This is a genomic window from Sedimentibacter sp. MB31-C6 (genome assembly GCF_035934735.1).
Taxonomy (GTDB): domain Bacteria; phylum Bacillota; class Clostridia; order Tissierellales; family Sedimentibacteraceae; genus Sedimentibacter.
On record NZ_CP142396.1, the window covers coordinates 1,730,145 to 2,191,517 of the forward strand.

General features: G+C 31.0%; 423 protein-coding genes, 1 tRNA gene, 2 pseudogenes, 2 riboswitches and 3 other annotated features (2 of these 431 running past the window's edge). Of the genes and pseudogenes, 372 read left to right on the forward strand and 54 right to left on the reverse strand.

What is annotated here, in order from left to right; all coding sequences use genetic code 11:
• The 31 genes and pseudogenes from U8307_RS08265 to U8307_RS08410 all read left to right on the forward strand — a co-directional run.
• Positions 1–801 (forward strand): annotated as a pseudogene (locus U8307_RS08265) (DNA cytosine methyltransferase); its annotated part reaches 622 nt to the left of the window's first position; the annotation flags it as partial.
• 12 nt (positions 802–813) lie between these two features.
• Positions 814–1,116 carry a DNA cytosine methyltransferase gene (locus U8307_RS14610; RefSeq protein WP_442985540.1) on the forward strand — a complete coding sequence of 101 codons (303 nt, stop codon included), beginning with the start codon at positions 814–816 and terminating at the stop codon, positions 1,114–1,116.
• 3 nt (positions 1,117–1,119) lie between these two features.
• Positions 1,120–1,377 (forward strand): hypothetical protein, encoded by a 258-nt coding sequence (locus tag U8307_RS08270; protein ID WP_326906902.1) that lies wholly within the window; start codon positions 1,120–1,122, stop codon positions 1,375–1,377.
• Positions 1,378–1,379: 2 nt separating this feature from the next.
• On the forward strand, positions 1,380–1,970 hold the full coding sequence (locus U8307_RS08275) for a hypothetical protein (protein WP_442985517.1): 591 nt from the start codon (positions 1,380–1,382) through the stop codon (positions 1,968–1,970).
• 111 nt (positions 1,971–2,081) lie between these two features.
• On the forward strand, positions 2,082–2,285 hold the full coding sequence (locus U8307_RS08280) for a (2Fe-2S)-binding protein (protein ID WP_326906906.1): 204 nt from the start codon (positions 2,082–2,084) through the stop codon (positions 2,283–2,285).
• Positions 2,286–2,368: 83 nt separating this feature from the next.
• Entirely contained in the window at positions 2,369–3,040 is a 672-nt protein-coding gene (locus tag U8307_RS08285; RefSeq protein ID WP_326906908.1) for a hypothetical protein, read from the forward strand.
• Positions 3,041–3,218: 178 nt separating this feature from the next.
• Positions 3,219–3,752, forward strand: coding sequence for a hypothetical protein (locus tag U8307_RS08290; protein WP_326906910.1), 534 nt, complete (start codon positions 3,219–3,221; stop codon positions 3,750–3,752).
• A gap of 90 nt (positions 3,753–3,842) precedes the next feature.
• Entirely contained in the window at positions 3,843–4,097 is a 255-nt protein-coding gene (locus U8307_RS08295) for a DUF3781 domain-containing protein (protein WP_326906912.1), read from the forward strand.
• A 102-nt stretch (positions 4,098–4,199) separates the two neighbouring features.
• Complete coding sequence (locus U8307_RS08300; RefSeq protein ID WP_326906914.1) at positions 4,200–6,020, forward strand: VirB4 family type IV secretion system protein; 1,821 nt, start codon at positions 4,200–4,202, stop codon at positions 6,018–6,020.
• The gene (locus tag U8307_RS08305; RefSeq protein WP_326906915.1) at positions 6,020–6,532 is read left to right on the forward strand and encodes a hypothetical protein; all 513 of its coding nucleotides are present in this window, start codon (positions 6,020–6,022) and stop codon (positions 6,530–6,532) included. Before U8307_RS08300 ends, U8307_RS08305 begins: the two co-directional genes overlap by 1 nt.
• A gap of 12 nt (positions 6,533–6,544) precedes the next feature.
• Positions 6,545–7,591 (forward strand): amidoligase family protein, encoded by a 1,047-nt coding sequence (locus U8307_RS08310; RefSeq protein ID WP_326906917.1) that lies wholly within the window; start codon positions 6,545–6,547, stop codon positions 7,589–7,591.
• 9 nt (positions 7,592–7,600) lie between these two features.
• Positions 7,601–8,128, forward strand: coding sequence for a gamma-glutamylcyclotransferase family protein (locus U8307_RS08315; RefSeq protein ID WP_326906919.1), 528 nt, complete (start codon positions 7,601–7,603; stop codon positions 8,126–8,128).
• Between the two features lie 6 nt (positions 8,129–8,134).
• On the forward strand, positions 8,135–9,244 hold the full coding sequence (locus tag U8307_RS08320) for a C40 family peptidase (RefSeq protein ID WP_326906921.1): 1,110 nt from the start codon (positions 8,135–8,137) through the stop codon (positions 9,242–9,244).
• A gap of 12 nt (positions 9,245–9,256) precedes the next feature.
• Positions 9,257–9,835: a DUF6329 domain-containing protein gene (locus U8307_RS08325; RefSeq protein ID WP_326906923.1), complete on the forward strand. Its 579-nt coding sequence runs from the start codon at positions 9,257–9,259 to the stop codon at positions 9,833–9,835.
• A 12-nt stretch (positions 9,836–9,847) separates the two neighbouring features.
• Complete coding sequence (locus U8307_RS08330; RefSeq protein ID WP_326906925.1) at positions 9,848–10,228, forward strand: DUF3846 domain-containing protein; 381 nt, start codon at positions 9,848–9,850, stop codon at positions 10,226–10,228.
• Positions 10,229–10,323: 95 nt separating this feature from the next.
• The gene (locus U8307_RS08335) at positions 10,324–11,277 is read left to right on the forward strand and encodes a DUF5688 family protein (protein WP_326906927.1); all 954 of its coding nucleotides are present in this window, start codon (positions 10,324–10,326) and stop codon (positions 11,275–11,277) included.
• A 22-nt stretch (positions 11,278–11,299) separates the two neighbouring features.
• Positions 11,300–11,698, forward strand: a complete 399-nt coding sequence (locus U8307_RS08340; RefSeq protein WP_326906929.1) for a DUF6103 family protein — start codon at positions 11,300–11,302, stop codon at positions 11,696–11,698.
• 69 nt (positions 11,699–11,767) lie between these two features.
• Positions 11,768–12,022 (forward strand): DUF6103 family protein, encoded by a 255-nt coding sequence (locus tag U8307_RS08345; RefSeq protein WP_326906931.1) that lies wholly within the window; start codon positions 11,768–11,770, stop codon positions 12,020–12,022.
• Positions 12,023–12,502: 480 nt separating this feature from the next.
• Positions 12,503–12,856, forward strand: coding sequence for a hypothetical protein (locus tag U8307_RS08350; protein ID WP_066085784.1), 354 nt, complete (start codon positions 12,503–12,505; stop codon positions 12,854–12,856).
• Between the two features lie 6 nt (positions 12,857–12,862).
• Positions 12,863–15,532: a MobP3 family relaxase gene (gene mobP3, locus U8307_RS08355; RefSeq protein WP_326906935.1), complete on the forward strand. Its 2,670-nt coding sequence runs from the start codon at positions 12,863–12,865 to the stop codon at positions 15,530–15,532.
• Positions 15,533–15,688: 156 nt separating this feature from the next.
• The gene (locus U8307_RS08360) at positions 15,689–18,628 is read left to right on the forward strand and encodes a DUF4268 domain-containing protein (RefSeq protein ID WP_066084966.1); all 2,940 of its coding nucleotides are present in this window, start codon (positions 15,689–15,691) and stop codon (positions 18,626–18,628) included.
• 155 nt (positions 18,629–18,783) lie between these two features.
• Positions 18,784–20,193, forward strand: coding sequence for a DUF3991 and toprim domain-containing protein (locus U8307_RS08365; protein WP_066084969.1), 1,410 nt, complete (start codon positions 18,784–18,786; stop codon positions 20,191–20,193).
• Between the two features lie 56 nt (positions 20,194–20,249).
• Positions 20,250–22,097 (forward strand): VirD4-like conjugal transfer protein, CD1115 family, encoded by a 1,848-nt coding sequence (locus U8307_RS08370; protein ID WP_326906940.1) that lies wholly within the window; start codon positions 20,250–20,252, stop codon positions 22,095–22,097.
• 11 nt (positions 22,098–22,108) lie between these two features.
• Positions 22,109–22,369, forward strand: coding sequence for a helix-turn-helix domain-containing protein (locus U8307_RS08375; protein WP_066084975.1), 261 nt, complete (start codon positions 22,109–22,111; stop codon positions 22,367–22,369).
• Positions 22,370–22,711: 342 nt separating this feature from the next.
• The gene (locus U8307_RS08380; RefSeq protein ID WP_066084978.1) at positions 22,712–24,109 is read left to right on the forward strand and encodes an HsdM family class I SAM-dependent methyltransferase; all 1,398 of its coding nucleotides are present in this window, start codon (positions 22,712–22,714) and stop codon (positions 24,107–24,109) included.
• Entirely contained in the window at positions 24,093–24,869 is a 777-nt protein-coding gene (locus tag U8307_RS08385; RefSeq protein WP_066084981.1) for a DNA methyltransferase, read from the forward strand. Before U8307_RS08380 ends, U8307_RS08385 begins: the two co-directional genes overlap by 17 nt.
• A 15-nt stretch (positions 24,870–24,884) precedes the next feature.
• A complete protein-coding gene (locus U8307_RS08390; protein ID WP_066084984.1) occupies positions 24,885–25,373 on the forward strand; it encodes a hypothetical protein in 489 nt (162 codons plus the stop codon).
• 15 nt (positions 25,374–25,388) lie between these two features.
• Positions 25,389–26,282, forward strand: a complete 894-nt coding sequence (locus U8307_RS08395; RefSeq protein WP_066084987.1) for a hypothetical protein — start codon at positions 25,389–25,391, stop codon at positions 26,280–26,282.
• Entirely contained in the window at positions 26,272–26,769 is a 498-nt protein-coding gene (locus U8307_RS08400) for a hypothetical protein (protein ID WP_066084990.1), read from the forward strand. Before U8307_RS08395 ends, U8307_RS08400 begins: the two co-directional genes overlap by 11 nt.
• Positions 26,766–27,455: a DNA/RNA nuclease SfsA gene (locus tag U8307_RS08405; RefSeq protein ID WP_066084993.1), complete on the forward strand. Its 690-nt coding sequence runs from the start codon at positions 26,766–26,768 to the stop codon at positions 27,453–27,455. The genes U8307_RS08400 and U8307_RS08405 overlap by 4 nt, the downstream gene beginning before the upstream one ends.
• Before the next feature lie 54 nt (positions 27,456–27,509).
• Positions 27,510–27,875, forward strand: coding sequence for a hypothetical protein (locus U8307_RS08410; RefSeq protein WP_066084996.1), 366 nt, complete (start codon positions 27,510–27,512; stop codon positions 27,873–27,875).
• A 235-nt stretch (positions 27,876–28,110) separates the two neighbouring features.
• Here U8307_RS08410 and U8307_RS08415 read toward each other — a convergent pair whose 3' ends face one another.
• Positions 28,111–28,629 (reverse strand): ImmA/IrrE family metallo-endopeptidase, encoded by a 519-nt coding sequence (locus U8307_RS08415; RefSeq protein ID WP_066085000.1) that lies wholly within the window; start codon positions 28,627–28,629, stop codon positions 28,111–28,113.
• Between the two features lie 72 nt (positions 28,630–28,701).
• A complete protein-coding gene (locus U8307_RS08420; RefSeq protein ID WP_066085003.1) occupies positions 28,702–29,127 on the reverse strand; it encodes a helix-turn-helix transcriptional regulator in 426 nt (141 codons plus the stop codon).
• Positions 29,128–29,333: 206 nt separating this feature from the next.
• Here U8307_RS08420 and U8307_RS08425 point away from each other — a divergent pair, with 206 nt between their 5' ends.
• The 6 genes from U8307_RS08425 to U8307_RS08450 all read left to right on the forward strand — a co-directional run bounded on the left by U8307_RS08425 (position 29,334) and on the right by U8307_RS08450 (position 35,792).
• On the forward strand, positions 29,334–29,915 hold the full coding sequence (locus tag U8307_RS08425) for a hypothetical protein (RefSeq protein WP_066085006.1): 582 nt from the start codon (positions 29,334–29,336) through the stop codon (positions 29,913–29,915).
• Between the two features lie 341 nt (positions 29,916–30,256).
• Positions 30,257–30,730: a sigma factor-like helix-turn-helix DNA-binding protein gene (locus U8307_RS08430; RefSeq protein ID WP_066085008.1), complete on the forward strand. Its 474-nt coding sequence runs from the start codon at positions 30,257–30,259 to the stop codon at positions 30,728–30,730.
• Positions 30,731–31,368: 638 nt separating this feature from the next.
• Positions 31,369–31,530: an SHOCT domain-containing protein gene (locus tag U8307_RS08435; RefSeq protein WP_164493064.1), complete on the forward strand. Its 162-nt coding sequence runs from the start codon at positions 31,369–31,371 to the stop codon at positions 31,528–31,530.
• An 81-nt stretch (positions 31,531–31,611) separates the two neighbouring features.
• On the forward strand, positions 31,612–33,201 hold the full coding sequence (locus U8307_RS08440) for a recombinase family protein (protein WP_066085012.1): 1,590 nt from the start codon (positions 31,612–31,614) through the stop codon (positions 33,199–33,201).
• A 10-nt stretch (positions 33,202–33,211) separates the two neighbouring features.
• Positions 33,212–34,132, forward strand: a complete 921-nt coding sequence (locus U8307_RS08445; RefSeq protein ID WP_066085015.1) for a recombinase family protein — start codon at positions 33,212–33,214, stop codon at positions 34,130–34,132.
• A gap of 1 nt (position 34,133) precedes the next feature.
• The gene (locus U8307_RS08450) at positions 34,134–35,792 is read left to right on the forward strand and encodes a recombinase family protein (protein ID WP_326906954.1); all 1,659 of its coding nucleotides are present in this window, start codon (positions 34,134–34,136) and stop codon (positions 35,790–35,792) included.
• Between the two features lie 662 nt (positions 35,793–36,454).
• On the opposite strand, the gene U8307_RS08455 is transcribed toward U8307_RS08450, so the two are convergent.
• Positions 36,455–36,790 (reverse strand): winged helix-turn-helix transcriptional regulator, encoded by a 336-nt coding sequence (locus U8307_RS08455; protein ID WP_066085446.1) that lies wholly within the window; start codon positions 36,788–36,790, stop codon positions 36,455–36,457.
• Positions 36,791–36,993: 203 nt separating this feature from the next.
• On the opposite strand from U8307_RS08455, the gene U8307_RS08460 reads away from it, so the two are divergent.
• The 11 genes from U8307_RS08460 to U8307_RS08510 all read left to right on the forward strand — a co-directional run bounded on the left by U8307_RS08460 (position 36,994) and on the right by U8307_RS08510 (position 45,517).
• Positions 36,994–37,500 (forward strand): nitroreductase family protein, encoded by a 507-nt coding sequence (locus tag U8307_RS08460; RefSeq protein WP_066085449.1) that lies wholly within the window; start codon positions 36,994–36,996, stop codon positions 37,498–37,500.
• A 25-nt stretch (positions 37,501–37,525) separates the two neighbouring features.
• Complete coding sequence (locus tag U8307_RS08465; RefSeq protein WP_066085452.1) at positions 37,526–37,747, forward strand: NifU family protein; 222 nt, start codon at positions 37,526–37,528, stop codon at positions 37,745–37,747.
• Between the two features lie 36 nt (positions 37,748–37,783).
• Positions 37,784–38,071: a putative quinol monooxygenase gene (locus U8307_RS08470; RefSeq protein ID WP_066085454.1), complete on the forward strand. Its 288-nt coding sequence runs from the start codon at positions 37,784–37,786 to the stop codon at positions 38,069–38,071.
• Positions 38,072–38,142: 71 nt separating this feature from the next.
• Positions 38,143–38,697 carry a nitroreductase family protein gene (locus tag U8307_RS08475; protein WP_066085456.1) on the forward strand — a complete coding sequence of 185 codons (555 nt, stop codon included), beginning with the start codon at positions 38,143–38,145 and terminating at the stop codon, positions 38,695–38,697.
• 28 nt (positions 38,698–38,725) lie between these two features.
• Entirely contained in the window at positions 38,726–39,889 is a 1,164-nt protein-coding gene (locus U8307_RS08480; RefSeq protein WP_066085459.1) for an iron-containing alcohol dehydrogenase, read from the forward strand.
• 15 nt (positions 39,890–39,904) lie between these two features.
• The gene (locus U8307_RS08485; RefSeq protein WP_312579358.1) at positions 39,905–40,462 is read left to right on the forward strand and encodes a flavodoxin family protein; all 558 of its coding nucleotides are present in this window, start codon (positions 39,905–39,907) and stop codon (positions 40,460–40,462) included.
• A 100-nt stretch (positions 40,463–40,562) separates the two neighbouring features.
• Positions 40,563–41,555, forward strand: coding sequence for an NADH:flavin oxidoreductase (locus U8307_RS08490; RefSeq protein ID WP_312579359.1), 993 nt, complete (start codon positions 40,563–40,565; stop codon positions 41,553–41,555).
• A 73-nt stretch (positions 41,556–41,628) separates the two neighbouring features.
• Positions 41,629–42,246 (forward strand): nitroreductase family protein, encoded by a 618-nt coding sequence (locus U8307_RS08495; protein ID WP_312579360.1) that lies wholly within the window; start codon positions 41,629–41,631, stop codon positions 42,244–42,246.
• 72 nt (positions 42,247–42,318) lie between these two features.
• Positions 42,319–43,419 carry an NADH:flavin oxidoreductase gene (locus U8307_RS08500; protein ID WP_066085470.1) on the forward strand — a complete coding sequence of 367 codons (1,101 nt, stop codon included), beginning with the start codon at positions 42,319–42,321 and terminating at the stop codon, positions 43,417–43,419.
• 831 nt (positions 43,420–44,250) lie between these two features.
• Entirely contained in the window at positions 44,251–44,610 is a 360-nt protein-coding gene (locus U8307_RS08505) for a helix-turn-helix transcriptional regulator (RefSeq protein WP_066085473.1), read from the forward strand.
• 31 nt (positions 44,611–44,641) lie between these two features.
• The gene (locus U8307_RS08510; RefSeq protein ID WP_312579361.1) at positions 44,642–45,517 is read left to right on the forward strand and encodes a methionyl aminopeptidase; all 876 of its coding nucleotides are present in this window, start codon (positions 44,642–44,644) and stop codon (positions 45,515–45,517) included.
• A 617-nt stretch (positions 45,518–46,134) separates the two neighbouring features.
• On the opposite strand, the pseudogene U8307_RS08515 reads toward U8307_RS08510, so the two are convergent.
• Positions 46,135–46,523, reverse strand: a pseudogene (locus U8307_RS08515) (RidA family protein).
• Positions 46,524–46,626: 103 nt separating this feature from the next.
• Here U8307_RS08515 and U8307_RS08520 point away from each other — a divergent pair.
• The 28 genes from U8307_RS08520 to U8307_RS08655 all read left to right on the forward strand — a co-directional run bounded on the left by U8307_RS08520 (position 46,627) and on the right by U8307_RS08655 (position 77,248).
• Complete coding sequence (locus U8307_RS08520; RefSeq protein ID WP_066085476.1) at positions 46,627–46,968, forward strand: winged helix-turn-helix transcriptional regulator; 342 nt, start codon at positions 46,627–46,629, stop codon at positions 46,966–46,968.
• Between the two features lie 482 nt (positions 46,969–47,450).
• Positions 47,451–48,032 carry a TetR/AcrR family transcriptional regulator gene (locus U8307_RS08525; protein ID WP_326906963.1) on the forward strand — a complete coding sequence of 194 codons (582 nt, stop codon included), beginning with the start codon at positions 47,451–47,453 and terminating at the stop codon, positions 48,030–48,032.
• Positions 48,033–48,318: 286 nt separating this feature from the next.
• Entirely contained in the window at positions 48,319–50,112 is a 1,794-nt protein-coding gene (locus U8307_RS08530; protein WP_326906965.1) for an oleate hydratase, read from the forward strand.
• 180 nt (positions 50,113–50,292) lie between these two features.
• On the forward strand, positions 50,293–52,353 hold the full coding sequence (locus U8307_RS08535; protein WP_442985541.1) for a hypothetical protein: 2,061 nt from the start codon (positions 50,293–50,295) through the stop codon (positions 52,351–52,353).
• A gap of 2 nt (positions 52,354–52,355) precedes the next feature.
• Positions 52,356–53,588, forward strand: coding sequence for a hypothetical protein (locus U8307_RS08540; protein WP_326906969.1), 1,233 nt, complete (start codon positions 52,356–52,358; stop codon positions 53,586–53,588).
• Between the two features lie 10 nt (positions 53,589–53,598).
• Positions 53,599–55,545: a vWA domain-containing protein gene (locus U8307_RS08545; protein ID WP_326906971.1), complete on the forward strand. Its 1,947-nt coding sequence runs from the start codon at positions 53,599–53,601 to the stop codon at positions 55,543–55,545.
• Positions 55,546–56,394: 849 nt separating this feature from the next.
• Positions 56,395–57,282 (forward strand): DegV family protein, encoded by an 888-nt coding sequence (locus U8307_RS08550; protein WP_326906973.1) that lies wholly within the window; start codon positions 56,395–56,397, stop codon positions 57,280–57,282.
• 37 nt (positions 57,283–57,319) lie between these two features.
• Positions 57,320–57,847: a hypothetical protein gene (locus U8307_RS08555; RefSeq protein WP_326906975.1), complete on the forward strand. Its 528-nt coding sequence runs from the start codon at positions 57,320–57,322 to the stop codon at positions 57,845–57,847.
• Positions 57,848–58,245: 398 nt separating this feature from the next.
• The gene (locus U8307_RS08560; RefSeq protein WP_312579366.1) at positions 58,246–58,536 is read left to right on the forward strand and encodes a YkvA family protein; all 291 of its coding nucleotides are present in this window, start codon (positions 58,246–58,248) and stop codon (positions 58,534–58,536) included.
• Between the two features lie 64 nt (positions 58,537–58,600).
• The gene (locus U8307_RS08565; RefSeq protein ID WP_312579367.1) at positions 58,601–60,352 is read left to right on the forward strand and encodes an ABC transporter ATP-binding protein; all 1,752 of its coding nucleotides are present in this window, start codon (positions 58,601–58,603) and stop codon (positions 60,350–60,352) included.
• Complete coding sequence (locus U8307_RS08570) at positions 60,337–62,082, forward strand: ABC transporter ATP-binding protein (RefSeq protein WP_312579368.1); 1,746 nt, start codon at positions 60,337–60,339, stop codon at positions 62,080–62,082. Before U8307_RS08565 ends, U8307_RS08570 begins: the two co-directional genes overlap by 16 nt.
• A 998-nt stretch (positions 62,083–63,080) precedes the next feature.
• Complete coding sequence (locus tag U8307_RS08575) at positions 63,081–63,533, forward strand: MarR family winged helix-turn-helix transcriptional regulator (RefSeq protein WP_326906980.1); 453 nt, start codon at positions 63,081–63,083, stop codon at positions 63,531–63,533.
• A 25-nt stretch (positions 63,534–63,558) separates the two neighbouring features.
• Positions 63,559–64,077 (forward strand): GNAT family N-acetyltransferase, encoded by a 519-nt coding sequence (locus tag U8307_RS08580; protein ID WP_216521510.1) that lies wholly within the window; start codon positions 63,559–63,561, stop codon positions 64,075–64,077.
• Positions 64,078–64,117: 40 nt separating this feature from the next.
• Positions 64,118–64,825, forward strand: coding sequence for a B3/B4 domain-containing protein (locus U8307_RS08585; RefSeq protein WP_026894226.1), 708 nt, complete (start codon positions 64,118–64,120; stop codon positions 64,823–64,825).
• A gap of 143 nt (positions 64,826–64,968) precedes the next feature.
• Positions 64,969–65,454 carry a pyridoxamine 5'-phosphate oxidase family protein gene (locus tag U8307_RS08590; protein ID WP_026894227.1) on the forward strand — a complete coding sequence of 162 codons (486 nt, stop codon included), beginning with the start codon at positions 64,969–64,971 and terminating at the stop codon, positions 65,452–65,454.
• Between the two features lie 217 nt (positions 65,455–65,671).
• On the forward strand, positions 65,672–66,361 hold the full coding sequence (locus U8307_RS08595; protein WP_326906984.1) for a hypothetical protein: 690 nt from the start codon (positions 65,672–65,674) through the stop codon (positions 66,359–66,361).
• A 16-nt stretch (positions 66,362–66,377) separates the two neighbouring features.
• Entirely contained in the window at positions 66,378–68,048 is a 1,671-nt protein-coding gene (locus tag U8307_RS08600) for an antirestriction protein ArdA (RefSeq protein ID WP_326906986.1), read from the forward strand.
• Positions 68,041–68,334: a DUF4314 domain-containing protein gene (locus U8307_RS08605; protein WP_326906988.1), complete on the forward strand. Its 294-nt coding sequence runs from the start codon at positions 68,041–68,043 to the stop codon at positions 68,332–68,334. Before U8307_RS08600 ends, U8307_RS08605 begins: the two co-directional genes overlap by 8 nt.
• Complete coding sequence (locus U8307_RS08610) at positions 68,331–69,350, forward strand: hypothetical protein (RefSeq protein WP_326906990.1); 1,020 nt, start codon at positions 68,331–68,333, stop codon at positions 69,348–69,350. The genes U8307_RS08605 and U8307_RS08610 overlap by 4 nt, the downstream gene beginning before the upstream one ends.
• Positions 69,351–69,413: 63 nt before the next feature.
• On the forward strand, positions 69,414–69,701 hold the full coding sequence (locus tag U8307_RS08615; protein WP_326906992.1) for a hypothetical protein: 288 nt from the start codon (positions 69,414–69,416) through the stop codon (positions 69,699–69,701).
• A gap of 124 nt (positions 69,702–69,825) precedes the next feature.
• Positions 69,826–70,164 (forward strand): HTH domain-containing protein, encoded by a 339-nt coding sequence (locus tag U8307_RS08620; protein ID WP_326906994.1) that lies wholly within the window; start codon positions 69,826–69,828, stop codon positions 70,162–70,164.
• An 18-nt stretch (positions 70,165–70,182) separates the two neighbouring features.
• A complete protein-coding gene (locus U8307_RS08625; RefSeq protein WP_326906996.1) occupies positions 70,183–71,010 on the forward strand; it encodes a DNA adenine methylase in 828 nt (275 codons plus the stop codon).
• Between the two features lie 18 nt (positions 71,011–71,028).
• Positions 71,029–71,529 carry a hypothetical protein gene (locus U8307_RS08630; RefSeq protein WP_326906997.1) on the forward strand — a complete coding sequence of 167 codons (501 nt, stop codon included), beginning with the start codon at positions 71,029–71,031 and terminating at the stop codon, positions 71,527–71,529.
• A gap of 39 nt (positions 71,530–71,568) precedes the next feature.
• Positions 71,569–72,126: a YodL domain-containing protein gene (locus U8307_RS08635; protein ID WP_185594156.1), complete on the forward strand. Its 558-nt coding sequence runs from the start codon at positions 71,569–71,571 to the stop codon at positions 72,124–72,126.
• Between the two features lie 33 nt (positions 72,127–72,159).
• Positions 72,160–72,381 carry a DUF6133 family protein gene (locus U8307_RS08640; protein ID WP_326911582.1) on the forward strand — a complete coding sequence of 74 codons (222 nt, stop codon included), beginning with the start codon at positions 72,160–72,162 and terminating at the stop codon, positions 72,379–72,381.
• Positions 72,382–72,397: 16 nt separating this feature from the next.
• Positions 72,398–76,585: an S-layer homology domain-containing protein gene (locus U8307_RS08645; RefSeq protein WP_326907002.1), complete on the forward strand. Its 4,188-nt coding sequence runs from the start codon at positions 72,398–72,400 to the stop codon at positions 76,583–76,585.
• A 17-nt stretch (positions 76,586–76,602) separates the two neighbouring features.
• Positions 76,603–76,833 (forward strand): DUF6133 family protein, encoded by a 231-nt coding sequence (locus U8307_RS08650; RefSeq protein WP_326907004.1) that lies wholly within the window; start codon positions 76,603–76,605, stop codon positions 76,831–76,833.
• Positions 76,823–77,248: a prepilin peptidase gene (locus U8307_RS08655; protein WP_326911584.1), complete on the forward strand. Its 426-nt coding sequence runs from the start codon at positions 76,823–76,825 to the stop codon at positions 77,246–77,248. Before U8307_RS08650 ends, U8307_RS08655 begins: the two co-directional genes overlap by 11 nt.
• A gap of 159 nt (positions 77,249–77,407) precedes the next feature.
• Here U8307_RS08655 and U8307_RS08660 read toward each other — a convergent pair whose 3' ends face one another.
• Entirely contained in the window at positions 77,408–78,838 is a 1,431-nt protein-coding gene (locus U8307_RS08660) for a transposase (RefSeq protein ID WP_326906634.1), read from the reverse strand.
• A gap of 158 nt (positions 78,839–78,996) precedes the next feature.
• On the opposite strand from U8307_RS08660, the gene cpaB reads away from it, so the two are divergent.
• The 10 genes from cpaB to U8307_RS08710 all read left to right on the forward strand — a co-directional run bounded on the left by cpaB (position 78,997) and on the right by U8307_RS08710 (position 87,676).
• Positions 78,997–79,800 carry a Flp pilus assembly protein CpaB gene (cpaB, locus tag U8307_RS08665; protein ID WP_326907006.1) on the forward strand — a complete coding sequence of 268 codons (804 nt, stop codon included), beginning with the start codon at positions 78,997–78,999 and terminating at the stop codon, positions 79,798–79,800.
• Between the two features lies 1 nt (position 79,801).
• Positions 79,802–80,611 (forward strand): ParA family protein, encoded by an 810-nt coding sequence (locus U8307_RS08670; protein ID WP_326907008.1) that lies wholly within the window; start codon positions 79,802–79,804, stop codon positions 80,609–80,611.
• A 53-nt stretch (positions 80,612–80,664) separates the two neighbouring features.
• Entirely contained in the window at positions 80,665–82,122 is a 1,458-nt protein-coding gene (locus tag U8307_RS08675; protein ID WP_442985542.1) for an ATPase, T2SS/T4P/T4SS family, read from the forward strand.
• Positions 82,119–83,048 carry a type II secretion system F family protein gene (locus U8307_RS08680; RefSeq protein ID WP_326907012.1) on the forward strand — a complete coding sequence of 310 codons (930 nt, stop codon included), beginning with the start codon at positions 82,119–82,121 and terminating at the stop codon, positions 83,046–83,048. Before U8307_RS08675 ends, U8307_RS08680 begins: the two co-directional genes overlap by 4 nt.
• Before the next feature lie 5 nt (positions 83,049–83,053).
• Positions 83,054–83,926 (forward strand): secretion protein F, encoded by an 873-nt coding sequence (locus tag U8307_RS08685; RefSeq protein ID WP_326907014.1) that lies wholly within the window; start codon positions 83,054–83,056, stop codon positions 83,924–83,926.
• Positions 83,927–83,937: 11 nt separating this feature from the next.
• Entirely contained in the window at positions 83,938–84,333 is a 396-nt protein-coding gene (locus tag U8307_RS08690; protein ID WP_326907015.1) for a DUF4320 family protein, read from the forward strand.
• Between the two features lie 8 nt (positions 84,334–84,341).
• Positions 84,342–84,887, forward strand: a complete 546-nt coding sequence (locus U8307_RS08695; protein ID WP_326907017.1) for a hypothetical protein — start codon at positions 84,342–84,344, stop codon at positions 84,885–84,887.
• A 95-nt stretch (positions 84,888–84,982) separates the two neighbouring features.
• A complete protein-coding gene (locus U8307_RS08700; RefSeq protein WP_326907019.1) occupies positions 84,983–85,549 on the forward strand; it encodes a DUF6550 family protein in 567 nt (188 codons plus the stop codon).
• Positions 85,550–85,613: 64 nt separating this feature from the next.
• On the forward strand, positions 85,614–87,305 hold the full coding sequence (locus tag U8307_RS08705) for a hypothetical protein (protein WP_326907021.1): 1,692 nt from the start codon (positions 85,614–85,616) through the stop codon (positions 87,303–87,305).
• A gap of 29 nt (positions 87,306–87,334) precedes the next feature.
• The gene (locus tag U8307_RS08710) at positions 87,335–87,676 is read left to right on the forward strand and encodes a DUF3852 domain-containing protein (protein WP_326907023.1); all 342 of its coding nucleotides are present in this window, start codon (positions 87,335–87,337) and stop codon (positions 87,674–87,676) included.
• A 147-nt stretch (positions 87,677–87,823) separates the two neighbouring features.
• Here U8307_RS08710 and U8307_RS08715 read toward each other — a convergent pair whose 3' ends face one another.
• Complete coding sequence (locus tag U8307_RS08715; protein ID WP_326907025.1) at positions 87,824–88,609, reverse strand: HNH endonuclease; 786 nt, start codon at positions 88,607–88,609, stop codon at positions 87,824–87,826.
• A 267-nt stretch (positions 88,610–88,876) separates the two neighbouring features.
• Between U8307_RS08715 and U8307_RS08720 the strand changes: the two genes are divergently transcribed.
• The 25 genes from U8307_RS08720 (at position 88,877) to U8307_RS08835 (ending at position 109,132) form a co-directional block, all read left to right on the forward strand.
• Positions 88,877–89,779, forward strand: coding sequence for a conjugal transfer protein TrbL family protein (locus tag U8307_RS08720; RefSeq protein ID WP_326907027.1), 903 nt, complete (start codon positions 88,877–88,879; stop codon positions 89,777–89,779).
• A 20-nt stretch (positions 89,780–89,799) separates the two neighbouring features.
• Positions 89,800–90,153 (forward strand): DUF7768 domain-containing protein, encoded by a 354-nt coding sequence (locus tag U8307_RS08725; RefSeq protein WP_326907029.1) that lies wholly within the window; start codon positions 89,800–89,802, stop codon positions 90,151–90,153.
• Positions 90,153–90,824: a DNA cytosine methyltransferase gene (locus U8307_RS14615; protein WP_442985518.1), complete on the forward strand. Its 672-nt coding sequence runs from the start codon at positions 90,153–90,155 to the stop codon at positions 90,822–90,824. The genes U8307_RS08725 and U8307_RS14615 overlap by 1 nt, the downstream gene beginning before the upstream one ends.
• 289 nt (positions 90,825–91,113) lie before the next feature.
• Complete coding sequence (locus tag U8307_RS14620; protein ID WP_442985543.1) at positions 91,114–91,893, forward strand: DNA cytosine methyltransferase; 780 nt, start codon at positions 91,114–91,116, stop codon at positions 91,891–91,893.
• A 3-nt stretch (positions 91,894–91,896) separates the two neighbouring features.
• Positions 91,897–92,154 carry a hypothetical protein gene (locus U8307_RS08735; RefSeq protein WP_326907031.1) on the forward strand — a complete coding sequence of 86 codons (258 nt, stop codon included), beginning with the start codon at positions 91,897–91,899 and terminating at the stop codon, positions 92,152–92,154.
• Between the two features lie 2 nt (positions 92,155–92,156).
• On the forward strand, positions 92,157–92,747 hold the full coding sequence (locus U8307_RS08740) for a hypothetical protein (protein ID WP_442985519.1): 591 nt from the start codon (positions 92,157–92,159) through the stop codon (positions 92,745–92,747).
• An 80-nt stretch (positions 92,748–92,827) separates the two neighbouring features.
• Entirely contained in the window at positions 92,828–93,289 is a 462-nt protein-coding gene (locus U8307_RS08745; protein ID WP_326907035.1) for a hypothetical protein, read from the forward strand.
• Between the two features lie 128 nt (positions 93,290–93,417).
• Positions 93,418–94,098, forward strand: coding sequence for a class I SAM-dependent methyltransferase (locus U8307_RS08750; protein WP_326907038.1), 681 nt, complete (start codon positions 93,418–93,420; stop codon positions 94,096–94,098).
• A gap of 90 nt (positions 94,099–94,188) precedes the next feature.
• Complete coding sequence (locus U8307_RS08755; protein WP_326907040.1) at positions 94,189–96,009, forward strand: VirB4 family type IV secretion system protein; 1,821 nt, start codon at positions 94,189–94,191, stop codon at positions 96,007–96,009.
• Positions 96,010–96,083: 74 nt separating this feature from the next.
• Complete coding sequence (locus tag U8307_RS08760) at positions 96,084–96,521, forward strand: hypothetical protein (RefSeq protein WP_326907042.1); 438 nt, start codon at positions 96,084–96,086, stop codon at positions 96,519–96,521.
• A 12-nt stretch (positions 96,522–96,533) separates the two neighbouring features.
• On the forward strand, positions 96,534–97,577 hold the full coding sequence (locus U8307_RS08765; RefSeq protein WP_326907044.1) for an amidoligase family protein: 1,044 nt from the start codon (positions 96,534–96,536) through the stop codon (positions 97,575–97,577).
• Between the two features lie 9 nt (positions 97,578–97,586).
• On the forward strand, positions 97,587–98,123 hold the full coding sequence (locus U8307_RS08770) for a gamma-glutamylcyclotransferase family protein (RefSeq protein WP_326907046.1): 537 nt from the start codon (positions 97,587–97,589) through the stop codon (positions 98,121–98,123).
• A 6-nt stretch (positions 98,124–98,129) separates the two neighbouring features.
• Positions 98,130–99,239 (forward strand): C40 family peptidase, encoded by a 1,110-nt coding sequence (locus tag U8307_RS08775; protein ID WP_326907049.1) that lies wholly within the window; start codon positions 98,130–98,132, stop codon positions 99,237–99,239.
• 14 nt (positions 99,240–99,253) lie between these two features.
• Positions 99,254–99,832 carry a DUF6329 domain-containing protein gene (locus U8307_RS08780; protein WP_326907051.1) on the forward strand — a complete coding sequence of 193 codons (579 nt, stop codon included), beginning with the start codon at positions 99,254–99,256 and terminating at the stop codon, positions 99,830–99,832.
• Between the two features lie 12 nt (positions 99,833–99,844).
• Positions 99,845–100,225: a DUF3846 domain-containing protein gene (locus U8307_RS08785; RefSeq protein WP_326907053.1), complete on the forward strand. Its 381-nt coding sequence runs from the start codon at positions 99,845–99,847 to the stop codon at positions 100,223–100,225.
• A 16-nt stretch (positions 100,226–100,241) separates the two neighbouring features.
• Entirely contained in the window at positions 100,242–100,628 is a 387-nt protein-coding gene (locus U8307_RS08790) for a DUF6103 family protein (RefSeq protein WP_326907055.1), read from the forward strand.
• 47 nt (positions 100,629–100,675) lie between these two features.
• A complete protein-coding gene (locus U8307_RS08795) occupies positions 100,676–100,930 on the forward strand; it encodes a DUF6103 family protein (RefSeq protein WP_326907057.1) in 255 nt (84 codons plus the stop codon).
• Between the two features lie 482 nt (positions 100,931–101,412).
• Entirely contained in the window at positions 101,413–101,766 is a 354-nt protein-coding gene (locus tag U8307_RS08800; protein ID WP_326911586.1) for a hypothetical protein, read from the forward strand.
• A gap of 6 nt (positions 101,767–101,772) precedes the next feature.
• Positions 101,773–104,442, forward strand: coding sequence for a MobP3 family relaxase (gene mobP3, locus U8307_RS08805; RefSeq protein WP_326907059.1), 2,670 nt, complete (start codon positions 101,773–101,775; stop codon positions 104,440–104,442).
• Between the two features lie 20 nt (positions 104,443–104,462).
• Positions 104,463–105,962, forward strand: coding sequence for a DUF3991 domain-containing protein (locus tag U8307_RS08810; RefSeq protein WP_326907060.1), 1,500 nt, complete (start codon positions 104,463–104,465; stop codon positions 105,960–105,962).
• Positions 105,935–107,749, forward strand: a complete 1,815-nt coding sequence (locus U8307_RS08815; protein ID WP_326907062.1) for a VirD4-like conjugal transfer protein, CD1115 family — start codon at positions 105,935–105,937, stop codon at positions 107,747–107,749. The genes U8307_RS08810 and U8307_RS08815 overlap by 28 nt, the downstream gene beginning before the upstream one ends.
• 12 nt (positions 107,750–107,761) lie before the next feature.
• Entirely contained in the window at positions 107,762–108,028 is a 267-nt protein-coding gene (locus U8307_RS08820) for a helix-turn-helix domain-containing protein (protein ID WP_326907064.1), read from the forward strand.
• Between the two features lie 74 nt (positions 108,029–108,102).
• Complete coding sequence (locus U8307_RS08825) at positions 108,103–108,285, forward strand: hypothetical protein (protein ID WP_326907066.1); 183 nt, start codon at positions 108,103–108,105, stop codon at positions 108,283–108,285.
• Entirely contained in the window at positions 108,270–108,851 is a 582-nt protein-coding gene (locus U8307_RS08830) for a TetR/AcrR family transcriptional regulator (protein WP_326907067.1), read from the forward strand. Before U8307_RS08825 ends, U8307_RS08830 begins: the two co-directional genes overlap by 16 nt.
• A 62-nt stretch (positions 108,852–108,913) precedes the next feature.
• Entirely contained in the window at positions 108,914–109,132 is a 219-nt protein-coding gene (locus U8307_RS08835) for a helix-turn-helix domain-containing protein (RefSeq protein WP_326907068.1), read from the forward strand.
• Positions 109,133–109,468: 336 nt separating this feature from the next.
• Here U8307_RS08835 and U8307_RS08840 read toward each other — a convergent pair whose 3' ends face one another.
• Positions 109,469–110,047 carry a TetR/AcrR family transcriptional regulator gene (locus tag U8307_RS08840; protein WP_326907069.1) on the reverse strand — a complete coding sequence of 193 codons (579 nt, stop codon included), beginning with the start codon at positions 110,045–110,047 and terminating at the stop codon, positions 109,469–109,471.
• Between the two features lie 233 nt (positions 110,048–110,280).
• On the opposite strand from U8307_RS08840, the gene U8307_RS08845 reads away from it, so the two are divergent.
• From U8307_RS08845 to U8307_RS08990, 30 genes are all read left to right on the forward strand, one after another.
• Entirely contained in the window at positions 110,281–111,192 is a 912-nt protein-coding gene (locus tag U8307_RS08845) for a patatin-like phospholipase family protein (protein ID WP_326907071.1), read from the forward strand.
• A 43-nt stretch (positions 111,193–111,235) separates the two neighbouring features.
• The gene (locus U8307_RS08850) at positions 111,236–112,612 is read left to right on the forward strand and encodes a radical SAM protein (protein ID WP_326907073.1); all 1,377 of its coding nucleotides are present in this window, start codon (positions 111,236–111,238) and stop codon (positions 112,610–112,612) included.
• Positions 112,613–112,614: 2 nt separating this feature from the next.
• Positions 112,615–113,466, forward strand: a complete 852-nt coding sequence (locus tag U8307_RS08855) for a DegV family protein (RefSeq protein WP_326907075.1) — start codon at positions 112,615–112,617, stop codon at positions 113,464–113,466.
• A gap of 124 nt (positions 113,467–113,590) precedes the next feature.
• Positions 113,591–114,670, forward strand: coding sequence for a sporulation integral membrane protein YtvI (ytvI, locus tag U8307_RS08860; RefSeq protein WP_326907077.1), 1,080 nt, complete (start codon positions 113,591–113,593; stop codon positions 114,668–114,670).
• Positions 114,671–114,848: 178 nt separating this feature from the next.
• The gene (locus tag U8307_RS08865; protein WP_326907079.1) at positions 114,849–115,937 is read left to right on the forward strand and encodes a DUF2974 domain-containing protein; all 1,089 of its coding nucleotides are present in this window, start codon (positions 114,849–114,851) and stop codon (positions 115,935–115,937) included.
• A 239-nt stretch (positions 115,938–116,176) separates the two neighbouring features.
• The gene (locus tag U8307_RS08870; RefSeq protein ID WP_326907081.1) at positions 116,177–117,031 is read left to right on the forward strand and encodes an LCP family protein; all 855 of its coding nucleotides are present in this window, start codon (positions 116,177–116,179) and stop codon (positions 117,029–117,031) included.
• 189 nt (positions 117,032–117,220) lie between these two features.
• Positions 117,221–117,802 carry a TetR/AcrR family transcriptional regulator gene (locus U8307_RS08875; RefSeq protein WP_326907082.1) on the forward strand — a complete coding sequence of 194 codons (582 nt, stop codon included), beginning with the start codon at positions 117,221–117,223 and terminating at the stop codon, positions 117,800–117,802.
• Positions 117,803–117,912: 110 nt separating this feature from the next.
• Entirely contained in the window at positions 117,913–118,818 is a 906-nt protein-coding gene (locus U8307_RS08880; RefSeq protein WP_326907083.1) for a DegV family protein, read from the forward strand.
• 19 nt (positions 118,819–118,837) lie between these two features.
• Positions 118,838–119,617 carry a YidC/Oxa1 family membrane protein insertase gene (locus U8307_RS08885; RefSeq protein ID WP_326907085.1) on the forward strand — a complete coding sequence of 260 codons (780 nt, stop codon included), beginning with the start codon at positions 118,838–118,840 and terminating at the stop codon, positions 119,615–119,617.
• 58 nt (positions 119,618–119,675) lie between these two features.
• Positions 119,676–120,401, forward strand: coding sequence for a putative ABC transporter permease (locus U8307_RS08890; protein ID WP_326907087.1), 726 nt, complete (start codon positions 119,676–119,678; stop codon positions 120,399–120,401).
• Positions 120,346–120,891, forward strand: a complete 546-nt coding sequence (locus U8307_RS08895; RefSeq protein WP_326907089.1) for an HD domain-containing protein — start codon at positions 120,346–120,348, stop codon at positions 120,889–120,891. The genes U8307_RS08890 and U8307_RS08895 overlap by 56 nt, the downstream gene beginning before the upstream one ends.
• 21 nt (positions 120,892–120,912) lie before the next feature.
• The gene (locus tag U8307_RS08900) at positions 120,913–121,809 is read left to right on the forward strand and encodes a YegS/Rv2252/BmrU family lipid kinase (protein ID WP_326907090.1); all 897 of its coding nucleotides are present in this window, start codon (positions 120,913–120,915) and stop codon (positions 121,807–121,809) included.
• 266 nt (positions 121,810–122,075) lie between these two features.
• Positions 122,076–123,182: a PIN/TRAM domain-containing protein gene (locus tag U8307_RS08905; RefSeq protein ID WP_326907091.1), complete on the forward strand. Its 1,107-nt coding sequence runs from the start codon at positions 122,076–122,078 to the stop codon at positions 123,180–123,182.
• An 868-nt stretch (positions 123,183–124,050) separates the two neighbouring features.
• Complete coding sequence (locus U8307_RS08910) at positions 124,051–124,524, forward strand: sigma factor-like helix-turn-helix DNA-binding protein (RefSeq protein WP_326907092.1); 474 nt, start codon at positions 124,051–124,053, stop codon at positions 124,522–124,524.
• Between the two features lie 630 nt (positions 124,525–125,154).
• On the forward strand, positions 125,155–125,316 hold the full coding sequence (locus U8307_RS08915; RefSeq protein WP_326907094.1) for an SHOCT domain-containing protein: 162 nt from the start codon (positions 125,155–125,157) through the stop codon (positions 125,314–125,316).
• Positions 125,317–125,393: 77 nt separating this feature from the next.
• Positions 125,394–126,983: a recombinase family protein gene (locus U8307_RS08920; RefSeq protein WP_326907096.1), complete on the forward strand. Its 1,590-nt coding sequence runs from the start codon at positions 125,394–125,396 to the stop codon at positions 126,981–126,983.
• 11 nt (positions 126,984–126,994) lie between these two features.
• A complete protein-coding gene (locus tag U8307_RS08925) occupies positions 126,995–127,912 on the forward strand; it encodes a recombinase family protein (protein ID WP_326907098.1) in 918 nt (305 codons plus the stop codon).
• Between the two features lie 2 nt (positions 127,913–127,914).
• Entirely contained in the window at positions 127,915–129,573 is a 1,659-nt protein-coding gene (locus U8307_RS08930) for a recombinase family protein (RefSeq protein ID WP_326907100.1), read from the forward strand.
• 211 nt (positions 129,574–129,784) lie between these two features.
• Positions 129,785–130,135, forward strand: coding sequence for a helix-turn-helix domain-containing protein (locus U8307_RS08935; protein ID WP_326907102.1), 351 nt, complete (start codon positions 129,785–129,787; stop codon positions 130,133–130,135).
• Positions 130,132–131,190, forward strand: coding sequence for a DNA cytosine methyltransferase (locus U8307_RS08940; protein WP_326907104.1), 1,059 nt, complete (start codon positions 130,132–130,134; stop codon positions 131,188–131,190). The genes U8307_RS08935 and U8307_RS08940 overlap by 4 nt, the downstream gene beginning before the upstream one ends.
• A gap of 8 nt (positions 131,191–131,198) precedes the next feature.
• A complete protein-coding gene (locus tag U8307_RS08945) occupies positions 131,199–132,161 on the forward strand; it encodes a restriction endonuclease PLD domain-containing protein (protein ID WP_326907106.1) in 963 nt (320 codons plus the stop codon).
• Positions 132,162–132,295: 134 nt separating this feature from the next.
• Entirely contained in the window at positions 132,296–132,709 is a 414-nt protein-coding gene (locus tag U8307_RS08950; RefSeq protein WP_326907108.1) for a very short patch repair endonuclease, read from the forward strand.
• A gap of 83 nt (positions 132,710–132,792) precedes the next feature.
• Positions 132,793–134,784 carry an McrB family protein gene (locus U8307_RS08955; protein ID WP_326907111.1) on the forward strand — a complete coding sequence of 664 codons (1,992 nt, stop codon included), beginning with the start codon at positions 132,793–132,795 and terminating at the stop codon, positions 134,782–134,784.
• Positions 134,785–134,789: 5 nt separating this feature from the next.
• Positions 134,790–136,265, forward strand: a complete 1,476-nt coding sequence (locus U8307_RS08960) for an LlaJI family restriction endonuclease (protein WP_326907113.1) — start codon at positions 134,790–134,792, stop codon at positions 136,263–136,265.
• Between the two features lie 294 nt (positions 136,266–136,559).
• Entirely contained in the window at positions 136,560–136,958 is a 399-nt protein-coding gene (locus U8307_RS08965) for a hypothetical protein (RefSeq protein ID WP_326907115.1), read from the forward strand.
• A 39-nt stretch (positions 136,959–136,997) separates the two neighbouring features.
• The gene (locus U8307_RS08970) at positions 136,998–137,333 is read left to right on the forward strand and encodes a hypothetical protein (RefSeq protein ID WP_326907117.1); all 336 of its coding nucleotides are present in this window, start codon (positions 136,998–137,000) and stop codon (positions 137,331–137,333) included.
• Between the two features lie 100 nt (positions 137,334–137,433).
• Positions 137,434–139,083: a hypothetical protein gene (locus U8307_RS08975; protein WP_326907119.1), complete on the forward strand. Its 1,650-nt coding sequence runs from the start codon at positions 137,434–137,436 to the stop codon at positions 139,081–139,083.
• Between the two features lie 68 nt (positions 139,084–139,151).
• Entirely contained in the window at positions 139,152–141,572 is a 2,421-nt protein-coding gene (locus U8307_RS08980) for a hypothetical protein (protein ID WP_326907120.1), read from the forward strand.
• Positions 141,556–141,849, forward strand: coding sequence for a hypothetical protein (locus U8307_RS08985; RefSeq protein WP_326907122.1), 294 nt, complete (start codon positions 141,556–141,558; stop codon positions 141,847–141,849). The genes U8307_RS08980 and U8307_RS08985 overlap by 17 nt, the downstream gene beginning before the upstream one ends.
• Before the next feature lie 449 nt (positions 141,850–142,298).
• Positions 142,299–142,844: a TetR/AcrR family transcriptional regulator C-terminal domain-containing protein gene (locus U8307_RS08990; RefSeq protein WP_326907123.1), complete on the forward strand. Its 546-nt coding sequence runs from the start codon at positions 142,299–142,301 to the stop codon at positions 142,842–142,844.
• A gap of 24 nt (positions 142,845–142,868) precedes the next feature.
• Here U8307_RS08990 and U8307_RS08995 read toward each other — a convergent pair whose 3' ends face one another.
• A complete protein-coding gene (locus tag U8307_RS08995; protein WP_326907125.1) occupies positions 142,869–143,933 on the reverse strand; it encodes a putative ABC transporter permease in 1,065 nt (354 codons plus the stop codon).
• Between the two features lie 219 nt (positions 143,934–144,152).
• On the opposite strand from U8307_RS08995, the gene U8307_RS09000 reads away from it, so the two are divergent.
• From U8307_RS09000 to U8307_RS09015, 4 genes are all read left to right on the forward strand, one after another.
• Positions 144,153–144,575 (forward strand): hypothetical protein, encoded by a 423-nt coding sequence (locus U8307_RS09000; RefSeq protein ID WP_326907127.1) that lies wholly within the window; start codon positions 144,153–144,155, stop codon positions 144,573–144,575.
• 216 nt (positions 144,576–144,791) lie between these two features.
• Positions 144,792–145,658 carry a glycosyltransferase family 8 protein gene (locus tag U8307_RS09005; RefSeq protein ID WP_326907130.1) on the forward strand — a complete coding sequence of 289 codons (867 nt, stop codon included), beginning with the start codon at positions 144,792–144,794 and terminating at the stop codon, positions 145,656–145,658.
• Between the two features lie 102 nt (positions 145,659–145,760).
• On the forward strand, positions 145,761–145,928 hold the full coding sequence (locus U8307_RS09010) for a hypothetical protein (RefSeq protein ID WP_326907132.1): 168 nt from the start codon (positions 145,761–145,763) through the stop codon (positions 145,926–145,928).
• The gene (locus U8307_RS09015) at positions 145,925–146,551 is read left to right on the forward strand and encodes a TMEM164 family acyltransferase (protein ID WP_442985520.1); all 627 of its coding nucleotides are present in this window, start codon (positions 145,925–145,927) and stop codon (positions 146,549–146,551) included. Before U8307_RS09010 ends, U8307_RS09015 begins: the two co-directional genes overlap by 4 nt.
• Before the next feature lie 380 nt (positions 146,552–146,931).
• On the opposite strand, the gene U8307_RS09020 is transcribed toward U8307_RS09015, so the two are convergent.
• Together U8307_RS09020 and U8307_RS09025 are read right to left on the reverse strand one after the other, a co-directional pair.
• Positions 146,932–148,080 carry a tyrosine-type recombinase/integrase gene (locus tag U8307_RS09020; protein ID WP_326907136.1) on the reverse strand — a complete coding sequence of 383 codons (1,149 nt, stop codon included), beginning with the start codon at positions 148,078–148,080 and terminating at the stop codon, positions 146,932–146,934.
• Between the two features lie 550 nt (positions 148,081–148,630).
• Positions 148,631–148,843: a hypothetical protein gene (locus tag U8307_RS09025; RefSeq protein WP_326907137.1), complete on the reverse strand. Its 213-nt coding sequence runs from the start codon at positions 148,841–148,843 to the stop codon at positions 148,631–148,633.
• Between the two features lie 582 nt (positions 148,844–149,425).
• On the opposite strand from U8307_RS09025, the gene U8307_RS09030 reads away from it, so the two are divergent.
• The 17 genes from U8307_RS09030 to U8307_RS09110 all read left to right on the forward strand — a co-directional run bounded on the left by U8307_RS09030 (position 149,426) and on the right by U8307_RS09110 (position 167,613).
• Complete coding sequence (locus U8307_RS09030; RefSeq protein ID WP_326907139.1) at positions 149,426–150,010, forward strand: HD-GYP domain-containing protein; 585 nt, start codon at positions 149,426–149,428, stop codon at positions 150,008–150,010.
• Positions 150,011–150,085: 75 nt separating this feature from the next.
• A complete protein-coding gene (locus U8307_RS09035; protein WP_326907142.1) occupies positions 150,086–150,772 on the forward strand; it encodes a TetR/AcrR family transcriptional regulator in 687 nt (228 codons plus the stop codon).
• Between the two features lie 86 nt (positions 150,773–150,858).
• Positions 150,859–151,500: an MBL fold metallo-hydrolase gene (locus U8307_RS09040; RefSeq protein WP_326907144.1), complete on the forward strand. Its 642-nt coding sequence runs from the start codon at positions 150,859–150,861 to the stop codon at positions 151,498–151,500.
• 75 nt (positions 151,501–151,575) lie between these two features.
• A complete protein-coding gene (locus U8307_RS09045; protein WP_326907146.1) occupies positions 151,576–152,031 on the forward strand; it encodes a hypothetical protein in 456 nt (151 codons plus the stop codon).
• A 779-nt stretch (positions 152,032–152,810) separates the two neighbouring features.
• Positions 152,811–153,635: an AraC family transcriptional regulator gene (locus U8307_RS09050; protein WP_326907148.1), complete on the forward strand. Its 825-nt coding sequence runs from the start codon at positions 152,811–152,813 to the stop codon at positions 153,633–153,635.
• Between the two features lie 62 nt (positions 153,636–153,697).
• Positions 153,698–154,120 carry a DUF2000 domain-containing protein gene (locus U8307_RS09055; protein WP_326907149.1) on the forward strand — a complete coding sequence of 141 codons (423 nt, stop codon included), beginning with the start codon at positions 153,698–153,700 and terminating at the stop codon, positions 154,118–154,120.
• 217 nt (positions 154,121–154,337) lie between these two features.
• On the forward strand, positions 154,338–154,520 hold the full coding sequence (locus U8307_RS09060; protein ID WP_326907152.1) for a 4Fe-4S dicluster domain-containing protein: 183 nt from the start codon (positions 154,338–154,340) through the stop codon (positions 154,518–154,520).
• 75 nt (positions 154,521–154,595) lie between these two features.
• Complete coding sequence (locus U8307_RS09065; protein WP_326907153.1) at positions 154,596–155,345, forward strand: N-acetyltransferase; 750 nt, start codon at positions 154,596–154,598, stop codon at positions 155,343–155,345.
• 130 nt (positions 155,346–155,475) lie between these two features.
• Entirely contained in the window at positions 155,476–155,940 is a 465-nt protein-coding gene (locus U8307_RS09070) for a hypothetical protein (RefSeq protein ID WP_326907155.1), read from the forward strand.
• Between the two features lie 258 nt (positions 155,941–156,198).
• A complete protein-coding gene (locus U8307_RS09075; protein WP_326907157.1) occupies positions 156,199–156,576 on the forward strand; it encodes a hypothetical protein in 378 nt (125 codons plus the stop codon).
• Positions 156,577–157,008: 432 nt separating this feature from the next.
• The gene (locus U8307_RS09080; protein ID WP_326907159.1) at positions 157,009–158,367 is read left to right on the forward strand and encodes an MATE family efflux transporter; all 1,359 of its coding nucleotides are present in this window, start codon (positions 157,009–157,011) and stop codon (positions 158,365–158,367) included.
• A gap of 209 nt (positions 158,368–158,576) precedes the next feature.
• Positions 158,577–161,951 carry a TrmO family methyltransferase domain-containing protein gene (locus U8307_RS09085; RefSeq protein WP_326907161.1) on the forward strand — a complete coding sequence of 1,125 codons (3,375 nt, stop codon included), beginning with the start codon at positions 158,577–158,579 and terminating at the stop codon, positions 161,949–161,951.
• A gap of 102 nt (positions 161,952–162,053) precedes the next feature.
• Entirely contained in the window at positions 162,054–162,929 is an 876-nt protein-coding gene (locus U8307_RS09090) for an AraC family transcriptional regulator (protein WP_326907162.1), read from the forward strand.
• A gap of 85 nt (positions 162,930–163,014) precedes the next feature.
• A complete protein-coding gene (locus U8307_RS09095; RefSeq protein ID WP_326907165.1) occupies positions 163,015–163,806 on the forward strand; it encodes a MerR family transcriptional regulator in 792 nt (263 codons plus the stop codon).
• Positions 163,807–163,935: 129 nt separating this feature from the next.
• Entirely contained in the window at positions 163,936–165,939 is a 2,004-nt protein-coding gene (locus U8307_RS09100) for an FAD-dependent oxidoreductase (protein ID WP_326907168.1), read from the forward strand.
• A 229-nt stretch (positions 165,940–166,168) separates the two neighbouring features.
• Positions 166,169–167,032 (forward strand): dipicolinate synthase subunit DpsA, encoded by an 864-nt coding sequence (gene dpsA, locus U8307_RS09105; RefSeq protein ID WP_326907170.1) that lies wholly within the window; start codon positions 166,169–166,171, stop codon positions 167,030–167,032.
• A gap of 2 nt (positions 167,033–167,034) precedes the next feature.
• On the forward strand, positions 167,035–167,613 hold the full coding sequence (locus tag U8307_RS09110) for a dipicolinate synthase subunit B (protein ID WP_326907172.1): 579 nt from the start codon (positions 167,035–167,037) through the stop codon (positions 167,611–167,613).
• A gap of 29 nt (positions 167,614–167,642) precedes the next feature.
• On the opposite strand, the gene U8307_RS09115 is transcribed toward U8307_RS09110, so the two are convergent.
• Together U8307_RS09115 and U8307_RS09120 are read right to left on the reverse strand one after the other, a co-directional pair.
• Complete coding sequence (locus tag U8307_RS09115) at positions 167,643–168,629, reverse strand: aspartate kinase (RefSeq protein ID WP_326907174.1); 987 nt, start codon at positions 168,627–168,629, stop codon at positions 167,643–167,645.
• 10 nt (positions 168,630–168,639) lie between these two features.
• The gene (locus U8307_RS09120; RefSeq protein ID WP_326907176.1) at positions 168,640–169,650 is read right to left on the reverse strand and encodes an aspartate-semialdehyde dehydrogenase; all 1,011 of its coding nucleotides are present in this window, start codon (positions 169,648–169,650) and stop codon (positions 168,640–168,642) included.
• Positions 169,651–169,789: 139 nt separating this feature from the next.
• Between U8307_RS09120 and dapA the strand changes: the two genes are divergently transcribed.
• The 3 genes from dapA to U8307_RS09135 all read left to right on the forward strand — a co-directional run bounded on the left by dapA (position 169,790) and on the right by U8307_RS09135 (position 172,677).
• Positions 169,790–170,665 (forward strand): 4-hydroxy-tetrahydrodipicolinate synthase, encoded by an 876-nt coding sequence (gene dapA / locus U8307_RS09125; protein ID WP_326907178.1) that lies wholly within the window; start codon positions 169,790–169,792, stop codon positions 170,663–170,665.
• 379 nt (positions 170,666–171,044) lie between these two features.
• Positions 171,045–171,890, forward strand: coding sequence for a GNAT family N-acetyltransferase (locus U8307_RS09130; RefSeq protein ID WP_326907181.1), 846 nt, complete (start codon positions 171,045–171,047; stop codon positions 171,888–171,890).
• A 163-nt stretch (positions 171,891–172,053) separates the two neighbouring features.
• A complete protein-coding gene (locus tag U8307_RS09135; protein WP_326907182.1) occupies positions 172,054–172,677 on the forward strand; it encodes a hypothetical protein in 624 nt (207 codons plus the stop codon).
• Positions 172,678–172,695: 18 nt separating this feature from the next.
• Here the strand turns inward: U8307_RS09135 and U8307_RS09140 are convergent, their stop codons facing one another.
• Positions 172,696–174,021: an APC family permease gene (locus tag U8307_RS09140; protein WP_326907185.1), complete on the reverse strand. Its 1,326-nt coding sequence runs from the start codon at positions 174,019–174,021 to the stop codon at positions 172,696–172,698.
• 183 nt (positions 174,022–174,204) lie between these two features.
• On the opposite strand from U8307_RS09140, the gene ppsA reads away from it, so the two are divergent.
• The 9 genes from ppsA to U8307_RS09185 all read left to right on the forward strand — a co-directional run bounded on the left by ppsA (position 174,205) and on the right by U8307_RS09185 (position 185,902).
• Positions 174,205–176,811, forward strand: coding sequence for a phosphoenolpyruvate synthase (gene ppsA / locus U8307_RS09145; RefSeq protein ID WP_326907187.1), 2,607 nt, complete (start codon positions 174,205–174,207; stop codon positions 176,809–176,811).
• 198 nt (positions 176,812–177,009) lie between these two features.
• Positions 177,010–177,741, forward strand: coding sequence for a hypothetical protein (locus tag U8307_RS09150; protein WP_326907190.1), 732 nt, complete (start codon positions 177,010–177,012; stop codon positions 177,739–177,741).
• A 72-nt stretch (positions 177,742–177,813) separates the two neighbouring features.
• Positions 177,814–178,641, forward strand: a complete 828-nt coding sequence (locus tag U8307_RS09155) for a TrmH family RNA methyltransferase (RefSeq protein WP_326907192.1) — start codon at positions 177,814–177,816, stop codon at positions 178,639–178,641.
• Positions 178,642–178,764: 123 nt separating this feature from the next.
• Positions 178,765–179,592, forward strand: a complete 828-nt coding sequence (locus U8307_RS09160) for a radical SAM protein (RefSeq protein WP_326907194.1) — start codon at positions 178,765–178,767, stop codon at positions 179,590–179,592.
• A 259-nt stretch (positions 179,593–179,851) separates the two neighbouring features.
• Positions 179,852–181,060: a 23S rRNA (uracil(1939)-C(5))-methyltransferase RlmD gene (gene rlmD, locus U8307_RS09165; RefSeq protein WP_326907196.1), complete on the forward strand. Its 1,209-nt coding sequence runs from the start codon at positions 179,852–179,854 to the stop codon at positions 181,058–181,060.
• 132 nt (positions 181,061–181,192) lie between these two features.
• Positions 181,193–182,194, forward strand: coding sequence for a virulence RhuM family protein (locus tag U8307_RS09170; protein WP_326907198.1), 1,002 nt, complete (start codon positions 181,193–181,195; stop codon positions 182,192–182,194).
• A gap of 1,103 nt (positions 182,195–183,297) precedes the next feature.
• Entirely contained in the window at positions 183,298–183,531 is a 234-nt protein-coding gene (locus U8307_RS09175; protein WP_326907200.1) for an SHOCT domain-containing protein, read from the forward strand.
• 72 nt (positions 183,532–183,603) lie between these two features.
• A riboswitch (cobalamin riboswitch) is annotated at positions 183,604–183,779 on the forward strand.
• 229 nt (positions 183,780–184,008) lie between these two features.
• Complete coding sequence (cobT, locus tag U8307_RS09180; protein ID WP_326907202.1) at positions 184,009–185,121, forward strand: nicotinate-nucleotide--dimethylbenzimidazole phosphoribosyltransferase; 1,113 nt, start codon at positions 184,009–184,011, stop codon at positions 185,119–185,121.
• A 73-nt stretch (positions 185,122–185,194) separates the two neighbouring features.
• Positions 185,195–185,902 (forward strand): B3/B4 domain-containing protein, encoded by a 708-nt coding sequence (locus U8307_RS09185; RefSeq protein WP_326907204.1) that lies wholly within the window; start codon positions 185,195–185,197, stop codon positions 185,900–185,902.
• A 446-nt stretch (positions 185,903–186,348) separates the two neighbouring features.
• On the opposite strand, the gene U8307_RS09190 is transcribed toward U8307_RS09185, so the two are convergent.
• On the reverse strand, positions 186,349–187,512 hold the full coding sequence (locus U8307_RS09190; protein WP_326907206.1) for a dicarboxylate/amino acid:cation symporter: 1,164 nt from the start codon (positions 187,510–187,512) through the stop codon (positions 186,349–186,351).
• Positions 187,513–187,904: 392 nt separating this feature from the next.
• On the opposite strand from U8307_RS09190, the gene U8307_RS09195 reads away from it, so the two are divergent.
• From U8307_RS09195 to U8307_RS09220, 6 genes are all read left to right on the forward strand, one after another.
• Positions 187,905–188,663 (forward strand): MerR family transcriptional regulator, encoded by a 759-nt coding sequence (locus U8307_RS09195; protein WP_326907208.1) that lies wholly within the window; start codon positions 187,905–187,907, stop codon positions 188,661–188,663.
• 167 nt (positions 188,664–188,830) lie between these two features.
• A complete protein-coding gene (locus U8307_RS09200) occupies positions 188,831–189,028 on the forward strand; it encodes a hypothetical protein (protein ID WP_326907210.1) in 198 nt (65 codons plus the stop codon).
• A gap of 144 nt (positions 189,029–189,172) precedes the next feature.
• Positions 189,173–190,678 (forward strand): BsuPI-related putative proteinase inhibitor, encoded by a 1,506-nt coding sequence (locus U8307_RS09205; protein WP_326907212.1) that lies wholly within the window; start codon positions 189,173–189,175, stop codon positions 190,676–190,678.
• Positions 190,679–190,917: 239 nt separating this feature from the next.
• Complete coding sequence (locus U8307_RS09210) at positions 190,918–191,454, forward strand: RNA polymerase sigma factor (RefSeq protein WP_326907214.1); 537 nt, start codon at positions 190,918–190,920, stop codon at positions 191,452–191,454.
• Entirely contained in the window at positions 191,444–191,755 is a 312-nt protein-coding gene (locus U8307_RS09215; protein ID WP_326907216.1) for a hypothetical protein, read from the forward strand. The genes U8307_RS09210 and U8307_RS09215 overlap by 11 nt, the downstream gene beginning before the upstream one ends.
• Positions 191,752–193,917: a hypothetical protein gene (locus tag U8307_RS09220; protein ID WP_326907218.1), complete on the forward strand. Its 2,166-nt coding sequence runs from the start codon at positions 191,752–191,754 to the stop codon at positions 193,915–193,917. Before U8307_RS09215 ends, U8307_RS09220 begins: the two co-directional genes overlap by 4 nt.
• 120 nt (positions 193,918–194,037) lie before the next feature.
• Here the strand turns inward: U8307_RS09220 and U8307_RS09225 are convergent, their stop codons facing one another.
• Positions 194,038–194,724 carry a DUF3298 and DUF4163 domain-containing protein gene (locus tag U8307_RS09225; RefSeq protein WP_326907220.1) on the reverse strand — a complete coding sequence of 229 codons (687 nt, stop codon included), beginning with the start codon at positions 194,722–194,724 and terminating at the stop codon, positions 194,038–194,040.
• A 129-nt stretch (positions 194,725–194,853) separates the two neighbouring features.
• Here U8307_RS09225 and U8307_RS09230 point away from each other — a divergent pair, with 129 nt between their 5' ends.
• The 10 genes from U8307_RS09230 (at position 194,854) to U8307_RS09275 (ending at position 203,252) form a co-directional block, all read left to right on the forward strand.
• Positions 194,854–195,912, forward strand: a complete 1,059-nt coding sequence (locus U8307_RS09230) for an MATE family efflux transporter (protein ID WP_326907222.1) — start codon at positions 194,854–194,856, stop codon at positions 195,910–195,912.
• 208 nt (positions 195,913–196,120) lie between these two features.
• Positions 196,121–196,246: a hypothetical protein gene (locus U8307_RS09235; protein ID WP_326907224.1), complete on the forward strand. Its 126-nt coding sequence runs from the start codon at positions 196,121–196,123 to the stop codon at positions 196,244–196,246.
• A 28-nt stretch (positions 196,247–196,274) separates the two neighbouring features.
• Positions 196,275–197,660, forward strand: coding sequence for an AmmeMemoRadiSam system protein A (gene amrA, locus U8307_RS09240; protein WP_326907226.1), 1,386 nt, complete (start codon positions 196,275–196,277; stop codon positions 197,658–197,660).
• Positions 197,657–198,487 (forward strand): AmmeMemoRadiSam system radical SAM enzyme, encoded by an 831-nt coding sequence (gene amrS / locus U8307_RS09245; protein ID WP_326907228.1) that lies wholly within the window; start codon positions 197,657–197,659, stop codon positions 198,485–198,487. Before amrA ends, amrS begins: the two co-directional genes overlap by 4 nt.
• 110 nt (positions 198,488–198,597) lie before the next feature.
• Complete coding sequence (locus U8307_RS09250) at positions 198,598–199,203, forward strand: TetR/AcrR family transcriptional regulator (protein WP_326907229.1); 606 nt, start codon at positions 198,598–198,600, stop codon at positions 199,201–199,203.
• Entirely contained in the window at positions 199,196–200,134 is a 939-nt protein-coding gene (locus tag U8307_RS09255) for an ABC transporter ATP-binding protein (protein WP_326907230.1), read from the forward strand. The genes U8307_RS09250 and U8307_RS09255 overlap by 8 nt, the downstream gene beginning before the upstream one ends.
• Positions 200,131–200,913 (forward strand): ABC transporter permease, encoded by a 783-nt coding sequence (locus U8307_RS09260; RefSeq protein WP_326907231.1) that lies wholly within the window; start codon positions 200,131–200,133, stop codon positions 200,911–200,913. The genes U8307_RS09255 and U8307_RS09260 overlap by 4 nt, the downstream gene beginning before the upstream one ends.
• Before the next feature lie 41 nt (positions 200,914–200,954).
• Complete coding sequence (locus U8307_RS09265) at positions 200,955–201,851, forward strand: helix-turn-helix transcriptional regulator (RefSeq protein ID WP_326907233.1); 897 nt, start codon at positions 200,955–200,957, stop codon at positions 201,849–201,851.
• 65 nt (positions 201,852–201,916) lie between these two features.
• Positions 201,917–202,357 carry a GyrI-like domain-containing protein gene (locus U8307_RS09270; protein WP_326907235.1) on the forward strand — a complete coding sequence of 147 codons (441 nt, stop codon included), beginning with the start codon at positions 201,917–201,919 and terminating at the stop codon, positions 202,355–202,357.
• 25 nt (positions 202,358–202,382) lie between these two features.
• Positions 202,383–203,252, forward strand: a complete 870-nt coding sequence (locus U8307_RS09275) for an SPL family radical SAM protein (protein ID WP_326907237.1) — start codon at positions 202,383–202,385, stop codon at positions 203,250–203,252.
• A 114-nt stretch (positions 203,253–203,366) separates the two neighbouring features.
• On the opposite strand, the gene U8307_RS09280 is transcribed toward U8307_RS09275, so the two are convergent.
• Positions 203,367–203,600 carry a hypothetical protein gene (locus U8307_RS09280; protein WP_326907239.1) on the reverse strand — a complete coding sequence of 78 codons (234 nt, stop codon included), beginning with the start codon at positions 203,598–203,600 and terminating at the stop codon, positions 203,367–203,369.
• Complete coding sequence (locus U8307_RS09285) at positions 203,593–203,940, reverse strand: hypothetical protein (protein WP_326907241.1); 348 nt, start codon at positions 203,938–203,940, stop codon at positions 203,593–203,595. The genes U8307_RS09280 and U8307_RS09285 overlap by 8 nt, the downstream gene beginning before the upstream one ends.
• Positions 203,941–204,202: 262 nt before the next feature.
• Here U8307_RS09285 and U8307_RS09290 point away from each other — a divergent pair, with 262 nt between their 5' ends.
• The 3 genes from U8307_RS09290 to U8307_RS09300 are packed head-to-tail and all read left to right on the forward strand — an operon-like array spanning position 204,203 to position 205,677.
• On the forward strand, positions 204,203–204,655 hold the full coding sequence (locus tag U8307_RS09290) for a DUF2975 domain-containing protein (protein ID WP_326907243.1): 453 nt from the start codon (positions 204,203–204,205) through the stop codon (positions 204,653–204,655).
• Between the two features lie 9 nt (positions 204,656–204,664).
• Positions 204,665–204,871 (forward strand): helix-turn-helix domain-containing protein, encoded by a 207-nt coding sequence (locus U8307_RS09295; RefSeq protein ID WP_326907245.1) that lies wholly within the window; start codon positions 204,665–204,667, stop codon positions 204,869–204,871.
• 50 nt (positions 204,872–204,921) lie between these two features.
• Positions 204,922–205,677, forward strand: a complete 756-nt coding sequence (locus tag U8307_RS09300) for a metallophosphoesterase (protein ID WP_326907247.1) — start codon at positions 204,922–204,924, stop codon at positions 205,675–205,677.
• 129 nt (positions 205,678–205,806) lie between these two features.
• Here the strand turns inward: U8307_RS09300 and U8307_RS09305 are convergent, their stop codons facing one another.
• Positions 205,807–206,454 carry a cupin domain-containing protein gene (locus U8307_RS09305; RefSeq protein ID WP_326907249.1) on the reverse strand — a complete coding sequence of 216 codons (648 nt, stop codon included), beginning with the start codon at positions 206,452–206,454 and terminating at the stop codon, positions 205,807–205,809.
• 156 nt (positions 206,455–206,610) lie between these two features.
• Here U8307_RS09305 and U8307_RS09310 point away from each other — a divergent pair, with 156 nt between their 5' ends.
• Complete coding sequence (locus U8307_RS09310) at positions 206,611–208,041, forward strand: transposase (RefSeq protein WP_326906634.1); 1,431 nt, start codon at positions 206,611–206,613, stop codon at positions 208,039–208,041.
• A 454-nt stretch (positions 208,042–208,495) separates the two neighbouring features.
• Positions 208,496–210,067 carry a ClC family H(+)/Cl(-) exchange transporter gene (locus U8307_RS09315; RefSeq protein ID WP_326907251.1) on the forward strand — a complete coding sequence of 524 codons (1,572 nt, stop codon included), beginning with the start codon at positions 208,496–208,498 and terminating at the stop codon, positions 210,065–210,067.
• A 61-nt stretch (positions 210,068–210,128) separates the two neighbouring features.
• On the opposite strand, the gene U8307_RS09320 is transcribed toward U8307_RS09315, so the two are convergent.
• A complete protein-coding gene (locus U8307_RS09320; RefSeq protein ID WP_326907253.1) occupies positions 210,129–211,484 on the reverse strand; it encodes an MATE family efflux transporter in 1,356 nt (451 codons plus the stop codon).
• A 213-nt stretch (positions 211,485–211,697) separates the two neighbouring features.
• On the opposite strand from U8307_RS09320, the gene U8307_RS09325 reads away from it, so the two are divergent.
• The 5 genes from U8307_RS09325 to U8307_RS09345 all read left to right on the forward strand — a co-directional run bounded on the left by U8307_RS09325 (position 211,698) and on the right by U8307_RS09345 (position 218,790).
• Positions 211,698–212,216 (forward strand): hypothetical protein, encoded by a 519-nt coding sequence (locus tag U8307_RS09325; RefSeq protein WP_326907255.1) that lies wholly within the window; start codon positions 211,698–211,700, stop codon positions 212,214–212,216.
• A gap of 4 nt (positions 212,217–212,220) precedes the next feature.
• On the forward strand, positions 212,221–213,624 hold the full coding sequence (locus U8307_RS09330) for an MBOAT family O-acyltransferase (RefSeq protein WP_326907257.1): 1,404 nt from the start codon (positions 212,221–212,223) through the stop codon (positions 213,622–213,624).
• A gap of 20 nt (positions 213,625–213,644) precedes the next feature.
• Positions 213,645–214,748: a DHHW family protein gene (locus tag U8307_RS09335; RefSeq protein ID WP_326907259.1), complete on the forward strand. Its 1,104-nt coding sequence runs from the start codon at positions 213,645–213,647 to the stop codon at positions 214,746–214,748.
• Positions 214,749–214,996: 248 nt separating this feature from the next.
• Positions 214,997–217,042, forward strand: a complete 2,046-nt coding sequence (locus U8307_RS09340; RefSeq protein ID WP_326907260.1) for a methyl-accepting chemotaxis protein — start codon at positions 214,997–214,999, stop codon at positions 217,040–217,042.
• A 233-nt stretch (positions 217,043–217,275) separates the two neighbouring features.
• The gene (locus U8307_RS09345; protein WP_326907261.1) at positions 217,276–218,790 is read left to right on the forward strand and encodes a YfcC family protein; all 1,515 of its coding nucleotides are present in this window, start codon (positions 217,276–217,278) and stop codon (positions 218,788–218,790) included.
• Positions 218,791–218,921: 131 nt separating this feature from the next.
• On the opposite strand, the gene hydF is transcribed toward U8307_RS09345, so the two are convergent.
• From hydF to U8307_RS09365, 4 genes are read right to left on the reverse strand one after another with little or no spacing between them, the layout of a single operon-like run.
• Positions 218,922–220,133: a [FeFe] hydrogenase H-cluster maturation GTPase HydF gene (gene hydF, locus U8307_RS09350; RefSeq protein ID WP_326907262.1), complete on the reverse strand. Its 1,212-nt coding sequence runs from the start codon at positions 220,131–220,133 to the stop codon at positions 218,922–218,924.
• Positions 220,134–220,142: 9 nt separating this feature from the next.
• On the reverse strand, positions 220,143–221,561 hold the full coding sequence (gene hydG, locus U8307_RS09355; protein ID WP_326907263.1) for a [FeFe] hydrogenase H-cluster radical SAM maturase HydG: 1,419 nt from the start codon (positions 221,559–221,561) through the stop codon (positions 220,143–220,145).
• A 52-nt stretch (positions 221,562–221,613) separates the two neighbouring features.
• Complete coding sequence (gene hydE, locus U8307_RS09360; protein WP_326907265.1) at positions 221,614–222,654, reverse strand: [FeFe] hydrogenase H-cluster radical SAM maturase HydE; 1,041 nt, start codon at positions 222,652–222,654, stop codon at positions 221,614–221,616.
• A complete protein-coding gene (locus U8307_RS09365; RefSeq protein WP_326907267.1) occupies positions 222,651–222,920 on the reverse strand; it encodes a TM1266 family iron-only hydrogenase system putative regulator in 270 nt (89 codons plus the stop codon). Before U8307_RS09365 ends, hydE begins: the two co-directional genes overlap by 4 nt.
• 550 nt (positions 222,921–223,470) lie before the next feature.
• Between U8307_RS09365 and abc-f the strand changes: the two genes are divergently transcribed.
• The 17 genes from abc-f to U8307_RS09450 all read left to right on the forward strand — a co-directional run bounded on the left by abc-f (position 223,471) and on the right by U8307_RS09450 (position 246,594).
• Positions 223,471–225,108: a ribosomal protection-like ABC-F family protein gene (abc-f, locus tag U8307_RS09370; RefSeq protein ID WP_326907268.1), complete on the forward strand. Its 1,638-nt coding sequence runs from the start codon at positions 223,471–223,473 to the stop codon at positions 225,106–225,108.
• Between the two features lie 102 nt (positions 225,109–225,210).
• Positions 225,211–226,122 carry a DMT family transporter gene (locus U8307_RS09375; protein WP_326907269.1) on the forward strand — a complete coding sequence of 304 codons (912 nt, stop codon included), beginning with the start codon at positions 225,211–225,213 and terminating at the stop codon, positions 226,120–226,122.
• Positions 226,123–226,301: 179 nt separating this feature from the next.
• Entirely contained in the window at positions 226,302–227,528 is a 1,227-nt protein-coding gene (locus U8307_RS09380) for an ABC transporter substrate-binding protein (RefSeq protein ID WP_326907270.1), read from the forward strand.
• Positions 227,525–228,226, forward strand: a complete 702-nt coding sequence (locus U8307_RS09385; RefSeq protein ID WP_326907272.1) for a GTP-binding protein — start codon at positions 227,525–227,527, stop codon at positions 228,224–228,226. Before U8307_RS09380 ends, U8307_RS09385 begins: the two co-directional genes overlap by 4 nt.
• Positions 228,219–229,238: an ATP-binding cassette domain-containing protein gene (locus U8307_RS09390; RefSeq protein WP_326907274.1), complete on the forward strand. Its 1,020-nt coding sequence runs from the start codon at positions 228,219–228,221 to the stop codon at positions 229,236–229,238. Before U8307_RS09385 ends, U8307_RS09390 begins: the two co-directional genes overlap by 8 nt.
• Positions 229,239–229,403: 165 nt before the next feature.
• Positions 229,404–231,125 (forward strand): ABC transporter ATP-binding protein, encoded by a 1,722-nt coding sequence (locus U8307_RS09395; protein WP_326907276.1) that lies wholly within the window; start codon positions 229,404–229,406, stop codon positions 231,123–231,125.
• Positions 231,125–232,957, forward strand: a complete 1,833-nt coding sequence (locus tag U8307_RS09400) for an ABC transporter ATP-binding protein (RefSeq protein WP_326907279.1) — start codon at positions 231,125–231,127, stop codon at positions 232,955–232,957. Before U8307_RS09395 ends, U8307_RS09400 begins: the two co-directional genes overlap by 1 nt.
• 132 nt (positions 232,958–233,089) lie before the next feature.
• Entirely contained in the window at positions 233,090–233,743 is a 654-nt protein-coding gene (deoC, locus tag U8307_RS09405; RefSeq protein ID WP_326907282.1) for a deoxyribose-phosphate aldolase, read from the forward strand.
• A gap of 99 nt (positions 233,744–233,842) precedes the next feature.
• A complete protein-coding gene (locus tag U8307_RS09410) occupies positions 233,843–235,045 on the forward strand; it encodes a BMP family lipoprotein (protein WP_326907284.1) in 1,203 nt (400 codons plus the stop codon).
• Positions 235,046–235,138: 93 nt separating this feature from the next.
• Positions 235,139–236,677, forward strand: coding sequence for an ABC transporter ATP-binding protein (locus U8307_RS09415; protein WP_326907286.1), 1,539 nt, complete (start codon positions 235,139–235,141; stop codon positions 236,675–236,677).
• Positions 236,661–237,827, forward strand: coding sequence for an ABC transporter permease (locus tag U8307_RS09420; protein WP_326907288.1), 1,167 nt, complete (start codon positions 236,661–236,663; stop codon positions 237,825–237,827). Before U8307_RS09415 ends, U8307_RS09420 begins: the two co-directional genes overlap by 17 nt.
• 2 nt (positions 237,828–237,829) lie before the next feature.
• Positions 237,830–238,783: an ABC transporter permease gene (locus tag U8307_RS09425; RefSeq protein WP_326907290.1), complete on the forward strand. Its 954-nt coding sequence runs from the start codon at positions 237,830–237,832 to the stop codon at positions 238,781–238,783.
• Positions 238,784–239,039: 256 nt separating this feature from the next.
• Positions 239,040–241,160 (forward strand): sensor domain-containing protein, encoded by a 2,121-nt coding sequence (locus U8307_RS09430; RefSeq protein WP_326907292.1) that lies wholly within the window; start codon positions 239,040–239,042, stop codon positions 241,158–241,160.
• 75 nt (positions 241,161–241,235) lie between these two features.
• Positions 241,236–242,168 carry an NAD(P)H-hydrate dehydratase gene (locus U8307_RS09435; RefSeq protein ID WP_326907293.1) on the forward strand — a complete coding sequence of 311 codons (933 nt, stop codon included), beginning with the start codon at positions 241,236–241,238 and terminating at the stop codon, positions 242,166–242,168.
• Between the two features lie 84 nt (positions 242,169–242,252).
• A complete protein-coding gene (locus tag U8307_RS09440; RefSeq protein ID WP_326907295.1) occupies positions 242,253–243,482 on the forward strand; it encodes a MerR family transcriptional regulator in 1,230 nt (409 codons plus the stop codon).
• Between the two features lie 160 nt (positions 243,483–243,642).
• Positions 243,643–245,448: an FAD-dependent oxidoreductase gene (locus U8307_RS09445; protein ID WP_326907296.1), complete on the forward strand. Its 1,806-nt coding sequence runs from the start codon at positions 243,643–243,645 to the stop codon at positions 245,446–245,448.
• Positions 245,449–245,604: 156 nt separating this feature from the next.
• On the forward strand, positions 245,605–246,594 hold the full coding sequence (locus U8307_RS09450) for a DUF4474 domain-containing protein (protein ID WP_326907298.1): 990 nt from the start codon (positions 245,605–245,607) through the stop codon (positions 246,592–246,594).
• Between the two features lie 52 nt (positions 246,595–246,646).
• Here the strand turns inward: U8307_RS09450 and U8307_RS09455 are convergent, their stop codons facing one another.
• Entirely contained in the window at positions 246,647–247,702 is a 1,056-nt protein-coding gene (locus U8307_RS09455; RefSeq protein WP_326907300.1) for an NAD(P)-dependent alcohol dehydrogenase, read from the reverse strand.
• A 305-nt stretch (positions 247,703–248,007) separates the two neighbouring features.
• On the opposite strand from U8307_RS09455, the gene U8307_RS09460 reads away from it, so the two are divergent.
• Complete coding sequence (locus tag U8307_RS09460) at positions 248,008–248,913, forward strand: metallophosphoesterase (RefSeq protein WP_326907302.1); 906 nt, start codon at positions 248,008–248,010, stop codon at positions 248,911–248,913.
• A gap of 87 nt (positions 248,914–249,000) precedes the next feature.
• The gene (cooS, locus tag U8307_RS09465; protein ID WP_326907304.1) at positions 249,001–250,914 is read left to right on the forward strand and encodes an anaerobic carbon-monoxide dehydrogenase catalytic subunit; all 1,914 of its coding nucleotides are present in this window, start codon (positions 249,001–249,003) and stop codon (positions 250,912–250,914) included.
• Between the two features lie 57 nt (positions 250,915–250,971).
• Here cooS and U8307_RS09470 read toward each other — a convergent pair whose 3' ends face one another.
• Complete coding sequence (locus tag U8307_RS09470; protein ID WP_326907305.1) at positions 250,972–251,493, reverse strand: spore coat protein; 522 nt, start codon at positions 251,491–251,493, stop codon at positions 250,972–250,974.
• Between the two features lie 164 nt (positions 251,494–251,657).
• On the opposite strand from U8307_RS09470, the gene U8307_RS09475 reads away from it, so the two are divergent.
• The 3 genes from U8307_RS09475 (at position 251,658) to U8307_RS09485 (ending at position 255,179) form a co-directional block, all read left to right on the forward strand.
• The gene (locus U8307_RS09475) at positions 251,658–252,464 is read left to right on the forward strand and encodes an EFR1 family ferrodoxin (RefSeq protein WP_326907307.1); all 807 of its coding nucleotides are present in this window, start codon (positions 251,658–251,660) and stop codon (positions 252,462–252,464) included.
• Positions 252,465–252,682: 218 nt separating this feature from the next.
• On the forward strand, positions 252,683–253,291 hold the full coding sequence (locus tag U8307_RS09480; RefSeq protein WP_326907309.1) for a 50S ribosomal protein L25: 609 nt from the start codon (positions 252,683–252,685) through the stop codon (positions 253,289–253,291).
• 265 nt (positions 253,292–253,556) lie between these two features.
• Complete coding sequence (locus tag U8307_RS09485) at positions 253,557–255,179, forward strand: S-layer homology domain-containing protein (RefSeq protein WP_326907311.1); 1,623 nt, start codon at positions 253,557–253,559, stop codon at positions 255,177–255,179.
• Between the two features lie 75 nt (positions 255,180–255,254).
• On the opposite strand, the gene U8307_RS09490 is transcribed toward U8307_RS09485, so the two are convergent.
• Positions 255,255–256,604: an alanine/glycine:cation symporter family protein gene (locus tag U8307_RS09490; RefSeq protein WP_326907312.1), complete on the reverse strand. Its 1,350-nt coding sequence runs from the start codon at positions 256,602–256,604 to the stop codon at positions 255,255–255,257.
• Between the two features lie 568 nt (positions 256,605–257,172).
• Between U8307_RS09490 and U8307_RS09495 the strand changes: the two genes are divergently transcribed.
• Positions 257,173–257,757, forward strand: a complete 585-nt coding sequence (locus tag U8307_RS09495; protein WP_326907313.1) for a glutathione peroxidase — start codon at positions 257,173–257,175, stop codon at positions 257,755–257,757.
• 69 nt (positions 257,758–257,826) lie between these two features.
• Here U8307_RS09495 and U8307_RS09500 read toward each other — a convergent pair whose 3' ends face one another.
• Positions 257,827–258,111, reverse strand: a complete 285-nt coding sequence (locus U8307_RS09500; RefSeq protein ID WP_326907315.1) for a GNAT family N-acetyltransferase — start codon at positions 258,109–258,111, stop codon at positions 257,827–257,829.
• Between the two features lie 231 nt (positions 258,112–258,342).
• On the opposite strand from U8307_RS09500, the gene hcp reads away from it, so the two are divergent.
• The 9 genes from hcp (at position 258,343) to U8307_RS09545 (ending at position 268,429) form a co-directional block, all read left to right on the forward strand.
• Positions 258,343–259,980, forward strand: a complete 1,638-nt coding sequence (gene hcp / locus U8307_RS09505; protein WP_326907317.1) for a hydroxylamine reductase — start codon at positions 258,343–258,345, stop codon at positions 259,978–259,980.
• Between the two features lie 78 nt (positions 259,981–260,058).
• On the forward strand, positions 260,059–260,265 hold the full coding sequence (locus tag U8307_RS09510) for a DUF1858 domain-containing protein (protein ID WP_326907319.1): 207 nt from the start codon (positions 260,059–260,061) through the stop codon (positions 260,263–260,265).
• Between the two features lie 141 nt (positions 260,266–260,406).
• Complete coding sequence (locus tag U8307_RS09515) at positions 260,407–261,018, forward strand: hypothetical protein (RefSeq protein WP_326907320.1); 612 nt, start codon at positions 260,407–260,409, stop codon at positions 261,016–261,018.
• 2 nt (positions 261,019–261,020) lie between these two features.
• Positions 261,021–261,578: a hemerythrin domain-containing protein gene (locus U8307_RS09520; protein WP_326907322.1), complete on the forward strand. Its 558-nt coding sequence runs from the start codon at positions 261,021–261,023 to the stop codon at positions 261,576–261,578.
• A 50-nt stretch (positions 261,579–261,628) separates the two neighbouring features.
• Positions 261,629–261,973: a cupin domain-containing protein gene (locus U8307_RS09525; RefSeq protein WP_326907324.1), complete on the forward strand. Its 345-nt coding sequence runs from the start codon at positions 261,629–261,631 to the stop codon at positions 261,971–261,973.
• Between the two features lie 135 nt (positions 261,974–262,108).
• Positions 262,109–263,290 (forward strand): anaerobic nitric oxide reductase flavorubredoxin, encoded by a 1,182-nt coding sequence (locus U8307_RS09530; protein ID WP_326907326.1) that lies wholly within the window; start codon positions 262,109–262,111, stop codon positions 263,288–263,290.
• A gap of 524 nt (positions 263,291–263,814) precedes the next feature.
• Positions 263,815–264,066: a hypothetical protein gene (locus U8307_RS09535; protein ID WP_326907329.1), complete on the forward strand. Its 252-nt coding sequence runs from the start codon at positions 263,815–263,817 to the stop codon at positions 264,064–264,066.
• A gap of 98 nt (positions 264,067–264,164) precedes the next feature.
• Entirely contained in the window at positions 264,165–267,431 is a 3,267-nt protein-coding gene (locus tag U8307_RS09540; protein ID WP_326907330.1) for a M14 family zinc carboxypeptidase, read from the forward strand.
• A 38-nt stretch (positions 267,432–267,469) separates the two neighbouring features.
• Entirely contained in the window at positions 267,470–268,429 is a 960-nt protein-coding gene (locus U8307_RS09545; RefSeq protein ID WP_326907333.1) for an S-layer homology domain-containing protein, read from the forward strand.
• Positions 268,430–268,460: 31 nt separating this feature from the next.
• On the opposite strand, the gene U8307_RS09550 is transcribed toward U8307_RS09545, so the two are convergent.
• Positions 268,461–269,168, reverse strand: a complete 708-nt coding sequence (locus tag U8307_RS09550; RefSeq protein ID WP_326907335.1) for a Crp/Fnr family transcriptional regulator — start codon at positions 269,166–269,168, stop codon at positions 268,461–268,463.
• Positions 269,169–269,340: 172 nt separating this feature from the next.
• Between U8307_RS09550 and U8307_RS09555 the strand changes: the two genes are divergently transcribed.
• Together U8307_RS09555 and mnmA are read left to right on the forward strand one after the other, a co-directional pair.
• Entirely contained in the window at positions 269,341–270,255 is a 915-nt protein-coding gene (locus U8307_RS09555) for a ketopantoate reductase family protein (RefSeq protein ID WP_326907337.1), read from the forward strand.
• A gap of 146 nt (positions 270,256–270,401) precedes the next feature.
• A complete protein-coding gene (gene mnmA, locus U8307_RS09560; protein WP_326907339.1) occupies positions 270,402–271,478 on the forward strand; it encodes a tRNA 2-thiouridine(34) synthase MnmA in 1,077 nt (358 codons plus the stop codon).
• A 60-nt stretch (positions 271,479–271,538) separates the two neighbouring features.
• On the opposite strand, the gene rd is transcribed toward mnmA, so the two are convergent.
• Both rd and U8307_RS09570 read right to left on the reverse strand, forming a co-directional pair.
• The gene (rd, locus tag U8307_RS09565; protein WP_326907341.1) at positions 271,539–271,700 is read right to left on the reverse strand and encodes a rubredoxin; all 162 of its coding nucleotides are present in this window, start codon (positions 271,698–271,700) and stop codon (positions 271,539–271,541) included.
• A gap of 111 nt (positions 271,701–271,811) precedes the next feature.
• Complete coding sequence (locus tag U8307_RS09570; protein WP_326907343.1) at positions 271,812–273,083, reverse strand: transposase; 1,272 nt, start codon at positions 273,081–273,083, stop codon at positions 271,812–271,814.
• Between the two features lie 346 nt (positions 273,084–273,429).
• On the opposite strand from U8307_RS09570, the gene U8307_RS09575 reads away from it, so the two are divergent.
• Genes U8307_RS09575 through U8307_RS09585 form a run of 3 tightly spaced genes read left to right on the forward strand, consistent with a single transcriptional unit; the run spans position 273,430 to position 276,293 of the window.
• Positions 273,430–274,347, forward strand: coding sequence for an alpha/beta hydrolase (locus tag U8307_RS09575; RefSeq protein ID WP_326907346.1), 918 nt, complete (start codon positions 273,430–273,432; stop codon positions 274,345–274,347).
• Positions 274,348–275,619, forward strand: coding sequence for a hypothetical protein (locus U8307_RS09580; protein ID WP_326907347.1), 1,272 nt, complete (start codon positions 274,348–274,350; stop codon positions 275,617–275,619). It abuts the gene before it with no gap.
• An 11-nt stretch (positions 275,620–275,630) separates the two neighbouring features.
• A complete protein-coding gene (locus U8307_RS09585) occupies positions 275,631–276,293 on the forward strand; it encodes a DUF6320 domain-containing protein (protein ID WP_326907348.1) in 663 nt (220 codons plus the stop codon).
• 105 nt (positions 276,294–276,398) lie between these two features.
• On the opposite strand, the gene asnA is transcribed toward U8307_RS09585, so the two are convergent.
• The 3 genes from asnA to U8307_RS09600 all read right to left on the reverse strand — a co-directional run bounded on the left by asnA (position 276,399) and on the right by U8307_RS09600 (position 280,114).
• Positions 276,399–277,412: an aspartate--ammonia ligase gene (gene asnA, locus U8307_RS09590; protein WP_326907349.1), complete on the reverse strand. Its 1,014-nt coding sequence runs from the start codon at positions 277,410–277,412 to the stop codon at positions 276,399–276,401.
• A gap of 149 nt (positions 277,413–277,561) precedes the next feature.
• Positions 277,562–278,725: an MFS transporter gene (locus tag U8307_RS09595; RefSeq protein ID WP_326907350.1), complete on the reverse strand. Its 1,164-nt coding sequence runs from the start codon at positions 278,723–278,725 to the stop codon at positions 277,562–277,564.
• Positions 278,726–278,842: 117 nt separating this feature from the next.
• Positions 278,843–280,114: a transposase gene (locus U8307_RS09600; RefSeq protein WP_326907351.1), complete on the reverse strand. Its 1,272-nt coding sequence runs from the start codon at positions 280,112–280,114 to the stop codon at positions 278,843–278,845.
• A 291-nt stretch (positions 280,115–280,405) separates the two neighbouring features.
• Between U8307_RS09600 and U8307_RS09605 the strand changes: the two genes are divergently transcribed.
• The 7 genes from U8307_RS09605 to U8307_RS09635 all read left to right on the forward strand — a co-directional run bounded on the left by U8307_RS09605 (position 280,406) and on the right by U8307_RS09635 (position 287,690).
• Complete coding sequence (locus U8307_RS09605; protein WP_326907352.1) at positions 280,406–280,954, forward strand: GNAT family N-acetyltransferase; 549 nt, start codon at positions 280,406–280,408, stop codon at positions 280,952–280,954.
• Between the two features lie 76 nt (positions 280,955–281,030).
• A complete protein-coding gene (locus U8307_RS09610) occupies positions 281,031–281,885 on the forward strand; it encodes a bifunctional 5,10-methylenetetrahydrofolate dehydrogenase/5,10-methenyltetrahydrofolate cyclohydrolase (RefSeq protein ID WP_326907353.1) in 855 nt (284 codons plus the stop codon).
• A 65-nt stretch (positions 281,886–281,950) separates the two neighbouring features.
• Entirely contained in the window at positions 281,951–282,973 is a 1,023-nt protein-coding gene (gene ltaE / locus U8307_RS09615; RefSeq protein ID WP_326907354.1) for a low-specificity L-threonine aldolase, read from the forward strand.
• A 151-nt stretch (positions 282,974–283,124) separates the two neighbouring features.
• On the forward strand, positions 283,125–284,054 hold the full coding sequence (locus tag U8307_RS09620) for an AEC family transporter (RefSeq protein WP_326907355.1): 930 nt from the start codon (positions 283,125–283,127) through the stop codon (positions 284,052–284,054).
• A gap of 40 nt (positions 284,055–284,094) precedes the next feature.
• Positions 284,095–285,693 (forward strand): FAD-binding oxidoreductase, encoded by a 1,599-nt coding sequence (locus U8307_RS09625; RefSeq protein WP_326907356.1) that lies wholly within the window; start codon positions 284,095–284,097, stop codon positions 285,691–285,693.
• Positions 285,694–285,704: 11 nt separating this feature from the next.
• The gene (locus U8307_RS09630) at positions 285,705–286,487 is read left to right on the forward strand and encodes an electron transfer flavoprotein subunit beta/FixA family protein (protein ID WP_326907357.1); all 783 of its coding nucleotides are present in this window, start codon (positions 285,705–285,707) and stop codon (positions 286,485–286,487) included.
• A gap of 12 nt (positions 286,488–286,499) precedes the next feature.
• Positions 286,500–287,690, forward strand: coding sequence for an FAD-binding protein (locus tag U8307_RS09635; RefSeq protein WP_326907358.1), 1,191 nt, complete (start codon positions 286,500–286,502; stop codon positions 287,688–287,690).
• A gap of 112 nt (positions 287,691–287,802) precedes the next feature.
• On the opposite strand, the gene U8307_RS09640 is transcribed toward U8307_RS09635, so the two are convergent.
• The 3 genes from U8307_RS09640 to U8307_RS09650 all read right to left on the reverse strand — a co-directional run bounded on the left by U8307_RS09640 (position 287,803) and on the right by U8307_RS09650 (position 290,661).
• On the reverse strand, positions 287,803–288,396 hold the full coding sequence (locus U8307_RS09640) for a TlpA family protein disulfide reductase (protein ID WP_326907359.1): 594 nt from the start codon (positions 288,394–288,396) through the stop codon (positions 287,803–287,805).
• Positions 288,397–288,456: 60 nt separating this feature from the next.
• Entirely contained in the window at positions 288,457–289,326 is an 870-nt protein-coding gene (gene ispE, locus U8307_RS09645; RefSeq protein ID WP_326907360.1) for a 4-(cytidine 5'-diphospho)-2-C-methyl-D-erythritol kinase, read from the reverse strand.
• Between the two features lie 399 nt (positions 289,327–289,725).
• Positions 289,726–290,661 carry a magnesium transporter CorA family protein gene (locus U8307_RS09650; protein ID WP_326907361.1) on the reverse strand — a complete coding sequence of 312 codons (936 nt, stop codon included), beginning with the start codon at positions 290,659–290,661 and terminating at the stop codon, positions 289,726–289,728.
• Between the two features lie 306 nt (positions 290,662–290,967).
• Between U8307_RS09650 and U8307_RS09655 the strand changes: the two genes are divergently transcribed.
• Together U8307_RS09655 and U8307_RS09660 are read left to right on the forward strand one after the other, a co-directional pair.
• Positions 290,968–291,225, forward strand: coding sequence for a Veg family protein (locus U8307_RS09655; RefSeq protein ID WP_326907362.1), 258 nt, complete (start codon positions 290,968–290,970; stop codon positions 291,223–291,225).
• A 107-nt stretch (positions 291,226–291,332) separates the two neighbouring features.
• Positions 291,333–292,175, forward strand: coding sequence for a metallophosphoesterase (locus U8307_RS09660; protein ID WP_326907364.1), 843 nt, complete (start codon positions 291,333–291,335; stop codon positions 292,173–292,175).
• An 87-nt stretch (positions 292,176–292,262) separates the two neighbouring features.
• On the opposite strand, the gene U8307_RS09665 is transcribed toward U8307_RS09660, so the two are convergent.
• Positions 292,263–294,038 carry a 5'-nucleotidase C-terminal domain-containing protein gene (locus tag U8307_RS09665; RefSeq protein WP_326907366.1) on the reverse strand — a complete coding sequence of 592 codons (1,776 nt, stop codon included), beginning with the start codon at positions 294,036–294,038 and terminating at the stop codon, positions 292,263–292,265.
• A 148-nt stretch (positions 294,039–294,186) separates the two neighbouring features.
• Positions 294,187–294,389 (forward strand) — a binding site (T-box leader).
• Positions 294,390–294,491: 102 nt separating this feature from the next.
• On the opposite strand from U8307_RS09665, the gene proS reads away from it, so the two are divergent.
• Positions 294,492–295,937, forward strand: coding sequence for a proline--tRNA ligase (gene proS / locus U8307_RS09670; RefSeq protein ID WP_326907368.1), 1,446 nt, complete (start codon positions 294,492–294,494; stop codon positions 295,935–295,937).
• 102 nt (positions 295,938–296,039) lie between these two features.
• Here proS and U8307_RS09675 read toward each other — a convergent pair whose 3' ends face one another.
• Complete coding sequence (locus U8307_RS09675) at positions 296,040–296,723, reverse strand: Crp/Fnr family transcriptional regulator (RefSeq protein WP_326907370.1); 684 nt, start codon at positions 296,721–296,723, stop codon at positions 296,040–296,042.
• 230 nt (positions 296,724–296,953) lie between these two features.
• Between U8307_RS09675 and U8307_RS09680 the strand changes: the two genes are divergently transcribed.
• From U8307_RS09680 to U8307_RS09715, 8 genes are all read left to right on the forward strand, one after another.
• Entirely contained in the window at positions 296,954–298,180 is a 1,227-nt protein-coding gene (locus U8307_RS09680) for an HlyD family secretion protein (RefSeq protein ID WP_326907372.1), read from the forward strand.
• A 19-nt stretch (positions 298,181–298,199) separates the two neighbouring features.
• Positions 298,200–299,123 (forward strand): ABC transporter ATP-binding protein, encoded by a 924-nt coding sequence (locus tag U8307_RS09685; RefSeq protein ID WP_326907374.1) that lies wholly within the window; start codon positions 298,200–298,202, stop codon positions 299,121–299,123.
• A gap of 14 nt (positions 299,124–299,137) precedes the next feature.
• Positions 299,138–300,073 carry an ABC transporter ATP-binding protein gene (locus U8307_RS09690; RefSeq protein WP_326907375.1) on the forward strand — a complete coding sequence of 312 codons (936 nt, stop codon included), beginning with the start codon at positions 299,138–299,140 and terminating at the stop codon, positions 300,071–300,073.
• A 14-nt stretch (positions 300,074–300,087) separates the two neighbouring features.
• Positions 300,088–301,212 carry an ABC transporter permease gene (locus U8307_RS09695; RefSeq protein WP_326907377.1) on the forward strand — a complete coding sequence of 375 codons (1,125 nt, stop codon included), beginning with the start codon at positions 300,088–300,090 and terminating at the stop codon, positions 301,210–301,212.
• A gap of 231 nt (positions 301,213–301,443) precedes the next feature.
• A complete protein-coding gene (locus U8307_RS09700; protein WP_326907379.1) occupies positions 301,444–302,553 on the forward strand; it encodes an efflux RND transporter periplasmic adaptor subunit in 1,110 nt (369 codons plus the stop codon).
• Between the two features lie 2 nt (positions 302,554–302,555).
• Positions 302,556–305,633, forward strand: a complete 3,078-nt coding sequence (locus U8307_RS09705; RefSeq protein WP_326907381.1) for an efflux RND transporter permease subunit — start codon at positions 302,556–302,558, stop codon at positions 305,631–305,633.
• 9 nt (positions 305,634–305,642) lie between these two features.
• Positions 305,643–306,221 carry a TetR/AcrR family transcriptional regulator gene (locus tag U8307_RS09710; protein WP_326907383.1) on the forward strand — a complete coding sequence of 193 codons (579 nt, stop codon included), beginning with the start codon at positions 305,643–305,645 and terminating at the stop codon, positions 306,219–306,221.
• Between the two features lie 31 nt (positions 306,222–306,252).
• Entirely contained in the window at positions 306,253–307,425 is a 1,173-nt protein-coding gene (locus U8307_RS09715; RefSeq protein WP_326907385.1) for a TolC family protein, read from the forward strand.
• Positions 307,426–307,499: 74 nt separating this feature from the next.
• Here U8307_RS09715 and U8307_RS09720 read toward each other — a convergent pair whose 3' ends face one another.
• Entirely contained in the window at positions 307,500–311,621 is a 4,122-nt protein-coding gene (locus U8307_RS09720) for a DUF445 family protein (protein WP_326907387.1), read from the reverse strand.
• A gap of 222 nt (positions 311,622–311,843) precedes the next feature.
• Between U8307_RS09720 and fusA the strand changes: the two genes are divergently transcribed.
• The 3 genes from fusA (at position 311,844) to serS (ending at position 316,116) form a co-directional block, all read left to right on the forward strand.
• Positions 311,844–313,910, forward strand: a complete 2,067-nt coding sequence (fusA, locus tag U8307_RS09725; protein WP_326907389.1) for an elongation factor G — start codon at positions 311,844–311,846, stop codon at positions 313,908–313,910.
• Positions 313,911–314,030: 120 nt separating this feature from the next.
• Positions 314,031–314,450 carry a hypothetical protein gene (locus U8307_RS09730; RefSeq protein ID WP_326907391.1) on the forward strand — a complete coding sequence of 140 codons (420 nt, stop codon included), beginning with the start codon at positions 314,031–314,033 and terminating at the stop codon, positions 314,448–314,450.
• 138 nt (positions 314,451–314,588) lie between these two features.
• Positions 314,589–314,790, forward strand: a binding site (T-box leader).
• Positions 314,791–314,838: 48 nt separating this feature from the next.
• The gene (gene serS, locus U8307_RS09735; RefSeq protein WP_326907393.1) at positions 314,839–316,116 is read left to right on the forward strand and encodes a serine--tRNA ligase; all 1,278 of its coding nucleotides are present in this window, start codon (positions 314,839–314,841) and stop codon (positions 316,114–316,116) included.
• A gap of 106 nt (positions 316,117–316,222) precedes the next feature.
• Here the strand turns inward: serS and U8307_RS09740 are convergent, their stop codons facing one another.
• The 3 genes from U8307_RS09740 to U8307_RS09750 are packed head-to-tail and all read right to left on the reverse strand — an operon-like array spanning position 316,223 to position 317,805.
• On the reverse strand, positions 316,223–316,462 hold the full coding sequence (locus tag U8307_RS09740; RefSeq protein WP_326907395.1) for a thioredoxin family protein: 240 nt from the start codon (positions 316,460–316,462) through the stop codon (positions 316,223–316,225).
• Positions 316,463–316,492: 30 nt separating this feature from the next.
• Entirely contained in the window at positions 316,493–317,497 is a 1,005-nt protein-coding gene (locus tag U8307_RS09745; protein WP_326907397.1) for a permease, read from the reverse strand.
• Positions 317,498–317,520: 23 nt separating this feature from the next.
• Positions 317,521–317,805 carry an ArsR/SmtB family transcription factor gene (locus U8307_RS09750; protein WP_326907399.1) on the reverse strand — a complete coding sequence of 95 codons (285 nt, stop codon included), beginning with the start codon at positions 317,803–317,805 and terminating at the stop codon, positions 317,521–317,523.
• A gap of 217 nt (positions 317,806–318,022) precedes the next feature.
• Here U8307_RS09750 and U8307_RS09755 point away from each other — a divergent pair, with 217 nt between their 5' ends.
• From U8307_RS09755 to U8307_RS09900, 30 genes are all read left to right on the forward strand, one after another.
• Positions 318,023–318,439 carry an arsenate reductase ArsC gene (locus tag U8307_RS09755; protein WP_326907401.1) on the forward strand — a complete coding sequence of 139 codons (417 nt, stop codon included), beginning with the start codon at positions 318,023–318,025 and terminating at the stop codon, positions 318,437–318,439.
• 109 nt (positions 318,440–318,548) lie between these two features.
• On the forward strand, positions 318,549–318,884 hold the full coding sequence (locus tag U8307_RS09760) for an ArsR/SmtB family transcription factor (RefSeq protein ID WP_326907403.1): 336 nt from the start codon (positions 318,549–318,551) through the stop codon (positions 318,882–318,884).
• An 18-nt stretch (positions 318,885–318,902) separates the two neighbouring features.
• Positions 318,903–319,955: an ACR3 family arsenite efflux transporter gene (arsB, locus tag U8307_RS09765; protein ID WP_326907405.1), complete on the forward strand. Its 1,053-nt coding sequence runs from the start codon at positions 318,903–318,905 to the stop codon at positions 319,953–319,955.
• 114 nt (positions 319,956–320,069) lie between these two features.
• Positions 320,070–321,443, forward strand: a complete 1,374-nt coding sequence (locus U8307_RS09770) for an MATE family efflux transporter (protein ID WP_326907406.1) — start codon at positions 320,070–320,072, stop codon at positions 321,441–321,443.
• Between the two features lie 183 nt (positions 321,444–321,626).
• Positions 321,627–322,364, forward strand: coding sequence for a polysaccharide deacetylase family protein (locus tag U8307_RS09775; protein ID WP_326907407.1), 738 nt, complete (start codon positions 321,627–321,629; stop codon positions 322,362–322,364).
• Positions 322,365–322,636: 272 nt separating this feature from the next.
• Entirely contained in the window at positions 322,637–324,103 is a 1,467-nt protein-coding gene (locus U8307_RS09780) for a methyl-accepting chemotaxis protein (protein ID WP_326907409.1), read from the forward strand.
• Between the two features lie 264 nt (positions 324,104–324,367).
• Positions 324,368–324,832 carry a CtsR family transcriptional regulator gene (locus tag U8307_RS09785; protein ID WP_326907411.1) on the forward strand — a complete coding sequence of 155 codons (465 nt, stop codon included), beginning with the start codon at positions 324,368–324,370 and terminating at the stop codon, positions 324,830–324,832.
• Positions 324,833–324,859: 27 nt separating this feature from the next.
• Entirely contained in the window at positions 324,860–325,348 is a 489-nt protein-coding gene (locus U8307_RS09790; protein ID WP_326907413.1) for a UvrB/UvrC motif-containing protein, read from the forward strand.
• Positions 325,349–325,366: 18 nt separating this feature from the next.
• Entirely contained in the window at positions 325,367–326,359 is a 993-nt protein-coding gene (locus U8307_RS09795; RefSeq protein WP_326907414.1) for a protein arginine kinase, read from the forward strand.
• 42 nt (positions 326,360–326,401) lie between these two features.
• Entirely contained in the window at positions 326,402–328,840 is a 2,439-nt protein-coding gene (locus U8307_RS09800; protein WP_326907415.1) for an ATP-dependent Clp protease ATP-binding subunit, read from the forward strand.
• Between the two features lie 202 nt (positions 328,841–329,042).
• Positions 329,043–329,336, forward strand: a complete 294-nt coding sequence (gene gatC / locus U8307_RS09805; RefSeq protein ID WP_326907417.1) for an Asp-tRNA(Asn)/Glu-tRNA(Gln) amidotransferase subunit GatC — start codon at positions 329,043–329,045, stop codon at positions 329,334–329,336.
• Positions 329,337–329,376: 40 nt separating this feature from the next.
• Complete coding sequence (gene gatA, locus U8307_RS09810; RefSeq protein ID WP_326907418.1) at positions 329,377–330,849, forward strand: Asp-tRNA(Asn)/Glu-tRNA(Gln) amidotransferase subunit GatA; 1,473 nt, start codon at positions 329,377–329,379, stop codon at positions 330,847–330,849.
• Complete coding sequence (gene gatB / locus U8307_RS09815; protein WP_326907420.1) at positions 330,846–332,267, forward strand: Asp-tRNA(Asn)/Glu-tRNA(Gln) amidotransferase subunit GatB; 1,422 nt, start codon at positions 330,846–330,848, stop codon at positions 332,265–332,267. Before gatA ends, gatB begins: the two co-directional genes overlap by 4 nt.
• A 329-nt stretch (positions 332,268–332,596) precedes the next feature.
• Positions 332,597–333,880 (forward strand): glycosyl hydrolase family 18 protein, encoded by a 1,284-nt coding sequence (locus tag U8307_RS09820; protein ID WP_326907422.1) that lies wholly within the window; start codon positions 332,597–332,599, stop codon positions 333,878–333,880.
• Between the two features lie 145 nt (positions 333,881–334,025).
• Positions 334,026–335,234 carry a hypothetical protein gene (locus U8307_RS09825; RefSeq protein ID WP_326907424.1) on the forward strand — a complete coding sequence of 403 codons (1,209 nt, stop codon included), beginning with the start codon at positions 334,026–334,028 and terminating at the stop codon, positions 335,232–335,234.
• A 66-nt stretch (positions 335,235–335,300) separates the two neighbouring features.
• Positions 335,301–335,894: a hypothetical protein gene (locus U8307_RS09830; RefSeq protein ID WP_326907427.1), complete on the forward strand. Its 594-nt coding sequence runs from the start codon at positions 335,301–335,303 to the stop codon at positions 335,892–335,894.
• 109 nt (positions 335,895–336,003) lie between these two features.
• Positions 336,004–336,633, forward strand: a complete 630-nt coding sequence (locus tag U8307_RS09835; RefSeq protein ID WP_326907429.1) for an HAD-IA family hydrolase — start codon at positions 336,004–336,006, stop codon at positions 336,631–336,633.
• Between the two features lie 136 nt (positions 336,634–336,769).
• On the forward strand, positions 336,770–338,668 hold the full coding sequence (locus U8307_RS09840; RefSeq protein ID WP_326907431.1) for a glutamine synthetase: 1,899 nt from the start codon (positions 336,770–336,772) through the stop codon (positions 338,666–338,668).
• A 463-nt stretch (positions 338,669–339,131) separates the two neighbouring features.
• The gene (gene nhaC / locus U8307_RS09845) at positions 339,132–340,568 is read left to right on the forward strand and encodes a Na+/H+ antiporter NhaC (RefSeq protein WP_326907432.1); all 1,437 of its coding nucleotides are present in this window, start codon (positions 339,132–339,134) and stop codon (positions 340,566–340,568) included.
• A 195-nt stretch (positions 340,569–340,763) separates the two neighbouring features.
• Complete coding sequence (locus U8307_RS09850) at positions 340,764–342,848, forward strand: diguanylate cyclase (protein WP_326907434.1); 2,085 nt, start codon at positions 340,764–340,766, stop codon at positions 342,846–342,848.
• Between the two features lie 96 nt (positions 342,849–342,944).
• Positions 342,945–343,829 (forward strand): substrate-binding domain-containing protein, encoded by an 885-nt coding sequence (locus U8307_RS09855; RefSeq protein ID WP_326907436.1) that lies wholly within the window; start codon positions 342,945–342,947, stop codon positions 343,827–343,829.
• Entirely contained in the window at positions 343,811–344,710 is a 900-nt protein-coding gene (pstC, locus tag U8307_RS09860) for a phosphate ABC transporter permease subunit PstC (protein WP_326907438.1), read from the forward strand. Before U8307_RS09855 ends, pstC begins: the two co-directional genes overlap by 19 nt.
• A 25-nt stretch (positions 344,711–344,735) precedes the next feature.
• Positions 344,736–345,614, forward strand: a complete 879-nt coding sequence (pstA, locus tag U8307_RS09865; protein ID WP_326907440.1) for a phosphate ABC transporter permease PstA — start codon at positions 344,736–344,738, stop codon at positions 345,612–345,614.
• Positions 345,604–346,362: a phosphate ABC transporter ATP-binding protein PstB gene (pstB, locus tag U8307_RS09870; protein ID WP_326907442.1), complete on the forward strand. Its 759-nt coding sequence runs from the start codon at positions 345,604–345,606 to the stop codon at positions 346,360–346,362. The genes pstA and pstB overlap by 11 nt, the downstream gene beginning before the upstream one ends.
• A gap of 36 nt (positions 346,363–346,398) precedes the next feature.
• Positions 346,399–347,043 carry a phosphate signaling complex protein PhoU gene (gene phoU / locus U8307_RS09875; protein WP_326907445.1) on the forward strand — a complete coding sequence of 215 codons (645 nt, stop codon included), beginning with the start codon at positions 346,399–346,401 and terminating at the stop codon, positions 347,041–347,043.
• 14 nt (positions 347,044–347,057) lie between these two features.
• Entirely contained in the window at positions 347,058–347,735 is a 678-nt protein-coding gene (locus U8307_RS09880; protein ID WP_326907446.1) for a response regulator transcription factor, read from the forward strand.
• An 8-nt stretch (positions 347,736–347,743) separates the two neighbouring features.
• The gene (locus U8307_RS09885) at positions 347,744–349,477 is read left to right on the forward strand and encodes a sensor histidine kinase (RefSeq protein ID WP_326907448.1); all 1,734 of its coding nucleotides are present in this window, start codon (positions 347,744–347,746) and stop codon (positions 349,475–349,477) included.
• A gap of 188 nt (positions 349,478–349,665) precedes the next feature.
• The gene (locus U8307_RS09890) at positions 349,666–350,511 is read left to right on the forward strand and encodes a DUF5685 family protein (RefSeq protein ID WP_326907450.1); all 846 of its coding nucleotides are present in this window, start codon (positions 349,666–349,668) and stop codon (positions 350,509–350,511) included.
• Positions 350,495–351,094 (forward strand): J domain-containing protein, encoded by a 600-nt coding sequence (locus tag U8307_RS09895; RefSeq protein WP_326907452.1) that lies wholly within the window; start codon positions 350,495–350,497, stop codon positions 351,092–351,094. The genes U8307_RS09890 and U8307_RS09895 overlap by 17 nt, the downstream gene beginning before the upstream one ends.
• Positions 351,085–351,585, forward strand: a complete 501-nt coding sequence (locus tag U8307_RS09900; protein ID WP_326907455.1) for a hypothetical protein — start codon at positions 351,085–351,087, stop codon at positions 351,583–351,585. The genes U8307_RS09895 and U8307_RS09900 overlap by 10 nt, the downstream gene beginning before the upstream one ends.
• A 79-nt stretch (positions 351,586–351,664) precedes the next feature.
• On the opposite strand, the gene nadE is transcribed toward U8307_RS09900, so the two are convergent.
• Positions 351,665–352,411 carry an NAD(+) synthase gene (gene nadE, locus U8307_RS09905; protein ID WP_326907457.1) on the reverse strand — a complete coding sequence of 249 codons (747 nt, stop codon included), beginning with the start codon at positions 352,409–352,411 and terminating at the stop codon, positions 351,665–351,667.
• A gap of 27 nt (positions 352,412–352,438) precedes the next feature.
• Positions 352,439–353,713 (reverse strand): adenylosuccinate synthase, encoded by a 1,275-nt coding sequence (locus U8307_RS09910; protein WP_326907459.1) that lies wholly within the window; start codon positions 353,711–353,713, stop codon positions 352,439–352,441.
• Positions 353,714–353,974: 261 nt separating this feature from the next.
• On the opposite strand from U8307_RS09910, the gene U8307_RS09915 reads away from it, so the two are divergent.
• From U8307_RS09915 to U8307_RS10125, 43 genes are all read left to right on the forward strand, one after another.
• Positions 353,975–355,747, forward strand: a complete 1,773-nt coding sequence (locus U8307_RS09915; protein WP_326907461.1) for a putative glycoside hydrolase — start codon at positions 353,975–353,977, stop codon at positions 355,745–355,747.
• A 284-nt stretch (positions 355,748–356,031) separates the two neighbouring features.
• Complete coding sequence (locus tag U8307_RS09920; RefSeq protein ID WP_326907462.1) at positions 356,032–357,045, forward strand: aspartate-semialdehyde dehydrogenase; 1,014 nt, start codon at positions 356,032–356,034, stop codon at positions 357,043–357,045.
• Between the two features lie 128 nt (positions 357,046–357,173).
• Positions 357,174–358,427, forward strand: coding sequence for a DNA recombination protein RmuC (locus U8307_RS09925; protein WP_326907463.1), 1,254 nt, complete (start codon positions 357,174–357,176; stop codon positions 358,425–358,427).
• An 86-nt stretch (positions 358,428–358,513) separates the two neighbouring features.
• Positions 358,514–358,600: transfer RNA gene (locus U8307_RS09930), tRNA-Leu, on the forward strand.
• A 78-nt stretch (positions 358,601–358,678) separates the two neighbouring features.
• On the forward strand, positions 358,679–360,535 hold the full coding sequence (recQ, locus tag U8307_RS09935) for a DNA helicase RecQ (protein WP_326907465.1): 1,857 nt from the start codon (positions 358,679–358,681) through the stop codon (positions 360,533–360,535).
• The gene (rsmI, locus tag U8307_RS09940; RefSeq protein ID WP_326907466.1) at positions 360,532–361,398 is read left to right on the forward strand and encodes a 16S rRNA (cytidine(1402)-2'-O)-methyltransferase; all 867 of its coding nucleotides are present in this window, start codon (positions 360,532–360,534) and stop codon (positions 361,396–361,398) included. Before recQ ends, rsmI begins: the two co-directional genes overlap by 4 nt.
• 15 nt (positions 361,399–361,413) lie before the next feature.
• Positions 361,414–362,091, forward strand: coding sequence for a DUF554 domain-containing protein (locus U8307_RS09945; RefSeq protein ID WP_326907468.1), 678 nt, complete (start codon positions 361,414–361,416; stop codon positions 362,089–362,091).
• A gap of 16 nt (positions 362,092–362,107) precedes the next feature.
• Positions 362,108–363,481: a Na+/H+ antiporter NhaC family protein gene (locus tag U8307_RS09950; protein ID WP_326907470.1), complete on the forward strand. Its 1,374-nt coding sequence runs from the start codon at positions 362,108–362,110 to the stop codon at positions 363,479–363,481.
• Between the two features lie 360 nt (positions 363,482–363,841).
• Positions 363,842–365,635, forward strand: coding sequence for a phosphoenolpyruvate carboxykinase (GTP) (locus tag U8307_RS09955; protein ID WP_326907472.1), 1,794 nt, complete (start codon positions 363,842–363,844; stop codon positions 365,633–365,635).
• Positions 365,636–365,800: 165 nt separating this feature from the next.
• Positions 365,801–366,034 (forward strand) — a binding site (T-box leader).
• Positions 366,035–366,152: 118 nt separating this feature from the next.
• Complete coding sequence (locus U8307_RS09960) at positions 366,153–367,184, forward strand: ABC transporter substrate-binding protein (protein WP_326907474.1); 1,032 nt, start codon at positions 366,153–366,155, stop codon at positions 367,182–367,184.
• A gap of 102 nt (positions 367,185–367,286) precedes the next feature.
• Complete coding sequence (locus U8307_RS09965; protein WP_326907476.1) at positions 367,287–368,159, forward strand: ABC transporter permease; 873 nt, start codon at positions 367,287–367,289, stop codon at positions 368,157–368,159.
• A gap of 2 nt (positions 368,160–368,161) precedes the next feature.
• Positions 368,162–368,938, forward strand: coding sequence for an ABC transporter ATP-binding protein (locus U8307_RS09970; RefSeq protein ID WP_326907477.1), 777 nt, complete (start codon positions 368,162–368,164; stop codon positions 368,936–368,938).
• A gap of 178 nt (positions 368,939–369,116) precedes the next feature.
• Positions 369,117–369,806, forward strand: a complete 690-nt coding sequence (locus U8307_RS09975; RefSeq protein WP_326907479.1) for a Crp/Fnr family transcriptional regulator — start codon at positions 369,117–369,119, stop codon at positions 369,804–369,806.
• Between the two features lie 319 nt (positions 369,807–370,125).
• Entirely contained in the window at positions 370,126–371,217 is a 1,092-nt protein-coding gene (locus U8307_RS09980; RefSeq protein ID WP_326907481.1) for a metallophosphoesterase family protein, read from the forward strand.
• 1 nt (position 371,218) lies between these two features.
• Entirely contained in the window at positions 371,219–373,918 is a 2,700-nt protein-coding gene (locus U8307_RS09985; RefSeq protein WP_326907483.1) for an ATP-binding protein, read from the forward strand.
• 12 nt (positions 373,919–373,930) lie between these two features.
• Positions 373,931–374,620 carry a metallophosphoesterase gene (locus tag U8307_RS09990; protein WP_326907485.1) on the forward strand — a complete coding sequence of 230 codons (690 nt, stop codon included), beginning with the start codon at positions 373,931–373,933 and terminating at the stop codon, positions 374,618–374,620.
• Between the two features lie 39 nt (positions 374,621–374,659).
• Positions 374,660–376,576: a sigma 54-interacting transcriptional regulator gene (locus U8307_RS09995; RefSeq protein ID WP_326907487.1), complete on the forward strand. Its 1,917-nt coding sequence runs from the start codon at positions 374,660–374,662 to the stop codon at positions 376,574–376,576.
• A gap of 217 nt (positions 376,577–376,793) precedes the next feature.
• Entirely contained in the window at positions 376,794–377,606 is an 813-nt protein-coding gene (gene yqeB, locus U8307_RS10000; protein ID WP_326907488.1) for a selenium-dependent molybdenum cofactor biosynthesis protein YqeB, read from the forward strand.
• Between the two features lie 29 nt (positions 377,607–377,635).
• On the forward strand, positions 377,636–378,667 hold the full coding sequence (locus U8307_RS10005) for an XdhC/CoxI family protein (protein WP_326907491.1): 1,032 nt from the start codon (positions 377,636–377,638) through the stop codon (positions 378,665–378,667).
• Positions 378,668–378,729: 62 nt separating this feature from the next.
• A complete protein-coding gene (locus U8307_RS10010) occupies positions 378,730–379,254 on the forward strand; it encodes a nucleoside-triphosphatase (protein ID WP_326907493.1) in 525 nt (174 codons plus the stop codon).
• Positions 379,196–379,996 (forward strand): class I SAM-dependent methyltransferase, encoded by an 801-nt coding sequence (locus U8307_RS10015; RefSeq protein WP_326907495.1) that lies wholly within the window; start codon positions 379,196–379,198, stop codon positions 379,994–379,996. The genes U8307_RS10010 and U8307_RS10015 overlap by 59 nt, the downstream gene beginning before the upstream one ends.
• A gap of 16 nt (positions 379,997–380,012) precedes the next feature.
• On the forward strand, positions 380,013–380,543 hold the full coding sequence (locus tag U8307_RS10020) for an ECF transporter S component (RefSeq protein WP_326907497.1): 531 nt from the start codon (positions 380,013–380,015) through the stop codon (positions 380,541–380,543).
• Between the two features lie 98 nt (positions 380,544–380,641).
• Complete coding sequence (locus tag U8307_RS10025; protein ID WP_326907499.1) at positions 380,642–380,902, forward strand: winged helix-turn-helix domain-containing protein; 261 nt, start codon at positions 380,642–380,644, stop codon at positions 380,900–380,902.
• Positions 380,903–381,199: 297 nt separating this feature from the next.
• Positions 381,200–381,706, forward strand: coding sequence for a fumarate hydratase C-terminal domain-containing protein (locus U8307_RS10030; protein WP_326907500.1), 507 nt, complete (start codon positions 381,200–381,202; stop codon positions 381,704–381,706).
• Between the two features lie 10 nt (positions 381,707–381,716).
• On the forward strand, positions 381,717–382,574 hold the full coding sequence (locus tag U8307_RS10035) for a fumarate hydratase (protein ID WP_326907501.1): 858 nt from the start codon (positions 381,717–381,719) through the stop codon (positions 382,572–382,574).
• 31 nt (positions 382,575–382,605) lie between these two features.
• Positions 382,606–383,952 (forward strand): hypothetical protein, encoded by a 1,347-nt coding sequence (locus U8307_RS10040; RefSeq protein WP_326907502.1) that lies wholly within the window; start codon positions 382,606–382,608, stop codon positions 383,950–383,952.
• Positions 383,953–384,025: 73 nt separating this feature from the next.
• Positions 384,026–385,276 carry a methylaspartate ammonia-lyase gene (locus U8307_RS10045; protein ID WP_326907503.1) on the forward strand — a complete coding sequence of 417 codons (1,251 nt, stop codon included), beginning with the start codon at positions 384,026–384,028 and terminating at the stop codon, positions 385,274–385,276.
• Between the two features lie 9 nt (positions 385,277–385,285).
• A complete protein-coding gene (locus U8307_RS10050) occupies positions 385,286–386,815 on the forward strand; it encodes a 4Fe-4S binding protein (RefSeq protein WP_326907504.1) in 1,530 nt (509 codons plus the stop codon).
• A 12-nt stretch (positions 386,816–386,827) separates the two neighbouring features.
• A complete protein-coding gene (locus U8307_RS10055) occupies positions 386,828–388,762 on the forward strand; it encodes a TRAP transporter permease (protein ID WP_326907505.1) in 1,935 nt (644 codons plus the stop codon).
• A gap of 21 nt (positions 388,763–388,783) precedes the next feature.
• Positions 388,784–389,800, forward strand: a complete 1,017-nt coding sequence (locus U8307_RS10060) for a TAXI family TRAP transporter solute-binding subunit (RefSeq protein ID WP_326907506.1) — start codon at positions 388,784–388,786, stop codon at positions 389,798–389,800.
• Positions 389,801–389,836: 36 nt separating this feature from the next.
• Positions 389,837–390,718 (forward strand): UPF0280 family protein, encoded by an 882-nt coding sequence (locus U8307_RS10065; RefSeq protein WP_326907507.1) that lies wholly within the window; start codon positions 389,837–389,839, stop codon positions 390,716–390,718.
• Positions 390,719–390,730: 12 nt separating this feature from the next.
• Positions 390,731–392,992 carry a xanthine dehydrogenase family protein molybdopterin-binding subunit gene (locus U8307_RS10070; protein ID WP_326907509.1) on the forward strand — a complete coding sequence of 754 codons (2,262 nt, stop codon included), beginning with the start codon at positions 390,731–390,733 and terminating at the stop codon, positions 392,990–392,992.
• A gap of 14 nt (positions 392,993–393,006) precedes the next feature.
• The gene (locus U8307_RS10075) at positions 393,007–393,888 is read left to right on the forward strand and encodes an FAD binding domain-containing protein (RefSeq protein ID WP_326907511.1); all 882 of its coding nucleotides are present in this window, start codon (positions 393,007–393,009) and stop codon (positions 393,886–393,888) included.
• Positions 393,889–393,892: 4 nt separating this feature from the next.
• Positions 393,893–394,369, forward strand: a complete 477-nt coding sequence (locus U8307_RS10080) for a (2Fe-2S)-binding protein (protein ID WP_326907514.1) — start codon at positions 393,893–393,895, stop codon at positions 394,367–394,369.
• 25 nt (positions 394,370–394,394) lie between these two features.
• On the forward strand, positions 394,395–396,863 hold the full coding sequence (locus U8307_RS10085; protein WP_326907515.1) for an FAD-dependent oxidoreductase: 2,469 nt from the start codon (positions 394,395–394,397) through the stop codon (positions 396,861–396,863).
• Positions 396,864–396,923: 60 nt separating this feature from the next.
• Positions 396,924–397,955, forward strand: coding sequence for a [citrate (pro-3S)-lyase] ligase (gene citC / locus U8307_RS10090; protein ID WP_326907518.1), 1,032 nt, complete (start codon positions 396,924–396,926; stop codon positions 397,953–397,955).
• A gap of 63 nt (positions 397,956–398,018) precedes the next feature.
• Positions 398,019–398,312: a citrate lyase acyl carrier protein gene (citD, locus tag U8307_RS10095; protein ID WP_326907520.1), complete on the forward strand. Its 294-nt coding sequence runs from the start codon at positions 398,019–398,021 to the stop codon at positions 398,310–398,312.
• 1 nt (position 398,313) lies between these two features.
• A complete protein-coding gene (locus tag U8307_RS10100; RefSeq protein ID WP_326907522.1) occupies positions 398,314–399,210 on the forward strand; it encodes an aldolase/citrate lyase family protein in 897 nt (298 codons plus the stop codon).
• Complete coding sequence (citF, locus tag U8307_RS10105) at positions 399,210–400,766, forward strand: citrate lyase subunit alpha (RefSeq protein ID WP_326907523.1); 1,557 nt, start codon at positions 399,210–399,212, stop codon at positions 400,764–400,766. The genes U8307_RS10100 and citF overlap by 1 nt, the downstream gene beginning before the upstream one ends.
• Positions 400,767–400,830: 64 nt before the next feature.
• Complete coding sequence (gene citG / locus U8307_RS10110; protein WP_326907524.1) at positions 400,831–401,694, forward strand: triphosphoribosyl-dephospho-CoA synthase CitG; 864 nt, start codon at positions 400,831–400,833, stop codon at positions 401,692–401,694.
• A 27-nt stretch (positions 401,695–401,721) separates the two neighbouring features.
• A complete protein-coding gene (citX, locus tag U8307_RS10115; RefSeq protein WP_326907525.1) occupies positions 401,722–402,261 on the forward strand; it encodes a citrate lyase holo-[acyl-carrier protein] synthase in 540 nt (179 codons plus the stop codon).
• Positions 402,262–402,414: 153 nt separating this feature from the next.
• On the forward strand, positions 402,415–403,446 hold the full coding sequence (gene tdh / locus U8307_RS10120) for an L-threonine 3-dehydrogenase (RefSeq protein WP_442985544.1): 1,032 nt from the start codon (positions 402,415–402,417) through the stop codon (positions 403,444–403,446).
• A gap of 13 nt (positions 403,447–403,459) precedes the next feature.
• Entirely contained in the window at positions 403,460–404,650 is a 1,191-nt protein-coding gene (locus tag U8307_RS10125) for a glycine C-acetyltransferase (protein WP_326907529.1), read from the forward strand.
• A gap of 132 nt (positions 404,651–404,782) precedes the next feature.
• Here U8307_RS10125 and U8307_RS10130 read toward each other — a convergent pair whose 3' ends face one another.
• The 6 genes from U8307_RS10130 to U8307_RS10155 all read right to left on the reverse strand — a co-directional run bounded on the left by U8307_RS10130 (position 404,783) and on the right by U8307_RS10155 (position 411,648).
• Complete coding sequence (locus tag U8307_RS10130; RefSeq protein ID WP_442985545.1) at positions 404,783–406,762, reverse strand: TRAP transporter permease; 1,980 nt, start codon at positions 406,760–406,762, stop codon at positions 404,783–404,785.
• A 48-nt stretch (positions 406,763–406,810) separates the two neighbouring features.
• Positions 406,811–407,350 carry a DUF1850 domain-containing protein gene (locus U8307_RS10135; protein WP_326907533.1) on the reverse strand — a complete coding sequence of 180 codons (540 nt, stop codon included), beginning with the start codon at positions 407,348–407,350 and terminating at the stop codon, positions 406,811–406,813.
• 27 nt (positions 407,351–407,377) lie between these two features.
• A complete protein-coding gene (locus U8307_RS10140) occupies positions 407,378–408,394 on the reverse strand; it encodes a TAXI family TRAP transporter solute-binding subunit (protein ID WP_326907535.1) in 1,017 nt (338 codons plus the stop codon).
• Positions 408,395–408,603: 209 nt separating this feature from the next.
• Positions 408,604–409,446, reverse strand: a complete 843-nt coding sequence (locus tag U8307_RS10145; RefSeq protein WP_326907537.1) for a response regulator — start codon at positions 409,444–409,446, stop codon at positions 408,604–408,606.
• Position 409,447: 1 nt separating this feature from the next.
• Positions 409,448–410,713, reverse strand: coding sequence for an ATP-binding protein (locus U8307_RS10150; RefSeq protein WP_326907538.1), 1,266 nt, complete (start codon positions 410,711–410,713; stop codon positions 409,448–409,450).
• Positions 410,714–410,895: 182 nt separating this feature from the next.
• Positions 410,896–411,648, reverse strand: coding sequence for a folate family ECF transporter S component (locus U8307_RS10155; protein ID WP_326907540.1), 753 nt, complete (start codon positions 411,646–411,648; stop codon positions 410,896–410,898).
• Between the two features lie 86 nt (positions 411,649–411,734).
• Positions 411,735–411,827, reverse strand: a riboswitch (THF riboswitch).
• A 180-nt stretch (positions 411,828–412,007) separates the two neighbouring features.
• Here U8307_RS10155 and U8307_RS10160 point away from each other — a divergent pair.
• Positions 412,008–413,030, forward strand: a complete 1,023-nt coding sequence (locus U8307_RS10160; protein ID WP_326907542.1) for a branched-chain amino acid aminotransferase — start codon at positions 412,008–412,010, stop codon at positions 413,028–413,030.
• Between the two features lie 137 nt (positions 413,031–413,167).
• On the opposite strand, the gene U8307_RS10165 is transcribed toward U8307_RS10160, so the two are convergent.
• On the reverse strand, positions 413,168–415,867 hold the full coding sequence (locus tag U8307_RS10165) for a calcium-translocating P-type ATPase, PMCA-type (protein ID WP_326907544.1): 2,700 nt from the start codon (positions 415,865–415,867) through the stop codon (positions 413,168–413,170).
• 200 nt (positions 415,868–416,067) lie between these two features.
• Here U8307_RS10165 and greA point away from each other — a divergent pair, with 200 nt between their 5' ends.
• The 27 genes from greA to rbsK all read left to right on the forward strand — a co-directional run bounded on the left by greA (position 416,068) and on the right by rbsK (position 445,017).
• Positions 416,068–416,538 carry a transcription elongation factor GreA gene (gene greA, locus U8307_RS10170; protein WP_326907546.1) on the forward strand — a complete coding sequence of 157 codons (471 nt, stop codon included), beginning with the start codon at positions 416,068–416,070 and terminating at the stop codon, positions 416,536–416,538.
• Positions 416,539–416,657: 119 nt separating this feature from the next.
• Entirely contained in the window at positions 416,658–417,602 is a 945-nt protein-coding gene (locus tag U8307_RS10175; protein ID WP_326907548.1) for a DUF1385 domain-containing protein, read from the forward strand.
• Positions 417,596–418,456, forward strand: a complete 861-nt coding sequence (gene prmC, locus U8307_RS10180) for a peptide chain release factor N(5)-glutamine methyltransferase (RefSeq protein ID WP_326907550.1) — start codon at positions 417,596–417,598, stop codon at positions 418,454–418,456. The genes U8307_RS10175 and prmC overlap by 7 nt, the downstream gene beginning before the upstream one ends.
• 128 nt (positions 418,457–418,584) lie before the next feature.
• On the forward strand, positions 418,585–419,655 hold the full coding sequence (gene prfA, locus U8307_RS10185) for a peptide chain release factor 1 (protein WP_326907552.1): 1,071 nt from the start codon (positions 418,585–418,587) through the stop codon (positions 419,653–419,655).
• Between the two features lie 20 nt (positions 419,656–419,675).
• Positions 419,676–419,918 (forward strand): RNA-binding S4 domain-containing protein, encoded by a 243-nt coding sequence (locus U8307_RS10190; RefSeq protein ID WP_326907554.1) that lies wholly within the window; start codon positions 419,676–419,678, stop codon positions 419,916–419,918.
• Positions 419,919–420,186: 268 nt separating this feature from the next.
• Positions 420,187–420,723 (forward strand): rubrerythrin, encoded by a 537-nt coding sequence (gene rbr, locus U8307_RS10195; protein WP_326907556.1) that lies wholly within the window; start codon positions 420,187–420,189, stop codon positions 420,721–420,723.
• Positions 420,724–420,970: 247 nt separating this feature from the next.
• Positions 420,971–422,350 (forward strand): argininosuccinate lyase, encoded by a 1,380-nt coding sequence (gene argH / locus U8307_RS10200; RefSeq protein ID WP_326907558.1) that lies wholly within the window; start codon positions 420,971–420,973, stop codon positions 422,348–422,350.
• A gap of 43 nt (positions 422,351–422,393) precedes the next feature.
• Positions 422,394–423,560, forward strand: a complete 1,167-nt coding sequence (locus tag U8307_RS10205; RefSeq protein WP_326907560.1) for an NAD(P)-dependent malic enzyme — start codon at positions 422,394–422,396, stop codon at positions 423,558–423,560.
• Positions 423,561–423,829: 269 nt separating this feature from the next.
• A complete protein-coding gene (locus U8307_RS10210) occupies positions 423,830–424,588 on the forward strand; it encodes an IclR family transcriptional regulator (protein ID WP_326907563.1) in 759 nt (252 codons plus the stop codon).
• Positions 424,589–424,643: 55 nt separating this feature from the next.
• The gene (locus tag U8307_RS10215; RefSeq protein ID WP_326907564.1) at positions 424,644–425,846 is read left to right on the forward strand and encodes a M20 family metallopeptidase; all 1,203 of its coding nucleotides are present in this window, start codon (positions 424,644–424,646) and stop codon (positions 425,844–425,846) included.
• A gap of 77 nt (positions 425,847–425,923) precedes the next feature.
• Positions 425,924–427,327, forward strand: coding sequence for a YfcC family protein (locus U8307_RS10220; protein WP_326907566.1), 1,404 nt, complete (start codon positions 425,924–425,926; stop codon positions 427,325–427,327).
• A 117-nt stretch (positions 427,328–427,444) separates the two neighbouring features.
• Complete coding sequence (locus U8307_RS10225; RefSeq protein ID WP_326907569.1) at positions 427,445–428,812, forward strand: N-acyl-D-amino-acid deacylase family protein; 1,368 nt, start codon at positions 427,445–427,447, stop codon at positions 428,810–428,812.
• A 152-nt stretch (positions 428,813–428,964) separates the two neighbouring features.
• Complete coding sequence (gene murB / locus U8307_RS10230; RefSeq protein WP_326907571.1) at positions 428,965–429,891, forward strand: UDP-N-acetylmuramate dehydrogenase; 927 nt, start codon at positions 428,965–428,967, stop codon at positions 429,889–429,891.
• A 77-nt stretch (positions 429,892–429,968) separates the two neighbouring features.
• Complete coding sequence (locus U8307_RS10235; RefSeq protein ID WP_326907573.1) at positions 429,969–430,706, forward strand: PHP domain-containing protein; 738 nt, start codon at positions 429,969–429,971, stop codon at positions 430,704–430,706.
• A gap of 10 nt (positions 430,707–430,716) precedes the next feature.
• Positions 430,717–431,571 carry an RNase adapter RapZ gene (gene rapZ / locus U8307_RS10240; protein WP_326907575.1) on the forward strand — a complete coding sequence of 285 codons (855 nt, stop codon included), beginning with the start codon at positions 430,717–430,719 and terminating at the stop codon, positions 431,569–431,571.
• A 15-nt stretch (positions 431,572–431,586) separates the two neighbouring features.
• Positions 431,587–432,555 carry a gluconeogenesis factor YvcK family protein gene (locus U8307_RS10245; protein ID WP_326907577.1) on the forward strand — a complete coding sequence of 323 codons (969 nt, stop codon included), beginning with the start codon at positions 431,587–431,589 and terminating at the stop codon, positions 432,553–432,555.
• A gap of 15 nt (positions 432,556–432,570) precedes the next feature.
• Positions 432,571–433,662, forward strand: coding sequence for a SpoIIE family protein phosphatase (locus tag U8307_RS10250; RefSeq protein WP_326907580.1), 1,092 nt, complete (start codon positions 432,571–432,573; stop codon positions 433,660–433,662).
• A gap of 25 nt (positions 433,663–433,687) precedes the next feature.
• The gene (locus U8307_RS10255) at positions 433,688–434,971 is read left to right on the forward strand and encodes a glucose-6-phosphate isomerase (protein WP_326907582.1); all 1,284 of its coding nucleotides are present in this window, start codon (positions 433,688–433,690) and stop codon (positions 434,969–434,971) included.
• Positions 434,972–434,989: 18 nt separating this feature from the next.
• A complete protein-coding gene (locus U8307_RS10260; RefSeq protein WP_326907584.1) occupies positions 434,990–435,907 on the forward strand; it encodes a CvfB family protein in 918 nt (305 codons plus the stop codon).
• Positions 435,908–436,135: 228 nt separating this feature from the next.
• Positions 436,136–436,837: a purine-nucleoside phosphorylase gene (gene deoD, locus U8307_RS10265; RefSeq protein ID WP_326907586.1), complete on the forward strand. Its 702-nt coding sequence runs from the start codon at positions 436,136–436,138 to the stop codon at positions 436,835–436,837.
• Between the two features lie 25 nt (positions 436,838–436,862).
• Positions 436,863–438,254, forward strand: coding sequence for an ADP-ribosylglycohydrolase family protein (locus U8307_RS10270; protein ID WP_326907589.1), 1,392 nt, complete (start codon positions 436,863–436,865; stop codon positions 438,252–438,254).
• Between the two features lie 11 nt (positions 438,255–438,265).
• Positions 438,266–439,405 carry a BMP family ABC transporter substrate-binding protein gene (locus U8307_RS10275; protein WP_326907591.1) on the forward strand — a complete coding sequence of 380 codons (1,140 nt, stop codon included), beginning with the start codon at positions 438,266–438,268 and terminating at the stop codon, positions 439,403–439,405.
• Positions 439,406–439,554: 149 nt separating this feature from the next.
• Complete coding sequence (locus tag U8307_RS10280; RefSeq protein WP_326907593.1) at positions 439,555–441,108, forward strand: ABC transporter ATP-binding protein; 1,554 nt, start codon at positions 439,555–439,557, stop codon at positions 441,106–441,108.
• Entirely contained in the window at positions 441,098–442,168 is a 1,071-nt protein-coding gene (locus U8307_RS10285) for an ABC transporter permease (RefSeq protein ID WP_326907595.1), read from the forward strand. Before U8307_RS10280 ends, U8307_RS10285 begins: the two co-directional genes overlap by 11 nt.
• A gap of 1 nt (position 442,169) precedes the next feature.
• The gene (locus tag U8307_RS10290; RefSeq protein WP_326907598.1) at positions 442,170–443,090 is read left to right on the forward strand and encodes an ABC transporter permease; all 921 of its coding nucleotides are present in this window, start codon (positions 442,170–442,172) and stop codon (positions 443,088–443,090) included.
• A 48-nt stretch (positions 443,091–443,138) separates the two neighbouring features.
• Entirely contained in the window at positions 443,139–444,086 is a 948-nt protein-coding gene (locus U8307_RS10295) for a nucleoside hydrolase (RefSeq protein WP_326907600.1), read from the forward strand.
• 58 nt (positions 444,087–444,144) lie between these two features.
• Positions 444,145–445,017, forward strand: coding sequence for a ribokinase (gene rbsK, locus U8307_RS10300; protein WP_326907602.1), 873 nt, complete (start codon positions 444,145–444,147; stop codon positions 445,015–445,017).
• Positions 445,018–445,101: 84 nt separating this feature from the next.
• Here rbsK and U8307_RS10305 read toward each other — a convergent pair whose 3' ends face one another.
• Both U8307_RS10305 and U8307_RS10310 read right to left on the reverse strand, forming a co-directional pair.
• The gene (locus U8307_RS10305) at positions 445,102–445,302 is read right to left on the reverse strand and encodes a cold-shock protein (RefSeq protein WP_326907605.1); all 201 of its coding nucleotides are present in this window, start codon (positions 445,300–445,302) and stop codon (positions 445,102–445,104) included.
• Positions 445,303–445,450: 148 nt separating this feature from the next.
• A complete protein-coding gene (locus tag U8307_RS10310) occupies positions 445,451–445,651 on the reverse strand; it encodes a cold-shock protein (protein WP_326907607.1) in 201 nt (66 codons plus the stop codon).
• 294 nt (positions 445,652–445,945) lie between these two features.
• Between U8307_RS10310 and U8307_RS10315 the strand changes: the two genes are divergently transcribed.
• The 13 genes from U8307_RS10315 to glyA all read left to right on the forward strand — a co-directional run bounded on the left by U8307_RS10315 (position 445,946) and on the right by glyA (position 460,966).
• Positions 445,946–446,902 carry an LCP family protein gene (locus U8307_RS10315; protein ID WP_326907608.1) on the forward strand — a complete coding sequence of 319 codons (957 nt, stop codon included), beginning with the start codon at positions 445,946–445,948 and terminating at the stop codon, positions 446,900–446,902.
• A 97-nt stretch (positions 446,903–446,999) separates the two neighbouring features.
• A complete protein-coding gene (locus U8307_RS10320) occupies positions 447,000–448,007 on the forward strand; it encodes an LCP family protein (protein ID WP_326907609.1) in 1,008 nt (335 codons plus the stop codon).
• Positions 448,008–448,189: 182 nt separating this feature from the next.
• Positions 448,190–449,338: an alanine racemase gene (gene alr / locus U8307_RS10325; protein ID WP_326907610.1), complete on the forward strand. Its 1,149-nt coding sequence runs from the start codon at positions 448,190–448,192 to the stop codon at positions 449,336–449,338.
• Positions 449,339–449,348: 10 nt separating this feature from the next.
• Positions 449,349–450,518, forward strand: a complete 1,170-nt coding sequence (locus U8307_RS10330) for a M20 metallopeptidase family protein (RefSeq protein WP_326907611.1) — start codon at positions 449,349–449,351, stop codon at positions 450,516–450,518.
• Positions 450,519–450,568: 50 nt separating this feature from the next.
• Entirely contained in the window at positions 450,569–451,363 is a 795-nt protein-coding gene (locus tag U8307_RS10335) for a M55 family metallopeptidase (protein ID WP_326907613.1), read from the forward strand.
• A gap of 211 nt (positions 451,364–451,574) precedes the next feature.
• Positions 451,575–452,243, forward strand: a complete 669-nt coding sequence (locus tag U8307_RS10340; RefSeq protein WP_326907614.1) for a GntR family transcriptional regulator — start codon at positions 451,575–451,577, stop codon at positions 452,241–452,243.
• 111 nt (positions 452,244–452,354) lie between these two features.
• The gene (locus U8307_RS10345) at positions 452,355–453,521 is read left to right on the forward strand and encodes a M24 family metallopeptidase (protein WP_442985546.1); all 1,167 of its coding nucleotides are present in this window, start codon (positions 452,355–452,357) and stop codon (positions 453,519–453,521) included.
• Between the two features lie 66 nt (positions 453,522–453,587).
• Positions 453,588–454,166 carry a TRAP transporter small permease gene (locus U8307_RS10350; protein ID WP_326907618.1) on the forward strand — a complete coding sequence of 193 codons (579 nt, stop codon included), beginning with the start codon at positions 453,588–453,590 and terminating at the stop codon, positions 454,164–454,166.
• A gap of 2 nt (positions 454,167–454,168) precedes the next feature.
• Entirely contained in the window at positions 454,169–455,437 is a 1,269-nt protein-coding gene (locus tag U8307_RS10355) for a TRAP transporter large permease (protein WP_326907620.1), read from the forward strand.
• Positions 455,438–455,473: 36 nt separating this feature from the next.
• Positions 455,474–456,658: a M20 metallopeptidase family protein gene (locus U8307_RS10360; protein WP_326907622.1), complete on the forward strand. Its 1,185-nt coding sequence runs from the start codon at positions 455,474–455,476 to the stop codon at positions 456,656–456,658.
• A 12-nt stretch (positions 456,659–456,670) separates the two neighbouring features.
• The gene (locus tag U8307_RS10365; protein WP_326907624.1) at positions 456,671–457,723 is read left to right on the forward strand and encodes a TRAP transporter substrate-binding protein; all 1,053 of its coding nucleotides are present in this window, start codon (positions 456,671–456,673) and stop codon (positions 457,721–457,723) included.
• Positions 457,724–457,791: 68 nt separating this feature from the next.
• Entirely contained in the window at positions 457,792–459,693 is a 1,902-nt protein-coding gene (locus U8307_RS10370; RefSeq protein WP_326907626.1) for an aldehyde ferredoxin oxidoreductase family protein, read from the forward strand.
• A 49-nt stretch (positions 459,694–459,742) separates the two neighbouring features.
• Positions 459,743–460,966, forward strand: a complete 1,224-nt coding sequence (gene glyA, locus U8307_RS10375) for a serine hydroxymethyltransferase (RefSeq protein ID WP_326907628.1) — start codon at positions 459,743–459,745, stop codon at positions 460,964–460,966.
• Positions 460,967–461,203: 237 nt separating this feature from the next.
• Here glyA and U8307_RS10380 read toward each other — a convergent pair whose 3' ends face one another.
• Positions 461,204–461,373, reverse strand: partial view of a DMT family transporter gene (locus tag U8307_RS10380; RefSeq protein ID WP_326907630.1) — the 3' portion only. 748 nt of this gene lie beyond the right edge of the window; 170 of the gene's 918 nt are visible here — the last part of the coding sequence; its start codon lies off the right edge, out of view; the stop codon is at positions 461,204–461,206.

A 461,373-nucleotide genomic window follows, 5' to 3' on the forward strand; every position in this document is an offset into this window, starting at 1 on the left:
AAATATTATTTGAGCAAGACAGCCTGTTTGGGGATACTCAGAAGAGCTAGAGCAAGAGGAAAGGAACTGCCTAAACAATTAAAAATAGCTTTAGAAATTCAAGGGGAAGCTGAAGGTGCAGAACAAGAGCCTAATAACAATATGATTACTGAATATAAAGCATATCATATCAATCAACGAAATGAGGGCATTGACTTAAATGGAATTTCAGGAGCCTTGATGGCAACTCAAAATATGCAGATGCAGACATTTGTCACAGAACCTATGCTATGTCTAAATGATCAGGGTGGTGACCGAATGGATATAACAGAGAATATTACGTCAACACTTCGAGCCAGTATGGGAGGAAATCAACCTATAGTCATGGCAACTCAGCAAGATGGTGCAGAAATATGTATTGACCTTTGCCCCACTGTTACATCAGCAGCAGGTACAAGTGGCAACAACCAACCGGTTCTATTTGATAATCATGCAAAAGACTGCAGATACAATGGTCCCCTTAATGTAGCACCAACCATATCAGCAACCTATGGAACAGGTGGAAATAATGTACCATTAGTATCAAAACCAATTGATTCAGACAGTTATTGTATTGCAGGAAATACCATTGATAGAAAAGATCATAATGGTGGAAATGGATGCGGATTTCAAGAGAATATTAGTTATACTCTTACTACCAGCGATATTCATGCTGTTTGTTATCCGACTAAAATTTATCAAGATACAGTAGGAGCATTATGTGTAGGAGATGAAAAAGGCAATGGAAATCAATATGTAAGTCAAGATAAATGTATTGTAGACTGTGAAAAAATGATGTTTGGACAATCGGAATTTGCTAATTACAAGGAAGGATGTGCAACACTTAGAGCAGAGGGTGGAGATAATGGAGGAGGAAGTGAAAACCTTGTAACTACTAAGAATCTTGTACGCAGACTAACACCATTGGAATGTGAAAGACTTCAAGGCTTTCCAGATGGGTGGACTAAAATAGAAAAATCATCCGATAGTGCAAGATATAAGGCATTAGGTAATAGTGTAGCAATCCCTTGTGTAGATTTTATTATGCAAGGGATTGCTTATTTTTTGAGAAAATTTAAGGATGAAGTGGAGGAATAAATAGTGTATATGTACCCTGATAATCTAAAGGCCAAAGCAACCCTATGGCTATGGGAGATAAAAGACATTGGCATAATTGGAATAGGACTTCTTATTTCTGTATTTGCTTTAGCACAACTCGGATTTGTACCGCCTATTGTAATAACAGCAGTATATAGCTTTTTAACTATACAATTTGAAGACACAAGCATACTGAATTTCATTCGTTATGCATGTGCCTTTTTTCTTTTAAAGCAACAGAAGTTTGAATGGAGGTTATAAAATTGGGAAGAAAACAGAAACAAAAGGAAAGGCAAAAACAGTCTACAAGAGAGCTGATGGGTATTGATGAAATTACAGATTACAGTCTTAAGACCCCATATGGGGAGCTAGTGTATTTTATTATCCATCCAACAAATATATCTGTACTATCTGAATCAAGTGTAAGTGCAAGGATCTATGCACTAATGACGGTACTAAAAGGGATTGCTGAAATTGAAATGTTATGCCTTAATTCAAAAGAAAACTTTGATGATAATAAGCAGTATTTAAAAAGAAGAATGGATACAGAACAAAACCCTGTTATTCGGCAACTACTACAGCAAGACAGTACCAATCTTGATAGGATGCAAGTTCAGATGGCTACAGCTCGTGAGTTCCTAATTATTATTAGGCTTAAGAATGAAAAGGAGTCAGATGTATTTCCTTATCTTTCAAGGATTGAAAAGAACTTAAAAGACCAAGGATTTACTACTAGAAGATCTGATAATTTGGATATAAAAAGACTTCTTGGTGTTTATTATGAGCAGAATGTAACAACGGAAAGGTATGAGGATTATGATGGTGAGAGATGGATAGTACTTGGGGATGTGTAAAAATTAATAAAGTGTAAGTTTATTTGATAGGGTGTACGTGATATAATATGTATAATTAAGAATTCGTTAAATAGTTTGAAAAAGGTGTTTCTATTAAGTGAGGTGTTAGGTATGGAAAATGAAATAATATGTTATTGCTCCAATATTAGTAGAAAAAAGATATTAGAAGCTATAGCTAATGGGGCAAAATCCCTACAAGACATTAGAAATATGACAGGTGCTTGCACTTTGGGTAAATGTAAAGAATTAAGTCCAACAAAGAAATGCTGTTCTGCCAATATTATTAAGATTCTTAATGAAAATACAATAGTATGAGCATAAAAGAAAGTGGGAAATTTCAATAAATAGAGCAGATATATAAACATGAAAAATAGGAATTTGTATAAGGAAGTGAGTATATGACAAAAATATGTATCATGACATGGAATACGTCACTCTATGTTGAAAAAACAGCAACACCTATTTGTAGAAAATATAAATCAATAGCAAATATAGTTAAAGGTCAATTAGAGAAAGAAAATGCAATTATCTTTTTACAGGAGATACCATACTGCAGTAATGAAACTTGGGAAAAACATACCCTATACTGTGCTTTAAAAACAGACTTTCCAGAGGGTAAATATGATATTAAATTTACTGTAAGTAACAAAAAACAAATAATGATGACAATTGCAATAGCTAAAAAAAGCACAATAGAGTCAAATAACACTGCTTGCAATGATAATCGCACAATTTCTGTTAAATTTAATGAACTCGAACTGATGGGAATTCATGCAAAAAATGGGAATCAGAATAAAGATTATCTAGAATCATTAAATAGCAGCAAAGCACACATTATTTTAGGGGATTTTAACGCTGGTGATTATGAAGAATCAGAAAATAGAGATGTGTTCAATGCTATTCTTAAAGGATATACAAATATTTGTAATCAGTATACCACTGTTTTCGATACTGCTATTGATCATATATTTGTACATAATGACATTGTATCAAAATGTTCAAATCTAATTGTTCATGAAGAAATAAAGTGTTCTGATCACTTTCCGATTACATTTCAAATTGATATTTAAATGTAAGTATATATAACTTAATTACTTGTAAAACTATGGTTTGGTATTATCTCGACAAATCTCTATAAGCAGAAATAATATATAAGAAAAAAATGAATTTATAATAGGAGACACTGGGTTTTAGGTAATAACTATTTAAATAATTTAACGGAAATTTTAAGTAAGAAAGGAGAAAATTGTGGGAAGCGATATTTTTAATAAAATTGAATTGGCGAATATACCCAAACTTGATTTGTCTTATACAACAAACTTTGCATCAGGTATTCAGGCACAAATTGAAGAATCAAATAAAAGAACACAGCAGATTGCCGAAGAAGCCTATAATAATCGTCAAAGAATGCAAAAAGCAATTGAGCAGACAGCAACCAATACTGCCGAAACTAATGTTCAATTACAGATGGTTGTGGAAAATCAAAATGCATATATTGATGTATTGAAGGAACAGTTATCCTCGCAGAAGCAACAACTTGAACTTAATGAACACCAGTTGACTATCCTCAAGAATATCTTTGCATCCGGAGAAGATGGAGTAGCTGTCGAAAAGGAAATCATGAAACTCATTCAAGAGCAAATAGATTCAAATCATCCGCTGTGGGATTATGTCAAGGATAAAGGCGGCGATATTGCGGTGGTTGGAGTTACAGCTGGGGCACCTATTATATACGGTGCGATTAAAATGTATTTAGCATCAAAAGGAATATCGTTGCCGTAACATGAATAAAGGATGCTTTAATTATCAGGATATAATTGTTATGATTTGCTTCAAAAACACAAAATTCGATTTACAAAGAGAGATGATATTATGAATGATGATGAGATTTTACTTTCAAATTTAGATAAAATTCATACCACTAAAATGGGTATTGACAGAATAAAAAGAAATTTGGGATTGGATACAAAAGATGTGGTAGAGTGGTGTAAAGACAAAATTAAACTTCCGAATTGTTCTATAATAAAAAAGGGCAAAAATTATTATGCAACTATTGATGACTGTGTAATAACAGTAAACTCTTATAGTTATACGATTATTACTGCACATAAAACTAAGACAAAATAAAATTCCAATTTAAAAAATAAAATATAAATATGTTATCAAACCTTGCACTAATGTGTAGGGCTTTTTTTAATGCAGAAAAAGAAAGCGAGGTAAGAAGATACTATGGTAAAAAAGAAAATACCAATCATAGAAGATGAAAAAATCAAAAGCTTTGTAGATATGATTGCTCCATCCATCATCAAATTCAACACAGATCATTTTATCTGTGGAAATACCTATAGATGTGTATGGGCACTCCGTGAATATCCTACAAGTACCAGTGAACAAGCAATCCTACGTCATTTAGGAGAAAAGGATGGAGTAACCCTTAGAATCTATACAAGACAGGTAACTCCTAATGAAGAAAAGAAAATCATTCATAATGCAGCCAATAAAAACAGGATGAATACGGCAAATACAAATGATTTACAGCAGACCGTAACAGCAGAAAGCAACTTACAAGATGTTGTCACCCTTGTATCGGCAATGCATAGGAATAGAGAACCGCTCCTTCACTGTGCAGTATATATTGAACTTACTGCAAGTGATTATGACAGTTTGAAACTGCTACAGACCGATGTATTAACCGAGCTTGTTCGTTCTAAGTTAAATGTAGATAGGCTTATGCTTAGGCAACAACAAGGATTCTTATGTGTTGGTCCAACAGGAAGAAATGTATTTGGTAGTCAATATGAAAGAGTGCTTCCAGCATCCTCAGTTGCAAATTTATATCCGTTTAACTATTCAGGCAAGACTGATAGCAATGGATTTTATTTAGGCAGAGATAAATTTGGTTCTAATATTCTTGTGGATTTTGATAAAAGAGATGATGATAAAACAAATCCTTGTATCCTTATTCTCGGTAATTCAGGACAAGGAAAAAGTTATTTATTAAAGTTGATATTATGTAATATCTTAGAATCAGGAAAGAATGTTATATGCTTAGATCCAGAGCATGAATATGTGGAGCTAGCAGAAAATATAGGTGGATGCTTTGTAGATTTAATGAGTGGAGAGTATATGATAAATCCATTAGAACCAAAGACTTGGGATGAGGGAGGAAGTCCACAGGACAAAGATGCTCCTCTTGCATTTAGACAAGCGACAAAGCTAAGTCAACACATTAGTTTTTTAAAAGATTTCTTCCGATGTTATAAAGATTTTGATGATAGGCATATTGATGTTATAGAAATTATGCTAGGAAAACTCTACACTAAATGGAGAATAAGTGATAGTACAAATTTCAGCCGATTAGAATCTGTTGATTATCCAATCCTTTCAGACCTTTATACGTTAATAGAGGAAGAATATAAAGGCTATGATAAAGGAAGATATCAACTTTATACAGTGGAATTATTACAGGAAATCCTGCTTGGACTCCATTCAATGTGCCAAGGTGCAGAAAGTAAATTCTTTAATGGACATACCAATATAACTTCTAATCGGTTTATTGTATTTGGTGTAAAAGGGTTATTACAGGCTAGTAAAAATGTAAAGAACGCATTACTGTTTAATGTATTATCCTTTATGTCAGATAAACTATTAACGGAAGGAAATACTGCAGCTGGAATTGATGAATTGTATTTGTTCCTTACCAATCTTACAGCAATAGAATATATCCGTAACTTTATGAAGCGAGTGCGAAAGAAAGAATCAGCGGTAATACTTAGCAGTCAAAACCTTGAGGACTTCAATATTGAAGGCATTAAGGAGCTAACCAAACCGCTGTTTTCAATTCCAGCACACGCTTTTTTATTTAATGCTGGAAATATTGATAAGCAGTTTTATATGGATACCTTGCAACTTGAAGAATCAGAATATAATCTAATTAAATTTCCACAGAGAGGGGTCTGCTTATATAAATGTGGTAATGAGCGTTATAATTTAGCCGTTCATGCTCCAGCATATAAGGAAAAATTATTTGGAAAGGCAGGTGGAAGGTAGTGACTATTGAAAGTGCAGAATGGGTAATGAAACAAGAAAAAATCGAATCCTACCGGAAACAAAAGCAAGGCATTATAGATGATTTGAGGGTATGCATCAGATATACTCCAAACAGAGATAATGACTTGCTTTGTTTTATGGAACAGTATTTAAAGGAAGAAATAAAGAATCGACCAAGATTATTGGAGCAGATAAAGTGCTGTATAAATGGTGAAAAATATGAAAATCCCTTCCTAGCATATAACCATTATGATGAGGGGCATATTGAAGAATTTGACCATATACTCAATGAATATATTAATAAGCTAAAGTTATCTGGTGGAGAATCCACGCAAGCATCTAGAATTATTGAAAGCACTATACTAAAGATAAATGAACTCCATGATATATGCCGTGGACAGCTGATAGACTCTTGGAGAAATGAAAGACTTATAGAATATATTGTCACTGCTTCTAGGTATGCAGGATTTAAAAAAGCTGAGGACATCATCGAAGCAAAAAAGCAATGGTAAGGTGGTGAGGCTGTGGATTTAAGAGATCAGAACTTTGGAATTGAAATTGAGATGACAGGCATAACAAGAAGAAGAGCTGCTGAAGTAGTTGCCGAATATCTCAATGAGATAGCTGAACATGAAGGTGGTGGTTATGACACTTATAGTGTAAGGGATAATGAAAATAGAAAGTGGAAGTTTGTAAGTGATGGTAGTATTAGCTGTCAGAAAAAAGTGGGAAATAGAAAGCAAATAGCCGACAGAGAATACAGTGTTGAACTTGTTAGTCCCATTTGTAAGTATGAAGATATCGAAAAGATACAGGAGATGGTGCGAAAACTTAGAGAGGCTGGAGCATTTAGTAATAAGTCCTGTGGAATCCATATTCACATTAATGCGGCACCTTTTGAAGCGTACCAATTAAGAAATCTTGTTAATATTGTAGCTGCAAAAGAAAATATGATATATAAGGCATTACAGGTGGATTCAGATAGGGAAAGACGTTATTGCAAAAAGATAGATACGGATTTTTTAGAGAAGTTAAATAAGCAGAAACCAAAAACAAAGAGTGGAATTCAAAAGTTATGGTACAAAGGTAGTGATGGCAGTCATCAGCATTATCATGATAGTAGATACCATTGCCTGAATCTTCATTCTGTCTTTCAAAAGGGAACGATCGAGTTTCGTGCCTTTAATGGTTCCCTTCATGCTGGGAAGATGAAAGCATATCTACAATTTTGTATGGCTATTACAGCTCAAGCCTACAACCAAAGGTCAGCAAGTCCAATAAAAACTGTATCAGAAAATGAAAAATATACCTTCAGAGTATGGCTTTTAAGGCTTGGTTTAATAGGAGATGAGTTTAAAACAGCAAGGAAACATCTCCTTGACCATCTAGAAGGTAATATTGCATGGAAGTCACCTGAACAAGCAGAAGCACAGAAGGAAAGGTTAAGAAAAAAGAGAGAAGTTGAGCTTTCAGATTTACAAGAAGAAACAATAGAAACACAAAATAACGATATGGCAATAGATGAGCAGGAGGAAGAATCTCCTGCTTTTACTATGTCTATGAATCGGTAGGAGGTCAGGATGAAAAATAAAAAATCAAATGAGTCAGTACCAGAAATATTATATATTGCCTATGGAAGTAATTTAAATCTATCACAGATGAAACAACGATGCCCTACTGCAAGAGTCATTGGAACATCGGAAATAAAAGATTATGAGCTTGTATTTCGTGGTTCAAGATATAGTTCAGTAGCAACTATTGAACCATGTGAAGAAAGTAGCGTTCCGGTTTTGCTATGGGAAATCCAATCAGAAGATGAGAAATCACTAGATAGGTATGAAGGCTACCCTAATTTTTATGGAAAGGAAAACATGGAGATTGTGTTAAATGGCAATACTGTTTCAGCAATGGTTTATGTGATGACACCTGGTCATGAATATGGAATACCATCAGAACGTTACAAAAGATCCATTGAAGATGGCTATATTGATGCAGGATTTGATACGGATATTTTACAAAATGCAGTAGATAAAACTTTATGTAGGATGGAAGAAGATATGAAAGATATAGGTGAGCAAGAAAGCTTATTTGGAATGAAATGGTGGTGATAATAAATGGCAGACCCTATAACCATAGGACTTATTGCAAAAGCAGCTATATCAGCATTATCAGATGAAAGGCTGAGAAAAGGTATAGGGTGGACTATTGCTGCAATCCTATCTCCATTTATTCTAATCATTGTTATTATCTGTGGATTGCTTTCAGGAACAGCAAATCATAACAACACCGCCATCCAATTGTCATTTCATGGAGGTGCTATATCAGGAAATATTCCAGAAGAATATCGAGGTCAGATAGAAGATATGCGTAATAGCTTTACAATGCTTGGTGAAAGAATAGAGGAAGTAAATGGTCAAATGGAAGATGGAGATAGTCTGGACTCCATAAGGGTTAAGGCTATTTTTTATTCTCTGTATTTCGCCTCTGATCAGCCATCTGATGTAGACCAAGATAAATATATTGACTGCTTTGTCATTTATGAGGAAAGAACAAGAATCATAATTGATGCAGACGGAAATGAAGTGGATGAAACATATCTAGTAGCGATACCAATTGATACTCTCCCAGAAATCTATACAAATATTGAAACAAATATGGGAAAGGCAACTACTTATGAAGATATGGCCAATGCCAATGAAATTTATTACCGAATCCAGTATGGAGTTCCAGCACCAAATGAAGGAGATGGTTTTGGGGAATGGGGAGATTGGACACATAGCATTAGTCCAGATGAATTAGAGAAATTGTATCATGCTTTGCCAGAGGGAGAGAATGGATCAGAGATAGTAAAGCTTGCTATGACAAGGCTTGGAGACCCCTATTCACAAGAAAGAAGAGGACAAGGGAATTATACAGATTGTAGTTATTTGACTATGTGGAGCTATAGACGTATTGGAATAGTAATACCAGCAACAGCAGCAGAGCAAGGAAGATTTTGCGTGAATAATAATCTTACTGTTTCAAAAGAAGATTTAGTTCCTGGAGATTTGGTATTTTGGAGTCACAAGCCAAACGGCAGATTTATGAATATTACACATGTAGGAGTCTATGCTGGAAATGGAAAAGTAATAGATGCCGCATACTCGAAAGGACAGGTGGTATACAGAGATTTATTTGATTCAAACAAACAGGTTCTATATGGCAGACCGCACATTTTAAAATAAAAGGAGGAGCTTATGCTAACTACAAAAGCAATATTTGAACGAAAGATTTCAGCATTTGATGCACAAGTATGTGTGATTAATGGAATTGAAGTAATGGATGAAAATGAATTTAAGGAATTTAGCAACAATCTATTAGATGACAGAACCTTTATTGTAGATAGAAAAGAAGAAATGTATATAGATTCTACAGGACAAATCCATGGACTGCTTGCACTAAATAAAGATAGTGGAGATGGGATTTTAATTGATAGTCAAGGATATGATTATCCAAGATATGTTGCATTTATGCCAAACATTAAGCCATATATTGATAATCAAATTTCTATCGTTGCAGAGCAAATAATTAAGGAGGCTGTAGAAAATACTTCAAATGGTAGTTGGGCTATTTATTTTGATGAGGTAGAAGAATCCTATGGTCTAGTTGTAAAAGAAAATAATGGTATTGGCACTTTACTCTTAGATGAACTAACAAGCAGAGATGAAATCGCAGAAATTGAAGTATTAGATAACTGCTTTGACATGACAATATATCTTGACTATTGTAGTAACTTAGACGAAGAAATAAAGCCAAGTCAAAACATGAATATGTAGGAGGATGAGAGAATGGATAATATAGAAAAGACAATTCGTATCTTAAAGATTGAGCCACAAAACTTACCTTATGAAAAAGAAATAGCTAATGACTTGGAGGGTATTCAAGGAGAGGTTGAGGGATTATTTGAATGTATTTATTTAGATGATAATTGTATTTTAGTATGTAATGAAGAAGGAAAATTAAATGGGATGGAACTAAATCGAAGGGTTGGTAATGACATCATTGCTGGTCCTTTTTTTATTGTAGGGGATAGCCAAGATGGAGAATTTGTATCCTTGAGCGATGAGCAAATAGAAAATTATATACAAGAATTTGGTAAGGTTCAAGAATTTACAGGAGAAGAACCAGAGGCACAACCAAGGATGCAGTTTATTGGATTTGATTTTTAAAATAAGATTATGAGTTTCAAGTAGTACGTAGTAATGAAAATAACTATAAAAGCAGCTTGTTTCAATGAGAACTGCAAAAGTAAAGGAGAATGCATATGACATTTAGTGAATATGTAGAAACAGTAAAAAGAGAAATTAAAGATTATTTGCCAAAAGAATATAAAGATGTAAATCCAGAAATTAATGTGGTCAGAAAAAATAATGGAGAGGAATTAACAGGACTTACTTTGCGTGGAGAAAGTAATATTTGCCCTAATATTTACCTGAATTCCTTTTATGACTTACATCAGGAGGGGATGAAGGTCAGTGAGACTATGAGTAAGATTGGTGAGATTTTTCAAAGAGAAATAAAAAGAACACCACAATTTAATTTAGAAGACTTCACCTACAACAATATGAAAGATAACCTATATTACACTGTTATTAATGCAGAGAAAAATGAAAAGTTGCTACAAGATATTCCACATCAAAGAAGAGAGGATTTAGCAATTGTGTATCGGGTGAATGTATGCATATCGGAAGAAGGTACAGGGAGTATTTTATTAAATAATGAACATTTAAAACTTTGGGGTGTCGATCACAGAGAAGTTCATGTCCAAACAGTAAGAAATATGCCAAGGATATTGCCGCCTAAATTTGAAAATATGAATGATATTATCGCAGAGCTTATGGGTGAGGATGTCGAGCTATTTGAGGAAATGGCAGGAGAAAATGTGATGTGGGTACTAAGTAATGATAAACGAATGCAAGGTGCAGCATATATGTTTGATGAGGAAGTAATGTCTTCGATTGCAGAAAAATTGGGTGGAGATTTTATTGTATTGCCCTCCTCTCTCCATGAAGTAATCATAATAAAAGAAGAAGATATTATGGTGGAAGAAAATATAGATTTAGAATTTATTCAAAGGATGGTTTCAGAAGTAAATGAGAGCCAAGTAGAACCTGATGAAGTATTATCTGATGCAATTTATCGCTATAGTTCTAAGGATAATAAGCTATCACTTATACAGGAATTTGAGCAGTCCCAAGGTATGGAGATGAAAATGTAGGTAGAAAAGGAGGATTTAGAAGATGAGTATATCAACGGAAAAAGCAACATTACAGGTGACTTTTCAAAAAGAAAAGTTAGAAGCATTAAGGTTTTATATGAACGAAAAGGAACTGACTGTAGAAGGAGAATTGCAAAAACATATTAGTAGTATCTACGAGAAATACGTTCCATCAGCTACTAGAAGATATCTAGAGAGAAATGATAATGAACAGGAAAACCAGACGGAAATAACGGCTCCTATTAGTGATGGTTCATCAGAAGTTACTCCAAGAGCCACCTCTAATCGTGGCAGAAGAAGGACTGAAAGGGTGCAAAGTGAACAGACAGAAGTTCCTACAGAAACAATAAATGCAGAAGAAATTGAAGAGTCACAAGGGCAGACAGAGAATGAAAATCAGGGAATGGTCATGAGTATGTAGTGGCTATTCCTTTTCTGTTTTTACAATGGAAACTATAAAAAGTTAATAAAATGAAGGAGGCATGTTTAAATGAAAAAAGATACTATTAGCGTAAGCCTTGAGGCTGAAAAATTAAGAGCAATCAAGAAATATATGGAGAAGAAAGAGATCGATGTACAAGATGAACTAGCAGAACAGCTACAAAAGCTTTATGAGAAATATGTGCCAGTCAATGTCAGGGAATATATTGATGAAAAGAATGAGGAAGAAAGTAGAGCTAAAACACCAAGAAAACCAGCTAAAAATACTGGTGTAGCTACTTCTACATCTACACCACAGGAATAAAACCATTTTTGAGGCGATATTTGCCCCTGTGTGGGATTGTATGGACGAGAGTGGCACAAGTTATCCTTAAGGAAAGATAAAACGATTTGTGGGCGAATTTGAAGAGATTTATGAATAGAGCAGATTAAGCCTTATGATACTTGGATTTTGGGGAATATGAGCCTGAAAGTTAAGTGAACCCCCCTATTGATTTTGGTGCAGGATAAAGATAGGTGGTCGCAAGCGACCTCCTATCGCTCACATCGCCCGGCAGTGCCGTGCGCTTGAAAGAATTAAGGAAGGTGGTCAAGAAATAGGGTTTGTGTCTATCAAGGTGGTCAGCATTTAGAATAAAACCCATAAAATAAGCACTTGTCAGTGTCATATAGAGGTGGTCAAGTTAAAAGAAGAGAAATTTGAGGTGAAGTTAAAGTGGCAGAAATAAAGAGTACATCAAAGAAACGGACAGCAGTATGGCTATATCCTGAAACAATAGAAAAGATGGACAGTTTATTGGAAATGGATAATTGTAAAAGTCGAAGTGAATTTATAGATAAAGCCTTAAGTTTTTATATGGGATACCTTGTAAGTGAAGATACCACAGGATATCTGTCTAAGTTACTTATCTCAGCTATACAAGGGATATTAAAAGAAACAGAAAACAGAAATTCCAATAATTTATTTCGTCTATCAGTTGAGATGAATATGATGATGCATATACTTGCAGCTGGTTTAGAAATTAGTGATGAAGAACTTCGTAGTCTTCGAGGAAGGTGTGTTCAGCAGGTGAAAAAAACAAGAGGTAAAGTATCCATGGAGGAGGCGATAAAGTTCCAACAAGGAATTGGAGAGTGATAATTTATGCCAAGGCTTATTTTAAAGTGCCCATATCTAAAAGGTGGAAGTAAAAGAGCATCAGCTCATATTACAAACTTAGTAAATTATATCGCTAATCGTGATGGAGTAGAAAAGATAAGAGTAGAAAACAAAGATATCTCTCCAACATTAAAACAAGAGGAATTAGTTTCTCAAATAATTAAGGAGTTCCCAAATACTAAAAATCTATTTGAGTATGAAGATTATATAGAGAATCCTACAATAGAAAATGCTTCTGAATTTATTGGGATAGCAATAGAACAAAATGTTGATAAGATTGGTAAACGGAAGAATTATGTGGATTATATTGCAAATAGACCAAGGGTAGAGAAAATGGGCAAGCATGGTTTATTTACAGGAGGAAATGATAGTCTTGTACTTAATAGAACTGCTAATGAAGTTGCAAATCATAAAGGCAACATATGGACACCAATTATTTCTCTAAGACGAGAGGATGCTACTAGGCTAGGATATGATAATGCTGAAAGATGGCACAATATGCTTTCTTACTACGCTATAGATATAGCTGAATTTTTAAAGATAAAGCTTGAAAACTTTCAGTGGTATGCAGCATTTCATAATGAGGGGCATCATCCTCATGTTCATATGATTTGTTACTCTACAGATCCTAAAGAGGGATACCTTACTAAAAAAGGTATCGAGAAAATGAAATCAGGATTTGTAAAAAATATCTTTGGTCAGGAACTAGAGGGAATTTATATAGAGCAAAGTAAAAGACGAGATGAGTTGAAACAAGAATCAAGGAAAGTATTAATCAAACTAATTACTGAGATGAAAAATGGCACAATGCAGAATAGCAATATTGAAGAAAAGTTAATAAATCTTTCCGATCGTCTGAAATTTACTAATGGAAAAAAACAATATGGTTATTTACAGCCAAAGCTTAAAGCAATGGTAGATGAGATTGTAGATGAGCTTGCAAAGGATGAAAAGATTAGTAAGGCATATGCTCTTTGGTATGAAATGCGTAATGAAGTGCTTTATAATTACATGGGTAATTTGCCTGTACCTCTTCCTTTATCACAGCAAAAAGAATTCAAGTCAATTAAAAATATGATTATTAAAGAGGCGGATAATTTCAATAAAGGAACTATTACGTTTGAAGAAGTAACTGATGATGATATTGATATTACTGATGAAATCATAGATAAAGCAATAGATGATGTATTTATAAATGATACTGGATTTATTGAAATAGAAGGTTATACTCTAGATTTAGTTAGTGAAATAGAAGTTAATGATGATACCACTGAAGATGTTTACTTAAAATGGAGTGATGAATATAAAGAGGCTCGTGAATTTTTATTTGGCACAGATGATATAGTACAAGATTTAGAAAGAGCTTTTGAGATGTTTGTATTAGAAGCAAAAAATGGGAATGCTCTTGCCATGTTTGATATTGGAAGAATGTTTGCAGACGGACTTGGTCGAGAGATTGATGTATCAAAAGCTTATGAGTGGTATCAAAAGGCTCTTGCAGCTTTTTATAAGGTTGAAGATAAAAAGCCATGGAAATATACAGAATATCGTATAGGTAAAATGCAGTTACAAGGTCTTGGTACAGAAGAAAGCTATGAAGAGGCTTTCTATTGGTTCACTTTATCAGCAGAACAAAAATATAAATTTGCCGAGTATTCCTTAGGTGGACTTTATTATAGGGGTCAAGGCGTAGAACAAAGCTATATAAAAGCTTTTAATTTGTATTTAAGATCTGCAAAACAGGGTTTCCCATATGCTGATTTTGAAGTTGCAAAAATGTATAATGATGGAGTTGGAACCTATAAGAATGAAAAAGAATCAAATAAATATTTTCATTCTGCATTCATCGGTTTTGAAAAGTTAGAAAAGCAAAGCAATGATGATAAAATACAATATAGACTTGGCTGGATGCTTCAAAATGGGATTGGTACTGAAAAGGATATAGAGAGAGCAAAAAAGTACTATGAAAAGTCTGCAAAGCTAGGAAATTTCTTTGCTTGTTACTCACTTGCAAAATTAATCCTTGCAAAAGAAAATCCAACTATAACAGAAATAAAGAAAGCAGTTGAATATTTAGAACAGGCATCGACAAGTGGTAATCAATTTGCACAGTATTCTCTTGGCAAGCTTTATCTTAACGGAAAATATGTGGAGAAGGATATTTATAAAGTTGTAGGACTGTTTGAACTATCATCAGAGCAGGGGAATGAGTATGCAGCATATCAGCTTGGCAACTTATACCTTAAGGGGGAGGATATACATAAAGACATTCCGACAGCAATAAAATGGTTACTTATATCTGCAGAAAAAGGAAATCAATATGCACAGTATTTATTGGGGAAATTATATTTGATGGGTGAAGGTGTGCCAAAGGATAAAGATGCAGCAATAAAATGGTTTACTCTATCCGCAGAGCAAGGAAATGAATATGCTAAGTTTTTTCTTGAAAATATGGATAAGTTTAAAGAAGTGTCTGTATGTCTTACGGTAACAAGAATGTTTCATCATATGAGTAAAACATTTGAAGATAGTATTCCGCTTAAATCATCAGGGGTAGGACTAAAGATAGATAGTAAGCTTATGAGGAAACTAAGAGAAAAGAAAGCAGCACAAGGGCATAAGAGAGATGAGCATGAGCAGGACATGAAACTGTAAATATAATAATTGTAATAATTCAGATAATTATATTTGATAAAAAGAATAAATGGTGTAAAATAAGTATACTTGTAATTATAATATTTGATTAAATTAAAATGGTTTTTACATATTTGAATGAATATTTAAATAGACTTAGGAAGGAATGTATAACTCATGAATAATTTAGAATCAATATCACAAATATTTCAAAATAAAATATTCCGTATTCCAGATTATCAGCGAGGTTATGCATGGCGGAAAGAACAATTAATTGATTTTTGGGATGACATTATGAACCTTCAAATGGATAGATACCATTATACGGGGCTTTTATCTCTTAAAGAACTCAATCGAAAATCAACTGAAAGATGGAATAATGATTTATGGCTTTTGGATAGTGGATATAAAGCTTGTCATGTTGTAGATGGTCAACAAAGACTTACAACGATTTCAATCCTATTAAATGAGATAATAAATTTTATTAAAGCTATTGATGAAAACAAAGACAAAAATGATGAGGAGATAGTTCTAGCTTATGAAACTATTAAGGACATCAGAACAAAGTATATTTCACGAAAACAGCCGCCTCATAATATTATAACCACATATTTATTTGGTTACGAAGAAGATAACCCAAGCTTTGAATATTTGCAATATAAAGTCTTTGGTCAACAATTTTCAAAATCAATACAAGAAACATATTATACTAAAAACTTAAAATATGCTAAAGAGTTTTTTTGGAATTGCCTTTCACAGTTATATGAGGATGAAGGATTAGAGGGTATTGAAAAGATTTATAAAAAGCTTACACAAAAATTGATGTTTAATATTCATGAAATTGAAGATGACTATGATGTTTTTGTAGCTTTTGAAACGATGAATAATCGTGGAAAAAAACTTACCAACCTTGAACTTTTGAAAAATCGATTAATTTATTTAACTACTCTGTTTGATCACAACAAACTTGATGAATACAATAAAAATGCTCTTAGAAAGAAAATTAATGATGCATGGAAAGAGGTTTATTATCAGCTTGGTAGGAATAAAAAGGTATCGCTTTCTGATGATGAGTTTTTGAGAGCACACTGGATTATGTTTTTTCAATATTCTCGTCAAAAAGGTAATGATTATATTAAATTTTTATTAAATAGATTTTCAGCAAAAAATGTTTTTGAAAAACAAATCATACCTATTGTAGAAGAGACTAGTGAAGAAATAATGGATTTAGATTCTGATGAAGATATTATAACTGACGAAGAAGTTGTAGCAATTGCAAAGCTTGAGCCTAGTGATATCGATACTTATGTACTAAGTCTAAATGAAACAGCTAAATATTGGTACTATACATTTTTCCCTAATGAGAGTAATTTAACAGATGATGAAAAAATATGGCTTGATAAATTAAATCGAGTAGGTATTGGATACTTTAGACCTCTTGTTACATCTGCAATAACACCATCTTCAAAGTCAACAAGCATTGAAAGGGTAGAACTGTTTAAGCAAATAGAACGGTTTATATTTGTTTGCTTTAGAATGGGTACATTTCAATCTAGTTATAAAAGTAGTGATTATTATAGAAAAGCAAAAGATGTTTATGCTGGGGTTATTTCTATAAATGAAGTTGCCAATGATCTTAAAACTACAACAGATAATGATATAAAAGCTGCAATTAATAATTTTATGACTAGAATAGATAAAAGGTTTGATAACGGTGATGGGTTTTATGGATGGAAAGATTTAAAATACTTGCTTTATGAATATGAATATAGCTTAGCAGTTAAAGGCAATATTGAAAAACTTGACTGGAACTTATTCACTAAAACTGAGAAGGATAAATTAACTATAGAGCATATTCTTCCACAAACACCTTCTAAGTGGTATTGGAAGAATCAATTTAGAAAATACACTGATGCAGAAATAAAAATTCTTTCTTCATCTATTGGGAATCTTCTTCCTCTTGCGCAGAGTATAAATTCGAGCCTACAAAATGATAGCTTTGATGATAAAAAAACAAGTAACTCCGCTGGAAGGCGAGGTTATGAAAATGGTTCTCACAGTGAGATAGAGGTGTCAAAGGAAGATGATTGGAGCGACATGCATATTTATAATCGTGGCTTAAAGTTACTTTCATTTATGGAAGGGCGTTGGATGTTTAAGTTTGCAGGAAATGAGCAAAAATCAGAACTTCTACACATTAACTTTATTTTCGATGAAAGAGAGGAAGTTCCAGAAGTACCTGAATTTACAGAGATAAAAGTAACACCGGCATTTAACAAAGATATAAATGTTAGCAATACACAGCAATTAAGACTAGCTTTTTGGACAGGCTTTGTTGATTATTGCAAGTCAGTCGGTAGAGATACTGATATTGGTAGGCGTAAACCTTCAACAGATAATTGGTATGATGTTGCAATTGGAGGTAATGGATATCATATATTTCTAAATATAATTGGAAAGAAGATTTTAAAAATTGGTTTATATGTCTATGATAAAGAGACCTTTGAACGTCTTGAATTAAAAAAACAAGAAATTGAAGCAATGTGTGGATTTGCACTTGATTGGTATTCTAGCCGAGAGTCTAGTACTCAAAAAAGGATATTATATTCCATAAATACTGATATTTATAATGAAGAAAATCAAAAATATTGCTATGACTGGTTAATTAAACATTCTGATAAATTAAAATTAGCACTTCACACTTACGATCCAAGTGATATAAGAGCTGTTGAACCAAAAGTGAATATCGGTAATACGTTAACAAAGGATATGGCTGAAGTTGCATATAGGATTGCAAAGAAAGTATATCTAGGAGACTTAGGTAGAACTGAAGGAAGAAATGAAATAGTTAAGTTAACTGGAATGAATGAAGGATCTGCTGGAGACTATGTAACTGATTTTCTTGGTATGATGAACGGAGAGCAATATGCAAGAACACTAAATGAATATTCAACTCGCTATTTTTTGGATAATATTTTAAAGGATTTTGGAATTGAATATTTAAAGAGTGCTCTTTTAGCTTGTAAAAAACATGCTAAATACTATGCCTCTCTTGGTAGAGGAAGATTAGCATATGTAGAACGATTAGTTGAGGAATTTGAGAAATTCATTAAATGATGTTTTAAATTACAAAAATCTTATGTCCTTGCAATGTAACTATAAATAAAAATGAAATTACAGCCTTTTAAGCTAGAGGCTGTTTTTCTATGCCTAAAATTAAAGAGAGAGATAGGTCGTTCTGAATAAATATAAAATTAATTAGGAGGAAATCTATGAGTACTTATATTCATTTTACAGAAGAACAAAAACTAAGAGCTAATGAAGTTGATCTTGTAGAATTTTTGCAAAGGCAAGGTGAGAAACTATTGCCATCAGGTAGAGAAAAAAGAATTGCAAGTGACCATAGTATTACAGTTAGAGGTAACGAATGGTACGATCATGCATTAGAGCAGGGAGGTCTTGCAATTGATTTTGTACAAAACTTTTATGGCTTATCTTTTCCAGAGGCAGTAACAAAGCTCCTTAGTGGTGAACAAGGTGAGTTATATAGTAAGGCAAAAAAAAGAAAGCAAATAAAACGAAAACCCTTTGTACTCCCTCCGAAGAATTCAGATATGCGAAGGGTTTTTGCGTATCTCATTAAAAATCGTCATATTGATCGTGATGTGGTTAGTTTCTTCGCTAAACAAAAATTACTCTATGAAAGTTGTGAACAATCTGCAAACAAGACGAAAGAATATCATAACGCAGTATTTGTAGGCTATGATGAAAATGGAGTTTCTTGTCATGCACACAAACGTGGAATTTATTCTCATGGTAATGGATTTAAAGGTAATATTGAAAGCGGTAATCCAGGTTATAGTTTTCATTACACAGGAATAAGTAACAGACTCTATGTTTTTGAGGCTCCCATTGATATGCTGTCTTTTATTACAATATATAAAAACATCCATTGGCAGGAACACAGCTATGTCGCATTGTGTGGAGTATCGGAACAAGCAATGCTTAAAATACTCGAAATTAATTCTAATTTAAATCATGTTCTATTATGTTTAGACCATGACGCAGCGGGTATTGAAGCAAGTGAAAAATTTCAGGATTTACTTTCTAAGAAAGGAATTAAATGTAGCAGATTGCTTTCTAAATGCAAGGACTGGAATGAAGATATTAAAGAAAGCTTCAACCTCTCAGCAATTCCATCCGAGGAACACCCACAATATATTATTCGTGATGAGGTTTGCTCTGAAATTCAAAAATATATTATTGAAATCGATAAGAATGACATTTCACCTTCAAAACTAAATACCTTATTTAAAAAATGTAATACTGATGATACAGAGCAGATGGTTGAAAATTTAAAACAACTGTCTGCTCTTTCTTTATGCCTTGCATCCAATGAATACAGACAGATGGGTTATCCTTCAGAAACGGACAAATTGCTTACAGGATTACATGACGGATTCAAGGCATATGAAAATCGTAGCAAACTTAATAATCGTTTATTAGATATTCAAAAAGAACTTGAGCAAGTTGGAAAACAGCAGGATGTTATTTGCGAAAATGATAAGAAAGATATTGCCAGAAGATATGAAACTATTGCTGGACATTGCTTAAAAACAATTATTACTATTGTAATGCAGCAACAAAAGCAAGAGCAAAAACAGTTAATGATGATGTCATAAAATCTATTGGACAGTTTTAATTTACTTAAGACATTTTAGAAATGGAGGTTAATTTAATGCAATCACAGGTACTTTTATTGATAGGAGTTGGTACCATAATGTTTTTAGTTATTGGTGGGTTGTCTTTACTTGCTCATTATTATACCTTAAATGGAATCAAATCTAAAACAGTAGGAGATGGGCAACATGGAGTTGCTCGTTTCGCAACGCAAAAGGAAATTATTAAAACATATGAGCATATTCCTTTTAAAGTATCACAATGGAGAAAGGGTAAGAATCTTCCACGTGATGAGAGTGGTAATTTGATACAGGGGTTAGTGGTTGGATGTAAAGGAAATAAAGGAGATATTGTAGGTCTTGTAGATATAGGAGATGTTCACTGTCTTATGATAGGAGCAGCAGGGGTTGGTAAAACAGCTTTTTTTCTATATCCAAATTTAGAATATGCATGTGCGAGTGGGATGAGTTTTATAACCACTGATACAAAGGGAGATTTAGCTAGAAACTATGGAACGATAGCAAAAGAGAATTATGGATATAAAGTTGCAGTTATTGATTTAAGAAATCCCACACGCAGTGATGGAAATAATCTTCTGCATTTAGTAAATAAATATATGGATGCATATCGAGAGAATAGCAATAATCTATCTGCAAGAGCCAAGGCAGAAAAATATGCAAAGATAATTTCAAAGACAATCATAAATTCAGGTGGTGACAGTTCAGCTTATGGACAAAATGCATTCTTCTATGATGCTGCAGAAGGACTTTTGACAGCAGTTATTTTGCTTATAGCAGAATATCTCCCACCTACTGAGGAAGATGGACATGTAATAGATACAAGACATATAATAAGTGTGTTCAAATTGGTTCAGGATTTAATGGCTCCAAGCAAGGTAAAAGGGAAAAGCCAGTTTCAGTTATTGATGGATAAACTTCCACCAGATCATAAAGCTAGATGGTTTGCTGGCGCAGCTCTTAATTCAGCAGAACAGGCAATGGCATCTGTTCTTTCTACAGTACTATCGAGACTCAATGCATTTCTTGATTCTGAAATGGAACAGATATTGTGCTTTGATACAACAATTGATGCAGAAACCTTCTGCTACGAAAAATCTGCAATTTTTCTTATACTCCCGGAAGAAGACAATACAAAGTATTTCATGGTCAGTTTATTTTTGCAACAGTTCTACCGTGAAATGTTAACAGTAGCAGATGAAAATGGTGGTAAGCTTCCTAATCGTGTAATGATTTATGCAGATGAAATAGGTACAATCCCAAAGATAGAATCCTTCGAAATGATGCTTAGTGCAGGGAGATCAAGAAGAATTTCTATTGTACCAATCATTCAATCCTTTGCACAGCTTGATAAAAACTATGGAAAAGAAGGTAGTGAGATTATAACTGATAACTGTCAGCTCACTATATTTGGAGGGTTTGCACCAAATTCAGAAACAGCACAAGTGTTATCCAAAGCACTTGGTAGCGGAACTGTTATGAGTGGAAGTATCAGCAGAGGTAAAAACGATCCTTCTCAAAGCTTACAGATGATAGAGCGGCCATTACTGACGGCAGATGAGCTCAAGTCATTACCAAAAGGAAATTTTGTAATTATGAAAACAGGAGTACATCCCATGCAGACGAAACTTCGATTATTTTTAGATTGGGGCATCACTTTCGAAAAGCCATATGAGATGGAAGAAAAATCTAATCGTAAGGTACGTTATGCCGACAAACATACTTTAGAAGAAAATGTTATTAGTCAGTATATGTCTGATGTAATAGTTGAAGAAGGAACTACCGAATCTACAGTAAAGAGACAAGGAGGCATACTTCATACTCCTGTACATGAACAAACTGACGAAAGTAAAGGAGATTCAAAACGTAAATCAATACTCAGGACATAGGGGGTGTTTCATTGAGCTTTTTTGGGAGGATTTATAAAGAGGAACTTCCATCTCGTGCTAAGTGTGTATATATGTATTTGAAAGATAGATGTGATGCAAAGGGTGAATGCTGGCCAGCAATTAATACTATTGCAAAAGACACATCGATGTCAAGGAGTACAGTAAAGAGAGCCATAGCTGATTTAATTCGTTGTGGCTTTCTCAGAAAAGAGTCACGTTATAGGGAGAATGGAAGTAATTCCTCTAATAGATATTTTTTAATTATAGGGTAATTTTTAATAATATATAGATTAAGGAGCATGAAAAAACACGTATTTCCCACCAAGGGAAAATTACGTGTTTTTTGTGGACTGAGGTGAGGTTCATAGTGAACCAACTAGAAGGACTCACTTTAAGAATATATTTAACTTCAGAAAAAGAACAATATATTTTGGAAGATGCAATAGACATTAAGTAATGTCAAAGTATTTGAAATGGCCAGATGCCATATTTATTATGAATAGCAAAAGCATCAATTGACTAACCTAAGTATTTTTGATACAATAATATTGGATTATTATGCTCTTGCTAAATATTGCTTATGTTTAGTTTGTCGATGAAAGGAGATAACAATAATGGAATTAATTAAATACTCCATAAAAAGTAAGGAATATGAAAAATCTCTTGATTCGGGTTACAAAAAGGAAAATGGTATTTTTTATACGGATATTGAATTAGCACAGAAAATAATTCAATTTCTTAATATCCCCAAAGATGCTACTATTATGGATCCATGTTGTGGAACGGGTAGCTTTTTAATATCAGCTAAACACTTAGGTCACACTTCAATATATGGTGCTGATATTGATAAAAAAGCGGTTAATGTAGCGAAAAAAGAATATGGCATTAATAATGCTAAAATTATAGATACTCTTGCAAATAACGGGCAAGAAGTTTTAAAGAAGTTTAAAATGAAAACACCTGCTGATTTTGTAGTAGGTAATCCACCTTATGCGCCTATAGCTAAGGACATTGTCATTGACACTTCGGATTATTTGTTCTTAAGAAATGTTAAAGATTCAGGAAGTAATTTATTTATTGCTGCTTTATATAGAGCTTTTGAATTAGCTAAACCTACAGGAACAATATCCTATATTATACCTAAAAACTTTCTTCATGTAGCTTCTTATTCTATGTTAAGAAAGATGATATTAAATGAAAAAAAAATAGCTTCAATTATCGATATTGGCACTTACTTTAAAAATGTAAGAGGGGAACAAATTGTCCTTACACTTGAAAATAGCTTTGTAAAAGATAATAACATTACTATTTACAAATACGAAAATAAAGAATTTATAAAAAAAGCTGAAGTTCCTCAAAATTTTTATAGAGATGAAGTTCTTTTGTTTGATAGCAAGGAAGATTTTACAATATATAGAACTTTAGAATCTACATATAAAAAGTTTAGTGATATTTGTACAGGATATGTTGGTAGAGGTAAATCAAAATCAGATACAGCAATAAAAGGAAAAGATATACGTAAGTTTTCTTTTAAAAATATACCTGTCCCCCAAAAGGGTAATAAAGTATTTATACAAAACATTTACAGTGCAGAATCTGGAATAATAGCAAGTTTTGCAGGTGATTTAGAAGCTACTGAAACGGTAACTGTGTTTACTGATGGTGATGAAAAAATGTGTCGATATATTTTAGGCTTTTTACATTCTAGACTTTGTAATTATTATTTATTGAAGTTTTGCTATAATAATTCAAGGCTTACTATGCATACAGATGCAAGATACTTGAAAAAACTACCTTTGATTATTAATGATACAACTTTTCGACAAGTAATTAGTATTGTTAAATCTTTGGAAAATATTGAATATATGAATGATACATGGTTTGAAATGGTTGAGTCTTTAAATAATTTAATTTATCAAACCTATAACATTGGCGAAGAAGAACGTTATCACATTGACAATCAAATGAAAAACATACAATCACAGAGGTGGAATAATGATAAACGAGGATAAAAGGTGCAACAATTTAACGGGAAAAGAATGGCTTCAAAATTCTTTCAGTATATGGAGAGATTTAATTAAAACTAAGGAAGAAAAAGACTTGAAACATCCTGCATCATACCCTGTTTCTTTATGTGAAAAGTTAATTAGAACTTTTTCAAAAGATGGAAATTCTATTTTAGACCCATTTAATGGTGTGGGTTCAAGTCTTGTAGCAGCTCACAATCTCAACAGACCTGCTACAGGCATTGATTTGTCGGAAGAGTTTTGTGAGATTGCAAAAAATAGAGTGGGTAATGATGATAAAATAAATGTAATCAATGGAGATAGTTTTATTGAATTAGAAAAACTCGAAGAAAATTCTTTCGATTTATGTGTTACTTCACCACCATATTGGGATATTTTGAATATGAAACGCAGTGCTGACGGTAAAGAAGCGGTTAATTATTCAGAGAAAGCCAATGATATGGGTAACATACCTAACTATAGTGAATTTATAAGTAGATTAGGTGAACTATTTGCAAAAGTTAATAGAGTTATAAAACCAGGTGCTTATTGTTTGGTTAATGTTATGGATATCAGAAAAAAGAGTGAGTTTTATCCATTACATAGTGATTTAGCAACTGAATTACAAAAACATGGTTTTATCTTTGATGATATAATTATATGGGACAGGCAACAAGATTACAACAATATGCGTCCTCTTGGATATCCATACAAATATCGTATTAATAAAGTGCATGAATACATTCTTATTTTTATAAAAAAATAGAGGAGCGGAATAGTAATGAAGGCTATTACTTTGCAAAAATCATTATTTAATAGAGGATATTGTTATATTTCAAACTTCAAGGGAAGAGCTGAAGATATTTACTTCGATTCGACCGATGATTTATGTTTTGCATTAGGTTATATATTAAAAAATGTACGCAGAGTTGATGCTGAAATACCAGATGATAGAGATGATGTATTGGCAGAGATAATTCCCAATTATCCAATTACCTCTGGTATTACATCTGGTGGTAATGATATGAAATGGGCACCACAATATAGAATTTACTTTAGTTCTATTTACAATATGCCTTCAGCATTGAAGTATAGACTACAAGATGATAATCAAATGAGAATTACTGGTAGTTTATTTGTTGAAGCTTGTATGTATGTTGGTTTTAATCCAGGGAATATGCAGGATAAGGAAATGATTAAAGAGGCTATATTGGAAGTTTTTTGCGATGAAAATGAGCAAAGTGCGTTTTGGGATGGATATATAGGATAGGATGGTGATATTATTATGAATATAGAAATGGCTTACCTCTTGGGTATGATTTGTGGTAACGGAGAAATTCAAAGAACTGTTACAACTACAATCGTGTCAATAGATATACCCCATAAAAAGTTACAGACAGAAGAAATACACGATGTTAAGCTATATGTAAAAGCTAGTATCGCTGACATAAGAAGCATTATAGAGCCTTTAGTAGGTGCAGGGCTCGATTTCATCCAAAATAAGTCATCTACTGTGCTATCATTTACAAAACCTAACACAGATTATTTAATACGAGAGATAAATAGATTCATAGGTAATGCGGTATCCCATAATGATATAAACATACACTCAGATATATTTAAGTGTACGCTTGATGAACGTAGACAGTTTATAAAAGGCTTTGCAGATGTTACAGGATATATTCGACGCAGTAATTATTATGTCGGTGCAAAATATCAGCATAGAGTTTATCTTGAAATACCGCATAATTGGCAGATGGTAATAGATATTTGTAACTTATTAAAATCAACAGATATTCCTGTACAAAATATAGATTGGGCACATCCTAATATACGAGACGGTAAGCTAACTAAATACAATGAAGGTAAGCCTAACTTTTGGAAAAAGGAACATCAGGTTAAGATATGGGCAAATGAATTTATACCTGTAGGATTTGGGATTATTCATAAGCAACAAGCTTTAGAAATGTATTCAGACGAACTATTGGCGGGCTATCGACAAAATAATAAAGACCCTGAAAAATATACGCATAGGTATTATTGGGAAACACGTAAAATTCAAAATAAAGAAAAGCCAATACACCCTAGTGAGGATGATGAGTTTATTCCACTTGTTATAAGAGGAAAGCACTTTAACTCATGGTCTGAAATAGCAAAGGAATTAGGCTATGCCGAATAGTAAAAATGTAAAGAGTGAGTTTGAACTTTATGAACCTATGCGTAATTGGTTACATAAATACTTGGAAGATAAATATAGAGGTTTTGAAATAGTAACACTGGATGCTCATGCAGAAAGATTAGATAGAGTTTTAGTTAAATTAGGTATTGTAAATGAACTTGCCACTGGTGTGGACATTCAAATAGATATTTTGGGTATTGCTCGTAAAAAAAATATAGTAAAATTATTTTTTATTGAAGCAAAAAAGACGAATCTAACTTTGAGAGATTTAGGGCAGTTGTGGTCATATTGCAAGTTGATTGATCCTGAAGAAGCCTTTTTAATGACCTCAGCAGAATTAGGTAGCCTAAATAAGCTATTACATATTTTCAAACGAGAGGATTTACTTGATTTTGGTGAGGGTAAACATATTAAGAAAATGAAAGTTGCTGTATGGAATTTATCTTCAAACTCTCCTGATTTAGCTAGCATGTTACCTAAAATATGAGAGGACAATATCACAAAGCCATTTTTCTTGAAGAAGGAAAGTATCGATTTTTATGTACAATTATAAAAGAAGAACTCAGAGAAGAGTGTTATGTGTCTTCTTCTTCAAAATTATCAAAATACCTATCTTTGGAAAATTGTAAAGTTTTAGTTTCAGAGAATAAAGGAAATAAACTTCGTACACGCTATACATTAGAAGCTGTAGAATGTGAGGGAATACTCTACTATGTAAATTTTAATAGAGTTAATCAACTTTATGAAAAATACCTATTAACTAATAAAATAGCAAAAGAAAGTATTTATAGAGAATACACTGTTGATAATATGGTTAAAACAGACTTTTTTATGGAGAGTTATGGTTGTATTGAGGTAAAGTCATTGCTTAGCAGTACAAGTAAAATTATATATCCAGACAATGCTTCCAGTAGACTTGAAAGACAATTAATAAAATATATTGAATTATTGAAAAGAGGAACAAATGTAACTTTTGCTTTTGTTTCAATGTCACCTTCTATTTTAGATTTTGAATGGCAGAATGTAAAAGAAGTAGTGAAATTACACTTTTGCAAAGCAGTTTTGTTAGGGCTGAAAATCAAAGCATTTTCTGTTGTTTATGAAGATAACGAATTTAGAATAACTGAGAATATGGTATTAGAACAAAATATAATAAAAACTATGTTATTTTAGTAATTACAAATGTGTTAAGACAATAGCTATGTTATATAGAAAATTGAGGTAAAAATGAAAATTGAAAACTTATTAGAAAACATAGGACTTGATTTTAAGATTGTAGATGAAACAAAAAAACTGAAGATTATAAAAATACCTTCCAAGCTTCATATTTGTTTTATGATTCAAAAAGGAAATCAGTTCCTTATTGATAGAGAAACCTTTGAGTATTTAGATGCAAATTCATTACCGTATTGCTTGTTACTGCAAGATATAACAAAAAATAAATATTACTATATTTCGTTAGAAAAGGAAAACAACTGGATAAAATCTTGTTTTGCAGGATGTGACAAAGAAGAAATATATCTGGGGAAGCAGGTTTTAAATGCCCAAATACAGCTTGAAGAATTGGGAAAAAAGCTAAGTAAATACAAGTAATATTATAATATTTTTATAAATAAAACTTATCAAAATGCTAATTATATTGTAAGTACCTTTGCTTTATGAATAAGGAAAATATGAGTTGAAATGGTTTTAGATTAACTTGGATATTTAGAAAATTATTTGAATTCTTGAATGAAAACCTAAATTCTTGCGTATATGTGTAATTAGACTGTATTTTTATAGCAATAATAAAAAGTTCCCGCTGTCTCAAAATAAACAGCAGGAGCTTTTATACTTTTATCTTCTTCAAAAAATCACCTTCAGGACGATAAGGTACATTAAAATCATACCCCATTTTATTCATTTCCTGCATTTTTATCAGCAGCAGATTAATATGTGAATTTAGCATGCTTGAAATCTGCACTATATCATAACCATCACGTGCTAGAGCTAATACCTCATCATTGTCAATTAACAAATGAGAACCAAAGATATTGGCTTCGTATTCGGTAGTGTTTTTCATATCAAAAAGCTCAAATTCCTTAAGACCATGACTAGCTAAATTTCTATGAAAAATGTCATGACCGATTTCATGAGCTAATACCATCTGTCTCATATGGTCATCTAAATTATTATTAATAAAGATCACACGTTGCTTCCAACGATAGGTATACATGCCCAATAGGTCATTGTAACTCTCATAATAAATCTTAATACCAAGTTCATTGGCAATCTGTCTGGTATCCCTTGTCCCTATACGTTTGACAAGAGCATTTGCTTTCTTATATATTTTGAAAGAGTCAATCAAAGCAGCACCCCCCTATAAACAATCTACTATTCCCCTGTGATTATAGTAAAAAAGTTGTACATTTAGTTGGACTTAATTATTATTATTATCGTCATCTGTTCTATATTTTTTAGGAGTATACTTCTTGTTTTCCTCTTTGGCATCCCAATAAGCTTGTTGTAAGGAGCGCATAACAGCATCCTTATCTGTTTCTGATAATTCACCACCTGCAAATAACCCACCAATTTCAGCAACTAAGTCTTCAGCTTGTCTTGCACCACGATTACCATATTTAGCTTTGGCCTTTGTGATAAATTCCTCGTCTTCTGTTAAAAGATAATTAATATCTACATTAAAAAATGCAGCTAATTTGGAATAAACTTCTCGTTTCTTTGGATAGCTGTTACTATTTTCATAGCTAATAATTGTGCGTAGCGAAACACCGATTTCTTTTGCCAATTCAGTCTGGGTCATATCTTTCCCTTTCCGTAAGTCTCTAAGTTTTTCTCCAAATCTCATAATATCCTCCTTGAATATGAAATTATATTTCATAAAATGTATTTTACTATTGACATATGATGGTTATCTTCATATAATATAAATGTGAAGAATAGCTACACATACTATAGTACATAAATCTTCACATTTTGTCAATAGTCAATAAAAATATGGGGTGGGGAATATAACATGTAAATTAAGTACCCCTAAAACAACGGAGGTATGGGATGAGACTTACAAGAAACATGAAGAATATTTCAAAGATGTATGAGGGTATGAACCTTGATGAGGAACAGGTTTTTCATAAATCAAAACTTGTTCTTGCTATATACAGGGATGTAGTATGGAGAACCATTCAAGAAGCTAATTATGTAAGGGAAGCATGTGAGTCATATTATAGCAATGAGCTTGCTACAGCTTTAACATATTTAAATGATTTTGCACCTACTGAAAAGAAGGACAAGTTTAGTGATAAAGTTTCCTGTATTTTTGAGACTAAATGGATGATAGATCTTGTAGATACAGCAATGATTAAAATTTATAATTATCATACAAATGGAAAGCTGTATCATGAAATATTGTCAAAATGCTATATTACAGCATATCCAATGACAGAAACAGAAATACTGGAATATCTTTCTATAGAGCGGACAAGTTTCTATACAAAAAAGAAAGAGGCAATAAAACTATTTGGAATTGCACTTTGGGGATATTCCCTTCCCAAATATCAAGCTATTTTTAATGGGACAAGTACTATAGAGGAAAAAGACTTACTATATTTCTTTGAAGAAATACAAAATGCGTACTAAGTGTGAACTAAAGTTGAACTAGATACGAACCATATACGTACTGACTTTGAATTGTAGGTAGCCTATACTCTGTATTATGGGGAGTTAATGGTCTAAAATAAAATAACAATCAAGAGCCTCGGCATTTCATTTATGTCGGGGTTATTTTTATGCCCATTTCTCCAAATATGGTGATGAAGAAGCCTGGAATAACAAATTAATGTTGTTCTGGGCTTTTTCTTTACCCAAAAACAGGGGGAAAGATGGAGAAGACAAAGTCTAGCTTACATACTAAATGCCGTTCTCCTCCTTTTTCTGATGATTACATTCATTTTTAAAAATCAGAAAACGGAGGAATTCAAATGGGTTTTAATTATAGTAGAGAAAAGTTGATATTTGATAGAGAATGGGAAAAGTTATGTGGACAATACAAAAAAGCAGGAATGAGTGAGAAGGCAATACAGGAGCTATATGAATTTGATTGGAGCTGGTTTCGTATGAGAAGAAACTACGAAAATCGTGTACAAGCTATACCAGAAGAAAATATAGATGAGCAAAATGCAGAAACACGCTCCAATTTATTTCAGAGGTTTGCATCTTTATCTACAAGTTTTGATGAAATGGAGTTTTCAGGACGTTATGCTTGGATAGATACTATTTCTGATGATGCACTTTCTAGAAAACTAAGAGATTTAAGTGATGATGAATTAGAACTTTTAACCTTATTGGCTATAGAAGGATATACGCAGCGTGAAATTGCAAGGAAAATGCACTGTTCACAAAATGCCATCTCTAAAAGATTAATCAAAATAAAAAGAATTTTAAAAGAAAAATAAAATATTTTCAAAAATGGTTGTCAAAAAGGTCTTCTCGTTGCCTACACATTGAGGGGATCTTTTTTATTCCCTGTCTTGTACTTTGAAAACTAAATATCCGATTACATAAATACGTTAGCTGATGAGCCAGAAATGGAAAAGCGACAATGGAGGATGCGCCAAGACCACCTGTAAGAGCAGAAATTTTAATCTCTGTTTTTATTAAAGTCGGCAAAGTAAGGTGCAAAGCGATACCCATCCGTCCCAAGAAACAATCTATGGTAGATTGTTCGCAATAACCTCATCAGCCTATAATGATACTTCTGCCCAGCCACAGACATCGCAATGGGGGCAGCCAGCGGAGATCCCGGTGGAGGTGAGAGTCCTATGATGCAATAACTGCTAAAGCAGTTATAACCAATTGCAGTTTATGTAATCGCCCTATAAGTCTTGCTTGCAAGGCTTTGTGTGTTGGGGAAGGTAGTGTCTAAGTACAACACAAATTCTTAATATTAGAAGCAATGGGGATCGCTTGAAATAGACAAGAGTCTATTTATAAGTTTTTTATTTAAAATGGCGGTCCCTATTTTTGTGATATTAAAAAGATGAAAAATACTTACATAAACAATAATAAAATTTACATGAATGGAGGAATGGTGATGACAAAAGAGCAAACAGCGAAAGAAGTAGAATATAAAATGGCTTTAAAACTGCTAAAGATCTTACTTTGTAGAGGAATTATAACGGATGTAGAATATGCAAAAATTGATGAATTAAATCGTCAGACCTTTTCTCCACAACTTGCAAAAGTATATGTGTAATAACACTAGCTATATTTGAATTCTTGTGATAATGTGTGTTGCTAACAGGAACTAAAGTTCTAAAGGAAAGGAGGAAAAACCATGGCAAAGAAAGTAAGAAAAATAGAACCTGTAAAGCAAAAGGTAATCTTAGAATTACAACCTAAAAAACGAGTTTGTGCCTACTGCAGAGTAAGTACTGATTCAAGAGAACAACAGAATTCCTTTTCTGCACAAGTAGAATATTACAAGACTTTTATCGGAAAAAGAGATGACTGGGAATACACAGGAATCTACGCTGATGAAGCCAAAAGTGGTACACAAGTAAAAAAACGTGATGAATTTCTACGGATGATAAAAGACTGTGAAGACGGCAAAATTGATATGATCATTACAAAATCCGTCACAAGGTTTGCTAGAAATACAGTAGACAGTATTGAGGCTATCAGAAAGCTAAAAGCACTTGGTATCGGGGTATATTTTGAAAAAGAACATATTAATACCCTATCAGAAAAAAGTGAGCAGATGATCACCATACTAAGCTCTCTTGCACAAGGAGAGGCAGAAAGCATCTCCACTAATAACAAGTGGGCAGTTAAAAAGAGATTTCAAGATGGAACATTTAAACTTAGCGATCCTGCTTATGGATATACCAAGGATGAAGATGGAAATCTAATAATAAAAGAAGATGAAGCAAAGATTGTCCGTAGAATTTTTCATGAATATCTAAATGGCAAAGGCTCATATGTAATAGCAAGGTATTTAAATGACGATAATGTCCCAACGATACGTTCAGCAGAAGAATGGCAAGACAGTGTAGTAAAAGAAATCTTACAAAATCCCATCTACGAGGGAGACTTATTATTACAAAAGACATATACAACTGAGGTACTTCCCTTTGAAAGAAAAACAAATAAAGGGGAACTGCCTCAGTATTTTATTGAAAACAATCACGAACCCATTATTACAAGAAAAGAAGGGCGGATGGTCCGAGATATTTATGAATATCGAAGAAATCAAATGGGAGTAGATGATAGTGGAAAATACCAAAACAGATATGAATTTAGCAGCAAAATCATCTGCAAGGAATGTGGTAACATTTTTAGGAGACAAAAGATTTATATCGGTAAACCGTATGAAAAAATTCAGTGGTGCTGTGTCCAGCATATAAGGGATATAAGTAAATGCAGTATGAAAGCTGTAAGGGAGGATATTATAAAAGAAACCTTCCTAACCATGTGGAATAAACTTCTAAGCAATCATACAGATATTTTATATCCACTACTTGAATCCTTGAAGAATTTAAGAACTGATCATGAGCAGGAAGAAGAAATTAAAAAACTAAATAATAGAATTATGGAATTAACAGAGCAGAGTCATATCCTTAGTAGAGTTGTATCTAAAGGATATATTGACTCTGCTATTTTTATAGAAAGACAAAATGCTCTGACTGTAGAACTTGAAGCCATTAAGAAAATGAGGAATCAATGTCTTGATGATAACGGTTATGAAAAAGAAATCGTAGGAACAGTAAGGCTGCTAGAAATAATAAGGTATAATCCAGAGATTATAGAAAAGTATGACGAAAACCTATTTATCCATACAGTGGAAAATATCATTATCGGAGAAAATAGTGAGATTACCTTCAAGCTAATAAACAACCTAGAACTGACAGAGTATTATGGAAAGTGAGGTGAGGTAGATGTTGCAAAGACATATGCCACATGGCTATAAGATAGAAGATGGAAAAGTAATATTTGATGATGAAAGGGCAGCAGTAATAAAAAAGATATTTGAGGAGTACCATAAAGGATCATCTTTACATGCCATAGCAAAAGAGCTTACAAATGCCGGATTTTTAAATGCTAATAACAAATCTAATTGGAATCATGGCTCCGTAGGAAAGATACTTCAAAATATTAAGTACTTAGGAGATGACTTCTATCCTCGGATGATAGACAAGGAAATCTTTGAATCTGTGCAGAAAAGAAGAAAGAAAAAAGAGCAAGAACTAGGAAGAACCCTACAACCAAATAGTATGAAAAATCAAAGCATTTTTAGTAGCAAATTAAAATGTGGTGAGTGTGGTGATATCTACCGTAAATACATTGAACATGCTGGCAGACCATCCGAGAAGAGCAATTGGAAATGTAAAAGATACATCTACCAAAATAGAGTACACTGCAGAAACTTATTTTTAACTGAAAAAGATATAGAAACTATCTTTATATCAGCAACTAATAAAATCATATCAAGAATGTGGATGCTAGATAAAGAGAAGAAAAAAGAGCCTCCAAGGATGACTTTGGAAATTAGAAAGCTGGAAGAACGAATTAAAGAGTTAGAGGAAGAAGAACATTTCTCATCAAAGGAATTATCAGAGCTAATCTTTAAAAGGGCAAAGGCTTATTATAGCATCACTAAAATAGATGATTATGATTATAACACTGAAAAAATAAAACAATCTCTGGCTGAGAAAGAACAGCTAACAGAGTTTGATGAAGATATATTTATAGCCATAATAAAGCAGATAGTTATTTATAAAGATGGAAGAATCCTAGTAGAATTTATCAATGGCATAACTATGGAGGAATATCATGAGAAAATAAGAGAGGATGAATGAAATGGCAGTAGCAGTAGCAAAAAAGAATGTAGCATTTATACCAGCACAAACCATATATGACAGGAATGTAAGGGTGGAGCTAAAAACCCTAAGAGTAGCAGCTTACTGTAGAGTTAGTACCACCTTAGAACAACAGGAGGGCAGTTATGAGGCTCAAATATCCTACTACACAGAGAAAATTAAAAGCAACCCAAATTGGAAGAGTGCAGGGATTTATGCAGATGATGGAAAGTCAGCCACGAATACAAAAAAGAGAGATGATTTTAATGCTATGATTGATGACTGTATGGCTGGAAAAATAGACATGGTCATAACAAAATCAGTCAGTAGATTTGCAAGAAATACAGTAGACTCCCTTCAGACCATAAGAAAACTTAAAGAAAAGAATATCGCCATATTTTTTGAAAAAGAGGGTGTTAATACCTTAGAAAGTACAGGAGAATTACTGATTACTATCTTAAGCAGTCAAGCACAGGAAGAAAGCAGAAACCTAAGTGAAAATACAAAATGGGGCTTAACAAGAAGATATGAAAATGGAATTGTCACCATCAATCACAAGAAGTTTATGGGATATACCAAAGATGAAAAAGGTGAACTTATCATAGTACCTGAACAAGCAGAGATAGTGAAACGAATTTTTAGAATGTATTTAGAAGGAAGTAGTATTGGGGAGATTACGAAAGCTCTGGAGGCAGATAAAATCAAAACAGTCACAGGAAAGGAAACATGGCATCCTGGTGTAATTGAAAAAATGTTAGTCAATGAAAAATATATGGGTGATGCCCTAATGCAGAAGACCTATACCGTAGACTTCCTAACAAAGAAACGAGTAAAGAATAACGGAATCGCACCTCAGTATTATATAGAAGATAACCATGAGGCCATTATACCAAAGGAATTATTTTATAAGGTACAGGAAGAAAAAGCTAGAAGAGCCAGTCTGAATAAAGCGGCAGTTACAAGAAAAACAAATAAATTAAAAAAGGAAAAGAGCAAATTCAGCTCCAAATATGCACTAACAGAAATCTTAGCATGTGCCGAATGTGGACATCCCTACCGTAGGCAGACATGGTCAAAATATGGACAAAAAAGTGCAGTATGGCGATGTGAGAACAGGCTAAAGAATGGAACAAAGGCATCTTGCAAGCACTCACCTACCTTAAAAGAAGAACCTCTACATAATGCCATTATGACTGCTATTAATAAGGTAGTAGAAAACAATGGAGATTTTATAGGGGCTTTCAGAGAAAATGTCATCAGGGTTATCGGTGGATACTCTACTAAAGATATCCCAACAGAATATGATGAGCAGATCGAATCTCTGCAAAAAGAGATACTAACCTTAATCGAAGAAAACGCAAAACAAGGAGCTGTAGCAGAAGATTTTGATGGTGAGTACAAAAGGATATCAGAGAAGATAAACGAGCTTAAACAGGCAAAATTAAAGGTTGTAAGGGAAAAGAAACAGGCTGAGAACTATAAACAAAAACTAACAGAAATGGACAGTACCCTAAAGACTGTAAAACCACAGGTAAGAGAGTTTGATGAAGACTTAGTCAGAAGATTAATAAACACCATTAAGGTGAATAAGGGAGAGAGACTGGAGATACAGTTTGAATCAGGCATCGTCATGGAACATACGATAGATCATTATGAATAGGAATGGCAGGGGCAGTGACAAGGATAATGGTAAGTTACTGCTCTTGAAGAAAGGGGAATCTGTTAAGACTAAAGTCCTCAGAGAAACTGAGGGTTTTAGTCTTAACAGATTGCTACTTGCAACAGAAGATATTGCTCTTTGATTTGTGTATAACTTTCTATTTGATATACAGTGCTTAGAGGGATTTATCGGTAGCAATTATGCCCCATAGATAAGTTGTCTATAAAGTGAAGAGGATTTTTTTATGAATCTACAGATAATTGACTTTTCAAGATACAACCGTTAACATTTGAACTTAGTTTTAATCTCAAATGTTTTGAATATACGCAGAAATAAATGCCTTTTTATTCTAGTAATCTGTAAATTATCCAAATAATAGTTACCAGTGAAACTAGCCAATAGTCTTTTCCGCTTTAATAGCAGAATACACAGCGTATATTGATTCCGACAATACAACAAGTTTGGTATATAGAAGATTGCTTTGCTTACCTGCTCATATGTTGCAAGCAAATCACCATAAATTATAAATTTGTACATTGTGAAAGCAGGAGGGTGAGACAGTCCCCTGCTTTTGATTATTGTGGATTAGTTTTATTAAACTGCTTCTATCTTTTTTAAAATTTTATTTGTAGATTATAGTTAAGGTCCAATTAATTTAGATACTATAATTTAATATCATGATCAATAGCATACTTATTACCCCATTTGCACATTTCCTCAAGCGTAACTTGTAAGTTTCTTCCATATTCCGTTATAGAATATTCAACCTTTGGTGGCACTTCTGGATATACTTTCCTTGTTATTAAATTATCACGTTCCATCTCTCGGAGCTGAGTTGTAAGCATTTTTGGGGTAATATCAGGAATTAATCTTTTAACCTCAGAAAATCTTTTTGTACCCATATTTAGATACCAAAGAATTCTAATTTTCCATTTACCACCGATTAAATCCATAGTTAGTTCCATTGAGCAACTGTATTTATTCTTTAAATCTGACATTTTGTAACCTCCGTATTTTTAAAATAACATGGTATCGTTTTATATACTATGTGACAAAAAAGTGCGTACTTGTGATTTGGGATTGTTGTAGTATAATCATAACATACAGTATATAAAAAAACAATATTACTTATTTGGTGATAAAAATGTTTCAAAATAAACAAGCTGAAAATTTAAAGTTTTTTTATAAGGAGGTCGTATAAATGGAAGTGATTTTTAACAGAAGAAGCATAAGAAAATATGTGGATAAACCAGTTGAAAAGGAAAAAATGGAAAAACTTTTAAGAGCAGCAATGCAGGCACCATCAGCAGGAAACCAACAGCCTTGGGAGTTTATAATCGTTGAAGATAAGGAGGTGTTAAAAAAGTTATCTGAGGCAAGTCCATATTCAAAAATGGTTGCAAATTCACCAGTTACAGTTGTTCTTTTATCAAGAAAAGAGGGAGTGAAATTCCCCCCTTGTATACCACAAGATATGGGGGCTGCTGCAGAAAATCTTCTTTTAGAAGCAGTACAGTTAGGACTTGGGGCAGTTTGGCTTGGAATTGCACCTGTTCAAGAAAGAATGAATTATATAAAGGACCTATTTAGTTTGCCCGAAAGTATTGAACCTTTTGCATTAATACCAGTAGGATATCCAGATGGTCAGAAAAATGAATTTGTAGATAGATTTGATGCAACAAGAATTCATTATGAAAATTGGAAATAAATGATTAATCATAGGAGGTTTACAAATGGAAAATATGATATTAAAAGCATTGGAAAAGATTCGCCCAGCATTACAAAGAGACGGTGGAGATGTAAAATTTGTTGATGTTAACGATGAAGGAGTTGTTAGGGTTCAGCTTCAGGGGGCGTGCGGCAATTGTCCGGGCGCATTAATGACCATTAAAATGTTTATTGAACAAGTTTTAAAGGAAGAAGTACCTGGAGTTAAAGAAGTTATAGGAGTTTAGCATAAAAATATAAACTATAAAAAGGAGTGGAATTGTATGATAAATGTTATAGCAAAAAATTTTGCTAAAAAAGCTAAAATTGAGAATGTTTTAGAGTTAGCAAAGGAATTAGTAGAAACAACGGTAAAAGAAGATGGCTGTATAAAGTATGAAATGTATCAGGATGAGAAAAATCCAAGTATCTTGATCATGATAGAAGAGTGGGAAACAATGGAAGACCTAAATAATCATATGTCTTCAGAGCATTTTAAAAAAATTGTTCCGAAAATGAATGAATATATGGATCAAAAGCCTGAACTGAATATTTGCAAAAAAGTACTTTAAGAATTTATGAAGTTTTGATGTAAAATAAGATATTAGACAAAATTTAATAATTAATGAAGGAGTTTATAGGAATGGAAAACGAGGTAATTAAAGCAATAAGAAATAGAAGAAGTACAAGAAAGTATAAAGATAAACAAATCAGTGAAGAAGAATTGCAAACATTATTAGATGCTGGTATACAAGCTCCCAGTGCAAACAACTCACAATCGTGGCATTTTACAGTAATACAAGATAGAGATATGATTAACTTTATTAGTGATAAGTCAAAAGAAGTGATGCTCAAAAGTGATAATGAAAACATAGTAAATATTGGGAAAAACGCTGTAAATATATTTTATAATGCACCTACTTTAATAATCGTATCAGGCAAAAAAGAGGTTAGTTCATACTCGGTTGATTGTTCAGCAGCAATTGAAAATATGCTGATAGCCGCCGAAAGTATAGGTTTAGGAACTGTATGGGTAGGACTCAGTAGGTTCTTCTTTACACTTAGTGATGAGATTAAAAAATTAAAATTACCTGATGGATATGAACCGTTTTATGCTGTAGCAGTCGGTTATAAAGAAAATGATAGTGTTTTAGGACCATCAAAAAGAAATAGGGAAGTTATCAATTATATAAGATAATATATAATTTTGAATCGAAGGAGAAATTATGCTAAATTTTAATTATTCAATACCAACAAAAATATTTTTTGGAAGAAATAAAATAGAAGTACTTGCTGAACAGGTCAAGAATTACGGATCTAATGTATTGCTTGTATATGGTGGAGGAAGTATAAAAAGAAATGGAATATACGAGAAAATCACAGATATTTTCAATAAAAACAATATACGATTTTGGGAGTTGCCAGGAGTAGAACCTAACCCAAGAATATCAAGCGTAAGAAAAGGAATTGAAATATGCAGAGATAATAAAATAGAGCTTATACTTGCTGTAGGCGGTGGAAGCACAATTGACTGCGCAAAGGTTATAGCAGCAGGGTATTACTATGATGGAGATGCATGGGATATTGTTGTTGATCCAAGAAAAATAGATAATGTCCTTCCAATTGCAAGCATACTGACATTAGCTGCAACAGGCTCTGAAATGGATGCTGGAGCAGTAATTACAAGCCTTGAAACAAGTGAAAAGCTTGGTACAGGCCACAAAGATATGGCTCCAAAATTCTCAATATTAGACCCAACCTATACATTTTCAGTACCTAAAAATCAAACAGCAGCGGGTACAGCAGATATAATGAGTCATATTTTCGAAGTATACTTTAACAACACGAAAGAGGCATACTTGCAAAATAGAATGGCAGAAGCACTTCTTAAAACTTGCATACATTATGGTGCAAAAGCTATGGAAGAGCCTGGAAATTATGAAGCTAGAGCAAATTTAATGTGGACTTCCAGCCTTGCTATTAATGGTCTTTTAAGCTATGGAAAAGATGCAGAGTGGAGTGTTCATCCTATGGAGCATGAGTTAAGTGCATTCTATGACATTACTCATGGAGTTGGTCTTGCAATTTTAACACCACATTGGATGGAATATGTTTTAAATGATAATACGGTAGATAAATTTGTTGAGTATGGAGTTAATGTTTGGGGAATTGATTCTATTGGTGATAAATATGAAATTGCTCATAATGCTATCAAAAAGACAAAAGAATATTTTGTATCCTTAGGATTACCTTCTTCATTAAGAGAAGTAGGAATTGAGGAAGAGAAATTAGAAGAAATGGCGAAGCAAGCTACTGTAAGAGGAAAACTTGGAAATTTCAAGCCTTTAGAAGCACAAGATGTGCTTAATATATATAGAGCAGCTTTATAATAAGGGGTGATTTAAATGAATATAGTTTCTTTTTTGGGGAGTCCTAGAAAAAATGGTAACACATCATTACTTTTAGATAAAGTTTTAGATGGTATCTTGAGTAAAAATGATGCACAAAGTGAGATTGTTTTTTTACAGAATAGTAATATAAAGCCATGTATGGGGTGTAATTCTTGCAAAAACAATGAAGATAAAACATGTGTCATTAATGATGATATGAAGGACATAGTTCCGAAAATAAAAAAATCAGATCTGATAATATTAGCAACGCCTATATATTGGTGGAGTGTTACCGCTCAAATGAAGCTTTTAATTGATAGATTATACGCATTGAATTTTACAGATAGCAGTTTTGATTTTCATAATAAAAAAGTTATGCTCCTTATGACCTACGAAGGTGAGCTGCCTAATTCTGGTCCTGAGACTGTAGAGAAACTTTTTAAAGAAGTATGTGCATATCTGAATGTAGGTGTGGCAGGAGTATTAGGTGTTTGCACTGGCGAAGTTGAAGTTAGTAAAAACTTAGACGCTTTAAAAAAGGCTTATGAGTTTGGAGAAAAAGTTGAATTTTAGTAAAGGTATCAATTTATAAGATAACTAGATACTCTACATCGGCTAATTATACGGATGTAGAGTTTATCTGTTTAAATTTCGAAATGTAAGGAGGTTAAAAATGTCATATTTACTTAAACCCTTAGACAAGGGCAAGTTAACTTTAAAGAATAGATTGGTTATGCCGCCTATGGCTACTTCGAAATCTGAAAAGGATGGAAGAATAGGCAAAAATATATTAGATTATTACGATGAAAAGTCACAGGGTGGTTATATATCATTGATTATTATAGAACATAGCTTTATCACACAACAAGGAAAGGCAAGTGAAGGTCAGCTTTCTGTGGCGGATGATAGCCGTGTTGAGGATTTGAAGAAATTATCAAATATTATTCATAAAAATGGCTCCAAAACAGTAATGCAAATTAATCATGCTGGGAGTGCAGCCAGTTTAGCTGTTACAGGACATGAGCCGGTTGGACCTTGTGCTATAGCAAATCCACGTATAGGTAATGTTCCAAAGGAACTTACTAAAAAAGAAATTAAAGATATAATTGGTGAATTTAAAGACGCTGCATTGCGTGTAAAGAAAGCTGGTTTTGATGGTGTGGAAATTCATTCTGCACATGGATATCTTCTAAATCAATTTTTCTCTCCCCTTACTAACAAGAGAACTGATGAATATGGTGGAGATGTGCTAGGTAGAATTAAAATTCATTTAGAAGTTATTAAGGCAGTACGTGATGCTGTGGGTGATGATTTCCCAATCTTACTGCGATTGGGTGCTTCTGATTATATGGAGGGCGGTAGTACAATTGAAGATAGCAAAATTGCAGCACTAGAATTTGAAAAAGCAGGAGTAACTATTCTCGATATATCTGGCGGATTTTGTGGGTTTATTGTTGCTGGGCTTACTGACCAAGGGTATTTTTCATCATTGACTGAATCTATAAAGAAAGTTGTGTCGATTCCAGTTATCTTGACTGGTGGAATTACTGATGTAAACGCGGCTGAAAAACTTCTTTCCGAGGGAAAAGCCGATCTTATTGGCGTTGGCAGAGCGATATACAAAGATTCCAAGTGGGCGGAAAATGCGATAAAAAGTTTGAATTAATATTTTAAAGAAAATAATCAGAATTTAGAGTTTGAGACTTGCATCAAAAAAATTGAATGTTAGGGGCGTAATTATGGAATTAAATGAAGCGATTCAATCCAGAAGAAGTATCAGAAAATTTAAAACTGATCCTATTCCGGAAAATTATATCACTGAGCTAATTGAAGCAGGAAGGCTGGCGCCATCAGGCAGCAACTTGCAATCTACTCGTTATGTAATAATAAAAAGCGAAGAGGCGAGAGCAAAATTTGCTGAATGTACTCCTTTACCTTTTGTAACACAAGCACCATTGATTATAGCGTGCTGCATAAACAAAAAAGTTTTAGATACAGCTGAGAAAAGGTCAAAGGAATTAATGCAATCAAATGCTTTTGCCGATACTCCACTTGCTAATATGAATAGAGATTCCGAGACTTATAACAAAAGAAGGCGAGAGATGGATGAAGAAAGCCTAAAATCATATTTAAGTTTAAATGCGGCAATAGCTTTGGAGCATATCGCATTAAGAGCAGTTGACTTAGGGCTTGGAAGTTGTTGGATAATGATGTTTGATCGTGAAAAGGCAAAAAAGATTCTTGAACTTGATGAGAGATATGATGTAGTAGCATTATTACCGATAGGATATCCTGATCAAAATCCTCCCCAAAGACCAAGACTGGAATTAAATGAATTGGTAATTCAAACAATCTAATTTATTTAGAAATGATGACCAAAAAGTTTATAAGCATTAACAATTAAAAATATGAGTTTTTATGGAGGTACTATGAAAAGGTTATTTGATAATACAACATTAAGTAATATGAATCTAAAAAATAGATTTTTTAGATCTGCTACATGGGAAGCTATGGCGGATAACAAAGGGCATATGACAGAGAAACTATATAATGTATATGAAAATCTTGCTAAAGGTGGAGTAGGTACAATAATAACTGGTTATGCTTATGTTACAGAAGATGAACAGCCCAATCCTAGAATGATGGGGATTTATAATGATTCATTTATTGAAGAATACAAAGCATTTACTGATAGGATCCATAAGTTTGATACAAACATAATATTGCAAATTGCATATGGTGGTTCTCAAACTAACTTTAATGTAGGTGAGAGAATCATATTAGGACCGTCAGCTGTAGCCCATAGTATATATGGTGTTACTCCTAAGGAAGCTACAAAGGAAGAGATAAGAGGTCTTGTTGAAAGTTTTGCGGATGCTTCTCTTAGAGCTAAAAAATCAGGATTTGATGGAGTGCAATTTCATGCTGCTCATGGATATATTTACAGTCAGTTTCTAAGCCCTCACTACAATAAAAGAACTGATGAGTATGGTGGAAATATTGAAAACAGAGCAAGAATTATCTTCGAAACCCTGGCAGCTGTGAGAGAAAAGGTCGGAACAGGTTTCCCTGTGTTAATTAAACTTAATTGCTCTGATTTTATAGAAGATGGCTTTTCTTTTGAAGACTGCAAATATGTATGCAAAAGATTAGAAGAGCTTGGCATTGATGCTATAGAAATCAGCGGGGTTGTAGGAGCTAAAACAGAAGATAGAAGCGTAAAAGAAAAGGGACTTAAATATTTAGAAAATGAATCATATTTTAGAAAATATGCTGCAGAGATAGCGGAAGAAGTAAATGTGCCTGTCATTTTAGTTGGTGGTAATAGATCACTTACCTTAATGAATGATATACTGGATAATACTAAAATTCAATATTTCTCACTATCTAGACCATTTTTGCGCGAATTCGATTTAATAAATAGATGGGGTGGAGAAGATAATAGCAAGGCAAAATGTATATCTTGTGGCAAATGCATAGATGTTCAGGGGAATTCATGTATATTTAGCAGGAATAAAGGAATGGATTAATATAGACACATGTTATACTAAACAGTAAAGACTTGTTTAGTAAGATCAAGAGAGTATAGTATTTATGCAAAAACAGAAATTGTGTATAAGTATTTGATGTTTGGACCTATGCCAATATTATAGACACGAAATTCAGAACACTATGATTCTAATTATAAAAATATTAAGTTAAGCCGTGCAGTTTGTGCGGCTTTTATGCTGTTTTCTTTATCATTTGGGAGGAACTCAAATTTTATTCCGGATATATAACGTCACAAATGGTTGAGAATTATTTATTGCAGACATTATCCTCTGCCTTTACCAGCACATACAGATATACAGAAAATCGTATTGCACGAATGGATTTCAAACGTGCAGTGGAGAATTTCCAATCTGCTCATGTCATTGCCTATTCTCATGATGTTGATGCCCAGGAATTCTATTCGAGGGTACATTAAGCTCACACGTTCGTGACATCGTAAAGGGTCTGTCGGAGGAAAAACAAAAAATACTGATTGACTACTTTGAAAAGACAAATATGATAGCAGATCATGAGGGTGCATTCATCTATGTGCAAGACGCAAAGGATTGTGTAGAGTTGCTGAAAAGGTTAGGTGCGTTGTATATGTCACATGGTTAGTGGAAGCCTTTGCTGTGAGGCGGTTTATTCAAAGTCATAGTTTCTGGGTGACTTACTGAATGGTGAGTGATATAATATTATAAAAATTATAATCTATGCAAACAGAATTTAAAGACAAATAAGTGTAATTTAAATAATGTATAAAATTGAAACTGTAATCAAGTTTTGAAATATAAAAGAAGTTATAATATACCAGCAGGGAGTGAACAAGATTGTCAGTTAAAACAATTGAAAATATGATAAATTGGGTTGAAGAAAATTTAGAAGAATGTCCAACATTAGGAGAAATGTCCGATTTCGTCGGGTATTCACCTTGTTATTGCTCTACTAAGTTCCATGAATATGTCGGTGTTTCATTTAAAGATTATATTCAGAAACGGCAACTAAGTATGGCCGCTATGGCATTACAGAAAACGAAGAATCGTATTATTGACATTGCTATACAATATGGATTTTCATCGCATGAAGCATTTACAAGAGCTTTTGTGCGTGTTTATGGCTATACACCCTTTCAATATCGTAAATTATTGCCGAAAGTCTTAACATTTGATAAAGCTCAAATAGACATTTGAACACTCCTCAGTAAATGTAAGGAGTGTTTTAATGTTAAAAGAAATTGGACGAAATGATTTATGTTGGTGTGGAAGCAAAATTAAGTATAAAAAATGTCATGAGTCTTTTGACGAAAAGCTATTATGGTACAAAACTCAAGGATGTATTATTCCACCCAGAAAAATTATAAAAAACCAAGAACAAATTATTGAGATTAGAAAAAGTGGAAAAATCAATACAGCAGTTTTAGATTTTATATCTGAACAGCTACATATAGGAATGACAACAGAGCAAATTGATCATTTGATTTATGAAAAAACGGTGGCTTTGGGTGGAATCCCAGCGACATTAAATTTTGAAGGTTTTCCTAAAAGTGTATGCACATCAATCAATGATCAAGTATGCCATGGAATACCATCCAGTGATGTTTTGCTGAAAGACGGAGATATTATAAATATTGATGTTTCTACAATATACAATGGATTTTTTTCGGATTCATCAAGAATGTTTTGTATCGGAAATGTAAGTCCTGAAAAAAAGAAACTGGTGGATGTGGTTAAAGAATGCATTGAATTAGGATTAGCACAAATAAAGCCGTGGGGATTTTTAGGTGATATGGGGCAAGCTGTGAATGAACATGCCATGAGTAATGGATATACAGTTGTACAAGAAATAGGCGGACACGGTATTGGTTTGCAATTTCATGAGGAACCGTGGATAAGCCATGTTTCAAAAAAAAGAACAGAAATGCTTTTAGTCCCAGGTATGGTATTTACGATTGAGCCAATAGTGAATATGGGAACTGAAGAAATTTTTGTAGATGATAATGATGGCTGGACAGTTTATACGACAGATGGATTGCCATCTGCCCAATGGGAAGTTATGGTATTAGTCACTAATGATGGCTATGAGATACTAGCCTATTAATGCCACCAAATCATCAATATATTCAAGAACACAAAATTAGAGCACAACAGAATAAAGAAAATAGTCTTATGGGTGATCTAACGGTCACCCTTTTCTTTTACCCGAAAGTCAAAGAGGAATCTATAATGCCCAAAATCATATATACCTCACACTATATGCGAGATGCACCTCCATCATGCTTGTAAACTATTAGTGCCCTCAGTTTTAATTATTTTTCTTTGATTTTGATGCCATAAAACTTTTTCCAGATTTTCAGGAAAGATTGCAAGAGTCTAAAGAGATTCAATTAAACATTTGGAAGAATATCATTCACGCTGCGAGAGAAAAAAGCGATATTGATTCTCCTTTAATGTGGAAGGAGAATGACTGAGCATTCTTCACTTTAAAGATATTGTTCAAATAGAAAAACATAAAGATTATTTAATAAAAATTGCATCTGATCGGCCGGATGCATAATATCTATAAAAAGAACTGCTCCCTGCCAAATAATGAGGGAGGGGTTCGTTTTATAATAAAAGTTATACATTCTTGGCAACATCTTTTTTGCTTTACACTAATAACAAACGGGCCTTTTCGATGCTTGATCTTCTGACAACTCGCTCACCACTTTGAATGAGTTAGTTAATATGTGCTACAGCATGAATTTCAATCAGCTGATCAGGAAATGCCATACCCGACACACCAACGAGGGCACCGGCTGGTCGATGGTCGCCCACATACTCCTTGAAAATACTGATGCATTTTTCAATTCTTGTGGGTTTGACAGAAAAATCTCCATCTCAGCAATGTTCGACCTCGTAGCACCAAATCCCGCCAGTACTCGATCGAGATTCTCTAGCGTTTGTCTGGTTTGCACTTCGATATCACCCTCACCAACAAATGTGCCCTGGATATCATGGGAGAATTGACCCGAAATGTATATGGTGCCGTTAACACAGTAGCCTTGGGCAATGCCATGTTCGTCTTCCCATGGAAGACCGTGATTGTAGGTTTTAATATTAGCCATTATTATCACTCCTAGTTTAATGTAATCTTAGTATATACTAAGCTCAAATATAAAAATAGTACGCACTTTATTGATAGGTACTATTCGAAAGAATAGTGTAAGTATGGGTATGGCTGATTTTAATGGTAAAGTTAAAAATATTCAAGATACACCTTTTGGTTATACAATCTCAGTGATTGGTGGTAAATGGAAAATGGTTATTATTTACCTTTTAGCAGAAAACCAACCAGTTCGATTTAATGAATTGAAAAGACAAATAGGAACTATTACTTTTAAAATATTGAGTTCTCAATTAAAAGAATTGGAAGCGGATGGTTTGATGAAGCGGAAAGAGTATCCTCAAATCCCGCCTAAAGTAGAGTATAGTCTGTCAGATAAAGCAGAAACTCTATTACCCGTCTTGGAAGAGTTGTGTAAGTGGGGAGCAAAAAATCGAAATAATTAAAAGTTCAGTATAAGTTGGATGAAGATGGAAGTCCGAAGACATATATGCTTTATGGCCATGTGCATGACGCCAATGACAAAAGCGACAGCATATGATAGGCTATGAACTAAGAGGTTTAGCTTTAAATCGCGCAAACCGTTAATTTTAATAGAATTATGGATACATATAAAAATATAGCAAATTCGGAGAAATACTCTTGCTTTTATGATTAACTATTTTGAGAATAGGAGATCAAATAAAATGAGAAAAGATTACTTTGCAAAGATTGTAAAATATGTAAAAAACGTTTATAATATAGAAGGAGAGTTTAGAAATTTAAAGATGAAAGAATAGATCTTTCATATAATGAGATTTTTTAATTTCAAAGGCTAAGTCTCTCATAAATTTCAATAATTAGAGCTTATATATAAATAAGAATTTGAAGGGAGAAACAATCAATCATTATTGTACTCTCAAGGCTAAAGCATTAAGGAGGTAACAGCTTGGCACAGCAATATACGAAAAAAAAGATTCGAGAAGAATTCATAAAGATACTGAATGAGCGCCCACTTAATAAAATCACAGTTAAGGATATTGCTTCAGCATGTGAGATCAATAGAAATACTTTTTATTATTACTACACAGATGTATATGCACTTCTGTCAGAGCTCTTTCAAACAGAACTCCAGACAGTAATTGATGAATATAATGATACATTTTCCTGGGAGGAGAGTTTTATTGTAGCTACTAAGGTTGCTTTAGAAAACAAAATAGCCATTAATCATGTATATAACTCCATGCAGAGAGAAGAATTAGAGGATTATATATACAATGTATCAGGACATGTCATGAACCGGTATGTTGAAAAAGTAAGCGACGGTATCTCAGCTTCTTCGGGGGATAAAAAACTGATTGCTTCCTTTTATCAGTGTGCTCTTACTGAAATGGTACTACGCTGGATTGCTTCTGGAATGAAGGAAGACCCTGATACTATCATCAGACGAATCGGGCGGCTCTTCGATGGACACATTGCCCTATCCCTTAAGCGAAGTGCTGGTTTAAATGACTCTAATAAAAAACAATAACAAAATCTTTTTTTGTAAGGCATTCTAATCTCAATGCCAAAAAATTAGGCAAATAAACTGCAGTGTTCGAAATTCGAACACCGCAGTTTGTTTGCCTAATGTAAAAGACATAAAAAAGCGATATTATAAGTATAAACAAATCCTACAGATAACAAGTATTCACAAAGTTAAAGGAGGTGTTGTTATTTATTACCCCTCAAAATGTGGAGTGCTAGTAGAGTTCACATAAAAGAACTCTAAACATAATAGTAGGATTTAGAAGACTATTAAGAAAGAAGGAGATAAAATGAAATTAAAAACACATGATGACAGGCTTACACTTACAAATGGGAACTATCATTCTTTAGTGAATGCAAGAAAGCCTAAAGGAATTGATGATAAGAAGGCCTATTTAATTGGTACAGGAATTGGTGCTTTAGCTGCCGGCTGCTTTTTGATTCGTGATGCTCACATGGATGGAAGTAAGATTACTTTTTTAGAACAATTAGATATTGCTGGAGGAAGTTTGGACGGCCAAGTTCGTCAAAATATTGGTTATGTGGCGCGTGGTGGACGTGAACAGGGACATCATTTTGAGGTTTTATGGGATTTGTTTAGTTCCTTACCATCTACAGAAGATCCTAATATGACTGTGTTAGACCATTTTTATTATACAAATCATGACGATCCAAATTTTAGCAATTGTCGTATTACAAATAACCAAGGCGAACGCTATGACAATGGAAAATTTAATTTAGGTCAAGATTTGGCAAAAGAAATAGCTGCTTTTACAATGATGACAGATGAAGAACTTCAAAACAAATCTATTGAAGATATTTTTTCTGAGGAACTTTTAAATTCTGATTTCTGGACATACTGGAGAACAATGTTCGCTTTTGAGAACTGGCATAGTGCTTTAGAGATGAAATTGTATATGAACCGCTTCATACATCATGTTGGGGGTCTGCCGGATCTTTCAGCTTTACAATTTTCACGACATGATCAATATACTTCATTTGTAAAACCCATGGTTAAATATTTAGAAGATCATGGCGCTAAATTTGAATATGGAGTCACTGTCGATAACGTTGAGTTCTCAATTTCAGATGATAAAAAGGTTGCAAAGAGGATAGCTGCAAGAGATAGAAATGGAAATGATATTTCTATCAGCTTAACGGAAAACGACCTGATATTTATCACCAATGGTTCTATGACTGAAGGTTCCGGATATGGAGATGACAATACTCCAGCTCCATTTAACAAGGAATTGGGAGGATGTTGGAAGCTGTGGAGAAATATCGCAGCTCAGTCTGATGAATTTGGAAATCCTGATAAATTCTGTACAGATCCGGAAAAATCCAATTGGGAGTCTTGCACAGTAACTTGTCATGATGAACGAGTTCCCAAGTACATTGAAAAGATTACAAAACGTTCCCCATATGGCGGACGCACTGTAACAGGCGGCATAGTTACTGCCCTTGACTCTTCATGGTTGATGAGCTGGACAATAAACCGTCAGGAGCAATATTACGGACAACCTGAAAAAGATGTTGTTGTTTGGGTATATGGTTTGTTTTCCGATGTTCCTGGGGACTACATTAAAAAACCTATGAGAGATTGCACTGGTAGGGAAATTACAAAAGAATGGTTATATCATATAGGTGTTCCTGCAGATGAAATAGAGGAATTAGCAGAAAGTTGTACTGCAGTTCCTGTTATGATGCCATTTATCACATCTCAATTTATGCCTCGTGAATTTGGAGATCGTCCTTATGTTGTACCAAAGAATGCAGTAAACTTTGCTTTCCTTGGACAATATGCTGAAACATTGGATGATCCAGGACGTGATACTGTATTTACTATTGAATACTCAGGACGTACAGCTATGGAAGCAGTATATGTACTGACTGGAGTTGAAAAAGGAGTTCCTGAGGTATTTGCTTCCAGATATGATATCCGCTATTTGTTAGATGCAGGGGTGAACTTATTAGATGGAGAAAAACCAGAAATAAATTTACCACCACTGGTTAGACGTAAAATTATGAAACAAGTAGCAGGAACAGAAATTGAAAAGTTATTTAAAGAATATGGCATTCTTTAGTGACATTTTGAATTGATAATTTGATTAAAATCCCGAATTTAAAAAAACGGGATTTTAATTTATATTCAATTATTATAATGATGGGCAAAGCCCTTATTAAATAAACATCATAAAATGGAGGAGACTTCTGTGAAAGAACAAAAAAACATTAAGCAAGCTTATATTCCTGCCATAGAAGAAATGCAAAGCCGGTATGAAGATGATTTGCGCAGGGAAGCCTCAAGGTCATTGGAATATGAATATAATAGAGAGATAGAAGGACAAGAATCATTTTTTAAAGCTTTTCGAAAATTTGAAGAAAGAGATGATAAAATTCCTGTCTATTCTAAAGAAGATAATGTTTTTTACGAAAAATATAAAGCTTATGTAGAAGAGGAAACAGCAAACCAGGGTAAAAAGATACAGGAAATTGAGAATTTAATTGAATATGAAAGGTTTTTTCTTCGCTTTGAAAGGAGGATAAGTAGCGAGACTAATAATTACAGCCACTTTGGTAGTAATTCAGCTACAAGATATCGCGTTGACTGCATAAGAGGATTGGAAAAGGAATTGAAGAAGATCCTGGAAAGCTCTCCTGAAGCATGGGAATTTTATTATAAACGTCAATTGATAAGCGATATAGAAACCCAGCACGAGCAACGTTTGGTAGCTGTCCCCTATGTAGTTAATGCAAAGCAAAAAGTAATAGATTCGTTGAATTTAGGTGTCCCTGTATATATTGTAGGACATTTAGGAAGCGGGAAAACACAATTAGCAACTGAAGCAGCCATGGATTTTACTATTCAAAATAAAATACAAAGTGAATTAGAAAATAAAATGGAAAACTGGTATTCTTCAAATCCAAATGCAACAGAGAAAGACGTTATTCAAAAATTTAAAAAATTTAATGAAGAAAGAAAGCTCCACTATAAAAATATATTAACTAATGGTAGTAAAGAGGAAATAGAATCTTTACAACCGCTATTTATTTCAGGTTCACATAATTTAACTTACGAAGATATGTTTGTGGAGAAAACTTTGTCTCTCGAACACAGCTTCTCCCAAGGCTCTTATGCGGATTATCTGAATATGATTATAGGAGATTTTTATGTGTGGATGGATGAGCATAAAGCAAGATTAGAGCAGATGACTGATGAAGAGCAGCTACAGCTTAAGATTCAGATATGGAAGAGCTTTTCTGATTTATTGGTAGCAAGTAATAGCAGCTTTGGTACTACAATCAAAAAAATAGAAAGAGAAATTTTAATTGCAGTAAAAGAAGGCCGTCCTGTAATAATAGACGAATTAAATACAATTGCCATGCAAAATTTAATTGCTTTGAATGATATATTGCAGCGTCACGCAGGAAGTACGGCTTACATTACAGGAGTTGGTCCTGTTTTGATTAAACCTGGCTTTGGATTTATCGGCACAGGAAACCTATCATCTCATATGGTCAATTATGAAGGAACAAATGAACTAAATCCAGCTTTTAAATCACGTTTCGTAACTATTGAATATAATTATGTACCACAAAAGATAACAGGTTCATTGGAAGAACAAGAGGTTACAGAAGAAAACGAACTTTTCAGAATAATAATAGCACAATTAGCTGACAAAAATGGAAATATTCATATTCCTGATTCCAAAAGAACATTAGAAGAATTATTTCGCTTTTCTCAGTTGTGCAGAGTAACTCAGAATGTTTTCATGGGTAAGTGGAAGGATAATGAAGCCCAAAAAGATACTGGAATGGATGAACCGGAGCTTAAAGAATCTGTATTATCAATCCGTAATATTTTGCACATTTTAGATAATTGGAATCAAGGCGAAGAAAAAGACTTAAGTAAAGCTTTGTGGGATGGTTTTATTAGTTCAATAACTTATCCCGATGACCAAAATTATATCCTCTCACAAGCAGTACGTTTTGGTTTTTTTCCTGCAGGGGAAGGTTGGAATGTTGAGGCAAAAGGCATAGGAGAAGCAACAACAACATACGAGGAAATTCGTACTCGCCCATATCACTATGTTCGCCCATCAATAGAAACGTTAAGCTATTTAGATGTAGTTCATCTAATATTTGGGAAAGGAACCCCAAGAAGGACTTTGCCAAAAGAACTAAAAGAAATTTTTGAAGCTGATATTGCTGATTCATCGCGAATTGATGTGAAAAAGTATCAAAAATTAGACCAACAATTATCTCATTTGGAACATTCAAAGGAACTACTTGAATACTTGGAAGATAATGAAGGAGAAAAGTGAATATGAATTTGTCAGTACATGGAAAAGATTTCAAGGACCAAGTTAAAGATCTAAGAACAAAGCTGAATGAATGCCTGACAAATGGAATTTTAGATGAGGATTTTGAAGAACAATTAGATAAACTCTCACAAATAGAAGAAGAGTTATTGTCTGACTTAATTCCGTATTACCGAGTTTATGTAGATAATATTACAAAGACTTCAATGCAAATAAATCCGATAAAACAATTGGGAGCTTTTGAATTTGACAGTTTTTTACAAACCACATTGAGAATTAATGATAGTCTTTTTATTACAAGTGGTATAGATGGAAAAGTTCAATTTTTTTATATAGATATTGAAGACGATTTTTCTAATCAAATTCAAATCCAGGTCGAGTGGAGTCACCCTATAAAAGAAATAAAAGAGGGAGTTTCGTTTATATATAAATTGAATGATAAAGAAATTTTGCTTTTAGGAGTAAGAGGGGGATGCTATCTGCTTTCAAGCGATAATTTTGACCAAATGCCTGATATTGACGGACAGATTAAAGTTAAAAAGATTGAAACAGAGCATGGTATTAATGAATTTGGAAGATGTTTAGCAATTAATGATGGTTTATTTGCAGTGGAAAATGGAGACAAAAAGTTGAATTTATTAGAAACGGTAAAAGGAAAAGATGGATATCGTCTTGTTTTTCATAAAGATATTTATTGCACTATTCCAAATTGGTCTGCATTGGGAAAAATAAGTGACAATTACTTTGCAGTTGGTACAAAAATGGGGGAATTATATTTTATCAAATACGAGAATAATCAACTAAATATTACTGAAAAAATAAAATGTTTTAGTGATGAAATAAGAGTAATTAGATGCCTCCAGGATGAAAATGGCAGCAAGAGTTCCCTTGTAGTGACAGGCAATAATGGGTATCTTAAAATTTTTTCTTTATATGGAGACTCAAAAACCATAAAAATAGAATTGAATGATTTAAAAGGCAATTTGTTTGACGTTCAATCTAAAAATGGCACAGCTGTAGTTTTAAGTGAAGATGGAATTGTATACTTATTTGAAGAGAATTTTGGTAATTGGTATCTAAATGATGAAGCAGTGCTTAAGGATGTATTTTTTACAAATATCCTGAAATTAGATATTTCAAAATATTTGTTAATGGATATAGAAGGTAAATTAAATCTATTATATATCGATAGGATTGATACACCAAAAGACTTGTGGGAACTGCCACTTCATCAGTAGGAGGGATGAAATGTTTGACTTTAATGAGCAAACTCTAATTGAAGAATCTAAAAAACATTGTGAAGTATTTTTGCAAAATGAACAACGATCATTAGCCACATTTACAGGAGATCTTGGTTTGATGTATATTCCTGATCCAAAATTGGAAAGATTTCTGTTAGATCCTTCCAAGGGAGTATTATACTTGCCCCTTCAAAGCTTTTTAGATGAAAAATTAGATGACAACCAAATTATGTGGCATATTTACTATGAGTTAGCCCTATACCCTGATTGGAAAAAGCAAACTAAAAAATATTTGAACAGAAAAAAAGATTGGCAAAAAGAAATTGATCACATGACAAGCTATATTTTAAACAGGATAAAAAAAGAAGGTTTGGAAAAAGACATAGCTTATCAACCCAAAATTATTTCTAGTTATGTTAAAAAAGAAATTCTTGACTTGTTATATCTATTGGATAAGCTGACATCATTTCTAAGGGTTTTACAGATGTGCCCTATATACAGGGATAAAGAAAATTTCGAGAAAATTGTATCATATATGAAACAAACAGGTAAAACTATTGAATCAATTTCTGAAATGCCTAAACATAGAGCTTTTGCGAATAGTTTCTTGATTATTGAATTATATAAAATAAAGCCTGAAATCGAAGAATGTATTGAGAATCCTTTTGACATAAAAATTTTCAATCAACCTTTTTTTGATTTTATTCATTATCAATTAGTTAGACAGATAAATAGTAATCAAGGAATTATAGAAAGAGATCCATTCATTCGTTCCTTTATATTTCCGATTTTTGAGCAATTGTGGAAAAAAGAAATTAATGAAATGAAATTTTATAAATCAGAAGGACAAACAAAAGAGCAGGTAAATGGAAGTGAAAATCCTTTTGAGCAATCTAAAGCATATGAGATAGCAGATTCATTGGAATCTACCCAGGAAGAAGAAAAAAAGATTTTGGAAGAAATGTTGGAGCAACAGGACCAAATAACCTCAAACATACAAGACACAATACAAGGCAAGGTTGATTTAGAGCGCTATGGGATCAGCCAGACAGATCAACAATTGTTCCGGTTTTATTCAAATAAAATGAAATCGGAAAGAGAACAAATGCGGCAACTTTGGGAAAAATTAATAGGAAGTGCAAAAAAAGAAGTAAGTGTAAAAAAAGATGACCAAATAAAAGGGAAACTGGATGTCGATAGCTTTATTAACACTTATCCGGATTTTATAGAAGCTGAAAAAAATGGAAATTACAAAAATCTCCCAATTTTTAATAGGTACTTATTAGAGCCTCAAACAGATATTTTGCCTGAAAGAATAGAGATTTCATTTGTGATAGACAATTCAGGCTCAATGAATGCGTCAAAAATTGAAGCAGCAAGAAAAGCTTTGGCAGTGACATTGTTGTCAATTGATGATTTTAATCGATATTTAAAAAGCAATGCAGAACAACTGAATCAAAAAGTTGAAGTTTTAAGCGAAACGTGGTTTTTTGGCAGTAAGTTTTATAATGTTAAAGAATTTAACGATAAAAATGTGAAAGAAAAAGAAAAAAGCGACATAATTCGCTCAATTGTAAAGTTAGATGCAACAGATGGAGCGACAGATGATGCAAGTTGCCTTAGAGAAATATCTGATAGAATTACGTCCATGCAGGAAAGCGAACTTAAAAAAGGAAAACTAATAAAGATAGTCTTTGAAATTACAGATGGTGCATCAAGTTTTCCGGGAGCAGCAAAAGAAGCTGTGCAAGAATTACTATCTAAAAATGTAGAAATCTATGCGTTCCAAATGGGAAAAAGCAACAATACAAATGAAAAAATCTTTAATTTCGTATGGAATGAAGGCTACAGAGAGCCCCATGGAGTAATGATCGGCGAACAGATAGAAAGGCTACCTAAAGAACTGCTAAAAGCAGTAGGGAAAAATATGCAGTCTGCTTTTGATAATCACTGAAAGGTGAGTTCGCATAAGATCTAGCCTGGGAGAACTGGAAAAAATCCGGCAAGTGCGTGGTTTTGAGTCGTTAATGGATAAGGTAAAAATATATGCCTTGAGAAAAAACGTTAAAAATTAATTGACTCAAAGCACACCTTAGCTAATTCTTCAGAACTAATTGGCATATCGTTTTCAATCCATTCAACAAGCATATTAAAGAACAAGCCAACTCGGCCGTAAATGCGATAACGGTCTGGGAGTGAAGGTGTTTTTATGCTATTAATGTAAAAATTATTTAAATAATTCAGGATGAATAACTTATAGTTACAGGCGAATAATAGCCGGATACTTTCTATATGCTCAGAAAAAAATCAAATAGAACTTTCCAATAATCATACCACTGTTTTGTCTGCATATAAGGGAGAGATATTTCAGTGAGCTTTGTCATAAAATCATCAAAAATATCCGTTAGTATATCATCTTTAGACTTGTAATTACGGTAATAAGCCATACGTGAGACGCCGGCTTTTTCTACAATATTATTGATTGTAATGTCTTCCCATTTTTTTCTTTTAGAAGTAGTATTAATGCATTTTGGATACTTTCTTTAGTTATTTTTTTAATTTATAGGTTTGAAGTAAGTGACATAAGAACTCCTTTTGTAGCATCCCTTTGGATTTGCATTGAAAAAAAACATATGCGGTGTTACAATTATAACATCCCTATTAGTGTAGTAAATATTATACAAAAAATCAACTTTTTTAAATCATAAAAATAAACTACTTTTGGTTTCATTTCTTTATGAAGGTGTCAGATGTTCAGCCCTTACACCTTAGATTCTAATTAATTGTATATGGAGGATTTAATATGCTTAATTATGTTTTAACTTGTTGTTCCACAGCAGATATGACCTATAACTACTTTAAAAAAAGGAATATTCCGTTTCTATGTTTTCATTATATTTTGGATGGAGAGGACTATCTGGATGATTTAGGGCAAACCATCTCTTTTGAAGAATTTTATGGTAGAATCGCGGCGGGATCAATGCCTACAACCTCACAGGTGAATGTGGGGCAGTATATGGATTTCTTTGAACCATTTTTAAAAGCGGGAAAAGATATTCTTCACATTTCTTTTTCTTCTGGTTTATCAGGATCTTATAATTCTGCAACTATTGCAAAGGAGGAACTTTTATCAAGATACCCGGATAGGAAAATATTAATTGTAGATTCCCTGGGCGCATCCTCAGGCTATGGATTGTTAACGGACATGGCGGCGGATATGCGGGATAATGGAGTAGTATTTGAAGAAGTATATGACTGGCTTCAGGAAAACAAGCTTAATGTGCATCATTGGTTTTTCTCTACGGACCTTTCCCATTATAAACGCGGAGGCCGTATATCAGCTACATCCGCAGCTGTAGGGACTTTGCTTGGAATTTGTCCGCTGTTAAATATGAATTATGATGGAAAACTTACTCCTCGCAAAAATATTCGCAGTAAAAATCGTGTAATAAAGGAGATTGTGCATATGATGGAGATACATGCAAAGGATGGAATAGAATACTCGGGGAAGTGCTTTATCTCTAATTCAGCGTGTTATGAGGATGCACGCAAGGTGGCTGATTTAGTTGAGGAAAGATTCCCTTTGCTCAATGGGCGTGTAATGATAAATAGTGTTGGTACCGTAATTGGTTCTCATACCGGTCCTGGGACTGTGGCGCTTTTCTTTATAGGTGACAAGAGAGAAGATTAATTGATTTTAAATTTAAATTGTATTGCAGGTGAAATTAATGAATACGGTAAGTAGGTTTGCGAAAATAATTCGTGTGGTTAAGGTAGTGCCAGTTATGGCATTAATCATGCTGAGTATTCTTTATGAGTTACACCCAAATATTTTTCAGGGAACATCCCAATATATTTTATCAATTGTATTTCTTTCAGTATTACCACTATCGGCTTATCCATTACAACCGGTTTTACCAAAGTATCGTAACAAAGGTAGAGAAGGGCAGCGCAATCTCGCTCTTATGATGGGGGTTTTGGGATACTTGTTTGGTATTGTTTTCGCACTGTGTTCTCATGCTACTAAAGAATTACTAGTGATTTATTTAATTTATTTTCTATCAGGCATTGGAATTCTGTTTTTTAATAAGATATTTAAAATCCGTGCAAGCGGGCATGCTTGTGGAGTAGCAGGCCCAATTTTAATTTTAGAAAATTTTATAGGTATAAAAGCCCTTGTCAGTGTAGTTGTTCTAATGATGGTGTATTGGGCATCAATAAAAACGAAACGTCATACTACATCACAATTGTTTTAGGGTAATATAATTCCATTGTTTGCGCTAATTATTTCAAAATTTTGGTTAAGCTTATAAAACATAGATTACTGAACAATTTAAAAAATGTAATAAATTTTAGAATAAGAATTAATTCAAAGTTTCATTTTTCACTGTTAAGCAGTAGTAATTTATTGTATAACAAAGTAGTTTAAAGATTTTCAATTTACATCTATTTCGTCAACACAACCCTGAAAAATTTCAACTGACATCTAAAGTGTAAACTCAACTTAAATGTATAGTTTCAAATAACATCAATTTCATCGACTCAAGACATGTGGAAACATTCATTTTACTATGTTTCTTGGAGAGATTGTTGCTGCATATGCAAATAAAAAACAGTCTGGAAAATGGAATGCAAAGTTTTATGTTAGAAAGAATTGCTTGAAAGAATATCTATTTCAAAATATCAACCACATTTTATTTTAAAAGGTGGATTTCTTATTGCAGCAATAGTTGGATTGGATACAAGGGCTACCATTCAGCATGAACTGACTCATTGGTATGCAAAGTTAACTGCTATGATAACTGTTGGATATGCTCTAAGTCCTATAGACATTATACCGGATTTTATACCTGTAATTAGATTTATCAAAGATGCAATTTTGCTTCCTGCACTTATTTGGCTGTCATTAAGACTTATACCAATTAATGTAAGAAAACCTTGCTAAGAAGTTGCAGAAAGTGTTTTTTCAAAGAGATAACCCAAAAATTACATAGCAGGAGGGAGTTACTATGTCTAAATTAAAGATTGAACCTATGAAACAGCCAGACAAAATTATAAACTATTGGAAAAAAGAAAGATTTGTTGTTGCATGTATTTTATTATTCGGATTGTCTTGTAATAGTTTAATCATTCTAGGTCCTATATATCAAGGAAAGCTCATAGATTCTATTGCTGGTGGCGATAATTTATATTCTGTATTAATACTTTCAGCGACATATGTTGCTCTTATAGGAGCTATTCAAATTTTACGTTATTTTAAGCGCTTTTATATAAGACGTTTCGCAAACAGCACCAGTTCAACTATGAGACTTATGATATACAACAATATAATGAATAAAAGCACTTCTGAGCTGGATAATGAAAATACGGGAAACCTCATGACAAGAGTTATTTCTGATGTTGATTTATGTGTGGAAGGAATGCGAAAGTTTACTACTGAAGTATTCGATACTGGTGTTCTTATGATATCTTACCTGATAACAATGCTTGCTTACGATATAAAAATAACTGTACTTTCTATTATTTTTATTCCAATTGCTATGGCACTTGCTGAAAAATTAAAAAGTGTTATATATAAATACTCAAGGGATTATCGGAGAAAAAGTAGTGAGGTTGCAGATAATACCTACAATGCAATTGAAAATTCAATGCTTTATCGTGTAACCGGCATGGAAACTAAAAATAGAACAAGGTATAATGATGAACTTTTAGATTTACAAAACAAGGCTATCAAAGCTAATATATTAGAAAATTCTATGCAGCCTATATATAACATCATTGCAATGCTTGGAATAATTATGGTAATTTATCTTGGAGGAACAAAAGTCATTAATGGCGGCTGGACTGTAGGAAAATTTTCTACTTACGTTGTAATATTTACTGCCATGGCAGTAAAAGCAAGTAAAGCAGCAAAGCTCTTTAATTCTGTACAAAAATCACATGTTTCTTGGAAACGTATAAAGCCATATCTTACAGAATACAAAGAAAAAGATAATTCTTCTAATATAAATAAGGGTCCTACTATACTTTCAGTAGAAAATCTTAGTTTCTCATATGACGAGAGCAAGGGAAATATTATTGAAAACATAAGTTTTGAAGGTAAGACAGGGGAAATTATAGGTGTAACAGGTTCTATTGCTTCTGGTAAATCCACGCTTGGATTATCTCTATTAGGCTTATATCCTTATATAGGAAGCATTAAAATTGACGGTAGGGAGCTTAAGGATTACTCAGAATATGAGAGAAGCCAGATGATTTCTTACTTAGGTCATAAACCGCAGCTGCTTTCTGATACTATATATAACAATATAACTTTGGGTAGTAAAAAAGACATTACTTCTGTTTTAAAGGATGTTTGTTTTGATACTGACTTATCAGTAATGCCCAATGGGAAGGATACTTTAGTTGGAAATAGCGGAATAAAATTAAGTGGTGGTCAGCAGGCGAGAATAGCACTAGCAAGGTCACTTCTTAATAAAAATAGAATTATTATATTGGATGACCCTTTTTCAGCAGTTGACATGAAGACAGAAGAAAAAATTATTGAAAATATGAAAAGCAATTATAAAGAGAGTCTAATTATTCTAGTTTCTCATCGCTTGGCTATTTTTAATAGCATAAATAAGATTATACTCTTAAAGAGTGATAAAACAGCAGATTATGGTACACATAATGAACTTATAAATAAATCAGAACTTTATGCTACAATATTTAACTTGCAATGTATAGAGGGGGGGAGACAACGATGGGAAATAGTTTAATAAAAAGGTCGATGATTAAAGTTATTAAAAACAATATTGGTATAAGTGTACTATTAGGATTTTCTATTATTGGTGTTGTTGTTACAAGTTTAATTCCACCTCAGATTTTAAAAAATATAATTGACCATAACCTTGTAACAAAAAACTCCGACAAATTACTTGTTCTAGCAATTGCTTATATTGGGGTGCTATTGTTTATTGGAGTATTTGATTTTGTCAAAGAAGCTGTTCTTACAGTTTTAGGACAAAAGATTACGAAGGAAATAAGAATTGAAATGATGGAAAAGCTTGAAAGGATAAATGCAATGTTCTTTTCATCAAATGGTTCAGGAACAGTAGTTTCAAGGTTTACAAATGATGTTGATGCAATCAATTCACTGTTTACAAATGGTATTATTGGAATGATGGTTGACTGCTTTAAGCTTATAGGTATCGTAATTTCAATTTGGATGTTTAGTAGCAAACTTGGATTTGTAACTTTATTACTGATGCCAGTTATTTATGTTATTACACAATTTTTTCAAAAAAGAATGCTTAAGGCGCAGATTGAAAATAGAATACTCATCAGCAGGGTAAATAATCATATTTCAGAAAGCTTAAAAAATATACAGATGATCAAATCTTTCAGTAAGGAAAGCTACATGGAGGAGAACTATAAAAAATATTTATTTGATAGCTACAAAACAGTAGAGAAGGTAAATTTCTATGATTCTATATATTCTCCATTTATTCAGCTTACTCGTGCAGCTTCAATAGCTTTCATTGTAGTATTATCTTCCAAACAGTTGAACTATTTGGGTATATCATTAGGAATGGTTGCAGCATCAATTGAATTGATATCTAATTTGTTTGCGCCAATTGAAAATTTGGGAATGGAGCTGCAAAATATTCAGCAGGCCATATCAGGTATCAAAAGAGTAAATGATTTTTACAGTGAAACTGAAGATGACCTTAAGAAGAATGAGCTAAGATTAGAAGACATCATTCCAAACTGTGAGGAAGTGAGATTATCATTTAATAATATTTCCTTTCAATATGAAGAAGGTGCAGATGTCCTTCAAAACATTAATCTTAATTTAAAACCAAATGAAAAGGTAACATTTGTGGGTAGAACAGGGGTTGGAAAAACTACATTATTTAAGCTTATTATGGGATTGCTTAAACCAACCAAGGGCAGTATCACAATAAATGGGATTGATGTCTATGATATACCGAACTCTGAAAAACGCAGAATATTTGGGTACGTTGATCAGAACTTTCATATGATAAAGGGAACAGTAGCTGATCAAATAAGTTTGCAAGATGAAAATATTACGAAGGAGCAAATAGAGAAGGCTATAGATTTTGTAGGACTAACAGAATATGTAGTAACCTTGGAAAACGGATTGGATACTAAAGTAACCAGCGATACTCTTTTTTCACAAGGGCAAAAACAACTTTTGGCCATAGCCAGAGCTATTGTAACAAAGCCTCCTGTACTTCTGCTGGATGAAATTACAGCTAACCTTGATTCTATAACGGAAGAGAAAATAGTTTCTGTACTTCAAAAGGCAAGTAAGGACCATACAATATTGTCCATATCTCACCGTTTATCATCTATGGTTTCCAGCAATACTGTGGTTATAATAGAAAATGGAAGGGTTAAAAATGCTGGTTCTCCTGAAATGCTTCTAGAAAATGATGATTGGTATCGCAATCATATTGCACTTGAAAAATTGACATGGAGTTAATTAATAAGTATCAATCAAAGATTTATTATTGTTAAGATAACACCTTTAAATTGTGATGAACAAAGCCTTCAAATTAAGAATCATTTGAGGGTTATGTTGCTTACAATTTTGATACGAAAAGTATTGAATATATTAGCAATAATCAAGTATCAAATTATCAAGATAATTATTGTCTAGATGCAGCAAGCAGTATAGTAAGAAAATTTGAAAAATCAATGGAAGAAGTGGTAGAAATTCAGAAACATACCTTTTCACCAAGGGGGTACTAGATACTTACGACATCATTATTGTACTCTCAAGGCACGTTGAGAGTATAATTCTGATGACGTATTGTGGTTCGGAGGGGGAATAATAGGGTTTGACCACAACATATAGTGGGTTGAGGGTGAAAATTGGGTCAAAAATCGGTGGAAAAACACCGTTTTTTGACCCTTTAAAATAGGCTATTTGACAGATGACATTGAGGAATTAGAGAATTGATAAGATAAAAGCGACAAATAGGGTTGTAAAGGGTAATTTAATAACCCAATTTTATAATCCAATTTATAAAGAATGTATATTATTTAATTGTGATGTATAGCACTAATGTCTATTCACAATGAGGCTAACTAAAAGTAAAGTGACCTAAGAATGAAGTTAAGTTTAAAAAAATATATACATTAATATGTAATTTTTAATAGATGAATATGTTGGCTTACCTTATTGAATTATAATCTAAGTCTGTAAAATATAACAAGAGACTCTATGTAAGATGTAACTATGTTATTTTGATAATTTTTTCTTCAAACATTTTCATAATCTAGTTATATAATTTATGAAAAACACTCCATAAGTGCTATAATACTACCTTGTATTTTCTATAATTTTTAGAATATATAATATTTATTCTATTTCTTCTAACAGCTTAAATTTTGTTGCAAGTGCAACAAGGTTGTGGTAAAATTTATTTATAAATTTTTATTGTATTTGCAACAAAATATATTTTAAAGGGGTTTATTATGACAGAAATTCTTCGTGAGATAGGAATGATAGCAAGGGCATTAGATTCTATAAGTAATATAGAATTTAAAGAATATGACCTTACAAAAGGGCAGTATTTGTACCTTGTGAGAATATATGAAAATCCAGGAATAATTCAAGAAAAATTATCTGATATGATAAAAGTAGATAGAACAACAGTATCCCGTGCCTTAAAGAAATTGGAGGTTAATGGATTTATTGAAAAGAAGACAGATAAGACTAATAAAAAAATCAATAAACTTTTTCCAACAGAGAAGGGTGAAAATACTTATCATTTTATTAAAAGAGAACATGACTATTCCAATACTGTAGCATTAGAAGGATTTTCAGAAGAGGAAATGGAAATAATCTCTAACCTTCTTCAAAGAGTAAGAAAAAACATAGAAAAAGATTGGGATTTTGTGAAAAAAGGAAACAAAAGAAATTATTGATTATACAAAGGGGTGATTTAATTAAATGACTATAAATATAAAAAAGTGTAATGTTGAAGATTTGCCTAAACTTCTAGAAATTAGTTATGAAACATTTAATGAGACATTTAAGAATCAGAATTCTCCAGAAAATATAAAAGCTTATCTAGAAAGGGCATTTAACTTGAAACAATTAGAAAAAGAATTATCCAATATTTCTTCACAATTCTTTTTCGTATATTTAAATAATGAAGTCGCTGGATATTTAAAAATCAATATAAATGATGCTCAATCTGAAGAAATGTCTGATGAATCTCTTGAAATTGAAAGAATCTATATAAAAAGAAAATTTCAAAAACACGGTTTAGGCATGTATTTATTAAATAAAGCTATAGAAATTGCGATGGAATTTAACAAAAAGAAAATCTGGTTAGGTGTGTGGGAAAAAAATGAAAATGCTATTGCTTTTTATGAAAAAATGGGCTTTGTCCAAACTGGATCCCACTCTTTTTATATGGGCAATGAAGAACAGGTAGACTTTATAATGACTAAGATACTCATATAATTTAATGGAGTTACTATTTACTTTAAGGAGGTATATTTAAATGACTAAATTTGTTGTTGAAGAGGACTTTTGGGGTTTATTTCCTAATGCAAGAATTGGTGTTGTTGTTTGCCATAACATAAATAACTTTATAATAGATGAGGATAAATATAAGGAAATGATACTTATCTCAGAAAAACAGGCCTTAAAATATTTAAATAATGAAATATTCAGCAGTAATGAGGTTATAAAGGTATGGAGAGAGGCCTTTCAAAAATTTAAGACAAAGAAAGGAGCACGATCATCAATTGAAGCACTGTTAAAGCGAGTGCATAAGGGGAACCATTTAGGGACTATTAATCCTCTAGTTGATATTTACAACTCTATTTCATTAAAATATGGATTGCCTTGTGGTGGGGAAGATATTGATACATTTGTTGGAAATATAAGATTAACTAAGGCAGTTGGAAATGAAAGTTTTGTTACATTAGGAGCAGAGGAAAATTCACCACCCTATGAAGGGGAAGTAATATATAAGGATGATGAAGGTGCAATTTGTAGATGCTGGAATTGGAGAGAAGCAGTGAGGACAATGCTTACTGAAAATACAAGAAATGCTTTTCTGTGCATTGAATTGGTTGATGAAAGTAGATTAGCAGAGTTTGAGAGTGCTTTAAAGGAATTGTCGGAAGCAGTACAAGATAATTTGGGTGGGATATGCGAAATTTCAATTTTAGATATTAACAATAAAGAAGTTTTAATAAGATAATTTTGAAAAAGAATTTTATTTAAGATTTTTATATCTATATATTAGCTTTTATTATAATACTAAATTATATTTACCAGAAATCTAAAAGGATTAGATTCGCCTTGTTTTAGGAAGGGACTATATTATAAAAAGGGGGAGGAACTATGTTTAGAAAAATGAGAAGGAATAAACAGTTATTATCTATAGATGATATTGTAGCCGTAATGGAGAGATGTACCAACGGTGTATTAGCATGTATGGGTGATAATGATTATCCTTATGCAGTTCCGCTTAGTTATGTTTACTTTGACAACAAGATTTACTTTCATTCAGCAAAAGTTGGTCATAAAGTAGATGCTATTATAAAAAATCCGAAGGTGTCTTTTTCAGTAATTGATGAAGATACAATCGTAAGTGGAGAGTACACGACCTATTTTCGTAGTGTCATTGCATTTGGAAAAGCAAGAGTTGTTGAGGGCGATGAATGGGTCAAGGGTTTTGAAGCTTTGGTTGAAAAATATTCAGGAGATCAGCCCAAAAAAGCAAAACAAAAAGAAATAAGTGGATGTACACAGTCTCATGTTATTGCAATTGATATTGAGCATATAACTGGGAAGGAAGCTATTGAATACATCAGGGCAAAGCAGTAGAAGAATTTATATAATGGAAACCTTATCAATAGATTAGATATTATATTATTTTATAGATAAAGAACCATGTTCAACATAAAAATCTTAGTTTATATATTTTATATAACTCCAAAACTTAATATAGAAATTCAAAGAGGCGAAGTCTTCGGTCAACTTATGATCGATAGGCTTCGCCCTTTTTTTATGCCTAAAAACAGAAAGAAAGGATTTGAGGACAATGTCAAAATTATTTATGTATGGCACTTCATTGGAGGGGATAGAACAGCTAATGGTTATGGTGCCAAATTTTCAACCAAGGAGAAATGGCATAGTTATTAATAATTATTTTAATTGTGAGGGAGGTGTTAAGGATTGTAATTCCAGCTTAATTAATGTTAGTAATAGATGCAATGATTGTGGATACATTCATTCTAGTTTCTTATCTAATATGGATAAGGTTAGTTACAAAGGTTTAATAAATGAATGCTTTAGAAAAATAAGAAATTATTCATTTAAAGACAGGCTGAAATATCTTACAGATAGCTTTAAAGGAGAAGTATTCTTAAATTCCAATCATAAGGAAAGGTTCTACCATGTGGTTGACGAACAAGATCTTGATATCTACGATATATCTCCAAGATATATTGCCGTCATATTTCTTCTTACTTCTGATGAGACTCTATGGAATCTACTAGAGCATACAGTAAAACCAAATGGATTTGATTTTAATAAGTGTAACCTTAAGCAAATAAGTACAGAAGGCTATGCCATATACCAAATGGCTAAAACCATATGGACAGGAAAAGAAAGTATTGAGATTAATGAAATAGCTGATGTAGATTTAATTGATGATAAGACCTTTAAGACTATTATTAATGCTTCACTAATTACAAGATATGGTACAGATATATTTTTAATTACAAAGTAGAATGGAGGGACAAGACGTGAACATAACAATTAAAAAATCTAATGGAGAAAATGAAAAGACTAGAACTATATGGTTTCCCATTGAAGAAGAAAATTTAGATAAGATATGCAGTGAACTAGGAATAGGAATGACTACAGAACCAAATTGCCATATTGAAAATAGCATGGATAGAAATTTTATAAACATACTGCATGATAAAAACTGTAATATAGATGAACTAAACTATTTGATGAAAAGGCTGGATGGGTTTAGTAAAAAGGAGATAGAAAGATTTTATGCTACATCCTTTGCAGAAAATCCTAAGACAATGGCAGAGTTAATAAATCTAAGTTTTAATATGCATTGCTATAGTCTTGTATCTGACTTTAATGATTTGGAAAAGGTGGGAAAAGACCTATATCTAACAGAGAGGCAAGCAGTATCGACAAAAGAATTAGATGAACTTGATGGTGAATCATATGCAATGGATGTAATAAAAAATAACCCTAATCCTATAATCACACCATATGGAGTCCTATATAAAAATAGTAATGTACCTGAACAAGTATATAACGGAAAGCAGTTCCCTCCATATATATGGAAAGAAACAATAGCAGCAGCACAGCTGACTGCAAAGGGAGAGAATGAATATATCTATCTTCCTTGTTCAGATGTTGAAGTTGAAAAAGCATTGATGAGATTAGAAACACCTTATCTCCATGATTGTGAGGTGGCAGTTGATAGCCATAGTTTTCCCGACAGTATACTAAATATTGTTTCTGAAAGTACAACACCAGTAATTAAGGTAGATGCCTTAAATAATTTAGCAAAGCATTATAGTGAGATGGGAAGTCAAGATACAAGATATTTTGAAAAACTTATGGATCATATTAAGCCTCGAACTATTGATGAAGTATTTGCACTTGCAGAATCCATGTATGAATTTGAACTATTTGATGGCATTAAAGATATGGAAAGCTACGGAAGATATATGATATGCGAATCAGGACGTTTTGAATACGATCCAAATCTTGAAGAATACATTGATTTTAAAAGATATGGCGGAGAAAAAATAGCACAGGAAGATGGAGCATTTTCAGATAAGGGATATATTATTTATCATGGATACAATCAAAAGCTTGCCAATTTATTATTCGAAAATCTAGGAATAATGATTCCTGAAGATAAAGAATTAAAGACATTAAAACTATATATGCCTTTAACTGTTACAACCTATGATATTGAAAATGATTATGGCGATAGAGAAACCTTAAATGAACCAATGGAATTAGGAAACTATGAAATAGTTGATTATATTGATGAGATCCTTGAAGCCATAGGAAGAGATACTCTTCCAGAAGAAAAAGAAAGAGGCCTTATGCGTTACTATGATGAACATGACAGTGTAAATGGGAAGGTAGCTAAATATGAATTTTCTGTTGAAATGGTAGATGATGAACTAATGGGTGTAGCAATACTAACATTAAATGATGATTTAACCTATAAAGAGCTTGGGAAAATAAAAGAAAATGTGATTGGTCAGGCTGCAGATGGCTGGGGTGAGTCTTTTGAGCAAAGAGAAATAAGCACAGATATGGGAGATGTATATATAAGTTTTTGGAATAGCAGTAAGAGCTGGTTTATTAAAACAGCAGAAGAAATGGGAATAAATCAAAATCAAATAATGGGAGGCATGAAATTTGAATAATAGAAATCAAGTAGAAAAAATTAAAAAGATGTACCCTGCAGGAACAAGAATAGAGTTACTTTCAACCATGGATGATCAGCAAGGAGTTGAGAAAGGGACTAAAGGTACAGTGATTCTGGTAGATGATATAGGAACTATACACATGAAATGGGATAATGGCAGAGGCCTTGGTCTTATTCCCGAAGAAGATAATTTCAAAGTCTTATCCAAACCACAAGAAGAAATCAAAGAATCTGAAGAACACTCCAAAGAACAGTCCCAAGGGATGGGAGGTATGAGTCTATGAGAGATTTAAATTATATGTGGAAAAGGCTTGAAGGAACAGAAGAAGAGAAAGCCTATCTAGATAGGCGATTCAATAAAATGTCAGTTAAAGAGCAATATGTCTTAGAAGGTGCAATTCAAATTATCGGAATATATACTGCAGCAGATATGATTAATCTTACTGAACAGTTAAGCAGTTTTGACTTTTATTATAAAGCTATTGATGAAAAATCCCTTGGAGAATATGTGGCTAAACATAAGGAGGATGCATCTGATGAGATACTTCCATTTATAAATACAGAAAAACTTGGCACTGAATACCATGATGACTTTGAAGGTGCATTTACAAACAAAGGCTATATAATTGAAAGGAAAGCTGTAAAACAAATTTATGATGGCTCAAACCTAGATAAGCTGACAGGGGATAATTGGACTATAAAAGTTAAAGTTGGAAGTAAAAAGTATCCAGAGGGCTTATGGATAAGCCTTCCTGATTACGGATCTTTTACTTTAGAACCTGATGAGCTAGATATTGCATTAGATGTACTTGGGTTAGAGAAGTGGGATGAAGGATATTTATTAGATGCAAAATGTATATTCCCAAATATTACAGAATTAAAAAACCAGTATGATTCCATAGAAGAATTAATTGAGAGTGGTAATAATCTAGGTTATGCTTGTGATGAGCAAGATCAAGGGAAAGATTTTTATATGGAACATTTAGAATCAGCTATGGAGATTGAAGGGTGTAGCAGACTTGATTTTGCCCTTGATATCTCTCAAAATCTTGACTGCTATGACTTTGTACCAAAAGGCGCTAATTTTGAAAAGTACGGAAGAATTATGGCAGAGAAACATGGCATCGTAAAGCCAGATTCAATATTAGGAGAAAACTTTGACTATGTAAAATATGCTATGGCAGTTATAGAAAAGGAGGAGTTAGAGCATTGCAAGCATGGTTTTATTAAAAGAAATGAAGAGAAGTTCTACTATGAATTCAGTAAAGAGCCAGATAGCATGGAAATATCCATGGAATAGAAAACTTCTCATAGCTATATTAAGTAACTTGTGATATATTGTGGTGCTTGAAGGAGGTGCACCATGGAAGATATTATTGAAATACTGGAAGAAGCGGTAACTGAGAGACTGGAAATAGCATATTTTAAATTGATTAAGGAAAATGAGGAAGTAAAGCAAGGAGTAGAAATGGTAAAGGAATTAAGTATAAGGCTATATGGAAATACTGATATTCCAAAAGAAGTAAGAAGACAGATTGAAGACTATAAAGACATATCTGACTTTGTAGAAAGGGAGATGCAAAAACATATTTATTTAGAAGGGATAAAAGATAGTATTAAACTCTTAAGAGAACTTGGTGTACTAAGATAGCGCGGAAGATATCCGTGTTTTTTTATACCCAAAATTAAAAAGGCCGATTGTTAGCTGATATTACAGCAAAACAGTCGGCCTTTTTTTGTGTCCAAAAACATGGAAGGGAAAAGGAGGCAGGGAGGTGGAAGAAAAATTTTCAACCTATATAAAAGAGTATCATACAGGAAAAGAAAAGGCTGTGTCCAGTGCATATCTTCAAAATAGATTATGCATCAGCTCCAGAACTGTCAGGAGACTAGTAAACCAATTAAGAAATGACGGAAGTCCTATATGCAGCGGTGACAAGGGATACTATTATGCCGCTGACAGAGAGGAACTTATTGCAAGCATCAGGCAGATGACAAGCCGAATAAAGGAGATATCCAAAGCGAGGAGAGGGTTAATCAAGGCATTGGAACATTTCCCAGATGATAGTGACCAGCTGAAATTGAACCTTGATGATAAAACAGAGGAGGAGTGATGAAATATTAATAGTTTTATGAGTTGGATAGGCGGAAAGAAGGCTTTAAGGGAGTTAATAGTATCAGTATTCCCCCTCTATTATGAACGATATATAGAAGTGTTTGGAGGCGGAGGCTGGGTTTTATTCCATAAACCTCCTGGCAATGATTTTGAAGTATATAACGATTTTAATGGACTCTTGACTAATCTCTATCGCTGTGTAAGGGAAAAACCTGATGAGTTAATAGAGGCACTGCATTTTGTGTTAAATTCTAGGGAGGATTTTGACATAGTAAAGAATGCACTTGCAAGGGATAGTCCTGCAAGTGATGTAGAAAGAGCCTCATATTTTTATCAGCTGATTCGCTACAGCTATGCATCAGGACTTACAAGCTATGGCAGTCAGCCTCATGATATGTGGGTTAATTTCCCCTTAATTGAACAGGCACATAGAAGACTTAGTAAAGTAGTTATTGAAAATAAGGATTTTGAAAAGCTGATAAGGCAGTATGATCGCCCTGTCAGCTTTTTCTATGCAGATCCACCCTATTATGAGACAGAAAAATACTATAAGAATGTCGGTGAAGATGGATTCAAAGAAGAGGATCATATAAGGCTTCGGGACACCTTAATGGATATAGAAGGGAAGTTCCTGCTTTCCTATAATGACTGTGAGTTTATAAGAAATCTATATGATGCACCAAATATTCAGATTGAAAGCTTTACCCGTATCAATAATATTAAACAGCGTTATGACAATGGTGCCCAGTTTCCAGAAATACTTATATCAAATTATGATATGCAGGAAAGGAAGGAAAACAATCCTTCACAAATAAATATATTTGAAATGAACAATGAACTTTAAAATGAGGAGGAATTCCATATGAAAATTATAAAAGAAAATTCTAATAGAAATATCATTATACCAATTGAGGTACTAAAGGCTTCAAGTCTTTTAGATAGTGAAGATATTGAATTAAAATCATTGGAAAATGGATTTGTATTAATGAAAGGAACTATGAATGCAATGGAACTTATTAAACTAGCTGAAGGACTTAAGAGCTTATCAGAAGAGTTAATAGTACATCTTGCAGGAGTTTGCGGAAGATGTCTTGACTGTTCATACTGTGAAAAATTTGAAGAATATGATGAGATTATGGTACCTGATTATCTTTTAGAAGAAGCAGGAATACCCATTGATGCGAAACTTTGTGCCTATACAGAAGAAGATAGTGGCGAGGTGGTGGTTATGCAGGCAGATTATGATTATGACATAGCTGATGTACCAAACTTTGTAATTGATATTTTTGAAATGTCAGGAATCTGTATCAGAGAATTAGAAGAAAAATTAATGACAGATAATATTGTCTATGGAGATGAATAATCATCAGAAAGAGTAATTATATGAGACTGGAGGTGTAGTATGAGCAGGATCCATTTAAAAAATGGGCGTATTATTTATTATGGAAATCCAGCAGGTTATGTAGAAGACAATATAGCAACTGTGGACTTCATATTTAAAAGTGAGGAATTAGAAAACTGGATTCAGCAGAGGAAACTAATACCGAAATGGAAGGAAGGAGTATTTGAAAGATTGTCAGGAAAAGATGGATTTAATTTCAATGAAGAAGAATTAATCTCACTAAAGAAATGCCGTATCTGGCAGTTAAAAACCGATGTAAGTCCAGAGAGAAAATTTATAGGATACGAAGAACTTAAAAGAACCTTTGGTGAACCTGATAAGGATAATTATAGAACTGCCTATGATGGGGAAATTGAAAGCAATGATTTGGAAGAAATCTATACAAAATTCAATTTAAATCATCCCTATGGTTTTACTGGTCACTCACTGTCTATATCTGATGTAATCGAGCTTTATGATGATAATGGCAGTAAGTTTTTTTATGTGGATAGATTTGGATTTAAAGAAATTGACTTTGAATCCCAGGATCATGGACAAGACATGAATATGAGTATGTAAAATAAATAAATGGAGGAAAGTAGAATGAGAAATATGTTTGGTAAAGTAAATGAGTTAAGGTTAGGAAAAGTTACTGCAATAAAAACAGCAGTGAGTAACAATCGTGGAGAAGGCTATATTGATACAGCAGTAAAGATACTCATTGCTGTAGTATTAGGAGCACTGCTCTTAGCGGGATTATACATGTTATTCGGTGATGTAGTTATGCCGACTTTGAATGAAAGAATCCAAGAAATGTTCAATTATGCAGGGTAAGGGAGGAAGTTTAATAATGAAATATAAATCAAAAAGAATAATTAATATCCTTTTAATAGTTTGTATTCTATTGACTAACTTTATAGGATTTGTTTTTGCTGCAAAACATATATTTTCAGATAGTATAGGGCATTGGGCTGAGGAAACAATTAATATTCTTACTGAAAGAGGGGTTATTCAAGGATACCCTGATGGACTATCTCACCCGGATAACACTATTACAAGGGGAGAATTTTCAGCACTTTTAGCAAGAACTATGGAGCTTGAGTCCAAAGACAGTAGGAGTGTTGAACCAGCATTTGAAGATATTATAGGACATTTTGCCCAAAAGGATATAGAGGCACTTGTTAATGAAGGAATCATTATGATAGAGGACTATGGTAACTTATATGTCCCTAACGAGCCTATCAGCCGAATGGAAATAATTAAAATGTTAGTTAGAGCGACAGTAAAAGAAAACCACGATTCAAATTGTACTCGTGATACAGGATTTATTGATGAGGATAATCTAACTAAAGATGAAGTCGGATATATTTGTCTTGGAAAACAATATAATATTATTTCAGGTTACCCAGACAGAACTATTCGTCCTGATGGTGAATCCACTCGTGCTGAAGCCTTTACAATGCTCATTAGGCAGGAAAAGGCTAAAGAAAAGATAGAGGCAGATAAAGCTGATAATAAAAACAAACAAGAAGAACCTATAGATAAGGACTCGAATACTGAGAATAGCCCATCTTCAGGAGGAAGTTCAAATTATGTTCCTGCTCCAAAATATAGCTTTGAACTTCCCCTTACAGCTTATGTTGATGAAGAAATAGAAATTGTTCCTATGAGTTCAAATGTAAAGTCAGTTAAATGGGAGATTAGTAAAGATGTTATCCCTATAGATTTGATTTCAGCTATTGACGGAGAGCTAAGGGCAGATGGCGGTACTATTAAAATTAAATCTGCTGGCAGTTATACATTTACAGCTATAGCTGCAAATAGCAGAGGGAAAGAGATTAAACATGAACAGAATATGGATATTTATCCCATAGTTTCTGCTGAACTTAAATTACCTAAAACAGTCCATACAGATACTACAATAGAAGTTGACCTAGAGGTTGAAAATTTGGGAGACAGCCTTGTAGCATGGACAGTTCACAGGGATGGTAAGGAAATAGAATTTGATACTAATATTACAGGAGAACTTACAAACACTGGTGGTCTGATAATGTTCAACAACATAGGGGAATACGAATTAAAAGCCATTGTAACTGATGAATTGGGGAAAGAAACTATAGTAAGTGATGTAATTAAAATATATCCTGTGGGGGAAATAAAGTTAGAACTTAATAAAATAACCCATACTGATAAAAATATAACCTTAAAAACAGAAACAAAAAATACAGAAGATATGGACTTAGTATGGTCTCTTACTAGGAATGGAGAAGAGGTCAAGGTTTCAGAGTTTATTGAAGGAGATATTTCGTCAGTTGACAGTATCATAGGTTTTAAAGAAAAAGGTGTATACAATTTAACTCTTTCAGCTATAGATGAGACTGGCAGAACATTTACAGAGAAGGTATCAATTACTGTATATCCCGTAGGTTCTGCTGGTTTTTATTTGCCTGAAATATTCCATACAGATGATGAAATAAAAATTGAGACATCCTTTAAGGAAATAGGAAATCATGATGCAGAGTGGTCACTTATTAAAGATGGCAAAGAAGTAGTACTTTCAGATTTTGTTAATGGCAACTTAAACAATGAAGGAGGAATAGCTTCATTTCCTCATAAAGGTGAATATACTCTGAAAGTTTCCTTCACTGATGATGGAGGAAGAATATATGACTATGAGCAAGGTTTTAAAGTTTATCCTGTGCCAGATGTGGCTTATACACTAGCTGAATATGCCCATACCGACAGCAATGTTAATATCGAGGTAAACAGCACAGAGCTTGATGGACTGGAAATCGAATGGCTTGTAGATAATACCTATGGTTTTCAAGATTGGGAAACTTATGTAGATGGAAATCTAAATAATTCAGGTGGAGGTATCAGGTTTAAAAGGGCAGGTGTTTACGAACTTGTTGCTAGAATCACTGATAATACTGGCAGAATATTTCTCTTTGAATCAGGAGATAAAATAGAAGTTTTACCTATATTAGATATAGGATTTGAACTTCCTAAATCAGCTTATACGGACAGCATAATCAATATTAGAACCTATGGAAATAATAATGTAATTCCAGTGGAATGGAGCATCACTAAAGATGGCGAGGCTATATCTGAAGATCAAGCAATCTCTGGAAACTTAAATGCACAAGGGGGCAAAATTACTTTCCTTACAGAAGGAGATTATACATTGACTGCAAGAATGACAGACTTCCTAGAGAGAAATTTTTCATATAGTCAAGAGGTAAGAATAAATCCTGTAGTTCAATATAGTTTTACCATGCCTGATTCCATTCATTATGGAAAGGAATTTGAAGTAAGTACAGTTTCTGAAAATCTTGGAACTAATGAAGTTAAGTGGATATTAGAAAAATTAGGTGAGTCGGTAAATTACAATGGTGAACTTACAAATGACGGTGGGAAAATATCAATATCAGATACTGGAGAATTTACTCTTACGGCCTCAATCATAGATGGTGAAGGAAGAGTATTTACTCACAAAGAAAAAATTACTATTACCAATACTGCGCCAACAGTAACATTAACAGCCACACCAACAAGAACTGTTAAGGATGGCAAGTTCTTTGTTGATATTAAGGTAACAGTTGCTGATGCAGACGGAGATGCAACCACCTTGGAATTTGATGGAACAACCAATGACAACTATTATTCAGTAGGCACACATACGGTTCGTGTCCGAGCAAAGGATATAGCTGGAGCTTATTCTCCTTGGATGGAAAGGAGCTTTACAATAGTAAATTCAGCACCAACAGTAACATTAACAGCCATACCAACAAGAACTGTTAAGGATGGTAAATTTTTCGTTGATATAAAGGCAACAGCCAATGATGCAGATGGAGATGCAACTACCTTGGAATATGAGGGAACAACCAGTGATAACTATTATTCAGTGGGTACGCATACAGTTCGTGTCCGAGCAAAGGACATAGCAGGAGCTTACTCTCCTTGGTCAGAAAAGAGCTTTACAATAGTAAATTCAGCACCAACAGTAACATTAACAGCCACACCAACAAGAACTGTTAAGGATGGTAAATTCTTCGTTGATATAAAGGCAACAGCCAATGATGCAGATGGAGATGCAACCACCTTGGAATATGAAGGGAGAACCAGTGATAACTATTATTCAGTAGGCACACACACAGTTCGTGTCCGAGCAAAGGACATAGCAGGAGCTTACTCTCCTTGGGCAGAAAAGAGCTTTACAATTGCAAACTCAGCACCAACAGTAACATTAACAGCCACACCAACAAGAACTGTTAAGGATGGTAAATTCTTCGTTGATATAAAGGCAACAGCCAATGATGCAGATGGAGATGCAACCACCTTGGAATATGAAGGGAGAACCAGTGATAACTATTATTCAGTAGGTACACATACGGTTCGTGTCCGAGCAAGGGATATAGCAGGAGCATACTCCTCTTGGGCAGAAAAGAGCTTTACAATTGCAAACTCAGCACCGACTACTCCTGTAATTACTAGGACACCTAGCGGGAATAGTGTTGCTCCTGGTACTAATGTGACCATTACAGCTAAGAGCACTGATGCAGACAATGATCCAATTACCTATGTTTGGGAGGGACGTAATGCAGAAACACAAGTCTATCCATTAGGGAAAAATACAGTTCGTGTAAAGGCTGTGGATTCTACGGGTGCAGAATCTCCTTGGGCTGCGATTGTATTCTTTATAGCTGATTCAAACGGTGGTGGGGGTATGACGCTAACTGGCCCTGATTCAGTGATTCTAGAAAATGGATTGGATGGTGCGACTATTAGTGAATATACATTTACTGTCCCTCCTGTATCAGGACATAGTGGAAGTGACCATGGACGTGTTCGTGGATATAATGTGTTGACCAGACAATGGGATCAGCTTGACTATGGAACAACCAGCAATGGAATAACATTCAGCAGAACTTTAAGTACTGGAGTTTATTCTAAACTAGAATTTTATTATTACACAAACCATAATTGCATGTACAACAAATCAAATATAACCTATTCAGTGAGTTATCATTTTGAATAAAGGGGAGGCTAATCAATATGAAAAGAACGATTAGGAAAACAAATGATTATATCATAAATAAGTTTATAGCTATAAAATCGGCAACTAGCAATAATAGGGGAGAAGGATATATTGACACAGCTATAAAAATTCTTATTTCAGTAGTTTTAGGAGCATTACTTCTTGCAGGGTTATATATGTTATTCGGTGATGTAGTTATGCCAACATTAAATGAGAGAATCACAGATATGTTCAATTATGCAGGTTAATAGCATCTTACAAGGGGTGCTTTTTTATTTTCTGCTTTTGGCGGCCTCTTATACAGATATTAAAAGAAGAGAGATTCCAGATATAGTTTGTTTGCTCCTTGTATTAGCAGGATTGATGAATTTTAGTTATATAAATCTATTGGGAATATTTGTTGCATTACCCTTTCTTATAGCAGCAGTACTGAAAGAAAATAGTATCGGTGGGGGTGATATTAAGCTAACTGCTTCAGCAAGTATTGTCCTTGGATTTTGGAAGGGGACCTATGGACTAATAATAGGGCTTAGCTCTTTAGTAGTATTTTATTTATTATTTGTACTGATATCTAAGATAGAGAAAAAGCAAGTGGCAAAGAACTTATCTATGCCACTTGCTCCTTTTTTAGGGATAGGTTTTATAATAATGTATTTTATATAGGAAATTGTAAAATGATTTTTTGATAACTGTTGATAGAATCTAATAAAAAATAGCAAAAAAAAAGAAAAACAAGTTAAAGCAAGTGAAATAATTGGATTTAAGGGCAACCTTAATACACCTACGAACATTGAAATATCAATAACTTTAAGCATTAAGAAATTATGCAATTAGTGGTTTAAGACTTCTAAGATACTGTGGACAACTTAATCTGTGTGCGATAATTGCTGTGAATTGACTAGCAATTCCTGCAATAAGCACATCAGCTTTAGTAGTAAGATGGTCACGAGATTTTCTTCCGGCTATGCACATGTTCATTTTAAAATGGTTAATGGCTCTTTCTACAACAGTACGTATTTTATACAACTCATTCCATTCATCAGAATCACGTTGTAAGCCTGGAAACATACGAAAACTCATATTTTCATAAGTGTAAGTAGTTCTACCTTTTTTGGCAGTGCTGCACGGATTGTCACAATTACAAACAAATTGACCTCTTTCCATATGAACTTTAGGGCATATCCATTTTATACGGTCGGCACGACCCTTTTCACGGCAAGGCCCACAATATTTCATAACCAAAGAGGAGTCATTTGGACATAATGGATAACCATATTCATTGTAACCAACTTTTTTAAGAGTACTTTCATTCCTTGTATTGTAAGGGATAATTGCTTTTTTAAAATTAAATTCATCTTTTAAAAAAGTATAGGTTTCAATAGTATCAAAGGCGGAATCTCCAAGAAAAGTCGATGGGTGAAAATCAGGATGAAGTTCAAAGAAGTCTTGTAAAACCGGTTTTAATGCAGAAGAATCACCGATTGATTTATCCTCGTCAGGGGAATCGGATTTCTTGTCAATTTCAATATCTTGATGCTTTTGTTTGAAGTCATCATCCAAGAAAGCAATATTACGCACAAGTCCTAAACCATTGGTGATAATAGCAAATTTGTCGGCATAACAGAAATGACCATTAATGTACATCTGTTTAGCATCAGGAGAAGATGTAGCTTGAGAAGGCATTAGACCATAAGCCATTTTGTATGGATCAACGTTAAGATTATTCTTATAGTAAGTTTTAAGCTGTCTAATGAGAGTATTCAAATACTTAGGATTGTTTTCTTTAACATATAATTCAATTCCGGAAGTATCAAGTGTAATAATTGAAGCAAGGGTAGAATCGATAGCTTGACAGATAGGTTCAGTATAGTCAACCATTTTAGAGAACATAAGCTCTAATTGAGGTATAAAGGTCTGTTTAAAACGTGTAAACATAGGGGCGTCAGGCACTTTTGTAAAACCACAGAAATCACGCAATTCGCGACATAAAGAAAGTAAATTGATAAGTAAAGCATCAGTAGGAATGGTTAATATCTTCTGCAATATTAAAGCAGATAAAAATCCTTTTAAAGGATAATCCCTTTTTCTGCCTATTGATAAGTGGAAAGCACAGTAAAATTCCACTGGTATGAAATCACATAAATTAATATGTTCTTCTAATAGTGAGAAGAATGTAGATGTGTCAGATGTTAGTAAATCTTGACATTCACTGAAATTTTCAGCAAGTGTTAGCTGAGAGTATTTAATAGACATAAGTTTCCTCCTGTTGTAGTTTTTGTTTGTTGGTACTTACATTATACCATAACAGGAGAGAAATTTATATATAAGATTAACACTAAACCCATCTAAATCAATGGGTTTGGGCATTTAACAAATGCCTAATGTATTTTATAAAATAGGAGGGAAATCATATGGGTTTTTTAAAGAATAGAACAGTAATCGGAGTGATTTGTATCTTATTATCACTTCTTATATGCTTTGGACTTACACCACTGTTTAATAAAGGTATGAGTCAGAAGACGGAAATTGTAAGGGTAACAAAGGAGATTAAAGCAGGGGATGAAATCACAAAGGATATGGTTCAATCTGTGGAAGTAGGAGGTTTTAATCTGCCTGAAAATGTAATTCGTAGTAAAGAGACAATCATTGGTAAGTATGCCAAATCAGATTTAGGGATTGGAGATTATATTTTAAATACAAAAGTATCAGACATCCCAGCAGCTGAAAATGCCTATTTATATAATCTTGACGGAAGTAAACAAGCAATATCTATTACCATTAAGACCTTTGCCAATGGCCTCTCTGGAAAACTTCAAAGCGGGGATATTGTATCTGTAATTGCACCTGATTATAAAAAACAAGGAAAAACAGTTATTCCAGCAGAACTTAAATATGTAGAAGTGATTTCTGTAACTGCTTCATCAGGATACGATGCAAATACAGGCGACCAGTCAATTGAAGATGAAAGAGAACTGCCATCAACTGTAACTCTTCTAGTGTCTCCTGAACAAGGAAATATTCTTGCTGAGCTAGAAGCAGACTCGAAATTGCATTTATCCTTGGTATATAGAGGAACACCAGAAAATACAAAGAAGTTTACTGATATGCAGGAAGAAATAATAGAGAAACTCTACTCAGAAGAACAAGAAGAAATAGATGAAGAAGTATCAGAAGAAGGCATAGCTGAGGATACAAGAGAGGGCGAGGTGGAATAAATTGCTGAATTTCAAGAAGAAGAGTATCTTTGCACGAAAGACAGAGGAAAAAACAGAAGAAGAAATTCTGCATGGAGGGGTTTTGGCTGTCTGGGGAAGTCCCGGAAGCGGAAAAACAATTCTGGCTGCAAAGCTTGCCAAGTATCTTGCAGATAAGAAAAAGAATACAGTCCTATTACTATGTGATATGACAGCACCAATGCTGCCTTGTATCTGTCCCCCATCAGACCTTGAACATGAAAAATCCTTGGGAAGTATTCTTGCTGCAACCCATGTAAACGAGGCACTTGTAAAACATAATATGATTACCCATAAGAAACTATCATACCTGACGATTCTAGGTATGCTTAAAGGGGAAAATGAATATACCTATCCTCCTTATACAGAGGTTCAAGCAGGAGATCTGATTGAGAATTTACGTAAAATAGCACCATTTGTCATTATTGACTGCGGTAGTTATATAGCAAATGATATTTTATCTGCAGTTGCACTTATGGAATCTGACTCAGTTTTAAGATTGGCTAATTGTGATTTGAAAAGTATAAGTTATTTATCAAGCCAATTACCACTGCTTCGTGACAGTAAATGGGATTCAGATAAGCAATATAAGGTAGTATCAAATCTAAAGCCGCAGCAGAGTGTTGATAATATAAGTCAAGCACTTGGAAGTGTGGCTTTTAAACTTCCACATTCACAGGAACTGGAAGAACAATATCTTGCAGGAAACCTCTTTGCAGATTTAACAATGAAGGACAGCAGATCCTTTCGTAAGGAAATTGAGAAGATTGCAAAGGAGGTATTTGGTTGCTAGGTAAAAAAAGAAATAAAGCTGTGTTTTTAAAAGAAGAAAACCAACAAAATGTCATATTTGGAAATGCTAATTTAGCAGAAAATGAAATTATAAGCAGTGAACCCATAGATAAAACTGTTAGGGATTCACATAAACACAAAGGGGAGTTAGGTTCTGAAAAGAGAACCCACTCCTTATTTTTTACTCCAGAATCAGAAGGAAGAGATTTCTTTGCAGTTTTAAAAGATGTTCAGGAATATATTTCAAGCAATTACTCTATTCTCATTACTGATGGAACAGTGAAGGACTCTAAGGAACATTTAAAAAGATATATATCTAAATATATACAAGATAGCAGGATTTCTGTAAAAGGAATGAACAGCGAAGAACTTATCGATGAGCTCTACAGTGAAATGGCTGAGTTCGGATTCTTAACAAAATATATCTATGGAAAAGGAATTGAGGAAATAGATATTAATTCATGGAAGGATATTGAGATACAATATTCCGATGGCAGATGCGAGAAACTGGAGGAGCACTTTGATTCACCTGAACATGCCATCAATGTGATAAGGAGAATGCTTCATATATCAGGTATGGTACTTGATAATGCCAGTCCCGCTGTTCTTGGGCATTTATCCAAAAATATTCGTATTGCAGTACTAAAGACTCCGTTGGTAGATGAAGATGTGGGTATATCGGCATCTATTCGTATTGTAAATCCACATAATATGAAGAAAGAAGATTTTATAAATGGGGGAACTGCAACAGATCCTATGTTGGATTTTCTATCAGAATGTATCCGTTATGGAATTTCTGTCTGTGTGGCAGGGGCAACAAGCTCAGGAAAAACAACCATAGCTGGATGGCTGCTGACTACCATTCCTGATAATAAGCGAATATTTACCATTGAAAATGGTTCCCGTGAGCTTGCCTTGGTTCGTGAAAAGGATGGAAGAGTGACTAACTCTGTTGTCCATACCATTACTCGTGACAGCGAAAATGAAAGACAAAGAATAGACCAAATTACACTGCTTGATATGTCCCTTAGATTTAATCCAGATATTATTGTTGTGGGAGAGATGCGTGGAGCGGAAGCCAATGCAGCACAGGAAGCAGCAAGGACAGGGGTAGCTGTTCTTACCACTATACATTCAAATTCTTGTGAGGCAACATACAGAAGGATGGTATCCCTTTGTAAAAGGGCAGTGGATATGACAGATGAAACACTTATGGGTTATGTAACTGAGGCCTATCCTATAGTTGTATTTTGTAAGCAACTTGAAAATAAGGAAAGAAAATTGATGGAGATTATGGAATGTGAAATATTGTCTGATGGCAGCAGAAATTATAGACCGCTGTTTCAGTACATTATTACTGAAAATAGAATGAAAGATGGAGAGTTTATAATTAAAGGCTATCATGAACAGGTTAACAGCATATCAGAGAGCCTATCAAAGAGATTTTTAGAAAATGGAATGCCAATCAGTACTATAGAAAAACTTAAAAAGAAGGAGGTACAAAGTCTATGAGTACCATCTTGTTAATGGCCTGTATTGGAATGATTACAGGTTTTTTTATTTTGTTTGATATCTCCCCAATGGAGTTTACGGATAGTATCTTTAAAGGGTTACTGAACAAGCCTAAGAGCATTAAAGATGAGATTAATGAAACTACTAAACGGAAAAAGTTATCTTTTTTCAGACGTGAAATTGCTGAAGTTCAGGAGATATTAAGAGTAACTGGAAGAGAGAGTAAGTTTCCTATGCTTTGTGCCTTATCTCTTTTACTCTTTGCCATAGGAGTATCTATTGCCATTATTCTTGGAAATTTGTTTTTAGTTCCAGTAATGGCAATAGGTTTTATGCTTATACCATTTTGGTATGTTCGTATTACCCAGACTCACTTTAAAAAAGCTATATCAGCTGAACTTGAAACAGCTCTTAGTATTATCACAACAGCATATCTAAGAAATGAGGATATTTTAACTGCTGTGGAAGAAAATATGAATTATTTAAATCCTCCAGTACTATCTGTATTTAGGGAATTTGTATCTAGAATAAAACTTATAAATCCAGATGTTATAGCATCCTTACAAGAGATGAAGGGAAGAATCGATAATGCAGTCTTTCATGAGTGGTGCGATGCTTTAATTGCTTGTCAGTTTGACAGAAGTTTAAAGACAACACTAACTCCCATTGTAAGCAAATTGTCTGATATGCGAGTAGTGAACGGAGAACTTGAAAATATGGTGTTTGAACCAAGAAAAGAATTTATTACTATGCAGATATTGGTTATTGGCAATATTCCTCTTTTATATTTTCTCAATAAGGATTGGTATCATACACTGATGCATACAGTCATGGGGCAGATAATTATATCCGTTTGCATTGCAGCCATTTTTATATCTACAGCTTTTGTAATTAAATTAACTCAGCCAATAGAGTATAGGAGGTAGAAAAGATGACATTTTTAATTATTATCTTTGGGATACTCCTAGCTCTGGGACTGTTTTTTATAATAGCTGATGTTTTAAAGCTCCCAAGTCTGGCTGCACAAAGGGCAATGCAATCTGCAGGAAAGCAGGGAAGCGCAAAGATAAAAAATATAGATATAATGATTCAAGGATGGGCAGTAAAGCTTTCTAAATACATTCCCATTGATGAGTATAAAAGAAATCGAATGAAAAATACACTGAATGCATCTGGTATAAATATGACACCAGAAGAATATATGGCATCTGCCATAATCAAATCAGGCTTAATTGCATTGGGGGTAGTTCCCTCCTTAATAATATTACCGCTTTTAGCACCAGTTATTGTATTCTTAAGTGTCCTAGTATATTTTAAGGAGATAGGAAAAGCCGATGAAGAGCTGAAGGAAAAAAGAGACAAAATAGAAAGAGAGCTGCCAAGATTTGTAGCAACCATTACTCAAGAGTTAAAGGCAAGCAGAGATGTATTGTCCATTTTAGAGAACTTTAAGAAAAATGCTGGTGAAGATTTCACAGATGAACTGGATATCTTAACTGCAGATATGCGATCTTCGTCCTATGAGGCAGCACTTACAAGATTTGAGGCAAGAATCAACTCACCTATGCTGTCGGATATTACAAGGGGATTAATCGGGGTTTTACGTGGAGATGATGGAACTATGTATTTTCAAATGCTCTCCCATGATATGAAACAGCTTGAACTTCAAAGATTAAAGGCACAGGCTATGAAGATACCTCCTAAGATTCGAGTGTTTTCTTTTGTAATGCTTATGTGTTTCTTAATGACTTATATGGCCATTATCATATATGAAATTATACGTTCCCTTAGTGGAATGTTTTAGGGGGTGTCTATTTGTATAAGATTTTAAGATCCAAGCAAGGAGAGGGATATATAGATGTGGCAGTACTGGTTCTTTGTGCCATGCTTGTTATTGCTCTTGCAGTTAGAGTATTCCCAGCTTATATTATAAAACAACAGGTAGATACCTTTGCTACTGAACTTATGAGAGAAGCAGAAATTGCAGGTAGAGTTGGAACAGAAACTACAAATAGGGAACTTATACTTCGAGAAAAAACAGGTATTACACCAACTGTCACATGGTCGAAATCAGGAAGAATTCAATTAAATGAAGAGATAACTGTCACCGTCACTTTTGAAACTAATATCGGTTTATTCGGTGGATTTGGCTCCTTTCCTGTTACCCTAAGAGCTGATGCCGCTGGGAAATCAGAAGTATATTGGAAGTAGGTGAAATATTGTATAAACTTAAAAGAATATTAACCGATAAAAAAGGTAGTTCTTTCCCCTTAATTATTGCAGTGACTTTGTGTCTCGTAATGATTTTCACAGGAATATCTGAATATTTTAGGCTGATGATCATTGCCCAAGGTGTTCGGGATGCTGTTCAGGATGCAGTAATTTCTACTGTGAATGATAATTATGATGATGTTTATCATGGAGTTCGTGAAGGCTATTCAGGAGGATATCAGCCTATGGCAGATGACTTTGAAGAATCTCTAGATTATGGGGATATCTATAATAGACTGGATGCAATTCTTGGCTTAAGACAAAGCGGCGGATATCATAGAAAAACTACATTAGATGGAAAGATGGAGTTTCAATTATGGAATTTAGAAGTAGATATAAGGAATGCGCCATTAGCTTCAGGTGATAGAGCAGATTCAAGGTTTGAGGCAGACAGCAGTATAATGCTTGAAGTACCAGTATCCTTTGGGGGAAGACTTCTGCCAAGTATGAGGATGAAAATAAAGACAAGTGCGGGCTATACCCCTAAATTTTAAGAAGTTTAAGAAATAAATAGACTTTTAGAAAATCTTGTGGTAGGGTGTGGCTTATAAGGAATATATATTTAGATTTAAAAAGGAGGCAAAATCCTATGAATAATATAAATGATAAAACTAAAAGGAGACTAATAGTCTCTGGTGGATTAATAATCAGTTTAATACTTATAGTTTTAATAAGTGGCCAGTTTAGGAAAGAACCTATAACAGAAGCGGAATTACCAATTCAAAGTGAAGATTCTATAGATATTATATTAGAAACACCTGAAATTACAGAAAAAGAATATGAAATTATAGTACCAGAAATTGAGATTACTGATATAGAAACAAAGGATAATGGAGTAATAGATACTGGAACTGAACAAACTATTCAAAGCAATCCAGAAAAACCAAAAGAACCTACAAAGGAACAACTTGAAGATCCAACGAACAAACCTAATGGTGAGAAAGTGGAAATACCACCAGAACCTGTGGAGCATAATAAAGTAGAGAAACCAGCAGAAACACCTAAAAAGGATGATGAGCCACAAGGCGGAGATACCAATAATAAAGGGCAGACCTACCTACCTGGATTTGGGTGGATAGAGAATAGTGGGGAAAACCAAGGTACTACAGCTGAAGATATGTATGAGAATGGAAATAAGATAGGAGATATGAATTAAATAAGAATAGCAATGTTAGACACTACAGAGATGTAGTGTTTTTTCTTTGCAGAAAGGAGAGAAAATGAAAAGAAAAATTAAGATATTAATAACGCTGATAATGATAATTAGCATAATATTGCCCGTTGTTGTATTTGCAGTTGGAGATGGGAATATAGATTCAGGCGGCGGTGGAATGGGAGATGGAACTAGTACTGATAAATGGTCTCCTGGATATGACGGTGTGCGTGTAACTGTAGTTCGTGCAAGGGATTATTCTGTAGTAACTACTCCTATTGATTTAACTAATAAGCAACCTCCATCTACTATGTTTCATTTTGATAAAGTATCTAAGCTTCAATATAACAGTGGGAGAGGTTTGACACCTATGCAAGGGGCATATTCTTATGTTAATCCATCTCAAAGCATGCCAAGAATTGTAAGTACAAATGGTAGTAATAATATTGCAGCTATAAAAAGTTATTTTACAGATGAACAAGTAATAAGGTCAATAGCATCAATCACAGGTATGGATTTTGATATATTAATTGGTGGAGAGTATAAATTACTCTTAGAGCCGATGGCATATTACACATTCCAAGGTGTTATGATTGCCACAACTGCAACGGAAGCTGCTATGTATGATGAGCAAGTAAACGGACTACTTAGAACTAAGATGACATCTTTATCTCATAAAAACTTGCCCCTTGCTATGTTTCTTGAAGTGGGTGATTTGGGATATCCTGCATGGAAGGGAAGTACTACAAAAGCAGCATCCAATGCAGATATAAAATCTTCTCTTGGACTTGGTATTGTACGATTTACAGAACAACCTGAGCCACCAATTGTAAGTGCATATGATTATGAATATAGAGTAAATACAGAAGTAATCACTTCAGTTATGATTAGCGGAGGACAGTCAGATCCTGATAGACCGACTCGAGTAAGTTTTATTATTGATGGAAGAACCTATAATGTTGGAAATATATATTATCCAGATGGAGACTCACAGCTTGCATGGGTCAAGTGGTCAACTCCTGATACAGAGCAGGATATGGTAATTGATGTAGTAGTGAGTGGACCGGGCAGTACAGTAAATTCTACCATCAATGTTAAGATAGTTGACTTAGATAAAAATCCCCCACCAAATCCAGTAGCTGATGATAGAAATGACTCTTTTTCTCACTCTTCTGTTCCGAATAGAGAAGAGAAAACAACAGCTAAGTGGAGTATATGGAGGCCTTGGTGGCAGGAATATTGGGTATGGCACAGTACTGGTGAGGATTCAGGTTATTGGTGCGATCATGGATGGTGGGAATTTGACCTTGAACAATACACAGCAAAACTTTCCAGTGATATGAAAATTACAAACGATAGTAAAAACCCTACTGCAAATGGGAGTACATTTAAAAGTGGATATGGAATCAATCAAACCGTCACTGGAAATGTGAGCACTAATCAAAGTTCAGCAATAACCTACCCACAGAATGCTGTTTCCTATTTTCCAGAATTCCAATATGAAACATATTGGAGATTATTAGAACGTATTTCAAGTGGTTCAAATGCTAGGTTTGAGTTTAAAAGAAATAATTATTCTACTTACAAGAATAGTACACATTTTACTCCGATTTGGATGCCAGATGGGACATATACAGTAAATACTTGGCTTATAGATGCATGGACTCCTGTTGGAATGCTTTCTATGAATCTAACAGATTCGCTTGAAATAAGGGGGAACTTATGGCAAGACTGGCATATAGCACCCTTAAAACCCTAAATCAAACAGAAAAAGAAAGGTGGTTTTTTATGAATATAAATAGGAAAATAGCACTAACAATGTGCTTGCTGTTGATTGGCATATTGATGTTTAGCACTACAGTATTAGCTTCTGGAACAGGAGATGTAGCAGGAGCAATTGAAGGGACATGGAGCGATGCATCAGGACAGATAAAAACAGTTGTAAATAAAGTTGTATTTCCTGCAATAGATCTCATTTTAGCAGTGTTTTTCTTTGCAAAGCTTGGTACTGCTTATTTTGATTATAGAAAGCATGGACAATTTGAATGGGCGGCACCAGCTATTTTGTTTGCATGTTTGGTGTTTACCCTAACTGCACCGGTATATATTTGGAGAATACTTGGAATGTAGAGAAAAGAAATAGCCACTACATCATACTTAGTGTAGTGGCTTAAAACCTATTAGAATAGTAATGTGGACATATTCTACTGTGCTGTATTTCATAATTGTATTTCTAAATTATATTTCTAGTATATTTGGAACAACTATTAATCTTTCTTATTTAAAGTAGGGCATTTGGTAATAATTGTTTGTCAAAGCATTGGTGTGCTTTTCTAAGTTACATATTTTACAAGAAAGTTGCATATTACAAACATCGTTTATTCCGCCCTGTTCAAGAGGAACTATATGATCAAAATGAATTTCACCATCTGGCAATAAGGAGTTGAATCCTGATAAATCTTTACCGCAAAAAACACATTTTCCTCTATCTCTAAAAGTTATAGCTCTTTTTACCCATTTAGGAATATAACTCCTCTTTTGTATATTGTTTTCAAAAGGCATAGCAAAAAACTTATTTAATTCAAGCAAAAAGGCCCTATTTTGAAAAAGAATATACTCAACTTCGCAGGCTAATTGATAAGTAAAATTAGAAAACAATCCATCATGGGCTTTGTCGATAAATTCTGTAAATTGGCAATACATATCTAAATAATCAATATTGGTATCGTTAAGTTCATAATACTCATCTTTCCATTTTGATAAATTAATTTCATTATTAAAATAGATTTTGATGCCTTGTATTGACCAAGTGAATGGGTTAAAGTCTAAGTCTGTTTCAACATCTTTATTATTCATGTAATTTGCTTGTTCAAAAAAAACTGTGTCAACTAACCAACAGCAAAAACTTCTTAGCACCGACTCTTCGCTAAAATTTTCAGGTTCAACCTGATAAAAGCTATCTACAAAAATACAAATAGGATTTCCAATTTCATTGTTCATTACATTATTGTATGCGAGTTGGCAGAAATAATATACATTAAAATACTTCATATCAAGCATCATTTGTTTACCACACCTCTTCAAATAAATATTGTTGTAACTATATAAATTCGTTTCTTAAGTGTTAAGTTTTATATCTATTTTTCAAAAAGTTTTTCTCAATAGATATATAGGATATTTGCTGTTATGATACCATATTCTGTTGATGCTTACAATCAGATTTATGTAAACACGGATTGGCAGATATTTGGTATTTAGTAATTTATAAAGGTATAATTCTATTTACAAATCTAGAATGATGCATATTTTTTTCAAAAGGGGGTGAATAAAATGTTTATCTGGGATTTTCTCTTAGGTGATGTAATGGATCAAATTATAGATTGGTTTTATGGTCAGCTGGTAGGATTTCTAGCTGACTTCTTTGCTCAGATGGGAAATATGGGAGTAGAGCTTTTTGAGATGAGTTGGGTTCAGTCAATAGTTTTATTCTTTTCTTATCTTGCATGGTCACTCTATGGAATAGGACTTGTAGTGTCTTGTTTTGAAACGGGGATTGAATACCAATATGGCAGAGGAAGTATTAAGGATGCAGCCTTAAATGCAATTAAAGGATTTATGGCAGTAAGTCTTTTTAATACAGTGCCCATAGAGCTATATAAGTTATCCGTTAATTTACAAGCAAGTTTAACAGCTGGTATTACTGGTTATGGCAGCGGAATAGGTGAATTGACAACATCTATTATTGGGCAGTTAAATAATGTAGGAGATATTACAAATGTTGGAGGCTCAGGAATATTCGGTGGGATTTCTATGATAACAAGTCCGTTTATGGCTCTCTTCATTATTATCCTAATGGGATATGCAGTAATTAAAGTATTTTTTGCAAACCTAAAAAGAGGTGGAATCTTACTTATACAGATAGCCGTTGGAAGTCTGTATATGTTTTCTGTTCCTCGTGGTTATATAGATGGATTCGTTCAATGGTGCAAGCAGATAATCGGTCTATGTCTTACCACATTTCTTCAAGCAACCATATTAACTGCAGGACTTATGGTAGTAAAAGATCATGCATTATTAGGACTTGGATTAATGTTATCAGCAGGGGAAGTACCAAGGATTGCTGGAGCATTTGGACTAGATACATCTACTCGTGCTAATATGATGAGCGCAGTTTATACAGCACAGGCAGCTGTTAATACAACAAAAACTATAGTACAAGCAGTACCAAAATAAAGATAAAATAGGAGGATTTAATGAAACTGATATATGTTGCATCTCCATATAAGGGAGATATTGAAAAAAATATAGAATATGCTAAAGAGGCATGCCGTTATGTATTAAATCAAGGCAATGCCTTTTTTTGTCCCCATCTGCTTTATCCTCAGATTTTAGATGATAATAATCCAGAAGAAAGAAGATTAGGAATTAATATAGGAAAAGAATTTTTAACAAAATGTGATGAACTATGGGCATTTGGAGGACATATTTCTCAAGGAATGTTTGAAGAAATTGAGTTTGCTAGAAAGATAGGAATTCCTGTAAAAAGAATTATACAGCTTGATTTTGAAATAGAAGAACAGGAACTCTTAAAATTAGGGATGTATTGATGATTACATTGGGAAGTCTTTTCGATGGGATAGGAGGATTTCCCCTTGCTGCTGTCCATAATGGAATTACTCCTATATGGGCAAGTGAAATAGAGTCCTTTCCTATTGAAGTGACTAAAATAAGATTTCCTGACATGCTCCATGTGGGAGATGTTACAAAGCTAAAAGGAGAAGAATTACCTCCTGTAGATATCATAACAGGAGGTTCACCATGTCAAGACTTATCGGTTGCAGGTACAAGAGCAGGACTTGCTGGTGAACGTTCAGGTTTATTTATGGATCAAATAAGAATAACAAAAGAAATGAGGTATGCAGATGCAAAAAGAGGAAAGGCAAATCACCTTATCAGACCTCGATACTTCGTTTGGGAAAATGTCCCTGGAGCATTCTCAAGTGCAGGAGGAGAAGACTTCAAAGCGGTACTTGAAGAAACCGCAAGAATTGCAGACAGCACCATATTTATACCTAGACCTCCGGGAGGGGTATGGAAATCTGCTGGGTGCATATTGGGATACGAATTCACTATTGCTTGGAGAGTTCTCGATGCTCAATACTGGGGTGTCCCCCAAAGACGTAAAAGAATCTTTCTTGTCGCAGATTTTGGAGGACACACCGCACCCAAAATACTATTTGAGCAAGACAGCATGTTTAGGGATACTCAGGAGAGCTAAAGTAAGAGGCAAGGAACTTCCTAAACAATTAAGAATAGCTTTAGAAATTCAAGGCGAAGTGGAAGGTGCAGAACGAGAATCTAATGATAATATAATTACTAAATATAAGGCATACCATATTAATCAACGCAATGAAGGGATTGATTTAAATGGAATTTCAGGAGCCTTGATGGCAACCCAGAATATGCAGATGCAGACTTTTGTTACAGAACCTATGCTGTGTCTGAATGATCAGGGTGGTGATCGAATGGACATAACAGAGAATATCACCTCTACACTAAGAGCCAGCATGGGAGGGAATCAGCCCATAGTAATAGCATCCCAGCAAGATGGTTCAGAAATATGTAATGGCGCTTACCCAAACATTCCATCAGCAGCAGGAACAAGTGGCAACAATCAACCTATTCTATTCGATAATCACGGTAAAGACTGCAGATACAATGGTCCTCTTAAAGTAGCACCAACAATAGCTACAACCTATGGAACAGGCGGCAATAATGTACCGCTGGTATCAAAACCGATTAATTCAGACAGTTATTGTATTGCAGGAAATACCATAGACAGACAGGATCATAATGGTGGAAATGGATGTGGGTTTCAAGAAAATATCAGCTATACTCTTACTACAAGTGATATACATGCTATCTGCCATCCTGAATCTAAAACTTATCAAAATACAGTAGGAGCATTGTGTGGAAGTGATGAAAAAGGCATTGGTAACCAATATGTGAGCCAAGATAAATGTATTGTGGATAATGGGAAAATGATGTTTGGACAGTCGGAATTTGCTAATTACAAGGAAGGATGTGCAACACTTCGAGCAGAAGGTGGGGATAACGGAGGAGGAAGTGAAAACCTTGTAACCACAAAGAATCTTGTACGAAGATTAACACCATTGGAATGTGAAAGACTCCAAGGATTTCCTGATGGATGGACTAAAATAAAAAAGTCATCTGATAGTGCAAGATATAAAGCATTAGGCAATAGTGTAGCAATTCCTTGTGTAGATTATATTATGCGAGGGATTGCTTATTTTATTAGAGAATTCAAGGAAGAAACGGAGGAATAAACAGTGTACATGTACCCAGATAATCTAAAAGCCAAGGCAACTCTATGGCTATGGGAACTAAGAGACCTTGGCATCATTGGAATAGGTCTTCTTATTTCTGTATTTGCACTATCACAGCTGGGGTTTATGGCCCCAATTGTAATAACAGCAGTATATGCTTTCTTAACTATAAAATTTGAAGACACAAGTATATTAAATTTTATTCGATATGCCTGTGCCTTTTTTCTTTTAAAGCAGCAAATCTTTGAATGGAGGTTATGAAATTGGCAAGAAAACAGAAACAAAAAGAAAGACAAAAGCAGTCTACTAAAGAACTTATTGGGATTGATGAAATTACAGATTATAGCCTTAAAACTCCATATGGAGAACTAGTATATTTTATTATTCATCCAACCAATATCTCAGTATTATCGGATGAAAGTGTAAGTGCTAGAATATATGCACTTATGACAGTGTTAAAAGGAATAGCTGAAATAGAGATGTTATGTCTTAATTCAAAAGAAAACTTTGATGATAACAAGCAATATTTGAAGAAAAGAATGGAGATGGAGCAAAATCCTATTATAAGAAAACTGTTACAGCAGGATAGTACTAATCTTGATAGAATGCAGGTGCAGATGGCAACTGCCCGTGAGTTTTTAATTATTATAAGGCTTAAAGATGAGAAGGAATCAAATGTATTTCCTTATCTTGCAAGGATAGAAAAGAGTTTGAAAGATCAAGGCTTTGTAGCTAGAAGAGCAGACAAGACTGATATTAAGAGACTCCTTGGAGTATATTATGAGCAGAATGTAACAACGGAAAGGTATGAAGATTATGATGGAGAGAGGTGGGTGGTATTTGGAGATATGTAAATTTTAGTAAATGCAAGTTTATTTAATAGAATGTACATGCTATAATATGTATAAATTAGGAGTTTATCTGGAGGATAGGTATGATGAAAGATATTAAACGATTAGCCAATAATTTTCGAAATGCTATAGATATAGCTAGGGAGTTAGGAGAGTTTGAACGGGACCTTTCATTTTGTAATTTTCCACGTGGATGCTGTGGTGATACTAGTGATTTGTTAGCACAGTTTCTGTTGGAAAACGACATTAGAACATATTATGTTTGTGGTACGTTTAGACGTGGTTCATTTGAAAACGTCCAGTCTCATGCATGGTTATTGACGGATAATCAGATTATAATAGATATTACTGGCGATCAGTTCAGAAATAATCCGTACTTTTTGAATTATGATAAATCAGTCTATGTTGGAGCAGAGGATGATTTTCATAGATTATTTGAAGTTGAAGATAGGAATGTTCGTGAAAATATTGGATTAGATGCTTTGGGTAGTTTTTGCCAGCCAAGACTATATGGGCTGTATAGGAAGATTATTAAATACATTTAAAAATATATAATGTTTTTAAGAGAACCTATAGTATAGTTAAAAAGATAGATTAATATAAACGGATTATTGCTATAACTTATGGCACAGGGATTCCTATTGATTAAATCATCAGCATTGAGGTGTGAATTATGAACAAAAATAGTACAGCTAAACAATTTGATAAAGTCTCATTAGAATATGATTTTGTAGTTTCATTAACTGAGAAAGAGGATGATATTCTTCTTGAAAACATGCCTAAACAAAGAGGTAAAGTGCTAGATATAGGTTGTGGTTCTGGGAATAGGTGTATTTTATTATCCAGATATTTTGAGCAAGTAGTTGGAATTGATATATCGGATTCATTTTTACAAATAGCCGAGAAGAAGAAAAATATTAATGGCATAAATAATGTTTCGTTTATAAATATGAATGCTGATGAAATGTACTTTGAAGAAAAGTTTGACATGATTATCAGCCGTACAACATTCCACCATCTTGATATTGAAAATGTACTTAGCCGTTGCATTTCATTAATCAACAATGGAGGAGTCATATATATCAAAGATAATGTTTCAGAAAACCCTACTCCTGCCAAATGGACATATGTTGTTGGAGCATTATTGGAGTTTTTACCTAACTGGAGGCGTTATGGGCTAAAGAATGCTCAAAGAGTCTTTTCTCATAGCGTTTCGAGAGAATGGCTTTCGCATTTGGCTGAAGATAGATATTTATCAGAAAGTGAATATTATAGAATCTATGAAAAATACCTTCCAGGTTGCTTTTTTATAAAGGAAGGATGGGCGATGAATGTGATTTGGAAAAGTAATTAGTTTACATGATATATAGTTATATATAGCCTTACACTCTAAATGTGTAGGGTTTTTTAATGTATAAAAAAGAAAGGGAGGCAAGAGAATGTTATGGTGAAAAGGCGAGTATCTATCATCGAAGATGAAAAAATCAAAACCTTTATAGACATGATAGCTCCATCCATCATCAAATTTAACACAGACCATTTTATCTGTGGCAATACCTATAGATGTGTATGGGCACTCAGGGAATACCCAACAAGCACCAGTGAGCAAGCAATTCTTCGTCATTTAGGGGAGAAGGATGGTGTAACTCTTAGAATATATACTAGGCAGGTAACTCCAAGTGAAGAAAAGAAAATCATTCATAATGCAGCTAATAAAAATAGGATGAATACCGATAATACAAATGATTTACAGCAGACTGTAACAGCAGAAAGCAATCTACAGGATGTTGTGACCCTTGTATCAGAAATGCATAGGAACAGAGAACCACTACTTCACTGTGCAGTATATATCGAACTTATTGCAAGTGATTATGATAGCTTGAAGTTATTGCAGACGGATGTACTTACAGAGCTTGTAAGAAGTAAATTAAATGTAGATAGGCTTATGCTCAGGCAACAGCAAGGCTTTTTATGTGTAGGTCCAACGGGCAGGAATATATTTGGAAGCCAATTTGAAAGGGTACTTCCAGCATCTTCCGTTGCCAATCTTTATCCCTTTAACTATTCAGGAAAGACTGATAGCAATGGCTTTTATTTAGGCAGGGATAAATTTGGTTCAAATATTATTGTAGATTTTGATAAAAGAGATGATGATAAAACTAATCCTTGTATTCTAATCCTTGGAAATTCAGGACAAGGGAAAAGTTATTTATTAAAGCTGATATTATGCAATATATTAGAATCAGGAAAGAATGTCATATGTCTTGATCCAGAGCATGAGTATGTAGAACTAGCAGAAAATATAGGTGGGTGCTTTGTGGATTTAATGAGTGGAGAGTATATGATAAATCCATTAGAACCAAAAACCTGGGATGAAGGAGGAAGTCCGCATGACAAGGATGCCCCTATAGCATTCAGACAAGCCACCAAACTAAGCCAGCATATAAGCTTTTTAAAGGATTTCTTCCGGTGTTATAAAGATTTTGATGATAGGCATATAGATGTAATAGAAATTATGCTTGGCAAAATTTATAAGAAATGGAACATCAGTGACAGCACCAATTTCAGTCAATTAGAATCATTTGATTATCCTATTTTATCAGACTTATATACCTTGATAGAGGAAGAATACAAAGGCTATGAAAAGGGAAAGTATCAGCTCTATACAGCAGAACTATTACAAGAAATCTTACTAGGACTTCATTCAATGTGCCAAGGAGCGGAAAGCAAATTTTTCAATGGACACACAAATATAACTTCAAATAGATTTATTGTATTTGGTGTAAAGGGGTTATTACAAGCCAGCAAAAATGTAAAGAATGCATTGTTATTTAATGTATTATCCTTTATGTCAGATAAACTACTTACAGAAGGAAATACTGCAGCAGGGATAGATGAGCTATATCTGTTCCTTACCAATCTTACTGCAATAGAATATATACGTAATTTTATGAAGCGAGTGCGAAAGAAAGAATCAGCGGTAATACTTAGCAGTCAAAACCTTGAGGACTTCAATATTGAAGGAATTAGGGAGCTGACAAAGCCACTGTTTTCTATTCCAGCACACGCTTTTTTATTTAATGCAGGAAACATTGATAAGCATTTCTATATGGATACTCTACAGCTTGAAGAGTCAGAATACAATCTGATTAAATTTCCTCAAAGAGGGGTTTGCTTATATAAATGCGGCAATGAAAGATATAATTTGGCTGTCCATGCTCCAGCATATAAAGAAAAATTATTTGGAAAGGCAGGCGGCAGATAGTGATTATTGAAAAAGATCAGTGGTTTAAAACGCAGGAAAAAATTGAATCTTGTAGAAAAGGAAAGCAAGGCATTATGGATGATTTGAGGGTATGTATCAGCTACACTCCAGATAAAGATAATGACTTGCTTTGTTTTATGGAGCAATATCTAAAGGCAGAAAAGAAGAATCGACCAAGATTATTGAAACAGATAAAGTACTGTATCAATGGTGAGGAATATGAAAATCCATTCCTTGCATATAACCAGTATGGTGAAGGGCATATTGATAAGTTCAACAGTATTCTTAATGAATATATTGACAAACTAAAGCTCTCTGATGGAGATCCCATGAAGATATCTAAAATTATTGAAAGCACTATATTAAAGATAAATGAACTCCATGATCTATGTCATGGTCAGCTTATAGATGCTTGGAGGAATGAAAGACTCACAGAATATATTATAACTGTTTCTCAATATGCAGGGTTTCAAAATGCTAAGGACATCATCGAAGGGAAGAAACAATGGTAAGGTGGTGGATATGTGGATTTAAGAGAGCAGAAGATTGGAATTGAAGTTGAAATGACAGGCATAACAAGAAGGAGAGCTGCTGAAGTAATTGCTGAATATCTTGGCTCTACTGTTAATCATGAAGGAGGGGGTTATGGTACTTATAGTGTAAGAGATAATGAGGATAGGAAGTGGAAACTTGTAAGTGATGGTAGTATTAAGTGTCAGAAAAGGGTGGGAAATAGAAAGCAATTAGCTGACAGAGAATATAGTGTGGAGCTTGTCAGTCCTATCTGCAGGTATGAAGATATAGAAAAGGTACAGGAGATGATACGAAAACTAAGAGAGGCTGGAGCCTTCAGTAATAAGTCCTGCGGAATCCATATTCATATCAATGCGGCACCATTTGAAGCTTATCAGCTTAGAAATCTTGTGAATATTGTAGCAGCAAAAGAAGATATGATATATAAAGCATTAAAGGTAGATTCAGAGAGGGAGAATCGCTATTGCAAAAAGATTGATAAAGATTTCTTGGAAAAACTGAATAAGCAGAAACCAAAAACAATAAGTGGAATTCAAAGTCTTTGGTATAAGGGAAGGGATGGAAGCCATCAGCATTACCATGACAGCAGGTATAGATGTTTGAATCTACATTCAGTTTTTCAAAAAGGAACAATAGAGTTTCGTGCCTTTAATGGGTCTTTACATGCTGGAAAATTAAAAGCATATATACAGTTTTGTATGGCAATAACAGCCCAAGCTTATAACCAAAGGTCTGCAAGTCCAATAAAAACTGTATCTGAAAATGAGAAATATACATTTCGTGTGTGGCTTCTTCGTTTAGGGATGATAGGAGATGAATTTAAGACAGCAAGAAAACATCTCTTAGATAATTTAGAAGGAAATATAGCTTGGAAATCACCAGAGCAGGCAGAAGCACAAAAAGAAAGACTAAGAAAAAAGAGAGAAGAAGAACTTTTAGAAGAGGAAGAAATTATGGAAAATGAAAATAATAATATGGAAATAGCTGAGCAGGAGGAAGAATCTCCTGCTTTTACTATGTCTATGAATCAGTAGGAGGTCAAGATGGAAGAAACAAAGATAGATAAAGACTCAACTCATAAACTATATATTGCCTATGGAAGCAACCTAAACTTAAATCAGATGAAACACAGATGTCCTACTGCGGGAGTCATTGGAACATCGGAACTGAAAGATTATGAGCTTGTGTTCCGTGGGTCAAGACATAATGCAGTAGCAACTGTAGAACCATCTAAAGGAAGTACAGTACCGATTTTACTATGGAGTATCAAGCCTGATGATGAGAAAGCACTTGACAGATATGAAGGATATCCAAGTTTTTATGAGAAGGCTGGAGTTGATATCACCATAGGTGATCACAAAACTACAGCGATGATTTATATAATGACAGCAGGGCATAAGCTGGGGAATCCATCAGAAAATTATCTAAAAACCATAGAGGAAGGTTATATTGATGCAGGATTTGATACAAATATTCTTCATAGTGCAGTAGAGAAAAACCAAAATAAAATAGAAGAGTTCAAAGAGATGGATGAATACGAACCTAAGCAGGTAGACATATTTGGAATGAGATGGTGGTGATGAAAAATGGCAGATCCTGCTTCAATGGGAGTTATTGCAAAGGCAGGAATATCGGCCTTGTCAGATGAAAGACTGAGAAAAGGAATCGGATGGACTATTGCAGCAATCCTGTCTCCTTTTATATTAATCATTGTTATTCTATGCGGGTTACTTTCAGGAACAGCAAGTCATAACAATAATGCCTTATACTTATCCTTTAATGAATCCAGTATATCAGGGAATATTCCTGAAGAATACAAGGGACATATAGAAGATATGCGTAGGAGCTTTTTAATACTTGATGGGAAGATGGAGGAGGTAAACAGCCAAATAGAAGATGGAAATAGTCTAGACTCAATCAGAGTTAAGGCTATTTTTTATTCCTTGTATTTCGGCGAAAATCATCCATCTAGGGTGAATCAAGGAAAGTATATCGATTGCTTTGTTACTTATGAGGAACGAACAAGAACCATAACTGATTCAGAGGGTAATGAGTATGAAGAAATTTATATAGTGGCTATCCCAATAACAAATCTATCAGAAATATATAAGAATATAGAATTAGAGATGGGGAATGCAGTGAACTATGAAGATATGGCAAATGCCAATGAGATCTATTATAGGATAAAATATGGAACTCCTGCACCAAGTGAAGGCGATAGTTTTGCTGAATGGGAGGACTGGATACAAAGCCTTACTCCAGAAGAACTGGAGAATTTATATAATGATTTGCCAGAAGGAGAGAAAGGTTCTGAAATATTGAGACTTGCCATGTCAAGACTAGGGGATCCTTATTCACAAGAAAGAAGGGGACAAGGCAGATATACTGATTGCAGTTATTTAACCCTATGGAGCTATCGTCAGATAGGCATTAATCTCCCGCCAACTGCAGCAGAGCAGGCAAGATTCTGTGTAAATAACAATCTTACTGTTTCAAAAAATGATTTAGTACCTGGAGATTTAGTGTTTTGGAGTCATCAGCCAAATGGAAGATTTATGAATATTACTCATGTAGGAGTCTATGCAGGAGGTGGTAAGGTTATCGATGCTTCTTATTCAAAGGGCAAGGTAGTGTACCGAAATTTATTTGATTCAAATAAACAGGTGCTGTATGGGAGACCACATATTTTAAAATAAAAGGGGGACTCTTTATGTTAATTACAAAGGCAATATTACAAAGAAAAATATCTGAATTCAATACACAAAATTGTGTAATTGAAGGTATTGAATTAATGAATGGGGATGAGTTTGAAGAATTTAGTAACAATTTATTAGAAGACAGGGACTTCATTATAGAAAGAAAAGAAGAAATGTATAGAGACTCTGAAGGACAGATCCATGTATTATTGGCACTTGATAGGGAAGGTGGAGATGGGATTTTAATTGATAGTCAAGGACACAATTATGCAAGGTATACCGCATTTATGCCAAATATAATGCCCTATATTGAACAGCAAATTTCAATAGCTGCAGGACAAATAATAAAGGAAGCTGCAGAAAATTCATCCAATGATAGCTGGGCTATTTACTTTGATGAAATAGAAGAAAACCATGGGTTAATAGTAAAAGAAAATAATGGAATAGGTACAATGCTTTTAGATGAACTGCATAGAAGAGAAGAAATTGCAGAGATTGAAATTGAAGACGAATGCTTTGATATTACCTTATATCTTGATTACTGTATTAACTTAGATGAAGAAATAAATCCAAGTCAAAATATGAAAATGTAGGAGGAATTGCATATGGATAATATAGAAAAGACAATTCGTATTTTAAAAATTGAACCGCAGAAATTACCTTATGAAAAGGAAATAAATAATGATTTGGAAGGTATCCAAGGAGAAGTTGAAGGACTATTTGAATGCATTTATCTAGATGATAATTGCATATTAGTATGTAATGAAGAAGGAAAACTAAATGGAATGGAGTTAAATCGAAGGGTTGGTAATGACATTATTGCCGGTCCTTTTTTTATTGCAGGAGATAGTTGTGATGGAGAATTTATCTCCCTTACTGATGAACAAGTAGAACAATATACAAATGAATTCAGTAAAATTCAAGAGTTTACTGGTGAAGAACCTGAGGCACAGCCGAGAATGGAATTTATAAGCTTTGATTTTTAAAGGAGGGAAATAGAACATGGAAAAAGTAACACTGCAAGTGACTTTTCCAAAAGAAAAGTTAGATGCCTTAAGATTTTACATGAATGAAAAGCAGTTGACTGTTGAAGAGGAACTACAAAAGCATATTAAAAACACCTATGACAAATATGTTCCATCTGCCACCAGAAGATACCTGGACAGAAATGATAATGGCGAGGAAATGGAAAGAGAAATAGTATCTAGAACAAATGAAAACACGTCAGAAACTGTCTCTGGAAATACAACAACTAGAGGAAGGAGAAGGGCTGGGAGAAGTCAAAGTGCTGAGGAACAAGAAGAGACAGAAACAATAAATGAAGTAGAAATTGAAGAGACATCAGACCAAACTGAGGAACAAAATCAAGGGATGACAATGAGTATGTAATAGGTTTTAAATGAATTTTGAGGAAGATAGAAGGAGGAAAAGTTTAGATGAAAAAGGACGTAGTTAGGATTAGTGTTGATGCTGAAAAGCTGAGAGCTGTTAAAAGATATATGGAGAAAAAGGAAGTGGACTTAGAAGTTGAATTAGCAGACCAGCTACAAAAACTATATGAGAAGCATGTACCTATTAATGTAAGGGAATATATTGATGAGAAACAAGAAGAGGAAATTAAGGCTAAAAGACCTAAAAAGTCAGTTAAAGCTAAGGCAGTAGATGATAATAACTCTATTATACAAGAATAAGACAATTTTTGAGGGCGTACTTGCCCTTGTGTGCCATTATAAAGAGGGTGATGGCATAGTATTATACCTAATCTATAGCTAATCAAGTTTTAGGGCAAATGTGCCGACTGGCCATAGGAGAACAAGAATGGGTAAATAACTTGAGTTTCAGCTATATAATATCACAATAATTAGGATGAACCCCCCTATTGATTTTAGTGCAGGATAAAGGAAGGTGGTCAAAAGATTCCACCTTCCAGCCACATCGCCCGGCAGTGCCGTGCGATTGAAAGAAATAAGGGAGGTGGTCGAAAAAGGCATTTTATGCTCTTGTAGGTGGTCGTAAATGATATAAAGCCAATAAAATAGGGATTTACAGATGTCACATAGAGGTGGCCAAGCTGTAAAACATGGGATGTTGAGGTGAGAATAGATTGGCAGAAATAAAGAGCAAAGCAAAGAAACGGACAGCAGTATGGCTCTATCCTGAAACAATAGAGAAGATGGATGGACTGATTGAAAGAGATAATTGCAAAAGCCGCAGTGAATTTATAGATAAGGCTTTAAATTTTTATATGGGGTATCTGGTAAGTGAAGATACTACAGGATATCTATCTAAAATACTAATCTCAGCTATGCAAGGGATACTTAAAGAAACGGAGAATAGAAATGCTAATAATTTATTTCGTCTATCCGTTGAAATGAGCATGATGATGAATATACTTGCAGCTGGATTAGAAATTAGTGATGAAGAACTTAGGAGTTTAAGGGGAAGGTGTGTACAACAGGTAAAAAAGACAAGAGGTAAAGTATCTATGGAGGAGGCGATAAAGTTTCAGCAGGGAATTGGAGAGTGATAAACTATGGCAAGACTGATATTAAAATGCCCTTATCTAAAAGGTGGCAGTGATAAAACATCAGCTCATCTTGAAAACTTAGTGAATTATATTGCTACTAGAGATGGTGTAGAAAAAATAAAAGTTGAAAATAAAAATCTTTCATCTACAAAAAAACAAGAAGAATTAATTGCTCAAATAGTTAAAGAGTTTCCAGCTACTAAAAATTTGTTTGAGTATGAGGACTATATTGAGAATTCCACAATAGAAAATGCCTCTGAATTTATTTCCATAGCAATAGAAGAAAACCTCGATAAGATTGGCAAACGTAAAAACTATGTAGATTATATTGCAAATCGACCAAGGGTGGAAAGGATGGGAAAGCATGGGCTATTTACTGGTGGAGGTGATAGTTTAGTTCTTAGTAGGATTGCAGATGAAGTTGCAAATCATGAAGGAAATGTGTGGACTCCGATTATCTCCTTAAGGAGAGAGGATGCTGTAAGACTTGGTTTTGATAATGCTGAAAGCTGGCATAATATGCTTTCTTATTATGCCATAGACATAGCTGAATCTTTAAAGATAAAGCCTGAGAACTTTCGTTGGTATGCTGCCTTTCATAATGAGGGTCATCATCCCCATATTCATATGATTTGTTACTCTACAGATTCAAAGGAAGGATATCTGACGAAAAAAGGTATAGAGAAAATGAAATCAGGATTTGTAAAAAATATCTTTGGTCAGGAACTAGAAGGAATTTATATAGAACAAAGTAAAAGAAGAGATGAACTAAAAGAAGAATCAAGGAAAGTATTATTGGAACTAATATCAGAAATGAAAAAGGATACTTTTCAAAATAGTAAAGTAGAAGAACAGTTTATAGAATTCGCTGAACGATTGAAATTCAGCAAGGGTAAAAAACAATATGGATACTTGCAGCCAAAGCTTAAGGCAATGGTAGATGGGATTGTAGATGAACTAGCTAAGGAAGAAGGAATAAGCAAGGCATATGATCTATGGTATGAAATGCGTAACGAAGTATTGCACAGCTACATGGATAATCTGCCAGAGCCTCTGCCCTTATCTAAGCAAAAGGAATTTAAATCAATTAAAAATATGATTATTAAAGAGGCAGATAATTATAATAAAGGGATCTTTTCCTTTGAAGAAATAGCAAATGATGATATTGATATTACAAATGAAGAAAGAGAAAAAGAAACAGAAGATATAATTGGAAATGATATAGATTTTGTCGAAATGGAAGGGAATGCTTTAGATTTACCTGATGAAACAGAGGTCAATGACAATATAACTGAAGATGTTTATGTCAAGTGGAGTGATGATTATAAGAGGGCCTGTGAATTCTTATTTGGCACAGATGATATAGTTCAGGATTTTGAAGAAGCTTTTTATTTATTTCAATTAGAAGCTGAAAAGGGAAATGCCCTTGCCATGTTTAATATGGGAAGAATATTTGCTGATGGTCTTGGTGTAGAATTTGATATAGAAGAATCCTATAAATGGTATGAAAAAGCACTTAATGCTTTTCATAAAGTAGAAGATAGAAAGCCTTGGAATTATACAGAGTACCGTATAGGTAAAATATATTCCCAAGGGCTTGGAACAGAAATAGATTATGAAAGAGCAGTCTACTGGCTTACTTTATCAGCAGAAGAAAGATATAAGTTTGCAGAGTATTCTTTGGCTGGACTCTATTATAATGGTCAAGGCGTAGATCAAAGCTATATAAAAGCATTTGATTTGTATTTAAGATCTGCTAAACAGGGTTTTCCATATGCTAGTTTCGAAGTCGCAAAGATGTACCGTGATGGAATTGGAACCAATATGAATGAAAAAGAATCAAATAAATATTTCCGTTCAGCATTCATAGGTTTTGAAAAATTAGAAAAGCAAAGTCATGACGATAAAATACAATATAGACTTGGATGGATGCTTGAAAACGGAGTTGGTATAGAAAAGGATATAAGGAGAGCAAAGAAATACTATGAAAAGTCAGCAAAACTTGAAAATACATTTGCCTGTTATTCACTCGCAAAATTAATCCTTGCAGAAGATAATCCAACTATTACAGAGATAAAAACAGCAATTGAATATTTAGAGCAGGCATCCACAAGTGGTAATCAATATGCACAATATTCTCTTGGCGTACTTTATCTTAATGGAAAGTATGTGGAGAAGAATATTTATAAAGCTATAGAATTGTTTGAACTATCTTCAAAACAAAGTAATGAGTACGCAGCATATCAGCTAGGCAAGTTATTCCTTAAGGGTGAAGATATAGAGAAAGATATTCCATCAGCAGTTAAATGGTTTCTTATATCTGCAGAAAAAGGAAATCAATACGCACAGTATTTACTAGGGAAAATATATTTTATGGGTGATGGTGTTATAGAGAATAAAGAAGAGGCAATAAAATGGTTTACTATATCATCCGAGCAAGGAAATGAATATGCTCAATTTTTTCTCGATAATATGGATAGGTTTCAAAATCCCTCTGTTTCACTTACAGTATCAAGGATGCTTCACCATATGAGTAGGATATTTGAAGATAATGTTCCTCTGAAATCATCAGGAGTTGGAATTAAGATTGATAGTAAGCTTATGAGAAAGTTAAGGGAAAAGAAAATGGCACAGGGACATAAGAAAAATGAGCAGGAGCAGAATATTGAGTTGTAGAATTCAAAGGGAGGTAATCTATGGCTACTTATATTCATTTTACAGATGAACAGAAACGAAGGGCAAATTCAGTTGATCTTGTGGATTTCTTGGAAAGACAAGGAGAGAAGCTATTGCGTTCTGGAAGAGAAAAAAGACTTGCTAATGATCGAAGCATTACAGTAAGGGGAAATAGGTGGTATGATCATGAAACAAGAGAGGGAGGATTGGCTATTGATTTCTTGCAGAACTTTTATGGATTGAGTTTTCCAGAAGCTGTAACAAGATTGCTTGATGAACAGGGAGAAGTAATATATAAAACAGCAGATATAAAAGAGCAGGAGAAAAGAAAACCTTTTGTACTGCCTCAAAAACATTCTGATATGCGCAGGGTTTTTGCATATTTAATTAAACAAAGATGTATTGATAGGGATATAATAAGTTTCTTTGCTAGGAATAAAATGCTTTATGAAAGCTGTGAACTATCCCGAGATAAAACAAAGGAATATCATAATGCAGTATTTGTAGGTATTGATGAAAATGGAATTCCTCGTCATGGACATAAACATGGAATATATACGAAAGGCAAAAAGTTCAAAGGGAATATAGAAAGCAGTAATCCCGGCTATAGTTTTAACTATATTGGAAAGAGCAATAAGCTTTATGTATTTGAAGCACCAATTGATATGCTTTCTTTTATTACAATGTATCAAAAAGATTGGCAGCATGGCAGCTATGTATCATTATGCGGAGTATCAGAACAGGCGATGTTAAAAATGATTGAATTGAACCCTCATCTTAATCATGTAATACTATGTCTGGATCATGATATAGCAGGGATTGAAACTGGTGAAAAATTCTATGATATATTGATTGATAGGGAAATAAGATGTGATAAACTTATGCCTGAATATAAAGATTGGAACGAGGACTTAATGGCGAGTCTTAATCTCTCTGCAATACCCGCAGAGGAACATCCTCAGTATAACTTACGGGATAAAATCTGCACAGAGATTTATGAACTGACATCTGAATTTAAAAATACAGATAAATCCCTATCAAAATTAAATAATCTATTCCAGAAATGCAAAACAAATAGCAGTGAGCAGGTAGTTGAAACGTTAAAACAACTATCTGCTTTTTCTTTGCTGTTAGCAGAGAATGAATATAGACAACTAGGATTTAATCAAAGTATTGGTGCTCTTAAAAGGAAGTTATACTCCGAATTTAGGGCATACGAAAATCGAAACAGACTTAATAGCCGATTAGATATGATTGGACAGGAGATCTCAAAAGTCAGTAAATATCAGGGAATTCTATCTAAGAAAGAAAAAGAAACTATTGCAAACAGTTATGAGTTTATTGCTCAGCATAGTTTAAAAGCAGTTATTTTGATTGAGCTGCAAGAGCTAAGACAGGAGCAAAAACAGATAAGAGAAATGGCTATGCAAAAAGAAGAGGGAGATAGACTAGCGGATGGAATTCTTAAAGTAATGGAAGGGGGCTCTGAACTATGGAATCACAAGTATATTTGCTTGTAGGTATGGCAGCTCTTATGTTTATAGTAATTGGAGGAATTTCACTGATTTCACACTACTACACCTTAAACGGAATCAAGTCAAAAACTGTTGGCGATGGTCAGCATGGTACTGCTAGATTTGCTACTAAAAAAGAAATTTTAAATACTTATAAGCACATACCGTTTAATGTTTCAGATTGGAGGAAGGGAAAAAATTTACCGACAGAGCAAGGAATTATAGTTGGATGCAAGGGGGTTAAAAATAATGTAACAGCACTTGTAGATACTGATGATGTTCATTGTCTTATGATTGGAGCGGCAGGTGTGGGAAAGACTGCATTTTTCCTTTATCCAAACTTGGAATATGCCTGTGCAACTGGTATGAGTTTTATAACTACTGATACAAAAGGTGATCTTGCCAGAAACTATGGAAGGATTGCTAAAGAATGCTACGGATACAATATTGCAGTTATAGACTTAAGAAATCCTACAAGAAGTGATGGAAATAATTTATTGCATCTAGTTAACAAATATATGGATAAGTATAGAGAAGATAACAACAATATTTCTGTAAAAGCAAAGGCTGAGAAGTATGCAAAGATTATTTCTAAAACTATTATAAATTCTACAGGTGACAGTTCTGCTTACGGTCAAAATGCTTTTTTCTATGATGCAGCCGAAGGACTTCTCACAGCTGTTATTTTGCTTATTGCAGAGTATCTCCCACCTACTGAGGAAGAAGGTGAAATAGTAGATGTAAGACATATCATAAGTGTGTTTAAAATGGTACAGGACTTAATGGCACCAAGCAAAGTAAAGGGAAAAAGTCAATTTCAGTTATTAATGGATAAACTTCCACCAGAGCATAAGGCTAGATGGTTTTCAGGTGCAGCACTAAACTCTGCTGAACAAGCCATGGCATCAGTTCTATCTACTGTATTATCAAGACTGAATGCCTTCTTAGACACAGAGATGGAGCAGATTCTATGTTTTGATACAGAAATTGATGCTGAAACTTTCTGTAATAAAAAATCTGCAATCTTTCTTATACTCCCGGAGGAAGATAATACGAAATATTTTATGGTTAGTTTATTCTTGCAGCAGTTTTATCGTGAGATGCTAACAGTAGCAGATGAAAATGGGGGCAAGCTCCCAAATCGTGTCATGATTTATGCAGATGAAATCGGTACAATTCCAAAGATAGAATCCTTTGAAATGATGCTTAGTGCAGGCCGTTCCAGAAAAATATCATTGGTCCCTATAATTCAGTCATTTGCACAGCTAGATAAAAATTATGGTAAAGAAGGCAGTGAAATTATAACAGATAACTGTCAGCTTACTATATTTGGAGGGTTTGCACCTAATTCAGAAACTGCTCAAGTTCTATCCAAATCACTTGGCAGCAGAACTGTAATGAGCGGAAGTATCAGCAGAGGTAAAAATGATCCTTCACAAAGCCTGCAGATGATGGAGAGACCACTACTAACAGCGGATGAGCTAAAGTCTTTACCAAAGGGAAACTTTGTTATTATGAAGACAGGAGCTAATCCAATGAAGACAGTACTTCGTCTGTTTTTAGATTGGGGCATTTCTTTTGGGAAGCCATATATTATGGAGGAAAAGTCACATCGCAAAGTAGCATATGCAGATAAGGAAACCTTGGAAGAGAATATTATACTTGATATGGGGAAAAATGAGGAATTGGAATCAGATGAAGAAAGAAGAATAGGAGGTATGGTAAATACACAGAGCTTATTATCAAAAACTGAAACAGGAGAAAATAAACGAAGGCCGACATTGAGAACATAGGAGGGATGAGACTTGAGTTATTTTGGAACAATTTATTCCTACTCTTATAATGAACTACCAGCTCGTGCGAAAACAGTATACATGTACTTAAAAGATAGAAGTGATACAAAAGGTGAATGCTGGCCAGCCATAAATACTATTGCAAGGGAAACTTCTATGTCAAGGAGTACTGTAAAACGAGGCATAGCTGATCTTATACGTTGTGGTCTGCTTACTAAGGAAGTACGCTATAGGGAGAATGGAGGAAATACTTCCAATCGATATTTTTTGAAAAAGTAGTTTAAGATATATTAAAAGGACATGCTATCCACCAAGGGGGTAGTATGTCTTTTAAATGAACTAGGGTGGAGTTCATGGTGAACTCACAAGAAGGACTCACTTTAAGAATATATTTAACATCAGAAAAAGAACAAGACATATACCCAGATAGTATTATTGGATTCTACAACTTGACAGTTTATATGAATTTGTTCTATAATACAATTGGACAGCCGTCCGAACTATATTGGAGGAATATTAGATGGATAATAAACTAGAAAATTTAAATCAATCTCAAAAAATACTAAATGCAGCATTTAAATGTATATCTGAAAGAGGATACGCAAGCGTTTCTTTAAGGGATATTGCTGACGAAGCAGGAGTTGTACTGAGTCAGCTTAATTATTATTATAAAAACAAAGAAGGATTATTTACTGAGATAATAAAAACACTTACACAGCAATATTTGAATGAAATTGAAGATAACTTAAAAAAGGGAGATACAGAAAAAGAAAAGATGATGCACTTAATTGAATATTTTCAGGAAATGTTAAAAGAAAAACCCGAATTATTCAAACTACTTTTTGATTTAACCAGTATGGCACTTTGGTCAGAATCTTTTAAAGAGCTTTTAAATGATCTTTTTAATAATGTAGTCAACTTAATAGAAACATATATTATTAATGATTTTTCTGATGAAAGAATATTAAAATATAAATCTCCTGTTACACTATCTAGGATGATGTTAGGCACTTTGTTTGGAATGTCTATACAAGTAATACTGGCTAATGGAGAAGAGGACATGATTGATTCGCTGTCGTCATTAAAAGCGTTATTTGAATAAAATAGAACCGTGTATATACAGCTTAGTAAAAAAGGGTACACTAATTTAAAGGGTGAATTATTATGGCTATTATTATAAATTTAGAAAACTTGCTGCTACAAAAAGAAATAAATTCATCTGACTTAGCAGCAAATATAAATATCACAAAATCAAACTTATCTGTTTTAAAAAATAACAAGGCAAAATTAATACGATTCTCGACACTTGATTCAATATGTAAAACGTTGAATTGCCAGCCCGGTGATATATTAAAGCATGTTCCTGATGTAAAAATCATATAATTTGCTTAAACAAAGATTATTTTTAAATTTATAACTAGCAGGTAATATTTTTATTAGAGTGATAAAGTCTTAAAAGTTCTAATAAAAAGTGACCATCAAATTGAGTAATAAGAATAGAATTTGATAATTAATTAATGCATAGTTTTTTACTAATTATGATAACACGTGCATCTGAGTTACAAGGACCAGTAAGAATAAAATTTGGTCACACTGCTGAAAAACAAAGTATTAAATTTATTTTTTAAATGTAGTTTCGGTAAAGCTGATTCTATCCATCGAAGTCTATATTTTGTACATATTAACAGTTTTCCAGTATTTTGTTAAGGTAATAAATATTTACATATCTTTTTTTGGCAGCAGTTTTTGAAATCCGTAGAATGCTGCTGTTCCCACAATATTAGCAACCTCTTTCTCAGTAAGATTTACTTCATTCTTTAGCCATGAAAGATAAGCAGAAGTCACACCTGCAGAATAGAATTCAGCATATAATTCGAGTTCATTATGAGACATATTTATTTCAGTTGCCATAGCTTCTACTGCGACACTTTTTACGATATTTTTAATCTCTTCCCAAAACGGGGAAAAGGATGGCATTTTTACTATATGGCGATAAAGTTCAATATCCTCACCTATGAGGAGGTTTAGCGATTCAAACAAGGAAGTGATGTCAAAAGAGCGGTCAAAAAAATCATTCTTTTCTAATATCAGGAGCAATTTGCTAGTTATCTCCTGATAAAATTCATTTATAAGATCTTCTATAGAGTCATAGTGCAGGTAAAAGGTCTTCCTGTCAATATTGGCTTGTTTTGCAATTTCTGTAACAGTAATTTTGGGTGCATTTTTTTTCTTGATTATTGAGATAAATGCTTCCCTAATTGCTGTTTTTGTTTTGGCAATTCTGCGATCCTCTATCATAAGACACCCCACTTTCAATAATTTTGTTGATTAAACCACACATGAAGATAAGCTGGCAATTGAATACTACATTACAGCATATTATAATACACATATGAGGAATAATCAACACATGTCTATTCTAATAGACCATAAATATGCAAAAGTTAGGATAAGTTATGGATTGTTTTTTGCAATAAGTGACCCGCATGACGAGGTTTCTGAAATTTAAAGGAATATTTAACTATAAGGGAGTGATTGGTATTGATAAACAACTATATCAACCCAACGGGGTAGGGCTGGTCTTAGAGGGCGGGGCTCTCCGGGGCGTTTTTACAGCAGGTGTGCTGGATTATTTCATGGAAAAGGGACTAAAATTTCCTTATGTGGTGGGAGTATCCGCAGGAGCATGTAACTTATTGGGATATGCCTCACATCAAATTGGGTATACGAAAAATTGCATGATTCAGGGAGAGGCTAAAAATCACTATTTTGGTGTTAATCAACTGATTCATGCAAAAACGATAATCAATTTAGATCGAATTTTTTATGAATATCCTTACAATCAACTTCCATTTGATTTTAAAGCTTTTTTTAATTCAGGTATTCGCACTGAGTTTGTCGTGACTAATTGTGCCACAGGAAAAGCGGAATATCTTCATGAAAACCGTGATAATTATCGGCTTAGCACTTTGGGAAAAGCCTCTGCCAGTGTGCCGCTGTTTTCTAAAATGGTGGAGCTGGATGGAAAAAAATATTTGGATGGCGGGTTATCAGACTCTATTCCTATTGAACGTGCAGTTAAACAGGGTTATTCAAAAAACATAGTCGTTTTAACTCGCCGACTTGGAGACATGCCAACGATGAATTACTATCAGAGGATACTGTATCAAACATTTTACAAAGATTTTCCGAAACTACTGGATGCAATTTTTAATAGGGCAGAAATGTATAAACGACAGATTATATTGCTGGAATGTCTGAAAGAAGATGGAAAAGTGTTTATAATCCGACCTGAGCTTCCAGAGATAAAACGCTTTGAAACAGACCCTGACAAATTAGAATCATATTATAATCATGGTATAGAAATTGCGAAATCATGCTGGAAAGATCTCCAATCCTATTTATCAAATGATTTATATGAAAGACCAATGAGAGAGTATTAAATAAATTATAATTATTAATTATATTTTGAGAGGAGAATTATACATGAATATTAATGATAAGGTAAAAGCTTTTGGTATTACACAAGCTATCAACTATCTGGAAAAAGATCCTGAAAGGAATATCCCTAAGTTGATGGAAATGGCAGACCGTTTTATGCCCAACGATGAGTTTATCCAACAACGTGATGCAATTAGGGCATCAATCGAAAAAAAAGATAATTGGTATCAATTAATTATGAGAATATATGAGCTGGATAATGGGGCAAGATCTACTTTCTTTAGCAATTTTATATTGAACGAAAATGTATTTGGGTGGCCACAACAGGAAAAAAACCGTGAAAAATTTAAGTGCAATATTCCATGGACTATTTTGCTGGATCCCACTTCTGCATGCAATCTGAAATGTAAAGGATGCTGGGCTGCAGAATATGGTCATAAACTCAACCTGTCCTACGATGATATAGATTCAATTATTGAGCAGGGTAAAGCTTTAGGTATATATTTTTATATTTATACCGGTGGTGAACCATTAGTTCGCAAACAAGATTTAATGCGTTTGTGTAAAAAACATTCTGATTGTGTATTCCTATGCTTTACAAATTCCACATTGATTGATGAGGAGTTTTGCCAAGAATTACTGAGGGTAAAGAACTTTATTCCTGCGATTAGTTTGGAGGGGTTTGAAGAAGCCAATGACAGCCGACGTGGAGAAGGTGTTTACTCCAAAGTAATGAAGTCCATGCAGCTTTTGAAAGAAAACAAGTTACCCTTTGGCATTTCGGTTTGTTATACCAGCGCTAACTATAATGATGTCACCAGTGAAGAGTTCTATGACAAAATCATAGATATGGGAGCTCTTTTTGCATGGTTCTTTCATTATATGCCGGTAGGAAAAAGTGCTATACCGGAATTAATGGTAACACCTGAGCAAAGAGTTGAATTGATGGAGCGAATAAGAAGTTTTCGTAGGACAAAGCCAATATTTACCATGGATTTCCAAAATGATGCACAACATGTAGGAGGCTGTATTGCAGGTGGACGACGTTACCTTCATATCAATGCTGCTGGTGATGTTGATCCTTGTGTATTCATACATTATTCAAATGCCAATATTCATGATTGTACTCTGTTGGAAGCACTTCAGTCTCCTATTTTCATGGCTTATCACGATGGGCAGCCATTCAATGAGAATATGCTTCGACCATGCCCTATGCTTGAAAACCCTGAAATTTTACCTGAAATGGTCAGAAGAACAGGTGCTCATTCAACGGATCCGGAGGCACCGGAAAGTGCAGAAGAATTATGTGCCCGTACAATTGATTATGCAGAGAAATGGGCTCCTGTAGCTGAACAAATCATGTGTGAGCGCGCTTGTTCTAAAGACTGCTCTCAGTTTTTAAAGGCAGAAGAGAGGGTATAACAATGTCTTATCAAATTGTTACCGATGCTACAGCTGATATGGATTATAGTTTGTTGGATGCTCATGTAATTCCAATGAAGGTGTATATTAATCAAAAGGAGTTTCTATATGGTCCAGATGGTAATATTAGTGTCAGAACATTTTATGAAGCATTGCGAGAAGGAACGATAGCCACTACATCCCAAATTACTCCTTTTGAATTTAACTATGTTTTTGAAAAATATATGGCAGAGGGAAAGGATGTTTTATATTTAGCATTCTCTTCGGGTATGTCAGGAACCTATCAAAATGCTCTTCTTAGTGCAGTTGAGTTAATGAAGAAATACCCACAGCGGCGTATCATCTGTGTTGATACACTCTCAGCCTCAGTAAAAGAAGGATATCTAGTATATGAAGCGGTAAAGAGAAAGAAGGAAGGAATGAAACTAGATGATTTAGTAAACTGGGTGATGGAAAAAAGAGTGAAAATACACAATAGATTTATAGTAGATGACCTTGAAACATTGAAAAGGGGAGGGCGTATTTCTAGGGCTACCGCTTTAACTGGGATGGCACTTCAGATTAAACCAATCTTGGAAATCAACGAAGAAGGGAATTTGCAGTTTGTTAAGAAGGAAAGGGGCAGAAAAAAATCAATAAGGTCATTGTTTTGCTATTATAAAGAAAAGAAGAGAGAATGCTGTGAAGATACAGTTGTAATTGGACATGGAGATTGTATGGACGATGCAATAATACTTAGTGGCTATATTCATGAAAAATTTCCTAATACAGACATTATAATTACACCCGTTGGCCCAGTCATAGGAGCTCATACTGGTTCAGGTATGCTATCAATTGCTTTTAACAGCGGTTAGGGGCATATCTAAAAATAGCAGAACGATCAATAAAAGAATCTATGGTAATAAGGGTATCGTAAATCGAGGAGAGTTTTAATTTAATTAAGAAAGTATCCTTATACAATAGGAGGAGATTCTCTAAATGACAATAGAACAAAAAAAGAACTTTATTATAAATATTATTTATTTAGGTATAATTACTGGTATTATATATATTTTCATAAAGCATATTTTTGTTTTGATTATGCCTTTTTTAATTGGATTTATAGTAGCATTACTATTACGTCCGGCTATACATTTTACAGCTGAAAAATTTCATATTCCGCATAAAGCTGCTGCAATTTTATTAATTCTATTGTTTTATAGTATATCAGGCTTATTTTTATCATGGATTAGTTTATATTGTCTTGCTGAAATAAAGGACAGTATTGCTAGGATTCCAGAAATGTATGTGCTATATATTGAACCTGTAATTAATGATCTTTTTACGATTATAGAAGAAGTATCCACGGATATTGATCCAAGTATTGTTAGTGTAATCCAAGACATATCAGCTTTCCTATTTAAATCGGTAGATTCACTGGTTTCTAAGATATCCTCAACAGTAATTCAGTTTATATCATCATTTGTATCTTTCTTGCCGAGCTTATTTTTAGGAATTGTATTCGCAATAATTTTTTCGTTTTTTATTGCTATAGATTACAATAAGATTATTGATTATATTTCAGAAAAATTCAAACCCAAAACTCAGAGTTTTATCAATGAAGTTAAAGGGTTTGCTACTGAAATTGGTCTTAAATATCTAAAAGCATATTTAATTTTAATGGGGATAACATTTGTAGAGCTAGCATTAGGTCTCACTATATTGAAAGTAGACAGAGCTGTCAATATTGCTGCATTAATTGCGGTCATCGATTTTCTTCCAATACTGGGGACTGGAGGGATTATTATACCATGGATTATTTTTGAAGTTATAAAAGGTAACTTATCGTTTGCCTTTGGCCTTACTATATTATATCTTATTATAACAGTTGTACGTAATATATTAGAACCAAAATTGATAGGAGGTCAAATTGGTTTACATCCTATTGTTATGATAATTTGCATGTATATAGGGCTGAAAAGTTTTGGGTTTGCAGGTCTTATTATTCTGCCTGTAATCATAGCATTCCTTAAGCATCAATATGATACTAATAAGTTCCAATATTTCAAGCAAGTGTAAAACTGAATTAAGACACTGATGTGGGGTCAATATAGATCATTCCATAATTTATTATTAGATTTAGCGATATTAATTTTAAGAATGGAAATAACAATATAGAAATATTGAAAGTCTTCAGACATAAAATAGTATGATAATTTTCAGTAAGATTAAACCAAATATATGCGTGAGGTAGTATATGAATATAGTAGATTATACAGAATCAAAGATGGATAGTTTTAAAAATGCTCAGTTTAATCAGGTGGATAGCTTAATTCTATCACAGTTTGCCTATGTCTATTTTAGCAATGTGATACCAGGTATCCAAGACCAAGGAGAACCCATGCCTATTGCAGAATTATTGAAAGCTGAAAATATCCCCAAGATGCTGCATAATGTGCGTGACCCAAAAAACAATTACAGACTTTTGCTTGCGCTTGGTATGAGTCCACGTTTTAGGAATATTCGTATGTGTTGCTATTCTGACAGCCTGAATATAACTGAACAGAAACAATTTGCCGCTGTCACTTATCTTATTGATGATAAAAATGCCTATATTGCCTATCGAGGTACTGATTCAAGTTTCGTTGGATGGAAGGAAGACTTTAATATGGCTTTTATTTCCCCCATACCTGCACAGCAGGAAGGAGTTTTATATTTGAATTCTGTTGCAGAGAAATTTCCACATATGCTGATGATAGGCGGACATTCTAAGGGAGGAAATATTGCAGTCTATTCTGCTATGGAGTGTCATCCCTCAATTCAATCACGGATATTAAAGGTGTATAGTCATGATGGTCCAGGTTTTAAAGACGAAATATTTACAAGTGAAAAATATGGGCGGATAAAAGCAAAAATACACAAAACCTTGCCACAGTCCTCCTTGGTCGGGATGCTTCTCCATCATCAAGAGGATTATACTGTAGTAGAAAGCAAACAATTTTGGATTATGCAGCATGATCCCTTCTCTTGGTTAGTAAATAAAGATGACTTCAAATATGCACAAAGTATCACTGACGGTGCAGAGCATATTAATATAGTCATAAATCAATGGCTTTCAACCTTGGATGATGAAAAACGAGAACTATTTGTAACTACACTTTATAGTGTAATTGATTCAATTGGTGTAGTGAATTTTAGTGATCTAACTGAGGACTGGTATAAGAATTCAAATTTAGCCTTGGCTGCCGTTAAGGGAATAGACACAGAAACAAAGCGTTTTGTTTTTGAGACATTAAAGTCACTTTTTGCCTTATATGTGAAAAATCTCCGTATTCCCCTAAAATAATCAGACCCTATAAAGTTATATAAGGATGAGTATTGACTTGCAGCTGATTTATTGTATTTATTTTATCTGCAGGAAGTTCTTAAAAGGCATTATAGAAGATGCAAATAAATTTCATGGGATAACAAGTTAAAAAATATGTTTATGCGCTCATTAAGGGAGATATTATGAAGAATAAGTTTATATTAACTTTTGTTTTGTTCGCAATAATTTTTGCTTTATTATATAAAGGAGTCCAGGACTTGGATTTTATAGATTCTGATAAAAATCAAGAAAGAACAAACTCAATCACCACATATAAAGATAGTACAGAAATTGAATCTGTCGATAGTGATAATCTTATATTTTTACTTTGCGGAGTGGATTCGGCAGATATTGAAGAGTCAGGTACTAGAACAGATGCTATTATTATTATAAAAACAGATTTTGATACAGGAGAAATTAGCTTATTATCAATTCCTAGAGATACAAAGATTACTATTAACAATAAAACACAAAAAATCAACTCAGCTCATGCAATTAATGGAATGGAATTGACAATGGAAACAGTGAATGATTTATTAGGGCTAGACATAGAGTATTATGTAAAAGTTGACTACAAAGTTGTAATGGATGTAGTAGACATTATAGGAGGTGTGGAGATAGAGGTTCCTTTCTTAATGGAATATAAGGATCCTGTAGCAGTACCACCTCTGGATATTTATATTGAAGAAGGTCTCAGAGTATTAGATGGTAAGAATGCCCACGATTTTTTGAGATGGAGAAAAAACAACTTGCAGACGGTGCAGTATCCTGAAGGAGACTTGGGTAGAATAAAGGCACAGCAGTATTTTTTAACTGAGATGATAAAACAAACATTAAATTCCGACAATTTGATGATAAAAATGCCTTCCATTGCAAAGACATATTTTGAAAATATTGAAACAAATCTTAATATGCAAGCGATATTTAAAGGAATTAGATTAGCTAATAACTTAGATACTGATAATATAGTTTCTGAAGTTTTACCGGGAGAAGGAAGATATATTGGAAATGTATCATATTATCTACATGATGAAGAGGAGACCAAGGAAGTAGTAAATAGGCTATATAGATAATAAATTATAATTGTATTATATAAAAGTAACTAGAAAGATTCTAATTTTACAGATATCTTTAACACAAGAAATAATAAATAGGTAAAAGAGAATAAATAAAATTTAAGTATATGTATTGACATATCTGTTAAAAAATAATACAATAATTATAAATCGGACGTATGTATTAATATGTTAAGGAGAAATACAATGCAAGATGAAATGGAAAAAACAAATCAATCCCAAAAAATATTAATTTCTGCGTTTGAATGTATTTCAACAAACGGATATGCAAATGTGTCTTTACGTGATATAGCAAGTGAAGCAGGTGTCGCTCTAAGTCAAATTAACTATTATTTTAATAATAAAGAAGGTTTATTTGTAGAAGTCGTAAAAATGATGGTGCAAAAATACCTGAAGGAGGTAGAAGAGCGTTTAAGAATAGATGTTAATCCAAAAGAAAAGATATCAGATCTTATTATGTATTTCATTGAAGTATTAGAAAAAGAACCAAAGTTATTTAAATTGCTGTATGACTTAACTAGTATGGCACTTTGGTCAACTAGATTCAGCAATATGCTTTCTGAAATGTTTAAGGATATGGCAGATATAATAGATAAACATATATTGAATTCATTGACATTAAAAAGTAAATTAAGAAACTATAACTCAAGATCTTTAGCAAGAATGATTTTTGGGGCAATCTTTGGTATTGCAATTCAAGTTATGATAGATTCTGACGAAAAGGAACTATTAAAAACTTTAAATTCAATTGAATTAGTATTTGATTAACATAATGAATATTAGAATAATCTGGATAAAAAAACTAATTATTTTTTTAAAAACAATAATACAGACGTACGATTTATTACTTGGAATATTAAATTAGTGGGGAGATTAAAATGAAACCGATAATTATTACAGATTCTAATTGTGATCTCAATGGAGATTATTTAACCGACAATAAAATTGCAGTTATCCCTATTAGATTTTATTTAAAAGGCGATAAGATGCCTTTGATTCCATCATATAATTACTTAATTGAAAAAGACCCAAATGACTTAACAGAGTATATGACTTATAGTGAATTTTATGATGAGATTCGAGGTGATGGAATTGCGACTACTTCCCAGATTTCACCCTATGATTTTAAAAGATACTTTAATATCTATGCTTCAAAGGGATACCCAATAATTTATATTGGATTTTCATCAGGTTTGAGCAATACATTAGATAATGCAATTCTTGCTCGTCAAGAAATTATGGATGAAGATAAAGAAGCTGATATAACAATAATTGACACTAAAAGTGCTACTTCGGGGCAAGGACTACTGGTATATTATGCTGCGGAAATGCTAAAGGGCGGAAGCACAAAGAATGAAGTTATTAATTGGATCGAAGAGAACTCACTAAAAGTGAATGTATGGTTTACTGTTGATGACCTAGAACAGTTAAAGAGGGGTGGCAGGATTTCACAAACTACTGCTAACTTAGGCACTTTATTGAATGTTAAGCCTGTTTTAAGGATTGATAAATTCGGGAAATTAGTCCCAACCCAAAGGGTAAGAGGACGAAAAAGAGCTTTAATAGAATTGTTTGAGCAGCTTAAAGCAAATATAGTAAATTCAAAAGAGCAAATTATCTTTATAAATCATGGAGATTGCATAGAAGATGCGGAATATTTGAAAAGCTTGATTACTGATAAAATTGAAGTGAAGGATGTAATTATAAATTATACAGGACCGGTAATCGGAACACATACTGGAGCAGGAATATTAAGTGTCGCATTTCTAGGGACTGCAGAGTAGTTGAAAGGAAGGGATTAAAGTGTTTGATTTTGTTGCATATCCAATTGGATACATGTTAAATCTGGTATATAACAGTCTTGCATTTCAAAATTATGGAGCAGCAATAATTATAGTGACCTTAATAATAAAGCTAATTCTGATGCCTCTAGTAATAGGGCAGCAAAATTCTAGTTCTAAACTCAACAATATACAACCTGAATTGAAGAAAATACAAGAGAAATATAAAGACAATGCTGAAAAGTTAAGCCAAGAAACTATGAAGTTATATAAATCACAAGGGGTAAATCCATTTACTTCAATAATGTCTGTTTTTATACAGATGCCAATTTTGTTTTCAATGTACCATGTTGTTTCAAATCCGATGAAATATATGATGTTAGATAAAAATGAGTTATTAAATATGAACTTTTTTGGAATTAATCTGGCAGCAACGCCTACCTGGAGTTATGACAAGTTATTTGGAGCTAATATTAGCAATGAAAATTTAATCTTACTTATAGTTCCAATAGCTGCAGTAATTACAAGTTATATTGCAACCAAATATTCAACGAAACAGACATCTGGAAATAATACAGATCAGATGCAAAGCTCTATGATGAGCACCATGGCTTTAATATCACCAATTATGACAGGAATCATCACTTTTACTGTACCAGCAGGGCTGGGTCTTTATTGGATTGTTAGCAATGCGTTCCAAATAGTTCAGCAATTTTTAATAAATAAATTCATTAATAAGAAAAATTCAAGTTTGGATTCAAAGTTGAAAAAGAGAATTGCAGGTATAATATCTGGCTTATAGTTGAATGGTAGATATTTAGTTTGAAGCTTATATATAAAACAATGGGGAGCATGAATTTATGAATAATTTTTTAAATTTAATATTATTTTTTACTATATATTCTTTTATAGGGTGGACAATGGAAACAATATATGCAAGCAAGATCAATAAAGAGTTCGTTAACAGAGGGTTTTTAAACGGACCATTTTGTCCAATTTACGGATTTGGTGCCATCTTAGTTATACAAGGATCGAAATTAATAAGTACAGCAAATCTAAATTACTTTGCAGAATCTATAATCATAATATTGTTTTCGATAATTATAACTACCATAGTTGAATTTATTACAGGCTATATTTTAGAAAAAATTTTCAACTTAAAATGGTGGGACTATAGCGGTGATGCTATGAATATTAAAGGATATGTCTGCTTGAAGTTTTCACTTCTATGGGGAATCTTAGCATTTCTTTTGATGCAGATTGTTCATCCTATAGTAGATAATTTAGTTTTTTTAATGCCTGAAAAGATTAAGGTATATATACCAATTATTTTATTATATTTTTTAGTTGATACTATGAAATCAGTATCTGATATTTTGGATTTAAGAAAAACGATTATTAATCACTCAAGTTTATCAATTCATAAATATTATATAAAAATATTAAAATATGAGAGGTATTTTCTAGCGTTCCCTCGCCTACTTATGTTAAACGCAGGGATAATAAATCGGGATGTAAGGAAGATATTGAATGACAGGATTGACAAAATCAAAATTGAAATTAAAACAAGATTTCAGAGTTTATGATGAATATAAAAAATGCATTTGCGATTTAATCCGAGATGAAGCTGTTCTATCTATGAATAAACATATACAGCATAGTGATATAAGCTGTTTTGAACACAGCGTTAATGTGTCACATATAAGTTATTTGATATGTAGATATTTAGGATTTGATTATAAATCAGCAGCTAGAGGGGGCTTGCTTCATGATTTTTTCTTATATGATTGGCATAATACAAAACCGGAAAATGGACTACATGGATTAGTTCATCCACGGATTGCTTTAAATAATGCTAAGGAGAGATTTACTTTAAATGAAATAGAAATGGATATCATAGAAAAACATATGTGGCCTTTAACTATAAAATTACCTAAATATAAGGAATCCTATATCGTATTATTAGTAGATAAATATTGCTCCATAATGGAAATAATTAAATTCCATAACAGAAGAAACATTATTAAGGTATATGATATTTCTTATTCAAGACAATTAGGCAAGAAAAGGGAATAAAAGGAGACTTACAAGATAAAGATGAAAAAAGTAAAATTTATATATAATCCTAGTGCTGGAAGAGGTGTAGTGCAAAAAAGGTTGGATGACATAATAAAGATTTATCAGAAGAGTGGATATATAATTAACCCTTCAAGGATAGATGAAACAGCAAACCTTAAAAGAACATTTGAGGATATTAGTGATGATTATTCCCACATACTAATTGCCGGTGGAGATGGAACTGTCAACGTAATGGTAAATCAGATGATGAAGCTTAAAATTGACTTGCCAATAGGTATCCTTCCAACTGGAACAGTTAACGATTACAGCAATTATATTGGAATGCCTAAAGATATTGTGGATTCATGCAAACAGATACTTTCAAATGACCCTGTTAGGATGGATTTAGGAAAAATCAATGACAGATACTTCGTAAATGTAGCAAGCAGTGGATTTTTTACAAATGTATCACAAGATGCAAATGACAACATCAAAAATTCTATGGGCAAAATTGCTTATTATCTTAAAGGAATTGAACAGATACCAAAATTAAAACCGATACCTATAAAGATTATTTCTAATGATATGGATTATCAGGGAGATATCTATACAATACTAGTTTTTAATGGAAGAACTGCCGGAAATTTTAAATTAGCATATAGTGCAAAAGGAAATGACGGTAAATTAGATGCTATTATTTTGAAGGGAGAATTAGGAGTTGATTCAGCTGCATTGCTGATTAAATTTATGAAAGGTGAGCACTTGGAAGAACCTGTGGGGCTACTGCATTTTCAGACTGATGAACTTTATGTAGATTCCCCGCTAAAGACCCTTACAAGTGATACCGATGGAGAAAAGGGACCGGATTTTCCCTTAAGGATTACTTGCTTGCATGAAGCGATAACCGTTTTGGGGGTAAATGAAGATAATCTATAGAATAGAATATACAGTTCAAAATCCTAAATATTACAATAAATTTTGAATTATATAATACCAACTACAATATTTTGGACAACAAGAAGTTTTCTAGAAAGATTAGTATTATATTGAATTATAAATAATAATACATTTTTAACAGCACAAGGGTTAATTTCCAGGAATAACCTGATTATAAATGAGCAGATATGCCTTAAACAGTTGAGTTAATATTCTCGCTTGGTACTTTAAGGTATATTTCATCTGTAATTCTACGAGGTGATAAGATGTTTCGAAAAATGATGAGATTTATAGTGGGGGTTGCTGGAATTATACTAGGATTTAGTATGATAAACATTTCAGGAGCCTTAAACTTGATAAAAATATCTAATATTAGCTGGGTAGAGTTATCTATCAAAATAGGCTTTCCTTTTTTAATTGGAATTATATTTTATTTGTTTTCTTATAAGATAATAGGATTGTGGAAAAGACTAATTCAAATAATAGAAAATGAATTACAAAAAGTCCCTTTTCATGAAACTGTTTTAGGCACCATGGGATTAATAATAGGTCTTTTAATTGCAAATCTATTTAGTAAGCCTTTGGATATCGTAGAACTTCCATATTTAGGATTTATAATTCGGGTAATTTTGAATGGACTATTAGGCTATTTTGGGATATTGATTTTCACTAGGAAAAAGGAAGAGATTTTTACTGCAGTGAGCAATGTAACTTTAAATATAAAATCCAATAAAGATAAATTTCAAGTATTTAGTAACAATTCCTGCCCTAAGATATTAGACACTAGTGTTATTATCGATGGAAGAATAGCTGATATTTGTAAAGCAGGATTTCTAGAAGGACCTTTTATAATCTCAAAATTTGTTTTAGTGGAGCTACAAAACATAGCAGACTCTTCAGATGATTTAAGAAGAGATAAAGGTAGAAGAGGATTGGATATACTCAATAAAATTCAAAAAGAATTAGGAGTAGAAATAATAATTAACGAGGAAAAGTTTGAAGATATAGGAGAAGTAGATTCAAAATTATTAAGGTTAACTCAATTACTAAATGGAAAGATAGTTACAAATGATTATAACCTGAGTAAAGTTGCAGAAGTTCAGGGAATAGAGGTTCTAAATATAAATGAGTTATCTAATGCTATAAAACCAGTTGTATTACCAGGAGAAGGAATTACTGCATTCGTAATGAAAGATGGAAAGGAACGTGATCAAGGATTAGCATATTTGGATGATGGAACTATGATAGTAGTAGAATTAGGCAGAAAATATATTGGTGAAACAATAGATGTGGTAGTAACATCAGCTTTACAAACCACAGCGGGGAAAATTATATTTGCTAAGCCGAAAATGATAATTGAGAAAGCTGTGTAAGACTTGTAAATCTCATATCAATTTATATAAGAGTCAATGTAAAAATAATAGCTAAGACATAGGCTATCCGAAACAGCTATAACAATAAAGCATGATTTTAAAAATCATATATCACCTTTATATGTCTTGATAAATATGATTGAGAAGAATTATTGAATCATTTATTAAGGAAGATAGAAGCGTTTGATGATAGAGAAAAAATAGATATATAAAAATTATAATAAATATATAAAGGTGATGACTAATTTTAAGGTAGAAAATTTCTTTAATGGAATCGTTATCCGGAAGGTATTATTTACACCACCAATAGTGATAAAAACAATCATAATTTGAGGTGGATGGGGATCTGTCTGTAACTGGTATTTAAGTGGCAGGTTATAACTATCAGTTGCAAATTTATTACCTATTTGAAGGTTCATTTTAATACTGGATAAAAATTGAACTGAGTACCCCGATCATAACAGTGATAGAAGTAAGCCGTTATTATGGTTTGTTCGAACTTTAAGTAAGTTGGTGATCATAAATGAAAAGCGAAATCATATTAGAGATGTTGAAATAGTAGTTTTATATAGAGGTACATATATCTTAATTGTATTGAATAAATTACGATTACAAGCTATCTCACAATTTAATATTTATCAAATACCCCCAAAAACCGCAATTTGCAATAAGCAAGTTGCGGTTTTTTTATTGACAAAATACCTGTTTTTACGACCGATAATCCTAAAAACATTTTACATACTTCTACATTTTTTTAAGATGGACAAGCTTTATCTTCTTCAACTTCTAAAATACTCATTTGGCTGCCGTTCTCCCCCTCTGTTTCTGATTTTTTCAAATTCAAAAATCAGAAAACGGAGGAAATAAGATGGGTTTTAATTATAGTAAAGAAAAATTTATTTTTGATAGAGAATGGGAGAAACTACGTGAACAATATATCACGGAAGGCATAAGTGAAGAGGCAATACAGGAGTTATATGATTTTGACTGGAGCTGGTTTCGTGCAAGAAGAAATTACGAAAATCGTGTACAAGCCCTGCCGGAAGAAGAAATAGATGATCAGAAGGCTGAAACACGTTCTGTTTTGTTTCGGAAGTTTACATCCTTATCTGCAAGTTTTGATGAAACGGAACTATCAGGCAGATACGCATGGATAGATACTATATCTGATGATGTACTTTCTAAAAAGTTAAAAAGGTTAAGTGATGATGAATTAGAGCTTTTAACTTTATTGGCTATAGAAGGATATACACAGCGTGAAATTGCAAGGAAAATGCATTGTTCACAAAATGCAGTATCCAAGAGATTAATTAAAATTAGAAGGATTTTAAAAGAAAAATAACATTTTTTTAAAAAATGGTTGTCAAAAAGGTCTTCTCACTGCCTACACAGTGAGGGGATCTTTTTTCTTCTCTAATTTTGGACTTTGAAAAATTAATATCCGATTTCATAAATACCTTAGCTGATAAGCCAGAAATGGAAAAGCGACAATGGAAGATGCGCCAAGACCACCTGTATAAGCAGATATTTTTCTCTTATATAAAAGTCGGCCTTCTAAGGTGCAGAGCGGTACCCATCTGCTCCATAAAACAATCCATGGTAGATTGTTCGCCATAACCTTATCAGCCTATAATGATACTTCTGCCCAGCCACAGACATCGCAATGGGGGCAGCCAGCGGAGATCCCGGTGGAGGTGAAATTCCTATGATGCAATATAACCAATTGCAGTTTATGAAATCGCCCTATAAGCCTTTTATTGGGCTTTGTGTGTTGGGGATAGTAGTGTCTAAGTACAACACAACTTAATAAATTTTATAATTTTTAATGTTAGAAGCAATGGGGATTACTTTTTTATAGCAAAAACTTAAATATTTTATTTTACAAATATGATGGTCCCTATTTTTGTGATATTAAGAAGAAAAAAGAGATATAAAGAATAAAATAAAAATTACATAGAATGGAGGAATTAATATGACAAAGGAGCAATCATCTATGGAAGTAGAATATAAAATGTCTTTGAAGCTATTAAATATACTGCTTAACAGAGGAGTTATAACGGAGGAAGAATACATAAAAATTGATGAATTGAACCGTCAGACCTTTTCTCCGGAACTTTCTGAAGTATATGTCTAATAACAATAGCTATATATGATTTTCTGTGGTAGTGTATCTTGCTAAGAAGCAGTAATATGAGAGAAAGGAGGTTGACCATGGCAAAGAAAGTTAGAAAAATAGAGCCTATACACCAGAAAGTCATGCTGGAATTACAGCCTAAAAAAAGAGTATGTGCTTATGCAAGAGTCAGTACCGATTCAATAGAGCAGCAGGATTCCTTTTACTATCAGGTAGAGTATTATAAGAAATTTATAGGTAAAAGAGATGACTGGGAATATGCAGGAATCTACTCTGATGAAGCCAAAAGCGGGACTCAGGTTAAAAAGAGAGATGATTTTTTACGTATGCTCAAGGACTGTGAAGAAGGCAAAATTGATATAATTATAACTAAATCAGTCACTAGATTCGCCAGAAATACAGTAGACAGCATAAAGGCAATAAGAAAATTAAAGTTGCTGGGAATAGGAGTATACTTTGAAAAGGAAAACATCAATACCTTATCAGAAAAAAGCGAGCAGATGCTTACCATATTAAGCTCCATTGCACAAACTGAATCAGAAAATATTTCTGCTAATACAAAGTGGGGATTTAGAAAGCAGTTTGAAGATGGAAACTTTAAGATAAGCACTCCTGCCTATGGATATATGAATGATGAAAATGGGCAGCTGATTATTAAAGAAGATGAAGCTAAAATTATCAGAAGAATTTTCAATGAATATTTAAGTGGTAAAGGCTGTTATATAATTGCTAAGAGATTAAATAAAGATAATATACCAACTATAAGATATGCAGAGGAGTGGCAGGAGAGTGTAGTTAAAGTAATATTACAGAATTCTGTTTACGAAGGAGATTTATTATTACAAAAGACATATAGAACTGAGGCGATTCCTTTTAAACAAAAGACTAATAAAGGGGAATTACCTCAGTATTTTATTATGAATAATCATGAGCCCATCATTACTAGGATAGAGGGACAGACTGTACGTGAGATATTTGAGTACAGAGGAGGTCAGATTGAAGCTGATGATAAAAGCAAATATCAGAATAGATATGACTTCAGCAGTAAAATTATCTGCAGTGAATGCGGAGGTACCTTCCGAAGACAAAAGATTTATATAGGAAAAGCAAATGAAAGAGTCCAGTGGTGCTGTATTCAACATATAAGAGATATAGAAAAATGCAGCATGAAAGCCATAAGGGATGAGGTTGTAAAAGAAGCCTTCCTCACTATGTGGAATAAACTAGTTACAAATTGCACAGATATTCTGTATCTGCTGCTTGAATCTTTAAAGAACTTAAGAACTAATGAAGAGCAGGAGAAGGAAATAAAAGAACTGAACAATAAAATAATGGAACTAACAGAGCAGAGTCAAATCCTAAGTAGAGTAGTATCGAAAGGGTATATTGACTCTGCTGTTTTTATAGAAAGGCAAAATGCACTGACTATAGAAATTAAAGAAATTAAGAAGAAAAGAAACCAGATGCTGGATAATAACGGTTTTGAGAAGGAGATAGAAGGAACGCTGCGATTACTTGATATTATTGGATGCAATCAGGAGATTATGGAATACTACGATGAAAATTTATTTGTCCAAGCAGTTGACAAAGTCATCATTGGAAAAGGTTTTGAGATTACTTTCAGGCTTATTAATACATTAGAGCTGACAGAGTATGGAGGAAAGTGAGGTGAGCATGAATGCGAAGACATATACCAATAGGCTACAGGATGATAGATGGAAAAATAGTCTTGGATAATAAAAAAGCAGAAATGGTAAAGAAAATTTTTAAAAATTATTTAAATGAATCATCTACTCATAAAATAGCACAGAAGCTTACAGCTGAAGGGTTTCTCAATGCAAACAACAAACCTAGTTGGAATCACGGATCCGTAGGGAGAATATTAGAGAACACTAAATACTTGGGGGATACTATACACCCTCAGATTATAGACGAGAAGATCTTTGAATTAGTACAGAAACGAAGAAACACTGTGGCAACAAAGCTTGGCAGAGATCCACAACTAAACAGCATGAGAAATCAGAGAATATTCAGCAATAAATTGAAATGCGGAGAATGTGGTGAAGTTTACCGAGAATACATTGAGAATGTCGGCAAGGCATCAGAGATAAGAAATTGGAAATGTAAGAAGTATATTCATCGGAATAAAGTATGCTGCAGAAATCTATTTTTAACAAGTGAAGAAATAGAAAACATATTTATATCAGCAACTAATAAACTCCTATCAAGAATGTGGATGTTAGATAAAGAAAAGAAAAAAGAACCTCCAAAGATAAATATGGAAATTAGAAATATTGAAGAAAGAGTCAAAGAACTGGAGGAAGAAGAGCAGTATTCCTCAAAGGAACTGGCAAGATTAGTTTTTAAAAGAGCACAAGCCTATTACAATAATTCTAAAGCAGATGACTATGATTGTAATACACAAAAAATCAAAGAGGAACTTATGGATAAAAAATGCCTCGAAGAATTTGAAGAGGAACTATTTATAAAGATAGCAAATCAGATCCTAATTTATAGAGATGGAAGAATCATAGTTGAATTTATAAATGGAATTACTATGGAGGAGGATTATGAAAATATAAGAAAGGATGAATAAGGATGGCAGTAGCAGCAAAGAAAAACGTAGCAGTAATTCCTGCAAATACAATTTACAACAGAGGAATCAGGTCAGAATTAAAACACTTACGGGTAGCAGCTTATTGCAGAGTTAGTACAAAGCTAGAACAGCAGGAAGGCAGTTATGAGGCTCAGATATCCTATTACACAGAAAAGATAAAAAGCAACCCTAGCTGGAAACTAGCAGGAATCTATGCAGATGATGGTATATCAGCAACTAATACGAAAAAAAGAGACGATTTCAATGCGATGATAGAAGACTGCATGGCAGGAAAAATAGATATGATAATCACCAAGTCCGTCAGCAGATTTGCAAGGAATACAGTGGATTCTCTGCAAACAATAAGAAAGCTAAAAGAAAAGAACATAGCAATATTATTTGAAAAAGAAGGCGTAAACACCCTAGAAGGTTCAGGAGAACTGCTAATAACTATTCTAAGCAGTCAGGCACAAGAAGAAAGCAGGAATATAAGTGAAAATACCAGATGGGGAATAACAAGAAGATTTGAAAATGGAATTATAGCAGTAAACCATAAGAAATTCATGGGATATACTAAGGATAAGAAGAGCGGCGAATTAGTCATAGTACCTGAACAAGCAGAGATAGTAAGAATAATTTTCAGAATGTATTTAGAGGGAAGCAGTATTCTAGAGATTACTAGAGCCTTAGAGGAAGATAAAATCAAGACGGTTACAGGAAAAGACACATGGCATCCTGGAGTAATAGAAAAGATGTTATCTAATGAAAAGTATATGGGAGATGCTCTGCTGCAGAAAACCTATACGGTAGATTTTCTAACCAAGAAAAGAGTGAAAAATGATGGAATCGTACCTCAATATTATATCGAAGATAACCATGAGGCCATTATACCAAAGGAAATATTTTATAAAGTACAGGAAGAAAAAACCAGACGTGCAAACCTAAATAAGGCAGCAGTCACAAGGAAATCAAATAAGCTAAAGAAAGAAAAGAGTAAGTATAGTTCAAAATACGCACTGACAGAAATCTTAATATGTGCTGAATGCGGACATCCCTATAGAAGACAAGTCTGGTCAAAATATGGGCAGAAAAGTGCAGTGTGGAGATGTGAAAACAGACTTAAAAATGGTGCAAAGGCAACTTGTAAGAACTCACCTACTCTTAAAGAAGAACCACTTCATAATTCAATTATGACAGCCATTAATAATATAGTGGAAAACAAAGGAGACTTTATAGGGGCATTCAGAGAGAATGTCATCAGGGTAATCGGAGATTATTCTACAAAGAATATTCCTACTGAATATGACGAAAAAATAGAATCTTTGCAAAGAGAAATGCTGTCCTTAATCGAAGAAAACGCAAAACAAGGGGCTTTAGCAGAAGACTTTGATGATGAATACAAGAGGATATCCGAAGAGATAAATGAGCTGAAAAAGGCAAAAATAAGGCTTGTACAGGAAAAGAAACAAGCAGAGAGCTTTGGAGAACAACTAAATGAAATGGAAAGCACATTAAAGACTGTAAAGCCTTATATAAAAGAGTTTGACGAAGACTTGGCAAGAAGGTTGATTAAGACAATCAAGGTAAATAAAGGAGAAAGGCTGGAGATACAATTTGAATCAGGGATAGTGATGGAACATATGGTAGACTATTATGACTAGAAATATAGGAGCAGTAACAAGGAAGTAATGAAAGTTACTGCTCTGATGGTAAGTGAATATGTTAAGATTAAAGTCCTCGAAGGATACTGAGGATTTTAATGTTGGCATATAAGTATAATTTCCTGTATATTGCAGCGAAAAAGCAGCAAAATTAAAATATTGTTGCGTTATCGCTGCAAATGTGGTATACTCCTATCATGGAGGTGTTATAATGAATTCAGTAGGTGCGTATCTTAGAGGACAACGAGTTAAGCTTTCTTTAAGTTTAAACGATGTATATGAGCAAACAGGGATAACAAGCACCCGTTTAAGCAGGATAGAACTAGACCAAATAAATGAACCTTCTCCAGAGGTATTAAAGAAGCTGGCAGAATTATATCAAATTGATCTGATTTATTTATATAAGAGGGCAGGATATTTGGATGATACAGACGTTTTACCGCAATTGAAGCCTTTTGAAAACTATGAGGTATTAAACGATGAAGAACGTAATTTTGTTCAGCAAGCTATTGATATTTTAGCTAAAAATCATTTGTCAGCAAATAGGGAGGTCATATTATGAAATATAGATTAGGGGAGTTGTTCTGCGGACCGGGAGGCATAGCGTATGGCGCGATGGAGGCTCGAAGTTCAGACGGTAAATATTCAATTATCCATGAATGGGCAAATGATTATGATAAAGATACCTGCGCTACATATAGGTATAATATCTGCAATGATAATCCGGAAACTGTATACCATGAAGATATTAGAAAATTAGACATGCACAAATTATCTCCTATAGATGCATTGGCGTTTGGATTTCCATGCAATGATTTTAGCATTGTAGGTGAACAGAAAGGTATGGATGGAGTATATGGTCCGCTTTATTCATATGGAGTTGAAGCACTTAAAATTTTCAAGCCGGACTGGTTTCTGGCAGAAAATGTAGGCGGATTACGAAATGCTAATGATGGTAATGCGTTTACTAAAATTTTATCGGAACTTAGGGAAGCGGGTTATGTTGTTACCCCTCATTTATATAAATTTGAGGAATATGGAATTCCTCAAGCGCGACATCGTATAATAATTATTGGAATAAGAAATGATTTAAGTGAAAATACAATTTTTAGGGTACCTTCACCTGAACCATATAAAGGAATTGATAATACATGCAGAACGGCAATTGAAAAGCCGCCAATTCCTAAAGATGCATTTAACAATGAATTGACAAGGCAATCTGAGACTGTTATAGAAAGACTGAAACATATTAAACCTGGTCAGAATGCGTTCACAGCAGATATACCTTCCGAGCTGCAGCTTAATGTACGGGGAGCTAAAATGAGTCAAATTTATAAAAGACTTGAACCTGACAAACCTTCATATACTGTTACTGGAAGCGGAGGCGGGGGAACTCATATTTATCATTGGGAAGAAAATAGAGCCTTAACTAATCGAGAAAGGGCTCGGCTCCAGACTTTCCCTGATACTTTTAAGTTTATGGGTTCTAAAGAAAGTGTGCGTAAGCAGATTGGGATGGCCGTTCCTCGTGAGGGCGCAAGGATAATATTTGAAGCCATTTTAAATAGCTTTGCTGGTATTGATTATGAGAGTGTGCCTGCAAACATCAACGAATAGGACGGTGAATGGCTATGTTTAATTCGGAAATTGTAGATAAAGTATTAATTGACCCTATAACTAGGGGAGCACAGAAATTACTGGTGCTTTCCGGATATGCAACACCGACAATGGCCTCATGGCATATTATGAAAATAAAGGAGCTTAAAATAAATCCTGTTGATATAAAGCTAATCGTTGGTATGACTAATTATGACGGATTGACAATAAATGCACATGAAGGGTTTAAGCAGCTTGTAGATTCTCATAACGGATCAAATTTTTCAAAATTTCAATGCCAGTATATATGCGAAGGAGCCCCTGTGCATAGCAAACTTTATATTTGGCTGAAGGGCGATATTCCTATTGAGGCATATACAGGATCGTCTAATTATACACAGGCTGGCTTCAGCACCGGGAGAAGGGAATATATGGTTCCCTGCAATCCTGAAAATGCTTTTAACTATTATAATCAAATTGAAGGTGATTCTATTTATTGCAATCATTCCGAAGTTGAGGATAATATAATATTTACACCTTCACATCCAGTATTAGATTCGGAGGGTGGCTACACTCAAGCTCTTGTAGGTAGGGGAATTCAACCTGTAAAATTATCTCTTTTAGCGAGAAATGGTGAAACTGGGACTAGGTCGGGACTTAACTGGGGACAGCGTGAGGGAAGGGAACCCAATCAAGCCTATATTGGACTTCCTGCTCCGATAGCTCGCTCAGGATTCTTTCCATTGGGGAAACAGCATTTTTCTGTAGTTACGGATGATAATAAACAGCTAATTCTTCGGGTTCAGCAGGAAAATGATAAGGCAATAACTACTCCGATGAACAATTCACTTATTGGAGAATATTTCAGAAACAGAATTGGGGTTGCAAATGGGGCATATGTCTGGCGTTCAGATTTGGAGCGATATGGGAGAACTGATGTTGATTTTTACAAGCTGGATGATGAGCACTATTATATGGACTTTTCAGTTTAATTTTTTAGATTCTAAAAAGTACTCAAATTATATAATAGAATTATAGTATATGAGCTGTAATTTTCATTGATTAAAGACATAATCTATAATGTTGAATCTAAAGCCTAATATTTCAAATACAGGTAGGGAAAGGTATGGACAACCATTCTAAAGAAGTCAGAAGTTATAATATGTCACAGATTAAAAGTAAAAATAGTAAGCCGGAAGAAGCAGTAAGAAAATATTTGTTCAGTAAGGGGTTCCGTTACAGGAAGAATGTAAATACATTGCCGGGAAGCCCCGATATTGTTCTTGCTAAATATAAGACAGTCGTTTTTGTAAACGGCTGTTTTTGGCATATGCATGAAGGATGTCCTAAATTTGTCTGGCCTAAATCTAATAAAGAATATTGGACAAAAAAAATACTTAGAAATAAGGCAAGAGACGAAGAAAATAAAGAGGCTCTTGAAAGGTTAGGATGGAAAGTACTGATAGTTTGGGAATGTGAACTGAAAAAATCGTTAAGTGAAGAAAGGCTAAATTTACTTTGCAGGCAAATTACAGAATAATACAGAGAACATTTAAGATACAGATAAGGATATTGATTTTTAATAGATCTTATAAAGATACATTAATATTGAGGAGGTAGTATATGATAGATTTATCTTCGATAAGCTCAAATGAGAAACTGGCATTAGTATGCCTATATTTTGCTCAGTTAAAAAGTTCAGATGAACGTTATGCAAACAAGAGATGTGTAAATGCTCTTACGAAAGTGGCTAATAAATACGGATTTACCTATTCAAAAGCTAAAAATGACAGAGATGCTTTTGATGCTTTGTATGATAATGGGCGTAAGGGTTGGACAGACAGACCTTTGGAAAAGAGGAGCAAGTTTCTTTATAATATGTATATAAAGTATAAAGATTTTTCTTTGGATGAAATTGAAGAAGCTGCAGAAAAGATTATAGAAGAAGCGGAAGATGCCGGCAAACCGTATTTTAGCATTAAAACTAAGGATGCTGATACAGTTAGTGAGATATTAGCGAGAAACAGCAATATAGAATTTAATGGACTTAATATTTTACAGGATTCTTTAAAGTTGGGACAGCTTGTTTTTATCGTATTAGGAGGGGATAAGCCAAAGTGGGAAACTGGGCTCGCTGGTATGGGAGTGATTTCTCAGGAGCCGTATGATATAGGCTACAGCGGTAAAAATTATAGAGTTAAAGTTGATATGAAATTATTATTGGATAAACCAATTAAGAGAGAAGATTTACTGCCTTACAGAGACACTTATGGGATTATTGGAATTGGACCTATTGTTAAATGGGAACCGAATCAGGCATTATCACAAATACAGGAAAAGAATGCTATTGCGTTAATGAGAGCAATGCTTGAATTGAGTCCTAATATTGAATCAGATTTAGATGCATTAATAGATAAAGGAACCCTTATACGTGTAAAAGGTGCTGCTACCAAATTAATTGAAGTTGAAACTATGTATGGAGAAGATATCAAAGATTCCATTGCAACAACGTTAAATATGATACTTAGAGAAGATGAAGATAATGGAGAAATAAATCCGGAGGGAGGAAATGGGAATGTCCCAGCAGATGAGGATTCAGAAAAAAATGAAGAATATAAGGAAATAGTTTACAATACGGGATACACTTCTGTACCTGAATTTGAACGAAATCGTATTATTTTCGGTGCACCGGGAACTGGCAAAAGTTATAAGCTGAGAGAAGACTGTGATGAATTAATGAAAGATGCAGGCGGAACCTACGAGAGAGTTACGTTCCACCCGGATTATTCGTATGCGCACTTTGTCGGAACTTATAAACCGATTTCAGATAAGAAGGGTAATATTTTATATAAATTTGTTCCAGGTCCATTTATGAGGGTTTATGTTGATGCTTTAAAAAGCGGAAAAACTGAGAGCCCAAAACCCCATTTGCTGTTGATTGAAGAAATAAACAGAGCCAGAGTAGCTGCCGTATTCGGGGATGTTTTTCAGCTGCTGGATCGAGATGAAGATTATGTAAGTGAATATAATATTCAGGCCAGCGAAGATTTAAAGAACTACCTCGCTTTAAAATTGGGAGGGAATCCAGAGAACTACGACAGGATTAAGATCCCTGATAATATGTTTATTTGGGCAACTATGAACAGCGCTGATCAAGGAGTATTTCCTATGGATACTGCTTTCAGAAGACGTTGGGATTTTGAATACATTGGAATTAATCAAAATGATGCTGAGATAAATGGCAAGATTATTATTGGTTCAGATACTCATGCCCTCGAAGTTGATTGGAATAAGCTGAGAAAAGCTATTAATGAAAAACTTTCAGTGGATTATAAGATAAATGAAGATAAGCTGATGGGACCATTTTTCCTTTCAAAGCAAATAATTAAAACTGATGAAAAAGGATATATTGCAAATTCTGATAAATTTATTGGTGCATTTAAAAGTAAGGTTATTATGTATCTATATGAGGATGCAGCAAAACAACATAAGCATAATTTATTTGAAGGCTGTGACAGCAGTAAGTATTCATCTGTATGCAATGCCTTCGATAAATTAGGTATTGATATCTTTGGAAGCAGATTCCGTGACATCTATAATAAGCAAGGAGTGTAGAGGGCATGGAGATTATATCTGAGTTTGTCAGAGAGCAGAAGAGATATGCTAAAAATGATTTAAGTGAAATCTTCAGATTATCATCTGGAGAAACTGAAACTTTTATTAAAAACCTCAAAGCATTTGGGGTATTGAAGTCTGTAAAAGGCAGCACTAGACAGAGAGAATTATCTGATTTGGTGGATGAAGACATTGAAATTGTAGATGTCATATCTGGTAATGATGATTATTTTTATGTTTTCACTTATGTTGGTGTTATTACAATTGGTTCTAGAATAATTAAGTGTTATCCCAAGTATCTGCTGTCTGAGGATAAACCACTAAGTGAGATGAAACAAATTTTAAAAGTTATCAGCAAATATGGATCTAAAGAACAAATTATAAATCTATTTAATGGTGACGGAGATTTAAGCAGTTTTAATATTTTGGCTGTCATATTATTTTTATTGAATGATTACCATGAATATGGAATCTATAATAATACTGAAGATATTATTGAAGTCAATGGTGAGGGTGAAATTTTATGGGACAAAACAATAAGTGATGGGTTTGCCATTATCAGTAATAATCGTCCCTATTATATAGAACTCTATACTAAGAAAACAGTTGATGATGAACATGACTTCTTTAAGCAGCTGCATGAATGCATATTAACAGAGTGCTCAGATCAATTAAAAGATTCAGGACTGCTTGAATTGTTTGATATGACAGAAGTTAGCCTTACAGATGATTTGTTGGATTCATTGGGTGATACGAACTATATATTATATAGATTGGAGTCTGAACTGAATGTGCAGTTTAATACAAGAAAACAGATACTCCTTAAGACTATTTATGCATATGTGGCTCATAAACGTACTTTGCAGGACAGTTATGGAATAAGCATGTATGGGACAAACAGCTTTAATCTTGTATGGGAGGATGTTTGCAGTGAAGTATTTGATAATAAACTTCATTCTGCTATTGAACAGCTTGAATTACCAGTTCCCGTATGTGAAGAGTATAAATCCAATAATAAGTTGATAGATATAATTGAAAGACCGATATGGACAGGAATTGATACTGATGGAGGAATGTTTAATAAAACTTCAAGTGAAACATTGATACCTGATCTTGTAACAATTTCTTATCAAGATGAAAAGATGCAGTTTCTTATATTTGATGCAAAGTATTACAATATAAATCTGGAAAAGGGTCAGGAGCTTAGAGGGAATCCAGGTGTCGGAGACGTTACGAAGCAGTATCTTTATCAGCTGGCATATAAAAGGTTTATATCTGATCATCAAATAGAGGTAGTTAAAAACTGTTTTCTGATGCCGACAGAGGATAATAAAATTGTTAAAAAAGGCAGAGTTAAGATGGATATGCTCAGTAATTTAGGGCTTCAGGATATTCAGATTCGTTTATTGCCTGCAGAAATGATGTATAATTATTACCTCAGCAATGAAATAATGGATGTTTCGATTTTAGAATTAGACTAATTTTACAAAGTGACATTAAGATTTATATAGTTAATGGGTATATAACAAAGTATAGATAATAATTTGTTTTTTAAAACAAGAAATATAAAAACTCAATATTAGAATTAGACATAAAAGTTAAAATAAATAATCATAAAACAATTCTGCAATTAAGGATTTTTATAGGTAATGATTTTTGTTTCTGTTCTTTCAAAATGTTATACAGTCGTCTTTTGAAGCGGCTGTTTTTAACATAGTAATAGTTCAGTTGTAGTAAATAATAAAATACAATTAATAATAAAGGAGGATATTTTCATGCCAAAAGCAGGAGATTATTTTATTGTAGAACTAAAACCGTCTCACATCGATTGGGGGAAGTATAGATATACAGATACACGAGAACCAATCGACGGAGAAGGGTATATTCCGATACCATTAAATTATGCACGGAGGTTCGGGATTTATAACAGCAACCATTCTCATACTGGGCTGGGATATAATTTGTTTAATTGTATATCGGCAGATGGCTATTTTGAGGGAGTATTGAAAGCAGCGGGAAGTAAAGAATCAGGTGATATTTATGCAAAACAATTTGAAGGAAATGGTGATCTAAAAGCTTTAGGAAGATGGTTCAATAGATGTGGTGCTAGAGTTGGAGATGAGGTGAAAGTTCAATGGGTATCACCTATAGACATCATAATAGAACTTTTGTAATGATTATAAATTTATCCTAAGCAGATAGGAGGAAAATACATGGGAAAATATACAGATGAAGAACTAAGGAAGTTTCCTAAGATTACATGTAAGATAGCTTCTGAATATCTTGGGATATCCCCAATGGCAGTAAGTATAGGAATGAGAAACAATCTGCTGCCGATTGGGTTTGCCGTTCATAATGAAGACAGATATTCTGAAAGTTGGAGTTACCATATTATTGCCGAAAGACTGATTGCTTATAAATATGGAAGGATTTCAGAAGTTCAAGTTGAAAATATAGAAAAAAGTCTTAATACAATTATATCTCAATTTGAAGAAATGAAAAAAGACTTGCTTTTTATATTAAGCGGAAACGAGGAACAAGAGATTTAGAACTATTTGAGTATGCGTTTTCGCTAAATAATAAAGATAGTGATTTATGATTTTTTTAGGTTTCATATTGTAACTAAGAAATAGTAAAGAGAGGGTTACTATGGCTGATAAAAGATTCATTAAAATGAACAGAGAAGTTTTATATAATGAAATATGGGAAATTTCAGCGGCGGGTACTGCAAGAAAATATAATATTCCTTATAGTGAACTTCTTAGAATATGTAAAGAGAAACAAATTCCTACTCCGCCTTCCGGATACTGGACAAAACTAAGCTTTGGAAAAGCTGTTGAAAAAACTCAGCTACCGGAACATCCAGAAAAGGAAGTTATACTTCCTACTGATAACCACGGAATAAAAGATTCTAGTGGTTCAATTATATCAGAAAAAACTGATTTAAAAGATGAAGAACATAAAGAGATAGAAACAGAAGATATGGAAGAAAAATCTGTAGTTGAAGCTGAAAATAATAGGGAAAAATCATCAATTGAAATCAACGAAGAAAGTGATGAAATGAGTCTTGAAGATTCTAGTCTAACAGACAATCTTAATGTATATAACAGAGAAAAATTATATGAGGAAGTATGGGAGAAACCTGTAGTTCAAGTTGCTGCTGTATATGGAGTATCCGATGTCATGATACATAAGATTTGTAAATCACTTGATATTCCAGTTCCTCCGAGAGGATACTGGGCAAGAGTACGCGCAGGAGAAAAACTTAAAAAAACCCCTCTTCCTGCAAAGGAAGGATCAAATCAAATTATTGGTTATAAAACCTATAAAGAAGTTAAAGTTATTAAAGAGCAAAGTCTGGATTTTTTACCAGAAGACGAGAGACAGAAAGTTTTGCTTGCAGCCGAACAGATTCAGTTAACAGATGATAAAGAAAAACTACATAAAAAAATTAAGGAATATCATCCGAAAGTAAGAGAATGGAATAAAAATGATAGGAAAGAAGAAAAAGCTCAAAAAGGCTTTAGGAATTATTCGACGCCTCCTCCATTTTTAGCAGGTGTTATTTCAAATGAAACACTTCCTCGTGTACATAGAATACTAGATACACTATACCGCCAAATTGAGTTATTAGGAGGGTCTGTTAATGATGATCTCTCACTTATAATTAGAAATGAAAGAGTAACTCTTAAAGTATTTGAGGGACAAGATGAAGTTAAACATGAACTTACTAGACAGGAAGCTCAAGAATTAGTTGTTTATGAGGATAAAATACGACATGATAGGTGGGCAAGCAAACCTAATATCAGAAAATATGATTACATTTTCAACGGTAAGCTAAAGGTATCTATTCTCAATAACAAGTATTTCAGAGATTCTGAGAAAGTAAAAATAGAATCCCGTCTTGGTGATATGCTGATAGATTTATATGAACAATCTGAAGTAGTCAAGAAAAAACGTGAAGCGGATGAAGAAGCTAAGAGGAAAAGAGAAGAAGAGATAAGGCTTCGTGAAGAGCGAGAAAAATTATATAGTGAAGAAGCCGATAAAACCGCTTCACTAACAAATATCGCACAGGATTATGAAGTTGCTTGTAAAATCAGAGCTTATATAGAAGCATTAGAGTTAAGAGCAGATTTGAGCGATGAAGCAACTGCTGAATGGATTGAGTGGGCAAAGAAAAAAGCAGATTGGTTTGATCCTATAATAGCAAGAGAAGATGAATTGTTTGGAAGACGTGAACATGAGAAAAGCGAAGAGCAGAAGGTTCTGAAAAAACCTAGAGGCTATTGGTGGTAAATATTATATAAATAACTCATGAAAATTTTGATTTAAATTGGCTGTTAATACAAAAAAGGAGGGATAAAATGTCAATTTCTAGATGGTTGAGAATGGATTTGCATATACATAGCTGGATAAGCAATGAAACTAAAGATAATGATTACGGGGGTCCTAAATACAATGCAGATAAACTAATCTCTAAATTAAAACAGAAAAATATAAATATATTTTCAATTACAGATCACAATATAATTAATAAAGAATTATATAAAGAACTTGTAGATAAGAAAGAAGAGTTTATCGAGCAAGATTTAAATTTTATTATAGGTGTTGAACTAGATATTAAAGATTCTAAGATATATGGGGACAAGGTCTTTCATGCTTTGCTATTTTTTGAAACCTATGATTTAGATAAAATCGAAAGAATAATAAATGACTTAATTAATGATAAAGATAAAGAAGAGCAACCTAATATTAGCAAAATTTTTGAAACAATGAATGATAATGGTGAAAGAAACTTCATATTAATTCCACATTTTAACAATAAACACAAAGGCCTTAAAAATAAAGATATGAAAAAAAATGCAATCGACTGTTTAAATACAATGGTATTTGACGCTTATGAAGATTCAAATAATATAAAGAAGATACAAGAGTCTTTAAATGTCTATTCAAGTAATGGTTATGAAGATTTACCTATGCTAATCTTTTCGGATTGCCATAATATTGATCTTTATCCGAAGTATAAAAAAGAATCAGATAAGGAGCCTAGCTTTTTAAGTATATTAGGAAATATAAGATATCCATTTAATTCTTTAAAATTATCTTTTCAGGACTCTAATCTAAGAATTGGATATGAAGATGTAGAAGAACAGACCTGTTATAGAAGGGTATCTCCATTAATAAATAATAAATATTATTTGGATGATATAGAGATAAATGGAGAAATAATGAAATTTAGTGAGTATCAAAATACTATTATAGGCGGATTTGGTTCTGGAAAATCTTTTTTAATGAAATTATTATTAGAAGGAAAAGAAAAATTAGGACAAACACATAGCAAAGAATATGGGGAATTATTAAGTAATATGGAATCATTCAGATTAAGAATGTCGGATGGATCGTATAGAGAATCACTAAATGAAATAAGCAGAGAGTGTGAAATAATATTATTTGAACAAAATGAGGGACTTTTTTATAAAAATATAATAGATGAAGAAGAAAAGATTAAGCTTGAAAAAAAATTAAAAATAAAGTTTCCAGAACTAGAAGCCTTAAGAGAATTAGACTTTAGCGAACTATGTTCCGCTGTTAATAGATATGATGAATTCAAGTCTGAATCAATCACGGATTCTTTTAATTATGAAGCATTAAAAGATAGAAGTTTTTATCGTATAATGAAAAGTAAGGAATTACTAGATGAAAGTATAGATTTAGATATTGATTTATCTAATTTAAAGAATGAAAAGAAGAAACAAATATTTAAAACACCTATATATTCTAAAGAAGAACAAGAACAAATTGAAAAAACTATACAGTTAATAGAAAATAAAAATAGTATATGGGATCAAAAATTAAAAAAATATGACGAAAGTTTACTAGGTATAGATAATATTATAGGTAAATTTAACAATAAACAAAGTGAAGAGAAAGTTTCTATTGCAAGCAATATCAAAATATATGAATCTATAAAAAACCACATATTAGAATCAGGCAAGATTTTAAATAAAATGAAAAGAAAATGTGAAATTATTGAATTAAACATGTCTGAAGAAGAATATATGAAGCATAAAAATAAAAATAGTATTTTTGAATATGGTGATTATCAATTAATAACAAAGTATAAATGTGATAAGGGATATAAAGATTATAAAGATCTAATTTTAAGGGCAGAGTATAGAAATGGATCGTTATTAGGAGGAATTATAGAAACTATAATAGATGGCGGGAAGTTTCATAGAAATAAAGAGTTTAAAAACAATATTGAGGAATATTACGAGGACATCTTTTATGATAATTTTTCAAAGTTTAATTATGATATAAAAAGAAACAATAAATCGATAATGGAGAGATCCGCGGGTGAAAAAGCTAATATGATTCTAGAGTTAATATTTAACATTATTGAAGAAAACATAAATAATGATAATAAAATAATCCTTTTAATAGACCAGCCAGAAGATCATCTTGATAATAAAAATATAGATTCAAATATTGTAAGAAAAATAATTAAGCTAAAAGAGAAAAGTAAATTACCGCAGTTTATTTTTGTGACTCATAATTCTAATGTTGCAATTACTGCAGATTCTGAAAATATTATAATAGCACAAAAACATAATAATAAGTGTAGTTATAAAGGTTCTGGAATTGAAGATGAAGAGTTTATTGAAGATGTATGTAAAATATTGGAGGGAGGACCTGATGCATTGAAGCGAAGAGGAATGAAATTTTCAGTTTCATATATAAAAGAATATTTGAAAAAGGAGACCAGTGATGAACAATACAATTAAATTAATGTATAAAAAGCAGAAAGAAGAAATACTTCTCTATGCTTCAAAAGAAGGCGGGGAAAAAATTAGTGAGGATATTATTATAAATACAGAAGAAAAAACAATATCAAATATAAAAGGCTTCTTCGAAAAACTCTTGGAAGAATCTTTTTTAAAAGATGAGTTCTATGAATTATCAATAGACAGAGAAGACGAAATTGAAGAACAAGTACCTGGAATAATTAAGTTGCTGAAAGAATGCATTGCTACATATCAACAAGCATTAGGTAAAGAATAAAGTAAATGCCGAATAATTATACGTTGTATTTAAAAATTTTAGAGAGTATAAGTAAGCTGCTGTAATAGTATAGTAAAGGAATATTAAAAAATATAAATTAAGATATTTTTTAATATTCCAGATCAAATCAAAATTGTAATGAATAAAACCTTCAAAAGTCGGTGCTCAGTTTAGTCACTTTTGAAGGTTTTATTGCTTACAATTTACTTAGATTGTAAAGCAAATGCAGGTGTCGAAACACCGAAAAAAAGGATTGTCTAGGCGACTGTTTCTGAAATATACACTTCCGCCAAGGGGATACTAGATACCTACGACATCTTTATTGTCACCTCAAGGCATGTTGAGATTGTTGTGTTGATAGAGAAGAAATAGTATTTTTTTTGGGTAATTATCTAAAATAGAATCTTGTGGTAAAATAAAATGTTAAGATATTTTGATTGGAGAATAATATGTCGTTAATAACTAAAAATATGATTTCTGCTGCCTTTTTTGATTTAACAAATCAGAAGCCCGTTGACAAGATAACTGTTAAAGATATTGTTGAAAAGTGTACCATAACCCGCCAGACTTTTTATTACCACTTTCAGGACATAATGGATGTTATTGAATGGTCCATGCAACAAAGAATGGAAGAGATTTTGAATAAAAGCCTTAAGGCTTCTTCCATGCAAGAAGCAGTCAGAATACTTGTTTCTACTGTAGAGGAACACCCTGAAATTATCAATAAACTCATGAACTCTCAAAAGAGGGAGCAAACAGAGAGGCTTCTTATTATTACAATCCGTTCTTACATGCAGGAAATGATTGACAGGAAGGAACTGTTTATGGATATGAAACGTTCAGACATAAAAATGGCAATGAATTTTTATTCTTACGCCATTGTGGGTATATTGCAGGAAATCAACCATAATCGTAAAGATGTAGATTTGGATTTGATTTCCAAACAAATATATCAACTGATGACAGGTGAAATGTTTCAAAAGAAAGATATTTAAACGCTGTAAATTTGTGATATTTTATTATTTGGTATCTTTAATATTATGGCGTTCATGTCTTGATTCGTTAAGTAATTTAATTTCTTCAAATGCTTCTTTGAAACGTCGAGAAACAGAAGAAGGATTTCTTCGAATGAAATTGGCAGCCACTTGGTATTCCTTATCTTTTCGTGCTGCCATATTTATTTCTACCCGTTTCAGTCCTGTCTTAAATTCATTAAGCTGTGTCAGAAGTGAATACAGCCTTGTTTGCTCGCTGTCAGAAATGTTTGACTGCATCTGTATATGAATTTCTTGTATAGCTGCATCTGCCTTTTCATTAAGTAAAGTAAACAATCTTGATTTTTTATCTTTTCTTTCCAGTAATTTTTCTAAAAGAAATGCTTTGCGGGATCTCTGACCTGCTTCCTTATGTTGTTGATATATTGCAATATTATCCTGCAAATCTTTCTCGATTCTTTGTATATGTTCTTGAAACTCTTGAGAGCCTTGGCTTATATTTGCTGATGCAGCATTTAGTTTGTCTTCTAGCATTGCAAAATATTCGCTGTTTTCTGCCAGCTTAGTCATAAGTTCTTTCATGTCCAAAGCAGATTGCACTGATTTTGTGGTATCTGCAACAAATATAACAGTGAGTATCAAGCTGAGGAGCTCAGCCGTATAATAAGCAACTTGAAGCAGCAATTGTTCGATGGGTGGGTGCAGTATTTCCACCAACAGTACAGAAAAGAATCCCCATCCCAATGAGGTTAACAAGCTTATGTGACCGTTCAAGTTAAAGGGATGATGGCTGTAATCCCAATAGCGCATATGGAACAACCGCTCCATTGCAGCACCTGTTACATATTCAAGAATTGTAGCCCCGATCATCCCCAGCACATAAATGTGAAGTAAGTTGTCCTTGAAGGGCATGGTTAGCCAAAGAATGATGATAGCTCCAAAACCGTAAATAGGAAGTATGGGACCGTGAAGAAAACCTCGGTTAACCCATTCTCTTTTTAAAAGTGAAACATAGCATGTTTCCCAAATCCAGCCCAGGAAACAATATATGTAAAAAAACAGGAGCCATTGTGCCTGTGTGTATTGCATTATAAATTCTCCCTTCATTTTAATTGTATATTTATTTTATCAAAATTTAAATTATTGAACACTGCCAATATTTTAATAATGTATTTACAAAAAAGCCAATTTGTATAAAAATTTTACAAATTGGCTTTTTTGTCAGGACAAATACAAAAAGTTGATAGTAGCGCGATTTTTGTAATTTTGATATAAATAAAATAAGAGAAAACTTAGGAGGAATGCGCTATGGAACTTAATAATGGTATGTTTGCTATAAAGCTACATGAGCTTAATCAGCAATACGGTCATCTGCAAAGTCGCATACTGCTTTGTCAGAATAGAAATCACAATAAAATACGTCAGGAAATCATAAAAATAAAGAAAGAAAGTGAAGAAAATGATTTGCTGCTTCAAAACAGAATTGACTACAGTCGTTCACAGGCAGTGTCAGAACTGGCAGCAGCACAGATGGATTACAGCAAAAGGGCAAAGGAAATTCTTGAAAAAGATTCCCTTTGTTCTTACGAATCTGCTGCCCTTTATGCGGAGTATGCCATTGATTTTGCTACACAGGCTATGCGTAATGCGCTGTTGGCATCTTTCTGTGCCATTGATTTACAACTGACAGAAGAAGAAAAAAATAAAAAAAGGAGCGAAAATAATGAATGAAGTAAAAACCTCAAAGAAACCGTTAATCTATTATTATGGCATCGTATTAATGTTATTGGGTTGTCATCGCCGGTTATCAAAAGAAAAATGTATAGTGGCGTACCACGAAATAGGTCATGCTTTGCTGGCTACTAAGCAGACTAACTCGGCATTCGTGCAAAAATTTACAATTAACAAATAAATTTTACAATATGGAAACATCACCAGCAGATTTCTTTGTTTATAAAAATATCTAAACAGAAAGAGAGTAGAACTAAATTGAACCTATTATTTTCAATCGATAAAAAATTTGTATCTCTGTTGATTGGCTGTCTTAAGTCCATTGACCGTTTTCAATCTCCACAACCATACAATGTTTATATTTTAAATTCTGATTTAACGAAAAAAGACATTGAAGAAATCAAAAATACCATAAGTAGCAACATGGTAGTTCATAATATATATGTTGATCCTAACCTCTTTAATGATTTTCCGGTTACGTCTAGATACCCTCAGCAAATTTATTACCGAATTCTTGCTGCATCGTTGCTTCCAAAAGAACTTGACAGAATTCTATATCTGGACGTAGATACTGTAGTTATTAACCCGCTGGATAATCTCTATAACATGAAATTTGAAGGAGCCTATTATATAGCATGTACACACGTCAAATCGTTTTTTAATAAGATGAATTGCATTCGATTAGGCATAAGGGAGCAAAAAACATACATTAATTCTGGTATAATGCTCATGAATCTGAAAGCCCTACGAGAACATCAGAATGCCAATGATATTGTAGTCTTTGTACAGGAAAACTGGGCAAAGTTATTTTTGCCTGACCAAGATATAATTTCAGCACTTTACGGTGAGAAAATAAAGCTGGTAGACAGTCGAATCTATAACCTGAGTGACCGCATTCTATCGCTTCACAATGCTACACCTCCTTATAATGAAAGGCTGGATGTGAATTGGGTGCGTGATAATAGTGTAGTAATCCATTACTGCGGAAGAAATAAACCTTGGAATAAAAAGTATATTGGAGTTCTGGATGTTTTTTATCATGAATTGAATCAACATGACGTTAATTTAGAAAATGAAATATGAAGTATTACTAGCCAGATTTTATAAAGCCAGCTAGTTTTAGACTTAATTTAAAATTAATAAAATGTTAAAATCATTTTATTAATTTTTTTTGGAGGAATTATTATGGAAACTTTTTACGAAAATTATTTTAAACCTCAAAATGTAGTGCCGGATTCGAGGCTTTTTTCACCTGAACACTTCATATTGTCTTCATTGGCAGTAATGGTCATCTGTCACATTTTTAACATGCAAATGGAGCGTTGCGATGAAAATTATTCAAAAAAATATTGAAGAAATCTTCAATTCTAATGATAGTTTTAGAAATATTTCGAATTGGCTGGCTTACATTTTATAATGGTTTTAGTTTGAAAAACATTCGTTTTGACTGGTGCAATCAAATTAGTCTTACACTTCCATTCATTGCATTGTCAGGAAAGAAAAAAATGTATCCATATCTGGACATATTGTCATTTATGGGGGGCGCAGGGGTGATTTTGTATCCCATCTGGGTTTTTTACGACTATGCAGGCATTCATATAATGTCAGTGCAAAGCATGGTTTCTCATACCCTAATGGTAATTATAGCAATTACAATGTCATTTGTATCTAATCATTGGGAGCACGAAAAAGACATCAAAAAACCATTCGCAGGTTTTGTTGCAATTGCTGCTGTAGCATTTGTTATGTCAAGGGTGTTAAACACTAATTATTTAATAATGTTAAATGCCAATTGCATACCTTTGTTGAGAAATTTTTCATTCCCTTGGTATTGGATTGTGGCATTACCATGGCTGGTATTATTTATAAATGTGGTAAAACTTACTTTTAAGGAAATTCGCAATAGAATTCACAAAAAGAAATCTATTGTGCATGAATATATGGAAACAGATGAAGTGATTGAATCTTTAATTTAATTTTTAACCTGACGCCAATGGAGTACCAGATACTGATGACATCATTATTGTATTCTCAAGGCATGTGGAAACTGTGCTTCTGATAACCAGCAATTCCAATGGGTGTAGAGTATAGGGTATGTGCTCTGGGCAAATCTGGGGCAAAAAATATTTTTTAACATTGGAAACTACCCATTTTTCGGACCTTCTGTTATAAATTATTTTTTATATTTATACAGAAGTCTTTCGTTATATGCGTTATTTCCAATGGTTATATTGATTAATAATCTCGGGCAAATTTTTAGCATTTACTTCTAAAAATTTGCCCGTTTATTATTGTGAATACAACAAGGTTCCCGGGACCCAACAGCAATCACCGATTGCGTTGTTGAGTGGGGTTCTTATTTTGCCATTAAATTATTAATAAAGTTTTCTAATTCAGATGCTGATTTCTTTTCTATGGCATCTAATGAATGTATGTATGACTCCATTGTTGTTCTAGCATTAGAATGTCTCATTCTCTTAGCAACTGTTTGAACATCCACATTAGCGCCAATTAAAAGTGTTGCATGTAAGTGTCTCAAGTCATGGAATCTTATTTGAGTTAGGTTATTTTTTTCTAATACCCTGGCAAATCTTTTGCTTAGGCAATGCTTTGTTATAGGATTTCTAGTTATATGTGACCAAAATATCTGCTTAGACATTGGTATGTAAGGCAATTCTGTTATATATTCTTTCAATACATCCAATACAAATTGCGGTGCATATATAATACTATTTGAAGATTTTGTTTTAGTTGTTATAATATCTTCCTTTATAGTTCCATCAGTTTGTCTTTTTTCACCAATCTGCTTATTAACATTAATTGTATTATTCTTAAAGTCTATATCATCAGTGGTAAGAGCTCTAATTTCTGAATTTCTTAAACCACAGCATATAGCTAAATAAAATGCTGCCTTATGCATTAAATTAGTTTCTTGCTCAAATATTTCAAATAGTTTTCCTATTTCATGCATAGGCATGAGTTCGGTTCCGCCTTTCCGTTCTCTTGCAGGTTTCCTAACATGTCCACAGGGTGATGAATTAATTAGGCCCCATTCTTCAGCTAGTGAAAATATTTTAGTTAAGACGCCTACAATACCATTTACAGTATTGGGTTTTAAATTGGTGTTTAATCTATTTGTGAACTTTTGAATATCAATAGGTTTTATAGATGAAATTTTAATTTTTCCGAAAAAAGGTACAATATGATTATTTAATATATTTTTATAGTTGTTTTGTGTAGATACCTTACATTCTATTTTAAAATATTCATCATAACATAATTGAGCTAAATCAAAGAACTTCATATTTTCATCTGTACCAATTTTGCCCCTCTCAATATCAACTTTAAATTCATCATGAGCACTTTTAACTTCTCTTGGAATTATTGGTTTATCTTTAGAATTAAATAAAGGAGCAATATAAGAAAAATAATTAGTAGTATAGTTTTTTCCTTCATACGTAATTCTAAAACGCCACTTTTTTTCTCCTCTATACTCAATACTCATAAATCTTCATCCTTCCAAATTATTGTACTTATATTATAGTCATTTATTGTAGCACAAAATTTTTACAACAGAAGTGGAGAAAAAATTTATTTTGTATGTACTTGTTTAATAGAAAAAGATATATTATAATAATAGTGTATATACAAATATATATACATAAACATATACATATACTGTCAGGTAGTCAAGGGAGGTTGATATAGTAAAGGTTTGTTGTGGTAACAAGGAGGATGATTGTGAACTAGCAAGCATTATGCTTGTTTAAAAAATTAGAATATTATTTTTCTAATTTTCGGAGGATGATTATGAAATCAAACAGGCTATTAAGCTTGTTTATATAGAAACGTACAAGTAAGTAGTTTCTTAGTTTTAAGGAGGCAGATTTTGATATGCCATTTTTTGTTATTTACATAACAAAAAATGGCAGGCCATTAAACTTGGAAACTACTTTTTTATTATATAGGAAAGTTCTCAAATTTCTAGTAAAAAGAAAAAAGCACAAAAAAGACTTTAGTGAAAAGTCTTTAAGTGCAATTAATTTGAAGAAAAATCAATCTAACTTGTAAATATACCCATAGACACTTTTGTAATAGACAGGTTGCATTAAGTTGCCGCATCTTTCGCAGTCAAAACGAGGAGGAACAGATGGGTCACCACCGTCCATCTCATCAAAATATTGAACAACATCACGTGGAATTTCTTCAGTCTTTCCACAGGATAAACATTTAAATTTAACATTTTTACTAGGTTTAAATTTAGCCATAAAAACATCACCTCCTTAAGCAGAAGAATAATAATCTAAGTAAGGCTGAAATAATGAAACCTTGTTATGGTAAACATCTAAAATAGTCATAGTATGTCCACAAGAACAAGAAAGAGGGTCATAATTGAAGGATAAAGCAATATTAAACCTCCAGTTAGAATGCTTTTTAATTCTTGCACGATGAAAATCGGATGTAAGCTTAATTAAATCCTTAGAATTAGGAGTAGGTTTAGCATAAATACCAATTATCGTTGAAAATTTGTTTAATAGAATATTTGCTCATAAAAAACATAATACAATAAATTTGAATAAAAGAAAAGACTTAAACGGAGAAAAAAAACTACCCCCTCAAGATTGAGGGGGCAGGGGGAGTGATTTTGACGTTAGTCAAATCTTTTTATGTTATGATAAAAACTAAGTGAATCTTTATCAGAAATTAGTTGACAGAAAAAAGTGGAAATAATATAATAATATTTGACTAAGGTACAAAATTATACAATAGTACAATTATTTCAACATATAATATTGAAACTGAAAATATAGTTTTTTGTGGATTTACAAAATACAATAGTTGGTGCATATATGATTCAGAATATTAAAAATGTTAACTACCTTAATTTAATGAAGCATGATTTTTCTATAGAATTATTCATACATTCTAATAACGTTGCTAATATTGCAATGAAAATTGCTGACGAAATGAACTTTAGTGCTGATGAAAAACAACAGCTATATGAAGAGGCCTTATATCACGATATAGGTAAAAGTAAAATCCCGGAGCTTATTTTGTACAAAAGGGGAAAGTTATCGCCTGAGGAATTGGAGATTATGAAACATCATGCTATTTATTCGCAAGAATTATATTTATCTATGGTAGATAATAACGATTACAGTATATTAAAGGCAAAAACAATTAGGCATCACCATGAAAACTGTGATGGATCCGGTTACCCAGATAAAATTATGGGAGAAGATATTCCATTACATAGTAGAATTATTAGAATAGCAGATATATTTGATGCTATTACACAACCAAGAGTATATAGACCTTTTTGTATAGAAAATCCATTAAAAACTATGGAAAGTATGGAGGATAAAGCAATAGATTCTTATATTTTTAGAAAAAGCTATCACTTACTTGAAAAGCTATTGATGAATCAAAAGTAAAACAAAAAGCAATAGATAAAAACTATAATTATTATTTTTGTGGTAAAACACATTAATACAAACAAAGGTGGCAAGATGAAGCGATCAGAAACAAAGTTAACCCTTAGAGAGTTAAATTTTGCAAAAACAAGATTTAATGTATTACAAACATTTTTAGAGCTAATTTTACAAAAGGATTATGAAACAGTTACTGTAGAAGAGATATGTGAAAAGGCAGAAATATCAAGAGGAACATTTTTCAACTATTTTCCTACTAAGGAACACATTTATACTTTTTACGGATGGTGGTTTTGTGCAAAATTGTACATTGAATTGAATACTGAAAAACATAAAACGTGTTCTTGTTATGATAAGATTAAATTAGTCTTTGAATTTACAATAAAAGAAGACGAACAATTCAACAATCAAATGCCTCTTTTTATTAGTCATATATTAAGGCGTGATAAGAATATCATTAAAGATGTAGAATATACAAAAGCAGACTTTTTATATCAGTTTCCGAACTATGAAGATTTAATTAAGAACTCTTCAAAATTAGAAATGCCTACTGTAGCAGAAAATTTTATAATTTTGCTGAAAGAAGGAATTGAAGCAAATGAATTTAAATCTGATACAGATATAAAAAAGGTGATTTTTCAATTATTATCTATATACTTTAGTCCATATATTATTAATAAATTTTTACGTCATGATTATTCTTTGAAAGAAGTATATAACACGCTATTAGATGATATTATTGAACCTATACTAATTAGAAATTAAGCTTTATTCCTGAGAAGTGGGATCATGAGTATTTTGAAAAAGGTTCGTTTTAGTTAAATTTTATGTGATTTAACAGGAGGGTATGTATGAAAATTCAAAAAATTAAAAACAGAGGAATTTTATTTACACATGATGATTTGGACTGGGATTTAAATATATACTTAATAAAAGGCAGAAAGAACAATTATGTAATAGACACTGGATTAGGATCATTAAGTATTGATCATATTAAAAGGTACATAGAAGATGACAATAGAAAAACAATTGTTATAAATACGCATTACCATTGGGATCATGTATGGGGAAATGGCTCGTTTAAAGATTGTATGATAATTTCACATAAACTATGCAGGGATATGATTTTATCGAAGTGGGAAAATATGATGAATAAAAATAACAACTATTGTTTTGGTAAAGTGGAAATGTATCTCCCTAATTTAGTTTTTCAAAATGAATTGTATTTTACTGAAGATAAAATTAGATTATTTCATACTCCCGGGCATACATTGGATTCAATAAGTATTTTAGATGAAGAAGATAAAGTACTTGTACTTGCAGATAATATCGGTGACAACATGAATGAGATTGTACCCAGTATTTATTGTGAAAAGGAAGTGTATATTAGAACATTGGAAAAATATCAGAATATGGATTTTGATATTTGTATTTCAGGTCATAATAAAGTACTGCAAAAGAATGTAATTGGAGAAATATTAGATATATTATAATACCATTGTTGGAACACTTTTTATATAAATTTCGTCTAATGATAAGTATAAATGAATAGTAAAATGAGGTGAAATATGAAAAATATAGTTTTATTATCTGCTGTATTAGTTATAGCATTGATTACATCGTGTGCTACTCCTAAAGATGAAACAGTTCCGGAAAATACGGATGAAATAATAGAAGAATTTGATGATGACAATCCTAAAGAAAAGATTGAGGAAGAAATTGAACAAGAAGACGAAAATGCACCAGAAAATAACGATTCAGTTACAGAAGACGAAGAAGGTGTTACAGAAGATATAAAAATCGATACAGGAAAATTTAATGGATTAGCTGATGTGAATTTTTTTGAGGTTAAAATTAGCGGAGTGCCAGATTCAATACCACCAAAAATGTTTATGTTGACTGATGATGTTCGAGAAAAATTCGAAAATTTAAATCTCCAACAGGATGATGAAGTTAAGGTTCATTATTATGAAACATCTGATGGTCAACTTATTGTCACTGATATAGAAAAAATTTCACAATAATTTACATTTAAAATGGCTATGAAAATCATAGCTGTTTTAACGAGTAAGGATATAATATTATTAAACGACTTTAAGGAAGGAATTATAACATATGAAAAAAGCGTTGATCAAAATACAATGAATTTAGCATATGAAATAGCAGAGAGGATTATATTTATAATAAACTATATACTTTTGATTGTAACGAGATGATATGATGAAATGGATATCAAGATTAACTGAAGCAGTAGATTATTTGGAAGATAACCTTGATAAAGAGATATAAAGGATATTTTAATCAGGATAGTAAGGATGCAACTGATTGTCCAAAAGGCCAAGTCTTAAAACTAATCATGTTAATAGATATGATAAAAATATATAATACTTTTTGTTTACCTTTAGAGGTAGAGTTTATGTAGGAAATGTTATGTGTATTTTATACGATGGATAGAATGTTTCTTTATACAGCTATTTATTCTTAGTATAATATAATTGATATAGACCTTATAAGAAATCACTTAAATACATTTGAAGATTTTAACGAACTCGGGGGTTCACCCTAGAAATTTCAGACATTAATCCAAAGGCATTAGGACAGAAAATCTTGATGTCTTTGTTTGTATACATCGTTGTGGAACAGGATTACTCTTTTCTAATAATTACCGTAACTTGTATCAAAGGGTTATCATCTAAAGTAAGTATCATGTAAAAAAACAATTAACAAAGAGCAATATCATACAAGAATGATTCAAAGTTATGTGTTACATTAGATATCAAATCATAAGGAAGGAGGTAAACCCTTGTCAAAAGAAATAAGAACAGTGAAATTTGACGCTGAACTAAAAATAGAAGCATATCATTTTCAAGGGATTATGCAAAAATTCCCCAACCACTTTCACGAGTATTATGTAATTGGGTTTATAGAAAATGGGTGTCGGTATTTATCCTGTAAAAACAAGGAGTATACCATAGAACCTGGAGATTTGTTACTGTTCAATCCCGGAGATAATCATATTTGCGAACAAATCGATGGAAAAACGCTGAATTATCGCTGTATCAATATTCAACCGGAAATTATGGGTAAAGCAGTTTTTGAAATAACAGGAAGGGACTATTTACCTTGTTTTACAACACCAGTTGTTTTTCATAGTGAAATGATTTCGATATTAAGAGATTTGCATTTAGCAATTATGCAGGAGGAGAAGGATTTTAGAAAAGAAGAAATATTCTTTTTGCTTTTAGAGCAGTTAATTGATGAATATACAGAAAAGGAAGTCCCATCATCAAAATCGGAACAAAGTATAGAAGCCAAGACTATTTCTGAGTTTTTAGAAAAAAATTACATGAATCATATCACATTAGACGACTTAAGTAATCTAACCGGGTTAAGCAAATACTATTTACTACGTTCTTTTACCAAACAAAAAGGAATTTCTCCATACAGCTATTTGGAAACGATACGCATCAATAAAGCAAAAAAGCTTTTGGAACAAGGTGAATTACCCATTGATGTGGCATTAAAGACAGGTTTTACCGACCAGAGTCACTTTTCAAATTTCTTTAAAAAGTTTATTGGCCTGACACCAAAACAATATATGAACATTTTCAAGGATATTTGTAATTGATAATTGCATAAATGATTTACATGGATAGAAAAGAAGATATTAAAACAAAGGAGAATTTAAAAATGAATGATTGCGATATGAAATGTGTAATGATTATAGATTCAGAACTACCAATTGGGGTCATAGCCAATACTTCTGCAATCTTAGGTGTAACTTTGGGTAAGCATATACCAGAGCAGGTTGGAGATGATGTTTCTGATGCTACTCGTAAATCGCATTTGGGCATAATAACAATACCTATTTCAATGCTGAAAGGAAATAAGGACATCTTAAAGGATTTGAGGGAACGACTGTATGCCCCGGAGTATAGTGATTTAGTGGTTGTTGATTTTTCTGATGTGGCACAATGTTGCAATGTATATAGTGAATATATAGCAAAGGCAGCATGCGTACCGGAACAGGAGTACACTTATTTGGGAATAGCTATTTATGGAGAAAAGAAAAAGGTAAACAAATTAACAGGGTTTATGCCGCTTTTAAGATAATAAGTGGTAGAAATCTATTGGAATTTTCCAAAGTAAAAGCAGGGTGCCGAAATAACAATATGAGGAGTGATTGAAATGAAACAAGAACTTATTGTATACTTATAATACAACTTCGCTATTTTAACATTTTTACAAATTATTGACATATGATTAATAAAAAAGTATAATGACATATGTCGTAAACTAACATGTAAGAATAATTTAAAAGAAGGTTTATATGAAATATAAGGTTAATCAAGAAAAATGCAGACAGTGTAAAATGTGTTTAAGATCAAAATGTCCTGCTATAAAATTTAAAGATAAGATTATTATAAATATTGAAAAGTGTACCGGTTGTGGGATTTGTTATAAATTATGTCCTGTTAATGCTATAGAAATGATTGATGATAATAAATACTAAAACTACAATGAATAAGTGGCAAAAATTTGCCGTTTGTTTATTTCGTCATTAAATATATTTTAGAGAGGACAGGCTATGAAGAATGAATTTATAAACTTAACACCGGATAACTTAGCAGCTGAACACTTATGTTGTATTATTCGTAGCAAAAAGCTCCATCCGGGTGTTGAAGCAAAGAGACAGTGGCTTGTAGATAGATTAAATGAAGGTCATGTATTTAGAAAATTAAATGCGAAGGCCACCGTGTTTATCGAGTATGCACCGCTGAAAACAGCATGGGTGCCTATCGTTGGAGACAATTATTATTATATATATTGCCTATGGGTTTTAGGTGAGTATAAAGGAAAGGGATATGGCAAGGCACTGATGGAGTACTGTATTGCCGATGCAAAAGAAAAGGGCAAGTCTGGTATCTGTATGCTTGGATCAAAAAAACAGAAGAATTGGCTTTCCAATCAGGAATTTGCCAATAAATATGGATTTGAAGTTGTTGATACAACTGATGATGGCTATGAACTTCTTGCACTTTCCTTTGACGGAACAACTCCAGAATTTACAAAAAATACCAAAATTCATAAAATAGAGAAAAAAGAGTTAACCGTATATTATAGTATGCAATGCCCATTTATCTATCAAAAGATAAACGAAATAAAACAATACTGTGAAACAAATAATATTCCGTTGTCCCTTGTTAAAGTGGATACGCTAGAAAAGGCCAAGGAGTTACCTTGTGTTTTCAATAATTGGGGTACGTTTTATAAAGGTGAATTCGTAACTGTAAACTTACTGGATGTGAATGCTATTGAGAAAATCCTAAAAAAGTGAGCGAATTGGATATATAATATATATAAGAATATATATTTTTATTACTATATTACTCCTCTCTTTATTGTACAAAAAAGAGAGGTATAATTATTAAGAGTTTAGTATTTTATGTTAGAAAGGAAAATGAATAATGGTACATTTAGTTTATTGCGATAATGCAGGTAAAAGAGGCGAGAAAGTACTGGATAAAATTTCAAAAGGAACAAAAACTATGGTGATTCGTGGTGCAGCAGGAAGAAAGATTCCACATAGCCGGGTATTTGAGAGGGATTCCTTGTATTTTATGGAAAAGGGTTCAGGTCAAATTTCAGCAACTGCTGTTGTTAAAAGTGTACAGAATTATGTAAAACTTACAGAAGACGAGATTAATAAAATACTTGAAGAAAATCAGGAAAAGCTGAACTTGACACAAAAACAAAAAGACCGTTGGCATAAGAAATGTTTATGTCTTGTAGAATTCGGAAATGTGAAGAAGATTACTCCATTGGATTTTGATCATCAAGGAAATATGGATGACTGGTTGATAATTGAAAAGATTGAAGATGTAGTTGTTGGAACAAGCATTCCTTATAACTATGATAAATCTAAATTCTAAATTATGATTTGTACTATCATCTCCATACCCTTCTCAGTACTACTAGCCGTATTCACTTTGCTATTTTTGAAGAATGGGTCTATAAAAAATTATATCCTGATGCTTGGTCTTGCTTGGTACTTTTTTTATGCCTTCAGACTTCTAGCGTTCTTACCTTATGCGGTTTGTTCTTCTTTATTCTGTAAAGGTGAAGAAAATATAAAGTTATTTGTATAATGAATATAAGTAGATTTATGTTCAATCAAAGGAGGAATTGTAGTGAAAAAAAAGTTAACATTTATTATCATAATAGGGGTATTTCTCTTAGCGATGACAGGCTGTATAGTTAGAAATCAAAGTTCAGCACATTATAGCATTAAGGAAGGCTCTGAATTTACGGATACCTATAGTTATAATGTTGAAGATGATTTTAAAGGAATGAAATTAGAAATAAATCTTAATCTTACTAAGGGTATAGTTACATTTGAACTTAAAGATCCAAATGGAGACATACAATGGAGTGGAGAAGTTGATTCAGATAAACCTTTAAAAGAAGTAAAGAGTTTTGATAAAATAACTGGTGAGTGGACTTTAACATTTGAGAATGTCGATAATTCAGGGGAAGGTGAGATGAACTTACAATTTAATAGATTTTAAAACGCATCATTAATATATTTCGACTTAAGTATTATTTATAATCAAATAGATTAATAGGAATTTATGATAAAGGCAAGGGAGTTAATTAATTATGCCGGAGTTAATATACTGAAGAAATAATTTAGAACTTTCAGTCATGTGTTTAAAAATTCAAGTTAATGGGTATATATCAAAACGAGTGATTGGACGGATATTATATTGCCAATTATTAAAACCATAGCTTTCGCTATTGTACCCTTTCTTTACGTAGAGAGGGCGATTTTTTATTATCTTTTTTGGAGTTCGGTTAAGTATAAAAGATATGCATTCTTTGTTGATAAAATTAGAGATGAATAATTGGTATTTATTCTTCATCATGGTATAATAGATTTGTTTTGAAGAACTATCTGGCTATGCCAGGTTCCAGAATTAATTAAGAAAGGTGACTGGCTAGTGATACAGAATAAATCAGAATTAATACAAAAGGGTGGTATGTATAAGGTGTTGTTGACCTTATCCATTCCAATTATGATTAATAGTATAATACAGACATTATATAACTTGGTAGATGGGATTTGGGTTAGTAAGATTTCTTCAGTTCATTTTGCAGCTACTTCTTTCGTTTGGCCAATAAACTTTCTGTTTGTTGCTTTAGGAATTGGATTGTCAGTTGCAGGAACCTCCCTACTTTCCCAGTTGCTGGGTGCAGGTAAGTATAAAGAAGCCAAAGAATATACTACTCAGTTAATGGTATCATCATTTTTGCTATCAATTGCGTTTACCATAGTTGGATTTATTACAAGTCCATATATAATTAAACTTATGGGTGGTGAAGGTGAATTCGCTAATTTAGCAAATATATATTTAAGAATAACATTTTTGGATTTACCATTTATGTTTTTATATTTTAATATAAATTCTATAATGAATGCACAGGGAAATACTGTAACTCCAACAATATTAAGCGCTATATCCGCTTTATTAAATGTTGCATTAGATCCAGTGTTAATATTTACATTAAATATGGGTATAGAAGGTGCAGCCTGGGCTACAGTATTATCAAGGATGGTATTGGCATTGTTAGGAGTTAGAATTATACTTAAAGAAGATAATGCTTTAAAACCTAATTTTAGGGGATTTAAAGTTAATAAAAACATACTAAAAGAAATTGTAAGAGTCGGACTACCAGCATCTATTGGACAAGCAGGCGCATCCATTGGGTTTATGTTTCTAAATGGATTTATTGTATCATATGGAACTGCTACAATGGCTGCATTTGGCATGGTAAATAGAGTTACAAGTTTGGTAATGCAACCTGCTATGGGAGTTGGTGCAGCTCTTACAGCAGTTGTAGGTCAAAATCTAGGAGCTAACCAACTTGATAGGGCGACAGAAAGCTTTATCAAGGCTTCAAAAATTGCCTTATGCATAGGAAGTATTGGTGGTACATTAATATTTATTTTCAACAAACAAATGGTGGATTTCTTTATTCAATCTAAAGATGAGCCTGAGGTAATTATTCAAAGTATGACTTATATGAAATATGTTGCATTTTCAATGCCTTTGATGGGTATGTTCAGTGTATTCCAAGGTATATTTCAAGGCTCAGGAAATACAAAATATTCTATGTCCATGGAGGTAGGAAGACTTTGGGCAGTCAGGTTGCCAATGATATTAATATTTAAAAATTTCTCTAATTTTGGAGCCTCCGGCATTTGGTTTTCTATGAGTTTTAGCAATTTAATAGTGTGCCTTTATGGTCTATTGATATATAAAACTCACGGATGGAAGAGAAAAACATTAATAGAATAAAACTAACTTTCGTGACATAAAGTACCGATTGGCGAATTGAAGATTATTAAAAAAGGACTGATTAGAATTATTCTATTAGTTCTTTTTGTTTTATTTGTAGCGGTTTTTTATAATTCAGATTGTATTGATAATTTAGCAGTAATGGAAAAGAATTTCTAATCAGTAAATGATATAATGATTTTAAATAATTAAGAAAGCAGGGATTTATTATGAAGTGGTTGGAAATTGGAACAGTAGATATAGATGATAAAAACAATGCATTTCTTGTTAATTTACATACAGGATATGAAAAAGCATTGAATAAGTTGGATATGTTTTCTCATTGCATGCTATATTTTCTTATGGAAGATAGAATTGAATTATATGTAACAAAAATTTTGGAAATAAATGAAAAGATGGGTCAACTTATACTTCAAATACCAGAGAAGTATATACAGTATACACAAAAAAAGAATGTGGAATCAAAAACATTAGAGACTTTAGGACAATTAATTGATATAAAGCCCTATTATCCTGCTGAAGAAGTTGTGCTTAAAGCAAAAGAACCTAAAAATAGATTCTGTATAAATTATTTAGATAATTTCATTGGCGAATATAAAGTGTATGAAAATAGGACAGTCATTCAACTTGAGAAAAAAATATTAAAAGAAATTGAGTACTGTCCTGATAATGCTCATATCATTAAAAAAGGTGATTATATTAGAGTGTTGTGGTGGTTTCACCGTTTTGACAAAGATTCGTTTCGAAAGAATAGAATGTGCAGTCCTCCATATAATAATGCACCCAAAATGGGAATATTTGCAACAAGATCGCCGGTTCGACCAAATCCAATAGGGTCAACAGTTGTACAAGTAGAGCAGGTAGATTATCATAATGGCATTATTGATGTCAATAGTTTTGATGGTTTTCCAGGGACGAAAATTTTTCAAATTATGTTTTATCAACCATTAGTAGACAAAATAGAAGGAGCTACTCTACCTCCTTGGGTATCACATTGGACGACATATAAAAGTTTTGATAAACCAAAAGAGATAGATATATCGTCTAAAGAACTTTTGCAGGACGCAATTATAAGGGATGAGCATTTTGAGTTTTGTGGTGAACTTGAGTTAGCTGATATTGTAGAAGATGAATATGATGACCAAGAAATACATATACACAATGCACATATTCATAATTTAAAAAATGTATCTGTATCAATTCCTAAAAATAGTGTTAATTTAATTACTGGTGTTAGTGGTAGTGGCAAATCTAGTTTGGCTTTTGACACAATTTATGCTGAGAGTCAAAAACAGTTTATGGATCTGGTTCTCTCAAATCAAATGTTAAATGATACATTTTCTGATGTGCATGTTGATAAGATAACAGGGTTACAACCGGCCATAGCGATTGAACAACGAACGTTAGGAGTTAATCCAAGGTCTACTGTAGGAACAGTTACTAAGATAGCAGATATTCTGAAGCTTTTATTTGTAACTATCGGCGAGCGATTATGTCCAAAATGTCATAAAATTATTGATGATTCAAATGTTTGTAAAGGTTGTGGTGAGATTCTATTAGATAGAACTCCTCAACTGTTTAGCTATAATAACCCTGATTATATGTGTCCAATTTGTAAAGGTTTAGGCGTAGAAATGCAGATTGATGAAGAAAAAATTGTTGAATATCCAGATAAATCTTTGCTAGACTGTGCTTCATCACTATATGGTAATTTAAGAAAACATAGAAAGAAACCAAATGCTAATTGGATGAGAGGAGAGATTTTGGCTTTAGCCGATGACTTAAATGTAGATTTAGAATTACCATTTTCAAAATTACCAGATGAATTTAAACAACAGTTTTTCTATGGCTCAAATGAACGGGAAGTAAGCTTGTCATATGAGAATTTAAATGGAAGAAGCGGTGTCATCACAAGACCTGTCGAAGGTGCTGTTAATATTATTCAAAGATTAATTCATGATACGAAATCTACAACAATGACTGATCAGATAAAGCGATATATGTCAAAAAAAACATGTAGTCAATGTCAAGGTGAACGCCTACGAGAGGAAGGCAGGTTGGTTAATATATATGGATATAGATATCCTGAGGTTATGAAGTTTAGTATTGACCAGTTACGCGTATGGTGTCATAAAATATATGGGCAGCTTATGAAGGACCAGCATGATAAGACCAAGATGCTTTTTATTAAATTAAATCAAAGACTAAAATGGATACAAGATGTAGGGTTAAGTTATATAACCCTTGATAGAAGTGTGCCTAGTTTGTCTGGTGGAGAAGCTCAGCGTCTGAAATTAGCAACGCAATTTGGGACAGGTTTGTCCAATATTCTTTATATCATGGATGAACCTTCAAAAGGATTACATCCTAAGGATTATAGGTTTTTAATGGATACTATCACAGATTTGAAAAAGCATGGAAATACGGTTATTCTTGTCGAACACAAAAAAATCTTTATGACGATTGCTGATATGCATTTTGAAATGGGACCAAAAGCGGGACGATATGGTGGAGAACTAATATCTGTAAAATACCGACAAGAGATTGAAAAACAGCTTGAATTACATAGTTATAACGATGATTTTAATGCTATTGAAATTGTAAATGACTTATCTAAGGATTACAATATAGAGAATGGTAAAAATTCTTTTATTCAACTTAAGGGAGTTACAACTCATAATCTAAAATGTGTTGATGTAGCAATACCAATTGGAATGATAACAGCAGTTATAGGTGTAAGTGGTTCTGGGAAAAGTAGCCTTATATCAAAGACTTTATATCCTTATATCATGAAATTACTTGGAAGAACTGTTGAGGAGATGGGTACTTTACAGCAAGTAACTGGAGTAGAAGTATTTGAAGATGTTTGCTATGTCAATCAGAAACCAATAGGTAGCAATTCAAGATCTAATCCTGGCACATACACTGGGGTGTTTGATTTAATAAGAAAATGCTATGCAGGAACTAAACAAGCAAAAAGTAAAAACCTGTCAAAAGAATTTTTTAGCTTTAATTCAAAAAAGGGTCAGTGTCCAGAGTGTAGTGGTCTTGGAGAGGTTGCAGTGAACATGCATTATATGGATGATTTTTATGTTACTTGTAATAAATGCCATGGTAAAAGATATTCTAAAGAGGTGTTAGAGGTTAAAAGAAAGGGTTTGTCTATAGGAGATATTCTTGAATTTGAAATTCATGATTTGATAGAAGTTTTTCAAGAAGAAAAGGAGATTGTTAGACAGCTCTCGATGTTAGATAAAGTTGGTTTAGGTTATCTTAAGCTTGGTCAAAGTGCTTCTACTTTATCAGGTGGTGAAGCACAGAGAATTAAGTTAGCTAAAGAATTATACAAAAAAGATTGTAAAAATATCCTTTATATTTTAGATGAACCAACTACTGGTTTACATGAGGAAGATGCTGAAAAGGTTATAGCAGTTTTAATGGAATTGAAAGAAAAAGGTGCAACTATTATTATAATTGAACATAATCTCAAAATGATTAATGCATGTGATTACATTGTAGAGCTTGGTCCAAGAGGGGGAAATCAAGGTGGTTATATTATTAAGGTTGGTTATAAGAAAAAATAATAGGGATGGATTAGTTAAATTATCATAATTGTTGTAAGGATTTGAATTGATGAAGTAGTCTTTTATATGATATGATATATCAAAAGAGTAAAGGAGCGTCATATGCATATAAATGATGAGAATCCTTATGTTGAACAAATTAATAAAGTACAAGACTATATAGAAAATCATTTAGATAAACACCTTACAATTAAACAGTTATCTCAAATAGCCAATTTTAGTGAGTATCATTTTCAAAGGATATTTGGGTTTGTGACAGGAGAAAGCTTGTATAGATTTATTAAAAGGATAAGATTGGAGAAGGCAACTTATATGCTTTTGGCAGATAAGGAGCGACCAATAATTGACATCGCCATGAGTGTAGGATTTGTTAGTCAAGCCTCTTTTGCTAAGGCTTTTAAACTTAAATATGGTATTAGTGCTAGCAGCTATAGAAAAATAAATGGTGTCATAAATGAGATTAATTCTATTGAAGAGAATTTCAATGGATTGGATATGAGTATTGAGCCACTAAATATTGAGATACGAAGTGAGAAGGCAACTAATCTCATTTATACTAGATATACAGGATCATACAAAGGAGACAGCGAACTTTTTTCTCGTTTGTTTTACAAGCTCTATCATTGGGCGAATCAAAGAAAGCTAATTTCAGTAGACTCAAGATGGTTTGTTATCTATCATGATTTTGGAAACGAAACTGACGAAGAAAATTTGCGGCTCAGTGTCTGTATGTCTGTTGATAGAAATATTGCAATCAGTGGAGATATTAGTGTGCTCACTCTTTCGGAAGGCTTGTATGGGGTCGGAAGTTTTATGGTAGATTCAAGTGAATACCGCAAAGCATGGTATTATATGTACACAAAATGGCTTCCAAATATTGGGTATAAACTTGACGATAGGTTTTCTTTTGAGCATTATCCTCTATTGGAAATGCAAGGAGACAAGCGTTTGGTAGAGATTTATATACCGATTGTTTGAAAGTTGGATAATTATTGTTTAAACTCTTTCGTAAAGGGAGTTTCGTGAAAAAGTAAGTAAGAAAAAAATATATAGAGGAGGTAAAATGAAGTATAAGTCTGGAGATGTACAAAAAATACTAGGAGTATCAGTTGAAACCCTTAGATATTTTGATAGTATAGGATTGATTAAACCTGAGCGTAATCAAATTAATAATTATAAGTATTATGATACATTAGATTTAAATAAAATAGTGGCATATAAATTTTACCGAGGTTACGAATTCACTCTTGATGAATCACTTGATATTTTAAAGATTGATAATAGAAGTGTCTTGGGAAAACTTAATGAGAAAACTGAAGACATAAAGGAAAAGTGTATATACTACGAAAATCTTTTAATGAGAGTTGAAGATTTGAAAAAGTCCTTTGAATATACTAATTTTGTTGGTGAATTAAATTTTGAAGATAGTCCGGAAGTATTATTATATTATAACCAAAAAAATGATGAATTTCAAACTGATGAAGTGATATTAGATACAACTAGGAAATATTTAGAATATTTGCCATTTGTATATCTTGCCGTACACATATCTCAATTTGGCGATAAAGTAGGGCAAGATATTCATTTTGGATATGCCGTTAACACTAAATATAAGCATGTTATAAATAAATTACATAATACATTAGGAAAAATTTATCCCTCTAAAAAGTGTATTCATACAATTTTAAAAATCACAGATGATGCATTAATTGCTGAGTCATTGAATTATGTTATAGATTATATGAAAAAAGAAGGACTAAAATTAAACGGCGATATAATAGGTTGGATAATAAATGAAGAAGTTTTAACAAAAGGTGTAATACGATACTTTGAAATTTGGGTTCCAATAAAATAAGTAATTAAAAGCTTTCTTAATTAGATTTATATTGATTAATTGCTTGACCTGGTAGTGACTACCAACCTTATAATCAAATTAGATAAATAAATAACAAAATTTATCTATTATATTATTTGGGAGGATAAAATGAAACGAAACATTTTTACAAAAACTTTAATGCTATCACTTAGCATGTTATTAGTTTTCAGCATGATACTAAGTGGTTGTGTACCTAAAGAGACTTCAAAAGAAGGTCAAGAACAAGCAAATGAAGAAATAAAAGATGAAAGTATATTTACTCCAGGTATTTATGAAGGAGAAGCAGCAGGTTTCAACGGACCAATAAAGGTTAAAGTTACAGTTGATGTTGATAAGATTACTGATATAGAAGTAGTAAGCCATAGCGAAACTGAAAATATAGCTACTAATGCAATTACTGAAATTCCTAATAGTATAATTGAATTTCAATCTGTTGCAGTAGACTCTATATCAGGTGCAACGGGCGCAAGCAATGGTATAAAAGAAGCTGTAAAGGCTGCTTTGTTATCTGCAGGAGCTAGTGAAGAACAAATTACTAAAGAAGTAATCAAGGAGATTGTAACTGGAGAAAAGGAATTAGAAGCGGATGTAGTAATAGTTGGAGCAGGCGGTTCAGGTGTAGCTGCAGCCGTAACAGCAGCTGAGAATGGTGCAAAGGTTATTGTATTGGAAAAAGCTGCAATACCGGGAGGAACAACTGCAAATGGCGGTGGATTCTTTGCTGCTGACAGTGAACAAGCTCGTAAGCTAGGACATGAAAAATTAGATACTGATATGATATTTGAAATGTGGATGAATGAAATGGACTGGAAAGCTGATGCAAATTTAGTAAGGCAGTTTTTAGATTTATCTCATACAACAGCAGACTGGTTAGAAGAAAGAGGAGTTATATTCCACAAAATGGATGTAGCAGTTCAGCAAAGTCATGCAGAAGGTACTAACGGTTACCATAAATACGATGACTATACAAAGACTTCAGAGCAATTAGGTGCAATGTTAGATAGAATTGTACAGGAGAATGGAGCTGAAGTATATTTTGAAACACCGGCTAACGAACTTATAGCAAAAGATGGAGTAGTAACAGGCGTAATAGCAAAAGGTAAAGATGGCACAACTTATAAAGTGAATGCGGATTCTGTTATATTAGCATCAGGTGGATTCGTGGGCAATGATGAAATGGTAAAAGAAGCATTAAACGGTGTATCGGTAAACGCTTCAGGATATAATACCAATGTTGGCGATGGAATTAATATGGCACTGAGTCAAGGTGCGGCAACTCGAAGTATGGAAGCTATGGTATTACATACATTTAATGTAGCTGGAGGTTCAAAGATTCAAGGAGATTATGAATTCATGGACCTTTATCAGGCAACTAACTCTGTAGCATATATGCCGATTATCCCTTGGTTAGATGCACATGGATTTCGTTATGCAAATGAAGGTATAGTTTATGATAGAGCCTTAAGCACAAATGCATTAGTAGCTCAAGGAAGTTATGGATGGTTTATATACAATGAGGAATTATTAAATACTTTAGAAAATGAAGGCGCAGCAGCGGCTGGCATGAAAGAAAATATAGCAATGGGACCTATGCCTGATATTACACCACTTCACAAAGGATGGAATAAGCTGACAGAGATTGTAGGTAAAATGGTAGATAATGGTGATGTAAAGAAAGCTGATGATTTGGCAGGATTAGCAGAACTTACAGGTATGGATCCTGAAATATTACAAGTAACAATGGATAAATACAATGAAGATGCAAGAAATAGTGTTGACACTATGTATGGCAAGGATGGAGAATTAATGTACGAAATGAGCAGTGGACCGTACTATGCATTCCAAATTACTCCAAATAACTTATGTACAGTTGGAGGAGCAAGAATCAACGCTAATTTCCAAGTTGTTTTAGATGATGCAAAAAATGGATATACACCTATTAAAAATCTATATGCTGCAGGAGCGGATGCAGGTGGACTATATTCAGATCATTATGCTCATACGATTGAAGGAGCAGCACAGAGTTGGGCTTACAATTCAGGTCGTTTGGTAGGAGCAAGAGCAACAGAAAATTCATTGGGAATAAAAATTGATTTATTAGGCAAAAAATAACTAATTCAAAACAAGAACAACAAAAAGGAAAGAGTGAGATGATCAACTCTTTCCTTTTTAATACTTTTATAATTGTAACGTAAATTCAAAGTATGTTTTTATAAATTTATATAACTCATTTTCTTTCACCTGTTTGTATATCAACAATAATGTTAATTAAATGGGTTCACGGAAACTCCACTTTAGCATAAGATATAACAGTGTGAAAAACTCTATAAGGAGGAGCGATATGGGATTGAAATATACCATATTAGGAGGAGATAAGAGAAGTTTAGAGCTTGGCAATTTGTTAGTGAAAGACGGAAATGATGTTTGTATTTATGGGTTTGACAAGTTGGAGCAGTATAAAGACAAACCAGTAAGCTTAAATGAAGCAATTGAATATGCTGATGTTATTATAGCTCCATTACCATTTTCTACTGATAATATAAACGTAAATGCCCCGTTTTCAAATGAAGTAATTCAAATTGATAAGGTATTTAATTTGATATCTGAAAAGCAAATGATTATGGGTGGAAAATTTAGTATTGAACATGAAAAAAAACTAAAAAAAAGGAATCTTAAATCAGCTGATTATTTTAAAAGAGAAGAAATGCAGATTTTAAATGCAATACCAACAGCTGAAGGAGCTATTCAAGTTGCAATGGAAGAAATGCCTGCTACTCTTCATAACTCCAATGTTATAGTGTTAGGCTTTGGGAGAATCGGAAAGATTTTATCAAAGATGCTATATGGAATTGGAGCAAATGTACATGTGGAAGCAAGAAACTATAATGATCTTGCTTGGATAAAGAATTATAGCTATATTCCAATACACCTAAAAGAATTAAAGACATATTTACCAAGGATGAACGTTGTTTTTAATACTATACCCCAGATGATATTAAATAAAGAATTGCTAAAATGCATTAATAGTAATTGTATTATTATTGATTTAGCATCAAAACCAGGTGGAGTTGATTTAGAAGCTGCAAAAGAACTGGAGATAAAGACTATAACTGCTTTAGGTCTTCCGGGGAAGGTGGCACCAGTATCTGCCGCTACGGTTATTAAAGACACAATTTATAATATTATAGAGGAGTTGGAAGTATAGATATGTCAATAGAAGGATTAAAAATAGGTTTTGCATTAACAGGTTCATCCTGTAATTTTAGTAATGTATTCCCAATAATTGAGGATTTAGCAAATAAGGGCGCAGATATTTATCCAATAATATCACATGCTGTGGATACATTTGATACAAGATTTGGCTCATCTGAAGAATGGAAAAATAAATTAAAGGAGATTACTGGTAAGGAATTAATTAAGACTATAATTGAAGCCGAACCTGTAGGGCCTAAATTAAAACTTGACGTTCTTGTAGTTGCTCCATGTACAGGTAATACAACAGCAAAGCTTGCAAATGCAATAACTGATACGTCAGTGACCATGGCTTGCAAAGCTCATTTAAGAAATCAAAGACCTTTAGTTTTAGCTATAGCAACTAATGATGGACTTGGAGCTAGTGCTAAAAATATCGGGTTATTATTAAATACAAAGAATATATACTTCGTACCTTTTGGTCAGGATGATGCAATAAATAAACCAAATTCTTTAATAGCTAAATTTGATAAAATTGAAGAAACAATTGAAGCGGCAATAATAGGCAAACAATATCAACCTTTACTAGTATAAAATAACGGTGCAGAATCTGCACCGTTATTTTATTGGATGAAATTTGAATATAATCTTTGTAAAAATTCATTGAGCACTTTATTTTTAATTACTATATAAGCTTTATCGTTAAAATATTCTAATTTAATTAGATGTTCTTTTTCATTTAATAAAAATTTATCTAATTCTTCTTTAATTTCATCCTTATAATTACAATTAAAAATAAAGGATATAATTGAATTGTTTTCATGTGTTTTTTTTATTCCAAATCCTATTATTCCTAAATCACTTTTATCATTGGAAATTAGTGTACCTGAACCATCCATAAAGGTCGATAGGATTCTTATAGGTATATTATATTGTTTTCCAAGCAAAACCGCATTTGGATGAATTACATTTGCTCCGTTAATTGCGAATCTATACATATCATCATAGGAAATTTTCTTAATATATCTAGTGTTTGGTATTATCCTTGGATCAGTAATAGCAACTCCAGGCACATCGGTAAATATATCTACTCTTTCAGCATTTAAATATCCTCCAAGTGCAACAGCTGTTGTATCGCTACCTCCTCTACCAAGTGTGGTTATTTCCAAATCCTTTGTAGCTCCTTGAAATCCTGCAACGACTACAATATCATTATTATTTAGATATTCTTGGATTTTATTTGTATTGATATTTATTATTTTACTCATATTAAAAGTATTATCTGTAATTATTCCGGCTTGAAATCCAGTTAAGGCTTCTGAAGATAAACCTTCACTTTCTAATAGATGTGATACTAGAGCTGCAGAAATGGTTTCTCCAACTGACATAATTAAGTCCTTCTTCTTTGGATTTATTGTGGTACTTATATTCTCTAATTGATTTATTAAAGTATCAGTAGCGTAAGGGTCTCCGTTTCTACCCATTGCGGATACCACTACTATAAGCTTGCTACCAATTTCTACTTCTTTTTTTACTAGTTTAAGAAATTTACTTTGATTACTTAAATTCCTCAGAGAAGTTCCTCCAAATTTTTGAATAACTATGCCCATTTTTTGCCTCCTAAATAAGTTTCTGTTTAATAAGTGATTCAGCTATTTGAACAGCATTTAATGCTGCACCCTTACGCAAGTTATCTGCCACAATCCACATGTTAAGTCCATTCTCTAAGGTAAAATCACGTCTAATACGGCCAACAAAAACATCGCTGGTATTCTTTGAAAATAAAGGCATAGGATATAGTTTTTCCTCAGGCTTATCTAATACAATAACTCCAGAAAAATCTTCAAGTAAATCCTTAATTTCCTCAATAGTAAAAGGTAATTTTGTTTCAATATTAACTGATTCAGAGTGTCCTCTAAACACAGGTATTCTAACCGTTGTAGCTGTTACTTTAATTTTTTCATCTAAGATTTTCTGTGTTTCATTGACCATCTTCATTTCTTCCTTAGAGTATCCAGTATCAAGAAATAAATCTATTTGTGGAAGAGCATTAAATAAGATTTGAAAAGGATATACTGAATGCTTTATTTCTCTTTTATCTACATAATTTTTTGTTTGTTCATTTAATTCATCAATTGCTTTTTTACCAGTACCAGAAACAGCTTGGTAGGTGGATACAACTATTCTTTTTATATCATATTTATCATGTATCGGCTTTAAAGGTACCAGCATTTGTATAGTAGAGCAGTTGGGATTTGCTATAAGGCCTTTATGATTTTTTAAACTTTCAGGATTAACTTCAGGAACTACTAAAGGAACATTATCATCCATTCTAAAAGCATTACTATTGTCTATTACAATAGCTCCTTCTCTAATTGCAATAGGGGATAAGTTTTTACTTATGTCAGCTTCTACACAAAAGAATGCAATATCAACATCTTTAAATGCTCCTTCACAAGCTTCTTCGGTATATAATATTTCATCTTTAAATTTTACTTCTTTGTTTCTGTTAGTAGATGTGCCTAATAATTTGATAGATTTAATAGGAAATTGCCGTTCAATTAGAATCTTTGTAAGTTCCTTGCCAACAGCTCCCATGGCTCCTACGATTGCTACATTATAATTATCCAAAATCAACTCCTCCTTAAATTTTCTAAGACTACCGCAGTAATCAGATACTTGTATTTTATTCAGAAAACTCTTTTTTGTTAGCAAATACTAGGTTATTACATAAAATGGATTACAATATTTTTTTGAAAGGGGAAATGATATGGTTAAATGGGGAAGATTGATAACGGCTATGGTAACACCTTTTGATGAAGATTTAAAAGTTGATTTCGTAGCTGCTGGTTCACTGGCAATTAAATTAGTTGAGGAGGGAAATACTGCTTTAGTAATAACAGGAACAACTGGAGAAGCTCCAACTCTAACAGATGATGAAAAAATAAATTTATATAAGATTATAAAGACATGTGTAGATGTTCCAATAATTGCAGGGGTTGGGACAAATAATACAAAAACTACTATAGAAAATGCAAGGGCTGCACAAAAGGCAGGGGTTGATGGACTTCTAGTAGTTACTCCATATTATAATAAACCTGATCAGGATTCTTTGTATTGTCACTTTAAGGAAGTTGCAAAATCTGTTGATTTACCAATTATGCTATATAATGTACCTGGTAGAACCGGGTGCAATTTATTACCTGAAACAATAGAAAAACTTGCTCAAATTGATAATATAGTAGCCTTGAAAGAAGCAAGTGGAAATATAATTCAATTTGCCGAAATAATAAAGCGCATCCCTAAGGATTTTTTAATTTATTCAGGAGATGATTCAATGTTACTTCCTGCAATGTCAATTGGTTGTTATGGAATAGTTAGTGTAGCAGCTCATGTAGTAGGTCCAGAAATGAAGGAAATGATAGATGCTTTCGTATCTAATGATACTAAAAGGGCAATGGAGATACACCTAAAACTATTAGATATCTTTAAGAACTTATTTATAATATCAAATCCAATACCGGTAAAAGCAGCATTAAATTTAATAGGAGTAAATGTGGGAGGAGTAAGACTTCCTTTAACTGAAGCAAGGGAGGATGTACTAAAAGTTTTAAGAGAAGATTTAAAGGAATTAGGAAAGATTTAAAGCTATTGAAAAAAATAGTTGTCTCAATGAGATATACGCGTATTTTTTTTAAAAGAAGAGGAATTAGAATGCCAACTGATTTTTTTATCGGTTGGCTTAATTCCACTGTATTAAAATAATAAATATGGAAATGTTTATATAAATAGGATATAATTGTACTGTAAGGAGAAATCAAACACTGTATTTGTCCTAGGTAAATTTAGAATAAACCCTATTTTACATTATTAAATTAATTAAAAGAAATTAAAAATTATTGTATTATTATATTTATTGAAAATATTGTAAGATTAGCGTAAAATAATTAAAACACTATTTTTTTACCTGTATAAAGAATAAAAATATCTATGGCTGAGAACAAACTAGAAAGGAAAAATAATAAATGTTTGAATATAAATTTTTAACTAAAACTAGTAATGAATCACTTCATAAAGTATTTTTGGATGCATTTTCTGATTACCAAGTTAAAATAGATTTGCCTATTTGGAAGTTTATATTAATGCTTAAAAGAAGAGGCTATGTACCGGATTTATCCATAGGAGCTTTTAAAGGTGAGATGTTAGTAGGTTTCGTTTTGAATGGATTTCGAAGTTGGAATGGGAAACCTACTGTTTATGATCTAGGTACAGGTGTTATAGCTGAATATAGAAAACAAGGTATAACTAATAATATGCTTTTGAATATCAAAGAATTAATTAAACAAAGACAAATAGAGCAATATTTACTTGAAGTAATTAAATCTAATACATCTGCAATTCAGCTTTACAAAAAACAGGGGTTCGAGATTCAAAGAGAATTTACATGTTTTCAGTTAGATAAAAATAAGTATAACCCTATAACAACCTGTAAAGTTGAGCATGTCAACAAAATGGATTGGGAACAATTAACAGAGTTTTGGGATATTAAGCCATCATGGCAGAATTCTATTGATTCAATCAATGCTGTAGCAGAGGATTTAATATATTCTATTGTACGGTTTGATAGTGCTATTGTAGGATATGGCATTATTGATAGAAGAACAGGAGATATTCCTCAAATAGCAACAAATAGGTATTATAGAGGTAAAGGGATTGCAAGATGTATAATTACTGATTTAATAAAAAATACAGATTCAAATAAAATCAGTGTTCTTAACGTTGATAATATATCTAAGTCTACTGAAGATTTTTTGTTGAAATTAGGATTTGAACGTATCGTAGCTCAGTATGAAATGATTTTAAAAATATAACAGGCGAATGATGAAATATAAAATTTTATAAGAATTCATCTAAAAATAATTAGTTTTTTATATCACAAGCATTGGGGTAAAATTAAAAAAAATATAGTATTATATATAACCTTTATAATCCTTTTGAATATATATAATTATATATGACATGAGGGGTGTAAAAATGGATAATGTAATAAAAGATCAAAGATTAAGGGATTGGACTATAGATATTATTACTGATAGGATGATGAGAAATCGAGGAAGCAATGTTATAAGAGTAAATGATGCACTTATTGAGAATGTAAATATCAGAAGTGGATTAGTGACAATTTCCTATGGAGTTTTGGGAGAATTTAATGTGCTCAATATGCAGGTTGTAACTTTAGTTATTGGGCGAGATACTATTATTAGAGACCAATTTGGGCAACCCATGTTATTGAGAGACTTAAGAGAGGGAATGAGAGTAGATGCTGTTTTTTCAGTTGCAATGACTAGAAGTATTCCACCTCAATCTACAGCATACAGCATAACTGTTCTAAATGATAGTATGCAATCATCCTTTACTGAAGGAAGAGTAATGGATGTTGACCTAGTAAATAGTTTTTTGTATACAGGTGACCCTTTTGACATCTACAGTCAAATGAGGTTTATTATAACAGATTCAACTAATATTAGAGATAGGAGAGGAAGAATAATAAGACTGAGAAATATAAGACCTGGTGATTTTGTAAGAATAGAACATGCAAATTTTATGACTATGAGCATACCACCTCAAACAACAGCCTTTGATGTGCAGGTACTGTAAAAGATACAGTACCTGCATTTATTTTTTAGTTTTTTCATAATAAACTAAAGCTAATACAATAACAGTTATACAAAACAGAGCATAATATATAAACAACGGATTTTGCATACCACCATACAAAATGAACAATGAGCCTATTATAGCAAGTACAGGAACCACATAACCTTTTACTTTGTTTTTAATATCACCTTTACGAGCCAAGTTAATTACTGCTATATACATAAGTATAAATCCTATATAGTTTATAACAATTGAAATTTCAGAAACATCTGAATTTGGTAGCATATTAAATTTTTGTGTAATATAATGAATTATCATCCAAGTTATATTTATTATATAAGTTATAATGCCTGATTTAATTGGTACACTGTATTTTTCTGAAACAACATTATATTTACTGCTTTTAGGAAACATGTTTCTAATAGATAAAGAATATGGCATTCTTATCATTCCAATTATAACGCCATTTACTGTTCCTAAAACAGAAATAACTATGAATGTCAATATTAATCTAGCTCCCATTTCTCCAAATAATCTTATGGCTGCTTCATTAACATGAGTATCACCCATGTTCATTACTTTATCAGCACCTAAAAAAGTAGATATGCCTATAAAATACAAAACATAAATTGTTAAAATAATTATTGGTGAAATAATTAAAGCTAGAGGAAGATTTCTCTTACTGTTTTTAATTTCATGACATATTGAAGTTGAAACAATCCATCCATCAAAGGAAAATGCAATAGGTCCAATTGCTGCAACCCAACTTAAACCTACTTGTGTCGCTGTATTGAAATTATTTTGTATTACTGGTATTGGATTACCAAAAATTATTCCTGCAGCTGCTATAATAATTAATGGTACAAGTTTTATTATAGTTGATGCATTCTGAAAATACCCACCAACTTTATATGAAAATAAATTAATTAAGTATAAAACAGTAATAACAATCAAACCAATTAAAACTTGAATTTCAAGTGTCGATTCTATACCAAATAGCATAGTAATATAAATTCCCGAAACCCAAGCCACTACACATATTATTGTGGGATAATATATAAAGGTTTGAAACCAACCATATGCACATGCAATGGATTTATTCCAATATGTTTCACAATATGTTACAATACCTCCTGCAACATCTGTTCGTGATGCTAATTCTGATATAGATAAACTTCCAAATATTATACTAAATGCAGCAATAACGAACACTATTATTCCAAGCAAAATATTTCCACTTGTATAAACTAAAACATTATCGCTTTTAAAAAATATACCCGATCCAATTACAATTCCAACTATCATTGCAATTGTTGTAAAAATGCTATACTTCTGTTGATTCATGATGTCTCCCATATTTTGTTTTTAAATATATTCAAATATAAAATATAATTCTCTTCATTTTAATTATATCATATAAAAAATTGTAAGTATAGACTATTTGTTCTCATTTACAAGTGATATAATGCAATAGAAATTAATATGAATTGTTGGAATTATATTATGGAATCAAAGGGAGGTAAATATATGAGCTTGTACGTACTTGATTTTCAGAACATTGATAAAACAAAACTCATGGTTGTTGGGGGTAAAGGTGCAAACCTAGGAGAATTATCCAAAATTGAAGGTGTTCATGTACCAGATGGATTTTGTATTTCTACTAAAGCCTTTAAAAGAATTATTGATGAAACATCATTGATAAACGAATTACTGGATAAGTTATCACTTCTTAAGGTGAAAGATAGGGATAAAATTGGTGAACTTAGCATTGAAATTCGCAAAGTCATCGAAGGGATAGACATCCCTGAAGATATTATCGAAGAGATTAAGAGCAATCTATCCAGACTTGGAGAAAAAAGTGCCTATGCAGTACGATCCAGCGCAACTGCGGAGGATTTACCAACAGTCTCATTCGCAGGACAACAAGATACGTACCTAAATATTGTAGGAATGGATGCAATCCTAAAGCATGTTAGCAAATGTTGGGCATCCCTATTTACTGAGAGAGCAATAACTTACCGTATAAAAAACGGCTTCGATCACCGTAAAATTTACCTTTCTGTGGTTGTTCAGAAGATGGTGTTCCCTCAGGTGGCTGGAATTTTGTTTACTGCTGACCCAGTCTCTTCTAATAGGAAAGTAATATCTATTGACGCTAGCATCGGACTTGGTGAAGCTTTAGTCTCAGGAATGGTAAGTGCTGATAACTATAAAGTATGCAACGGAAAGATAATTCAAAAGAAGATATCTACTAAGACATTGGGTATTTATGCTGTACAAGATGGTGGCACGAAAGAACAGGAAATTGAATTTGGGATGCAGAATAGTCAAGCGCTGACTGATGAGCAAATTTTGCAGCTTGAGCACATAGGCAGAAAGATTGAAGAACATTTTTTATATCCACAGGACATAGAATGGTGTCTGGCTGATGACACATTTTATATTGTTCAGAGTAGACCAATAACTACTTTATATCCAATCCCTGAAATAAATGATGAACAAAATCATGTCTATATATCAGTAGGCCACCAACAAATGATGACCGACCCTATGAAGCCACTAGGATTGTCTATATGGCAGTTAATAGCATCTGGACAGATGTTTAAAGGTGGTGGAAGGCTGTTTGTTGATGTTGCACATATACTTGCTTCACCAGATAGCAGACAAGTTTTATTAAATAATATGGAGCAACACGACCCTCTTATGAAAGACGCATTGGTTACCATCATTGAGAGGTGCGATTTTATAACTCCCCTATTAGCTGAACAAAGTTCTAAAAAAAGCAATAAGGGCATGTCGTCTGAGGATATTCAAACACAGGTAGGAAATGATCCGGCAATTGTTTCAGAGTTGATTAAAAGCAGTCAATTATTAATCGAAACTTCAAAACAAAATATCCAAAGCAAATCAGGATCAGATTTATTTGATTTTATTTTAGAAGATATCCAACAATTAAAGAAGAGTTTGTTTAATCCACAAAACATGGGTGTGATTATGGGTGTTACGAATGCTTCATTATGGATTAATGAAAAGATGAATGAATGGTTAGGTGAAAAGAATGTAGTAGACATACTTTCTCAATCAGTATCAAATAATGTTACCTCGGAAATGGGGCTAGCGCTATTGGATTTGGCAGATGTAATTCGCCTATATCCAGAAATAATTAATTATTTAAAACATGATAAATATGATAATTTTATGGAAACAATAATTAATTTTGATGGTGGTCAGGAAACAATTGATGCTATCAATTCTTATCTTAGCAAATACGGAATGCGATGTAGCGGAGAGATCGATATTACTAGACCTCGTTGGAGCGAAAAACCATCTACACTTATTCCCATGATTCTTAATAACATCAAGAACTTTGAATCTAATGCCAGTTATATAAAGTTTGAGCAAGGTCGACAGGAAGCTTTGAAAAAGGAAAAAGAGTTACTGGAGAGATTGAAACAATTACCGGATGGAAAACAAAAGGCAAAAGAAACAAAACAAGTAATTGATATAATACGAAATTTCAGCGGTTATCGTGAGCATCCAAAGTATGCCATAGTTAATCACTTATTTGTCTATAAGCAGGCTATAATGAAAGAAGCAGAGCGATTAGTACAAGACAATGTTATTCATAAAAAAGAAGACATATACTATCTCACTTTTGAAGAACTTCGCCAGGTCGTTCAAACAAATAAACTTGATTATCAGATAATCAAAAAAGCTCAAGATGAGTATAAATTATATGAAAAACTAACGCCCCCACGTGTTATTACATCTGATGGTGAAATTATTGTAGGTAAGTATAAACGAAAAAATATCCCAACGGGTGCTATCGTAGGTCTACCAGTTTCTTCTGGAGTTATAGAGGGAAGAGCACGCGTCATCTTAAACTTGAAAGATGCGGAGTTAGGAGTTGATGATATATTAGTTACCTCCTTTACTGACCCTAGCTGGACACCATTGTTTGTATCCATAAAAGGGCTGGTCACAGAAGTAGGTGGGCTGATGACTCATGGAGCGGTTATCGCACGTGAATATGGCTTGCCAGCAGTTGTCGGAGTAGAAAATGCTACTAAACTGATAAAAGATGGCCAACGAATTCGTGTAAATGGAACAGAAGGGTATGTAGAAATCCTATAACTGCCATACATATGACACCAAGCTTAAGTGGTGTTATATTATCAATATCATATCAACCCAGATAAAATATATAGACATTTTGTTTGTCATACACCTGTTAGTATGATAGGATAGAAATAGGGCTAAAAAATGGAAATAACTACCTTGCACGTGTAGATATGCGTGTTAATATGTTGTAATTAAAATTGGAGGGTTAACTTGAATTACAAATATTATAATAACGATAATTTTGCTGACTTTTCAAGCGGAAGAGTTCTTTATCATAAACCAGGTATGCCTAACTTTCCTGTTAGATTAGCAGGTGAGATATTTTGCAGATGCTTACATTATACAGATAAGAAAGATATAACTCTTTATGACCCTTGTTGTGGGGGTTCTTATATGCTTACAGTGCTAGGTTTACTTAATGCTAAAACAATAAAAAACATTATCGCTTCTGATGTTAGTATGAAGTCTATTATGTTTTCAAAAAGTAATTTGGCTTTATTATCAGAGGATGGATTAATAATGAGAAAAAATCAAATAAAACAAATGATAGATGAATATAATAAGTCATCTCATTTAGATGCATTGATAAGTGTTGATAAATTTTTAAATATTGTTAGAAGTAGTGATATTAAAATTAATGTTGATACTTTTGAAGCAGATATACTTGCTCCTGATATATTGAAAAATAAAAATTTTAAGGCAGATATTGTTATAACTGATGTTCCATATGGCAATTTGGCAAGTTGGTCTGATAAGAATTCAGTTGCAATAAATATATTGCTCGAAAATTTATTACCTATATTATCAGATAAATCTGTTGTGGCAATTATTGCAGATAAGAGCCAAAAATTCAATAATGAAAAATATGTAAGGCTTGAGAAATTTAAAGTAGGTAAAAGGCAAATATGTATCTTAAAGCTAAAAAATAGCTATGATGGATAACAGATATAAATCAAGTAGTACACCATGTGATATTTTGGACATTTAAATTAAAAACTTAAGGAGTTACAGTATATGAAAATACAAAGGATATATTCAAAAAATGCTCAATATCAGAAGTTTGAAGTTTTAAAAAATAATAGAAATAAGAGATATAAATATAAAGAATTCTTTGTTGAAGGCGTTCGTAATATAAATGAGGCTATTAAAAATGGATGGACAGTAAATTCATTTATATATTCATTTGAGAAGAAGTTGTCTTTTTGGGCAACTGATACTATTTCAAATACAAAAACACAAACAAATTTTGAATTGACAAGTACTCTTATGAATGATTTAAGTGGTAAAAGTGATACATCAGAATTAATGGCTATCGTACAAATGAGAGAGGATAATTTAGAACAAATCAAATTAAGTGATAATCCTATTTTAGCCTTGTTTGATAGACCATCAAATAAAGGTAATTTAGGCACAATAATACGATCATGTGATGCATTAGGAGTTGAATGTCTTGTAATTACAGGTCATGCAGTTGATTTATATGACCCTGAAACACTAGCTGCATCAATGGGGTCTTTCTTTAAAGTTCCAGTTATTAGAATCGCAGACAATGATAGTATCATTAGTTGGATTTCTGCATTAAAACATCAATACGAGGATTTACAGGTTATGGGTACAAGTTCGCATGCAGATAAGGAAATTTATGAATGCAACTTAACATCTCCTATACTATTCATGATTGGTAATGAGACTAAAGGATTATCACATAAAATGCAGGAAATAAGCGATATAGTGTTTACAATACCAATGGATACAAGTAGTTCAGCATCTTCGTTTAACGTTGCGTGTGCAGCTTCAATTATGTTTTATGAAACGGTAAGGCAAAGAAGTAAGAAGAAATGAATAAATGAATAAATGCTAAATTTCCTTTATATAATAATAGCATATACAAAAAACAGAAGAGAAAAATGTATTCTCAATGTATTTAAAATAATGAAAGTATTTATATAGAATTTAGGAGGAAGTATGTATAGAAATGATACGGTTTATTATCCGAAGGATGAAATGACTACTGTTTTATTACCGGTAACATCAGGATGTTCATATAATAAATGCGCATTTTGTTCAATGTATAAAGATGATAAATACTGTGAAGTTTCATTTTCTGATATAAAGATGCAATTGCTAAATATATATAAATATACTGAAAGAGTATTTTTAACTGGTGCAGATCCTATGTCAATAGGATTTGACAAAATGATGGAATTACTGGAGATGATACATTACTATTTGCCATATTGTGCGTGTGTAGCCTCGTATGCGTCCATAAAAAATATTTCTAAATATTCAGTAGAAGAACTCTCTATTCTTCATGATGCAGGGCTTAGAATGCTTTATATTGGGTTTGAAACAGGTAGTGACGATATATTAAAATTGATGAATAAAAATCATACGGTAAATGAAGCAATTAAACAAGCAAAGAAACTTAATAAAGCAAAAATACCATTTAATTCTATTATAATGTATGGAATGGCTGGTAAAGGTAAATCTATAGATAATGCTGTTGCGACTGCTAAAATGATTAATCAATTCAATACAACTAGGGTTATTACAATGAATCTAACAATCTTTGAAGGAACAGAGTTAAACAATATGGTAAAAAGAGGCGATTATATTTCTTCAGATAAAAAAGAAAGATTAGTAGAAATAAGAACGCTTTTAGAAAATTTCGAACCAAAAAAGTTAATGATATTTGATACGACGCATCCGACAAATATTGTTAAAATAAAAGGTACATTGAAACAAGATAGAGGAAGATTGATAGATGAAATAACAAAATATATACAAAAATGACTCTTGTAAAGTACGTCTTGCATATCCTAGTTTTAAAAATTTAATTAAAATAGAGGGTGGTTAAGGAAATAGCTTAATCACCTTAATTTTTGTGGAATAATAAAATAAAACTGTTTAAAAAATATTTAATATAATAAAAATAAGCGATTAAAATAAATACAATTAACAGAAAGATTTTTTTGTGTTATATTGGTAATAAACTAAAATAAAAAGTAGATTTCGTGAAGACTAAATAAGTAAATAATAAAAAGGGGTTTCAATGAAAACAGATAAAAACAATACTTCGAATAGATTAAATTGCTCGGTTGTAAATAAATGTGGTGGTTGTCAGCTACAGCATTATAGTTATGAGAAACAATTAGAAGAAAAACAAAAACAGGTTAATACTCTGTTAGATAAATTTTGCAAGGTAGAAAAAATAATTGGAATGGAAAATCCATATTATTATCGAAATAAGGTTCATGCAGTATTTGATACTGATAAGAAAGGAAATGTCATTTCAGGAGTTTATGAAGCAGGAACACATAGGGTAGTTCCAATCGACAGCTGTTTAATAGAAGATCAACGTGCTGACAAAATCATAGTAACAATTCGTGGAATGCTTAAATCATTTAAAATCAGAACGTACAATGAAGATACAAAAGTTGGACTTTTGCGCCATGTATTAATCAGAACCGGGCATAAAAGCGGCGAAATAATGGTTGTGCTAGTTCTTGCTTCTCATATATTTCCTTCTAAAAAAAATTTTATAAAGGCACTTTTGAAGGTGCATCCTGAAATAACAACAATTGTTATGAATGTTAACAATAAAAAAACTAGCATGGTTTTAGGAGAAAGAGAACAGGTGCTGTATGGGAAAGGATACATAGAAGATACCTTAAGTAATAAGATTTTTAGAATATCGCCTAAATCATTTTATCAGGTAAATTCTGTTCAAACAGAAGTTCTTTATAGCAAGGCTATTGAATTTGCATCATTAAAAGGTGATGAAACAATAATTGATGCATACTGTGGAATAGGAACCATAAGTATAATTGTCAGTGACTATGTCAAAAATGTAATTGGGGTTGAACTTAACAGGGAAGCTGTAAAGGACTCAATTACAAATGCTAAACGAAATAAAGTAAAAAATGCTTTTTTCTATAACCAAGATGCTGGCGAGTTTATGAAGCAAATAGCATTAGAAAAACAATTAGTTGATGTAGTGTTTCTTGATCCACCTAGATCTGGCAGTACGGAACAATTTTTAAATTCAATGGTAACAATGAAACCAAATAAAGTTGTATATATTTCATGTAATCCTGTAACTCTGGAAAGAGATCTGGCTTATCTTGTAAAGAGAGGATATGAAGTTAAGAAAGCTGTTCCTGTTGATATGTTTCCAGGAACAAAACACGTTGAGACGGTGGTATCGATCTCCCACAAAAAAAACAGACACGCATATCAATGTAAATGTGTAGTTTGGTGATGAAGAAGGACAGATTCCCATTGATGAGATAGCGAGAAAAGCTGAAGAATCAAATCTTACGAAAAGGTAATATAATGGAAATGTTTTGTTGAAACATGTATAATAAAGGAAAAGTATATGAGGGGAATGAATATGAACTCTGAAATTATAATGTATCAAACAGACGATGGTTTGACTAAAATAGAAACTACCTTTGATGGCGATACAGTGTGGCTATCTATTGACCAAATGGCAGAATTATTTCAGCGTGATAGAAGTGTAATTGGAAAACATATAAGAAATATTTTTAAAGAAGGAGAACTTGAAAAAAATTCAGTGTGGGCAAAATTTGCCTACACTGCTTCTGATGGAAAGAGTTATCAAGTAGACTATTATAATTTAGATGTAATTATTTCTGTTGGTTATCGTGTAAAGTCCTTGCGAGGCACTCAATTTAGAATTTGGGCGAGCAATGTTTTAAAAGAATATATGAAAAAAGGATTCGCCATGAATGATGATCTATTAAAAAATAATGGTGGAGGTATTTATTTTGATGAATTGTTGGAGCGTATTCGTGATATTCGTTCATCAGAAAAAGTATTCTGGAGAAAAGTGCTTGATATCTATGCAACAAGTGTGGACTATGACCCTAGAGCTGAAGCATCTACTTTGTTTTTTAAAACGGTACAGAATAAAATGCATTGGGCAGCTCATGGACAAACAGCAGCAGAAAAGATTTATTACTCGGCAGATGCAGACAAGCCGTATATGGGAATGCTCAGCTTTAAAGGGGAACATCCTAAACAGGCGGACGCATTAGTAGCAAAAAATTATTGTACAAAAGAGGAATTATCTGCATTAAACAGTATAGTTTCTGCTTACCTTGAATTTGCTGAAATGCAAGCAAGAAGAAGAATACCAATGTATATGTCAGATTGGATTGAAACATTGGATGGATTTCTGAAATTGTCCAAGCATGAAATTCTAATACATGCTGGGAAGATTAGTGCTAAGACAGCTGAACTAAAGGCTAAGGAAGAGTATAAGAAATATAAGGAGTCACAATTAGGAGATATTTCTAAGGCAGAAAAAGATTATATAGAAGCATTGGAAGATATGGAAATGAAGTTACTAGGTGAAATAGACAAAAGATAATTTATCCCGACATTGCCAGTGGCATAAAATATAAAGTCAGCCCATTCAGTGAAGGAAAAATTGAAAGTCTAATAGTTCAATGGCTAAAAGCTGGAAAAATTATATTTATCTTTGATGGCATTGATGATATTACTCAAGAGAACGCTCGGACAAAATTTTTTGCTGAGATAAACAATATTTCTGCGCAATATGCTAATAACTATTTTTTCTTTACCTCTCGTTTTAATAGATACCACGGTGGATTGGGAGAGCAAAAAAAATACTATCTGACAGCATTAGATGAACAGATTATTCGGCAAGAACTGCGTAATGAGGGTATAATCGTTAATATTCCAAGCAACTATTATAAGTTGTTTATAAATCCATTCCTTTTATCTGTTGGAAAAACCGTGCTAAAGCAAAGCAATAATAGCGATATTTTTAACAGAAGCCAAAGAATACTGTACTGCACACTTTTTAATAAGTAACTATCCATTATCTGAAAATGTTGATTTATATACAGACTTGGTTAATCGAGAAGAATGGAAAGAAGTTTTTGTTTTTGCTGGAGGCTTGTATAAAGAAATCAATACTCAAGATGAATTTTTAGATTTTATAATGAGTAATAATTTACCCTTGTATATTTAATGCGTGAATGCAAAAAGTGATTTGAATATAAATAGTAATCACTTGGAGCCTAATGGTATTGCGAAACGGTTGTTAATGCAAATACATGCGATTTTTGGGGACGGTTCTTTTTGATTGGCAGTGCGATTTTTGGGGACTGCGATTTTTGGGGACGGTTCTTGGGATTTTTGGGGACTGGGATTTTTGGGGACGGTTCTTTTTGATTGGCAGTTTATATTTTACATCAATCAAATAGAACCGTCCCGTAAATCACCGTAGAACCGTCCCGTAAATCAACACTTGCTGTATGTGTTCAGATGAATGTAGAAAAATGGCTGGTGCAATGGTTTAGAAGATAAATAATATAAACTGAATTAGTTCGATATCAGTACATTTTTATTAAGAAGGCTCTTGATAATAATATTATTTATCAAGAGCCTTTTTATATTAAAGAATTGATATTAAGTTAAATACAATAATCAAATGGAGGTAATATTATGATGGGATATGGATATGGAATGATGGGTTATGGCTGGGGCTGGTTCATGATGATAGGTGTAGTTATAATAACTGTATTAGGAATTGTAGCTCTTTTTAATTATCTACATTTTTCATCTAAAACTAATGGTCACTTGAATAATAATGCTCTAAATATTTTAAATGAAAGATATGCCAAAGGGGAAATAACAGAAGAAGAATATAATCAAAAAAAATTACAACTAAAAAAATAATATAATTTCTTTGTATCAAAATCTAATGTCATTTGACTTAAGGCAAATTTTATATTAAAATGAAATTAATTAAATATACTTTATATCTTAGGTGCCCATTAAGGAGAATAGGGAAACCGGTGGGAGTCCGGTACGTACCCAACACTGTAAAGATGAGTTCTATACTATAGCCACTGGCCGCATGCTGGGAAGGAGTGTTAGAACATTTGAGTCTGAGTCAGGAGACCTGCCTAGGAAGAGAAGTCTTTCAATTACTGAAAGCATCGGTGATGACGGTAAAGTCCCGACCATAATATTTTTTATTATGGCGGGACTTTTTTTATTATATAGGAAAGTTCTCCTTTCCTATATAATAAAAACGAGGTTATTGCAAAGGGCGGAACGTCCTTGTCGTTAAGGGTGAACTATGTCTCCCCTAGCGGCGTTATGAAGCAACTCTTTTATAACAAAATTATATAATATGGGAGGAATTATAGAATGAACAAAGGATTTTGCAAAAATTTAAACATCAAAAGTAAAAGTGAAAGAGAACTAGAGTTGATCTTAAATGACATTGTTAAAGGAATTAAAAGACCTGATTTAGAATCAGCAAAAAAAATGCAGGAAAGGCTTGATGCCAAGATTAAACCAATTAGAAGTCTAGGTGTGTTAGAGGATCTTGCTGTTCAGCTAGCAGGGATACAACGTACTGCATATCCTGAAATTAAGGGAAAAGCAGTTCTATTAATGGCAGGAGACCATGGCGTTGTAAAAGAAGGGGTTAGTGCAGCTTCACAAGAATTAACAGCTCAATTGTTTAATAGTTATTTGAGTGGAGTAGGAGGGATTAACGTATTAGCTAATCATGCAGGTGCAAAATTAATATGTAGTGATATAGGTATGGCTTGTTCTATTTATCCATCTGAACTTATGGTTAATCGTATAAAAAATGGGACAGATAATATTGCTGAAGGTTCTGCTATGACAAGAGAAGAGGCGCTTAGAAGTCTATTAACAGGTGCTAAAGTTGCTTCTGATGCAATAGAATCTGGAATAAATATTTTAGCAATAGGAGAAGTTGGAATTGGAAATACTACTCCAAGTGCAGCTTTAATCACTGTATTTACAGGCTGTAGTGTTGAAGAAGCTACAGGTAGTGGAACTGGGTTAAAGAAGGATGCTCTAAAACATAAATGTGAGATAATAAAAAAAGCAATTAAGATTAATAAACCTAATCATAATGACCCAATAGATGTTTTGACTAAAATAGGTGGATTAGAAATTGCTGCAATGGTAGGTGCAATTTTAGAAGCAGCTTATCAAAATGTACCAACAATATTAGATGGAATTATATCTGTTGCTGCTGCTCTTGTTGCAACAAGACTTAATCCTATTGTTGTTGAATATTTGATAGCTTCCCATACCTCAGAAGAAAAAGGTCAATTAAAAGCTTTGAAATATATGGGACTAGAGCCAAGATTGTTATTAAACATGAGATTAGGAGAAGGTACAGGGGCAGCACTAATGTTTCCAGTGGTTGATGTAGCATTGAAAATTGCAGATGAAATGGCTACTTTTGAAGATTCAGGAGTAACGACAGGAGATTTTTAGAAAATTAGTTTTTTATAATTTGAATTAAATTTTGCATTATGATAATATACCTTTATAAGTGAGGAGGTACTTGATGAAAAATTTTATTATTGAGGATGATTTTTGGGACTTATTCCCTAATGCAAAAATTGGAGTTGTTATTTGTCATGGTATAGATAATTCTATAAATGATAAAGAACAATATAATGACATGCTTTCAACGTCAGAGAAAGAAGCGTTAAATTATTTACAAGATTCTAATTTTAGCAATAACGAAGTTATAAAAGTATGGAGGGAAGCTTTTCAAAAGTTTAAAACAAAGAAAGGCGCAAGATCGTCAATTGAAGCATTATTAAAACGAGTTTATAATGGAAATCATATAGGTACTATTAATCCGTTGGTTGATATTTATAATTCTATTTCATTAAAATATGCATTGCCTTGTGGTGGAGAGGATATTGATACTTTTGTTGGAGATATAAGATTAACAAAGGCAGTTGGAGGAGAGAACTTTGTTACATTAGGAAGTGATGAAAATGCACCTCCATATGAAGGCGAAATGGTATATAAAGACAATGAAGGTGCTATTTGTAGATGCTGGAATTGGCGAGAATCAGTAAGAACAATGCTTACTGAAAATACAAGAAATGCATTTTTGTGTATTGAGTTAGTTGATGAAAAAAGATTAAAAGAGTTTGAGAATGCTTTAAATGATTTAGCAAGATTAGTTAAAGACAATCTTGGAGGAACAAATAGAATTTCGATTCTAGATATTAATAATAATAAAGTTTCAATCGATTAATTATAAGAGGGCAAAGGTTTATGAGAATTGAGAATTCCTTTAAATGCAATTGAAAAGATGACAATTAAGTTTATGTGAGGGGATTTTTATAATATTGGAAAAGATCCACTTAAAAATTATGAACGCAATTAAAAAAGAATATTTGTAGTATTGAATAAGATTAATTAAAAAAGGCTCCGTTCATATGACGGAGCCTTTTTAATAAGTGCTATCTTGATTGTTTATAAAATTTAATATTTCTTATAGCGCACCTTGAAATTAATAATAAAAGATGATATTTTATTATAATTATAATAAATCTAAAGGTTGGAAAGATTATGGTTTTACAATATAAAAAAAAATCCCCTCATATTTAGAGGTAAAAAGAATATAAAAGATGCATCAGTATATTTAATTTTACTGATGCATCTTTTTAAAAATTAATTAGCTTTCTATTTATTACTTATTCACTTTTCCTGAATTGTGTCAACAATCATAGCAATTGCTTGATCTCCTGATACATTACATGCTGTTCCAAAACTATCTTGTGCAATGTACAATGCAATCATCAATGCAAGCATTGGTTCTGTAAATCCTAGAACTACTTCTAAAACTCCTAAAGCTGCCATTACAGCACCGCCAGGTACTCCAGGGGCAGCAACCATAGTGATGCCCAACATTGCGATAAATCCAGCAAAAGCACCCAATGTTATAGGTAAACCGTTTAACATCATTACAGCTAATGCACATGTAGTTAATGTAATAGTACTTCCTGATAAGTGAACAGTTGCACATAATGGAACAACAAATTCTCTTATGCCTTTTGAAATGCCCATTTTTTCAGAGCAGTTTATGTTAACAGGGATAGTAGCAGCAGAAGATTGTGTTCCTAATGCAGTTACATAACCAGTAATCTGAATTTTTAAACATTTGAAAATATTTTTCTTGCTTATAGTACAACTAACTATGAATTGAATAAAAATCATTATCATATGCATTGCAATAACAATTAAGAATACTTTCCAGAAAACTGAAAAAACTGTTGCTACTTGGCCTGTGTATGTCATGTTTACGAATACGCCAACTATATATAATGGAAGTAAAGGTATAATAATGCTTTCTATTACTTTAGAAATTATTGCTTGAAAATCCTCTGCAGCTTTTCTAAGAGGTGCGCTTTTAGTTACTGAAATTCCTAAGCCTAATATAAATGCCATTAACAACGCTGTCATTACTTGCATTACAGCGGGCATTTCAACTATGAAGAAAGGCTCTAGGCCTGCTGCGGCTTCAGCTATACTGCTTGCTGATTCAGCAGTTATTATAGAAGGTAGAAAACTTATGCCAATAAAATATGCTGAGAATCCTGAAATAAGTGTAAAGCAATAAGCCAATCCAACTGTGATCCCCAAAAGTTTGCCTGCGCCGGTACCTAATTCAGCAATACCAGCTGTTACAAATCCTAAAATAATCAAAGGAATGATAAAGTTTAAAAAGTTACCAAATATAGAAGTGAAAGTTACAAATATTCTGTCAAGCCACACTGGTGCAAAGCTTCCTAGAATTATACCAAAGATGATACCAAGGATAATCTTTGGTATAAGACCTAATTTGAAATTTTTCTCTGTCATGTTTAATCTCCTCAATTTTAATTTGAGTGCCTAACGGATACATGCAGATGTATCCGTTTTGAATACACTTCGTATGTATTGCTTACAATTCGCATGCACATTGTATCATTATTTAACAAGTATGTCAATACAATTTGCTAAGAATTGCAAGCAAATTCATTTTAGGTTTGCATTTAAAATGTTAAATTTGACAATAATATAACAATAAGTTCATATAATTTTTAATAAATATTGACTTTATTCAGTTTAATGATAACAGCATCTATTTTTATGATGGGAGCTAGTTTAACAGTTTCAGGGTTGCTTCTATCAAGTGGATTAAATCTTTAAAAATCCCTATTGACATTGACGTAACGTCAAGGTGTACAATTATCTTGTCAGGAGGTGAAGATTTGGAATATACAGTACAAAAGTTAAGTGGTTTAGCAGGTATAAGTACAAGAACTTTGAGGTATTATGATGAAATTGGGATTCTTAAGCCTGCAAGAATTAATTCATCAGGGTATAGAATTTACGGACAAATGGAGGTTGATAGACTCCAGCAAATTATGTTTTATCGTGAACTTGATGTAAAATTGGAAATTATAAAAAAAATATTAGAATCACCTGGTTATGATGCTGTAACAGTATTGAAGGGACATCATGAAAAACTCTTAGATAAAAGAAAAAAGCTTGATTTAATAATTCAAAATGTTGAAAAAACCATATCTATGAAAGAAGGAGGAAATATTATGTCTGATAAAGAAAAATTTGAAGGCTTTAAGCAAAATTTACTTGATGAAAATGAGAAAAAATATGGTAAGGAAACACGTGAAAAATACGGCGTTAAGCAGGTTGAAAAATCTAATACTAAGTTCAAAAACATGACAAAAGAACAATATGATGAAATAGAAAAATTAGGAAACGACATACTTAAAACCTTGAAGGCGGCAGTAGAAACAGGTGACCCTGCTGGTGAACTTGCACAAAAAACAGCAGATATGCATCGTAGATGGCTATCATACTTTTGGGACGATTATACAAAAGAAGCTCATGTTGGAGTTGTTCAAATGTATGTTGATGATGAAAGGTTTTCTGCTTATTATGATAAAGCGGTATCAGGCGCTACTGTTTTTTTAAGAGATGCAGTCAAAATTTATACAGGTATATAGTTATCGAAAACAAGGTAAAATAGAAAGAAACTAAAATTAAAGACAGTCCTCATTTTTCTAATTGTGAAATTGGGGACTGTCTTTAATTCTTCATAATAGATACAATCTCTATCTTCATATTTTTATAATAATGAATAACTTTTTCGCATATAATTTAGAGAATCATATTGATATTAGTAGTTGATAAAAATGAGTCTAAAAATATATTAAAAGAAGTTGCGCAATGTGAAGGTTGCGAAGACTCAGCAATAATTGGGAGTTTTGTTAAAGGTGGTATTCAATCCATAGTATTCATGGAAACACTTATTGGAGGAAAAAGAATAATTGGACCATTAGAGGGTAATATGTTACCTAGAATATGCTAATATAATTGCTGAGCTATAAACATCTAAATAAAGTGTCGATTGATTTGTAGGTCAGAGGAGGACTATATATTTTAAGGAACATTTTGCATCATAATTCGTCTTAATAATTAAGAACTTTTATTAAAGAGGAAAGGTGATGTCGCTATGAAAAATAAACTAATTAGAAATACTATATTAACGATTTCGTTAAGTTCATTATTAGCTGTTCCAACATATGCACAGGATATAAGGGCAGTTCCTATATTAGCACAGGATATAGATGTTGTACATTGGTCTGAAACTTATCTAGAACAATTATCAAAAAAATTCGAAGTAGATGAAATATTTAAGGGTAAAAATCTAAATGATTCAATATCTGTAGGAGACTTTAAAAAGGTTATTAAATTAACAATTGACAAGGATTATGAAAATACACGGGAATCAATGTCTAGAGAGACAATAGTTTATGAGCTTACTAAAATTTGGGCTGAAAAAACAGGCAAGGACTTAGATAAAATTCCAATAATAAAAATGTTAATTTATTCAGACACAAGTGATATAGACATTAGATATCAAAATGGTATATACGTTGCTTATATGTATAATATAGCAAAAGGCAAAGAAGGAAGAATCTTTGATCCAAAAACAAATGTAACATATGGTGAATTAGCTGTATTGATTAATAATACATCTAAAGCAATTGAAAAAGAATTAAATTTAGATGCTCAACCAATAGCTGAAGGCAGATATGAAACTAAAGGTAATTATGAACTACAAGATGATAAAGTAATATTTAATTTTGAATTAATGAGTCACTATACAGAAGCACAGGAGTTGATGTTTGGCTCAGGACAGCAATTTGAATTAACTATAACTGATGAAGATGGTGAAGAAGTATATAGATTCTCTGACGGCAAGTTTTTTACAATGGCTCTTGTAAGTAAAACCCTTAATCCTGGTGAAGTAATAAAATGGCAGGATGAGTGGGACATGACTAATAAAGATGGAGAAAAGTTAACAACCGGTAATTACAAGGCTCAAATTAATGTAATGGTTATAACAGGTGAGGATGAAGAAATAGAAGAAGAACAACTTACAACAGTTATGAATTTTACTTTAGGCAGTGACTATGAATTAAATGAAGAAGGTATAATTAAATCTGAAGTTGCGAAAGAAGTTATCGAAAAAACAGCAGATGAGTTGATAAATGCAATAAAAGATAAAGATGCAGAAGAGATAGCAGATTATGTACATCCAGTTAAAGGTGTTAGATTTACTCCTTATACAACAGTTTCAACAGATAACGACTTAGTTATAAGTAAAGAAGACATGGTAAATTTCTTTGCTGATGAAAGTTCATATATTTGGGGATATTATGACGGCAGCGGAGAAGAAATAAAATTAACACCAAGCCAATATTATGAAAAGTTCATTTACACTGAAGATTTTATAAATGAAGCTGAAATTGGATACAATGAAGTGTTAAGTAAAGGCAATATGGTTGAAAATCAATTTGATGTATATGAAAATGCAATTGTTGTAGAATATCATATACCGGAAATCAATCCTGAGTTTGAAGGTCTTGATTGGCAAAGTTTAAGATTGGTATTTGAAGAACATGAAGGTAATTGGAAATTGGTTGGCATAATACACAATCAATGGACAATTTAATATATTCACTAAATAAAGGCAGACCAAATATGAATGGTCTGCCTTTATAGTTGGTATTTACTTACATGGTGAAACATTTTATGTAATAGGAAATTATGATATATTATATATATCATACCATCGCCTCGGCAATGCAAGCGAGCTTGCGCTGCACTCGGCTCAGATATGATATAATATTTTTAAATTTTTATTGCAACCTATTTTTAGGGATAGCGTCTAAATGGTAAGGAGGGTTGAAGGTGGCAGAAAAGTTATTGATTAAAAACTTAAAGAAAGGGCATGAGGATGCCTATAGACAAGTAATTGAAGATTACGGAAATAAATTATTGAGAACCTGCTACCTGATACTAAAAGACAGAGAGGAAGCGGAGGACATAGTTCAAGAAACCTTAATTAAGGTTTTTCAAAAGCTTAGAACATTTAAAGAAAATTCCGGACTTTATACATGGATTTATACTATAGCACTTAACTTATGTCGAGATAGATTAAGAAAGAAGAGAGAGATACTTTCTCTTGAAGATGAGTGGGTAGGCAGTGAAGATGTTGAGTCACATGTAGAAACTAATGTAGACAGAGAGCTGTTAAGGAAAGAGCTTTTTACAATTAATCCACTTTATAGAGAAGTGTTGGTGCTTTTCTACTTTGATGATTTTTCCATTAAGGAAATATCGAATTTATTGAATGAAAAGGAAGGTACAATAAAAAGCCGGCTCTCGAGGGGTAGAAATATTTTAAAGGAAAAGTTGCTGAAAGGAGGACAGTTAAATGGAGAATAAAGATAAACTTGGATTAGAAATAAAAGGTATTATGGAAGAAGAAGCATTTAACGTGACTTTGTCTCAGACAACTGTTGATAATATAGTAAAACATAAAAAGAAAAAATTATCACATAAAATAAATGATTTTTTAAATAAAGAAATTGAAATACCTTTGGCACCGTCAATAATTGGTTTAGCGGCATTGCTTTTAATTACAATTATTCCAAAAGATGTCCTAAAGTCACAAAATGAAAGAACTATAGATTTTGGTGGTTCTCAAGTAATTGTTAGGGAAAGTTATGAGGTGAGTAAGAAATGAAAATAAAAATTAAAATAAAGACATTACTACTTCTTATAGTTATATTCGTAATTACTTATATCTGGGCTATTCCTACAGCAACTCTTAGTATTGCTAATTATCTTGAAAAAAAGAACTCAGACAAAGCATTCCTTTTTTTTGAAAAATATGCTTCATATCCTACCACATCAAATATAAAGGGAGGGTATCTTTACGTAAATAACCTTATAGAAAGTTTTTCTAAGTATACAATCTTTTTTAATGGATGGGGTGGAGGAGAAGATACAAGTCCTGAAAATATTACAAAAGCTAAAAGTTTACTTGAAGATGTTATGAAGGAAAACCCTGATAATGAAAGCGAAAAAGAATATTATATAGATTCCTATAAAATGCTTCTTGACTTGGCAATTGCTACAGGTGATGTTGATTTGCTTCAAAAGTGGATTTCATTTGGACAAAAATCAAAAGAAGAAAAAATAATTTATACAGCTGATATTTATAATGCATTCTTATTTCATGTAAATGGAGATAGAGAAAGTGCTGAGAAAATAATTGAGATATATGATAATCAATACCCAACTGATACAATGTTTGATATATTAAAAGCTGAAATAGCCACTTTTGATGGAAATTATGAAGAAGCCGAAGGATTATATGATAACGTAAATAAAACACATTGGCAATTAAGGGAAAAAAATCCTTTTGGTTCAGGAAGATATTATGATAGAAGCTTTTGGTTTGAAAGAGTAATGAATGATTTCAAAGGTGATAATAAAATAAGAGGTACGGTAACCTATGAGGGAAAACCAATGGCTTTTGTTCAAATATATGTGCAAGAAGCAGACGGAGGATTCAGTAGCGGTGGAGAAAATTATATTGGAATTACAGATGAAAGCGGGAAATTTGAAACCTTAGGTCTTAAAGATGGAGTTTATAATATTGGAATTGGTGTAGATGGTTCACTTCTTACTAATAGGGTGCTTCAGCGTTCAAATTATAAACAATTTGAACTTAATGGAGAGGACGGAGAAATTCATTTTGTATTTAATAATACTCTAAAAGTAAAAACACCTGTCCATGGTGATAAAATTTCAGGAGATGAATTCACAGTTTCTTGGGACGAAGTAGAAGGAGCAAAATATTATACAGTTGAACCGGTTATATTTTCAGAACCATATGGAAAAAGTGGCAGTAGTTTTCGCTCACCTGTTATGGATAAGAATGGCGAAACTCAATTTACAGATACTTCAGCTACATTTAGTATAGAATCCTTAAAGGAACAGCCAAGCGGACTAACTTTTGAGGGAGAAGAAATGCTGCTTGGTCCTCATGCCATACTTGGATTGTTTTTGCCTGGTGTTGAGTACCCCATAGTTGTAAATGCATATGATGAGAATTACAGCCTTATAACCAGCTCATTGCCATTAAGAACCTATTATGATGAGGTTCCAAGTATCACAGTGGAAGGTAAACTTACTGAAGGTGAAAATTTAATCCTTCAAAAAAAATATCCTGAAGCAATAGAGTTTTATGAAAATAAACTTAAAGATAATCCTAAAGATTTAGAAAGCTTAAGATACCTTACAAAAATATACGGAATTGGTTGGAAAAAGGGAGAAAAAAATCTTGAAAGAGCAATAGAATTAGGATTAAGATATACTGACATTACTAAAAGTAATAAGTTATTCTATGAAATTCTTAAGGATATGGAATTAGGAGAAATAAGGGAAAACAAAGATTTAGTGTATGCAACTTTAATGGAAGAAATGGAAAATATGGACGAATCAGGATACCGACTTTTAAGCAGATATTATATTGCCATAGAAAACTGGGAAGGTGCAAGAGAAGCACTACAAAAATTCGAAAGCTATGTTCCGGATAATCTTTTTTATCTTAATATGTATTTTGGCAACTATATGGAGGCAATTGGAAATATCCAATCACAAACATTCTATAATGCAAAAATGTCAACTATTAAAATCAAAGATGCGCTAACAGCTCTTGAAAATAGCCCTCCTCAATTTAGTGATAAACAGATATTTAATGATTTTTTATTAAAACTTACAAATGGTATACATCATGAAGAGGGCAAGAAACTTTATGACGAAACTGTGAAACAAATTAAGGATATTAATATTAAAACAATACTTAATGAGATATATCTTGAAAGAAATTGGGACTAAACAATCTTGTAGATTGGCAACAAGTAAAAACCGGGTAAAACTTTATGAAGTAAAATAAAGAAACGGACCATTTTAATTTTATCAGAGTAATGACAAACCCGCTAAAAAGGCGGGTTTGTATTACTTATAACACCTTGGATACCATCCAATGGTATTATATGGAACAGTGAATTCAACTATTCCTGTAGAGTAAGGAGCTATTTCATATTGTTGATAATAAATAGTTAATCCTTGTCTTGTTAAGTAAAAACTATGTGGATTAAAATTCCTGATTATCAAACCTTTGTAATCTTCAAAATATATGCCTGGATTCTGTTGAATATTATAATTTGCTTGCCTAATTAACTCATCTGTAAGCAAAAGCCTATAGTCTGTTTCTAGTTTGAAAATATCGTTGAAAAATATCTGTTTCCCGCTGCATAAATCCCAGGTATAAGAGCTTCTGTCTGTGCTTCCGTGAGCACCACCTGTAAATTCGTATTTGTCAACATAACTACTTAAAAAACAATTTTCATTGTAGGTTATAGTATATTCCATGTAAGCACTAAAGCTGTTAAATGGAAAATTATTTTCCTGTGATTCATAATAAAATCTTATTGCTTGATAGTACAAATAATAAACATATCTCATATAATCATTCACTATCATGGCTATTTGATTGTTAATGAGCCATTCTGACATTTTGTTGTTTTTTATGGTTATTATCGGATATTTTATTGAAAGTACTAGTACATCAATATCATTATATTTATATGTTCTTTCGTATTGTTGTATGTATATGTTTGAATTGTAGCAGTTTTTCTTCATAAATATACCTCCTATATTATAATATGATTTATATAAATAAAGGTACTTAATTTGTTTTGAAGTATTATGAAGGTTTCAATTAACTTGTATTAAATATTAGTTTGTGATATTATTTTTGTAAAAATGAAATTGGAGCAAAGATTATTTTCTAAAAATAGAATTTTGATATTGTTGAATACTCCTTCAGAAATTTTGCAACCATCAATAGAATATTTATCAATCATTTTTTTAGGTTTTCCTTTTTTAGTTCTTTATAATTTTTATAGCTCAATGTTGAGAGGAATAGGAGACAGTAAAACTCCCCTTTATTCAATAATAATATCTTCTATTATTAACATAATTTTAGATATAGTATTGATAAAGGTTTTTAATTGGGGCATTAAAGGTGCGGCAATTGCTACAGTTACGGCGCAAATAATTTCGTGTGTTTATTTAATTAATTTTATTAATAAAAACCATTCAATATTTAAAATATTATTAAAACAAAATTATATAGATAAATTACTATTATTAGAGTGCTTAAGATTAAGCTTACCTAGGGTTATTCAATCAACAATTGGTACCTTTGGATCATTATTATTACAAAATATTATGAACTCATTTGGAGTTTACGTCGTTACAGCAATTACAACTGCTTATAAAATAGATACTTTGACTATTCTGCCGATTATTAATATATCTATCGCAATTTCAATTTTTGTTGGGCAGAATGTTGGAGCTAATCAAATGGAAAGGGCAAAGGAAGGATTAAAAAATGGGATGATTATTATTCTTATTTTATCTGTAATTGTTACATCCTTTGTTGTTTTTGCAGGCTGGCATTTTATGAAGGCATTTGGAGTATCTGATGAAGTTGCTAATATAGGTCAGCGTTTCTTCTACATTTGTGCATTTTTTTATCCTGTATTTGGATTGCAAAATGCATATTCCTCATTTTTGCAAGGCAATAAAGATGTGGTGTATACTTCAGTAGGTAATATAATGATGCTTGCTTTGAGAATATTTTTATCATATTCTTTAGCAAAAAAACTAGGTAGTGATGTTATAGCTGTTAGCGAATCAAGTTCTTGGGTTTTAGGTGTAATTATTTTCTACCTAAGATACAAAAGCAATCGGTGGATGATTATAAATAGCAAGTATAACAGTAGTAATTGTGCCTGTCCTAAGCTAAGTAAACACGAGGGATAAAAATTATTCTCAGGATATAAATAATACAGAGACTGAGAAGCTATTCAAGTGATTTCATTAAAGGTTAATGAAAATGCAATAATTGAAAAAGAAGATGTTTTAAATGACATAATGAAGAAACATAAAATAACAAAACCACTAATTAAGAATATGTACTGACCCCCATATGTTAGACCTAGAATTCTAACATATGGGAGGTCAGTTTTTTATGGCAAAATATAGTTCCAAAGTGTCTAAGCCAAAGGAAAGCAAACTTACAAATATTGAAAGCAATAATTTAGAGTATTTAAAACAACTTGAAGATGAAAATTTATGGTATAATATAAGTATATAAATCGATAGAATTTAAAAGGAGTGAATAAATGCCAATTACAAATACCTTTATAGTTCCTCATCCACCATTAATAATTCCTAAAATTGGAAGAGGCCAAGAGAGTAAAATAGAAAAAACAGTAAGGGCCTATGATTTAATTGCTAAAAAAATCGAGGAATTAAAACCTGATACAATAGTTATTACTACACCTCATTCAATAATGTATTCTGATTATATTCATATATCACCTGGGAAAAGTGCAAAAGGAGATTTTAGAGAATTTGGAGAACCTGATGTTAAATTTGAAATTGAATATGATGTTGATTTTGTAAGTAAACTATGTAATTTTGCAGATAAGGAAGAAATTCCTGCCGGAATACTAGGGGAAAAAAGGAAATCATTAGACCATGGCACTATGATACCATTATATTTTATCAATAAATATTATAAGGATTATAAAATTGTTCGCATTTCTATTTCGGGTCTATCATTAATTGAACATTATAATTTTGGAAAATGCATAGCAAAAACAGCTGACGAAATAAATAAAAAAGTAGTTATGATAGCAAGTGGTGACTTATCACATTCTTTGAAGGATGAAGGACCTTATGGTTACACAGAAGAAGGACCAACCTTTGATAGAGAGGTTACTTCAGTTATGTCTAATGGTGATTTTTCTAAATTTCTAGAATTTAATGAAGATTTCTGCGAAGCTGCTGGTGAATGCGGATTACGTTCCTTTATTATTATGACTGGAGCTTTAGATGGTATGTCTATAAAGCCAAAACTTCTTTCGTACGAAGGACCATTTGGTGTTGGTTATGCAATAGCTTCATTTGAAACTTTAGGAAAAGATAAAAGTAGATTTTTTGGTGAAATTTACAAGAAAAATGAAGAGGCAAGATTAAAGGATATTATGTCAAATGAAGATGAGTATGTAAGTTTAGCAAGAAAATCACTGGAAAATTATATAATTAATGAAAAAATGATTAATAAATCTAATGACCTGCCTGGAGAGATGACTCGGAAAAAAGCTGGTGTTTTTGTATCATTAAAAATGAATGGACAACTTAGAGGATGTGTTGGTACAATAATGCCTACTACAAATAGTATTGCTGAAGAAATAATTCAGAATGCAATTAGTTCCGGCTTAGAGGATCCTCGGTTTAATCCTGTTACTAAGAATGAGTTGAGTAAAATAGAATACTCGGTGGATGTATTGGGAGAAAAGGAGCCTGTTGATTCAATAGAAGAATTAAATCCAAAACGATATGGTGTCATTGTAACTAAAGGAAGAAAAAGCGGCTTGCTTTTGCCTAATTTAGAAGGTATAAATACTCCAGAAGAACAAGTTAGCATTGCCCTTAAAAAAGCAGGAATTGAGCATTATGAAGAATATGAAATGGAAAGATTTGAGGTGGTTAGACATAAATGAGCAAAATAGAATGTAAAATATGTCCCCATAACTGTAAACTTAATGAAAATCAAATAGGAATATGTAAGGCAAGAAGTAACATAAATGGTGAGATAATTGCGATAAATTATGGAATGGTTACAGGTATATCCCTAGATCCTATTGAAAAGAAACCACTGAGGAAATTTTGTCCAGGCAGCAAAATTTTATCTGTAGGTAGCTTCGGTTGTAACTTAAAATGTTCATTTTGTCAAAATCATCGAATTTCTATGGTTGGAAAGGATGAATCAAGTTACCAATACATAAAGCCAGAAGATTTGGTCAAAGCTGCCATAGATTTAATACCAGAAGGTAATATTGGCATTGCTTATACATACAATGAACCTCTTGTAGGATATGAGTATGTTAGAGATTGTTCGATTATAGCAAATAAAAATAATCTTAAAAATGTTGTAGTAACAAATGGTTGCTTTTGTGAAGAACCAATGAAAGAGATATTGCCCTATATAGATGCTCTTAATATAGACCTTAAAGGATTCACTGATGAATTTTATAATAATATTGGAGGGAATTTTGAGGCAGTTAAGAATTTTATTAAACTTGGAGCAAAAACCAGTCATATAGAAATTACTACACTTATAATACCTGGTGAGAATGATAGTGAAGGTGAAATAAGAAATTTATCTAATTTTATTGCTTCCATAGATAATAATATACCGTTACATATATCTAGATTCTTTCCAAACTATAAAATGAATGATAAAAGTGCAACTAATATATCTTCTGTATACAGTCTTTCTAATATTGCACGAGAAAAGCTTAATTTTGTTTATGAAGGGAATTGCTAATAAAATTTATTTATGGATATAAACAGTTTCTTTTTTATTGACAGAATTGTTTTCATATGATACTCTATGACTGTAAAAACAATTACAGTCATAGAGTTTGGAGGAGAATTATGGCAACTGCATTTAGTGATAATGAAAAAGAATTGATAATAAAAAAATTAGATGAGATATCACAGGAATGTTTGTTAAAATACGGGGTTAAGAAAACTACTGTTGATCAAATTGTTAAAATGGCAGGAATATCAAAGGGATCTTTCTATAATTTTTATTCCAGTAAGGAGATTTTATTTTTTAAAGTACTAGAAGAATACCAAAAATCAATTATTAGTGAATTAGTAAGTAAATTAAAGACAGAGGACAATATAGGAGTTGATAAATTCACAGAAATGATTTATGAATTATATCAAAATGTAAGGCAATCATTTATTATGAATATAATTCAAAATCAAGAGTTTGAATATCTTATAAGGAAGTTACCTAAGGAACTTCTCATCAATCACCATTCACTAGACGACTTATTCTCAAATAAGATTTTTTCTAATATAAAGAGTAAAGATGATATAAATATGAATGTTGTTACTGCTTCATTAAGGGCAATTTTCTTAAGTATGATTCATGTTGAAGAAGTTGGTGAAAAGGATTTTGATGAAGTACTAAAGTTTTTGATAAAAGGTGTTGCTAAGCAGATAATCATGGAGGATTTTACTAATGATTGAAATTATTAATACTACCAATTTGACAAAAATTTATGGGAAAGTTCATGCTGTTGACAGTGTGAATTTATCTGTCAAACAAGGAGAAATATTTGGGTTTATTGGCCTAAATGGTGCAGGTAAAACTACTACAATTAGAATGCTATTAGGTATGATATCTCCAACATCAGGTCAATGCTATCTTCAAGGGAAAAGGGTTAGTGCAGGTAATATAAACACATGGCGTGATGTAGGATATATTGTAGAAACACCGTATTCATATCCTGAATTAACAGTAAGAGAAAATCTAGAAATTGTTCGAAAGTTAAGAGGAATTGATGATAAAAGCTGTGTTAATTGGATAATAAATAAGCTAAAGTTAGAAGAATATGAATCAAAAAAAGCTAAATATCTTTCACTTGGAAACGCACAACGGTTAGGTATAGCAAAAGCAATTATTCATAAACCTAAAATTTTAATACTTGATGAGCCCACAAATGGATTAGATCCTGCCGGTATTGTTGAAGTGCGTCAGTTGTTACTAGATTTAGCAAAAAATTCGAGTGTAACAGTATTAGTTTCAAGTCACAAATTAGATGAAATTTCAAAAATTGCTTCTAATATAGCTATTATACATGAAGGAAAATTAGTTAAAGAAATAGATGTAAAACAACTTGAGAATCAGTTAAAGAAATCACTAATATTGGATGGAAAAAATAGAATAGCGATGAAAACAATTCTTTCTAAAGCTGGATACAAAGCTAATGTTCAAGGTGAAAGTTCAGTTAACGGATTTTTCTCTATACAAAATGATGATGCTGTACGTAACCCCGAGAAAATTGCTACTTTACTTGTAAATGAAGGTTATCCTCCAACATTATTAAAAGTTGAGAAAGAAGATTTAGAAATGTATTTTTTAAGAACTATTAAAGAGATTGGGGGAGAGTTAAAATGAATAAGATATTAATCGGTATTTCAGTGGAAAGTAAAAAAATTTTTCGTTCTAGAATACCTTTGTTAACTACGCTTGCGCTTACAATGGTTCCATTCGTAGGAGGATTTTTTATGTTTATATTAAAAGATCCTAGCGTAGCACAAAAATTGGGTTTTATTTCTGCAAAGGCACAAATTATAGGAACTGCTGATTGGCCTTCATATTTAAGTCTCCTAGCTCAAGCAATTGCTATTGGTGGATTATTAGTATTTGGATTTATTATAAGTTGGATTTTTGGAAGAGAATATTCGGATAGAACGATAAAAGACTTACTAGCATTGCCAATATCAAGAAATATTATTGTATTTTCTAAATTTATTGTGGCAGTTATATGGTGTTTATTTCTTTCCTTGTATGTATTAGTTTTAGGCTTAGTTGTTGGTAAAATGGTTGATATACCTGGTTGGTCATCAGATATATTAATACAAGGTACTTTTGTTTTTATTTTTTGTTCCATGCTCACCATATTACTATCTACACCAGTGGCTTTTTTTGCAAGTATTGGGCATGGGTATCTATCTCCTCTTGGATTTATGGTATTTACTCTTGTGCTAGCGCAAATTGTTGCAGCAACAGGTTATGGACAATTTTTCCCATGGTCTATTCCAGCACTTGCAAGTGGTATTATAGGAAGTGATAGCGTTATGATTGAAGATGTCAGTATAATTATTGTACTTTTAACTAGTTTATTTGGGTTATTAGGTACTATATTTTGGTGGAGATATGCGGACCAAGGCTGAAAATATAAAAGTAAAGTTAAGAAGGGTGGTGTTAGTGTATAATGCAAATTAATAGATTGTTTGAAATTATATATCTACTACTTCAAAAAGAAACTATTACAGCTAAAGAACTTGCCGATAAATTCGAAGTGTCAACAAGGACAATTTATAGAGATGTAGAAACACTGTCTTCAGCAGGCATTCCAATATATATGAGTAAAGGCAAAGGCGGAGGTATTTCCTTATTGTCTGATTTTGTATTAGATAAAACTGTTCTGACAAATGAAGAAAAAGAAAATATACTTTCCTCGCTAAGAGCAGTTGGGGAAGTAAATTTAAGTGAACAAAATCTAGCATTGCAAAAGTTTAGCAGTCTATTTGGTGAGTCTTATGTTGATTGGATAGAAGTGGATTTTTCTTCTTGGTATAATTTTGGTGATGAAACTATAATTTTTCAAACTTTAAAAAAAGCAATATGTAAGCGAAAAACAGTTTCATTTCAATATTCTAATGTAAAGGGTGAGCAAAGTTCTCGACAGGTAGAACCTTTGAAATTATGTTTTAAAGGTGGAGCATGGTATTTGTATGGATATTGTAAAGCAAAGTTAGATTATCGATTTTTCAAATTAAGACGTATGAAAAATTTAGAGATGACTAATGATATGGTGGAGCATAAAGCTCCTAAACGCATATTAAAATCTGACAATCATTTTAAGGAAGAATATTTGCATTTAAAGCTACATCTATCTTCGAAAATGGCATATAGAGTTTATGAAGAATTTGAACATTATGATAAACAACCAGATGGCAGTTTTATTGTAGAAATAGACTATCCCAAAAACAAGTGGCTATTTTATTATATTTTATCTTTTGGTAGCCATTGTGAAGTTTTGGAGCCAATTAGAATTCGGGATGAAGTTAAATTACAACTGCAACAAATATTAAAACATTATGAATAATATGACATGCTGTTGTCATATATAGACTGATATAATTACCTTAAAAAATATTAGGAGGTAGTTATATGAAGTATGAAATTGTAAATTTAAAAGAAAAAATTATAGTAGGTGTTAGTGCTATAACATCAAATAATTCATCTGAAATGGGTGCAATTATTGGTGAACTTTGGGAGAAGCTTTATCAAGGTGGAGTAAATCAAAGCATCAAAAATAAGGTAAATCAGTATGCAATCGGATTATATTCAGATTATTCAGGTGACCAATATACTGTTACAGCCGGCAATGAAGTTTCTGTAGCAGAAAATAAAGAACTTACAGTGAAAATCATTCCTGCAGGAAAATATGCAAAGTTCTCTGTTCAAGGAAATATGGTTACTGCAGTAGCAGAGGCTTGGAATGAAATTTGGAAAATGAATTTAGATAGAAGTTTTACAGGAGACTTTGAAGAATACCTTAACAGTGATTGGGAAAATGCAAATATTGATATTTATATTGCGCTAAAATAATTTATGGAAAAATAGGAGTATTTTCATGCATTACAAAGAGTATAAATCTATTCTTTCAGCTAAAAACGGAATTAATATATACAGGGGTTGTAGTCATGGTTGTATTTATTGTGATAGCAGAAGTAGTTGTTATCAAATGAGCCATGATTTTACCGATATCGAGATAAAGAAGGATGCACCTATAATGCTTGAAAATGCATTGAAACGCAAACGTAAAAAATGTATGATTGGTACAGGCTCAATGTGCGACCCATATATTCATATTGAAGAAGAAATTATGTATACCAGAAAATGTTTGAAAGTTATAAATAAATACAGTTTTGGGTTATCGATATTAACGAAATCAAATAGAATTTTACGTGATTTGAATTTGCTTAAAAGTATCAATGAAAAGTCAAAATGCGTTGTGCAAATGACGCTTACTACTTATGACGAAGATTTATGTCGTATTTTAGAGCCTAATGTTTCCACTACAAAAGAGCGTTTTGAAACATTGAAGATACTCCATGAAAATGGAATACCAACAGTTGTTTGGTTATCTCCTTTTTTACCGTTTATTAATGACACTGAAGAAAATTTTAGAAATCTCCTTAATTGCTGCATTGAGGCTAAAGTTTATGGAATTATGTGTTTCGGCATTGGAGTAACATTGCGTGAAGGTAATAGAGAATATTTTTATCAAAAACTAGATGAACATTTTCCTGGTATGAAACAAAAATATATTAATTCATTTGGAAATTCTTATGAATGTCTAAGTGATAATAATGATAGACTTATGAAGATGCTTTATTTGGAATGTAAAAAGCATAATATCTTATTAGGAATAGATAAAGTCTTTAATTATTTAAAGTTATATGAATACAAAAATGCTTATGAACAGATTAGTTTATTTTGAGAAACGTTAATAATGACCGTGTAAAGTTTTTATAATTATACACGGTCACTTATTGGTAATTGAAATTTATAATGTTATTATAATAAAATTATTTACATTTTAAGATATAAGATTTCAATCAGTATTATTTGACACTTCTATTGGAATTACATAACATATATTATCACAACATGTTACGCTTATTCCCCCATAAATATATTCTAGTATTACAAGATTATCTCTAATGTCTAAAATTCTACCTGCAGTACCAAAATACGTAGGGCATATAAATTTTATAAATACATATCTTCCTTCATAATCACGCAAAAGTCTATCACAAATGTTACAATAGTTATCATGTTTACTCATGTGACATCTCCTCCTCTTGTAAAATACCTTGTACAGAATTAAACAAACTTTGTCTTTGTTTAACCATAGTTTCTATATTAATAACTTTATCTGTATCAGTAGCACCAGCTACTCCGCAGTCAAATATATATATCTCAAAAATATCATCACAACAACCAGTAAAAATTACATTTCCGCCTCTTATAGAATCAAACAATCTTATAGTGTTATCATTAAATGATCTTTTGTTGATATATCCATCTATATAGATATGATCATTAGTATCACAGTTGCAGACTACACCAATTCTTACATATTGTCCTATATAATCTTTTAAAAAACAACAAAATGGACATTCCATAAGTCGTTATCACCCTTTCAATAAATATCAAGAATAAACAGTATACTCTAGAAAGCACATAGAAAAATTGAATTACATACTATCTATCTTCAATTCATAATATGTCCAAATTTATTTTTTGTTAATCTTTTCTAAAATTTAGTTATTGTTCTGAAATCTCCTCATACCTGTTTAGACATACAATTATTGAATAACAATAAATTAATATTGACATTCGAGATGTACTTGGTATAATTAAGATATATAGTCAGGGAGGGTTTAAATGTATAGAAATAGTTTTGTTCATTATGTAACAAAAATTTGTGTAGATATTCTTTTCATTGTGGGAATAATTTGTTGCGCAATTGTATTATTTTCAAAATCATGGTTAATAAAGTATTTTAACTTAACTAGTGAAATGATTGTACCTATGATTTTAGTTTTGATAACTTCAGGTTTAGCTTGTGTATACATTTTATGGCAGTTAAAAATTGTTTTTAAAACACTAATAGGCGGTAACCCATTTGTTTTAGAAAATGTTACATGTTTGCGGAAAATGGCAGTAGCAAGTTCTATAATAGCAATAATTTATTTAATAAAGTGTTTATTTTGGTTTACGATATCAACTGTTGTAATTGTAATAATTTTTGTTATAGCTTGTTTATTTTGTTTAACTCTCAAAGATTTGTTTAAACAAGCAGTATATTACAAAGATGAAAATGATTTAACAGTGTAGGAGGTAATTATGGCTATTGTAGTTCAGTTAGATGTAATGATGGCAAAGAGAAAAATAGGTCTTATGGAACTTGCTGAGAAAGTAAATATTACACCTGCAAATTTATCTATATTAAAAAATAATAAAGCTAAAGCTATAAGGTTTTCAACATTAGAAGAAATATGTAAAGTATTAGAATGTCAACCTGGAGATATATTAGAATATGTAAATAAATAAAATAGCGTAATTTAGAATTTAAATAGTTTCGATTGAGAGGTATAAGTTATATGTGTAACAATAATATTGAATTAGAACATATAGATATTAAAATAGTCGATTTGCCAAAGGAATTATTTGGATTTACTATTGCTCATATATCAGATGTACATATACCTAATAATATTTTAAATATTAATACTATATCTACTTTAATTGAAAATGAGAAACCAGATGTAATTGCAATGACTGGTGATTTAATATACAAGTATAAGGAAGTTGAAGAAGATAAATTAAGTAATTTTTGCTTCAATATATCTAAAATAGCTAAAACATATGCAGTAACAGGAAATCATGAATCTTGGAGTGATATAGAAAAGTGTTGTGAAATTATGAATTCAAATGGTGTTACAATAATAGATAATAAATTTGATTTTTATAAGAGAAATGATACATCCGTTCTATTTATGGGACTTAAAGAAGGAAGTAAATATTCTGATTTGAATTTTGATTTTGTAATTGAAAAAAAAGTACCTAAAATATTATTATCTCACCGCCCGGAATTACTCTGGGATTATAGTTCAGATTTAAATTGTATTAAACCAGATTTAGTTTTTTGTGGTCACGCTCATGGAGGACAATTTAGAGTACCTTTTATAAATAAAGGGATTTATTCTCCTGATCAAGGAATTTTTCCGAAGTATTCATCAGGATTATATTTTTCTAGTAATAAAACACAAATGGTAGTAAGTAGGGGGTTAGGGAATAGTACTTTTCCAATAAGAATAAACAATATGCCTCATATACCTATTATTAGGTTGAAATAAAAATATTTTATTGATAAAATTTTTAATAAAAAGAAGAGGGGTATATCGATATCTCGTTTAGAAGTTTCATTATTACAACGAGAAGCCCCTTCTTAAATTAATGGTAGAATTTTATGTTTTCCTATATAACTAATAACGGTGATTTCTTTCAGTAGCTTCCGCTTCCTCTTTGGTTTTATGAACTGTACTGTGTGGATGCTCAGGTGGTGCATAAATGGAGTATAATTTAATTGGTGTATTGCCTGTGTTAATCAGATTATGCCATTTCCCTGCAGGTATAATGAATGCAAAGTCATCATATACATTTTCTTCGAAATCTAACCTATCTTCTCTATCACCCATTCTTACAAGTCCTTGACCTTCTTCTATGCGTATGAATTGATCAACATCAGGATGCATTTCCAAACCTATATCATCACCAACATCGATGCTCATTAAGGTGAGTTGTAGATAATCTCCTGTCCATAAAGCAATTCGATAAGTATTGTTTTGTTTAGTAGCTTCCTCGATATTAATAACAAAGGATTCTGGTCCATAATCCATAAATTCAACTAATCCATTATTGTTCATTGGGTATTGCCAATTATTATATCTCCAATCATAACTTGGTTCATTTGTATAATACTGATTATTAAATTGATTTGAATATTTATGATTATACATTGGACCATTCATGTAATATTCATATGCTTTATAGGCATCATACATCATATTTTGGTTAAACCACGGCGGGTTATTGTAATATTGACATGGATATTTATTATAAGGGTTATACATATATTTCTCTCCTTTCATAAACTTATAATAGGCATTTGTTAAATGCCCAAACCCATTGATTTAGATGGGTTTAGTGTTAATCTTATATATAAATTTCTCTCCTGTTATGGTATAATGTAAGTACCAACAAACAAAAACTACAACAGGAGGAAACTTATGTCTATTAAATACTCTCAGCTAACACTTGCTGAAAATTTCAGTGAATGTCAAGATTTACTAACATCTGACACATCTACATTCTTCTCACTATTAGAAGAACATATTAATTTATGTGATTTCATACCAGTGGAATTTTACTGTGCTTTCCACTTATCAATAGGCAGAAAAAGGGATTATCCTTTAAAAGGATTTTTATCTGCTTTAATATTGCAGAAGATATTAACCATTCCTACTGATGCTTTACTTATCAATTTACTTTCTTTATGTCGCGAATTGCGTGATTTCTGTGGTTTTACAAAAGTGCCTGACGCCCCTATGTTTACACGTTTTAAACAGACCTTTATACCTCAATTAGAGCTTATGTTCTCTAAAATGGTTGACTATACTGAACCTATCTGTCAAGCTATCGATTCTACCCTTGCTTCAATTATTACACTTGATACTTCCGGAATTGAATTATATGTTAAAGAAAACAATCCTAAGTATTTGAATACTCTCATTAGACAGCTTAAAACTTACTATAAGAATAATCTTAACGTTGATCCATACAAAATGGCTTATGGTCTAATGCCTTCTCAAGCTACATCTTCTCCTGATGCTAAACAGATGTACATTAATGGTCATTTCTGTTATGCCGACAAATTTGCTATTATCACCAATGGTTTAGGACTTGTGCGTAATATTGCTTTCTTGGATGATGACTTCAAACAAAAGCATCAAGATATTGAAATTGACAAGAAATCCGATTCCCCTGACGAGGATAAATCAATCGGTGATTCTTCTGCATTAAAACCGGTTTTACAAGACTTCTTTGAACTTCATCCTGATTTTCACCCATCGACTTTTCTTGGAGATTCCGCCTTTGATACTATTGAAACCTATACTTTTTTAAAAGATGAATTTAATTTTAAAAAAGCAATTATCCCTTACAATACAAGGAATGAAAGTACTCTTAAAAAAGTTGGTTACAATGAATATGGTTATCCATTATGTCCAAATGACTCCTCTTTGGTTATGAAATATTGTGGGCCTTGCCGTGAAAAGGGTCGTGCCGACCGTATAAAATGGATATGCCCTAAAGTTCATATGGAAAGAGGTCAATTTGTTTGTAATTGTGACAATCCGTGCAGCACTGCCAAAAAAGGTAGAACTACTTACACTTATGAAAATATGAGTTTTCGTATGTTTCCAGGCTTACAACGTGATTCTGATGAATGGAATGAGTTGTATAAAATACGTACTGTTGTAGAAAGAGCCATTAACCATTTTAAAATGAACATGTGCATAGCCGGAAGAAAATCTCGTGACCATCTTACTACTAAAGCTGATGTGCTTATTGCAGGAATTGCTAGTCAATTCACAGCAATTATCGCACACAGATTAAGTTGTCCACAGTATCTTAGAAGTCTTAAACCACTAATTGCATAATTTCTTAATGCTTAAAGTTATTGATATTTCAATGTTCGTAGGTGTATTAAGGTTGCCCTTAAATCCAATTATTTCACTTGCTTTAACTTGTTTTTCTTTTTTTTTGCTATTTTTTATTAGATTCTATCAACAGTTATCAAAAAATCATTTTACAATTTCCTATAAACTTATAACATTATCTTATGCTTTTATTAAAGGAGTGTGCTTTGTCATAAAGCAAAAGGTAATATGAAATTTGGTAATTAACAAGAATGAGTTTTAATATTATTGTCAATTTTATTGAAATAAATGAAAAATAAGGTATAATATAATATGAAAACGAAAAAGTTGTGAATTATTAACTAGAGCTTTAGATTAGTTACTAGTTTATAATGGAATAAATTTTAAGAAACTAAAAAAACACCTAATTTATCTAAGATATAGCAAAGGATAAATACGGGGAAAGGAGGTACAAATGGAAAATGATAATGATATAGTCAGTAATTTTTTTCAAAAAAACATTAAGCTAAAATTATTGATTCAGGGAACAATTGTAGGAGCCCTTTCTGGTCTATTAATTGTATTTTATAGAATAACATTAGATAAAGCTGAATTGTTAAGACAAAATATTCTTAATTTTAACATTGAAAAAGTGTTACTTGTATTATTATGGTTTATTATTTTAATATCATTATCATATATAGTGGGGCGATTAGTAAAATCAGATCCATTAATTAGTGGTAGTGGAATTCCACAGGTTGAGGGAATTCTTTTGAAAAAAATAAAAATAAATTGGTTTCCTTTAATTGTTAGAAAATTTATAGGTGGAGTTATTTCTATAGGAGCAGGTTTATCTTTAGGAAGAGAAGGACCGTCTATTCAACTTGGTGCTGCTGTTGGACAAGGAGTTAGCAGAACTACAAAAAACAAAGCTGGAGAAAAGTATTTAATTACTTGTGGTGCAGCTGCCGGTCTAGCTGCAGCATTTAATGCACCTTTAGCAGGAATAATGTTTGTTTTAGAGGAAGTACATAAACATTTTTCCCCATTAATATTACTTCCCACTATGTCTGCAGCATTAACAGCAGATTTTATATCAAAGCAATTTTTCGGGTTAAAACCAGTCTTTAATTTTACTGGAATAAGTCTTTTAGGACTCGAAAATTATTTATTTATTATAGGTCTTGGTATTATTGTTGGTATTTTTGGTGCAATATATAATTTTTCATTAATAAAAACTCAAAATATTTATAAGAAGCAAAAGTGGCTTCCTATGAAATATAAAATAATGATACCTTTTTTAATTTCAGGAGTTTTGGTTTTTATTATGCCAGAAGTACTTGGTGGTGGACATCATTTAATAGAATCACTTATTCAAGGAAAATATACAGTTAAAGTTTTGTTTGTAATATTAGTAGTTAAATTTGTGTTTTCAATGATAAGCTATGGCTCAGGTGCACCAGGAGGGATATTTTTTCCTCTTTTAGTTTTAGGAGCACTTACAGGATCATTATATGGTATTGGACTTGTAAACTTGTTTAATCTTAATCCTGAGTATATTAATAACTTTATGATTTTAGCAATGGCAGGTTTGTTTTCAGCTATAGTTAGGGCGCCAATTACTGGCAGCATATTAATTACAGAAATGACTGGTTCTTTTTCTCATTTTCTTTCTATTAGTATTATATCACTTGTTGCATATATTACTGCAAATTTGCTTAAATCAGCTCCTATTTATGAATCTCTACTTGAAAATTTATTGAAGGATAATAGTAATAAAGAAAATGCTAATGATAGCAAAGAGAAGGTTTTATTAGAATTTTCAGTTTATTTAGATTCAGCGTTTGATGGTAAAGTAATAAAGGATATGAAACTACCTTCTAATTGTTTAATTGTTTCAATTAAAAGAGGAGAAGAAGAAATAATTCCCAAAGGCAACACTATAGTTAATTCAGGTGATTATTTGTATATTTTAGTTAATGAAAATGAAGCAGCATCAATTAAAGAAAGATTATCTATAATGAGTTGTCAATCTGTTATAGTTTAATTATAATATTACTTACTTTAAATTAAATTAACATACTCTCTCCTAATATGGAGAGAGTATGTTATATTTGTTTTGGAAGATGAAATTTAAGTACAAAATTAAACCAACTAAACAATATTATTCCCTTTAATATAGATGAAATACTAATACTCCACCATACTCCAGATAATCCTAATAATGTAGAACTAAGAATAATTGCCATTGGAATTCTTAATAAATTTAATATAATTCCGTTTATTGTTGGTGGTAGTGTTTTGCCTATTCCATTAAATGCTCCAGCAGTTCCAATTTCAATACTCATGAAAAATTGAGATAGACCTAAAATTCTTAAATAATTTATACCTTCTTTAATTGCTATAGGGTCATTAGGTACAAACAAGGAAATTAATAATTCAGCAGCAAATATTAATAACAATGTTGCAAACATCCCTATTCCACCTACGATTTGCATTCCCTGAAAATAACCATCCTTAATTCTATTAAATTTCTTAGCACCATAGTTTTGTCCTACAAAGGCTGATATGGCTGAAGAAAATCCTTCTGAAGTCATCCAAGAAATGGATTCAATTTGAGAGCCTATGCTTTGTACTGCAACTGCTACTGGTCCAAAGCCTGCAATTATTTTAGTAATTATCATGCTGATAACTGCATGTAATCCTGTTTGAAGAAATGGTGGTACACCAAGTTTCATTATACTTTTCATAATTTTTGCGTCAGGTTTTTTTAATAAATTAGTATGTGAGTATATGGTGTTATTAGCTTTACCTATTATAATAAATATTATTGTTACTATAAATTGTGATGTGATTGTTGCAATAGCTGCACCATTTACTCCTAATTGAGGTATTGGTCCCAGTCCAAAGATAAATAGTGGGTCAATTACAATATTGGTAATTAGTCCTATTGTATTTATTTTAAATGGAGTAATACTGTTTCCGGTACTGTTTAAAATTACTGAGAAAATTGGATTTAAAAAATGAAAAGTTATACCTATAGAAATAATAGATAAATATTCTACAGCCATTTTAATAACATCTATATCATTTAAGTTAAAAAACCTTATTATATTTTGTCTAAATACAAATAAAAATAAGGAATATAAAATAGCTATAAATAAATCTAATTGAAAACCATTAGATATATATTTTTTAGCACTATCTAAATCATTTCGTCCATTGCAATGAGCCACATTAACTCCTACTCCTACTTGAGTAATCATAACTAAAGCTGCTCCGAACCACAAAAAAAAGCCTGCTGTACCAGCTGCTACTACGGCTTCAGTACTTAGTCTGCCAAGCCACATTATATCTGTTAAACTATATGCCATTTGTATAAATGAAGTTCCCATAATTGGCAAAGCTAGTTTTACTAAAGTACTACGTATATTACCTTCAATTAAATTTAAATTGTTGTTCATATATTTTACCTTTCAGTTAGTATATTATTACTAGTAAGTTTAACTGAAAATAATATTTTGTACAAGCATAATTTTTCTTATGAATTCGTAAGTGTCATATTTATTTGCAATCATGTACCAAAAATAGATGAAAGTGTTAATGTAGATTTGGAACTATATTTAAGTAGTGTCGTCTAACTTAGTGTAACAAAATTATATACGAGGAGATTTATAATGAAAAAAATACTTTTATTATTTTTAGCGCTAATTCTAGTTTTTAGCATAACTGCATGTCAATCAGAAAGCGCTGATACAAATCCAGATGAAAATATCGAAGAAAATACTAATCTTGAGGGTAGTCTTGAGAGTATTTTAGATAAGATATATGATAATGCTAATGTTAGCGATTCATTCAAAGAATATATTGATTCTGGGTTACAAACAGTTGAGATTACATCTGAGGAGAGTGGATACTTCCTTGGAAAAGATAGTATTGAGTTTGAATCTGCAATTGCTTCTGAACCTATTATGTCAGCATCTGCATATTCATTATGTTTGTTACGTGTCAAAGAAGATGCTGATATTGAAAAAATTAAATCTGATATTAAAGAAAATGTTGATCCACAAAAATGGGTATGTGTAGGAGTTGATCCAGATAAGGTAATAGTAGATAATATAGATGACGTTATAATTCTTATCATGAGTGATGATGAAGGAAAAGCGCTACATGATTCATTTCTTGAATTAAAGTAATATTATGCTGTTTTCAAGTATTAGTTTTTTATATTACTTTTTACCAGTAGTTTTAATACTGTACTTTGTAGTTCCCTGGAAATTGAAAAATTCTATTTTGTTATTGGCTAGTTTGTTTTTCTATTTTTATGGCGAACCGATGTATTCGATATTAATGATATTTTCATCTGTTTCAGGGTATTTACACGGGTTATTGATTTATAAAATGAGGAGGAGCCGGTATGCAAAAATACCGGTTATCTCCTCTATTATTGTAAGTATTGGTTTGTTGCTTTTTTTTAAGTATATAGACTTCTTTATTGAAAATATAAACTGGGCTTTAAATGAAAAAATTGCTATGTTAAATTTAGTTTTGCCAATTGGGATTAGCTTTTATACATTTCAGATTTTATCATATACAATTGATGTATATAAAGGAAAAGCTAATGTCCAAAGAAACTTTTTGAATTTTGCAACATATGTTTCGCTTTTTCCTCAACTTATAGCAGGGCCAATAGTACGTTATACTACTATTGAAGCTGAAATAGCAAGTCGTAAACATTCTGTAGCAAACATTGCCTATGGAATTAACCGTTTTATTTTGGGGTTATCAAAAAAGGTTATTTTAGCAAATACACTAGGTGAATTGGTAAACATTTTTACTAATATAGGAGAAAGGACAGTTTTATTTTATTGGATTTCTGCCATAGCATTTATGTTACAGATATACTTTGATTTTTCTGGTTATAGTGACATGGCAATTGGTTTAGGTAGAATATTTGGATTTCATTTTCTTGAGAATTTTGATTACCCATACATTTCGAAAAGTATATCAGAGTTTTGGAGAAGATGGCATATATCCCTTGGTACATGGTTTAGAGACTATGTTTATATTCCAATGGGAGGTAATCGTGTAAGTAAATTGAAATGGATTCGTAATATTATCGTTGTATGGTTTTTGACAGGCTTTTGGCATGGAGCTCAATGGAATTTTATTATCTGGGGATTATACTTTGCAATACTATTAGTTCTAGAAAAATATTTTATAATAAATCTTTTGAATAGATTACCGTCCATTGTTGGTCACATTTATTTATTGTTTTTTATAACTATTAGTTTCGTAATATTTAATGCTAATGGTATGCTAGAAGGAATAGAAAGCATTAAAGGAATGTTTGGTTTACTCAATATACCATTATCTAGTGCGGAGACCATTTATTATTTGAAAAGTTATGGATTTATTTTAATTATTGCAGCATTTGGATCTGTACCTCTGATGAAAAAAATTATTAAAAAGATAAAAAGCTATAGTTATGGAAACCTAACCTTAAATGTTATTGAGCCGATAGTTCAGATATTATTACTTTTACTTGTTACAGGGTATTTAGTTGATGGTTCTTTCAATCCATTTTTATATTTTCGTTTTTAGCAGAGAGAGAGTTTAAAAGTATGAAAAATAATATAAAAAATATAATAGTAATTGTTTGTTTTATTACGATTATCACAGGTTTTATGTTGATTAATATTATAATCCCTGATGATGAAGTTTCGTATTATGAACGACGCAGACTAGCAGTAGTACCATTATATTCAAAAGAAAAACTATTTAATGGAAAATTGTTCGAAGAATTTGATAAGTATACTCTTGACCAATTTGTATTTCGCGATGTATTTAGAGGATTTAAAGCATTTAGTAAATATTATATATTAAATCAAAAGGATAATAATGATATTTATCTTATAGATGGAAATATCTATAAGATGGAATATCCCTTAGATGAAAATTCAATAATTAGTGCTGCTGAAAAGTTAAATTATATTTATAGCAAATACCTACAAGGCATGAATGTATTTTATGCTGTAATTCCTGATAAAAATTATTTTGTTGCCGCTCAGAATGGATATCTTTCAATGGATTATAATAGAATGAAGGAAATTATGAGTCAAAATGTTAATAATATGAGTTATATAGATTTGTTTGATTCTTTGAATATAGAAGATTATTATCATACAGATATTCATTGGAGTCAAGATAAAATAATAGATATTGCCGACAAAATTTTAATGAAAATGGGAAATGATGCTAGGGCTTCTAATAATATTTATAGAAAGAATGAGCTTTATCCTTTTTACGGTTCGTATTATGGTCAAGCTGCATTGAATGTGGAACCAGATACCTTGGTATACTTAACAAATGATATGATAGAAAATTCCATTGTATACGATTATCAATATAAAACCTACAGTAATGTATATATGTTAGATAAGTTTGGAGAAATGGATTCGTATGATGTTTTTCTTTCTGGAGCAACACCGTTAATTTCAATTGAGAATTCTGAAAGTACGACAAATAAAGAATTAATAATATTTCGCGATTCTTTTGGAAGTAGTATTGCACCTTTATTACTTGAAGGGTACTCTAAAATAACGATGATTGATATTCGATATATTACGACTGACTTATTAGGAGACTTTATTGACTTTTCACAAAAACAAGATGTGTTATTTCTTTACAACACTCAGATTCTAAATAATAGCTCAATGCTTAAGTAATGTAAGTAAAATAGACAAAATTTTACAAAACTTGACAAAACTTTCACTATCACTTATAATAAATTGAAAATGTTTCCTAAATTTTTAATTAAATTAGTGACTGCTTTATTTGTGATAATATTGTAATAATTTTAAAACAATATTATATAGCAAATCTAAACCAGCTAAAAGACCTTTATAAGGTTTTATTTTAGTTGGTTTTTCTTTTTAGTTTTTTAAAAATTTTTAAAAGAGAGGTATTAGGCATAGTGAAAATTAGAAGAAAAGGTAAAGAAGCTACAAAGATTAAGGGAAAAAAAGTTACGACAATAAGAGGCAAACTAGTAAGGGTTATATTTATAGCTTGTTTAGTGCTGTTGACTGGAGCAGGTATTTTAATAACAAATAATGTTCGTAAAGAATATGATAACACTAAAAAAGAGTTATTACTAGAGAAAGCAATGAGAGTGAGTGGTGAAGCAGATGCATATCTTAAACGGTACACAACAGTTGCGGAAGTAGTAGCATCTAATGCAACAATTAAAGATTATTTGGTTACTACTCAAAATGGTACAAGTGTTAAAACCAATAAAAACTTTGATGCAGTCCTTAAAATATTAAGAGACACTCAAAAAGAATTTGGTGATGTTATTAGTTCTGTTTATGTTGTAGAGGATAATCCTTCAAGTTATATAACATCATCTCACACAGTCGTAAATGAGGATGTAGATGTAACTCAAAAAGTATATTATAAAACAATAATAGATGGATTAATACATATATCTGAGCCTTATGTTGCTGCTAACACTGGCAATATGACAGTTGCAATATCAGTTCCTGTAATTGTAAACAATCAAGTGGTTGGTGAAGTATGTGCTGATATTGAAATAGTAGACCTTGAGAAAATAACTGGTGACAATAAATTTGGTGATAGTGGTTATTTCACACTTTTGACAAGTGATAACAATATTGCATATAGTAAAAATGAAGATATAATTCTAAAGAATATTACTGAAGCTGATTTAGATGATAAATTGATAAATGCTATTAATGAAAGTTATACTGAAATAATTGAATATGAGGATAATGGCATAGAAAGTGTAGGTATAATAAATAATATAGGGGATACAGGTTGGAAACTAGTAGCATCAATGAGCAGTGATGAATTTTCAGAAGCCACAGTAAAATTATCAAATACTATAGTTGGTGAATTTATAATTGTAGGACTAATACTGCTAATACTAATCTTTGTTATGATAACTAAGATGACAAGACCAATTAAAGAGGTTCAAATTGTTGCTGATAAGCTGGCTAATGGAGATCTTGATGTTGATATAAATGTATCATCAAATGATGAAGTAGGAAAGTTAGCAGATTCAATAAGTAGTTTAACAGATAGATTGAAGAAATATATTGATTATATTGATGAAAGTTCACAAGTGTTGAATCAATTTGCAGCTGGAGATTTAAGATTAAATTTAAAATATGATTATACAGGTGAATTTGAAAAACTCAAAAAAGCATTAGTAAATGTTAGTGAGATGCAAAAGCAAGTAATAAGTGAAATAAAAGAATCTTCTGATTCTATTAATAGTAGTGCTGGACAAATAGCATCAGGGTCAACAGTAACTTCACAAGGAGCAACAGAACAAGCAAGTGCTATCGAAGAGTTATCAGCAGAAATAAATGAAATGTTTACTGCAGTTAATAATACTGCTGGCAAAGCAATGCAAGCGGGAGATAAATCAGAAAGAGCATCAAATGAAGTAAGCAATGGAAATGATAAAATGAAAGAACTATTAACCGCTATGAATGAAATAAGCAATTCATCAAGTGAAATAGGAAAGATAATTAAAGTTATTGATGATATAGCTTTTCAAACAAATATATTAGCACTTAACGCTGCAGTAGAAGCAGCACGTGCTGGTTCAGCAGGAAAGGGATTTGCTGTAGTGGCAGATGAAGTTAGGAATTTGGCTGGAAAATCTGCAGAGGCTGCTAAGCAAACTACAGATTTAATTGAGAATTCAATAACTGCTATTAATAAAGGAACAATTTTAGCAGATGAAACAGGAAATTCTTTAATGGAAATAGTAAGTTCAACAAATGATGCAAGCCGATTAATATCTGAAATAGCACAAATGTCAGAGGAACAAACAGTAGCAATTAATCAAATAAAGACAGGTGTGGAACAAGTGTCTTCTGTTGTTCAAGAAAACGCAGCTTCTGCAGAAGCCTCAGCAGCTAATAGTGAGGAATTAGCAGCTCAAGTTGAAAGATTAAATGAGATGATAAGTAAATTTAAATTGAATTAATATGAAAGTTTTAAGTATATAAAATTATTTTAATTCACTTCAGCATTCGACAAATTGAATAGTCGAATGCTGATTTTTTGTTTTTGTGAAGTTGCAAATTAAATTATTGCGTTATTAACTATTTAATACTATTTAGGGAATAAGAACTAGTTAATAAGGAAATAATGAATTTTAATAAGTATTAGTTTTAAAAATATGTTAAAAACCATTATTTACTAGTTAGGAGACAAGTTATGAATAGTCAAAAGAAAAAATTTCAATTTCCATCTGCATTTACGGTTTTGTTTATCATATTGATATTGGCTGGGGTATTAACTTATATAGTTCCAGCAGGTCTTTATTCAAGACTATCATATGATACAGATGAGAATATTTTCATAGTCGAAAATCAAAATGGGGAAAATGATACGCTTCCAGCTACTCAAGAAACACTGGATAGTTTAAATATAAGGATGAATGTTAGTAAGTTTTTGGATGGTAGCATAAAAAAACCTATCGCAATACCAGATACTTATCAAAAAATCGAGCAATCACCTCAAGGGCTATTATCCCTTATTATTTCGCCAGTTGAAGGAGTAATGGATACTGTAGACATAATGGTATTTGTATTGATTTTAGGAGGCATTATTGGATTAATTAATAAAACTGGTACCTTTGATGCAGGTATAGCAGCATTATCTAAGAAAACTAAAGGAAAAGAATTTTTGTTAGTAGTATTTGTTTCTTTGATAATAGCTTTAGGAGGTACAACTTTTGGATTAGCTGAAGAAACCATTGCATTATATCCCATACTTATGCCGATATTTTTAGCAAGTGGCTATGATGCAATAGTATGTATTGCAGCTATATATATGGGATCTTCGGTTGGAACAATGTTTTCTACTGTAAATCCTTTCTCCGTAGTTATTGCATCTGATGCTGCTGGAATTTCTTTTAGTGAGGGACTTACATTTAGAGGAATAAGTTTAGTGCTAGCTATGTTTATAACTCTTATATATATTTATCGCTATGCTAAGAAAATAAAAAGCAATCCAAAAAATTCACTGATTTATGAAGATAAAGAAAAGATAGAAGAGAGATTTTTGAAAAATTATGATCCAAATAACGTCATAGAATTTAACTGGAGAAGGATTTTAATATTAGTTGTATTTTTGGCTGCTTTTCCAATTATGATTTGGGGTGTATCTAGTGGTGTTTGGTGGTTTTCAGAAATGTCAGCTTTATTTTTAGCAGTAGCTTTTATAATTGCATTCTTAACAGGATTTTCTGAAAGAGAAGCAGTAAATACATTTTTAGAAGGTGCTGCAGATTTAGTTGGTGTCGTTTTAATAATTGGTGTTGCAAGAGCAATTAACATTGTAATGGATAATGGAATGATTTCTGATACTTTATTAAATTATACATCGTCAATCATCGAAAACATGAATAGAGGTGTTTTTGCGGCGGTTCAAATGATTCTATTTAGCTTTTTAGGATTCTTTATACCATCTTCATCAGGTTTGGCTACATTATCAATGCCAATAATGGCTCCATTAGCAGATACTGTAGAAGTTTCAAGAGCTGTTGTTGTAACAGCATATAACTGGGGTCAAGGTTGGATGTCGTTTATAACTCCTACAGGATTAATCCTAGCAACTCTAGAAATGGTTGATGTAACATATAATAAGTGGCTAAAGTTTATATTACCGCTGATGGGTATAATAGGTATTTTTGCTATATTAATGTTAGCGCTGCAAACAATACTATAAAGATATATATATAATTTAGATTACGTAAATGATTTGAAAGTGAAGAATCTCGTATTAAACATAATTAAGAGGGATTCTTCACTTTATTTGTAATGATAGGTATTTCACTGATTTTTATATTAAAACAATAATTATTTTTTGTTTTCCAATAATTCTAAAATATTTGGAAATATTTCAATACTTCGTCTTAATATTCCATTTATATGAGCAATAATAATACCGTAATTTGTTATGGGAATATTCTGCTTAAGAGCACATTTCATACGGTATTTCATTTCACGTTCGTTAAGCATGCAACCACCACAATGTATGATAAGTTTGTACTTTGATAAATTTTCTGGATACTCCCTTCCAGAAGTAAATTCAAAATTAATATGTTTATCAGTATAGTTTTTTATCCATTCAGGTAATTTTACAGTTCCAATATCATTACATTGTCTATGGTGTGTACATCCTTCTGAAATCAGCACAAAGTCATTATCATTAAGTTTATCAATTGAAGTTACTCCTTTTACCGTCGTTTCAAGTAAACCTTTATATCTTGCCATCAAAATTGAAAAGGAAGTGAGTGGTATATCTTTTGGAGTATCATTTGAAACTTTAGCAAATACCTGACTATCAGTAATAACAAGTACAGGCTTTTTCCCTATGTTTGAGAGTAATTCAGATAATTGACATTCTTTGACAACTATTGTAGTGGCATTTGCTTCAAGTATATCACGTATAGTTTGTTGCTGAGGAAGAATCAACCTTCCTTTAGGTGCTGCTTCATCAATAGGTATAACAAGTACAACAAAATCTGTTGGTTGAATTAAATCAGCGACAATTCTAACGTTAGATACTTCTTGCATCGCTAGAGATGCAATTTTTTCTTTAAGATATTCAATTTTTATTTTTTTCTTTGCACTAACTTGAATTTCATTATCATTTATTAAGATTAAGTTTTCGATAAGATCGCATTTATTATAAACAATAATATAATTAATATTTTTTTCTTTAAAAAGTTTAATTAATTCACAATCACTTTCAGTTTTACCGATTGTGGCATCTACTATAAGCACTGCAACATCAATTTTATTCAATACCTGTTTAGTTTTTTTAATACGAAGTTCTCCTAGTTCTCCTTTATCATCAAAACCAGGAGTGTCAATAATCATAACTGGACCAATAGGCAATAGTTCCATGGATTTATATACTGGGTCTGTAGTTGTACCTTTTATTTCTGACACTAAAGCCAGTTCCTGTCCTGTAACAGCATTTACTATACTTGATTTTCCAACATTACAGTTCCCCAAAAAACCTATATGTATACGGTTTGCAGAAGGTGTATCGTTAAGTCCCATATTTTTCTCCTAAAATCTAAAGTCCCTTTTACCATTTTTAATATTAATAAGATTTTCCTGAACAATTTTTTTTACTTTATTATTAGGAATATTTTTTATTTCGTTTTGTATTATAATTTCTCCAATTTCCTTTGTGTTTGGAGAAGCATAATCTTCTAAATATTCCTTTAATGTCATAAGTGCATTGGGATGACAACAATTATGAATTTGTCCACTCTTACAAAGGCTCATAAATCTATCTCCTGTCCTGCCTTCACGATAGCATGCAGTGCAAAAGCTAGGAATATATCCAATTTTCATAAGCCAATTTACAACTTCATCAAGTGTTCTTTGGTCACTAACATCAAATTGCTCTGATTTTTTGTCATCTGGCTCGGGTTCAGAATAACCTCCTACACTTGTTTTGGAAGCTCCGCTTATTTGAGAAATACCAAGTCTGATAACCTTCCTTCTAACTTCCTCGCTTTCTCTAGTAGAAATAATCATTCCAGTATAAGGTACTGATACGCGGATGCATGCACATAATTTTGCAAAAATGTCATCACTGATGCCATTATCAAATACATCTGGGTCAATATCATCTGCATGTTTAATACGGGGAACGCTTATTGTATGGGGACCAACTCCATGTACGGCTTCAAGATGTTCTGCATGCATGAGAAGAGCAGCGAATTCATATTTATATAGTTCAAGTCCAAATAATACTCCTAGACCTACATCATCGATTCCGCCTTCCATTGCTCTATCCATAGCTTCAGTATGATAAGCATAATCATGTTTAGGACCTGTAGGGTGAAGTGTTTCATAACTTTTTTTATGGTATGTTTCTTGAAATAATATATAAGTACCTATACCTGCATTTTTTAATTTTTTGTAATTTTCTACTGTTGTTGCTGCAATATTCACATTTACACGGCGTATCGCCCCGTTTTTATGTTTGATACTGTAAATTGTATTAATACATTCTAGAATATATTCCATAGGGTTCATAATGGGATCCTCACCTGATTCAATTGCAAGGCGTTTATGTCCCATATCTTGAAGGGCAGTTACTTCTCTAACGATTTCTTCTTGAGTAAGTTTTTTTCTGACTATATGTTTATTTTTCAAATGATATGGACAATAAACACACCCGTTAATGCAATAATTAGAAAGATATAAAGGAGCAAACATTACAATACGATTTCCATAAAAATCCTTTTTAATTTGTTCTGCAAGATTGTATACTTCATTGATTTTTTCGGGTATTTGACATGCAAGTAAAACTGAAGCCTCTCTATGAGTAAGTCCTTTATGAAGTTTGGCTTTTTCGATGATTTCATCAATAAGCTTAATGTTGTTTTTATTTTTTTCTGCATAAGCTAGTGATTCTTGCACTTCTTCATGGTTAATAAACTCTTCTGCTTTTAATGACTTTGGATTATACATAATATTTTCCTTTCTTTTGAGTCAGATAAACTTCCTCATTAGTTAATAAATTTTATATATATTTACAGTCGCCTCTTGAGACAACTAATTTGTATCCGATATTTTCTATTCTTTTTTGCAAGCATGTTCTACATTCTGCGGCTTCATCTTTAGTACAGATTTTATTATCATAAAGCATATACTTTTTTCTAACATCTTTAGGTGAAAGATTTGGCATTACTACATTAGCGCCAGCAAGAATACCAAGTTCTCTACCTTTAGGATGTATTGTACCTAGAGCAGTTGTGGCAGGAAGTAAAACTTCTGGTAACATAAGTCTTATGATACTCAGGACAATTAGTGTCATTTGAAGTGTACCGGCTTTTTTGTCTGCAAAAGGTGTATCTTTACTAGGTATAAAAGGCCCAATGCCTACCATGTGTGGCTTTAATTTTTTTATAAAGATTAAGTCTTCTACAATACATTCTATAGTTTGAAATGGTGATCCTACCATAAAGCCACATCCTACCTGATAACCTATTTCTTTAAGGTTATAAAGGCATTTCTTTCTGTTTCTTAGTGAAAGAGTTGAAGGGTGAAGCTTTGAATAATGATCATTATTAGCAGTTTCATGGCGGAGAAGATACCTGTCAGCACCTGCATTATGTAACATTTTGTAACTATTATAATTTTTTTCTCCTAAAGATAGAGTAATTGCACAATCTGGATAAGTTGTCCTAATAGTACTAACTATATCTGCCATAATATCATCGTTATAATAAAAGTCTTCTCCACCTTGTAGAACGAAAGTACGAAATCCAAGTTTATATCCTGCATTGCAACATTCAAGTATTTGTTCTTTTGTAAGACGGTATCTTTCTGCATTTCTGTTGCTTTTTCTTATTCCACAGTAATAACAGTCGTTTTTGCAGTGATTTGTTAATTCTATAAGACCTCGCATATAAATATCATATCCATAACTTTGATTACTAATTAATCTTGCTTTTTCAAACAGATAATTTGATGATTCTTTAGTACTATTTTTTACTAGAAAATATAATTCATCATATGATAGATTATGTTTTCTTGATAGTTTGTCAATTAAATTATTCATAAAATTTCTTCCATATTTGTATTAATATTTGAATATGCTGTTTTAGCACTTACGCCATTTAATTTGCCGATTTTACCGGATAATGCACTGATGATATCTTGTGGAGCATCTATAGCAACACTTATTATATTGATTTTTTTTTCACGATATGGAATACCCATTCTACCAATTATATAATTACCATATTCATGTAGAAGGATATTAAGTTTCTCAACAGACTCTATGTTTTCAACGATGATTCCAATTAGTGCTACTCTTGTTTTCATAATCCACCTCTTGTGTAATAATAAAAAAGCGTCTGTGAAAGACGCAACTATCCCTTAACGTTTTGGATTGCAGACTTTCACCTCAAAGTAATTTCAGTGTTAGAAACAATAATAAATTCTTACTTTGTTAAAAGAAATTCTCTTAACTCAGATACATAGATAATAACATAATGTTAAATTATTGTCAATATATTATAAAAGTTTTTGTTTGTGTTGACATCTAAAAAGGTAATGTGTATAATTACAGTGAAAATAATAAGAAAAGAAAGGGCAAGGTATCTGTAGATATGAAGTAATCCATTTATTAAATTGATAAAATAAAACAAAAAAACCTTATAGAACTATATTACAGAGGTTTTATTATTGTACATTTTATTTATATTTATGGGTGGATAGTATTTTTGCTATTGATAGCTTGCTTATTTATTTATTTTAATTTTAAAGGATTTTTAATTGTTAATATGCAATTTTTTAATTGCTAGTTAAATTTATTATGTTTTAAAGTTATTATAAAGTTATACTATCCTCCTAAAATAAGGGAGGATTTTTTATGTTATTAATTGAATGTAATAAAATTAAGAAGTATTTTGGAGATAGGTTAATATTAGATATTGAAAAATTGAGAATTTACTCAGAGGACAGAATAGGAATAGTTGGAATAAATGGAGCTGGAAAAACTACTTTAATTAACATATTAAGTAAAAGGCTAGAGTCAGATGAAGGCTGGGTAAAATCATATGGAAAGCATGGTTATATTTCACAGTTAGAATCACCAGACAATAATATTATAAGTGCAGAAATTGCATCAAAATTTGGTATTGAATCAAATTGGAATGATAAAATGAGCGGTGGAGAAAAAACAAGATTTAAACTTGCAGGGGCTTTAGATAATAAAAGTGCTATAATATTTGCAGATGAACCTACCAGTAATTTGGATATAGAAGGCATTGAGCTTTTAGAGGAAAAATTAAGTGATTATAATGGTGGTTTGATTTTAATTTCTCATGACCGAAATTTTTTAGATAAGTTGTGCAACAAAATTATAGAAATTGAAAATGGTAAAATAGAAATTTATAATGGAAATTATAGTTTTTATAGAAATCAAAAAAATCAAGAAAAAGAAAGAGTTCGATTTGAATATGAAGAATATATAAAAGAGAAAAAGCGACTTGAAGAAGTTATTAAAGAAAAAAAACAGAAATCTAAAAGTATCAAAAGAGCTCCGAAAAGGATGGGAAACTCAGAAGCAAGACTTCATAAAATGGGAGGTCAAAAGGCAAAAGCTAATCTTGATAGGGCAGTAAAAAATGTAAAAAAAAGAATAGAAAATCTTGAAACTAAAGAAAAACCCATAGGGCAATCTGGAATAAAGTTGGATATTATGGATTCCAACAAACTTCATAGCAAAATTATAATAGAAGGTAAAAATATTAACAAGAAATTTGAAGAAAAAATTATTTTTAAAAATGCTGAATTTAATATATATAATAATGCAAAGATTGCATTAATTGGTCCTAATGGTTGTGGAAAAACCACTTTAATTAATATGATATTAAATAATGAAAATAATATTAAAGTAGCTAAAGGTGCAAAGATAGGGTACTTTAGTCAGGACATGAATATATTGAAGAATAACTTAAGCATCATTGAAAATGTAATGGAAAGCAGCATTTATCCTGAAAGTTTTGCTAGACTATTGCTTGCTAGGTTATTATTTAAAGGTGAAACAATATATAAAAAGATTGATGTTTTAAGTGGAGGAGAACGAGTAAAGGTTTCTTTTGCGAAGATATTATTACAAGATATTAATTTGCTTATATTAGATGAACCAACAAATTATATTGATATTAATGCTTTAGAAGTTATAGAGGAAACCCTAAAAGAATATGATAGGACATTACTATTTGTTTCTCATGATAGAAAATTTGTAGAAGCTGTAGCTAATCAAATAATGACAATAGAAGACAAAAAAATAAAAATATTTATGGGTACTTATAAAGAGTATTTGTCTAGAAAGAACAATTTAAATAGAAATAAAGAGGACCGAGCTACAAAAATTATACTTTTAGAGAATCGACTTTCGGAAGTTATAGGAAAATTGTCAATGCCGGCTAAACAAAATGACTTAGAAATTTTAAATGAGGAATATAATGAAATAGTAGAAGAACTTAAAAGATTAAAAAATTGATAGAAATTTTTCTATCAATTTTTCTTTAAATCAACTATAATGTTATCATATGATAAAGTTTGATATACATGTTTTTTTACTTACTTAGGGAGGTAAATAATTATGTCAAAGCAATTAAAAGCAGATATAATGTTATTGTTTGTAACTTTCGGTTGGGGCATTTCATATTATCTAATTGATGTTAGTTTAGAAAATATGGGGCCATTTACTTTGAATACATATAGATTTCTAATAGCATTTGCAATTGCAATAATTTTAGCTTTTCCTAAATTTAAATTTGTATCTAAAGTTACATTGAAATATAGTTTTCTACTAGGAATTGTACTGGTTTTCGTATATGCAGGAGCTACATTTGGTGTTGAATATACAACTTTATCTAATTCAGGATTTTTGTGTGGATTATCAGTAATCATTACACCTATATTATCATGTATAATATATAAAAAGGCTCCTGAGAAGAAGGTAACACTAGCAGCCATAATGTGTTTTGTTGGAATTGGGTTGCTTACTTTAACGGATGGATTTTCTATTAATTATGAGAATTTGAAGGGCGATCTTCTATGCATAATGGGCGGATTTGCATATGCAGTTGATTTATTATTGACTGAAAGGGCAGTGTTGCATGAAGAAGTAAATCCTTTTCAACTTAGTGTCTTTCAATTAGGTGTAACAGGTTTATTTAATTTAGTTTTATCTTTTATATTTGAGTCGCCACATTTGCCGACAGAACCTAAGATTTGGGTATCTGTACTATTTTTATCTATTTTTTGTACAGGGTTAGCATTTATTATACAAGCTATTGCACAGCAATATACTAGCGCTTCTCATGTAGGTGTGATTTTTTCATTAGAAACTGTTTTTTCTGGTTTTGTTGCATTTGTAATTGCCAAGGAAATTTTAACTAAAAAATCATATCTAGGTGCTATATTAATGATTACCAGCATTTTCATTATGGAAATAGATTTTAAAGCAATAAAAGACAATAAAGATAAAAAGAAAATTCAACATACATAATTAATATATAGTATTATTATATTTTCTACAAATAATAAATCTATCAGATAATTTATCTGATAGATTTATTTTGTAACATATGTTACTTAATTTAGTGATTGTATTTGATAAAATAAATTAAAAGAATCATTAAGGTAGAGGTTTAGTAACAAAAGCATAAGTAAAAGGAGCGAAGATAAATGAATAACAAATATTTTGATATAAAAGATACAATATATAATATAACAGAAAAATATAGCGAAGCTATTGAGTTGTTAGTATCTCTAGGGTTTGACAACTTAAAAGATGAAAAAATGAGAAGAGTTTTTGGAAAATCTATAACGTTGGAAGATGCCCTTAAATTAAAGAAAATTAGTATAGACAATTTTGCAACTCAACTTGTTGATAAAATTGAAAATAATGAAAATAACTTGAATAAATTATCATCGGATAATGAAATAGTTAAAATAGCAGGAGTATTACCTTGCCCAGTTAGAGTTCCATTAACTGAATCTTTTGAGAATTGGATTTCTAGTCAGAATTTCGATTTCAAACTGGAATATGAATTAAAAGCTGCCTCTATGGGAATTGATTGGTTAGTGGAATCATTAAAGGAACAATCAAGGGATAAATTACCTGATTTATTTATTTCAGCTGGATTTGATTTATTTTTTGATAAAGAGCTATTTGGTAAATATAAAGCAGAAAATATTTTTGAAGATATAACTGATATTGAACAGTATAATGAAGATTTTCATAATGATTACATTGAACTGAAGGATCCAAATAAACAATATTCGATAATAGGAGTTGTACCGGCAGTATTTCTAGTGAATAAAGAAGTCTTAGGAAAAAGAGAAATACCTAGAGGTTGGCAAGATATATTAAAGGATGAATTTGAAAATAGCGTAAGTTTACCTATAGGTGATTTTGATCTTTTTAATGCAATTTTACTAAATATTTATAAAAGTTATGGAGATGAGGGCATTAAGAGGTTAGGTCGTAGCTTGCAAAAAAGTATGCATCCATCAGAAATGGTCAAATCACATATGAAAAAATATGAAAAACCAGCAATTACAATAATGCCTTATTTCTTTACGTGGATGGCGAAAGAAGGTAGTCCAATGGTAGCTGTTTGGCCTGAAGATGGTGCTATTATAAGTCCAATATTTATGTTGAGCAAAAAGGATAAAAGAGAAAAATTAAAATCAATTGTAGATTTCTTTGCATCAAAAGATGTAGGTGAAATATTGGAACATAATGGAAAATTTCCTAGTGTAAATCCTGAAGTTAATAATATGGTGACAAAAGACAATAAATATATGTGGCTTGGTTGGGATTATATTAAAGAAAATGATATTTCTAATTTAATAAAGAAATGTGAGGATATATTTAATAATTCTGTTAAAGGAGATGATAAACAATGAATTTAATAACTATTTCGGGACCTCCTTCTTCAGGAAAAACTTCTGTAATATTAAAAACAATAGAAGCAATTAAAAAAAGAAAGTTAAAAGTAGGAGTAGTTAAATTTGACTGTCTTTACACAGATGATGATATATTATATAAAAAGGCTGATATACCTGTTAAAAAGGGATTGTCTGGTTCCTTATGTCCAGACCATTATTTTGTAAGTAATATAGAAGAAGTAGTAGTTTGGGGGAAAAAGGAGAATTTAGATATTTTAATAACAGAAAGTGCAGGCTTGTGTAATAGATGTTCTCCTTATATTAAGGGTATTAAAGCAATCTGTGTAATAGATAATTTAAGTGGTATAAATACTCCTAAAAAAATAGGGCCTATGTTAAAAACTGCTGATATTATTGTTGTTACAAAGGGGGACATTGTATCTCAAGCAGAACGAGAGGTATTTGCTTCAAGGGTTAATTCTGTAAATCCTCAAGCTGTTATTATGTCTGTTAATGGGTTAACGGGGCAAGGAGCCTTTGAACTTAGCACTCTTATTTACGACAATGAGTTGAATATTGAAACAGTTAAAGGAAAACAATTAAAATTTTCAATGCCTTCTGCTTTATGTTCATATTGTTTAGGTGAAACAAGAATTGGAGAAGAATATCAAATGGGAAATGTAAGAAAGATGAAGATAGGAGATATTGATGATTAATTTAAAAGAACTAAAAACAAAAAAAATTAAAGAATTAGAAAACATGTATCCTTTTATATTATCTTTCTTTGAAAATAATAAATTAGATGTAAAAGGTTATGAAGAGTATACATTTCAAGAATTTATAAATCATTATACTCAAGAAGAAATAGATGAATGGGCAATGGATATACCAAAGATTTTGTCAGATTTAGAAGCTTATATTAATCAAATGATTGAGTTTCTAGGATTAGATAAAGATAAGGTAGATTCAATAACTATATTGGCTGGTAAAGATAAGTTTGGCAATAAAGAAAATTTTGACACCTTAACTATTAATAAAGGCGAGATAGTTTCCATAGTTGGACCAACAGGTTCAGGTAAGAGTAGATTGCTGGCGGATATTGAATGGGCGGCAAATAATGATACTCCTACTGAAAGAGTAATTATGATTAATGGAAAGTTACCTGATCATAGTATTAGGTATTCAACAAGTAACAAATTGGTGGCACAACTATCTCAAAATATGAATTTTGTTATGGACTTAACAGTAAAAGAGTTTTTAGAATTGCACGCAAGAAGCAGAATGGTCGAAGATGAGCAAAAAGTCATAATAAAAATAATAGAAGCTGCAAATGAATTAGCTGGTGAAAAATTTAATTTAGACACTCCTATAACAGGTTTAAGCGGTGGACAGTCAAGAGCATTAATGATTGCAGATACAGCAATTTTAAGTAAATCTCCTATAGTACTTATAGATGAAATTGAAAATGCAGGAATAGATAGAAAGAGAGCATTAAATCTTCTTGTTAATGAAGAAAAAATTGTATTGATGGCAACACATGATCCTAGTTTAGCTCTTATGGCAGATAAAAGGATTGTTATTAAAAATGGTGGAATTTATAAAGTAATAGAAACTGGAATTGAAGAAAAAGATATATTAAAAGAGTTAGAAAAAATGGATCAGGTAATCAATAATATGAGAGTAAAACTTAGAAAAGGCGAAATTATAAATACTTCCTCCGTACAGTGAATGTAGGGGGAGTTTTTATTTTAAATGGATAAACTTGGTTAATATTCTTATAATAAGTTGTGGAAAACTTAATAAAAACTAATAAAGGTTGTTGACAATATAATAATATTACTTTAACATTATAACATTATTCAATATTAAATCATAAAAGAAGGAGGGGGTATTTTGAGGAAATTGTTAACGTATATGAAAAAGTATAGAATTTATGCAATTCTTAGTCCAATACTTATGATATTAGAAGTTTTAGCAGATATAATTATCCCTTATCTAATGTCCCTTATAGTGGATATTGGTATAGTAAATCAGGATATTGAATATATAGTGAAAATAGGACTTATTATGGTAGCTTCAGCTTTGCTAGCTATGACTTTTGGTATTATAAGTGCTCATTGTGGAGCAAGAGCAGGCTTTGGATTTGCTTCAGAAATTCGAAAGGCAACGTTTAAAAAGGTTCAAGGCTTTTCCTTTGCAAATCTTGATGAGTTCACTGTTTCATCACTTATAACAAGGCTTACAAATGATTGTAATACAATTGGGCAAGTAACAATGATGAGTCTTCGAATGGCCGTAAGAGCACCATTTTTGATGATATTTGCTCTTATTATGGCATTTAACATAAATGCATCACTAGCAAAGGTATTTATGGTTGCGATACCGCTTACTGCAATTTTTATAACTATTATTTTATATAAAGCAAGACCTATATTCATAAAACTACAAACTCGTGTGGATAGGGTAAATGCTATTATTCAAGAGAACTTAACAGGTATAAGAGTTGTAAAGTCTTTTAATAGACAAAATTATGAAGAGAAAAGATTTAAGGAAAGAAATGATTTATTGAAGGATACCGCACTTAAAGCAATTTCCCTAGTTATATTCTTAATGCCTATATTAAATATTATAGTATATTCTACGATAATTGCAGTATTATGGTTTGGTGGACAGCAAATTTTAGTAGGTAACATGGGTGGCGGTGAACTTATATCTTTTATAACATATATAACTCAAGTATTAATGGCACTTATTATGGTTTCTATGTTTTTTATGCAATTACTACGAGGATCAGCATCTGTTAACAGAATTATAGAAGTAATGAATAAGGAATCAGAAATTAAGGAAATTAAGAATCCTATAAAAGAAATAAATGATGGATCTATTAGTTTTAATCATGTTGGTTTCTGTTATCCTGGAAGTTCAGAGAAAACATTAAAGGATATAAACATAAGTATAAAATCAGGTGAAGTTATAGGAATTATTGGCTCAACAGGCTCATCAAAATCAACATTGGTACAATTAATACCAAGACTTTATGATGTAACAGAAGGTTTTATAACTGTTGGAAATGTAGATGTTAGGGAATATGATATACAGATATTACGTGATCAGGTAGCATTTGTATTACAACAGAATACATTATTTTCAGGTACAATACGTGATAATATGCAATGGGGTAAAGACAAGGCTACAGATGAACAAATTATTAATGCACTTAAGCAAGCTCAGGCTTGGGAGTTTGTTTCAAAATATGAAGATAAATTAGAGCATAAAGTTGAACAAAACGGTGATAATTTTTCAGGAGGGCAAAAACAAAGACTTAGCATTGCAAGGTCATTAATGAAATCTCCTAAGATTATAATATTAGACGACTCAACAAGTGCTGTAGATATGACTACTGATGCAAAGATACAAAAATCATTTAAAGAAGAACTAGGACATATTACAACAATTATTATTGCTCAAAGGATATCATCAATCCAAAATGCTGATAGAATTATTGTTATGCATGAGGGACAGATAGAGTCCTTTGGAAATCATGAAACATTAATGGATAAATCGCCAATTTACAAAGAAATATATGAATCACAACAGAAAGGGGTGGTTGGATAATGAAAAATCAAAATAAACATCGTCAACTACGCCCTAATAATCCCCGAAAAACGTTGATGAGGCTATTTAGCTATTTTAAATTTAATAAGGTTTTATTTTTTGGTGGAATTTTCTTTACTATAGTTGGTTCGATTGCACAAATTGCGGCTAATGGTATGTTGAGTCCTATAATTGATACATTAGTGGGAGATTACGATACAGGACAGTTTATTAAGTATCTTACTATTATGGGTGTATTTGTAATATTTATAGCTGTAGGTCAATATTTAGGAAATTTATTTATGGCTAGACTAGCACAGAATACTGTTCATAAAATTCGTGAAGATTTGTTTTCGCATATGGAAAAGTTATCTATTTCTTACTTTGACAGTCATTCACATGGTGACTTGATGTCAACATTTACAAATGATGTAGATATGCTTAACCAATCCTTAGAGCAAAGTGTATCTCAAGTTACAATATCTATTGTAACAGTAGTTGGAACTTTCGCTATGATGTTATTTTTAAGTCCAATACTTACTTTGGTAGTTATAGCAATGCTTATAATAATGTTTATTGTAATAAAAAACGTTGGGAAAAAATCTTCTGTAAACTTTCGTAATCAACAATCTACATTAGCTGATATGAATAGTTATGTTGAAGAAATGATGTCAGGTCAAAAAGTCGTTAAGGTATTTAACTACGAAGAACGAACGATTAATAGTTTTAACAAGAAAAATGAAGAACTTCGCAAGGCTAGTACACAAGCATCTACTTATGGAGTTATGCTCATGCCTATTATGGGTAATTTATCATTTGTTTTATACGCACTTGTTTCTATGTTCGGCGCTTTCTTAGTTATGAAGAATAGAATGAGTGTAGGTAATATAGGATCATTCTTACAATATACGAGGAGCATTTCAAGACCTATTACTATGGTATCAAATCAGCTTAATACATTGTTTGCAGCCTTAGCAGGTGCAGAAAGAATATTTAATGTACTTGATGAGAAAGGAGAAATAGACAGAGGTGACGTTGAGCTCGTTGAAGATTGCGAAGGAAAGAAGAACCTTTGTTGGAATGTTCCTAATGAAGATGGTGAACATGAAGAAATACCTCTTAAGGGTTTTATCAAATTTGAAGATGTAGATTTTGGTTATATACCAGGTAAGAAGATACTTAAAAATGTCAACCTTTATGCAAAACCTGGTCAAAAAATAGCATTTGTAGGGTCCACTGGTGCAGGAAAAACTACTATTACTAATTTAATAAATAGGTTTTATGAAATAAATGATGGTACTATTCTTTATGATGGAATAGATATAAAACGTATAAAAAAACATGATTTAAGAAGTACTATGAGCATTGTACTTCAGGATGTTCATTTATTCGAAGGTACAATTGCAGATAATATTAGATATGGTAGACTTAACGCTACCGATGAAGAAGTAAAGGAAGCGGCGAAACTTGCTAATGCACATTATTTTATTAAACATCTACCACAAGGTTATGATACGATTCTTACAACTGATGGACAAAATTTATCACAAGGAGAACGTCAGTTGCTTTCTATCGCTAGAGCAGCAGTAGCAGACCCAGCCATACTCATTCTCGATGAGGCAACATCATCTGTAGATACAAGAACAGAGAAACTTATTGCAGAAGGAATGGATAAACTAATGGAAGGTAGAACAACCTTTGTTATCGCTCATAGATTGTCTACAGTTCGTGATGCTAAAGCTATAATAGTATTAGAACAAGGCGAAATTATAGAACGTGGTGACCATGAAGAGTTAATGAAACAAAAAGGGCGTTATTATGCATTAAATACTGGAGCAATAGAATTAGATTAAAGATGAAATAGGACAGTGTAAATGTATTTCTGTCCTATTTTTATTTGCATAAAGATATCACAAAAGTATTGATTATTTTGTTAAAAAATGGTATCATATTATAATTAAAGAAATCTTTTTAGGAGTTTTAAAATGGATAAATTTGAAGTGTTACATTATGTTGATCATACACAATTAAAAGCCATCACTACTTTGCAAAATATAAGAGTATTATGTGAAGAATCAATTAAATATAAAACAGCTTCTGTATGTATACCGCCATCTTATGTAAAAAGAATTTATGATTGTTATGGGGCTAAAGTAAATATTTGTACTGTAATAGGTTTTCCGCTTGGATACAGTACTACAGAAGCTAAAGTAGAAGAGTGTAGGGTTGCATTATCAGAAGGTGCTAATGAATTTGATATGGTTATTAATATAACTGATGTTAAAAATGGTAATTATGATAAGGTAGAAAATGAAATATCACTAATAAAAAGAACAATTGGTAAGAAAATTTTAAAAGTAATAATTGAAACATGTTATTTAACTGAAGAAGAGAAGATTTCTATGTGCAAAATAGTGACAAACTCTGGTGCTGATTTTATAAAAACGTCTACAGGATTTGGAAGTAAAGGAGCTACTTTAGAGGATATTAGGTTGTTTAAAAAGCATTTAGGCTCAAATATAAAAATCAAAGCAGCAGGAGGAATAAGAAGTTTAGAAGATATTGAAAGCTTTATTAGTGAAGGCTGCTCAAGGATAGGTTCTAGTTCAGCTGTTGAATTAGTAAAATCAGCGAAATAAAACTTAATACAATAAAGAGAGGGGGGGATAAAAAGGTTAATATTAGGTTTAAAAAATTTCCACAGGAAAACATTATCATAGTATAAAGGGAGGAAAATGATGAAACATTTTAAAAAATTACTAAGCATAATATTAATAGCATCTTTAGTACTATCTTTAAGTGCATGTACAACTGAAACCCCTAGTAATACGGAAACAGATACAACTGAAGAAACTGATGCACCTGAAACAGAGGGAACAGAGGAAGAAGTTGAGACTGAAACTGATACTGAAGGGTTTGAACTTGCATTAATTACTGACGTTGGAACAATTGATGATAAATCTTTCAATCAAGGTGCATGGGAAGGTGTTGAAGCATATGCAAAGGAATTTAATATAACTTATAAATACTATAAACCTACTGAAAAATCAGACTCTGCTTATATTAACTCAATTGATTTAGCAGTTAAGGCAGGGGCTAAAGTTGTAGTTTGTCCAGGTTTTTTATTTGAAGTTCCAATTCATACAGTACAGACACAATATCCTGATGTAAAGTTTGTTATATTAGATGGTGCACCTCACAGTGGAGATTATAATATTGATATTGCTCCTAATACTTATTCTATCTTCTATGCAGAAGAAGAAGCTGGTTTCCTTGCGGGATATAGTATTGTTAAAGAAGGTTACACTAAGTTAGGATTTATGGGTGGAATGGCAGTTCCAGCTGTTGTACGTTTTGGTTATGGATTTGTACAAGGTGCTGATTATGCTGCAAAGGAACTTGGATTAACAGACGATATTCAAGTTAAATATACATATGTTGGTAACTTTGATGCATCTCCTGAAAATCAGGCAAAAGCTTCTTCTTGGTACAATGAAGGGACAGAAGTTATATTTGCTTGCGGTGGAGCTGTAGGAAATTCTGTTATGAAGGCTGCTGAAACAGCTGGTACAAATGTAATAGGTGTTGATGTTGATCAATCGGAAGAATCTGATACAGTTATAACATCTTCTATGAAAAATCTATCAAAATCTGTATATGATGCTTTAGCAGACTATTATGCTGATTCATTCCCAGGTGGAACATCTGTTACATTAGATGCAACTGTTGAAGGTGTTCAATTGCCAATGAATACATCTAGATTTGAAAAATTTGCTCAAGATGATTATGATTCTATATATGAAAAAGTAGTAGCAAAGGAAATAGAGATATTAAACGATACTGATGTAGCTGCAATTGCAGAAGCAGAAGATATTCCTGCTGAAGAAGTAACTGCAGCAAATATTCCTACTGAACAAGTTACAGTAGAAGTAATTCAATAATATAGATAAAAGCATTAGAATTAAGGTTGCTTCTTAAGGCCAAAGCCTTAGGGGCAACCTTATTCATAAATAAATATATTAGGTGGTGCCGATATGGAGTATGTAATAGAAATGAATCATATTACCAAGTTATTCGGAAATTTTAAAGCCCTTGACGATGTTACTTTTAAAGTTAAAAAGGGTGAGGTTCATGCGCTTTTAGGAGAAAACGGCGCTGGAAAATCTACATTAATGAGTATTTTATTTGGTTTATATCAAGCTGAAAATGGGGAGATTATAATAAACGGAAACACTGTTGATATAAATAACCCTAATGATGCAAACAATTTAAATATTGGTATGGTTCATCAACATTTTAAATTAGTTCATAATTTTACAGTACTTGAAAGTATTGTATTAGGCAGAGAAACTGTGAAAGCAGGCTTTTTAAAAAAAGATGATGCAAGAAAAAAGGTAATGGCACTTAGTGACCGGTACAAATTAAAAATAAATCCAGATGCTTATATTTCTGATATTACAGTTGGAATGCAACAAAGAGTTGAAATTCTTAAAATGTTATATTGTGATAATGATATTTTAATATTTGATGAACCAACAGCTGTGCTTACACCTCAAGAAATAGAAGAATTAATGAAGATAATGAAAGAGTTAGTAAGTGAAGGAAAATCAATTATTTTTATTTCTCATAAACTAAATGAAATAAAGGCAGTAGCTGACAGATGTACAATATTAAGAAAAGGAAAATATATTGGAACAGTAGATGTAAGCTCAACTTCCAAAGAAGAAATGTCAGAAATGATGGTGGGGCGTAAAATTAATTTTAATATAGAAAAAGATGACATATTAATGGGAGATTCTGTTCTAGATGTTAGAAATCTTACTATTAAAGCTAAAAATTCTTCAAAGAATGTTGTTAATAATGTGTCTTTTGAAGTAAAAAAGGGTGAAATTGTATGTATAGCAGGCATTGATGGTAATGGGCAATCTGAACTAGTTTATGGGATTACCGGACTTATACCAATAAACGAAGGAAATGTAATACTAAAGGGCAAAAATATTACTAAAGAATCTATAAGGAATAAATGTATTAGTGGAATGGCTCATATACCAGAAGATAGGCATAAACATGGACTAGTTCTTGATTTTAATCTCCAACAAAATGCTGTGCTACAAACTTATTATGAAGGTAGATTTCAAAATCACGGATTTATAAAATTTGACTCAGTAGAAGATTATGCTAAAAAATTAATAAAACAATATGACATACGTAGTCCACGAGAAGTAGATTCTATAGTTAGAAATATGTCAGGTGGAAATCAACAAAAATTAATTGTTGCCCGAGAACTTGATCGAAATCCAGATATAGTTATAGCGGTTCAACCAACAAGAGGACTTGATGTCGGAGCTACCGAATATATTCATAAACAATTAATTGAACAAAGAGATAAAGGAAAAGCAATTCTTATTATGTCATTGGAACTAGACGAAGTAATGAACATTAGCGACCGTATACTAGTTATTTACGAAGGGCAAATTGTAGCAGATTTAAACCCTAAAGAAATTACTGTAAAAGAACTAGGTCTTTATATGGTAGGCTCAAAAAGGAGTGTAAATTATGAAAAAGAGGCATAATTTATTAGAAATAAAGGGACTGACAAGTTTTTTTGCTTCTCTAATGGCGATTATAGCAGGACTCCTTTTTGGATTAATAATCCTTTTTATAAGCAATAGCGAGCAGGCAATGCCAGCATTTCTTACAATTTTAGTTGGTGGAATTGTAGATGGTACAAAAGGGATAGCGCAAGAACTATATTATGCAACACCAATAATCTTAACTGGTCTTTCTGTCGGGTTTGCTTTTAAAACTGGTCTATTTAACATAGGAGCATCTGGACAGTTTACTTGTGGAGCATTTGCTGCAATTTTCATAGGAATTAAATGGACATTTTTACCACCAGGTATTCATTGGCTTATAGCTCTTATTGGCGCTATGATTGCTGGAGCAATATGGGGAGCCGGTCCAGGACTTTTAAAAGCTTTTTTTAACGTAAATGAAGTTATTACATCAATTATGATGAATTATATAGGCATGTATCTTGTAAACATGGCTATAGTAAAGACAGTATATGACTCACTTAAAAATCAAACAAAACCCGTTGCAGCGAGCGCAATCATTCCGAAAGCTGGACTTGATAAGTTGTTTAATGCAAGCAGTTTAAATATAGGGATTATAATAGCAATATTAATGGTAATAATTGTTTATATTATATTGAACAAAACAACTTTTGGTTATGAATTAAAGGCTTGCGGTCAAAATAAAGATGCAAGTAAATATGCAGGAATTAATGAAAAGAAAAGTATAATATTATCAATGGTAATTGCAGGTGGATTATCAGGTCTTGGAGGTGGGTTGTTGTACCTTTCAGGATCAGGGAAGTATCTACAGGTACTTGATATATTAGCACCAGAAGGTTTTAATGGAATTCCTGTTGCACTACTTGGTATGTCTCACCCAATTGGAATATTATTTGCTGGATTATTTATTGCGCATATTACAGTTGGAGGATTCAATATTCAGCTTTATTCTTTTGTTCCTGAAGTAATCGATATGATTATTGCAGCGATTATATATTGTGGAGCATTTGCATTGTTGTTTAAGAATTTAATTAATAAAATTATAAAGGTAAAATTTAGCGAAAATATGCAAGATAATAAAACTAACGATTCTTCAAATGGCGTTTCAACAGAAAAAAGTGAAGAAATCATTAAGGAGGAAAGCTGATTATGGAAACATTATATTTTGTTGCACAGCAAACAATGTATTTTGCAATTCCTCTTTTAATTGTAGCCTTAGGAGGGATGTTTTCAGAGCGTAGTGGAATAGTAAATATTGCATTGGAAGGCATAATGGTTATGGGAGCGTTTATCAGTATTTCTTTCATAAATATTTTTCAAAGTTCTATGAGTGGACAGCTACTTTTGATTTTAGCAGTTTTAGTAGCCGGATTAATGGGAGGATTATTTTCAATTTTACACGCTTTTGCTTCTATCAGATTAAAGGCAGATCAAGTTATAAGCGGTACTGCATTGAATTTATTTGCTCCTGCTTTTGCTATATTTGTTGCTAGGATGGTTCAAGGTGTTCAACAAGTACAATTTAAAGATACATTTTATATAAGCAAAGTTCCTATTTTAGGGGATATTCCAGTCATAGGCTCAATTCTTTTTCGTAATAGTTATATAACTACATACCTTGGTATAGGTATTGCGATTTTATCATGGATAGTGATTAATCATACTCGATTTGGGTTAAGACTTCGTGCTTGTGGCGAACATCCTCAAGCAGCAGATTCTGTTGGTATTAATGTTTATCGAATTCGTTATGCTGGTGTATTTATTTCTGGGTTTTTAGCAGGAATTGGAGGACTTGCTTTTGTAATCCCCACATCTACAAATTTTAATGCAACTGTTGCAGGATATGGATTTTTAGCATTAGCAGTTTTAATTTTTGGTCAATGGAGAACAAAGAGAATTTTTTATGCAGCTTTCTTTTTTGGTATTATGAAGACTTTTGCATCAGCGTATTCAGGTATACCTTTTTTAAAGGGGCTTCCAATATCAAATGAAGTATACAAAATGATTCCATATATTGCAACTCTAATAGTATTAACATTTTCATCCCAAAATTCTCAAGCACCAAAAGCAGAAGGAGTTCCTTTTGATAAAGGAAGCAGATAATTGAAATAGTAATAACAGAAGATGAACAATCCTCATTTATGGTTACATTATTTATGGGGATTGTTTTTATATATCCATATATATGGTATAATATTTTAAAGATTTTGATAAAACAGTCTTTGAAATTAAAGAATATGATAATAAATTAATTAATTGACGAATTAAATTCAATATGGTAGATTATAGTAGATTTAATAATTATGTAAATCATTTAATGTGATAATACAACTGGGTTTTTTGCAGAGGAGTGAAAAGTATGGCTTTTATTTGTGATGAAAAATGTAAAGAATTAAATCAGGCTAACAAAAATCTTGCTAAAGCACAAAAGTTAGCCCATATTGGTAGTTGGGAAATGGATATAATTAACAGAAAAAATTATTGGTCTGATGAAACATATCGAATTTTTGGTATAAATAAAGGGCAATATGATGATTCATATGAAGGATTTTTAAAATTTGTTCATCCAGATGATTTAGGAGTAATACAAAATGTTTTATCAAATCCTCCTATGTCACAAATTTATGATATGGAATTTCGTATAATTAGATCAGATGGTTCAATACGCAATATATATGAATTAATGGAATTTACATTTGATGAGAATAGGAAGCCAATATATATACATGGTACTACTCAAGATATTACAGAAAAAAAAGAAATGGAAAAGTTAATTGAACAAAAACAGAAAGAAATTGATATAATTCAAAGAAAATTTCAAGTATTAATACAAGAATCTAGTAATGTTTTTGAGATTATTGATTCTGATGGTACAATATTATATATAAGTGAGGCAGTTGAAAAAGTTTTTAATTTTAAACCAAAAGAAAGAATCGGTAAAAAAATATACGACTATTATGATGAAATAGAAACAAGAAAGTTATCCAAGATGATTGAGATAGTTTTAGAGGATTCAAGTAAAAAAGTTAAAGGAGATATAATATATAAAACTAAGACTGGAAAGAAAACATATATTGAAGTAAATATGAAAAATTTACTACATGAACCATCAATTAAGGGAATAGTTATTGACTTTATGGATATAACACGAAGAGTAGAAATGGAGAAAAAAATGGCTTATATTTCTACCCATGATGAATTAACTAATTTACCAAATAGAACATACTTTAATAGGAAACTAAGCATTCAATGTCTTCATGCTAAAAATACAAATACTAAATTTGCATTAATAATGCTTGATGTGGATGGATTTAAAAATATTAATTATTCGTTGGGATTTGAGCGAGGAAATAAACTTATTAAAGAAATTGTTCTAAAATTAAGGTCATTTCTAGGAGAGACTATTTTTATTAGTCGCTATTCAGAGGACCATTTTGCTATAATAGTACAAGGATTAAGAAAGCAAGAAGAATATGAAAGTATAGTTAGAAAATTAATTAAACTATTTTCAAAACCGTTTATAGTTGATAAACTTGAATTAGATGTTACAGTTAATTTAGGCATATGTATATATCCTGATGAAGCAAAAGATGCAGATTCCCTTAGAAAACAAACTATGAATGCATTAATAAGAGCTAAAAAAGATGGAAAAAATAGATTCAAGTTTTTTTCTATAGGTTTGGATATTCAAAACTATAAAGAATTTATTATTAGAAATGATTTCCGTCATGCTATTGAAAGGAACGAACTTAGAATATATTATCAACCAATTATAAATTTGAAAACAAATGAAATATTAGGCGCTGAAGTTTTAGCTAGATGGGAACATCCTGATTGGGGAATTATAAAACCAGAAGAATTTATTCCATTAGCAGAAGACACAGGTTTAATTATAGAAGTAGGAAAGTGGATTTTAAGAGAAGTTTGTAGAAACTATAATCAATGGATGATAGAAGGGAAATCAAATATAAAAGTAGCAGTTAATTATTCTAGCATTCAGTTTTATGAAAAAAAGTTTGTTGAAAATATTTTAAAAACAATAGATGAATTTGATTTAAATCCTAATTTTTTAATTATGGAAATTACTGAAAATATATTTTTAGAAAAAGGTGATAATGTAATTTCAAATATAAGCAAATTGCAATCTTATGGGATACAAATAGCACTTGACGATTTTGGAACTGGTTATTCCTCATTAGCTTATTTAAATTCTTTTAATATAGATATATTAAAACTTGACGGGTCTTTTATAAAGAATATTACTACTGATGAAGCCAATACTGTTATTACAAAACATGTAATAACTATGGCTCAGGAGCTTAAAATAAAATTAGTCGCTGAAAAAATAGAAAATTTCCAACAATTATCTTACTTGAAAGAATTAAACTGTTTTGCAGGACAGGGGTACATATATAGTAAACCAGTACCCTTAGGGGATTTTAATGAAATATTGTCTAAAGAAAAATGTATGCCTATGTGACGATTACAACTTATGATGAAATAAATAAAAGAGGTATAAACAACAACATTAATAATAATTTATAAGGTGATTGATATGATTATTAATAATTTAAATAAGTATATATTAGGAATATTAGATTCAATTAACATTGAACAATATAAAGAAATTAATGTTAGTTTAACCGAAGCATATGATGTTAAAAATATTATTAATAAGAGGAAAAGAGATTCACATAAAGGAACATATGGCAGAGTAGGTATGATATCAGGTTCAAAGGGTATGGCTGGAGCTGCTGTTTTAAATTTAAATAGTGCACTTAGAAGTGGTTCGGGACTTGTTAAAGCTTTTATACCTAATTCCATATATTCAATAGTTGAGTCTATGTCTATTGAAGCATTAACATATGCATTTGATGAACAAAATTTATCTTTGAAAGAAGTATATAGTGAAATTATATCCTTTTCAGATGTAATAGCTACCGGCTCTGGTTGTACTAACTTATCTAGTTATAAAGTTATTTTAGAATATTTGTTAGAAACAGCAACACAACCACTAATAATTGATGCAGAAGGTATAAATGTTTTGAATTTAAACAAGTTAATAAATCATAAACAGGATATTGTCTTAACTCCCCATTATGGTGAAATGTCTAGACTGTTAAATAAAGATATAAGTAATGTAAGGGAAAACATTATAGATAATGCAAAGGACTTTACAAAAAAATATAATGTATATTTAGTTTTAAAAGGAGCTAGAACAGTGCTATCTTGTCCAGATGGGTGTGTATATATTAATACAACTGGAAATCCAGGTATGGCTACAGCAGGAAGTGGAGATGTTCTAACGGGTATTATTGCGTCATTTATAGGGCAAAAAATAGAAATATCAAAAGCGATTAGAACTGCTATATATATTCATGGATTGTCTGGTGATATTGGAGTAAAACATATAGGAGAATATTCTTTTGTTGCTAGTGATATTATTAAATATTTGCCAGCTGCTTTTAAAGGGATAAATGCTGATTAAAATTTAGTTATAGAAGATAGTTATGAAGATGATTTAAAATTAATAATATAATTGTTATCAAAATAAGGTTAAAAGGAGTAATAAATGAGAATTGGTGAATTTGCCAAAAAACATGGTGTTACCCAAGATGCGATTAGACATTATTTAGATATGGGATTACTTGTTGCAGAGAAAAGTGGAGGTCAGTATAGATTTAACGAAGCTGACAGTAAAGATCTTGATAGTATTATAGACCTAAAGAAATTAGATTTTACTTTAAATGAAATTCAGAAGATTCTTTCAATTCAAAGATTAAGTGGCACCAATACAGATGTATATCGTAATCAATACTTGACATTTTTAGAAGAAAAAAAGAAAGAAATAGAAAATGAAATTTCAAGGTATGATAAAGTTAGTTTATATTTAAAAGATAAAATACATAAAATTAAAAATGAAGAATTAAATGATAGACAAAATTTAGGATTTCCTTTAACTTCATTACATATTTTGGAATGTCCAATTTGTCATCTCACCATTGATTTGTCAGATGGAATTATAGAAAAAAATATGATTATTGAAGCAAATATTCAGTGCGAATGTGGTTATAAAGGAATTGTTAGAAATGGAATTTACATAGATGAAACTTGTGTTCGTACAAAAATGTTAAATGGCAATAAGATGCCTTCTAAAGAAGAATATTTAGATAGCTCTTCTCATAGATATATTAATTTTCTTTATAAGGGAATAGCTTCATTAATTGAATATATTAAAAAATATGGACAAGAACCTAAATATATAATAGAACTTGACAATTGTGTTGGCTTTTTTCTATTGCAGTATATAGAAACACTTCCTAAAGATACAGTATATATATTAATTGATTATGATTTAAATAGAATAACACAATTAAAAAAGAATTTAGAATTATATTATAATCATAATAATTTCATATTTTTATGTTGTGATTATCATAGATTACCTATAAAAAAACAATCTATCGACGTTGCTGTTGATTTTTGGATGACAAAAACATATGCTATGGGAACTGGTAAATTATTGGTAGATAAAGTATTCCCATTAATGAAGTATAATGGACTTTATACTGCAGCATATCCGTACTTTGAAAGAGATACAAAAGATAATATTAAGGTTTCAGAGGAGATGAAGGATTATTTAAATAAGAATATAATTTTGGATAAATTTAAGAAATCAGGTATTTCTATAATGGATACAATAGATATTGGTCCTGTTATTGAGGACAATCCATTTAATATTGACACTAAAGGTGCTAGTATTTATCAAGGAATTTTAGTTGGCAAAAAAACCTCGGGTTAGCACGAGGTTTTTATTTTTTTTATAGATAATTTTTAATAATTAGAACTTGACATTGCTTTAGCCCCAAAGATTAAAATATAATAAAGTGTTAGTGAATTAACAAACAATAGAAATTAATGGTTAAAATGCTGCACTTTAATAATTTAAGGGGAGAGTTAAAATGAAATCTATTAAGATATTATTAAGTTTATTGTTGTGTTTTGGTTTAATATTCGGGTTAGTCGCATGCACTCAACCAGCTGGAAACGAATCAGAATCAAATGATTCAGATTCTATATATAAGGCGGGTACTTATACATCAACAGCTACAGGAAATAATGGTGATATAAGTGTCGAAGTAGTATTTGATAATACTTCAATAAAGTCTGTTAAAGTTTTAGAACATAGTGAAACTGCAGGACTAAGTGATGCACCTATTGAACGTATACCACAAGAAGTTGTTGAAGGTCAAACTTTAGTAGTAGATGCTGTAACTGGAGCTACAAATACTTCTAATGCAATTCTTGTAGCTATAGAAGATTGTGTTAATCAAGCTGGTGGAAATGTAGAGGCTCTTAAAGCAAAAGCAAGTTCTGACGAAGCGGATAAAACGGTAACTGAATTAAACACTGATGTAGTTATTGTAGGTGCTGGTGGAACTGGTTTAGCTGCTGCCTACTCAGCTCATGAAAATAATGCAAATGTTATAGTATTAGAAAAACTTGCATCTATAGGAGGCTCTACGGGATTGTCAGGTGGTGGAATTTCAGCAAACGATACAAGGTTCCAAAGAGAAGAAGGAATAGAGGATTCAAAAGAGTCATGGATGGATCTTTGGAAAGAGCGCCAAGCAACGAGTAATCCTGACAGTATATATCCAGACTATGATTTCGTAGATAAGTTTATGGATGAAGCAGTTATAACAACAGAATGGTTAGTAGATAATGTAGGTCACGAATATGGTAGTGTGGAAGGTTTTGGACTTGATCCAGTAAGAAGAATTCACTTCCCGAAACGTGATGGAGATGTACAGGGTGGTTCACTTTTAATTCAGAATATAGAAAAATCCGTTCTTGGTGAAGGAATAGAAATTTTAACTGAAACACCAGCAACAGAATTGTTAACTAATGAAGACGGTGATGTAGTAGGTGTTGTAGCAGAAGGAAAAGATGGTAAGTTAATTATAAATGCAGAAAAAGTAATTTTAGCTGCAGGTGGATATGCTAAAAATGATGAACTTCTAGAAAGATTTATACCAGAGTTGGCAGGTTCAGCTGAATTAAGTGCAGCAACTCCAGGCTCAACAGGTGATGGGATTTTAATGGCAGAAAAGGTCGGAGCAGCATTATATGAAGACCCTTGGGTTATAGGTTTAGGTGTTGCTAGCAAAATTAACGGCACAAGCTCGTTAGGTATGGATTGGACTAAAATGTATGTAAATGGAGATGGTGAGCGTTTCGCAAATGAACAAATGCATTATGCAATTGCAACAAACAAAATTGTTGAGCAAGATATTACATGGGCAATTCTGGATTCAAATGATGTAAATGTAAGCCTTATAGAATCTCTAGAAGCAGCTATGCCTACTGAAGAAGCAGTAAAGGCAGATACATTTGAAGCATTAGCAGAAGCTATGGGCGTTAATGTCGATACATTTGTAGAAAATATGAACTCATATAATGAAGGAACTAAAACAGATAATGATGAAATGGGCAAGGAAAAGGAGTATTTAGTAGCTGTAGAAAAAGCTCCATACTATGCAGTTAAACTTTATCCTAAGACTATGGGTACATTTGCAGGAGTAAAAACTGATGAAAATTTCCAAGTATTGCGTGAAGATAACTCAGTTATAAAGAATTTGTATGCTGGTGGAGAATGCGCAAACAAAGTAATGTATAATCAAGTTTATATGTCTGGAAGCGCAGTACAATTTGCACTCACAAGTGGACGTATAGCAGGTGAACATGCTGCACAAAATTTAAAATAATTAGATTGTTAGTAATATTATTAAAAATGTAAAATCTATGTATATAAAATAAAGTTGAAACGACTGATTTTTTAAAATTGGTCGTTTTTACATATGTTACGGACAATATAGGTTATAACGAATATTATATATTAAAAAATATTTGGAGTGAGTTATATGTTTTCGTATATTAAAAATATGTTTACTGTATATGAGGAAGGTAATTTTATACCCATTACCATAGTAATCTTATGTATCATTGGTGTTTTTCTATATAAATCTTCTTTTTTTCTAAAAATAGTAGATTGGATGAAAAAAAGTAGTAAAAAGTCTATAAATAGCAATTATTATGATGTAATCGATTATGATTCTCTTAATGAATTGACAGAAACAGCAGGTTATTGTTACGATATAAATCAAGATATTTTCTATTCGCATATAAATGCTTGGCAAAGAGAAATGGGCTATTGTCGCCTTTATGATGAAGCTACTGCTCCACTTAATATGATTATAGATTGTGAGCCTATTTACTTTGAGTACGATAATAAAAGATGGCTCATAGAGTTTTGGAAAGGCCAATATGGAATGACTACAGGCTGTGAAATCGGAGTTTACTCAACAACTGGCCCTGATTTAGACACAATCTTTTTTAATGGTACTTTCTACGATAGTGTAAGTGATGATGATTTATTAAGAATGGCTTGTATACTAAGAAAGAATGGTAAGCGAATGTTTAAACGAAAGGATACTCATTGGTGGTTAACAGGTTTTAAATTAGGTGAATTTTCTCAACCTTGGGAATTGACAATGGACTTGAAAATTACCTTAAAGAATAAAATAATGCGCAATGAATTTATTAAAGGATTAAAAAATGCAGGTTATTTAGATGAAGAAATATTTGTAATGGGGAATTCAGTTAAATTAAGATTTGATAAGCCTCGTACAAAGCAACCTTATAGTAGAAATGCTTTTATTGAACATGTTGCTCAAAAACAAAATAAAGAATTGTGCGAAGAATATCAGTATATAACGTATGGCTATAATAATGTATTAGACAAAATATATGCTATTCAAAGATATGATCCTAATATGTTGGTAAAACTTTTAATGATTGGTAAAAGCGAATCAATATTTGAGGATTATTGGAAAATTAAAAAATATCTATAAAAAGTATAATAAAAAGGGTAGTATAAAAATTCTACCCTTAAAATTTTGGATATTATATCATAACAATAGGTTTAATTAAATCTTTTGGTTTATTTTTCATAAGTAATAATGCTTCTTCCATTTTGTCAAAACCATTAAATTTATGAGTAAGAAGTTTACTGGTATCAAGTCTTCCTGTTTGCATTAATGTGGCAAGTTTTTCCATACGAAGTCGACCACCTGGCATTAAACCACCTGCTATTATTTTATGACCCATACCGCAACCCCATTCAGCTCTTGGTATCTTTATATAATCGCCAGAACCTAAGTAGTTAACATTTCCTATTCTTCCACCTGGTTTTAAAATTGTAATTGCTTGAATAAACGTATCAACATTTCCACCTGCAACAACTACTTTATCAACACCTTTTCCATGAGTTTTTTCCATGATTTGCTCAACAATGTCACCTTCACGATAGTTAATAATATCTGTTGCACCATATTCTTTTGCAATTTCTACACATTTTGGACGAGAACCTACAGCATACAAATTAGATGCACCACGAAGAGCAGCCCCTGCAACAGCCATTAAGCCTACAGGTCCAATACCTATTACGCATACGTTATCACCGAATTGTATATCAGCCAATTCAACTCCATGAAAACCTGTTGGAACCATATCACTTAACATAACTGCATCTGCTGGATTAATATTATCAGGTAAAATTGCAAGATTACCATCTGCATCATTTACATGAAAATATTCACCGAAAACTCCATCTTTGAAATTGGAAAATTTCCAACCTGCAAGCATTCCACCTGAATGCATTGAATACCCAGATTGAGATTCAAGTGCGTTCCAATCTGGTGTGATTGCTGGAACTATAACCTTATCTCCAACTTTAAAGTCCTTAACAAGGGAACCAACTTCAACAACTTCACCAACACCTTCGTGTCCAAGTATCATGTCACTACGTTCACCGATAGCGCCTTCCCATACAGTATGTACATCAGAAGTACATGGAGAAACAGCAATAGGTTTAACGATTGCATCAAGGGGACCGCATTGAGGATAATCCTTATCAATCCAACCTGTTTTACCAATTCCTAACATTGCAAAGCCTTTCATATTTAAACCTCCTATAAAATTTATTATATAAATTTATTAATTAGCGATTGTTATAGAAGTCCTTAATGCACTAATTAATATTTATCAATAAAATGATAATTTATTGTCAATTATAGTTTACTTCTTTGCTCGTCCATTGTCAAGAATATGATAAATTTCATTTATTTGGTATATTCTACATGTTAAAATTTTGAAATAAACATAATAATTATTATTAATAAACACTTAAATACAAAGTGATAAGATGTTCCCCATTTATATTTTCAGAATAATCTATTATAAAGGTTTATATTGGAAGTGTATATATGGATGTGTTAAATCGAATTAATAATATATTTTTTTCCTCAAAAGAAATAGTATTTGACAACTCATCTAAGTTTATTTTGATGAGTGATTGTCATAGAGGTACTGGAGGGTGGGAAGATAATTTTTCAAATAACCAAAACATTTATTTTGCAGCATTAAATTACTACTATAAAGAAAATTATACTTATATTGAATTAGGTGATGGTGATGAACTATGGGAGAATTCTGATATTACAGATATTATACAAGAGCATAGTGATATTTTTTGGTTGCTGAGAAAGTTTTACAAAGAAAAAAGATTATACTTTATTTATGGAAATCATGATATGTTAAAGAAAAACACTAAATTTATTGAAAAAAAATTAACATATTATTTCTATGAACGTAATAACAAATATTATTTGCTATTTAATGATGTAAAAATTCATGAGGGTATAGTATTAAAACATAAAGAAACTGGAAATAAGATTTTATTAATACATGGTCATCAAGTAGATTGTCTTAATTATAAATTATGGAGATTAGCGAGATTATTAGTTAGATATTTTTGGAAGCCTTTAGAGACATTTGGAGTAAAAGATGTAACTAGAACGGCTAAAAACTACAAGAAAAAATATTTAGTAGCAAAAAAGCTTACAGAATGGGTTATAAGAGAGAACCATATGTTAATTGCAGGACACAACCATAGACCATTTTTTCCTGAAATAGGGGAACCTCCATATTTTAATGATGGTAGTTGTGTTCATCCTAGATGTATTACTGGAATTGAAATATCAGATGGATCGATATGCCTTATTAAATGGAGTATTAAAACTAATAAAAAGAATAACTTAATAATATCAAAAGATATATTAGCAGGACCAAGACGAATAAAGGATTATTTTAATAAATCAGTACAATTTTAATTACAAAAAAAGGGTTATATTGAATTTAATCTATAAATATGTTCATACTAAACTATAGATATTTTTAAGAAATAACAGGAGGAATATATGTCTGGAAATATTTTAGAGAAGCCTGAAGGTCGTGTAAGTTATCATGATTCAGTTGAAGAAATGTTAATTAGAATTAGAGATGATGGACTTTCAAGCGTTTTTTCAAGATGGAGTGAACAGGAAAAGATACGTTGCAACTTTTGTCTTCAAGGAGTAAGCTGTCAGTTGTGTACACAAGGTCCCTGTAGATTAAGTGATAAAGCTGGAGCGGAAAAAGGAGTTTGTGGTATTGGAGCTGATGCAATGGCAATGCGTAATTTTCTAATGAGAAATATTATGGGTGCTGCTACTTATGCTCATCATGCCTTTGAAGCTTTTAGAACATTAAAAGCTACTGGGGAAGGTAATACACCTTTTAGAATTACAGATACTGAGAAATTGAAATGGATGTGTGAAAAAACCGGTATCAATACTAATCAAGATACAAATAAAATGGCAATACAATTAGCTGAACTTTTAGATAATGAAATGAAAATTAATCCTGATCAAAGTAGTATTATGGTTGAGGTTTTTGCTCCAAAAAAAAGAAAACCCCTTTGGAAAGATTTACACATTTACCCTTCTGGAGTTCAGCATGAAGTTGAGAATAGTATTGCTAGTTGTTTAACTAATGTAGATGGGGATTATGTATCATTAGCTAAAAAGGCATTGCGTTTAGGATTATCAACAATTTATACCGCGCAAATTGGATTAGAGATGACACAGGATATTTTATTTGGCACACCTATGCCCCATGAAGTTGATGTTGATTTGGGAATAATGGATCCTGATTATGTGAACATTGCATTTAATGGTCATCAGCCATGGATAGGTGTTGCTACATTGCAAAAAGCAAAAAAACAAGAGTATCAAGAAATGGCAAAAAAGGCTGGGGCAAAAGGAATTCATATTGTAGGCTCAATAGAAACTGGTCAGGAAATGCTGCAAAGGTTTGAAGTTGATGATGTTTTTGTTGGTCTTATGGGAAATTGGTTAGCTATTGAACCATTTCTAGCTACAGGAACAGTAGACGCTCTGGTCATGGAGGAAAATTGTTCTCCACCGGCTATAGACCAATATGCAGAAACATATCAAGTTGCCCTTGTTAGTGTAAGTACAATAATAGGCGTGCCAGGCACTGAACATGAAATGCCATATTATCCTGGTAAAGCTGATGAAATGGCAGAAAGTTGTATTAACATAGCAATAGAGAACTTTAAAAAAAGACATGGTAAAATAGAATCTATGGTTCCTAAACATAAGAGAAAAGCTATAGCAGGCTTTTCTACTGAAGCAGTTTTAAAAGCAATCGGAAACGATTTAAATACATTAGTTGATGTTATTGTGAAAGGACAAATAAAAGGAATTGTTGCTTTGGCAAATTGTTCAACTCTAAGAAATGGACCTCAGGACTGGAATACAGTAAATATTACAAAAGAATTAATAAAAAGAGATATCCTTGTAGTAGCAGGTGGATGTGGTAATCATGGTTTAGAAGTTGCTGGACTATGTAATCTCGATGCGATTGAAATGGCAGGAGAAGGACTTAAAGGAGTTTGTAAAGCTTTAGGAATACCTCCGGTTTTAAGTTTTGGCACATGTACTGATACAGGTAGAATATCAATGCTTGTAACAGCTTTAGCGGATCATTTAAATGTGGATATTTCAGATTTACCTATTGCAGTTACTGCCCCCGAATGGATGGAGCAAAAAGCAACGATTGATGGTATATTTGCAGTAGCCTATGGAGCATATACTCATTTGTCTCCTACACCATTTATAACGGGAGCGCCTAATTTAGTAAAACTTCTTACAGAAGATGTTGAAGGGTTAACTGGAGGAAAGGTAGCACTTGGAGATAATCCAGTTGAAGCTGCAATAGATATTGAAAGTCATATAATTAAGAAAAGACAAAAAATGGGATTAAATTAAGTAAATTAGCGTATAACGCTATTATCGTGAATAATAAAAAGCGGCCTAGGCCGCTTTTTATTGTGGTTGATACATTCCTTTACTTTCCATATATTTGAATACTGATTCTCCGTGTTGCTGTTCTTCTTTTTGTATATGATTCAATATGTTACGTACCTGAGGATCTTTGAATTCAAATATGGCAGTGTCATATGCACCAGACACATATTTTTCTGTCATTAAAATATCAGTACAAAGATCTTTGTCTGAATTATTATAATTAGTTGAGCTACTAGTTGAGCTACTTTGTGGCTTGAAACTACTCGAACCTTGCATCTGTTGCATTTGAGGCTGTTGTTGCATTTGAGATTGTTGTTGCTGACTTCCACCTCCTTGCTGATTCATAGAAGGTACTTGACCATTTAGCAATTGATTAATTGTGTTTAGATGTTCTTGTTCTTTTTGTCCATTTTGTTTAAATATACTCTTAAGTTCTTGACAATTTGTTAAACTTGCATAATTAGAATATTTTTGAATACATATTTCTTCGTGAGATTTTTGATCTTCTAATAGCATTCTTTCTTTATTTGTAAAATTCATATTCAACACCTCCGTTACTATTGTTTTCAAAAAAAAAATATATATTCTTAAAATTATTAATTTTTAAATTGCTTTCATATATTTGTTTAAGTTGATTTATATAAAAAATAGTATTATCATAGTTATAATATAATAGTTTAACATTTAATAAAAGGGGTGACAATATGCGTAATATTAATATAATGTATTTCAGTCCAACAGGAACAACTAAGAAAGTTGTTAATGGTTTAGCTAAGATTTTATCAAATGATAAAGAAACGAATATAAAATATATTAATTTTACTATGCCAGATATAAGGGAAAAATCAATAACCTTTGGTAAAAAGGAAATTTTAATAATAGGAATACCTGTTTATGCTGGTAGGGTTCCAAATATATTGTTGAAATATTTGGATACAATAAAGGGTGATGATACCATAGCAATTCCTATTGTAGTGTATGGAAACAGAAACTATGATGACGCTTTAATTGAATTAAAAAACATTTTAGTTTCAGGGGGATTTACTGTTATAGCTGCGGCAGCCTTTATAGGAGAACATTCTTTTTCTAAAAATTTAGCTAAAGGAAGGCCAGATAATAAGGATATGAATAAGGTATACCATTTTGGTCATAAACTTGCTGAGATTTTACATGATGTACCTTCTAAACATGTTAAGGTTCCAGGGCAGAATCCTATTAGACCGTATTATCAGCCTAAAGATAAAAATGGTCATTCTTTTGATTTTAAGAAAATTACACCGAAAACCAACGAGAATTGTATTGATTGTAAGTTATGCGCCGAAATTTGTCCAGTAGGGTCAATTAATTTTGATAATGTATCAAAATTAATTGGCATATGTATAAAATGTTGTGCCTGTGTAAAAAATTGTCCTACACAAGCAAAGTTCTTCGATGATGAAAATTATATTAAACATAAAATTGAGTTAGAAATAAAATATTCAAATAGAAGAGAGCCTGAATTGTTCTTTTAGAATAAAGTTTAACTATACTTATTGAATTTGGTTAGGTTGACATTTGTGGGAAACATAGGTATAATTAATATAATGTTTTTGAAATGAATTTTCAAATCATGTATTTTAATTTATTTTTTAGTATATAGGTAAGTTTGTTGAATAATAAATGTTTTTATAAGCAAATTAATATTAACAAGTAAATTACAAGTAAATTAATAATATGAGGAGGAATAAATATGGAAACAGGAACAATTAAAGTAACAAAAAGGGCAATAGTTAACAGTAGAGTTAATAAGAAGTTAAGAAAATCAGGATTATTACCAGGTAATATATCAGGAAAAGGTATGGAATCTATATCAGTAACTGTGAATGAATCAGAACTTAGAAAAGGTATTACTAGTCATGGAAAAAATGCAATTTTTAATCTTTCTATAGACGAAGGAAATGATTATACTGTAATGATAAAAGATATTCAAATATCTCCTGTAAAGGGCTCTCCAGTACATGTAGATTTTCAACGAGTTTCAATGACTGAAGAAATCAAAGCTGAAATTGGAATTAAATTTAAAGGTATTGAGAGGATTGAGTCAAAAAGATTGTTGTTAGTTAGACAAATTGATATAATACCAGTAAAGGGTCTTCCGCAGGATATTCCAGATGAAATTGAAGTAGATGTTACTAATATGAATGCTGGTGAAACTGTTTGTATTTCTGATATTGTTTTCCCAGAGGGAATAATACCAGAAATAGATCTTGAACAAGTTGTTGTTTCAGTTAATGAGCCAAAGAGAGCTGATATAGAAACTGAAACAGACGAGGCAAGTGAAGTAGAAAACGAATTATAAAGAAGCGACAACTTCTACAATGTATGGAAGTGTTATTACATATAAAAAGAATTGTTCCTAAAATGGAACTATTCTTTTTTTTGTTGATAACTACCCTGAAAATTATTTTTTAATCTACGAAGTTATATAATGTATAAGTAAAAAATACTAAAATAATTGTTATATGGGGGTAGGTGATAATAATAACTTAATTAGCATAATATAGTAAGTATATAAACTTATAAAAAACAAAACGTTAATATTTATTTAATAATGGAGGGAAATAATGAAAAAGAAAAGTATTTTAAAAATAATTGCTTTAGTGATGGCACTAAGCTTGATGTTGACATCTGCTGTATTTGCAATGCCCCCAGGACAATATAAGAAATTTCTAAGAAACAAACATAATTATAATACAGCTGCTGAATATATGAAGCGATATGAAATAATAAAGGGTTATGGTAACGGTAACTTTGGTTATGTAGATTATGTAAAGCGTGGAGATATTACTGTTATGATAGTTAGAGCTTTTAAATTAAGCACTACGATTGAAGACTTTGAAGAAAGTTTTCCAGATGTAGATATTGACAGTTATTTCTATAATGCAATTTCTGTAGCAAAAAAATTCGGTATTGCAAGAGGAGATGGCAAATTTTTCAACCCTAATAAACATGTTACAGTTGAAGAAGCTATACTATTAATTGAGCGTTCAGCTGCTGTAGCAAATCGAAATGTTACTATATATGATGTTGACTTAAGGGATCTTTTTGATGATGCTGAATTAGATAATTCAGCAACAAGACAGGATATTGCTTTAATGCTATATTATGTTCTTACTGGTGAGGTATATGACGACGAAAATGAAGAAGAAATAAAGTCAGAAGATATAGTTTATGAAGTTGAAGAAAATAACTATATAAATTTTGATTCTGATGATTTTGTTAAAGTGTTTAAAGAAATTAGAAAAGATAAAGGTGAAAGTCTAGAATATGTTAAGTTTGAGCTTCCATCTGTAAGATATGGTAAATTGTATTATGATTATGATGTTGATGAAGATTACAATTCAATGGTTACAGAAAGCACAAGATATTATGCAGATAATAATGATAAAAAGGAAATTTCTGATGTAACATTTGTTCCTAAGTTAAATTACTTTGGTAGTGTAAAAATAGAATATGAAGCGTATACTGATGAAGGTGATTCTTATATTGGGTTAATTATTATTAATGTAGAAGAAGATGAAGATTATTTAAATACTATTAAATACACTACTACAGAAAATACTCCTGTGACATTTGATGAAGATGACTTCGAGGAAATATTTGAAGAAGTAACGGATGAAGATATGGAGTATGTAAAATTTACACTTCCAAGTTATAAAACAGGTACTTTATGGTATGACAATGATAATGATGAAGTAAAAGTTGATAAAAATGAAAAATATGAAGTTGATAAAATAGATGAAATAACTTTTGTTCCATATAAAAATTATTCAGGAACTGTCGTTATAAAATATAAAGCTTATGATGAGGATGATAAAGTATACACTGGTGAGATTAGTATAGAAGTAAAAGACGATTATGTTATCGATACTATTGAATTAAAAACAGATGAAGATAAAGAAATTAGTTTTGATTTTGATTATAAATTAGAAAAATCAGTTGAAGAGGATATTTATGATGATTTTGAATATGTAATATTTGAAATCCCAAAAAGAGAAGATGGTAGAGTATACATTGAATATGATGATGAATATGAATTAGTTGAAGAAGATAAAAAATATAGGCTATATGATATTGATGAATTGACATTTGTTCCTAAAGATGATGGCGTTGTAAATATAGATTATTTAATATTAGATGATGACAAAGAAGAATATGGGGGTACAATTGAAATAACTGTAGAATAATAATTTGATAGTGAAGGATATAACATCTTATCTTTAAAACAACGGGACGCATAAAATGCGTCCCGTACAGTATTATTATAATTTAGATTTCTCACTTGAGAAAAATTCTTTTGTTAACTTCAAAACAATTCCACTTAATGCTAACAATCCAATTAAGTTAGGAATTGCCATTAAACCATTCAATGTGTCTGCCAAAGCCCATATAGGTTCTAGTCCTCCAATAGCTCCAACTACTATAAAAGGAATCCAAACAATTCTATAGAACATTATTGATTTTGGTCCTACAAGATATTCAAGACATCTTTCGCCGTAGTATTCCCATCCAATTATAGTTGAAAATGCAAATAATGTTACACCAATAGTTACAATGTATCCACCGCCAGGTAGAGATGCACCAAAGGCTGTTGTAGTAAGTTCTGCTCCAGATAAACCTGTTTCCCATATGCCAGAAGTTATGATTACTAGAGCCGTAATAGTACAAATACATATAGTATCAGCGAAAACCTCAAATACGCCCCAAAGACCTTGACGTACAGGATGGTCAGTTGTTGCTGCAGCATGGGCAATAGGAGCACTACCTAAACCGGCTTCATTAGTGAAAACACCACGAGCTACTCCAAATCTAACAGCATTTGCTATTGTAACTCCAGCAAATCCACCAACTGCTGCTTGACCAGTAAATGCACTTTTAAATATTAATGCGAAAGCTGTAGGAATTGCAGAAGCATTTACTATAATTATTATTAAACCACCTAAAATATAAATTGCAGCCATGAAAGGAACTAATTTTTCTGTAAAAGCACCAATTCTTTTTATTCCACCGACAATAACAAGTGCAGTTAACACTGCTAGTACAATTCCTGTTATCCATGGATTAAGGTTGAAAGATGTTTGAAGTGAAGCTGCAACAGAGTTAGATTGTACCATGTTACCTATACCAAAGGCAGCTAGAGCACCGAATACAGCAAATATTACTGCTAACCAATTCCAACCAAGACCATTTCTAATATAGTACATTGGTCCACCTATAAAACGACCGTCTTCAGTTTTCTCTCTATACTTAATAGCTAGTACAACCTCTGCAAATTTAGTAGTCATTCCAAATATTGCAGCTAACCACATCCAGAAGACCGCACCTGGACCACCTGAAGCAATAGCAGTGGCAACACCGGCAATATTACCTGTACCAACTGTTGCAGCAAGGGCAGTAGCAACAGCCTGGAACGCAGTAACCTCTCCCTCACCTGTTTGATCCTTTGCAAACATCTTCATAAGAGTGTTCTTTAGGATGTAACCTAATTTGCGAACCGAGAAAAATCCGGTTCTTAGAGTAAAATAAATACCTGTACCTACGATTAATACTAACATAGGTGGTCCCCAAACAAAGTTGTTAACAGCTGAGTTGAGTTCCATAATAAAATCCATATAATACCTCCATTTTCTTTTTTCCTAAACAACTTAGTAGTTATCTAGTTATTTATGTTAACCAAATACTTAATATAAAATTTATTAAAATATAAGTTAGATGAGATCAAGTATTTAGTGCACATATTAAAAAATATAATTACAGTTTTATGATAACGTTATTTTATTATAGCATAACTAGAAAATATTTTCAATAAAAAATAAATGACATAAACTTCATAAACATAAGTTTTTTTAAATATTATTATCATAGAAAGATACGATATAAAGAAATAGTCATATAAATTAAGTGTTATTTACATTTTTTTAATAAAATAATTTAAATGTTGTATTTGCAACAAAATACAATACTACATTTTTCAACAATATTACAGAAAAAATGCATTATAAACAGCTTTAAATTAAAAAAATGTCGAAATTTGTTATTTTATTTTCAATATTTATACACTGTATACAGTTCTATATATGCTATCTAATGTTATACGATTTGATATTATAACAAATATGTTTAAAATATTATTTTAAGGGTATTTATATTATATAAGTTTTTAACATATAGGAGGGAAGAATGAAAATTTATGATTTTGTAGTAAAAGATGCTAAGGGTAAAGATGTATCCTTATCAGAATATAAAGAAAAAGTTTTGCTTGTAATAAACGGAGCAACAGGTTGTGGCTTTACACCACAATACGACGGACTTCAGGGCCTTTATGAAAAATATAAATCTAAAGGATTTGAAATCTTGGATTTTCCAAGCAACCAGTTTTTAGAGCAAGCACCAGGAACTAATGAGGAAATAGTAGGATTTTGTAAATTGAATTTTGGTGTGGGTTTTAAACAATTTTCTAAAGTTAATGTTAATGGGGAAAAAGAAGCACCTTTATATAATTACTTAAAGACTACGGCAGAAGAATTTAGAAATGAAGATACACTTGATTTCTATAAAAAGGTAAATGAATATACACCTGATATTAAGAATAATGATATTAGATGGAATTTTACTAAGTTTCTCATTGATAAAAAAGGAAATGTTGTTGGCCGATTTGCACCTAACATTACACCTGAAGAAATTGAACAATATATTTCAAAATTAACTGAGAATGAAAATGTTGAAATTGTATGTCATTCAGATTTTTCTGATGGATGTATATAATTTAGCATTGTAGGGTATGTATTGTATGCATACCAAGGGACGCATACAATGCGTCCCTACAGTGTGATACTATTTTTTATCTTCTAAATACAAATCATCAAATTCAGGGTGGTTTTCAAACCAATCTATTGCATATGAACAAGTAGCATATGCTTTTTTGTTGGTTTTTTTTAGTTCATTAACTAAAGCAGTAATTAGCTTATTTGCCACGCCCTGGCCGCGGAGTGATGTGTCAACATAAGTATGGTTAATATTAACCTCATTTTTAGAGATGGAAGGAAATGTTATTTCAGCAATACACTTTCCATCGCTAGATTCAAGATAAATTCTATTTTCCTCATATTTAAAATCCATTTTAAAAACTCCTTTCAATTAATTTACTTATCAATATTAGTTAGATTACACATAATTATTATATTTCTTTTCTTATGAACTCATGCAATTTAAACGATACAACATTATTTGAGTAATGTCAATTAGTAAAAAAAAAATAATTTATGTAACATATGTTACATAAATTATTGTAATTCTCATTTATCATTTAACTATAGCAATTAAGAAAATTAAATTTATGGAGGAATTATAATGGAAAATGCAATGTTTTGTTATCAATGTCAGGAAACAGCAGGTTGTACTGGATGTACAAAAGTTGGTGTATGTGGAAAACCAGCAGAAGTTGCAAGAATGCAGGATTTGTTAATTTATACAACCAAAGGATTATCAGAGATAACTACTAGATTAAGAGCTGAAGGCAAGGAAGTAGAAGCAGATATTAATCATTTAGTAACACTAAACTTATTCACTACAATAACAAATGCAAATTTTGACAATAATGTATTTTATGACAGAGTTAATATGACTTTAAATGTAAAAAGAGATTTATTAACTAAATTAGATAATAAAGAAAATTTAAGTGAGGCAGCATTATGGGATTCAGAAAATGATACTGAATTTGATAAAAAAGCTAGAACAGTTGGCGTTTTAGCTACAGAAAATGAAGATATCAGAAGTTTAAGAGAACTAATAACATATGGACTTAAAGGAATGGCTGCTTATATGAAGCATGCTAATGCATTAGGATATGATGAGGAGAATGTAAATACTTTTATGCAAAGTACTCTTGCTAAGTTATTGGATGAATCTATATCAGTTGATGCTTTAATAGGTTTAACTTTAGAAACTGGTAAGTTTGGTGTTGATGGAATGGCTTTATTAGACAAAGCGAACACTAGCACTTATGGCAATCCTGAAATAACAAAAGTAAACATAGGCGTTGGGAAAAACCCTGGTATATTAATTTCAGGTCATGATTTAAAGGACTTAGAGGCACTTCTTGAACAAACAAAAGGAACAGGAATAGATGTTTATACACATGGAGAAATGTTACCAGCACACTATTACCCAGAATTTAAGCAATATGATAATTTTGTTGGTAATTATGGTAATGCATGGTGGAAACAAAAGGAAGAATTTGAAAGTTTTAATGGACCAATATTAATGACAACTAATTGTATTGTACCACCTAAGGACAGTTATAAAGATAAATTGTTTACTACAGGTTCAGCAGGATATCCAGGATGCAAACATATAGCAGGTGAAAGCGGAGATAAAAAAGACTTTACTGAAATAATTGAACTTGCTAAAAAATGTCAAGCTCCAACAGAAATTGAAACGGGTGAAATAGTAGGTGGTTTTGCTCATGAACAAGTATTTGCTTTGGCTGATAAGGTTGTAGATGCCGTTAAGTCAGGTGCAATAAAGAAATTCTTTGTAATGGCTGGTTGCGATGGTAGAGCAAAATCAAGAAATTATTATACAGAATTTGCAAAAGCTTTACCAAAAGATGCGGTTATTTTAACTGCAGGTTGTGCAAAATATAAATATAATAAATTGGATTTAGGTGATATTGGGGGAATTCCAAGAGTATTAGATGCTGGTCAATGTAACGATTCATACTCATTAGTTTTAATAGCTTTGAAATTGAAAGAGATATTCGAATTACAAGATGTTAATGAATTACCTATAGCATATAATATAGCTTGGTATGAACAAAAAGCTGTTATTGTATTGTTATCACTATTATATCTTGGAGTAAAGAATATCCATTTAGGACCAACATTACCAGCCTTCTTATCACCAAATGTTGCCAATGTATTAGTAGAAAACTTTGGGATATCAGGAATTGGTACTGTAGAAGATGATTTAAAAATATTCTTAGGATAATGTAGGAAACGCATTGTATGCGTACCGAATCAATGTATGGGACGATTATAAGCGCCCCGAAAAAAGGAGTTGAAAAAAATGAAAGAAATAACTAAAGACATGGTAATCGGAGAAGTATTGCAAATTGATAGAGGATTAGCTGAAATTTTAATGAAGGCTGGAATGCATTGTTTAGGATGTCCATCTTCACAAATGGAAACTATTGAAGAAGCTGCAATGGTACATGGATTTAAAGCAGATGATTTAATTGCAGAGTTGAATAAATATCTGAAATCTGCTGAATAAGACTGCGCATGTCTAACTCCATTTTATGCGACAAAGGAGCGAATAAATTAGTGAATGAGACTGCGTAATATTGATATAATATAAATGAGCATGAGAAATTCATGCTCATTTTATAAAAAGACATTTAATAATGGAGGTAATATGAGCGCATTTTTAGGACCAATACATTTTTGGTTATACAATAAAATCAAAATACAAAATGATATAGTAGAAGATATTATAAGTTTAGCAGAAAGTGAAAACTTAAATGAAGATTTAAGAAATAATTTATATGAACAATTCGGTGATGGAAATTTGAAACCTTTAGAAGAGGTTATAGATGTTACAAATATACATGGTTGGTTGCAAGAGAGGGTTTCACAGGTTGAATATAAATTAGCTTATGTAGTTACAGAGATGCTTAATAAAAAACCGGAAATGATTGAAAAACTTAAAATATTGTTTAAAAATATGGCGACGAGGGTAACTAATATAAATCAAGAAACTAGTTTAAATGATGCATTTAAAGCTATTAATGATATATTATTAGATGGAATGCCATGCGATCATGCTAATGTTGTTTTAAAACAACAAGATGATGAAATAATATGGAAAAGAAATGTATGCGTTCATCATGAATATTGGGACGCTGCAGAAGGAGACGTAGCAAATTATTATAAACTAAGAGAAGAATTTGTTAAAGGCTTGTTAAGTAATAGTAATATTAATTATGAAAAACTAGATGATGTAACAAGTAAAATATCGAGGAGATAAACATGAATAGCATTGAGTTAATGGTTAAAGAACATGAAAATATCAGTCGTATGTTAAAAGTCGTTCGTAAAGCTTGTTATGGAATTTTAAAAGGTGATGAAATAAATTACGATGACTTCTATAAGATAATTGAGTTTATAAAAAAATATGCCGATGATCATCATCATGGAAAGGAAGAAAAATTTCTATTCAAGAAGATGCAATCAAACTTAGGAAGAATAGGAGAAAATTTAATTACACATGGAATGCTTGTAGAGCATGATTACGGTAGAATGCATATGAGTGAATTAATAGATGCATTGAACAGGGTTAAAAGTGGAGATGAAGAAAGTAAACTTGATGTAATAAGTTATGCAGTTGGATATACTAATCTTTTAACCAGACATATTGAAAAAGAAAATGTTGCAGTTTATAAATATGGAGAAAATAATCTCTCAAAAGAAATTATTGATGAAATAAATAGAGAAACTGCAAATTTTGAAAAAGAAGCAGAAGAAAAGGGCATACAAAAATACTATTTGGATATTTTAACAAATTTAGAAAAGAAATATCTTTCTTAAAATAATTTTATATATATTGCAAATACTATATAAAAAATATGGAGGAAATAATGAATTTTAGAAATGTAGAAGGAAGTATAGTATTTAATAATAATCAATTCACAAAAAGGATATTATTTAATGATGATGAAGTATTAAGTTTTGTATTGAACTTTAAACCAGGTCAAACACTATCAACTCATAAACATGAAAATTCGGCAGTATCATTTATAGTACTTCAAGGAAAAGGTGAAGTGCAGGTAAATGATGAAGTTCAAAGAATCCAAAAAGGTTCAGTAGTACTTGCAAAAGGAAAAGATGAATTTGGTATACCAAAAGTAGAAGAGGATTTGTCTATTTTTGTAACAGTTACTCCTAAGCCAAATAACACTAAATTTTCACAAGAAATAGGATGAAATCAAGCTCATTTTATAAGATAGGCTTAGCCTGAGCATATCTTAAAAGATGAGCTAATTTTACATAGCTATATGCTTTAAGATAAAATATTGTAATGAACAATACAGAAAAAAATAAATAAAGGAGGAATATCTATGTTTAAAATTACAGATACAGTAAGTTGGGTTGGTAAAATTGATTGGGAGTTAATCAGGTTTCATGGAGATGAATACTCTACACATAAAGGATCGTCCTATAATTCTTATTTAATAAAGGATGAAAAAACAGTTTTAATAGATACTGTTTGGCAACCTTTTTCAAAGGAATTTGTTGCAAATTTAAAAAATGAGGTTGATTTAAAAAAGATTGATTACATAATTATGAATCATTCTGAAGTCGATCATGCTGGAGCTCTTGCAGATTTGATGAAAGAAATTCCTGATACTCCTATTTATTGCACAAAAAATGGTGTAAAAATAATAAAAGGTCTTCACCATAAAGATTGGAATTTTGTAGAAGTTAAAACAGGAGACACACTAGATATTGGCAAAAATAAACTAGTTTTTGTTGAAGCAAGAATGCTTCATTGGCCAGATACAATGATGACTTATATGTCAGGAGAAAATATTCTTTTCAGTAATGATGCTTTTGGCCAACACTATGCTTCAGAACTTATGTATAATGATAAAGTAGATAATGATGAATTATATTATGAGGCTATTAAGTATTTTGCTAATATTTTGACTCCGTTTAGTAAATTTGTAATAAATAAAATAGATGAAGTTGTTGCATTAAATATTCCTATTAATATGATATGTCCAAGTCATGGAGTTATTTGGAGAGACAATCCATCTCAAATCATAAATAAATATGTTGAATGGGCAAAAGGATATCAAGAAAATCAAATAACAATTATATATGATACTATGTGGAATGGAACTAGGAGAATGGCTGAAACTATTGCAGAAGGAATAAAAGCTAAAGACGATGATATTGCTATAAAAATATATAATTGTGCAAAAAGAGATAAGAATGATATTATCACAGAAATTTTTAAATCTAAGATGATATTAGTAGGATCTTCTACTATAAATAATGGAATACTCTCAGCTACGGCTGGTTTATTAGAAATGATAAAGGGTCTTAAGTTTATAAATAAAAAGGCTGCTGCCTTTGGATGTTATGGTTGGAGTGGTGAATCAATTAAAATTATAACTGAAGAATTGCAGAAAGCTAAATTCGAAGTCATTTCAGATGGTATTAGAGAATTATGGATGCCAGATGATGAAGCTTTAGATAGATGTAGAAAATTTGGTGAAAGTATTTTAGAAAATTAAAATGGTAATAGTATAATTAATTCCTCTTATTCGGTCGTTAATAAGAGGAATTTTTATTTATTTAAATTATAACGAGGTGAAGATTTCCCCACCTCGTTGAAGTGGTGTGAGGCAATTGCTTTCGATACTTAAATAATATGTTTTTCAAATTACTTATCTTTGTATAATATAAAAGAAATTTATAAATAATGATGTTTGACAAATAAAATAGGAAAGTAATAGAAGATTGATATTTACAATAAAAATTTAACAATATATGTAAAAATGTGTATAAAAAAATAGTTAAATAAGCTACTTATTATTCAAACTTCGCCCGATTTTTTGTAAAAAGTCAATTATAATAAATATCAGTTACCATAAGAAAAGTATTTTTATTCTTTTTAGGAATTTGTTTATATAGCATTTATAATAATGGGGGTGTGTATATGAAAAAAATTAAAAATCTTACTAATGGATGAAGTCAATATAGCGATTTAAGACAAATTGTATTTACTTTTTTTGATTCTTATTATAATAGAGACCGTTTGAAATTATACAGTTACTTAGACACATTATTTCAACGCAAAGTACCCTTGAATTATTTTCTTATTCATCCTGATTTTGATATAGATTTAGGTAAGCTTGTTGAAGTTACTAGTATCGAAATGAAAGGAGCAAAAAATTTGGCTTTCATTGAATGCATAATAGAAGTACATCAAAAAAGAAAAATAGTTGTAATCACTTTAAAGTCAGATTTTGGGGGCTGGAAAATTGAGGGGGAAAGTTTATTTGGATGATGATATTAATGTACAAACTCCCTATTTTTTTGTTAAGAGAGATAATTATTAATTAGTTGCTTAACAACTGATTGAATAATAAATAAAGGAGGAACTATATGTTAAAGAAAGGTTTGACGCTATTTATTTCAATTGCAATGGTGTTATCAATGTTAGTCCCATCAGTTTATGCTGTGGAACCAACAACTGTCTATCTAGATAGTGATAGGACTTATAGTGAACAAGACATAACCTTTGACCCAATTGAATATAAAAATCCTTTTGGAGCAGTACAAGTTCAAGAGGAAGCAGAAGAAAAAAATTATGGGATACAAAGCATATCAACATCACTAGTAGAAAGTGAAATAGTTACAGGTTCAGCAGTAACTGGAACTGCTATTTTAGGAATTACTACAAGTACTAATCTTCTTTCAATGTCAGAGGCAAGGAAAGTTGAAGTAGTTGTAACAGTTGGATATGCTCCAGATTTAGAGAATTTAGAATGGACTTTTGGAGGACTTTTATTTGAAGAATGGAAAACATTTGAAAGTAGTACAGGTGAATACACTGGAAATCCATTTATTTACTTTGAAGTAGAACCATATATACAAGATAACACTATAAGAGCTATTATTCAATGTGATTTACCTTATAAAACAACTAATTTACAAGGAAGACCATATCCAAGAAGAGTATTTCCAGAATTGCTTGGAGAATATAATTTAGCAGTTACTGATAAATTTACGAATACTACTGTAAAAACTGCTTTGAAACTAAATGCTTATGATTCATATCATACATATGATGAAATATTATCAGATATTGATAGAATTATTGAAATTGCTAAAGAAGACAGATATTTAGAATATGATCCAATTGGTAAATCATTTGAAGGCAGGGATATACCATTTGTAATACTTGCAAGAGAAAAAGATGATTTGAATACATATTTAAATGATACTTTACCTAAGATGTTAGAGGATCCTGTTTCATTTATTAATAGTATAAATGATGGTATGGCAGGTGAATACAAACCAGTTATTTGGTTTAATAATATACACTCTGATGAGGCTAATGGCGTTGATGCGCAGATTGATATGTTGGAACAGTTGGCCACTCAGGAAACAATATCGTTTGATACTTTTGAAGACTTAGATGATGTTGAAGGCAAAGATAAGTTAAGAAATGAAAATGAAGCTGAAATAAGAACAGCAACTTTGGATGTTCAGAATTTATTGGATAATTATATAGTGTTATTTAGCTTGAATAACAATCCTGATGGTAGATATTATAACAGTAGGGAAACAGTACATGGATTTGACCCTAACAGAGATCCAGGCTATCAAACACAAGTGGAGATGGCACAGGTAACTGAAAGGATAGCTAAATGGTCTCCGATGATAATAAATGATTTTCATGGTTTTGTTTCTCAATTTTTAATTGAGCCATGTACACCTCCTCATGATCCAAACTTTGAATATGATTTGTTAATGGAAGGTATGATAGACCATGCTTATGCTATGGGAAGAGCAGGCATAAGCAACACAAAATATAATAGCTTCATTATACCAATGTATGATTATGGCTCTGGTTGGGATGATGGAGCTCCAATGTATGCAGCTGTATTTGGAATGATGCACGGAGCTTTGGGCCATACAATTGAAATACCCGAATTGAATCAAGTATCCAATGATGCATTTATGTATGCTGGCTTTGGTTCATTACATTATGCATTACAAAATAAAGAAAAATTATTCTTAAATCAATTAGAAATTTACAAAAGAGGTATTGAAGGTATTGATTCACATAATGTGGATGAGTGGTTAATTAATTCTAAACGTGAAGTAATCGGAAGACCTAGAGGAGATAACGAAAATTTCTTCCCTGAATATTTTGTAATACCTATAGATAATAATTTGCAGAAAAATTCATTAGCAGCATATGAAATGATTCAATATTTATTGAGAAATGGCATTAAAGTTGAAAAGGTTATCACTCCTTTAGAAATTGATGATGTAACATATCCATCAGGAACATTTGTAATACCAATGCGTCAAGCTAAGCGTGGTCTAGCAAATTCTGTATTATATGATGGTTCTGACTTTTCTGATTGGGATGCTATGTATGCGGAAGTTACAATGTCATTTCCTGATTTAAGAGGGTTTGATAAATATGAAGTTAGAGTTAAAGATGCTTTTAAGGGAAAAACTCAAAGTATAAATGAAGTAACTATACCAACTACTGATATTTCTTGTGAAGAAGAACAACTTGTAATTAGAAATACAAATAATGATGCAATTAGGGCAGTAAACGAACTCCTTGCCAATAATAGGCAAGTTCAATTAGTGTATTCGACAGGAGAAAATATCAAAAAAGGTGATTTTGTAGTAAATAAAGAAGATCTTCGAGAAATCAAAAATAAATACTACTTAGTATTATTACCTTACACTGAAGAATGTACCCTTAAACTATTAAAACAACCTAATATAGCAGCGATTGGAAATGAATTGATATATGTCTTAGAACAACAGTTAGGGTTTAAATTAATTGATTCAATTGATAATGCAGGTGTAATTGTGGATGCTTCAAGTAGTGCTTTAAGCAATGAATTGCATGAAGCTATACTAGAAGGTACATCTTATATAGGTGTTGGAGGCAACCCAATATATGCTATTGAGAGAGCTGAACTTCTTCCTGGACTTAAAAGAGGCAGAACTGGATATAGCCATGAAGGAGTTTTAAAAGCAGTTATAGACACTGACAGTGTTATAACTGGAAACTATAATGAAAATGATGTTTTATATAACAAGTCAGGTTCATGGATAGAAACTGTTCCAGAAACATCTACAATATTGGCTAGTTTAAGTGATTCAGATGATTTTTACAAAGCTGGATGGTGGCCAGGTCATGATGCTGCAAAAGGAAAACCATATATCATTCAGGACAAAGTTGGAGATGCAAAAATAACATTGTTTGCTAATCATATAGCAAATAGAGCTCATCCATCACATCAATACAGAATGCTTGCAAATGCAATTTATGATAGTGCAAGTGGTGGTAAGGAACATGGATTAGGGATAGAATTTATTGATACAAGTGATTCTTTCAAACTTGGTGGAGATGCAGATGTTACTGTCGAAATAACAAATAATGCTAATAATAATTTAGATTCAACATTGATCGTTGCTCTTTATAATAAAACAAATAATATGATGATTAATTATTCATATATTAACAAAAGTTTAAATCCTGGAGATGTTGAAAGAATTACTACTGGATTTAAAATTCCTACAACAGGTGAGTATAAAGTAAAGGCTTTTGTTTGGGATAACTGGGAAAATGCTATACCGCTATCTGACATATTGGAAATAGATGTTTTAAAGTAAAATATAAATAATTATATCCCATTGAAAGGAGGAATATAATGAAAGAGTATAAAATACTATTTTGTATTATGTTAGTATTATTACTTGTTTTTACACCTGTTAATCATGTGGTAGTACAGGGTTTAACTAATTTAACTGAAATTAAAAATATAGAAGTAGAGATAAAGAAAAAGAATGTAAACATAATGGGAAAATTAGACGAAAAAAATGAAGATATAACAATAATTGTATATAGAAATAGTGATAATGCTAGATCATATATAGACCAAAGTAAGACGAACAGTGAAGGAGAATTCAATTTTGAATTTGCATTGCAAAATGGAAAATATTCAGCAAAAATTAGCACAAATAATAGGCAGTATACTTTGGAAGATATAAATGTGTCTTCAAGTGGTGGAGGCAGTAGCGGAGGAAGTAATGAAGACAATGATGTTGAGAATGATGTGCCTGATGATGACGAAATTGAAATTAAATACCCTACTGATATAGAAGGACATTGGGCAGAGGAAAACATCAAAGGTCTAATTAAACTAAATGCTATTGTTGGATATCCTAACAATACGTTTAAGCCAAATAATAATATTACAAGAGCTGAATTTGCAACTATTTTAGTAAAGGCTTTTGACTTAGAATCTAAAAGTACAACTATATTTAATGATACTATAGATCATTGGGCAAAGGAATATATATCTGTTGCTGCTGGTAATGGAATTATTCTAGGCTATGGTGAAAACTTATTTGGTCCAGATGATTTAATAACTAGAGAACAAATGGCAGTAATGATTGTTAAGTCAATGAAGATAGATTTATCTTCAAATGATACTTTATTTGTAGATAGTACTAAAGTATCTGAATGGGCTCAGGAGTATGTGTCAACTGCAGTGAATTCAGAAGTAATTGTAGGCTATCCTGATAAAACTTTTAAGCCACAGGCAAATGCTACTAGAGCAGAAGCTGTAACAGTTATAATGAACGGACTTAGGATTATATCAAATTAACATCAAAGATAAACCGTTGAAAATTAACGGTTTATCTTATATTTTCTAAACTTACAATATCTGTAACTGTAATATTTCTCTGTCCTTTAAGTTTAATCCAGCCATTATCTTGAAAAAATGATAATTTTCGGCTTAAAGTTTCTTGTGATGTTCCAATTAGTGAGGCTAAATCTCCTTTGCTGACAGGTAATGTGATTTCATATTCGTTATTTTTGTTTTCAATTTCATTTTTTTCGATTTCTAGCAATAAATAATTAGCTATTCGCTGTTCTACATCTCGAAGTCCTATTTGCTCTATGAGTTCTTCTGATTCTTCAATTCTCTCGGTGTACCTTTGGAGAAATTTTAGTGATATTTCAGGCTTTTGTAATAGTAATTCTTTAATCCTTGTTCCGCGTATAATACAAATTTCTGTTGGTTGTAAAGCTTCAGCAGTATTATTTAATATAGTTTTGCTAAATAAGGAAAGTTCACCCATAAAGTCTCCTGGTTCAAGTATACGTAATATCTGTTCTTTACCTAGTATAGATATTTTAGATATTTTCACCATACCACTGTTTACTACAAATAAGTTGTCAAAAGAATCTCCAGGCGTAAAAATGATATCACCCTTTCTATATTTCTTATGTGAAGATGAATCCATTATATCTTTTTTTTCTTCAGGCGTTAGTTCGTGAAATATAGGTATATTATCTATGCAATAATGTCCATGATTATTGCAGCTATTACAAGTTTTCATATATCCTCCTTTAACAATCTAAGAACTTTTCACCTTATCATATCAAGTAATTCATTATTTTTCAATTTTTTTATGATTTCAATGATTGTTAAAATTTTTATTAAGTTGATATACACAATTGTTTAAGTTATAATGTTTATTAAAATAAAAAATATGTAATAGGAGAAATATAATGGAAATTAAAAATGTTGCTTTAATAGGTATGGGTGCTATTGGTACTGTTTATGGAAACTTACTATATAAAAGTTATGGATCCAATTTTGCTGTAATATCTGGCCAGACACGTAAGGAAAAATTAAAGAAAAATGGTTTCACAATAAATGGAAACACTTTTTATCCACATATAATTTCTAGTGGTGATGAAAATACTAAATTTGATTTAATAATATTTTGTGTTAAAAATTATCAACTTGAAGAAGCTATTGAAGATGTAAGAAGTTATGTAGGGAAAAACACTATTATGATTACATTTTTAAATGGTGTAACTGCTAGAGATAGAATATTATCGGCTTATCCAGAAAACAAGGTTCTATATGGATTGTCAATGAGGATAGATGCTGAGAGGACAAGTGAAGGTGTTGTCAATACTGAAGATGGTGAGATACAGTTTGGAAATGCTGATAATACAATTATTGCTTCAGAAGTTCAGGCGGTTCAAGATTGTTTAAATAAGGCGAACATAAAAAATAAAATTTTCCCAGACATGATTCGAACAATATGGAAAAAATTCATGTTAAATGTAGGAGTAAATCAAGTAACAGCAGTTACTAGAGCGCAATATGGAAAAGTAACCAGTGTTGAAACAAATCTTATTATATTTAAGGAAGCAATGCTTGAAGTATTAGATATAGCTAAAGCATCTAAAATTGATTTAAGAAATGAAGATGTGGAAAATTTTATAACATTAATGAATAGTTTTTCTCCTAATGGAAAAACATCTATGCTTCAGGATATAGAAGGCAAGAGACGTACAGAAGTTGATTATTTCGCTGGCACGGTTATTAATATGGGAAAAGAGCTTAACATACCTACACCCATAAATCATGTACTTTATTGCATTATTAAATCTTTAGAAGAATTATATTAAATTTCTATTACTTAAATATGGACTGCATTAGAGAGCTTTTCGTTCAGCAAGATTGACAAAATTATTATGAAATTGTATAATAAATCAATATTAAGAAATAATTAAAACAGGACAGTGATGTCCTGTTTTTTAGAATAGGAGATTATATGAAGAAAAAAGTTATGGTTGCTATGAGTGGCGGTGTTGATAGTTCCGTTGCTGCAGTTTTGCTTAGAGACCAGGGCTATGATATTTGTGGAGCTACGTTAAAGTTATTTAGCAATGATGATATTGATGTATGTGACAGAAAAAGAACGTGTTGTTCTCTTGAAGATGTTGAGGATGCTAGACGTGTATGTTATAAATTAGGTATAGAGCATTTTGTTTTTAACTTTAAAGATACTTTTAAGGAAGAAGTTATTAATAAATTTGCTAACAACTATGAAATGGGAAATACACCAAACCCATGTATTGATTGTAATAGATATATTAAATTTAGTAAACTTATTCAAAGAGCAGTATTAATGGAAAAAGATTACATTGCTACAGGTCACTATGCACAAATTGAATTTGATAAAGCTAGTGGTAGATATTTATTAAAAAAAGCTGTAGATTTATCAAAAGATCAAAGTTATGTGTTGTATGTATTGACTCAGGATGATCTTTCAAGAACTCTTTTACCTTTAGGAGGTATGTTAAAAACAGAAGTTCGTAAAATTGCAGAAGAAAGAAATTTAATAAATGCTAGAAAGCCTGACAGTCAAGATATTTGTTTTGTTAAGGATGGTGATTATGGTAACTTTTTAGAGAATGTGATGGAAGTTAATTCTCCTAAAGGAAAATTTATTGACACTAAAGGTAATGTATTAGGCGAACATAAAGGCATAATTCATTATACGATTGGTCAAAGGAAAGGTTTAGGGTTAAGTCTTGGAAAACCTGCTTTTGTTATTAGCAAAAATAAAGACAAAAATACGGTTACCATAGGAAACGAAGAAGAGCTTTACACTAATAGATTAATTGCACATGATGTAAATTTAATTGCAGTTGATAGAATTCAATCTTCTATGAAAGCAACAGTTAAAACGCGATATTCACAAAAAGAAACACCAGCAACATTACATCAAATAGAGGATGGAAAAATTTTAGTGGAATTTAAAGAAAAACAACGAGCTGTTACGCCAGGTCAGGCAACTGTCTTTTATGATGGCGATATAGTTATTGGTGGTGGCACAATAATTTAATATTTAAAATAAAAAGATGGACGCTTTTATAGTTTCCATCTTTTGATTTCTTGTTATTATTTATTCTTCAGGTGAAAACATATCTTTTCCTACACCACATAATGGGCAAACCCAATCTTCTGGTAGTGCATCAAAAGATGTGCCAGGATCGATGCCGTTATCCGGATCTCCTTCTGCAGGGTCATAAACATACCCACATGCGTCACAAACATATTTTTGCATAATTTATCCTCCTTAGATAAAATTTTAAAGCTTATTACTATTGTAATATATTACTGATAATTGTCAATATTAATTTATATTTAAGTTTCCCCATTTTCAATTTTTAAAAACTTATGAAGCCACTAATTTAAAGTAGTTGAAGATATCAAATTGTTGTGATTTAATGTTTTTAGGTATAAAGCTTTGAATTCCAACTTTAGTTTTAACTAAAATGCTTTCTATAGCATAGCCAATGGCATAGTAAATAAACTTAGGAATGTCATAAATTCTCTTTGAACATTCCTTAAGTTCTTTAAAAAATATACTATCAGCTTTTTCAGATGTCATTATACCAATGTACCCAACAGTAATAGTTGCAAATAGATTAAAATTACGTATAGATTTTAAAGACCAAACTCTAATATCTTCAAAATCAAACTGCTGTTTTTTGAACTTAAAATATTCTTCAATACGCCATCTCGTTAAATACACTTTAGTTACTATAAGCGATATCTTTTTCTTTTCAGATGATTTTAAATTTGTAAGTAACATCATAGGAATCTGTCCAAAACCGTAAACTACTATTAAGGTTAATTCTTGTTTTGGAAATTCGCATAAACTAACAGGGATATAACTAATTTTACAGTCAATATTTTTTTTATTTTTCCCCTTGAATTTTAAACAATAATTACCTTTATACTTACTAACTACATCAAGAACATTTTGAGTTTTATCATTATAGATAACATTACGATTCATTTTTATACGTATTACAAAACGTTCTTTATTCTTAATAAAATATCTAAAATATTCATTTGCATCAAAGCCTCTATCTAATGTCCTTATGCATTTGTTTCCAAAATTTTCGCTAAGTGACTTTAAACATTTAATATTTTCATGAGTTTCACTGATAAATCCCTTTTCTTCTGCTGAAAATACTTTTTCATAAACGGGAAGAGGCATTTTTCTATTAGAAGTTAATACAGCAGCTTCGATTGTTTGGTACCCCTTTACTATTTTACCGGTACTACCGTCACGTACGTCAGCTAAAGCTTCTAACTTTTTACTGCATGGTTTTGCTATGTCTGAATTATCAACGACAATTACAGAATAATCATCTTTAATATTTTGTTTAACTATATCAACATAATTTTCCATAACCTGATCACCATCATCAAAATCATGAAGATTTCTTGACAAACGTTCAATAGTTTTTTTAAGAGTTATAGATTCTTTTAAAGAACGTGCAATTTCACTTAAATGAGTTTTATTTCCTTCGAGTAAACCGTAAATCATCTGTGTTAAGAACTTTATTTTAGGACGTTTTAAACCAGTAGAAATTTTATTTGAAAAATTTGAAATATCCCGTTTTAATTCATAAGCTAATCTGTTATAATTAATCATGCAAGAATGCTCCTTTGTTTAGTTTTTGGTTGCACATTAATTATAACATATAGGTGAGCATTTTTGCATTTTTTATTGTAAAATCAACAAATCTGTGTTTAACATTTTATTTTTTTTCTTAAATTGTGGATAACTAATATTATTTTCATTCTTTTATTTTAATCATGGTCTTGAAAAAATGGGGAAACTTAAATAATTTATAACGATGTAAAAATAAACAAAGTTAAATTATCGCTTTGTTGGAACGGTGTTATGAATTTATATAGTTAACAGTGAAAAGAATTATAGACACTTACAGTATTTATATATATAATACATTTATAAATAACAAATGCTGGAGAATAATATGGCAATAAATAAGGTTGTTATGGCTGCTTTGAAAGCAATATCTTATAGAGATATTGATGTTAAGGAAAATTATAAAATGCATAGAAATTTTGTTAATATAACTCGTAAACATTACCTGAAACCATTTTATAAAACAAGAGATGATGAAGTATATACTGATAACTATAAAATTCCTGTTAGAATATTTTCTCCTGAAGAAGAAGGAAATTATCCATGTTTACTCTTTTTTCATGGTGGAGGATGGGTAACTGGTAATATTGATAGTTATAACAAAGTTTGTACAAATATGTCAAAACTAACATGCCATAATGTTATTTCTGTGGATTATAGATTGGCACCGGAATATCCTTTTCCTGCAGCACTAGAAGATTGCTATGAAGTAGCTAAAAATTTGTTAAAAAATAAGGGGTCAAAATATAAAGATATTACTATTATTGGGGACAGTGCAGGTGGAAATTTGGCGGCAGCATTGTCATTATTAGCTAGGGATAAAAAGGAATTCAAAATTAGTAGACAAATATTAATTTACCCATCTACATATAATGACCACAGTGGAACATCACCATTTCCATCAATACATGAAAATGGTACTGATTATTTATTAACATCAAAGAGGATATCTGATTATACTCAACTTTATATTTCTAACAAAAATGATTTGCGAAATCCGTACTTTGCTCCGCTTTTAGCAGAAGATTTAACTAATCAACCAAAAACATTAATAATTACTGCTGAATACTGTCCTTTAAGGGATGAAGGCGAAGCATATGGAAAAAGGTTACGAGAAGCTGGGAATTATACTGAAATATATCGTATTAAAGATGGATTACATGGGTTTTTCGCACTTCCGCCTAGATTTCCACAAGTAAAATTATGCTATGATATTATAAATCGCTTTTTATGTGAGGTGAAATAATTGAAGAAAAGAAGGACTTATGAGTGGAGCAAATTAGATAATGCAGCAAAAATATTTCCTCCAAATAGCAAAAAAAGCGATACTAAAGTTTTTAGATTTGCTTGTGAATTGAAGGAGTCTATTCATAAGAAAGTTTTGCAAGATGCATTAGATGTAACATTAGAAGCTTTTCCATTATATAAATCTATAATTAAGAGTGGGTTGTTTTGGTTTTATTTCGAAGAAAGTCATTTTAGACCTATTGTAACAGAGGAAAATATTCCTCCTTGCACAACACTTTACGATAAGAATGATAAGAAACTATTGTTTAGAGTTATGTACTATAATAAACGTATTAGTTTTGAAGTTTATCATGCATTATCTGATGGTGCTGGAGCTTTGCAATTTTTCCGTACACTAATATATAATTATGTTTTATTAAAATATAGAAATGAATTTAAAGATGAAGTACCAATATTAGATTACGATGCATCGAGAATACAAAAGATGGATGATAGTTTTCAAAAATATTTTACAGAAAGTAAGTTAAAGAGGAAAGGCAAAAAAGTAAAGGCATACAGAATAAGAGGTCAGAAAATTCCTGAATATAGAATTAGGGTTACAGAAGGTGTTATGCCTGTAGACAGTATAATTGCTATAGTAAAAGAATATAAAACATCTCTTACTATTTTTCTTGCTGCTGTTTTAATGTGTTCCATAAATGAAGATATACCAGTTAGACTTAAAAAGAAACCTGTTATTTTAAGTATACCTGTTAATTTGCGGAATTTTTATTATTCCCAGACTGCTCGTAATTTTTTTGGAGTAATAAATGTAGATTATAATTTTGAAAAAGGAAGCAATGAACTAAGGGATGTAATTAGTCATTTAAATAATAGCTTTAAAAAGAATTTAACACCCGAACATTTAGGTCAACGTATTAATATGTTAGCATCTTTAGAGCATAATTATTTTTTAAGAGCTATACCACTTGTAATTAAAAATATAATATTACGAGTAGCAAATAATATTGCAGATAAAGGATATACTTCAACTTTATCCAACATTGGAATAATAAATATGCCCGAAGAAATAAAGCCATTCATTTCTTCATTTGATATATTTGTGAGTACTAACAAACTTCAGGCTTGTGTATGTTCCTTTGAGAACAATCTAAGGATAAGTTTTACATCAGCCTTTATTAATACAGAAATTCAAAGACATTTTTTTAGAACATTGACGGATATGGGAATTCCTGTTGAAATAGTATCAAATAAAATTGACGAAGAATAGGAAGTATAGTTATGAAATATTGTGATAATTGCAAGGTGAGCATTGAGGGTAAGTGGGAAAATTGTCCGTTATGCCAAGCAAAATTATCAGGAGATGATAAAGAACAAGAAGATACCTTTCCTGTAATTACCTTTGTGTATAAAGAACATACTAAGTTTTTTAAGGTTATGCTTTTAATTTCAATAATCATAGCATCTATATCAGTTTCTTTAAATATATTGGTTCCTCAAAGAGCGTGGTCACTGTTTATATTAGGAGGACTTGGTTCAGTTTGGGCAAGTCTTATTACTGCAATAAATAAAAGAAACAATATACCTAAAAATATAGTATATCAGGTAATGATTATTTCAGTTGTAGTTATTGTTTGGGACTTATTAACTGGATGGAAAGGATGGTCATTAGATTATGTGATACCATTTATTTGTGTGTTTGCTATGATTTCAATGGCCGTTATTTCCAAGGTTTTAAGACTTCATATAGAAGACTATTTGTTATACGTTATTATTGATGGAATGTTTGGAATCATCCCTATTATATTTCTTTTAATAGGATTTTTAAATGTTCTTTATCCTACTTTAATATGTATTGTAGGAAGTATAATATCCTTGTCAACTATTTTAATATTTGAAGGAGAAAGCTTAAAAGTAGAATTAAAGAAAAGATTTCATATGTAACAACGACTGTAGGGTATGCATTGTATGCATACCGCGGGGCGCATAAAATGCGCCCCCTACGTTGCTATCGTATCATACATACCGTGGATGTTGCGCCACTACGGCCTATAATAAATGGATTTCGTTTTTACGGCATAAATTTATCATTTCTTGAGACCATACTGCAGATTGAACTTCACCAATATGAGCTTTTTGTAAAAAGTACATGCAAATTCTAGATTGACCAATTCCACCACCTATAGTAAAGGGAATTTGCTCATTAATTACATCCTTGTGGAAAGGATAATCAGCCTTATGCATTTGGTTTCTTTCACTTAATTGACGTAACAAGGCATCTTTATCTACTCTAATTCCCATTGAAGAAAGCTCTAAGGCTATATCTAATGTTGAGAAATAGAAAAGTATATCCCCGTTTAATGTCCAATCGTCATAATCAGCTGCACGGCCATCATGAATTGTTCCATCTGACAATTTTCCACCGACTTCCATAAGAAATACTGCCTTTTTTTCTTTTGTAATTAAGTACTCTCTTTCCTTTGGAGTGCTGTTCGGGTATTTTTGAAGAAGTTCTTCTGTAGTAATAAAATTGATTTCTTCAGGTAATTCATTTTTAAGGAATGGATATAAGCTTTCCAAATATAGTTCTGTTGCTTTAAAAGCATTATATATTTTATTTACAACTTCCTTAAGTGTTACTTTGTTTCTGTCTTCTTTTTTTATGATTTTTTCCCAATCCCATTGATCTACATAAATAGAATGTATGTTATCTAAATCCTCATCTCTTCTAATTGCGTTCATATCTGTATAAAGACCTGTATATGTATCGAATCGATATTTTCCTAAGGCCATTCTTTTCCATTTCGCTAGAGATTGAACTATTTCTACATCATATTTTGTTTCTAACATATCAAAACGAACTGCTCTTTCAACTCCATTTAAATCATCATTAAGTCCTGATTCAGGTCTTACCATCAATGGAGCAGAAACTCTGATTAGAGATAAATTTTTCGATAATTCATTTTCAAAAAAATCCTTTATTTTTTTAATTGCTATTTGAGTTTCAAGTAAAGATAATTTGCTTGTGTAATCTTCTGGAATTATTAAATTTTCTAATGACATTGTGCCCTCCTGTAAATTAGTTTTGAATTGTTTTCTAACTAAATAAAAATTTAATTAGGAAATTTTTATTTAAACATTACCCATTAATATGTACGTATACAACTCATTAAGTTGAAACAGGTAATGCATTGAACTTAATTATTAATATATTATAAACATTTTTTTGTATTTTTCTTAGAGATTATTGTAATTATGATTACACTTCCAATCATAGAAATAGGTGCAACAAAAAATGCAATATATGATCCAAAAATATCGTTTAACAACCCTGTTATGTTAAAAATTATTACAAATAAAATATTACTTATAGTTGTAATCAAACCTATAGCGAAGGAAGCATTTTTATTGAAAGTTTGACTGACTAATACCATTAAGGTAGGGAAACCAATTGAAATAAAAAAGCCTGATATTGATATTAATATTAAACCATTTTCTTTAAGCATAAGACCTAATAAAACACATAAAGAAAATAAAATCATGAATACTTTAATGCCCCTTACAGTTCCTACTTTATTAATTATAAAACCTCCAAAAAGTCTTCCCAAGGCAAATAATAAGAAAAACATTGATGCATAAAATGATGCATCAGATGGATTATACTCATAATTACTTCTTATATAGCTAATAAACCAAGTGTTTATAATTTGTTCACTAATGAGTTGAAACGTGACAGCTGCTACAAATAAATAAATTAAATAATTTTTATACAAACTCTTTCTGATAACAATGTTGTTACTTTGTATAACATTCATATTAGGTGTTTTAATGATTAAAGTAAAAACAACAGAAACTATATAGAAACCAGCTAAATACAAATAGATACTTCTCCAAGATATATCATTAGAAAGCAACATTCCATATATGCTTTGTCCTGCAAAGCTTCCTACTCCATACATAAAATGTGTAATATTCATTAGAATAACTTCAAATCCAAATGACAATACAGGAATTAATGAATCTATTGCAACACATAATAATGAACGTCCAAATCCGAATAATAAATTAAATAATATTAAAACATATATATTTGGTGTAAAAGGAGCTATTAGAACTGCTATAGCAGATACAACAGAACCCAAAATATATACAAACTTATGACTGTACCTTTCACATAACCTTCCTGCGGAGAAGCTTCCTAGTATCATTCCTAAGGTGTTAAAAGATAAAATTAAACTTATTGTAGCATTATCTATTTTAAATTCTTCTATAAAGAATGGTACGAAATTACCCCGAGAGCTTTCAAAGAGAGCAATAATAAAATAGAGATAAAATGTTGTAAAGATAAGAAATATCTTTTTGCCGTTAATTTTCAAGTTACACCTCCAATTAATTATGCATATTGCAGAATTAATTAATTAATAAATACTATCATAAAAAATTCTTATAGTAAAGTAAAATTTTAAGTTTCCCCATTTTCAATTTTTAAAAACTTATGAAGCCACTAATTTAAAGTAGTTGAAGATATCAAATTGTTGTGATTTAATGTTTTTAGGTATAAAGCTTTGAATTCCAACTTTAGTTTTAACTAAAATACTTTCTATAGCATAGCCAATGGCATAGTAAATAAACTTAGGAATGTCATAAATTCTCTTTGAACATTCCTTAGGTTCTTTAAAAAATATACTATCAGCTTTTTCAGATGTCATTATACCAATGTACCCAACAGTAATAGTTGCAAATAGATTAAAATTACGTATAGATTTTAAAGACCAAACTCTAATATCTTCAAAATCAAACTGCTGTTTTTTGAACTTAAAATATTCTTCAATACGCCATCTCGTTAAATACATTTTAGTTACTATAAGCGATATCTTTTTCTTTTCAGATGATTTTAAATTTGTAAGTAACATCATAGGAATCTGTCCAAAACCGTAAACTACTATTAAGGTTAATTCTTGTTTTGGAAATTCGCATAAACTAACAGGGATATAACTAATTTTACAGTCAATATTTTTTTTATTTTTTCCCTTGAATTTTAAACAATAATTACCTTTATACTTACTAACTACATCAAGAACATTTTGAGTTTTATCATTATAGATAACATTACGATTCATTTTTATACGTATTACAAAACGTTCTTTATTCTTAATAAAATATCTAAAATATTCATTTGCATCAAAGCCTCTATCTAATGTCCTTATGCATTTGTTTCCAAAATTTTCGCTAAGTGACTTTAAACATTTAATATTTTCATGAGTTTCACTGATAAATCCCTTTTCTTCTGCTGAAAATACTTTTTCATAAACGGGAAGAGGCATTTTTCTATTAGAAGTTAATACAGCAGCTTCGATTGTTTGGTACCCCTTTACTATTTTACCGGTACTACCGTCACGTACGTCAGCTAAAGCTTCTAACTTTTTACTGCATGGTTTTGCTATGTCTGAATTATCAACGACAATTACAGAATAATCATCTTTAATATTTTGTTTAACTATATCAACATAATTTTCCATAACCTGATCACCATCATCAAAATCATGAAGATTTCTTGACAAACGTTCAATAGTTTTTTTAAGAGTTATAGATTCTTTTAAAGAACGTGCAATTTCACTTAAATGAGTTTTATTTCCTTCGAGTAAACCGTAAATCATCTGTGTTAAGAACTTTATTTTAGGACGTTTTAAACCAGTAGAAATTTTATTTGAAAAATTTGAAATATCCCGTTTTAATTCATAAGCTAATCTGTTATAATTAATCATGCAAGAATGCTCCTTTGTTTAGTTTTTGGTTGCACATTAATTATAACATATAGGTGAGCATTTTTGCATTTTTTATTGTAAAATCAACAAATCTGTGTTTAACATTTTATTTTTTTTCTTAAATTGTGGATAACTAATATTATTTTCATTCTTTTATTTTAATCATGGTCTTGAAAAAATGGGGAAACTTAAAAGTAAAATAAGTTGACTATTTTGAACATTATATATAAACTAATATTTAGTCGTTTAAATTTTTAAATTTAATGTTGAGTAGTCAGAAAGGGCGATATTATGTTTATGCAAACAAGATACGAATCAGATAGATTATATTATAGAATATTAAAGCACAATTATGCAAGAGAGGTTTTAGATTATTATAAAAGAAATCATATATTTCTAAAAGAATGGGAACCAAAGCATTTTAAGGATTTTTACACTATATCATACCAAAAAAGGTCTTTGAAAAATGAATATTATATGTTTAAAGAAAATAAATTGGTTAGATTTTGGATTTTCGACAAGATAAATAATAAAGTAATTGGAAATGTATGTTATAGCAATATTGTAATGGGAAATTTTAAATCATGTTTTTTAGGATATAAATTAGATAAAGACGAAATAAATAAAGGTTATATGACAGAAGCAATAAATAAAACAATACAAATAATGTTTGATGATTTTGGTTTACATAGAATCGAAGTTAATGTAATACCACGTAACAACAGGTCGATTAGAGTTATGGAAAAACTTAAATTTGAAAGAGAAGGTTATTCAAAAAGATATTTAGAAATCAATGGAAAATGGGAAGACCATATACACTTTGCAACTTATAATGATTGAATATTTTTTTGTATGGTATTGAAAAATAAGCACGATTAGGTATATACTATAAATATTAGAAATGAGAGGTGTTAATATGGGTGTTATTATAAAAGGGAAACCTGTTGCAGATGCAATAACTTTGGCTTTAAAAAAAGATGTAGAAGACCTTAAACTTAAAAATATAACTCCAACGATAAAAATTGTTAGAGTAGGAGAAAGGGAAGATGATATATCTTATGAAAAAGCAGCACTAAAAAGAATGGAAAAATGCGGAATTGAATGTAATGTTTTAACTTTATCAGAAGACATAAGTCAAAATAAATTAATTGAAGAATTAAATAAAATAAATGAAGATAATGCGGTTCATGGTATATTGTTATTTAGACCTTTACCAAAACATATTGATGAAAATATAGTAAAGTACATAATTAAACCAGAAAAAGATATAGATTGTTTTCATCCTATTAATACAGCTAAGGTTATGGAAGGTGAAAAATCAGGATTTCCACCATGTACTCCATCTGCTGCAATAGAATTATTAAAACATTATGGTATTGAATTAAAAGGTAAAAAAGCTGTTGTTGTAGGCCGTTCAATGGTTGTAGGAAAACCACTTGCTATGATGTTGTTAAAGGAAGATGCAACAGTTACAATATGTCATTCAAAAACTGAAAATTTAAGTGAAATTACATCTAAAGCTGATATATTAATAGGAGCTGTTGGAAAATCCAAGATGATTACAAAGGATTATATAAAAAATGAAGCTGTTATAATAGACGTTGGAATTAATGTTGATGAAGAAGGTAATTTATCAGGAGATGTAAATACTGAAGATTGTTTAGAAAAATCATCTTATATAACTCCTGTACCATCAGGTGTAGGCTCTGTTACTACAGCAATTTTAGCAAAACATGTGGTTAAAGCATGTCGTTTAATAATAGATGAGTAAAAGAAAAGTTGTCATTCTGAAGGCGGCTTGAAATATCAAATTAAAAAAACAAGGATGGTGTAAAAATGCGTTTTATTGATTTAAGAAGCGATACAGTAACAATGCCTACTGATGAAATGAGAAATGCAATAGCAAATGCAGAAGTAGGTGACGATGTTTATGAAGATGATCCAACAGTTAATAAGCTTGAAAAATTAGCAGCTGAAAAAGTTGGTAAGGAAGCCGCTATATTTGTACCTAGTGGTACTTTTGGAAATCAGTTAGCTTTGTTTACACATTGTCTTAGAGGGGAAGAAGTAATAATTGGAAAAGACAATCATATTGTTATTCATGAAGTAGGGGCATCTGCAGTAATATCAGGCGTACAGCTTAGGACTTTGGAAACACATAATGGATTAATAAATCCTATAGAAATGGAAAAGGCGATTAGGGTTGATGATATTCATGAACCTGAAACAAGTTTAATATGTGTAGAAAATGCTCATGGTAGCGGTTCTGTTATTCCATTGGAAAATTTAAAGCAAATAAAAAAAATTGCAGAAAAACATTCTATACCTGTTCATATGGATGGAGCAAGGTTGTTTAACGCAGCAACTTTTTTAAATGTAGATGTAAAAGAAATTACTAACTGTTGTGATTCGGTTATGTTTTGTTTATCAAAAGGGTTATCAGCACCAGCTGGCTCTATGTTAGCTGGAAGTAAAAAGTTTATTAAAAGTGCTAGAAAGAAAAGAAAACTTATGGGTGGCGGAATGAGACAAATTGGAATTCTAGCAGCTGCAGGGATAATAGCATTAGAAAAGATGACGTTGAGACTTGATGAAGACCACCAAAATGCAAAATATTTAGCTGAGGAGTTATCTAAACTACCTGGTATAACTGTTAAATTTGATAGAAACGATATAGATATGGTATTCTTTGAAATGAGTGAAGAAACTATAAAAGAAGATATTTTTGTTAATAAATTATATGAAAAAAACATAAAAATTGGTGGTGTAGAAAATGGAGAATATCGTTTTGTAACTCATATAGGAGTTACAAAGGAAGATATTGATTATGTTATTAATTGTATTAAGGAACTGATGTAGTTATACTTATATATTGAAATACTAAGAAAGTTTATTTTGTGAACATTAACAAATGGTTAGTTTATACTAAAGAACTTTACTTTTTATGTGAAGTTCTTTTAGTTTATTTTTATAAAGTAAATGTTAAATATATCATAAGGGAGCAGAAATAATGGACATAACTATTGTATTTAACAATATCGCAACACTTTTTTTACTAATATTCATAGGATTATTTGCTGGAAAAACAGAGATGGTGAATAAAAATGCTACAGGTTATTTATCAGATGTATTAATGAAGATTACATTACCAGCAACTATTTTTTTATCAATTTCAGGTACATTTAGTCAAGGTATTTTAAAAGATAGTTTAGTAATATTAATTATAACATTTATGATTCATATATCATGTATTTTGATATCATTAGGTTACACTAAGCTAATTAAAATTCCAGATAAAGACAGAGGAGTATGGATTTTTACAAGTACTTTTACAAACGTTGGATTTATGGGATTTCCAATAATATATGCAATCTTAGGTAAAGAAGGTCTTTTTTTAGCATCAATTTCAAATACAGTATTTAATATTTTGATATTTTCAATAGGTGTTAAAATGATTACTATGGGTTTTAAAAGTGAAAGCAATGTAAGCGTTAAAAAATTACTATTGAATAATAATAATATTGCTATAGTTTTAGGAATTTTCTTTTATTTAGCACAAATAAGCCTACCAGAATTTTTATATAATTCAATAAATCATATAGGCAGTGCTACAACGCCTTTATCAATGATTTTGGTAGGGTTGTCAATATCAAAAAATAATATGAGTGATATTTTTAATGATAATAAGCTATACATACTTTCAATTGTAAGATTACTGATTATTCCTTTTTTAGTTTTAATAATCATGAAAATTATTCCCTTTGAAAGTACAAGCCTTATACCTAAGGTAATGGTTATAGCTTTTGCCATGCCTGCTCCATCGGTAACTTCAATTATAGCAGAGCAATATAATGGCAACAAAGAACTTGCTGCAAAAGTAGTTTTCTTAACAAGTGTAGTTTCTATGCTAACTATACCAATTGTTCTTTTGTTAATCTAAAGATGAGGGGATATATATGATTCAATATGGAGGTCATAATATGGAAAATAATAATTTTATAGAACTTTATGGAGAATATTTAAGAGATGAATCGCGTCAAATAGGAAATGCTGAAAGTATCTTATTTGCCAAGACAGAACAAGATATAATAATGTCAGTTAAAGAATGCAATAATAAAAATATTCCTATAACTACGCAAGGAGCAAGAACTGGATTAGCTGCTTCAGCTGTTCCTAATGGAGGACATATAATAAATTTAAGTAGAATGAATAAGATTGTTGGTGCTAGATATGACAATTTAATGGATAGATTATTTTTGAGAGTACAACCGGGCGTTTTATTATCAGAAGTAAGAAAGTATTTAGAGAATAAATCATTTATTACTGATAATTGGGATTCTACATCATTAGAAGCATTAACTCATATAGAAAAGGGGAAATGGTTTTATTCTACTGACCCAACTGAAACTTCAGCTTCAATTGGAGGGATGGCTGCATGTAATGCATCAGGAGCTAAAAGTTTTAGATATGGCTCTACAAGAGATCATGTAGAAGGACTTAGAATAATATTATCAGATGGCGATTTACTTATTTTAAAACGAGGACAAGTAATTGCTAAAAATGGTAAATTTAAGCTAGTAACGGAAAACGGAAGAGTTGTTAAAGGTGAATTGCCAAAATATAAAATGCCAAATGTAAAGAAAAACACATCTGGTTATTTTAATAAACCAGATATGGATATGATAGATTTATTTATAGGTTCGGACGGAACTCTTGGAATAATTAGTGAAATAGAAATCGAATTAAACAAAACCAAAGAAGCTATATGGGGAATTACTGCATTTATGCCTGATGAAGATAAAGCTTTAGATTTAGTCAGAGCTTTAAGAGGTGAAAGAATCTTTAATGATGTTGAGCCTTTAGAGTTAAAACCATCAGCAATAGAGTTTTTTAATCATAATGCTTTAAATATGCTCAGAGAACAACAAAAAACAAATCCAGCCTTTGCGATGATACAGGAAATCAAAGAAACATACCATACAGGAATTTACATAGAAATAGAAGCTGATTCAAATGATGAAGTATGGTGTGCAGTTGAAAAAATCGGTAATTTGATTGTTAAAATAGGTGGAGATGAGGATGCAACTTGGGTTGCTAATAATTCATCTAACTTAGAAAAATTACATGCTTTTAGACATGCCTGTCCAGAATGTGTTAATATGCAAATTGATATTATAAGAAAAAACTATCCAACAATTACAAAATTAGGAACAGATATGTCTGTCCCTGATGAAAAGTTAAAAGAAGTTATGGATATGTACAATAGAGACTTGACTGAGAATAAGTTGCAGTACGTGATTTTTGGACATGTTGGAAACAATCATCTTCATGTCAATATAATACCACGAAATGAAGATGAATATAAAATAGGTAAGAAAATATATTCTAATTGGGCTGAAATGATTGTCGCTATGGGTGGCGCAGTGTCTGCTGAGCATGGAGTAGGAAAATTAAAAGTAGAATTTCTTCAAAAAATGTTTACTGAAAATCAACTTGATGAAATGAGAAAATTAAAAAGGTTATTCGATTTAAATCAAATATTAAATAGAGATACTATTTTCTCGTACGTTGAATCATAGGAGGTAATACAATGAAAATCATAGTTTGTATTAAGCAAGTGCCTGGAACAAATGAAGTCAAAATCGACCCTGTAACTAATACAATTATTAGAGAAAATGTAGCTTCTATAATTAATCCCTTTGATACTTATGCTATCGAAGAAGCAGTTCGTATTAAAGAAAGGATAGGGGCTCAAATAGTAGGCTTAAGTATGGGTATACCTGCAGCAGAGGAAATGCTTAGAGAAGGAATTTCGTTGAAATTAGATGAGGCGATGCTTTTAACAGATAGGAGATTTGCTGGTTCTGATACTTTAGCTACATCTTATGCATTGAGTCAAGGAGTAAAAAAAATTGGTGAATTTGATTTAATAATATGTGGCAAACAAGCTACTGATGGTGACACGGCACAGGTTGGACCAAGTTTAGCCAAGACATTAGGTATAGCATATGCAACTGATATAAGTAAAATAATTGAGATTAATAAAAAAGTTATACATTGCATGAAAATTACAGATGATGGATACGAAGAAATTTTAGTAAAATTACCGGCATTAATTACGGTAGTAAAGGAAATAAATATGCCGAGACTACCTTCAATAAAAAGTATGAAAAAGGCAACAAAGTCAAAAATTAAAATAGTAAACTTTGAAGATATAAACGCAGATGAAAGATTAGCTGGACTTAAGGGCTCACCTACACAGGTTCGTAAAACCTTTGTTCCAATTCACAATGTAAACAGTGAGATAATAGAAGGTACAATTGAAGAAAAAACAAATAAATTAGCAGAGATTTTATTATCATTAAAAATATAAGAGGGTAGCTAAATGGCAAGTATAGAAATATTAAAAGATAAATGTATTGGATGTAAAAAATGTGTAGGTTCATGTCCATTTGGAGCTATAGAAATAATAGATAGTAAAGCTGTAATTGGAGATAAATGTACACTTTGTGGCTCATGTGTAGAAAGTTGTAAGTTGGGAGCAATAAATTTCATAAAGGATGAATTGGAATATAATGACATAAGCGAATACAAAGGAATTTGGGTTTTTGCAGAGCAAAGATTTGGTAAATTAAAACCAGTTACTTTAGAATTAGTCGGTCAAGCTAGAAAACTAGCTGAAACATTAAAAGTTAATGTTACAGCTGTTTTATTAGGAGATAATGTAAAACTATTGGCAAAAGAATTAATTGCATATGGTGCTGACGAAATATTAATTATGGACACACCATGGTTGAAAGATTTTAATGATCAAGTATACGGAGAAATAATGGTGAATTTAATTAATGATTATAAGCCGGAAATTGTTTTAATTGGAGCTACATCTAATGGACGTTCATTAGCACCTTATATTTCTGCAACTATAAAAACTGGATTAACTGCAGACTGTACTAAATTAGAAATAGATAATAAAGAAGGAATTTTGTTGCAAACAAGACCAGCCTTCGGAGGTAATTTAATGGCAACTATAGTATGTCCACATCATCGACCTCAAATGGCTACAGTTCGTCCTAAAGTATTTAAACCAATAGAACCAAATTATTTAAAAAGTGGAAAAATAACTTATATTCCAATTCCTTCTTCGATAGATAGTTATGTAAAAAAAATTAAAGATATAGACAATTTAGAAGGTCTTAGTTTATCCGAAGCTGACATAATAGTAAGTGTTGGAAAGGGTATTGGTAATGTTAAGAACATTGAATTAGCAAAAGAATTAGCTAAAGTACTAGGTGGAACGGTAGGTTCATCAAGACCAGTAGTAGATTCAGGATGGATGCCATATAGTCAACAAGTTGGACAGACAGGTAAAACAGTTGCTCCTAAACTATATATAGCATGTGGTATATCAGGTGCAATTCAACATTTAGCTGGATTAGCAGATATTGAAACAATAGTGGCAATCAACATAGATCCGGATGCACCAATTTTCAATGTTGCTCATTATGGGATTGTAGGAGACTGTAGAGAAGTATTACCATTACTAACAAAAAAAATAAGAGCCTCTAAAAAGGCTTAACTTTATAGTTGTTTTCTTTTATGAAGTGAAGCTGAAGAATCTTTATAGAACATAAGATTCTTCAGCTTTTCACTCAAATTTATTAAAGTTTGTCAAATTTAAGATAGAGAATTTATTCTTCGTAGAACTTGTATAGCTGTTCCATTTGTTCATATGTTAACATACCTATATGAGATGCTACAGCTTCACCTTTTTTGTTAATAGTTAATGTAGAAGGAAAAGAGCGAACACCGTATGTATTGGCTATACTCATGTCCTTATCTAGTACCACTTGAAGTTCAAGATTGTTTTCTTCTACAAACTCTAGCACTTCTTCCTTTGTTTCACCAACATTAACTGCTAATATTAATAAATCTTCATCTTTATACTTTTCTTGAAGTTTTTGGAGGTCTGGCATTTCTTCAACGCAGAAACCACACCATGTGGCCCAAAAATTTAAAATAACATTTTTATCTCTTAAATCACTTAACTTTATCGTAGTTTTATCTAATGTTTCTAATTCAAAATCAGGAGCTATGAATTTTTCATCTTTATTAGAACTTTTGTTATCTTCTTCTATATTATTTCCTTCATTGTCTTTAGATATTTCATTTTCACTAGTAATTTGTGTTTTGTTTGAATCTGGCGGAATATTTGTATCCTTATTACTATTACACCCAGTTAATACCAAGAAAGTAAAAATTAACAACAATAAAATATTTTTCATAAATTATTCCCTTCGATTAAATTTTATTTAATATGATAAATATACCCTTTGCATTACTTTTTAAACAATAAACTCATATCCTTTATTTATTGTTTTTGTTTTAAATATTTCAGGGTAAATTGGTTTTAAATTGTTATATGCATCATCCATTGTTTTTTCATTTTCAAACATACCAAATACAGCTGAACCGCTACCAGTCATATTTGAAGAAATGGCATTGTTTTTGTATAATAACTTCTTTATTTCATTTATTTCGGGATATATTTCTTCAACAACTTTTTCTAACGTATTTGCAGTTGACTTAACAGTATCTATATATCTTTTGTTTTTTATATACTTAATAATTTCATTATTAGAGTAGAAGTTATAATACTCTGGCAATAAGTTTTGATAAACAAATGCAGTGGACAAACTAAAATTAGGTTTAATAATCAATATATTATTCCATATAAAGTTTTCAAGTTTTAATAGCTTTTCTCCAATTCCCTTTGCTAAATATGTACCACCCATAAGGCAAAATGGAACATCAGCACCTACCATGAGCCCGATATCAATTAATTCTTCATGTGATAAGTTTAATTTCCATAATTTGTTCAATCCAATTATTAATGCTGCTGAGTTACTACTACCTCCAGCAAGTCCTGCTTCTGATGGTATTGTTTTTTTTAATTTTATGTGTAATCCAGTCTCTATATTATATTTGTTTTTAATAATTGAAGCAGCTTTTACACATGTATTTTTAATGTCTATTGGGATTTTAGGGTCACTGCATTCTAAAATAATTTGATTATTATCCATTTGTTCAAGAATAATTTCATCATGTAAGTCAATAGATTGCATAACGGTTTTAATAGAATGATAACCGTTATTAAATTTTCCTTCAATATCTAAAAATAAATTTATTTTTCCGTAAGAATATAATTTAATCATAATTCATTCCTTTACATTATTTGAAACATTATATAATGAAATATTAAAAATAACAACTGCGTAAAAAAATTATCTTTTTATGTTTAAATAAAATATTTTTGGGTATATAAATATTACAACATAAGTTTTACTAAATCTATACTGAGAAAAAGGAGGATTTCAAAAGATAGTTTAATGTTTCAATTAGTAAGAAGAAAAATGCAACTTGAGAAAGAAAATTAAATGTTTATTGAAGTATGAAAATTAATCAGTTATCGATTTGGTGAAATGAATGTTAAATATATACTTACATGTAAGAAAGAAGTGATTCCCCCAAAAACAGAAATGGAAAACTCAAATGAATAGCACCCGATTCCTATATAACATTAGGAAATCGGGTGCTATTCATTTATTTTATCTTTAAAATAAGTTTTTCTTTGCCAATATAAATCCTACTAATGTAGCTGTTATTAAGGAAATACCAACTACTATCCAAAATCCAAAGGGTGAAGAAGCTAATGGTATATTAACTACATTCATTCCGTAAAAGCTTGAAAACATAGTAGGAATTGCCATTAAAATAGTTATAGAAGTTAAAAGTTTCATGACAATATTAAGATTATTTGAAATAATAGATGCAAAGGCATCCATTGTGCCACTTAAAATTCCACTATATATATTAGCCATTTCTATTGCTTGCTTATTTTCTATAATTACATCTTCTAATAAATCTTCGTCTTCAGAATATTTTTTTATAATATTAATTCTTAGAATTTTTTCTAAAACTATTTGATTTGCCTTTAATGCAGTTGTTATATATACTAAGGACTTTTCTAAGTCTAATAATTGAATCAACTCTTTATTTTTCATAGATTTATGAAGTTGTTTTTCAACATAATTACTCATTCTATCAATTTGTCTTAGATATAAAAGGTACCTTTGAGCATTTTTATAAAGTATCTGATATAGAAATCTATACTTTTTAAAAGTAGAAAATGAACGAATACTATTTTTTTCAAACTGATCTATTACAATAGAATTTTTTAAGCATATTGTTATAATATTTTTACTAGTTATTATAATTCCTAAAGGTAATGTTTCATAAATTATATGTTCATCCGTTTTTTCAACATAAGGAGTATCAACTAAAATTAATACTTGCTCATTTTCTGTTTCTAATCGTGCACTTTCTTCTTCATCTAATGCTGCTCTAAGAAAGTCCCCTTCTACACCTAACTTTTCTTCAATGAAGTCTAACTCCTCAGTTGTAGGATCTACAAGGTTAATCCATGTACCATCCTCAATTTCCTCTAATTTGAAGAGATTTTCATCAATTGTTTTGAATATATCAAGCATATTTCACCTCGTTTTAATAATAGATTTTCTCTATTACCAAAGAGATTCTGTAGATGGTAATAGAGAAGTTGTTAAATAAATAAAGATATCAAAAATTTCGACCTTAGGGACATCATCCATTACTATCCACTTCCTTTGCTTTATTGTATTTCGTCTTTATATAATAGACTATTTCTGTTAATTTTGCAAGGGTATTATACTGTAAATTTAAGAAAACATACATAAATTTTAGATTTAAGGCAAAGATAATATAAAGAAGTAATATTTTCCTAAAATACATTAATATTTAGAATAGAAGGTGATTTTTTGACGGCGAATTCCCTTATTAGGGTTAAAAGCGTAGTAGAAGATTGTATTGGGCAAAAGGTAAAATTTAAAGTGAGAAAAGGCAAACGTAGATCTCAAATAAATGAAGGCATAATAGCAGGTACATATCCATCTGTTTTTACTGTACATGTTGAAAACAGAGGATTTAAAAGAGTTATGTCATTTAATTATATTGATATAATGACTAATTACGTAGAATTTTTCTTGTGTAATGAAGATGAAACGAGAATAATATAAATTTATTTTCATACTATTATTTTAAACTATTGTTTTCTGAATCAATAGTTTATTTTTTTTGTTTTTTTTGATATACTAGTGTAGTTAAAAGCAAAGGAGTAAATATAGTGAAAAAATTTTTTAAATTATTATACATAATTCTTATAGCTTTAATTTTTATTTACTTATATGCACGGTTTATAGAACCCGCAATGTTAAATGTTCATTACGAGTGTATATATAACGAATTAATAGATGAAGAAGAAATTACTATTTTACAATTTTCTGATTTACATATTTCAGAGTATTTCAATATAGAAGATTTATATAAAGCAGTTGAAAAAATAAACGGAGAGAATCCAGATATAGTGGTTTTTACTGGAGATTTATTTGACCACTATGATGATTATGATAATAAAGATGAATTATTTAGAATATGGAATGCGTTAGATATGATTGATGCTTCAATAGGGAAGTATGCTATATATGGTAATCATGATTATGGTGGTGGAGCAGAAAGGGTATATAATCAAGTCATGGAAAAGGGTGGATTTAATTTATTAAAAAATGAACATGTTTTATTAGAAAACTACAATATAAATATAATTGGTTTAGATGATTCGATTTTTGGAAAAGGTAATAGGGACTTTTTAAATGATGTGATTGATGTTAATCATTATAATATAGTATTAAGTCATGAACCAGATATAGTAGATTTTCTTTTGGAATACAATATAGATTTACTTTTAGCAGGACATAGTCATGGTGGTCAGGTAAATTTACCTTTTATAAATTCATTACCAGTCTTAGGAGAAAAATATGTTAGAGGAATGTATAAATTTGAGAATTTTCGCGAAACACAATTATATGTTAATATTGGGTTAGGAACTTCCCAGTTACCTTTTAGGTTTATGGCTGTACCAGAACTTTCTGTATTTACCTTAAACAAAGTGAAACAGTATTATGAATAAACTACATATAATAACTACATAGGGACGCTTTATAGGCGTCCCTAGTATGTTTCTAATTAATATTTATATTAATTATGGTAGAAGTTTTTATTTTACAGGTACCTTTAATTCATCACCAGGATAAATTAAATGAGGATTAGCAAGTTTATTGTATTCTGATAATTCTTCCCATGTTGTGTTATATTTTTCAGCTATTTTCCATAAAACATCTCCTGAAATAACTATATAAATTTCTTCGGTTAATTCAGGTGCAGGTTCAGTTGGCTCAACAATAGGTTCTGGAATAGGTTCAGGATTTATTGGTTCATCAATAGGAGGCTCAACAGGTACTGGCTCTTCTACAGGAGCAATTTCTTTAACTGTTATTCTACCAGAAATTTCACTTCCAGAAGTACCAAATGTATTTAAATAATCCGCAAATACTTCCTCGTATGTTCCAACTTCTCCATGTATAGGATAGTCTTTAAACATATCAAATCCATCTCCACCGATACCTAAAAAATCATTGATAGCTACAGTATACTCAGCATCTTCAGATAAAGGAATATCACCAACAGTAACTTCTACAACTCTTGAACCAACCGGTTGTGAAGGATCAAATACAAAGTTCATTCCACTAACTTGAAGAAATCCACCTTGAGTAGCAGGATAACCACTAACAGACTGTTCTAATACTTTGATTAAATCTATTCCAGTAATTTTTTTCACTTGAACTGTATTTCCGAATGGGAATAATTCTGCCAATTGTCCAAAGGTTATATCTCCAGGTTCTAAAGATATTCTGATATTTCCACCATTTACGAAACCTATATCAGCTCCGGCAGCATATCTTACAGCATCAGCAGATAAATTACCAAGATTTGTTTCCTTTGTTCTTACATTTTCTCTTGTTCCATCTAGGAATATATCAGTTTTGGCAACTACCTGCGAAAATACAGCCTCATTTTCAGCGTTTATTTCTTCTATTGTTTTTGCTAAATCAGGGTCAGCAACTGTATTTGCTGCTGCCTCAGAAGTAAGTAGTTGGGCAGTTTTATTAACAACTTCGCCATTTTGTATTTCTATATTAATATAGCCTAAATTCTTATCATGTTCACCTGTTTGAGCGATTAATGTATCGTTAACAAACATTCCATTTTCTAATAATGTATGGCTATGTCCGTCTATAATTACATCAATACCTTCTACATTTTCTGCTATTGCCTTTGATGTTACTACAGAGCTTTCATCTATTCCGATATGGGCCAATGCTATGATAACATCAGTTTGGTCATCTAACTCATCGACCATTTTCTTCGAAACTTCTATCGGATCCGCAAATGTAATTCCTTCTACATTTGTTGGACTTGTTTTATATTCAGTTTCAGGAGTAGTAAGACCGAATATACCAACTTTGACTCCGTCTATTTCTTCTATTACATATGGTGTAAATAAGTATTCATCATCTTTTAAAACGTTTGCACTTAACATACCTATTTCTGTTAAGTCTTTTAATTCTAATAATCTTTCTTGACCGTAGTTAAAATCATGATTACCCACTGCCATGTAGTCATATCCTGCGGCTTCTAGTATTTTTATTGAATTTTCACCATTACTGATATTAACTATAGGCATTCCATGAAGCGTATCACCAGCATCAAGAACTAATGTGTTAGGATTTTCTGCTTTAGCTTCTTTAATTAATGTAGCAATTTTTGCAAAACCCATGATATTGTTATAGCTATCTTCTTCTAGTCTTCCGTGAGTATCATTAGTATGGATAATTGTAATTAAAATGGTTTCATCCTCTGCAGCAAAAACAAAGCTAAAACTGTTAAGAATTAATAGAGATATTAATACTAAACTTAATACTTTCTTTTTCATTTTGTACCTCCTAATATTTTATTTTTTCCAGTAATTACATTATACTATCATAAAATTACATTTACAAGCATTCTATTAATTATATGAATAAAATGATTGACAAAAAAATAAAAGTGATATAATATGTTTTTAATACAAAGATTGAATAAATATCACAGTGATGAGGACTAGTAAATATACATGGTCTATAGAGAGAAGGTTGGTGGTGAAACGCCTTTGTCCCTCTGTATAATGAACCTACCTTTGAGTGTTTGGGAGTAACAACCCAAAGGGCAAAACCCTTATATGATTGAGATGTTGCTACAATATTATGTAGCAATTAGAGTGGTACCGCGGATATCCGCCTCTTAATTAAGAGGCGGATTTATATTTTATACGACTAATACCATTTATCAGAAGGTTTTTCTGAAAAAATTGTTGGTAGGTCAACCGCAATGATTGAAAGGAGATAATATGGCTAAAAAAGACAAGAATTTTGTAAAAGAAATTACACCTATGGAAGAAGACTTTAGTAGATGGTACACAGATGTAATATTGAAAAATGAATTGGTGGATTATTCACCAGTAAAAGGATTCATGGTAATAAGACCTTATGGATTTGCTTTGTGGGAAAAAATACAAGAATTTGCAGATGAAAAATTTAAAGCAACAGGACATAAAAATATGTATTTTCCTTTACTAATTCCAGAAAGTTTATTAAACAAAGAAAAAGACCATGTGGAAGGATTTGCACCTGAAGTTGCTTGGGTAACTCATGGAGGTAATCAAGAATTAGGAGAAAGGTTAGTTGTAAGACCTACTTCAGAAACTATCATCTGTCATATGTATAGCAAATGGTTAAATTCATATAGAGATTTACCATATTTGTATAATCAGTGGTGTAGTGTTGTAAGATGGGAAAAAACAACGAGACCATTTTTAAGAACTTCTGAGTTTTTATGGCAAGAAGGACATACGTTACATGAAACGGAAGAAGAAGCACAGTCAGAAACATTGCAGATGCTTGATATATACAGACAGGTTGCAGAAGATTTAATGGCAATGCCAGTAGTAATTGGATTAAAAAGTGAAAAAGAGAAATTTGCTGGAGCATATGCAACATATACTATGGAAGCATTAATGCATGATGGTCAGGCATTGCAAGCTGGCACATCTCATAACCTTGGTCAACACTTTACAAAGGCATTTGATATTAAATATCAAGGTAGAAGTGGTAAAGAAGAATATCCATATCATACTTCTTGGGGTATATCAACAAGATTGATAGGAGGACTTATTATGGTTCATTCAGATAATAGGGGTCTTGTTTTACCACCAAGGATGGCACCAACACAAGTAGTTATTATTCCTATAGCTCAAAAAAAAGAAGGAGTATTAGAAAAGGCTAATGAACTTTATGATAAAATAAAATCACAAAATATCAGAGTAGAGCTTGATGATGATGCTGAAAATTCACCTGGTTGGAAGTTTAACCAATATGAAATGAAGGGTTACCCTATTCGTATAGAAATAGGACCAAGAGATATTGAAAACAATCAAGCAGTAGTAGTTAGAAGAGATAAATTGGAAAAAGAAATAATATCACTAGATAATATTGAAAACACTGTTTCGGATATGCTTGAAACAATGCAAAATGATATGTTTGAGAAAGCAAAAGCTCATAGAGAAGCAAACACATACGTAGTTGAAGATTATGAGAAGTATAAAAAAGATTTGCCTAACCGTCCAGGATTTGCAAAAATGATGTGGTGTGGTGAAAGAGAATGCGAAGATAAGTTAAAAGAAGAAACCGGTGCTACAATCAGATGTATTCCATTTGAACAGGAAGATCTAGGACACAAATGTCATATTTGCGGCAAAGAAGCAAAACACATGATTTACGTAGCAAGAGCTTATTAGCCCTAGCCCCATAAGATCCTTCGGGTAAAACCCTTAGGATCTTAATTTTTCCAGCGGTTTTTCTGCCAACTGCTGTAAAGCTGGCGGTATTCAGTTTGTAATTTACATATCGATATTTAATATTTTGAATTTTTCTATATCCTTTATAAATATGTATTTGTTATTGAAATCTATTAATCCGTCTTTTCTCATTTTATTTAGTTCACGAGAAAAGGAAGAACGTTGAACACCTATTTTTTCAGCCAAATCTTTTTTAGACATATTTAATTTAATTTCTGTAGTACCTTGCGAGTAATATTCATACAATAAAAATTCAATAATACATTGTCTTATTGTTTTAAAAGTTAATGATTTAATTTTATTAGATAATATTAATGTTTTATTAGAGAGAGATTGAAGGAAATTAATTAAAAAGCGTTCATTATTTTGACAGAGCTTTAAAACTAGTTCCTTTTTTATATGTAGTATTGTAGTATTGCTTTTAGCAGTTACTGTCATTGGAAAATTGTTGTTACTAGAGAAAAGAAGATTTTCACCTAAAACGTCACCTTTCATAAAATCATTAATAGTTAAGATGTTTCCTTCAGAATCAATTTTTTGAATGGTAACACTTCCTTCTAAAATAAAATCTAAATTTTCACATTTTTCATTCTGTAGATAGATGATAGAACTTTTTTCATATTTTTTAATTTTATAATAATTAGAAGTAAAAAGTTCCATTAACTCGTCATAAGAGAAACATTTAAATAAATCATTATTTTTTATTAGTTTTATAAAGTACTCCATAATTAACCCGTCCTTATTATTTTCTGTAGGGGACGCATTGTATGCGTCAAGAATTTTGCATTGCATGCATCCCGCGTTCTCCACGTCCTGCGGTTTGCATACAATGCAAACCCTACTACTTTCAAGATGACATAAATATTTTTACAAACAGTTACCAAGGTAACTGTTTAGTTAGTTAGTTTACATTATATTATAAATAGTTAAAAAATCAATATGACGCGGAGGTATTTATGAAAAATATTATAAACCATATTAAAGAAAAAGGAAAAATTGTTATAATTCCATTTTCTATAGTCACTGTTTTGATTTCAATATTTATTTTTAATGGACTTCAAAAAGAAGATACTGCGATTGTATTTGCTAAAGACGGGAGATATATTGAAGCATCAGGAACTGTAGAAAGCAATTTAATTGCAGTTAGTAGCGAGGTAACAGGAACTATAATTGAAAGTATGGTAAAAGAAGGAGATAGAGTTGAAGAAGGAGATATTATTGCAAAAATTAATAATACAAATATTACAAATCAATATGACCAATCATTAATCAATATGAAATTATCAGAAAAGAATATTGAATTAATTGAAAATAACATTAATAGTTTAGAAATACAAAATTCTGATTCGATTAAGCAAGCTGAAAATGCATATTTATCGGCTGAAGCAGAGTTTGAAAAAGTTATGGATGGTGCAAGTGTTGATGAAATAAAACAAGCAGAAGAAGCTGTAATTCAGGCAGAAATAAATTTAGAATATATTAGAACTAATTTGGAAAGAAGTAAAGAACTTTTAGAGGAAGAAGCTATATCACAGAGTAAATATGATGAAATACTAAAAAACTATAATGTTGCAGAAACTCAATATAATTCAGCAGTTTCACAATTGAATATTGTAAAGTCTTATCCGACAGAAACAAGTATAAAAGCTGCAGAAAACAAAATGTTTCAAGCAAAAGCAGGATATGAATTATCTATTTCTAATGGAAATACTCAGATTCAACAGCTTGAAAGTCAACTAGAAATAGCAAAGGTACAATTTGAACAATCTAAAAACATTGTAGAACAATCAAAAATAGAACTAGAAAAGTTGACAATTAAATCACCTGTAGATGGAATTGTTAATTCATTACTTGTTAAAGAAGGTGAATTCATTTCAACAGGAAAGTTAGTTGCAGACATATACAACCCTGATAATATCGAAATCAAAGCTTATGTTTCAGAAGCAAATATAGGTCATATTATAATTGGTCAAGATGTAGAGGTATTTATTGATTCAGATAACAATAAAATATTCAAAGGAAAAGTGACAAGAGTTAGTAATGAAGCAGAATTTACACCGAAAAATATTCAAACAAAAGAAGAAAGAGTAAATACTGTTTTTGAAGTAAAAATTGAAGTATTTGACTCTGATGGATTCATTAAGCCAGGTATGCCTGTGGACATTAATATAAAAATAGATTAATAAATTTGAGGAGATTAAAATGGTAATTGACATACAGACATATTCTTTAACTAAAAAATTTGGAGACATTATAGCGGTACACGACTTAGATATAAAAGTCAAAAAAAATACAATATATGGGTTAGTAGGACCAGATGGTGCAGGTAAAACAACAACTATGAGAATGCTGTGTTCTCTTGTTATTCCAAATAGTGGAACTGCTCAAATCGGAGGCTATGATATTGTTAAAGATAGTGATGAGATAAAAAAGCATATTGGTTATATGCCTCAGGAATTTAGTTTATATGGTGATCTCACTGTAATGGAAAATCTAGAATTTTATTCAAATATTTATCAAATTCCCAAAAAAATAAGCAAAGAAAAAATTAAATATTTATTAGAATTTAGTAATCTTGCAGAACATTCATATAAACTTGCTGATCAACTGTCAGGTGGTATGAAGCAAAAACTTGCTTTATCTTGTAACCTTATTCATACACCAAAATATTTATTTCTTGATGAACCAACTATAGGCGTTGACCCAGTAGCAAGAAGGGAATTGTGGAAAATACTTTTTGACTTGAGAGATGAAGGAGTGACAATATTTGTTAGTACACCATACATGGATGAAGCAGAAAGATGTGATGAAATAGGTTTAATGGATAAAGGGAAAATAATTTTAAATGATAAACCTGACAATATTATAAAGAGTTTTAATAAGCATATTTTATGTATTTATTCAGAAGACAATTATATTACTAAAGATATAGCTCAGAATTCAGATTATGTTGAAGATGCATATTTACTTGGAGAAGAACTTCATATAGTAGTAGAAAAATTGGATGATTCTATAAAAAATCTAGAAGAAGAATTTAGTTATAACCATATAAATATAAATTCTATTAAAGTAATAGAACCAACCCTTGAAGATGTATTTGTTAATATTGTTAAAAATCAGCAATGAATGGAGAAGATTAAATGGAAAATACAATTGAAATAAAAAGTCTAACAAAAACATTTGGTAAATTTGTTGCTGTTAACAACGTTAGTTTCAATGTTAAAAAAGGTGAAGTATTTGGCTTTTTAGGCCCTAATGGTTCTGGCAAAACCACAGTAATAAGAATGATTTTAGGATTAATAAATCCTTCTTCTGGAACAGGAAATGTTTTAGGTTATGATATATCAAAAAATAAAGAAAAGTTAAGAGGTAAAATAGGTTATATGTCTCAAAAATTCAGTCTTTATGAAGAACTGACAGTAGAAGAAAACCTTGATTTTTATGCAGGAGTTTACAATATTCCGAAAAATAAAATTAAAGACAAGAAAAAAGCAATATTAAAAATGGCAGATTTAGAGGGTAAGGAAAATTTAATAGTATCTAACCTTTCAGGAGGTTGGAAACAACGTTTAGCTCTAGGATGTGCAATAATACATGAACCAGAAATTTTACTTTTAGATGAACCTACAGGAGGAGTAGATCCTATAGCTAGAAGACAATTTTGGGATATTATCTATAATCTGTCAAAACAGGGGGTTACAATATTAGTAACAACTCATTACATGGATGAGGCTGAACATTGCAACACTATTGGATTTTTATATTATGGAAATATATTATCCCTTGATACACCTAATAATATGAAAGAAAAAATAATAGACGGTGACATAGTAGAAATTAAAACAGATAATACGTTGAAATCTATAGAATTATTAAAAAGAAAAGAAAAAATTAAGGAAGCTTCAGTTTATGGAGCTGGAATTCACGTTATGATTGATTTCAATTTAAATTTAAATATTATAAAAAATTATTTAACAGAAAGTGGTATAAAAGTTAATTATATTAAAAAAGTTAAACCATCATTAGAAGATGTATTTGTGTTCCTTGTAGAAAATGAAAAAAGAAATAATAGATAAATTGGGGTGATATTATGAATGTTAATATAAAAAGAGTACTGGCTATCATTAAAAAAGAATTTTCTCAAATAAAGAGAGATAAAAGAACAATTGCAATTATTATAATGATGCCAATTATGGAATTGCTTCTTTTTGGGTATGCAGCATCTACAAGTGTAGATCACATTCCTACAGTTGTACTTAATAATGACATTGGAATTGAAAGCAGAGAATTGTTAGATGGTTTTACTAATTCGCAATATTTTGATTTAGATTATCATGTTAATAGCATGAAAGATGTTGAAGAATATCTAGACAATGGTTATGCTAAAGCAGGAATTGTTATACCTTCAGAATTTTCAAAAGATATAAAAAAAGGTAAAACAGCACAAATTCAGTTAATAGTTGATGGTACTGATCCAACTACTGCTCAAACAATACTATCTAGCGCAGGTGGAGTAGTTCAATCTATGTCTGTTGATATTACTCAAGAAACTTATAAAACAAATATGCCCCAGCCCTTAGACTTAAGAAGCAGGGTTTGGTATAATCCTGACATGAGTAGTATATACTTTAATATTCCTGGCCTTATAGGAGTAATATTACAAACAGTAACTCTCATGTTGACATCATTTTCAATTGTTAGAGAAAGAGAAAGAGGAACTATGGAGCAGCTTATTGTAACTCCAATAACCAAAATGGAACTTATGGTAGGTAAAATTATACCCTATGTGATAATTGGATTTGTGGATATAGTTCTAGCTATAGCCTTAAGTGTATTTTGGTTTCGTGTGCCAATAGCAGGGAGTATAACTTTATTATTACTATTTTCAGTTATATTTTTATTTGGGGCACTTGGAGTAGGTCTTCTTATATCTACAATATCTAAAAGCCAACTTCAAGCAATGCAATTGTCAATGTTTATGATTATGCCTAATATATTGCTATCAGGATATATGTTTCCCAGAGAAGCAATGCCAAGTGTTATTAATGGACTTAGTACAATTCTTCCATTAACTTATTTTATAAAAGTGTTACGTGGCATAATTTTAAAGGGAAATGGGTTTATGGCATTGTATCAAGAATTTATTATTTTAGTTATGTTTGGTATAATATTTCTTATTTTTGCTACGATTAAATTTAAAAAGAAAATTGATTAATTTATAAGTTGTTTAATGTTGTTAACTTTTCCTACATTTTCTAATAAACTTCTCATTAAATTCTTATTGAAATATAATTTTAATATTATATAAATATAATATTATTGTATAATATGAAGCATTTTTGTAAAAGTCATGCAAATTTAGAATATTATGTTGACATATAATATTCTAAATGCTAAACTTACTAAGTAAAATACTGACCGGTCGGTCGGAAATATGGAGGGAAAGTTGAAAAAAATTTTGACATTATTAATTATTATAGCTCTAGTAGTTACTGGATGTAGTACTGATGGTAATACTGCGGTGACAACAGCAGAAGAAAGTTATATTGCTGTTGAGACAGAAATATTAAAACCAATGAATCTTTACATTGAAAATATTATGACAGCCAAAGCTTTGGCGGACAAAGATGTTTATGTTGTTCCAACCATGGCAGGAAAAGTTGAAAAAATATATGTAAATGTAGGTGATAGTGTAAACAAGGATGATTTATTATTTGTAATGGACAAAGACGATATTAACAATCAGGTTAATCAAGCTTATGCAGCATATGAAGCTGCTTTGGCAGGTTATGATGTTAGTGTTTCACAAATTGAAAATGCGAAAAAAACATATGAACGTATTGAAAAGTTATATGAAGAAGGAGCTGTTCCTGAAACTCAATATGAACAAGCTAAATTAGCAGCTTCTGATGAAACATTAGCAGCAGCTCAAAAAAATGTTGAACAATCGCGTGTTGCATATGAAAATGCTACCTCAGCTTTAGATAATGCCGAAGTTCGGGCTCCTATTTCTGGCGTAATTTCTAATGTTAGCATTGTTGAAGGAGAATTTGCCACATCCAGTCAGCCTCCAATTACTATAGTAGATTCAGACATAATTACAGTTGAATTTGGCGTTCCTGGAAATATGGTGAATAAAATTAAACAGGGTGATATGGTAACTGTTGATATTAGTGCTGCAGATTATACTAATGAAGCAGTTATAAATAGTATAAGCACAGCTTCCAATCAAATGACTAATTTATATACTGTAGAAATATTGTTAGAAAATGATGGTTCAATAAAACCAGGTATGTTTGCAAAAGTTTATTTAAATACTGATAAAATTGATAACGCTCTTGCAGTTAAAACAGAAGCTGTTATTAACAGAAATGGTAATAAAATAGTATTTGTTACTAGTGGAGATTTAGCTGTTGAAAGAGAAGTTGTTACAGGCCTTGATACAGGTGAATATATAGAAATTAAGTCAGGCTTAACAGAAGGTGAAAATGTTATAATAAAAGGTCAAGATTATGTTAATGATGGAAGTAAAATAAAGGTTGTAAGGGGTGAATAAGAATGCTACCAAGATTTTCAGTTAAAAAACCTGTTACAATAACAATGATGGTCTTAATAGTTATATTGTTGGGAGTAGTATCTTTTAGTAAGCTTAATATAGATTTGCTTCCATCAATGGAGCTACCATATGCAATGGTACAGACGACTTATTCTGGTGCAGGACCAGAAGAAATAGAAAACTTAATAACTAAACCATTAGAACAAACTTTAGCAACTGTTGATAATATAGAAGGTATATTTTCTTTTTCAAATGAAGGTAGTTCTATAGTATTGATGGAATTTGATTTCAGTACAGATATGGATGAAACCATGCTCCAAATGAGAGAAAAAATAGATATAATAAAGGGATTTTTGCCTGATGGTACAACAGCGCCAATTGTTATGAAAATGGATCCAAACAGTATGCCAATAATACAGTTGGCAATTTCAAGTAATGGCGATATATACAATACTCAAAAGATAGCTGAAGATATAATTCAACCTAGTATTGAAAGAATAGAAGGTACAGCTTCGGCTAATGTATCAGGTGGATTACAGCAAGAAGTGGAAGTTATGCTTCACGAAGAGTCATTAAAAGGTTATAATTTAAATTCTAATTATGTAGGTCAAATGATACAAGCTGAAAATATTAATCTACCAGGTGGAAGTGTTGAAAAGGGTAATAATGAACTTATAGTTAGGACAGTAGGAGAATTTAAGTCTGTAGAAGAAATAAGAAATTTGAATATTCCACTTACAAGTGGAGGTACTGTTCGATTAAGGGATATAGCAGATGTTAATCTTGTTAATAAAGAACAAGATTCTATTACAAAGCTTAATGGAGAAGATGTTGTACAAATTTCCATAATGAAGCAATCTGATGGAAACACAGTAAATGTAGCTAGAAATGTAAATAAAGAATTGGAAAAAATAAGAGCAGAATATCCAAATATAAAAATTGAAACTATATTCGATCAATCAGAATACATAAATCTATCTATTAATAACTTGAAAAACACTGCTATCACTGGCGCGATACTAGCTGTAGTTATACTTTTGATTTTTTTAAGAAGTTTTAAAACAACTACTGTTATAGCTATTTCCATTCCTATTTCTATCATAACAACTTTTATTTTATTATACTTTACAGGAATAACTTTAAATATGATGACTATAGGAGCTTTAGCATTAGGTATAGGGATGCTCGTTGATAATTCAATTGTTGTTATAGAAAATATCTATAGACATAGAAGCCTTGGAATGGATCGTATTTCAGCATCAGTTGAAGGTACAAATGAAGTATCAATGGCTGTTACAGCTTCTACTTTGACAACTATGTCTGTTTTTTTACCAATAGTTTTTACTGGTGGACTTGCATCAACTATTTTTAAGGATTTTGCAATGACTATAGTTATTGCACTTGTAAGTTCATTATTTGTAGCTTTGACTCTTATTCCTATGCTGTCCTCTAAATTAGTATCAGTAAAAAATATGGAATCAGAAGAAGCTCAAGAAAAGAAACATGGTAAAATAGTAACTACTTATAAAAAAGTTTTAGGATTTAGTTTAAATCATAGAATAATAACTGTTATTTTAAGTATAGCATTATTTGTAGTAAGTGTTGTTGCAGTTACAACAGTAGGAGCAGAGTTCTTTCCAGCAACAGATGAAGGTCAAGTTAATATAAGTGTAAGTCTTCCATCTGGAGCAGAGCTTCATGAAACAGACAGTATATTACAAGAGATACAAAAATCTGTTGAACAAATACCTGAAGTTGAAGGCGTCTTTACATCAGCAGGTAGTGGCGGCATGATGAGCATGGGAGGCGGCTCAAACGGAGGTAATATCGCAGTTATATTAAATGATTTAAAAGATAGAGACAAAAGTACAAAAGAAGTTAGCGATGAAATAAGAACAATTGTAAAAGATATACCTGGAGCTGAAATAAGTGTTTCTGAATCTTCGATGATGGCTATGAGTTCGGGAGGACAAATTAGCATAAGCATTAAGGGTGATGATTTAGATACGCTTAATAATATTGGTAATGATTTTAAAAATTTAATTGAACAAGTTGAAGGAACTAGAGAAGTGTCTACAAGTTATGAAGATGGTATTCCTCAGGTAGAAATAATAACTGACAGATTAATAGCTTCTCAATATGGATTATCAACAGCACAAATAGGCTCTGCAGTAAATAACACATTATCAGGCTCCGTAGTTACTAAATTTAAAATTAATGGAGACGAGTTAGATGTAAATTTAAAAGGGGAAAATATATATGGGCAAAGTATGACTTTCTTAAACATGTTACCTGTACCAACACCTACAGGAGGAAGTGTTCCTTTGTCAGAAGTCGCAGAAATAAAAATTGAAAATGGACCAATAAATATAACGAGGGAAAATCAAGTAAGAGTATTAACTGTAAGTGGAAGTGTATTAGGCAGAGATGTTCAATCTGTTTCGACTGAAATTAAACAATTGCTTGAAGAATATGAAATGCCAAATGGTTATGAATATACATTTGGTGGAGAAACAGAGCAAATAGCAGAAACATTTGGTGATTTATTCTTAGCAATGGCTATGGCAGTGTTACTTGTTTATATGATAATAGCTGCACAATTTGAATCTTTAATACAGCCTTTGTCAATTATGTTTTCTGTACCATTAGCTTTATCAGGTGGATTTATTGCGCTATTTATAACGGGTATACCTTTAAGTGTAGTTGGAATAATTGGATTTATTATACTTATTGGTATAGTAGTTAATAATGCAATAGTATTAGTAGATTATATCAATAAAAGACGAAGTAATGGTGAAGACAGAACTGTTGCAATAATGAAAGCAGGTCCAATAAGAATAAGACCTATTCTTATGACGGCGTTAACTACAATATTAGGACTCGTTCCAATGTCAATAGGTATTGGAGAAGGAGGAGAATTGACTCAACCAATGGGTGTTGTGGTTATAGGTGGTTTAGCTTTTTCTACAGTACTAACACTGATAATAGTGCCTGTTATATATACAATTTTTGATGATATTTCAGAATTCTTTAAAAGAAAATTTAAAAAGAATAAAAATGAAATTATGAACCAAATTTAAGGAGGCGTTATGGCGGTTAAGAATCAAAAACGTAATGATATATTAGCTTCTGCCAGGACTCTATTTAAGGAAAAGGGATTTCATAATACTAAAATGGAAGAAATAGCTTTAAATGCTGGCGTAGGAAAGGGAACACTCTATGGGTATTTTAGCAATAAGCAGGAAATTTTCGATGAAACTTGTATTGAAAGAGTTTCTATGATTCTAGAAGTTATTGAAGAAATAAGCAATAAAGATATTAGTTTTAGAGAAAAGCTTTTTAAAATGCTAAGTTTAAAAGAAAATGAATTGGATTATGAAGATGTATCTATAGAAAGTATAATGTCAAATAAAAATATTGTATCAGAAAAAGTTGTAAAAGCTATGATGAGTTATGTATTTGATGTTTATACAATAATAATTAAAATGGTAGATCAAGGAAAAAACGAAGGTGTCGTTAAAAAAGGTGTTTCTTCTGATATAATAGCTACTTTAATTGTAGGTGCTATGGGTGAATATATTAGAATAAAAAGTTTTAAACGTGAGAATAGTATAAAAGAAGAAGAGCATATTATAGACTTGCTTTTTAATGGATTTGGTGTAAAATAAAAGTATATTACTAGATAAACAGGAGGATATAATGAAAAGAAAAATAGCTTTGTTATTAACATTGGTACTTTTGATGAGTACTCTACAAATTAGTTATGCTGTAGCTAATGAAGAATCAGTAAAGACAGTTGAAAATGAAATTGAAACTAATGATATTTTAGAACTTTCTATAGAAGATGCTATTAATTTAGCAATAGAAAACGACAGGGAAATGTGGAAAATCAAAGATGGCATCAAAGAAATGCAGGATATGAGAAGTGCTAATAAAAGTGCAAAAGATCAAATTGAAGAATTAGAAGATTATGGGATAGATGTAAGCAGTAAAAGTGTTGAAGATATATTAGTAAGAAATAAATATTATGTTATTTTGGCAAATGCTAAAATGGAAGAATTAGAAAAAAGCAAAGAACTTTTAAATATAGGAATAGAAATAGAAACTAAATCATTATATTACAATGTTTTAGTGGCAGAAAAAACTATTGAAATAAATGAAGCTAAATTAAATAGCGCTAAAGAACAATTAAGAGTAATCAGTTTAAAATTCGACAATGGTTCAGCTACTAAGGCAGAGGTTTTAAATGGAGAAATGGCAGTGCAGCAAGCTCAAACTGATTTAGATTCTGCAAATGATGATTTGAATATAGCTAAATTAGATTTACTAAATAAATTAAATTTACCTTTTGACACTAAAGTAGAATTAGTAGACAAGGATTTAAATTATGTTCCAACAGAAGAAATCAACTTAGATGAAGTTATAGAAACAGCAAAAGAAGAAAGACCTGAAATTTTAGTTGCAGAAAATAACTTAGAAGTACAAAAGATTGAAACACATGCTTATACAGCTTATTATACATCAAATTTAAGACAACATAAAGCTGCTGAAGAAAAGCTAAAAGATGCTGAGTTAAATATTCCTCAAGCATACAAGGATGTAGAACTTGATGTTAGAAAATCATACCTTAATTTAATTAAGGCTGAAAGAGCTCTTGTAAATATGGATAAAACTGTTGAACTTGCAAGAGAAGCAGCAAGAATTAATAAACTTTTATACGAAAATGGAATGGCAGCATCAATAGATGTGATAGAAGCTGATACTAATTTAGCTCAAGCAGAAATAGGAAGATATCAGTTATTAGTAGCTTATAATATTAATAAACTTATGTTTGATAACTCAAATTTAATCGGAACTACTCCAAGCAAATAATATTGTAGGGTATGCATTGTATGCATACCGCAGACTCCTAAAATCAGGATCGCGGGACGCATGCAATGCGTCCCCTACATTTTAAACTTACCACCTATCACTTTTAATATTGTAACTGTAAAACCTACATACATGTTTATACCAAATACAAATCCCCCTAAACCATATAACATCAGTTTTTTGAAGTATTTATCAGCAAAAGAATTAAACATTTCGTGAATTTTCTTAGGCTCCATATTTTCTATTTCTTCACGGGCAATTTTGTCAAGTTCTATTGATTTCAGTAACTCATCTATATTATTTCTTACACTGTTAATTGACGAATTAACGAAAATATTTAAAAAATATGATTTTGTTTTTTCATCTATAAAACTAAAATTACAATTAGTTGATTCATTCAACAATGAACTATAAAAATTTTTCAAATGAATTTCTGTTTTAGGATTATTTAATAATTTCATTACAAATAATTCTGTTGATTTCATAAATTCATCTTTATCAATAAATTCACTTAAATTATTTTGTGATACATATTCTTTGTATTCTTTTATTAAAAAACTAAAAGAATTTTGTAAATTATCATTTTTATTTAAAATTATTATTAGGTTGTTAACAATTATATTAATATCTTCTTCAGTAACATCTTTAAAAATTTTTTTAAAAGAACATGACTTGTAAAATTCTTCTACAATAAAATTTGTAGTTCTATCAACAGCTGCAATTATTTCTTCTTTATTATTTTTTAAACTTTCAGACAAATAAGAAAATATAACTTTCAGCTCATCTTTATATAAAGTAAATGTATTGTTAATATCATTTAGAGACATAAATTTTAGCAAAGAATTTAAATTAACTTTTTCTATTTTAAATACAGTTTCTTTTATAATTAGTTTTAATTTATCTTCAATGTTTTTAACATTATCCAAGTCAGATAAATAATTATCTATTATACTCTTTATTTGTATTTTATTTAAGAAGTTATGCAAGTTATCAACCTTGCTTTTATATAATTTATCATTTAATAGATTATATACAATATGCAGAACTTCATTTTCCTTATCATCCATAAATTCAGGGATTTTATTAACAATTATTTTATTCATTAACTTGTCAATTAGTTCATCGCCGCCAATTAATGAATACATGCCCTTTTCTAACACACCAAGGTGATTTTTAATTTCAATTTTAACCTTTGTTGATATACTATCTTTTTTTGTTATAACGTTGTTCTTTATTGAAAGTGACAGTTTATCTAAAAGCATAGGCACTTTACTATTAATATAATTCTTTAACTTACCTTCAAACAAATCTTCGAAATTTTTATTTTTCTGAAAATAATTGTTGAAAAGTTTAATAATTACATTAGTTATATTTTCTCTATAATTTTCAGATATAAGTATTTCATGAATTTTATTATTAACTATTAAAATTAATTCTTCATTAGTTTCTGTACTAATAATCTCAGATAATGGTCTATTAATATATGCTTGATATTTATTATTATATTTCAGCAGACTGTTTTTAATTTTCATTGGATTATCTAAAAATTCATAGGTCTTATTATAATGTTTATTAAATTTTTTTGAAACTGAAATATTTATCTTATTTTTAAACTTCGAGCTATCTAAGTAAGAAATTGAATTCGAATATAATAAATTACCAATTTTTTTTTGATTATCTAATAGTAAATCTGTACTTATAGCACTTAAATTACTAATATTTGAATCAGTAAGTAGGGAAGATAATTTTATGTTACTTATTTCATTATAAGTAAAATTTCCTATGGAATTTTGATTATTCAAAATTAAATCTCTTGTAAACATATAAGTTTTATTTATAATATTATTCTTATTGTTCACCAATAATTTATTTAAAACTTCATAGTTATTTGCAGAAATACTGCTAGTTAGGCTACTTCTGATTTTCTGTTCATTTTTTATAAATAATTCATTAATACTTTTTTTGCTAAGAAGATTATTTTCTATATAAAATGCAGTGTTTTTTGCAAAGATCTTTTGATTTTTAATTATATATCCTAAGGAAAAATTTTTGAGAAACGGTAGTTTGCTCAATATCTTTTTCTCTTTATAAGGTTTAAAAATCATATTAATAGCAATTGCATTTGTTGAAAAACCAACTAATGCATAGGTAATCATATTTATAATATTGATATGACCTGGATTAAGAGGAACATTTTGAAAAGCAGCCAATATAATACCTGCTACAACTCCAAGTATTCCACCAAAATACATAATAGGCTTTAGCTCACGACCTATAAAATCATTGGCAAAATCAACAAGTTCATCATCGTTTAGTTTATTTAAATTTTCTGCAACTATATTTTTAACAGATCCTTCAAGAATTTTGTCCATATTGTTGATTATGTAGTTTTGTAATGCTTTAGTGCTATTCTTATTCAAATTATCAATAGAATTTAATTTGTCTATTAATAATGACATATTTTTTTCTTTAATTTTGTTAGATTCACTATGATACTTTTTATTAATATTATTAATAAGAAGTTCATGAATCACAGGATTGTCTAATTTTTTATTAAAATCAATTTTTATAATGTTGTTCTTTATTAGTTTTTTAATTTCGCTTGAATTTTCATTAAGTTGAGTAATAAAAATATTTTTGATTTCATGTATATTATTTTTAAATTTTTCTTCATTTAGTAAATCACCAACACTTTTATTAGTAATGTTACTTAAATAAATGTTCACCTTATTTTCTATATTATTATGAAAATAATTAGATGAAATAATTTTTTTAGATTTAGTTATAAGATTAGTTATTGTTTTTTTTGAAAGTAATTCTTTAGGTAAAAAATCTTTAACTTGTGATTCTAGTATATAATATAAAAGTTGGTTGAAAACTACCTCGAAATGGCTATTTATGTAATTAGTTATAAATATAGTTGTTTTTATTGAATCTATTGAATTGTTTTCAGCTTCTGCTACTATTTCCTTAATAGATAAATTATTCAGTAAATTTATTATTTTTGCACTTATACTACTGCTTAACATCTCGGGTTCAGAAATACTTTTAACATAATCAATGACTTTTTGAACTATATTATATTTTGAGCTTAAATTATTAAAATAAGAATCTTTTATTGTTGATAGAAGTTTACCTTTTAAACCATCTGATTCCTCGATAACTTCATCTATAGAATTATTTATAATTTTGTCAATATTATTATTGTTCTCATTTAACCATTCAATTAATTTTTCAGTTAGAATTGGTATGTTTTCTAAAAGGTAAAGTTTCAGGCTCTTTTCAAAGTTTGCATCTAAAATTTGGAATATACTTTTATCACATTTTTCACCATATAAAAATAAAGAGTTAGACATTTCATATAAAATATTCTGACCTTTATGAGAATTAATAAAGTCTACAAACAATTGAGATAATTTTATTTTTTCTTCTTCACTAAGATTAATAATATCTTTAATTTTTTTATTATAAAAAATTTCTTTTCCAGCAACTAATGCTTTATTAACTTCCGTGGTTTTATAGATATTTAGAATTTTATCATTTATATTGTTGTTATTAACTATATTTTCTAACTCATATAAAATGTTTGAAACGATGTTTTTCTTTGATTTTTCCAAATTACCAAGTATGTTTGCAATCTTTATATGACTGATTTCATTATATAAATTATTTAAAACTTCATCAACGAAATCTGAGTTTTCAATCATAGATGTTATGGAAGAAATTATTGAATTAGTTATTTTAGTTAATTGTTCTTCTGTAAAAACTTCTTCAATATTAATATTATCTATAAAAAAATATATTAGTTCAGAGAGGAATTTAGTTATATTATTCTCTAAAAACTCACCTGTTTTTTGTATTGTTGAGTCAATGCCCCTTATATCAGAAATACTATTATTTTCAATTGAATCATATAAAAAAATAGTAAAAAAATCATTAGTTAGAGCTTCGAATTTTGCATTGAATTTTTCATCATGCAATATTTCGTTGATTTTATCTTTACTAATTATATCATTTTCAATTATATTGCTAAGATTGTCTATAAATTCATTTCTAGTTTTCTTAATGACACCTCCAATTTTTAAAGGAGTATATTCTTTGAATAACATATTAATAGCATAGTCATTAGTTATATATCCTGAAGCACCACCTAAAAATGCTTGTATTATGTAATTAAATATAATGTCTTTCATCATATTTTCCTCTCATAGATCTTAAAAAAATTATATCATTACTATTAAAATTGTGCAAAAAAATTATCAAAATTTGGTACTTTATTTTATTGAATATTTTATTGTATATTAAAATCTATTGAATTATACAAATAAGTTTATATATTAAAATTATATTGATTTTTAACCTAAAATAATGTAAAATAATATAAATACGCAGAATCATCAATAGGAGGAAATTAATAAATGAAAACGTATAACATTGACAAAATTAGAAACGTTGCCCTAATCGGTCATGGAAGTTGTGGAAAAACTGCATTTACAGAAGCACTTTTATACATAACAAAAGTAACTAATCGTTTAGGAAAAGTTGAAGATGGTAATACAATATCAGATTTCGATAAAGAAGAAAAAGATAGACAGTTTTCAATTGGTACATCTATCATACCTGTAGAGTATGAAAATACTAAAATAAATTTCCTAGATACTCCAGGATACTTTGATTTTGTTGGAGAAGTATATGGAGCCATGAGAGTAGCAAGCGGAGCTGTAGTAGTAGTTGATGCAAGTTCCGGTGTAGAAGTAGGGACAGAAAAGGCATGGAAATATGCTGAAGAAAGAAATATGCCAAGAATCATCTTACTTAATAAAATGGATAAAGAAAACGTTGATTTTGATAAAGTACTGGAAGAATTAAGACAAAAGTTTGGTAAAAAAGTAGTTCCATTTGCAGTTCCAATAGGAAAAGAAGAGTCCTTTAATGGATATGTAGATATTATAAGAAGACAAGGTTATATTCTTGATGGAAAGGTATGTGTACCTAAAGATGCTCCTTCTGATGCAATGGATAAAGCTGAAGAATTACGTGCTGAATTAATGGAATCAGTTGCAGAAACAGATGAAGAAATGCTTGAAAAATTTTTCAGTGGCGAAGAGTTCACCGATGAAGAAATACATAATGGATTAAGGCAAGCTGTTATGACAGGGGATTTAGTACCTGTTGTAGTTGGTTCTGCTTCAAGAGCAGTTGGAGCTAATTTACTAATGCATATGATTGTAGAATACCTACCAAGTGCAGAAGATTTAAAAGAAGTTAAGGGAACGAATAATGGAAAAGAAGAAGTTCGCAAAGTTAGTCCGTCTGAACCGTTATCAGCACTTGTATTTAAAACTATTGTTGACCCGTTTGTAGGTAAAATTTCTTTATATAAAGTTTTATCAGGTGTTCTTAAGAAGGATATGGAAATTTACAATGCGAGTAATAGAGAGACAGAAAGAGTCGGAAATATATTTTTCCTAAGAGGAAAGGATCAAATTGAATCTTCAGAAATATCATCAGGAGATATAGGAGCTACATCAAAGCTTCAAAACTTCAAAACTGGCGATACGATTTCATTAAAATCTAATCCTATTGTTTATGATAGTATAGATTTCCCTAAACCATGTTACTTTATGGCGGTTAGTGCTACTACTAAGGATAATGATGAAAAAGTGGGAATTGGTCTTAATAAATTAAACGAAGAAGACCCAACTTTTACTTTAGAAAGAAATGTCGAAACAAAGGAACAAATTATTGGTGGACAGGGAAATATGCAATTATCAGTTATTGCAAGTAAACTTAAAAATCATTATAAGGTTGATGTAAATTTAACTAATCCTAAAGTTGCTTATAGAGAAACAATTAAAGGTAAATCTGATGTTCAAGGTAAACACAAAAAACAATCAGGTGGAGCAGGCCAATATGGAGATGTTCATATTAGATTTGAACCAACAACAGAAGAATTTGAATTTACAGAAGAAATATTTGGAGGTTCAGTTCCTAGAAACTATATACCAGCAGTTGAAAAAGGATTAAGAGAATGCTTAGAAAAAGGCGTTTTAGCTGGTTGTAAGGTTGTTAATATGAAAGCAACATTATATGATGGTTCATATCATGATGTAGACTCTAATGAAATGGCATTTAAAATAGCAGCATCTCTAGCCTTTAAAAAAGGTATGATGGAAGCTAAACCAGTTCTTCTTGAACCAATAGCTAAAGTTGAAATAAACATTCCTGATGAGTACATGGGCGATATAATGGGTGACATGAATAAAAGAAGAGGAAGAATCCTCGGGATGGAACAACAACAAGATGGAACTCAAATGGTACTTGCAGAAGCACCAATGGCTGAAATGTACACATATGCTATAGATTTGAAATCCATGACTCAAGCAAGAGGAAGCTTTACAATGGAGTTCTTAAGATATGACGATATGCCAAACAATATGGCAGAAAAAGTTATTGAAGAATATAAAGCAAAGAATGATAATTAAGTTTAAAAATCAAACAACAGATGCGTTGGGGACAGTCCCCAACGCATTAATAATTTTTTAAAAAAACAGAGGTTATAGCAATTCTATAAAATAGCTATAATTTTATTAGGAGGGAACGGTATGTTTGTTAGTAATACTAAGGAATTTATATTTAGAAATGCTAAATATATTTTACTATTAACATTATTGGTAATATTATTTTTTCTAAACGTAGAGAAGCAAAATCGTTTAAATGAACTTTTAATTGATAAAGGTATTAAAGGGACTTATATTATGGGTGATGAAATGTCAGGAGATGCTGAATATTTAGTTTTTGATAAAACTAATTATTATAGGTATAAGCAATTTAATTTTTTGGAAAAAGGTGAATATGAGAACATTGATAAAAATGTCTATATTTTAAAAAAAGATCCAAAAGAGTATGTTGTTTACAACAAACAGGAAATTTATTATTTTAATTTAAAACAGAATAGTGTTCATTTTTATTCTAAGATAGAAGATGTTTCTTTATTTATTAATGTAGTACCTGATAGAAATTAAAGAAGGGGCTAGTAACTAGCTTAACATTAAACGTCTAGGATATAATATCGAGAGGTTTTTTTATGATTTTTCTATGTATTTAAAATTTCATTTGCAAATTATATAAAATAGTATATAATATAGGGAAATAGAAATAATTAATTAACAATGATAAAAGCTACGATTTATGAATTTCTGCAGAGAGCCGATGGTTGGTGTGAATCGGTGAAAGGAAAAATCTTTCCACTTTTGGAGTTATCGGTGATAAATCGAGGGTTGGTACCCTTTATAGTACTTACGAGTGGTCAGTTATTCTAATAACTGGCAAATTGAGTGGCACCACGAATCTTTCGTCTCATAGTAGATGAAAGATTTTTTTATTTATATTTAAATTTATGGGAGGAAAAATATGTTAGATTTAAGATTTGTTAGAGAAAATCCTGAATTAGTAAAACAAAATATTAAAAATAAATTTCAGGACAATAAGCTGCCTTTAGTAGATGAAGTATTAACTTTAGATATTGAAAACAGAGAAACAATACAAAAAGCTGATTCATTAAGAGCAGAAAGAAATAAAATATCCAAAGAAATTGGCGGATTAATGTCAAAAGGGAAAAAAGAAGAAGCTGAAGAACTTAAAAGAAGAGTAGTGGCCAATCAAGAGGAACTAGCTCAATTAGAAAAGAAAGAAAATGAATTAGAAAAAAGAATACAAAAAATAATGATGACAATTCCTAATATCATTGACCCAAGTGTTCCATTAGGAAAAGACGACAGTGAAAATGTTGAAGTTCAGAGATATGGTGAACCTGTAGTTCCTAATTTTGAAGTACCATATCATACTGATATCATGGAAAAGTTTAATGGTATTGATTTAGATAGTGCAAGAAAAGTAGCTGGTAATGGATTTTATTACTTAATGGGAGATATAGCAAGACTTCATTCTGCAGTGATATCATATGCTAGAGATTTTATGATTGATCGTGGATTCACATATTGTATTCCGCCTTTTATGATTCGTAGTGAAGTTGTTACAGGAGTTATGAGTTTTGCTGAAATGGATGCAATGATGTACAAAATAGAGGGAGAGGATTTGTACTTAATTGGTACTAGCGAGCACTCAATGATTGGTAAGTTCATCGATACTATATTACCAGAATCAAAATTGCCACAAACTTTAACTAGTTATTCTCCATGCTTTAGAAAGGAAAAAGGAGCTCACGGTGTAGAAGAAAGAGGCGTTTATAGAATACATCAATTTGAAAAACAAGAAATGATAGTAGTATGTAAACCTGAAGACAGTATGATGTGGTATGATAAATTATGGCAAAATACTGTGGATTTATTTAGAACATTAGATATTCCTGTTAGAACATTGGAGTGTTGTTCAGGAGATTTAGCTGATTTAAAAGTAAAATCAGTTGACGTTGAAGCTTGGTCTCCAAGACAGAAAAAATATTTCGAAGTAGGAAGTTGTTCTAATTTAGGGGATGCTCAAGCTAGACGTTTGAAAATTCGTGTTAATGGAGAAAAGGGCAAATATTTTGCGCATACATTAAACAATACAGTAGTCGCTCCTCCTAGAATGTTGATAGCATTTTTAGAAAATAATTTAAACGAGGATGGTTCAGTTAATATTCCAGTAGCATTACAGCCTTATATGGGTGGAAATACTATAATAAAATAAAAAAAGTGAGCAGTATATATAGATTTCCATTAGTATAAATAATACTCCTCTTTGTAATAAACAGCATTTTCGTTTGCTAAAAGAGGAGTTGTTTTTCTTTATTCTACTATTGCACCTTTTTAAGTGCCTTTACTATATCTTTGGGTTTTAACACTTTACCAAAAGACACTACCTTTTCATCAATTACTAGTGCTGGAGTTTGAAGCACTCCATAAGATACAATATCCTTCATGTCTTCTATTTTTACTATTTCTGCTTCGATTCCCAATTCCTTTACAGCATCTTCTGTATTTTTCTTTAAAGCTATACAATTTTTACAACCTGAACCTAAAATTTTAATTACCATAATAAATCTCCTTTTATTATTTTTTAATAATTATATAAATATATATCCGAATGCATTAAATGCATAACCGATTATAATAATACCTATTGTTACTAAGCCGACAAATATTCCTAAAAGCTTAACCTTGACAACTTGTTTTAGCATTACTATTGATGGCAGAGACAATGCAGTTACTCCCATCATGAATGAAAGAGCTGTTCCCAATCCAACACCTTTCAATACAAGAGCTTCAGCAATTGGCAATGTTCCAAATATATCAGCATACATTGGTATTCCGGCAAAAGTTGCTACGAGAACTGAATACCACTTATCTTTACCTAATATTGCAGATATTAAAGATTCTGGAATCCAATTGTGAATAGCAGCACCAATTCCAACGCCTATTAAAATATATATCCATACTCTTTTTACTATTTCCAATACTTGTTCTTTTGCAAAATCAATTCTGTCATGAACAGTTAATTCTTCCTGCTCTGTTTCAAGAACCTTATTACCGTATACAAATGGTTCTACATAATCTTCAAGTTTTAATTTGCTTATTATAGTTCCACCTGCTACAGCAAGTATTAGACCGACAATGACGTATGCTATTGCAATTTTCCAATTAAATATACTTGCAAGTAAAATAACCGAAGCTAAATCTACTAGTGGTGAAGATATTAAAAATGAAAATGTAATACCTAATGGTAATCCTGCACTTGTAAATCCAATAAACAAAGGAATTGAAGAGCAGGAGCAAAATGGTGTAACTGTTCCAAGCAATGCACCTAAGATATTACCTGTTATTCCACTAAATCTTCCTAATATTTTTTTAGTTCTTTCAGGAGGAAAATAACTTTGTATATATGAAATTGCAAATATCAAAACTGATAATAGTATAAATATTTTTATTACATCATATATAAAAAAGTGAATACTTCCACCTAGTCGTTCATTAATACTTAAATTAAATACATTTTCTACTAAAAGCTTTATTAAATTGTAAAGCCATTCCATTTTAAGTAATTGGTTATTCAACCATTCAAATATAAACAATTCAATTCTCCTTAATCATTATTTTACACTGATTTTTCAGCTATATTGTTTATGAAATCTTTTAAAATTACAAGGTTATTTTTATTAATAGTATATTTAGTCCAAATTCCATCTTTTCTGCTGTCTACTAAGCCACTTTTACATAGAATTTTCATATGATAAGACAATGTAGGTTGTGTTATTTTAAACTCTTCCAAAATAATACAAGCACAAAGTTCTCCTTGAGTAAGCATTTCAAATATTTTAACTCTTGTTTCATCTGAAAGAGCTTTCATGTATAATGCATAATTTTCATATTTTTCAGCCAATTTTACACCTCTTTTATTAATTTGACATATAGATAATTATCTATATGTATTATATTCATCATATTGATAATTGTCAATATGTTTATGAAAATTTTTTTGAATATAAAACTGATTTTACATAGATTTTACAAAAAATATGATATTAATACATTGACATATAGTTATATATCAATATATAATTTGATAAATTAAATGATTAATGTAAAGGAGAATTATAGTGAGTAATAATAAACCAAAGGTAGCATTTATATGTGTTCATAATTCATGCAGAAGTCAAATTGCAGAAGCTCTTGGAAAATACTTTGCATCTGATGTATTTGACAGTTATTCGGCGGGAACTGAAACTAAACCACAAATAAACCAAGATGCAGTGAGATTGGTGAAAAAAATTTACGATATTGATATAAATCAAAAACATTATTCTAAATTAATAACGGAACTTCCTGAAATAGATATAGTAATAAAGATGGGATGTAATGTTATTTGTCCATTTGTTGAAAGCAAATACGAAGAAGATTGGGGTTTAGACGATCCTACAGGAAAAAGTGATGAGGAATTTGAAAGGGTAATTGCTGAAATTGAAAAGAAAATTAAGGAACTAAAAAATAAGATTTTAAATCAAAAATTGTATTAACAATATCTATTTGATTGATAAAATATTCTATTAAATTATATCAAATAGATTTTATTTAAAATCGCATATGCGTATATGCTCATTTAAGAATATATAAGGAGATGACAATTTGATTGAAATTTTTAAAGCATTGGCAGATGAAACAAGATTACGTATTTTATCACAATTATTAAAAGACGAGATGTGTGTATGTGAAATTGAAGATTGTTTAGAACTTACACAATCTAATGCGTCTAGACATTTGACTGTACTTAAAAAAGCAGGTATTTTAGAAAGTTATAAAAAAGCACAGTGGACTTATTATAATATTAGTGATGAATTTAAGAGTAAAAATATGGAACTATATAAATATCTAATAAAAATGATAAGTGGGTTGTCTTGTTATGAAAGAGACAGTCAAAGGTTTAAAAAATGCAAGGCAAATGATTTGTGCAACAATAAATAAATTTTGGAGGACTTTATTATGAGCAAAGAAAATAAATCAGAAATAGGATTTTTTCAAAAATATTTAACATTATGGGTAGCGCTTTGTATGGTAACAGGTGTATTAATTGGAAAATTCATACCATCAATACCAGAGTTTTTTGGCAATTTTGAATATGCTAATGTTTCAATACCAACTGCTATACTTATTTGGGTAATGATTTATCCTATGATGATGAAGGTAGATTTTCAAAGTATTAAAAATGTAGGCAAAAACCCAAAAGGTCTTTATGTTACTTGGATTACTAATTGGATTATTAAACCTTTTTCAATGTATGCAATAGCTTCATTCTTTTTATTTGTAGTTTTTAAGAACTTTATTGCTTCTGAACTTGCAACGGAATATTTGGCAGGGGCAGTATTACTCGGTGCAGCTCCATGCACAGCAATGGTATTTGTATGGAGTACCTTAACTAAGGGTAACCCCGCTTATACAGTAGTTCAAGTAGCTACTAATGATTTAATCATATTAGCAGCCTTTATACCTATAGTAAAATTTTTATTAGGAGTTAGCAATGTTTCAGTTCCATGGGACACATTAGTATTATCAGTTATTCTTTTTGTAGTAATACCTTTAACTGGTGGTGTATTAACTAGGTTGAACATAATTAAGAAAAAAGGGTTGGAATATTTTGAAAACAAGTTTTTGCCAAAATTTGATGGAGTAACTACTGCGGGTTTATTATTAATGTTGATTCTATTATTCTCTTTTCAAGGAGAGACTATTTTAAATAATCCGTTACATATTTTGTTAATAGCTATACCACTTACAATTCAGACTATTTTAATATTTTTTATAGCTTATTTAGCATGTAAATGGTTTAAATTGCCCTATGAAATCGCGGCACCTGCAGGCATGATAGGAGCATCTAATTTTTTTGAACTTGCAGTAGCTGTAGCAATAGCATTATTCGGTATGGATTCACCGGCAGCATTAGCTACAACAGTTGGTGTATTAACTGAAGTTCCAACAATGCTTTTTCTTGTATATATAGCCAATAGTACTAAGAACTGGTTTCCTACATCTAAATAAATATTATTATTGAATATGAATAAGGACCTTTCAAGTGAAATATTTTTACTTGAAAGGTCTTTTATTGTGATGTACAATTGCAGTATCTATTATAGAAAACAAGAGGATATGATAATGCCTGAAAAAATTTATGATAACAAAATAATAAGAAAAAAGATATTTTTACTTATTATACCAGTGATGCTGGAAAATATATTTCAAGTATCGGCTGGTCTCATATCAGCTGCAATGATAGGAAGGCTTACTCCTACACTTATATCTTCTCAAGGAATTTGTACCAGAATAACAGGGGTATTATGGTGCTTATTTAAAGGCATTGGGGTAGGAGCAACAGTTATTATCGCTAAAACATATGGTAAAAGTGATATGACAAAGTGTAAAAAGACATTTGAACAAACAGTTATTACAGGAGTTTTAATTGCAGTTGCCTTAATAATTATAATATTATTTAATTCATCAAAGATTTTATCTTTTTTCACAACCAATACTGAAACATTATTTCATTCAAGTGAATATTTGAAAATAGTTATTTTAACAGCACCCTTTCTTTTGATTATGTCAGTAGTAACAGCTGCATTTCAAGGTTGTGGAAATACGAAAACTCCCATGTATATTGCGATTGTTGTTAATATAATAAATGTGATGCTAGGATATGTGCTCATATATGGTAAGTTTGGATTTCCAAGATTATCACTTATAGGTGCAGCCTTAGCGCTTTTAATTGCACAGATATCAGGTGCTTTATTAGGTTTTTATCTTCTATACAATAAAACACATGGGTTATTTAGTATTATTGACAAATTTGATTTAAAGTTAAATTTTAATTTAATGAAAAAAGTTTATTCTATTGGCATACCAGCAGCATTTGAAAGTATGTTTTGGCAACTTTCTGCTATAGTTATGAGTAAAATAATACTTTCCTATGGAGAGGTTACTTTTTCAGCATATCAACTTGGGTTACAAGCTGAGTTATTATCAGAGATGCCTGCTATAGGAGTGGGGGTTGCTGCCACATCATTAACTGCCAATGCTATTGGAAAACGAGACGGCGCATTATTACAAATATATACTAAACAATTAATTACTACTTCAACTATAATTAGTTTATTTTCATCTCTATTAATTATTATTTTTCCAAGTTTATTTATGAGCTTCTTTACAAATAATGCTGAAATTCAAGGGATAGGAATTAAATATCTCATTGTTATGGGCTTTATACAAATACCACAGAATTTAACTAAGGTATTAAGTGGAACTATTCGTTCAGCTGGTTATAAAAATATACCAATGATAATTTCATTTTTAGGAATTTGGGTAATTAGAGTACCTTTGGCACTTGTTTTTGCATATGTTATCAAACTTGATATAGTATTTATATGGTTATGTATGGCAATAGATCAAATATTCAAATGTATTATTAGTGCAACTGTTTTTAAAATGAAAAAAGTTAATTATATATCAACACCTAATTATAATAGCCAAAATTAAATGGGTAAATATTAAAGAAGTAAAATGGATATATTGCTATATACTGTTATTAATAAGATTAAATTACCATTATACCCTAAAAACTTATATAGATATTTTTGTTCACAGAATATACAATGCATATATAACGTACGATATATAAAATATATATTTAGTTTTATAGATTTATTAAGGGGGATAATGATGATAAAGAAAATACTAATATATTCATTAATGATAATGATGATTTTTTCAATGAATATTCAAATATATGCGGAAGAATATGATATACAAAGTAACTTTAACAATAAACTTGAAGAAAGAAATATTAATCCTGACAAGCCAATGATCGCATTAACATTTGATGATGGTCCATCTAAACTATATACTCCAAGAATTTTAGATATATTAGAAGAATATAATTCAGTTGGAACATTTTTTGTTTTAGGAAATAACGTAAAAAATAATAAAGATACTTTAATTCGAATGATTGAAAATGGACATGAAATAGGAAACCATAGTTATAATCACAAAGATATAACAACTTTGTCTGATGAAGAATTATATAAGCAAATAAAAGGAACAGATGATTTAATTAGAAATGCTACAGGATATACTCCATCTATAATGAGACCGCCTTATGGTACTAATAGTGAGGAGTATAATAAAAAAATATTCAAACCTATTATTCTTTGGTCTATTGACACCCTTGATTGGGAAAATAGAAATACTGAAATAATAATTAATAATATTCTTGACAATGTTAAAGATGGTGATATTATTCTGTTGCATGATTTATATGACAGTACTGCTGAAGCTGTGGAAAAAGTAGTGCCTGAACTTATAAATAGAGGATATCAACTTGTAACTGTTAGTGAATTATATGAATATAGAAATACAACATTAACAGCTGGAATAAAATATAGTAATATGTACAAATAATATTAAAACTTTACGGGACACATATATGTGTCCCGTAAACTATCAACAAAATAACACCCACAACGTAGGGGACGCATTGTATGCGTACCGTGACCCGAAATAACATCCATAATATATTTGCGTATTTCCCGCCTACAGTATGCATAAAATGTATACCCTATAATATAAAAAAGATATATTTTTACAAAAAAATACTTTTTACTTGCAAAATAAATGTCAAACATCTATAATAGCTGTATAAATATAACAGATTATGGATGGAGGCTAGGGCGATGAGGTTATTTGGAGGTATATTAGGTACTAATATTATTTATGGAATACAAGAAGTAAATTCAGGTAATTTAAGTAAAAAATTTGGTAGAAAAGATTCAAGACGGAAAGTACTTACTGAAGGTTTAAACAAATTAATAAATAATTATAGAAAGGTTCTTGCTCAAGTTGGTATGAATTCTGACACTCTTTTTAATAGAACAAAAAAACTGTCTGCTATAACAATGGAAACGAGTTCTGCAATGCAAGAAATATCTGGAACAATTGAGGAAATTGCTACAGGAGTAGAGCGACAAAATAATATGACTAATAATATTATGGACAGTAGCCAAAAATTAGTAGAACTTGCAAATGAGACGAGCATTAAAGTTGAAAATGCAAAAAACAATTTGGAGGAAACTGTTTTAGGGTTTAGGGATAACGGTGAAGTTTTACAGCAATTAATTGAGAAAATGCAATCAAGGTCAAATGATAATATTCTATTATCACAACAAACAAAGGAAACGTCAGAAAACCTTAAAACTATGAATGGCATCATAGATGTAGTGAAAAATATTTCTGAACAAACAAATTTACTCGCAATAAACGCTTCAATTGAAGCATCCAGAGCAGGAGAGGCTGGAAAGGGTTTTTCTGTTATTGCTAATGAAATAAGATCACTAGCTGAAGAATCTAATAAGGCAGCCGATGAAATAGGAAAAATACTCAGCAATTTTGAAAATGAAATCTTGGATTTAATTAATTCTTTTGATAAAGGAATAAGTCAAGAACAAGAAAATTCAAATATATTGTCTAAAGCAGAAAAAGGTTTTCAAGGCATGATTGAAACTAGTGATTTAACTGTATCAACAATGTTTCAAGTATGTGAAGGCATTGAGTTACAAAAGAACGAAATTGAAAGTATGAATAGTCATCTTATTCAAATTACTTCTGTTTCAGATGAAATTAGTGAGGCAACACGACAAGTAGCTTCAGTAATAGAAGAGCAAACAAATAAAATTGAAATAATGGCACAGGAAACAGAATCATTTGAGAGAATGAGTGAGGCAATGACAAATGTTATAAAAGAACACTCGCAAGTTAAAATTCCAAAGGATAAATTAGAATCGATAAAAAATAAATGGACAGCCTTTGTTAAAGATTTAGTACAAAATCCTGATATAATTAAGTTGGATAGTAAAGTACATACGAAATTGTTTAAAGAGCTTTCAAGACAGCATAATGATAAAATTGTTCTTTATACATATAAGCCTGATAGTACTAGAGTAGGTTGCAATCTTGACAATATCCCTCAGATAGATTTGAGAGACCGACCATGGTTTATTGGTGCTTTGGAAGGAAAAGTATATATTTCTGATTTATATATCACTACAGATACAAATGAAATTGTATTAACTATAGCTTCTCCAATTTTTGATAAAGGTAAGTCTATAGCAGTTTTAGGATTAGATGTAGTAATAGAAAGTTAATAAATTAAAAACTATCACCTCTCGCATAAACGAGAGGTTTTTTGAGTAGAAAATAATAAGAATTAAGAAAAATTGAGAAAAATTGAGAAAACATTATAAAATATAGCTAATTAAGGAATATTTGATGAATTTTAATGAAAATTATTTGAAAATAAATATTGATTTAAGAAATAATAATGATATAATAAATTAAAGGTCAAAGAAAGTCAAAGTCAAAGACAGAACTAAGGTTAAATACTAAAATATTAGTTAGGAAGTGATAAGTTGTCAAATTTAAGTGATATAATTGAAGGTTTTATAAAGGAGTTAATGGATTCCAATGAAGAAAGTGCAATAGAAATCCAAAGAAATTTGCTTGCTCAACAATTTGATTGTTCTCCTTCTCAAATTAATTATGTTTTGACTACTAGGTTTAATAATGACAGAGGATATATTATTGAAAGTAGAAGGGGTGGCGGAGGTTATATAAGAATTTTCAAAGTAAAATCTTCAAAGCAAGATGAATTGGATAAAATATTTGGTGATAGCATAGGTGAAAGTATAACTATTAATAAAGCTCTTGATATAATTGAAATTTTAGCCGATAGAGGTATAATCTCACAAAGAGAACAAAGAATAATGAAAAGAGCTATAAATGATAGAGCATTAAAGGAAGTCTCCTATGATAACAGAAACAAGTTTAGAGCTGATATATTGAAAGAAATGATTTTAGCATTGATAGAACAATAATAAAGATATTTAAATGGGAGGTATATTATGTTATGTAATGAATGTGGTAAAAATGAAGCTACAGTTCATGTAACACATATAATTAATGGAAAAAAGACTGAAAGCCATTTGTGTGAAGAGTGTGCTAAAAAGAATCAATCTATATTTAATTCAGGATTTTCTATGGAAAATATGTTTTCTGCAATGTTGAATAATGCTTTTAGTACAACATCATATTTATCTAGTAAAGGTTGTTCTACTTGTGGAATGACATTTGAGCAATTTAAAAAAAATGGTAAATTTGGTTGTAGTGATTGCATTGATACGTTTAAAACTAAACTTATGCCAGTCGTAAAAAATATACAGGGATATGATACCCATAAGGGTAAAATTCCAAGAAGGGATGGGGGAACATATAGAATACAAAAGGATATTGAAAAATTAAAAATTGAATTAAAACAAGCAATTGAAGCAGAAGAATATGAAAAAGCTGCAGAATTGAGAGATAGAATAAGAAATATGGAAAGTACGTTATAATTATGAGGAGGGCTAAATATGGATTACAATGATATTGTGGTAACTAGCCGAATTAGATTGGCAAGGAATTTAAAGAATTATAAATTTCCTACTAAAATGTCAAATGAAGAATCGAATAAAATTATTAATGATGTAAATGATGCTATAAATAGTATTGGATTGAATTATAAATTGACATATATGAAAGATTTAAGTGAAACTGAGAAAAATGTTCTCGTTGAAAGACATTTAATTAGTCCAGGATTAGGAGAAAAAAAGAATGATGGAGCATTTCTTTTAAGTCCAGATGAAAGTGTTTCTATTATGATAAATGAAGAAGACCATGTAAGAATCCAATCATTAGGACAGAATATGTCATTAATGGAATGTTGGGATATTAGTAATAAAATTGATGATGTTTTAGAGGAAAAACTAGATTACACTTTCGATAAGGATTTAGGATATATAACAAGTTGTCCAACTAATTTAGGAACGGGAATGAGAGCATCTGTTATGATGCATTTGCCAGCATTATCTATAACTAATCAAATTGATAAGCTTATTTACGGTGTTTCACAACTAGGAGTAGCTGTTAGAGGAGTATATGGTGAAGGTACAAAATCTTTAGGACATTTATATCAAATTTCTAATCAAGGTACATTAGGTGCATCTGAGGAAACACTAATTGATAAGGTTACGCAAATTACAATGCAAATAGCACAAAAGGAAAAACATACGAGAGATTATCTTAATAAAAATAATATTGATGAACTTGAAGATGAAATATATAGGGCCTATGGATTGTTGACTAATGCTAAAAAAATGACTACTGATGAAGCTATGAAGTTATTGTCGTTGATAAAACTTGGAAGTGAAATGAAAATAATTGATAAGGTTAAAAATAAGAAGTTATATGAATTAATGATTAAAATACAACCCAATAATCTTTTATCTAAAGAAGGTAAGGATCTTACTGCGAAGGAAAGAGACTTTAAAAGGGCAGAATTAATTAGTAGAGAATTATTATCTTAAATATAGTTAAAATAGTATTAACGGATAAAGGAGATGAAATATATGATAAATGGTTTTAACAATTCAGCAAAAAAAGCTATTGAATTAGCACAAGAGGAAGTTAAAAAATTCAAACAAAATATGTTAGGAACAGAACATATTTTATTGGGCTTAATGATTGAAGAAGAAGGAATTGCTGGGAAAATACTTAGAGAAAAATTAAATGTAGATCAGGTTAGAGAAATTATTAAAAATTCGACAGGTATTGGTGATAAAATACCTGAGTTTATAACAATTAGCCCAAGGAGTAAATATATTATTGAATTAGCAAAACAATATTCAATACAACAAGGTGCTTCATATATAGGAACAGAGCATATACTATTGGCATTGATTGATGAAGGGGAAGGTATAGCTGCACAAATTGTTAAATCTGTTTCAAGTTTACAAGAACTGAAAAATGAAGTTGTTAAAACTTTAAATCAAGGGCAGGTAGGAGAAGGAAATTCAAATATAGGAGGCACTTCTCAAATTTCAAGTACTACAGGGACAAAAACTATTGATAAATATGGTACTGATTTAAATCAAAGGGCAAAAGAAGGGAAACTTGATCCAGTTATAGGTAGGGAAGATGTGATTGAAAGGGTAATTCAAATATTATCTAGAAGGACAAAAAATAATCCTGTTTTAATAGGAGAGCCTGGTGTAGGTAAGACAGCTATTGCAGAAGGATTAGCCCAAGAAATAGTTAAAGGAAATGTGCCGGAAATTTTAAAAGAAAAGAGAGTTATTACTCTTGATATGGCAGGTATGGTAGCTGGAGCGAAGTATAGGGGAGAATTTGAAGAAAGACTCAAAAATTCTGTAGATGAAATTAAAGCAGCTGGAAATATAATATTATTTATAGATGAACTTCATACTATTATTGGAGCAGGGGCTGCAGAAGGATCTATAGATGCATCTAATATACTCAAACCAACTTTGGCAAGAGGAGAATTACAAGTTGTTGGAGCTACAACTTTGGATGAATATAAAAAACATATAGAAAAGGATGCTGCTTTAGAAAGAAGATTTCAACCAATAACTGTAGAAGAGCCAACTGTAGATGATGCAATACTTATATTAAAGGGTTTGAGAGACAAATATGAAGCACATCATAAGGTAGCTATAACAGATGAAGCTATAGAAGCAGCAGCTAAGCTGTCTCATAGATATATATCAGATAGATTTTTACCTGATAAAGCAATTGACTTAATTGATGAAGCTGCTTCTAGAGCAAGACTTAAATCATCAACATTTCCTAAAGGATTAAAGGAAATAGAAGATAAATTAAAAGAAATTAATAATGAAAAGAAGGCAGCAATCACTAATCAAGATTTCGAAAAAGCTGCATCTTTAAGAGATGAAGAAAAGGAACTATCCCTAGAATTAGATAAACAAAAGAAACTATGGGCTGCAAAAAATTCAAAGGATTCAAGTATTGGAGCAGAAGAAATTGCTGGAATAATAGCTCAATGGACAGGAATACCAGTTAAAAAACTTCAAGGGGATGAATCTGAAAGATTGCTTAATATGGAGGAAATTCTTCATAAAAGAGTAATAGGTCAGGAAACAGCTGTAGATGCAATTGCAAAGGCTATAAGAAGGTCTAGAGTAGGACTTAAGGATCCTAAAAAGCCAATTGGTTCTTTTATATTTCTTGGACCAACAGGTGTTGGTAAGACGGAGTTATCTAAAGCTTTAGCTGAATCTATGTTTGGTGATGAAGATGCTATGATAAGAGTTGATATGTCAGAATACATGGAAAAACATTCGGTATCAAAATTAGTTGGTTCACCTCCTGGATATGTGGGATTTGATGATGGAGGACAATTGACAGAAAGAGTAAGAAGGAAACCATATTCAGTTATATTGTTTGATGAAATTGAAAAAGCACATCCAGATGTATTTAATATATTATTACAGATACTAGATGATGGTCGCTTAACTGATTCAAAGGGAAGAACTGTTGACTTTAAAAATACTGTAGTTATAATGACATCAAATGTTGGGGCAAGTACAATTAAGAAACAAAGAACATTAGGATTTGCCACAAGTTCTTCAAATGAAGAAAAAGATGAATATGAAAAAATGAAAGAAAATGTAATGAGTCAGTTAAAGCAAACATTTAGACCAGAGTTTTTAAATCGTATAGATGAAATAATTGTATTCCATTCTTTAAATAAGGAACATATTAAAAAAATAGTTTCATTAATGATTGATAGTTTGTCAAAACGTCTTGAAACATTAAATATTAAAATCGAATTAGATGAAAAGGCAAAAGAATTATTAGCTGATGAAGGTTTTGATCCAGTATATGGAGCAAGACCGTTACAAAGAGCAATAAGAAGAAAAATAGAAGACAGATTGTCAGAAGAATTACTAAAAGGTACAGTTAAAAAATCTGATACAATTAAAATAAGTGCCAATGAAAAAGAGCTAGTCTTTAGCAACGAAAGTTAATTTAGAGGGAACCAACTTGGTCCCTCTTCTTTTATAACAGTGTTTATAATATTTGTAGGGTATGCATTGTATGCATACCGCGGGACGCATACAATGCGTCCCCTACAGTTTAAAAAATATCCATTTTATAGTATAATAAATGAAAAAGTCAATTTGTTGCGTATGTAATATCTATAATTGTATAAAGATAGGGAGTCAAATAATGGTAACACGTGAAGAAATATTAAAAATTGCTAAATTATCTAAACTAGCAATAAAAGAAAATGAAATTGAAGAACTGATAAAAGATATGAATCAAATAATCGATTTTGCTAATACAATTAATATGGTTGTTGAAGATGAAGACTATGATGAATTTGAGAATATTAATAATTTAGTAAATGTTTTTCATAAAGATGAAGTTTTAGAATCTTATGATAGAGATAATATATTAAAAAATAGAGATGGTGGAGAAAATGGTTACTTCTTTGTAAAAAGGTGCCTTCCTGAAACGTAGATAAAGGAAGTGGAAGTCTTTAAGTTTTATGGGAGGAATTATGGAGAAAACAATCAGTAAAATAAAATATATAAAGAATCTATTAGAAACTAAGCAAGTATCATGTATTGAATTGACTAATAAATATTTAGAAAGTATAGAAACAGAAAATAAAATATTAAATGCATATGTTAAAACTACTGAAGAAATAGCAATAGCTACAGCTAAATCTGTTGATGATAAAATTTCCAAAAGAGAAAAATTAAAGCCATTAGAAGGTATACCAATGACTTTAAAGGACAATATTTCTACGAAAGACGTGGAAACAACATGTTGTTCAAGGATGTTAAAAGGATATATACCAATTTATGATGCAACAGTATGGAGTATTTTAAAAGGTCAAAATGCAGTATTACTTGGGAAAACAAATATGGATGAATTTGCAATGGGATCTTCCTGTGAGACATCATGTTTCGGAGGAGCTATAAATCCACATAATTCTAAGTATGTAGCAGGTGGAAGTTCTGGCGGAGTAGCTTCAGCAGTAGGCGGAAATATTGCTGTTTATGGTTTAGGTTCTGACACAGGTGGTTCCATAAGGCAACCAGCTAGTTTTTGCGGTTTAGTTGGATTAAAACCTACTTATGGAGCTATATCAAGATATGGATTAATTGCATATGCATCAAGCTTAGAACAAATTGGACCTATTGCTAAAACTGTAGAGGATACAGCTTTAGTTTATGATTCTTTATCTATTTATGATACAAAGGATGCAACTTCACAGGGTAATAAGGGACAAACTGCAGAGGGTATTTTAAAAAATAGCATAAAGGGTATTAAAATAGGAATTGTAGAAGAATATTTTGAAGGTGTTAGAAGTGATATTAAAGAATCAATAAATGATGCAATTAAAGTTTATGAGGATTTAGGTGCGGAAATAATACATTTTAAGATACCACAATTAAAATATTCATTACCTGTTTATTATATTATAGCATGTGCTGAGGCTTCATCAAATTTAGGAAGATATGATGGAATTCGTTATGGATATAAATCATCTAGTTATGATGATATTAATGATATGATATGTAAAACACGAAGTGGCGGTTTTGGCAAGGAAGTACAAAGAAGAATTTTATTAGGTACTTATGTTTTAAGTGCAGGTTATTATGATGATTACTATAAAAAAGCTCAAAAGTTAAGGGGTTCTATAGTAAAGGCCTTTAGAGAAGCTTTTGATTTCTGTGATGTTATACTTGCTCCTACAGTTCCTAAGACAGCTTTTGAATTAAATTATACTTCAATAAACCCCATAGAAACATATATGACAGATATTTGTACTGTGGCGGTAAATATTGCTGGTCTTCCAGCAGTTTCAGTTCCATGTGGACTTGATAATAAGGGATTACCAATAGGTATGCAAATTATAGGAAACATTTTTGATGATGCTAAAATATTAAATGTAGCTTATAAATATGAACAACAATCTAGAAATAATATTTATAAAGATATAAAGATGGGAGTGAGTTTATGAGTTGGGAATTAATCGTCGGACTTGAAACTCATATTGAGCTTTCAACTAATACAAAAATTTTCTGCCAATGTACTACGGAATTTGGTGGAAAGCCAAATACTCATTGTTGCCCTGTTTGTATTGGATTACCAGGTACGCTGCCAAAGTTAAATATGAATGTTGTAAAATATGCGGTTAAGGCTGGACTTGCAACAAATTGTAATATAAATAATATTTCTAAAATGGATCGTAAAAATTATATGTATCCAGATTTACCAAAAGCATACCAAATAACTCAGTATGATAGACCTTTATGTGAAGGAGGTTATATAACATTATCATCAGGAAAAAAAATAAACATAACACGAATTCACATAGAAGAAGATGCTGGAAAGCTTGTACATGAAAAAGGAAATATCTTCATAGATTACAATAGAGGAGGTATCCCTCTGATAGAAGTTGTATCAGAGCCGGATATTAGAAGTATAGATGAAGCCTTAGAATATATTGAGAATCTTAGACTAATAATGAAGTATATTGGTGTATCAGATGTTAAAATGCAAGAAGGTTCGTTAAGATGTGATGTAAATATTTCTGTTAGAAAAGTTGGAGAAAAAGAGTTTGGTACGAGAACAGAGATTAAAAATATGAATTCTTTAAACTTTATTTCCAAAGCAATAGATTATGAGTTCAAGCGACAAATAAAAATATTAGAAGATGGTGGAGAGATTAACCAGGAAACGAGAAAATATAACAGTGATTTAAAGATTACTGAAAGTATGAGAGGAAAAGAGGATGTTGATGACTATAGATATTTTAGGGATCCTGATTTAGTTACTATATTAATTTCAGATGGTGAAATTGATAGAATTAAACATGAATTGCCAGAACTTCCTCATGTTAAATTTCAACGTTTTATTAAAGATTATAACTTGCCATATGCTGATGTTGAGTTGCTTATTAAATACAAAAAAGTCGCTGAATATTTTGAAGAAGCATGCAAGAATGTTGGTAATAATAAAATGGTTGCTAATTTTATGTTAGGACAAATATTTAGGTATTTATCTACAGAAGAAGAAAAGGATAATTGTAATATTCCTATTCCTCCTTATTATTTAAATGAACTTATAAAATTGATAGAAAAGAAAAAAATAACTTATAATATGGCAAAAAATACGTTAGAAAAAATGTTGGAAACAGGCGAATCTGTAAAAAACATAATATCAGAAAAGGATATGGTAATAATTGATGAAGGTGCACTTAAAATTCTTTGTGAAAAAGCTCTTTTAGAAAATAACGAAGCTGTAAAATCTTATTTAAATGGTAAGGAAAAGGCATTAAAATCAATTATAGGATATATTATGAAAGAAACAAATGGTAAAGCTGATGCAAAGTTAGCAAGTAAAATTATTAAAAAATTATTAGCAGGTATAAATTAACAATGAAGTTAAGAATTAAGAGAAAATTTAGAGAGACCCTCTAAATTTTTTATTATATAGGAAAGTTCTCCTTTCCTATATAACAAAAAACGAGGATTGCAAAGGACGGAACGTCCTTGCCGTTAAGGGGGGGGCTCAGTAAAAATGCTTTAATAAAGCATTTTTACGCCGAAGGGGGACATAGGTCCCCCTAGCGGGTGTTGCGAAGCAACTCTTTTTATTGCTTAAAATAAAAGTTCCAATAATTAAATAGCTTAACAAATTTCCTTACATTTCTTAACAACAGGTAAATATCATGCATATACTAATGAAAAGAAAGGAGTTAAAATATGATAATTCATGTTGTTCAGCCTGGGGATAGCATATATTCCATTGCGGCTACTTACAATGCTTTACCTAGGCAAATAATTAGAGATAATCAGCTTGCTAATCCCAATTACCTTGTTCCTGGTCAAACAATTGTTGTATTATTTCCTAGTCAATATCATACAGTAAGACCAGGAGATACACTATCGTCTATTGCAGAAATGTATGATACATCAGTAGTTAAACTTATGCAAAATAATCTTCATATTACTGATCCAACTAATCTTGCTTTAGGAGAGGAAATAGTAATAAGTTATGAAGAACCAAAAATAGGACCTATTCATGTGAATGGCTATGCATATCCTATTATAGATAGAAATGTATTAAGAAAAACCTTGCCATATTTAACTTATTTAACACTGTTTACCTATGGTATTACACCTGAAGGTAATCTTATAGATATAGAAGATGAAGAATTAATACAAATGGCGAGAGAATATGGAGTTGCACCACTTATGCTTATTTCTACATTGACGGAAGAGGGAACATTCAGTAATGAGTTAGCAAGTGTGATTCTTAATAACCAAGAGGCACAAAATAATTTAATTGAAAATGTTTTAAATACTTTGAAAACTAAAAACTATTATGGACTAGATGTAGATTTTGAATTTATATTGCCAGAAGATAGAGATGCTTATACTCAATTTATAAGAAATTTGACAAATAGATTAAACGAAGAAGGTTTTATTGTATTTACAGCACTAGCTCCTAAAGTATCAGCTGACCAACCAGGTTTATTGTATGAAGCACATGATTATCCTGCATTAGGAGATGTATCTAATAGAGTGCTATTAATGACTTATGAATGGGGTTATACTTATGGTCCTGCAATGGCAGTAGCACCAGTAGACAAAGTTCGAGAAGTACTAGATTATGCAATAACGGAAATTGATCCAAATAAAATTTATATGGGTATACCAAACTATGGATATGACTTTATTTTACCTTTTGTAGAAGGGGTTTCCAGAGCAGAGTCTTTATCAAATGTTGAGGCTGTAGAATTAGCAGGAGAGGTTGGCGAATATATATTATATGATGAAACTGCGCAATCTCCATATTATGTATATTATGATGCTCAAGGAAGACAACATCAAGTTTGGTTTGAAGACGCAAGAAGCATTCAAGCAAAGTTAGATTTATTTAACGAATATGGTTTCGAAGGTGTAAGTTACTGGAATATAATGAGGTTCTTTCCTCAAAATTGGCTTGTTGTTAATTCGTTATATGATATAGCTAAAGTATTATAATTTAATTAAAAAACCAAAACCATTTCGATGTTATAATAGGGACAGAATCCTGTCCCCACTTTTATTATTTCATTTACAATAGTCATTTTACAAGAAAAATAGCATATATATAGAATATATTGGTATAAAGTGTAGGAGGTTTTCAATGAATAATAAAAACAATAATTATAGAGTTATGAAATTTCTTGAACCAGTAAATAAAAAAGATAAAGCTAAAGGTTATGTGCGATTAGATATTAGAGGTATAAGAGGAAATATTTTAGTTTCTGTAGAAAACTTAGGTGATGTTAAATCGACTAGTGATGTTTACTTATACAAGGATAAAATTAATAAAATCAAATTAGGTCAGATTAATAACAAAAGGGGAATGATTAAAAAAATTCTTACTTTTGGAAATAATAATGCTATTGAAGATTATAATACATGTGCAATTGTTAACGATAAAAAAATTGTTATGTACGCTAATTTATTCAATACAGTAAGTTTGGAAAGTGTTAGAAAGTTAGAAGAAACAGATAATGAGGAAAATTATAATGTAGATATAAAGTCAATGGAAACAGAACAAAAAGAAACAAAGGAAATACATAACGAAGAAAAAAATTCAGAGGAACTTATTAAAGGTAAAGATAAAGATGAAGAAGTAGAATTAGTCCAAAACAATGATGAAAAAGATATTGTAGAAGATGAAGAAGAGAAAGAAGAGAAAGCAGATAAAGGAGAGAAAGAAACTGAAAAAGTTATAGAAACTGCTAAAAAGCAAGTACCTGAGAAACAACCTCAAAAACAAAAGGATTTTAAGAATGATATTAGGAATTTAGGAAATAAAGATAAAATTTCCGATAAAATAGAAAGTGAAGCAGAAAAAAGAGCGGGATTAGAAGCTGTTAAGAAAAAAGTTTATAAAAATAAATTTGAAGAAAACTTATATAAAGCATTAGGCAAATATGAGAGAATAGAACCTTTATCAGTAAAAATAAAAGATTTATCTTGGTGGTATATTCCTTATAATGAAAAGGGTATAAAAAATGGTTCTTTACCTTTTTACAATAAGGTAATTAGCTCTTATTATCCATACCCTGTTTCATACAGAGTCACTACATGTAGTGGACTTATGGAAAAATATGAACACTATGTATTTGGTATTTACAAAGATAAAGGTAATGTTAATCGATACGTATATGGTATACCAGGAGAGTTTAAAAGAGATGAACAACCTTATAAAGGAGTAACTGGATTTAAAAATTGGTCATATAAAAATAAAAAAACAGATGGGGAGTACGGCTACTGGTTAGCTTTTGTTGATTCTAATTCTGGAGAAATAACAGATCCGCCACAAATTGTATTAATTAAATAATACTGTACAAATAATAATAAATTTGCTATAATGTATAGACTAATTAAAAAGGAGTTTAATAAACAAATGCCGCCAATTAGTACACATATGCATTTTGGTAAAATATTTATTGAGAACACCGATGATGATATTGACATACCCAGTTTTATTATGGGAATAGTGTATCCCGATACGATTAACGATGAAGATTTTGAAGAAGTTCATAGTTTGGATGAAGATGGAAACATTGATGTTAGAGAATTTTATGAGCAATTTGACTTTAAAAGGTTGAATCTAATACAAAAGTCATTTGTATTAGGATATTATTGTCATATATGGTTTGAAGAATATTATAAATTTAATGCAAGTAAACTGATCGTACATAATAACCTAGAATTAAATGATGAGGAATTAAGTGCGGGAGTAAAAAATATACTTAGATATTATGACGATAAAGCAATTGGTAGTTATTATGATAAAATTAAGATTCAGATTAAAGAATATAATACTAATTTAAATTTGAAAGAATTAGATAGTGATAGCATAAAATTAACTAAAGATAAAATTCTGAAATACTTTAAAGAAACATCACCTAAAAATGTTTATTTGCAATTAATAGAAGAAGATGAGTATGTAAAATTTATTTTCAACAGTTATAGAAAAATAATAAAATCATTATAGCATAAACTCCTATATGGGAGTTTTTTTATTTTATAAATATTTTTAAATTGACTGTTTAATTAAAATATAATATAGTATGAAGTAGTCTATATTAATAAGGTGGTTAAAAGTGAAATATAAATATGTTTTTTTTGATTTTGATGGAACACTTGCAGATACCGAAGAAGCTAATTTTGTAATATATCAGAAATTAGCAGAAAAATATAACTTAAAAAATATAACGATAGATGAATTAGGTCACATTAAAAAAATGAGTGCAAAAGAATTAATTGAATATGTCGAACTAAAAAAAAGATATCTTCCTTTTATTTTGAAAAGAGGTAAAAAACTTTTAACTCAAGATATTAAAAATGTAAGCATATGTAAGACAGATATATTTAATGTTATTAAGCAATTAAAAGATATGGGCATTAAAACTGCTGTCTTAACAACCAATTCAAAGACCAATGTAAAAATATTTTTAAAAGAACATAATGCAGATGTGTTTGATTTTATTTCAAGTTCGTCAATGTTTGGCAAGGAATCAAAAATGAGAAGAATTATGAAAAAAGAAAAAATTAAAAATAGTGAGGTTTTATATGTAGGTGATGAAATAAGAGATATACATGCTGCTAATCGCGCATATGTAGATATAGCTTCTGTAGCGTGGGGTTATAATACAGTTGAAAGCATTAAAAAGAATAAACCAAATTATTTGATTTATGAACCAGAAGAATTAATTGAAATTTGTAAAAATTAAGAAACGAACTATCGCTTTAAACATCAAATCATAGTTCGTATTTTTGAATTATAAACATAAATATTCTATTGAAATTGTTGCACTAGCATAATTTTTGTGCTAGAATACAAACAATATAAACATAGGGAGGTAATATATGAGTAAAATGATATATACTATAAAACCTGAACATCATAATATATCTGATTTAACAAAAGTTCTAACTGAACATCCAGAGATACAATTTGTATCATTTATGGGAATAGATATTGGTGGAAATGGTACAGATGAAAAAATTCCAATTAAATTATTTTTAAAAGATATGGAAGAAATGTTATCCAAAGGCATTCAGACAGATGGTTCTAGTGTTGAACTTCAGGGAATTGCAGATTTAAGCGATGCAAGAGTTGACATATTACCTGACTTAGATTGTACGTGGTTTGTTGATTATAATTATGATTATTATAATGATGAAAACGGACTACCAGTAGGAACTCTAAAAATACCATCCTTTATAATACACAGTGGTAAACAAGTTTGTTCTAGATCAATTCTTAAGAAATCAGCTGATAATTTTAGAGTTAGAATTAGAGAAATATTGAAAAGCAATCCAGAATTAATAAGAAAATATGATTTTAAATATGATGATATAGATGATATATTGTTAACTGCTGCTACTGAGCTGGAAATGTGGGTGAAGACTCCTGAGCAGAGTGCTGACTTTGAAGAACTTCATACATCACAAATGTTGAAAGAACAATATTGGAAAAGAACAATGGGTACTGTAAGAACAGTTCTTGAAAAGATAATGGATCAACTTGAATATTATGATTTAAAACCAGAAATGGCCCATAAAGAAGTTGGTGGCATAACAAATAGTATCGACTCCAAAGGTAGAATTACTCATGTGATGGAACAATTAGAAATTGACTGGAGATTTACTGACACGCTTCAAGCTGCAGACAATGAAATATTTGTAAGGGAATTAATTGAAGATCAGTTTAGGCATCATGGACTAGAAGTTATATTTAAAGCTAAACCTATTGAAGGTGTTGCTGGAAATGGAGAACATACACATCTTGGAGCAGCGTTAAAACTCAAGGATGGTAAAAGAATTAATTTATTTGCTCCTCTAGATTTAAAGGAAGATTATTTAAGTGAAATTGGTTATGGATCTTTAATGGGGATTTTAAAAAACTACGAAGTAATTAATCCTATTGTTTCAGCGACAAATGATGCTTTCAATAGATTGAAACCGGGTTTTGAAGCTCCGGTATGTATAGTAACTTCTTTAGGCGGCACTAAAAAATCACCTTCAAGGAATCGTTCAGTATTAATTGGTGTTATTAGAGATATAGAAAGTCCACAAGCTTTAAGATTTGAATTAAGGGCACCGAATCCATATTCAAATACTTATTTATTAATTTCAGCATGTTATCAATCGATGTTAGATGGAATAACTAAGATTATAGAAGCTAAATTGTCAACAGAAGATCTTGAAAAAGAAATATCTAAGAAATATGGTGAAAATGGAATATATCTAGAGAAAAATAGAGAGTATAGAAGTGAAGAAGATGTATTTGAATCATATACAGAAGAAGAAAGAAATAAACTTTATGGTAAGGCACCAGCAACGGTATGGGAAAACTTAAAGGGATTCGATTCAAATTCAGACAAACATAAAATTTTAAAGACTGGTGATGTATTTACTGATGAAATTATTAATTCATTTAGAATATCTACGGCTGAAAAATGGAAAAATGAACTTAGTGGAAGAATTATACATGACAATATAATGATATTGAAGACTTTCGTAAAACTTCATAATGAACAAGACCATGCGACTGATTTAGATGTGGTTAATTGGGAAAAGATTGTATATCTTAAAACGAAACTTATGAAGGACAGTATGTCTAAAAAATGCATATTTACAAAAATAAAGACTGCATTGAAAAAAGGTGATTATGATACAGCATCTGATTTACAAAAACAAATGAATGAAAAAATGACAGAAATCAGAAACTTATATATTGAATATAAAAATAATATATTTTAAATTTTCGACAAAATAAAATAAAATTACAACTATGAATATTGTTAATAAGGGCGTTCGAATCTCAAAGAGTATTGAAAAAGAGATTCAAACGCTTTGTTTTGTAATAAAGAGATTGAAAAAATAATAAATTTTATGCAAAATGTAAAATATTTTGAATTATGTTTAAATATTAATAATTGGTATAAATATGTAAAAATAATAAATAAGTGTTTACAAAAAAAAAAAAATATGATAATATTAATATGCATCTAAAATGAAAAACGTTTCCAGTAGGGAATACGTTTTGGGGGGTGCAAAATTATAGTTGGCGTATAATATAATAATGTATTTAATTCAATTGAAGTGATAACGTTTTTAATAGGGTTTATTTTGAATATGGGTGAATAATGCTAGTATTATTATTTAAATTGGAATAAAGATAGAATTATTTTATGCGCGAAAAAATATTTAGTGGAGGAGAAATATGAGTAAAGAAAGGCAAAGAAAAGAACCTACCTTTTTAATTTCTATCATACCAGTTATTGTTACAGTCGCACTATTAGGTATTTCTATCATTGTATATGGAGCAGATGTTCATATTCCAATTTTAATGGGTGCTGCTCTTGCAACAGTAATGGCTATTTATTTATTAGGTATTCCTTGGAAAGAAATTGAAGAAGGTATTGTTGAATCAATTGGTAGTACAATGCAAGCGATTTTAATTCTTGCAATAGTAGGTATTTTAATTGGAACTTGGATATCAGGTGGCGTAGTTCCAACAATGATTTATTACGGATTACAAATATTATCACCTACATTTTTCTTAGTAGCATCAGTTATCCTTTGTAGTGTAGTTGCTATAGCTACAGGAAGTTCTTGGACAACTGCAGGTACAGTTGGAGTGGCTCTTATAGGCGTTGCTCAAGGACTTGGAATTTCTGTACCATTGGCAGCAGGTGCAATAATATCAGGTGCATATTTTGGAGATAAATTATCACCATTGTCTGATACAACGAATTTAGCTCCAGCAATGGCAGGAGCAGAGTTATTTGACCATATTAAGCATATGTTCTATACAACATCTGTTTCTTATGGAATTACTTTAGTAATATTCCTTGTTATAGGATTAAGATTTAAAGCAAATGCTTTAGATACTAGCGAAATTAGTGGAATTTTGGGAGCAATTGAAAGTATATATACAATAAATCCATTATTAATGTTAATACCTGTTATAGTTATTGTAATGGTTGCTATGAAGGTTCCAGCTATACCTGGTTTGATTATAGGTTGTTTTTTAGGTGGATTTGCTACATTATACCAAGGTGGAGATTTTGGTCTTTTATTAGATGTTGCAAATTATGGAACAGTTGCAGAATCAGGTCATGAAATGGTTGATGAACTGTTAACTAATGGTGGTTTGCAAAATATGATGTGGACTATTTCATTGATTATGTGTGCATTAACTTTCGGTGGAGTATTAGAAAAAACAGGAATGATGGCTGTTATAGCTAATAAATTACTTATATTGGCAAAGAGTACAGGTTCATTAATTCTTGTAACAGCAATTACTTGTTTATTCGTAAATACACTTTGTGGAAATCAATATCTTGCTATAGCTCTTCCTGGTAAAATGTTTAAGGATGAATATCATAAAAGAGGATTGGCACCTAGAAACTTATCTCGTGCCTTAGAAGATACAGGTACAGTAACATCTGCTCTTATTCCTTGGAATACATGTGGAGCTACAATGTCAACATTCTTAGGTGTACCTACAATAGCATATCTTCCATATGCATTCTTTAATATTTTAAGCCCTATAGTAACTATTATATTTGGATTTACAGGAATTACTATAATGAAACTTGAAAACGATCCTGCAGCTCCAGAATATATAGGTCCTGCTTCTAAGAATAAAGCATAATTAAAAAATACTGTTAACTAACTATGACCCTAGGACTTTCCTAGGGTTATAATTTTATATAAAATGAATTGTTTTTTATTTTTATTTAAAATATATTGACTAATTTTACCATTCGTTATAATATTAACTTCAAATAAACATCATAATTATTAAGTATTGATTTGTTATCGGTATAATTTATAAGGGGTGTATTTTATGGACTTCAAATATAAATACAAAGAAGAACTAGATAAATTACTGGAAAATGAAGACAATTTTGAATACTTTAATCATTTAATAAAAAAGCTTAGGAAGTATAATACAGAAGCTACTAAAGAAATTATAGATGAATTATTATTGTTTGCAATTGAAAATAATTTAAATAATACTATTGCATGGATTTATTATTATTTAGGATGGTATTTTATGGATACATCTAAATATAACATGTCAGTAGAAGCATTTTTAATTTCGAATGATGTTTTTGAAGATACTGGTGATGAAAAAGGCTTAATGTATGCATGTAACGGATTGACTAATGTATACTGTCAAATTGGGCAATTTAAGTTAGCAAACGAATGGGGACTTAAAGGTATTTCTTTATGTGAAGATATGAATGATAAAGAAGCATTATGTACGTTATTAATAAACACAGGTATCAATTACATACAAATGAAAGATTTCATAAAGGCTAAAGGTATTTTAAAAAATATAAAAATGATAAACTATGAATTAAATAATTCACAAAAAATATCTTATTTTATTGCTTTAGCTGAAGTGGAAATTAATATAGGAGAACCAAACAAGGCGCTTGTATATTTAGATGGAGCTTCAAAATTAGATGATAGTTTAAATATGAACACCGATACAAGTGAAATTTTCAAACTAAAAGGAATGGCTTATGCAAAACTTTATGAATATGATTTGGCAGAAAAGGAATTTATAAAATGTTATGATTTCTCCAATCAGCAGGGTTATATTTACGAAAAATGCAGTTCATTAATAGAGTGGTCAAAACTTTGTGTTAGAATTGGTAGATATGATAATGCAATACAGACATTGGAATATGTATCAGTAATAAGCAAAACAAATGATTTCAATGTATTGATGAAAGAATCATACCATTTATTATATGAAATTTTTAAAAAGTTAAAAAATGAAAAAAAAGCACTTTATTATTTGGAAAAATACATCGAAATTGATGATTTAATATATGACTATGAACAAAATCAGTTAATGGCAAAAATGAATATAAAGCATACCAAAAGGGAAGCTAAATTATATAAATTGTTGTATGATAGAACTGAATTATTATCTTCCATAGGTCAAAAAATTATATCCAATCTTAATATTAACTCTATAATCGATTTAATAAATGAAGAACTTAACAACTTAATTAAAGCTGATCTTATGGGTATAGCATTATACGACTGCGAAAAAGGAGATGCAGCATACAACTATATTTTAGTTAATTCTAAAAATAAATCTACTAGTCAGTTCAATGTAAATGATAAACATGCCTTTGGTGCATATTGTATTAGAAATAAAAAAGATATTATCATAAATGACGTAACAAAGGAATATAAGAAGTATACTAATTTAAAACCTGACGATTTTAATAAAGATATATTTGAAAAATCAATGATTTATACTCCTTTAATTATAAAGGAAAAGGTTGTAGGTATCATTACAGTTCAAAGTTATAAAGAAAATGCTTATGATAAGGATGATTTAAATATACTAAAAATTATTGCAAACTATGCAGCAATAGCAATTGATAATGCTATGTCTTATAAGAAATTAGAACATATTGCAACTTTTGATAATATGACTGGGTTTTTGACAAGATTTGAAATTACAAGGTTAGGTCAAATATTATATGAAAAATTTAAGGAGAAAAGTTTTAGCATAATAATGATTGATATAGATGATTTCAAATCAATTAACGATACATATGGTCATATTTATGGTGATAAAGCTTTAAACATGGTTTCTTCAGCAATATCTGATTATGTTAGGAGTAGTGATTATATCGGGCGGTATGGAGGAGATGAATTCTTGCTTATTTGTCCAGGTGCTACTAAGTCTAAAGCAATAGATATAGCAGAAAGAATTAGAAAGGAAATATATAATAAAATTTTTATTTTGGAAGATGATATTTCTGTGAAAGTAACTCTGAGTTTAGGCGTATATCAGTATGGTGAAAATGATACATCATTTATTGATGGTGTAAAAAAAGCAGATAAATATTTATATATGTCCAAGGAAGGTACTAAAAATAAGGTTAGTTGCGATATTTAAAACTTTACATAGATTTTACAATCTCATGCTTTCTTTTTTACTAAACAAGTATATATTTATGACAAAATTAATAAACAATAGAGGAGAAGAAAGTAAATGAAAAAAAGTAAAGTATTATCAATATTTATATCTATATTATTGTTATCTTTAGTATTTGTAGGATGTTCACAAGCAGAAAAACAAGAAAAAGAAGGTTTCGATTATAATAAAGAAATTACTGTAGTAGCTAGAGATGCTGCTTCTGGTACTAGAGGAGCATTCCATGAATTAATGGGTATTATACAAAAAGAAGGAGATACGGAAGTAGATAAGTTAGTTGTAGGCGCCCTTGAATTTGATGGAACTGACAAGGTAATCACTGCAGTAGAAGGAGATAAATTTGGTATTGGATATATTTCATTAGGATCTGTAAGTAATAGAATAAAAGCTGCAAGTGTTGATAAAGTAGAGCCAACTGTTGAAAATGTTAAAAATGGCAATTATTCAGTAGCAAGACCTTTCCTTTTAGTGACAAAGGGAGAAGAAAGTGATTTAGTTAGAGATTTTCTTAGTTTTGCAGAATCAACTCAAGGACAAGATATAACAAATGAAATGAATTTTATAGGGGCTGCAGATTCTCCAATTGAATACTCTGCTTCTGGAATGTCTGGTATTATTAAGGTTGCAGGATCAACATCAGTTACCCCATTAATGGAGAAATTACAGGAAGCTTATACTGAACTTAATCCAGATGTAAAATTTGAGATGCAATCTAATGGATCTTCTCAAGGAATTAAGGCAGCTATAGATGAATCTTATGATATTGGAATGGCTTCTCGAGAATTGAAGGAAGAGGAAGCAGGACAATTAAACAGGTATGTTTTAGCAATTGATGGTATTGCAGTAATAATAAATAATGAAAATCCAATAGATGATATTTCATCAGAATCTATAACAAATATCTATACTGGTGAAATTACAAAATGGTCAGAAGTAAAATAGAAATGCAAAATTATAGTAAATCTAATGTTAAAGAAATCCTAATGCAGACAGTATTTTTCGGGTCTGCATTAGTTTCAGTAATAGCAGTTATCGCCATCTGCCTCTTTTTACTTATGAGAGGTATACCTGCTATTGCTGAGATTGGATTTATTGATTTTATATTTAATGAATCATGGAAACCAACAAATAACCCTCCCTCCTATGGAATACTATCAATGATAGTTGGAAGTATTTATGTAACAGCAGGCGCAATTGTAATAGGCGTACCAATAGGTATAATGTGCGCAGTATTTTTAGCAGAATTTTGTCCGGACAACTTATATAAAATTATTAAGCCAGCAGTAAATTTACTATCAGGCATACCATCTATTATTTTTGGTTTTTTCGGAATGGAAATAGTGGTGCCTTTTGTAAGGGAAACAATAGGTGGAAATGGATACAGCATAATATCTGCTTCAATTATACTTGGAATCATGATACTTCCAACAGTTATATCCTTAAGCGAGTCATCTATAAAAGCTGTTCCTTCTAGTTATAAAGAAGGGTCTTATGGTTTAGGAGCAACTAAAGAAGAAACTGTATTTAAAATATTAGTTCCAGCTGCTAAGTCTGGTATATTTACTTCTATTATCCTTGGCATAGGTAGAGCAATAGGCGAAACAATGGCTGTTGTAATGGTTGCTGGTAATGCTGTAATGCCTATTGATAAAATTAAGTTGCTTAAGCCAATTAGAACCTTAACAACTAATATAGTTACAGAAATGAGTTATGCATCAGGATTGCATGAAGAATCACTAATAGCAACTGGTGTTGTTCTTTTTGTATTCATTATTATTTTAAATACAGCACTTAGTTTGATTAAGGTTAAATCAAATAGTTAGATATATTTTATAGAAAGGAATTATTATGGAGCAAACAATAAAACTAGAAAGCAATTTAAAACAAAGAAAAATAAAGTCCGTAATTCTTCAAACAGTTGTATGGTTGTGTGGAATAGTAACAGTGGGCATATTAATTTATATAATATTGTTTATATCGCTAAGAGGAATACCTAATATTAATTTTAATTTTCTTTTTGGAGAGTATAATTCAGATACGCTATCAGCTTTTTCTTCAATTGTAACTACAATTGAGATGATTATTATATCCTTATTAATAGCAGTACCAATAGGTGTTTTTTGTTCTATATATCTAACAGAGTATGCCAAAAGAGGAAATAAAGCTGTAAAGGTAATTAGACTTGCAGTCGATACATTAGCAGGAATACCATCTATAGTATATGGATTATTTGGTATGATATTTTTTGTAAAGTTTTTAGGTTTTAGAGCTTCAGTGTTGTCAGGTATAGGAACAATTTCTATTATGATATTACCTTTAATTATAAGTTCAACTGAAGAAGCTATTAAAGCAGTACCTGATACTTACAGAGAAGGTAGCCTAGGACTTGGAGCAACTAGATTAAGGACAGTATTTAAAATAGTGTTACCTGCTGCAATGCCAGGTATACTATCAGGTGTTATCCTTGCTATTGGTCGAATAATTGGAGAAACTGCAGCACTTATTTTTACAAGTGGAACTAATGTCTTAAAAAATCCTACCCTTAATTTGTTTGTATCACAAAGAACTTTAGCAATTCATATGTATATGTTAGCAAGTGAAGGATTGCCTCATTCAAAAGATATGGCCTTTGCTACCGGTGCAATTTTAATAATAGTTGTGCTTTTAGTTAATTTCACTACAACAAAACTTGCAAGTAGATTAGGGAGGATAAGTAATGAAAAATAATACAAAAATTAAGATTGAAAATATAGATTTATATTATGGAGATTTTCACGCACTTAAAAATATTAATATGGAAATTAAAGAAAAAGAAATTACAGCTTTTATTGGTCCGTCAGGATGTGGAAAATCAACATTATTAAAATCATTAAATAGAATGAATGATTTAATAGAAAATGTGAAAATTACAGGACAAATATATTTAGATAATATCGATATATATAAAAATATGGATCCAACAGTATTAAGAAGAAGAGTTGGAATGGTTTTTCAGAAACCAAATCCATTTCCAATGAGTGTTTATGAAAATGTAGCTTATGGGCCTAAAACTCATGGATTAAAACAAAAATCAAAATTAGATGAAATTGTAGAGCAAAGTTTAAGGTCTGCAGCTATGTGGGATGAGGTTAAGGATAGACTTAAAAAAAGCGCACTTGGCTTATCAGGAGGACAACAACAGAGATTATGTATTGCAAGGGCAATATCAGTTAATCCAGAAGTTATTTTATTAGATGAACCTACTTCTGCCTTAGACCCAATTTCTACAATGAAAATAGAAGATTTATTAATAGAAATTAAAAAGAAATATACAATAGCTATAGTAACTCATAATATGCAGCAAGCAACTAGAATTTCTGATAAAACAGGATTCTTTCTACACGGTGAAGTAGTTGAATTTGATGAAACTGAGAAACTCTTTTCAATGCCTAAAAATAAAAAAACTGAAGACTATATAACAGGAAGATTCGGTTAGAATATTGATATTAAATAAATGAGGAGGCAAATATAGATGAGAAATAGATTTGATAAAGAACTTGAAAGTTTGAATTTGGAACTTATAAAAATGGGGGGTCTCATTGAATTATCAATAGAAACTAGTTCAAAGGCATTTATTAATCAGGATTTAATTATGGCTAAAAAAGTGAATGAGTTGGAAATTGAAATTGATGAGATGGAAAAAACAATTGAAAGTCATTGCCTAAGGTTATTGTTACAACAGCATCCAGTAGCATCAGATTTGAGGGTAATAAGTACTGCTTTAAAAATGATAACTGATATGGAGAGAATTGGCGACAATGCTGAGGATATAGCAGAAATTACTAAATATTTAGTAGGTCAAACATTTATTAAAGAAATTGTTCATATTCCACAGATGGCAGAAGCTACCATACAAATGGTGAAAAATAGTATAGATGCTTTTGTAAATAGGGATAAACAATTAGCAGAAGAAGTTTGTTTATCTGATGATATAGTTGATAATTTATTCCATATAGTAAAAGATGAACTTATAGAGATGATACAAAAAGACAAAAAAAATGGTGAACAAGCTGTTGATTTACTCATGATAGCTAAGTATTTTGAAAGAATTGGTGATCATGCTGAAAATATAGCAGAATGGGTAATATTTTCAATAACAGGTGAACATAAAAAATAAATGGAGGATTTCTTGTGAAACTTATATATTGTGTAGAAGATGATGATGGAATAAGAGAATTAATTAAAATTGCATTGAATACAGCAGATTTCGAAGTAATAGGTTTTGAGGAAGCAAAAGATTTTTATGAAGAACTTAAAATTAAAGTTCCTAATTTAATACTTCTTGACATTATGCTCCCTAAAACCGATGGTATGACTATTCTCAGAGATTTAAAGAAAGCTCCCTTATATAGAGATATTCCAGTAATTATGATTACAGCTAAATCTATGGAAATAGACAAGGTTAAAGGATTAGACACTGGCGCGGATGATTTTATAACAAAACCCTTTGGAGTGTTAGAACTTGTAGCAAGAGTTAAAGCTGTATTAAGACGTTCTGGAAAAGAGGAAGATAGTATTATAGAGAACAATGGTCTTGTACTTGATTATAGTAAACGTACATTGAACTATAATGAAAATTCTATAACTTTAACTTATAAGGAATTTGAATTGTTGTATTATTTAATGTTGAATAAAGGTATAGTTTTATCTAGAGATAAGATTCTTCAGAAAATATGGGGATTTGATTATGAAGGAGAAACACGCACAGTTGATATGCATATAAAAACTATAAGACAAAAACTTGAAAGTGCAGGATGTCCTAGTTATATTAAAACTATTAGAAGTGCAGGATATAAATTTGAGGAGTAGATGGATGTATGAAAAGAAGGTTGCTTATAATTATAATTTTTATATCTGTTTTTACTGCAACTGTTACTAGTTTGCTGTCTACATTAGTATACTATGGTTTCTATACAGACAATGCAAAAGAACAGATAAAAACAATAACAAACTTAGTATCTGAAAATTCAGAAGATTGGAAAAATAATAATAGTATTTTAAAGTCTGTAAATAATATTTTGAAAACTGTTAATTATAGTATTCGATTTACTATTATCGACAATAGTGGAAAAGTAACTTTTGATAATCAAGCAAAACTAGAAACTTTAGACAATCATAGAAATAGGCCAGAGGTTGTTGAAGCATTTAATAAGGGGTATGGTGAATATACAAGACATTCAGATACAAAGAAAACTGATACATATTATTATGCTATCAAATTAGATAATAATACAATCTTAAGATTATCAAGAGAAATAAGCAATATAAGAGATGTATTCAAAAATATTTTACCTATGATTATAATACTGTTTATTATAATTATAATAATTGATTTTTTTGCAGCCACATTCTTAACAAAAAAAATAATGAAACCCATTAATTATATGTCAAATTCTTTAGATGATATATTGGAAAAGGAAGATAATTTCGAAATTAATATTTATGAAGAGCTTGAACCTTTTGCATTAAAAATAAAAGAGCAAAAATCAAAAATTAATGAATATATTGAATTCATAAAACGCGAAAGAGATACAATTGGAATAATTACAGAAAATATGAAAGAAGGTTTTATTCTCATTAATAAAGATAAAAAAATACTTTCTATTAATTCTAGCGGTAAGCGAATGATGCAAAATGATAAATTCAGTTTAAAAGAACATAAAAATATATTAGAACTTACAAGAGATACCGATATTTTGAGAAATATAGACAAGGCTATAAAAGAAAATAAGCATATAAATTATGATTTAGATAAAGATAAACTTCATTATAGATATTACTTAAGTCCAGTAAGAGAAAAAGGGAATGTTGCGGTAGAAGGTCTTTTGATATTAATAGAAGATATTACGTTAGAGAAAAATGCTGAAATAATGAGACGTGAATTTACGGCTAATGTATCCCATGAATTAAAAACTCCTTTAACTTCAATGATTGGCTTTGCAGAAATGATTAAAGAGGGGTTAATTACTGACATGGAAAGTATAAAAAAATACTGTAGTATGATAAACAGCGAGGGTTTAAGGCTTATAACATTAATTGAGGATATTATGAGATTATCAAAAATAGAAGAAGGAATAGAAGCAGGGGAGAAAAACATAGTAAATCTAAGGGAAATTGGAGAAGAAGTGTGTCTATTATTACAAAATAAAGCAGATGCTAGAAATGTAAAAATAAATTTTCATGCTGAAGATATAAATATTAATGCTAATAAAAATTATATTAATGAAATGCTATATAATCTGATAGATAATGGAATTAAATATAATAAGTATGGTGGAAATATTAAAGTTAATATCTATATAAAGGACAAATTTATATATATTGTAGTTAAGGATACAGGCGTTGGAATTCCGATAGAATGTCATAATCGAGTTTTTGAACGTTTCTTTAGAGTCGATAAAAGTAGATCGAAGGAAACCGGGGGAACAGGTCTAGGACTATCAATTGTTAAGCATATAGTAGATATATATGGAGGGCTTATAGCATTAAAAAGTAATGAAAATGAAGGGACAGAAATAACTGTGAAATTTCCACATAATAAGCTATTATAACAGTTTTCTAATAAAAATTAACGACTATGTAATTCAGATATTTGAGAAAATATTTATGTTATATTTTCATTACTGAAAGACTTTAGTCGTTATTTATTTTTTTATTGATAAAATGCAAAAATGTTGGTACAATTAAATGTAACTTCTAGCCTCGTAATGTGATGTAATATGTTGAATAATAGAATGGAATGAGTGATTACGTGTTCGGTAATGTGACAATAGATAAAATGGAATTAAAGTTTAAGGAATACTACAGTTACAAGGGATATTATTGTGGACTGTGTAAGTGTTTAAAGACTAAATTTAGCAATAAATCAAGAATTACTTTAAATTATGATATGACTTTTCTTATTTTGCTTTTAAGTTCTTTATATGAACCTGAAAATAAAGTGTATAATGAAAGGTGTATAGTACATCCGAGTAAAAAGCAGACAATTATACAAAATGAAATAACTGAATACGCTGCTTCAATAAATATAATTTTGTCATATTATAATTTAATTGATAACTGGGAAGATGAAAAAGATTATAAATCTTTAGTATTATCTAAAATATTAAAAAAAGAATTTAATAAATCAAGTTCTGAATTAATAGAAAAGGCAGAAAAAATTAAAAGATTTTTAAAGGATATGTCAGACTTAGAAAAGATAAACGTCAATGATATTGATGCTGTGTCAAATGTATTTGGCCATCTTATGGAAGAAATCATTTTATATAAAAAGGATGTTTGGGAAGAGACACTTAGAAAGATTGGTTTTTTTCTAGGAAAATATATTTATTTACTAGATGCTTATGAGGATATGGAGAAAGATAAAAAAAATAAATCTTATAATCCATTTAATAATATAAAATCTCAAAATGTTGATGAATATGCAAATAGTTTGTTAATTTTAAATTTGTCATTTTTAAGTGAAGAAGTTGAAAAATTACCTTTGTTACAAGATAAGGGAATTATAGATAACATAATATACTCAGGAATACAGGGTAAGTTGAATAAGCAAAAGAAGGAGATTATTGATGAAAGATCCATATGAAGTATTAGGTTTGAAGAGAGGCGCATCAAAAGAAGAGGTGAAAAGTGCCTATAGGAAGTTAGCAAAAAAATACCATCCGGATATGAATGTAAACAATCCTCTTCAAGATTTAGCAGAAGAGAAATTTAAAGAAGTGCAATGGGCATATGATGAAATAATTAAGGGTACAAGTTCTAGTTATGGATCAAGTGGAGGGTATAGCAGTAATTCAAATAATAATAATGGCAGTAATTTAAGTTCAGTTAGACAACAAATTAATGTTGGTAGATTTCAAGATGCTATTAGAACTTTGAATAGTATATCAAACAGAGATGCAGAATGGAACTTTTTGATGGGAGTATGTTTTGTTAATATTGGTTCAGTAGGTCAAGGAATGCAATATGTGCAACGTGCTGTGAATATGGAACCAAGGAATGTGGAATATCAAAATTTTCTAAGTCAGATTATGAATATGCAAAGAGCATATCAAAATAGAGCATATAGGTATAACTCAGGCAATAATAGCGTTGATTGTTGTACACAACTTATTTGTGCAGATTGTTTATGTGAGTGTTTGGGGGGCGACTTAATATCATGCTGTTAAAAAGCAAGGATATAGCATATTTAGGAGTATTGCTTGGAATAAATCAATTATTTATAATTCTTTCATCTGTAATAGAAACGAATACAATTATACTTTTTGCGGCTGCTGCTTTAATAATAGGCATTGTAAGAGTTGAATTTGGGGTTAAAAGCGGAGTGGTTTTTTACGTTGCTTCATGTATACTTGGATTCTTTTTAACTTTCAATAAAATTGAAATGATTACATATATTATTTTTTTTGGGTTATATAGCATAATTAAATCTATAATAGAATGTAAGATAGATAAAAAAGTTACTTCTTGGATAATTAAGATTATTTGTTTTAATTTATTAATTGTTATTTTATACTTTACAATAAAGGCATTTATTGTTTTGAAGTTGTACTGGTGGATGATAGTTTTAGCTCAAGTTTTATTTTTAGTATACGATTATGCATTTACTGTATTTATAAATTATTATATCAATATAATAAGACCAAAATTGAAACTGTAACGACGTAATTTGTAGGGGACGCATTGCATGCGTCCCGCGGTTTGCATAAAATGCAAACCCTACAACGTAATCGCGTGAATCAAAATTGTTCATCATTTATCGCATTATATGTTAATGGTAATCTTCTTTTATGCTCAGTTTTTTCGTGGGCATTTTTTATTTTGGTAATGGCTTCTGGCGTTCCGTTACTTGTATTTATATATTCATCAATTTCTGAATAAGATACACCCATTTCTTTTTCATCTGTCTGTCCTTCAAAAAGACCTGCTGAAGGTGCTTTTTGAATTATACTTTCAGGGGCATTTAAAAATCTTAAAAACTCATATGTTTCAGTTACAGTTAAATCAGCAATTGGATTGAAATCATAGGCACCATCACCCCATTTTGTATAATAACCCATATATACTTCGCTTTTATTTCCTGTACCTGCAACTAAATAATTTTTACTCTGACCAATACTATATAGAGTTGTCATTCTTAGTCGTGGAGCTATATTAGCTTTAGCTGTATCAGTAACATTTGATATTTCTTCAACAGAAGATAATAATGCTTTTTTAGTATTTGTTAAGTCAACTGTAATATAATCAATATTAAATTGATCAGCAACCTTTAGACCATCCTCCATATCTTCTCCAAAGTTACGTTTAGATTCACATGGCATAATTACTCCTAAAGTATTCTCGCAGGCCATTTTACATAAAATTCCTACTAAGGCACTGTCTTTACCACCACTGTTTCCGTAAATTATTCCAGATGCTTTTGATTTATTTAGTATTTCTTTTATAAAATTTACTCTGTTTTTTAATTCAATAACATAGTTTCTCATACAATCCTCCTTATACTTTATCTGAGATTACTTCATGATTAAATAATCTTCTCTTTTAGCTCCAACTGATACATATTTAATTTTACAACCAATTTTTTCTTCAATGTATTTTACGTAAGCTAATGCTTTTTCTGGTAGGTCGGATTCTTTTCTACAACTGCTGATATCGCATTTCCATCCATCTACATATTCGATAACTGGAGTTGCTATATCTAAGTAATCTCCTGTTGGAAAATATTCTATAACTTTATCATTGATTTTGTATCCAGTGACTACTGGTACTTTATCTAGGTATGACAATATATCAAGCTTTGTTAACGCTAATACGTCTGCTCCCTGTACCATTACACCAAATTTTGATGCAACTATATCAAAGGGACCAACTCTTCTTGGCCTTCCTGTAGCAGCTCCGTATTCTCCTCCGGCTTTTCTTAAGGCTTCAGCTTCGTCGCCAAACATTTCACATGTAAAAGGACCTTCTCCTACACAAGAAGAATAAGCTTTCATTATTCCAATAGTATTTGTAAGTTTATGTCCTGGTATTCCTGAACCAATAGGTGCGTATGCTGCAATAGTAGATGATGAAGAGGTATAAGGGTAAATACCAAAATCTATATCTCTAAGTGCTCCAAGCTGTGCTTCAAACATAATTTTTTTGCCTTCTTTAATTGCTTTTTCAAGAAATATACCCGTGTCACATATGTAATCTTCTATTCCTTCCGAGAATTTTACTAACCAGTTATATATATCATCCGCCTTGAATGCTGTAGAATTATAACCCCCTTCGATTAGTAAGTTTTTCCACTGAACTATTTCTTTAACTTTAGATTGTAGACTTTTTTTATTTAACAAATCTCCCATTCGGATTCCCTTTTTTAAATATTTATCACCATAAACAGGTGCAATACCTCTTCTAGTAGATCCAAATTTTTTATCTTTTAATCGCTCTTCTTCTAAGATATCTTGTTGTACGTTATATGGAAGACATATTATAGCTCTGTTGCTTATTTTAAGATTATCTGAAGTAATATTAATACCAGATTTTCTCAATTTGTTTATTTCACCATTGAGATGTTCTAAATCAATAACCATTCCATTGCCCATTACATTAGTAACATCAGCCCTTAAGATTCCCGATGGCAGTAAATTTAAAATATATTTACCAGAATCATTAATTACAGTATGGCCAGCATTGTTACCACCTTGATATCGGCAAACTATATCATATTCGCTAGATAATAAATCTACCATTCTTCCTTTGCCTTCGTCTCCCCAATTGATTCCAACTATTGCTGTAAGCATATAAAACCTCCGTTTTGTTTAATAAAAAGATTATATATTTTGTGAATATTAAAGTCAAGGAATAAGTTCATATTAGTCTTTTATGACAAAAATTACAAATGTCAAAACAACAAAAACATGTTAAGTTTTGTTGATTAAGAGTATACAATATGTTAAAATATTATGAACAATTAATTAACAACAGTTGGGTGATGGGTAACAATTGAATGTATATTGTTTGCTAATATCTATTAACATTGATTGACAAAATCGGGAGGACTTATGACTAAGAAAATTAAATGCGCTATTATATTTTTATTATTATCAATAATTTTAACCGCTTGTTCTAATCCAGTACAAGGGAATACATCCACACCTGAGGAGGAAGAAATATTAGAACCTTCAGAAGAAAATCACGAAAATGAAGAAAAAGATGAAATTTCTGAAGAAGAAAAAGCAAAACTTGAATTAGAAAAGAAAATAGCAGAAAGAGAAGAATTAGAAAAAAAGAGAAAAGAAGAACTTGGAGAATTTTATGTTCCTTTAGTTCCAATAGGAGAAGAAAGAGAAAAAACACCAGTTGAAGTAAAAGCACTGTATGCAACCGGTTATACAGCGGGCAATGAATTAAATAGAGATAATATTGATGCATATGGCGAGTATGTAAAAGCTTTGGCGGATAACGACACAAAGAAGATTAATGAACTTTATCCAAAAGCTGAAGCTGCTAATAAGTTTGAACGAATAGTTGGACTTGCAATTGGTACAGAAATAAATGCTATTGTTATAAATGTTAAGGATGATAATGGCTTTATTACCTATGAAAGTCAAGTTAAAATAGTTCAAGATATGAACGAGAATACGCCTATTCCTATTAAAGATATTAATAATATGATTGAAATATTAAATGAATATGATATTTATACAATAGGTAGAATAGTTGCTTTTAAGGATAAGAACTTTGCGGTATTAAGTCCAGAACATTCAATACAATTGAAAACAGGAGGAACTTGGTTGGACCCTAACAGCGGGAATATTCCTTGGATAAATCCTTTTGATAAATATGTATGGGATTATAATATAGCTATAGCTAAGGAAGCTGCACTTTTAGGATTTGACGAAATTCAATTTGATTATGTTCGTTTTCCTGATGGAGCTAAACATTACAATCCTATAACAGAGTTTCCAGGAAGAGACGGAAGAGATAAAGATGAAGCAGTGGCTGACTTTTTAGAATATGCTTATAAAGAACTCGAACCATATAATGTTTTTTTAGGAGCAGATGTTTTCGGATTGATAACAAGAACATGGGATGATTACCCAGAAGATATAGGACAAACATGGATTTTAATGGGAGAGCATGTTGATAATATGGCTCCTATGGTATATCCTAGCCATTATTCAACTGGATGGTATAATTTAGAGAATCCTAATGCAGAACCTTATTTAGTTGTTAAAGGAGCTATGGAAGAAGCGTTAGAGAAAAATTCGTCTATGGAAAAACCACCAATTATAAGACCTTGGATACAGGATTTTGATTGGGCTGGAATAGAATATGGACCTAAAAAAATTAGAGATCAAATAATTGCAGCAAAAGAATTAGGTATAAATGAGTATATGATTTGGAATCCAGCTAACTCATATGATCCTTATTCATATATACTAAGTGATATAGAGAAAAAGTCAAATTATCCTGTTGATAAAGGAGAACTTGATTATAAAGAAAAATCACCTTCTGATGCAGCAGATAAATATTTATCAGGAATGATGACTGAAAGATACAGTTATATGTATTTAATGACTCCTGTTGGAGACAGGGATAAGGAATTTGAGAAATTTGTTGAGATAGAACAATCTAAAGGAAATAATCTATTAAATTACAAGGTATACAGTTATCAAATTGATGAAAATGATGAAAATAAAGCAACTGTAGATTTGTATTATAAACTTGAAACTACAAAAAATGGAACATCAGAAATTATAGAAAAAGATAATGTTAAATGGGTGGCTATAAAAGAAAATAATATTTGGAAGATACAAGCTAATTTTAATTAATCGTAATTTCTTGTAGGGACGCAATTGTATGCGTCCCGTTTTTTATTATATAGGAAAGTTCTCCTTTCCTATAATAAAAAACGAGGATTGCAAAGGACGGAACGTCCTTGCGAAGCAACTCTTTTTATATACACGCAAACTATAGTGTATGTAAAACTAATACAATCGTAGGCAATTAATAAACAAAAAACTTGACATTGAAAAATATGTTGTTATAATATTTATTATGCCAATTCGATATTATAATAATTAATATACAAAACAGAGATTCAAAAGGAGTTATTATGAAAAAATATAATGTAGCAATTTTAGGAGCCACTGGTGCAGTAGGAAAAGAAATGTTGAAAGTTTTAGAAGAAAGGAATTTTCCGTTAAATGAGTTAAAGCTTTTAGCTAGTAAGAGAAGTGCAGGTGAAAAAATAGAATTTAAAGGTAATAAATATGTTATTGAAGAAGCCACTGAGAAATCATTTGAAAATATTCATGTAGTATTGTGTGCTGCGGAAAATTATATAAGTGAAGCATTATCACCAGCTGCTGTTAAAGCAGGAGCTGTAGTAGTTGATAATAGTAGCGCATTTAGATTAAACGAAAATGTACCTCTAGTAGTACCTGAGGTAAATTATGAAGATGTTAAAAAACATAATGGTATTATAGCGAATCCAAATTGTTCAACTATTATAGCATTAACAGCGTTAAGCGAATTAAATAAGTATTCTAAAATCAAAAAAATGGTTGTATCAACTTATCAAGCAGTTTCTGGTGCAGGAGTTAATGGAATAAAAGAGTTGGAACAGCAAATACAAGATGCAAATCAAGACAAGCCTGTTGAAATAAAAACATTCCAATATCAAATTGCATATAATGTTATTCCTCAAATAGGGAACTTTGATGATATGGGGTATTCTGAAGAAGAAATGAAGTTACAAAATGAAGGTAGAAAAATATTCCACAATCCTGATTTAAAAGTAAATTGTACATGTGTTAGAGTTCCAGTGTACAGAAGTCACTCAGAATCTATTACAATAGAGACAGAAAAGGAAATAACACCGGATAAGGCAAAGGAACTATTATCAAAGGCTCAAGGCGTTAAGTTGGTAGATGACTTAGTAAATAAAAAATATCCAATGCCATTAGATACTACTGACCAAGATTTAATATATGTAGGAAGAATAAGAAAAGATATAAGTAGTGAAAATTCTCTGGTATTGTGGTGTTGTGGCGACCAAGTAAGAAAAGGAGCAGCAACAAATGCTGTTCAAATAGCAGAAGTTCTAGTAAAAGAAAATTTACTGTAGGGAACGCATTGCATGCGTCCCGCGGTATGCATAAAATGCATACTCTACAGTGGGGGATGTCAATAAAAAACATTGGACAAACATATATATATGGTATAAAGTATTATTAATGGAGTGGAGGTATTTTCATGGAATTAATAATTATTATTTTGCTTTTATTTTCTATATTAATTAATATTGTAGTATTAATTAAGTCATTACAAAATAAAAATTCAGGAGAAACAATATCTGAATTAAAGGTATATTTAAATCAAAGCAATTCAAATATAACTGAATCTGTTACAAGAAAAATATCCGAATCAGAGCAGAAACAATTAAGAGAACTTTTGACAAATAAAATGGAGACAGTTGAAAAATTAGAGCAAAATACAAGAATAATGACTGAAGCTTTCAGTAATTTTCGGGATAATACTTCTAAAAGTATCAATGATTCAAATAATAAACTCACTGAAAGTTTAAATAATAACTTTTCTACTTTAAATGAAAAAATCAGTACAAGTCTTGATAAAATTAATATTAGAGTAGAAGAAAGGCTTAATGAAGGATTTGAAAAAACAAAGAAAACTTTCGGAAATATATTAGAAAGACTATCAAAAATAGATGAGGCACAAAAGAAAATAGATAGTTTGTCAACAAATATTGTATCTTTACAAGATATATTAACAGATAAAAAAAGTAGAGGTACTTTTGGTGAAGTACAATTAAAACATATTTTATCATCTATATTTGGTGAAAAAAGTAGTAAAATTTATGAACTGCAAAAAAAATTACCTAATGATACTATAGTTGATGCGGCTCTTTATATACCCGAACCAGTAGGTACACTTTGTATTGATTCTAAATTTCCATTAGAAAATTATCAAAGAATGATTGATAAGAGCATTTCAGAAATAGAAAGAAAACAATTTATAAAAGATTTTAAAAATAATGTTAAAAAGCATATTAACGATATAGCTACTAAGTACATAATAGAAGATGTTACTTCAGAACAAGCAATTTTATTTATTCCTGCAGAAGCGATATTTGCAGAAATAAATGCCTATCATCAGGATTTAATAGATTATGCAGGAACTAAAAAGGTATGGATAGCTTCGCCTACAACTTTAATGTCTGTTTTATCTACCGTACAAGTAGTTTTAAGGAATATGGAAAGAGAAAAATATGCAAGTATTATACATGAGGAACTTAATAAGCTGGGTAAAGAATTTAAGAGGTATAAAACTAGGTGGGATTCTTTGGCAAGGGATATTAAAAGAGTTTCTGATGATGTAGATACAATAAATATTACGTCAAATAAAATTGAGAAAAAGTTTGATATGATATCAAAAGTTGAAATTGAAGATTATCAAGACGAAATTGAAGTGGGAGCTATAATTGAATAAAAATTACCAGTAGGTTATCTAATAAAAACAGAAAAAAAGTCTTGCTTTTTACTTAATATTATGCTACTATCTTAAAGTAGCATTTTGCCGCAGTGATGGAATTGGCAGACGTGACGGACTCAAAATCCGTTGGTGGCAACACCGTGGGGGTTCAAGTCCCTTCTGCGGCACCATATTGATAGCCTATAAAATTGTACATAACAATTTTATAGGCTTTTTTTAACAGTAAGAAAAATTTAGATGGGGGAACTATGTTAGAAAAAGCATTAGAACTGCTAAAAAAATATTACGGATATGAAACTTTCAAAGAAGGACAAAAAGAAATAATAGAAAATATACTATTGCATAAAGATGTTTTGGCAATAATGCCAACTGGCGGTGGAAAGTCTCTTTGTTATCAAATTCCAGCATTGATGATGGAAGGAACAGTTATAGTTATTTCGCCTCTCATTTCACTAATGAAAGACCAAGTTGATACTTTACAACAATTAGGAATATCAGCAGCATATATTAATAGTACTTTATCAATAAATGAATTAAAATGTATTATGTCAGAAACAAAAGATAATAAATATAAACTTTTATACGTAGCCCCTGAAAGATTGGAATCTGAAAATTTCTTAGAACTTATAAAAAATATAAAAGTATCAATGATAGCAGTTGATGAAGCTCATTGCGTATCACAATGGGGACATGACTTTAGACCAAGTTATTTAAAAATTAAAAGTCTAAAAGGCATATCAGAAGAAAAACCAATAGTAGCTACTTTTACTGCAACTGCCACTAAGTCTGTAAAAGAAGACATAATTAATCTTATAGGACTAGACAATTATTTTGAAATTATAACAGGTTTTGATAGAGAAAATTTAAAGTTTGAAGTAATTAAAATTAACAAAAAATATCCATATATATCAAAATATGTTGAAGAATATAGAGGCAAATCGGGAATTATTTATTGTCTTACTAGAAAACTTACAGATGAAGTTTATGAAAGACTTATAAAATCTGGATATAAGACCGTAAAATATCACGCAGGTTTAAGTGATGCAGTTAGAAGTAAGAATCAAGAGGATTTTTTATACGACAATGCAGATATTATCGTTGCAACAAATGCTTTTGGTATGGGAATTGACAAGTCGGATATTAGATATGTAATTCATTACAATATGCCTAAGAATATAGAGAGTTATTATCAAGAGGCAGGTAGAGCTGGTAGAGATGGAGAACCTTCTGATTGTATACTTTTGTATAGTCCTTCGGATATTGTTATGAACAACTTTCTTATTGAAAATAGCAGTGACAGTTTGAATAAGTCAAATGATTACGCTAAACTTAGAGAAATGGTTAATTATTGTAACACTGATAAATGTTTAAGAAAGCATATAATCAATTATTTTGATAACAATTATAATAAAGAAAACTGTAATAATTGTAGTAATTGTTTAAGTGAAATTCAAAGTGAGAATATTACAATTGAATCTCAGAAAATACTATCTTGTATCTATAGAATGGGTGAAAGATTTGGAATGAATGTAGTTATAGATGTACTTAAAGGTAGCAATAATCAAAGAATAAGATCTTTTAATTTTAATAAAATAAGTACATATGGAATAATGAAGGATTTTAATAGAGAAGGACTTAAAGAAATAATTTCTTATTTAATTGCTGATGGATTTATAAATATTACAGGAGATAAATATCCTGTTTTAAATATATCAAAATTAGGAAATGCTGTATTAAGGGGAAAGCAAGAAGTATTTATTAAAAAAGTAATTAACAAAAAAGATGTAATAGATAGTAAATCAATTATATATGAAAAAAAATTGTTTGAGATGTTGAGAAGAAAGAGAAAAGAAATTTCGGAAAACTTAAAAGTACCTCCTTTTGTAGTATTTTCAGATGCTACATTGAAAGAAATGAGCTCAAAATATCCTTTAAACAAAGAAGAGATACTAAATATATCAGGAGTTGGAGAAATTAAGGCTGAAAGGTATGGAGATAAATTTATAGAAATTATAAAAGATTACATAGAAAAGAATACCGGGTGCACCGGGGACAGTCCCCAATGCACCCCTAACGCGCTTAACAAAGACTGGAGAGAAAGATGAGTAAATTATATGTAGTTCCAACACCTATTGGAAATTTAAAAGATATGACTGAAAGAGGGATTGAAACCTTAAAAGAATGTGATTTAATATTAGCTGAAGATACGAGACATACTCAAAAACTCTTAAACTATTTTGACATAAAAACAAAGCTTATATCTTATCATAAATTTAATGAAAAAAGCCGGAGTCAAGAAATAATTGACGAAATTTTATATGAAGAAAAAAATATTGCTTTAGTTACAGATGCAGGCACTCCATGTATATCTGACCCTGGATATGAATTAGTTAAAATAGCTAGGGAAAATAATATAGAAGTAATAGGTTTAGCTGGAGCATCAGCAGCAATAATTGCACTTTCTATAGCAGGTTTAGATACTAGTCAATTTGTATTTTATGGGTTTTTGCCTAGGAAGAAAAGTGAACTTATTGAATCGTTAAAAGATATTCGTCATAATCATATTAAAACATTCGTTGTATATGAATCTCCTAAAAGAATTATAAAATTAGTTGAAGCAATTAAAGATGTTATGCCAAATGCGAGTTTATGTGTATGTAAGGAGCTTACGAAACTTCACGAAAATTCTTTTTTTGGCGGAGTGGAGTTAGTTCTAGATAAACTTTTAAATCATATAGATGTAGAAAGAGGAGAATATGTATTAGTAGGTTATAATAATGATTTTAAAGAAAAAGAATCGCCAGAAATAAATGTAGGAATTCATGGAATTATATTTGACAAAATAATGCAAAAGGAATATTCTTTAAAGGAAGCTGTAAATGCAATTGTTGAAGAAGGAATTGCCTCAAAAAATGAAGCATACAAAGCTTCTTTAGAAGTAAAAAAATTCATAGAAAGTTTTTTATAACAGAAAGGAATATATATGTTAGGCACAATAGTAAATTCATTAGCAATCATAATAGGTGGACTTGTTGGTTTTTTCTTTAAAAATATTATACCTGAAAAACTTTCTGATTCTTTACTTAAAGCATCTGGTTTAGCGGTTGTAGCAATAGGTATTAAATTAAGTTTATCTGGTGAAAATTTAACACTTTTAATAATTTCAATATTAATTGGAACATTTATTGGAGAGTTATTAGATATTGAAGCAAGGTTGGACAACCTAGGAGCTGCGGTACAAGACAAATTGAAGAACAAGGAAAGCAATATAACTGCTGGTTTCGTTTCTTGCACCCTTGTTTATTGTGTTGGGTCTATGGCTATTGTAGGATCTATACAAAGTGGGTTGACTGGCAACAATGAAATTTTATTTTCGAAAGCACTACTTGACGGTATTATTTCTATTTCTATGGCTGTTTCTATGGGTATAGGAGTTGTTTTTTCAAGTATTAGTGTGTTTATTTATCAAGGAACAATAACTATTTTGGCACAATTCTTACAATCAATATTGAATGATGCTGTTATAAATGAAATGACATCAGTTGGTGGAGTTTTGATAATGGCGATAGGGCTTAACTTCCTTGAAATTAAAAGAATAAAAGTAGGTAATATGTTACCAGCTGTTTTTTTGCCAATACTTTATTTTTTGATTTTTCAATAATTTTTGAGGTGAAAAATTGAATAAAAAAGAGTTGAAAGTTAATCCATTTATAATAATGGGTATTAGTACAATTTTTATTGTAAGTTGTATTATATTATCAATTCCATTATATGTTGGCTTTTTATTGGGAATATTGTTTACAAGTGCAATTCTTTATAAAAGCGGATATAGTGTCGGCTTATTATGTAAAACTATATGTAAAGCCGCATTTGAAGTTAGACATTTATGTTTAGTTATATTACTTATAGGAGCTACAACTTCTATATGGCTTTCTTCAGGAGTTGTTCCTACGATTATGTATTATGGTTTTTCCTATATGGAAGGTATTAATTTTTTAGTAGCAGCTTTTCTAATAATGGTTATAGTATCGTTGTTTATGGGTACAGCTGTTGGATCAATTAGTACTGTAGGAATTTCGTTAAATGGAATTGGAATAGGACTTGGTATTCCAGTTGAAATAATGGTAGGAGTTATAGTTTCAGGTGCTTTCATTGCAGATAAAATTTCACCCTTATCAGGCTTAGTAAATTTAATTATGACAACTTTAAATAAAAGCTATAAAGAGTTAGTCAAAGGTTTACTGATAACATTGATTCCTACTATAATAATAACAGCAATAGTATATTACTTCATAGGATTAAATTATACCTCGGGTGATTATAGTCAGCTTAATTTATATAAAAATGCAATATCTGAAGGCTACAACATGAACCTATTACTTTTAATATTACCTTTAATTGTCCTTACTTTATCTATACTGGGGGTTAACTCAATAGTAACAATAGGCACTGGTGTAGTAATAGGCATAGTTTTAAGTATAATATTTCAGGGTACATCATTTTTAAGTATTATTAAAGCTATATTATTTGGTTATCAAGGCAATACTTCTTCAGTTGTATTAAATTCAATGCTAGTTAGTGGCGGAATGCTTTCTATGATTGAAGTAATTCTTGTAGTAATAGGAGGTGTTTCTCTCGTAAAGCTATTTGAAGTAGGGAATATTTTAATACCTCTGATGAATAAACTTATGAAGGGCGTTAAAACGAAAGTTAGCTTAATTTTGAGAACTGGATTCATAAGTAGCTTGATGACTACTATAACTTGTGATCAAACTGTAGGTATTATTTTACCAGCTGAAGTTTTGAAAGAAAAATACAAAGAATTTAATTTAGATAACATAGTCTTAGCGAGAACAATATCTGATACTGGTGTAATTATTGCACCACTTATGGCTTGGAATGTAAACTCATTTTTATTAGAACCAATAGTTGGTGTATCGGCGAATCAATATGGGCCATACGCATCTTTACTATATATATGTCCTTTAATGACAATTATCGTAACTTATATATTATATAGAAAAAAGGACAATGTAAAATATCTATCGTAGGGACGCAGCGTATTGCATAATGAAATAATATGAATCAACAGACGTAGGGGACGCATTGTATGCGTCCCGGTTTTTTAACAATGACATATTACAAAATATGTCATTGTTTTTGTGTAGTAATTGATTTAAGTATATACCTTACTTTTGAGAAGCCGAAGAAACTCAAGAAATTTGTTATAATTCCTTCTTTGTTTAAGTAACATAAGGAAAATATTAAAATAAAAAGAAATATAAATTATTCATTGCTATTTAAGTAAATGCGTTATATAATACCTATGTTTGTAATATATTATAACACATTTACTTATTTTTTATGATATAATATAACATATATAATAAAATAATAGGAGGCATGTCTACATGCAAGCTTTGACTTCAAACCAAAATGTTTTAAAATGGATAAACCAAATAGTATCATTGACAAATCCTAGTGAAGTAATGTGGATTGATGGTAGTGATGAACAATTAAACAAACTTCGCAATGAAGGATGCAGCACCGGTGAGCTAAAGCAATTAAACAAGGAAAAATATCCTGGATGTTACTATCATAAGTCACATTCCAATGATGTAGCTCGTATGGAAGATAGAACTTTTATATGTTCTAGAGAAAAAGAAAATGCGGGACCTAATAATAATTGGATGAGTCCTGATGATGCTTATGAGCTAGGAAGGGAAATCTTCAAAAATTCAATGATAGGAAGGACTATGTATGTAATACCTTACTCTATGGGTCCTATCGGTTCCCCGTTTTCTAAAGTTGGATTTGAAATAACTGATTCAATTTATGTAGTACTCAGCATGAATATTATGACTAGGATAGGTCAAAAAGCTTTAGACGTACTTGGTGATTCGAATGACTTTGTAAGGGGGGTACATTCTAAATGCACTTTAGATTTAAACAATAGATACATTTTCCATTTTCCAGAAGATAACACGATATGGTCTTGTAACTCTGCATATGGTGGAAATGTTTTATTAGGGAAAAAATGTTTTGCTTTAAGAATTGCATCATATCAAGGCTGGAAGGAAGGCTGGATGGCTGAGCATATGCTTATATTAGGAATTGAAAACCCAAAAAAAGAAGTGAAATATGTTGCAGCAGCATTTCCATCTGCTTGTGGTAAAACTAATTTAGCGATGCTTATACCACCTGAAATTTATAGGAAAAAAGGTTATAAAGTTTGGACTGTTGGAGATGATATAGCATGGCTTCGAATAAAAGAAGATGGAACTTTGTGGGCAATAAATCCAGAGGCAGGATTTTTTGGCGTAGCTCCAGGAACAAGTAAAAAATCTAACTATAATGCTATGATGTCTACAATGAAGGATACAATATTTACAAATGTAGTATATAACTTAGATGATGATACTATATGGTGGGAGAAGTTTGATGACAATCCTCCTGAAAATGGACTTGATTGGAAGGGTAATCCTTGGAATGGTAAAAAATCTCAAGAAAAAGGAGCGCACCCTAACTCAAGATTTACAGCTCCTGCAAGAAATTGTCCTAGTATTTCCTCTGAATGGGAATCACCAAATGGAGTTCCTATTTCAGCTTTTATATTTGGTGGTAGACGAGCAAAAACAGCTCCTCTTGTTTATCAATCTCGTAATTGGCAACATGGAGTTTTTGTAGGTTCAATACTAGCTTCAGAGACTACGGCAGCTGCTACAGGAAAAGTTGGAGTTGTAAGGAGAGATCCTATGGCAATGCTTCCTTTCTGTGGATATAATATGGGAGATTACTTTGCACATTGGCTTAACATGGGTAAGAAAATTAATAATGCTCCAAAAATATTCCATGTTAATTGGTTCCGTACAAATGAAGATGGAGAGTTTTTATGGCCAGGATTTGGTGAAAACTTTAGAATATTAGAGTGGATATTAAGAAGATGTGACAAAGAGGTGGATGCAGAAGTTTCCCCTATTGGATATTTACCAAAAGTTCAAGATATAAAGCTTGAAGGATTGAATATATCACATAAACAGTTAGAAAATTTACTTACTATTGATTGTGAGTCGTGGTTAGAAGATGTTGCAGGTATTGAAGAATTCTATAAGAAATTTGGCAGTAAAATACCTGAAGAGTTATCTAAAGAACTTAACACATTGAAAAACAACTTAAATAATTACTTATCTTCTATTGTTGCATAGATAATGCAAAACAAATAGAAAAATAATTATGGAGCGATGGATAATGTATTAATAATTTATCGTTCCCTTTTTTATATTTTTAATTTTTATATTTTTTATATTTTTTATATTTTTTAAAAAAACTCTTGACATTTAAAATTAATTAGAGTAATATACGATGTAATAAGTAAAGCATTGATGTAGAGAAAAATATTTTATACGTTTACAGAGAATTGGTGGTAGCTGAGAGCCAGTAGCGGAGAAATATAATATACACTACGGAGCAGGTTTGTTAAAAGGAAGACCGAGTAGACAAACACGTTTACCTACGTTAAAGGGTTAGAGGTTGTTAGACCTCGAAGAGTGATGATATTATCATATCATAATAAGGGTGGTACCGCGGAATCTTTCGTCCCTATAAGTATATTTGCAAATGTAAATATATTTATAGGAATGAAAGATTTTTTATTTTACGATATTTTAAACTTTGGCCAAAGTTATAATATATAAATTTAAATGTATTTTGGAGGATTATATAATGAAAATAAAAGTATTTAAAATAATATTAGCCTTATGTTTATGTGTTCCAATAATTTTAACAGGCTGTTCAGACAATACTACTGAAGTAAATGATGCACCAACAGATAATATAGAAGAACAAAAATCAGAAAATGAAAATGAACAATTCACAATCGGTATTTCCCAGTTGGTACAGCATCCAGCACTTGATGCATCGAGACAGGGATTTGTTGATGAATTAGAAAGTCAAGGCATAAACGTTGAATTTGTAGACCAAAACGCTCAAGGTGACATAGCAAATGCTCAAATGATTGCAGAAAAGTTTGTTAAGGATGATGTGGATTTAATATTTACAATTGCTACACTTACTGCTCAAGCAGCGAAACAATCCATAGAAGGAACTGACATACCAATGGTATTTACAGCAGTAACAGATCCGGTATTTTCGCAACTTGTTACAGATATGAATGTTACTGACAATAATATTACTGGAGTTGTTGATGCAGCACCAATTAAAGAGAACTTAGAGCTGTTTATGGACATTAAAGAAGATATTAAAACTATTGGAATAATTTATAATATCGGAGAATCAAATTCAGAGGTTCAAGTAAATCAAACAAAAGAAATTGCAAAAGAACTAGGTCTTGAATTAGAAACTGTAGGCATTACAACTGTTAATGATATTCCCCAAGCGGTAGATACAATATCTAAAAAAGCAGAAGGTTTGTATATAATTACTGACAATATGGTTGCATCATCTATATCCCTTGTAGCTAAGCTAGCAGGAGAAAATGGGTTATTGACTGTGTCAGCTGATGGAACTCATGTTGATGAAGGAATATTAGTTTCAAAAGGAATTAGTTACTATGCAATCGGTAAACAATCAGCGGTTATTGCTAAACAAATTTTAGTCGATAAAACTGATGTGAAAGATATACCTGTTCAGACTTCACCTGAATTTGAAAAGAAGGTTAATACTAAGACTGTTGAAATATTAGGTTTAACAAAAGAACACCAAGCATTTGAAGGAGCAGAATTCGTAGGTGAATAATAGATGAGCAACAAGTGAACAAATGGATTTTCTTCAGGCTGCGTCTTTAGAATGACAGACTTTGTCATTCTAGCGTAGTGAAGAATATAAACGGAGGTTATGATGAATACATTATTACTTACATCAATTGAACAAGGGCTTATTTTTTCAATATTGGCAATTGGAATGATGATTACATTTAAAATACTGAATTTTGCAGATATGTCTGTTGAAGGAACATTTCCCATGGGAGCATTTGTATTTGCAAAGTTTATAACTGCTGGCATGAGTCCAATAACAAGTACAATATTAGCATTTTTATTAGGAACTTTGGCAGGACTAATAACTTACACATTAAATATAAAATTGAAAATAAAAGCACTTCTTTCAGGAATACTTACAATGACAATTTTGTATTCTGTAAACTTAAGATTAAATGGCAAATCAAATATTGGGCTATTTAACTATAGCTCAATATTTGATGGTATGGAAGTTGTCATCGTATTAGTATTAGTAGTTGTAGCTGTAAAAACATTGATGGATATGTTTTTGAAAACAGAAGTAGGATACTTACTCATAGCAACAGGAGATAATGAAACTTTGGTTAAATCTCTGGGAGAAGATAGCAATAAGTATAAATTAATAGGCTTAATGCTATCAAATGGATTGGTATCATTAAGTGGAGCTTTAATGGCACAATATCAAGGATTTGCAGAAATAACCATGGGGACAGGAATTATTGTAGTAGCAATAGCATCAGTAATAGTTGGAGATACAATGTTTAAAAAACTTAAACTAAAAAATACAACTAGAGCAATAATTGGTGCAGTTATTTATAAGTTTATTGGTGCAGTTGCAATAGATTTAGGACTAGAACCAACAGATTTAAAAGCGATAAATGCAATAATAGTTATAGGATTTTTAAGTTACAATACATTTAGTTTGGACATTAAAAACATTACAAAAAGGAAAGTAAAAATTACTGAAGGGGTGTAAAAATGTTAGAAATCATGAGTTTATCTAAAAGTTTTAATATTGGCACAGATAATGAAACAAAAATATTTGAAAACTTTAATATAAATATAAATAAAGGTGAATGTACAGGCATATTAGGAGCTAATGGATGTGGTAAAAGCACCCTTTTTAATTTAATAAGTGGTGTTTTGAAACAAGAAAGAGGAGATATTATATTAAAAGGTAAAAATATAAATAATTTAAAAGAGAACGAACGCGCCAAGTATATAGGTAGAGTACATCAAAATCCTTCAATGGGCGTATCTCCTTCCTTAACTATATTGGAGAATATATCTTTGGCAGATAAAAAAAGTCAGAAATTTAGTTTGAGAAGACTTATTAATAAAAATAAATTAGAAGAATTTAAAGAACTATTAAAAACCTTAGATTTAGGTTTGGAAAATAAACTAGATACAGAAGTTAAATTTTTATCAGGAGGGCAAAGGCAATCTTTAAGCCTTTTAATGGCAACTATAAAGAGACCAGATTTATTATTATTAGATGAACATACTGCCGCATTAGATCCAAAGACATCAAGACTTATAATGGATAAAACCAAAGAATTAATAAAAACTCATAGTATTACTACTATGATGATATCACATAATGTTAAAGATGCAATTATGTATTCAGATAGAATAATAATGATGGATCAAGGTAATGTTATATTAGATGTTAAGAATGGAGAAATTACTGAAAAAGAACTACTAGGAATATATAATTCCAGAAATTACGGTAGTCCTTTAAAAGAGGCTGTATAAGTTTTTATTCTTACCACATGAATAATTCTTGTAAATTATAATTAATAATATATAATGATAATAAGATGAGTTCAATAGTAAATAATTAGTAAGCTATCGCTTACATGGCACTATCTAAAGATTTATTTTTAAAAGAAGTAGAATATTAAAAATATAATATTGTGTATGGAGATTAACTATGAGCAATACTATAAATATAATTAAAGACAACATTCTATTTGATGGAATAAAAGAAGAAGAAATTGAGAAAATTTTATTATGCGGTAATGGTATTGTTAAAAAATTTGACAATAATCAAATTATATTTGAAAGACAAGACATAATAAATAATATTGGTATAGTTTTGGAAGGCGAATTTAACTTAGTTACTCAAAAATATAACGGAACAAGGGTTATTATTACTACATTAGAATTGAATGATTTGTTTGGAGAAGCACTAATCTTTTCTTCAACCAAAGAAGCACCTTACGATCTTGTTAGCTCAGGTGAAAGTAAAGCACTTTTTTTACCTTATTCGATATTTACAGGCATGTGTTCTGAGGTATGTAATTTTCATAGAAAATTAATTAGTAATATGTTGTCTATTTTATCTGATAAAATTATTATGTTAAATAATAAAATGACTATACTTAATGCTGAAACATTAAAAGAAAGAATTGCAATTTATTTAATATCAATTTATAAAAAAACAAAAAAGCTAACATTTGATATACCTATGAAAAGACAAGAACTTGCAGAATTTTTGAACGTTACTAGACCTTCTTTGTCTCGTGAAATATCAAAAATGCAAAAAGATAAAATTATTGAAATAAATCGTTCAAAGGTTATAATTATAAGTTTAGAAAAATTATATGAATTAGCAGAATAAAAAAATCCCTTGGGGGTTTTTCTTTTTTATTATATAGGAAAGTTCTCCTTTCCTATATAATAAAAAACGAGGATTGCAAAGGACGGAACGTCCTTGCCGTTAAGGGGGGTGCTCAGTAAAAATGCTTTAATAAAGCATTTTTACGCCGAAGGGGGACATAGGTCCCCCTAGCGGCGTTGCGAAGCAACTCTTTTTATACATTATATTGAAGATGAAAATAAATTGTGATACAATATATTAATATATTATATACTTAAGAAGTGAGTAGATAATTTGAAAATCAAATACAAAAGGTAACTGGCAAAGTGGGGATGTTAATATGAAATTTAAATTTATACATACATCAGATATACATTTAGGAATGAAGTTTAATATAAAAGAATTCAGTATAAAGGAACGCAAAAAACGAAGAGAAGAACTATGGGATACTTTTGAAGAAATCATTAGAATTGCAAAGGATGAAGACGTGCAATATTTGTTTATTGTTGGTGATTTGACTGAAAGTGAATATATCAGCTTTAAATTATTAAATAAAATTGCGAAAATATTTGAATCCATAAAAAATACTAATATAATTATATCATGTGGCCGTAGTGATGCCTACAATATTAATAGTATGTATGAATATGTGGAATGGCCTGAAAATGTTTATATAATAAAAAGTACAAATTCAGTTCAAAAATTAATGTTTCCTGAGGATAACGTATGTCTTTATTCTTTAAGTTGGGACAAAGCTTCAAAAAATCATAATTCTCAGCTAATTTATGACATTTCTGTTGAGCAAAATAAATTAAATATTCTATTACTAAGTTGTGATACTTATATGGAAGATGAAATGCTTTCTATTAATGCAGATTTGATTAAAAATAAATTTGATTATTGTGCTTTAGGTGGAAAACATAACTATGAAAAAGTACAAAATAATGTTATATACTGTGGAACTCCTGAACCATTGTCTTTTGAGGAAGTTAAAGAACATGGTATTGTTAAGGGAATTCTCGAAAAAAATAATATATTTTTTGACTTTCATCCTATAGCAAAAAGAAGGTTTATTATTAGAGAAATTGAGTTAGATTCTACTTTTGGATATAATAAAACCCTCGATTTAATAAAGTTCTCTGGAGACACATTTTCTAATATAAAGGATTACATAAAGATAATTTTAACAGGATTTGTAAATACGGAAATATCCATGGATGAAATAGAAAATGAAGCGAAACAATTCTTTTACTATATTGAATTTGATGAAAAATTTACATACAAAAGTACAGAAGAAAAAAAATATGTAGATAATGAATTTAATATAGTTGAGAGTTATAAACTTCAATTTGAAAATTTACAGAATAAATTAGAGCAAAAAGCACTTAAGTTAGGATTTGAAGTTCTAAGAAAAGAAAAGGTGGTTAAATAGCATGTATATAAATAAATTACATCTTAGAGCCTTTGGGAAATTCATTTACAAAAGAATGTACTTAGGAAAAAACTTCAATATTATATACGGAGAAAATGAAGCTGGAAAAAGTACAATACATAATTTTATAGAGGCTGTATTGTATGGTTTTGATGAAGATGAGAAGGGTAAAGCCTTGTTTAATAAATATAAGCCATGGAATAGCAATCTCTATAAGGGCTCTATGAGTATATGGGATATTTATGGCAAAAAATACAATATAGCTAAGGACTTTATATTAGGTAATGCTCAAGTATTCAATAAAGAGATTGATGAAAATAAAAATCCTATCATAAAAGAAATAAATATTGAAGCTCCAGGGGAATATTTTTTTAATATTAACAAGTCTTCTTTTAAAAATACTGTTAGCATTAAACAGTTAGGAAATAAAACAGATAAAGAATTATCTAGAGAACTTAAAGAAAAAATTGTTAATTTAAGTAATACAAGAGATGAATCAGTATCAATGGATAGAATTTTAGCTTCATTAAGAAATATAAAAGAAGAAGTCGGAAGTGAAGATAACCCAAAATCATTATTAGGTCAATATACTCTACGTTTAAAGGAATTAGAAAAAGCTAAAGAACTCACCTTAAATTCAAAAGGGCAAGTAATGTTTTTGGCAATGGAAAAGAAAAGATTAAATAACAAAGTACAAGAACTAAATATAAGAATAGAAAATCTCAATAAAGAAATACAAGATTATGAATTATCAGTTAAAAAGGATAAATTTCTTAAGACTGAACCAATAAAAAAGGAACTTGATGAAATAAACGAAAAGCTGCTAGAATATAAGCATTACGAAATTCCGAAATTTTCTAAAGAAGATTATGAAGAAGCTTTAAAACTAGATAAAATATTAAATTCAATGGAAAAGGATAGACAAGCTTTAAGAAATAAAAAGGATGAAGAAGAAAAGGAACTTGAAAACTTAGAAAATAATTTATCAAATAAAATTAAAGAAAATTTTAATTTAGAGAAATTTAATGTTGATTTTAAATCTTATGAAATTAATAACAAAAATATTAAAGATATGAAATCTAAAATTAAATTAGGATACGACAGTATAAAAGATATTAATTTAAAAGAAATTAATGAATTTATAAATAGATATAATGATGCAGAAGAAATTAATGCAAAAATACAGATTATTAAAACTTTAATTGATGATAATTCATATGAAAATATGAAGGGTTTCAGAAAATCAGAAAATTTGAAGGGCTTTCTTTTAGGACTTCTAGGTTTAGCATTTGTTGGTTGTGCAGGTTTTTCTGCATATATGGCTTATTATAACCAAATTATAGAGTATTATGGAGGAGCTGCAATAGCTATACCTGGTATTTTATGCTTCTTTTCATCTACAAAGAAAAGAAAACGCGCTTTGAATGCGACTAAAGAAATTGATGGTATGGAATGTGAGCATGCTGATAATTTATTAAATAAAGACAATTTATTGAAAGAAATGGATGAAATTATAAAAGAATCTGGCTGTACAGATTTTGATGACTTAAAAAGTAATTTTGATAAGAAATATAACAAAAAAAATATCGCAGAAGAAAAATTAAGGCTTTTAAAATTTGATGAAGATGGTGTTAAAAAAATAGAAATAGCTAATATAGAATTAAATAATAATATAAAGGAAACTTTAAAAATATTTAATTTAAATGAAGTTTCATCAGAAAATATAAAAAAGGTCAATGAAATATACAATAATAAAGATACAGTTAAAGAAGATATAATAAATATAAAAAAAGTAATTGCACAAACAAAAAGTGACTTAAATAAATTAGATAAAGAAATTTCTTTTGAAGAGAAAAGACTCCATATGATTTTAAGTTCAAATGGTATGGATACGTTAGAATGCTTTAATAAAGTTGTAGAACAATATAAAATTTATGAGAATTTAAATAAGAGGAAGAAATATTGCGAAAGTATTCTTCAAAATTTCCTTGGAAATGAAAATTTTAATGACCTTAAAGAAAAGACAAAAAATGTTGCTTTATATGAAGTAAAAGAATTGGATAAAAAGGAACATCAGCTAAAGATATTTAAATTAAATGATGAAAAGAACATTATATTAGATAAAATTAATAATATTGACAAAGAAATAGATGACATTGAAAACAATGTAAGAAGTTTAGCAGAGGTAGAAGAAGAAATTGAATTTTATGAAGATAAAAAAAGTTCATATATAGAAAAGATAAAAATTGCAGATATTGCAGCTGAAAAAATAAATAAAATTTCTGATTCTATTAAAGGTGATTTCATGCCTTTGTTAAGAAAGTCTATAAGTGATAATTTTAGTTATTTAACTGGAGGAAAATATCGAGAAGTTATAATAGATGAAGAAATGAATATTTCAGTTATAGCAGAAGATAATAAGGACAGATATATTGATATTGACAGCTTAAGTGGAGGAACACTAGATCAACTTTATTTATCTCTTAGAATTGGATTGAGTAATGTTTTAAGTGGGAATCAAAATATTCCTTTAATTCTTGATGATAGTTTTGTTCAATATGATTCAAAAAGACTAAAAAAGTCAATTGAAATGTTGTCGAGAGAAAGTCAAAGAAGACAAGTTATTCTTTTTACTTGTCAAGAAAGAGAAGTTGAGTATGCTAAAGAGTTGAATGTAAAGTTCAATTATATAAAACTTTAAAGGATTAGTTGTATGAACATATATGCTATAGCAGATTTACATTTTGATAGTAGAAATGAAAAACCCATGAACATATTTGGTGACAATTGGATAAACCATGAAGAGAGAATATTGTCAAATTGGCAGTCAACAGTATGCGATGATGATTTAATTTTAGTACCAGGTGATATTTCTTGGGCTGTTAAATTAGATGAAGCAAAAGAAGATTTATATAAAATAGATAACCTTAAGGGAACAAAAATTATTGGTAAAGGCAATCATGACTATTGGTGGGGAACGTCAAACAAGTTAGAAAATATAGGTTTAAAAACTATTAAATTTTTAAAAAATAATAGTTATGAATTTGATGAAGCTATAATATGTGGAACTAGGGGATGGGATACTATGGAAGAACATACAACTGATGTATCCAATGAAAAAATATATTTAAGAGAATTAAACCGACTTAGAATATCCCTTGAAGGTTCAAAAAATAGTGATAAAAATATAATTGTCATGCTTCACTATCCACCCTTTGAAAATGATGGAAGCGCTAATAGATTTTTTTCTCTTTTAAAAGAGTATAAAGTTAATACTTGTATCTATGGACACCTTCATGGTGAAGAAGGGCATAAAAATGTTAGAGAAGGAAAAATAGATGATATTTTGTTTTATTGCGTTTCGAGCGATTATTTAAATTTTGAACTTAAAAAAATTATTTAAATATAGCTACTATTTATTTTCTTAAGGAGGTAATGACAATTGTATAAAATAGCAGTTATTTATTCGGCATATCCAGAAATGAAAGAAATAGCAAAAGAGTTTAATAAAATCAAAGATTATCACATAAAAGTTGAGGAAGTGGTGCTTGATGAAGCTGTAGAAGTAGCAAAAAATTATGAAGCACAAAATTATGATATAATTATAAGTAGAGGAATAACAGGTGCATTAATAAGAAAAGCTATTAATATACCAGTTATCAATATAGAAGTAACCACCACAGATTTATTGATTACTTTATTAAAAGCTAAACAATATAGTAAAAATATTTTTGTACTATTATACGATGATATAATAATATCATATGATTTTTCATTTATTAGAGAATTATTAGATTTATCAGAAGATGAGTTAACGATATATGAATATAAAACGGAAGATGAACTAAAAAGAAGAATATCTCATATTAATAATGATCATATAGATTGTGTAATAGTTGGAATTGGGGCTTATACCATAGATATAGCAAGAAGTTATAATATGAAGTCATTAATGGTATATTCTAATAGAGAAACAATTTACAAAGCTTTTGAGCAAGCTGCTAGCATAATAGATATAACAAAGAAGCATATTCAAGTTAGCAATATGACAAACTCCTTTGCTAAGGAGTTGAAAAACGGGATTGTATTTACAGACATAGAAGAAAACATAATATTTATAACAGATATTCTATGTTCGTTTGTTGGTATAAATAAAGGTATGTATATAGGTAGAAGTTTAAGTTTTTTAACTGAAAGTACTGAATTTTTTAATGAACTATCTTTAGGTAAGAATAACTATACAGCAGAATATAATAGAAAGACATTTAATGTTGCTAAAATTCAGTTATCTATTGATAAAGATATAATAGGTTATGCTATTACGGTTAAGCAAGTTGATAAGGAAATAAGAAAAAATACACAGTCAAAAGAAATAGAATATAAAAATGAAGGATTAGGGTTAAAGGCTAAGTATAATTTTGAAGATATAATAGGACAATCAAATCCTATAATTAAATTAATTGAACGAGCAAAGAGTTACAGTAAGTCAGATGCAAACATACTAATTGTTGGCGAAAGTGGTACTGGAAAAGAGCTTTTAGCAAGTAGTATACACAATTATAGCAATAGATCTAACGGACCTTTTGTAGCAATAAATTGTGCTGCATTACCTCAAAGTCTACTTGAAAGTGAATTGTTTGGTTATGAAGAAGGTTCATTTACAGGTGCAAAAAAGGGTGGTAAAGTAGGAATTTTTGAATTGGCTGAAAATGGTACGGTATTTCTTGATGAAGTATCAGAAATATCATTATCAGCACAAGCGCAGTTACTTCGTGTGTTACAAGAAAAGACGATTATGCGTATTGGTGCGAATAAAATGATTCCTATAAATGCTAGAATAATAGCTGCTACTAATGCTGACTTACAAAAGCGTATAAAATCAGGCACTTTTAGAGAAGACTTGTTTCATAGGCTGAATGTATTAAATTTAAAAATACCACCATTAAGAGAAAGAAAAGATGATATAATATTATTAATTAATAGGTTTCTGGAATTATATTCATATAAAGAAAAATTAGATCTTCCGCATGTTTTTGTGCAGAAACTAAAAAATTATAGATGGCATGGGAATATAAGAGAATTACAAAATTTTGTTGAGAAATTTGTAATTCTGTCTAATGATTTTCCAGATAAATTTAAACTTTTAGAAGAATTATATCATGATTTAATTAGTTACGAAAGATATGAAGATAACAATATCAATTCAATAGATATTAAAATATCTAATTTAAAAGATATGGAAATGCAAATCATTAAAAAGTTATATAATGAAACTGATAATAAAATTAATTTAGCAAGAAAATTAGGAATTAGCAGGACGAGTTTGTGGAATAAACTGAAGGAAATGGAATTAGAATAGTTAAAATAATGAACGTATAAAGTAAAAATTTTGAACAAAATAAAATAATTATTATTTAAATTACTATTAACATATATTTTATTGTTATAAATTACAATAAAATATATGTTATATGTAAATATAGTTTTTTGGCATGCTATTTGCGTGTTCTTTTTTAACAATCGCTATACTTTTGAATGAATAACGATAATTGGCAAATGAGGAGTATAAATAAGCTATGATAAAAAATAAAATAATAGTTGTCAGAGGAGCAGGAGATATTGCTACAGGAAGCATTCAAAAATTAGTTAGAGCGGGGTTTCCTGTAATAGCAACTGAGATTGCATATCCTTCTGCAATTCGTCGATACGTTTCTCTTTGTGAAGCCGTCTATGAGGATACCTGGACAGTAGAAGATATTACTTCAATCTTTGTAAAATCTATAACGGAGGCAGTGGTGGCAATAAAGTCTTCTAAAGTACCAATAATAATTGATCCATCTTGTAATATTATAAAAGAATTACAGCCTTTTGCAGTTGTTGATGCAACATTGGCTAAGAAAAATCTTGGGATGACTAAAGATTTGGCTCCAATTACAATAGCACTAGGCCCAGGGTTTATAGCAGGTAAGGATGTAGATATAGTAGTTGAGACTATGAGAGGTCATAACTTAGGAAGACTTATTATGGAAGGTACTTCTATTTCAAACACCGGCATACCAGGTATTATTGCAGGCTATGGTGCTGAGAGAGTAATTCATGCACCTTATAAAGGGATAATTCATAATGAAAAAACTATTGGTGAAAATGTAAAAAAAGGTGAAATAATTGCTACTATAAATGGAAAGCCAGTACTTGCCACTATAGATGGAATTCTACGGGGATTAATACGTGATGGATTTAATGTATCGAAGGGATTTAAGATAGCAGATATTGATCCGCGAATATCAGAAAAAGAAAATTGTTTCACTATTACTGATAAAGCACGTTGTATTGGTGGTGCAGTATTAGAAGCGATACTTCAACAAAGTCATAAAATGGGGAGAAATTAGGTTGTGAGCATTTATCAAAAGGAGACGATATGAAATTTTATAAAGTTTTACAAAACATAGATATGGATAAAGAAAATATAGTAATTATTATCATAACAGGGAAAAATATTGGGTCTAAACTCATACTTTCAGATAATGAAATTATATATACAAACAATGAAAAGGTTGATTGGAACAAATACATAGATTATATTACTAATATAAAAGAAAGAAAAAAAGATAATGTAATTACAATAGGAGATGAAAAAATATATTTTGAATATTTGAGGGCAGCTAATAAAGTAGTTGTTTGTGGAGCTGGACATATATCGATTCCAATAATTAAGATGTGTAAACTTCTTGATTTACATACAACTGTTATTGATGATAGACCTAAATTTGCAAACAATGCAATTATAGCCAAAGCCGATAAAGTGATTTGTGAGCCTTTTGCAGATGCATTGGATAAAATCAAAGGTGATAGCAGTACATTTTTTATAATAGTAACAAGAGGTCATCGTTATGATAAAAGTTGTTTACAAAGTATTGTTAATAAAGAAAATGCATATATAGGAATGATTGGTAGTAAAGTACGAGTAGCAAAAGTATTAAATTCTTTAGAAGAAGAAGGAATAGAAAGAGAAAAATTAAATAAAGTATACACTCCAATAGGATTAAAGATAGGAGCAGAAACACCAGCTGAAATTTCTGTTGCAATAATGGCTCAAATCATTGATGTTAAGAACAAGGAATTGAAATCAAGTAATTACAGCGATGAAATTATAAATAATATACTGGATATTAAGTATAAAAATATACCTAAGGCAATGGTGACTATCGTTTCTAGAAGGGGTTCTGCACCTAGAGAAGTAGGAACAAAGATGGTTGTGCTAAAAGATGGTACTATGTTCGGTACTATTGGAGGTGGATGTGCTGAATCTAATTTAAGACAAAAAGCCTTTTCGTGTATAGAGAATAATAAATGTCAGTTAGTTAAAGTAGACATGACTGGAAGAGAAAGTGAAGAAGAAGGTATGATATGTGGAGGAATAATAGAGGTTTTTATTGAACCAATCAAATAATAGTTCTATTAAATATGGAAGGAGAAGTATGATTAATTATATATTTTTCATACATGCAAATAATGAAAAATCTATTTCTTTCAGGAGATATAAATGTTGGTAAAAGCACGATAATCGAAAAACTTATATATGAATCACATATTAGTAAAGATAAAATTGGAGGATTTTATACTAAAGCATATTTAGAAAATGATAAAGTCATGGGATTCTATATAGAACCTATAAATTTTAATAGCAAAATACCAACTATACAAAATAGATTAATAGGATACACTCCTGATGGTAATTCGTGGGTTGCAGTAGAAAAGACATTTGAAACTTTTGGAGTACAAATACTGAACTATTGTTTAAACAGCAAATTCAAATTAATAATAATGGATGAATTAGGTTTTTTTGAAAATAAAGCTTATAATTTTCAAAAGATAATTCACAAAGTATTGTCTAGTGATAAAAAAGTATTAGGTTGTATAAAACCATTTTCTACTTCATTTATGGATTCTATCAGACAAAGGAAGGACGTGATAGAAGTTGATATTACAAGAAGCAACAGAAACGATATATCAAGGATACTTGCAGAAAAATTTTAATATAGTAAAAAAGGAATTTATTTATACTAAAAAAAGCATTAGTTGGTTTATAGACTCTGAAAGAACGACTACATTCTATAAAAAAAGTTTAAAAATATTGAAACCCTATTTAAAAGAATGTAAAACGATATTAGATATAGGATGTGGAGTAGGTAGTTTTTCTATAGAGCTTGCAAAAATGGGATTTCATACAACTGCTATTGATAAATTTCCTTTAGTTATAGAGTCATTAGTTGAAAGAAAACGTCAAATGAAATTAGAAAATTTAACTCCTTTAAATATTTCTTTTGAAGACTTTGAATTTAATAATAAATATGACATTATTTTAGCAAGTTATATGATGGGATTAATAAATGAAAATACGATTGATGATATTTTAAAAAATACAAATAAGCATTTAGTTTTGATTTTGCCATATAAGAGAATTAAAAATGATTTTTCAATATCAGAACTATATGATGAATTAGAAATAGATATAGGTAATTTAGAACAATCTAATTATATTGATATTATAAATATTTTAGATAAAAAAAATATAAAATATGATATTGAAATTTTCAAATCTGAATTTGGACAATCATTTAAGAATTTTGAGGAAGCTATTTTATTTATTTATCATTACTTTAATGTTCCTAAAAAGAATCTTAGAATAGTAATAGATTGGTTGAAGCGAAAGTTGATAATCAAAGATAATTTGTATTACTTACCTAATGTTAAGGAAAGCGCAATAATAATTATATAATGGAGGATTATAACAAATGATATCAAAAAGATTTACTTTAAGAGAAATGATTTACATATCTTTATTAGCAGCCACTGCTACAGTATCCAAGGTTCCTATCAGGGCATTATCGAACTTCTTAACTAGTTCAGTTGGGTTACCAGGAGGGGTAGTAGGGGGAGTATATTACATGTTTTGGATAGTAGCAGCATGTGCGGTTGTTAGAAAAAAGGGTACAGCTACATTATTTTGTATTATTCAAATATTTGTTACAATAGCTACATCAAGTATGCCTTTAATTAAGTTAATTACATATTTACCTCCTGGAATAGCAATTGATTTATTTTTATTAGTATTTAATAAAGATAAATTCAATAAAGGTACAATGATGATTTTAGGAGCTATAGCTAATTGTGCAGGTGCAATAACACAAGCGACATTAATTATGCAACTTCCGATAATACCAATGTTAGTAAGTGCTGCTATAGCAATAGTTTCAGGAGCCGTTGGAGGATATTTTGCATATGTGGTTATAATTAGAATCAGAGGAATTGTTTTATGTAATTAACATGAATAGTTTTTAGGTAGGTGATTTTAGTGTATTATAATTATAGGGTATGGCTAATTAATGACAATAAAGACAAAATTATAGGCAGGGGTCCTATAATGATTCTAAAAAAAACAGATGAATTAGGTTCGCTAAATAAAGCAGCATTAGAAATGAATATGTCATATACAAAGGCGTATTCTCTAATAAAAAATGCAGAAAAAAATTTGTCTGTTAAACTTTTGATAAAACAAATTGGTGGGAAATATGGTGGAGGGTCAATAGTTACAGAAGAGGCAAAGGATATTATTAAAAAATATGAAGAATTTGATAGACGAGTTGGCGAATCAGTAGAAAGATTATATAATGAAATTTTCTAGGAAATAAATATATATAAATCATGTTCAAAAAATGAACACGAGCAGTATAAAAAAATAACATTCTTAAATATTGCATTTAAAATATAACTATAAAGTATAATGTCATAAAAAATTATATATTTTTATTTAAAAGATGGGAAAAAGCGATAATCATTAAAATTATCGCTTTTTTTTAATATTTAATGTTAATAAATTATCGAATATTTATGAAAAAGGTAAATAATTATGAGGAAATTTATTATTGGCATAAATTATGCTTATTATATGGTCAAACAAATTATATAAGGGAGAGGTTACATGCATATATCAATGCCAGTTTCAGATTCACTTATTAGTGAGTTAAAAATTAATGATACAGTAAAAATATCTGGAGTAATATATTGTGGTAGAGATGCTGTATTGCCTAAGATAGTAAAGCTTATAGACGATGGCAAGTGGGATGAAAAAAAAGTAAATTTAAATGGTACTGCGATTTTTCATACTGCTGTTAGTCCAGCAGGAATAGGACCTACTTCAAGTAATAAGTTAGATATAGAGTCATCTATTCCAGAGTTGTCAAAGGCAGGAGTTAAGCTACATATAGGAAAAGGTAGCCTAAGCAAAGAAACAGTTGAAGCTTTAAAAAAATACAATTCAATTTTTCTGGTTACTCCTCCAAATACTGCTTTACTTACTTCAAAAATTAAAAGTAAAGAAGTAGTAGCGTTTAAAGAACAAGGTATGGAGGCATTTACTAGAATAGATGTTGTTGATTTTCCAGCCATAGTAGCAATAGCACATGGAAAGTCAATATTTGATAAATAAGGAGGAAGTAATGATAAAGTATGAAGATATTGTATTAAAAACAGCAGATACCCTTGTTAAAGCAAGTACAACATTTAGTCCAGATAAAATTGAAGCTTATGAAAAAGCAATGGTAATTGAAGAAAATAGTAATGCTAAGTGGGTTCTAGAAAATATTTTGGAGAATAGTCAAGTAGCTAAAGCTACAAAGTTTCCATTGTGTGATGATACTGGGATACCACATGTATTCTTAGAAGTTGGAGATAAGGCAATATTACCAGAGGGTTTTATAGGCGCAATAGAAGAAGGTGTTAGAGAAGGCTTAAGAAAATTACCAGGAAGGCCAATGGCAGTAAAAGGTAATGATAAAGAGCGTATTAGTCAAAGTTGTGGCTTATTCGAAGATTCTGGAGAATTAGCAATGGCGCCAATACAAATTCGAGAAAAGAAAAATTGTGATAAGGTAGCTTTAACAGTTTTAATGTTAGGTGGAGGACCAGAAATAAGGGGAAAAACCTTAAGAGTATTCCATAAGCATTCAGAGCAAGTAGTAATAGATGAAATGATTGAATGGGCTAAGGAAGGTTGTGGTAAATTAGGTTGTTTACCGGCAGTATTAGGATTTGGTATAGGCAGAACAAATTTAGAAGCAGCTTCCTTATCACTAGAAGCGATGAGATATGGGAATTTTTTAATTCAATCTGACATAGAAAAAGAAATAACACAAAAAGTTAATGAATCCGGAATTGGTCCATTAGGATTAGGAGGAAAAACTACAGTATTAGGAACTTTTGTTAAAGTTGGACCTCAAAGGGCAAGTGGTGTTCGAATAGTCTCTATGAGAGTAGGATGCTGTTTTGATCCAAGAAGAGCAACAGTAACGCTATAAAAACTTTTTTAAAAATATAGGAGGATTTGCAATGATAATTTTAAAGGATGGTCTTGTAGTAACAGGTGATGGTGTAACATTATATGAAAAGGCCAGTGTGTTAATCAGAGATAATGAAATATTAGGAGTAGTTGAAAGGTTAGATCCATCAATTGAAGCTTATGCTGATGAGGTTGTTGATTGTACAGGTAAAGCTATTATGCCAGGGATGATAAATCAACATCAACATGGAGTTACTTTCGGTCCTATATTTGCAAGTGGAATGATTAATTATGGAAAAGATAGAATAATGGAACTTCTTGACAGAAACTTTTTACAAGGTTGTACTACAGTATTAAATGTTGATGGATTTGTAACAATGGATGAAGTAAATGAAACGCAGAAACATCATCCAATGAGAATAAAAACAGCTACAACACATGCCCCAATTAATTATGAAGCTGGTTTACGATGTGATGGTAAAGGTTTGACAGAAAAGCATAAGACTATGACTATCGAAAAAATGCTTGCAGATGGAGCTGTTTGTATAGGAGAAGTAGGAGGCGGACATACTCTTGGCGGAGGTGGACAAGACTATCTTTATATACCAAAAGCAGTAAAAGAAGCAAAGGGTGTAGATATAGATTATTTACAGGCCAGAACTTTAAAATTGGGTGTATTAGGTAGATACATAGAAGAAAGTTATTACGACAAAGATACAGTTGCAGCTGCGTTAAAGGAAGCTAAATTAGATCATATATTAACACCAGAAGAAACTAGAGATCTTGTGTATAAAACAACTCTTGCATCAGTAAAAGTTGCAATAGATGGATATATGGAAGCTGCACACATAGCAAAAAGATTAGATGTTCCATTATTATGCCATAATGCACCTACTTCAAAAAAAGTTATTCATGAAGTAGCAAAAGTTGGATTAAATAATTTTGTCGCATGTCATTCTAATTATTTATTTACTAAAGATGAAGCTGTAGAAAACACTAAAATATTAAAACAAAATAGCGGAGTGATAATTGAAGCTTGTACACATGATCCTTGGGGTGCAAAAAGATTAGTAGCTAATCCAGAAAACTTATATGCTTTCTATGAAGAAGATTTAATTGATGTAGTATCTACAGATTTTGCAAATGGAAGCTTTGATTCAATGCTTGAAGCAGTGCAACATGGAGTTGAAAAGGGTTTAGTGTCTCTTCCAAAAGCAATAGCTCAATGTACTAAAAATGTAACAGAAGCTATTCCATTGTTGGCACCAAACTTAGGGCAATTAAAAGAAGGATACACTGCAGATGTATTGGTAACATCATATCCTAACTTTTCAAATGTTGAAAGAATTTATATAGATGGAAAATTAGTAGCTAAAGATGGAAAAAAATTAGTATAAATAAATTATTAATTTATAATAGTTTTTTATGTAATATATCAAAATAAAATAAGCGTAAAATAAGGAGAAAAAAATGAAAGTTAAAAAAGTAATATGTTCAAAAATTATGACAGGATTTTATATGGATGATAAGGAAGCTATTAAAAGGGGAGCGGAACCAGATGGCTTTGTATACAAAGGAGAACCTGTTACTAAGGGATTTAAAACTATAAGACAACCTGGACAAGCTGTATCAGTTATGTTTGTTTTAGAAAATGGAGAGATAGCATATGGAGATTGCGCAGTAGCACAATATGCTGCTAGTGGTGGAAGAGAAGTTCCAAATACTGCAGAAGCTTTAATAGAAGTAATAGAAAAATATGTAACTCCTATGTTTGAAGGAATGGATATAAAAGAATTTAAATCAACAGCCGAAAACTTTGACCGTAAATTATTTGATGGAGTTCAATTACCAGCTTCTATTAGATATGGTGTTACACAAGCGATACTTGAAACTGTTGCTATAGAAAGAAAAATTACAATGGCTGAAGTTGTAATTGATGAATACGGATTAGAGATAGATTTAACACCAGTTAGAATAAATGCTCAATCTGGTGATGAAAGATATACAAATGTAGATAAGATGATTTTAAAAGAAGTTGGTATGATGCCTCACGGTTTAATTAATAACGTTAAGACTAAATTAGGTGAAGATGGACAGATATTCTTAGATTGGGTTAAATGGGTTAAAAATAGAATTCAAGAAATTGGTGATCCAAACTACAATCCAGTAATGAGATATGACGTATATGGATGTATGGGATACGCATTTAATGATGATTTAGATAAGGTTGTAGAATATTTGCTTAAAGTTGAAGAAGCATGTTCACCATATACTGTATTTATTGAAATGCCAATAGATTTAAAATCAAATGACAAACAATTAGCTGGGTTTAGATATCTAAGAAAGAAATTAGATGAAGCAGGTTCGAAATTGAAATTAATAATTGATGAATATGCAAATACTTATGAACAAATTGTTGAGTGGGTAGACGCTAAGGGTGCAGATATGATTCAGGTAAAAACAATCGACCTTGGTGGTATAAACAATATAATTGAAGCAGTATTATACTGTAAGAAACATGGAATTATAGCGTATCAAGGTGGAACTTGTAATGAAACAGATAAATCCGCAAGGGTTTGTGTTAACTTAGCAGTTGCTACAAAACCATTTGCTATGGCTGGAAAACCAGGAATGGGTGTTGATGAAGGAGTTATGATTGTAAATAATGAGCAAGAAAGATTGTTAAAAATATTAGAAGCAAAAAAGAATAATCTAGTTTAGGAGTTAAATATGATTTCTGTTAGTATTGATAAGTGCGTAGGTTGTAGAGAATGTTCTCGTGTTTGCCCAATGGAGGCTATTGAGATTATTGATAAGAAAGCTGTTGTTAACAAAGATGATTGTGTTAATTGCAAAAGCTGTATTAAGGTATGTAAATTTAATGCACTAGAAGAGATAGAAGATACTAACCCTAATTCCGTAGTTTGTACAAACTGCGGAGTTAGATGTATCATTCCAAATAAAAAAGATGGCGCATGTAAACGATTCACAAATGATAATGGTAAATTGTTTAGAAATAGACCTTTGCAGATACCTGACAACATAGAGCCAGATAAAGAAAAAATTGCAATAAGTAGACCTTTAATAACAGCAGTTGGAGCAGGAGCAAGTTATCCTGATTACCACCCAGCACCATATATTGTTGAAGAAAATATTGATGATTTTGATGTAGTTACTGTTGTTACAGAGGCTCCAATATCATATAGTTCAATGATGGTAAAAATAGATACCAATATTCATATTGGTGATGAAAGCGCTGTCGTAAGAAGAGATGGCAAAGAAGTAGGAACAATAAGTACTGAGCAATACGGCTCTCAAATTTTAATACTTGGAGGAGTTAATAGAGTCAAAGGACCTCATGGTATGACAGTTGTAAAAACTATGACTGAAATTGGTAATAAAAAACTAGTAAAATTAAAAATCGATGGCGGTTCAACAATAGAAATACAAGTTGGAAAACCACCGATAATCGACGGTGTTGAGGATACAAAGATGAGAGTAGGGTGTGGTGGTGCATGTTGTGGATTATTTGCAAAACATCTAGGTAAATTAATAGATGAAGCAATAATATTAGACCATCATATAACAGGATTATTTACAAAACACCCTGCTGGAGCTGAACAATTACCATATAGTGGAGTAACACCCGTTGGAAGACTTGCCACTCCTGGTAGATATTTCTTTGAACATGGTAAAGGCTGGGGTGGAACTAATGTAGAAAATCCAGCTGAAGCAATAAAAGATATTGATATGACAATAGCAAAACCAGGTATGAAAATATTAGTAGCAGAAACAACTTGGAGGAATATTGCATTATTTGAAGTTAGTGAAGAAGGTAAAGCAGTAGAGATTGAAATACCATTAGAATTAGAAGAATTTAGACAAATGGCTGCTGAAAATTGTGAAGATAGTAAGGTTTCTGCCATGTATTATGCAGGTGTAGGAGGAAGTGCAAGAGCTGGAGTTACAGTTAATCCTATTAAGCTTACTCAGGCAGTACACAAAGGAGATGCAGTTTTAAGTATTGCAGGTGCAGAAACATTCCTAATGCCAGGTGGAGGTATATCATTTTTATCAGATGTTGAAAAAATGGTAGACGAACCATTTAATTATACAGCATCACCAGCTGTATTAGCCCCAATAGAATATACAATTGTAAAAGAAAAATATGATGAAATAGGGGGTCATATAAAGGCAGTTAGAAAATTAGATGACGTAAAGAAAGAAGGAAGATACGAATATACGAAGTTGAAAAAATAGTTGGAGGTTTTTATGAAAGAGTTGTTTGCAGATTATAAGGAAGGTGGAAAAAAAAGACAACTTGTTGGTAATGATAAAAAGATTATTAAAGTAATAGCAGTTATTATGTCTCTTTATCAGCTATGGCAAAGTGTTTTTTCATCAATGCAACCTCAGATGCATTATGCAATTCATTTAACATTTATTTTAGTATTATGTTATTTGTATTTTACACCTTCTCAAAATAAAGATAGAACAAAAATTTTAAAAATAGATTATATTGTAGCTGCAGTAATAATAGTAATTGGAATCTATTATGTATCTCAAATTCAAAGATATTTAGTTAGATGGCCACAAGTAGATCCATTGAGTGCAGCTGACATTATTTTTGGGATTATTTTAGCAGTTTTAGTAATTGACGGTACAAGAAGAACAATGGGTATGGTGTTACCATCTATAGGGATTTTCTTCTTATTATATGCTTTGTTTGGTGATTTTTTGCCGGGTTCCTTTGGACATAGATTTATTTCCCCAATAGATATATTAGACCAACTTGTTTTTACGACAAATGGAATTTTTACTTCACCAATAGCTGTTTCATCAACATTTGTATTCTTGTTCTGCTTATTCGGTTCATTTTTTAATCACTCTGGAGCTGGTGCCTTTTTTCACAAATTCTCAATGGCAGTAGCAGGTAAATATGCAGGAGGAGCTGGTAAAGTATCAGTAATTTCTTCAGGTTTATTTGGTATGATTAATGGTAGTCCAACGGCTAATGTTGCAACTATAGGTTCCTTTACGATACCAATGATGAAAAGAGAAGGATATGATTCAGTTTTTGCTGGAGCGATTTCAGCAGTATCCTCAACTGGTGGAGGTATTATGCCTCCTATTATGGGAACAGCTGCATTTCTAATGGTAGAAATGGCAGGAGTACCATACAAAAATATTGCAATTGCGGCGGCTATTCCAGCTGCGTTATATTATGGTTCATTGCTTCTTATATGTCACTTAAGAGCAAAGAAAACAGGTCTTAAGGGCCTCCCTGATGACGAGGTACCAAATTTAAAACAAACATTAAAAGAAGGATTCCTCTTCTTTTTACCGCTGATTGTATTAGTTGGTATGATAATGATGGGTTACACACCTTCTCTTGCAGCAGTAGCAGGTATAGTATGTGTAATTATAGCAAGTTCATTAAGAAAAGAAACAAGAATGAGCTTAGAAACTATAATTAAGGCTTTAGAAGAAGGGGCTTTATCTTCAATAATAGTATCTTTATCTTGTGCAGTAGCAGGTATGGTAATATGTGGATTAATGATTACAGGTTTAACAGGTAAAATTGCTAGTTTAGTATTAAGTGTTGGTGGTGGAAGTTTGTTTGCAGCCCTTCTTATAACAGCAGCTTTATGTACTTTACTTGGAATGGGAATGCCGGTTGCCGCTGCATATGCACTGACAGCATCTTTGGCTATTCCGTCATTAATTGAATTAGGAGTACCATTACTAGCTGCTCATATGTTTGTAGTGTATTATTCAACTTTTTCAGCTATTACACCTCCAGTTGCAGTTGCTAGTTATGCAGCAGCAGGGATTGCAGATGCTAATGCTACCAAAATTGGATGGGCTGCGTGTCGAATTGGTGTTATATGTTTTATAGTACCATTTATGTTTGTATTTGATACATCATTATTGGCTGAACCATCAGACTTTTTAAATATTAGTACCTATATAATGATTTTAACAGCATTTTTAGGGGTGTATTCTTTAAGCGCAAGTTCAGAAGGATATTTAAAAGCTAAATTAAACATCGTTGCTAGAGTGTTGTTATTTGCATCAGGATTAACGATGATATACCCCGAAACTCTTACGAGTATTATAGGTATAGCAGTGTTTGCAACAATTTATTTAATGCAGACAGTGAAAATTAAAAAAAGTAATGAACAAATAGCAATTGAAAAAAACTAATTACATTTAAAGGAGAATATTATGAAAAAAAATTTAAGAAGATTCTCAGGTTTAATGGCTGTAGTATTTTTATTAAGTTCAATGTTAGTAGGATGTGGTGAAAGAGGGGCTAGTACTGGTTCTGATACATCAAGTGAAGATGGTAAACTTAAATTAACAATTGTTGGTGGATCTATTGGAGGAGCTTGGGCAGCTATAGGTGAAGGTGTTAGTGAAGTCATGAGAAGAAGTTATCCTGGCTCAGAGATTGCTTATGAAGTTGGTCAAGAGGCTTCAAATGTTGCTTTAGTAAGCAACAACAAGGTACAGTTAGGAATAGCTCATGAAAGTTTTTTAAACCTAGCAGCTAAAGGAAAAGAGCCTTTTGCAGAGGAATATGGTAATTTAAGAGCTTTAGCAGTTTTATATGGAGAAGCTGCAGAACACTTTTTAATATTAAAAGATTCAGGTATGAATTCATTTGATGATATTAAAGATAACAATTATCCTTTAAAAGTGAATTTTAACACAAAAGATTCTTTCATGGAAATAGTAGGTAAAAAGTGCTTAGAAGCTTATGACATAACTTATGAAGATATACAATCTTGGGGTGGAAAAGTAGACTTTATGTCAATGGGTTCTTCAATAGATTTAATAAGAGATGGCAAAATCGAAGCATATAGCAACGTTATTCAAGTACCATCAAGTCATATATTAGATGCTTCAAGCAACTTGGATTTAAACTTATTAGCAATGTCTGAAGAAGCTATTGAGAAAGTAAATGCTGAAATTGGTACTTATAAGGCAGTAATTTCTAAAGACCAATATTCATTTTTAGAAGAAGATGTACCTACAGTAGCTGCAAGTGTTGTGTTGTTTACAAATGCTGAACTTTCTGATGATGAAGCATATGCAGTAGTTAAATCAATTGATGAAAATCTTGATTATTTTACTGGAATTCATGCTTCTTTGAAAGGTTTAGATATAGAAAAATTACAAGATATTAATGGAATAGAAATACATCCAGGTGCTGTAAAATATTATGAAGAAAACAAATAAAAAATATTAAGTTTGATAAAGATGAGGGAGGACCATATGATACAACAATCAAAAAAGTACAGAATATTAGACGACGGAAGGGTGTTAGTTGATTATGGTCCTATTATCATGTCAATTGCATCTAAAAATCAAAAGAATAGCAATATTAAAGCTTCATTAATTGGAGCAGAAAAAGCTATTGAAACTTTAAATAATTTAGTTGAATATTTAGAAATTGCAAAGCAAAGAATTAGTGGCATAGATATGGAAAAATATAACGAATATCCAGATGTATTAAAATTATTGATAGAATCAGTAAAATGTTTACATAATAATGAGTTCACACCTATGGCTGCAGTAGCAGGAACCTTTTCTGATATAGTAATGGGCGAAATACTAAAAAATTTTGATGTAGATTCAGTTGTAATAAACAACGGAGGAGACATTGCATTTAGTAAATCTGATAAAGATGGAGTTTTTAATGTTGGAGTTATAAATGATATTACAAGTAGAAAGATAACACATAGGTTATCTATTAAAAATAATAGCGATATTAAAGGTATAGCTACAAGTGGTTTTGGAGGAAGAAGTTTAACTAAAGGTATTGCATCAGCAGTAACTGTAATGGCAGAGAGTTGTAGATTAGCTGATGCAGCAGCTACAGAAATAGCTAATAATACTTATATAGAAAGCAATACGGTGGAAACTTGTCTGGCTGAAGAAATTGATTATGACACAGACATAAAGGGTACTACAGTAGTTAATAAAGTTGGAAAGCTTAATAAAGAAGAAGTTGAAAAATCAATTAATTTAGGAATAAATAAAGCCAAAGAGCTTTATGATAGGAAGATGATTAAAGGTGCAATAATTTTTGTGCAAAATGAATTTGATTATTATCCCAAAGATTCCCTTTATTTTAATATAGATAAAAAATTATAATAGGAGGTAAGTATGAAATACATAGGAAATAAGCAAAGTTTTATTGATTCAAAGGAAAAAGTTACTGGTAAAGCAAAATACTTAGATGATTTAAAAATGCCAGATATGCTATATTGTAAAATTCTTCGTTCGCCACATCCTCATGCAAGAATTTTAAGTATTGACACATCATTAGCTGAAAAGTTAGAGGGAGTCAAAGCTGTTATAACTGGAAAGGACTGTCCAAACAATAAGTTTGGGCTAGAGATAGCTGATGTTACGATGTTAGCAATTGATAAGGTTCGTTATGTAGGGGATGAAGTTGCAGCAGTTGCAGCAGCAACTGAAGAAATTGCAGAAGAGGCAATTAACTTAATTAAAGTTGATTATGAAATTTTACCTATAGTAGATGATGTTATAAAAGCAATGGAACCGGATTCACCTTTAGTTCATGAAGAAAACAAAAGTAACATAGCAAAAGAATATCACTTTTCAAGAGGGAATATTGACGAGGATTTCGCTAGTTGTGATTACGTATTTGAAGAAGAATTTAGTACCCATAGAGTACAAGGTTTATATATGGAGCCTTTTGGAGCTATAGCTAAATGGGAAGATAATGGAAGATTGACGATTTATAGCGGTTTACAATCTGTTTTTCAAGGAAGGAATGAAATAGCAAAGGCTTTAGGAATTGAGCCATCTCAAATTACTGTTAAGGCACCATTTATAGGTGGAGGTTTTGGAGCTAAAATATGGATTAGAAATTTTCATCCTATAGTAGCAGTATTAGCTAAGTTAACACAAAGACCAGTAAAGGTTGTTTTAACTAGAGAAGAAGAAATGTTATCAACAAGACCAAGAGTTGCACCTAAAATCAAATTGAAATTAGGTATGATGAAAGATGGAACTATGGTTTGTAAACAAGCTCGTATTATAGCTGATAATGGAGCTTATTCATGGGCAGCAACTAAAATATTGTTAAATATGTCTATACGAACTGATTGTTTATATAGATTTAAATCTACAAAAACAGATTCTTATTTAGTTTATACAAATTTAATTCCTACAAGTGGATTTAGAGCTTATGGAAATAGCCAAGCTCACTTTGCTTTAGAATCATTTATCGATTTATGTTCAAGAAAAATAGGGTTAAATCCTGTTGAAGTAAGACTAAAAAATGCAGTTCATACAGGAGATTTGACTATACATGGTTGGAAAATTAAAAGCTGTGGATTGTCAGAATGTATTGAAGCAGCAAATGATAGTATATTAAAAACGAGATTACCAAAAGAAGAGCAAAATGGAAGAATAAAAAGAGGTATTGCAACAGCATGTATGACACATGTTTCTGGTAATAGAGGTGGAGAAAAATATGATGGCTCATCTGCTATGATTAGAATTCATGAAGATGGAAAAGTATTTGTATTTTCTGGTGAAGCTGATTTAGGACAAGGATCTAGAACTATCTTTGCACAAATTACTGCAGAAGTATTAGGTGTTAATATAGATGACATTACAGTTATGCCGTTAGATACTGATATAAGTCCATTTGGACTTGGGACATATTCTAGTAGGGTAACTACAGTAGGTGGAAAAGCAGTAATGCAAGCAGCTGAAAAGGTTAAAAAACAAATTATATCTCTTGCATCTGAAGAATTAAAAAAACCAATAGCTGCTTTGGATATAAAAGATGGTTTAGTATATTACAAAGCTGATGACAGAGTAAATATATCATTAAAGAGTTTATGTAATAAGGCGATAAGAACTAATAAGTCAATACCGTTCACTTCATATATAAGTTATGATCCACCTACGGTAGGAGCAGATTCAACTGGATATGGAGACTATTCAAGTGCTTATACTTATGGTGCACATGCAGTAGAAGTAGAAGTAGATACACATACTGGACAAGTTAAAGTATTAAAAGTAGTTGCAGCTCATGATGTTGGAAAAGTAATTAATCCTAGTGGTGTAATAGGACAAATAAATGGTGGAGTTGCTCAAGGTATTGGATGGACTTTATATGAGAATATGCAATTTAAAGATGGTATACCTCAAAGTACAGGATTACATAAATATACTTTAATGACATCAAAAGATATGCCAGAAATTGAAAGTATTATTGTTGAAACAAACGATCCAATTGGTCCTTTTGGAGCTAAAGGTATTGGAGAACCAACTTTGATTCCTACTGGTCCAGCTATAGCAAATGCTATTGAAGATGCTATAGGAGTTCGAATAAAAGATTTACCTATAACTCCAGAAAAAATATACAGGGCTTTAAATGATAAATAAGGGAGGCGAAATAAGTGAGAATTGAAAACTATCTATACCCTGAAACTGTAGAAGAAGCAATACAACATTTAAAAGAATATAAAGGCAAAGCTAAAATTGTAGCTGGAGGAACTGACTTAGTACTTTGGTTAAAGTCAGATAAAGTTCAAGCTGAGGCTCTAGTTGATATAACAAATATAGATGAATTACAGGAGATTAAGATAGAAAAAGACCAGTTAGTTATTGGCGCAGGTGTAACATGTACTGATGTTTCATTAAATAAAAATATAAAGAAAATATTTAAGAGTTTAGCAGATGGATGCAGAAGTGTTGGTTCGCCTCAAATACGCAATATGGCTACATTAGCTGGGAATATTGTAAGTGCACAACCAGCGGCTGATGCTAGTGTAAATTTTGTAGCACTAGAAGCAAAATGTGAAGTAGCTTCTATTGAAGGCAGAAGAATTGTTAATGTCGAGGATTTATATTTAGGAGTAGGCAAAAGTGCAATAGATTCAACTAAGGAAATAATTACTAAAATATTTATTGAAATACCGAAAAATAATTATTCTACTGGTTTTGAAAGAATTGCACCAAGAAATTCATTAGCTTTACCTATAGTAAACGTAGCTATAAAAATTGAAGTTGATAATAATATTATAACTAACTCTAAGATTGTAACGGCACCAGTTTCAATAGTTCCTTTTAGAGCTAAAAACGCAGAATCTTATTTAATAGGTAAAGATATTACAGATGAAAAAATTATAGAGTTAGCTTCAATAGAAGCATTTAACGAGGCAAAACCAAGAGATAGTATGTTGAGAGGAACTGGAGAATATAGAAAAGTTTTAGTAAAAGAATTAGTTTACAAAGCTTTGGAAGCAATTAAAAAAGATTTAATACAGGAAGGTAGGTGATAACATGCAAGAGATAAAATTTATTTTAAATGGAGAAAATGTAACTGTTAAGGTGAATCCTAATGAAACGTTATTAAAGGTTTTAAGAGAAAAACTTGGAATGACTGGCACAAAGGAAGGCTGCGGAGAAGGCGAATGTGGAGCCTGCACTGTTATTTTCGACTCAAGACCAGTTAATTCTTGCATCATACCTGCTGCTAAAGTAAATGGTAAGGAAGTTTTAACAATTGAAGGGCTAAGTAAAAATGGTGAACTTCATCCAATACAAGAAGCATTCATCGAGGCTGGAGCAATACAATGTGGTTTCTGTACACCAGGAGTTGTTTTATCAGCTAAGGCTATATTAGATAAATATGATGATCCTGATGAAGAAACAATAAAAGATGAGTTATCAGGTCATTTATGTAGATGCACTGGGTATTTACAGTTCTATGATGCTATAAAACTAGCAGTTGAAAAAATTAAAGAAATGAAAAAATAAAACAATACAGAAAGTAGGCATAATAATGAAAGAAGTTAATTTGTTTTCACCTATTAAAATTAAGATATTAGAGCTTCCTAATAGGGTTATAATGTCACCTATGTTTTCAAATTCAGCAGGACCAAAGGGAGAGGTAACACAAAATACAATTAATCATTATGTTGACAGAGCTAGGTCTGGAGTTGGCTTAATTATGACTGAGCATACTAGTGTATGCTCAAAGTATATACATCCTGGCAATAGACTTCAAATTAGTGAAGACTTTCATATTGAAGGTTTAAAAAGGCTTGCAGACGCTGTGCATAAAGAAGGATGTAAGATAGGTTTGCAAATTGCACATTCTATACATGGAAAGAATAAAGTTCCTTCTGATTTAACAAATGAAGAATGTTATAAAATAATAGATGATTTTGTAGAAGGTGCTAGAAGAGCAAAAGAAGCAGGTTTTGACACAATAGAACTTCATTATGCACATACCTATACTATGGCTGACTTTATTTCCAAACGAACAAATACCAGAACGGATGAGTTTGGTGGAGATATATATGGCAGAATGTTTATGCATATAGAAATTCTAAAAAGAGTTAGAGAATTAGTAGGAGAAGAATATCCATTATTTGCGAGAATAAGCGCTGAAGAATTTATAGTCGGTGGAAATACTTTAGTACAAACTAGAATTTTTGCAAAAGAATTAGAAAAGTATGGTATAGACTGTATGGATGTATCAGCTGGTGTAAGATTTGATGACGGTGGGCTAAAGGGATACAGTGACCAAAGAGGTAAACCTACTATTGAATATCCAGATGGACCTAATGTTTATTTAGCAGAGGATATTAAAGAGCATGTTAGTATTCCAGTAGTAACAGTAGGAAAATTAGGTAATCCTGATGTGGCAAAAGAAGTTATAGAAACAGGAAGAGCAGATTTAGTTGCATTAGCTAGACCTTTGATTGCAGACCCAATGTGGGTTAATAAGGTTAAAGCTAATAGATATGATTTAATAAAATCTTGTTTATATTGTAATGAATGTTTATATGAAAGACATGACCCTGATGCATATGTTCATTGTATGAGATATACTTGTCAAAATGCATGTCCAGCAAATGTTAAAGTTCCTGTATATATAGATTTGGCATATCATAACAAATGTGAAGAAGCATATGAAGTTATACAAAGCGAAAATCCATTAGCAGTAGCTTGTGGTAGAATTTGTAATCATTTATGTGAGTCTATGTGTAACAGAGTTAAAATAGACAATCCTGTTGGAATTAAAAATATTAAAAGATATGTTACAGATAAATTAATGGAAGATAATATTGATTTCCCTGTACCTAAAATAGAAAAAGAAAACAATAAAAAAGTTGCAATTATAGGTTCTGGACCATCAGGTTTATCTTGTGCATTTTATTTGAGAAAAAAAGGATATGACGTGACTGTATATGAAGCAGCAGATAGAATAGGTGGAATGCTAGTATATGGAATACCAGAATATAGACTTCCTAAAGATTTATTAGAAAAAGAGTTAGAAGTATTTAGAAAAATGGGTATTAAATTCATTACTAATAAAACATTTGGTGTAGACATAACAAAATCTCAATTATTAGAACAAGGATTTAAAGCCATTTACTTAGGCATAGGTGCTCAAGGTGGTAGAAAACTAAACATACCAGGAGAAGAAGCGCAAAATGTATTGTCAGGAGTAGAGTTTTTAAATAAAGTAAGTAAAGGCGAAAATATAGGAATTGAAAATAAAGAAGTTGTAATTGTTGGTGGTGGGAATGTTGCAATGGACGCAGCTAGAACTGCTATAAGACTTAATGCTAAGAAAGTAAAATTATATTGTCTTGAGGATAGAAAAACAATGCCAGCTAGTGGAGAAGAAATAGACTTTGCTTTAAAAGATGGTGTATTTATAAATAATAGCTGGGGTCCTAAGGAAATTACAGCAAGTGATGGAAAGGTTGACTCAATTTCATTTAAGGAATGTGTTTCTGTTATTAATGAAGGTAGATTTAATCCAATTTATAATGAAGACAATGATATAATTGTAAAAGCTGACTTTGTAATATCTGCAATTGGACAAAGTGTTGACTGTGAAGCATTTAAAGATGACTTAAGAGAAATTGTAAATCCTAGAGGTATTACAGCTAGTTTTGGTGGTTTCACAAGTATACCATATGTATTTTCTGGTGGAGATTGTATTGCTGCACCTGCATCAGTTGTAAAATGCACAAATGATGGAAAGCTTGCTGCAGGCTCTATTGACAAATTTTTAGGTGGAGATGGTCAAGTCGTAAGAATTAAGTCTCATGAAAGAGTAATGACTCATGAAATAAATGAAGAGCCACAAAAAAGAGCAGAACAAGAATATATTCCATTAGATAAATTAAATAGCAAATTTGACGAATGTGAAAAGGTAATAACATACGACCAAGTAAAATGTGAAGCGTCAAGATGTTTAAGATGTGATGTATTAAAGATAAATAAACTATAATATTTAGCTCTCTGTGCATACATTGCACAGAGATGCTATTAATTTAAGGATAGTGAATAAATGGATACTAGCTTAAAACTTAAAGAAATTTTTTTAAATTATCAGCCAGAGAAGCAATTATTAAAAAATTTTTTAAATAGTTGTGATTTAGAATTAGATGAAGATGTTGAGTATGCGGTAGGACTTTATGATGATAAAGATGAAATTGTCGGATGTGGTGCATTTAGTAAAAATGTTTTGAAGTGTTTTGCAGTTAAAGAAGAATTAAGAGGTTTAAATGCATTGAACACTATTGCAACACATTTAATAAATAAGCAATATGAAAGAAAAGTATATCATTTGTTTGTTTATACAAAACCAAAAAATATAAAATTTTTTCAAAATTTAGGATTTAATGTTGTTGAATGTGTTGAGTATGTTGTATTACTTGAAAATGTTAAAAATGGTATCAATGATTATTTAGCTTCTTTAGAAAATCCTGAAAAGATATCTAAAGATATTGGTGCCATTGTTATGAATTGTAATCCTTTTACACTAGGTCATGAGTATATTATTGAATATGCATCAAACAATTGTGATTTATTACATATATTTTTAGTTGAAGAAGATAAATCTATATTTCCATTTGAAATTAGATATGAATTAGTGAAAGAGGGAGTTTCTAAGTTTAACAATATTATACTGCATAGAAGTGGTAATTATATAATTTCTTCAACAACATTTCCAACGTATTTTATTAAGGATAAATATAAAAGGGCAAATGTATATGCAGAGTTAGATTTAAATATTTTTGCTAAGCATATTGCTCCAGCATTAAATATTACTAAAAGATTTGTAGGGCATGAACCATATTGTGCAGTGACAAATCAATATAATAATCTCATGAAAAAAATACTACCAATTCATAATATAGATGTAGTTGAAATAGAAAGAAAAGAAATCAAAGGGAAAGCAATAAGCGCTTCATCTGTAAGAGATAGCATTAAAAAATATGGTATTTCTGAGGAATTGAAGGAATTGGTTCCAATAACAACTTATAATTTCTTAAAAAGTAAAAAAGCAAAAAAAATAATTGAGAATATTAAAAATTAATAATTTTTTTATATAAATTAACATAGCTTAAATTTTAAATTTATGACTATGAGGAGGTGCAATATGAAGTTAACAACATTAGGTTATGCCGGAAGTCTAGAATCAGGTGACTTATACGTAGTAACTAAACCTAACCTAGATAAAGGCATAAAGATTGAAATTGAAAGTATTGTAAAAATGCAGTTTGGCGATGCTATTCAGGAAACCATTAAAAATGTATTGAAAAGCTTTGGCGTAACAGATGCAATTGTAGAAATTAACGATCAAGGTGCTTTAGATAGCGTTATCAAATCAAGGGTACAAGCATCTTTGTGTAGATCAGCAGAAATTACAGAATTTGAATGGGGAAGGTATTAACATGAATAAGGAAAAATTAAGAAGATCATTATTATATGTTAGTGGTAGTAAGCCAGGTGGTATTTCTCAAGCTCCATTTTATGGCTCGGATTGTATAATTTATGATCTTGAAGATTCTGTTCCTATAACAGAAAAGGATGCTGCTAGGTTTTTAATATTTAATACACTTAAGAAAAAAAGACCAGAAAATATTGAGATAATAGTAAGAGTAAATGGAATGGATACACCATTTGCAGAGCAAGATCTTGAAGCAATAGTTAGAGCTAAACCTGATATAGTAAGATTCCCTAAAATAGAGACTCCAGAAGATGTTAAATTAGCAGATGAATATATTTCTAAGGTGGAGTTAGAAGCAGGAATAGAAGTTGGAAGCACTAGAATAATAGCTGGTATGGAAACTCATACAGGAGTATTGAATGCAAGGGAAATAGCTACGGCAAGTAAAAGGATAGTTGCCATTTCAATAGGTGGAGAAGACTTTACTGCTAGTATGAAAACAACACGTTCAGTTGAAGGGATGGAAATGTTTTATGCTAGAAATGCAATATTAATAGCAGCTAGAGCAGCAGGAGTACAGGCAATAGATACAGTATTTTCTGATATAAATAACACTGAAGGGTTAATTGAAGATACAAAGTTAATAAAAAGATTAGGCTTTGATGGTAAATATTTAATTCATCCAAGGCAGGTTGAGCCTGTAAATAATGTATTTACACCAAATAAAAAAGAAATTCAAAATGCAGTAAGGATTCTTAAAGCATTAGAAGAAGCAAATAAGAAAAATCTTGGAGTAGTTGCGTTGGATGGTAAGATGATAGATGCACCTGTAGTGGATAGAGCAAAAAGAGTAATAGCACTTGCTGAAGCATCAGGGGTAATTGCTGGAGGTGAAATATAATGGCTAAAAACAGTGTAGGAAGAGATATTCCTGAATACATAGGAAATAGAAAATTAATTCCATATATGGGTCCATTTGAAAAAGAACCTGATTCTATTATAAAAGTTAATAAAAGACAATCTAAAATTTTACCAGGTGAAAGTAAAATTAAATCAACTATAAAAGATGCAATTATTTCTAGTGGATTAAAGGATGGTATGACAATATCTTTCCATCATCACTTTAGAGAAGGTGATAAGGTAATAGGATTAGTATTAACTATAATTAAAGAGTTAGGTATAAAGAATTTAAGATTTGCACCTAGTGCGGTTATTAACATTAAAAATCCTTCAATTGTTGATTTCGTTAAAGATGGAACTATTTCAAGAATTGAAGCCAGTGGTATTAGAGGTCAATTAGGTGATGCTGTTATCGAAGGTTTTATGGATGAGCCAGTAGTACTTCGTACACATGGTAGTCGTCCTAGAGCTATTGAATCAGGGGAACTTTCTATAGATATTGCTTTTATAGCAGCTTCTGCAAGCGATGATTATGGTAATGCAAATGGATTTTCAGGACCTAATGCTTGTGGTTCTTTAGGTTATGCAATGATAGACGCTAAAAGTGCTGAAAAGGTTATAGTTATTACAGATACATTAGTTGATTTTCCCTGTGTACCCGCTTCTATATCACAACATGAAGTTGATTATGTTGTTGTAGTAGATGAAATAGGAGATAGTGCATCAATTGGAAAAGGGGCAGCAAGGGTTACTAAGAATCCTAGAGATCTATTAATAGCTAAAAATACTGCAAATGTTATTGCAAATTGTGGTTACTTTAATGATGGTTTTACATTTTTAACAGGAGTTGGAGCAACATCTATAGCATGTATTCAATTCTTAAGAGAGAAAATGATAGAAAAAAATATTAAAGCTGGGGCAGCTATTGGTGGTATTCCAGCTGCAGTAGTAAAACTTCATGAGGAAGGTTTAGTTAAAGTAGTTGAAGCTGTTCAATGTTTTGATGCAGAATCAGCTAAAGCTTTAGGACAAAGTAATACTATTTGCGAATGTGATAATAATGTATACTCTAATGTTCATAACAAAGGAAATATGGTTAATAAAGTGGATATTGGAATATTAGCCGCACTGGAGGTAGATACTGACTTTAATGTTAATATACTTACTGGATCTAGTGGAGAAATGTTGGGAGGTCTTGGTGGTGGACCTGATGTTGCTGCTGGTGCACAGGTTTCTATTGTAACAATTCCACTATTTAGAGGAAGAACACCATCTATAGTTAAAAAAGTATTTACTTTATGTACACCAGGAGAAACTGTGGCATTAGTTGTAACAGAGTTAGGAGTTTCGATTAATCCAAAGCATAAAAATTATGAGTTTTTAAAAGAAAATTTAAGTAAATCTAATATAAAAATTATACCAATTGAAGATTTGCAGCAAATGGCAGAAGAAATTACAGGAACACCAAAACCTATCGAATGTACAGATAAAGTTGTTGCTGTTGTTGAATATAGAGATGGAACAGTTATTGATGTAATAAGACAAATAAAAAAATAGGACAATATTACAAGGTTAATAATAAGTTAGCCTTGTAATATTAGAATGATTGCGGAGTAAAATCATGACTGAAATTACAAAAGGAAAAGTATGTATTAAATTAAGTGAATTTGCAGTAGAATCTATGCTTTACGAGGTTGCATGTTACCCTTCGTTTGGTCTTGTATCACCTATATCTAGCGGATCTCATACAGATATGGATTTTTTCACTTTCATTAATAGTACAACTTGTTTAGCACCATTTATGTATGAATTCGCCAATAAATCTTATAATAGTGAAAAACCTAAGGATGTATTTAGAGAAATTAGATTACTTGGTATAAAAGCAGAAAAGTTAATGTATAAAAAAACAAAAAATGTCAATACACATAAAGGTATGATTTTTACATTAGGTTTATGTGTAGCTGCAGCTTCCAAATGCATTTATAATAAAAGAGATTTTACTTACATTAAAAATACTATAAAAAATATGACAACTGGTATAGTAGAAAAAGAATTGTACAATATAAGGCATGAAAATCTTTCAAATGGGGAAAAAACTTTTTTAAAATATGGACATACGGGTATAAGAGGAGAAGCAGAAGCAGGATTCCCTATTATTTTTGACTTAGCATTACATACTTATGAAGGTTGTTATGATTTAAGTGAAAATGATAGGTTAGTTCAGACATTAATTACAATTATGCAATATACAGAGGACAGCACTATATTATATAGACACAATGCTGATATATTAAAGGAAGTTCAAGGAATTTGCAAATATATTATAGAAATTGGAGGCATGTACTCTGAAAGAGGTAGGCAAAATATTAATGCATATTCTAATAATTTTGAAAATAGGAATATAAGTCCTGGAGGAAGTGCTGATTTATTAGCTTGTACTGTTTTTTTAAGTAAAGTTAAAAAATTATTTTTTAGTAAATTGTAAAATAAATGCATATGAAAGGTGATAATAATGGAAGTTAGTAATAATTTCGTTGAGAACTTTTTAAGAGATAGGGATAAGAGGGTAGAATATCAGAAAAAATTGAGTAATAAGTATCATAAATCCATTGTATGTATTAGAGTCAATTTTCCAGGAATAAATAAGGACAATGTTACATCAAGAAAAATTAATGAAATAATATATAATATTCTAACTGGTATGATTAAAGACAAAATAATATATGAAAATTCATTTGTGACACTTGAAGGACCAATATCCATTTTAGTTGTCAATGAAAAATCAAATCAATTGAAAGAAAATTGCCTGCAAATAGAAGAATATCATCCGTTAGGGAGAATAGTTGACATTGATGTATACGATGAAAACTATAAAGGATTAAGTAGAGTTAGTTTTGGTAGAATGCCAAGGAGATGTTACTTATGTGATGAATTAGCAGTTGTTTGTTCTAGAACTAAAAGGCATCCAGAAACAGAAATAGTATCCTTTATTGAGAGAAGTTTATGGGAATATGAGTATAATATTGAGAATAATGATTATAATACCGTTTAACGACGGTTTTTTTTTGTCAAAAAGCAAAATAATTTGTATACGATTCAAGAACAAGTTCGACAATAAGCACTTGACATGTATACAAAATCAGAGTATTATAGTTGTGTAAAGACAACGTTTTAATAATTTAAGGATGGTGAATGTATGGCTAAAATGGATGCCCTTGTAAAAAAATATGCAGAACCTGGATTATGGCTTGAAGAGGTTGATATTCCAGCACCTAATGAAGGAGAAGTATTAATAAAAATACATAAAACTTCAATATGTGGAACAGATGTTCATATTTATGTTTGGAACAAATGGGCACAGGATACGATACCTGTACCAATGACTATAGGTCATGAATTTGTTGGTGAAATTGTTGAACTTGGAAAAGGTGTTAAAGATTTGAGTGTTGGAGACCTCGTTTCAGGAGAAGGTCATATTGTTTGTGGAAAATGTAGAAATTGCTTAGCAGGCAGAAGACATTTATGTAAAGATACAAAAGGAGTAGGAGTTAATCGAACTGGAATTTTCTCAGAATATGTAACATTACCTGCTACTAACATTTGGCTATGCGACAAGTCACTACCAGAAGAAATATTTAGTATTTTTGATCCATTTGGTAATGCTGCACATACAGCATTATCCTTTGACTTACTAGGTGAAGATGTGCTTATTACTGGAGCAGGACCGATAGGAATGATGGCAGCGGCAATTTCGAAACATGCAGGTGCTAGGTATGTTGTAGTAACTGATATTAATGATTATAGACTAGATTTAGCAAAGCAAATGGGAGCTACTAGAGTAGTAAACACTAAAAACGAAAAAATAAGTGATATAATTAACGAATTAGGTATGAAGGAGGGGTTCGATGTAGGCTTGGAAATGTCAGGAAATGACATTGCGTTGAATGATATGATAAATAATATGGTTCATGGTGGAAAAATAGCAATGCTAGGTTTGCAAGAGCCAAATACAGTGGTAGATTGGAACAAAGTAGTATTTAATGGCCTTCATATTAAAGGTATATATGGAAGAGAAATGTTTGAAACTTGGTATAAGATGCAATCTATGTTGAAATCAGGACTAGACATAACACCGGTTATAACTCATAGATTTCATTATTCTGATTTTATAAAAGGTTTTGAAGCAATGACTAGTGGAAAGTCAGGCAAAGTAATACTTGACTGGACTAAAAAATAAAGGAGAAGATTCTATGCATGAAAAAACTAAACAAATCTATAAAGATATTTTGCAGGACATCAAAAGCAGTGGACTATGGAAAGATGAAAGGATTATAACAACACCTCAATCTAGTAAAATTAATACTACTAATGTAAATGGAGTATTAAATTTGTGTGCCAATAACTATTTAGGGTTAGCTGACAATAAAGAAGTTATTGAAGCTGCAAAAAACGTCTATGATAATTGGGGTTATGGACTATCATCTGTAAGATTTATATGCGGTACTCAACAAATTCACAAGGAATTAGAAGATAAGCTAAGTGAATTTTTAGGTACAGAAGATACAATCTTGTATTCATCATGTTTTGATGCTAATGGAGGATTATTTGAAACAATTACCACAGATAATGATGCAATTATTAGCGATGAATTAAATCATGCAAGTATTATTGATGGGGTAAGACTTGCTAAGGCTAAAAAGTATAGATATAAAAATAATGATATGGATTCCTTAGAAGAGAAACTAATCCAAGCCGACAAAGATGGAGCTGTAATAAAACTTATAGCTACGGATGGAGTTTTTTCTATGGATGGAATAATTGCAGACTTAAAGGGAATATGTGATTTAGCTGATAAATATAATGCTCTTGTAATGGTAGATGACAGTCATGCAGTAGGATTCATCGGTAAAAAGGGTAGAGGAACACATGAATATAGAGATGTAATGGGAAGAGTAGATATTATTACAGGAACATTAGGTAAAGCTCTTGGAGGAGCAAGTGGTGGATACACAAGTGGAAGAAAAGAAATAATAGATTTATTGAGGCAACGTTCAAGACCATATTTATTCTCAAATACATTAGCACCAGCAATAGCAGGTGCATCATTAAAGGTTCTTGACATGATAACAAAAAGTACTGAGTATAGAGATAAACTAGAAGAAAATACAAAATATTTTAGACAGGAAATTAAAAAAATTGGATTAACGATAATTGATGGAGAACATCCAATAGTTCCTATCATGTTAGGAGATGCAGTTTTATCTCAGAAAATGGCCGAAATGTTACTGGAAAAAGGTGTATATGTAATAGGTTTTTATTATCCTGTAGTACCAAAAGGCAAGGCAAGAATAAGAACTCAAATATCAGCAGCTCATTCAAAAGAAGATTTAGACTTTGCAATAAATGCATTTAAGGAAGTTAAAGAAGAATTGAATATATAACGAGGGGAAGGTTTCATCCACCTTGTTGAAGTGGGGTGAGGCAATTGTTACATAATTGCTTCCGATAATTAAAAAGAAAAACAGAAATTGTAAATACAATTTCTGTTTTTCTTTTTAATTAGAAGGATTATGCTATATTGCTCCTTGAGGAACAGAAGATTTCTTTTTTTGTATGATGTAAACTATTGTTATGAATAATAAACCTACAGCAACAAAGTAAGCTTTAGTTAAAACCATTAGTACTCCGCCTGCAACAAATAAGAATCTTTCAATATTTGACATCTTAGCTTTGAAAAAGCCTGTTAATCCTGATGCGACACAAATAATTCCAATAACAGCTGTTACTACATCAAATAAAAGTAATAAAGGAGTTGTGCCTATCATAATCATTCTAGGACTAAAAACAAATATATATGGTATCATAAATGCTGCGATAGCAAGTCTAGTTGCTTGTACACCTGTTTTCATAGGTTCTGCTTTAGCAATTCCAGCACCTGCAACAGCAGCCAAACAAACAGGAGGTGTAATATCAGCAATTATACCAAAATAGAATACGAATAAGTGGGCTGCAAGTAATTCAACATCAAGCATCAATAAAGCCGGGGCTGCAATAGTAGATGTTATAACATAATTTGCAGTAGTAGGAACACCGATACCTAATATTATTGATGTAATCATTGTAAAGAACAATGTTAGGAATAATTTATTTTGTGCTAATCCTACAATGACAGAACCCATTTTAAGTCCTAGTCCAGTTTGAGTAACTACACCGATTATAATACCTGCACAAGCACAAGCTGCAACAACTGTTAATGCATTTCTTGCTCCATTGATTAATCCATTTACTATATCCTTGAAAGATAATCTAGTTTCCTTTTTAACATAAGAACATAATAAAGTTGTTACTATGGCACCTAATGCCGCTCTTATTGGAGAGTATCCTTGTATTAGTAAAAACATTACAGCAATTATAGGTATAATTAAATGACCTCTTGTTTTCATAACATGCTTAAATTTAGGTATTTGATCAGCTGGTAATCCTAGTAAATTTTGTTTTTTTGCTTCAAAATGAACTCCAGACCAAACGCCAAAATAATATAACATAGCTGGTATAGCAGCGGCCTTAATTATTTCTACATATGGTGTATTAGTGATTTCAGCCATTAAGAAAGCTGCAGCTCCCATAATAGGAGGCATTAATTGTCCACCAGTAGAAGCTGTAGCTTCAACTGCACCAGCAAATTCTGGTTTGTATCCAAGTCTTTTCATCATAGGAATTGTAAAGCTTCCTGTACCTACAACATTTGCAACTGAGCTACCAGAAAGAGTTCCCATCATTCCACTTGAAATAACAGCAACCTTGGCTGGTCCACCAGGAGATTTACCATTAATTGCATTAGCTAGGTTAATAAAAAATTCTCCCATACCAGTTTTTTCTAAGTAAGCACCAAAAATTAAAAACATAAATATAAATGTAGATGAAACACCAATGGGAAGACCCATAATACCTTCTGTTGTAAAAAATAAATGTTGGGCAAAATTATTTAAGTCTACACCCCTATGAGCTAATTGTCCAGGGATATATGGACCTAAAAAGGCATAAGCAATAAATAAAGTTGAAATTATAACCATTGGTAATCCTATAACTCTTCTAGCAGCTTCTAAAACTAAAACAACGGCTAATAGTCCTATCACCATATCGGTACTAGTAATTAAGCCCATCCTAAAAACTATATCCTTGTAGAATACAACAACATATAAACACACAATTATTGATAATATTGCTATAGCTATATCCATAGGATGTATTTTATCTTTAGGCATATTTTTCTTTGCTGGATAAAGCAAATATATTAAGGAAAGACCAAATGCTAAATGTATGGATCTTAATATCATTGGTTCCATTCCAAGAAAAATTGCTGTATAAAGTTGAAATAAAGAAAAACATAAAAGTACTGCAGATATAAAAATATTTACTTTTCCTTTTAAAACCCTAAAGTTTGAACCTTTGTCATATTTTCTAAGAATTTCATCGACTTGCTCGGCACTTATATTATCATCTATATCTTGAACCACATCTTGATTCTTATCATTATCAATATCTTGAACCATATCATGGTTTATTTTCTTATCCAATAATGTTTCCTCCTTTAATTAAAGTTAGTATATATCTGCAAAAACATCAGTAGAGATATTAAAAAATTTTTTTATCATATCTTTATCATAAACGTATATTTCTATAGAACAGTTTGGCTCTTTTAAAATGTCCATTAATTCATATTTTTTATCGCCTATCTGAAGCCAATGCTTTGGAATAGGCGATATAATCATATTAATTTCATTGTAGATGGAATTTGTATAAAGAATGAATTTATCATCTTTAATTTCAAAATCTTTTTCATCAGCTAAAAAAGGCAAACCTACACCAAAAGATTCATATACAGTTTTATTTAAAATGATTTGGTTATTTTCATCTACACTGAAAAACTCTTCTGCAGGTGTTTTCATTACAGAATGTGTATAACCTAGGGAAAAACTGTTGTTTGGCAGATAAAATTCGGTTTTAATTCCTGTTGTATTGTTTTGTATTACTAATATTTTACCATTTTCAACATTACAGCCTAATATAAAAACAATAGAAGATAAAATGATTATGAAAATAATAGTAATTATGATAAATTCACTCTTAGAAAAATTCAAGTTGACTCATTCCTTTATGTTATTTTATTATTGTTCATCAAAGTATTTTTGTGCTCCAGGATGTAATTGAATACCAATACCATCAAGAGCAGTATCTATAGTTATGTCTTTTCCTACGTTGTGAGCTGCAGTTATTCTTTCACCATTACTATAAATTGATTTAACCATATTATATGCTAAATCTTCATCTAATTCACTGCTTACAGCAAGCATAGCCTTAACAGATAAAGTTTTTGCATCTTCAGTTTGTCCTTTATAAGTTTCAGCAGGTATAGTAAATTCAGTGTAGAATGGATATTCATTCATCAAATTTTCAGCAACTTCTCCATCAATAGGAACAACAAATACATCGTTTTGAGTAGAAAGGTCAACGATTGCAGCAGTAGGAACTCCAGCAACTAAGAAAGCAGCATCCAATTGCTTATCTTTAAGACCTGTAGAAGCTTCAGAGAATGATAAGAATTTTGGATTAATATCTTCTTCGAAATCTAAACCAGCAGCAGCAATGATTTGTCTAGCATTTGCTTCAACACCACTTCCTATTGCACCAACAGCAACTCTTTTTCCTTGTAAATCTGCTACGGATTTTACAGTTGGATCAGTAGTAACTAGTTGTAATGGTTCGCTGTATAAAGTACATAATCCTCTTATTTCAGGGAATGCTCCACCTTCGAACATTATTGTTCCAGTTTCAGAATAAGATGCTATATCATTTTGGATTATAACAACTTCAACTTTACCTTCTTTTAACAAGTTAACGTTTGCTACTGATGCACCAGTACTTGTTGCGGTAGCGTTTACACCATCAATATCTTTGTTCCATATTTCAGCAAAAGCTCCTCCAAGAGGGAAGTAAGTTCCCGCTGTTCCACCAGTACCAATATTTACAAATACTTGTCCACCTGAAGGAGCTTCAGGAGTTTCTTCGCCTGTGTCAGCATCAGTATCAGCTGGTGCAGGGTCTTGGCTACAACCGGTAATCATACCAACTGCAAGAATTGCAACCATAAAAAGCAATACATAATTTGAGAATTTTCTTTTCATAAAATAACCTCCTTGAAAATTAGGCTTATAGCCTTTATATAAATATACGGATCAATTTCAAAAAAATACAATAAAACTCACAAAAAAACATAATTTATTAAAAAAGGTAATGCTTTTGCATTACCTAGACTGTAGGGTATGCATTGCATGCATACCGCGGGACGCATACAATGCGTACCCTACAGTGTGAAATATATCCATTCAGGTTACTATTCTACATTAATCATGAGACCATCGATGAACTTTTTAATATTTACTTTTCCAGATGAATTCTTTTTGCCTCTTATATAATCCATTTCAGATTTTACTTCTTCAAAATTATATAAACTATTTGCATAGGTAATAAATATTTCATTCATATAATCCTCAATACCTAAATAAGCGAGGTTTGTTAATCCCTTTGATATCGCTCTTCTAATTCTTTGTTCCATGTTTTTAGAATTAGAACTTAAAATACTACATATTTCATTTATACCTATTTCAAAAATGTTTTTATTGTTTTCTATAAGAAACTGGCATATATCGATAATATCTTTTGCTCCTTTTTCTCCCGACATTCCTAATTTATTTAATACTAATTTGATTTTTTTTACTTTTAAATAAGATAAGTTTTGAGAAGGGTTCATGTTTTCGTTATCTCTATCATAAATAAATAAATCTTTAATTTTCTCCAAAGTCAATTTGAATTTAATTTTTTCTGTTACATTTTCTATTACTTTTTTCACTTCAATAATATTAATAGGTTTATTAATAAAGAAATCTATACCAGCTGAATAAGCTTTTCCAACAAGATTTTTAGATGAGACTTGAGATATCATTATATATTTCATATTACTATTAATTTTATTCAATTCATTTACAACTGTTATACCATCCTTTTCAGGCATTAATAAATCTACTAGAACTATATCAGGTGAAAGTGCAGCAATTTCTGAAGTGCATTCATTTGCCTTTAATGAATAGCCACAAACTGTTCCTAAATCATTATCTTCTATTATATTTTCTAACATTTTTATTACAGTAATATCATCATCAATAATATATATTCTCATACTAATCCTCCATGTTTATTACTGGAATTTTAATTTCAAATTTAGTTCCAATTTTTTGACGGGATGATACTCTAATATCACCATTAAAATAATCATTGACTAATGTTTTTACGTGGGTAAGGCCGATTCCTCTGTATACATCACCAGTATAATAGTCAAATTTTGTAGAAAAACCAGGATTGAAAATATAATTTATGTTTTCTTCAGTTATCCCCTTGCCGTTATCCTCTATAATTAATATGTGATTTTCGTTTTCTTTTTTATGACGTATTCTCACGAAATTATTGCTCTTATAAGGATCAAATGATTCAATTGCATTGTTAACTAAATTTCTCATTATCGACATCAATTGAAAGTGATTTTTTGTAGTAAAGTTTTCTTCATATCTAAAATCAAGTAAAACAGACATATATTTTCCTTCAAGCATAGTATAAGTGCTATCCTTCAAAATATAGAAAATATCCTTTATACTCATTTCAGTTAATTCAATCTTATTTACCAAGTTGCTTTCTATTCCTTTTATGACCCTTAAATAATCTTTTTTAATTTCATGAATATCTTTTGTTATATTTAAAGATAAATTAATTATTTCATCAGAATTATCAGAAATAGAAAGTTTTTCATAAAGTTTGTAAGAATTACTCATTATGTTTTCTACATCATCAGTGTTTTTTCTCATTAAATATATTTCGCTTATTAAGCTTGAGTTTATTAGTATCAAATTTTGGTATCGTTTTTCATGATCTTCCTTTGTTAATAATATTTTATAGTTTCTTATGAGTATTAATATAATTAAAGCCATGGTGGCTCTAGTAGTCGCAATCATGAATAAAACAAACAAGTATGGTATTTTGTCAATATTATAAGTAAGATTCATCCTTATAAAAACTTCAAAAACGTTTGCAATAAAGTCGCAAGTTAAAATTAGCAAAAACATTTTAGAGAAATGATAATATGGAAAAATTTTTAATAATTTAAAAATAAAACCATAAATTAAATAAAATAAGGAGCCTGGATAAACACTATAAAGAGCTTGTACAATTTCAACATCTCTAATAACGAGAATAAACAATCTAATTATAAAAACCATAATAGCTGTAATAGCTGAAGCATGCATAACATTTAAATCATTATAAGTCAATAATAAAATAGGGAAAATAATTACAGATGTTGAAACACGAAAACCATCAATAATAAAGTTAAAATATATTTGTGAAGTTATAGTTACAATTAAGCCTATTATAAACATTTTCTGGAATTGTTTCATATTTAGCCTCAATATTTTTTAATATAAAGTATTATATATCATAATTGTAATAATTACAAATATGATAATATTTTAACAATTAAGGCTTGAATTAACGTTGTAGGGGACGCATTGCATGCGTCCCGCGTCATGCAATGCGTCCCCTACATTTTAGACTGATAAGAAGACGGTTTATTAATAGTTTACATAGATAGTTTTTTACTTAAAGCATTTAATATTGAAGCAATAATTACTGAAAACAAAGGAATCATAAAAAAGTTAGTAAAAATTCTTGCAGGTAAAAATACATATACTCCTTTACCATACAGGATTGACAAAAAGTAAGTATTGAGAATTATTGAAGTGATTAATTGTGTTACTGATACAGTAAATACAATTTTATTGATTTTTAAATTTTTGCTACTTATTGATGTTAATTTAATTGGAATAATTAAATAAGTAGCCACTAATATTAAAAAGCTAATAATATATAAAAGACTTAAAGGTTCACCGTTATACATAATCCAATTATTATCAATGGACATAACACCTTCTGATATAAATACACTAACAAAGCCAACTGAAAGAAGTGATATAAATATGGTATTTAGTAAATTAAATTTTATATCTTTTTTAATATACTTAAATATTAGTCCAGGAATCATACCGCTTAAAGCACTGACTAATGTAAAACCTGGGAAAAATGGACCACCTGGTTTAACCATGAAATTTATAAGATCGGCTGCTGCTCCAGTACAAAATCCAGCTAATGGACCTAAAACTATACCTGAAAGCATTATTGGAATTGAAGCGAAATTAATTCGTAAAGCAGGTAAACCTGCTAATGGAATATAAATTTCAAACATTACTTTAAGAACTAAGCTCATTGAAATAAATAAACCTGCTCTTACAATTGTTAAAGACGTGAATTTTTGTGTTGTAGTATTACTACTCATTGTTTTTCCTCCTAATTTTGAGCAAAGTAATACCTCCGCACCTTATAGGAGAGTCATCAAATAGTAGTATCTTGATATATCTCAAATACAGCGGAAGCGACAAGACACCGCAGACATAGTCTTTCGTTTAAGAGCGACCTCCCATCTCTTAACACTTAACGCATCTTATCTACTCTGTTGATTTTATTTTTATTATATGTTGATTATAATATCATATAGTCGAAAATATGTCGATAGTGTTTTTACCTTATCTTTAAATTGTATATTACATTTTATATTACATAAATTCAATTGAATATTTACCAATTATAGTATATAATATTTATATAAAAATTTAAATTAATATAAGGGAGGCTGTTATGGTTAAAAAGGACATTGAATGGAGCCAACTTGGATTTAGCTACATAAAAACAGACAAAAGATACATATCACATTGGAAAGATGGAAAATGGGATGAAGGAAAACTAGTTGAAGACAATACAATTTCAATTAGCGAAGGTTCTACCTCATTACATTATGGACAAGAATGTTTTGAAGGCTTAAAAGCGTATGCAACAAAAGACGGCGGAATTCAGTTATTCAGACCTGATGAAAATGCAAAACGTATGCAAAGAACATGTGAAAAAATCATGATGCCGTTAGTATCAGTTGAAAAGTTTATTGATGCATGCATGCAGGTAGTTAAAGCAAATGAAGCTTGGGTTCCACCATATGGTACTGGAGCAACATTTTATTTAAGACCATTTGTAATAGGAGTTGGCGACAATATTGGAGTAAAACCAGCTGAAGAATATATATTTGGAGTATTTGGAATGCCAGTAGGACCATACTTCAAAGGTGGATTGAGTCCAGTAAACTTTACTACTACAGATGCAGATAGAGCAGCACCTCATGGAACAGGAAAAATTAAGGTTGGCGGAAACTACGCTGCTAGTTTGAAATCTCATTCTGAAGCAGTAGATAGAGGATATGCTGACTGTATATATTTAGATCCATTAACTCATACTAAAATAGATGAAGTTGGAGCAGCAAACTTCTTTGGAATAACTAAGGACAATAAATTTGTAACACCTAATTCATCATCAATTTTACCGAGTATTACTAAATATTCATTACTTCAAGTTGCAAAAGAATATTTAGGAATGGAAGCAGTTGAAGATGATGTATACATTGATGACTTAGATAAATTTGCAGAAGCTGGAGCTTGCGGAACAGCTGCAGTAATTACCCCTATAGGAGGGATTGAACATAAAGGTAAATTCCATGTTTTTTATAGTGAAACAGAAGTAGGTCCTGTTACCAAAAAATTATATGATACATTGTATGGCATTCAAATGGGTGATATAAAAGCGCCTGAAGGATGGATTTATAAAGTTAAGTAGGAATTACGTTGTACGAAAGATTATGAGATTCTTTATTATAGTTTGAATAAGTGACGTATATAGTGCAAGTTGAAAGGATTTGAGTTTAACTCAAATCCTTTCTTGTTAATAATTGTTCAGTGTTAATTCGTTTGTAATTATAAAAATTTCGCTACCTCTTCCTTAGTGTTTCTTAAACGCAGATATGATTTACGCATTAAATCAAAGGGTATAACTGTAAAGGATAATGACAAAACAACAATAAATTCTTTAAAAGTCAAGCCATAGGTTCTGAATACACTTCCTCCACAAAATAATAATATTATTTGAATTATACAAACAAAGCCCATAATTAAAACAAAAGCCTTGTTTTTCCATAAATATGATAATATATTCAATCTTTGAGTTCTGGCATTTAAACTGTTGAATATTGCACAAAACATAAATAAAGCAAAAAACCCAGTCATAATAAAATTATCTTTAGAAGAATATCTAAACATGTTATTGATATTTGGTAGTTTTAGGAACAGTATACATAATAATGTTGTAAAAATTCCTGTAAATAGTATTTGATTAGCCATATACTTATTTATTATTTTCTCATTTTTTACTTTAGGAGGTTCTTCCATATATTCAATTAGTGGAGGTTCCCCAGCAAAAGCTAATCCAGCTAATGTATCCATAACCATGTTAACCCAAAGCATTTGTATAACAGTTATAGGCATTTCTACACCTATAAATTGTCCAATCAAAGAAATTCCTACAGCACAAACATTAATTGATAATTGGAATACAATAAATTTTCTTATACTTTTATAAATAGTGCGCCCATAAAGAATTGCTTTTCCTATGGATAAAAAATTATCATCTAAAATTACAATATCACTTGCTTCTTTTGCTATTTCTGTTCCACTACCCATTGAAAAACCAACATCTGCTTTTTTTAGAGCTGGAGCATCATTAACGCCATCTCCTGTCATCCCAACAACTAATCCAATTTTTTGAGAAAGACGAATTAGCCTACTTTTATCTTGAGGAAGAGCTCTAGCAATAACTCTGATATATGGAAGTAATTTAATAACCTCATCATCGTTTAAATTATTTAATTCATCTGATGTCAGTACGATATGATTTTTACTTTCATCTAATAGGCCAGATTCAATAGCTATTGCTAATGCTGTATATTTACTGTCACCAGTCATCATAACAACTTGTATACCTGCATTTATTACATTTTGCACACTATATTTAACGTTTTGCCTTAATTCATCATTTATACATACAATTCCTACTAGCGTTAAATCTGAAAATTTACCAGATGAAGTATTTAATTTATTATTAGATGTAGCAATGGCTAGAAGTCTTATTCCACTATTAGACATAGTTTTAACTAATTTGTTAATATTAAAAATATTAGTCAAATTTGTTTTTACTCCCATAGAATTATAAAAATTAGTACAATGGGGTAAGATTTTTTCAGGAGCTCCCTTTATTAATGTCAAATCTACATCACCCTTTACGCTTGTTAATGAATATTTGTTTTTACTATTAAAGGGAATTGTAGATGATTTTGTAATATTGACATCAATTAAGGGATATGTTGTAGCAAAATCCAATAATGCCCTATCAGTTGAATTGCCTCCAACAGCTTTGCGTTTTCTACCATCATAACCAAGTTTAGAACTGTTATTATAAACTGATGAAATATAAATCATTTTCCAAAATTCTTTTTGTTCCTTTAAACTAAACATATTATCATAAATATTTCCGTTTCCACTTATGAATTTTGTTACTTGAAGCTTACCCTTAGTCAGAGTTCCTGTTTTATCAGTAAATAATATATTTAAACTTCCTGCAGTTTCAATACCTACTAACTTTCTTACTAAAACTTTATCCTTAATCATGCGTTTCATATTTGAAGATAGTACTACGGTTATCATAACAGGCAGTCCTTCTGGTACAGCTACTACTATTATGGTAATTGCAAATGTAACTGCCTTTATAATATCTCCAATTAATAAATATGGGTTTGAAATATAAGCAGCAATTTGAATTAAATTAAAATTATTGTCTATTATAATAGACTTAAATAATGAAGCAGTTAAAATAAGCAAAGCCCCTAAATATCCAAATTTACTTATTGTTTTAGCTAAATCTGTCAATCTTTGTTTTAATGGACTATCTTCATTATCTTCTTGGAGTTCCTTTGCAAGATGTCCATAAAAGGTTCTTTCACCGACAGCTTGTACTAACATTGTCCCTTCTCCATGTGTAACAATACAGCCATTAAATAATAGGTAAGGGTTCAACAAGTTTTTATCATTGCTTTCTTCATAGTCTATCTTAATAGCAGAAGTTTTATGGGATTCTTTCATTTCTCCGTTTAATGCTGATTGATCTACATCTATTTCTCCATCTATTAATAAACCGTCTGCTGGGATTCTATCGCCAGCCTCTAGATGTATAAAGTCTCCAGTTACAATATCTGTAATAGAAAGTTCAATTAATTCATTATTTCGGTATACTTTTGATTTAATTTTTTCTGAATCTTCCATAAGTTTTTCAAAAGCCAATTGACTACCATATTCGGAAATGCTTGAAACAAAAGTTGCAAGTATAATAGAAACTGCGATTCCTATAGATTCATACCAATTAAAATTTTTAATAAAAAAAATTACATTTAAGCCGAGGGCAACTAATAATATCTTTATCGTAGGATCCCCAAAACTTTCTAGGTACTGTCTAATGAATGTTTTTCTATTACCTGGAGGTATTACATTAGAACCATATTTCAATCTTGATTTCTCAACATCTTTTTCATTTAATCCTCTGTACTTTTTAATATCATTTTTAACCATATAACCACCTCATTTGTATTAAACATTTGATACTCTGATCTCTCTTTTAATATATGTGGACAAGACTAGTGTTAGAACTGGATAATTTTTCAATTAAAATTATAAATTAATATACTAATTAATTATATGTTGAAAAAAATAAAATTTAGGGTATAATATAGTAAATATTTAAATATGTAAATATAAAGTAGGTGGGAAATATGGATAATGAAATATTGGTAACAGAAGAAGGATATCAAGCTCTTATTGATGAATTGGAAACTAGAAAGACAAAGACTAGAAAAGAAATAGCAGAAAGAATTAAGGGAGCATTAAAGGAAGGGGACCTTAGTGAAAATGCTGAATACTCTGAATCAAAAGATGAACAAAATAAGAATGAATCAAGAATAATAGTTCTTGAACATACATTGAAACATGTAAAAATAGTTAAACATAATAAAAAAAATAAAGATATTATTCAAATAGGAAGTAAAGTAAAGGTTAAAGATTTAGAGTTTGACGAAGAAATGGAATTTTCTTTAGTAGGAGCAACCGAAGCTGATCCAGTAGGAGGAAAAATATCTAACTTATCCCCTTTAGGTTCAGAGCTTTTAGGAAAAAAGAAAGGCGAAAGAATTGATGTTGCTTCACCTGGAGGAAATGTTAGATATGAAATATTAGAAGTTAATTAATAACAGTTTAAGCTTTGTAATATATAATTATAAAGCTTATTTATTTTTTATAAATTTCTTGAATAATCTTTAATATAATTGTATAATAGGCAATGAATGTATAGTGAAAAGAGGAAAATATGAGTGATAGAATAAAAAGTGAGGTTAAAAAAACCAGTATAGGTGGTCAAGCTTTAATTGAAGGTATTATGATGAAAGGTCCTGATAAAATTGCAACTGCTGTTAGAAAACCTGACGGTGAAATAGTTGTAAAGGAAAGTAAAATAAAACCTTTATTTAAACATAAATTCTTTAAACTACCAATTATAAGAGGATCTTTTGTGTTAATAGACTCATTAGTTAGTGGTGTTAAGGAACTGATGTATTCTGCTGAATTTTTTGGTGATGACTATGAAGAAGATGCAATAGATAAATTTTTAAAGAAAGTTTTTAAGGATAAAGCGGATACTGCAATAATATATGCATCAGTAATAATAGCATTGTTTTTTTCAGTAGGTATATTTATACTTGGTCCTACTTTTTTAACTAATTTCCTTAAAAATATAGTTAAAAGTACATTTTTCTTAAATTTTATTGAGGGAGTTATAAGAGTTGGACTATTTGTTTTATACGTTTATTTTGTATCTAAATTAGATGATATTAAAAGGGTGTTTATGTATCACGGAGCTGAGCATAAAACCATATATTGTTATGAACATAAAGAAGAATTAGTAGTTGAAAATGCAAGAAAATACTCTACACTTCATCCTCGTTGTGGCACAAGTTTCATGATTAATGTAATGCTAATAAGTATAATAGTATTTTCATTTTTTGGATGGCCCAACCCGTTAATGAGATTTATTATAAGAATAGGAACTTTACCTTTAATAGCAGGTCTTTCTTATGAGTTAAATAAATATGTAGGAAAACAGGATAGTGATAATTTTCTTGTAAAAATCATTACTTTCCCAGGATTTATGATTCAAAAAATAACAACTAAGGAACCAGATGACTCTATGTTAGAAGTTGCAATTAAAGCTATGGAAAGAGTAATTCCTCAAAATGGAGAAGATGATACATGGTAACAATTGAAAAATTGTTAAAAGACGGAGTTAATATAATAAAGAAGAGGGATTATAACAATCCCTTTCTTGATGTACAATTAATCTTGTCCTATCTATTAAAAAAGGATAGGATTTATTTGCATTTAAATAAAGATGAAGAAGTTGATGCTGAAGTTTCAAATTTGTTTTATAGAATGGTTGAAAAGAGAGATAGGGGCTATCCACTACAATATATGATAAAATCACAGGAGTTTATGGGTTTAAAATTATACATACAAGAGGGAGTTCTTATTCCAAGGCCAGATACAGAAATCTTAGTTGAAAAAATTATTAAATTTGTAAATAATTCTAATTTAAAGAACAAACAATTAAAAGTTCTAGATATTGGAACAGGAAGTGGTGCAATTGCAGTAAGTCTTGCTCATTTTTTGGCTAAAGCAGATGTAACAGCTATAGATGTTAGTGATATAGCACTACAAACGGCAGAAATAAATAAAAACAATCATAATTTAAAAAATATGAGAGTTATAAAAGGAGATATTTTTGAAAAGCTAGAAGTATACGACAAATTTGATATAGTTGTTTCAAATCCTCCATATATTGAAAATAATATTATAGATAAACTGCCTTTAGAAGTTTCAAATTACGAGCCAAGATTAGCTCTTGATGGAGGTTTAGACGGATTAGATTTCTATAGGCAAATAGTAAGAGTATTTAAAGAAATTCATAGCAAAAATTCTATTTTAGCAGTAGAAATAGGATATAATCAAAAGGAAAAGGTAATGGAAATATTTAATAATATAAATTTATTTGATAAAATTGAAAGTGATAAAGATTTAAATGGCAATGACCGTGTTGTTACTGGTTTCTTGTAGCTATTGAATCGTAGGGGACGCATTGCATGCGTACCGCAAGAACAAATGTAGGGGACGCATTGCATGCGTACCGAAAAAACCAAATGTAGGGGACGCATTGCATGCGTACCGAAAAATAGAGGTGTAAAATGTTAGAAAAATTAGATTTTTTAGAAGAAAAATATATAGAATTAACAGATAAAATTTCTGATCCAGAAATTCTAAGTGATTCAAAAAAGCTCCAAAAACTTATGAAAGAACAATCACAAATAGAACATATAGTATTAAAATATAAAGAATTTAAAGATATTAATGGTCAGCTTAATGATTCTAAAGAAATGCTTAAAGAAAAGCTTGATGATGATTTTAAGGAAATGGTAAAAGAAGAAGTAAAAGAATTATCAGAAATATTAGATAACCTTGAACAGGAGTTGAAAATACTGCTGTTACCAAAAGATCCTAATGATGATAAGGATGTTATCGTTGAAATAAGAGCAGGAGTTGGTGGAGATGAAGCCGGGTTGTTCGCTGGCGACTTACTTCGTATGTATTTAAGATATGCAGAAAGACAGGGATGGAAAGCAGAATTTATTACTTTAAACGAACAGGGAATAGGCGGATATAAAGAAGTTATATTCTCTATTAAGGGAAAAGGAGCTTATTCAAAGTTAAAATATGAAAGTGGTGTTCATAGGGTACAGAGAGTACCTGATACAGAATCTAGTGGTAGAATTCATACATCTTCGGCTACTGTTGCTGTTTTACCTGAAGCAGATGATATTGATATTGAAATTAATCCAAACGAAGTTAGAGTTGATGTATTCAGGTCATCAGGTAATGGAGGACAAAGTGTTAATACAACTGATTCCGCTGTAAGGTTAACACATATACCAACGGGGATTGTTATATCATGTCAAGATGAAAAATCACAACTTAAAAATAAAGATAAAGCTTTCAAAGTTTTAAAAGCTAGACTTTATGATAAATATCTTCAAGAGCAAAATGATGAACTTGCTCAGGAAAGAAGAAGTCAAGTAGGTTCAGGTGATAGAAGCGAAAGAATTAGAACATATAATTTTCCACAAGGAAGAGTAAGTGACCACAGAATTGGACTTACCTTATATAAACTGGATTCTTTTATAGATGGAGATATAACTGAAATGATTGACTCTCTAACTACCTCAGACCAAGCAGAAAAACTGAAAAATATTTCGGAATAAGGATTAGGTAAGGAGAAAATATGAGGATTGATAAATATTTAAAAAATGCTAGAGTTATAAAAAGAAGAACCATAGCCAAGGAAGCCTGTGAACAAGGAAGAGTTTTAGTAAATGGTAAAAATGCAAAACCAGGTACTGAAGTAAATGTGGGAGATGAAATAGAGATAATCTTTGGAACAAAACCTATGAAAATAAAAGTTGAACAACTTTTGGATCATGCAATGAAAGATGATGCTAAAGAGATGTATTCAATTATTAATTAGTATTTTTATTTTTAATATTAAAATATAGTATAAATTATATATATTTATGTTTTGGAAGTGAAATTGTGGGTATATAATATGCGATGAATTAAACAATAAAGATATTATAATCTTTACATTTAATTTAGTTGTATTTCTACAAAGTAAGATATATAATCTAAATGAGAGCGACTTTCGATTAACGTTATTTTAGTCGCTTGTTAAAAATTGATATCCACAGTAGTTTTACTGCTTTATAGGATAAATATATATTAAAAGAGGTGTTTTTATGGAATTAAAAGGAAGTAAAACAGAACAAAACTTATTAACAGCTTTTGCAGGCGAATCTCAAGCGCATGTAAAGTATAATTACTATGCTAGCAAAGCTAAAAAAGAAGGATATGTACAAATTAGTAAATTCTTTGAAGAAACAGCAAGAAATGAAAAAGAGCATGCAAAAATTTGGTTTAAATTGTTACATGATGGTATAGCTGATACAATTACTAATTTACAAGACGCAGCTGACGGTGAAAATTATGAATGGACAGATATGTATGCGAACTTTGCAAAAGAAGCAAGAGAAGAAGGGTTTAATAAAATAGCATTTTTATTTGATGGTGTAGCTGCAATAGAAAAAGGTCATGAAGAAAGATACTTAGCGCTTAAAAATAACTTAGAAACTGGCAAAGTATTTAATAGAGAAGGGGAAACAGTATGGCAATGTGATAATTGCGGCCATATACATGTTGGACCTGAAGCACCAAAAGTATGCCCAGTTTGCGACCACCCGCAAGCTCATTTTCAATTATATGTAAAAGCTTATTAAAAATATTGTAACAAGGTGGTGTGTCTTAACCACCCACCATATTGAAGTGGTGTGAGGCAATTGCTTCCGATACTTAAACGATGAAAAAATGTCAGCTATTTGCTGACATTTTTATATTAAAAAATAAAACTTGAAGGAAGTTAGAAATATGTTATAATTAACAATAAAAATAAATTAAAATACATCTATTAAGTATAAGAGAAACGAAATTTTTATAAATTAGATGAAGTTTAAGGAGAATATTTGTATGGCAAACCTATGGGGTGGAAGATTTGAAAAAGAGATGGATGAAATTGTTGAAGAATTCAACGCATCCATAACCTTTGATAAAAGACTGTATGATTGTGATATTCAGGGAAGTATAGCTCATATAACAATGTTAAGTGAACAGGGAATTGTATCTAAAGAAGAAAAAAACAAAATAATTGTAGCATTAAATAAGATAAAAGAAGAAATAGAAATGGGCAAAATTCAATTCAGCCTAAATGATGAAGATATACATATGGCAATAGAAAAATTGCTTATAGGTAGATTAGGCGATATAGGAAAGAAATTACATACAGCTAGAAGCAGAAATGACCAAGTTGCAGTTGATACAAGGTTGTATATAAAAAAGGAAATTACTAATATATTGGATAATTTAAAACTAATGGAAGAAGTTTTGTTATTAAAAGCTGAAAAATATTATAATCAAATAATGATTGGCTTTACACATATGCAACATGCACAACCTGTAACAATAGGTTTTCATTTAATGGCTTATTTTCAAATGTTTAGGAGAGATATAGAAAGATTTCAGCAATCTTATGAAAGAACTGACTATAATCCACTTGGCTCGTGTGCCTTAGCAGGAACGACAATTCCTATAGATAGACACAGAACAGCTGAGCTACTTGGTTTTAAAAATGTAACTGAAAATGCTATGGATTCTGTTAGTGATAGAGACTACATTTTAGATTTTATGAATGCTGCTTCGATTGCGATGATGCATATAAGTCGTTTAGCAGAAGAATTCGTATATTGGAATTCACAAGAATTTAGTTATATATCAATTGATGATAGCTTTTGTACAGGAAGTAGTATAATGCCTCAAAAGAAAAACCCGGATATGGCAGAACTTTTAAGAGGAAAAGTAGGCAGAGTGTATGGAAATTTAATACAACTACTAACTGTTATGAAAGGAACTCCTCTAGCATATAACAAGGATTTCCAAGAAGATAAAGAAGGCCTGTTTGATACGATAGACACATTGAAAAAAAGTTTATTAATATTTGCAAAAATGATTGATAAAACAGAGTTCAATGTAGAAAATATTAAAAAACAACTAAATAAAGGGTTCTTAAATGCAACAGATATAGCTGAACATTTTGTAAAAATGAATATACCATTCAGAGAAGCTCATGAATTAGTTGGTAAAATGGTTAAGTATTGTGAAATAAACAAAAAAGATTTCAATAATCTTACAGATGAAGAATTAAGAGAAATTGACACTAGACTTAGCTTAGATTATTTACCTGACTTAAGCATGGAGGGTTGTGTAAAAGGAAGAGTATCCTATGGAGGAACAGCACCAAGTGAAGTATTAAGACAAATTAAATCAGGGAAACATTGGTTACAAAAAATGTAGGGTACGCATTGTATGCGTACCGTAATATATATTTGGAGGAAAAATGAATTACAACGAAGAAGCACTAAAAATCCACGAAGCTCTTAAGGGAAAAATTGAAGTAATAAGCAAAACAAGAGTAGAAAATAGAGATGATTTAAGTATTGCATATACTCCTGGAGTTGCAGAGCCATGTAAAAAAATACATGAAAAAAAAGATGATATTTATAAATATACTGCTAAAGGAAATCTTGTTGCTGTGTTAAGTGATGGTTCTGCAGTATTAGGTTTAGGAAATATTGGAGCAGAAGCATCAATGCCAGTTATGGAAGGAAAGGCTGTTTTATTTAAGAATTTTGCAAATGTAGATGCATTTCCTATATGTGTTAAATCGCAAAATGCAGAAGATATAATTAATACAGCTATAAATATTGCACCTGGATTTGGAGGCATAAATCTAGAAGATATACAAGCTCCTAAATGTTTTGAAATAGAAAGAAGATTGCAGGAAGAATTAGATATTCCTGTTTTTCATGATGATCAACATGGAACAGCTATTGTAGTTAGCGCAGCATTAATTAATGCCCTTAAATATACTAAAAAATCAATGGAAAGTATTAAAGTTGTTGTAAATGGACCAGGAGCAGCTGGTACTGCAATAATTAAAATGCTTATATTATTAGGAGTTAAAAATATAATAACATGCGATAGTAAAGGAATTGTTGTAGAAGGACGTGAAGGTGGGCTAAATGAACATAAGACCGAATTAGCTCAAATTACGAATAAGGATAAATTAACTGGAAACTTAAATGATGCATTAATAGGGTCTGATGTTTTTATAGGAGTATCAGTACCAAATTGTGTAACTGGAGAAATGATAAAAAGCATGAATAAAGATGCTATAATTTTTGCTATGGCGAATCCAATACCTGAAATAATGCCTGATGTTGCAAAAAATGCCGGAGCAGCAGTAGTTGGAACTGGAAGATCAGATTTTCCAAATCAAATTAACAATGTTATTGCCTTTCCCGGCGTTTTCAGAGGAGCACTTGATTCAAGAGCTAAAAAAATCACAGAAGAAATGAAAAAAGCCGCAGCATATGCTATTGCTGACCTTGTTTTAGAAGATGATTTAGCAGATAATTATATTATTCCAGGACCATTTAACAATAAAGTTGTTCAAGCAGTTTCTAAAGCAGTAGCAGCAGCATGGAAAAAATCTAAAATGTAGGGGACGTAGCGTCCCGCGGTATGCATAAAATGCATACCCTACAATGAATTCCCGGAACACCAAATGTAGGGGACGCATTGTATGCGTCCCGCGGAACAAAGGATAATAGGCTCAAATTCTACTTAGGCATTGCCTAAGTTTTTTTTTTATTATTTTAAAATAATTATTGACAAATGAAAACGTTTATATTAAAATGAACTTAGTATTCAATATAAGAACACAGTGTTCGCATCGTGAACACAAAACAAATATATTAATGGAGTTACATAATGGATAATATATCAAGTTTAGAAAAATCAATGAAAATTTTAAAAATTTTAAGTAAAAAACCTTACTCTTATAATGTTACTGAATTAAGTAACATTTCAGGATTTAATAGAACTACTGTTTATAGAATATTGTCAACATTGGAAAAAGGAAAATTTATTATAAAAAATGAAAATACAAAAAAATATAAAATAGGTGCTGCCATATATCAAATGGGTTGTGTATATCTTAATAATTTCAATTATGATGATATGATACCAAAGATTCTAAATGATATTTCGAAAGAAACAGAGGAATCTGTCGGTTATGCTATTAGAGAAGGAAATACAGTTGTATCATTGTATGAAATAGAAATAAATCAGCCTTTAAAGATGAATTATAAACCTGGATTATATTATCCTATAAATAGAGGTTGTTATGGAAAGTGTTTAATGGCATATCATGACCCTGAAATTGTTAGGGAATTATTGTATTCTCAAAAATTTGAAAAAATAACTGAAAATACTTTAACTGAACCTGAAGAATTATTAAATGAATATAAGAAAATAAGAGAACAGGGGTATGTAATTAGTAATTGCGAAGTATCTTCTTATCACGTTGCAGTAGGTATACCTATTTTTAATTCTAAAGGACAGGTCAAAGCTTGTATAGCAGTTTCATTTATAAAAGGTAGTAGTAGTAAAGGTGATAATCAAAGATTAGAAGAAATAAAAAATGTTTTAATTTCATATTCAGAAGAATTTACTAAATATATTCCCTAAATTATTTTAGGATAATTTAAGAATAAAAATGTTGAAAATTATTGGAGGAAATATTATGCATGCAAATTTAATATCTAAATTACAAGAAGTAATAAAAGAAAAAGAAGTTATTGACTTCATAGGGGAAGTTGTAAAAATACCAAGTTACAATGGTATTGATAATCAAGAAACTGAAGTTGCTAAATGTATACATAATTTATTTACAAAAGAAGGTATAGAATCAGAATTAATTCCAGTTTGTGATGGCAGAAGCAATGTAACTGCTAAGATTAAAGGCAATGGAAGCGGGAAAAAATTGCTTTTAACTGGTCATATGGATACAGTACCACCATATGATATGTTAAATCCATTTGAACTAAAAAATGATGGAGATAAATTATATGGTCGTGGTGTAGTAGATATGAAAGGACCTTTAGTATGCATGATTTTCAGCATGATAGCTATTAAAAGAGCAAATATTAAATTAAGTGGCGATATAATTTTTGCTGGAGTTATAGATGAAGAAGAGAAAAGTTTAGGAACTATAGATTTAATTGAAAATGGAATTAAGGCTGATGCAGCAATTGTAGGAGAGCCAACTAATCTTGATATATGTGTTGCTCACAGAGGGTTGGAGTGGTTTGAATTGTATTTTGAAGGGAAAACTGTACACGGTGGAGCACAGAAAGAAGGAATAAATGCAATATTAAAAGCTTCAAATTTCATTCAAAGGGTTGAGGAAAAAATAATTCCTGAAATCGAGAAAGAAACTCATCCTATTATAGGTACTTCTTCTATGAATTACGGCACTATAAATGGAGGAACTCAACCTAGCACAGTTGCTGGCGAATGTATTCTTAAAATTGATAGAAGATGGGTTCCAGGTATAAAATATGAGGATATGGTTAAAGAATACCAAGATGTTATAGATGAAATTTCAAGAGAAGATGACAAATTTAATTGTACGCTTAAAGTAATGGATGTGAGTATTATGAAGGAAGGTTATGTTCATGAGCCAATGGAAATTGATGTTAATCATCCTATAGTGAACATAACTAAATCACTCACTGAAGAAGTATTTAACAAGGTACCTGAATTAACATATTTTCCAGCTTGGTCAGATGGAGGACTTTTAAGCAGTTATGCAAATATTCCAACAATAGTATTTGCACCTGGAAGTTTAAAAACTGCTCATTCTGCAAATGAACAAATAGATATTAAGCAAATTTTTCCAGCAACAATAATATATTCATTAATTGCTACTCAATTTTGTGAATAGCAATATTATAATAAATTTATAAGGAGGATAGAAAACTTACAACATCAAAAATAATAAAATTTTAAAGGAGGAGCATTATGTCTGAAATTACAAAAAAAGGGAAAAGAAAATTTCCACATGTGTATGTTGTTTTATTAACAGTAGTTATAATTTGCGCAATACTTACATACATTGTGCCAGCAGGTCTTTATGATATGGTAGAGTCGCCTGATGGAAGAATGGTTATTGATCCTAGTTCTTATCACAATGTAGATAGCACGCCAGTAGGATTATTTGGTATACTCCAATCAATACCAAAAGGTATGGTTGAAACAGCTTCAATAATATTTTTCATATTTATAGTAGGTGGTTCTTTTGGAGTAGTTGAAGCTACAGGAGCATTTGAAGCTGGAATTGGTAAGATTACTAAAATTATGTCTGGAAAAGAGAGAGCTATTATCCCGATTATAATGATAGTTTTTTCTCTTGGTGGTGGAGTTTTTGGAATGGCAGAGGAAACATTACCATTTATTCCGATAATGGTTACACTTGCGATTTCTCTAGGTTTTGATTCCCTAACAGGTGTTGGTATAGTATTAGCAGGTGCCGGTGCTGGATTTGCAGGAGCATTTATGAATCCATTTACTGTAGGTGTTGCTCAAGGTATTGCTGGTCTTCCTACATTTTCATCTATGGGATTTAGAATTGTAATGTACATAGTTATGGTTTCTGTTGCTATATTGTTTATGTACAGATATGCTGGTAAAGTTAAGAAAAATCCTGAGCTAAGCAGTATGTACGAATTTGATAAAACTAGAGAAGATACTCTGGATTTAGATAATCTTAGTGAACTTGAAACAAGTGATAAGTCAGTTTTAATTGCTGTTGCAGTGACAATTGGATTATTAGTTTACGGCGTTGTAGAATTTGGGTGGTATATTCAAGAAATTTCTGCCTTGTTTTTAGGAATGGCAATAGTAGTAGCTATTTTAGGTAAGCTTGGACTCAATGGATTTGGGGAACACCTAGTTCAAGGTATGGCTAATATGGCAGGTGGAGCATTAGTTGTTGGTTTCGCAAGAGCTATATTAGTGGTACTGACTGAAGGTAGCATACTAGATACAATATTATACGTTACATCAAATGCGGTTTCGAGCTTGCCTTCGTCACTTACAGCTTTAGGTATGTATATTTTCCAATGTGTGTTAAATTTCATTGTACCTTCAGGAAGTGGTCAAGCGGCTGTTTCTATACCAATTATGGCTCCATTGGCTGATATTGTTGGTGTAACTAGACAAACTGCTGTTATAGCATATCAATTAGGTGATGGAATTTCAAATATATTCACACCAACTTCTGGATATTTTATGGCTGGATTGGCCTTAGCAAAAGTTCCATGGAATAAATGGGCAAAATGGATACTTCCTATGATATTATTAGAGTATTTTGTAGGTGCAGTTTTTGTATTCATTGCAAATCTTATTCAACTTGGTCCATTTTAATAGATACCTTGTATACTAAAAGGTACCCACCACTTGAAGAAATGGGAGAAATCTTCACATCATTATAATTATTAATGAATAATGATTGAATATCATAAAATTAGGAGCGTGCTTTGTATGCTAGATTTAAAAATAATAAATTGTAAAATAATAGATATAGAAAATAGACTGATTGTTGATGGCGATATTGGTATAAAAAATGGGAAAATAACTGATATTGGAACTGTCTTTAGTGAAGCTAAAATTGAAATTGATGCAAAGGAGAATTATGTATCTCCGGGTTTTATAGATATTCATATGCATGAAGAAGATCTTTCTTTAACAAAAAAGGTAAAATATGATATAGCAAATACAATGTTAAATATGGGTGTTACTACCAGTGTAGTTGGAAACTGTGGAAATAATAGACAAGGCATTAATGAACTTTATGAATTTATTAAGGAAAAGGGTAACCCAGTTAACTATCTATCCTTTATTGGACATAATTACCTAAGGAATGAAGTAGGGAATACAAATATTTATAAAAAATCTTCTAAAAATCAAATTGAAAAGATGAAAGTATTAGTAAAAGATGCTATAGATTTTGGTGCAGTAGGAGTGTCATATGGTTTAGAATATTGTCCAGGAATAGATACTGATGAAGCAGTTGCTATAACAAAAGAAATTCAAGGAAGAAATGATTTGTTGTTAGCCGCTCATTATAGAAAAGATTCAATTTATGCTTTAGATGCAATTAAAGAAATGGCTCAAATAGGAAAAGAAGCTAATATACCTTTTCAAATATCACATTTATCTAGTTGTAGTGCTTATGGGAATATGACAGAGGCATTAGAACTAATTGATAATATTGCAGCTACTGGTCAGGATATAACGGTAGATGCATATCCATATGATGCTTTTAGTACTTATATTGGTTCAGCTGTTTTTGATGAAGGATGTTTTGAACTTTGGAATAAGAGTTACGATTCTATAATGCTTACAGAAGAACCATTTAAAGGATTGATATGTGATAAGGAAATTTTTGAAAGAGCAAGAAAAGAATACCCTGAAATGTTAGCTGTAGCATATGTTATGAAAAAAGAAGAAATTATAGAAGCTTTGAATCATCCATTAGTGATGGTTGCAAGTGATGGAATTTATAGAAATCATTCAGGTCACCCAAGAGGAGCGGGTACTTTTCCTAGAGTTTTAGGAAGGTTTATAAGAGACCAAAAGTTGATGGAATTTTATGATGGAATATATAAAATGACACAAATGCCTGCCGAAAGGCTAAATTTAGCTAGAAAAGGTCTTATCAAAGAAGGTTACGATGCAGATATAACAATTTTTGATTATGATAGAATAATAGATAAGGCAACCTTCCAAGAACCACAATTAAAGCCTGAAGGCATTGAATATGTTATTGTAAATGGTAAAATTGCAATAGATAGGGGTAATTTAGTAAACAATACTTTTGGAGTTTTTTACAAAAGAGGAGAAGCTTAAACTTAACGATAATTATATGATTATTTTCTATAGAAATATACCTGATTTAATCAGGTATATTTCTTATTATAAAAAATAAATATATCTTTCAATAATTCCGAAGAAATGTTAATATAATTATATAGAATATATTTCAGAAAGGGTTAAAAAGGATGGAATATAAAACAATGACTAATGAACTGTATGATGAGCTTGCTTCAAAAATTAAAGGGAAAGTTACAAGAGATGAGCTACTAAAAAATCACTCATATTTTAAAATTGGTGGACCTGCTGAAATATTTGCAGAACCAGAAAATACAGAAGAACTGAAAATAGTATTAAACTTAATAAAGAAATATAATTTAAATTACTTAATAATAGGTAACGGTACAAACTTGCTTATTTCAGATGATGGATACAAAGGCGCGATAGTTAAAATAGGTGAATGTTTTAATTATATAAGAAAAAATAATAATAAGGTAACAGTTGGAGCAGGAACACTTTTGTCTGTATTAGCAAAATTTCTTGCTAAAGAAAGTCTTGCTGGATTTGAATTTGCAAGTGGAATTCCTGGTTATGTTGGTGGTGCTGTATATATGAATGCGGGAGCTTATGGCGGGGAAATGAAGGATGTTATAAGTAAGGTGAAATGTATGGACTCAAATGGGAATATATATGAATATTCTAATGAAGACATGGATTTTAGTTATAGACATTCAAAGCTAGTAGATTCAGATTTAATAGTATTAGAAGCAGAACTTACATTAGAATTAGGTAACAAAGAAAATATAATGTTAAAAATAAAAGATTTCAATGAAAGAAGAACATCAAAACAACCTTTGAATTTACCAAGTGCTGGTAGTACGTTTAAGAGACCAATAAATGGATATGCATCAAAGCTTATAGAAGATGCTGGACTTAAAGGTATGGTATATAGAGGAGCAATGGTTTCAGATAAACATAGTGGTTTTATTGTGAATTATGATAATGCAAGTTGTGAAGATGTTTTGGAACTAATGAGAATTGTCATAAGTACAGTATATGATAAATTCGGTATAAAATTAGAGCCAGAAATAAAAATAATAGGAACAACACTTTAATGTAGGGACGCATTGTATGCGTACCGAAGAGTACGCACAGCATATCGAACTTTCATTTGTATTGGACGGAGGTCTATATGAAAACAAAAGCAGATTATCATATACATTCGACATACTCAAGAAACAATCATGGTAAATCAACGATTGAGGAAATAGTTGTAAGGGCAGTAGATATTGGGTTAGAGAAAATCGCAATAACTGATCACGGTCCAAGTCATTACTTATATGGTATTAAAAGAAATAAAATTAAAGAAGCGAAAAGCGAAATAATAAAGATGAGAAAAAAGTACCCTGGAATTAAAATATTATTTGGAGTAGAAGCTAATATTTTAAGTTTTCAAGGTGATACAGATATAAATGATGATATAATCGAAAATTGCGATATTATTTTATGTGGATATCATATAGGCGCTACATTTTCAACGTTTAATGACTTTAAATATTTTACTTTAATGAATTACTTAGGAAAATATAATGAAAAAGTTAGAAAAAAAATGATTGAAAAGAATACTGAGGCAATAGTAAATGCTTTATATAAATATAATATCAATATTTTAACTCACCCAGGAGACAAAATTCCGTTAAATATTGATAAAGTAGCTCAAGCAGCTGAAAAAACCAACACATTGTTGGAGATAAATAATAGTCATGGACACCTAAGTTCTGAAGAAATAAAAATAGCGGCAAAATACAATGTTAAATTTGTAATAAACAGTGATTCGCATATAAAGGATAAGATAGGTGGTTGTGAAAATGGAATAAAGGCAGCAAAAAATGCCGGTCTCGATTTAAGTAGAATTATTAACTTAGTATAAGGAGCAGAAAATGGAGTTTGTAATTATAACAGGAATGTCAGGTGCTGGAAAAAGTCAGGCAATTAACGTATTAGAAGATATTAATTATTATTGTATGGATAATTTACCTCCTGCTCTTCTCCCTAACTTTGCTGAATTATGTAAGACTTCTTCAAAAGAAGTTAGCAAAGTAGCAGTTGTTGCAGATATTAGAGGAGGTATCTTTTTCAAAGATCTTTTTAATAGCTTAGAAATGTTAAAAAATAATGGTATAAAATATCATATATTATTTCTTGATGCTTCAGATGAGGATTTAGTGAAAAGATATAAAGAACTGAGACGTCCACATCCTCTTAGTACTACTGGAAGAATCATTGATGGTATACAAGAAGAAAGAGAAATGTTAAAGGAAGTTAAACAAAAATCAGATTATATAATTGATACATCAAGCATGAAATTGGGTAGACTTAAAGAGGAGATTTTAAGTATTTTTGTAAAGGGTAAAATTTCTCATAATATGAATATTACTATTATGTCTTTCGGATATAAATATGGATTGCCAAATGATTCAGATTTGGTATTTGATGTTAGGTTTTTGCCAAATCCATATTATATTGAAAAGTTAAAATATTCTACAGGTAATGATACGAATGTTCAAGATTATGTAATGAGTTTTGAAACTAGTGAGATATTTATAGATAAACTAATTAGTATGTTAAAGTTTTTAATGCCACTTTATATTAAAGAAGGAAAATCAAATTTAGTTATTTCTATAGGTTGTACAGGTGGAAAACATCGTTCAGTAACGATTTCAAATAAGGTAGCTGATTTATTAAGCGAAGAAAACTACAGAGTACTGCTTACTCATAGAGATGCAGGAAAATAGATAGTGAGGAAATTTATGAAAATAGTAGCTTTTGGAGGTGGAACAGGACTTGCTATACTTTTAAGGGGGTTAAAAAAGTATACAAAGAATATTTCTGCCATAGTAACTGTTGCGGATAATGGAGGGGGATCCGGTGTTCTTAGAGAAGATTTAGGAATGTTACCTCCTGGAGATATGAGAAATAATATTATTGCATTGTCAGATATAGAACCAACAATGGTTAAATTAATGCAACACAGGTTTAAAGAAGGATTTTTAAAGGGACAAAGTTTTGGTAACCTTTTTATAGCTGCAATGTATGAAATTTTCGGAGATTATGAACATGCATTGAAGGAAATTGGGAGTATTTTTAGACTTTCAGGCAAGGTACTTCCAATGACATTGGAGGATACACAACTTAAAGCTATTCTTACCTGTGGCAATGTTATTTTAGGTGAAAAAGATATTCCAGAGTATGTGAGTAAATTAAACAGCAGTATAGATAGCGTAGCATTAGTGCCGGAAATATGCAAACCTTTAAGCGAAACAATAAAAGATATAGAAAATGCTGATATTATTGTTTTAGGACCTGGTAGTCTTTATACAAGCGTTATACCTAATTTATTAGTTAACGATATACCGAAATTGTTAATAAAATCAAAAGCAACAGTTTTTTATATATGTAATATTATGACTCAACCTGGAGAAACAGACAATTATAATGTTTTTGACCATATAAACGCAATTATAAAGCATAGTAGTAGAAATTTAATTGATTACATTATAGCAAATGATGAAGTTATATCAGAAGAAGATATAAAAAATTATAAATTCAAAGGAGCAAGTCAAGTATTAATAGATGATGACCAAGTAAAGATGCTAGAAGAAATAAATATTAAGGTAATCAGAAGTAATTTTGTAGAAATCCAGAAGAACTATATTAGACATAATGCAGAAAAAATAGGTAAGATTCTATTTAATTATGCTAAAGAAAAAAATCATTAGGGGAGGATATAACTTATGGGATTATATTCAGGACATATTAAAAAGGAACAATTAAGTATTGTAGATGGTATGATTGATTGGGTGAGGGTAATTGACAAGGATAATAAAGTTTACTATGCTAATAAAAAGATGAAAGAAGATTTAGGAGAAGATATAATAGGCAAAAAATGCTATGATGTATTTTGTAGAGATACTAAGTGTGAAAACTGTATTTCTCATAAAACATTAATGGATGGGTCTATTTTTAGAAAGGAAGAAGTTTTAAATAATAAAACTTATATGGTTGTAGCATCTCCTATGTATAATGAATTGGGAGAAATAGTAGGCTCTGTTGAAGTGTTCAGAGATATAACAAATGAAAAGAAGCTTACTAAAAGCGTAAATGAAAAAAATAAAAAAATGAGTGATGATATTGCTTTTGCAAGGAATATGCAAAAGAGAATGCTTCCACCCAAAGGTATATATAATGGCATTAATGTAGATTACCTATATGAATCATCAGAATTATTAAGTGGTGATTTCTTTGATGTTTTTAAAATAGATAAAGATAATACAGGAATATATATATGCGATGTTGTAGGACATGGTGTTACAGCGTCTTTGTTAACAATTTTTGTTAGACAATCTCTTAGAACAATTTCAAAAGGTGATAAATCTATCGATTTTATTATGAAAGAGTTACATAAATCATTTTTGGCTTTAAACTTAGATTATGATAAATATTTTTCTATATTTTGTGGGAAGTATAATAAAACAACTGGAGATTTTGAATATATTAATGCAGGGCACAATTCGGTACCATTTCTACTAAATAAAGAAAAGTCGCTAATTTCACTTGAATCTAAAGGTTATCCGATTTGTAATATATTTGATAATGTTGATTATGATAATAATAAAATAAATTTGAAAACTGGAGATAAATTATTTTTTTATACTGATGGTATACCAGAAGCAAAAAATGAACTTGGACAAGAATTTGGTACAGAAAAATTAATAGAAATAATTAAAACTGAAAATGATATATTAAATAAAATTAAAGTATCTTTAGAAAATTATAGTAAAGTTCAAAAAGATGATTACGCCATATTAATGGCAGAAATAATATAGAATAATAGTAAATGGGGGTATTAGTATGAAAGATATTGTTCTTGATTTAAAAGGAACATTTATAACAAACGCTGAAATGAAAGATATTGAGCCAGAAATAATGGCTGCACAAAAAATGCTTTTAAAATGTGAGGGTTTTAGCAGTGATATGACAGGTTGGATAGACTATGTGGATAATATAAATAAAAAAGAATATGATGAAATAAAATTATCTGCAAATTATATAAAGAAAAATTGTGAAGCTTTTATACTCCTTGGAATTGGGGGTTCTTATTTAGGTGCTAAGGCAGCAATTGAAGGAATTAGAGGTGATTTTCATAATGAGCTACATAGCCCTAAAGTATATTATGCTGGACAAAATTTAAGCGGTACTTATTTAAAAAAGTTAATTGAAGTAATTAAAAACAAAGAAGTTTGTTTAATCGTTATATCCAAGTCTGGTACAACACTGGAAACAGCTATTGCATTTAGAGTTTTTAGAGAATTAATGGAAGAAAAGTACAAAGATAATGCAAAAAACCGTATTTTTGTTGTAACAGATAAAGATAAAGGAGCATTAAAGGAACTTTCCAATTGCTATAATTATAAATCCTTCACTATTCCTAATAATATAGGAGGACGGTATTCTGTTATAACTCCAGTTGGATTACTTCCGATGGCAGCAGCAGGACTTGATATAGATAAATTTATTGAAGGTCTTAGGGATGCAACAGAATCATATAAAAACAATGACTTTAAGACCAATATATGTTGTCAATATGCAGCTGTAAGAAATATCTTAAACAGGAAAGGAAAAGAAATTGAAATACTTGTTGGGTATGAACCAGCAAATATGTCTATAGCTGAATGGTGGAAACAACTTTTTGGAGAAAGTGAAGGTAAAGAAGGAAAAGGAATATTTCCCGCATCATTAAATTATACTACAGATTTACATTCGATGGGGCAATATGTACAAGAGGGTAAAAAGATATTATTTGAAACAACTATTGAAATAGAAAGTACTAATGAAGATATTGTAGTGCCTTTTAATGAAAATGATTTTGACAAATTAAATTATATTTCAGGCAAATCAATAAAGTTCATACAAGAAAAAGCTTTCAAAGGTACTTTTATGGCACATAAAGAAGGAGATGTTCCAGGAATTATTATTAAAGTCCCTAAAATGAATGAATATTATTTAGGTAAGCTTTTTTACTTTTTTATGTTGTCTTGTGGAATAAGTGGGTATAATAATAAAATAGATCCATTTACACAACCTGGAGTAGAAGCGTACAAAAAAAATATGTTTAAATTACTAGGGAAAAAATAAAGAAACGAAGGTGAATAAATGATAAAATTAGGAGAAATGCAAGAATTAGAAGTCGTAAAAAAGGTTGAATTTGGGGTATACCTTAAAAGTCCAGAAGATGAAGATAAGATAGAAAACAGAGTTTTACTTCCGCTAAAACAAGTACCTGAAAACACTATTATAGGAGATAAGTTAACTGTATTTGTTTATAGAGACTCAAATGATAGAATTATTGCTACTGTTAAAAAACCAAGGATAGTTATTGGACAAATTGGATATTTGAGAGTAGTAGAAATTTCGAGAATTGGTGCCTTTTTAAACTGGGGATTAGAGAAGGATTTATTTCTACCATTTAAAGAACAAATAGGTGAAATCAGAGTGAATGGCGAATACATGGTTGGGCTGTACATTGATAAATCAAATCGTTTATGTGCAACAATGAATTTGTTTAAAGTTCTTAGAACAGATTCGCCATATAAAGTAAATGATATTGTGAGAGGTACTGTTTTTAGTCTAAAAAGAGGCCTTGGTGCAATGATAGCAGTTGAAGGAAAGTACTTAGGTCTTATTCACGAGGGTGAAATTTTAAAGCCTCTTAGATCTGGAGATGAAGTTGAAGTAAGAATTAGTCATATAAAAGAAGATGGAAAGTTAGATTTAAGTTTAAAGGATGCACCTAGACTTCAAATAGATAATGATGCAGAAAAAATTCTTAAAGTTGTAGCTAAGAATAAAGGCACTCTCAAATTAAATGATAACAGCAGTCCAGAGCTTATAAGAGAAACACTTGGTATGAGTAAAAGTTCTTTTAAAAAGGGTATTGGTAGGCTTATGAAGAAGGAAATTATTGAAATCACAAGAGAAGGTATACGCTTAATCGACAAAAAAAACAATCAAAATAAGCAATATAGAAAAAATAAAGAAATTAAAATATCGAAAAAAAGTAAACGAAGTTGATTATTGACAAATACATAATATAGAAGTACAATTTATATAGATTTTGTAAAATGATTATAGTGTGTCTAAAAAGGATTTATTATGGTACTTAATCTATACGTTAATAAGAAAATTCCTACTATATAGTGTATTTATAATATAGTTAAGAAAGTTTTAATGGGAAGTTTATTAAAAATTGTATAGTTTTTTTTTGAAAAAATCTATTAAAAAGTATAAAGGAGAATGATTATGACTACACCACATAATAGTGCAATTAAAGGAAATATTGCAGAAACTGTATTACTACCTGGAGACCCTCTGAGAGCAAAATTTATAGCAGAGAACTTTTTACAAGATGTTGAACAGTTTAATGCTGTAAGAAATATGTTTGGATATACTGGAACTTACAATGGAAAAAAAGTATCTGTAATGGGTACAGGAATGGGATGCCCTTCTATAGGGATTTATTCTTATGAATTAATACATATGTATAATGTTAAAAACTTAATTCGTATAGGCTCTTGTGGCGCTTATAGTGAAAAATTAAAGTTATATGATATCATTTTAGCCATAGGGGCAAGTACTGATTCAAATTTCGCAGATCAATATGATTTACCTGGCATATTTTCCGCTACAGCATCATGGGAACTACTTTCAAAAGCAAAAAAGGCAGCAGATGATAACAATATTCCTACAGTTGTAGGCAATATAGTAACATCAGATATATTCTATCATGATAATCCAGAAGATTGGAAAAGATGGGCTAAAATGGGGATAATGGCAGCAGAAATGGAATCTTATGCGTTATACTGTAATGCTTCTAGAGCAGGAGTTAATGCATTAACTATATTAACAGTATCTGATTCAATTGTAGATAAATCTGAAACTACACCTGAAGAAAGAGAAAAGGGCTTTAAAAATATGATGAAAATAGCATTGGAGTTGGCATAGCTTAATAGCTATGTTTGGTGATAATATGAAAAAAGCATGGGAATTAGCATACGATTTATTTTCAAATGCTGAACCAACAGTACTTGCTGAAGAAGAACAAGGTTGGACTGCTATAAAAGCTGTATCTAAATTTTATGACAGCATCTTATCGTTAGATTGGTCAAGTAATGTACCTGGTTCAGGAGCACCTGAGAAGATTATGGTAGCTGCTATTCAAGCACTTGAAAATAGAGGATACAAAGTTGAAAATGGATACGAGTTATTAGAAAAAGGAATGAAAGCTCATTCGGAAAATAACTTTGTAGAATTACATAAAATTTCTGCAGAACTAAAAAACGAATTATTAAATGCAAAAAAAGATGAAGAATCAGAGTATTGGAAATTTAAATATTATAATGATTATGAAGAATATATAAAAAAGGTTAATTTTAACGAACCAGTAGAAGTAGATGTAAATTCAGAAAAGTTTAAAGATCAAATTAAGGCTGCTTGGATGTCTCAATTAATTGGGGCAGCTATGGGTACAATGGTAGAAGGATATACTTCTAAGAATTTGTATAAAGCATTTGGTGATGTAAAAGATTATATAAGAAAGCCAAATACATATAATGATGATATAACTTTTGAAATAGCTTTTTTAGATGCTTTTAAGGAAAAAGGATATGAAGTAACTAGTAAAGACATAGCATTATCTTGGATAGGCCTTATCCCTAGTGGATGGTCTGCAGAGGAAATTGCTTTAAGGAATATTCGAGGAGGTCTTTTACCTCCGGAAAGTGGTGAATTTAACAATCCTTTTAATGAGTGGATTGGAGCTCAAATGCGTGGAGCTGTATGTGGTATGGTTGCTCCTGGAAATCCAAAGCTTGCTGCAGAATTAGCTTGGAAAGATGGTATAGTATCCCATATTAACAATGGAGTGCTTGGGGAAGTATTTAATGCAATAATGATTTCTTTAGCTTTTGTAGAGAAGGATGTTAAGGAAATTGTAAAAACTGCTATAAACTTAATACCAATTGATAGTGAATATTATTCTGTTGTAAAATTTGCTTATGATGTATCTATGAAATACAGTGATTGGCATGATGCTTTAGCAGAATGTGAGAAAAAATATATTAAATATAATTGGATACATTCTTATCCAAATGCATGTTGTGAAGTAATAGCACTTATGTATGGTGACGGTGATTATGATAAAACACTTAATATTATTACAATGTGCGGTATAGATGCAGACTGTAATGCAGGTATGATTATGCCAATATTAGGAATACAAAAGGGAATGAGTGTCATTCCAAAAAGACTAATTTCTCCAGCCTTTAATAAACTTATAACTTATATGAGATATTATGAAGAAATTAAGCTGGATGATTTAGTCGATGATACTTTAATATACATAAAAAAAGCAAAATATTAGGAGGAACAAAAATGAAAAGAATACTATCTTTATTGCTTGTAGTTATAATGATTTTTTCATTGACTGCTTGCGCACAAGAACCAGCAGAAACACCAAATGAAGAAACTCCGGGAGAAGAAACTCCAGGAGAGCCATATAAGGCAGCTTTGTTGTTAAATGGAACATTAGGTGATAAATCATTTTTTGATTCTGCAAATGAAGGACTTGAAAAACTAAAAGAAGAATTAGGACCTGAAGTATTTGACTTTAAAGTTGAACAAATGGGTGCAACTGCTGCAGATGAGCCGATATGGGAGCCAACATTGTTAGATTACTGTGATAGTGGTGAATACGATGTAATTATTATTGGAACTTGGCAGATGATTGAAGCATTAGCAAATGCTGCAACTGAATTCCCAGAACAAAAATTCATATTCTTTGATGAAACTTTTGATTATTCGTCAGGTGGTTTTGATAATATATATAATGTATTATACAAGCAAAACGAAGTATCATTCTTAGTTGGAGCAGCTGCTGCAATGATGACGACTGATGAAAGTCTTCCAATGATAGACCCATCAAATAAAATGATAGGTTTCTTAGGTGGAATGGAAAATCAAATAATCAATGACTTTTTAGTAGGTTATATTCAAGGAGCAAAATATGTAGAAGAAGATATAAAAGTTTCTATAGCTTATGTTGGAGATTTTTATGATTCTGCAAAAGGTAAAGACCTTGCATTAGTTCAATATCAAAGTGGTGTTGATGTAGGTTTTAATGTTGCTGGCGCAGCAGGATTAGGACAAATTGATGCAGCAGTTGATGCTAATAGATATGCTTTTGGTGTTGACTCTGACCAAGCAGCTTTACTTCCTGAAAAAGCTGAATATATTCCAACATCTGCTTTAAAAAATGTAGGAAATTCTTTAATCAGAGCAATTAAGCTTGATATCGATGGAGAATTAGAATATGGTCAAAGTGAATCTATGGGATTTGCTGAAGGTGGAGTTGAATTAGTTAAAGATGCTCATTATGAAGAAATGTTATCTGAAGAAATCAGAACACAACTTGATGAATTAGAGCAACAAATTATTGATGGAGAAATTGTTGTAGAAACTTCAGCTGGAAAAACTACTGAAGAAATTAATGCGATAAAAGAATCAGTTCAATAATATTTGATTTTAACAGTCAGGTTTAACCTGACTGTTAAAAATTATTCATTAATAATTAAGAATTGCTAACTATACTTTATCATATTTATTTAATTTATATTTTTAGCTATCAATTATTAGTTATTAATCTCAAAAATCGGAGGTAGACAATGAGTGAAAAAGTACTGCAGATGAATAATATAATGAAAATATACCCAAATGGGGTAGTTGCAGTAGAGGATGTTACTTTTGAACTGGAAAAAGGAGAGATACATGCTTTGCTTGGAGAAAACGGAGCAGGAAAGAGTACTCTGATGAAAGTTCTCTTTGGTATTGAAACGCCAGAACAAGGTCAAATAATTTTAAATGGTACTGAAACTACTATGAAATCTTCTCAAGATGCAATAAGCAAAGGCATAGGTATGGTACATCAGCATTTTATGTTAGTTCCTTCCCTTACTGTTGCAGAAAATATAGTACTTGGTGTTGAACCAACAAATAATAAAGCTTTTATAAACATGGACAAAGCAATAGAAATATCTCAAAATCTAGCAGAAAAATATAATTTTGAAGTAGATGTTACTAACAAAGTAGAAGAACTGCCAGTTGGAATCAAACAAAAAGTTGAAATATTAAAAGCTCTTTATAGGGGAGCTGATATTTTGATTTTAGATGAACCTACTGCAGTATTGACCCCTCAAGAAACAGATGAATTGTTTATTCAGTTGAAGAAACTTAAAGATGATGGTCATACTATTATATTTATTTCACACAAATTAGACGAGATAAAGGCAATATGTGATAGAGCCACTATTATGAGAAATGGTAGGAGTATGGGAACTCATTTGGTAAAGGATATAACAACTAGTGAAATGTCAAAGCTTATGGTTGGTAGAGATGTAGTTCTAACATTTGATAAAAAACCTGCAAAATTAAAAGAAACAGTAATGAAAGTTAGAAATCTTAAAGTTGTTGGTTCAACAGGAACTGTAAGAGTAAATGATTTATCATTCGATTTAAAAGCAGGAGAGATTTTTTCTATAGCAGGAGTTGAAGGTAATGGTCAAAGTCATCTAGTAGAAGCAATAACAGGTTTAACGAAAAAGTATACAGGTGAAGTATTAATCTATGATAAAGATATAAGGAATCATAACATAAAGGAAATTAGAGAACTAGGTTTATCTCATATTCCAGAAGATAGAATGACTTTCGGTGTTGCTAAAAATATGAATATTATGGATAATATTCTTTCCAATCAATATGACAGACCTGAATTATCTGGAAAGTATTTATTAAAAATAAAGAAAATTGAAGCAAGGGTTAATGAACTAATTAAAGAATATAAAGTAAAATGTAAAACTTATAAACAAAATGTAGGAATGCTTTCTGGTGGAAATATTCAAAAAGTTGTAGTTGCGCGAGAGTTCTCAATAGGTCCAAAAATAATTATTGCGAATCAACCAACTAGGGGTATAGATGTTGGAGCGGCATCTTTTATAAGACAAAGAATTATTGATTATAGAGATGCAGGATGTGCAGTAATTTTAATTTCTGCTGATTTAAATGAAGTTTTTGAATTAAGTGATAGATTAGCAGTTATGTATAAGGGACAATTTTCAGGTGTATTTAAAGATATGGATAAACTTACTGAAGAAGAATTAGGCAAGTATATGCTTGGCTTAAAAAAGGACGAAAGATTGGAGGGAATAACATATGAACATTAATAAAAAATTTGATATAATGCGAACTTTGTTAGCAATAGGTATTGCATTATTCATTTCATTTTTAATAATTGTTCTTACAAGCGAAGAACCTTTGAATGCTATTATTCAGTTAATTACAGGTCCGTTGCAAAGTAAGCGACGCTTTGGCAATGTTATAGAAGCTATGATTCCATTAATATTTACAGGAGTAGGAGTAAGTATTATGTTTGCAGCTAATCAAATTAATCTTGCCGGAGAGGGAGCATTTCATATAGGTGGACTAATTGCAACATTCGTGGCTATTAATACTACGCTCCCTTTAGGAATAAGTCCTTTAGTTTGCATAATAGTAGCTGGAGTATTCGGTGCATTGGTAACAGTAATACCTGCAATTTTAAAAATAAAAACAAATTCAGATGTATTAGTATCATCCTTGATGATGAATTATATAGTTTTTAATTTTGCGAATTATATATTGAATTATTTTTTGAGAGATTCATCAGCTGGTTCTGTTGTTTCATATGCAGTTCCACAAGCTACACAGTTAAATACTATTATACAAGGAACAAGAATACACATTGGATTATTTATCGCAATAGCAGTTGCAATATTGGGTTATATATTCTTATATAAAACAAAGACTGGATATGAAATCCGTTTAACAGGAGAAAATCAAGATTTTGCAAGATACTCTGGTATTAATATCGTTAAAGTTACCTTAATATCTGCATTGCTTGGAGGATTTATATTTGGTATGGGAGGCGGAGTTGAACTCCTTGGTATGTACAATAGATTTTCATGGACTTCTCAGTTAGGATATGGATGGGATGCAATAATAATTACTACTTTAGCAAGGAAAAATCCGTTATACGTTCCTTTTGCAGCATTCTTTTTAGCTTATTTAAGAACTGGAGCTTCTATCATGGCTCGTTCTACCGATGTTGTTACAGAAATAGTAGTAATAACTCAAGGAATAATTATTCTTTTAGTTGTTGCAGAACAATTCTTAAGTAAATATAAACATAAGATGATTGCTAAGGAAGCTAAGGCTACTATAAGCAATATAAAGGAGGCTGAATAATATGATATTAGAAGCATTTTTATCTCCTGATTTTTTCAACGCTGCTTTAAGAGCAACAACGCCAATACTTTTTGCTACATTAGCTTCAGCTGTAGCTGTAAAAGCAGGTATTATTAACATGGCGCTTGAGGGTATAATGCTATTTTCTGCTTTGTTTGGAGTTGTATTTAGTTCATTATTTCACAGTGCATGGCTTGGTTTATTTGCTACAATGATATTAGGCGGTTTTATAGGATTATTTTTAGCCTTTTTCGTATTAAGGTTGAAAACAGATGAAATATTAGCGGCAATTGCAATAAATTTAATTGCAAATGGTGCTACAGTTCTACTACTTTTGACAGTATCAGGAGATAGAGGAGTTTCATCTTCTATAAAAAGCATCCCGCTTCAGAGAATAGCAATACCTGTAATAGAAAACATACCATTTTTAGGTGAGGTAATATCAAATCAAAATATTTTGACATACATTTCTTTAATTATGGTTGTAATAGTTCATATATTTTTATATAAAACACCATTAGGATTAAGAATTAGAGCTGTTGGTGAAAATAAAGATGCGGCAGAATCCGTAGGTATAAGTTCTAGAAAAATTCAATATATAGCACTGATGATAAGTGGTATATTAGCTTCAATGGGAGGGTTTTTCCTTTCGGGAGGCTATATGACTAACTTTACAACAGGTATGAGTGCAGGAAGAGGATTTATTGCTTTAGCTGCAAGTGCTATGGGTGGCAATACACCTATAGGAGGATTTTTAGTATCGCTTTTATTTGGTGCAGCACAAGCATTAGCTAACATATTACAGCTTGGCGCATGGCCACATGAATTGATACAAATGCTTCCATATGTAACAACTCTAGTAGGTTTAGGAATTTATAGTTACTTGAAAATGAAAAAAATGGAACGACTAAGCGGGAAATAGATGTAGGGGACGCATTGTATGCGTCCCGCTGTTTATTAGGAGGAAAACATGACAAAAAGAAACATAATAATAGATTGCGATCCAGGAATTGATGATATTATAGCTCTTTCCTTGGCAATAGCAAATGAAGATAAACTTAACATATTAGGAATTACAACAGTGGCAGGTAATCAAAGTATAGAAAAAGTTACTGACAACGCCTTGAAAGTAATTTCATTTTACAACAAAGATATAAAAGTGGCACAAGGACAAAAAAGCCCTTTAATAAGAGAAAAATGTGTGGCAAGTAATGTTCATGGAGAAAATGGTATGGGGGATTATCAACTTCCTGAACCAAAAAATTCCCTATATTCAGATAATGCCATAACATTTTTAAGAGATACAATAATGAATTCAGATAGTAAAGTTACAATGGTTCCTATAGGACCACTTACTAATATAGCTCTTTTAATCAAGACATTTCCTGAAGTAAAAGAAAAAATTGAACTTTTATCAATAATGGGAGGCTCATCATATGGAGGAAATTATACTCCCTATGCAGAATTTAATATATGGGCAGATCCGGAAGCTGCAAGAATTGTATTTGATTCTGGTATTCCTATAGTAATGAGTGGTTTAAATATTACACATACTACAGGTCTAAAGAGAGAAGATGTTGATAAACTATTGAAAAGTAACAGTAAAGTATCGAATATGTGTGGTAAAATTTTGGATTTTTATTTTCGTGGGGATCATGTGAATAATGGTAAATTTACTCCTATACATGATGCTTGTAGCATAATGTATTTATTATATCCTGAATTATTTAAGTTTAAGAATACGAAAGTAACTGTAGATTGTTCAGAAGAAATAAATAGAGGAAATACTTCTGTTGATGTTAGAGATTGGGTAAATTATGACGCTTCATATCCAAAGGTTCTTATGGAAACTGATTCAGAAAAGTTTACAAAATTATTATTAGAATCATTATACAAATTAGACAACATAATAACGTAGGGGACGCATTGTATGTGTACCGTGAACAACCAAACAAAATCAAAATAAGGAGGTTATAATGGGGAAAGTAGTAATTGTAGGAAGTATAAATGTAGATATGGTCTTTACTTCCAAAGTTAGGCCTAAAGCAGGTGAAACTGTTCTTGGAGAAGAATTTTCAATAATTCCAGGTGGTAAAGGAGCTAATCAGGCTGTTGCTGCTAGTAAATTAGGGGCAGAAAGTTATATGATAGGTTGTGTAGGTAATGATAGCAATGGAGAATTTTCAATTAATAACCTTACTAATATGAATGTCAGCACTGATTGTATAGATTCTACTAATGAAGCTACAACTGGTGTTGCAAATATAGTAGTAGCTGAAAATGATAATAGTATTATAGTTATAGCAGGTTCGAATTATAAAATTACAAAGAATACTATAGACAAATATAAAGATGTAATATTATCAGCTGATATTGTATTATTGCAATTAGAAATACCTATAGATATTGTTGAATATACTGCTGAAATTTGTAAGAAAAATAATGTAGATGTACTTTTAAATCCGGCACCAGCAATTGAACTTAAAAAATCATTAATTGAAAATGTTACATATATTACTCCTAATGAACACGAACTAAAAATTATACTTGGAAAGCATGATAATATAGATGAAATAATTAGAAAATATCCTAATAAATTAATTGTTACTATGGGAGCAAAAGGCGTAAAATATTTTGATGGAATAGATATGAAATTAATTCCATCATATAATGTTGAAGTTGTTGATACAACGGGGGCTGGGGATACCTTCTGTGGAGGATTAGCAGCTGCATTGGTTAGAGGAGATAATATAGAAGATGCAATTAAATTTGCTAATAAAGCAGCAGCTCTTTCAATTACTAAGTTAGGTGCACAAAGTGGAATGCCAACTTTAGAACAACTACTTTAATCTATGCAAGTCTTATTCGCAAATAACAACAAAGCACATATTCTTTTATAGAATATGTGCTCTATTTTTAATCCAACAATATTATTATGCTAATTCTACATTAGCAGCTTGAGGTCCACGAGCACCTTCAACTACATCGAAAGTAACTTTTTGACCTTCTTCTAAAGTTTTAAAACCATTACCGCTGATTGCAGAAAAATGTACGAATACGTCATTTCCATCTTCACTAGAAATAAAACCAAATCCTTTTGCTGAATCAAACCATTTAACTGTACCTGTTTTCATTAAACCCTCCAAATTTTTATAAATATTTTTATTTATTAATGAAAAAGAACTACTTTAGTAGTTCTTATCACGTTTCGTTGAAATACCAATATTAATATATGTATGCTAAATCTATATTAAAATTTATTATTTCTAAAAACAAATGCTACTATGCAATAGTAACGTTGCTAGCTTGAGGTCCTTTTTGGCCATCAACAATATCAAAAGTTACATTTTGACCTTCTTCTAAAGTTTTAAATCCATCTGAAATGATTGCTGAAAAATGCACGAACACATCATTTCCATCCTCACATGAAATAAATCCAAAACCCTTTTTAGAATCAAACCACTTCACTGTACCTGTTTTCATTAAATAAATCCTCCGATATTAAAAAAGATATATGTATTGTAACAGTTTTTTCTCTAAATTGCAATACATATTTATAAAAAAAATTAAAAATATTTATAAATTAGCAAAAGTATATTATAAAGGGAATAAGTTTAGATTATATTTATAAAGAAATTGTTTTCTTTATAAATATATAATGTTAAATAATGTATAAATATAAAATTTATTTTAATAGTTTTTATAATTGATAATAATGTTAAGTTTTGCTATAATAAAATAGAATTTAAAACAAAAAATAATAAAGGTGATTAACAAATGATAAAGCATTTTTTAAAAATATTTATAGCATCACTTATGTTAATTACAATTTTGTTAAGTGTAACTGCATTAGGTTATATTATTTTAATTGATAGAGATATTGTTATTGGAACTATGAAAAATGTAGAATCAAAAGATTTATCAAATAAAGGTTTAGCATTTTCTAGTACTTTCAATTATAATACTCCCCTTGGTAAAATTGCAAAAACTAGCAAGAGACTAAATATATTGTTGGTGGGACTTGAAAACCAAAGAACAGATACTATTATGGTATTAAGTTATGATTCTGAAAGTAATATAGCAGATATTATATCCATCCCTAGAGACACTTATTATCCTAGAGATGTGTATGATAGACCAGACACTAAAAAAATAAACGCGGTTTATTCAGGTGAAGGTATAGAAGGACTCTCGAATTCAATACAAGATATTTTAGGAATTCCCATAGAAAAGTATGTAATTGTTGATTATAATGGTGTAGTAGCATGTGTAGATTTGCTTGGTGGTGTTGAAGTAGAAGTCCCCTTTCATATGAAATATAGCGATCCATATGATGATCCGCCATTACATATTGATATTCCTGAAGGAAGACAATTATTAAATGGAGAACAGTCGTTAAAATTTTTAAGGTTTAGAAAAGGCTATGATAATCAAGATTTAGGGAGAATAGAAGCTCAACAGAGATTTATGAAATCAGCAGTTAAAAAAGCTTTAAGTTTACAACTTCCATCGTTAATAAATGAAGCATATTCATATATTGAAACTAATTTATCTTTAACCGATTATCTTGGACTTGCTGGAAACATTATAGGTTTTTCAACTGAAAATATTAATTTACATATTATGCCTGGAACTGAAACGCCATTGGAAGGATTATCCTTTTATGTTCCTGATGAAGATGAAATTAAAAAGTTGATTTATTCAATGTATGGTATGAATAATGATTATAATTAAAAATATAATTTTTGATAAATATATATAAAATAATTGAAGTATATGTTATACAATGGTATAATAATTTTTATTTTATTATTGAAAGGCGGATTATTAAATGAATCATTTTATAAAAGTTTTTATAATATCTTTATTATCTTTTTCTTTAGTTATTTTTACAGGACTCTTCACATATGACAAATATTTTGGTAATGAAGGCATAGAAATAGGAGATTCTAATGATAAACAAGGAAATGAAGAAGATGATAATATAGATTATAATTCACCTTTAGAAAAAGCAATGCATGACAGTCACAGAATAAATGTATTATTATTGGGGCTTGAAGGATATAGAACCGATACAATAATGGTAGCAAGTTTTGACAGAAAAACTAAAGATGCAATTATAATATCAATTCCAAGGGATACTTATTATAAAAGAGAAGGATATTCAAAATATTCTGAATTTCAAAAAGTTAATGCAATATTTCAAACAGAAGATACTGTAGAAGATGGATATAAGGCAGTAGCAAAAGCGGTAGAAGAAATGATTGGAATTCCAATAGAAAAATATGTATCAATTGAATATGATGGTGTTAGAGCAGCTGTAACTGCTATAGGTGGAGTTGAAGTTGATGTTCCTTTTCATATGAAATATTCTGACCCTTACGATACACCACCACTTTATATTGATATTCCAGCAGGAAAGCAAATTATATATGGTGATAAGGCAATGGAATTTCTAAGATTTAGAAAATCTAATCATGAAGGATATTATGGATATAAAAACGGTGATTTAGGAAGGATCGAAGTTCAACAGCAGTTTGTTAAATCTGCAATAAATAAATCTTTAAGCCTTAAACTTCCAAGTGTTATAAGTGCAGTTTATCCTCATGTGAAAACAAATTTCACATTGACAGAACTCCTTGGATTAGGAAAAGACGCTATAGGATTTTCAATTGAAAATTTAGAGACAACAACTATTCCTGGTATAGATAGAAATATGGGAGGATTATCTTTTTATGTTGTTGATGGAGAAGAAGTAATAAAACTGGTATATGATTTATATGATGTGCCTTTATCAGCAGAAACAGACAGTGAAGAATTAGCAAATAATATTGAATAACTCAATCTAATTGTACCCCCACTTGAAAAAGTGGGGGTCTTAAAAATTATTTCATGTATTCTGTTATGTATCCTACTTGTTATTCTAATTACGGTCATTTTTCCGCACCAGATGAATTTCGCGCTAAGGATAAATACTTTAGTAGGAGGAAAAGCAGAAGGAGAATTAATTGGAGGTTAAAGGTGAAGCAACTTTTAAGAGATACATATGTAGAAATAAATCTAGACAATATAGGTTATAATGTGAGCAAAATAAAAGAATTTGTTGGAAAAGATGTTGCAATAACTGCAGTTGTAAAGGCTAATGGATATGGTCATGGAGCTGTTAATATAGCACCCACAATAATGGAAAATGGAGCGGATTATCTTGCTGTTGCTACACTTACAGAAGCATTGGAGTTAAGAAAACATTATAAGAATTACAATATACTAATAATGGGTTATACTCCAGATGAATATTTAAACTATGTAGTTGAAAGTAATATTACTCAAACTATTTTTTCTTTTAATCAAGCAGAAATATTAAATGAATTAGGTGTAAAAAATAATAAAAATTCAGTTGTTCATATAAAATATGATACTGGATTCAATCGTCTTGGATTCAAAAATAATCAAGATAGTATAGCAGAAATAGTAAAAATGAAAAAACTTAAAAATATTACTTTAGAAGGTATATTTTCACACTTTGCTTTAACTAGCAAAAATGATGATGACATACAATATAATAAATTTATGAATGCAATTAGACAATTAGAGGATAAGGGCATGAAATTTAAATATAAGCATATTTGTGACAGTATATCTGGTGTAGATTATCCAGAATACAGGTTAAATATGATAAGGCCAGGATCTTTAATTTATGGCTTGAAATCATTCGAAGATGATACTATAGTACTAAAACAGGCAATGACTTTTAAATCTAAGATATATCATATAAAAACACTTGAAGAAGGAGAAGGTGTAAGTTATAGTTATTCTTGGAAGGCAAATAGAAAGAGTATAATAGGTACGCTTCCCTTTGGATATGCAGATGGATATCTTCGTAGTATGAGAGATAAAGGTATTGTAACAATTCATGGTAAAAAGGCACCAATTATCGGAGTAATTTGTATGGATCAGTGTATGGTAGATTTAACTGATATCCCTGAAGCTCAAATTGGTGATGAAGTTATAATATATGGAGATAAAACAAATAACACAATAGATATTGAAGAAATGTCAAAATTAGCAGGAACTAATAAGAATGACATAGTATGTAGAATTACTATGAGAACACCAAGAGTATACATAAAAGATGGAAAAGTTGTAGATATTGTAAATTATTTACTTTAGGGGGAGTAATATGGATGTAAAAATGCGAGTTAATGATATATTTGATGAATTAGTAAAAATAAGAAGAGACTTTCATAAAAATCCAGAATTAGGGCAAAAGGAATTTAGAACACAATCAAAAATTCAAGAATATTTAAATGACTGGGGAATAGAAAATTATGTATGTGCTGATACTGGAGTTGTTGGAATAATCAGAGGTAAACAAAAAGGTATTACTGTAGGGTTGAGAGCAGATATTGATGCTCTTCCAATAAATGAAAAGAATAATCAATCATACTGTTCTATTAATCATGGGGTTATGCATGCTTGTGGTCACGATGCTCATGCTACAATTCTTTTAGGTATAGGTAAAATCATAAAAGAAATGGAAGATTCATTGAAAGGCAATATCAAGCTGTTTTTCCAACCTGCTGAAGAAAGTGTAGGTGGAGGAGAACGAATGGTACAAGCTGGTTGTATGTTGAATCCAAAAGTTGATTATGTATTAGGGTTGCATGTTATGCCTTATATTGATGTTGGCAAGGTTGAACTTAAATATGGAAAACTCAATGCATCTACAGATTCTGTTAGCATTAAATTAAAAGGTAAATCTGCTCATGGAGCATATCCTGACTTGGGAACTGATGCAATAATTATAGCAGGACATGTTATTACTTCACTTCAAACAATTGTAAGTAGAAATATTTCTCCATTAAACTCAGTTGTACTTTCTTTGGGGAAAATTACAGGAGGAATAAAAAGTAATGTAATAGCTGACGAAGTTATGATTAATGGTACATTAAGAGCATTGGACAATGAAACTAGAAGTTATGTAAAAGAAAGAATATCAGATATTGTAGTAAATACAGCTAAATCCTTTGGAGGAGTGGGAACAGTAGAATTTTATGATGGCTATGAAGCTTTAATAAATAATGATGAAGTTGTTGACGTTATAAAGGAAAATGCTGAAAAATTTTTAGGAAGTGAAAATATAGTTTATAAGGAGTATCCAAGCTTAGGAGCTGAGGATTTCTCATACTTCTCAGATATAGCGAAAGGTGCATTTTTTCATTTAGGTTGTGGAAATGCAAAAAAAGGTATTACAGCCCCTATTCACACAAATAATTTTGATATTGACGAAGAATGTTTAAAGGTAGGAGTTTTCTTACAAGTTCAAAATATTTTATCATTGTTGAAGTAAAAGCTAGGACAATCTCCTAGCAATAATTAAGATAATATATGGAGGGAAAAATGAAAGTATTTATTAGTGTAGATATCGAAGGTGTTACAGGAGTTACTTCATGGAGTGAAACTACTTTAGGAAATCACGATTACAAACAATTTGCAGAACAAATGACAAAGGAAACAATTGCTGCTTGCGAAGGAGCAATTGCTATGGGTGCAAAGGAAGTTTTTGTTAAAGATGCTCACGATTCAGCAAGAAACATAGATATTACAAAGTTACCTAGATGTGTAAAATTAAGTAGAGGGTGGACAAACTGTCCAGAATCAATGGTTGCAGGAATAGATGATACCTTTGATGCAGCAATATTCATCGGATATCACTCAGGTGCTGGGTTTGACGGTAGTCCCTTATCCCATACTATGAACACAAATAACAACTATATGAAAATTAACGGTGAACTAGCTTCGGAATTTACTATTAATTCATATATTGCGGCAAGCTATGGTGTACCTGTGGTATTTTTAAGTGGAGATAAAATGCTTTGTGAAAAAGCAAAAGAATTTAATAAGGGGATAGAAACAGTAGCAGTAAAAGAAGGAATAGGTGGTGCAACTATAAGTATTAATCCAGATTACGCATGTGATTTAATTAAAGAAAAAGTAAAAGCTGGGTTGAAACATATAACTTCATGTAAAATCCAAATACCAGAAAAATTTAATGTTGAAATATGTTATAAAGAACATAAAGAAGCAAAAAGAGCATCGTATTATCCGGGAGTGACTCAAATAAATTCAAGTACAGTTTCATATAGTGCAAAAGATGTAATGCAACTTGCAACAACAAGGATGTTTATTTCGTAGGGACGCATAGCATGCGTCCCGCGTACTGCCAACAAAATGACAATCACACAACGTAGGGTATGCATTGCATGCATACCGGGGGTGCTACATTATATTATGTCAATAAATTAACATAATAATAGTTGATTGTCGACAATATTCGTGTTATAATTAATCAAAATAGTAATATAATGGTTGTACATAATATTGAAAAGCGGGGAAAATTTTATTTATGGAGAATGTAAAAAATAGATATAATCGTGAAAATCTAAGCAGTATAGTTGCTAATTATATAAAAGAATCAATCTTATCTGGCGTTTATAAAGAAGGAGATCATATTTTAGAATCTGAAGTTGCATTTAAGTTAGGTATAAGTAGAGCACCAGTTAGAGAAGCAATTAAAGAACTTGAAAAAGAAGGTATAGTAACTTTAATACCGAGAAAAGGTACATATGTTACGAAGTTCACTATAGAGGATATTAAAGAGATTTTTGATATAAGACTTTTACTTGAAAACGATATTATAAATATCCTTATAAAAGAAGATAAACTGAATGATAGAGATTTTAAACACTTAGAATATTTGGTAAAAGATATGGTCAATGTTAGAAATTCTAATAAAAGTGATAAAAATAAAGCTATCTTAATCAATGTAAAAGATACTGAATTTCATAAGTATTTATGGCAGAAGTCAGGCAGTAAAAGAAGAGTAAAAATACTTGAAGATATATTTTTCCAATTAAGGATTGCAATGCTTTTTGATACTAATGAAACTGGAAATTTATTATTGACTGCCACAGATCATTATGACATCATTGATAACTTAAGAAATAAAGATATAGAAATGAGTAAGCAATCACTAAGGAACCACATTTTTTCTTATAAAGAAGGTAGATTCTAATCAATTGTAAATAATTATTAAGTTGTTATTTTCTTCAAGCATTGTCGACAGATGACAATATACTTGATTAAATTATAATAATTTTGAGGAGGTTTTAAATTGAACAAAACATTGTATTTTCAAGTTGATGAGTACAAGTCAAGGCTTAATCGCACAAAGCATAAGATGGTAAATGACGGTATTGAAGTTTTAATTGTAACAGATCCCGCAAACATGAATTATATTTCTGGATTTGATGGATGGTCATTCTATGTTCATCAATGCTTAATTATTATGGCAGATCAGGATGAACCAATTTGGGTTGGAAGGGGACAAGATGCTAATGCAGCTAGACTTACTTCGTGGATTAATGAAGAGAATATAAGACCTTATACTGATGACTATGTTCAATCATTAATTAAGCATCCTATGGATTTTGTATCTGACATAATCAAAGAAAAAGGCTACGAAAATAAAAAAATAGCAACTGAAATGGATACTTATTATTATACTGCAAAATGTCAAGAAAGACTTGAATTACATCTGCCAAATGCTAAGTTTTCAGATGGTACAAACTTAGTCAATTGGGTGAAAATAGTTAAGTCTGATGCAGAAATTGAATATATCAGAAAAGCTTCAAAAATTGCAGAAAAAGCTATGGAAACTGCCTATGATTCAATTGATGTTGGAATAAGACAAAATGATGCAGCAGCAAAGGTATATCATGCTCAAATTTCAGGGACCGAATCTTATGGTGGGGATTATTCATCAATTATTCCATTAATGCCAAGTGGTATTAGGACATCTACTCCTCATTTAAGTTGGACAGACGAGTCTTATAGAGACGGGGATACCGTTATCCTTGAACTCTCAGGCTGCTATAGGAGATATCATTGTCCGCTTTCTAGAACTTTAATATTAGGTGATGCTCCGCAAAAGGTTAAAGATTTAGCATCTGTAGTTGTTGAAGGATTAACAAATGCATTGAATTCTATCAAACCTGGAATTACTTGTGAAGAGGTAGAAAGAGTATGGGCTAACAGTATAGCAAAAAGTGGATTTATTAAGGATTCACGTATAGGGTATGCAATGGGTTTAAATTATCCTCCTGATTGGGGTGAACATACAGCAAGCTTTAGACCTGGTGATAAAACTATATTACAGCCAAATATGACATTTCATATGATTCCTGGAATATGGCTTGATGATTGTGGTGTGGATATAAGTGAATCCTTTAGAGTTACTGAAACTGGCATTGAATTATTTACAAATTATCCAAGAAAGCTATTAATTAAATAAATGTAAGGTTATACGTTGAAGGGCGTTTAGTCCTTCAACAAAAATTAATAAGAAAGAGGCAAATTTATGAACAAAGTTATGAACGTTGTAACTAAAGTTGAAGAATTCATCTTGAGCTATTCAGTTATAGGGATGGCAGCATTACTTATAATAAGCGTTATTATGAGAACCATTTTCAACAGTAGTTTAACTTTTTCTGAGGAGGTAGGCCAAGCTTTGCTGGTTCTTATATCTTTTTTTGGACTTGAATATTGTGCAAGAAAAGGAAGAAATATTTCAATGTCAATAGTTTTTGATAAAGTCAATAATAAGAAGAAAAAGGTGTTTATTATCATCATTTCTATTGTTTCAGCTGTAGCTATGATCTATATTACTTATTTAGCATTTGGATATGTTATGTCTGTTAAAGGCTTAGGTAGAGTTACACCTGCTCTACAGATGCCAATGTACATAATATATACTACTGTACCAGTAGGATTCTTACTTGTATCTATAGAATATATCAGAACTTTTATATTAAACATTATGAATAAGGATGAACTATACATAACAAGTGAGATACATATATCTATAGAAGAAGAAATACTTACTGATTTAAATAGCTTTATTGACGCTGCTGTAGATGAAAATAAGGAGGCGTTATAATTATGTTATGGATGCTTATGGGCATAATGTTCCTATTATTTGTATTGAATTTTCCGATGTATATTTCAATGATTGTTGCACCGTTAGCAGTTATAATATGTTATTTTCCAAATCTTGGACCGCAATTAGCCACTCAACAATTAATAGCTGGAGTTTCAACTCAAGTTCTTTTAGCAGTTCCTATGTTTATTTTTGCAGCAGATATAATGAGTGCAGGAGAAACATCTAATAGACTATTAGACATTGTAGATGCTTTTGTTGGACATATTCATGGAGGTATGGCAATTACTACAGCAGCTGCATGTACATTATTTGGAGCAATTTCTGGTTCAACACAAGCTACTGTTGTTGCAATAGGTAAACCAATGAGAAACAGATTAGTTTCTTCTGGTTATGAAGATGAAGATACTACTGCTCTAATAATTAGCTCTTCAATTATAGCACTATTAATTCCTCCAAGTATTTCAATGATTATGTACTGTGTGGTTACAGGTGCATCTGTAGGGGATTTGTTTAAGGCAGGGGTGTTGCCGGGTGTAATAATTTTAATGTTTTTCTCTATTTATAACTATATTAATGCTAAACGAAAAAAAATAGCAAGAAGAAAGAAATTTAACGCTAGTGAACGATTAGCAGCATTTAAAAAATCAATTGGCGCATTAGGATTTCCTTTAATTATATTCGCAGGTATTTATTCTGGAATGTTTAGTCCTACTGAAGCAGCTGCAATAGGGGTATTATATGCAACTATATTAGAAGTTTTTATTTATAAGTCAATAAAATTTAAAGATTTCAAAAATATTGCTCTTTCTACTGCCGTAGTAACAACAGCAGTATTTATATTAGTAGCAGCAGGATGTTTATTTTCATGGGCTATATCATACGCCAGGATACCACAGATTATTACTGAATCAATATTAGGTCCAAATCCTACAGCATTAATGGTCTTAATAACTGTATCAATAGCATTTTTTATTGCAGGTATGTTTGTAGATTCTATTGTTGCAATAGTAATATTGACACCTATATTTTTCCCACTGGCTATTCAAGCAGGAATTCATCCAATTCAAATGGGAATTATTGTAACGCTACAAGCAGCAATTGCTTCTATAAGTCCTCCATTTGGATGTAATATTTTTACTGCTAGTGCAATATGGGATGTTCCTTTTATAAAGGTAGTTAGAAGACTTCCAGCATACTTAATTATGCTTATAGTTATATCTATATTAATTATAGCATTCCCTGAAATATCTCTAATATCTGTTAAATAATATGAGGAATATTATTAAACTCAAGGAGAGTATATTATGAAGTATTTAAAAAAGGAAATAAAAGAATTAGAAGGTGAATTAATAAATTTACGTAGAGACTTTCATATGTATCCTGAATTAGGATATGAAGAATATAGAACTTCTAAAATTGTATATGATTATTTGAAAAATCTTGGCTTGGAAGTGAAAAACGTAGCAAAAACTGGAGTAGTTGGGTTGCTACAAGGAAGGGAACCAGGTAAGACTGTAATGCTTAGAGCGGATATGGATGCATTGCCACAAATGGAAAAGACAGGGCTTCCTTATAAATCTACTAATAAAGGTGTTATGCATGCTTGTGGGCATGATGGTCATACTGCTATGTTAATGATAGCAGCGAAAATATTATCTAATTATAAAGATAATATTAAAGGAAATATAAAGTTTGTATTTCAACCTAACGAAGAAGAGGCGGGAGCACTGGATATGATAAATGAGGGTATGTTAGATAATCCAAAAGTTGATGGTGCACTTGGAATACATTTATGGACACCACTAAAGAGTGGTGAGATAGGAATTGCAGAAGGACCGATAATGGCTGCTTTAGAGGAGTTTGAGCTTACTATAACAGGTAAATCAGGTCATACAGGTTCACCACATACAGCCATTGACCCAATTTTAGCATCAACTAATATAATACAAAGTTTGCAATCAATCCAAACAAGAGAAATTAACCCTTTATTCCCTATAACCATAATGGTAGGAAAGATAAATGGCGGAACTGGTAGAAATATAATTGCTGAAAAGGTTGAGTTAGGTGGTACCATTAGATTTTTATTTAAAGATGAAGTAAGAGAAAAGAAAATTTTATTAGAAAAAATTGAAAGGGTTATTAAGGGAATATCTGAAGCTATGGGTGTTGAATATAATTTAAAATTCATCCCTAGCAATCCATCATTGCTTAATAATGCAAATATGGTTAATTACGTGAAAAAGGCTGCATTTGAAACTTATGGTGTAGACAACAACGTTGTTGAATATAGAAACATGGCAGGGGAAGATTTTGCTGAGTTTTCGCAAAGAGTTCCCAGTATATTGTACTTTATTGGTAATGGTAATGATGAAAAAGGAACTAATTATCCTCATCATCATCCAATGTTTAATATTGACGAAGATACTCTTAAATATGGAGTAGAAATGCATGTAAGAACAGCTTTAGATTTTCTAAATAATAAAAATTAAGGAGGAAATGTAATGAAGAAATTATTTTTAAGTTCAATATCTATATTACTAATCACAATATTGTTAGTAGGTTGCGGAGAAAACACTACTTCACCAACTGCAGGTGGGGACCAAGAGACATATAATTGGAGATTTGCGCATGAAGAAAACAATGGAAGTATTCAAGATGTTTATGTAAAAAAATTTGTCGAAGTTCTTGAAGAAAAATCAGGTGGTAAAATTAATATAGATATTTACCCTGTAGGACAAATTGGTGATGCTACTCAACAAGCTGAATTATTACAAAACGGCGGATTAGAATTTGCTATGGTATCCCCGGGAAATACTGGTACAATAGTTCCAGAAAATCAACTATTCTCTTTGCACTTTTTATTTTCAGAAAATATGGACGTAAACAGAGAAGTGTTTAAAACAAGTAAAGCATTAAATGAAATATTATCAGATAAATATTTAGAGAAAAATATTCAAGTTTTATCATATTGGACTGAAGGACCGATGGAATGGACTACAAAGAATCCAGTTAATACTCCTGAAAAATGGAAAGGAGTTAAAATGAGAACAATGCCTTCTCCTATGATAGTAGCTTCATACGAAGCTTATGGAGCTAATCCCACACCAGTTCCTTATATGGAAGTATATAGTGGACTTCAATTAAATATGATCGAAGGTCAAGAAAACCCAATCTCTGCAATACAAGAAATGAAGTTCTACGAAGTACAAGATTATTTAACATTAGGGTCATCAAGCTTATATGTTACATGTACATGCGTGAATCCAGAATTTTTTAATGGATTACCAGAAGATATTCAACAAATGATTTTAGATACAGCAGATGAATTAGTAGATTTTTCATTTGAAGCTCAAGCTGATCTTAATGGTGGAGCTTTAGATTTAATTAAAGCAGACAGTGATATTGAAGTAGTTGAATTAACAAAAGAAGAAAGAGCGGCATTCAAAGAAGCTTCTAAATCAGCGTATGATAAATATATTGAAATGGTAGGTGCTGATGGAGAAAAAATATTAAACACTCTTTTAGAAGAAATAGCAGCCGTTGAAGGAAAATAAATATTTATTATAAAAAGTTAAGGGGAAGATAATTCCCCTAAAATTTTAGCATATAAGGAGGGTGTAATATGTATAATCAATTTCCTGATGCAAAAGTGTTAGAGGTAGATTTATTTTCACATAATGTTAAATTAAAAACACTTCCTGGAGAAATTTATAGACATTATCCTGGTGGCTCAGCCTTAGGACTTTATCTGGCAATCCAAAGTATAAAGACTGGAATCGATCCTTTATCTCATGAAAATGTTCTTGTGTTTTCTGTATCAGCATTGACCGGACTCCCAATAAGTGGAATAAGCAGACTAAATGTTACCGCCAAAAGTCCCCTTACCGGCACTATGGGTGATAGTCAAGCAGGAGGATATTTTCCAGCATATTTAAAAGGGAATGGTTATGATGCTATTGTAATAAAAGGAAAAGCAGAAAAACCTGTTTATTTATATATTGATGGAGATAAGGTAGAATTAAAGGATGCTCATAATATATGGGGTAAAGTAACAGGTGAATCAGAAAAAATTATTAAAGCAGAATTAGAAAGAGAAGATGTCGAAATAGCTCAAATTGGTCAAGGTGGAGAAAATTTAGTTAAGTTTGCATGTATAATCAATATGTGCAATAGAGCTAATGGTAGAAATGGTATGGGAGCTGTAATGGGATCGAAAAACCTTAAAGCAGTTGTAGTATCTAAAAGAAAAGCATTAAAACCATATGACAATGAAAAATTTGCTGAATTATCAAAAAGTGTAAGAACTCGATTGAAAGAAAACGAAGCTGTATCAGGATTAGGTAAATATGGGACTGATGGAGATTTGGAAGGCTTCAGCGAGGCAGGTTTTTTACCAACAAATAATTGGACTTCAGGCTATTTCCCTGAAGGAGCTAATAAAATAACAGGTACTACAATGTTTGATACCATTTTAAAAGAAAGAGATACTTGCTTTTCTTGTGCTGTTAGATGTAAAAGAGTTGTAGAAGTAGATGGTATGGTAGACCCTCTATATGGTGGACCAGAATATGAGACGGTCGCATCATTTGGATCATATTGTGGTGTAACTAATTTAGAATATATATCATTAGCTAATCAGCTTTGTAATATGTATGGATTAGATACAATTTCTTGTGGAGCTACTATAGCATTTGCTATGGAATGTTATGAAAAGAAGTTAATTAATAATGAAGAAACTGAAGGAATAAAGCTTAATTTTGGAAACGCTGAAGCGCTTCCTTTGTTAATAGAAAAAATAGCTAAAAAAGAAGGTATTGGTAAATTATTAGCTGAAGGAAGTTATAGGGCAGCCAAACAGTTAGGAACTGAAGCTATAAACCTATGCGTAACGGTAAAAGGACAGGAGTTGCCAGCTCATATGCCACAATATAAACCAGCAGTAGGTCTTGTATATGCAGTAAACCCATTTGGAGCTGATCATCAATCTAGTGAGCATGATCCATTTTTATTACTGTCATCTGATAGTAGAGAAAGAAAAAGATTAGCTAAGATAGGGATACATAAAGGCTATGATGATACGACTATAATGGATGATGAAAAAGTTAGATTTGCTTTTGAAAGTCAGAAATATTTTTCAGTTTTAGATACATTATGTTTATGTCAATTTGTATGGGGACCATCTTGGGAACTATACGGACCAGATGATTTAGTTGGACTTTGTAAATATGGAATAGGATGGGATACTTCAATATATGAATTGATGCAAATAGGGGAAAGGCGTATTAATATGATGAGATATTTTAACGCTAAGGAAGGATTTACCAAAGAAGAAGATAAAATGCCAGAAAGGATGTTTGAACCGTTAAAAGAGGGGCCAACTGATGGCATTATATTAAATAGAGAGGACCACGAAAAGTCTAAAGAATTTTATTATGAAATTGCAGGATGGGATAAGGAAACAGGAAATCCTACAGAATCAACAATGAGAAAATTATCTTTGCATTGGGAATTAAATGGAAACTAAAAATAAGCAAAGATGTAGACGTTAATTGAATAAATTAAAGGAGATTAGTATGTTGAAATCGACAAGAGATATAGATAATTTGCTTAAAAAACATGAAAATTATAGGGAAAGCTGCTTGAACCTTATTGCTTCAGAAAATTATGCAAGTAATAAAGTTAGAAGTTATTTAAGTTGCGATTTTGGAAATAGATATGGTTGTTATGTTACTGAAAACCCACAGGAAAGAGAATACACAGGTAATAAATATATATATGAATTTGAAATGGCTACTCAAGAGTTAGTTAAAGATATTTTTAAAGCAAAATATGCAGATTTAAGACCAATAAGTGGACATATGGCAGGAATGTCTGTAGTACTTGCACTGTTAGAACCTGGTGATTTAGTTATAGAGGTACATTTAAAAGACTGGGGTCATGGTTTAGTAGGTCCTATGTGTCAAATTAGACAATTTAATGAGACTATTGATGTTAAATACATGGACTTTAATGAAGATAGAGCAGTTGATATAGAAAAATTAAAAGTACAAGTAAAAGAACTAAAACCAAAGTTAGTTATAATGGGTGGTTCAGGTACTATTTTTGCAGAACCTGTAAAGGAAGTAAGAGAATTAGCAGATGAGTATGGATTTTTAATCGCTTATGATGCTTCACATGTTACTGGATTAATTGCATCAGGGGTCTTTCCTAATCCTCTTAATGAGGGAGCACATATAATGTTTGGTAGTACTCACAAGTCATTCCCTGGTCCTCAAGGAGGTTTTGTTGTTTCGAATAATGAAGAGCTAATTTTTAATGTTGGAAATACTATATCTCCATCATTAGTTACAAGCCATCATTTAAATAGACTTCCTGCTTTAGCTACATCAATATTAGAGATGAAGAAATTTGGAAATGATTATGGAAAACAAATTGTTAAAAATTCAAAAGCTTTAGCAGTGTCATTAGAAAAGTACGGATTTAATGTTCTAGGTAAAAATAGGGGATTTACTGATACTCATCTTTTACTTATTGATTTAGGAGATATAATAGACATTGCACCTGCACAATATTTAGAAAAGGCTGGAATATTATGTTCAGATGACTTTTCAGGAAACAGTACTGAAGTACGCATTGGTACACCTGAAGTAACTAGAAGAGGCATGAAAGAAAAAGACATGGAGACAATTGCATTATTTTTCAAAAGAATTTTGCTAGATAAAGAACCAGCTGAATTAGTATCAAAAGATGTAGAGCAATTCAACAGACAGTTTTTAGGAACAGAATATTCCTTTTAATTAAAACGTAGTTGTCCATTGTAGGGTATGCATGCATGACATAATCATTAACAACAATTTAAAATTACTTTACATTGAAGGGGACGCAATTGTATGCGTCCCGTGGACTATTCATTATTTGAATCTTCATCACATAATCACTGACAATAATGTAAAATTATTTTACATTGTAGGGTATGCATTGCATGCATACCGGGGGACTCATAAAATGCGTCACTACAGTTCTAATACATAAGTTTACTGAGAAGCATCTGCTTTTGAATTTTTTAAATTTTCAGACTGTGCTATAAGCATTCCTGTAAGCATTAGTGCACAACCAACATATCCTCTCAATGGTAGTCTTTCTGATAATAGCCAGATTCCACCTATTGCTGCAAATAAAGCTTCCATGCTAAGAGCTATAGCTG

Coding starts and splice junctions, on each gene's coding strand:
- U8307_RS08345 (WP_326906931.1), top strand. CDS start 11,768: ATGAAAAAAGATACTATTAGCGTAAGCCTTGAGGCTGAAAAATTAAGA.
- U8307_RS08720 (WP_326907027.1), top strand. CDS start 88,877: ATGTTTATCTGGGATTTTCTCTTAGGTGATGTAATGGATCAAATTATA.
- ltaE (WP_326907354.1), top strand. CDS start 281,951: ATGCGTTTTATTGATTTAAGAAGCGATACAGTAACAATGCCTACTGAT.
- U8307_RS09555 (WP_326907337.1), top strand. CDS start 269,341: ATGGAAATTAAAAATGTTGCTTTAATAGGTATGGGTGCTATTGGTACT.
- U8307_RS10350 (WP_326907618.1), top strand. CDS start 453,588: ATGAACAAAGTTATGAACGTTGTAACTAAAGTTGAAGAATTCATCTTG.
- U8307_RS08535 (WP_442985541.1), top strand. CDS start 50,293: ATGCAAAGCCGGTATGAAGATGATTTGCGCAGGGAAGCCTCAAGGTCA.
- U8307_RS09070 (WP_326907155.1), top strand. CDS start 155,476: ATGGTACATTTAGTTTATTGCGATAATGCAGGTAAAAGAGGCGAGAAA.
- amrS (WP_326907228.1), top strand. CDS start 197,657: ATGAGCAAAATAGAATGTAAAATATGTCCCCATAACTGTAAACTTAAT.
- U8307_RS08890 (WP_326907087.1), top strand. CDS start 119,676: ATGAATAATTTTTTAAATTTAATATTATTTTTTACTATATATTCTTTT.
- U8307_RS09460 (WP_326907302.1), top strand. CDS start 248,008: ATGGATGTGTTAAATCGAATTAATAATATATTTTTTTCCTCAAAAGAA.
- pstB (WP_326907442.1), top strand. CDS start 345,604: ATGAAAAATAATACAAAAATTAAGATTGAAAATATAGATTTATATTAT.
- U8307_RS08865 (WP_326907079.1), top strand. CDS start 114,849: ATGAATATAGTAGATTATACAGAATCAAAGATGGATAGTTTTAAAAAT.
- U8307_RS10220 (WP_326907566.1), top strand. CDS start 425,924: ATGTCTGAAATTACAAAAAAAGGGAAAAGAAAATTTCCACATGTGTAT.
- U8307_RS09025 (WP_326907137.1), bottom strand. CDS start 148,843: ATGGCTAAATTTAAACCTAGTAAAAATGTTAAATTTAAATGTTTATCC.
- U8307_RS09260 (WP_326907231.1), top strand. CDS start 200,131: ATGAATAAGATATTAATCGGTATTTCAGTGGAAAGTAAAAAAATTTTT.
- U8307_RS10250 (WP_326907580.1), top strand. CDS start 432,571: ATGGGATTATATTCAGGACATATTAAAAAGGAACAATTAAGTATTGTA.
- U8307_RS08435 (WP_164493064.1), top strand. CDS start 31,369: ATGACAAAAGAGCAAACAGCGAAAGAAGTAGAATATAAAATGGCTTTA.
- U8307_RS10125 (WP_326907529.1), top strand. CDS start 403,460: ATGCATGAAAAAACTAAACAAATCTATAAAGATATTTTGCAGGACATC.
- U8307_RS10210 (WP_326907563.1), top strand. CDS start 423,830: ATGGATAATATATCAAGTTTAGAAAAATCAATGAAAATTTTAAAAATT.
- U8307_RS09040 (WP_326907144.1), top strand. CDS start 150,859: ATGAAAATTCAAAAAATTAAAAACAGAGGAATTTTATTTACACATGAT.
- U8307_RS09490 (WP_326907312.1), bottom strand. CDS start 256,604: ATGGATTTTATTATGGAACTCAACTCAGCTGTTAACAACTTTGTTTGG.
- U8307_RS09135 (WP_326907182.1), top strand. CDS start 172,054: ATGGATAATGTAATAAAAGATCAAAGATTAAGGGATTGGACTATAGAT.
- U8307_RS10060 (WP_326907506.1), top strand. CDS start 388,784: ATGAAAAAAAATTTAAGAAGATTCTCAGGTTTAATGGCTGTAGTATTT.
- U8307_RS09430 (WP_326907292.1), top strand. CDS start 239,040: ATGGCTTTTATTTGTGATGAAAAATGTAAAGAATTAAATCAGGCTAAC.
- U8307_RS09420 (WP_326907288.1), top strand. CDS start 236,661: ATGAAAAAGAGGCATAATTTATTAGAAATAAAGGGACTGACAAGTTTT.
- fusA (WP_326907389.1), top strand. CDS start 311,844: ATGAAAACGTATAACATTGACAAAATTAGAAACGTTGCCCTAATCGGT.
- U8307_RS08900 (WP_326907090.1), top strand. CDS start 120,913: ATGAAAAAAGTAAAATTTATATATAATCCTAGTGCTGGAAGAGGTGTA.
- U8307_RS09855 (WP_326907436.1), top strand. CDS start 342,945: ATGAAAAAAAGTAAAGTATTATCAATATTTATATCTATATTATTGTTA.
- U8307_RS09520 (WP_326907322.1), top strand. CDS start 261,021: ATGAATAGCATTGAGTTAATGGTTAAAGAACATGAAAATATCAGTCGT.
- hcp (WP_326907317.1), top strand. CDS start 258,343: ATGGAAAATGCAATGTTTTGTTATCAATGTCAGGAAACAGCAGGTTGT.
- U8307_RS14610 (WP_442985540.1), top strand. CDS start 814: ATGTTTGGACAATCGGAATTTGCTAATTACAAGGAAGGATGTGCAACA.
- U8307_RS09390 (WP_326907274.1), top strand. CDS start 228,219: ATGATTAATTTAAAAGAACTAAAAACAAAAAAAATTAAAGAATTAGAA.
- U8307_RS09550 (WP_326907335.1), bottom strand. CDS start 269,168: ATGAAAACTTGTAATAGCTGCAATAATCATGGACATTATTGCATAGAT.
- U8307_RS09140 (WP_326907185.1), bottom strand. CDS start 174,021: ATGAATCAACAGAAGTATAGCATTTTTACAACAATTGCAATGATAGTT.
- U8307_RS09110 (WP_326907172.1), top strand. CDS start 167,035: ATGTCAATAGAAGGATTAAAAATAGGTTTTGCATTAACAGGTTCATCC.
- U8307_RS09925 (WP_326907463.1), top strand. CDS start 357,174: ATGGAATTAATAATTATTATTTTGCTTTTATTTTCTATATTAATTAAT.
- U8307_RS09780 (WP_326907409.1), top strand. CDS start 322,637: ATGAGGTTATTTGGAGGTATATTAGGTACTAATATTATTTATGGAATA.
- U8307_RS08590 (WP_026894227.1), top strand. CDS start 64,969: ATGTTTAGAAAAATGAGAAGGAATAAACAGTTATTATCTATAGATGAT.
- U8307_RS08470 (WP_066085454.1), top strand. CDS start 37,784: ATGATAAATGTTATAGCAAAAAATTTTGCTAAAAAAGCTAAAATTGAG.
- U8307_RS08810 (WP_326907060.1), top strand. CDS start 104,463: ATGGCTACTTATATTCATTTTACAGATGAACAGAAACGAAGGGCAAAT.
- U8307_RS10005 (WP_326907491.1), top strand. CDS start 377,636: ATGAAATTTTATAAAGTTTTACAAAACATAGATATGGATAAAGAAAAT.
- U8307_RS08315 (WP_326906919.1), top strand. CDS start 7,601: ATGAAAAATAAAAAATCAAATGAGTCAGTACCAGAAATATTATATATT.
- U8307_RS10020 (WP_326907497.1), top strand. CDS start 380,013: ATGATATCAAAAAGATTTACTTTAAGAGAAATGATTTACATATCTTTA.
- U8307_RS09665 (WP_326907366.1), bottom strand. CDS start 294,038: ATGAAAAAGAAAGTATTAAGTTTAGTATTAATATCTCTATTAATTCTT.
- U8307_RS10275 (WP_326907591.1), top strand. CDS start 438,266: ATGAAAAGAATACTATCTTTATTGCTTGTAGTTATAATGATTTTTTCA.
- U8307_RS08950 (WP_326907108.1), top strand. CDS start 132,296: ATGGACAACCATTCTAAAGAAGTCAGAAGTTATAATATGTCACAGATT.
- U8307_RS09775 (WP_326907407.1), top strand. CDS start 321,627: ATGATAAAGAAAATACTAATATATTCATTAATGATAATGATGATTTTT.
- U8307_RS10190 (WP_326907554.1), top strand. CDS start 419,676: ATGAGGATTGATAAATATTTAAAAAATGCTAGAGTTATAAAAAGAAGA.
- U8307_RS08645 (WP_326907002.1), top strand. CDS start 72,398: ATGAAATATAAATCAAAAAGAATAATTAATATCCTTTTAATAGTTTGT.
- U8307_RS09990 (WP_326907485.1), top strand. CDS start 373,931: ATGAACATATATGCTATAGCAGATTTACATTTTGATAGTAGAAATGAA.
- rd (WP_326907341.1), bottom strand. CDS start 271,700: ATGCAAAAATATGTTTGTGACGCATGTGGGTATGTTTATGACCCTGCA.
- U8307_RS09545 (WP_326907333.1), top strand. CDS start 267,470: ATGAAAGAGTATAAAATACTATTTTGTATTATGTTAGTATTATTACTT.
- U8307_RS08500 (WP_066085470.1), top strand. CDS start 42,319: ATGAAAAGGTTATTTGATAATACAACATTAAGTAATATGAATCTAAAA.
- U8307_RS09895 (WP_326907452.1), top strand. CDS start 350,495: ATGAAAGATCCATATGAAGTATTAGGTTTGAAGAGAGGCGCATCAAAA.
- hydF (WP_326907262.1), bottom strand. CDS start 220,133: ATGGGACTTAACGATACACCTTCTGCAAACCGTATACATATAGGTTTT.
- U8307_RS09710 (WP_326907383.1), top strand. CDS start 305,643: ATGGCGGTTAAGAATCAAAAACGTAATGATATATTAGCTTCTGCCAGG.
- U8307_RS10035 (WP_326907501.1), top strand. CDS start 381,717: ATGATAAAGTATGAAGATATTGTATTAAAAACAGCAGATACCCTTGTT.
- U8307_RS09380 (WP_326907270.1), top strand. CDS start 226,302: ATGAATAACAAATATTTTGATATAAAAGATACAATATATAATATAACA.
- U8307_RS10050 (WP_326907504.1), top strand. CDS start 385,286: ATGATTTCTGTTAGTATTGATAAGTGCGTAGGTTGTAGAGAATGTTCT.
- U8307_RS09265 (WP_326907233.1), top strand. CDS start 200,955: ATGCAAATTAATAGATTGTTTGAAATTATATATCTACTACTTCAAAAA.
- U8307_RS09160 (WP_326907194.1), top strand. CDS start 178,765: ATGTATAGAAATGATACGGTTTATTATCCGAAGGATGAAATGACTACT.
- U8307_RS08830 (WP_326907067.1), top strand. CDS start 108,270: ATGGATAATAAACTAGAAAATTTAAATCAATCTCAAAAAATACTAAAT.
- U8307_RS09335 (WP_326907259.1), top strand. CDS start 213,645: ATGAAAAATAATATAAAAAATATAATAGTAATTGTTTGTTTTATTACG.
- U8307_RS08705 (WP_326907021.1), top strand. CDS start 85,614: ATGAAAAGAAAAATTAAGATATTAATAACGCTGATAATGATAATTAGC.
- U8307_RS08980 (WP_326907120.1), top strand. CDS start 139,152: ATGTCAATTTCTAGATGGTTGAGAATGGATTTGCATATACATAGCTGG.
- U8307_RS08685 (WP_326907014.1), top strand. CDS start 83,054: ATGACATTTTTAATTATTATCTTTGGGATACTCCTAGCTCTGGGACTG.
- U8307_RS10315 (WP_326907608.1), top strand. CDS start 445,946: ATGATAAAGCATTTTTTAAAAATATTTATAGCATCACTTATGTTAATT.
- U8307_RS09205 (WP_326907212.1), top strand. CDS start 189,173: ATGAAAAATAAACTAATTAGAAATACTATATTAACGATTTCGTTAAGT.
- U8307_RS08615 (WP_326906992.1), top strand. CDS start 69,414: ATGGAAGATATTATTGAAATACTGGAAGAAGCGGTAACTGAGAGACTG.
- U8307_RS09675 (WP_326907370.1), bottom strand. CDS start 296,723: ATGGAGTACTTTATAAAACTAATAAAAAATAATGATTTATTTAAATGT.
- U8307_RS09980 (WP_326907481.1), top strand. CDS start 370,126: ATGAAATTTAAATTTATACATACATCAGATATACATTTAGGAATGAAG.
- U8307_RS08425 (WP_066085006.1), top strand. CDS start 29,334: ATGAGACTTACAAGAAACATGAAGAATATTTCAAAGATGTATGAGGGT.
- U8307_RS08360 (WP_066084966.1), top strand. CDS start 15,689: ATGAATAATTTAGAATCAATATCACAAATATTTCAAAATAAAATATTC.
- U8307_RS09300 (WP_326907247.1), top strand. CDS start 204,922: ATGTGTAACAATAATATTGAATTAGAACATATAGATATTAAAATAGTC.
- gatB (WP_326907420.1), top strand. CDS start 330,846: ATGAGTTGGGAATTAATCGTCGGACTTGAAACTCATATTGAGCTTTCA.
- U8307_RS08540 (WP_326906969.1), top strand. CDS start 52,356: ATGAATTTGTCAGTACATGGAAAAGATTTCAAGGACCAAGTTAAAGAT.
- prmC (WP_326907550.1), top strand. CDS start 417,596: ATGGTAACAATTGAAAAATTGTTAAAAGACGGAGTTAATATAATAAAG.
- U8307_RS09055 (WP_326907149.1), top strand. CDS start 153,698: ATGAATGATTGCGATATGAAATGTGTAATGATTATAGATTCAGAACTA.
- tdh (WP_442985544.1), top strand. CDS start 402,415: ATGGATGCCCTTGTAAAAAAATATGCAGAACCTGGATTATGGCTTGAA.
- U8307_RS08790 (WP_326907055.1), top strand. CDS start 100,242: ATGGAAAAAGTAACACTGCAAGTGACTTTTCCAAAAGAAAAGTTAGAT.
- U8307_RS09085 (WP_326907161.1), top strand. CDS start 158,577: ATGAAGTGGTTGGAAATTGGAACAGTAGATATAGATGATAAAAACAAT.
- U8307_RS09900 (WP_326907455.1), top strand. CDS start 351,085: ATGCTGTTAAAAAGCAAGGATATAGCATATTTAGGAGTATTGCTTGGA.
- U8307_RS08970 (WP_326907117.1), top strand. CDS start 136,998: ATGGGAAAATATACAGATGAAGAACTAAGGAAGTTTCCTAAGATTACA.
- U8307_RS10130 (WP_442985545.1), bottom strand. CDS start 406,762: ATGGTTCAAGATATTGATAATGATAAGAATCAAGATGTGGTTCAAGAT.
- U8307_RS08480 (WP_066085459.1), top strand. CDS start 38,726: ATGCTAAATTTTAATTATTCAATACCAACAAAAATATTTTTTGGAAGA.
- U8307_RS09475 (WP_326907307.1), top strand. CDS start 251,658: ATGCGTAATATTAATATAATGTATTTCAGTCCAACAGGAACAACTAAG.
- U8307_RS08490 (WP_312579359.1), top strand. CDS start 40,563: ATGTCATATTTACTTAAACCCTTAGACAAGGGCAAGTTAACTTTAAAG.
- U8307_RS09515 (WP_326907320.1), top strand. CDS start 260,407: ATGAGCGCATTTTTAGGACCAATACATTTTTGGTTATACAATAAAATC.
- U8307_RS08390 (WP_066084984.1), top strand. CDS start 24,885: ATGAAGGCTATTACTTTGCAAAAATCATTATTTAATAGAGGATATTGT.
- U8307_RS10010 (WP_326907493.1), top strand. CDS start 378,730: ATGAAAAATCTATTTCTTTCAGGAGATATAAATGTTGGTAAAAGCACG.
- U8307_RS09155 (WP_326907192.1), top strand. CDS start 177,814: ATGAAAATACAAAGGATATATTCAAAAAATGCTCAATATCAGAAGTTT.
- U8307_RS08660 (WP_326906634.1), bottom strand. CDS start 78,838: ATGTCTATTAAATACTCTCAGCTAACACTTGCTGAAAATTTCAGTGAA.
- U8307_RS08940 (WP_326907104.1), top strand. CDS start 130,132: ATGAAATATAGATTAGGGGAGTTGTTCTGCGGACCGGGAGGCATAGCG.
- dapA (WP_326907178.1), top strand. CDS start 169,790: ATGGTTAAATGGGGAAGATTGATAACGGCTATGGTAACACCTTTTGAT.
- arsB (WP_326907405.1), top strand. CDS start 318,903: ATGAGCAAAGAAAATAAATCAGAAATAGGATTTTTTCAAAAATATTTA.
- glyA (WP_326907628.1), top strand. CDS start 459,743: ATGTTGAAATCGACAAGAGATATAGATAATTTGCTTAAAAAACATGAA.
- U8307_RS09400 (WP_326907279.1), top strand. CDS start 231,125: ATGAAAAATCAAAATAAACATCGTCAACTACGCCCTAATAATCCCCGA.
- U8307_RS08955 (WP_326907111.1), top strand. CDS start 132,793: ATGATAGATTTATCTTCGATAAGCTCAAATGAGAAACTGGCATTAGTA.
- gatA (WP_326907418.1), top strand. CDS start 329,377: ATGGAGAAAACAATCAGTAAAATAAAATATATAAAGAATCTATTAGAA.
- U8307_RS09330 (WP_326907257.1), top strand. CDS start 212,221: ATGCTGTTTTCAAGTATTAGTTTTTTATATTACTTTTTACCAGTAGTT.
- U8307_RS08905 (WP_326907091.1), top strand. CDS start 122,076: ATGTTTCGAAAAATGATGAGATTTATAGTGGGGGTTGCTGGAATTATA.
- U8307_RS09850 (WP_326907434.1), top strand. CDS start 340,764: ATGGACTTCAAATATAAATACAAAGAAGAACTAGATAAATTACTGGAA.
- U8307_RS10245 (WP_326907577.1), top strand. CDS start 431,587: ATGAAAATAGTAGCTTTTGGAGGTGGAACAGGACTTGCTATACTTTTA.
- U8307_RS10330 (WP_326907611.1), top strand. CDS start 449,349: ATGGATGTAAAAATGCGAGTTAATGATATATTTGATGAATTAGTAAAA.
- U8307_RS09305 (WP_326907249.1), bottom strand. CDS start 206,454: ATGTATAACCCTTATAATAAATATCCATGTCAATATTACAATAACCCG.
- U8307_RS08295 (WP_326906912.1), top strand. CDS start 3,843: ATGAATGATGATGAGATTTTACTTTCAAATTTAGATAAAATTCATACC.
- U8307_RS10155 (WP_326907540.1), bottom strand. CDS start 411,648: ATGAGTAGTAATACTACAACACAAAAATTCACGTCTTTAACAATTGTA.
- U8307_RS08455 (WP_066085446.1), bottom strand. CDS start 36,790: ATGTCAGATTTAAAGAATAAATACAGTTGCTCAATGGAACTAACTATG.
- pstC (WP_326907438.1), top strand. CDS start 343,811: ATGGTCAGAAGTAAAATAGAAATGCAAAATTATAGTAAATCTAATGTT.
- U8307_RS08485 (WP_312579358.1), top strand. CDS start 39,905: ATGAATATAGTTTCTTTTTTGGGGAGTCCTAGAAAAAATGGTAACACA.
- U8307_RS10355 (WP_326907620.1), top strand. CDS start 454,169: ATGTTATGGATGCTTATGGGCATAATGTTCCTATTATTTGTATTGAAT.
- U8307_RS09255 (WP_326907230.1), top strand. CDS start 199,196: ATGATTGAAATTATTAATACTACCAATTTGACAAAAATTTATGGGAAA.
- ytvI (WP_326907077.1), top strand. CDS start 113,591: ATGACAATAGAACAAAAAAAGAACTTTATTATAAATATTATTTATTTA.
- U8307_RS09960 (WP_326907474.1), top strand. CDS start 366,153: ATGAAAATAAAAGTATTTAAAATAATATTAGCCTTATGTTTATGTGTT.
- U8307_RS09060 (WP_326907152.1), top strand. CDS start 154,338: ATGAAATATAAGGTTAATCAAGAAAAATGCAGACAGTGTAAAATGTGT.
- U8307_RS09715 (WP_326907385.1), top strand. CDS start 306,253: ATGAAAAGAAAAATAGCTTTGTTATTAACATTGGTACTTTTGATGAGT.
- asnA (WP_326907349.1), bottom strand. CDS start 277,412: ATGTCATTAGAAAATTTAATAATTCCAGAAGATTACACAAGCAAATTA.
- cpaB (WP_326907006.1), top strand. CDS start 78,997: ATGGGTTTTTTAAAGAATAGAACAGTAATCGGAGTGATTTGTATCTTA.
- U8307_RS08460 (WP_066085449.1), top strand. CDS start 36,994: ATGGAAGTGATTTTTAACAGAAGAAGCATAAGAAAATATGTGGATAAA.
- U8307_RS09680 (WP_326907372.1), top strand. CDS start 296,954: ATGAAAAATATTATAAACCATATTAAAGAAAAAGGAAAAATTGTTATA.
- U8307_RS10370 (WP_326907626.1), top strand. CDS start 457,792: ATGTATAATCAATTTCCTGATGCAAAAGTGTTAGAGGTAGATTTATTT.
- U8307_RS09915 (WP_326907461.1), top strand. CDS start 353,975: ATGACTAAGAAAATTAAATGCGCTATTATATTTTTATTATTATCAATA.
- U8307_RS09065 (WP_326907153.1), top strand. CDS start 154,596: ATGAAGAATGAATTTATAAACTTAACACCGGATAACTTAGCAGCTGAA.
- pstA (WP_326907440.1), top strand. CDS start 344,736: ATGGAGCAAACAATAAAACTAGAAAGCAATTTAAAACAAAGAAAAATA.
- U8307_RS09185 (WP_326907204.1), top strand. CDS start 185,195: ATGAAAAATTTTATTATTGAGGATGATTTTTGGGACTTATTCCCTAAT.
- rbr (WP_326907556.1), top strand. CDS start 420,187: ATGGAATTAAAAGGAAGTAAAACAGAACAAAACTTATTAACAGCTTTT.
- U8307_RS09100 (WP_326907168.1), top strand. CDS start 163,936: ATGAAACGAAACATTTTTACAAAAACTTTAATGCTATCACTTAGCATG.
- U8307_RS08990 (WP_326907123.1), top strand. CDS start 142,299: ATGTCGTTAATAACTAAAAATATGATTTCTGCTGCCTTTTTTGATTTA.
- U8307_RS08330 (WP_326906925.1), top strand. CDS start 9,848: ATGGATAATATAGAAAAGACAATTCGTATCTTAAAGATTGAGCCACAA.
- U8307_RS08855 (WP_326907075.1), top strand. CDS start 112,615: ATGTCTTATCAAATTGTTACCGATGCTACAGCTGATATGGATTATAGT.
- mobP3 (WP_326906935.1), top strand. CDS start 12,863: ATGCCAAGGCTTATTTTAAAGTGCCCATATCTAAAAGGTGGAAGTAAA.
- U8307_RS10270 (WP_326907589.1), top strand. CDS start 436,863: ATGAAAAAAGCATGGGAATTAGCATACGATTTATTTTCAAATGCTGAA.
- U8307_RS10065 (WP_326907507.1), top strand. CDS start 389,837: ATGATACAACAATCAAAAAAGTACAGAATATTAGACGACGGAAGGGTG.
- U8307_RS09115 (WP_326907174.1), bottom strand. CDS start 168,629: ATGGGCATAGTTATTCAAAAATTTGGAGGAACTTCTCTGAGGAATTTA.
- rapZ (WP_326907575.1), top strand. CDS start 430,717: ATGGAGTTTGTAATTATAACAGGAATGTCAGGTGCTGGAAAAAGTCAG.
- U8307_RS09415 (WP_326907286.1), top strand. CDS start 235,139: ATGGAGTATGTAATAGAAATGAATCATATTACCAAGTTATTCGGAAAT.
- U8307_RS09275 (WP_326907237.1), top strand. CDS start 202,383: ATGCATTACAAAGAGTATAAATCTATTCTTTCAGCTAAAAACGGAATT.
- yqeB (WP_326907488.1), top strand. CDS start 376,794: ATGATAAAAAATAAAATAATAGTTGTCAGAGGAGCAGGAGATATTGCT.
- U8307_RS08565 (WP_312579367.1), top strand. CDS start 58,601: ATGTCTAAATTAAAGATTGAACCTATGAAACAGCCAGACAAAATTATA.
- deoD (WP_326907586.1), top strand. CDS start 436,136: ATGACTACACCACATAATAGTGCAATTAAAGGAAATATTGCAGAAACT.
- U8307_RS08465 (WP_066085452.1), top strand. CDS start 37,526: ATGGAAAATATGATATTAAAAGCATTGGAAAAGATTCGCCCAGCATTA.
- hydG (WP_326907263.1), bottom strand. CDS start 221,561: ATGTATAATCCAAAGTCATTAAAAGCAGAAGAGTTTATTAACCATGAA.
- U8307_RS08770 (WP_326907046.1), top strand. CDS start 97,587: ATGGAAGAAACAAAGATAGATAAAGACTCAACTCATAAACTATATATT.
- U8307_RS09175 (WP_326907200.1), top strand. CDS start 183,298: ATGATGGGATATGGATATGGAATGATGGGTTATGGCTGGGGCTGGTTC.
- U8307_RS10025 (WP_326907499.1), top strand. CDS start 380,642: ATGATTCTAAAAAAAACAGATGAATTAGGTTCGCTAAATAAAGCAGCA.
- U8307_RS09540 (WP_326907330.1), top strand. CDS start 264,165: ATGTTAAAGAAAGGTTTGACGCTATTTATTTCAATTGCAATGGTGTTA.
- U8307_RS08380 (WP_066084978.1), top strand. CDS start 22,712: ATGGAATTAATTAAATACTCCATAAAAAGTAAGGAATATGAAAAATCT.
- U8307_RS08880 (WP_326907083.1), top strand. CDS start 117,913: ATGAAACCGATAATTATTACAGATTCTAATTGTGATCTCAATGGAGAT.
- citC (WP_326907518.1), top strand. CDS start 396,924: ATGGATACTAGCTTAAAACTTAAAGAAATTTTTTTAAATTATCAGCCA.
- U8307_RS09285 (WP_326907241.1), bottom strand. CDS start 203,940: ATGGAATGTCCATTTTGTTGTTTTTTAAAAGATTATATAGGACAATAT.
- U8307_RS09525 (WP_326907324.1), top strand. CDS start 261,629: ATGAATTTTAGAAATGTAGAAGGAAGTATAGTATTTAATAATAATCAA.
- U8307_RS10335 (WP_326907613.1), top strand. CDS start 450,569: ATGAAAGTATTTATTAGTGTAGATATCGAAGGTGTTACAGGAGTTACT.
- U8307_RS08965 (WP_326907115.1), top strand. CDS start 136,560: ATGCCAAAAGCAGGAGATTATTTTATTGTAGAACTAAAACCGTCTCAC.
- U8307_RS09500 (WP_326907315.1), bottom strand. CDS start 258,111: ATGGATTTTAAATATGAGGAAAATAGAATTTATCTTGAATCTAGCGAT.
- deoC (WP_326907282.1), top strand. CDS start 233,090: ATGGATAAATTTGAAGTGTTACATTATGTTGATCATACACAATTAAAA.
- U8307_RS09130 (WP_326907181.1), top strand. CDS start 171,045: ATGTTTGAATATAAATTTTTAACTAAAACTAGTAATGAATCACTTCAT.
- U8307_RS09425 (WP_326907290.1), top strand. CDS start 237,830: ATGGAAACATTATATTTTGTTGCACAGCAAACAATGTATTTTGCAATT.
- U8307_RS08335 (WP_326906927.1), top strand. CDS start 10,324: ATGACATTTAGTGAATATGTAGAAACAGTAAAAAGAGAAATTAAAGAT.
- U8307_RS08760 (WP_326907042.1), top strand. CDS start 96,084: ATGGATGATTTGAGGGTATGTATCAGCTACACTCCAGATAAAGATAAT.
- prfA (WP_326907552.1), top strand. CDS start 418,585: ATGTTAGAAAAATTAGATTTTTTAGAAGAAAAATATATAGAATTAACA.
- U8307_RS08815 (WP_326907062.1), top strand. CDS start 105,935: ATGGAATCACAAGTATATTTGCTTGTAGGTATGGCAGCTCTTATGTTT.
- U8307_RS09035 (WP_326907142.1), top strand. CDS start 150,086: ATGAAGCGATCAGAAACAAAGTTAACCCTTAGAGAGTTAAATTTTGCA.
- ppsA (WP_326907187.1), top strand. CDS start 174,205: ATGAGCTTGTACGTACTTGATTTTCAGAACATTGATAAAACAAAACTC.
- U8307_RS08985 (WP_326907122.1), top strand. CDS start 141,556: ATGAACAATACAATTAAATTAATGTATAAAAAGCAGAAAGAAGAAATA.
- U8307_RS10030 (WP_326907500.1), top strand. CDS start 381,200: ATGCATATATCAATGCCAGTTTCAGATTCACTTATTAGTGAGTTAAAA.
- U8307_RS08840 (WP_326907069.1), bottom strand. CDS start 110,047: ATGATAGAGGATCGCAGAATTGCCAAAACAAAAACAGCAATTAGGGAA.
- U8307_RS10365 (WP_326907624.1), top strand. CDS start 456,671: ATGAAGAAATTATTTTTAAGTTCAATATCTATATTACTAATCACAATA.
- citG (WP_326907524.1), top strand. CDS start 400,831: ATGACTGAAATTACAAAAGGAAAAGTATGTATTAAATTAAGTGAATTT.
- U8307_RS09650 (WP_326907361.1), bottom strand. CDS start 290,661: ATGCTTGATATATTCAAAACAATTGATGAAAATCTCTTCAAATTAGAG.
- U8307_RS08530 (WP_326906965.1), top strand. CDS start 48,319: ATGAAATTAAAAACACATGATGACAGGCTTACACTTACAAATGGGAAC.
- U8307_RS09440 (WP_326907295.1), top strand. CDS start 242,253: ATGAGAATTGGTGAATTTGCCAAAAAACATGGTGTTACCCAAGATGCG.
- U8307_RS09720 (WP_326907387.1), bottom strand. CDS start 311,621: ATGATGAAAGACATTATATTTAATTACATAATACAAGCATTTTTAGGT.
- U8307_RS09000 (WP_326907127.1), top strand. CDS start 144,153: ATGGAACTTAATAATGGTATGTTTGCTATAAAGCTACATGAGCTTAAT.
- recQ (WP_326907465.1), top strand. CDS start 358,679: ATGTTAGAAAAAGCATTAGAACTGCTAAAAAAATATTACGGATATGAA.
- U8307_RS08655 (WP_326911584.1), top strand. CDS start 76,823: ATGCAGGTTAATAGCATCTTACAAGGGGTGCTTTTTTATTTTCTGCTT.
- gatC (WP_326907417.1), top strand. CDS start 329,043: ATGGTAACACGTGAAGAAATATTAAAAATTGCTAAATTATCTAAACTA.
- U8307_RS09840 (WP_326907431.1), top strand. CDS start 336,770: ATGAGTAAAATGATATATACTATAAAACCTGAACATCATAATATATCT.
- U8307_RS09800 (WP_326907415.1), top strand. CDS start 326,402: ATGATAAATGGTTTTAACAATTCAGCAAAAAAAGCTATTGAATTAGCA.
- U8307_RS08280 (WP_326906906.1), top strand. CDS start 2,082: ATGGAAAATGAAATAATATGTTATTGCTCCAATATTAGTAGAAAAAAG.
- U8307_RS08300 (WP_326906914.1), top strand. CDS start 4,200: ATGGTAAAAAAGAAAATACCAATCATAGAAGATGAAAAAATCAAAAGC.
- proS (WP_326907368.1), top strand. CDS start 294,492: ATGGCTAAAAAAGACAAGAATTTTGTAAAAGAAATTACACCTATGGAA.
- U8307_RS08895 (WP_326907089.1), top strand. CDS start 120,346: ATGACAGGATTGACAAAATCAAAATTGAAATTAAAACAAGATTTCAGA.
- U8307_RS09585 (WP_326907348.1), top strand. CDS start 275,631: ATGAAATATTGTGATAATTGCAAGGTGAGCATTGAGGGTAAGTGGGAA.
- U8307_RS08395 (WP_066084987.1), top strand. CDS start 25,389: ATGAATATAGAAATGGCTTACCTCTTGGGTATGATTTGTGGTAACGGA.
- mnmA (WP_326907339.1), top strand. CDS start 270,402: ATGAAGAAAAAAGTTATGGTTGCTATGAGTGGCGGTGTTGATAGTTCC.
- U8307_RS08285 (WP_326906908.1), top strand. CDS start 2,369: ATGACAAAAATATGTATCATGACATGGAATACGTCACTCTATGTTGAA.
- nhaC (WP_326907432.1), top strand. CDS start 339,132: ATGAGTAAAGAAAGGCAAAGAAAAGAACCTACCTTTTTAATTTCTATC.
- U8307_RS08755 (WP_326907040.1), top strand. CDS start 94,189: ATGGTGAAAAGGCGAGTATCTATCATCGAAGATGAAAAAATCAAAACC.
- U8307_RS08545 (WP_326906971.1), top strand. CDS start 53,599: ATGTTTGACTTTAATGAGCAAACTCTAATTGAAGAATCTAAAAAACAT.
- U8307_RS08450 (WP_326906954.1), top strand. CDS start 34,134: ATGGCAGTAGCAGTAGCAAAAAAGAATGTAGCATTTATACCAGCACAA.
- U8307_RS09945 (WP_326907468.1), top strand. CDS start 361,414: ATGTTAGGCACAATAGTAAATTCATTAGCAATCATAATAGGTGGACTT.
- U8307_RS08350 (WP_066085784.1), top strand. CDS start 12,503: ATGGACAGTTTATTGGAAATGGATAATTGTAAAAGTCGAAGTGAATTT.
- U8307_RS09955 (WP_326907472.1), top strand. CDS start 363,842: ATGCAAGCTTTGACTTCAAACCAAAATGTTTTAAAATGGATAAACCAA.
- U8307_RS09685 (WP_326907374.1), top strand. CDS start 298,200: ATGGTAATTGACATACAGACATATTCTTTAACTAAAAAATTTGGAGAC.
- U8307_RS08835 (WP_326907068.1), top strand. CDS start 108,914: ATGGCTATTATTATAAATTTAGAAAACTTGCTGCTACAAAAAGAAATA.
- U8307_RS09640 (WP_326907359.1), bottom strand. CDS start 288,396: ATGAAAAATATTTTATTGTTGTTAATTTTTACTTTCTTGGTATTAACT.
- U8307_RS09910 (WP_326907459.1), bottom strand. CDS start 353,713: ATGCTTACAGCAATAGTTGGAATCAATTGGGGAGACGAAGGCAAAGGA.
- U8307_RS09885 (WP_326907448.1), top strand. CDS start 347,744: ATGAAAAGAAGGTTGCTTATAATTATAATTTTTATATCTGTTTTTACT.
- U8307_RS09470 (WP_326907305.1), bottom strand. CDS start 251,493: ATGAATTTTACAAATAAAGAAAGAATGCTATTAGAAGATCAAAAATCT.
- U8307_RS08445 (WP_066085015.1), top strand. CDS start 33,212: ATGTTGCAAAGACATATGCCACATGGCTATAAGATAGAAGATGGAAAA.
- U8307_RS08575 (WP_326906980.1), top strand. CDS start 63,081: ATGACAGAAATTCTTCGTGAGATAGGAATGATAGCAAGGGCATTAGAT.
- U8307_RS08475 (WP_066085456.1), top strand. CDS start 38,143: ATGGAAAACGAGGTAATTAAAGCAATAAGAAATAGAAGAAGTACAAGA.
- U8307_RS09030 (WP_326907139.1), top strand. CDS start 149,426: ATGATTCAGAATATTAAAAATGTTAACTACCTTAATTTAATGAAGCAT.
- U8307_RS09020 (WP_326907136.1), bottom strand. CDS start 148,080: ATGAGTATTGAGTATAGAGGAGAAAAAAAGTGGCGTTTTAGAATTACG.
- U8307_RS08715 (WP_326907025.1), bottom strand. CDS start 88,609: ATGATGCTTGATATGAAGTATTTTAATGTATATTATTTCTGCCAACTC.
- U8307_RS08370 (WP_326906940.1), top strand. CDS start 20,250: ATGCAATCACAGGTACTTTTATTGATAGGAGTTGGTACCATAATGTTT.
- U8307_RS09790 (WP_326907413.1), top strand. CDS start 324,860: ATGTTATGTAATGAATGTGGTAAAAATGAAGCTACAGTTCATGTAACA.
- U8307_RS10305 (WP_326907605.1), bottom strand. CDS start 445,302: ATGAAAACAGGTACAGTTAAATGGTTTGATTCAGCAAAAGGATTTGGT.
- U8307_RS08510 (WP_312579361.1), top strand. CDS start 44,642: ATGTTAAAAGAAATTGGACGAAATGATTTATGTTGGTGTGGAAGCAAA.
- U8307_RS10055 (WP_326907505.1), top strand. CDS start 386,828: ATGAAAGAGTTGTTTGCAGATTATAAGGAAGGTGGAAAAAAAAGACAA.
- U8307_RS10160 (WP_326907542.1), top strand. CDS start 412,008: ATGGTTAAAAAGGACATTGAATGGAGCCAACTTGGATTTAGCTACATA.
- U8307_RS10045 (WP_326907503.1), top strand. CDS start 384,026: ATGAAAGTTAAAAAAGTAATATGTTCAAAAATTATGACAGGATTTTAT.
- U8307_RS09965 (WP_326907476.1), top strand. CDS start 367,287: ATGAATACATTATTACTTACATCAATTGAACAAGGGCTTATTTTTTCA.
- U8307_RS09695 (WP_326907377.1), top strand. CDS start 300,088: ATGAATGTTAATATAAAAAGAGTACTGGCTATCATTAAAAAAGAATTT.
- U8307_RS08800 (WP_326911586.1), top strand. CDS start 101,413: ATGGATGGACTGATTGAAAGAGATAATTGCAAAAGCCGCAGTGAATTT.
- phoU (WP_326907445.1), top strand. CDS start 346,399: ATGAGAAATAGATTTGATAAAGAACTTGAAAGTTTGAATTTGGAACTT.
- U8307_RS09610 (WP_326907353.1), top strand. CDS start 281,031: ATGGGTGTTATTATAAAAGGGAAACCTGTTGCAGATGCAATAACTTTG.
- U8307_RS09410 (WP_326907284.1), top strand. CDS start 233,843: ATGAAACATTTTAAAAAATTACTAAGCATAATATTAATAGCATCTTTA.
- U8307_RS08775 (WP_326907049.1), top strand. CDS start 98,130: ATGGCAGATCCTGCTTCAATGGGAGTTATTGCAAAGGCAGGAATATCG.
- U8307_RS08520 (WP_066085476.1), top strand. CDS start 46,627: ATGGGTATGGCTGATTTTAATGGTAAAGTTAAAAATATTCAAGATACA.
- U8307_RS08420 (WP_066085003.1), bottom strand. CDS start 29,127: ATGAGATTTGGAGAAAAACTTAGAGACTTACGGAAAGGGAAAGATATG.
- U8307_RS08960 (WP_326907113.1), top strand. CDS start 134,790: ATGGAGATTATATCTGAGTTTGTCAGAGAGCAGAAGAGATATGCTAAA.
- U8307_RS08925 (WP_326907098.1), top strand. CDS start 126,995: ATGCGAAGACATATACCAATAGGCTACAGGATGATAGATGGAAAAATA.
- U8307_RS08825 (WP_326907066.1), top strand. CDS start 108,103: ATGGTGAACTCACAAGAAGGACTCACTTTAAGAATATATTTAACATCA.
- U8307_RS08585 (WP_026894226.1), top strand. CDS start 64,118: ATGACTAAATTTGTTGTTGAAGAGGACTTTTGGGGTTTATTTCCTAAT.
- U8307_RS08405 (WP_066084993.1), top strand. CDS start 26,766: ATGAGAGGACAATATCACAAAGCCATTTTTCTTGAAGAAGGAAAGTAT.
- U8307_RS10175 (WP_326907548.1), top strand. CDS start 416,658: ATGAGTGATAGAATAAAAAGTGAGGTTAAAAAAACCAGTATAGGTGGT.
- U8307_RS09250 (WP_326907229.1), top strand. CDS start 198,598: ATGGCAACTGCATTTAGTGATAATGAAAAAGAATTGATAATAAAAAAA.
- U8307_RS08635 (WP_185594156.1), top strand. CDS start 71,569: ATGAGCAGGATCCATTTAAAAAATGGGCGTATTATTTATTATGGAAAT.
- U8307_RS09605 (WP_326907352.1), top strand. CDS start 280,406: ATGTTTATGCAAACAAGATACGAATCAGATAGATTATATTATAGAATA.
- U8307_RS09045 (WP_326907146.1), top strand. CDS start 151,576: ATGAAAAATATAGTTTTATTATCTGCTGTATTAGTTATAGCATTGATT.
- U8307_RS09820 (WP_326907422.1), top strand. CDS start 332,597: ATGATAATTCATGTTGTTCAGCCTGGGGATAGCATATATTCCATTGCG.
- cobT (WP_326907202.1), top strand. CDS start 184,009: ATGAACAAAGGATTTTGCAAAAATTTAAACATCAAAAGTAAAAGTGAA.
- U8307_RS09375 (WP_326907269.1), top strand. CDS start 225,211: ATGTCAAAGCAATTAAAAGCAGATATAATGTTATTGTTTGTAACTTTC.
- U8307_RS09635 (WP_326907358.1), top strand. CDS start 286,500: ATGGCAAGTATAGAAATATTAAAAGATAAATGTATTGGATGTAAAAAA.
- U8307_RS09795 (WP_326907414.1), top strand. CDS start 325,367: ATGGATTACAATGATATTGTGGTAACTAGCCGAATTAGATTGGCAAGG.
- U8307_RS08975 (WP_326907119.1), top strand. CDS start 137,434: ATGGCTGATAAAAGATTCATTAAAATGAACAGAGAAGTTTTATATAAT.
- U8307_RS08750 (WP_326907038.1), top strand. CDS start 93,418: ATGAACAAAAATAGTACAGCTAAACAATTTGATAAAGTCTCATTAGAA.
- U8307_RS08430 (WP_066085008.1), top strand. CDS start 30,257: ATGGGTTTTAATTATAGTAGAGAAAAGTTGATATTTGATAGAGAATGG.
- U8307_RS08995 (WP_326907125.1), bottom strand. CDS start 143,933: ATGCAATACACACAGGCACAATGGCTCCTGTTTTTTTACATATATTGT.
- argH (WP_326907558.1), top strand. CDS start 420,971: ATGGCAAACCTATGGGGTGGAAGATTTGAAAAAGAGATGGATGAAATT.
- hydE (WP_326907265.1), bottom strand. CDS start 222,654: ATGAATAATTTAATTGACAAACTATCAAGAAAACATAATCTATCATAT.
- U8307_RS08610 (WP_326906990.1), top strand. CDS start 68,331: ATGAGAGATTTAAATTATATGTGGAAAAGGCTTGAAGGAACAGAAGAA.
- amrA (WP_326907226.1), top strand. CDS start 196,275: ATGCCAATTACAAATACCTTTATAGTTCCTCATCCACCATTAATAATT.
- U8307_RS08400 (WP_066084990.1), top strand. CDS start 26,272: ATGCCGAATAGTAAAAATGTAAAGAGTGAGTTTGAACTTTATGAACCT.
- U8307_RS10100 (WP_326907522.1), top strand. CDS start 398,314: ATGAATAAGGAAAAATTAAGAAGATCATTATTATATGTTAGTGGTAGT.
- citX (WP_326907525.1), top strand. CDS start 401,722: ATGGAAGTTAGTAATAATTTCGTTGAGAACTTTTTAAGAGATAGGGAT.
- U8307_RS10225 (WP_326907569.1), top strand. CDS start 427,445: ATGCTAGATTTAAAAATAATAAATTGTAAAATAATAGATATAGAAAAT.
- mobP3 (WP_326907059.1), top strand. CDS start 101,773: ATGGCAAGACTGATATTAAAATGCCCTTATCTAAAAGGTGGCAGTGAT.
- murB (WP_326907571.1), top strand. CDS start 428,965: ATGGAATATAAAACAATGACTAATGAACTGTATGATGAGCTTGCTTCA.
- U8307_RS09280 (WP_326907239.1), bottom strand. CDS start 203,600: ATGAGTAAACATGATAACTATTGTAACATTTGTGATAGACTTTTGCGT.
- U8307_RS08935 (WP_326907102.1), top strand. CDS start 129,785: ATGAATTCAGTAGGTGCGTATCTTAGAGGACAACGAGTTAAGCTTTCT.
- U8307_RS08910 (WP_326907092.1), top strand. CDS start 124,051: ATGGGTTTTAATTATAGTAAAGAAAAATTTATTTTTGATAGAGAATGG.
- U8307_RS10140 (WP_326907535.1), bottom strand. CDS start 408,394: ATGAAAAGAAAATTCTCAAATTATGTATTGCTTTTTATGGTTGCAATT.
- U8307_RS09530 (WP_326907326.1), top strand. CDS start 262,109: ATGTTTAAAATTACAGATACAGTAAGTTGGGTTGGTAAAATTGATTGG.
- U8307_RS09445 (WP_326907296.1), top strand. CDS start 243,643: ATGAAATCTATTAAGATATTATTAAGTTTATTGTTGTGTTTTGGTTTA.
- U8307_RS08745 (WP_326907035.1), top strand. CDS start 92,828: ATGATGAAAGATATTAAACGATTAGCCAATAATTTTCGAAATGCTATA.
- U8307_RS08915 (WP_326907094.1), top strand. CDS start 125,155: ATGACAAAGGAGCAATCATCTATGGAAGTAGAATATAAAATGTCTTTG.
- U8307_RS08320 (WP_326906921.1), top strand. CDS start 8,135: ATGGCAGACCCTATAACCATAGGACTTATTGCAAAAGCAGCTATATCA.
- U8307_RS08875 (WP_326907082.1), top strand. CDS start 117,221: ATGCAAGATGAAATGGAAAAAACAAATCAATCCCAAAAAATATTAATT.
- U8307_RS09345 (WP_326907261.1), top strand. CDS start 217,276: ATGAATAGTCAAAAGAAAAAATTTCAATTTCCATCTGCATTTACGGTT.
- U8307_RS08640 (WP_326911582.1), top strand. CDS start 72,160: ATGTTTGGTAAAGTAAATGAGTTAAGGTTAGGAAAAGTTACTGCAATA.
- U8307_RS08365 (WP_066084969.1), top strand. CDS start 18,784: ATGAGTACTTATATTCATTTTACAGAAGAACAAAAACTAAGAGCTAAT.
- dpsA (WP_326907170.1), top strand. CDS start 166,169: ATGGGATTGAAATATACCATATTAGGAGGAGATAAGAGAAGTTTAGAG.
- U8307_RS09170 (WP_326907198.1), top strand. CDS start 181,193: ATGAACTCTGAAATTATAATGTATCAAACAGACGATGGTTTGACTAAA.
- U8307_RS08385 (WP_066084981.1), top strand. CDS start 24,093: ATGATAAACGAGGATAAAAGGTGCAACAATTTAACGGGAAAAGAATGG.
- citD (WP_326907520.1), top strand. CDS start 398,019: ATGAAGTTAACAACATTAGGTTATGCCGGAAGTCTAGAATCAGGTGAC.
- U8307_RS08495 (WP_312579360.1), top strand. CDS start 41,629: ATGGAATTAAATGAAGCGATTCAATCCAGAAGAAGTATCAGAAAATTT.
- U8307_RS09310 (WP_326906634.1), top strand. CDS start 206,611: ATGTCTATTAAATACTCTCAGCTAACACTTGCTGAAAATTTCAGTGAA.
- serS (WP_326907393.1), top strand. CDS start 314,839: ATGTTAGATTTAAGATTTGTTAGAGAAAATCCTGAATTAGTAAAACAA.
- U8307_RS08780 (WP_326907051.1), top strand. CDS start 99,254: ATGTTAATTACAAAGGCAATATTACAAAGAAAAATATCTGAATTCAAT.
- U8307_RS10080 (WP_326907514.1), top strand. CDS start 393,893: ATGCAAGAGATAAAATTTATTTTAAATGGAGAAAATGTAACTGTTAAG.
- U8307_RS09270 (WP_326907235.1), top strand. CDS start 201,917: ATGAAGTATGAAATTGTAAATTTAAAAGAAAAAATTATAGTAGGTGTT.
- U8307_RS09740 (WP_326907395.1), bottom strand. CDS start 316,462: ATGGTAATTAAAATTTTAGGTTCAGGTTGTAAAAATTGTATAGCTTTA.
- U8307_RS08595 (WP_326906984.1), top strand. CDS start 65,672: ATGTCAAAATTATTTATGTATGGCACTTCATTGGAGGGGATAGAACAG.
- U8307_RS09435 (WP_326907293.1), top strand. CDS start 241,236: ATGATTATTAATAATTTAAATAAGTATATATTAGGAATATTAGATTCA.
- U8307_RS09385 (WP_326907272.1), top strand. CDS start 227,525: ATGAATTTAATAACTATTTCGGGACCTCCTTCTTCAGGAAAAACTTCT.
- U8307_RS10165 (WP_326907544.1), bottom strand. CDS start 415,867: ATGGTTAAAAATGATATTAAAAAGTACAGAGGATTAAATGAAAAAGAT.
- U8307_RS10285 (WP_326907595.1), top strand. CDS start 441,098: ATGAACATTAATAAAAAATTTGATATAATGCGAACTTTGTTAGCAATA.
- U8307_RS10320 (WP_326907609.1), top strand. CDS start 447,000: ATGAATCATTTTATAAAAGTTTTTATAATATCTTTATTATCTTTTTCT.
- U8307_RS08580 (WP_216521510.1), top strand. CDS start 63,559: ATGACTATAAATATAAAAAAGTGTAATGTTGAAGATTTGCCTAAACTT.
- U8307_RS08920 (WP_326907096.1), top strand. CDS start 125,394: ATGGCAAAGAAAGTTAGAAAAATAGAGCCTATACACCAGAAAGTCATG.
- U8307_RS09830 (WP_326907427.1), top strand. CDS start 335,301: ATGCCGCCAATTAGTACACATATGCATTTTGGTAAAATATTTATTGAG.
- U8307_RS09570 (WP_326907343.1), bottom strand. CDS start 273,083: ATGATTAATTATAACAGATTAGCTTATGAATTAAAACGGGATATTTCA.
- U8307_RS08625 (WP_326906996.1), top strand. CDS start 70,183: ATGAGTTGGATAGGCGGAAAGAAGGCTTTAAGGGAGTTAATAGTATCA.
- ispE (WP_326907360.1), bottom strand. CDS start 289,326: ATGATTAAATTATATTCTTACGGAAAAATAAATTTATTTTTAGATATT.
- U8307_RS10290 (WP_326907598.1), top strand. CDS start 442,170: ATGATATTAGAAGCATTTTTATCTCCTGATTTTTTCAACGCTGCTTTA.
- U8307_RS08680 (WP_326907012.1), top strand. CDS start 82,119: ATGAGTACCATCTTGTTAATGGCCTGTATTGGAATGATTACAGGTTTT.
- abc-f (WP_326907268.1), top strand. CDS start 223,471: ATGTTATTAATTGAATGTAATAAAATTAAGAAGTATTTTGGAGATAGG.
- U8307_RS09290 (WP_326907243.1), top strand. CDS start 204,203: ATGTATAGAAATAGTTTTGTTCATTATGTAACAAAAATTTGTGTAGAT.
- U8307_RS09320 (WP_326907253.1), bottom strand. CDS start 211,484: ATGAACAACAATTTAAATTTAATTGAAGGTAATATACGTAGTACTTTA.
- U8307_RS10295 (WP_326907600.1), top strand. CDS start 443,139: ATGACAAAAAGAAACATAATAATAGATTGCGATCCAGGAATTGATGAT.
- U8307_RS10145 (WP_326907537.1), bottom strand. CDS start 409,446: ATGAGAATATATATTATTGATGATGATATTACTGTAATAAAAATGTTA.
- U8307_RS09630 (WP_326907357.1), top strand. CDS start 285,705: ATGAAAATCATAGTTTGTATTAAGCAAGTGCCTGGAACAAATGAAGTC.
- U8307_RS09705 (WP_326907381.1), top strand. CDS start 302,556: ATGCTACCAAGATTTTCAGTTAAAAAACCTGTTACAATAACAATGATG.
- U8307_RS08410 (WP_066084996.1), top strand. CDS start 27,510: ATGAAAATTGAAAACTTATTAGAAAACATAGGACTTGATTTTAAGATT.
- U8307_RS09620 (WP_326907355.1), top strand. CDS start 283,125: ATGGACATAACTATTGTATTTAACAATATCGCAACACTTTTTTTACTA.
- U8307_RS09770 (WP_326907406.1), top strand. CDS start 320,070: ATGCCTGAAAAAATTTATGATAACAAAATAATAAGAAAAAAGATATTT.
- U8307_RS09215 (WP_326907216.1), top strand. CDS start 191,444: ATGGAGAATAAAGATAAACTTGGATTAGAAATAAAAGGTATTATGGAA.
- U8307_RS09975 (WP_326907479.1), top strand. CDS start 369,117: ATGAGCAATACTATAAATATAATTAAAGACAACATTCTATTTGATGGA.
- U8307_RS14620 (WP_442985543.1), top strand. CDS start 91,114: ATGGGAGGGAATCAGCCCATAGTAATAGCATCCCAGCAAGATGGTTCA.
- U8307_RS09730 (WP_326907391.1), top strand. CDS start 314,031: ATGTTTGTTAGTAATACTAAGGAATTTATATTTAGAAATGCTAAATAT.
- U8307_RS09325 (WP_326907255.1), top strand. CDS start 211,698: ATGAAAAAAATACTTTTATTATTTTTAGCGCTAATTCTAGTTTTTAGC.
- U8307_RS08440 (WP_066085012.1), top strand. CDS start 31,612: ATGGCAAAGAAAGTAAGAAAAATAGAACCTGTAAAGCAAAAGGTAATC.
- U8307_RS09480 (WP_326907309.1), top strand. CDS start 252,683: ATGGAAACAGGAACAATTAAAGTAACAAAAAGGGCAATAGTTAACAGT.
- nadE (WP_326907457.1), bottom strand. CDS start 352,411: ATGAGAAACTATGTTATTGAATTAAAAAACAGAGTAAATTTTATAAAA.
- U8307_RS09455 (WP_326907300.1), bottom strand. CDS start 247,702: ATGAAAGGCTTTGCAATGTTAGGAATTGGTAAAACAGGTTGGATTGAT.
- U8307_RS08700 (WP_326907019.1), top strand. CDS start 84,983: ATGAATAATATAAATGATAAAACTAAAAGGAGACTAATAGTCTCTGGT.
- U8307_RS08570 (WP_312579368.1), top strand. CDS start 60,337: ATGGGAAATAGTTTAATAAAAAGGTCGATGATTAAAGTTATTAAAAAC.
- rbsK (WP_326907602.1), top strand. CDS start 444,145: ATGGGGAAAGTAGTAATTGTAGGAAGTATAAATGTAGATATGGTCTTT.
- U8307_RS08785 (WP_326907053.1), top strand. CDS start 99,845: ATGGATAATATAGAAAAGACAATTCGTATTTTAAAAATTGAACCGCAG.
- U8307_RS08630 (WP_326906997.1), top strand. CDS start 71,029: ATGAAAATTATAAAAGAAAATTCTAATAGAAATATCATTATACCAATT.
- U8307_RS09450 (WP_326907298.1), top strand. CDS start 245,605: ATGTTTTCGTATATTAAAAATATGTTTACTGTATATGAGGAAGGTAAT.
- U8307_RS10235 (WP_326907573.1), top strand. CDS start 429,969: ATGAAAACAAAAGCAGATTATCATATACATTCGACATACTCAAGAAAC.
- U8307_RS09985 (WP_326907483.1), top strand. CDS start 371,219: ATGTATATAAATAAATTACATCTTAGAGCCTTTGGGAAATTCATTTAC.
- U8307_RS10340 (WP_326907614.1), top strand. CDS start 451,575: ATGGAGAATGTAAAAAATAGATATAATCGTGAAAATCTAAGCAGTATA.
- U8307_RS08795 (WP_326907057.1), top strand. CDS start 100,676: ATGAAAAAGGACGTAGTTAGGATTAGTGTTGATGCTGAAAAGCTGAGA.
- U8307_RS09225 (WP_326907220.1), bottom strand. CDS start 194,724: ATGAAGAAAAACTGCTACAATTCAAACATATACATACAACAATACGAA.
- U8307_RS09190 (WP_326907206.1), bottom strand. CDS start 187,512: ATGACAGAGAAAAATTTCAAATTAGGTCTTATACCAAAGATTATCCTT.
- U8307_RS09495 (WP_326907313.1), top strand. CDS start 257,173: ATGAAAATTTATGATTTTGTAGTAAAAGATGCTAAGGGTAAAGATGTA.
- cooS (WP_326907304.1), top strand. CDS start 249,001: ATGTCTGGAAATATTTTAGAGAAGCCTGAAGGTCGTGTAAGTTATCAT.
- U8307_RS09890 (WP_326907450.1), top strand. CDS start 349,666: ATGAGTGATTACGTGTTCGGTAATGTGACAATAGATAAAATGGAATTA.
- U8307_RS10070 (WP_326907509.1), top strand. CDS start 390,731: ATGAAATACATAGGAAATAAGCAAAGTTTTATTGATTCAAAGGAAAAA.
- U8307_RS09220 (WP_326907218.1), top strand. CDS start 191,752: ATGAAAATAAAAATTAAAATAAAGACATTACTACTTCTTATAGTTATA.
- U8307_RS09970 (WP_326907477.1), top strand. CDS start 368,162: ATGTTAGAAATCATGAGTTTATCTAAAAGTTTTAATATTGGCACAGAT.
- U8307_RS08340 (WP_326906929.1), top strand. CDS start 11,300: ATGAGTATATCAACGGAAAAAGCAACATTACAGGTGACTTTTCAAAAA.
- U8307_RS10205 (WP_326907560.1), top strand. CDS start 422,394: ATGAATTACAACGAAGAAGCACTAAAAATCCACGAAGCTCTTAAGGGA.
- U8307_RS10215 (WP_326907564.1), top strand. CDS start 424,644: ATGCATGCAAATTTAATATCTAAATTACAAGAAGTAATAAAAGAAAAA.
- U8307_RS10310 (WP_326907607.1), bottom strand. CDS start 445,651: ATGAAAACAGGTACAGTGAAGTGGTTTGATTCTAAAAAGGGTTTTGGA.
- rlmD (WP_326907196.1), top strand. CDS start 179,852: ATGAAAACAGATAAAAACAATACTTCGAATAGATTAAATTGCTCGGTT.
- U8307_RS09825 (WP_326907424.1), top strand. CDS start 334,026: ATGAATAATAAAAACAATAATTATAGAGTTATGAAATTTCTTGAACCA.
- U8307_RS08725 (WP_326907029.1), top strand. CDS start 89,800: ATGAAACTGATATATGTTGCATCTCCATATAAGGGAGATATTGAAAAA.
- U8307_RS10260 (WP_326907584.1), top strand. CDS start 434,990: ATGATAAAATTAGGAGAAATGCAAGAATTAGAAGTCGTAAAAAAGGTT.
- U8307_RS09010 (WP_326907132.1), top strand. CDS start 145,761: ATGGAAACTTTTTACGAAAATTATTTTAAACCTCAAAATGTAGTGCCG.
- U8307_RS10085 (WP_326907515.1), top strand. CDS start 394,395: ATGAAAGAAGTTAATTTGTTTTCACCTATTAAAATTAAGATATTAGAG.
- U8307_RS08550 (WP_326906973.1), top strand. CDS start 56,395: ATGCTTAATTATGTTTTAACTTGTTGTTCCACAGCAGATATGACCTAT.
- U8307_RS09315 (WP_326907251.1), top strand. CDS start 208,496: ATGGAAAATGATAATGATATAGTCAGTAATTTTTTTCAAAAAAACATT.
- U8307_RS10150 (WP_326907538.1), bottom strand. CDS start 410,713: ATGAAACAATTCCAGAAAATGTTTATAATAGGCTTAATTGTAACTATA.
- U8307_RS09485 (WP_326907311.1), top strand. CDS start 253,557: ATGAAAAAGAAAAGTATTTTAAAAATAATTGCTTTAGTGATGGCACTA.
- greA (WP_326907546.1), top strand. CDS start 416,068: ATGGATAATGAAATATTGGTAACAGAAGAAGGATATCAAGCTCTTATT.
- U8307_RS08555 (WP_326906975.1), top strand. CDS start 57,320: ATGAATACGGTAAGTAGGTTTGCGAAAATAATTCGTGTGGTTAAGGTA.
- U8307_RS14615 (WP_442985518.1), top strand. CDS start 90,153: ATGATTACATTGGGAAGTCTTTTCGATGGGATAGGAGGATTTCCCCTT.
- U8307_RS10040 (WP_326907502.1), top strand. CDS start 382,606: ATGATAATTTTAAAGGATGGTCTTGTAGTAACAGGTGATGGTGTAACA.
- U8307_RS09090 (WP_326907162.1), top strand. CDS start 162,054: ATGCATATAAATGATGAGAATCCTTATGTTGAACAAATTAATAAAGTA.
- U8307_RS10255 (WP_326907582.1), top strand. CDS start 433,688: ATGAAAGATATTGTTCTTGATTTAAAAGGAACATTTATAACAAACGCT.
- citF (WP_326907523.1), top strand. CDS start 399,210: ATGGCTAAAAACAGTGTAGGAAGAGATATTCCTGAATACATAGGAAAT.
- U8307_RS09510 (WP_326907319.1), top strand. CDS start 260,059: ATGAAAGAAATAACTAAAGACATGGTAATCGGAGAAGTATTGCAAATT.
- U8307_RS08710 (WP_326907023.1), top strand. CDS start 87,335: ATGAATATAAATAGGAAAATAGCACTAACAATGTGCTTGCTGTTGATT.
- U8307_RS09235 (WP_326907224.1), top strand. CDS start 196,121: ATGGCAAAATATAGTTCCAAAGTGTCTAAGCCAAAGGAAAGCAAACTT.
- U8307_RS08945 (WP_326907106.1), top strand. CDS start 131,199: ATGGCTATGTTTAATTCGGAAATTGTAGATAAAGTATTAATTGACCCT.
- U8307_RS08850 (WP_326907073.1), top strand. CDS start 111,236: ATGAATATTAATGATAAGGTAAAAGCTTTTGGTATTACACAAGCTATC.
- U8307_RS08930 (WP_326907100.1), top strand. CDS start 127,915: ATGGCAGTAGCAGCAAAGAAAAACGTAGCAGTAATTCCTGCAAATACA.
- U8307_RS09920 (WP_326907462.1), top strand. CDS start 356,032: ATGAAAAAATATAATGTAGCAATTTTAGGAGCCACTGGTGCAGTAGGA.
- U8307_RS09625 (WP_326907356.1), top strand. CDS start 284,095: ATGGAAAATAATAATTTTATAGAACTTTATGGAGAATATTTAAGAGAT.
- U8307_RS09690 (WP_326907375.1), top strand. CDS start 299,138: ATGGAAAATACAATTGAAATAAAAAGTCTAACAAAAACATTTGGTAAA.
- U8307_RS08325 (WP_326906923.1), top strand. CDS start 9,257: ATGCTAACTACAAAAGCAATATTTGAACGAAAGATTTCAGCATTTGAT.
- rsmI (WP_326907466.1), top strand. CDS start 360,532: ATGAGTAAATTATATGTAGTTCCAACACCTATTGGAAATTTAAAAGAT.
- U8307_RS10280 (WP_326907593.1), top strand. CDS start 439,555: ATGAGTGAAAAAGTACTGCAGATGAATAATATAATGAAAATATACCCA.
- U8307_RS09575 (WP_326907346.1), top strand. CDS start 273,430: ATGGCAATAAATAAGGTTGTTATGGCTGCTTTGAAAGCAATATCTTAT.
- U8307_RS09295 (WP_326907245.1), top strand. CDS start 204,665: ATGGCTATTGTAGTTCAGTTAGATGTAATGATGGCAAAGAGAAAAATA.
- U8307_RS08650 (WP_326907004.1), top strand. CDS start 76,603: ATGAAAAGAACGATTAGGAAAACAAATGATTATATCATAAATAAGTTT.
- U8307_RS09365 (WP_326907267.1), bottom strand. CDS start 222,920: ATGAAAACAAGAGTAGCACTAATTGGAATCATCGTTGAAAACATAGAG.
- U8307_RS09600 (WP_326907351.1), bottom strand. CDS start 280,114: ATGATTAATTATAACAGATTAGCTTATGAATTAAAACGGGATATTTCA.
- U8307_RS10360 (WP_326907622.1), top strand. CDS start 455,474: ATGAAGTATTTAAAAAAGGAAATAAAAGAATTAGAAGGTGAATTAATA.
- U8307_RS09095 (WP_326907165.1), top strand. CDS start 163,015: ATGAAGTATAAGTCTGGAGATGTACAAAAAATACTAGGAGTATCAGTT.